At 54.9% G+C, this 461,373-nt stretch carries 416 protein-coding genes, 13 tRNA genes, 4 pseudogenes and 2 riboswitches (1 of these 435 cut by a window edge); of the genes and pseudogenes, 199 read left to right on the top strand and 234 right to left on the bottom strand.

The annotated features are described in order from the left end of the window. The 4 genes from Y71_RS20450 to Y71_RS20435 all read left to right on the top strand — a co-directional run. A protein-coding gene (locus Y71_RS20450; RefSeq protein WP_007373615.1) for a porin crosses the window boundary here: on the top strand, positions 1–739 show its 3' portion. The gene continues 413 nt to the left of window position 1, outside the view; only the last 739 of its 1,152 coding nucleotides appear in the window; the start codon falls outside the window, past its left edge; the stop codon is at positions 737–739. Between the two features lie 301 nt (positions 740–1,040). Next, positions 1,041–1,877, top strand: coding sequence for a MetQ/NlpA family ABC transporter substrate-binding protein (locus Y71_RS20445; protein WP_007373616.1), 837 nt, complete (start codon positions 1,041–1,043; stop codon positions 1,875–1,877). Positions 1,878–1,934: 57 nt separating this feature from the next. Next, positions 1,935–2,957: a virulence-associated ABC transporter ATP-binding protein SfbB gene (gene sfbB, locus Y71_RS20440; RefSeq protein WP_007373617.1), complete on the top strand. Its 1,023-nt coding sequence runs from the start codon at positions 1,935–1,937 to the stop codon at positions 2,955–2,957. Then, positions 2,950–3,609: a methionine ABC transporter permease gene (locus Y71_RS20435; RefSeq protein ID WP_007373618.1), complete on the top strand. Its 660-nt coding sequence runs from the start codon at positions 2,950–2,952 to the stop codon at positions 3,607–3,609. Before sfbB ends, Y71_RS20435 begins: the two co-directional genes overlap by 8 nt. Before the next feature lie 71 nt (positions 3,610–3,680). Here Y71_RS20435 and mnmH read toward each other — a convergent pair whose 3' ends face one another. Next, on the bottom strand, positions 3,681–4,766 hold the full coding sequence (mnmH, locus tag Y71_RS20430; protein WP_007373619.1) for a tRNA 2-selenouridine(34) synthase MnmH: 1,086 nt from the start codon (positions 4,764–4,766) through the stop codon (positions 3,681–3,683). Between the two features lie 338 nt (positions 4,767–5,104). On the opposite strand from mnmH, the gene Y71_RS30125 reads away from it, so the two are divergent. Then, complete coding sequence (locus Y71_RS30125; RefSeq protein WP_007373620.1) at positions 5,105–5,653, top strand: hypothetical protein; 549 nt, start codon at positions 5,105–5,107, stop codon at positions 5,651–5,653. Positions 5,654–5,751: 98 nt separating this feature from the next. Here Y71_RS30125 and purK read toward each other — a convergent pair whose 3' ends face one another. The 4 genes from purK to ppiB form a co-directional block, all read right to left on the bottom strand. Further along, positions 5,752–6,819 carry a 5-(carboxyamino)imidazole ribonucleotide synthase gene (gene purK, locus Y71_RS20425; protein ID WP_007373621.1) on the bottom strand — a complete coding sequence of 356 codons (1,068 nt, stop codon included), beginning with the start codon at positions 6,817–6,819 and terminating at the stop codon, positions 5,752–5,754. Continuing rightward, positions 6,816–7,325, bottom strand: a complete 510-nt coding sequence (purE, locus tag Y71_RS20420; RefSeq protein ID WP_007373622.1) for a 5-(carboxyamino)imidazole ribonucleotide mutase — start codon at positions 7,323–7,325, stop codon at positions 6,816–6,818. Before purE ends, purK begins: the two co-directional genes overlap by 4 nt. 129 nt (positions 7,326–7,454) lie before the next feature. Continuing rightward, positions 7,455–8,177 carry a UDP-2,3-diacylglucosamine diphosphatase gene (gene lpxH / locus Y71_RS20415; protein ID WP_007373623.1) on the bottom strand — a complete coding sequence of 241 codons (723 nt, stop codon included), beginning with the start codon at positions 8,175–8,177 and terminating at the stop codon, positions 7,455–7,457. A gap of 2 nt (positions 8,178–8,179) precedes the next feature. Further along, complete coding sequence (gene ppiB, locus Y71_RS20410) at positions 8,180–8,674, bottom strand: peptidylprolyl isomerase B (protein ID WP_007373624.1); 495 nt, start codon at positions 8,672–8,674, stop codon at positions 8,180–8,182. 173 nt (positions 8,675–8,847) lie between these two features. On the opposite strand from ppiB, the gene cysS reads away from it, so the two are divergent. After that, a complete protein-coding gene (gene cysS, locus Y71_RS20405; RefSeq protein WP_007373625.1) occupies positions 8,848–10,233 on the top strand; it encodes a cysteine--tRNA ligase in 1,386 nt (461 codons plus the stop codon). Between the two features lie 132 nt (positions 10,234–10,365). On the opposite strand, the gene Y71_RS20400 is transcribed toward cysS, so the two are convergent. The 5 genes from Y71_RS20400 to folD all read right to left on the bottom strand — a co-directional run bounded on the left by Y71_RS20400 (position 10,366) and on the right by folD (position 15,080). Further along, positions 10,366–10,887 carry a metal-dependent hydrolase gene (locus Y71_RS20400; RefSeq protein ID WP_007373626.1) on the bottom strand — a complete coding sequence of 174 codons (522 nt, stop codon included), beginning with the start codon at positions 10,885–10,887 and terminating at the stop codon, positions 10,366–10,368. A gap of 228 nt (positions 10,888–11,115) precedes the next feature. Beyond that, a complete protein-coding gene (gene malI, locus Y71_RS20395; RefSeq protein WP_007373627.1) occupies positions 11,116–12,132 on the bottom strand; it encodes a Mal regulon transcriptional regulator MalI in 1,017 nt (338 codons plus the stop codon). 81 nt (positions 12,133–12,213) lie between these two features. Beyond that, positions 12,214–13,713: a PTS transporter subunit EIIC gene (locus Y71_RS20390; protein ID WP_007373628.1), complete on the bottom strand. Its 1,500-nt coding sequence runs from the start codon at positions 13,711–13,713 to the stop codon at positions 12,214–12,216. A gap of 286 nt (positions 13,714–13,999) precedes the next feature. After that, positions 14,000–14,212 (bottom strand): ribosome-associated protein YbcJ, encoded by a 213-nt coding sequence (ybcJ, locus tag Y71_RS20385; RefSeq protein ID WP_007373629.1) that lies wholly within the window; start codon positions 14,210–14,212, stop codon positions 14,000–14,002. Position 14,213: 1 nt separating this feature from the next. Further along, a complete protein-coding gene (gene folD / locus Y71_RS20380; RefSeq protein ID WP_007373630.1) occupies positions 14,214–15,080 on the bottom strand; it encodes a bifunctional methylenetetrahydrofolate dehydrogenase/methenyltetrahydrofolate cyclohydrolase FolD in 867 nt (288 codons plus the stop codon). 715 nt (positions 15,081–15,795) lie between these two features. Between folD and Y71_RS20375 the strand changes: the two genes are divergently transcribed. Both Y71_RS20375 and Y71_RS20370 read left to right on the top strand, forming a co-directional pair. After that, positions 15,796–15,872, top strand: a tRNA-Arg gene (locus Y71_RS20375). A gap of 174 nt (positions 15,873–16,046) precedes the next feature. Further along, positions 16,047–16,997, top strand: a pseudogene (locus Y71_RS20370) (tyrosine-type recombinase/integrase); the annotation flags it as partial. 374 nt (positions 16,998–17,371) lie between these two features. On the opposite strand, the gene Y71_RS30800 reads toward Y71_RS20370, so the two are convergent. The 13 genes and pseudogenes from Y71_RS30800 to Y71_RS20305 all read right to left on the bottom strand — a co-directional run bounded on the left by Y71_RS30800 (position 17,372) and on the right by Y71_RS20305 (position 38,950). Then, complete coding sequence (locus Y71_RS30800) at positions 17,372–17,866, bottom strand: hypothetical protein (RefSeq protein WP_236946444.1); 495 nt, start codon at positions 17,864–17,866, stop codon at positions 17,372–17,374. Continuing rightward, positions 17,835–19,769: a heavy metal translocating P-type ATPase gene (locus Y71_RS20360; RefSeq protein ID WP_007373632.1), complete on the bottom strand. Its 1,935-nt coding sequence runs from the start codon at positions 19,767–19,769 to the stop codon at positions 17,835–17,837. The genes Y71_RS30800 and Y71_RS20360 overlap by 32 nt, the downstream gene beginning before the upstream one ends. Next, entirely contained in the window at positions 19,766–20,836 is a 1,071-nt protein-coding gene (gene hflK, locus Y71_RS20355) for a protease modulator HflK (protein ID WP_007373633.1), read from the bottom strand. Before hflK (Y71_RS20355) ends, Y71_RS20360 begins: the two co-directional genes overlap by 4 nt. Then, a complete protein-coding gene (locus Y71_RS20350) occupies positions 20,833–21,831 on the bottom strand; it encodes an SPFH domain-containing protein (RefSeq protein ID WP_007373634.1) in 999 nt (332 codons plus the stop codon). The genes hflK (Y71_RS20355) and Y71_RS20350 overlap by 4 nt, the downstream gene beginning before the upstream one ends. Continuing rightward, complete coding sequence (gene hflK / locus Y71_RS20345; RefSeq protein ID WP_167287336.1) at positions 21,828–23,729, bottom strand: protease modulator HflK; 1,902 nt, start codon at positions 23,727–23,729, stop codon at positions 21,828–21,830. Before hflK (Y71_RS20345) ends, Y71_RS20350 begins: the two co-directional genes overlap by 4 nt. A gap of 525 nt (positions 23,730–24,254) precedes the next feature. Further along, a pseudogene (locus Y71_RS20340) lies at positions 24,255–25,173 on the bottom strand (IS3 family transposase). A gap of 172 nt (positions 25,174–25,345) precedes the next feature. After that, positions 25,346–26,854 carry a TolC family protein gene (locus Y71_RS20335; protein WP_007373639.1) on the bottom strand — a complete coding sequence of 503 codons (1,509 nt, stop codon included), beginning with the start codon at positions 26,852–26,854 and terminating at the stop codon, positions 25,346–25,348. A gap of 97 nt (positions 26,855–26,951) precedes the next feature. Further along, complete coding sequence (locus Y71_RS20330) at positions 26,952–32,804, bottom strand: putative Ig domain-containing protein (protein WP_435526112.1); 5,853 nt, start codon at positions 32,802–32,804, stop codon at positions 26,952–26,954. A 188-nt stretch (positions 32,805–32,992) separates the two neighbouring features. Next, the gene (locus Y71_RS20325; RefSeq protein WP_007373641.1) at positions 32,993–33,880 is read right to left on the bottom strand and encodes a phage tail protein; all 888 of its coding nucleotides are present in this window, start codon (positions 33,878–33,880) and stop codon (positions 32,993–32,995) included. Positions 33,881–34,227: 347 nt separating this feature from the next. Next, positions 34,228–36,336, bottom strand: a complete 2,109-nt coding sequence (locus Y71_RS20320; RefSeq protein WP_007373642.1) for a site-2 protease family protein — start codon at positions 36,334–36,336, stop codon at positions 34,228–34,230. Next, positions 36,333–37,667: an efflux RND transporter periplasmic adaptor subunit gene (locus Y71_RS20315; protein ID WP_007373643.1), complete on the bottom strand. Its 1,335-nt coding sequence runs from the start codon at positions 37,665–37,667 to the stop codon at positions 36,333–36,335. The genes Y71_RS20320 and Y71_RS20315 overlap by 4 nt, the downstream gene beginning before the upstream one ends. Beyond that, positions 37,664–38,416 (bottom strand): efflux RND transporter periplasmic adaptor subunit, encoded by a 753-nt coding sequence (locus Y71_RS20310; RefSeq protein WP_050998967.1) that lies wholly within the window; start codon positions 38,414–38,416, stop codon positions 37,664–37,666. The genes Y71_RS20315 and Y71_RS20310 overlap by 4 nt, the downstream gene beginning before the upstream one ends. A 276-nt stretch (positions 38,417–38,692) precedes the next feature. Continuing rightward, on the bottom strand, positions 38,693–38,950 hold the full coding sequence (locus Y71_RS20305; RefSeq protein ID WP_007373645.1) for a YjhX family toxin: 258 nt from the start codon (positions 38,948–38,950) through the stop codon (positions 38,693–38,695). 398 nt (positions 38,951–39,348) lie between these two features. Between Y71_RS20305 and glgS the strand changes: the two genes are divergently transcribed. Next, positions 39,349–39,555 carry a cell surface composition regulator GlgS gene (glgS, locus tag Y71_RS20300; protein WP_071532043.1) on the top strand — a complete coding sequence of 69 codons (207 nt, stop codon included), beginning with the start codon at positions 39,349–39,351 and terminating at the stop codon, positions 39,553–39,555. A 110-nt stretch (positions 39,556–39,665) separates the two neighbouring features. Here glgS and Y71_RS30795 read toward each other — a convergent pair. The 4 genes and pseudogenes from Y71_RS30795 to Y71_RS20285 form a co-directional block, all read right to left on the bottom strand. Next, positions 39,666–39,847 (bottom strand): annotated as a pseudogene (locus tag Y71_RS30795) (integrase); the annotation flags it as partial. Positions 39,848–39,880: 33 nt separating this feature from the next. Beyond that, positions 39,881–40,084, bottom strand: a complete 204-nt coding sequence (locus Y71_RS20295) for a hypothetical protein (RefSeq protein ID WP_007373647.1) — start codon at positions 40,082–40,084, stop codon at positions 39,881–39,883. Between the two features lie 232 nt (positions 40,085–40,316). Next, positions 40,317–41,705 (bottom strand): sensor histidine kinase, encoded by a 1,389-nt coding sequence (locus tag Y71_RS20290; protein ID WP_035943199.1) that lies wholly within the window; start codon positions 41,703–41,705, stop codon positions 40,317–40,319. After that, positions 41,705–42,382, bottom strand: a complete 678-nt coding sequence (locus tag Y71_RS20285; RefSeq protein WP_007373649.1) for a response regulator — start codon at positions 42,380–42,382, stop codon at positions 41,705–41,707. The genes Y71_RS20290 and Y71_RS20285 overlap by 1 nt, the downstream gene beginning before the upstream one ends. Before the next feature lie 205 nt (positions 42,383–42,587). On the opposite strand from Y71_RS20285, the gene Y71_RS20280 reads away from it, so the two are divergent. Next, a complete protein-coding gene (locus Y71_RS20280; RefSeq protein ID WP_007373651.1) occupies positions 42,588–43,424 on the top strand; it encodes a MipA/OmpV family protein in 837 nt (278 codons plus the stop codon). A gap of 311 nt (positions 43,425–43,735) precedes the next feature. On the opposite strand, the gene Y71_RS20275 is transcribed toward Y71_RS20280, so the two are convergent. Continuing rightward, positions 43,736–43,966 (bottom strand): hypothetical protein, encoded by a 231-nt coding sequence (locus Y71_RS20275; protein ID WP_007373652.1) that lies wholly within the window; start codon positions 43,964–43,966, stop codon positions 43,736–43,738. A gap of 555 nt (positions 43,967–44,521) precedes the next feature. On the opposite strand from Y71_RS20275, the gene Y71_RS20270 reads away from it, so the two are divergent. Then, positions 44,522–44,989 (top strand): Hsp20 family protein, encoded by a 468-nt coding sequence (locus tag Y71_RS20270; protein WP_007373654.1) that lies wholly within the window; start codon positions 44,522–44,524, stop codon positions 44,987–44,989. 415 nt (positions 44,990–45,404) lie between these two features. Here Y71_RS20270 and Y71_RS20265 read toward each other — a convergent pair whose 3' ends face one another. The 7 genes from Y71_RS20265 to Y71_RS20235 all read right to left on the bottom strand — a co-directional run bounded on the left by Y71_RS20265 (position 45,405) and on the right by Y71_RS20235 (position 57,273). Beyond that, on the bottom strand, positions 45,405–46,544 hold the full coding sequence (locus Y71_RS20265; RefSeq protein ID WP_007373656.1) for a response regulator: 1,140 nt from the start codon (positions 46,542–46,544) through the stop codon (positions 45,405–45,407). Then, on the bottom strand, positions 46,537–47,613 hold the full coding sequence (locus Y71_RS20260; protein WP_007373657.1) for an HDOD domain-containing protein: 1,077 nt from the start codon (positions 47,611–47,613) through the stop codon (positions 46,537–46,539). The genes Y71_RS20265 and Y71_RS20260 overlap by 8 nt, the downstream gene beginning before the upstream one ends. A 2-nt stretch (positions 47,614–47,615) precedes the next feature. Further along, on the bottom strand, positions 47,616–48,710 hold the full coding sequence (locus tag Y71_RS20255; RefSeq protein WP_035943200.1) for a sensor histidine kinase: 1,095 nt from the start codon (positions 48,708–48,710) through the stop codon (positions 47,616–47,618). After that, the gene (locus Y71_RS20250) at positions 48,707–49,822 is read right to left on the bottom strand and encodes an FIST N-terminal domain-containing protein (RefSeq protein ID WP_007373659.1); all 1,116 of its coding nucleotides are present in this window, start codon (positions 49,820–49,822) and stop codon (positions 48,707–48,709) included. Before Y71_RS20250 ends, Y71_RS20255 begins: the two co-directional genes overlap by 4 nt. Positions 49,823–49,893: 71 nt before the next feature. After that, a complete protein-coding gene (locus Y71_RS20245) occupies positions 49,894–51,558 on the bottom strand; it encodes a methyl-accepting chemotaxis protein (RefSeq protein WP_007373660.1) in 1,665 nt (554 codons plus the stop codon). Positions 51,559–51,656: 98 nt separating this feature from the next. Continuing rightward, positions 51,657–54,263, bottom strand: a complete 2,607-nt coding sequence (locus Y71_RS20240) for a bifunctional diguanylate cyclase/phosphodiesterase (RefSeq protein WP_007373661.1) — start codon at positions 54,261–54,263, stop codon at positions 51,657–51,659. 517 nt (positions 54,264–54,780) lie between these two features. Beyond that, on the bottom strand, positions 54,781–57,273 hold the full coding sequence (locus Y71_RS20235) for an autotransporter family protein (protein WP_007373663.1): 2,493 nt from the start codon (positions 57,271–57,273) through the stop codon (positions 54,781–54,783). A gap of 459 nt (positions 57,274–57,732) precedes the next feature. On the opposite strand from Y71_RS20235, the gene scpA reads away from it, so the two are divergent. From scpA to scpC, 4 genes are read left to right on the top strand one after another with little or no spacing between them, the layout of a single operon-like run. Continuing rightward, positions 57,733–59,877: a methylmalonyl-CoA mutase gene (gene scpA, locus Y71_RS20230; RefSeq protein WP_007373665.1), complete on the top strand. Its 2,145-nt coding sequence runs from the start codon at positions 57,733–57,735 to the stop codon at positions 59,875–59,877. After that, positions 59,870–60,868, top strand: a complete 999-nt coding sequence (gene meaB, locus Y71_RS20225; RefSeq protein WP_007373666.1) for a methylmalonyl Co-A mutase-associated GTPase MeaB — start codon at positions 59,870–59,872, stop codon at positions 60,866–60,868. Before scpA ends, meaB begins: the two co-directional genes overlap by 8 nt. Positions 60,869–60,880: 12 nt before the next feature. After that, complete coding sequence (gene scpB / locus Y71_RS20220; protein ID WP_007373667.1) at positions 60,881–61,666, top strand: methylmalonyl-CoA decarboxylase; 786 nt, start codon at positions 60,881–60,883, stop codon at positions 61,664–61,666. Between the two features lie 15 nt (positions 61,667–61,681). Next, entirely contained in the window at positions 61,682–63,160 is a 1,479-nt protein-coding gene (gene scpC / locus Y71_RS20215) for a succinyl-CoA:acetate CoA-transferase ScpC (protein WP_007373668.1), read from the top strand. Here scpC and srsR read toward each other — a convergent pair. Continuing rightward, positions 63,157–64,089 carry a LysR family transcriptional regulator SrsR gene (gene srsR, locus Y71_RS20210; protein WP_050998943.1) on the bottom strand — a complete coding sequence of 311 codons (933 nt, stop codon included), beginning with the start codon at positions 64,087–64,089 and terminating at the stop codon, positions 63,157–63,159. The genes scpC and srsR overlap by 4 nt on opposite strands. Beyond that, the gene (locus tag Y71_RS30115; protein ID WP_139201269.1) at positions 64,022–64,330 is read right to left on the bottom strand and encodes a hypothetical protein; all 309 of its coding nucleotides are present in this window, start codon (positions 64,328–64,330) and stop codon (positions 64,022–64,024) included. The genes srsR and Y71_RS30115 overlap by 68 nt, the downstream gene beginning before the upstream one ends. A 175-nt stretch (positions 64,331–64,505) precedes the next feature. On the opposite strand from Y71_RS30115, the gene Y71_RS30110 reads away from it, so the two are divergent. Beyond that, positions 64,506–65,048: a hypothetical protein gene (locus Y71_RS30110; protein ID WP_007373670.1), complete on the top strand. Its 543-nt coding sequence runs from the start codon at positions 64,506–64,508 to the stop codon at positions 65,046–65,048. A 576-nt stretch (positions 65,049–65,624) separates the two neighbouring features. Here the strand turns inward: Y71_RS30110 and Y71_RS20205 are convergent. The 5 genes from Y71_RS20205 to Y71_RS20185 all read right to left on the bottom strand — a co-directional run bounded on the left by Y71_RS20205 (position 65,625) and on the right by Y71_RS20185 (position 73,339). Continuing rightward, positions 65,625–66,029 (bottom strand): H-NS family histone-like protein, encoded by a 405-nt coding sequence (locus tag Y71_RS20205; protein WP_007373671.1) that lies wholly within the window; start codon positions 66,027–66,029, stop codon positions 65,625–65,627. A 300-nt stretch (positions 66,030–66,329) separates the two neighbouring features. Continuing rightward, entirely contained in the window at positions 66,330–66,623 is a 294-nt protein-coding gene (locus Y71_RS20200) for a hypothetical protein (RefSeq protein WP_007373673.1), read from the bottom strand. A gap of 39 nt (positions 66,624–66,662) precedes the next feature. After that, entirely contained in the window at positions 66,663–69,086 is a 2,424-nt protein-coding gene (bamA, locus tag Y71_RS20195; RefSeq protein WP_007373674.1) for an outer membrane protein assembly factor BamA, read from the bottom strand. Positions 69,087–69,752: 666 nt separating this feature from the next. Then, positions 69,753–72,011, bottom strand: coding sequence for a TonB-dependent siderophore receptor (locus Y71_RS20190; RefSeq protein ID WP_007373675.1), 2,259 nt, complete (start codon positions 72,009–72,011; stop codon positions 69,753–69,755). A 422-nt stretch (positions 72,012–72,433) separates the two neighbouring features. Beyond that, the gene (locus tag Y71_RS20185) at positions 72,434–73,339 is read right to left on the bottom strand and encodes a LysR family transcriptional regulator (protein ID WP_007373677.1); all 906 of its coding nucleotides are present in this window, start codon (positions 73,337–73,339) and stop codon (positions 72,434–72,436) included. Between the two features lie 165 nt (positions 73,340–73,504). Here Y71_RS20185 and Y71_RS20180 point away from each other — a divergent pair, with 165 nt between their 5' ends. From Y71_RS20180 to Y71_RS20155, 6 genes are all read left to right on the top strand, one after another. Then, positions 73,505–74,254, top strand: coding sequence for an SDR family oxidoreductase (locus Y71_RS20180; RefSeq protein ID WP_007373678.1), 750 nt, complete (start codon positions 73,505–73,507; stop codon positions 74,252–74,254). Next, complete coding sequence (locus tag Y71_RS20175; protein ID WP_007373679.1) at positions 74,254–74,703, top strand: hypothetical protein; 450 nt, start codon at positions 74,254–74,256, stop codon at positions 74,701–74,703. Before Y71_RS20180 ends, Y71_RS20175 begins: the two co-directional genes overlap by 1 nt. Before the next feature lie 76 nt (positions 74,704–74,779). Further along, positions 74,780–74,953 (top strand): hypothetical protein, encoded by a 174-nt coding sequence (locus Y71_RS20170; protein ID WP_202819264.1) that lies wholly within the window; start codon positions 74,780–74,782, stop codon positions 74,951–74,953. A gap of 66 nt (positions 74,954–75,019) precedes the next feature. After that, entirely contained in the window at positions 75,020–75,985 is a 966-nt protein-coding gene (locus tag Y71_RS20165) for a fatty acid desaturase (protein WP_007373682.1), read from the top strand. Further along, the gene (locus tag Y71_RS20160) at positions 75,951–76,769 is read left to right on the top strand and encodes a phosphate/phosphite/phosphonate ABC transporter substrate-binding protein (RefSeq protein ID WP_035943202.1); all 819 of its coding nucleotides are present in this window, start codon (positions 75,951–75,953) and stop codon (positions 76,767–76,769) included. Before Y71_RS20165 ends, Y71_RS20160 begins: the two co-directional genes overlap by 35 nt. A gap of 120 nt (positions 76,770–76,889) precedes the next feature. Further along, a complete protein-coding gene (locus Y71_RS20155) occupies positions 76,890–77,981 on the top strand; it encodes an NADH:flavin oxidoreductase/NADH oxidase (RefSeq protein WP_007373684.1) in 1,092 nt (363 codons plus the stop codon). 57 nt (positions 77,982–78,038) lie between these two features. On the opposite strand, the gene Y71_RS20150 is transcribed toward Y71_RS20155, so the two are convergent. The 3 genes from Y71_RS20150 to Y71_RS20140 form a co-directional block, all read right to left on the bottom strand. After that, positions 78,039–78,236 carry a hypothetical protein gene (locus Y71_RS20150; protein WP_007373685.1) on the bottom strand — a complete coding sequence of 66 codons (198 nt, stop codon included), beginning with the start codon at positions 78,234–78,236 and terminating at the stop codon, positions 78,039–78,041. Between the two features lie 230 nt (positions 78,237–78,466). After that, entirely contained in the window at positions 78,467–80,176 is a 1,710-nt protein-coding gene (locus Y71_RS20145; protein WP_007373686.1) for a pectate lyase, read from the bottom strand. Between the two features lie 57 nt (positions 80,177–80,233). After that, entirely contained in the window at positions 80,234–80,935 is a 702-nt protein-coding gene (locus tag Y71_RS20140; protein WP_035889729.1) for an oligogalacturonate-specific porin KdgM family protein, read from the bottom strand. 802 nt (positions 80,936–81,737) lie between these two features. Between Y71_RS20140 and Y71_RS20135 the strand changes: the two genes are divergently transcribed. Beyond that, positions 81,738–82,298, top strand: coding sequence for a helix-turn-helix transcriptional regulator (locus Y71_RS20135; RefSeq protein WP_007373688.1), 561 nt, complete (start codon positions 81,738–81,740; stop codon positions 82,296–82,298). Between the two features lie 90 nt (positions 82,299–82,388). On the opposite strand, the gene Y71_RS20130 is transcribed toward Y71_RS20135, so the two are convergent. Together Y71_RS20130 and Y71_RS20125 are read right to left on the bottom strand one after the other, a co-directional pair. Continuing rightward, a complete protein-coding gene (locus tag Y71_RS20130) occupies positions 82,389–83,282 on the bottom strand; it encodes a proline iminopeptidase-family hydrolase (RefSeq protein WP_007373690.1) in 894 nt (297 codons plus the stop codon). 84 nt (positions 83,283–83,366) lie between these two features. After that, positions 83,367–84,119 carry a LuxR family transcriptional regulator gene (locus tag Y71_RS20125; protein WP_035889779.1) on the bottom strand — a complete coding sequence of 251 codons (753 nt, stop codon included), beginning with the start codon at positions 84,117–84,119 and terminating at the stop codon, positions 83,367–83,369. A 267-nt stretch (positions 84,120–84,386) separates the two neighbouring features. Between Y71_RS20125 and Y71_RS20120 the strand changes: the two genes are divergently transcribed. From Y71_RS20120 to Y71_RS20100, 5 genes are read left to right on the top strand one after another with little or no spacing between them, the layout of a single operon-like run. Continuing rightward, on the top strand, positions 84,387–85,325 hold the full coding sequence (locus Y71_RS20120) for an ABC transporter permease (protein ID WP_007373693.1): 939 nt from the start codon (positions 84,387–84,389) through the stop codon (positions 85,323–85,325). After that, the gene (locus Y71_RS20115) at positions 85,322–86,167 is read left to right on the top strand and encodes an ABC transporter permease (protein ID WP_007373694.1); all 846 of its coding nucleotides are present in this window, start codon (positions 85,322–85,324) and stop codon (positions 86,165–86,167) included. Before Y71_RS20120 ends, Y71_RS20115 begins: the two co-directional genes overlap by 4 nt. After that, positions 86,164–87,147 (top strand): ABC transporter ATP-binding protein, encoded by a 984-nt coding sequence (locus Y71_RS20110; protein WP_007373695.1) that lies wholly within the window; start codon positions 86,164–86,166, stop codon positions 87,145–87,147. Before Y71_RS20115 ends, Y71_RS20110 begins: the two co-directional genes overlap by 4 nt. Further along, a complete protein-coding gene (locus Y71_RS20105) occupies positions 87,144–88,181 on the top strand; it encodes an ABC transporter ATP-binding protein (protein WP_007373696.1) in 1,038 nt (345 codons plus the stop codon). Before Y71_RS20110 ends, Y71_RS20105 begins: the two co-directional genes overlap by 4 nt. After that, a complete protein-coding gene (locus tag Y71_RS20100) occupies positions 88,162–89,676 on the top strand; it encodes an ABC transporter substrate-binding protein (RefSeq protein WP_035889726.1) in 1,515 nt (504 codons plus the stop codon). The genes Y71_RS20105 and Y71_RS20100 overlap by 20 nt, the downstream gene beginning before the upstream one ends. A 67-nt stretch (positions 89,677–89,743) precedes the next feature. On the opposite strand, the gene Y71_RS20095 is transcribed toward Y71_RS20100, so the two are convergent. Beyond that, complete coding sequence (locus Y71_RS20095; protein WP_007373698.1) at positions 89,744–90,610, bottom strand: LysR family transcriptional regulator; 867 nt, start codon at positions 90,608–90,610, stop codon at positions 89,744–89,746. Positions 90,611–90,738: 128 nt separating this feature from the next. Between Y71_RS20095 and Y71_RS20090 the strand changes: the two genes are divergently transcribed. Further along, entirely contained in the window at positions 90,739–91,029 is a 291-nt protein-coding gene (locus Y71_RS20090) for a YciI family protein (RefSeq protein ID WP_007373699.1), read from the top strand. A 59-nt stretch (positions 91,030–91,088) separates the two neighbouring features. Here the strand turns inward: Y71_RS20090 and Y71_RS20085 are convergent, their stop codons facing one another. From Y71_RS20085 to Y71_RS20070, 5 genes are all read right to left on the bottom strand, one after another. Then, positions 91,089–92,021: a nucleoside recognition domain-containing protein gene (locus Y71_RS20085; protein ID WP_007373700.1), complete on the bottom strand. Its 933-nt coding sequence runs from the start codon at positions 92,019–92,021 to the stop codon at positions 91,089–91,091. A 148-nt stretch (positions 92,022–92,169) separates the two neighbouring features. After that, complete coding sequence (locus Y71_RS30105) at positions 92,170–92,268, bottom strand: YoaK family small membrane protein (protein ID WP_035889721.1); 99 nt, start codon at positions 92,266–92,268, stop codon at positions 92,170–92,172. A 103-nt stretch (positions 92,269–92,371) separates the two neighbouring features. After that, a complete protein-coding gene (locus Y71_RS20080; RefSeq protein ID WP_007373702.1) occupies positions 92,372–92,605 on the bottom strand; it encodes a KTSC domain-containing protein in 234 nt (77 codons plus the stop codon). A 125-nt stretch (positions 92,606–92,730) separates the two neighbouring features. Beyond that, on the bottom strand, positions 92,731–92,958 hold the full coding sequence (locus Y71_RS20075; protein ID WP_079518277.1) for an Hha/YmoA family nucleoid-associated regulatory protein: 228 nt from the start codon (positions 92,956–92,958) through the stop codon (positions 92,731–92,733). Positions 92,959–93,354: 396 nt separating this feature from the next. Beyond that, a complete protein-coding gene (locus Y71_RS20070) occupies positions 93,355–93,921 on the bottom strand; it encodes a LuxR C-terminal-related transcriptional regulator (RefSeq protein ID WP_007373706.1) in 567 nt (188 codons plus the stop codon). Positions 93,922–94,225: 304 nt separating this feature from the next. Between Y71_RS20070 and yjbE the strand changes: the two genes are divergently transcribed. The 11 genes from yjbE to arsC all read left to right on the top strand — a co-directional run bounded on the left by yjbE (position 94,226) and on the right by arsC (position 103,421). Continuing rightward, entirely contained in the window at positions 94,226–94,471 is a 246-nt protein-coding gene (gene yjbE / locus Y71_RS20065) for an exopolysaccharide production protein YjbE (protein WP_035943204.1), read from the top strand. A 187-nt stretch (positions 94,472–94,658) separates the two neighbouring features. Next, positions 94,659–94,805 (top strand): hypothetical protein, encoded by a 147-nt coding sequence (locus tag Y71_RS30435; RefSeq protein ID WP_007373708.1) that lies wholly within the window; start codon positions 94,659–94,661, stop codon positions 94,803–94,805. Positions 94,806–95,109: 304 nt separating this feature from the next. Beyond that, positions 95,110–96,720 carry a methyl-accepting chemotaxis protein gene (locus Y71_RS20060; RefSeq protein ID WP_007373710.1) on the top strand — a complete coding sequence of 537 codons (1,611 nt, stop codon included), beginning with the start codon at positions 95,110–95,112 and terminating at the stop codon, positions 96,718–96,720. A 660-nt stretch (positions 96,721–97,380) separates the two neighbouring features. Continuing rightward, a complete protein-coding gene (locus Y71_RS20055; RefSeq protein WP_050998944.1) occupies positions 97,381–97,773 on the top strand; it encodes a winged helix-turn-helix domain-containing protein in 393 nt (130 codons plus the stop codon). A 90-nt stretch (positions 97,774–97,863) separates the two neighbouring features. Further along, the gene (locus Y71_RS20050; RefSeq protein WP_083565976.1) at positions 97,864–98,316 is read left to right on the top strand and encodes a hypothetical protein; all 453 of its coding nucleotides are present in this window, start codon (positions 97,864–97,866) and stop codon (positions 98,314–98,316) included. Between the two features lie 233 nt (positions 98,317–98,549). After that, positions 98,550–98,882, top strand: coding sequence for a helix-turn-helix domain-containing protein (locus Y71_RS20045; protein ID WP_007373714.1), 333 nt, complete (start codon positions 98,550–98,552; stop codon positions 98,880–98,882). Between the two features lie 162 nt (positions 98,883–99,044). Further along, the gene (locus Y71_RS20040; protein ID WP_007373715.1) at positions 99,045–99,737 is read left to right on the top strand and encodes a heavy metal response regulator transcription factor; all 693 of its coding nucleotides are present in this window, start codon (positions 99,045–99,047) and stop codon (positions 99,735–99,737) included. 11 nt (positions 99,738–99,748) lie between these two features. Continuing rightward, positions 99,749–101,155, top strand: coding sequence for a heavy metal sensor histidine kinase (locus Y71_RS20035; protein ID WP_007373716.1), 1,407 nt, complete (start codon positions 99,749–99,751; stop codon positions 101,153–101,155). A gap of 174 nt (positions 101,156–101,329) precedes the next feature. Beyond that, positions 101,330–101,650, top strand: a complete 321-nt coding sequence (locus tag Y71_RS20030) for a metalloregulator ArsR/SmtB family transcription factor (RefSeq protein WP_007373717.1) — start codon at positions 101,330–101,332, stop codon at positions 101,648–101,650. Positions 101,651–101,693: 43 nt separating this feature from the next. After that, the gene (locus Y71_RS20025; protein WP_007373718.1) at positions 101,694–102,983 is read left to right on the top strand and encodes an arsenic transporter; all 1,290 of its coding nucleotides are present in this window, start codon (positions 101,694–101,696) and stop codon (positions 102,981–102,983) included. Positions 102,984–102,995: 12 nt separating this feature from the next. Further along, positions 102,996–103,421, top strand: a complete 426-nt coding sequence (gene arsC / locus Y71_RS20020) for a glutaredoxin-dependent arsenate reductase (RefSeq protein ID WP_007373719.1) — start codon at positions 102,996–102,998, stop codon at positions 103,419–103,421. Between the two features lie 86 nt (positions 103,422–103,507). On the opposite strand, the gene Y71_RS20015 is transcribed toward arsC, so the two are convergent. The 5 genes from Y71_RS20015 to Y71_RS19995 form a co-directional block, all read right to left on the bottom strand. Then, positions 103,508–103,762, bottom strand: coding sequence for a YdgH/BhsA/McbA family protein (locus Y71_RS20015; RefSeq protein WP_007373720.1), 255 nt, complete (start codon positions 103,760–103,762; stop codon positions 103,508–103,510). A 210-nt stretch (positions 103,763–103,972) separates the two neighbouring features. Further along, positions 103,973–105,100 (bottom strand): porin OmpC, encoded by a 1,128-nt coding sequence (gene ompC / locus Y71_RS20010; RefSeq protein WP_007373721.1) that lies wholly within the window; start codon positions 105,098–105,100, stop codon positions 103,973–103,975. Positions 105,101–105,383: 283 nt separating this feature from the next. Then, on the bottom strand, positions 105,384–105,722 hold the full coding sequence (locus tag Y71_RS20005; protein WP_007373722.1) for a hypothetical protein: 339 nt from the start codon (positions 105,720–105,722) through the stop codon (positions 105,384–105,386). Between the two features lie 243 nt (positions 105,723–105,965). Then, positions 105,966–106,322: a helix-turn-helix domain-containing protein gene (locus Y71_RS20000; protein WP_007373724.1), complete on the bottom strand. Its 357-nt coding sequence runs from the start codon at positions 106,320–106,322 to the stop codon at positions 105,966–105,968. A 103-nt stretch (positions 106,323–106,425) separates the two neighbouring features. Further along, on the bottom strand, positions 106,426–106,680 hold the full coding sequence (locus tag Y71_RS19995) for a YdgH/BhsA/McbA-like domain containing protein (RefSeq protein WP_007373725.1): 255 nt from the start codon (positions 106,678–106,680) through the stop codon (positions 106,426–106,428). Positions 106,681–106,952: 272 nt separating this feature from the next. Here Y71_RS19995 and Y71_RS19990 point away from each other — a divergent pair, with 272 nt between their 5' ends. Continuing rightward, a complete protein-coding gene (locus Y71_RS19990; RefSeq protein WP_007373726.1) occupies positions 106,953–107,849 on the top strand; it encodes a LysR family transcriptional regulator in 897 nt (298 codons plus the stop codon). Positions 107,850–108,205: 356 nt separating this feature from the next. Next, the gene (locus tag Y71_RS19985; protein WP_007373727.1) at positions 108,206–109,102 is read left to right on the top strand and encodes a LysR family transcriptional regulator; all 897 of its coding nucleotides are present in this window, start codon (positions 108,206–108,208) and stop codon (positions 109,100–109,102) included. Here Y71_RS19985 and Y71_RS19980 read toward each other — a convergent pair. From Y71_RS19980 to Y71_RS19925, 12 genes are all read right to left on the bottom strand, one after another. Further along, a complete protein-coding gene (locus tag Y71_RS19980) occupies positions 109,071–109,478 on the bottom strand; it encodes a winged helix-turn-helix domain-containing protein (RefSeq protein WP_035886088.1) in 408 nt (135 codons plus the stop codon). The genes Y71_RS19985 and Y71_RS19980 overlap by 32 nt on opposite strands. A 137-nt stretch (positions 109,479–109,615) precedes the next feature. Next, positions 109,616–110,851 (bottom strand): EAL and HDOD domain-containing protein, encoded by a 1,236-nt coding sequence (locus tag Y71_RS19975; protein WP_007373730.1) that lies wholly within the window; start codon positions 110,849–110,851, stop codon positions 109,616–109,618. Between the two features lie 282 nt (positions 110,852–111,133). Further along, entirely contained in the window at positions 111,134–112,420 is a 1,287-nt protein-coding gene (locus Y71_RS19970) for a Zn-dependent hydrolase (RefSeq protein WP_007373731.1), read from the bottom strand. Positions 112,421–112,435: 15 nt separating this feature from the next. Continuing rightward, positions 112,436–113,884: a dihydropyrimidinase gene (gene hydA, locus Y71_RS19965; protein ID WP_035943207.1), complete on the bottom strand. Its 1,449-nt coding sequence runs from the start codon at positions 113,882–113,884 to the stop codon at positions 112,436–112,438. A gap of 25 nt (positions 113,885–113,909) precedes the next feature. Then, a complete protein-coding gene (gene preA / locus Y71_RS19960) occupies positions 113,910–115,214 on the bottom strand; it encodes an NAD-dependent dihydropyrimidine dehydrogenase subunit PreA (protein WP_081120832.1) in 1,305 nt (434 codons plus the stop codon). Further along, positions 115,207–116,601 (bottom strand): NAD(P)-dependent oxidoreductase, encoded by a 1,395-nt coding sequence (locus Y71_RS19955; RefSeq protein WP_107146359.1) that lies wholly within the window; start codon positions 116,599–116,601, stop codon positions 115,207–115,209. The genes preA and Y71_RS19955 overlap by 8 nt, the downstream gene beginning before the upstream one ends. 203 nt (positions 116,602–116,804) lie before the next feature. Further along, on the bottom strand, positions 116,805–117,452 hold the full coding sequence (locus Y71_RS19950) for a TetR family transcriptional regulator C-terminal domain-containing protein (RefSeq protein ID WP_007373735.1): 648 nt from the start codon (positions 117,450–117,452) through the stop codon (positions 116,805–116,807). A 41-nt stretch (positions 117,453–117,493) separates the two neighbouring features. Beyond that, positions 117,494–118,507, bottom strand: a complete 1,014-nt coding sequence (locus tag Y71_RS19945; RefSeq protein ID WP_035886058.1) for an ABC transporter substrate-binding protein — start codon at positions 118,505–118,507, stop codon at positions 117,494–117,496. A 45-nt stretch (positions 118,508–118,552) separates the two neighbouring features. Then, positions 118,553–119,632, bottom strand: a complete 1,080-nt coding sequence (locus tag Y71_RS19940) for an ABC transporter permease (protein ID WP_145954149.1) — start codon at positions 119,630–119,632, stop codon at positions 118,553–118,555. Further along, entirely contained in the window at positions 119,629–120,510 is an 882-nt protein-coding gene (locus Y71_RS19935; protein WP_007373738.1) for an ABC transporter permease, read from the bottom strand. Before Y71_RS19935 ends, Y71_RS19940 begins: the two co-directional genes overlap by 4 nt. Continuing rightward, positions 120,500–121,339, bottom strand: coding sequence for an ABC transporter ATP-binding protein (locus tag Y71_RS19930; protein WP_035886055.1), 840 nt, complete (start codon positions 121,337–121,339; stop codon positions 120,500–120,502). The genes Y71_RS19935 and Y71_RS19930 overlap by 11 nt, the downstream gene beginning before the upstream one ends. A 509-nt stretch (positions 121,340–121,848) precedes the next feature. After that, on the bottom strand, positions 121,849–122,616 hold the full coding sequence (locus Y71_RS19925; RefSeq protein WP_035943209.1) for an SDR family NAD(P)-dependent oxidoreductase: 768 nt from the start codon (positions 122,614–122,616) through the stop codon (positions 121,849–121,851). Positions 122,617–122,798: 182 nt separating this feature from the next. Between Y71_RS19925 and Y71_RS19920 the strand changes: the two genes are divergently transcribed. Both Y71_RS19920 and Y71_RS19915 read left to right on the top strand, forming a co-directional pair. Beyond that, positions 122,799–124,136, top strand: coding sequence for an aspartate aminotransferase family protein (locus tag Y71_RS19920; RefSeq protein ID WP_007373741.1), 1,338 nt, complete (start codon positions 122,799–122,801; stop codon positions 124,134–124,136). A gap of 158 nt (positions 124,137–124,294) precedes the next feature. Continuing rightward, positions 124,295–125,002: a GNAT family N-acetyltransferase gene (locus tag Y71_RS19915; RefSeq protein ID WP_007373743.1), complete on the top strand. Its 708-nt coding sequence runs from the start codon at positions 124,295–124,297 to the stop codon at positions 125,000–125,002. 34 nt (positions 125,003–125,036) lie between these two features. Here the strand turns inward: Y71_RS19915 and Y71_RS19910 are convergent, their stop codons facing one another. The 9 genes from Y71_RS19910 to Y71_RS19870 form a co-directional block, all read right to left on the bottom strand. Continuing rightward, the gene (locus Y71_RS19910; protein WP_007373744.1) at positions 125,037–125,741 is read right to left on the bottom strand and encodes an ABC transporter ATP-binding protein; all 705 of its coding nucleotides are present in this window, start codon (positions 125,739–125,741) and stop codon (positions 125,037–125,039) included. Continuing rightward, positions 125,728–126,564, bottom strand: coding sequence for an ABC transporter ATP-binding protein (locus tag Y71_RS19905; protein ID WP_007373745.1), 837 nt, complete (start codon positions 126,562–126,564; stop codon positions 125,728–125,730). Before Y71_RS19905 ends, Y71_RS19910 begins: the two co-directional genes overlap by 14 nt. After that, positions 126,557–127,390: an ABC transporter permease gene (locus Y71_RS19900; RefSeq protein ID WP_007373746.1), complete on the bottom strand. Its 834-nt coding sequence runs from the start codon at positions 127,388–127,390 to the stop codon at positions 126,557–126,559. The genes Y71_RS19905 and Y71_RS19900 overlap by 8 nt, the downstream gene beginning before the upstream one ends. Next, positions 127,390–128,439, bottom strand: coding sequence for an ABC transporter permease (locus Y71_RS19895; RefSeq protein ID WP_007373747.1), 1,050 nt, complete (start codon positions 128,437–128,439; stop codon positions 127,390–127,392). Before Y71_RS19895 ends, Y71_RS19900 begins: the two co-directional genes overlap by 1 nt. A 55-nt stretch (positions 128,440–128,494) precedes the next feature. Continuing rightward, positions 128,495–130,063 carry an ABC transporter substrate-binding protein gene (locus Y71_RS19890; protein WP_007373748.1) on the bottom strand — a complete coding sequence of 523 codons (1,569 nt, stop codon included), beginning with the start codon at positions 130,061–130,063 and terminating at the stop codon, positions 128,495–128,497. A gap of 173 nt (positions 130,064–130,236) precedes the next feature. Further along, the gene (locus Y71_RS19885; protein ID WP_007373749.1) at positions 130,237–131,742 is read right to left on the bottom strand and encodes an FGGY family carbohydrate kinase; all 1,506 of its coding nucleotides are present in this window, start codon (positions 131,740–131,742) and stop codon (positions 130,237–130,239) included. Between the two features lie 19 nt (positions 131,743–131,761). Further along, on the bottom strand, positions 131,762–133,180 hold the full coding sequence (locus Y71_RS19880) for an L-fucose/L-arabinose isomerase family protein (RefSeq protein WP_007373750.1): 1,419 nt from the start codon (positions 133,178–133,180) through the stop codon (positions 131,762–131,764). A 33-nt stretch (positions 133,181–133,213) separates the two neighbouring features. Then, on the bottom strand, positions 133,214–134,161 hold the full coding sequence (locus Y71_RS19875; RefSeq protein WP_007373751.1) for a transketolase family protein: 948 nt from the start codon (positions 134,159–134,161) through the stop codon (positions 133,214–133,216). Next, entirely contained in the window at positions 134,154–134,984 is an 831-nt protein-coding gene (locus Y71_RS19870) for a transketolase (RefSeq protein WP_007373752.1), read from the bottom strand. The genes Y71_RS19875 and Y71_RS19870 overlap by 8 nt, the downstream gene beginning before the upstream one ends. A gap of 318 nt (positions 134,985–135,302) precedes the next feature. On the opposite strand from Y71_RS19870, the gene Y71_RS19865 reads away from it, so the two are divergent. After that, complete coding sequence (locus Y71_RS19865) at positions 135,303–136,256, top strand: sugar-binding transcriptional regulator (RefSeq protein WP_007373753.1); 954 nt, start codon at positions 135,303–135,305, stop codon at positions 136,254–136,256. A 663-nt stretch (positions 136,257–136,919) separates the two neighbouring features. Next, the gene (locus tag Y71_RS19860; RefSeq protein WP_035943210.1) at positions 136,920–138,602 is read left to right on the top strand and encodes a methyl-accepting chemotaxis protein; all 1,683 of its coding nucleotides are present in this window, start codon (positions 136,920–136,922) and stop codon (positions 138,600–138,602) included. 72 nt (positions 138,603–138,674) lie between these two features. Here the strand turns inward: Y71_RS19860 and Y71_RS19855 are convergent, their stop codons facing one another. The 6 genes from Y71_RS19855 to Y71_RS19830 all read right to left on the bottom strand — a co-directional run bounded on the left by Y71_RS19855 (position 138,675) and on the right by Y71_RS19830 (position 145,961). Further along, positions 138,675–139,763, bottom strand: coding sequence for an ABC transporter permease (locus Y71_RS19855; RefSeq protein WP_007373755.1), 1,089 nt, complete (start codon positions 139,761–139,763; stop codon positions 138,675–138,677). Between the two features lies 1 nt (position 139,764). Beyond that, the gene (locus Y71_RS19850; RefSeq protein WP_194138579.1) at positions 139,765–141,291 is read right to left on the bottom strand and encodes a sugar ABC transporter ATP-binding protein; all 1,527 of its coding nucleotides are present in this window, start codon (positions 141,289–141,291) and stop codon (positions 139,765–139,767) included. After that, on the bottom strand, positions 141,291–141,899 hold the full coding sequence (locus tag Y71_RS19845) for a DUF2291 family protein (RefSeq protein WP_007373757.1): 609 nt from the start codon (positions 141,897–141,899) through the stop codon (positions 141,291–141,293). The genes Y71_RS19850 and Y71_RS19845 overlap by 1 nt, the downstream gene beginning before the upstream one ends. 12 nt (positions 141,900–141,911) lie before the next feature. Further along, on the bottom strand, positions 141,912–142,853 hold the full coding sequence (locus Y71_RS19840) for a D-ribose ABC transporter substrate-binding protein (RefSeq protein ID WP_035943211.1): 942 nt from the start codon (positions 142,851–142,853) through the stop codon (positions 141,912–141,914). Between the two features lie 117 nt (positions 142,854–142,970). After that, positions 142,971–143,633 (bottom strand): enterobactin synthase subunit EntD, encoded by a 663-nt coding sequence (gene entD, locus Y71_RS19835; RefSeq protein ID WP_007373759.1) that lies wholly within the window; start codon positions 143,631–143,633, stop codon positions 142,971–142,973. 72 nt (positions 143,634–143,705) lie between these two features. Then, positions 143,706–145,961 (bottom strand): TonB-dependent siderophore receptor, encoded by a 2,256-nt coding sequence (locus tag Y71_RS19830; protein ID WP_007373760.1) that lies wholly within the window; start codon positions 145,959–145,961, stop codon positions 143,706–143,708. A gap of 253 nt (positions 145,962–146,214) precedes the next feature. On the opposite strand from Y71_RS19830, the gene fes reads away from it, so the two are divergent. From fes to entF, 3 genes are read left to right on the top strand one after another with little or no spacing between them, the layout of a single operon-like run. Beyond that, on the top strand, positions 146,215–147,423 hold the full coding sequence (gene fes / locus Y71_RS19820) for an enterochelin esterase (RefSeq protein ID WP_007373761.1): 1,209 nt from the start codon (positions 146,215–146,217) through the stop codon (positions 147,421–147,423). 27 nt (positions 147,424–147,450) lie between these two features. Next, the gene (locus tag Y71_RS19815; protein WP_007373762.1) at positions 147,451–147,669 is read left to right on the top strand and encodes an MbtH family protein; all 219 of its coding nucleotides are present in this window, start codon (positions 147,451–147,453) and stop codon (positions 147,667–147,669) included. Further along, entirely contained in the window at positions 147,666–151,553 is a 3,888-nt protein-coding gene (entF, locus tag Y71_RS19810; RefSeq protein ID WP_007373763.1) for an enterobactin non-ribosomal peptide synthetase EntF, read from the top strand. The genes Y71_RS19815 and entF overlap by 4 nt, the downstream gene beginning before the upstream one ends. 212 nt (positions 151,554–151,765) lie before the next feature. Here the strand turns inward: entF and fepC are convergent, their stop codons facing one another. The 3 genes from fepC to fepD are packed head-to-tail and all read right to left on the bottom strand — an operon-like array spanning position 151,766 to position 154,571. Continuing rightward, complete coding sequence (gene fepC / locus Y71_RS19805; RefSeq protein WP_007373764.1) at positions 151,766–152,581, bottom strand: iron-enterobactin ABC transporter ATP-binding protein; 816 nt, start codon at positions 152,579–152,581, stop codon at positions 151,766–151,768. Beyond that, on the bottom strand, positions 152,578–153,570 hold the full coding sequence (fepG, locus tag Y71_RS19800; protein WP_007373765.1) for an iron-enterobactin ABC transporter permease: 993 nt from the start codon (positions 153,568–153,570) through the stop codon (positions 152,578–152,580). The genes fepC and fepG overlap by 4 nt, the downstream gene beginning before the upstream one ends. Then, on the bottom strand, positions 153,567–154,571 hold the full coding sequence (fepD, locus tag Y71_RS19795; RefSeq protein ID WP_007373766.1) for a Fe(3+)-siderophore ABC transporter permease: 1,005 nt from the start codon (positions 154,569–154,571) through the stop codon (positions 153,567–153,569). The genes fepG and fepD overlap by 4 nt, the downstream gene beginning before the upstream one ends. A gap of 112 nt (positions 154,572–154,683) precedes the next feature. Between fepD and entS the strand changes: the two genes are divergently transcribed. After that, positions 154,684–155,919, top strand: coding sequence for an enterobactin transporter EntS (gene entS / locus Y71_RS19790; RefSeq protein WP_007373767.1), 1,236 nt, complete (start codon positions 154,684–154,686; stop codon positions 155,917–155,919). A gap of 80 nt (positions 155,920–155,999) precedes the next feature. On the opposite strand, the gene fepB is transcribed toward entS, so the two are convergent. Beyond that, a complete protein-coding gene (gene fepB / locus Y71_RS19785; protein ID WP_007373768.1) occupies positions 156,000–156,959 on the bottom strand; it encodes a Fe2+-enterobactin ABC transporter substrate-binding protein in 960 nt (319 codons plus the stop codon). A gap of 187 nt (positions 156,960–157,146) precedes the next feature. Here fepB and entC point away from each other — a divergent pair, with 187 nt between their 5' ends. From entC to Y71_RS19750, 7 genes are all read left to right on the top strand, one after another. Next, positions 157,147–158,322: an isochorismate synthase EntC gene (entC, locus tag Y71_RS19780; protein WP_007373769.1), complete on the top strand. Its 1,176-nt coding sequence runs from the start codon at positions 157,147–157,149 to the stop codon at positions 158,320–158,322. A 9-nt stretch (positions 158,323–158,331) separates the two neighbouring features. Beyond that, positions 158,332–159,930, top strand: a complete 1,599-nt coding sequence (gene entE, locus Y71_RS19775) for a (2,3-dihydroxybenzoyl)adenylate synthase EntE (RefSeq protein ID WP_007373770.1) — start codon at positions 158,332–158,334, stop codon at positions 159,928–159,930. 10 nt (positions 159,931–159,940) lie between these two features. Then, positions 159,941–160,792, top strand: a complete 852-nt coding sequence (locus Y71_RS19770) for an isochorismatase (protein ID WP_007373771.1) — start codon at positions 159,941–159,943, stop codon at positions 160,790–160,792. Further along, positions 160,792–161,547 carry a 2,3-dihydro-2,3-dihydroxybenzoate dehydrogenase EntA gene (gene entA / locus Y71_RS19765; protein WP_007373772.1) on the top strand — a complete coding sequence of 252 codons (756 nt, stop codon included), beginning with the start codon at positions 160,792–160,794 and terminating at the stop codon, positions 161,545–161,547. Before Y71_RS19770 ends, entA begins: the two co-directional genes overlap by 1 nt. After that, complete coding sequence (gene entH / locus Y71_RS19760) at positions 161,548–161,961, top strand: proofreading thioesterase EntH (RefSeq protein ID WP_007373773.1); 414 nt, start codon at positions 161,548–161,550, stop codon at positions 161,959–161,961. Between the two features lie 167 nt (positions 161,962–162,128). Next, complete coding sequence (gene cstA, locus Y71_RS19755; RefSeq protein ID WP_007373774.1) at positions 162,129–164,234, top strand: pyruvate/proton symporter CstA; 2,106 nt, start codon at positions 162,129–162,131, stop codon at positions 164,232–164,234. A gap of 48 nt (positions 164,235–164,282) precedes the next feature. Next, complete coding sequence (locus Y71_RS19750) at positions 164,283–164,480, top strand: YbdD/YjiX family protein (protein ID WP_000460621.1); 198 nt, start codon at positions 164,283–164,285, stop codon at positions 164,478–164,480. Between the two features lie 19 nt (positions 164,481–164,499). Here Y71_RS19750 and Y71_RS19745 read toward each other — a convergent pair whose 3' ends face one another. Next, a complete protein-coding gene (locus tag Y71_RS19745) occupies positions 164,500–165,243 on the bottom strand; it encodes an SDR family oxidoreductase (protein ID WP_007373775.1) in 744 nt (247 codons plus the stop codon). Between the two features lie 111 nt (positions 165,244–165,354). Here Y71_RS19745 and Y71_RS19740 point away from each other — a divergent pair, with 111 nt between their 5' ends. Further along, a complete protein-coding gene (locus tag Y71_RS19740) occupies positions 165,355–165,942 on the top strand; it encodes a TetR/AcrR family transcriptional regulator (protein WP_007373776.1) in 588 nt (195 codons plus the stop codon). Between the two features lie 74 nt (positions 165,943–166,016). On the opposite strand, the gene Y71_RS19735 is transcribed toward Y71_RS19740, so the two are convergent. From Y71_RS19735 to Y71_RS19725, 3 genes are all read right to left on the bottom strand, one after another. Then, a complete protein-coding gene (locus Y71_RS19735; protein ID WP_007373777.1) occupies positions 166,017–166,292 on the bottom strand; it encodes a type II toxin-antitoxin system RelE/ParE family toxin in 276 nt (91 codons plus the stop codon). Positions 166,293–166,295: 3 nt separating this feature from the next. After that, complete coding sequence (locus Y71_RS19730; RefSeq protein WP_007373778.1) at positions 166,296–166,574, bottom strand: CopG family ribbon-helix-helix protein; 279 nt, start codon at positions 166,572–166,574, stop codon at positions 166,296–166,298. Positions 166,575–166,861: 287 nt separating this feature from the next. Continuing rightward, a complete protein-coding gene (locus Y71_RS19725) occupies positions 166,862–167,950 on the bottom strand; it encodes an oxidoreductase (RefSeq protein WP_007373780.1) in 1,089 nt (362 codons plus the stop codon). 162 nt (positions 167,951–168,112) lie between these two features. Here Y71_RS19725 and Y71_RS19720 point away from each other — a divergent pair, with 162 nt between their 5' ends. The 4 genes from Y71_RS19720 to Y71_RS19705 all read left to right on the top strand — a co-directional run bounded on the left by Y71_RS19720 (position 168,113) and on the right by Y71_RS19705 (position 173,022). Next, entirely contained in the window at positions 168,113–169,615 is a 1,503-nt protein-coding gene (locus Y71_RS19720) for a sugar ABC transporter ATP-binding protein (RefSeq protein WP_007373781.1), read from the top strand. After that, a complete protein-coding gene (locus tag Y71_RS19715; protein ID WP_007373782.1) occupies positions 169,612–170,607 on the top strand; it encodes an ABC transporter permease in 996 nt (331 codons plus the stop codon). Before Y71_RS19720 ends, Y71_RS19715 begins: the two co-directional genes overlap by 4 nt. Before the next feature lie 19 nt (positions 170,608–170,626). Continuing rightward, the gene (locus Y71_RS19710) at positions 170,627–171,691 is read left to right on the top strand and encodes a sugar ABC transporter substrate-binding protein (RefSeq protein WP_007373783.1); all 1,065 of its coding nucleotides are present in this window, start codon (positions 170,627–170,629) and stop codon (positions 171,689–171,691) included. Positions 171,692–171,777: 86 nt separating this feature from the next. Further along, positions 171,778–173,022 carry an LVIVD repeat-containing protein gene (locus Y71_RS19705; protein WP_007373784.1) on the top strand — a complete coding sequence of 415 codons (1,245 nt, stop codon included), beginning with the start codon at positions 171,778–171,780 and terminating at the stop codon, positions 173,020–173,022. A 451-nt stretch (positions 173,023–173,473) separates the two neighbouring features. Here Y71_RS19705 and mtnK read toward each other — a convergent pair whose 3' ends face one another. Beyond that, positions 173,474–174,673, bottom strand: coding sequence for an S-methyl-5-thioribose kinase (mtnK, locus tag Y71_RS19700; RefSeq protein WP_007373785.1), 1,200 nt, complete (start codon positions 174,671–174,673; stop codon positions 173,474–173,476). Between the two features lie 102 nt (positions 174,674–174,775). On the opposite strand from mtnK, the gene mtnA reads away from it, so the two are divergent. Further along, a complete protein-coding gene (gene mtnA, locus Y71_RS19695) occupies positions 174,776–175,798 on the top strand; it encodes an S-methyl-5-thioribose-1-phosphate isomerase (RefSeq protein ID WP_007373786.1) in 1,023 nt (340 codons plus the stop codon). Between the two features lie 68 nt (positions 175,799–175,866). Here mtnA and Y71_RS19690 read toward each other — a convergent pair whose 3' ends face one another. Then, a complete protein-coding gene (locus Y71_RS19690; RefSeq protein ID WP_007373787.1) occupies positions 175,867–176,292 on the bottom strand; it encodes a hypothetical protein in 426 nt (141 codons plus the stop codon). A 214-nt stretch (positions 176,293–176,506) separates the two neighbouring features. Between Y71_RS19690 and Y71_RS19685 the strand changes: the two genes are divergently transcribed. From Y71_RS19685 to Y71_RS19675, 3 genes are read left to right on the top strand one after another with little or no spacing between them, the layout of a single operon-like run. Next, the gene (locus Y71_RS19685; protein WP_007373788.1) at positions 176,507–177,625 is read left to right on the top strand and encodes an ABC transporter substrate-binding protein; all 1,119 of its coding nucleotides are present in this window, start codon (positions 176,507–176,509) and stop codon (positions 177,623–177,625) included. A 44-nt stretch (positions 177,626–177,669) separates the two neighbouring features. Beyond that, positions 177,670–178,698, top strand: a complete 1,029-nt coding sequence (locus tag Y71_RS19680) for a FecCD family ABC transporter permease (RefSeq protein ID WP_161518152.1) — start codon at positions 177,670–177,672, stop codon at positions 178,696–178,698. Further along, positions 178,695–179,483 (top strand): ABC transporter ATP-binding protein, encoded by a 789-nt coding sequence (locus Y71_RS19675; protein WP_007373790.1) that lies wholly within the window; start codon positions 178,695–178,697, stop codon positions 179,481–179,483. The genes Y71_RS19680 and Y71_RS19675 overlap by 4 nt, the downstream gene beginning before the upstream one ends. Positions 179,484–179,486: 3 nt before the next feature. Here Y71_RS19675 and Y71_RS19670 read toward each other — a convergent pair whose 3' ends face one another. Beyond that, on the bottom strand, positions 179,487–180,410 hold the full coding sequence (locus Y71_RS19670; RefSeq protein WP_007373791.1) for a LysR family transcriptional regulator: 924 nt from the start codon (positions 180,408–180,410) through the stop codon (positions 179,487–179,489). Between the two features lie 268 nt (positions 180,411–180,678). Here Y71_RS19670 and Y71_RS19665 point away from each other — a divergent pair, with 268 nt between their 5' ends. The 5 genes from Y71_RS19665 (at position 180,679) to Y71_RS19650 (ending at position 184,252) form a co-directional block, all read left to right on the top strand. After that, entirely contained in the window at positions 180,679–180,969 is a 291-nt protein-coding gene (locus tag Y71_RS19665; protein ID WP_007373792.1) for a PAAR domain-containing protein, read from the top strand. Next, positions 180,902–181,204, top strand: a complete 303-nt coding sequence (locus Y71_RS31025; RefSeq protein WP_354000863.1) for a DUF943 family protein — start codon at positions 180,902–180,904, stop codon at positions 181,202–181,204. The genes Y71_RS19665 and Y71_RS31025 overlap by 68 nt, the downstream gene beginning before the upstream one ends. Further along, on the top strand, positions 181,195–181,278 hold the full coding sequence (locus Y71_RS31020; protein ID WP_354000867.1) for a hypothetical protein: 84 nt from the start codon (positions 181,195–181,197) through the stop codon (positions 181,276–181,278). Before Y71_RS31025 ends, Y71_RS31020 begins: the two co-directional genes overlap by 10 nt. 278 nt (positions 181,279–181,556) lie before the next feature. Next, complete coding sequence (locus Y71_RS19655; protein WP_007373794.1) at positions 181,557–182,981, top strand: M20 family metallopeptidase; 1,425 nt, start codon at positions 181,557–181,559, stop codon at positions 182,979–182,981. After that, positions 182,978–184,252, top strand: a complete 1,275-nt coding sequence (locus tag Y71_RS19650; protein WP_007373795.1) for an MFS transporter — start codon at positions 182,978–182,980, stop codon at positions 184,250–184,252. Before Y71_RS19655 ends, Y71_RS19650 begins: the two co-directional genes overlap by 4 nt. A gap of 1 nt (position 184,253) precedes the next feature. Here Y71_RS19650 and Y71_RS19645 read toward each other — a convergent pair whose 3' ends face one another. Together Y71_RS19645 and Y71_RS19640 are read right to left on the bottom strand one after the other, a co-directional pair. Further along, positions 184,254–184,727: a tetratricopeptide repeat protein gene (locus tag Y71_RS19645; RefSeq protein WP_007373796.1), complete on the bottom strand. Its 474-nt coding sequence runs from the start codon at positions 184,725–184,727 to the stop codon at positions 184,254–184,256. A gap of 884 nt (positions 184,728–185,611) precedes the next feature. Further along, on the bottom strand, positions 185,612–186,409 hold the full coding sequence (locus Y71_RS19640) for an IclR family transcriptional regulator (RefSeq protein WP_007373800.1): 798 nt from the start codon (positions 186,407–186,409) through the stop codon (positions 185,612–185,614). A 245-nt stretch (positions 186,410–186,654) separates the two neighbouring features. On the opposite strand from Y71_RS19640, the gene yiaK reads away from it, so the two are divergent. The 12 genes from yiaK (at position 186,655) to Y71_RS19580 (ending at position 196,241) form a co-directional block, all read left to right on the top strand. Then, a complete protein-coding gene (gene yiaK, locus Y71_RS19635) occupies positions 186,655–187,653 on the top strand; it encodes a 3-dehydro-L-gulonate 2-dehydrogenase (RefSeq protein WP_007373801.1) in 999 nt (332 codons plus the stop codon). 9 nt (positions 187,654–187,662) lie between these two features. After that, positions 187,663–188,130 carry a YhcH/YjgK/YiaL family protein gene (locus Y71_RS19630; protein WP_007373802.1) on the top strand — a complete coding sequence of 156 codons (468 nt, stop codon included), beginning with the start codon at positions 187,663–187,665 and terminating at the stop codon, positions 188,128–188,130. A gap of 24 nt (positions 188,131–188,154) precedes the next feature. Beyond that, a complete protein-coding gene (locus tag Y71_RS19625; protein ID WP_007373803.1) occupies positions 188,155–189,084 on the top strand; it encodes a DUF4862 family protein in 930 nt (309 codons plus the stop codon). 52 nt (positions 189,085–189,136) lie between these two features. Further along, positions 189,137–190,456, top strand: coding sequence for an MFS transporter (locus tag Y71_RS19620; RefSeq protein WP_007373804.1), 1,320 nt, complete (start codon positions 189,137–189,139; stop codon positions 190,454–190,456). A gap of 69 nt (positions 190,457–190,525) precedes the next feature. Beyond that, complete coding sequence (locus Y71_RS19615; protein ID WP_007373805.1) at positions 190,526–192,031, top strand: FGGY-family carbohydrate kinase; 1,506 nt, start codon at positions 190,526–190,528, stop codon at positions 192,029–192,031. Then, complete coding sequence (gene ulaD, locus Y71_RS19610) at positions 192,028–192,684, top strand: 3-keto-L-gulonate-6-phosphate decarboxylase UlaD (RefSeq protein WP_007373806.1); 657 nt, start codon at positions 192,028–192,030, stop codon at positions 192,682–192,684. Before Y71_RS19615 ends, ulaD begins: the two co-directional genes overlap by 4 nt. Next, positions 192,684–193,544, top strand: a complete 861-nt coding sequence (locus Y71_RS19605) for an L-ribulose-5-phosphate 3-epimerase (protein ID WP_007373807.1) — start codon at positions 192,684–192,686, stop codon at positions 193,542–193,544. Before ulaD ends, Y71_RS19605 begins: the two co-directional genes overlap by 1 nt. Further along, positions 193,538–194,233, top strand: coding sequence for an L-ribulose-5-phosphate 4-epimerase (araD, locus tag Y71_RS19600; protein ID WP_007373808.1), 696 nt, complete (start codon positions 193,538–193,540; stop codon positions 194,231–194,233). The genes Y71_RS19605 and araD overlap by 7 nt, the downstream gene beginning before the upstream one ends. Before the next feature lie 215 nt (positions 194,234–194,448). Continuing rightward, entirely contained in the window at positions 194,449–194,646 is a 198-nt protein-coding gene (locus tag Y71_RS19595) for a hypothetical protein (protein ID WP_007373809.1), read from the top strand. A gap of 2 nt (positions 194,647–194,648) precedes the next feature. Next, the gene (locus Y71_RS19590) at positions 194,649–195,422 is read left to right on the top strand and encodes a hypothetical protein (RefSeq protein WP_007373810.1); all 774 of its coding nucleotides are present in this window, start codon (positions 194,649–194,651) and stop codon (positions 195,420–195,422) included. Between the two features lie 229 nt (positions 195,423–195,651). Continuing rightward, a complete protein-coding gene (locus tag Y71_RS19585) occupies positions 195,652–195,981 on the top strand; it encodes an SdpI family protein (protein WP_007373811.1) in 330 nt (109 codons plus the stop codon). Beyond that, positions 195,978–196,241: a MafI family immunity protein gene (locus Y71_RS19580; RefSeq protein ID WP_007373812.1), complete on the top strand. Its 264-nt coding sequence runs from the start codon at positions 195,978–195,980 to the stop codon at positions 196,239–196,241. The genes Y71_RS19585 and Y71_RS19580 overlap by 4 nt, the downstream gene beginning before the upstream one ends. Before the next feature lie 84 nt (positions 196,242–196,325). Here the strand turns inward: Y71_RS19580 and Y71_RS19575 are convergent, their stop codons facing one another. Both Y71_RS19575 and Y71_RS19570 read right to left on the bottom strand, forming a co-directional pair. Continuing rightward, complete coding sequence (locus tag Y71_RS19575) at positions 196,326–197,864, bottom strand: methyl-accepting chemotaxis protein (RefSeq protein ID WP_007373813.1); 1,539 nt, start codon at positions 197,862–197,864, stop codon at positions 196,326–196,328. 430 nt (positions 197,865–198,294) lie between these two features. Beyond that, positions 198,295–198,867, bottom strand: coding sequence for a DUF1349 domain-containing protein (locus tag Y71_RS19570; protein WP_007373814.1), 573 nt, complete (start codon positions 198,865–198,867; stop codon positions 198,295–198,297). A gap of 250 nt (positions 198,868–199,117) precedes the next feature. Here Y71_RS19570 and Y71_RS19565 point away from each other — a divergent pair, with 250 nt between their 5' ends. Beyond that, entirely contained in the window at positions 199,118–199,345 is a 228-nt protein-coding gene (locus Y71_RS19565) for a helix-turn-helix domain-containing protein (RefSeq protein WP_035943538.1), read from the top strand. A gap of 33 nt (positions 199,346–199,378) precedes the next feature. On the opposite strand, the gene Y71_RS19560 is transcribed toward Y71_RS19565, so the two are convergent. The 3 genes from Y71_RS19560 to Y71_RS19550 all read right to left on the bottom strand — a co-directional run bounded on the left by Y71_RS19560 (position 199,379) and on the right by Y71_RS19550 (position 200,696). Next, on the bottom strand, positions 199,379–199,900 hold the full coding sequence (locus Y71_RS19560; RefSeq protein WP_007373816.1) for a GNAT family N-acetyltransferase: 522 nt from the start codon (positions 199,898–199,900) through the stop codon (positions 199,379–199,381). Between the two features lie 3 nt (positions 199,901–199,903). Beyond that, positions 199,904–200,173, bottom strand: coding sequence for a type II toxin-antitoxin system TacA family antitoxin (locus Y71_RS19555; RefSeq protein ID WP_007373817.1), 270 nt, complete (start codon positions 200,171–200,173; stop codon positions 199,904–199,906). Positions 200,174–200,378: 205 nt separating this feature from the next. Then, positions 200,379–200,696, bottom strand: a complete 318-nt coding sequence (locus Y71_RS19550) for a hypothetical protein (protein ID WP_007373818.1) — start codon at positions 200,694–200,696, stop codon at positions 200,379–200,381. 242 nt (positions 200,697–200,938) lie between these two features. Here Y71_RS19550 and Y71_RS30430 point away from each other — a divergent pair, with 242 nt between their 5' ends. Next, positions 200,939–201,112 (top strand): hypothetical protein, encoded by a 174-nt coding sequence (locus tag Y71_RS30430; RefSeq protein ID WP_167287342.1) that lies wholly within the window; start codon positions 200,939–200,941, stop codon positions 201,110–201,112. Between the two features lie 98 nt (positions 201,113–201,210). Continuing rightward, a complete protein-coding gene (locus Y71_RS19545) occupies positions 201,211–202,038 on the top strand; it encodes a hypothetical protein (RefSeq protein WP_007373819.1) in 828 nt (275 codons plus the stop codon). A gap of 134 nt (positions 202,039–202,172) precedes the next feature. On the opposite strand, the gene Y71_RS19540 is transcribed toward Y71_RS19545, so the two are convergent. The 3 genes from Y71_RS19540 to Y71_RS19530 are packed head-to-tail and all read right to left on the bottom strand — an operon-like array spanning position 202,173 to position 204,012. Then, positions 202,173–202,715, bottom strand: a complete 543-nt coding sequence (locus Y71_RS19540; RefSeq protein WP_007373820.1) for a 1,2-dihydroxy-3-keto-5-methylthiopentene dioxygenase — start codon at positions 202,713–202,715, stop codon at positions 202,173–202,175. Then, positions 202,712–203,401 (bottom strand): acireductone synthase, encoded by a 690-nt coding sequence (mtnC, locus tag Y71_RS19535; protein WP_007373821.1) that lies wholly within the window; start codon positions 203,399–203,401, stop codon positions 202,712–202,714. Before mtnC ends, Y71_RS19540 begins: the two co-directional genes overlap by 4 nt. Further along, positions 203,398–204,012 (bottom strand): methylthioribulose 1-phosphate dehydratase, encoded by a 615-nt coding sequence (locus tag Y71_RS19530; protein ID WP_007373822.1) that lies wholly within the window; start codon positions 204,010–204,012, stop codon positions 203,398–203,400. Before Y71_RS19530 ends, mtnC begins: the two co-directional genes overlap by 4 nt. Positions 204,013–204,128: 116 nt before the next feature. Here Y71_RS19530 and Y71_RS19525 point away from each other — a divergent pair, with 116 nt between their 5' ends. Next, positions 204,129–205,289, top strand: a complete 1,161-nt coding sequence (locus tag Y71_RS19525; RefSeq protein ID WP_007373823.1) for a pyridoxal phosphate-dependent aminotransferase — start codon at positions 204,129–204,131, stop codon at positions 205,287–205,289. 30 nt (positions 205,290–205,319) lie between these two features. Here Y71_RS19525 and dsbG read toward each other — a convergent pair whose 3' ends face one another. After that, positions 205,320–206,066 carry a thiol:disulfide interchange protein DsbG gene (dsbG, locus tag Y71_RS19520; protein WP_007373824.1) on the bottom strand — a complete coding sequence of 249 codons (747 nt, stop codon included), beginning with the start codon at positions 206,064–206,066 and terminating at the stop codon, positions 205,320–205,322. Between the two features lie 365 nt (positions 206,067–206,431). Here dsbG and ahpC point away from each other — a divergent pair, with 365 nt between their 5' ends. Beyond that, complete coding sequence (ahpC, locus tag Y71_RS19515; protein ID WP_007373826.1) at positions 206,432–206,995, top strand: alkyl hydroperoxide reductase subunit C; 564 nt, start codon at positions 206,432–206,434, stop codon at positions 206,993–206,995. 234 nt (positions 206,996–207,229) lie between these two features. Continuing rightward, positions 207,230–208,795, top strand: coding sequence for an alkyl hydroperoxide reductase subunit F (ahpF, locus tag Y71_RS19510; protein WP_007373827.1), 1,566 nt, complete (start codon positions 207,230–207,232; stop codon positions 208,793–208,795). A gap of 108 nt (positions 208,796–208,903) precedes the next feature. Here the strand turns inward: ahpF and uspG are convergent, their stop codons facing one another. The 4 genes from uspG to dcuC all read right to left on the bottom strand — a co-directional run bounded on the left by uspG (position 208,904) and on the right by dcuC (position 212,321). After that, complete coding sequence (gene uspG / locus Y71_RS19505) at positions 208,904–209,332, bottom strand: universal stress protein UspG (RefSeq protein ID WP_007373828.1); 429 nt, start codon at positions 209,330–209,332, stop codon at positions 208,904–208,906. 146 nt (positions 209,333–209,478) lie between these two features. After that, positions 209,479–209,889 carry a nucleoside diphosphate kinase regulator gene (rnk, locus tag Y71_RS19500; protein WP_007373829.1) on the bottom strand — a complete coding sequence of 137 codons (411 nt, stop codon included), beginning with the start codon at positions 209,887–209,889 and terminating at the stop codon, positions 209,479–209,481. A 151-nt stretch (positions 209,890–210,040) separates the two neighbouring features. Beyond that, a complete protein-coding gene (gene rna / locus Y71_RS19495; RefSeq protein WP_007373830.1) occupies positions 210,041–210,844 on the bottom strand; it encodes a ribonuclease I in 804 nt (267 codons plus the stop codon). 100 nt (positions 210,845–210,944) lie between these two features. Beyond that, entirely contained in the window at positions 210,945–212,321 is a 1,377-nt protein-coding gene (gene dcuC / locus Y71_RS19490; RefSeq protein ID WP_035943213.1) for an anaerobic C4-dicarboxylate transporter DcuC, read from the bottom strand. A 344-nt stretch (positions 212,322–212,665) separates the two neighbouring features. Here dcuC and Y71_RS19485 point away from each other — a divergent pair, with 344 nt between their 5' ends. The 7 genes from Y71_RS19485 to cspE all read left to right on the top strand — a co-directional run bounded on the left by Y71_RS19485 (position 212,666) and on the right by cspE (position 220,446). Then, positions 212,666–213,073 (top strand): hypothetical protein, encoded by a 408-nt coding sequence (locus Y71_RS19485; protein ID WP_007373833.1) that lies wholly within the window; start codon positions 212,666–212,668, stop codon positions 213,071–213,073. 54 nt (positions 213,074–213,127) lie between these two features. After that, positions 213,128–213,475, top strand: a complete 348-nt coding sequence (locus Y71_RS19480; RefSeq protein ID WP_007373834.1) for a copper-binding protein — start codon at positions 213,128–213,130, stop codon at positions 213,473–213,475. 12 nt (positions 213,476–213,487) lie between these two features. Beyond that, complete coding sequence (locus Y71_RS19475) at positions 213,488–214,741, top strand: TolC family protein (protein WP_007373835.1); 1,254 nt, start codon at positions 213,488–213,490, stop codon at positions 214,739–214,741. Beyond that, on the top strand, positions 214,741–216,198 hold the full coding sequence (locus Y71_RS19470) for an efflux RND transporter periplasmic adaptor subunit (RefSeq protein WP_035943214.1): 1,458 nt from the start codon (positions 214,741–214,743) through the stop codon (positions 216,196–216,198). Before Y71_RS19475 ends, Y71_RS19470 begins: the two co-directional genes overlap by 1 nt. After that, positions 216,195–219,314 (top strand): efflux RND transporter permease subunit, encoded by a 3,120-nt coding sequence (locus Y71_RS19465; protein WP_007373837.1) that lies wholly within the window; start codon positions 216,195–216,197, stop codon positions 219,312–219,314. The genes Y71_RS19470 and Y71_RS19465 overlap by 4 nt, the downstream gene beginning before the upstream one ends. 163 nt (positions 219,315–219,477) lie before the next feature. Further along, positions 219,478–220,047 (top strand): lipid IV(A) palmitoyltransferase PagP, encoded by a 570-nt coding sequence (gene pagP / locus Y71_RS19460; protein ID WP_090397292.1) that lies wholly within the window; start codon positions 219,478–219,480, stop codon positions 220,045–220,047. A gap of 189 nt (positions 220,048–220,236) precedes the next feature. After that, a complete protein-coding gene (gene cspE, locus Y71_RS19455; RefSeq protein WP_007373839.1) occupies positions 220,237–220,446 on the top strand; it encodes a transcription antiterminator/RNA stability regulator CspE in 210 nt (69 codons plus the stop codon). A gap of 57 nt (positions 220,447–220,503) precedes the next feature. Here the strand turns inward: cspE and crcB are convergent, their stop codons facing one another. Next, entirely contained in the window at positions 220,504–220,887 is a 384-nt protein-coding gene (gene crcB, locus Y71_RS19450; protein WP_007373840.1) for a fluoride efflux transporter CrcB, read from the bottom strand. Positions 220,888–220,975: 88 nt separating this feature from the next. On the opposite strand from crcB, the gene Y71_RS19445 reads away from it, so the two are divergent. After that, entirely contained in the window at positions 220,976–221,764 is a 789-nt protein-coding gene (locus tag Y71_RS19445; RefSeq protein ID WP_007373841.1) for a deaminated glutathione amidase, read from the top strand. 127 nt (positions 221,765–221,891) lie between these two features. Beyond that, the gene (tatE, locus tag Y71_RS19440; RefSeq protein WP_007373842.1) at positions 221,892–222,089 is read left to right on the top strand and encodes a twin-arginine translocase subunit TatE; all 198 of its coding nucleotides are present in this window, start codon (positions 221,892–221,894) and stop codon (positions 222,087–222,089) included. Between the two features lie 67 nt (positions 222,090–222,156). On the opposite strand, the gene lipA is transcribed toward tatE, so the two are convergent. From lipA to Y71_RS19385, 11 genes are all read right to left on the bottom strand, one after another. Then, positions 222,157–223,122 carry a lipoyl synthase gene (lipA, locus tag Y71_RS19435; protein ID WP_007373843.1) on the bottom strand — a complete coding sequence of 322 codons (966 nt, stop codon included), beginning with the start codon at positions 223,120–223,122 and terminating at the stop codon, positions 222,157–222,159. A 210-nt stretch (positions 223,123–223,332) separates the two neighbouring features. After that, positions 223,333–224,286 (bottom strand): YbeF family transcriptional regulator, encoded by a 954-nt coding sequence (locus tag Y71_RS19430; protein WP_007373844.1) that lies wholly within the window; start codon positions 224,284–224,286, stop codon positions 223,333–223,335. Positions 224,287–224,589: 303 nt separating this feature from the next. After that, positions 224,590–225,231, bottom strand: coding sequence for a lipoyl(octanoyl) transferase LipB (lipB, locus tag Y71_RS19425; RefSeq protein ID WP_007373846.1), 642 nt, complete (start codon positions 225,229–225,231; stop codon positions 224,590–224,592). An 85-nt stretch (positions 225,232–225,316) separates the two neighbouring features. After that, positions 225,317–225,580 (bottom strand): DUF493 family protein YbeD, encoded by a 264-nt coding sequence (gene ybeD / locus Y71_RS19420; RefSeq protein WP_007373847.1) that lies wholly within the window; start codon positions 225,578–225,580, stop codon positions 225,317–225,319. A 104-nt stretch (positions 225,581–225,684) separates the two neighbouring features. Continuing rightward, a complete protein-coding gene (gene dacA / locus Y71_RS19415; RefSeq protein ID WP_007373848.1) occupies positions 225,685–226,896 on the bottom strand; it encodes a D-alanyl-D-alanine carboxypeptidase DacA in 1,212 nt (403 codons plus the stop codon). Between the two features lie 138 nt (positions 226,897–227,034). Beyond that, positions 227,035–228,207: an endolytic peptidoglycan transglycosylase RlpA gene (gene rlpA, locus Y71_RS19410; RefSeq protein ID WP_007373849.1), complete on the bottom strand. Its 1,173-nt coding sequence runs from the start codon at positions 228,205–228,207 to the stop codon at positions 227,035–227,037. A 10-nt stretch (positions 228,208–228,217) separates the two neighbouring features. Further along, entirely contained in the window at positions 228,218–229,330 is a 1,113-nt protein-coding gene (gene mrdB, locus Y71_RS19405; RefSeq protein ID WP_007373850.1) for a peptidoglycan glycosyltransferase MrdB, read from the bottom strand. A gap of 2 nt (positions 229,331–229,332) precedes the next feature. Beyond that, the gene (mrdA, locus tag Y71_RS19400; RefSeq protein ID WP_007373851.1) at positions 229,333–231,234 is read right to left on the bottom strand and encodes a peptidoglycan DD-transpeptidase MrdA; all 1,902 of its coding nucleotides are present in this window, start codon (positions 231,232–231,234) and stop codon (positions 229,333–229,335) included. A 29-nt stretch (positions 231,235–231,263) separates the two neighbouring features. Further along, positions 231,264–231,731 carry a 23S rRNA (pseudouridine(1915)-N(3))-methyltransferase RlmH gene (rlmH, locus tag Y71_RS19395; RefSeq protein ID WP_000776107.1) on the bottom strand — a complete coding sequence of 156 codons (468 nt, stop codon included), beginning with the start codon at positions 231,729–231,731 and terminating at the stop codon, positions 231,264–231,266. 3 nt (positions 231,732–231,734) lie between these two features. Further along, positions 231,735–232,052 (bottom strand): ribosome silencing factor, encoded by a 318-nt coding sequence (gene rsfS, locus Y71_RS19390; protein ID WP_007373852.1) that lies wholly within the window; start codon positions 232,050–232,052, stop codon positions 231,735–231,737. A 244-nt stretch (positions 232,053–232,296) separates the two neighbouring features. Further along, a complete protein-coding gene (locus Y71_RS19385; protein WP_007373853.1) occupies positions 232,297–232,908 on the bottom strand; it encodes an adenosylcobalamin/alpha-ribazole phosphatase in 612 nt (203 codons plus the stop codon). Between the two features lie 100 nt (positions 232,909–233,008). On the opposite strand from Y71_RS19385, the gene cobD reads away from it, so the two are divergent. After that, positions 233,009–234,097, top strand: a complete 1,089-nt coding sequence (gene cobD / locus Y71_RS19380) for a threonine-phosphate decarboxylase CobD (RefSeq protein WP_007373854.1) — start codon at positions 233,009–233,011, stop codon at positions 234,095–234,097. Here the strand turns inward: cobD and nadD are convergent. Genes nadD through leuS form a run of 4 tightly spaced genes read right to left on the bottom strand, consistent with a single transcriptional unit; the run spans position 234,051 to position 238,906 of the window. Continuing rightward, positions 234,051–234,722, bottom strand: a complete 672-nt coding sequence (gene nadD, locus Y71_RS19375) for a nicotinate-nucleotide adenylyltransferase (protein ID WP_035943215.1) — start codon at positions 234,720–234,722, stop codon at positions 234,051–234,053. The two genes, cobD and nadD, sit on opposite strands and share 47 nt — an antisense overlap. Then, the gene (gene holA, locus Y71_RS19370; RefSeq protein WP_007373856.1) at positions 234,715–235,746 is read right to left on the bottom strand and encodes a DNA polymerase III subunit delta; all 1,032 of its coding nucleotides are present in this window, start codon (positions 235,744–235,746) and stop codon (positions 234,715–234,717) included. Before holA ends, nadD begins: the two co-directional genes overlap by 8 nt. Then, a complete protein-coding gene (gene lptE, locus Y71_RS19365; RefSeq protein WP_007373857.1) occupies positions 235,746–236,309 on the bottom strand; it encodes an LPS assembly lipoprotein LptE in 564 nt (187 codons plus the stop codon). The genes holA and lptE overlap by 1 nt, the downstream gene beginning before the upstream one ends. Positions 236,310–236,323: 14 nt before the next feature. After that, complete coding sequence (gene leuS, locus Y71_RS19360; protein WP_007373858.1) at positions 236,324–238,906, bottom strand: leucine--tRNA ligase; 2,583 nt, start codon at positions 238,904–238,906, stop codon at positions 236,324–236,326. A gap of 236 nt (positions 238,907–239,142) precedes the next feature. Between leuS and Y71_RS19355 the strand changes: the two genes are divergently transcribed. Continuing rightward, positions 239,143–239,625: a zinc ribbon-containing protein gene (locus tag Y71_RS19355; RefSeq protein WP_007373859.1), complete on the top strand. Its 483-nt coding sequence runs from the start codon at positions 239,143–239,145 to the stop codon at positions 239,623–239,625. A 38-nt stretch (positions 239,626–239,663) separates the two neighbouring features. Here Y71_RS19355 and Y71_RS19350 read toward each other — a convergent pair whose 3' ends face one another. The 9 genes from Y71_RS19350 to miaB all read right to left on the bottom strand — a co-directional run bounded on the left by Y71_RS19350 (position 239,664) and on the right by miaB (position 248,916). Then, complete coding sequence (locus Y71_RS19350) at positions 239,664–240,389, bottom strand: amino acid ABC transporter ATP-binding protein (RefSeq protein ID WP_007373860.1); 726 nt, start codon at positions 240,387–240,389, stop codon at positions 239,664–239,666. Continuing rightward, positions 240,389–241,063, bottom strand: a complete 675-nt coding sequence (gene gltK, locus Y71_RS19345; protein WP_007373861.1) for a glutamate/aspartate ABC transporter permease GltK — start codon at positions 241,061–241,063, stop codon at positions 240,389–240,391. Before gltK ends, Y71_RS19350 begins: the two co-directional genes overlap by 1 nt. 2 nt (positions 241,064–241,065) lie before the next feature. After that, entirely contained in the window at positions 241,066–241,806 is a 741-nt protein-coding gene (locus tag Y71_RS19340) for an amino acid ABC transporter permease (protein WP_007373862.1), read from the bottom strand. A 158-nt stretch (positions 241,807–241,964) separates the two neighbouring features. Next, the gene (locus tag Y71_RS19335; RefSeq protein ID WP_007373863.1) at positions 241,965–242,888 is read right to left on the bottom strand and encodes an amino acid ABC transporter substrate-binding protein; all 924 of its coding nucleotides are present in this window, start codon (positions 242,886–242,888) and stop codon (positions 241,965–241,967) included. A 432-nt stretch (positions 242,889–243,320) separates the two neighbouring features. Then, positions 243,321–244,859: an apolipoprotein N-acyltransferase gene (gene lnt, locus Y71_RS19325; protein ID WP_007373864.1), complete on the bottom strand. Its 1,539-nt coding sequence runs from the start codon at positions 244,857–244,859 to the stop codon at positions 243,321–243,323. A 5-nt stretch (positions 244,860–244,864) separates the two neighbouring features. Continuing rightward, a complete protein-coding gene (gene corC / locus Y71_RS19320) occupies positions 244,865–245,743 on the bottom strand; it encodes a CNNM family magnesium/cobalt transport protein CorC (protein ID WP_007373865.1) in 879 nt (292 codons plus the stop codon). 96 nt (positions 245,744–245,839) lie between these two features. Next, positions 245,840–246,307, bottom strand: a complete 468-nt coding sequence (ybeY, locus tag Y71_RS19315; protein ID WP_007373866.1) for an rRNA maturation RNase YbeY — start codon at positions 246,305–246,307, stop codon at positions 245,840–245,842. Next, positions 246,304–247,350 (bottom strand): PhoH family protein, encoded by a 1,047-nt coding sequence (locus Y71_RS19310; RefSeq protein WP_007373867.1) that lies wholly within the window; start codon positions 247,348–247,350, stop codon positions 246,304–246,306. The genes ybeY and Y71_RS19310 overlap by 4 nt, the downstream gene beginning before the upstream one ends. Before the next feature lie 141 nt (positions 247,351–247,491). Next, a complete protein-coding gene (miaB, locus tag Y71_RS19305) occupies positions 247,492–248,916 on the bottom strand; it encodes a tRNA (N6-isopentenyl adenosine(37)-C2)-methylthiotransferase MiaB (protein ID WP_007373868.1) in 1,425 nt (474 codons plus the stop codon). A gap of 171 nt (positions 248,917–249,087) precedes the next feature. Here miaB and ubiF point away from each other — a divergent pair, with 171 nt between their 5' ends. Continuing rightward, positions 249,088–250,260 (top strand): 3-demethoxyubiquinol 3-hydroxylase, encoded by a 1,173-nt coding sequence (ubiF, locus tag Y71_RS19300; RefSeq protein ID WP_007373869.1) that lies wholly within the window; start codon positions 249,088–249,090, stop codon positions 250,258–250,260. A gap of 50 nt (positions 250,261–250,310) precedes the next feature. Here the strand turns inward: ubiF and Y71_RS19295 are convergent, their stop codons facing one another. From Y71_RS19295 to nagB, 13 genes are all read right to left on the bottom strand, one after another. Then, positions 250,311–250,895 (bottom strand): hypothetical protein, encoded by a 585-nt coding sequence (locus Y71_RS19295; RefSeq protein WP_007373870.1) that lies wholly within the window; start codon positions 250,893–250,895, stop codon positions 250,311–250,313. A 118-nt stretch (positions 250,896–251,013) separates the two neighbouring features. Continuing rightward, positions 251,014–251,088 (bottom strand) — tRNA-Gln (locus Y71_RS19290). Positions 251,089–251,121: 33 nt separating this feature from the next. Then, positions 251,122–251,196: transfer RNA gene (locus tag Y71_RS19285), tRNA-Gln, on the bottom strand. A gap of 45 nt (positions 251,197–251,241) precedes the next feature. Then, positions 251,242–251,318 (bottom strand) — tRNA-Met (locus Y71_RS19280). Between the two features lie 28 nt (positions 251,319–251,346). Next, a tRNA-Gln gene (locus tag Y71_RS19275) sits at positions 251,347–251,421 on the bottom strand. Positions 251,422–251,459: 38 nt separating this feature from the next. After that, positions 251,460–251,534: transfer RNA gene (locus Y71_RS19270), tRNA-Gln, on the bottom strand. A gap of 22 nt (positions 251,535–251,556) precedes the next feature. Next, positions 251,557–251,641, bottom strand: a tRNA-Leu gene (locus tag Y71_RS19265). A gap of 9 nt (positions 251,642–251,650) precedes the next feature. Next, positions 251,651–251,727: transfer RNA gene (locus Y71_RS19260), tRNA-Met, on the bottom strand. A gap of 221 nt (positions 251,728–251,948) precedes the next feature. Then, a complete protein-coding gene (gene asnB, locus Y71_RS19255) occupies positions 251,949–253,613 on the bottom strand; it encodes an asparagine synthase B (protein WP_007373871.1) in 1,665 nt (554 codons plus the stop codon). A gap of 256 nt (positions 253,614–253,869) precedes the next feature. Then, positions 253,870–254,622, bottom strand: a complete 753-nt coding sequence (locus Y71_RS19250) for an HAD-IIA family hydrolase (protein ID WP_007373873.1) — start codon at positions 254,620–254,622, stop codon at positions 253,870–253,872. Positions 254,623–254,663: 41 nt separating this feature from the next. After that, complete coding sequence (nagC, locus tag Y71_RS19245) at positions 254,664–255,884, bottom strand: DNA-binding transcriptional regulator NagC (protein ID WP_007373874.1); 1,221 nt, start codon at positions 255,882–255,884, stop codon at positions 254,664–254,666. Positions 255,885–255,893: 9 nt separating this feature from the next. Next, positions 255,894–257,042, bottom strand: a complete 1,149-nt coding sequence (gene nagA / locus Y71_RS19240; RefSeq protein WP_007373875.1) for an N-acetylglucosamine-6-phosphate deacetylase — start codon at positions 257,040–257,042, stop codon at positions 255,894–255,896. 62 nt (positions 257,043–257,104) lie between these two features. Further along, entirely contained in the window at positions 257,105–257,905 is an 801-nt protein-coding gene (nagB, locus tag Y71_RS19235; protein WP_007373876.1) for a glucosamine-6-phosphate deaminase, read from the bottom strand. A 351-nt stretch (positions 257,906–258,256) separates the two neighbouring features. Here nagB and nagE point away from each other — a divergent pair, with 351 nt between their 5' ends. The 4 genes from nagE (at position 258,257) to Y71_RS19210 (ending at position 266,782) form a co-directional block, all read left to right on the top strand. Further along, a complete protein-coding gene (gene nagE, locus Y71_RS19230) occupies positions 258,257–260,278 on the top strand; it encodes an N-acetylglucosamine-specific PTS transporter subunit IIBC (RefSeq protein WP_007373877.1) in 2,022 nt (673 codons plus the stop codon). Positions 260,279–260,574: 296 nt separating this feature from the next. Beyond that, a complete protein-coding gene (gene glnS / locus Y71_RS19225; protein ID WP_007373878.1) occupies positions 260,575–262,242 on the top strand; it encodes a glutamine--tRNA ligase in 1,668 nt (555 codons plus the stop codon). 446 nt (positions 262,243–262,688) lie between these two features. After that, positions 262,689–264,086: a chitoporin ChiP gene (gene chiP / locus Y71_RS19215; RefSeq protein WP_007373879.1), complete on the top strand. Its 1,398-nt coding sequence runs from the start codon at positions 262,689–262,691 to the stop codon at positions 264,084–264,086. Between the two features lie 44 nt (positions 264,087–264,130). Then, entirely contained in the window at positions 264,131–266,782 is a 2,652-nt protein-coding gene (locus tag Y71_RS19210) for a beta-N-acetylhexosaminidase (protein ID WP_007373880.1), read from the top strand. 106 nt (positions 266,783–266,888) lie between these two features. Here the strand turns inward: Y71_RS19210 and fur are convergent, their stop codons facing one another. The 4 genes from fur to ybfF all read right to left on the bottom strand — a co-directional run bounded on the left by fur (position 266,889) and on the right by ybfF (position 269,507). After that, positions 266,889–267,335, bottom strand: a complete 447-nt coding sequence (fur, locus tag Y71_RS19205; RefSeq protein ID WP_007373881.1) for a ferric iron uptake transcriptional regulator — start codon at positions 267,333–267,335, stop codon at positions 266,889–266,891. A 289-nt stretch (positions 267,336–267,624) separates the two neighbouring features. Then, a complete protein-coding gene (fldA, locus tag Y71_RS19200) occupies positions 267,625–268,155 on the bottom strand; it encodes a flavodoxin FldA (RefSeq protein ID WP_007373882.1) in 531 nt (176 codons plus the stop codon). 163 nt (positions 268,156–268,318) lie between these two features. After that, positions 268,319–268,603, bottom strand: a complete 285-nt coding sequence (gene ybfE / locus Y71_RS19195) for a LexA regulated protein (protein ID WP_007373883.1) — start codon at positions 268,601–268,603, stop codon at positions 268,319–268,321. A 130-nt stretch (positions 268,604–268,733) separates the two neighbouring features. Beyond that, positions 268,734–269,507 (bottom strand): esterase, encoded by a 774-nt coding sequence (ybfF, locus tag Y71_RS19190; RefSeq protein WP_007373884.1) that lies wholly within the window; start codon positions 269,505–269,507, stop codon positions 268,734–268,736. 182 nt (positions 269,508–269,689) lie between these two features. Between ybfF and seqA the strand changes: the two genes are divergently transcribed. Both seqA and pgm read left to right on the top strand, forming a co-directional pair. Further along, on the top strand, positions 269,690–270,244 hold the full coding sequence (seqA, locus tag Y71_RS30095) for a replication initiation negative regulator SeqA (protein ID WP_007373885.1): 555 nt from the start codon (positions 269,690–269,692) through the stop codon (positions 270,242–270,244). Between the two features lie 24 nt (positions 270,245–270,268). Next, complete coding sequence (pgm, locus tag Y71_RS19185; protein ID WP_007373886.1) at positions 270,269–271,909, top strand: phosphoglucomutase (alpha-D-glucose-1,6-bisphosphate-dependent); 1,641 nt, start codon at positions 270,269–270,271, stop codon at positions 271,907–271,909. Between the two features lie 62 nt (positions 271,910–271,971). Here pgm and Y71_RS19180 read toward each other — a convergent pair whose 3' ends face one another. The 7 genes from Y71_RS19180 to kdpF are packed head-to-tail and all read right to left on the bottom strand — an operon-like array spanning position 271,972 to position 280,223. Beyond that, positions 271,972–272,400, bottom strand: a complete 429-nt coding sequence (locus Y71_RS19180; RefSeq protein WP_007373887.1) for an EamA family transporter — start codon at positions 272,398–272,400, stop codon at positions 271,972–271,974. Between the two features lie 35 nt (positions 272,401–272,435). Beyond that, complete coding sequence (kdpE, locus tag Y71_RS19175; RefSeq protein WP_007373888.1) at positions 272,436–273,113, bottom strand: two-component system response regulator KdpE; 678 nt, start codon at positions 273,111–273,113, stop codon at positions 272,436–272,438. Beyond that, a complete protein-coding gene (gene kdpD / locus Y71_RS19170; protein ID WP_007373889.1) occupies positions 273,110–275,797 on the bottom strand; it encodes a two-component system sensor histidine kinase KdpD in 2,688 nt (895 codons plus the stop codon). The genes kdpE and kdpD overlap by 4 nt, the downstream gene beginning before the upstream one ends. A 3-nt stretch (positions 275,798–275,800) precedes the next feature. Beyond that, a complete protein-coding gene (gene kdpC / locus Y71_RS19165; protein ID WP_007373890.1) occupies positions 275,801–276,376 on the bottom strand; it encodes a potassium-transporting ATPase subunit KdpC in 576 nt (191 codons plus the stop codon). Positions 276,377–276,388: 12 nt separating this feature from the next. Beyond that, positions 276,389–278,437 (bottom strand): potassium-transporting ATPase subunit KdpB, encoded by a 2,049-nt coding sequence (gene kdpB, locus Y71_RS19160; protein ID WP_007373891.1) that lies wholly within the window; start codon positions 278,435–278,437, stop codon positions 276,389–276,391. A 20-nt stretch (positions 278,438–278,457) separates the two neighbouring features. After that, the gene (kdpA, locus tag Y71_RS19155; protein WP_007373892.1) at positions 278,458–280,134 is read right to left on the bottom strand and encodes a potassium-transporting ATPase subunit KdpA; all 1,677 of its coding nucleotides are present in this window, start codon (positions 280,132–280,134) and stop codon (positions 278,458–278,460) included. Continuing rightward, the gene (gene kdpF, locus Y71_RS19150) at positions 280,134–280,223 is read right to left on the bottom strand and encodes a K(+)-transporting ATPase subunit F (protein WP_035885978.1); all 90 of its coding nucleotides are present in this window, start codon (positions 280,221–280,223) and stop codon (positions 280,134–280,136) included. Before kdpF ends, kdpA begins: the two co-directional genes overlap by 1 nt. 393 nt (positions 280,224–280,616) lie before the next feature. On the opposite strand from kdpF, the gene Y71_RS19145 reads away from it, so the two are divergent. From Y71_RS19145 to nei, 7 genes are all read left to right on the top strand, one after another. Continuing rightward, positions 280,617–280,823, top strand: a complete 207-nt coding sequence (locus Y71_RS19145; RefSeq protein WP_007373893.1) for a YbfA family protein — start codon at positions 280,617–280,619, stop codon at positions 280,821–280,823. A 147-nt stretch (positions 280,824–280,970) separates the two neighbouring features. Next, positions 280,971–282,383 (top strand): deoxyribodipyrimidine photo-lyase, encoded by a 1,413-nt coding sequence (gene phrB / locus Y71_RS19140; protein WP_007373894.1) that lies wholly within the window; start codon positions 280,971–280,973, stop codon positions 282,381–282,383. Positions 282,384–282,395: 12 nt separating this feature from the next. Then, entirely contained in the window at positions 282,396–283,139 is a 744-nt protein-coding gene (locus tag Y71_RS19135; protein ID WP_007373895.1) for a type 2 GTP cyclohydrolase I, read from the top strand. Positions 283,140–283,150: 11 nt separating this feature from the next. After that, positions 283,151–283,807, top strand: a complete 657-nt coding sequence (pxpB, locus tag Y71_RS19130; protein WP_007373896.1) for a 5-oxoprolinase subunit PxpB — start codon at positions 283,151–283,153, stop codon at positions 283,805–283,807. Continuing rightward, positions 283,801–284,733: a 5-oxoprolinase subunit PxpC gene (pxpC, locus tag Y71_RS19125; protein ID WP_007373897.1), complete on the top strand. Its 933-nt coding sequence runs from the start codon at positions 283,801–283,803 to the stop codon at positions 284,731–284,733. Before pxpB ends, pxpC begins: the two co-directional genes overlap by 7 nt. Further along, positions 284,723–285,460: a 5-oxoprolinase subunit PxpA gene (gene pxpA, locus Y71_RS19120; RefSeq protein WP_007373898.1), complete on the top strand. Its 738-nt coding sequence runs from the start codon at positions 284,723–284,725 to the stop codon at positions 285,458–285,460. The genes pxpC and pxpA overlap by 11 nt, the downstream gene beginning before the upstream one ends. Positions 285,461–285,475: 15 nt before the next feature. Beyond that, positions 285,476–286,267, top strand: a complete 792-nt coding sequence (gene nei / locus Y71_RS19115) for an endonuclease VIII (RefSeq protein WP_007373899.1) — start codon at positions 285,476–285,478, stop codon at positions 286,265–286,267. 46 nt (positions 286,268–286,313) lie between these two features. Here the strand turns inward: nei and Y71_RS19110 are convergent, their stop codons facing one another. Both Y71_RS19110 and Y71_RS31130 read right to left on the bottom strand, forming a co-directional pair. Continuing rightward, positions 286,314–287,600 carry a citrate synthase gene (locus tag Y71_RS19110; RefSeq protein WP_035885975.1) on the bottom strand — a complete coding sequence of 429 codons (1,287 nt, stop codon included), beginning with the start codon at positions 287,598–287,600 and terminating at the stop codon, positions 286,314–286,316. Positions 287,601–287,801: 201 nt separating this feature from the next. Beyond that, positions 287,802–287,960: a hypothetical protein gene (locus Y71_RS31130; RefSeq protein WP_418268662.1), complete on the bottom strand. Its 159-nt coding sequence runs from the start codon at positions 287,958–287,960 to the stop codon at positions 287,802–287,804. 274 nt (positions 287,961–288,234) lie between these two features. Here Y71_RS31130 and sdhC point away from each other — a divergent pair, with 274 nt between their 5' ends. The 8 genes from sdhC to sucD all read left to right on the top strand — a co-directional run bounded on the left by sdhC (position 288,235) and on the right by sucD (position 298,062). Further along, positions 288,235–288,639, top strand: a complete 405-nt coding sequence (gene sdhC / locus Y71_RS19105) for a succinate dehydrogenase cytochrome b556 subunit (protein WP_035885974.1) — start codon at positions 288,235–288,237, stop codon at positions 288,637–288,639. Further along, positions 288,633–288,980 carry a succinate dehydrogenase membrane anchor subunit gene (sdhD, locus tag Y71_RS19100; protein WP_007373902.1) on the top strand — a complete coding sequence of 116 codons (348 nt, stop codon included), beginning with the start codon at positions 288,633–288,635 and terminating at the stop codon, positions 288,978–288,980. The genes sdhC and sdhD overlap by 7 nt, the downstream gene beginning before the upstream one ends. Beyond that, positions 288,980–290,746, top strand: coding sequence for a succinate dehydrogenase flavoprotein subunit (gene sdhA / locus Y71_RS19095; protein ID WP_007373903.1), 1,767 nt, complete (start codon positions 288,980–288,982; stop codon positions 290,744–290,746). Before sdhD ends, sdhA begins: the two co-directional genes overlap by 1 nt. A 15-nt stretch (positions 290,747–290,761) precedes the next feature. Beyond that, on the top strand, positions 290,762–291,478 hold the full coding sequence (sdhB, locus tag Y71_RS19090; RefSeq protein WP_007373904.1) for a succinate dehydrogenase iron-sulfur subunit SdhB: 717 nt from the start codon (positions 290,762–290,764) through the stop codon (positions 291,476–291,478). A 389-nt stretch (positions 291,479–291,867) separates the two neighbouring features. Next, positions 291,868–294,690, top strand: coding sequence for a 2-oxoglutarate dehydrogenase E1 component (gene sucA, locus Y71_RS19085; protein ID WP_007373906.1), 2,823 nt, complete (start codon positions 291,868–291,870; stop codon positions 294,688–294,690). Beyond that, the gene (gene odhB / locus Y71_RS19080) at positions 294,690–295,913 is read left to right on the top strand and encodes a 2-oxoglutarate dehydrogenase complex dihydrolipoyllysine-residue succinyltransferase (RefSeq protein ID WP_007373907.1); all 1,224 of its coding nucleotides are present in this window, start codon (positions 294,690–294,692) and stop codon (positions 295,911–295,913) included. Before sucA ends, odhB begins: the two co-directional genes overlap by 1 nt. 113 nt (positions 295,914–296,026) lie before the next feature. Then, positions 296,027–297,193, top strand: coding sequence for an ADP-forming succinate--CoA ligase subunit beta (gene sucC, locus Y71_RS19075; protein WP_007373908.1), 1,167 nt, complete (start codon positions 296,027–296,029; stop codon positions 297,191–297,193). Next, positions 297,193–298,062, top strand: a complete 870-nt coding sequence (gene sucD, locus Y71_RS19070) for a succinate--CoA ligase subunit alpha (protein ID WP_007373909.1) — start codon at positions 297,193–297,195, stop codon at positions 298,060–298,062. The genes sucC and sucD overlap by 1 nt, the downstream gene beginning before the upstream one ends. A gap of 71 nt (positions 298,063–298,133) precedes the next feature. Here the strand turns inward: sucD and Y71_RS19065 are convergent, their stop codons facing one another. Next, a complete protein-coding gene (locus Y71_RS19065) occupies positions 298,134–298,571 on the bottom strand; it encodes a winged helix-turn-helix transcriptional regulator (protein ID WP_007373910.1) in 438 nt (145 codons plus the stop codon). An 89-nt stretch (positions 298,572–298,660) separates the two neighbouring features. Here Y71_RS19065 and Y71_RS19060 point away from each other — a divergent pair, with 89 nt between their 5' ends. From Y71_RS19060 to pnuC, 19 genes are all read left to right on the top strand, one after another. After that, positions 298,661–299,857: an MFS transporter gene (locus Y71_RS19060; RefSeq protein ID WP_007373911.1), complete on the top strand. Its 1,197-nt coding sequence runs from the start codon at positions 298,661–298,663 to the stop codon at positions 299,855–299,857. 652 nt (positions 299,858–300,509) lie between these two features. Then, the gene (cydA, locus tag Y71_RS19055) at positions 300,510–302,078 is read left to right on the top strand and encodes a cytochrome ubiquinol oxidase subunit I (RefSeq protein WP_007373913.1); all 1,569 of its coding nucleotides are present in this window, start codon (positions 300,510–300,512) and stop codon (positions 302,076–302,078) included. A gap of 15 nt (positions 302,079–302,093) precedes the next feature. Next, on the top strand, positions 302,094–303,233 hold the full coding sequence (gene cydB / locus Y71_RS19050; protein WP_007373914.1) for a cytochrome d ubiquinol oxidase subunit II: 1,140 nt from the start codon (positions 302,094–302,096) through the stop codon (positions 303,231–303,233). A 14-nt stretch (positions 303,234–303,247) separates the two neighbouring features. Continuing rightward, positions 303,248–303,361, top strand: coding sequence for a cytochrome bd-I oxidase subunit CydX (gene cydX, locus Y71_RS19045; protein WP_007373915.1), 114 nt, complete (start codon positions 303,248–303,250; stop codon positions 303,359–303,361). Beyond that, entirely contained in the window at positions 303,361–303,654 is a 294-nt protein-coding gene (gene ybgE, locus Y71_RS19040) for a cyd operon protein YbgE (protein ID WP_035885968.1), read from the top strand. Before cydX ends, ybgE begins: the two co-directional genes overlap by 1 nt. Before the next feature lie 148 nt (positions 303,655–303,802). Next, positions 303,803–304,207, top strand: coding sequence for a tol-pal system-associated acyl-CoA thioesterase (gene ybgC, locus Y71_RS19035; RefSeq protein WP_007373917.1), 405 nt, complete (start codon positions 303,803–303,805; stop codon positions 304,205–304,207). After that, the gene (tolQ, locus tag Y71_RS19030; protein ID WP_090474323.1) at positions 304,204–304,896 is read left to right on the top strand and encodes a Tol-Pal system protein TolQ; all 693 of its coding nucleotides are present in this window, start codon (positions 304,204–304,206) and stop codon (positions 304,894–304,896) included. Before ybgC ends, tolQ begins: the two co-directional genes overlap by 4 nt. A gap of 3 nt (positions 304,897–304,899) precedes the next feature. Continuing rightward, entirely contained in the window at positions 304,900–305,328 is a 429-nt protein-coding gene (gene tolR / locus Y71_RS19025) for a colicin uptake protein TolR (protein WP_007373919.1), read from the top strand. A gap of 39 nt (positions 305,329–305,367) precedes the next feature. Beyond that, positions 305,368–306,654, top strand: coding sequence for a cell envelope integrity protein TolA (tolA, locus tag Y71_RS19020; protein WP_035943220.1), 1,287 nt, complete (start codon positions 305,368–305,370; stop codon positions 306,652–306,654). A 138-nt stretch (positions 306,655–306,792) separates the two neighbouring features. Continuing rightward, complete coding sequence (gene tolB / locus Y71_RS19015; protein ID WP_007373921.1) at positions 306,793–308,085, top strand: Tol-Pal system beta propeller repeat protein TolB; 1,293 nt, start codon at positions 306,793–306,795, stop codon at positions 308,083–308,085. Between the two features lie 29 nt (positions 308,086–308,114). Beyond that, positions 308,115–308,630 carry a peptidoglycan-associated lipoprotein Pal gene (gene pal, locus Y71_RS19010; RefSeq protein ID WP_007373922.1) on the top strand — a complete coding sequence of 172 codons (516 nt, stop codon included), beginning with the start codon at positions 308,115–308,117 and terminating at the stop codon, positions 308,628–308,630. A 9-nt stretch (positions 308,631–308,639) separates the two neighbouring features. After that, a complete protein-coding gene (cpoB, locus tag Y71_RS19005) occupies positions 308,640–309,443 on the top strand; it encodes a cell division protein CpoB (RefSeq protein ID WP_035943222.1) in 804 nt (267 codons plus the stop codon). Between the two features lie 164 nt (positions 309,444–309,607). Further along, positions 309,608–309,683, top strand: a tRNA-Lys gene (locus Y71_RS19000). A gap of 127 nt (positions 309,684–309,810) precedes the next feature. Next, positions 309,811–309,886, top strand: a tRNA-Val gene (locus tag Y71_RS18995). A 3-nt stretch (positions 309,887–309,889) separates the two neighbouring features. Continuing rightward, positions 309,890–309,965: transfer RNA gene (locus Y71_RS18990), tRNA-Lys, on the top strand. Between the two features lie 149 nt (positions 309,966–310,114). Further along, a tRNA-Lys gene (locus Y71_RS18985) sits at positions 310,115–310,190 on the top strand. A gap of 41 nt (positions 310,191–310,231) precedes the next feature. Beyond that, positions 310,232–310,307: transfer RNA gene (locus tag Y71_RS18980), tRNA-Lys, on the top strand. Positions 310,308–310,697: 390 nt separating this feature from the next. Continuing rightward, a complete protein-coding gene (gene nadA, locus Y71_RS18975) occupies positions 310,698–311,741 on the top strand; it encodes a quinolinate synthase NadA (protein ID WP_035886080.1) in 1,044 nt (347 codons plus the stop codon). Between the two features lie 37 nt (positions 311,742–311,778). After that, on the top strand, positions 311,779–312,498 hold the full coding sequence (gene pnuC, locus Y71_RS18970) for a nicotinamide riboside transporter PnuC (RefSeq protein WP_007373926.1): 720 nt from the start codon (positions 311,779–311,781) through the stop codon (positions 312,496–312,498). Here the strand turns inward: pnuC and zitB are convergent. Then, a complete protein-coding gene (zitB, locus tag Y71_RS18965) occupies positions 312,495–313,427 on the bottom strand; it encodes a CDF family zinc transporter ZitB (RefSeq protein ID WP_007373927.1) in 933 nt (310 codons plus the stop codon). The two genes, pnuC and zitB, sit on opposite strands and share 4 nt — an antisense overlap. A gap of 117 nt (positions 313,428–313,544) precedes the next feature. Further along, on the bottom strand, positions 313,545–313,928 hold the full coding sequence (locus tag Y71_RS18960) for a YbgS-like family protein (protein WP_035885963.1): 384 nt from the start codon (positions 313,926–313,928) through the stop codon (positions 313,545–313,547). 318 nt (positions 313,929–314,246) lie between these two features. On the opposite strand from Y71_RS18960, the gene aroG reads away from it, so the two are divergent. Continuing rightward, positions 314,247–315,299 carry a 3-deoxy-7-phosphoheptulonate synthase AroG gene (gene aroG, locus Y71_RS18955; RefSeq protein WP_007373929.1) on the top strand — a complete coding sequence of 351 codons (1,053 nt, stop codon included), beginning with the start codon at positions 314,247–314,249 and terminating at the stop codon, positions 315,297–315,299. A gap of 171 nt (positions 315,300–315,470) precedes the next feature. Here aroG and gpmA read toward each other — a convergent pair whose 3' ends face one another. The 7 genes from gpmA to modE all read right to left on the bottom strand — a co-directional run bounded on the left by gpmA (position 315,471) and on the right by modE (position 323,347). Continuing rightward, a complete protein-coding gene (gpmA, locus tag Y71_RS18950; RefSeq protein ID WP_007373930.1) occupies positions 315,471–316,223 on the bottom strand; it encodes a 2,3-diphosphoglycerate-dependent phosphoglycerate mutase in 753 nt (250 codons plus the stop codon). Positions 316,224–316,429: 206 nt separating this feature from the next. Further along, positions 316,430–317,470: a galactose-1-epimerase gene (galM, locus tag Y71_RS18945; RefSeq protein WP_007373931.1), complete on the bottom strand. Its 1,041-nt coding sequence runs from the start codon at positions 317,468–317,470 to the stop codon at positions 316,430–316,432. Beyond that, positions 317,464–318,612 (bottom strand): galactokinase, encoded by a 1,149-nt coding sequence (gene galK / locus Y71_RS18940; protein WP_007373932.1) that lies wholly within the window; start codon positions 318,610–318,612, stop codon positions 317,464–317,466. Before galK ends, galM begins: the two co-directional genes overlap by 7 nt. Positions 318,613–318,614: 2 nt before the next feature. Continuing rightward, the gene (gene galT / locus Y71_RS18935) at positions 318,615–319,661 is read right to left on the bottom strand and encodes a galactose-1-phosphate uridylyltransferase (RefSeq protein ID WP_007373933.1); all 1,047 of its coding nucleotides are present in this window, start codon (positions 319,659–319,661) and stop codon (positions 318,615–318,617) included. A gap of 10 nt (positions 319,662–319,671) precedes the next feature. Then, entirely contained in the window at positions 319,672–320,688 is a 1,017-nt protein-coding gene (galE, locus tag Y71_RS18930) for a UDP-glucose 4-epimerase GalE (protein ID WP_035885958.1), read from the bottom strand. Positions 320,689–321,015: 327 nt separating this feature from the next. Beyond that, a complete protein-coding gene (gene modF / locus Y71_RS18925; RefSeq protein WP_007373936.1) occupies positions 321,016–322,491 on the bottom strand; it encodes a molybdate ABC transporter ATP-binding protein ModF in 1,476 nt (491 codons plus the stop codon). A gap of 67 nt (positions 322,492–322,558) precedes the next feature. Next, on the bottom strand, positions 322,559–323,347 hold the full coding sequence (gene modE / locus Y71_RS18920; RefSeq protein ID WP_007373937.1) for a molybdenum-dependent transcriptional regulator: 789 nt from the start codon (positions 323,345–323,347) through the stop codon (positions 322,559–322,561). A 164-nt stretch (positions 323,348–323,511) separates the two neighbouring features. On the opposite strand from modE, the gene Y71_RS18915 reads away from it, so the two are divergent. The 4 genes from Y71_RS18915 (at position 323,512) to modC (ending at position 326,358) form a co-directional block, all read left to right on the top strand. After that, positions 323,512–323,661, top strand: coding sequence for an AcrZ family multidrug efflux pump-associated protein (locus tag Y71_RS18915; RefSeq protein ID WP_035885954.1), 150 nt, complete (start codon positions 323,512–323,514; stop codon positions 323,659–323,661). Between the two features lie 172 nt (positions 323,662–323,833). Further along, on the top strand, positions 323,834–324,607 hold the full coding sequence (gene modA, locus Y71_RS18910) for a molybdate ABC transporter substrate-binding protein (protein WP_007373939.1): 774 nt from the start codon (positions 323,834–323,836) through the stop codon (positions 324,605–324,607). After that, positions 324,607–325,296: a molybdate ABC transporter permease subunit gene (modB, locus tag Y71_RS18905; RefSeq protein ID WP_007373940.1), complete on the top strand. Its 690-nt coding sequence runs from the start codon at positions 324,607–324,609 to the stop codon at positions 325,294–325,296. Before modA ends, modB begins: the two co-directional genes overlap by 1 nt. Before the next feature lie 3 nt (positions 325,297–325,299). Continuing rightward, positions 325,300–326,358 (top strand): molybdenum ABC transporter ATP-binding protein ModC, encoded by a 1,059-nt coding sequence (gene modC / locus Y71_RS18900; RefSeq protein WP_007373941.1) that lies wholly within the window; start codon positions 325,300–325,302, stop codon positions 326,356–326,358. A 66-nt stretch (positions 326,359–326,424) separates the two neighbouring features. On the opposite strand, the gene Y71_RS18895 is transcribed toward modC, so the two are convergent. The 3 genes from Y71_RS18895 to ycgZ all read right to left on the bottom strand — a co-directional run bounded on the left by Y71_RS18895 (position 326,425) and on the right by ycgZ (position 327,430). Further along, positions 326,425–326,703 carry a biofilm development regulator YmgB/AriR family protein gene (locus tag Y71_RS18895; RefSeq protein WP_007373942.1) on the bottom strand — a complete coding sequence of 93 codons (279 nt, stop codon included), beginning with the start codon at positions 326,701–326,703 and terminating at the stop codon, positions 326,425–326,427. A 39-nt stretch (positions 326,704–326,742) separates the two neighbouring features. After that, positions 326,743–327,048, bottom strand: coding sequence for a hypothetical protein (locus Y71_RS18890; RefSeq protein ID WP_007373943.1), 306 nt, complete (start codon positions 327,046–327,048; stop codon positions 326,743–326,745). Positions 327,049–327,190: 142 nt separating this feature from the next. Further along, positions 327,191–327,430 (bottom strand): regulatory protein YcgZ, encoded by a 240-nt coding sequence (ycgZ, locus tag Y71_RS18885; protein ID WP_007373944.1) that lies wholly within the window; start codon positions 327,428–327,430, stop codon positions 327,191–327,193. Positions 327,431–327,736: 306 nt separating this feature from the next. On the opposite strand from ycgZ, the gene Y71_RS18880 reads away from it, so the two are divergent. Together Y71_RS18880 and Y71_RS18875 are read left to right on the top strand one after the other, a co-directional pair. Further along, positions 327,737–328,963: a diguanylate phosphodiesterase gene (locus Y71_RS18880; protein WP_007373945.1), complete on the top strand. Its 1,227-nt coding sequence runs from the start codon at positions 327,737–327,739 to the stop codon at positions 328,961–328,963. A gap of 84 nt (positions 328,964–329,047) precedes the next feature. Then, entirely contained in the window at positions 329,048–329,791 is a 744-nt protein-coding gene (locus Y71_RS18875; protein WP_007373946.1) for a MerR family transcriptional regulator, read from the top strand. Between the two features lie 72 nt (positions 329,792–329,863). Here Y71_RS18875 and Y71_RS18870 read toward each other — a convergent pair whose 3' ends face one another. Beyond that, complete coding sequence (locus tag Y71_RS18870) at positions 329,864–330,682, bottom strand: pyridoxal phosphatase (RefSeq protein ID WP_007373948.1); 819 nt, start codon at positions 330,680–330,682, stop codon at positions 329,864–329,866. 156 nt (positions 330,683–330,838) lie between these two features. Here Y71_RS18870 and pgl point away from each other — a divergent pair, with 156 nt between their 5' ends. Then, positions 330,839–331,834, top strand: coding sequence for a 6-phosphogluconolactonase (gene pgl / locus Y71_RS18865; protein ID WP_007373949.1), 996 nt, complete (start codon positions 330,839–330,841; stop codon positions 331,832–331,834). Between the two features lie 58 nt (positions 331,835–331,892). On the opposite strand, the gene Y71_RS18860 is transcribed toward pgl, so the two are convergent. The 5 genes from Y71_RS18860 to bioA form a co-directional block, all read right to left on the bottom strand. After that, positions 331,893–333,170, bottom strand: coding sequence for a putative acyl-CoA thioester hydrolase (locus tag Y71_RS18860; protein ID WP_072438462.1), 1,278 nt, complete (start codon positions 333,168–333,170; stop codon positions 331,893–331,895). 177 nt (positions 333,171–333,347) lie between these two features. Beyond that, positions 333,348–333,755: a DUF2000 family protein gene (locus tag Y71_RS18855; RefSeq protein ID WP_007373951.1), complete on the bottom strand. Its 408-nt coding sequence runs from the start codon at positions 333,753–333,755 to the stop codon at positions 333,348–333,350. A 51-nt stretch (positions 333,756–333,806) separates the two neighbouring features. Further along, complete coding sequence (locus Y71_RS18850; protein WP_007373952.1) at positions 333,807–334,658, bottom strand: AraC family transcriptional regulator; 852 nt, start codon at positions 334,656–334,658, stop codon at positions 333,807–333,809. A gap of 3 nt (positions 334,659–334,661) precedes the next feature. After that, positions 334,662–335,138: a kinase inhibitor gene (locus tag Y71_RS18845; RefSeq protein ID WP_007373953.1), complete on the bottom strand. Its 477-nt coding sequence runs from the start codon at positions 335,136–335,138 to the stop codon at positions 334,662–334,664. Between the two features lie 36 nt (positions 335,139–335,174). Beyond that, positions 335,175–336,461, bottom strand: a complete 1,287-nt coding sequence (bioA, locus tag Y71_RS18840) for an adenosylmethionine--8-amino-7-oxononanoate transaminase (RefSeq protein WP_007373954.1) — start codon at positions 336,459–336,461, stop codon at positions 335,175–335,177. An 86-nt stretch (positions 336,462–336,547) separates the two neighbouring features. Between bioA and bioB the strand changes: the two genes are divergently transcribed. Genes bioB through bioD form a run of 4 tightly spaced genes read left to right on the top strand, consistent with a single transcriptional unit; the run spans position 336,548 to position 340,190 of the window. Beyond that, on the top strand, positions 336,548–337,588 hold the full coding sequence (bioB, locus tag Y71_RS18835; protein WP_007373955.1) for a biotin synthase BioB: 1,041 nt from the start codon (positions 336,548–336,550) through the stop codon (positions 337,586–337,588). Continuing rightward, a complete protein-coding gene (gene bioF, locus Y71_RS18830; RefSeq protein ID WP_007373956.1) occupies positions 337,585–338,739 on the top strand; it encodes an 8-amino-7-oxononanoate synthase in 1,155 nt (384 codons plus the stop codon). Before bioB ends, bioF begins: the two co-directional genes overlap by 4 nt. After that, a complete protein-coding gene (bioC, locus tag Y71_RS18825) occupies positions 338,726–339,475 on the top strand; it encodes a malonyl-ACP O-methyltransferase BioC (RefSeq protein ID WP_035943226.1) in 750 nt (249 codons plus the stop codon). Before bioF ends, bioC begins: the two co-directional genes overlap by 14 nt. Beyond that, positions 339,468–340,190, top strand: a complete 723-nt coding sequence (bioD, locus tag Y71_RS18820) for a dethiobiotin synthase (protein WP_007373958.1) — start codon at positions 339,468–339,470, stop codon at positions 340,188–340,190. The genes bioC and bioD overlap by 8 nt, the downstream gene beginning before the upstream one ends. On the opposite strand, the gene Y71_RS18815 is transcribed toward bioD, so the two are convergent. Next, on the bottom strand, positions 340,132–340,854 hold the full coding sequence (locus Y71_RS18815; protein WP_035885939.1) for an ABC transporter ATP-binding protein: 723 nt from the start codon (positions 340,852–340,854) through the stop codon (positions 340,132–340,134). The genes bioD and Y71_RS18815 overlap by 59 nt on opposite strands. A 751-nt stretch (positions 340,855–341,605) precedes the next feature. On the opposite strand from Y71_RS18815, the gene uvrB reads away from it, so the two are divergent. Continuing rightward, complete coding sequence (uvrB, locus tag Y71_RS18805; protein ID WP_007373960.1) at positions 341,606–343,627, top strand: excinuclease ABC subunit UvrB; 2,022 nt, start codon at positions 341,606–341,608, stop codon at positions 343,625–343,627. 106 nt (positions 343,628–343,733) lie between these two features. Here the strand turns inward: uvrB and pmrB are convergent, their stop codons facing one another. The 4 genes from pmrB to yvcK all read right to left on the bottom strand — a co-directional run bounded on the left by pmrB (position 343,734) and on the right by yvcK (position 348,189). Next, positions 343,734–344,861, bottom strand: a complete 1,128-nt coding sequence (gene pmrB / locus Y71_RS18800; protein ID WP_007373961.1) for a two-component system sensor histidine kinase PmrB — start codon at positions 344,859–344,861, stop codon at positions 343,734–343,736. 3 nt (positions 344,862–344,864) lie between these two features. Beyond that, positions 344,865–345,536, bottom strand: coding sequence for a two-component system response regulator PmrA (gene pmrA, locus Y71_RS18795; protein WP_007373962.1), 672 nt, complete (start codon positions 345,534–345,536; stop codon positions 344,865–344,867). After that, positions 345,533–347,176 carry a phosphoethanolamine transferase EptA gene (gene eptA, locus Y71_RS18790; RefSeq protein WP_035943546.1) on the bottom strand — a complete coding sequence of 548 codons (1,644 nt, stop codon included), beginning with the start codon at positions 347,174–347,176 and terminating at the stop codon, positions 345,533–345,535. The genes pmrA and eptA overlap by 4 nt, the downstream gene beginning before the upstream one ends. A 104-nt stretch (positions 347,177–347,280) precedes the next feature. After that, positions 347,281–348,189, bottom strand: coding sequence for a uridine diphosphate-N-acetylglucosamine-binding protein YvcK (gene yvcK / locus Y71_RS18785; RefSeq protein WP_007373964.1), 909 nt, complete (start codon positions 348,187–348,189; stop codon positions 347,281–347,283). 227 nt (positions 348,190–348,416) lie between these two features. Then, positions 348,417–348,575, top strand: a riboswitch (molybdenum cofactor riboswitch). Between yvcK and moaA the strand changes: the two genes are divergently transcribed. From moaA to Y71_RS18755, 6 genes are all read left to right on the top strand, one after another. Further along, positions 348,563–349,552 (top strand): GTP 3',8-cyclase MoaA, encoded by a 990-nt coding sequence (moaA, locus tag Y71_RS18780; protein WP_007373965.1) that lies wholly within the window; start codon positions 348,563–348,565, stop codon positions 349,550–349,552. It overlaps the preceding riboswitch by 13 nt. 17 nt (positions 349,553–349,569) lie before the next feature. Next, positions 349,570–350,082, top strand: coding sequence for a molybdenum cofactor biosynthesis protein B (gene moaB / locus Y71_RS18775; protein WP_007373966.1), 513 nt, complete (start codon positions 349,570–349,572; stop codon positions 350,080–350,082). Positions 350,083–350,085: 3 nt separating this feature from the next. Then, positions 350,086–350,571: a cyclic pyranopterin monophosphate synthase MoaC gene (gene moaC / locus Y71_RS18770; protein ID WP_007373967.1), complete on the top strand. Its 486-nt coding sequence runs from the start codon at positions 350,086–350,088 to the stop codon at positions 350,569–350,571. After that, the gene (moaD, locus tag Y71_RS18765) at positions 350,564–350,809 is read left to right on the top strand and encodes a molybdopterin synthase sulfur carrier subunit (RefSeq protein ID WP_007373968.1); all 246 of its coding nucleotides are present in this window, start codon (positions 350,564–350,566) and stop codon (positions 350,807–350,809) included. Before moaC ends, moaD begins: the two co-directional genes overlap by 8 nt. 1 nt (position 350,810) lies before the next feature. Further along, a complete protein-coding gene (gene moaE / locus Y71_RS18760) occupies positions 350,811–351,263 on the top strand; it encodes a molybdopterin synthase catalytic subunit MoaE (protein ID WP_007373969.1) in 453 nt (150 codons plus the stop codon). A gap of 58 nt (positions 351,264–351,321) precedes the next feature. Next, the gene (locus Y71_RS18755) at positions 351,322–352,029 is read left to right on the top strand and encodes a Bax inhibitor-1/YccA family protein (protein ID WP_007373970.1); all 708 of its coding nucleotides are present in this window, start codon (positions 351,322–351,324) and stop codon (positions 352,027–352,029) included. 74 nt (positions 352,030–352,103) lie between these two features. Here the strand turns inward: Y71_RS18755 and Y71_RS18750 are convergent, their stop codons facing one another. From Y71_RS18750 to Y71_RS18740, 3 genes are read right to left on the bottom strand one after another with little or no spacing between them, the layout of a single operon-like run. Continuing rightward, a complete protein-coding gene (locus Y71_RS18750; RefSeq protein ID WP_007373971.1) occupies positions 352,104–353,072 on the bottom strand; it encodes a lysylphosphatidylglycerol synthase domain-containing protein in 969 nt (322 codons plus the stop codon). Continuing rightward, positions 353,072–354,316 carry a cardiolipin synthase ClsB gene (gene clsB / locus Y71_RS18745; RefSeq protein ID WP_007373972.1) on the bottom strand — a complete coding sequence of 415 codons (1,245 nt, stop codon included), beginning with the start codon at positions 354,314–354,316 and terminating at the stop codon, positions 353,072–353,074. Before clsB ends, Y71_RS18750 begins: the two co-directional genes overlap by 1 nt. After that, a complete protein-coding gene (locus tag Y71_RS18740; protein ID WP_007373973.1) occupies positions 354,313–355,074 on the bottom strand; it encodes an endonuclease/exonuclease/phosphatase family protein in 762 nt (253 codons plus the stop codon). Before Y71_RS18740 ends, clsB begins: the two co-directional genes overlap by 4 nt. A 132-nt stretch (positions 355,075–355,206) precedes the next feature. Here Y71_RS18740 and Y71_RS18735 point away from each other — a divergent pair, with 132 nt between their 5' ends. Then, positions 355,207–355,617, top strand: coding sequence for a YbhQ family protein (locus Y71_RS18735; protein WP_007373974.1), 411 nt, complete (start codon positions 355,207–355,209; stop codon positions 355,615–355,617). Here the strand turns inward: Y71_RS18735 and Y71_RS18730 are convergent. The 5 genes from Y71_RS18730 to cecR are packed head-to-tail and all read right to left on the bottom strand — an operon-like array spanning position 355,579 to position 361,219. Next, a complete protein-coding gene (locus Y71_RS18730) occupies positions 355,579–356,685 on the bottom strand; it encodes an ABC transporter permease (protein ID WP_007373975.1) in 1,107 nt (368 codons plus the stop codon). The genes Y71_RS18735 and Y71_RS18730 overlap by 39 nt on opposite strands. Before the next feature lie 9 nt (positions 356,686–356,694). Further along, the gene (locus Y71_RS18725; RefSeq protein WP_007373976.1) at positions 356,695–357,828 is read right to left on the bottom strand and encodes an ABC transporter permease; all 1,134 of its coding nucleotides are present in this window, start codon (positions 357,826–357,828) and stop codon (positions 356,695–356,697) included. Then, complete coding sequence (locus tag Y71_RS18720; protein ID WP_007373977.1) at positions 357,818–359,557, bottom strand: ATP-binding cassette domain-containing protein; 1,740 nt, start codon at positions 359,555–359,557, stop codon at positions 357,818–357,820. Before Y71_RS18720 ends, Y71_RS18725 begins: the two co-directional genes overlap by 11 nt. Further along, complete coding sequence (gene hlyD / locus Y71_RS18715) at positions 359,550–360,545, bottom strand: secretion protein HlyD (protein WP_007373978.1); 996 nt, start codon at positions 360,543–360,545, stop codon at positions 359,550–359,552. Before hlyD ends, Y71_RS18720 begins: the two co-directional genes overlap by 8 nt. After that, the gene (gene cecR / locus Y71_RS18710; RefSeq protein ID WP_007373979.1) at positions 360,545–361,219 is read right to left on the bottom strand and encodes a transcriptional regulator CecR; all 675 of its coding nucleotides are present in this window, start codon (positions 361,217–361,219) and stop codon (positions 360,545–360,547) included. Before cecR ends, hlyD begins: the two co-directional genes overlap by 1 nt. Positions 361,220–361,523: 304 nt before the next feature. On the opposite strand from cecR, the gene rhlE reads away from it, so the two are divergent. Next, a complete protein-coding gene (gene rhlE, locus Y71_RS18705) occupies positions 361,524–362,969 on the top strand; it encodes an ATP-dependent RNA helicase RhlE (RefSeq protein WP_007373980.1) in 1,446 nt (481 codons plus the stop codon). A gap of 80 nt (positions 362,970–363,049) precedes the next feature. On the opposite strand, the gene Y71_RS18700 is transcribed toward rhlE, so the two are convergent. The 5 genes from Y71_RS18700 to licT all read right to left on the bottom strand — a co-directional run bounded on the left by Y71_RS18700 (position 363,050) and on the right by licT (position 369,915). Then, entirely contained in the window at positions 363,050–364,015 is a 966-nt protein-coding gene (locus Y71_RS18700; RefSeq protein ID WP_007373982.1) for an alpha/beta hydrolase, read from the bottom strand. 150 nt (positions 364,016–364,165) lie between these two features. Then, positions 364,166–365,557: a glycoside hydrolase family 1 protein gene (locus Y71_RS18695; RefSeq protein WP_007373983.1), complete on the bottom strand. Its 1,392-nt coding sequence runs from the start codon at positions 365,555–365,557 to the stop codon at positions 364,166–364,168. Between the two features lie 9 nt (positions 365,558–365,566). Then, positions 365,567–367,039 (bottom strand): glycoside hydrolase family 1 protein, encoded by a 1,473-nt coding sequence (locus Y71_RS18690; RefSeq protein WP_007373984.1) that lies wholly within the window; start codon positions 367,037–367,039, stop codon positions 365,567–365,569. Positions 367,040–367,050: 11 nt separating this feature from the next. Beyond that, complete coding sequence (locus tag Y71_RS18685) at positions 367,051–368,889, bottom strand: beta-glucoside-specific PTS transporter subunit IIABC (RefSeq protein ID WP_007373985.1); 1,839 nt, start codon at positions 368,887–368,889, stop codon at positions 367,051–367,053. Positions 368,890–369,072: 183 nt separating this feature from the next. Next, entirely contained in the window at positions 369,073–369,915 is an 843-nt protein-coding gene (licT, locus tag Y71_RS18680) for a BglG family transcription antiterminator LicT (protein ID WP_007373986.1), read from the bottom strand. Positions 369,916–370,245: 330 nt separating this feature from the next. Here licT and dinG point away from each other — a divergent pair, with 330 nt between their 5' ends. Both dinG and ybiB read left to right on the top strand, forming a co-directional pair. After that, complete coding sequence (dinG, locus tag Y71_RS18675; protein ID WP_007373988.1) at positions 370,246–372,399, top strand: ATP-dependent DNA helicase DinG; 2,154 nt, start codon at positions 370,246–370,248, stop codon at positions 372,397–372,399. A 25-nt stretch (positions 372,400–372,424) separates the two neighbouring features. Continuing rightward, complete coding sequence (gene ybiB / locus Y71_RS18670; protein WP_007373989.1) at positions 372,425–373,390, top strand: DNA-binding protein YbiB; 966 nt, start codon at positions 372,425–372,427, stop codon at positions 373,388–373,390. A 116-nt stretch (positions 373,391–373,506) separates the two neighbouring features. Here the strand turns inward: ybiB and ybiJ are convergent, their stop codons facing one another. The 3 genes from ybiJ to Y71_RS18655 all read right to left on the bottom strand — a co-directional run bounded on the left by ybiJ (position 373,507) and on the right by Y71_RS18655 (position 375,015). Next, positions 373,507–373,767 (bottom strand): DUF1471 family protein YbiJ, encoded by a 261-nt coding sequence (gene ybiJ, locus Y71_RS18665; protein WP_007373990.1) that lies wholly within the window; start codon positions 373,765–373,767, stop codon positions 373,507–373,509. 285 nt (positions 373,768–374,052) lie between these two features. Continuing rightward, entirely contained in the window at positions 374,053–374,319 is a 267-nt protein-coding gene (locus Y71_RS18660; protein ID WP_007373992.1) for a DksA/TraR family C4-type zinc finger protein, read from the bottom strand. 81 nt (positions 374,320–374,400) lie between these two features. Continuing rightward, a complete protein-coding gene (locus Y71_RS18655; RefSeq protein ID WP_007373993.1) occupies positions 374,401–375,015 on the bottom strand; it encodes a flavin reductase family protein in 615 nt (204 codons plus the stop codon). A gap of 96 nt (positions 375,016–375,111) precedes the next feature. On the opposite strand from Y71_RS18655, the gene rlmF reads away from it, so the two are divergent. Then, positions 375,112–376,047, top strand: a complete 936-nt coding sequence (gene rlmF / locus Y71_RS18650) for a 23S rRNA (adenine(1618)-N(6))-methyltransferase RlmF (protein WP_007373994.1) — start codon at positions 375,112–375,114, stop codon at positions 376,045–376,047. On the opposite strand, the gene ybiO is transcribed toward rlmF, so the two are convergent. The 6 genes from ybiO to rhtA all read right to left on the bottom strand — a co-directional run bounded on the left by ybiO (position 376,037) and on the right by rhtA (position 382,649). Then, a complete protein-coding gene (ybiO, locus tag Y71_RS18645) occupies positions 376,037–378,271 on the bottom strand; it encodes a mechanosensitive channel protein (protein WP_007373995.1) in 2,235 nt (744 codons plus the stop codon). The genes rlmF and ybiO overlap by 11 nt on opposite strands. Positions 378,272–378,388: 117 nt before the next feature. Further along, positions 378,389–379,111 (bottom strand): glutamine ABC transporter ATP-binding protein GlnQ, encoded by a 723-nt coding sequence (gene glnQ / locus Y71_RS18640; protein ID WP_007373996.1) that lies wholly within the window; start codon positions 379,109–379,111, stop codon positions 378,389–378,391. After that, complete coding sequence (gene glnP / locus Y71_RS18635) at positions 379,108–379,767, bottom strand: glutamine ABC transporter permease GlnP (RefSeq protein ID WP_007373997.1); 660 nt, start codon at positions 379,765–379,767, stop codon at positions 379,108–379,110. Before glnP ends, glnQ begins: the two co-directional genes overlap by 4 nt. A gap of 84 nt (positions 379,768–379,851) precedes the next feature. Then, positions 379,852–380,598 (bottom strand): glutamine ABC transporter substrate-binding protein GlnH, encoded by a 747-nt coding sequence (gene glnH, locus Y71_RS18630; RefSeq protein WP_007373998.1) that lies wholly within the window; start codon positions 380,596–380,598, stop codon positions 379,852–379,854. 361 nt (positions 380,599–380,959) lie between these two features. Then, on the bottom strand, positions 380,960–381,463 hold the full coding sequence (gene dps / locus Y71_RS18620) for a DNA starvation/stationary phase protection protein Dps (RefSeq protein ID WP_007374000.1): 504 nt from the start codon (positions 381,461–381,463) through the stop codon (positions 380,960–380,962). A gap of 298 nt (positions 381,464–381,761) precedes the next feature. After that, the gene (rhtA, locus tag Y71_RS18615; RefSeq protein WP_007374001.1) at positions 381,762–382,649 is read right to left on the bottom strand and encodes a threonine/homoserine exporter RhtA; all 888 of its coding nucleotides are present in this window, start codon (positions 382,647–382,649) and stop codon (positions 381,762–381,764) included. Between the two features lie 363 nt (positions 382,650–383,012). On the opposite strand from rhtA, the gene ompX reads away from it, so the two are divergent. Further along, complete coding sequence (gene ompX, locus Y71_RS18610; RefSeq protein WP_007374002.1) at positions 383,013–383,525, top strand: outer membrane protein OmpX; 513 nt, start codon at positions 383,013–383,015, stop codon at positions 383,523–383,525. Positions 383,526–383,589: 64 nt separating this feature from the next. Here the strand turns inward: ompX and Y71_RS18605 are convergent, their stop codons facing one another. Both Y71_RS18605 and mntS read right to left on the bottom strand, forming a co-directional pair. Continuing rightward, on the bottom strand, positions 383,590–385,179 hold the full coding sequence (locus Y71_RS18605) for a phosphoethanolamine transferase (RefSeq protein ID WP_007374003.1): 1,590 nt from the start codon (positions 385,177–385,179) through the stop codon (positions 383,590–383,592). 278 nt (positions 385,180–385,457) lie between these two features. Then, positions 385,458–385,589, bottom strand: coding sequence for a manganase accumulation protein MntS (gene mntS, locus Y71_RS18600; RefSeq protein WP_007374004.1), 132 nt, complete (start codon positions 385,587–385,589; stop codon positions 385,458–385,460). Positions 385,590–385,777: 188 nt separating this feature from the next. On the opposite strand from mntS, the gene mntR reads away from it, so the two are divergent. The 9 genes from mntR (at position 385,778) to Y71_RS18555 (ending at position 396,479) form a co-directional block, all read left to right on the top strand. Further along, positions 385,778–386,248: a manganese-binding transcriptional regulator MntR gene (mntR, locus tag Y71_RS18595; RefSeq protein WP_007374005.1), complete on the top strand. Its 471-nt coding sequence runs from the start codon at positions 385,778–385,780 to the stop codon at positions 386,246–386,248. Beyond that, positions 386,245–387,354, top strand: coding sequence for an anion transporter (locus Y71_RS18590; protein ID WP_007374006.1), 1,110 nt, complete (start codon positions 386,245–386,247; stop codon positions 387,352–387,354). The genes mntR and Y71_RS18590 overlap by 4 nt, the downstream gene beginning before the upstream one ends. Positions 387,355–387,455: 101 nt before the next feature. Continuing rightward, entirely contained in the window at positions 387,456–388,553 is a 1,098-nt protein-coding gene (locus Y71_RS18585; RefSeq protein WP_007374007.1) for an HlyD family secretion protein, read from the top strand. After that, the gene (locus tag Y71_RS18580; RefSeq protein ID WP_007374008.1) at positions 388,550–390,121 is read left to right on the top strand and encodes a DHA2 family efflux MFS transporter permease subunit; all 1,572 of its coding nucleotides are present in this window, start codon (positions 388,550–388,552) and stop codon (positions 390,119–390,121) included. Before Y71_RS18585 ends, Y71_RS18580 begins: the two co-directional genes overlap by 4 nt. Position 390,122: 1 nt before the next feature. Beyond that, on the top strand, positions 390,123–391,646 hold the full coding sequence (locus Y71_RS18575; RefSeq protein ID WP_007374009.1) for an efflux transporter outer membrane subunit: 1,524 nt from the start codon (positions 390,123–390,125) through the stop codon (positions 391,644–391,646). Positions 391,647–391,746: 100 nt separating this feature from the next. Then, positions 391,747–392,787, top strand: coding sequence for an aldo/keto reductase (locus Y71_RS18570; RefSeq protein ID WP_007374010.1), 1,041 nt, complete (start codon positions 391,747–391,749; stop codon positions 392,785–392,787). A 239-nt stretch (positions 392,788–393,026) separates the two neighbouring features. Beyond that, positions 393,027–394,403: a glycoside hydrolase family 1 protein gene (locus Y71_RS18565; protein ID WP_007374011.1), complete on the top strand. Its 1,377-nt coding sequence runs from the start codon at positions 393,027–393,029 to the stop codon at positions 394,401–394,403. Between the two features lie 24 nt (positions 394,404–394,427). Then, positions 394,428–395,747, top strand: coding sequence for a PTS sugar transporter subunit IIC (locus Y71_RS18560; protein ID WP_007374012.1), 1,320 nt, complete (start codon positions 394,428–394,430; stop codon positions 395,745–395,747). A gap of 15 nt (positions 395,748–395,762) precedes the next feature. Then, positions 395,763–396,479 (top strand): GntR family transcriptional regulator, encoded by a 717-nt coding sequence (locus Y71_RS18555; RefSeq protein WP_007374013.1) that lies wholly within the window; start codon positions 395,763–395,765, stop codon positions 396,477–396,479. Between the two features lie 90 nt (positions 396,480–396,569). Here the strand turns inward: Y71_RS18555 and ldtB are convergent, their stop codons facing one another. Then, positions 396,570–397,490 carry a L,D-transpeptidase gene (gene ldtB / locus Y71_RS18550; RefSeq protein ID WP_007374014.1) on the bottom strand — a complete coding sequence of 307 codons (921 nt, stop codon included), beginning with the start codon at positions 397,488–397,490 and terminating at the stop codon, positions 396,570–396,572. Between the two features lie 207 nt (positions 397,491–397,697). On the opposite strand from ldtB, the gene Y71_RS18545 reads away from it, so the two are divergent. After that, a complete protein-coding gene (locus Y71_RS18545) occupies positions 397,698–399,290 on the top strand; it encodes an ABC-F family ATPase (protein WP_007374015.1) in 1,593 nt (530 codons plus the stop codon). Positions 399,291–399,984: 694 nt separating this feature from the next. Here the strand turns inward: Y71_RS18545 and Y71_RS18540 are convergent. Then, complete coding sequence (locus Y71_RS18540; RefSeq protein ID WP_007374017.1) at positions 399,985–402,351, bottom strand: glycoside hydrolase family 31 protein; 2,367 nt, start codon at positions 402,349–402,351, stop codon at positions 399,985–399,987. 15 nt (positions 402,352–402,366) lie between these two features. After that, positions 402,367–403,668, bottom strand: coding sequence for an MFS transporter (locus Y71_RS18535; protein WP_007374018.1), 1,302 nt, complete (start codon positions 403,666–403,668; stop codon positions 402,367–402,369). A 297-nt stretch (positions 403,669–403,965) separates the two neighbouring features. On the opposite strand from Y71_RS18535, the gene Y71_RS18530 reads away from it, so the two are divergent. Further along, the gene (locus Y71_RS18530; protein WP_007374019.1) at positions 403,966–405,039 is read left to right on the top strand and encodes a LacI family DNA-binding transcriptional regulator; all 1,074 of its coding nucleotides are present in this window, start codon (positions 403,966–403,968) and stop codon (positions 405,037–405,039) included. Here Y71_RS18530 and Y71_RS18525 read toward each other — a convergent pair. The 4 genes from Y71_RS18525 to Y71_RS18510 all read right to left on the bottom strand — a co-directional run bounded on the left by Y71_RS18525 (position 405,036) and on the right by Y71_RS18510 (position 410,889). After that, the gene (locus Y71_RS18525; RefSeq protein WP_007374020.1) at positions 405,036–406,295 is read right to left on the bottom strand and encodes a DUF1479 domain-containing protein; all 1,260 of its coding nucleotides are present in this window, start codon (positions 406,293–406,295) and stop codon (positions 405,036–405,038) included. The two genes, Y71_RS18530 and Y71_RS18525, sit on opposite strands and share 4 nt — an antisense overlap. Before the next feature lie 161 nt (positions 406,296–406,456). Further along, a complete protein-coding gene (locus Y71_RS18520) occupies positions 406,457–407,272 on the bottom strand; it encodes a Cof-type HAD-IIB family hydrolase (protein WP_007374021.1) in 816 nt (271 codons plus the stop codon). Between the two features lie 280 nt (positions 407,273–407,552). After that, on the bottom strand, positions 407,553–409,985 hold the full coding sequence (locus tag Y71_RS18515; protein ID WP_007374022.1) for a formate C-acetyltransferase/glycerol dehydratase family glycyl radical enzyme: 2,433 nt from the start codon (positions 409,983–409,985) through the stop codon (positions 407,553–407,555). A 4-nt stretch (positions 409,986–409,989) separates the two neighbouring features. Continuing rightward, the gene (locus tag Y71_RS18510; RefSeq protein WP_007374023.1) at positions 409,990–410,889 is read right to left on the bottom strand and encodes a glycyl-radical enzyme activating protein; all 900 of its coding nucleotides are present in this window, start codon (positions 410,887–410,889) and stop codon (positions 409,990–409,992) included. Positions 410,890–411,023: 134 nt separating this feature from the next. Between Y71_RS18510 and fsa the strand changes: the two genes are divergently transcribed. Next, on the top strand, positions 411,024–411,686 hold the full coding sequence (fsa, locus tag Y71_RS18505) for a fructose-6-phosphate aldolase (protein ID WP_007374024.1): 663 nt from the start codon (positions 411,024–411,026) through the stop codon (positions 411,684–411,686). Between the two features lie 39 nt (positions 411,687–411,725). Here fsa and moeB read toward each other — a convergent pair whose 3' ends face one another. Both moeB and moeA read right to left on the bottom strand, forming a co-directional pair. Beyond that, the gene (moeB, locus tag Y71_RS18500; RefSeq protein WP_007374025.1) at positions 411,726–412,475 is read right to left on the bottom strand and encodes a molybdopterin-synthase adenylyltransferase MoeB; all 750 of its coding nucleotides are present in this window, start codon (positions 412,473–412,475) and stop codon (positions 411,726–411,728) included. Between the two features lie 2 nt (positions 412,476–412,477). Beyond that, positions 412,478–413,710 (bottom strand): molybdopterin molybdotransferase MoeA, encoded by a 1,233-nt coding sequence (gene moeA, locus Y71_RS18495; protein ID WP_007374026.1) that lies wholly within the window; start codon positions 413,708–413,710, stop codon positions 412,478–412,480. 163 nt (positions 413,711–413,873) lie between these two features. On the opposite strand from moeA, the gene iaaA reads away from it, so the two are divergent. Genes iaaA through gsiD form a run of 5 tightly spaced genes read left to right on the top strand, consistent with a single transcriptional unit; the run spans position 413,874 to position 420,156 of the window. Continuing rightward, positions 413,874–414,815 (top strand): beta-aspartyl-peptidase, encoded by a 942-nt coding sequence (gene iaaA / locus Y71_RS18490; protein WP_007374027.1) that lies wholly within the window; start codon positions 413,874–413,876, stop codon positions 414,813–414,815. 10 nt (positions 414,816–414,825) lie between these two features. Beyond that, positions 414,826–416,697, top strand: coding sequence for a glutathione ABC transporter ATP-binding protein GsiA (gene gsiA / locus Y71_RS18485; protein WP_007374028.1), 1,872 nt, complete (start codon positions 414,826–414,828; stop codon positions 416,695–416,697). 33 nt (positions 416,698–416,730) lie between these two features. After that, a complete protein-coding gene (gene gsiB / locus Y71_RS18480) occupies positions 416,731–418,272 on the top strand; it encodes a glutathione ABC transporter substrate-binding protein GsiB (protein WP_007374029.1) in 1,542 nt (513 codons plus the stop codon). Positions 418,273–418,321: 49 nt separating this feature from the next. Beyond that, positions 418,322–419,242 carry a glutathione ABC transporter permease GsiC gene (gene gsiC / locus Y71_RS18475; RefSeq protein WP_007374030.1) on the top strand — a complete coding sequence of 307 codons (921 nt, stop codon included), beginning with the start codon at positions 418,322–418,324 and terminating at the stop codon, positions 419,240–419,242. Positions 419,243–419,244: 2 nt separating this feature from the next. Further along, on the top strand, positions 419,245–420,156 hold the full coding sequence (gsiD, locus tag Y71_RS18470) for a glutathione ABC transporter permease GsiD (RefSeq protein WP_007374031.1): 912 nt from the start codon (positions 419,245–419,247) through the stop codon (positions 420,154–420,156). Between the two features lie 101 nt (positions 420,157–420,257). On the opposite strand, the gene rimO is transcribed toward gsiD, so the two are convergent. From rimO to Y71_RS18425, 9 genes are all read right to left on the bottom strand, one after another. Continuing rightward, on the bottom strand, positions 420,258–421,565 hold the full coding sequence (gene rimO / locus Y71_RS18465) for a 30S ribosomal protein S12 methylthiotransferase RimO (RefSeq protein ID WP_007374032.1): 1,308 nt from the start codon (positions 421,563–421,565) through the stop codon (positions 420,258–420,260). A gap of 248 nt (positions 421,566–421,813) precedes the next feature. Further along, entirely contained in the window at positions 421,814–423,178 is a 1,365-nt protein-coding gene (locus Y71_RS18460; protein WP_035943230.1) for an HlyD family type I secretion periplasmic adaptor subunit, read from the bottom strand. Further along, on the bottom strand, positions 423,165–425,345 hold the full coding sequence (locus tag Y71_RS18455; RefSeq protein ID WP_035943547.1) for a type I secretion system permease/ATPase: 2,181 nt from the start codon (positions 425,343–425,345) through the stop codon (positions 423,165–423,167). Before Y71_RS18455 ends, Y71_RS18460 begins: the two co-directional genes overlap by 14 nt. 101 nt (positions 425,346–425,446) lie before the next feature. Then, positions 425,447–426,799, bottom strand: a complete 1,353-nt coding sequence (locus Y71_RS18450; protein WP_007374035.1) for a TolC family outer membrane protein — start codon at positions 426,797–426,799, stop codon at positions 425,447–425,449. Positions 426,800–426,852: 53 nt separating this feature from the next. Next, a complete protein-coding gene (locus Y71_RS30945; RefSeq protein WP_194138578.1) occupies positions 426,853–433,287 on the bottom strand; it encodes a hypothetical protein in 6,435 nt (2,144 codons plus the stop codon). Between the two features lie 323 nt (positions 433,288–433,610). Next, the gene (locus tag Y71_RS18440; protein WP_007374039.1) at positions 433,611–433,952 is read right to left on the bottom strand and encodes a hypothetical protein; all 342 of its coding nucleotides are present in this window, start codon (positions 433,950–433,952) and stop codon (positions 433,611–433,613) included. 37 nt (positions 433,953–433,989) lie between these two features. Beyond that, positions 433,990–435,927 (bottom strand): bifunctional diguanylate cyclase/phosphodiesterase, encoded by a 1,938-nt coding sequence (locus Y71_RS18435; protein WP_007374040.1) that lies wholly within the window; start codon positions 435,925–435,927, stop codon positions 433,990–433,992. A 9-nt stretch (positions 435,928–435,936) separates the two neighbouring features. Continuing rightward, the gene (gene lapG, locus Y71_RS18430; RefSeq protein WP_035885902.1) at positions 435,937–436,641 is read right to left on the bottom strand and encodes a cysteine protease LapG; all 705 of its coding nucleotides are present in this window, start codon (positions 436,639–436,641) and stop codon (positions 435,937–435,939) included. Between the two features lie 9 nt (positions 436,642–436,650). After that, positions 436,651–438,330, bottom strand: a complete 1,680-nt coding sequence (locus Y71_RS18425) for a hypothetical protein (protein ID WP_007374043.1) — start codon at positions 438,328–438,330, stop codon at positions 436,651–436,653. 104 nt (positions 438,331–438,434) lie between these two features. Here Y71_RS18425 and Y71_RS18420 point away from each other — a divergent pair, with 104 nt between their 5' ends. Continuing rightward, complete coding sequence (locus Y71_RS18420) at positions 438,435–439,337, top strand: alpha/beta hydrolase family protein (protein WP_143091350.1); 903 nt, start codon at positions 438,435–438,437, stop codon at positions 439,335–439,337. Then, positions 439,291–442,620 carry a CapA family protein gene (locus Y71_RS18415; RefSeq protein ID WP_081120828.1) on the top strand — a complete coding sequence of 1,110 codons (3,330 nt, stop codon included), beginning with the start codon at positions 439,291–439,293 and terminating at the stop codon, positions 442,618–442,620. Before Y71_RS18420 ends, Y71_RS18415 begins: the two co-directional genes overlap by 47 nt. A gap of 160 nt (positions 442,621–442,780) precedes the next feature. On the opposite strand, the gene Y71_RS18410 is transcribed toward Y71_RS18415, so the two are convergent. Both Y71_RS18410 and Y71_RS18405 read right to left on the bottom strand, forming a co-directional pair. Next, positions 442,781–443,239, bottom strand: coding sequence for a YqhG/Tai3 family protein (locus Y71_RS18410; protein WP_007374046.1), 459 nt, complete (start codon positions 443,237–443,239; stop codon positions 442,781–442,783). Further along, positions 443,239–443,607, bottom strand: a complete 369-nt coding sequence (locus Y71_RS18405) for a hypothetical protein (protein ID WP_007374047.1) — start codon at positions 443,605–443,607, stop codon at positions 443,239–443,241. Before Y71_RS18405 ends, Y71_RS18410 begins: the two co-directional genes overlap by 1 nt. 293 nt (positions 443,608–443,900) lie before the next feature. Here Y71_RS18405 and Y71_RS18400 point away from each other — a divergent pair, with 293 nt between their 5' ends. Further along, complete coding sequence (locus tag Y71_RS18400; RefSeq protein WP_007374048.1) at positions 443,901–444,803, top strand: alpha/beta hydrolase; 903 nt, start codon at positions 443,901–443,903, stop codon at positions 444,801–444,803. 26 nt (positions 444,804–444,829) lie between these two features. Here the strand turns inward: Y71_RS18400 and Y71_RS30425 are convergent, their stop codons facing one another. Beyond that, on the bottom strand, positions 444,830–444,982 hold the full coding sequence (locus Y71_RS30425) for a hypothetical protein (RefSeq protein WP_007374049.1): 153 nt from the start codon (positions 444,980–444,982) through the stop codon (positions 444,830–444,832). Between the two features lie 115 nt (positions 444,983–445,097). Here Y71_RS30425 and Y71_RS18395 point away from each other — a divergent pair, with 115 nt between their 5' ends. Continuing rightward, positions 445,098–445,574 (top strand): GNAT family N-acetyltransferase, encoded by a 477-nt coding sequence (locus Y71_RS18395; RefSeq protein ID WP_007374050.1) that lies wholly within the window; start codon positions 445,098–445,100, stop codon positions 445,572–445,574. 27 nt (positions 445,575–445,601) lie between these two features. Here the strand turns inward: Y71_RS18395 and Y71_RS18390 are convergent, their stop codons facing one another. Then, complete coding sequence (locus tag Y71_RS18390) at positions 445,602–445,982, bottom strand: winged helix-turn-helix transcriptional regulator (protein WP_007374051.1); 381 nt, start codon at positions 445,980–445,982, stop codon at positions 445,602–445,604. Positions 445,983–446,093: 111 nt separating this feature from the next. Here Y71_RS18390 and Y71_RS18385 point away from each other — a divergent pair, with 111 nt between their 5' ends. After that, the gene (locus Y71_RS18385) at positions 446,094–447,143 is read left to right on the top strand and encodes an NAD(P)-dependent alcohol dehydrogenase (protein ID WP_007374052.1); all 1,050 of its coding nucleotides are present in this window, start codon (positions 446,094–446,096) and stop codon (positions 447,141–447,143) included. 38 nt (positions 447,144–447,181) lie between these two features. After that, positions 447,182–447,451: a hypothetical protein gene (locus Y71_RS18380; protein WP_007374053.1), complete on the top strand. Its 270-nt coding sequence runs from the start codon at positions 447,182–447,184 to the stop codon at positions 447,449–447,451. Between the two features lie 10 nt (positions 447,452–447,461). Here Y71_RS18380 and Y71_RS18375 read toward each other — a convergent pair whose 3' ends face one another. Beyond that, positions 447,462–447,899: an NUDIX hydrolase gene (locus Y71_RS18375; RefSeq protein WP_007374054.1), complete on the bottom strand. Its 438-nt coding sequence runs from the start codon at positions 447,897–447,899 to the stop codon at positions 447,462–447,464. 79 nt (positions 447,900–447,978) lie between these two features. After that, a complete protein-coding gene (locus Y71_RS18370; protein WP_007374055.1) occupies positions 447,979–448,602 on the bottom strand; it encodes a glutathione S-transferase family protein in 624 nt (207 codons plus the stop codon). Between the two features lie 221 nt (positions 448,603–448,823). Beyond that, positions 448,824–448,922, top strand: a riboswitch (guanidine-I (ykkC/yxkD leader). 57 nt (positions 448,923–448,979) lie between these two features. On the opposite strand from Y71_RS18370, the gene Y71_RS18365 reads away from it, so the two are divergent. From Y71_RS18365 to Y71_RS18320, 10 genes and pseudogenes are all read left to right on the top strand, one after another. Continuing rightward, positions 448,980–450,038 (top strand): putative urea ABC transporter substrate-binding protein, encoded by a 1,059-nt coding sequence (locus Y71_RS18365; protein WP_007374056.1) that lies wholly within the window; start codon positions 448,980–448,982, stop codon positions 450,036–450,038. Between the two features lie 18 nt (positions 450,039–450,056). Further along, positions 450,057–450,872 carry an ABC transporter permease gene (locus Y71_RS18360; RefSeq protein WP_007374057.1) on the top strand — a complete coding sequence of 272 codons (816 nt, stop codon included), beginning with the start codon at positions 450,057–450,059 and terminating at the stop codon, positions 450,870–450,872. Beyond that, on the top strand, positions 450,869–451,645 hold the full coding sequence (locus Y71_RS18355) for an ABC transporter ATP-binding protein (RefSeq protein WP_007374058.1): 777 nt from the start codon (positions 450,869–450,871) through the stop codon (positions 451,643–451,645). The genes Y71_RS18360 and Y71_RS18355 overlap by 4 nt, the downstream gene beginning before the upstream one ends. Positions 451,646–451,649: 4 nt before the next feature. Then, positions 451,650–452,366, top strand: a complete 717-nt coding sequence (locus Y71_RS18350) for an urea amidolyase associated protein UAAP1 (protein WP_007374059.1) — start codon at positions 451,650–451,652, stop codon at positions 452,364–452,366. An 11-nt stretch (positions 452,367–452,377) separates the two neighbouring features. After that, the gene (locus Y71_RS18345; protein WP_007374060.1) at positions 452,378–453,010 is read left to right on the top strand and encodes an urea amidolyase associated protein UAAP2; all 633 of its coding nucleotides are present in this window, start codon (positions 452,378–452,380) and stop codon (positions 453,008–453,010) included. A gap of 152 nt (positions 453,011–453,162) precedes the next feature. Then, positions 453,163–456,765 carry an urea carboxylase gene (gene uca, locus Y71_RS18340; protein ID WP_007374062.1) on the top strand — a complete coding sequence of 1,201 codons (3,603 nt, stop codon included), beginning with the start codon at positions 453,163–453,165 and terminating at the stop codon, positions 456,763–456,765. Further along, positions 456,762–458,561, top strand: coding sequence for an allophanate hydrolase (atzF, locus tag Y71_RS18335; protein WP_007374063.1), 1,800 nt, complete (start codon positions 456,762–456,764; stop codon positions 458,559–458,561). The genes uca and atzF overlap by 4 nt, the downstream gene beginning before the upstream one ends. Before the next feature lie 103 nt (positions 458,562–458,664). Beyond that, positions 458,665–459,048: a biofilm formation regulator BssR gene (locus Y71_RS18330; protein ID WP_007374064.1), complete on the top strand. Its 384-nt coding sequence runs from the start codon at positions 458,665–458,667 to the stop codon at positions 459,046–459,048. 210 nt (positions 459,049–459,258) lie between these two features. Next, positions 459,259–460,302, top strand: a pseudogene (locus tag Y71_RS18325) (PQQ-dependent sugar dehydrogenase); the annotation flags it as partial. Positions 460,303–460,532: 230 nt separating this feature from the next. Further along, the gene (locus tag Y71_RS18320) at positions 460,533–461,150 is read left to right on the top strand and encodes a protein phosphatase CheZ (protein WP_007374066.1); all 618 of its coding nucleotides are present in this window, start codon (positions 460,533–460,535) and stop codon (positions 461,148–461,150) included. Positions 461,151–461,373 lie beyond the last annotated feature (223 nt).

Raw genomic sequence — 461,373 nt, 5'->3', positions numbered from 1 at the left:
TGGTCAGCAGAACAGCATTTATTACGATGTCGTGGGTGCGAAAACCGATATCTGGGATTACGACATGAAAGCCCAGGCGCCGGGTAACGGTATCAAAGGTGATTACGACGGTTCTTACCGTTCACGTAAGATGCTGAAATACAAAAACACCTTTGGTGATTTTGATCTCTATGCCGCCTACCTGTTCTCCGATAGCGAACTGCTGCTGAAAAACAGCAGCATCCGTTACAAACGTAATGGCGGCGGTTCACTGGGTGTGGATTACCACCTGGCCAAAAACCTGACCTGGGGTACGGCGTGGAACTACACCAAAGCCAACGTGCGTAACAGCAGCACTGGCGATACTGACTCCTACAGCCAGAACATCTATGGTACAGCGCTGAGCTGGACGCCGGATAACTGGACCTTCTCCTTCGGCGGCGGCTGGTACGAAAACTTCCTGACCACCGGTCAGAAAAATGTTCACGACTACTTCGCGGGTGACGCGTGGGGTATTGAATATTTTGCCGGTTATAAAATCCCGGTGGGCCAGTACGCGCTTAAATATGTACAGCCGTACGTGATGGGCGACCGTCTGCAATACACCACTGGCCGCGACTATCAGCGTATCGACAACGGCGTAGGTGTGACCTTCCAGCTGGATTACGGTTTCCGTGTCGATTACGAACACGTATTCACCAGCAGCACCGACAAGTCTCTGGCCGATATGAACATTGTTCGTCTGCGTTACGACTTCTGATAAGCCATGCGCTGCCGGGTTTAGCGCTTAGTTTAAATCCGGCAATGCTTATCAATAAAAAGCATAACGAAACAGCCTATTACCCGCGAAAAGTGGGGCTTTTCGTTATGCTTCATCACCTTATCCTGAAAATATCTCCCCACCATTCAGTGACATAGTTCACAGCATAGTGAATTTTTTTCAATTACCGCAGGGCCGCGTTTGTGCCATCTTATCCTCCAGCCTTATTCACAGGGTGAAAATGGAACGCGGCGCATTGCACGTCGCGCCACACAGCATCTCAACTCGTTAGGGAGAATTTATGGGACGTCGTCTCAGCTTACGCGCTACCTTCGGCGCACTGCTTCTGGTATGCGGTTTACCTTTTGCTCACGCCAGCAGCGATCCGCACACGATCGTCTTCGGCGTGGCACCTGGCCCTTACGGCGATATGGTGAAACAGGCGATTGCGCCGTCGCTGAAAGAGAAGGGCTATAAAGTGGTGCTACGTGAATTCAGTGATTATGTACAACCCAACATGGCGCTGGCGAACGGCAGTATTGATGCGAACCTGTTTCAACACAGCCTCTATTTTGACAAATTCACCGCGGATAAAGGGCTGAAGTTAAGCAAACTGATCAGCGTACCAACGGCGGGAATGGGGTTTTACTCCCGTAAAATCAAAAGTCTGGATGAGTTGAAAAAGGGCGATATTGTCACGCTTTCCAACGATCCGACCAACCTGGCGCGCGGGCTGCGTTTCCTGCAATCGCTGGATCTTATCACCATCAAAGAGTCGATTGATCCGACTAAAGCCTCCGAGCGTGATATTGCCAGCAACCCGAAAGGGCTGGTGTTCAAACCGCTGGAAGCGGCACAACTGCCGCGCACGCTGGACGGGGTGACCGCTTCACTGGTCAACGGTAACTTTGCTATCGCTGCCGGGTTGAAGCTCTCTTCCGCGCTGAAGCAGGAACATCTGGATGAAAATCTGAAGAATATCATCGCAGTACGTACGGAAGATGCCGATAAGCCGTTCGCGAAGGATATTGTTGAAGTGGTGAAATCACCGGCTTATCGAGCGGTCATTGACGATCCCAACAATGTTTATGGCGCTTTCCAGAAACCCGACTGGATGACGCAAGCGGATAAGAAATAAGTTTCCGCTTGATTTGACTGGCAGGCTGCGGCCTGCCTTTTGTCGTTTGAGGTTTGCATGATTGAGATAGAGAAGGTTTGCGTCGATTTTCCCGCAGGTCGCGGGAGCGCAAGCGCTACGCGTGCCGTTGATTCGGTCTCGCTGCGCATCGCCGCAGGTGAAATTTTTGGCATTGTCGGTACCAGTGGCGCGGGCAAAAGCACATTGCTGCGCACATTAAATGCACTTACGCGTCCCAGCCAGGGCCGCGTAAATATTAATGGCGTGGAAATCTCCGCGCTGGATGGCGCAGCGCTGCGTCAGGCGCGTCAGCGCATTGGCATGATTTTTCAGCATTTTAATCTGATGCACACCCGCACGGTGGCGCAAAACGTGGCCTTTAGCCTGAAAGCGGCGGGCTGGGAGCGCAGCAAAATCGCCCCGCGTGTAGCGGAAATTCTGCAACTGGTTGGGTTGAGCGATAAAGCGCATCGTTATCCGGTACAGCTGAGCGGCGGGCAAAAACAGCGCGTGGGTATCGCGCGCGCGATTGCCAACCATCCGGATGTATTGCTGTGCGACGAGCCGACTTCCGCGCTGGATCTGGAAACTTCCGCCACCATTCTGGCGCTGTTAAAACAGATCAACGAACAACTGGGGATCACGATTGTGCTGATCACCCATGAAATGAATGTGATCAAATCGATCTGCGATCGGGTGGCGGTAATGTCAGGCGGTAAAGTGGTGGAAGAGGGGGAAGTGTTTGATATTTTTGCCCATCCACAGCATGCATTCACCCAACAACTGGTATCGCACACGTTGAACCTGACGCTACCGGAACGTTTACAGCAACATTTACCGGGGCAACTGCTGAAGATCCTGTTTATTGGCGACTCCGCCGAACAGCCGGTACTCTCCGATGCGGCGGTGAAGTTTGGCGTGGCGGTGAATATTCTGCACGGCAAAATTGAGTATATCGGTGAGCGCGCGCTGGGGATGCTGGTGGTGCAATTGTCCTCTGCTGAAAATCCGCATCGGGTGGCAGAAGCCGTTGATTACATTCGCAACCGTACCGCACAGGTGGAGGTGATCCGTGGATGATTTACTGGCCGATTTAAGCCTGGCTTTTGGCGAAACCTTCCAGATGTTGAGCATTTCGACGGTGCTGGCGATTGTTGGCGGTTTGCCGTTAGGTTTTTTGATTTTCGTAACCGATCGCCACCTTTTCTGGCAGAATCGCGCGGTTTATTTAATCAGCTCTGTGCTGGTCAATATTATTCGTTCGGTGCCGTTTGTCATCCTGCTGGTGTTGCTGCTGCCGTTAACCCAATGGCTGCTCGGCAATACCATTGGGCCGATTGCCGCTTCCGTGCCGCTGTCTGTTGCGGCTATCGCTTTTTACGCCCGGCTGGTTGATAGCGCGCTGCGTGAAGTGGACAAAGGGATCATCGAAGCCGCTGAAGCCTTCGGCGCCAGCCCGCTACGCATTATCTGTACGGTGCTGCTGCCGGAGGCCAGCGCCGGCTTACTGCGCGGTCTGACTATCACGCTGGTGAGCCTGATTGGCTACTCGGCGATGGCTGGGATTGTCGGCGGTGGCGGTGTGGGCGATCTGGCGATTCGTTACGGCTACTATCGTTATGAAACGCAGGTGATGATTGTCACCGTGGTGGCGCTGATCGTGCTGGTGCAGGTGGTGCAGATGCTGGGTGACTGGCTGGCAAAACGCGCCGATAAGCGCGATCGTCATTGATATCCCACGAGCGGGTTCATGTGGTCGACCCGCTCACCGGGCAGACCGGGGATCGTTGCCAGCCACCGACATTACTGCTGGTTATTTTGTGCCGCCAGCCAGGCGGCCGTTTCATCGTAATTGCCGCGGAAGATAATATCTTTCGCGCGCTTTTCTAACTGATAGCGATACATCGGGTCGTAATACTCTTCAAGCAGCGGCGCAAGCCACGCAAAATGCGCGCTTGTGTTCCCGGAACGCTGTTGTTGAATCAGCGCTTCCTCCTGGCGGGCGCTAAGCTGTGCGAAACGCTGTAACCCAAGGCGGCGGCGAATCGCAAACAGACCGTGGCGCAGGTACTCTGCGTAAGCCTGCCAGCCTGCTTCTTCACCATCGCGCTGGATAAAGGCTTGTGACATCTGCAAAAAATAGTCGTTACGCAGGCGCTCAAGCCGCTGCTCAAACGGCTCTTCCACCACCGCCAGCGGTGATTGCGCCATGCGCTCACGCAGTATTGCTGGCATATGATTCGCGCCAATCGCGTGCCCTTCATCCTCCAGCAGCCAGAAAGCGGGAGACGTTTTCAGCAGTACCGCAGCCAGTTGATTTTCAAAACTGGCCTGCGAAAGTTGCGCTTGCAGCGTGCGGCCAAATGAGGAGCCGCGATGGCGGGCAAGCCCCTCCAGATCGATCCCGTTATGTCGGGATGCCACCAGTAGCGTTTTGCCGCTACCGGTACAGCCGCCAATCAGCAACAGCGGGCGCTGCAAACGCTGATGTATCGCCTCTATTGCTGCCTGACGCAGTGTTTTGTAGCCGCCGATGACCAGCGGGTAGTCAACTCCTCGCTCGCGTAACCACTGCTGTACGATGTGCGAACGCTGACCGCCGCGCGCGCAGCAGATATAGCCGCGTGGATTTTGCTTGCAGGCCTGGAGCCATGCCTGCATTCGTTGTTCCCGCAATTCGCCCTGAACCAAGTGGTGACCCAGACGCAACGCGGCCTCCGGTCCCGCTTTTTTGTAGCAGGTGCCGACGGCGGCGCGCTCGCTATCATTCATCAGCGGCAGGTTAATGGCGCCAGGCAGGGCACCTTGTTGAAACTCAATCGGTGCGCGGACATCAATAAGAGGAGTGGTATCACGCAGGATAGTCAGGTAATCCGTCGTGTCGTTCATGGGGCTTCCTTCTGCAAAACGCTGGCGGTAACCGCCGCGTGCAGATTTTACGCCCGAAGCTGCCGAGATCAATGGCGGGAGCTAATCGCTTTTTAATGTGTAACAGGATGCCCACACTATATCCCGGCACAGCGCCTATATTCGTCCTTTTATACTACAGCCCAGATTAATCTGTGTGATGTCAGACTGTCGACATAAACGGAATGGTTCGTTTGAGTTATCTTATTGGGATATGAGATTTAACTTATTATTTAATAACTCTTTAATTGTGGTTGGTTAATCGCCCGGTGCATTATTTTTAAGCCAGTTTCATTCGGTTAAATATACAAGGAGGAAGTATGTTTAAATGTTGGTTTACTGCACCGAAAAATAAAGGGTTTTCATCCTTTTACTTTTATCAGCCCGATACGAAAGAATTTTGTCGTATCCGTCTGGAACTCAATCGCCGTTCACGGGGGAGCGATGATGGCAGGACGTCAGTTTTTTATCACCCCTACAGAGTAGTGGGTTTTTCTACCAGAAAAGATCTTGATTGCAATAATCGACGACTATGGCATATCCAGAAAGCAAGAGAGGGCGATCGCTTAATTTATCAGGGAGATCTTTTACTCAATTCTGAACCAAATAGACATGAGAAATATATTTATGATAGTGCAAATACATATACAGGAATTCATAAAGGAAGCCCGGTGGTTCCTTTTGACGAGGCAATATTACCGCCCGGTGTCAGGAAATATCATTTGCTGAAATTAGCGAAAATTGCCGTTATGTGGAAAAAAGATATTTACCTGACACCCAAAAATGCCTCCCCCGAGCAGTTGGCAAATAAAATTCTGGCGGAGATTAATTTCCCGCAGATGATCTGTGATGTTGTGGCGCGAATCTGATATGTGTACAGGATGTTTACGAGAGCAGCTTGCTTCAAAGGAACGCGACAAGCGAAATTGAAAACGCTGGCGATGACCGCCAGCGTAGAGATCGAGGATTATTGCAGTTTTGACTGCGCCCAGGCGATGCCGCTGGCATATTCCGGCGGCAACAGCGGAACCAGCGCTTCCAGCGTGGCGCTCAGACGGGAGGTATCGCTGTCGTTGAGGTTCAGGTGACCCACCTTACGCCCCGGACGCACCTCTTTATCGTACCAGTGCAGATGCACCAGCGGCAGCTTAAGCCAGTCGTAATTGAGATCGCTGCCAATCAGGTTGATCATCACCGACGGGCTGTTGACTACCGGTGGCGGCAGTGGTAAATCCACTACCGCGCGCAGATGCAGTTCAAACTGACTGATTGAGGCACCGTTTTGCGTCCAGTGGCCGCTGTTGTGAACACGCGGCGCCAGCTCGTTAATCAGCAGCCCGGCCGGGGTGACAAAGCACTCCATCGCCATCACGCCGACGTAGTGCAACTCGTGCATGATTGCCGAGAGCATCTCTTCGGCCTGCTGCTGCAGTTCGGCATTGGCCTGCGGGAAAACCACGCTGGTACGCAAAATGCCGTCCTGATGCAGGTTGTGCGTCAGCGGATAAAACACTGTGCTGCCATCATGGCCGCGCGCGCCAACCAGTGACACTTCACCTGAAAAGTTGATGCCCTGCTCGACGATGCACTCGCCGTAGCACTCTTCCGGCAGTTGATCGGTATCGGCAGCCCGCAGACGCCACTGGCCGCGGCCGTCATAGCCGCCGACGCGGCGTTTGACGATGGCCAGCTCGCCCAGGCGCGAAAACACGCCCGGCCACTCGCTTTTCTCTGCCAGCAGTTGCCATGGCGCGGTGGCGAGTTGCAGCTTGTCAAAGAGTTGTTTTTGCGTCAGACGATCCGCAATCACCGGAAATACGTCGCGGTTTACAAACGCCGGATGACGCGCCAGTTCGCGGGTCAGCGCCGTTTCCGGCCAGCGTTCAATTTCTGCCGTGATCACGCTCTGCTGAAACGGCACCGCTTCCGGCGCTGCGTCCAGCCCGACCGGCCATACTGCAATGCTCAGCGGCTCGCCAGCCTGGCGCAGCATGCGGCCAAGCTGACCATTACCTAATACGCAGACCTGCTTCATGCCGCCCCCCGGGGATCCGGATTGTCCAGCACTTCATCGGTCTGGGTTTTGCGCCACTGCGCCAGACGCTGATGCAGTGCAGCATCATGCTGGGCGAGGATTTGCGCGGCCAGTAGCGCCGCGTTTGCTGCGCCAGCTTTGCCGATCGCCAGCGTACCAACAGGAATACCGCGCGGCATCTGGACGATAGAGTAGAGGCTATCGACGCCGCTCAGCGCGGCGCTTTGTACTGGTACACCCAGCACCGGCACCAGCGTTTTGGCCGCAATCATCCCTGGCAAATGCGCCGCGCCGCCAGCACCGGCGATAATCACCTGAAAACCGTTCTGCTCTGCGCTTTCGGCGAAGCTAAACAGTTTATCCGGAGTGCGGTGTGCGGAGACGATTTCAACATGGTGCGGGACGTTCAGGGTATCGAGGATTTCTGCGGCGAACTGCATGGTTGCCCAGTCGCTTTTCGATCCCATAACAATGGCGATGCGCGCCGGTTGGTTGCTTGAAGACATGCGTCTCAAAACTCCTGTGGGTGTACTTCAGACGACAAAAGAGGGCACAGAGAATAGCATGTAAAATGACGAAGGAAAACGGTTGCGTGGCGATGTTTTGCGCGTTTGCCGCGACGCGTGCGTTGCTAATCAGAAGGGAAAAAAGAGCAGTTCGACACCAGTTTCGCTGACGCGCACCATCGAACCTTCACTGTGCCAGGCACCTAAAACAGCCCGAAATGCGGGCGCGTTGTTCGCGGTGAGTTCATGTACTGCCGGGCGGTGCGTATGGCCATGGATCAGCCACTGAACGCGGTGCTTTTCCAGAGCGTCGATGACGGCTTGCGGATTTACGTCCATGATCTTAAGCGATTTACTGCTGTTAGCGGCTTTACTTCCGGCGCGCATTTTCGCGGCGACACGGCGGCGGATAAACAGCGGCAGGGCGAGAAACAGGGCTTGTATCCACGGCGTGTGGACTTTTTTGCGAAACGCCTGGTAACCGGCATCGTCGGTACACAGCGTATCGCCGTGCATGATCAGTATCTTACGGCCATACAGATCGAGCACTTGCGTTTCCGGCAGCAGTTGCATACCGCTTTGGCGGGCAAAGCGTTTGCCGAGCAGAAAATCACGGTTGCCGTGAATGAAGTAACAGGGTACGCCGCTTTCAACCAGCGATTTGATGGCGCTGGCGATTTGCTGGTGCAGCGGGTTGGGATCGTCATCGCCGATCCAGGCTTCAAACAGATCGCCCAGAATATAGAGCGCGTCCGCCTGGCGAGCCTCACCGGCTAAAAAACGCAGAAAACCGGCGGTGATCGCCGGTTCTTCTGTTTGCAGGTGCAAATCTGCAATAAAGAGTGTCGCCACGCTTACTCGCTGACGGTCACGTTTTCAATCACAACGTCTTCTTTCGGAACGTCCTGATGCATGCCGCTACGACCGGTGGAAACGCCTTTGATTTTGTCAACCACATCCATGCCTTCAACCACTTCGGCGAAGACACAGTAGCCCCAGCCTTGCAGGCTTTCGCCGCTGAAGTTCAGGAAGTCGTTGTCTGCCACGTTGATGAAGAACTGCGCAGTTGCGGAGTGCGGCGCCTGAGTGCGCGCCATTGCCAGCGTACCACGGCTGTTTTTCAGACCGTTGTTGGCTTCGTTTTTGATCGGATCTTTAGTGACTTTCTGATTCATGCCCGGTTCGAAGCCGCCGCCCTGAATCATGAAGCCGTTGATAACACGGTGGAAAATTGTGTTGTTATAGAAACCTTCACGGCAGTAGTCCAGGAAGTTTTTAACTGTTTCAGGCGCTTTATCGTCAAACGTCTTGATTACGATGTCGCCGTGATTAGTGTGGAAAGTAACCATTATTGCATCCTGTTCTGATAGTGTAGTGCGCAGACCCGCCAGTGGGTCAGAGATAGTCGCCTGTTATAGCATAACCGCGAGGTGGGATCACCTTGCAAAGTGTGCTGCTTCGGGTTTGAATTACGGGTAATATATGCGGTTTTCGTTCCACACACGTCCAAATGGAATCTTCGATGTTAAAAATCTTTAATACACTGACGCGCCAAAAAGAGGAATTCAAACCTATTCATGCCGGGGAAGTCGGCATGTACGTGTGTGGTATCACTGTTTACGATCTGTGTCATATCGGCCATGGTCGCACTTTTGTTGCCTTCGACGTGGTTGCACGTTATCTGCGTTTTCTCGGCTATAAGCTGAAGTATGTACGTAACATCACCGATATTGACGATAAAATCATTAAACGTGCGAATGAAAACGGCGAAAGCTTTGTTGCGCTGGTCGATCGTATGATCGTCGAGATGCATAAGGATTTTGACGCGCTCAATATTCTGCGCCCGGACAGCGAGCCGCGCGCGACGCACCATATCCACGAAATTATTGAAATCACCGAACGCCTGCTGGAACGCGGTCACGCTTATGTGGCTGACAACGGCGACGTGATGTTCTCGGTGCCGACGGATCCGACTTACGGCCAGCTTTCGCGCCAGGATCTGGATCAGTTGCAGGCGGGTGCGCGCGTGGAAGTCGCTGAAATCAAGCGCAACCCAATGGATTTCGTGTTGTGGAAAATGTCCAAGCCGGGCGAGCCGAGCTGGCAGTCGCCGTGGGGCGAAGGGCGTCCGGGCTGGCACATCGAGTGCTCGGCGATGAACTGCAAACAGCTCGGTTCACATTTCGACATTCACGGCGGCGGTTCTGATCTGATGTTCCCGCACCATGAAAACGAAATTGCGCAATCTACCTGCGCCCATGACGGCGAATACGTGAATTACTGGATGCACTCCGGAATGGTAATGGTTGACCGTGAAAAGATGTCCAAATCGCTGGGTAACTTCTTTACCGTGCGCGATGTGCTGAAGTATTACGACGCGGAAACCATCCGCTACTTCCTGATGTCCGGTCACTACCGCAGCCAGTTGAACTACAGCGAAGAGAACCTCAAGCAGGCACGCTCTGCGCTGGAGCGTCTCTACACCGCACTGCGCGGTACAGACAGCACTGTGCCGGCGGAAGGTGGCGAGGCGTTTGAAGCGCGTTTTGTGGAAGCAATGGATGATGATTTCAACACGCCGGAAGCCTACTCGGTGCTGTTCGACATGGCGCGTGAAGTGAACCGTCTGAAAACGGAAGATGCGCATGCGGCCAATGCGCTGGCGTCACATATGCGCAAGCTGGCGGGCGTACTTGGATTGCTGGAACAGGAGCCGGATGTTTTCCTGCAAAGCGGTGCGCAGGCGGATGACAGCGAAGTGGCTGAGATTGAACAACTGATCCAGCAGCGCCTTGATGCGCGTAAAGCGAAGGATTGGGCGGCAGCCGATGCGGCGCGTGACCGTCTCAATGAGATGGGCATTGTGCTGGAAGATGGTCCGCAGGGCACGACCTGGCGTCGTAAGTAAGAAAAAAGCGGCTTCGGCCGCTTTTTTTATCTCTGACGTATTTTTCTCTGCCATTCGGTAACGAGCGTGGGATGGCGCTGGCGCTTATCCGGCCTGCACAACGCCGGTTAACGCGAAAACCGCCATCCTCTACTAACGCCTGCGCCACCACAATAAACCCATCACTATCACACCTGGCAGCCACACCCACAGCAACTCAGAAATGATCACCTGGTGACCATACGGCGTGGTGTAGCGTGACAGAGCAAACGGTGCGACTTTAATCACCTGCCAGGGCGCAAAGAAGCGTTCATCTGACCACGGCCACAGCCAGCCGACGCCTTTACCGCCGGTGGTTATTGAATCCAGCAGGCTGTGCGATAACAGCGAAACCGTTAAAAATGCCCAGCAGCGCAGCAGGCTGGCTTTGAACCGTTTTCGCCCAAACCACGCGACCAGCAGCGGTACGACGAAAGCAAACAGCAGCGAGTGGGTAAATCCGCGATGACCAAAAACGTTGCCGTAGGCGACGCCGGATTTAAAGGCTAACACGTCGGCATCCGGCAGCATCGCCAGTGCAATCCCTGCCACTAATAACCCGCGCGGAATAACTTTATTACCCAGCCCTAAGCCCAGGCACAGAGGAACGGCAGCATGAGTAACGATCGTTGGCATGAGGTATGTCCCTGAATAAAAGCGAGATTATAGCCATTGCACGAACGGGAATGACTGCGTGCTTTTCCGAATCTACCCGTGATCGCATAAATTTTAGGGCGAATTTTCCTGCGGATGAAAAATGTCCACGCCAGTTTTCGCTGCGCTGAGGAAGCGATAAAAACCATCAGCCGATGGGCGGGCGCGTCATGAATAACGCTTCGATTTCCGCGATAACGCCGCGGTTAATTACGCTGACTCACGGGCGATAAGCTGCCCGGAGAGCGTAATGCGCTGGGTCTGTAATTCTGGTTCTTTCAGTTTGCGCAGCATCAGCCCGGCAGCCTGGCGCCCGGTCTCTTCACTGGCAGAAGAGACATAGGTGAACGAGGGCGAGGTGAGGTTGACGTGCAGCATATCCTCAAAGCCTATTAGCGCAACTTGTTGAGAGAGAAAGACATCCTTGCCGATGGTGCGCCCGGTGTGGTGAATGCCGGATATCGAGCCAATCATCGCCGCCGGGGAGTGGCAGAGCAGGGCGGTGATGGTGTTGTTATTTTCCAGCAACTGCCGGGTGGCGTAGCTTGCCGCCTGGGTGTCGTCGCTGCAATCCGGCGTTGAACCTTCGCGCAGCACCAGCCCATGCTGGCTCATTGCGCTGCGAAAACCCAGTAGCCGCTGCTGGCGAAGTAAATCGCCCTCAACGCCGCCAATATAGGCAATACTGCGGTGTCCGCGTTCAATCAGGTAGCGCGTCGCCAGGCTCGCCGCCTGCCGGTTATCACGCATCACTAAATCGCAGTTCTCGTTGAGCAGTGACTGTGAAACGACCACCAGCGGAAGGTGACACTGGCGGATCTGTTCAGGCAGCGAGGCGCTGCGCGTATCCGAGGCAAGATAAATCACGCCCGCCACGCCCTGTTGCTGGAAGGAGAGCAGGCAGCGTTCAAGATGTTCACCATCATTAAGCGGCTGGCCGAGGAACACCATATATCCCTGCGTTTCCAGTTCCTGAACGATACTGGCCATCACTTTGATGGAAAAACTGTCGCTGAAATCGCGCAGGATAAGCCCGATCAGGTTGGAGGTGTTGGCGCGCAGGTTAGCCGCCGCGACGTTTTGCACATAGCCGAGCGCCGCGATCGCCGCATGGACTTTCTCGATCGTGGCTTCTGATATTTTCCCTTTCTGACGCAGCACCAGCGAGACGGTGGAAACGGAAACGCCCGCCTGTTTTGCGACATCAATAATGCTGACTTTCTTCAACTCTGCTCCCTGAATTTCCTGCTTATCCGCCGGGTTAGCGCCTCGGTTAGGCTACCGCAGAGGCGCCAATCCGGCATATTATTATTTGCCGATCATCGTGGACATGGTTTGTGCGATAAATTGCGCCCTCGCGCCAAAAATCACCTGAATACCGCTGTCGCCCACAAATACCACGCCGCGCGCGCCCAGCCCGTTAAGTCCATCTTTATCCACCATTTCGCTCTTCGCCACTTCGAGGCGCAGACGGGTGATGCAGGAACCCACGGAATCAATATTCTGCGCACCTCCCAGCAGGCCGATAATTTCGGTCGCCAGCTCGGTATCGGTTTTATCGTCCGCCACAGCGGTCACGTCGGTACGGCCTGGCGTTTTGACATCAAAACGGCGGATCACAAAGCGGAAGGTGAAGTAGTAAATCAGCGCCATCGGAATACCGACGATAATAGCGTTCAGGAAGTTAGTCTGATAGCCGTTAAACGAAGGCAGAATGCCGAACGACAGATAATCAATAAAGCCGGCAGAGAACGATTTGGCGATGTGCGCGTGCAGCAGGTACATCGTCATATAGGCCAGGCCCGCCATGATGGCGTTAAAGACATAGAGGATCGGCGCGACAAAGATAAAGGTAAATTCAACCGGCTCGGTGATCCCGGTCAGGAAGCAGGTCAGCGCCGCCGAGAAGAGGATACCGAAAGCAATCTTTTTGTTGCGGGTCTGCGCTTCGTGGTACATCGCAAGGCAAGCCGCCGGAAGCGCGAACAGCATCAACGGGAACTCACCTTGCATAAATTTACCGGCGTTTTGGTAGGTGTCGCTGCTGAACGATTTCACCCCTTCTTCCAGCATCTTGAACCAGATAGTCTGGTCGCCGTGGATCACCTGACCGGCCTGCGTGGTGTAATCGCCAAACGAATACCAGAATGAGGGATACCAGATGTGGTGCAGGCCGAGCGGGATTAACGCGCGCTCTACCAGCCCGAAAATAAAGGTCGAAGCCGCCTGATTATCGCCATTGACAATCACTGACAGCGCATCGATACCCGCCTGGATATGTTGCCAGACATACGGCAGCAGCAGACCGAGCACAAATGACAGGAACGCCGTGGCAATGGCGACAAAGCGCTTGCCGGAGAAGAAGCCGAGAAACTCCGGCAACTGCATCGTGTGGAAGCGGTTATAGCACCAGGCGGCGAGAATACCGCAGATCAGGCCGCCAAAAACGCCCATTTGCAGCGTCGGGATCCCGACCACCATGGAGTATTTCCCGCCCTGCGAGGCCATCTCCGGCGTAATGCCTAACATGGTGCCGATAGTGATGTTGGTGACAAACACCGATACTGCCGCCGACAGCGCCGCAATCCCGGATTCGGACGCCAGCCCGACAGCCGAACCGATGGCGAAAAGCATGGGCAGGTTATCAAAAATGACGCCGCCTGCGTTCATCATCAGCGGCAGATGGAATTTGTCGCCGAAGGCCAGTAATAAGCCCGCAGCCGGTAACAGCGAGATCGGCAGCATCAGTGCGCGACCAATCATCGATAATTTAGACAGCGATTTAACAAACCCTGATATCAGACTCATGCTGATTTCCCCCGAAGTTGCGCATTTTGCGCGTTATTATTGTCAGTAGAACGTTTTAGTAGAACGTTCTACTTATCGTGAGATAAGGGCAAAAAAGCTGCAACTAAATTTTTACATTCAGCCAGATCAATTAATGATTATTTGAGGTTGATCGGTAATAAACCGTGATGATTGCGGGGTGATTAAATAAGAAAGGCCGGATGGCGGCTATCGCCTGATCCGGCCTGGAGACTCATCATTTGCAGGCGCTGAAAAGTACAGCGCCATCCGGCATTTTGGCAGGTGCTCAGGCGATGACGGTCACGCTCTGGCCTTCAAAACTGACCGTCTGACCGGCGACGATTTTGCAGCGTTTACGCGTTTCCACCGCGCCATCTACATTCACCAGGCCTTCAGCAATGGCGATTTTCGCTTGCGCGCCGCTCTCACTCCAGCCTTCCAGTTTCAGCAGATCGCACAACTCTACGTGCGGGTGTTTTCCCAGGGAAAATGTTGCCATCTTATGCGCCTTCTACATCATGATATTCTTCACACGCTTGCAGCGTGTTCTGGATCAGGGTGGCGACGGTCATCGGGCCGACACCGCCCGGAACCGGGGTAATATACGCCGCGCGGGCCGCGGCTTCTTCATAGATCACATCGCCGACCACTTTGCCGTTTTCCAGGCGGTTAATGCCGACATCGATAACAATCGCGCCTTCTTTGATCCACTCGCCCGGAATAAAGCCCGGTTTACCGACCGCGACGATCAGCAGATCGGCATTCTCAACGTGGTGACGCAGATTTTTGGTGAAACGGTGCGTCACGGTGGTGGTGCAGCCCGCCAGCAGCAGCTCCATGCTCATCGGGCGGCCGACGATATTGGAAGCGCCGATCACAACGGCGTTGAGGCCGAAAGTATCAATGTTATAGCGCTCCAGCAGCGTCACGATCCCGCGCGGTGTGCAGGGACGCAGACGCGGCGCGCGCTGGCACAGGCGACCCACGTTATACGGATGGAAACCGTCGACGTCTTTATCCGGTGCGATACGTTCCAGCACCTTCACATTGTCGATACCGGCGGGCAGCGGCAACTGCACCAGAATACCGTCGATGGTGACATCGGCGTTCAGCTTGTCGATAAGTTCCAGCAACTCGGCTTCGCTGGTGGTTTCAGGAAGATCGTAAGAGCGGGAGATGAAACCCACTTCCTCACAGGCTTTGCGCTTGCTGCCGACATAAATTTGCGATGCCGGGTTGCTGCCAACCAGTACGACTGCCAGGCCTGGGGCGCGTTTCCCGGCCGCAACGCGCGCCCGTACTTTTTCAGCAACCTCAGAGCGCACCTGCTGCGCAATCGTTTTACCATCAATAATCTTTGCTGCCATCAGAGAGAGGATTCCATCTGTCGTTTCAACTAAGGGGGATGTGACTATTTTGTCAGAAGCGCGGCGTGCTGTCAGTTATCGTTTGCGTATTTCACCTGCAAAGGGGAGGGCGGAGAGCGGAAAATGCCCCGCGCGGTCCCGATTTTAACGAAATTTCAACAATTCATCACCCTTAGGAAATGCGGGGCTACGTCAGGCATCGCACTGGGTGACGCGCTATTTGCTGATTCATTCGAATACTCTGACCAGGTTATTTCTTAGATCCTATTAAGAATCCCCTTAGGAAAATTAAAGTCCTGGCGGATATTTTCATCTTCATTACGTGTTTACTTTATTGCGGTGGCAATCGTTCTGCCCGCAGAGATTAATTTTATTGTACTTTCCAGGAGAGAGAAAAAAAGCAGGAAGTGAATCTCGACTGAATTATATCTTTACAGGAAGAAGATATTTTAACTGGCATTAAGTATCGTCAGGGGCCGAAGCCGGATGTGCGTATTCATGGTGTTCTGGCAGATGGCTGTAAAGGACATCGTTATCGAAAGACACGAAAAGAGGTCATTAACCGCGAGGAATTGGTCTGAAAACAGCAAGGATGGTGCGAAATTGCTCACAGCCGTTCACTAAGCAAGCAGCCAGCGGAAAATACATTGACTCATCAGGCGCTGACCGTATAATTCCAGCCGTTTCCACCGCAAAGGTGGGGCATCCGCGCAATGCGCCCTTAGCTCAGCTGGATAGAGCAACGGCCTTCTAAGCCGTAGGTCACAGGTTCGAATCCTGTAGGGCGTGCCATTTTCAGCAATCACACCTCTACTAAATTCTCTTTTTCTCCTTTATACCCCCCTGAAATTACTGGATTTTTCTGTCACGAGTTCTATCGAAGTCAACTCAGTTATACCCAAATCAAGCGGTATCTGGGGGCCTTTGAGGGGGCTCATCTCGTTCAATGGAAATTAGAGGCCCCATATGCCACTAAATGCACGACAGATTGATACTGCAAAGTCCAAAGAAAAAGAATACAAGCTCACCGATGGCGGTGGCTTGTATCTGTTAATAAAGCCTAATGGTGCGAAGTACTGGCGCTTTAAGTACCGTGTTTTGGGTAAAGAGAAAAAACTTTCTATCGGGGTTTATCCTGACATATCTTTGGCAGATGCCCGTATGAAACGCGAAGAAGCTCGCAAGATTGTTGCTTTAGGTGGCGACCCGAGCGAAGAGAAGAAAGCTGACAAATTGGCTCAGAAGGCTAATGTAGAAAACACCTTCAAAGCTATCGCGTTGGAATGGCATGAGTACAAACGCCCTAACTGGTCTAAAGGTTACGCTGAAGACATTATGGAAGTCTTTGAAAACGATATCTTCCCTGATATTGGCAAGCGCCCCATCGCAGAGATAAAGCCGCTCGAGATCCTCAGTTCGCTTCGTAAACTCGAAAAACGTGGAGTGATGGATAAACTGCGTAAAATTCGGCAGGCCTGCAACCAGGTCTTTCGTTACGCTATTGACACCGGCCGCGCTGAAACTAACCCAGCCTCAGAGTTGGCAAGTGCGTTAACTGCGCCTAAATCTGTCCATTACCCTCATCTGTTAGCGGATGAACTTCCGGCCTTCTTACAACAGGCACTGGCCGCTTATTCTGGCAGCCCAATAACCCGTCTGGCAATACGGATTCTGATGCTAACGGGTGTTCGTACCATTGAACTTCGTATGGCGGAATGGAAAGAATTTGATTTCGATAAACAAGTATGGGAAGTACCGGTAGATAGGATGAAGATGCGGCGGCCACATCAGGTGCCTCTCTCCGATCAGGTGATAGCAGCGTTACAAGAAATTCAAGCAGTCACAGGGCGTTATAAGCTGGTATTCCCCGGGCGTAACGACATCACCAAGCCGATGAGTGAAGCGAGTATTAATCAACCGGGAGCAGGTCAGAGTTCAGACGCCCCTGCGGGTATATAGCTTTTGGTGTAATATATTTTGTGAGGTGAAAATAATTAGTAATTGATTGAATTAAGTTCATGAAAATAATATTGTGAATAAATGGGTGCTATTAAAAAAGAGAAAGATTATAGTGAATGCAATTATAAATGCCAGAAAAACCAAAATACTGAGGGAACAAGAATAATTGAATCAGGAGATTCAGAATCTATATGCTTTTGTATTTAGCGGATGACAAGAGTAATCACCATCACTAAATACTTGTTCCATAAAACCACATTTAATGCAATGTCATGTGGCCGCAGCCCTATGATGGGTATAGATCGAACGAACCTACAACGAGGAGGCGAGACTCAACCCATGGCCCCGCGCAGTGCTGTGCAAAAGGCGCAGTTACAGCCCTGGATAGGTATTATTTGTGTCACTCCTCCGTTCGCTGCTTCTGAGGGAATAGCATGACCACCATAGGATATACTTGTTATATTAACTTTCTGGCCAACAGGAACAGGCGATTTTGAAACAAATGCTGCTGCATGGAAGGAGGTCGCTAACAACGTCGCTCCAATGATACTTGATACTCTCATATTATTTCTCATCAACGGGGACCAGAGAATCAATCTATACCCTGAGGCCATTTGAACACCAGACGTTATTGCTGAAAAAGTGTTCATATTTATTTCAAAGTAACAACAGTATCTATGCTCAAAAATAGGCCATTTTATGCATGCATCATAGAGCGTGTTGACAGGGCGGACCTGCCCTCCGCGCAGCGTAATAAAGGCTGTTGCATGACGCTTCATGTCTTGTGAAAAAACATTATCGGGTTTCCCGTGTTGCATTAATTTCATTCGTTTCGTCAAACTGCAGCAAACGTCCGGTATTCAGCAGTACAATCAGCGTACTTAGATTATGCAGTATGGCCGCCACCAGCGCCCCGGCGGTGCCAAGAAATCCCATAGCAGCAGCGATGACGATCAGCACTGTCCAGCCGAGGCCGATAATCACGTTTACCCTGAGCGTGGCGCGGCATTGCCTGCTCAGCCGTACCGCGGTGGACAGGCGTCGTAAATCGCTGCCGGTTAATACCACATCCGCTGACGCCAGCGCGATATCGGCCCCGTTGCTGCCCATGGCGATACCTACGGCGCCGGCTTTCAGCGCCAGAGCGTCGTTGATACCGTCTCCGACGACCATGGGGCGCCATCCCTCTTTTACCGCCTGATGGACCTGCTGGAGTTTTTCAGCCGGTAGCGCTTCGGCGGTCAGTTCGTCGATCCCGGTTTGTTGCGCGACCCGTTGCGCAGCGATGTGTCGATCGCCTGTCAGGAGAAGCTGACGGTCAATACCCAAGGTCTTAAGTATCGCCATCGCCTCTGGTGCCTCCGGGCGTATGGCGTCATCGAGGAGAAACCAGCCGAGAAACGCGCCATCTTCCGCCACACCGACGACCGGACCATCATGATCGGGCAGGGGAGAGACGTTTATGCGATAGCGTTCAAACAGTTCACGCCGTCCCAGCAGGGCCTGGCCCGCGCTGGTGGTCGCGATCACTCCCATTCCCTGAATCTCCTCAACATCACGCAGCACAGTATCTGTGCCTGTCGGTCTGGCTTCAGCCAGCGCACGGCTGACCGGATGGTTACTGGCCGCGCCGAGAGCCGAGGCCAACTGTAATACGGCCTCTTTGGGACGTTTCGTGGTGAGAATGATATCGGCAAGCCGTAGCCTGCCCTGGGTCAGAGTGCCGGTTTTATCAATAATGATCGCGTCGACATCCGCCAACTCCTCCAGAAAAGCTGCATTGCGGATCAATATCCCATGCCGTGCGGCCACGGCGATTCCGGCCATTGACGTTGCTGGTGCCGACAGCACCAGGGCACAGGGACAAGCCGCGACCAGCACCGCCAGCATAGCCTGACTGTCATAGGTTAAAAACCAGGTAGTCGCGGCAATCAACAGGACAAGAATAAGGTATTGACCGGCGTAGCACTCTAGCATCCTGGTAATCGGAGGTTTTGCCTGCTCAGCCTCTTTCATCAGGGCGATAACTTTCCCCAGCGTAGACTCCTCGCCCGTATGGATGACCTCCACCCGCAGTAAACCGTTCAGATTCAGGGTACCGCCGAAAACAGACATTCCCGCTGTGACCTCAACCGGGATCGGTTCGCCGGTGATGGAGGCCATATCGATGCTGGCGTGGCCAGAAAGAATACGACCATCTGCAGGAATTTGATCGCCAGGGCGAATGTCTACGATGTCGCCCGGCTGAAGATGCTGGCTGCTAATATTTTCCAGCGAACCATCCTGACGCACACGTCTTGCCCGGCTGTAAGCTAGTCTGCTCAGGCCGGCAATGGCCTGACGCGTACCCATTACGCTTCGTTCTTCAAGGATGTGACCGAAAATCATGATAACCGGCAGTAACGCGGCGGTCATCAGGTCGCCCAGCGCCCACGCCCCGAGCATTGCCAGGACGATCAACTGGTCGGTTACGCCGTGCAGATCAGGGTACAGCAGACTGTGCCAGCCGGCGCGAAAAACGGGCACCGCGACCAGCAGCCACGCGACGCCGGCCAGAATATCGCTGACAGCCGGCTGGCCCGGCGTTATCGCGCGCCAGAGCAGGCTTAATAACAATAGCCCGATGGTGATCATCGCGATCGCGATCTGCCGCGACATACGGTGCTGTTCAGCAGGGGTTTGCAGATCGCTGCTAAAGTGGATATGTCCGTGGCTACACTGGTGACTCATGGTTTTTTCTCGCTGGCAGGCGGCGTGGCGGATTGTGGCGTGAGACCCTGTAAGATTAAACGGCTGTCGTCGCCGGGCGCGACGGCAACGACCTGTCCGGCTTGGGTCAGAATGCGGGTGACGTTATCTCGCCACAGCCGTTGTAATAGCCCCCCATCTGTTCCGTCTTGCAGCACCTGCGCTAGCTGCAATATTGTCTGGGTATCGGTACTGGCTTTTGCCAGCGTTTCTTGACGGCTGGCCTGTGCCTGCTGGATCAGACGATCGGCCTGCTGTTGCGCCTGCTGGGCGCGCAACGCTGCCGCGGTACGAGCGGCGGCAATTGTCTGATCGGCCTGTTGGCTGGCGGTCAGCACTGCATTGAATGCCGCAATGGCGTTATCCGGCAACGATGAGACAATGTCTACACGCTCAATAGTTATTCCCGGATCGTTGCCGCTGGCGGCCATTCGCGCGAGGCTTTGCTGCATGTTCTGTTTAAAATCGCTGCGCAGGCGGATACGCTCTTCCGCCGAATGCTGGTCATTCTTCGGTGTCTCAGGCTTTGCCACAAGAATGGCATCCAGATTGCGCTCCATACAAACGACCGCGGCGGCGCGTTCGGCCAGGCGGTCAATCAGCGGATCAATATGTGGGCGTTGTAGCGCGAAACGGATGGGATTGCTGACGCGCCAGAAGACACGCACATCAAGCTGCACGACGCCTTCATCACCTGTCAGTAAGTAACCCGCACCAGCGCCGGCGTCCCCGTCGCGATCCCAGCTATTGACCAGATCCAACTGCTGTTCGCGGCGTAATATCCTGACCTCGCGCTCCATAATTCGTTCTGCGGCTGGCACGCGTTCTACCCGGTCGACCGGGTGCGGCCAGGTAAGCAGCAGACCCGCATTCGCTACCCGGGTCGGTTTACCAAACTGGAAGACTACCGCTCTGCTGTCTGGGGTGACCTCATAGATACAGGATAAAAGCCACGCGCTGGCGGCAATGAGCGCCGTACCATACAGCATAAAGAAGGCGATACGGTAGGACTGTCCCCACGGTGTACGGCCCGGCAATGCTGGTGTCATCGTTTTATCTCTTTCAACGGAGCTGGCTCCTGCACCAGAGTACTGAAAGGGGCCGCGTCAGTACGCAGCACTATGCGGGTACTGGAATTGACAACAGAACGCAGCGTATCCAGCGAGCGCAACAGGTCATAGAGTTGCGGGTCGCTACGCCAGGCTTTACCGTAAATGCCGGCCGCGTCGCGCTGGGCGGCAGCAGTAATGGCCGCCGCTTTAACCGAGGCATCAGCTTCAAGAATGCGGGCGTCGCGATCGGCTTTTGAATGGATCTCCGCAGCCAGACGTTTACCTTCTGCGGTACGTTCGGCGGCGATGGTTTCGCGTTCCGCACGCATCCTGTCAACGGTGGCATTCAGGGTTACAGCAGGGAGCGTCAGGCGCTCAATTCCTGTCTGGATAACGTCGATGCCGTAGCTATTAAGCAACTGTGTTTTAAGCTGCGTCTGCAGCTGCTGCTCAAGCTGGGCGATTTTGATTTTTTTTCTGTCGACGTTGACGATATCCGACAGCGCGTAGTTGCTGGCGGTGGTTTCCAACGCAGAACCAATAAACGTCCGGATTTGTCGGGTCGCTTCATCCGGCTGGTTTTGTACGGCGCGAATAAAACGCAGCACATCTTTGTCGTCTGATTTTACTTTCCAGATAACCCAGGCCTGAACCAGCACCCGTAGCCCGTCACGTGTGCCTACGTCCTGCAGACCGCTGGATGTGGAGCGAATCCGCAGATCGACATCCAGAGGAGACTCAAAGGGGGCCGGAAGTCTCCATGCCAGGCCAGGCGTGAGAAGGACGCGTACCGGATCGCCAAAGCGGGTGATTACGGTCGCATTGCCGGCGCGGACTTCCAGCAAACTAGCCGTCAGGACGGCAAGCATGACCAGCAGTGCCGCCACGCCGATGCGAAGGGCGCGTTTGCCGGGCAACCGGGCTGGAGGAACATTCCGCCGCTGAATGGCGTTTGGCGCATCTCTGGCAGGGGTTAACGCAGTGATCTTCATTTTGTACTGGCCTTCTGTGGTGCGGTACTGTCTGTTAAGGCGGGATACTGGCGTAGATCCAGTACGGGTTCATTCGCGCCCTGTAGATGATTATCAAGGATCAGAAGCGGCGTATGGGCCAGCGCTTGACTCAGGATCTGGTAGCGTCGCTCGTTGATAAATGCCTCTCCCGCCAGTTGCCATGCCTGCTCTTCAGCGGAGAAATCGGTGGCGGCGGCCCTCGCGCGTGAAAGGTTTTCTGCTGCCGCAGCTTCTGCGGTATCAAAACCGGTCTGGGCCTTGCGTTGCGCCTCATTGTTGACGGTAGCCGCATACCCTTTTTCGCGCGCAATCAGGGCATTTCCCGCAATTTGCGCCGCCTGGACGCCATGATAGGCGTCGGCTGCCCCGGCGGGGGGATGGATGGCTTCAATTCGGGTAAACAGTAATTCCACCCCGGTATTAAGCTGGGTAAGGCGCTGCTGAATTTCCTGGCTAAGCGTGGCCGCCAACGTCACCCGCTGTTCATCAAGTAGCTGGTCGAGCTGTTTACTGGCAAATTGTGCCATTAATACCTGGCGTGCAACGCTGCGTATAAGTACCGGCAAATCCTCTGTTTGATATTTACTGTTAAGCGCATCCCTATCCTTTAGGCCCACGCGCCAGATCACACGTATATCCGTATTGACCATCTGGAAGTTCTGGCTGTCCATGGTGGTACTGGCGATGACCTGCGATTGGTCCGTAGCGTGGCTGTTATCCCACAGACGCCAACTGCTCTGCGGGGCTGGGCCTTCGACACTGTCCGGCTGTGCGGCAGGCTGTTTCGTTTCCGTATTATCGCTAAGCTGTAATTCGTGCACCGCGCCGTTCTCTACCGGGATAACGCGTCCAAACGGCCAGGGTAAGCCGATATGCAGGCCAGGAGAGAGAACGGCTACCGGGCGTCCGAAATGTTCATAGATACCCCGCTGATATAGCTCCACTTCGGTTAAACCACTTAGTAGCCAGCCCAGAACGGCGATACAGCAGGTAACCGGCAGAAGCTTTTTACCCAACAAACGGAACGCCTGAATCTGACGAAGATCGACGCCAAATCGCTGATGAAATGCACCCAATAACAGAACCACCGGCTGCAGCGGCCACCGATACAACGCTGTAAACAGGCTGCGGGTGAGAAAATGGGGTTCGGATTCAGCAGAGAGGGGAAGCGCCATTGCCATCATGGCACGCAGCAGATATTCCAGCGCCATCAGCAAAGCGATGAGGCTACCCAGCTTTATGAGCCACAAGGTCACTGTGAGAGAGAGCGCTGCAATCAGAAATGCCATGGTAAGCAGCAAAAAAATACTCAGGATGGCGCGAACAAGCTCAGTGTGCTGCTGTTGATATTGCCATCCCCGAATCACTTTGAAGCTGAGCATGCGCTCAATAAGCAGCAGGGTAAAACAGAGCAGAATAAAAAAGCCGGTCACTGCCAGCGGGGGAGCACTTGACTGGTCGACGGGCTGCGTGTCAGCGATATTTGCGATGGCAAAAGCGATTGCCAGCAGGGCTGTGATAAGTGTTGTTGCCAGATGTCGGTGAAAATAATGCAGCCAGGCCTGCAGACCCGGCTGCAATAATCGACCTGGCGGGCGTGGCGCAGCAGCTGTTGTTTCAGTAACGGGCTCCGAATCCTGTGGCTCAACGCCTTCACAGCGCAGTGAATTTTCCACAAAGGCCAGCGCCACAAACGTTGTCGCCAGAATTAGACGCGTAGCGGGCAGCCAGAAGCCGGGAACGGAAAATAGCTGCAGGAATAAATAGACCGCACCTGCTACAACCAGAATACAATACAGGCAGGTTTGCACTATTAACAGGCGTCGATACCTCGGGGTTACCTGAGGGGTTCCCGTAGGTAAAGGGGATTGCGACATATTTTCTCCAGTTGACCCGTCCCTGCCCGCATTATTTGGGCATATTTCACCGTCAGTTCTGCTTGCACAACACATCAATGATGCTATGAAATAACATTGACAAAACAAACAAAGCGACTTTGCGACATAGTGTTAAATATTTCGGTTATAAGCGTAATCATTGACGTGATGTTATATTGTAACTATTTGTGTGTTTGTCGGTTTTAAGCCGGGCTTTTGCTGACGGCGGTGTCGCTATAACGCGCGGTTTTGCGAACAAGATGCAGGGCTGGTTACTGCCAGTCATAACCTGCCCGGCCTGGAACAAAGCCCGGCTTTTCCGCGTTACCTGCATGTTGAAATGACCTGCGTTACGATAGGCAGCTTTGCTTATTTTCTTTTTAGCGCCGCGGGTACTGGCGTGGCGGGCAAGGTGAGCGTCTGATATGCCTCACGAATTGTTGAAAGCGGCGAGACAAAATAGTGGTAAAGGGTGAATCGCCACGGATAATCTGGACGACTTATAAGTCGTTGATAATATTGATTTTAATATTCCGTCGGTGGCATCTGATCACTCGAACTATGCGGACGCTTACGGTTATAAAACATTTCGATGTAATCAAAAATATCACTGTGGGCTTCTTCCCGCGTTCCGTAGATCTTTTTCTTTATCCGTTCGCGCTTCAGTAGCTGGAAAAACTTTCTGCAACTGCGTTGTCGTGACAGTTATCACGACGGCTCATACTGCCCTCCAGTCCATGTGATTTCAGGAACGACTGCCACTCATGGCTTGTATACTGACTACCTTGTTCAGAATGAACCAGCACCTGTTTTTGAGGATTACGTCGCCACATGGTCATCAGAATTGCATTCAGGACAATATCTTTTGTTATCCGGGGTTGCATCGACCAGCCGATAACTTTGCGCGAGAACAGGGCAACAACCACGGCCAGATATAGCCAACCTTCGTGAGTTCGGATGTACGTTATGTCCGTTACCCAACGTTCCTCCGGTACGTCCGGGTTCAACTGCCGCTGGAGCCTGTTGGGCGTCATGATACTGGCTTCGCCCTTACGTGCCTGTGGGCTACGGTACCCGACCGGAGCCTTTATCCCGGCACGCTTCATCAGCCGCCAGACCCGGTTAATCCCGCACTGTTGCCCTCTATCCCGCAGGTCGGGATGGATCTTGCGATAGCCATAAACGCAACGGGACTCAGCCAGAACTGTTTGATTTGTCCCGTTCGTCAGTAACCCGCTTCAGTTCCTTCTGGAGTCGGCGGATCCAGGCCTGAGCATCTGACTGTTCTTTGTTACTGGAAGAGCCCGGCCCGTACTTCTTTATCCAGGCGTAAAGACTGTGGGTGGTGATATCGAGACGTGTTGCAACGCTGGAAACAGAATAGCCACGCAACCTGTTTGACTGCTTCAATTTTAAACTCTTCGGGATAACGCTTACCACTCATGGGCACCTCTCTTTCAGCCATCTTAAATGACTCAGAGGTGTCTGTTAAACCTGTGGCGATTCAGTCGGTCATATGATTATAAGACCAATAATCCTTGCTATTTTTCCTGGGGGAAAAGCACTGGCGGGGTAAGAAGGGAGCCCCGGCGTACTCAGACGCCGGGACTGTGTTATCAGAACGACTGCAGCGTGCTGATCTTCCCTTGCTGCCAGTTGACTTCCGACTGACGCAGCGCGTTGCTGATATCCGCCAGTTTGTCCGACGGCAGTGTCTTCGGCAGCAGGTCTACGCCCACGCTGGAGATAATCTGCCCGTAGGTGTTACGCAGCTCCGCGTAGGCCAGGTCCTGACGCAGATCGGCGTTCAGCGCATTCAGTTCGCCCTGAATTAGCTGCAACTCACCGATGCTATTGGCTTTGTAGCGGTTACGCAGTTGCTGAACGATTTGCCCGTCCAGATCACGCAACTCTTCGCTGGTTTTATACTGACGCAGCGCTTCGTTGTAGTTGGCGCGCGCCACGTACAGTTGCGCCATGATCGCCAGCGACATCGCCTGACGCTGCAACTTGCCCACCTGCTCGTTGGCCTTCGCCGCGCTGTGCGCAGCCGGGCCAGACATCAGGTTGAACAGGTTCCAGGTGGCTTTCACCCCCACGTCGGCCCAACTGTTGTTGACGAGGAATGAGTTGCTGTCATAGTGGCCGCCTGCGCTAATCTCAATACCCGGCAGCATACGCAGCAGCGCTTTACGGGTTTCGGCGGCGTTAATGCGTACCTGGTAATCCTGCTCACGCAGTTCCGGGCGGCTCACCAGCGCGGTCTCTTCCAGGGTTTTCTGATCCACATTCAACTGCGGAACCGTCTCGTCACCGCTGGCGGGCAGAGCCAGTGTATATGGCGTGTCCAACGGCAGGTTCATCAGTGTGGCAAGTTCGGTTTTCGCCAGCGACAGCGCACGGCGCTGCTCTTCCAGTTGGCGGGTGGCCTCAATCAGCGCACGGCGGTAACTCAGGGCTTCAACCTGGTCGCCGACCTGCTGGGCGGTCATCCGCTCGCTAGCTTCACGCGCCTGGTTTACCCGGTCAATCAGCGTATCGATCTGGCCCAGCAGACGCTCGGCGGCAACTGCACGCCAGTAGGCGGAACGGACATCCTGCAAAATGGTGTGTACCACCTTGCGTTTACGTTCTTCGGCAATCCAGCGCTGATCCGATTGCTGTTTCGCACTGACGTAGCTTACGCCAAAGTCGAGCACGTTCCATACCATCGTCAGGTCCGCCACATCGCGGTCACGATCTTGCGAGGTGGATGGTTCCAGAGAGGTTTGTCCGGTTTCCACGCTGCGGCTACTGGAGGCGCTGGCGTTGTTGCGCCCTACGTAGCCCGCCGAAGCCGCCAGCTTTGGCAGCATGTCATAACGGGAAAGATCCAACTGCTGTTGGGCCAGCGCGCTTTCCATGACTTTTAAGCGCGACTCAAGGTTATATTTTAGTGCGCGGGCCATCGCGTCATACAGGGTGATTGGCGCGGTAACCGGCTCCTGCTGGCTGAACATCGCTACTCGATCCTGCTGGCTGCGCTGTTCGCTCTCTTTTTTGGTAATCGGGTCGCTGGTCACGGCACACCCATTTAGCGCCACGACCAGTACGCTCAGAGCAAAAAGCTTGCGGCCTTTACGCAACATTTCGCTGCCACTCACAGTTGTCACCACCGACAACCGGTTTGCCACCATCACGTTTATCATAGAATTAACGCCTTTTACTGTAGTCTTGTAGTTATTAGCCCTGCTGCTGGCCCAGGTCGTACAACGCCTGTTCAATGGCTGACAGACGTTGTCCTTCAGCATCGCCAATGTGTTGTAATTGCCGGTGGAACGATGGGATAAACGCGGCTGTCGCCTGTTCTTGCCCCTGTTCTGTCACTCCCTGTGCATGCAGGTTGATATCTTTCCAGCTACCGCCAGTAAACACTTCCATCGGAGTCAGTGAAGGCAGATAAATGCCGGAGAAAACGCTGGCCAGCGACGAGCTGCCACCCAGCGCCGGATCTTTGTTAAAGCTGGGGAATGAGCCCAGCGAACTCTCAAAATGGCTGCCGAACGATGAACCGGGCCCAAAGACATTCGCCACTTCGCTCTTCGTCGCATCCCTCCCGCTTGCCCCATCGCTGCTGGCACCGAAGATGGAGGCCATCATCGAACCGCTCCCGGCGGTGCGTCCGGCATTAAAGCTGCCGAGAGAGGCGGGGGTAATCAATATGTTGAGCGGCGGTGCGGCAGCCTCCTGAGGCTGGATAGTGGGTGTTTGGCTGTCCACCGGACGTGGTCCGTTCGTACCATCTGAAATACGGAACTGCGGATCGCCGCTGGTAATGCCTGCGCGGGTAACCGTCAGGCTAAAGGTGGTGCTGATTGACGTGTTCCCGGCATCGGTCGCGGTAACCCGAATGACCAGACTACCGATATCGGCGTTGCCCGGTGTGCCAGAAAACGAGCCTTTCGCGGGATCGAAGCGCAACCAGGCAGGCAGTGCGGAACCGTCCGCCTGCGTCGCGCTCAGAGTTAAGGTGTCGCCATCCGGATCGACAAAGGTGCCAGCCGGGACGGTGAGGTTAAAGCTGCCGTCTTGCGCCACGCTCTGCGGCGGGATCGGCGTACTGAGCACCGGGGCATCGTTCACATTGGTGACCATCAGGCTAAAACTGGTGCTGACCGAGGCGCTGCCATCGCTGGCGGTGATACGAATATTCAGGTTGCCGACATCCGCATTCCCCGGCGTGCCGGAAAACGAGCCTGTCGCGGGATCGAAGTGCAGCCACGCAGGCAGCGGGTTGCCATTTGCCAGGGTGGCGCTCAGGGTCAGCGGGTCACCGTCCGGGTCGACAAAGGTGCCCGCAGGTACGGTAAAACTCAGACTGCCGTCCTGCGCAATGCTCTGCGGCGCAATCGTCGCGCCGATAACCGGCGCATCGTTCACGTTGGTGACGACCAGCCCGAAAGTGGTGCTGACCGACGCATTGCTGCCATCGGTTGCCGTCACCCGAATGGTCAGATTGCCCACGTCGCCATTACCCGGCGTACCGGAGAAGGTTCTTGTGGCCGGCTCGAAGCTCAGCCAGGCGGGCAGTGCCGAGCCATCGGCTAGCGTCGCGCTCAGGGTCAGTGTGTCGCCGATATCCGGGTCGGTAAAGGTTCCCGCAGGAACAGTGAAGTTAAAGCTGCCATTTTGTGCGATGGACTGTTCGTCCATCGGGATGGACACCACGGGCGGGAGATTACTGTTATTCACCGTCAGCCCAAAGGTGGTGCTGACCGAGGCATTACTGCCGTCAGTCGCGGTTATACGAATCGTCAGGTTGCCGACATCACTGTAGCCCGGGGTGCCAGAGAAGGTACGGGTCGAAGGATTAAAGCTCAGCCAGGCGGGCAGTGCCGAGCCATCGGCCAGCGTCGCGCTCAGGGTCAACGTATCACCGCTATCCACATCGACAAAAGTACCGGCAGGCACGGCGAAGCTGAACACTGTATCTTTGGTGGCGCTTTGAGGACTGACCGTGCTTCCCATGCTAGGGGCATCATTCACGCTGGTTACCATCAACGACGCCTGTGCACTATTGGCGGAGAACGCACTGCTGCCGCCAGAGGTCGAGGTATCCGCAAGACCTTTGCTGCTACCTGCCGTCGCCGTACCACTGGTCTGATCCCACGCGCTGAAACTCAGGGTTGCGGTTTCACCATTGGCGCTGTCCGGTACATAACGCAACTGTGCCGTTGACCCGAGCAGCAGGGCTGCTGAACTGGATACCGTGCCGATATTGAACCAGTTAGCTCCGCTATCGGTGGAATACTGCCAGCCACCGTTCCCTACTGTCGCCGTAATCGCAATGCCGCTGGACGCTCCGCTGTCGACATCCCCATAACCCGCACTGTTGAGCAATGACGATACTGTGGTGGCAGACGATGTTACATCTTCCGTTGTGGATGTCAGAGTGACCGTCGCACCGCTGGATAACGTTGGCGCATCGTTAACCGGCGTTACGTTAAGGGTCATCGTTCCTGTATTAGCGGACAACGCCGTGCCATCGCTGACCTGCCAGGTAAAGGAGGCATAACCCGTGCCGTTGGCGTTCGCGGTCGGGCGGAAGGTCAGTTTGCTGATATCAGCCGCGCTGACCACCGAACCATTGCCCAGTAATGTATCGCCACCGCCACGTACACCGTCGTTGTTCGCGTCAATAAACAGCTCACCCGCGGTTGGTGCTGTGACGATAGTGATGGATTGCAGGGTGTCGCCGTTGTCCACATCGCTGAAACCAAAATCTGCGGCGCTAAAGGTCTGGGCGCTATCCTCATTGATGGTTTTACTGACTGACGTATTGCTGATGATCGGCGCATCGTTAACTGGCGTTACGTTAAGGGTCATTGTTCCGGTATTGCTGGACAACGCCGTGCCATCGCTGACCTGCCAGGTAAAGGAGGCATAACCCGCACCGTTGGCATTTGCGGTCGGGCGGAAGGTCAGTTTGCTGATATCAGCCGCGCTGACCACCGAACCATTGCCCAGTAATGTATCGCCGCCGCCACGTACACCGTCGTTGTTCGCGTCAATAAACAGCTCACCCGCGGTTGGTGCTGTGACGATAGTGATGGATTGCAGGGTGTCGCTACTGTCCACATCACTGAAACCAAAATCGGCAACGCTAAAGGTCTGGGCGCTATCCTCATTGAAAGTCTTGCTGACCGACGTATTGCTGATGACCGGTGCGTCGTTGACCGGCGTGATACTCAGCACCGCCTGATTGGTGCCGCTACTGTTGAGCGAACCGTCATTAAAGGTCCAGTTAAGCGTCACGCTGGACGGTGGATCGTCAGAACTGTTGGCATAGGTCAGGGATTGCAGCACCGCATTCACTATCGCCGCCGTTGCATTGCTATTGAACGTCAGCGTCAGCGTGCCTGAGGAATTCGCCGTGACACTGCCCACCGTCGTACCGTTATAGGTGAAGTTTTGCCCTTGAGTCAGTGCCCCCAACAGTCCGCTATTGCCGAAGGTATCGACACTGTTCGCCCCGCCGTTACGGGCGATTGAAACAGAGGCTCCGTTATAGTTGCCCTGAATATCCAGCTCGGTATCGGCAACAGTGACATCGCTGTCCATCACCACTGCACTGCCTTTTTCAGTAAAGGTCGCGCCGCCATTGAGGTTGCTGAAGACGGGGGCGGTGTTGGTGGTTGAGGTTATCGACGAACTGTTGACCGCCGTCAGGCTACCTGACGTGGCGCGCAGTGCCAGCGTATTGATACTACCGCTGTTGGTGTACTGTATGATAAGCCCGGTGTAGGTGGCGATACCGCCAGACGGCGTTAATGTTACCGTCGTAGCGCTGGCATCATTATCCCCGGAGGTGACCGCCAGGCTATTGACCGTACCATCGACGACGCTGTCGTTAGGGTCAGTCACTGAGAGCACGATATTGGTGGTGTAGTCCTGATCCACCATGCCATTCGCATCGACCGCCTGTACTACCGGCACAGTGGTAAAAATGGCACTTTGTCCATTCTGAATCGCCGTGGGAACGGGCTGGGTGGAAAAAACCAGTCGCGTCGCCACCACATCCGGATTGAGCGATGCAGATGTGGCGCTGACCAGGCTACCGGCCGCCGCCGTCAGCACGAAGTTAGCATCACCATCACTGGCCGAGGTGTACTTCACACCGCTAAAGGTAGCAATACCGTTTGAGGCGGTCGCCTGAGTGGTGCCCGTCAGCGAGCCGCTACCATTTTCGCTTAATGTCACTGAACCGTTAAAATCAGTATCGATATTGCCGCGATCGTCAACGGCAATCACCACCGGCTGGGTGGTGAAGTTAATGCCACTGACCACTGAGGTGGACGGCGATTGGCTATAAATGAGTTTGGTTGCTGCCACATCAATGCTGGCACCACTGCCGTTGTTCACGTTGGCCTGACTACTGGCGAACGTTGAACCGCCGGAGACCGTGGTGAAATTGCTGGCATTTACCGACAATATTACCGTGTGGTGATCGGTGATGTCGTTACTGCTGGTATTGTCGTTGTAATACGCCTTGATGGTGTAAGTTTCACTGCTGTTATCCGCAACCGACAGGTTTAAGCTGGAAAACGTGATTCTGCCGGTGCTGCTGTCGTACGTGCCGACGACGTTAGTGGCATCCGGGCCACTGAGCAGGAACGTCATCTTGCTCAATTCTGATGATGTCGCCGTACCACTGACGTTAGCGTAGAATTGGCTGACATTGGTGGCCGAACCATCAGACGTGCCGAGGTCAGTAAGGGTAAAGTCCAGCAGCGAGGTGGCGCTGGCCGCTGACGTCGCGGTAGTGGAAAATGTCGTTGCTTCGCCAGATGGCCCAGCGGTTACGGTCGATGTCGCATCTACCGAAGAGGCGGCATGAATATTGTTCAATACCAGGTTATCCAGATAGTACTCATTGGTACCGGATGTCGTAATGGTAATGGAAGAAACGCCGACAAAATTGCCGTTAAAGCCGCTGATAGTGGTATAAGACACGCTCCCGGGGAATGGCAGTACTCCACTCTGATTGTCCCCACTGGTCGATTTACTGGATGAAATCGTGTAATTCATGTTGCCGGTGCCATCGGCATTCAATAAGTCCAGTGAAGATAAATCAAAAACATAGCCGGGAATGCTGATGGTGAAGGTCAGCGAATTTGACGAACTGGATCCATCCGTTTGCACGTCATAGATCAGGCTATTGCCGTCACTGTTTAGCCCAGAGAGCACGTTTCCGACAAAATCGAAATGTAGGGTATATCCCCCTTCCTGCCAGGTCTGGTTATTGCCGCCACCGCCGCCAGTACCTGTCTCAAACGTAAAGGTATCCAGCACGTGGGTATAATCCCTCTGTGTGGCGGCGGTTATCGCAATGTCAGTAGTGATCTGACCGACTTGCGATTCCAGCATCCAGTCGCCTTTTAACGCTGTCGACCCGGTCAGGTCAGTGGACGCAGCCACATCAGCTCCGGTGAGCGCTGCCAGGTTGCTAATAAAAGTCTGCCCTTGTGTTCCTTGCGCCACATTACAGCCATAAAGCAGGATATCGCCGGACTCAGTCAGCGACTGGCCGATAGTGGTCAGATCAGTACTTCTCGTAGCGAGCATACTGTCGGTCAATGTGACGCCCCCAAGCGTCAGTCGGCCTTCGCCACCATTGCTGATGATATGGATGGCGTCGTAACCCGTGTGGGTTTGCGCCCATTGCATTATCTGGCTTAACCCATCTTTGTCGGCATCCAGCAGCACCACCTCAACCCCGTCTTTCACGCCGCGGGCCAGTTGCTGGTAATCTGCCACTGCGGTGTCAATAAACACCACTTCTTTATGCGTGGCACTGCCGGTCGCAACCGCAACGCTACTGTCTGCTACGGTCTTCGAATTCTGGGTATCAGTATTGTGGGCGGTTGTATCAACATTGCTCGTTGCATCGGTATTGTGGCTGGTTGTATCGGTGGTACTTTGGCCAGACTGGCCGCTGTCCGTCGACGCGGCTGTCTGTGTCGCTGTATTTTGAGTGACAGCAGTCTCAACCGTGGCGGCGACCGCACCATCAAACAACATACGCGCTTCCAGCATAACGCCCAAAGGTACCTGCTCATGACATGCAGCACCTTGCGGAACCTGACGACTTTTTTTGCTCAGCCAATGACGCCACAACATAATAAGGATACCTTTCAGGAGTAGATTTATTTACAACGCAGACCAGCCTGCGTTATGCCGAACTGGCCTGTTTTTTCAGATTATTGTCTTGTAAACGCTAGCCACTAAGGCCTGTCGGGGTATAAACCTTCGGCCATAATGCACACAGTCAGTCCCTGCGAAGGAGACTGGGTTGCCACTCGAACGACCGGTTGCGCCGACGTCCCCGCCGTACCAACCGCAACCGAACCGCCTGTCACTGTCGGTACGGTGACCGTGAACGAGGGAATTGTTGGCGTCCCGGTAACCGTCCCATTGGAAATCGACGAATCAATAGTGCCGCTGACCGGGCCGGTTAACGTCTGACTGGGCCCTAGCGTAGTATCGGCAGTCGCGGTTGGATTATAAATATTCGGTGCACCAAGCGCGGGTTTAGCCAGTATCGCGCCATTGGTGGGTAATGACGCGCTACCAGCAACAGCAGACCCACCTGCAATCTTCAGCAAACCGGAAGTCGCTGCCGTCAGATTAAGGGTATTCGTGATGGTCTGGCCGCTTACCGTTAACCCGCTTCCGGTTTTTTCCGGCACGGTTACCACAGTACTCCCGGTCGTTGGGCTAAACGTTGCCGCATGGTTATGTAAAGGCAACGGCACCACGACATTGACCGCTGGATCGCCGATTTTCTGCCCAAGATTAACGGTTGCCAGGCCAGCCCCTGAACCGGTCCCGACGACAGCACGGCCTTGCAGATCGGGTAGCCCAAAGTTGGTTCTACCATCGCCACCAAACCGGACCCCCAGCAGAGAGTACAACGCCTGATTAGTATTAATAGGGACAGTCTGGCCGTTAGCCGGAAGCCAACCGCGAGGACAAAAAGACATGGCAAAAGAACACACAGTACCAATGTAAGATTCGCTGTTACAGGCCGCTGCACTTTGGGGTAAAAGAATACTGGCAGCGATAGCGGTAGTGATGGCTGATTTAACAAATAAACGCTGAATATATCTCATACAGATCCCTCCTGGAGGAATAGCTGATTTATTAAGATCAAATGTTATTAATAACCAACCTTATAATTTGGGATGGAACAAAATAATAAGATAACGATGGGGAGCAAAAAACGTGTATGACTCATCAGGAATATAGCTCAGTCAGTAAAATTAACATACATAAAAAAACATTAACTTACGCACATAATTCAAATGAAATAACTTGAAATAAAGCAATATTTTAATTTTTATTTATTATCAAGCGGATAGGGTTTTGTTCCTTCACTGACTTCTGAGATAACAATTATTGGTTTTTTATGGCAAACGTGAATGCGATATATTTCGTAAAATATATCCGTGTAATCTTGTCAAAATCCGCTTTCCCGAATACCCAACGCGGCAATTCGTCGCCATAACGCGCCGAGAATAGATTCCGTTTCCCCTTCCAGTATTACGCTGCCCCGTAACGGCTGTTGCGGCGGCGAGAATTGCCCCTCCTGCAGCGCGAAACGCACACTGTACTGCGCCTGGATGGGTTGAGGATTATGATCCCTGTCGCGACGCACGGCGATCGGGCCGTGGCGATCGGACGCCAGCATCTCTTGCTGTAACCAGGCGGTACCGGTAGGCGCAATATCTTTCAGTTGTACGACAAGGCGGGGATACGCGGGATCATCGGCGATAAAATAGCCTTGCATCCCCACTTTCGCGCGTTTTAGCGTATCGTCGGGTAAATATCCCTGCACTTTTCCGATACCCTGCCCAACCACACGGAGCAATGGCATATCCGGGGTCAGCCAACGGCCTTCCGTCATATCTCGTGCCACATCCCTCACCTGGCCTGCCTGAGGCGCGGTGAGAGACAAGCGCTGGCGTTGCGCATCCAATCCCCGATAGCGGGCCAAAGATTCCGCCAGTTGTCGGTCAAGCACCTGGGTTTCGCTGGCGGTTTCCTGACGTCCGGCTCCCCGCTGCCGCTGCTGTTGCAAAATAGCAATTTGCTGACGCTCTATATTGATGCGGTAGTCCAAATCGGACGAGGTGAGATCCAGCAGTTTCTCACCGGCTTGCACCTGCTGGCCGTCAGTGACGTAGAGCGCTTTGACCTGCGCAGGAATAGGGGCATACAGCGCGCTGACGTTTTCTGCTTCCAGCACAGCAGGAATACGGATGCTGCCGCGCCAGGGAAACAGCAGCGGCACTAATACCGCCGCCAGAATCAGCCCTGAACGCAACAGCTTAACGGGATGAGCATTCTTACGCATGGACCACCAGATACGGGCCTCCTTCACCACCGGAAGCGCGATAAACCAGCCAATTTCTACCGACATCAAAGCAATACCAACCACCTTAATGAAAAAGTGGTACACCATCAGTGCAATGCCGAAAAAAAGGAAAAAGCGCCATATCCATGAGGCGTAACCCCATATCAACAGCTTGCGTTGCATCGACGGCGACCAGGTATGCGGTGCCGGATGACCATAACCAAATAACGCCTCGCGCAGCCGCCAGCGACACAGGGCATACGCGCGTTCCTGCAGGTTTTCCACCCGCCAGAAATCGCTCAGCAAGAAATAACCATCAAAGCGCATTAGCGGGTTGAGGTTAACCACCAGCGTCGTTATCCAGGTGGCGCTGGAGAGCATAAACGCTGCCGTACGCAGAGGACCGTCCGGCAGCAGCGTCCATACCAGCAGCGCGAAAACCGCCAGCAGCACCTCGGCCAGAATACCGCCTGCGCCAATCAGCAAACGCGATCGACGATTCTTGAGTTTCCACGCATCGCTCACGTCGGTATAGAACAGCGGGAACAGCACAATAAAGGCCACCCCCATGCTCTGCACCCGGCAGCCCGCGCGCTTAGCCATAAACGCATGGCCAAGTTCATGTATGAATTTGGCGATCACCAGCGACATCCCGAATACAGCCATCCCTTGCAGACTGAACAGGTGAGGGAACGCATGGGTGTAACGCACCCAGTCACGGCTGACCAGATAGAGCCCCAGCACCAGAATCAGCGGGAATACTCCCAGCAATATTGCTGTTCCGTAGCGCTTAAGCCAGGGCCAGCAACGGTTGAGCAGCGGATCGGGCCGCCAGAGCGGGATACGGAAAAAAAGATACTGGTGCAGCACTTTCTTCCACAGGCTGGTGCGCATGGCGCGGGCTTTGCTGAGGTAACGCTGACGCTGTTCGGCATCGCCCGAGGTCACCAGATCGTGCTGGCGTAAAAACTGCAGCAACTGCTCCAGCTCTTTGACCTGTAGCGGCAGGCCCGGCTCCTGGTTGGCTGCAGCAAGGACCTGTTGTGGCAGACGCAGGGACCAGTGGCGCAGCAGGCGGATAGCCGTGGGCGTCAGCGTGAAATAGCGACCGGTAAGCGGGTCCGCCAGTACCCATTGCGGCGCACCGTTAATACCCGCAGCCGATTCTGCCAGCTGGAGGTCGGGGCGCAGCGCGGGTAAGAGCGGGTTCATAGGCCGACAGCCTGGCGGATCACGGAGAGCGGGCGACGGAACAGATAGACCGCCAGCGGTACATATTCGCCGGACAGTTTGGCGGTTCCGCGCAGGCCAATACGCGGCGGGGCATCGCTAAAGCGGCCATCAAGCCGGTACGCCAGATTGCCTGTCGGGGTCTGCTCGGACTCATAGGCGATGCGCTCAAGCTTTGCCGCATACGGGGTGATGGGGTCGCTGTCGAGGAACAGTGTGATGGGCGCATCCTGTTTTAATTGAATGGCATCCCCCACATCCAGCTCGATGCGTAACGCGGCCAGCGCCGGGTCGGCAAGCTCCATTAAGCGCTCGCCGGTGCGCACCGGTTTGCCAATCCAGCGGTCGGCGTCGGCAAACACGGCAATACCATCCCGGTCGGCGCGAATTTCAGTGCGACTTAACAGGGCGCTGGCGTAATCGCGCTCGGCCCGTTTTTGCGCCACCTGTGCGGCCAGGAAATCAAGTTTCGCTTTGGAATCTGCATCCTGAAAGGCGCGCTGCGAGCTGGCGCGAAATTCCGCTTCGGCAACATTCAGCGACCGCTCGGCAACGTCGGCCTGCGCTTTTAGCGTGGTGTCGTCGAAGCGGACCAGTACATCACCCTGATGTACGCTCTGGTTTGGCTGCACGGCAAAAGACTGGATCACGCCGTCCAGCGGTGCGGCGACCACACGCCCCAGGTGGGGGACCACTTCGGCGGGAGCCAGCACGGACTGGCGCACCGGAATAAACAGGCAGGCGAGCAATGCCAGCAAAGGGATAGCGATCTTCCAGCGCCCTTTACGGTGATGCCAGCGGTTGGTTTGCGGCTCCAGCGCCAGCCATGCGTGGCTGAATGCGCCAGCAAGCTGTTCGGCCAGCACCCGGTCGGCGTTTTGCCACGGTTGTTCGCGCGCGTACCAGATGCCGCCAAACCCTTCTCCCTGGCGGTCTTTAAGCGGTGACCACAGGGCTTCGGGGGCGGAGAGGGTCTGCCAGTCGCTGCGGCTTTGTTCGTCGAGTTGCACCGCTTCAATGACGCCGCACTGGTTGAGTGGTTTGCCCTCAGTTGTCTGCAAACGGGCGCAGGCACGTTCGATAAACGCCACAAACGGCGCGTGGGGAGCGGGTTGAGTGACACCCGTTACCGCGCGCACCCGACCGTTAATAACGAGTGCGGCGTGACGATAGCCGAACAGCGGCTGGCTGTCGTTGACGATGCAGTACGCCAGCTCTTCGCTGCTGGCAGCGGCCCTGGCCTGCTGTTCGATATCAAGAAAACGGGCAAAGATGGCCGCACTGGCTGTAGCCGGCGTGGGGGAAGTACTCACTTCGCCTCCGGGAACTGCGCCGTGCCGCTCATGCCCGCCATCAGGCTGGCGTCGGCATTGACCAGCGTACCGATCAGGCCGATGGTCTGGCTGCTTTCATCAATACGCGCGCCGAGCCGTGCGATGCTGGCCTGCAATGGTTTACCGGTTTCATCCGGCGTAAAGGTAAAGGTCAATCCGGGTTTGAGCGCCGACAACAGGCGGGAAGAGACCAGCAAGTTAATTTCGAGGTGGCGATTGTTCACCACATCCAGCAGCGGTGTGCCCTGGGCAACACTCTCGAAGGTTTGCGTGCGACGTTTCACGACCTGGCCATCAAACGGCGCGGTGATACGACAGCGATTGACCTGAATCTGATACACCTGGCTTTCGGCCTGTGCCTGGGCTAAATGAGCGGCGGAGAGCGCCACGGCGTGCTTGCCGACAGACTTGAGTTGCGCCAGCTGTTGGTTCTGGCTGAGTTCAGCTTCGGCTGCTCTGGCCGCCGCCTGCGATGCGGCAAGCTGTGCCTGGTAAATACTGCAATCGAAGCGCACGAGGATATCCCCTTTTTTGAACGCTTCGCCCTCTCTGAATGGCATCTCCACAATGCGGCCAGCCAGTTCGCTGGAGAGGGTCGCTTGATCGACTGCCACCAGAATGCCGCGTGCCTGATTATCGGTATGCGTTTGCGCGGTGTCGCCAGCGGAAGGGGAGGTCAGAAGCGGATCGGCAGCCAGGGCCTGGGTCATGTGAAACAGTGAGCTCATTAAAAACAGCCCCAGGGTACAGCGATAAATCGACATATTCACTTTCATCACGCTTATCGGCCTTTCCTGTATAACCCCTTGTTAATAAGGGGTTTATGCAACGAAGCTAAATGTAACGTACTGTTAATTCTTTGTAATTTAGTGTGTCGAAGTATAGCAGGCAAGGAAAAACTCGGCAGGCTATAAGAATCTATAGGGGGAAGATCCCCACAACGTTGAAATGGATAACCTGCCGGCAGCAATCCCCACCAGCGGGTGGGGATTGCTTAACATAAATTATTGGTTGTCCAGCTGTGCGCGGACATTGCTGAGACCGGTACGATTAATGCGATAGGGCTGACCCTTTACCGAGCGGATCAGTTTTTTGCTTCTCAGTTTCTTAAAGACGGCGAGCGTGCAGTCGCTGAGCAATAGCCCTTCACGGGTATAACACTCAACGGCGGTGACGCGACCGGACGTATCGCGGGTATGAACGATACGCCCGCCCTTAGCAAGGACATGCAGGGTACGTTGTTCCTGACGGGAAATATTCATGCTGAAAATGCCTGTAATCATCTTGTGCAAAACCTGCCAACACCCTGGGGGGTTAGCGTGAGTGTTTAGCGCAGTGATAACCAGCCCGGCCGCAAAGGTCGGAAAGCTGATTATCAGATGGTTGCATTCTCCAGCATCGAAGCCTCGGTATTCGGTAAGAAAGATTTATCCCATCAATATTAACACGCGGCATACGCAGGGAAATAATTTTGCTTAAGGAGTGTGATCTGTGTGGATACTCAGCGAGGTTTTTTTTTCACTCTGTGCGCACGGTGACGTTATGGACAATCGGGTCATCGCGAAGGCACGCATTGCTTATGAAATGTCCATTTTATAAGACAATACTTAAGACAGAGAAGCATATGGCCTTACACAGCACGTCCGCGGACTGAAGGAGTATGCGAATGAAAAAACAAGACCTGAACGCAGTGAGGAATTTTGATTTTCTGGCACGCAGTTTTGCCCGTATGTATGCCATGGGCCAGCCAGTTGATATTGATGCCGTGACCGGCAATATGACCGAAGAGCAGAAACAGTGGTTCCTGGAACATTACAACCATTATTGCAAACAGGCGCAGCGCGCCAGAGTGAAGGAACTGCAATAGTAATCACCACAACGGGCCTGGCGGCCCGTTGCGTTTTCTGGCTTCGGGGTGTCTTGCGGTCTATTCCCATTTCGGACTCAGCCAGCAAAATCAACGTATCATGCTCTTGTTTCCTGCAGGAGAGGCAAGGGCACTCCTGACTGAATAAGCCAGCTGGCCCATCTATGCCTCAGGCCATCAACTCTCATTTTCGTGATAACAGGTGTTAACGTATCTGCAGGACGGTGCCGGGCTTTTGTATGCACGCCCCCCATTTATGATGATTGGCCGTATCATTGAACGCTACGCCAATAACGTGGTTTGATTAGCTGCCTTCAGGGGCAACCTACCCGCACAATGACTCGTTAAACCTGAGCGACTTTGGTAGCTCAACACTTTCGTTCGCAACGCTGGCATTTTTGTGCAGCACGCTGTCCAGACGCGCATTGATTGTGTCTTCCGTGATAGCGCATCCTGTCCTTGCTAACTCCATCACGACGTAGCCGATAGCCTTCGCCATCTCATCGGAATCACGCTTGTTAGTCTGCATAAGCCCACCTCAAAGCTAAGGGAATTCAACTTATCTGACTATTACTCCTTAAGCTGCGAGGTTACCAGGCCGTTCCTGTTGTTCCGGTTGTTCTATATATGTTTTTAGGCAGTAACTTTATGTATTAACTGGGTTATATGATTTATATATGGAACCACCCTGGAACAATATTGAAGGGATTTGGAACAACCGAATTGGGGCATGTTATTGCATAGACAACATGGTGTTTTCTTCAGGCTGGCCTGCGGTTTGGGAAGTCAACAGTAACCATGAGGCCACCTTCTGCAGACGTACTTAGGTACACGCTGCTGTTGTGTAGCTGCGCAACCGCTTTGACTATTGCAAGCCCTAATCCACTCCCGCTTTGCATCTGATTGGGATCGCGAAAAAATCTATCGAACACGCGCTCTCTCAATTCAACGGGAATGCCGGGCCCGGCATCGGAGACACGTAGCTGCGTGGCGTCATCTAATGATCGTACCTCTACCTCAACCCGTCCGCCCTCAGGACTGTACTTGACGGCATTTTCAATGACGTTGTCGAGCAGCGACATCAGGCGTTCTCGGACGCCTGTCACCCAGATCTCATCATGCGAGTAGAATTCAAGCTCAATCCCGCGCTCGGCAGCCAGCGGTGCCAGCATCGCCATTCGCTCTTGTATCAGTGTGGTCAGCGGCACAGGCTCCATAACCGTGTCAATGCGCGCTTCGCTGTGCATCAGCAGCAGCAACTGATTGACGAGACGAGCCGCACGGCTGTTGCTGCGAATAATCCCTGCAAGCAACTCCTGTTGACTATCGCGGCTAACATAAGACTGTAAAGCCTCAACATTGATTCTCATCGCAGCCAGGGGGGTACGCAGCTCGTGAGCGGCATCGGCAATAAAAACCCGTTCCCTTTCCGTGCTTTCCCGCACTCTGGCAAGAAAAACATTAACAGCATCCACCATCTGGCGAAGCTCCCTGTGCTTTGGCACTGCTTTTAAGGGAGAGAGATCTTCTGGAGTTCGTGAGGCAATTTCATTGACCACCTTGTTCCAGGGGCGCATTGCAATGCGGATTGACAGCCACGCGGGAAACAAAAGAAAAGGAATGCATACCAGCAGCGGCAATATGTAGTATCCACGCGAGTTCAGGTAAATAAAGAAGTTCCAGCCGCCGGCAGGGGTGACGAGCGTGACCTCCGCGTCGGAATTGCCGGATTTTAGGGTACGGCTAGTCCAGGTGCGGCCTTCACTCTCAATGCTCTGAATTTTCCCGTATAGGGTGTTTTTCACCCCCGTTGGAGCGCCATCCGATGAATAAATTATCGCTTTATTCTTCCGAACAATGAGGCTGATCGACAGTTCCGGATCTTCGCCTCCGCCATAACCTTCCCGCAACGCCTTGCTGAACTTTTCCAGCACATCGGTGAGATCCTGTGGGCGATCGTCCATCCGATCAACCAACGTAAGAATGGTTTCGTAAGTCTTGTTGCCCAATAACATAGAGGGGCTACGCAAGTTTTCCCATAAAATGTAGGTCAGAAAAAGACACCAAAGCAGCGTAAGCAGTAGCATCTGGGCGATCATAATTCGCCGTACAAGCGTCGGGGTTTTCAGGCGGCGGCAAAAATTTAGCATCAGCCTGTCCCTTTCTGAATCGGTACGGTATCAATGACATACCCTACGCCTCTCACCGTTCGCACATAGCCGTCGCCGATTTTGCGCCGCAAATTCCCCATATGCACATCGAGAGCATTGCTCATGTTTTCTTTTGCGCCGAATATCCTTTCTTCCAGAAACCCTCGTGTCAGTACGCGGTCAGTGCGCAACATTAACGTTTCAAGCAGCGCGTACTCACTTGCCGTCAACTCAACATTACGTTCACTCACTGTCACGCGACGCGTCGGCACGTGAAGAGATAACCCTCGAATTTCTATCACCTCATTCTGAAAACCGTAACTGCGGCGCGCAAGTGCTCTCACCCTGGCGAGCAACTCGGCGAGAACAAAAGGTTTGACGAGATAGTCGTCTGCACCGTCATCCAGCCCGGAGAGGCGATCTTGCAGGGTGCCTCGTGCGGTCAGGATGATGACGGGTATCCCCTTGAGCTGCTGACGCAAGCTTGCCATCAGGCTCATGCCATCGCCGTCGGGCAGCCCGAGATCGAGCAATACCAGTTCTGGCGCGCAGACATCAAGTTGATGCAGTGCATCCACTTTGCGGCGAACCCATATGACATCTAATCCTTGATCTGCAAGGGCAATACGCACGCCATTGCCGAGATCCAGGTCGTCTTCGATGAGGAGAATTTTCACAATGGTTACGGTATCAACAGTGAATGAAGAACGTCTGAAGAAAAAAACGGTATCAGGAAATCTATCAGGTTTGCAGCCCCTGTACTTGCTTCAGTCTTTCTTCATTTTGGGCTCATGAGAACTTTAGGGTGAGCATTCAAACTGAGCGTTCTGGCGTTTAAAACCGCTTGTATCGTAATCATTTGAATCCACAAGGACTTCTTTCATGAGAAACATCGAACCGCGTCATAAGTTCCCCCATTTACTCTCGGGGCGCATGCTGAAAAAAATGTTGCCGGGAGCTGTCCTGGCCTTACTGGCGACCCCGATACTGGCGGCAGAACAGAAACAGGGCAACGAGTTGACTCTGGGAGGCGGCGTGGATGTTGCGCCACGCTATTCTGGTTCGGATGAAAGCCGCGTCACGACTGCCCTGGTGCTTGATTACTCGCTGGCAAATGGTTTCTTCGTCAGTACCACGCGTGGTATCGGTTACGGCAACAACATCGGCAAGTTGAATTACAGCACTGCGCTGAGCTATCGCCCTGGCCGTAAGGATCGTAACGTGGACAGCGACGCGATCAGCGACGGCAGCGACGACTTGCGAGGTATGGGGGACATCAAAGGCTCGGCTCTCGGTGTGCCTGGCCTGGGGTACGAGGTGACCGACTGGCTTAATGTGCAATTGCAGGCTGAGGTGCCGATTTCTCAGCGAAGCAACGGTGAGGCCCTGCATTTCAGTATTATCAGCCCGTTCTATAAGTCATCGAAAAATTCCGTGACGCTGGCGCTGACCGGCAGTTGGGGAACCAGCAAGTATATGCAGACTTACTACGGGGTCAGTGCATCGCAGTCGGCCGCATCGGGGTTTAGCCGATATGATGCCGGATCGGGCATTTATGCCTGGTCAATGAATGTTGACTGGACGCACAAACTCAACCAGGACTGGAGCGTGGTTGCTGCCGCAGGCTTTACGCAGTTGGCTGGTGATGCACGCAACAGCCCAATAGTGCAACGAAAAGCCTCGCCCACTGGCAGCCTGAAGGTGACATATAGCTTCTGAGCGTTGTGCGACCTGTGCTTCCCGGCAGCGCGTTGTTCACTAATAAATATGTCTTCGATCCGCCCCGGTTCAGATGACGGGGTGGTACTGACCCTGGCCCCAAATCCTGCGCCATTCAGAAGCAAAATTCCTTCCTGATGGGATCATCAATAAACCGTTAACGGCTACGTGCGTTGAGACCGAAACAGGCGAATGGCGTTACTTACGCCCTGAGTGCGCGGAATAGTTCCACTTCGCCGCGGCGAAGAAACAAAGCGGAGAAGAAATTACTGTTGATTCCTCTCCACCTCAGGATCTGCGTGGGAGGAGAGTTAAAGCTTCGAGCCTATAATTCTGGATGCGACTGCTTTCGCCGCTTCAAGCTTTGCTTTCCCGGCTTCAGAATGTGTGCCAGATTCAAATGCTTTGAAGTTAAGCTGAATGTTCTCTTTGGCTTTATCGATGAACAATTGCGGCAGTTCTGAGCAAATGGACTGAAAAATTATTTCATACGCTAAAACACGGGATTGCAGATCATCAATCGCTTCTTCTACTGGCTTCATAATATCTCCTTACGAAATACTCTGGCGCTCACCGGCAAACAAGAAATGCTCTGTCGCGAGTACCTGTGCTATGTGAATATTAAATATCGTTCAGTTAGACAAATAAAACCAGAACAAGCCATGGCCAAACTGGACCGGGAGATCACAGAAATTGAAGGGAAATCAGGAGGTGAGCCAAAAAGTTCGGATGGGTAGCGCACCTGGTCAGCAAAATAGTGCCGATCTTGTGTAATGGTCATCAGACAAGCACTCTGCAGGTAAATGTTACGCGGGTGGATGACGCATAACCGATCGGCAATACGTTGTTCGCTCAGATGGAGCAGGGCACTTAATCTCTTCCTGTTGGTCTGGTCAGTTGTTTATGCAGGCCACTATTTTCACCCACTTTCCATCCCTGCAGGTTTGTCACTGCCAGTGCGGTTGCCCGGAACGCATACGCAAAAAATTTTTATTTTGTGGTCTTGAAAAACGGGCGGGAGGAATTATCTATTGGATCGGACAAGCAACGCTTGCCTTTACGTTGAACTTTTGAATTGATTATTCAGGAGGTTAATTATGGCACTCAGAACCTTGTCAGCACTTCCGGGCTTTTCCGATTCTGTTTTTGCTGACCGTTTTAATCGTATCGACAGGCTGTTCAGTCAGTTAACGGGCGACTCTCCGGTCACTTCACTACCCGCTTATGACCTGAAAAAAATCGATGCAAGCAATTATCTGTTAAATGTAAGCGTACCTGGCTGGAAGGAAGACGAACTCGAAATCGAGACGGTCGGCGGAACGCTGAATGTTTCTGGTAAACGCGCTGAAAATGAATCGCAGGATGAGCAGGGCTGGATCTATAAAGGCATCCGCCGTTCTGATTTTCGTTTGAGTTTCACTTTGCCGGAGCATACCAAAGTCAGTAATGCAAAACTGGAAAGCGGGATCTTGCAGGTTTCCATTTACCAGGAAATCCCGGAAAGCGAAAAACCACGCAAAATTGCAATTGAGAATACACAGAAAGCCATTGAACATCAGGCTTAATAATTGACGTTATGTATCATTTTTCAGGGCCCGCTCAGGCGGGCCTTTTTTATTTTCCGTTTCATTTGGCTGTCACAAACGAAGTGGAAAATAAAAACTGGCAGACGCGACATCGTTTCTGCCAGTGAAAGAAGTTAGTGCTTGTCAGAAGTCATATCCCTTATGCATGTTATAACTTACCTTCATACAATTCACTAATCGCAAATTTCTGTATCCTGATTCAGAAATTTAATGATCCTGGTACTAATGCTTGCCGCGACTTCAAGCCCGCTTATCGTCCTGCGCGGAATTTGTATGATGCCGCCAGCAATGCGACGGCAATCAGGCCGTCAGAATCACGTCTGACAGCCGTTGAACAAGGGGATTTGGGCAGATTAGCGCCGGGCAGAAAGCGCTCTCCCGGCGGGGCACATCTTCAGGACGCGTTTTTACCCGGCAGGCCGCGCACCCGGATGGGCTCTTCGACGGCGTTCGCGGCGAGCAGGCGCTGAAGAGCGGAGATCGCGGTATCGGTCAGTTCATGACCTTTGGTCAGTACCATTAATCCATTTGTGGTGCGAATATCTTCATCGACAACCCAGCCCGGCATCAATTCACGGATACGCGCGGAGCGAACCCCCTCCACATTCGAGCGAAAATCTGACAGCGCTTTGATGAGATATTCAGGCAGCGCCGGACGCGCCGCACGCAGGATTTCCCACGGACGCTCCAGGCTCCAGCCGCGCGCGGCGTGCCGTTCCAGCTCCAGTGCGGCGCGCAGTAGCTGAGCGCCGCGTACCACTTCTAACGGTGCATTGGCGGGCGCTTCTTTCGCCTGGTGACGAATAATTGCCGCAACCAGTTCAAGACGCGGGATTTGTTCCACCAGTCGGCCCGCAACGTCCGGATGTTCATGCAGCAGTTTTTCCTCCTCCGGTGTCAATTTACGCTGTGCGGCATCAGCCTGGACGATGTCGGCAGGAATGCCAACGCAGCCGATCTGACTTAACGACGCGGCGAGAGTGTAAAGCCACTCATCGTGCCACCCCAGTTTCGGCAATGCGTGGCGGACGCAGGACTGCGCAAAAGCTGCGCGCTGAAAAGCCCAGGGGGCAACCATCGCCAGTATTTCTGTGAGCGTTTTTACCGAAGCAGAAAGCGTGGTCGCCAGGAGCTCTTTTTCTGCGCACACGAGCCGGTACTGACGAACTGCGTCATTCAACGTCGCTATCAGATCCTCTTTTGGGCACGGTTTACAGAGATAGCGGAAAATAGCGCCTTTATTAATTGCCGCGATAGAGGACTCCACATCGGCCTGCCCGGTAAGGAGGATCCGCACGCTGTCCGGCGAGACTTCCCGCGCTCTGGACAAAAAAGTCGCGCCATCCATTCCCGGCATGCGCATGTCGGAGAGGATCACCGCAAAAGGTTCTCCGCTGCGAATCGCATCCAGACCGGCTTCACCACTGTGCGCGGTCACCACATCAAACACATCAAACAGATTTCGCGTGATGGCCGCGAGCACATTGGGTTCATCGTCGACGCATAACACACGGGGTAAGGAAGTATCAGTCATTGAGCATCTCCTGCCATGCGGGCAGTTGGTCCAGCATGCCGGTTTGTTCGAGATAACGTTTATCGGGAACGCCATGATTGGCAAGGGTGACCGCAACATGGACGACACCGATCATGCCAAAGGTTTTTTCTGCTGAGCGTGAAGGTTGTACATGGCCTGCGACGGCTTCAACAATGTCCATCGGCAGCCCCCATAGCGCCAGTAAATAGGCACCGATGGCGGCGCGCAGCGGGATATCACCCTGCTCAGTCGTCGCCTCGTCGCTGGTGGTTCTTAATTCTGGAATGAGTAGCGCAATATTGGCCAGCAGCGCCGCAGTGGCTTCCCGTTCCTGATGTCTGGAGATACGCGCCGCCAGCATTGAGGCGCGAAGGGCGGTCTGCTGTAGCTTATCCACATAGGGATCGGTAGCGGCATCGGCATAAACCTGGGACGCGAGTACCAGCAACTTCACTTGTTCCAGCCCCAGGTGAACGATCGCATTACCAATGTCATGAATATGTGCTCCCCGGCTGAACCAGGCGGAATTTGCCAGTTGCATAATCCGGGCGCTTAGCGCCGGATCGCTCGCCAGCAGTTCGGCAATTTCCCGAGTATTCGTCCCCTGGTTGGCAAGGAGGCAGTTAATTTCCGTAAATACTTTCGGGGCGGGCGGAAGCTGGTTAATTTTCCCGACCAGCATGACGACGGTGGGATCCTTGAAAAGCGTGCGCAACGCCAGCGCGTTTGCCACCATCGCCAGTAATTGCGTGCTGTCGCAGGGTTTGGAGACGAAACGGTGCGCAACGCCGAGCATACGAACCGTGGCCTCGGGTTCGGAGTAACCGGACAAAATGATCCGGATCGTGCCGGGCCAGCGGTCACGAACCTGCGACAGGAACTCCGCGCCATCCATCAGCGGCATACGCATATCCGACACCACAACATCGGCAGGGGTTTCTTCCAGCAGGCTCAACGCTTCATGACCGCTGGTAGCGAAGCGGCATTGCCACTCGCTGTCCTGCATCATTAAGGCGCGCTCAATACCCGAGAGGATGCGAGCTTCGTCATCCACGAACATCACCTGCATACTTATGCCTCCTGCTGCACGACGAGGGGAAAACGCATGATGAATGTGGCGCCCGAACCGGGTTTCGATTCGCAGCGAATCTGCCCATTATGCTTGTCCACCACGGTCGAATAGGCAATGGCCAGCCCCTGGCCGGTGCCTTTGCCGACCGCTTTGGTGGTGAAGAAGGGATCGAAAATGCGTTCGCGTATTGCCTCAGGGATGCCGGTGCCATCGTCGGCGACGCGGATCTCCATCATATCGCCGACCTGCTCCACAGAGACAACGATATGCCCTTTTTCCTGCTCGCGGGTCTGGAGGCTGTCCGCAATGGCGTGCGCCGCATTGACGATAAGGTTAAGCATCGCCTGGCCAACCATGTCGCGCAGACAGGGCAGGAGCGGCAAATCATCGGCAAAGCGGGTTTCCAGTTCCGCCACGTATTTCCACTCGTTGCGGGCGACGGTCACAGTGGTATTGATGATGTCGCGTATATCCACGTACTCCTTTTTATTTTGCGAGGGATGAGAGAACTCTTTCATGGCGGCGACAATCCGGGAGATATGGCCAAGCCCGTCGAGTGATTCATCTAAAGACTGGGGGATCTGATGGCGCAGAAACTCAATTTTGCTGCTCTTAAGGAGGGTATCGAAGGCGGTAAGCGTTGGCTCATCGGCCATTTTTTCCCGCATCACGGCAGCCATGGCGATCGCCGCATCCAGCAGGTTGAGCAGCGAACGGTTGGCGGTCTTCACGAACCCGACGTTGTCAGAAACATACTGCGTGGGCGTGTTAATTTCGTGGGCGATCCCGGCGGCGAGCTGGCCGATGGACTCCATCTTTTGCGCCTGTAGAAGCTGTGCCTGCGTGAGGCGCAGCTCAGCAAGCGCTTTCTTTAACTCATGGCGCTCGTTTTCCAGTTCGATGGTTTTACGTGCGACCACTTTCTCCAGGCCCACATTCTGCTCAAGAATAGCGAACGGGGTCATCTGGTTGTGCCGACTTTCCTGCGCGATGCGTCGCTTTAATACCTCGATGGTTTTATCCCGCGCGACAAGTTTGCGCTGATAATCGGTTAGGGAGAGTGTTGCAACAACTGCTTCAGATGGAGACATCATTTACCTCCTATTGCCACGCCCGTGAATGTCTGGTTGACGTGCAGTCCGTTGTACTGCTCGCCATAGGTTGAGAAACCCACGATCCGGTTTTGCACCATAAAATTGCCGATCTGCAGGTCAAGCTCCTCCTGCTCAAACTGCAAACGCCGCAGGATACAGTCGCAGCCAATAATCACCGCCGGTTCCGGTATGGTTTCATGAACTTTTTCCAGCGCCTTGCTAAAGGTTTCGAGCGGATCTTCCGCAATGCCAATCGAGACGATCAACCCTTCTTCAATTGCGCAGTAGCAGGTCAGTGAGAGATCGTCGTTCATTTTCTGGATCGAACGGACATAAGGTTCGTCGCCAAAAGAGAGCACCAGCGGGTTGCGGGAAAAAACGGTGGGCGTTAATTCTGCAACGGTGATGCCCAGCGATTCGGCATACACCTGCGCGGCAGGTTCGCCGTTAATTTCCCGGATCAGCCGTTTTTCAGGATCGGCCTCGGTAATGATTAATTCCACCTTACTGGGTTCGAAGTGCTGAACTTTAAAAATCGCCACCGGCGAGGAGGTTTCGATGACCGCGAACACCGCGGCATCGGAGATAAACTCACCTTTACCGTTATAGACGTAGCTCTTTTCGAAACGCAGATCGTCACCCGCAGAACCGCCGATAACCGGAATATTTCCTGTCTGCTGATAAAGATTAGCGATAAGGCGTTCCTCAGCCATCGACAAGCCATCAACCAGTAACAAACCAAAGCGTTGCAAAGTGGGTCTGGCCGCGGTGTCGCGATGGATCTCCTCGGCAATCTCTGCAATGGTCGCGGAGTAATCATTCAGGGGGTGAATCACAAAATGGCGGGTGCGAAAAGCGGCGCTCAGACCCAGCCCTAATATCCCGGAGTGCTGAAAACCTTCGGTGCCGATCTGCCCGGAGGAGGTACATCCAATACAGGGGCAGTGAAAGGTTTTTTGCATCTCTCGGCCCAGAATATTCAGGTCATAGTCCGGGGAACAGAAGAAAAGGATCGTTTCTGGCTCAGCGGGAAGCATCTGCCGGGCAAATTCCGCAACCGCCAGCACGGGGTCAGTCAGTTCGCTGCTTGCATATCGGATCTGGAAATTCACGTTGTCTCTCCCATGCTAAAACGTCAGCGTCGCTGGCGGCGTCGGGTAATCAACGCCGCAGCGCGTCAGGTTTAAAAGGATTGCCAGTTTTCGTTGGCAGTCGCGTTACGGGTTGTTTTGCGCGAAGGAGGATTTGCCTTCGTGGCGGTTTTGGCTGCCTGTCCGGGAAGGGCAGTCACGGGGTTGCCTCCTAAATCAAAGAGCGCGATGGCGTCGTTTAATCGCCCGGCTTCTTCTTCAAGTGCGATGGCATTCGCTTTGGCTTCCTGAACCAGCACTGCGTTCTGCTGCGTCACCCGATCCATTTCTGTCATCGCCTGGCCAATCTGATCGATGCCTTTGCTCTGCTCGTCGGAAGCAATGGTGATTTCACCCATCAAGGCATTGACCTGACCCACGGTACTGATAATGGTCGACATTGCCTCGCCGGCCTCTTGTACCTGCTCTGCGCCCGTTTGCACTCTCTTAACGGATTCACTGATCAGCGCTTCGATCTCTTTAGCGGCCTGGGCGCTACGCTGCGCAAGTAAGCGCACTTCGCTGGCGACGACGGCAAAGCCACGCCCCTGTTCACCGGCGCGCGCCGCTTCCACTGCCGCATTCAGTGCCAGCAGGTTGGTCTGGAAAGAGATGCTGTTTATGACGCTGGTGATGTCTGCAATCTTCTGCGAGCTTTCCGAAATACCGTGCATCGTGGCGACAACCGTCGATGTAATATCTCCGCCTTGTTCCGCCACCTGCCGGGCGTTTCCGGCCAGTTTTTGTGCTTCGCGTACGTTATGCGCGTTGTTTCTGACGGTCGAGGTCAGCTCTTCCATACTGGCGGCGGTTTGCTGAAGCGCTGCGGCCTGTTGATCCGTGCGACCGGAAAGCTCTTCGTTCCCGGTGCGTATTTGGTTGGTGCTGGTAAAGATGGTGGTTGAGCTACCCTGAATCGCCTGCACCGTTCTGGAAAGATTTTCCTGCATCCCCTGAATAAAGGGGATCAAACGACCGGCGCAGTTACGCCCAAACTCTTCGAGCCTGGTGTGCAGCTTGCCGCTGGCAATGGTTTCAAGGTGCCGCGCAATGGTATCAAGTGGTTTAACCAGATAATTGACCAGATAACGATCGGTTAAGAACAGCGTCACAACACCGGCGACTAACGCACTGATTAGCACCAGTTTGTTAAAACTGACTTTCGCCGTGGTCTGGTTTAAGAAGTCATCTTTTTGAATCGCTTGTGTATATTTTTCGGCGGTCACGCCAAATTGCACACTCAGCGGCGGATAGGTTTTGCGAAACAGTTCGCGGAACTGGTCGGCCTGCTTATCCTGTGCGGCTTTATACATAGGAATAATGCCGTTGTTCAGCAGTCTTTCCCAGTCCTGAGCCATGCTCTGAACAACCTCATCGCTGACGCCAGGATGGCCGCTCTGGCGGAACTTAGCCAGCATATCCTGGCTGATCTCCAGAGCTTTGCCAGCGGAAATCAACGTCTTATCTGCATTGGCATCATCACCGGTCAGGCGATAATCCATGGCGCGCAGCATGCGTGTTACGGTACGGAAATATTGATCATTGCCTTTAACCAGATAAGAGTATGCGTTTTTTTGCGCGGTGTTCTGCGTTAATAAATTTTCGATGGTGGCGAAGTTAAATAAGGTCATTACCGTGGCGATGCCCCAGATGCAACTGAACAGCACCAGGATGAGTAAAACCATTTTTCTGATTGTTATATCGCGAAGTATTTTCATCGTATTTCCCCACTACGTATTGGGTAAGCTTTTTTACGGCGCCGCTGCGCGCCGCAAGAAAAAGAGTTCACTTCTCAAACTGCAATTATTGTTGGTTGTTATAGGGCTGCATCACACCTCGCTTCGATATTACATTCAATAATGTGCAGGTTATCCTTGACGGCCTCTAATGAGACTGGACGGCCTATGTAATATCCTTGTGCAATGTCACATTTGTATTTTATTAATTGCTGCAATTGCTCTTGTGTTTCAACACCTTCAGCGGTTACCTCAAGGTTATAATCCTTGCCAAGTCCAATGACCTTTTCCACAATACTCTTTGCTGATTCCGAATCGTTCATCGCGAAGATAAATGACTTGTCGATTTTAATGCCATGAAAAGGAAAACTGTGCAGGTAATAAAGCGAGGCATAACCGGTACCGAAATCATCAATCAGCAGCCGGATACCTAAGGTTTTTAATTCCTGCATGACGATCTGTGCGTTTTCTGGGCTACATAATGTCACGTTTTCAGTGACTTCCAGTTCAAGGCGCGCCGCCGGAAAATGAGTTGTCGCCAGTACGTTTTTAATGCGTGCGATAACATCGCTGGCTTTGAATTCCATCGGGGAAATATTGACCGATACAGAAATATGGTTAAATTCTCTGCCGATGTCCTGACAGGCATTGACCAGCACCCAATCCGTCAGGTCGGTAATAATTCCTGACTCCTCGGCCAGGGGAATAAACTGATCCGGCATCAGTAACCCGTGACGCGGGTGTAGCCAACGCACCAGCGCTTCGACAGAGTTAATGCAGCCTGCACGGATGTCGAAGCGAGGCTGATATACGAGAAATAATTGATTTTCCTTAATCGCTTCCCGTAATTCATTTTCCAGTTCGCGTCGTTGGACGATCTGTTTCGCCATGTCAGCCTGATATAAAACAAAACTGTTATTGCCGAGATTTCTGGCTTCATACAGAGCAATATCTGAGTAGCGTAATAAATCGCTGGCCGTCAGAGCATCTTGTGGTGATTGCGCCGCGCCGATATTGACGCCGAGAGAGACTTCATTGCCGGACACGATAAACGGCTTGTTGATGACAGCAATAATAAGCTGGCAGAGCGTACGGATATCCTCTTTTTTATGAATCGCAGGCGCGATAATAATAAATTCATCACCGCCCTGGCGTGCGACCAGATCGGTTGCGCGTAAACAGTTGCGCAATCTCTGCGCCACCTCGCCCAGCACCTTATCGCCAGCGTCATGCCCGTAGATATCATTGACCAGTTTAAAATCGGTCAGATCGAGGCTGAGCATCACCAGCGTGCTATTTGCTTCGCCGCGCGAGTGCAGTTTCCCGTCGAGGAACTCTTGCATCATGGCGCGATTCGGCAGGCCCGTTAACTCATCGTGGTGGGAGAGGAAGCGAATACGCTCACTGGACTCCACCTCCAGCGTCACGTCCGAAGCCGTACCACGAAAACCGATCGCGCCATCCGGCAGGGTAATTCTTTTTAACGTGATATTGCAGTAGCGCTGGCTGCCGAGCGCGGAAACATAGCAGCAGTGCGACAACGTTAAATAATCGCCCGGATGCGGCAGCGTTAACCAGTTGCTGATTGTTTGCTGGCTGTCGACTAAAAAATCGGTAAAGCTGCGTCCCAGCCACTCATCGATGCGATGGCCTGTGATCACCGGAAAGCGGGCAGAAATCCAGGTAAGATTAAAGTTTTCATTGGCTTCCCAGATCCAGTCCGTGGTGGTTTCAACAATATCCCTGAAACGCTGTTCGCTGGCGGATAACGCTGCGCGACTTTGTTCCAGCAGAAAGGTTTTTTCATCATTCATGCGCGCTTTTGTTAACGCTTTACGCATTAAACTAATGGCCAACAGCACGGAAACCACCATCAATAGCACCAGTAAAGGCAACACTTTGCTTAACAGTGTTTCGACGGGGTTTTTGCTCTGCCATTCGACATAAATGCGATCGTTTCCGGCGGTGAGAAACATCGTATCTTTGCGCATTGATGCCACTTCAGGCGGCAAAGTATGTAACCCCTTGATTTCGTATTCGTCACCAAGTTGCTGAAACTTTTGTGGCGTAAGCTTATCGACAAAGATCATTACCGCATGCTCTGAAGGATTTATCCCGGCAGCCGCATAATCATCCGACGTGATCCATGATGCGGCGACGAGCGTGGGTTGGTCATGGATAGTGATCAGCCGGGAGAACGCTATTCCTTGGTTGTTGGCTAATGTTGTTATTAACGAGTCGGTCAGATTGACGCCTAACCATGTTTCAAAGGAAACCTGCCCGGGCTGCCCATCCAGCACGCTATAGCGGGTTATGCCATCCGGTGAGAGGACAAAAACGCCTTCATACTGAAACTTATTAAAAAGCGATTTTCCCAGGTTCTGTCTGTCCCATGCCCAGTGCACATTTACGGTGCTTGTCAGATTTTGAAAAGCGTCATCCCAGTTGGCGTAATCAGCAAGGTGTAATCGTAAGTTTTCCTGTCTGTTTTCAAGCGCTTTAGTCAGCAAGTGCATTTTTTGCCGTTGTTCAGTTTGCTGAAGATCGCTTTTTGTCTGGATGAGGGTGAAGAGGATGGTAAAAAAGATGAATGTCATCAGCGCCAGCATCAATGTCGCTGTCTGCTTGAGTATTCCATGCGTATTACCAGCCAGCGAAGGCAGGTTTTTATCATCGAGAACATGCATGCTTCACCCTTTTCTTGTGATGAATAAAATACGCCGGGTCTTTTTACATTAACGGCCTGAGATACGTTTTATTTAATGCAAATAGCACCGTTGATACTTTTTTGTGATAGTTATCAAACTTCATTCTTCTTTTAATTTTTGCGAACGCGGGAATATTAATTTTTCCTTAAATTATTAGCCTGGGTATCATAAAAACAGTGTTTTTTTCTATAGGTTAATGTTTTTTGAGTAGCAGTAACCAATAATATGAAACGTTGGTTTTAAATATATTTTATATTCCTGCTTTGCCGGTGGTGAATTTATCGCATGCAGAATCAATATGTTGTTTATTAGTAATAAGTATTTTCTTATGAAGGATAGTGTAAATACCCCCTGATGGGTATTTTTTGCGTTTGTTTGCAAGCTGGATGACAGAAAAAAGAGACCTGGCGGGGAAGGCTTTATTGCATGTCATGCCGTTCCCCGGCAGGCCTTTTGCGGTGGGAGGCTATTGCCCTCCCACCAGGTTTACATCACATCAGAACGATTTACGCAGACGCAGGCTGACTGTCTGGGCGTCGAAGTGCGGCGCAGTAGAAAGGTCATAACGCGCGCTGAGGCTCAGGTCGTCATTCTGTACCAGCGCCACACCGGCACCGATATCCGCGGTATCGGACACCGGCGTGGCGCCAAAGCTGGTGAAACGCGTTTCGCCCAGCGCATCGGCGACGTAGCTGGCGCTGGTCGCTGTGCGGCTGCGGTCATATTCGTGCGTCCACATCGCCTGCACGAATGGCACCACATCGCCGATTCCGGTGCTCCAGCTATGCTCCAGTTTTGCGCCCAGCGAGCTGCGCACCGACTGCGTATGGCTGGAATCAACTTTCAGCGCGGCACCCTGATCGCTGTGCTCTTTATAGTCATCCTGGTGCAGGTAGCTGTAACTGACGGCAGCGAGCGGGGTCAGCGTGGTTCCCTGGGCGAAGAAGATCGGGTAGCCGACTTCTGCTTTGGTCATCACTTGCTGCCCGTTGAAACTGCCATCCGCCTGGCCGGCAAAGCCGTCGAAACCGATGCGGCGCTGGCTGTCATATCTCTGCGTGCTGACACTGGCGGTCAGGTTGACGTACAGCGGGTTGCCGCTCCAGCTTGCGTAGGCAATGCCACTCCAGGCATCAACATCCGTATGGCTACCCGTCAGGTTGTCGCGGCCATTGACGGAAGAGTGCGCATAGCTGAATGCGCCGCCCACACGCCAGTCGTCAGCGATCTGACGATCCGCTCCCAGCACCACACCGCCGTAATGCGCGGTGTAACCGCTGACGTTATCAATCATGCCCTGGCGAGCACTACCGTAGAACGGCTGGCCCCAGACGGCCCAATCCAGCGCATCATCACCGGTGGCAATACCGCTTTGTGAACCGTTACGGGCGAGACGCGTGCTGTTCATATGGTTGTTCACCACGGCCAGCGCGCCGGAAGAGGCTGCGGCTGCGGTGCTGCTCGCGGCGCTGTTCTGTACCGGCGACAGTTGCTCACCGGCCCGGTTGGCTTCTTCGCGGCTGCCGATCGCCATAGAGGCGTTATAGAGATTGAGCAGGCCTTCAGAGAAACCGCTGTAGTTACCCAGCCCGCGCAAAGAGGAGATAGCATTTGGTGTCGTGGCAAAACCTGTGTTCGGGGTAACCACTGGCGTTGTTGGTGTCGTCGGTGTGGTTGGCGTCGTCGGTTCTGTCGGCGTTGTTGGTGTCGTCGGTGTCGTTGGTTCCGTCGGGGTTACCGGATCCTGACCGTCGAGATAAACCACGAGACTGTTAGTGCCATCAATCGTTACCGCTTTACCGGTCACCGTACCGTTGTAACCCGCGACATGGTAGGCCAGCGCGTTCTCATTGTACTGCGTTCCCGAACCGGAGGCCTGCACCACCAGGAAACGCTGGCCGTTAGCAAAACCGTAGCTCTGGCCTGTCGTTAGCAGCGAAACGCTGGAATGCGCGGCAAAAATCGCATCGCCGGTCACTACCAGGCGGCCATAACCGCTGTCCTGCGTATTACCGTTGGCAACCGCGCCATCGGCGACGCCGATAGCCAGCTCGCCTTGTTCCTGCTGGAGGTAATTACCGTTAATTGTCACCGTACGGTTAAGTAATAAAGAGGCACCGTCGTTGATAACGCTGTGCGTGCCCATCTGGAAATCATCATCCACGGTGAGCTTGCCGGTGCCAAAGTGCAGATCGGCTCCGGAACTGTAGACCCTGCCACCGCTGTTATAGCCGGTCAGCAGGCTGTCGTAGCTGCTGCCGCCATTAATGGTTAACGGGTTTGACGTGTTGTTCCAGATGTTGCCAGCCAGCGTGCCGTTGTTATTAATGACCGATAGCGCGCCGATATTGTAAATAGCAGCATCGATACCGCGCAGCGTACCATTGTTGGTGATCCCGTTGGTCATCGTACCGGCGTTCTGCACCGCGTAGGCGCCATCAATCAGGCCGTTGTTAGTGAAATCGGTGATGGTGCCCCAGCTAATCACACCGCTGTTAGGGCCCTGAATCGTCCCCTGGTTGATCAGCGAGGTAATTGTTCCGAAGTTATTCAGCGCGACGTTACTCGTAATCGTGCCATTCACACTGTTTTCCAGCGTGCCGATGGTTCCCCGGTTATACAGCCCGTAAGCGCCAATAGTGCCTGAATTACCGGCGAGATAACTGTTGTTGGAGAACAGATCTACAGACGAACTATCATCGATATACATACCGGAATCGTTGTAGTTACTGCCGGAACTCATGATCGTGCCGTTGTTGGTAAAGGTACCCATATCAACAGACTGGAATGAGAGCGCGTTACCCGTGGGGCTGACGACACTTCCGGTAGAGGTGATCGTCACTGAATCAAATGAACCGATAAAAGAACTTTGACCTTCTGTTGTGGAAATCTCAGTACCAATTGATGCCTGAGTTACAGGGGTGAATGACACCCAGGCAGCCGCCATCGCGAGCAATAATGGCTTCTTACGAAAGACAGGTTTATGCATATGCTATTCATCCAAAATGAAAAGTAACTGCTGAATCTTTGTCCAGGCAGGTGTGGCGGCAGAAAAGGACGCACCTGAGACCAGGGGCGATGGCGTCCTTAACCGATATTTAGTTATCGGCGTGTCTCTGAATGGCTGTAGGGGAGAGAAGAAAATATATCGTGCATTTATTTTACCTCTTTCACCTGCTGCTTTTGTGAAGACCATTTGCCCGGGAATGAGAGCAAACTGGCGGCAGGGGATAAGAAAGAGCTTAATTGTATTGTGGTTTTTAGGCGCACCAGGTCTCTGGCGCAGTAAATAAAGCAAAGTTCCCTCTAAATATTTATCTCATCAATTAATCAGGACCTGCGGCAAAAAATGAACTTCCGCAGGTCCTTTTTTGCTGGCGACAACCACAATGACGAAAATTATTATTTTCACCAGTTAATTTATTGACCTCGAATTATGGAGTGGTCTATGTCAAATAAACTGGAATGGCAAAAAATAGCGAATAAAGAGCTTAGTCGGAAAGGAAAGACGATTGATTCGCTGGTAAAACCGACGCCTGAGGGTATCGCCATTAAACCTTTATATACCCGTGAGGATCTCGACGAACTGGATATTGTCCGGTCACTGCCAGGGCTTCCACCTTTTACGCGCGGGCCGCGCGCTACCATGTATACAGCTCAGCCCTGGACGATTCGCCAGTATGCTGGTTTTTCAACGGCAAGAGAATCGAACGCCTTTTATCGCCGTAATCTTGCCGCCGGGCAAAAGGGGTTGTCGGTGGCCTTTGATTTGGCGACGCACCGGGGCTACGATTCGGATAATCCGCGCGTGGTGGGCGATGTGGGGAAGGCGGGTGTCGCCATTGATACCGTTGAGGATATGAAAATCCTTTTCGATAATATTCCGCTGGATACCATGTCGGTTTCCATGACCATGAATGGCGCGGTATTGCCGATTATGGCCTTTTATATTGTTGCCGCTGAAGAGCAGGGCGTCTCGCCGGAGAAATTAACTGGCACCATCCAGAATGATATTCTAAAAGAGTATCTGTGCCGGAATACGTATATTTATCCACCGAAACCGTCAATGCGAATTATCGCCGATATTATTGCCTGGTGTTCGGCAAATATGCCGCAGTTTAATACCATCAGTATCAGTGGCTATCATATGGGCGAAGCGGGCGCAAATTGCGTTCAGCAGGTGGCGTTCACCCTTGCAGATGGCATTGAATATATTAAAGCCGCAATTTCCGCCGGGCTGAAAATTGATGACTTCGCGCCGCGCCTCTCTTTTTTCTTTGGCATCGGCATGGATCTGTTTATGAACGTCGCCATGCTGCGTGCCGCCCGTTATTTGTGGAGCGAGGCCGTCAGTCAGTTTGGCGCCACGAATCCGAAGTCGCTGGCGCTGCGCACCCACTGTCAGACATCCGGCTGGAGTCTGACGGAACAGGATCCTTATAACAATATTGTTCGCACCACGATTGAAGCGCTCGCCGCCACGCTCGGCGGCACGCAGTCTTTGCATACCAACGCGTTTGACGAAGCGCTTGGGCTACCGACAGATTTTTCGGCGCGTATTGCGCGTAACACCCAGATTATTTTGCAGGAAGAGGCGGAAATCTGCCGCACGGTCGATCCGCTCGGCGGCTCTTATTACGTCGAGTCGCTTACCGCTCAGATCATCAAAGAGGCACGGGAGATTATCCGGCAAATCGATCAAGTGGGCGGCATGGCGAAAGCCATTGAAGTTGGGCTGCCGAAACGCATGATTGAAGAAGCTTCCGCGCAGGCGCAGTCAGAGATCGATCAGGGTAAACGCGTGATCGTCGGCGTAAACAAATACAAGCTGGAGCAAGAGGCCATTACGCCGGTGCTGGAGATCGACAATGTGAAGGTGCGCAATGAGCAAATCGCCGCGCTGGAGCAGATCCGCAGCACGCGTGATGCGGCGGCAGTTCACGATGCACTGGCGGCGCTCACCCATGCAGCACAGCATAATGAAAATCTGCTGGCGGCCGCCGTTCATGCGGCGCGGCTGCGCGCCACGCTCGGGGAGATTTCCGATGCGCTGGAAGCCGCATTTGATCGCTATCTGGTTCCCAGCCAGTGCGTCACTGGTGTCATCACCCGCAGCTATCAACAAAGCAAGGATGCCGCAGCGGAATTCGACGCCATTGTTGAGCAGACCCGGCAATTTCTCACTACTCACGGCCGCCGTCCGCGCATTTTGATTGCCAAAATGGGGCAGGATGGTCATGACCGTGGCGCGAAGGTCATTGCCAGCGCCTACTCCGATGTCGGTTTCGATGTCGATCTCAGCCCGATGTTCTCAACACCGCAGGAGATAGCCCGCCTGGCGGTAGAAAACGATGTGCATGTTGTTGGCGCGTCGTCACTGGCAGCCGGACATAAAACACTGATTCCGGAGTTGATTGCCGGGCTGAAAGAGTACGGGCGAGAGGATATCTGCGTTGTCGCGGGCGGTGTCATTCCGCCGCAGGATTATGCCTTTCTGCATGAACAAGGCGTGGCGGCTATTTACGGCCCCGGCACCCCGATGCTGGAAAGCGTACGCGACGTATTAACACGGATTAGCCGCCAGCATGATTAACGAAAAAACGCTGGAAGCGACGATTCATCGGTTGTGTGCCGGCGATCGTGTCGCGCTCGCTCAGGCGATGACGCTGGTGGAAAACCAGCTTCCGCAATATCAACGCCTCAGTCGTCAGTTGCTGGATATCATTATGCCGCTAACCGGCAGGGCGCTACGCATTGGCCTTACCGGTACGCCTGGCGCCGGGAAAAGCACTTTTCTGGATACCTTCGGCATGCTGCTCATCCGGCTCGGTAAGCGGGTCGCCGTGATTGCTGTTGATCCCAGTAGCCCGCTGAGCGGCGGCAGTCTGCTCGGCGACAAGACACGAATGACATCGCTGGCGCGTGCGGAGGCGGCATTTATTCGTCCTGTGCCCTCCGGTGGTTACGCCGGGGGAGCCAGTCAGCGTGCCGCTGAATTGATCCTGTTATGCGAGGCGGCGAATTATGACGTGGTGATCGTTGAAACCGTAGGTGTTGGTCAGTCGGAAACGGAAGTCTCTGGCCTGGTGGACTGTTTTGTCTCGCTGCAAATCGGCGGCGGCGGTGATGATTTGCAGGGGATTAAAAAAGGCATCATGGAGATGGCCGACGTCATCGTTATCAACAAGGACGATGGCGACAACCGCCTGGCGGTTGCGGCCGCGCGTCAGGTGTACGAGAGCGCGCTTTCGATGGTGCGACATAAGTATCCGCAGTGGTCGCCGCAGGTGCTGACATGCAGCGCACGGGAAAAGCGTGGGATTGAGGATGTCTGGCAGTGCATTGTCCGCTTTAGCGAGGTCATGGCGCAAAGCGGGGGACTGGCGCAGTTGCGCCAGCAACAAACGATGAAATGGCTTCAGAAGCAGGCCGAAGAGGAAGCGCTGCGACAGCTTTTTGCCCATCAGATTTTTCGCCAGACTTTCAGCCAGACGCTGGAAAGCGTGAAAAATAACCAACAGGCTCCGCGCACCGGCTTACAGCACATCCGTGAATTTCTTCAGCATCACTATTTTGAACAATAAGAAGGTAACTTTATGTCGTATCAGCATGTTGTCGTCACGATCATACAAAAAGTGGCTGTTATTGAATTTAACTATGCCCGCAAATTGAATGCGCTCAGCAAGGTATTTATCGATGATTTGCTTCAGGCGCTGGAGGATCTCAACACTCCGGAGATTCGCTGCGTAATTCTCCGCGCTCCGCACGGCGCGAAGGTTTTTTCCGCCGGGCATGATATTCATGAGCTGCCGACTGGCCGCCGCGATCCGCTCTCGTATGATGATCCGCTGCGGCAGATTACCCGCATGATCCAGAAATACCCGAAACCGGTTATTGCGATGGTTGAAGGGAGCGTCTGGGGCGGCGCTTTTGAGTTGATCATGAGCTCAGATCTGGTGGTGGCAGCCACAACGTCCACCTTCTCAATGACGCCGGTAAACCTCGGCGTGCCGTATAACCTTGTCGGTATCCATAATCTAACGCGCGATGCCGGTTTTCATATCGTAAAAGAGATGATTTTTACCGCAGCGCCGATTACCGCTGAGCGCGCTCTGGCCGTAGGCATTCTGAACCATATCGTGGACGCGAATGAGCTGGAAGATTTTACCTTGCTGATGGCGCATCAGATCTGTGAAAAAGCCCCGCTTGCAATAGCCGTTATTAAGGAGGAACTGCGGGTTCTGGGGGAAGCGCATACCATGAACGCGGATGAATTCGAGCGAATTCAGGGCATGCGTCGTGCGGTTTATGACAGCCAGGATTATCAGGAAGGGCGAAGTGCCTTTATGGAAAAACGCAAACCGCATTTTCTGGGCTACTGAGCAACGGAGAACAGCATGAAAGAGTTCTGGCCCCGGTTAAGCGCTGACGAGGCGGCCGCGCTTATCCGGCATGATGAAATGGTGGCATTTAGTGGTTTTACTGCCGCCGGTTCGCCTAAAGCGCTACCCGCTGCGATTGCCCGGCGCGCACGTGAGTTACATCAAGCACAGCAACCTTTTCAGATTCGCCTTCTGACCGGCGCATCCATTGGTGCTGCTGCCGATGATGTATTGTCTGAAGCGGATGCCGTCTCCTGGCGCGCTCCGTACCAGTCGGCAGCGGGCATGCGGCGAAAAATCAATCAGGGCAGGGTGAAGTTCGTTGACCTGCATCTGAGTGAAGTGGCGCAAATGGTGAACTATGGCTTTTTCGGTGACATTGATGTCGCCGTTATCGAGGCTTCGGCGCTAACGAGCGATGGCAAGATCTGGCTTTCTAGTGGTATTGGTAATGCGCCAACCTGGCTGCGTCAGGCAAAACGGATAATCATTGAGTACAACCATTATCACAGCCCGCAGGTGGCTCAACTGGCTGATATCGCCTCACCTGGCGCGCCACCGTACCGCAACAGTGTCGCTATTTTTAGTACGCTGGACAGAATTGGCCTGCACTATGTGCAGATTGATCCGCGAAAGATTATCGCAGTGGTGGATACCGAATTGCCTGATGCCGGTAACACGCTGGAGGAGGAGAAACCGGTCTGTCAGCAGATTGCGGACAATGTAGTGACCTTCCTGCTCAATGAGATCGCACACGGACGTATTCCTCCAGAGTTTCTGCCGTTGCAAAGCGGCGTCGGTAATATCAATAACGCGGTGATGGCGCGTCTTGGCGAAAACCCGGATATCCCGCCGTTTATGATGTATTCCGAAGTGCTACAGGAGTCGGTGGTCCATCTGCTCGAAACGGGAAAAGTCAGAGGGGCTAGTGCATCCAGCCTGACGGTTTCCGACAAAGCGTTGCGGAAAATCTACGATAACATGGACTTTTTCGCCGAACGCATTGTGTTGCGGCCGCAGGAGATCTCCAACAACCCGGAGATAATTCGCCGCCTTGGCGTCATTGCGCTGAATGTCGGGCTGGAGTTCGATATTTACGGTCATGCCAATTCAACGCATGTGGCAGGCGTTAACCTGATGAATGGCATTGGCGGCAGCGGAGACTTTGAGCGCAATGCTTACTTATCGATTTTTATGGCACCCTCGATTGCAAAAGAGGGGAAAATATCGACGATTGTGCCGATGTGCAGTCATGTCGATCACAGCGAACACAGCGTCAAAGTGATCATTACCGAGCAGGGGATTGCCGACCTGCGCGGGCTTTCGCCGATTGAGCGAGCCCATACGATTATTGAAAATTGCGCCCACCCGCTATACCGGGATTATCTCCATCGTTATCTGGAATCCACGTCCGGCGGGCATATACGCCACGATCTTAGCCGCGTCTTTGAACTGCACACCTCGTTACTGAAAACGGGTTCTATGCTGGGTTAAACCGTCGTACCGTCGCGATCGTCAGCAATGTATTGACATATCGCGGCGGTATGCCGCTGGTTTTTCAGTGAATAAAGATATTCCTGCATCGCCATCGGGCCGTTTGGCGCATCGAAATACGTTAATGTCTGCGGGTTCACCAGCGGCCAGGCGAACCAGGGGATCACGGTGAGAAATTGCCCGCGTTCCACCGCGCTGATTTTGGCCATAAAGCTGTATGCCCGGTAAATAATCGTCGGATGAATGCCGCATGAGCGGATGTGGGCATCCAGCATGGCTTCAAAATTGGCTCGATTCTGGAAACGCATTTGCAGCCACGGCAATTCGCGCAGTAGTTCCTGCGGCTGTTTATCCTGATAGCGTCGCGAGACAAGAAAACCGAGTCGCAGAGGTGGAAGCTCAGTAACCATCAGGTTTTCCAGTTCCTGAACGCGTGGCGAGACCAACTGTGGTGAAATAATAAAATCGAGCTGATGACCCAACAGATCGTCAATCACCCCATTTTCACTAAATTCAACCGCCTGGGTGCTGACGTTTTCATATTTATCGCCCAGGCTTATGAGCTGATCGAAAATAATGGTTGGATAAGTGTTATCAATACCGAGCACCACTTTCTGTGAGCGCTGCGTTGAGTTATGGAGCTCGTTTTCAATGGCCGATAACCGTTCATAAACCGGGAAGAGTTTCTGGTAAAGCTCCTGACCGGCTTTATTCAGGCAGATGCTGTTATCTTTTCGGGTAAAAAGCGGGTAGCCAATCTGCGCTTCAAGCGCGATGATGCTTTTGCCAAAGGGCGATGCGGTCATATGAATTTTTTCCGCCGCTCTGGCAATGCTTTTGGTCTGCACCAGGACAATAAAATTACGCATCCTTTTGGAAATAAAAATAGAGTTGCTCACCTGAAAATCCCTCTCGGTTCCAATAACCATTATGTTTGGCAATCCGTGCCATTGTTAGCATGCTATTTATTGCTGCGATCAATGTTAGCACACAGTGGCGCAGTGGGGACCACTGCAATCCGTCAGAGATGGGAGAAGTGCCGCATTTCACCTGTTGCGTTTGCCAGATGGCTTCTTCGGTCAGTGTGACAGGATGAAAAGAAGCGCGGCGGTTTTTTCTTCCAGGCACATTGCTGGTATGATTTTGAATTAAGATGAGAATGAGATTCATCTCATGCTTTAATTTATTTCAAATATTAAGAAAGCATTAATATTCAATTTTATTGATGCTTTTTTTTGCGAGATGAGTTCCACAATTGATTCATTGATAAATGAATCTCCTGTGGTAATGTTTCATTTAAAATGAATGATCGGATCACCAGTGGAGTGAGTATTATAGTTGCATCATGGTAGATAAAAACATTTACTTCGAGCTGCAAAAGCTATCTTTAGCACTATTTTTAGCGACGAAAAGTTCAGCGGCGCGATTATTTATCGACGATGATAACCAACCTGTTAATAATTCAGCGGTTAATGAACCTCTCGACGTGATCGACGCGGGGGATCCGCATACCCGGTTGCATGTGCGCCATTTTTGCAACAACGTGCAGCTGGTGAAAATACATACCCGCGCGAGTGAATGTCAGCAGATCATCGAGGCCTGGCGCGCTTACTGTAACGACAGCCTGATGGATGGGCAGTCGATGCCGCTGCTTAATCTTGTCCAGGGCTGGACTTTAATCGAGGACTGCCGACGGCATCGCGATGGATGTATGACGAAACATCGTTTTGATGAGTGCGGGACATTACATTGTGCAGGCTCTATTTTTCAGCAATGTTTGCCTCCACCAACAGAATTAACCACAGAGATACAGGAAAAAAACGACTGTGGGCATTGTTGCTGTCAGTTGAGTATTCCTCATATGCAGGTTTATACAGCGGATAAATAATCCGCATGATTCGTTTAATTTTCATGGCAATACATTAGGCAGCCTGATTTCTTAACATTCGCCCCGGATGGGGTGATGGGCATTTACTGTACTACGAGTAGAACAGACACAAGAATAACGTTAAGGCCCTATTAATTTCAGGGGGAATTCTTCGCTGCGGCGACTATGTTTGTTTTCTCCCTGCCGTTTGCCAGATCTTTCGGATAGCATGCTTTACGGTATATTCGCTAATTCAACAGGTCGTGCAATGAATGACGAAGCGCAAGAATAGTCACTTAACATCGCCAGGAAGAAGTTGATCGGGCAACAAATTGTGTGCCGGGTAATAAACCCTGTCGGTAGCATAGACGGGAATGTTGTTGGCACAAAGCATACTCAGGGAAAAGCTAAATAAGCGTCCGATGGCAGGAGCCGATCGTTTCGGTGTTGCACGATGGCTGTTTCGTGCTGCAGTTAGCGCTATCAGACGTTACTTAAGGGATAAATGGCGGCGGTGTGTGGGAAAGGTCAGAAAAGAAAGCTGAGTGGCTGGGCAGAAATAAAAAAAAGGGGCAGTTGCGCTGCCCCTGATACATTTTAGAGCTCGAAGTCTTCCAGCTTTTTGCCGCCTTCAATGGCTTTTGCAATCGCTTTCGGCGTACGACCCTGGCCGGTCCAGGTTTTTTCGCTGCCGTCTTCGTCGATATACTTATATTTAGCAGGGCGAGGCGCACGAACAGATTTAGACTTCGTGGTTTGCCCTTTCAGGGAGGATAAAAGCTCGGTTGGATCGATTCCTTCATCCAGCAGTTTTTGACGGAATGCCGCCAGCTTGGCTTCTTTCTCTTCTTGTTCTTTGCGAATTGAAGACTCTTCCTCGCGGCGCTCTTCAACGACAACAGACAGTTTCTCAAGCATCTCTTCCAGTGCTTCGAGCGTAACTTCACGAGCCTGAACTCTCAGGGTGCGAATGTTATTTAATGATTTTAATGCTTCTGACATAGCGTCACTCCGTGTGCAGAGAAATGTAAATTCTATCGGAATTAATTTTTAGTGATCATGAGATAAAAATCAATACTGAATTATATTTTTTAGCAAATATAAATTCACTTTTGTAAACATGCTCTACCTCATACATGTGGATAAAGCGAAATTTAGCCAGCGATATACGGGAAAAGACCATATCCTTTAAGGGTTATTTTAATGTTGAGCCACAGTTAATGCCGCCTGGCTTGTTGAGGAAATAATGCGCAACTCACCATTTTTCATCCATACAAAGGTAAGATTGCGCCCAAAAGCCCGTCATTCCATGTTTAGCGCCTGTTTCAACCTATAAAAATTATCTCTGAAGATGCGCGTTTTCTCTTTCTTGTTGGTTGTTTCGTCAACTGCGATTTCAGCACTGCTGAATGTTTCGTTAAACATTACCACATATTGATGGCTCAGATTCCGACACAATAAGTAGCTAAGGAATTTCGCCCGCGTCAAACATTGTTGAGAATAATCTCGATCCGTCGCCAGTACGGCGCGCTCCAGCTCATACCGGAAATCAAAGAAATCCACTTTGTTGACGGTCATATGTGGTTTTTTCTTCATACCATCCTTTTATTCTGTCAGGTAATGGCGTATGCCGCGTTACCAGGTCTTGCCAATATTAAACTGGAACTGTTCGGCTTTATCGTTCGCATATTTTTTAAAGGGCTGGGCATAAGAGAAGACCAGCGGTCCCAGTGGCGACATCCATTGCAAGGCGATACCTGCGGAAAAACGGATATCATAAGGATCGCTGTAATCTGGCAGACCCGCTGCCAGCGTTTGTGCCGTGTTATGCCAGGAGGTACTCCAGACCGTTCCGGCATCGACGAATAATGAGGTGCGCAAGCTGTCGGCATATTTATCGCTGACAAATGGCGTCGGGACGATAAATTCGCTGTTCAGCACCACCATCGCATTTCCGCCCACCGCATCATCTGAGTTTTCCAGCGGGCATTCGCTATAGCTACTTTCTGATCCGTTACAGCGGTAATAAGCTGATTTTGGCCCGATAGTATTTGAGGAAAAGCCGCGAACTGACGAAGATCCGCCAGCGTAGAAGTTGTCATAAAATGGCACTTCTTTACCATTCAACCCGCCGGCATATCCTGCACGCAGACGTTCCATCCACACCCAATTTTTGTCGCTGTTTAATGGCAGATACTGCGCACTGTCGAAACTGATTTTGTAATAGCTGTTATCGGAACCCGGAATGGTTATTTTGCCGGTTAAGCTACTTTTATTGCCGGAACGGGGGAAAAAGCCGCGATCCAGCGAGTTATAGCTCCAGCCCAGCGAGGCAAAGAAGTCATTGGCGCTATATTCCGCGTTGCTGTCTTCATCTTTGCTCACCACTTTAGGGTAGATACCGCGTGAATTAAGGTAATTCCACGTGGTGAGCTCCGGTTCCATATTGGTTAACCGGTTATGGACATAATCCAGCCCGAGATTGAGGGTATTATTTTCGCTGACCGGGAAGCCCATATTCCCGCTGAGGCCATAACTTTGCTGATTGTAGCTACCGGTGTCGGCATCAGTGGCATCGTAACTGTTATAGAAAATTTTGCCGCCGAGGCTTACCCCATCAACAGTGAAATAAGGATCGGTGACGCCCAGTTCAATATAAGACTGGTAACTACTGCGCGTACCGTTAAAACTGACGGTGTTGCCGGTGCCGAGCCAGTTATCCTGCGAAACGCCCAACTGGTAACTGATACCGCTATCCGTACCGTAGCCGAGGCCGACATTAAAAGAGCCGGTATTACGCTCCTTCACTTTATATTCGACATCCACCTGATCCGGCTGGCCGGAAACCGGTGTGATATGGCTCTCAACGGTTTCGAAATAGCCGGTGCGTTCCAGCCGCGCTTTCCCCTGTTGCACTTTCTCATCATTCAGCCATGCGCCTTCCATCTGGCGCATTTCCCGACGCAGTACCGAATCGCGGGACGTATCGTGGCCGGAAAACCGGATCTGGCGTACCGAGTAGCGACGCCCGGCATTGACATTAATCCGCAATGTGACGCTATGGTTTTTGTCGTCAATCTCCGGCACGGTTTTGACCTGCGGCCAGGCATAACCATCCTTGCCGTACAGTTTTTTGATCGCCTCTTCGACGCGAGTAATGCCCGCTGCGCTGTAAGTTTGCCCTTGCAGTGTTTGCGCCAGTGCATCCACCTCTTTATTGCGCTGCGCCAACTCGCCGTTCACCAGTGTGCTGACGACCTGATAGCGCTCACCCTCGGAAATATTCAACGTGATATACAGTGATTTTTTATCCGGCGTCATACTGACCTGGCTGGAATCAATCGCAAAACGTGCAAACCCACGATCGAGATAATAGCTGCGGAGAGTCTCGATATCGGCTTCAAGTTTTTGCTTTTGATATTTCTGATCGCCAAGCACATTCCACCACGGTACTTGATCGCGTAATTGCAACTGATCCAGCAAGGTCTGCTCGCTGAATACATGGTTGCCAATAATATTAATCTGGACGATTTTAGCGGAAAGCCCTTCCTGAAAAACAAATTTCACATCAACGCGATTGCGCGGTAATGGCGTTACCACGGAATGAACCTGGGCGCTGTATTTCCCTACGCTGTAATAAAAGTCCTGTAACGCTTTTTCTATTTCCGAAAGGTTATTGCGATCCAGCGCGGAACCTTCCTGAATGCCATTGGCACGCAGGTTCTCTTTGAGCACATCATCTTTTATCGCTTTATTTCCTGCGAAGCTAATCTGTGCGATTGTTGGCCGTTCTTTGACCTTTACCAGCAATGTTTCGCCTTCGCGCAGGATCTGCACATTATCGAAACTGCCGCTGGCGTACAGCGCACGTACCGATTCGCTGATATCGTCATTGGTGACATCTTCACCCGCTTTGATCGGCATACTGAGCAGTGCTGCCCCAATGGTAACGCGTTGCAAACCTTCAAACTGAATATCATTGATTTTCAAAGAGGTGGCGGCATGCAAAGCGCAAGGAGACAACAATAAACCGGCGATGATATTGTATTTTTTAAGCATGAAAGTTTCGTCTAAGAGATATTTTCAAAGAGAACGGCTGCAAATAGAAATGCAGGATTGCATTTAATCATGGGGAAAGAATGGAGAAAGCATGGATATACAACGCAGGTAAAAATAATATGCGCGCAAGGAACTTTATTGGAATGTTAATATCAAAAAGTTTGTCTGCGAGGGGTGTAATATTATTTTTGACTCACTCCTTAAAAAAGCCCCCTTCCTGAACGGGGGGAAAGGGGGAAGAGTTTATTAGGAATGATGTCCTCTGCACTCAACAAAGAACGCTGAGACAATAACAAATAATGTGTCAGTTAAAATGAAGAAAGCATGGATAATATATGTATGAAAAAAGGGGCTGCTGAGCATAAAGTCGTTAGTCGAGGAAATCATTAATAAAAGAGCGCAGTGAAGGGAAATCCCCCCTCCACCGCATGGCTGCGGTTGGGATTTGGAAGGGGGGATGGAGTACTACTTTTATGAAGGAGTGGTATTACACCACAGTTGATTTCTGCTGGATCCATTCCCGCCGAACTCAACTGCGCTAATAATAAACCCGCATCGTGAAAGGATTATGCAGAAGCGATGAAGATTTTGTCATCATATATAACAGCGCGGATTTAGCGCACAAAAAAGCCGGAAAAGTAACCTGTTCCGGCTTGGATGATGACATCAGAAATGCGTGTTCACGCTAACATAAAAGGTGCGTCCGGATTCGTTATACGTTTCTGCGCCTGCGCCGTACAGGTAAGCACCGGTGGTGCTGTTGCCGGTGGTTTGCGCATTACCGGCGCGGTAGTGGCGGATATCAAAGATATTGTCCACGCCGCCGGTCAGGCTCAGGTTTTTGTTCACCGTCCAGGTCGAGCTCAGACCGACCACGCTGTAAGGGCTGACTTCATTCAACTCACTGCCGGAAACCGCTTCACCTTTATAGTTGAAGCGTTTGGGTTTCTGCCGTCCGTACCAGGTAAAGGTGCTTTGCAGCGACAAATCATCGCGTACCTGCCAGGCCAGCGTCGAGTTCAGGGTAAATTGCGGGATCACCGACAGACGATCGCCCGTGGTTTTGTTCTTGCTTTGCAGCATCCACGTCATGTTGTTACTCCAGTTGACGCTTTCGCTAACCGGAACATTCAGCGTGCCTTCCAGCCCTTCCACTAACGCTTTCGGCACGTTTTCCCACTGATAAATATTGGTGGTGCCATTGCTGGCGGTACCGACGGCGGAATAACCGGATTCGATCTTGTTGTGGTAATCATTGCGGAAGTAAGTGATGCCGCCCTGGAAGCCGTTGTGTTTGTACTCGATGCCGATCTCTTTGTTAACGCTGGTCTCGGCTTTCAGGTCGCTGTTACCCATCAGATAACAGGCTGAACTACTGGCATAGCATCCCTGGCCATTACTGTAGAGAATGTAGTTCGGGTTGAGCTGATAAAGATTTGGCGCTTTATAGGCGCGCGCAATCCCCAGTTTTAACGTCCAGTCCTCCGCCAGCCCTTGCGACAGGTTCAGCGACGGGCTCCAGTTGTTGCCGACAATCGAATGGTGATCAAAGCGCAGCGCCGGTGTCAGCATGGTGCTGTCGGTAAGGGCGATATTATCTTCGGTAAACAGCGAGAAGATCTCCGCGCTGGAATATGGACTGCGATTGGTGCTGCTGACGCCATCAATCGATCCGTAAGAGAGCGACTGGGTTGTCGAAACGCCATCTTTCATGCGCTGCTGGTTCCACTCGGTGCCGATAGTCAGGTTCTGATCGACGCCCAGCGTAAATGGAATGTTGACCTCGCTGTGTAGCAGTACATCGGAAAGATCAATATCGAAGAACTTATCGCTGGAGAAGATCCCTTCCGTGCCGCCAGCCAGTCCTTCGCCGAGCCGGGAGTTGCGGGTGCGTTCATACTGCGCGTAGGTGTTGGTTGTTACGCCATTGTCCCAGCCGCCGGTCCAGGTCACGCCCCAGTTCTGGCGGTAAAGACGGTTGGTCTCTTTGCCATACATACTTTTCACCAGCGTGCTGGTGTTGGTGTTCTGCGTATCGCCTGCGTACAGGTTGCCCTGACGGCTGTAGCCGGACTCAAACTCCAGTGCCTGCATCGGGGCGAATTCCCAGCGCACTTTGCCGTGAATATCTTTATTGATCACCCCTTCACGGCCTGCCGGATAAGAACCGGCGTAGGTACCGGTGCGTGCGGCTTCGTGGCCGGAGTTGATGTCCTGTGCGTCGGCCTGGGTTTTGCTCAGGTTGCCCCACAGGTTAAAGCTGACGGTATCGGAAAGCGGGCCGTTCAGGCTGAAGTTGGTGCGTTTCGTCGAACCTTCTTTGCGGTGCTGCGGCGCATTCAGATAAGTGTTCCATGAACCGTGCCATTCACCGGTAGTGGGTTTGGTGATGATATTCACTACGCCGCCCATCGCGCCGTTGCCGTAGCGCGCGGCGGCCGGGCCACGGATCACATCGATATGATCGATCATTTCCGCCGGTACCCAGTTGCTGTCGCCACGGCTATCGCGATCGCCACGCCAGCCATAGCGCACCGAGTTACGGCTGGTCACCGGTTTGCCATCCACCAGAATCAGCGTGTTTTCCGGCCCCATACCCCGGATGTCGATCTGGCGATTATTTCCGCGCTGACCGCTGGTGGAGTTGCCGGTCAGGTTGACGCCAGGCTGCGTGCGGATCAGTTCCGAGACATCGCGAGCGGGCGGGTGTTTGCGGATTTGTTCGGCGGTAATGGTGGATACGCCGGAAGCCTGCAACGTCTGTTTGGCGGCGGTTACCACCAGCGTATCTTCCTGCGTTTTGGTTGTGTCCGTCGCGGTTTGGTCAGAAGTATTACTGGTGTCAGCGGCCTGTACCGGAAGCGTCAGACCCCACAGTGCCACGTGAATCAGCATGGCCAGTGGATAATGTGAAGCGTGTTTCATGCCATATTCCCTGTATTTTTATGTGTACGGTTCTCGCTTTTTTCGGGCGTCGTGACGCCTCCCTGAGCCGTGGCATAAAAAAGAGAATACATGCCCGGACTGCGGCGGTTATCTGCGTCAATAAATGAGTAAAAACGAGAGGGATTATTTGCACGATGGGGAAAACGTTATTCGCCAGAGAATCCTCATCATGCGCGAATGACGTTAATAGAAATGAAATTCATTATCAATGATAATAGCTATTCAAAATTTACAAATTTAAATGTTATTTATAATCAAGGATTTATAAATATACTCTTAGAATTGGTATGCGAAGTGGGTAAATAATAAAAGCAAATCATCATTGTTAATTCATAATGTTTTCAAATTCTCTTCATTATTAACGTTGTTATTCGTTGAGTCACGAAAATAATATGCCGACATTAGCGGTTAACATTTTTCGGGAAACTCTCCAGCAGCCAGTCAATAAAAACCCGCAGGCGATGTGTAACATGGCGGTTTTGCGGATAGACCACATGGAAAGGGTAGGGCGCGGGACGCCACGGGCGCAAAATTTCCACCAGCGCGCCGCTCTTCAGCGCGCTTTCCAGCGCATAACTGAAGGTCTGAATAATCCCCAGCCCGGCCAGGCCGGCGGCCAGATGGGCGTTACTCTCGTTTACGCCGATGCGGTGATCGACCTTGATTTCACACTTTTCGCCGTCGCGCTCAAAACGTAAGGGGAAGGCTCTGCCGGTTTGCGGCGACAGATAACTCACCAGCCGGTGGCCATTTTTCAGCTCGTCCGGGTAGGCGGGCGTGCCAAAGGCTTTCAGATACGCGGGCGTGGCGCAGGTCAGCAGTGTTGCAGCGCCAATCTGGCGGGCGATCAGTGAGGAGTTATCCAGCGGGCCGCCACGGATCACGCAGTCCACATTGTCGCTGATCAGATCCACCGGGCGGTCAGAAACGCCGAGATCGATACGAATATCCGGGTAGCGCGCCAGAAACTCCGGCAGCGCCGGGATCAGCACATCGCGCGCCGTGGAGCCGCCGACGTCAATACGCAACTGACCACGCGGATGGCTGCGCACGCTGTTAAAGGAGGTATCGATATCTTCCAGATCGCGCAAAATGCGCGCGGTTTTGTCGTAATAGTCGCGTCCTTCCGGCGTCACCGTCACGCGGCGAGTGGTACGCTGCAACAACCGCACGCCGAGGTGCGCTTCCAGCTCCTGCACCAGTTTACTTAGCGTGGCGTTAGGCATCTCCAGTGAATCTGCCGCCCGGGTAAAATTTCCGGCTTCCACCACGCGGGCAAAAGCCCGTATTGCCTGCAACTGATCCATACGTCCCCCTTACTGGCGAAAATTGATTATACACCACGGTGAATAGTCATTTTCATTTTTCGGTATTTTTCAATAAAAACGCCAGCGCTACAGTGCAGCTATACCGAAGACGTCAGCCCGGCTGACCGCCGGTAAACCCTAAAACCTAAATTGAGGAACAGAAAAATGACGAAACAACTGAGCGGAAAAATTGCCCTTGTCACTGGCGGTACCAGCGGTATCGGTCTGGCTACGGCAAAAGAACTGGTAGCCCAGGGCGCACGTGTCTTTATTACCGGTCGTCGACAGAAAGAGCTGGATGCCGCTGTCGCTGAAGTCGGTGCCAGCGTAACCGGCATCCGTGCCGATGCGTCAGTTCCGGCGGATCTCGACGCGGTGTATGCGCAAATCGCTAAAAGCGCCGGGCGACTGGACATCCTCCACGCCAATGCCGGGGGCGGCGATATGTTGCCGCTGGGGTCGATTACCGAAGAGCATTTCGACCGCATTTTTGCCACCAACGTACGCGGCGTGCTGTTTACCGTACAGAAAGCGCTGCCGTTGCTGGTGAATGGCGCATCGGTTGTATTGACCGGCTCCACCGTGTCGATCAAAGGGACAGCCAACTTCAGCGTCTACAGCGCCAGTAAAGCCGCCGTGCGTAACTTTGCCCGCTCGTGGTCGCTGGATCTGCAAGGCCGCGGTATCCGCGTCAACGTGGTCAGCCCTGGCCCCATCCGCACACCGGGGCTTGGCGATTTAGTCCCGGATGAACACCGTCAGGGATTGTTTGACGCACTGGCCGCGCAAGTACCGCTGGGCCGTCTTGGCGAACCGGAAGAGGTCGGCAAAGTGGTGGCTTTCCTGGCGTCGGATGCCTCCAGCTTTATCAATGGCGTAGAGCTGTTTGTTGATGGCGGCATGGCGCAAATCTGATGGTCAACGCCCTCACTTTTCGCGGGCTGGTGCCGGCAGCGTCGATGGCGCTGCCGCAGGTTCGCGCACAGACAATGGAGCATAAAGAGATGACATCACCTGAACTGCAAATCGCTCAGCACCTGATCGATAAACACTTTGTCATCTGGAACGATCCGCAGCCGCGTATCAGTAGCTTTGGCGAGGTTTATACCGGGGACTTTTATGTTGCCGATTACGCCGACATCGCCACCGGCTATCCGCAGGTTGTGGCGTTAATTGCCCGCGTCCAGCGCGAACATCCGGGCTTTGTCTTCCATCCGGCGCCCGTGACCTGGAATCATGGGCTGGGCCGCGTGACCTGGAGCTATGGCCCGCAGAACGACTCCGGGCTGGTACACGGCGAAGACATTTTCACCGTTCGTGATGGCCGTATCGCCAGCATCCATGTGTTTATCAACCAGCCCTGAGTGGCAAAAACAATGAAACGACCTCTATTACTATCCCGACGATCGGCAGACCTTTATTGATGGCGCGGTGCCGGAAATGGCCGCCATGTTCTTTCGGACGCTGGCGACGGTGGTCAAAAATATGCGCCTCCTTCATCGCGAAGGCGTGCGTTATGACGTGGCGCAGCAACATTCTGGATCCGCGCGGCAAAGTGGCCTGCGCCGCGCCGCCCGGCGTTTTGCCATTTTCAGCAATAGTTACGCCATTTAAGTTGGTTGTGATTTCTGCCGTTCCCTCACATCGTGACGCGAATAAGCGCAGAGAGTGTATGAGTGAATGGCAAAACGTCGTGCGGTCTATTTACATGAAGAACAACGTCATTTTATCCAACAGCGCGCCCGCAGCTGGCTGTGGCGCTATGAGCTTCCCACCTGGACGGTAATTATCGCCGTGTATAGCGGCTGGTTCGCCACGCTGGCGAACTGGCAAAGCTTAGGCCTGTGGCCGGCAACGTTGCTGCTGATTGTGTTTACCTGCTGGTATCTCTCTGTGCAGCATGAATTAATTCACGGTCATCCAACGCGCTGGCCGTGGTTTAACCAACTGCTGGGCCTGCTGCCGCTGGCGGTCTGGTATCCGTACGGCCTTTACCGTGATTCCCATCTCGCGCACCACAACACGCCGGAGCTGACACTGCCGCACGCGGATCCTGAATCTTATTATTTTGCCCCTCAGCGCTGGCAGCGTTTCTCGCGCGTGCAGCGCGACATCATTCGTCTGCGCAACACGTTCCCCGGGCGATTGCTACTGGCACCGCTGCTCGATATCGGGCAACTGCTGGCAGTCATGATGACCGCATTTTATCAGCGGCAAAGGAAAGCGATCGTCATGTGGCTGGTGCACGGTGTACTGCTTGCGGCGCTGTTTATGTGGATGGCGCATTGCGATTTTTCACCGCTGTGGTTTGTGCTGGCGGTTAGTTATCCGGCGCTGGCGGTGACCAAAATCCGCTCCTTTCTCGAACATCAGGCGGCAGACGATCCGCTGGCGCGCTCGGTGATTAATGAAGCGGCGCTGCCGTGGCGTATTCTGTTTCTGAACCTCAACTACCATTCCATCCACCACGATCTGCCCAGTGTGCCCTGGTATGGATTGCGCACGCTCTACCTGCGTGATCGGCAGGCGTACCGCCAACGTAATCGCGGATTTCTGGTTCGGGGCTATAGTGAATGGTTACGACGCTTTTTGTTTACATCGGTGGACGTGAATGCACACCCAGGCTGCAAGCAACACTACGACTAACCTGTTTTCCTTGCCCATGTACGATCTGCACCGCGCAGATACCGTGGCGCTGGGCGGTGTGCTGAAAGAACTGTTCGCCGCTCGCGGTATCATGGCCACGCATGTCTGGCCGCCGCCGGATCTGTTAACGCACTGGCAGGAAGATGCGCTGCTGTTAAGCCAGACCTGCGGTTATCCGCTGGTCACGCAGCTTGATAAAGTGCAAACCGTGGGCTGTTTTCACTATCAGGCACCGGGCTGCGAAGGCATCGGCTACCGCAGTTTCCTGGTGACGCGTGAAGAAGAGAGCGGGAAAACGCTGGGGGATTTTCGCGGTCAGCGCGCCGTCTGCAACGCCATCGAATCACAATCGGGCTATAACGCCCTGCGGAAAATGGTCGCAGCGCTCTCCGGCGGGGAACGTTTTTTTGCCACGGTGGAGTTTAGCGGTAGCCACCGGCAATCGCTGGTGGCGTTGCAACAAGATCGTGCGGATATCGCCGCCATCGACTGTGTCACCTGGGCGCTGCTGCAGCGCCATCAACCGGACTTACTTGAAGGGCTGACGATTATCGGTCAAAGCCCGTTGACACCCGGGCTACCGCTTATCACCTCCGCTTCAACCTCCGCCGCCAGTCTGGCGCTGCTGCGGGAATCATTACAGCAACTGGTCAGCGATGCACAGTATCAGCACGTTTGTGCGGCGGCATTGATTGGCGGTTTTGCCGCTGTCACACGCGAGGATTACGCTTTACTGCTGGAGTGGCGGGATGACGCGGCAGCGCGCGGCGTGGTTGATTTATAAATGTTGAAATATTTCATCATGTTGTGAAAACCAAAAGCCAACAAACGGCACGTTCCGCCAAAGACAATCGCGCGCGGCAGGCAGAAAGTCATGAGTCTCAGCCGGACTTAAGGAGAAGAAATGAGCCAATTATTTACGCAAGCAAACGTGGGCAGCGTTGCGCTGGATAACCGCATTGTTATCGCTCCGATGTGTCAGTATTCCGCCGACGCGGGGAAAGCGACTGCCTGGCACCGCATTCATTTGGGCAACCTGGCGCTTTCCGGGGCCGGGTTACTGATTATCGAAGCCACCGCCGTAGAGCCGGAAGGGCGTATCTCACCGCAGGATCTGGGCTTGTGGGATGATGAGACACAGCAGGCGCTGCGCGTGGTGCTGGATGATATTCGCCAGTATTCACCGATAAAAATGGGCATCCAGTTGGGCCATGCGGGACGTAAAGCCTCCGTCAGCGCGCCATGGCTGGGCGGCAAACAGCTCAGCCTGGAAGAGGGCGGTTGGCAAACGATCTCCGCTTCGTCCGTGCCGCACGATCCGGGCGAACGCCCGCCGCGTGAAATGAGCCAGCAAGATCTGCAACGCGTCAAACAGCGCTTTGTCGACAGCGCACGCCGCGCCGTGGCGCTGGGCATTGAGGTGATCGAAATTCATGCCGCTCATGGTTATCTGCTGCATCAGTTCCTGTCGCCGCTCTCCAACCAGCGTACCGACGAGTACGGCGGAAGCCTCGAAAACCGTCTGCGTTTTACGCTGGAAGTTTTCAGCGCGGTGCGTGAAGCCGTGCCATCATCCGTGGCGGTCGGCATCCGTATTTCTGCCACCGACTGGATAGAAGGCGGCTGGGATCTGGAGCAATCCATCGTACTGACGAAGGAAATCGAAGCAGCGGGCGGCGATTATGTTCACGTCTCCAGCGGCGGGTTGTCGCCGTTGCAGAGCATTAAAGTGAGCGCCGGGTATCAGGTGCCGTTCGCCAAAGCGCTGCGTCAGCAGACCAGTATGCCGGTGATCGCCGTTGGGCTGATTACGGAACCTCAGCATGCAGAAGAGATTCTGCAACAGGGGGACGCGGACCTGATTGCGCTGGCGCGCGGTGCCCTTTACGATCCGCGCTGGCCGTGGCATGCCGCCGCAGCGTTGCACGGCGCGGTGCATGTTGCGCCGCAGTATCGTCGCGCGGAGCCGCACGGCGTGAAAGGCACGGTAAAATAATCAATTCAGGCGAGCCTGACCGCAGCAGGCTCGCCTGCCTGAAAGTGCTAAGCGGAGCTAAACGCCTTTGCGTACCAGTTCCGCTGCTTCCAGAAAAACCTCATCTTCAACCCCATCACCCCGGCTTCTGCCTTGCCGTTCAATCTCCTGAATAATGTTGTCGCGGTTAATTGTCTTTCGCTCCGAAACCAGTCCAATTACTGCTGCGCCAATGGCTAATCCAATGAGTCCCGTGTGCTCATCATTGAACTTCATGCTCCACTCCTCCTGATTATTGGTACAGGAAAAATCTAGCACAGGGATATATTTTCGTCATTTTCCCAAAGTGCCGTGCGATCAGCAGGATATGGCCGCTATGCGCCGGAGATCTGTTTCCCTTTTTCGCAGCGCTTGCGGCAGGATTGTGCAGGTTATTATCGGGTTGTTCAGGGGGAAAAAAATCAACAACATGGCCTCTCACTGGCTGGCAGTGAGAGGCTTTTCAATCACTTCTTACCGTTAGGTTTTAACTGCTCGCCCGGCTTGAGTTTGAACAACTCATCGTCGCGCGTGGAGTAACGCACCGTACCATCCTCCAGCCGGTATGCGCCTTCGGTAAACCCTGCGCCATTGAGGAACGGAGCCACCGCATCCGGTTTACCGCGCATCGCCGCTTCCAGCGCCAGCAAGGCATAAGGGGCGATACTGTCGATATTGGCGTAGATATACTGCTGATCATCGACGAAAAAGCCATTCAGCCGTTTGTGGGCAATAATGTTGTCCGCCACTTTATCCGCCAGCGTGAGGTAGCTTTTATCGCCGGTTGCCTGCGCCAGATCGATCAGCGCAAAGATGGCGTACGGCTCGCTGTTTTGCGTGGTGAGATCCAGTTTGTGGTTTTTGCCGCCGGGTTCGCCGATATCACCCAACCCCTGGCTACGGGCAATCCCGCGCGCCACTTTCCATATCTCTGTATCCGGCTCCAGCGTCCAGGCGCGGGCGTAAGAGAGCAGGAATTCATTGCCTGCCGGATAAGGCTTCAGCACGGTGCCTTTTTTACCGTAGTAGCCGTCACGTTTCAGGGTATAACCCGACAAATCGCTGCCGTTTGCCAGCATTGGACGGAAGGTGTTGCTGTTCGCGTCATAGGCATATTTGGCGAAAGCTTTCAGGCCATCCAGCGTCCATTTTTTGATGTCATCCCCGTCGTGTCCGAGAGATTTCGCCAGCGCCAGTTGCATCAGCGCGTTTTCCGAATAGAGCGTGCTGGTACGGCCTTTCAGCATCATATTGCCTTCCAGTGCATCCGCGCCAAACTCCGGGCCAAACTGGCGCTGCGCGCGGTCGCCATATTTTGAGTTGGTATCGCTGTCGTCGCTGGTTTCGGCGCGTTTTAACGCCTGGGTAAACTGATAAACGCCTAACCCGGTCTTTTTATCGCGTGGCAGAACATACTGTTCCGCCAGCCGTTTTGCCCAGGTGAGCGCGCCTTTGTCACCATCGTGTTGATAGAGCAGCGAGGCGGAGTAGATCAGATCATTTCCCGCGTTGAGAAAGCTCAGGCCTTTGGTGGCAAAGAACGGCGGCTGTTGTTCAAACTCGCTGTTCCACAGTTTGCCCATTACTTTGCCGTATTCCCCGTGGCGGCTGGTTTCCAGGATCTTCCAGTCGTAAACATGTGCATTCCAGAATGCGCGGATAAAACGTTCGGTCGCCGGTTTATCGACGGTAAACATCAAATCATAGTAGGGGTAGGCGTTCTTCAGTTCGTGGACCATCTCTTTCTCGCTTGGCCCTTCCGGTTGCAGCGTGTTGAGATCGATAAAGCGGTGTCCGCCCCACAGCAGCAGCCCGCTCTTGTCCTGGTAATGGCGGAAATAGTAACGAACATTCTCTTCGGCCAGTTTTTTGTATTTTGCATCGCCGCTCAGATTACTTAACCCAACCAGCACGCGCATCAGGTTCTGCTGCGCGGAAAAATTCGACAGCACTGCGGTTTTCCCATCGGGGAAGATCCATTCCATCTGCTTGCCGGTACGCGGATCCACGCCATCGGCCAGTAACGGCACGTTGGGCTGATTTTGTGCGGCGGCCTTCGTTATCACCGTGTCGGCAAAGGCTTTGACGCTGCTCAGGCGCGCGCTCTCCTGCGCAATGGCCGCGCAGGAGAAGGTACTCAACATCGTTAATGCCAGCGTTATTTTTGACAGTTTCATTATTCGCCTCTTTAAAAATAAGGATTTCTGCCGAAATCCTTATTTATATCCGGGTTATCAGAAATTATATTTCACACCGACGCGGTAACGAGTTTGACGTTCATCTGTATATTTACTGCCGGATACATTACCAATCGCAACATACGGCGACCAGTTTTTATCAAATTTGTAGGTTAATTTCACATCATGCGTCCAGTCGTAATTTTCATTATCGGCAATCAGCACGCCAGCGGACGTCGCGTGTTTATAATCCAGTTCGTAGTCGAGCTGATAATCATTAAACAGTTTCCACGAAATAACAGCCGTCAGGTTGTAGCCGTTTTCGCTGGTGTCTTTTGTGGTGCCGATGTTGTTGGAGTTGCGCTTAAAGTAAGGGCGGTAGCGCAGCGTAGCTCCGACATCACTGGAGAAGTTGACCTTGCCGCGCAGATACGGGCGATAGTTGTTCGAGGTTGAACTGCTGTCCAGTGAAAAACCCGGTTCAATCTGGAAGGTCGGATTAATTTTATAAACATAACTGGCAACCACTTCCGTACCATTACTGACGGTTTCGTGATACGCCTTGTCTTTATTTTGTGAGCCTTTCCATTTGCCTTCCAGCGATAAACCAAAACCATTTGCAAAGCGGTGCGACATTAATAAACGATCTTTGTGGTTATTACCGCCACTGTCATTTATTTCATGGCGATAATCAAAAGTCACCGCATGAGCCGCAATACTGAACAACGGTATGGTAGTTAATAACAACGTGCGCAACATAATATCCCCTATTATTTTAACCCAAAGGTACAGAAGGTTCTCCGCAAAAAAATTGCAGATAGTTTTAATTCAGAGGGAATGTGACAATCCCTGCTGATAAAAATTGATATAATTAGCAGGCATAATAATTATGACGAATATAATCACTGTGCCGGTAATGTGGTGTGTGGTGCCGGGTGCCTCCCGGTGAACTGGAGGCCGATCTCTCCAGTTCGCCCATAAAAATGAAACATCATTGAGGATAACCTCATATCAGCATGACCCCGCCGCTGAGGGGGATTCACCACACAGAATACGTTATCAACCAAATTATCAGGATTAATTGGGTGCATTAATCTTGTTGTTTTCATATCTTAATTAATCATATGGAACGCACTTTTACACAATTTGAAATGATGTTTTGAGGCTGAGATCAAACATTTAAATACAGACTGAAAATTATTCAAATGATGGAATTAAAGATATTCCTATTTATAATAAATCATTTATAAACAACAAGATAAGTTTTCTAAGTGAGGTGGTGAATAAAGAGATGTATTGTTGATTTACTATCGAAAATAAATAAGTTAATAAATTTATTCCTGGAATAAATTGCGAACATTTGACGAAAAATGCAATACACTGAGCGCAACAGGGAGAGTGCGGAATGCAGAACCAGACGGGATGTCATCAACAACCTAAACGAAAGCTAAACAAGACAGTCAGCCAGGCTTGATCTGCCTTAACGTATCCCTAACACTCAGGAAAAAACATGCCTCCGTTAACGGAGCGGAAAATATAAAAATTATCCTCTGGAGCCGCTATGACAATCTATGGAAAGGATCGCCTTTTCATCTACGGTATTGAGAAAATACTCAGGCAACTGAGCAGAGAAAAAGGCAGCCGTTTTCGCAGCGGTGGCGCCGCAATATATGTGACCGCGGGAATGGATATCGTGGAAATGTATTCACTGTTTTTCTCCAGCCCGCCGCCGCATTACTCTATTTTCATCTCCTCTGAACGCCATTTCGATTCACTGACGCTACTTTTCCCTGGGCTGGTGAAACTCTGCCTTGCAGAAGATGTTCACGTACATGAGCTGCGCCAGGCACTGGAAGTGATGATCCTGCTTTGTCAGCAAAACCAGCAGCCCGGCTATATTCATGGCGCCTTTAAGTTCACCAGCGCCGAGCAGCAAATTATGCGCTTGCTGCTGCGCGGGCATTCAGTGGAGGATATCGCGCGGATACGCGGCGTCAGCCCGACCACCGTCAGCGTGCAGCGCAACAGCCTGATGAAACGTACCGGCACCAAGAGCTTGCAGGCGCTCTGTTCGCTCTATTCAGCGATGCGTACCGGTAGCGCACCCGCGATGTGCCGTTAATGCACGGTGTTGCTGGCTGGCAGGCACAAAAAAAGCGCCTGGCCGGCGCTTAAAAACAACAAACACAATCCACCTGGTGTGGGCTGAGAATCAACAGGTTTTCGCCAAAAAATCACTGACGGTCTGCATGCACAACGACCGCTCTTCGACATGGGGCATATGGCTGGAGGATTCGAAAATCACCCATTGTGCCCCGGTAATATGATCCATAAACGGCTGCACCACTTCTGGCGTGGCTTCGTCATAGCGCCCGGAAATCAGTAATGTCGGAACGCGCACCTGCGGCAGACGGTCGATAATCGTCCACTCTTTCATGCTGCCGATCACGTGGAATTCTGTTGGGCCGTTCATTGCGTGGTACACCGTCGGATCGGCGTCCATCGCATCAAAGGTGCGCTGTACTTCCGGCGGCCAGGGGGAGAGACGGCAGACATGGCGCTGGTAAAACACCTGGCTTGCCGCTTTGTATTCCGCGCTGTCCAGCGTGCCCGCTGCTTCGTGCGCCAGCAGCGTCTGCTGGACGTCAGGCGGAAGCTGCGCGCGCAGTTTCGCTGCACCTTCCAGCCACAGCGCCATTGATGCCGGTGAGTTGGCGATAATCATCGCTTTCAACCCTTGCGGCTGGGTGACTGCATGTTCTGCCGCCAGCATTCCGCCCCAGGATTGCCCCAGCAGCGCGTAGTTGTCGGCAATCTCCAGCGCCTGGAGAAGATGATTCAGTTCGTCGAGAAACAGCGAGGGCTGCCAGAAATCCGGGCTTTTCTCCGGCAGATGGGTGGAACGTCCGTTACCCAATTGATCGTAGTGGATCACGGCGCGCCCGGTTTCGGCGATATCTTTGAACGCATCAACATAATCGTGAGTGCAGCCGGGGCCGCCATGCGCGACCACCAACGGCGTTTGACCGTTGTGTAGATCGCCGCAGATGCGAAACCAGGTCTGATATCCCCGGAAGGGAACATAGCCTTCTCGAATGGTGTACATGAGTGACGTTTACCCTGTTAAGTGAACTGGCTTTCAGGTTAGAACGTCACTGCTTACGCTGAACACTAGCAAAAATGCTAGTTCTTAACTGTCCAGCAAACGGTAATGCAACGCACGGACAACTGCCTGCACGCGGTTGGTCGCGCCGAGCTTTTTCGCCGCCGTGTTCAGATGCAGCGTAACAGTCGCAACTGAGCGGTGCAGCTTGCGGGCAATCTCTTTCGCCGTCAGCCCTTCGGCGGACCACGCCAGACATTCGCGCTCGCGGTTGCTCAGTTTGACATGGCGGCAGGTGAGCATTGAGGCGTCAAACAGCGGAAACGCCGACTCCTGGAAGCGGTGCGCCAGAAAGGTCAGCTGCGCCAGTGTTTCGCTGATATCCCGCTCTTCCCGCTGGTCGGTGACAATTCCGGTCAGCGTGACAAAACCGCCATTGGGCAGATGCAGCGGCACGGTGGCGCCGCAGGGCATATTGTTATCGCGCATGTAGTGCGTCACTTCTTGCGCGTTCTCATCCAGTCGCCCCTGCAATGCGCTGCGATCCGGGCGTTGATAAGACCAGACGAACGGCGCGCAACTCTCCAGCGCAAAATGTTGAACCGGATCGACCTGATAGTAGCCACGCTCGCACCACAGCCTGCGCATATCATCCGGCACATTGCGCATCTCCAGCAGCGATGGCGTAATCAGCGCGCCTTCCAGCGAACGCGGCACCGGCGTGTAGTCGTAAATTACCGCATCAAAACCCAACGCCTGCGTCCGGGCAAACAGCCCGGCAAAAGCCTCTTCAAGCCTGGTGGCGTTGGTTGCACCAGGGCTTTCGATATCAATGCGCATAATGAACTCCCCCAAGGTAAACGGTGCCATGCCACGGGCACGGTTTGTGCAATTTCCCCATGGCTTCGCCAAAGCATGCAATTCCGGTGCCGTCCTGCGAGAAAGGTAAAACTAGTATTTTTGCTAACTACCCAGCCCTGAATGATGCCGTTAGCGTAAAGAAAACGCCCGCTAAGGCTGACCGGGCGCAAATTTATGACGCAGGGCTGCACTACGGCGGAGCGATTTTTTAACTTTCACCACCGTATGCACCATGGGAGTTCGCTGATGCATCGTTACCGTTTTCTGTTATTTCGCCCCTTGCAACTGCTGCCCGTGCTGCTTGGGATCAGCATCATCACCTTCGCGATGGTACGGGCAATCCCCGGCGATCCGGCGCGCATTCTGCTTGGCGTACGCAGTACGCCAGAGGCGCTGGCGCGTATCCGTGCGCAGTTTGGTCTCGATGAACCGTTATGGGTGCAGTACGGCTACTTTCTGCGCAATTTATTACAGGGGGAGCTGGGCAAATCGATTGTCTACCGCGTCGATACCCTGAAGCTGATTAACTCGCGGCTCGAACCAACATTGTGGCTGGTGCTGGGCAGTGTGCTGCTGGCGGTGATCCTCACCGTTCCGCTGGCTTCGCTGGCAGCGCGACAGCGCGGGCGGGCGGCGGATCAACTGATCCGTCTGTTCACCACCGCCGGGTTAGGGTTTCCGGCGTTCTGGCTCGGCATCATGATGATCATCATTTTTAGCGTGGTGCTCGGTTGGTTCCCGGTCTCCGGTTACGGTAGCGATTTTGCCGACCAACTGCACCATATGGTGCTGCCGTGCCTGACGGTAGCGCTGGCGCTGTCTGCGGTATTGATTCGCAACCTGCGCGCCAGCCTGCTGATGGAGATGAGCAGTGACTATGTGGTGGCGGCCAGGGCGCGGGGGCAGCGCGAAAACCGTATCTTCTGGCGTCACGTGTTGCCCAACTCACTGGTGCCGACGCTAAACCTGCTGGCGGTGAATATTGGCTGGCTGATTGGTAGCACGGTAGTGATTGAGAGCGTGTTCGCCATTCCGGGGCTGGGCCAGTTGCTGGTGAAAGCGATTTTTAGCCGCGACTACATGGTGGTGCAGGGCGTGGTGATGGTGTTTGCGCTGGCGACCGTGGTCGTCAACCTGCTGGCCGATGTGCTGACCGTGGCACTGGATCCGAGGGTCAAATTATGAGTGCTCTCAGCGTGATTTCCGGGTTACGCCGCCGGGCGATCCCACGCCAGCACGCGCTGCGCGCCGGGATAGTGATTGTCGGGCTGTGGCTGTTTATCGCTCTGTTTGTTCCGTGGCTGGCGCCGTTTGATCCCATTACGCAGGATGCCGCATCGAGCCTGCTTCCTCCCGGCGGCGCGCACCTGTTCGGTACCGATAACTTTGGCCGCGACATCTTCTCGCGCGTGCTGTGGGGCGCGCGGGTGGATCTGCAAATCTGCCTGCTGGGGGTTATCTTCCCGTTTTTGCTCGGCACCACGCTCGGCGCGCTGTCTGGTTATCTCGGCGGCGTGGTGGATGCGGCCATTATGCGGCTGATCGACATCGTACTGGCGTTTCCTTTTCTGGTACTGATGCTGGCGATCATCGCCATCCTCGGGCCGGGGCTGGGCAGCTTCTACATTGCGATGGCGATGGTCGGCTGGGTCTCTTACGCCCGGCTGGTGCGGGCGCAGGTGCTGACGCTAAAACAGCGGGATTTTATTGTCGCGGCGCGCAGCCTTGGCTACGGCCACGCGCGCATTCTGTTCCGTCATCTGTTGCCGAACGCCATCACCGGCGCGCTGGTGTTCTCCATGTCCGACTGCGTGCTGGTGCTGCTGAATGGCGCGGCGGTCAGCTATCTCGGGCTGGGCGTGCAGCCGCCCACGGCGGAGTGGGGCGTGATGGTAGCGGAGGGGCAGAGCTTTATCACCACCGCGTGGTGGATAACCACCTTTCCGGGGCTGGCGATTGTGCTGCTGGCGATGGGTTTCAGCCTGCTGGCCGATGGCCTCGGCGATAAACTGGGAGCGCGCGTATGACCCTGCTGACCGTCTCAGAACTGACCATTACCCGCGAGCCGGATATCGCGCTGGTCGATAAGGTCTCATTTACGTTGAATGCCGGAGAGATGCTCGGCCTGGTCGGCGAGAGCGGCTCCGGGAAAACCGTGACCTGTCGGGCATTGATGCGTCTGCTGCCCGGCCAGGGGCTGGCCATTACCGGCGGCGAAGTGCGGCTGGGCGGCCGTGATTTACTGTCGCTCAGCGAAGCGCAGATGTCGGCGGTGCGCGGTCGCGAAATGGGGATGATTTTCCAGAATCCCGCCAGCCACCTGAACCCGGTGATGACCATTGGCGAGCAAATTGCCGAAAGCCGTCGCCGTCATTTCGGCGCCAGCCGAGCACAGGCGCGGGAAGATGCCAAAGAACTGCTGCGCCAGGTGGGTATTCCCGATCCGCAAAACCGCATTCATAACTATCCGCATGAATTTTCCGGCGGCATGCGCCAGCGCGCGATGATCGCCGTGGCGCTGGCACCTGAACCGTCGCTGCTGATTGCCGACGAACCAACCACCGCGCTGGATGTCACCGTGCAGATGCAGATCCTGCGTCTGCTCAGCGATTTGCGCCAGCAACTGGGGCTGGCGGTGATCATGATCACCCACGATCTTGGCGTGGTGGCGCAAACCTGCGATCGCATCGCTGTTATGTACGGCGGGCGGTTGTGCGAAGTGGGCGGCAAGCGCGATGTGCTGGCGCAACCGCTGCATCCCTACACCCGTGGATTAATTGATTGCCAGCCGGCTAGCGAAGGCGGGCAGGGGCGTCTTGTGACTATCAGCGGTCAGCCGCCGGTGGCGGATAACTTCCCGGCCGGTTGCCGCTTTCATCCCCGCTGCCAGTACGCCAGCGCGGCTTGTCAGCAACAGCCTGTGCTGCGGCAGGGGCGCGACACGCTGGCGCATGCGGCGGCCTGCCATCATGCATTACAACCACTTAGCCTGCGGGAGGGCGCATGACGACATCAGCAAACTGGCCCCTGTTAGAGGCGGACAACGTCAGCGTGACCTTTCCGGTTTCCGGCGGCCTGATTGGCGCCAGGCGGATGGTGCACGCCGTTAATGACGTCACACTGAAAATTCACGCCGGGGAAACCCTCGGTTTGGTGGGCGAATCTGGCAGCGGCAAAAGCACGCTGGGACGGGCGTTATTGCAGCTTGAGCGGGTGACGGCGGGCGAGGTGCGCTTCGATGGTCACCGCATTACTCATGGGCTGAAGAGCGACGTGGCGCGGTTGCGCCTGCAAACGGCGATGATTTTTCAGGATCCTTTCGCCTCGCTTAATCCTCGCCAGACCATCGGCGACAGCATTGCGGAAGTACTGCGCGTGCATCAGAAAGTGCCGCGCAGCGGTGTGAATGCGCGGGTAGCTGAACTGCTGACGTTAGTCGGGTTGCGCCCGGAGCAAGTGAAGGCCCGACCCGGCCAGCTTAGCGGCGGGCAATGCCAGCGTGCCGGGATTGCCCGCGCGCTGGCGCTCGAACCCCGGTTGATAGTGGCAGATGAGTGCGTGGCGGCGCTGGATGTCTCCATTCAGGGGCAGATCGTTAACCTGCTGATGGAACTGCGCGAAAAGATGGGGCTGGCGATTTTGTTTATCGCACACGATCTGGCGATTGTGCGCCGCCTGTGCGATCGCGTGGCGGTGATGTACCTCGGGCGCATTGTCGAAGAAGGCCCGTCCGAAGCGGTGTTCACGCAGCCGCGCCACCCTTATACCGCCGCGCTGGTGGCGGCGATCCCGGAAATCGATCCCGATAAACCGCTGCCCGCGGAGCCGCTTGGCGGAGAACCGCCCAGCCCATTATCCATTCCACAGGGCTGCGCTTTCCATCCGCGCTGTCCCTATGCGCAGGTGCAGTGTCGCACCGGCGCGTTACCTCCAACCCGGCAGATTGCCGATCACGCATATTCCTGTGTGTTGACCCACACAGGTGATGAGACTGTTTTTCCTTTAACCAGGAGATCTTTTGATGAAGCACAGGCATGTTAAGTTGTTGGCGGCCAGCGTTTTTCTGGCGCTCAGTGTGGTCAGCGAAATGGCGCAGGCGGCAGGCGTATTAACCATTGGCCGTCGCGAAGACAGCACCACGTTCGACCCGATCAAATCGGCGCAAAACGCCGACAACTGGGTGTTTTCCAACGTCTTTGATCCGCTGGTACGGGTAGATAAAACCGGCACCAAACTGGAGCCAGGCGTGGCGGAAAGCTGGAGCATTTCGCCGGACGGCAAGGTCTATACCTTTAAAATTCGCGACACCAAATTCTCCGACGGTACGCCAGTGAGCGCCAGTGATGCCGCGTTCAGCCTGCTGCGTATCCGTGACGATGCCGGTTCATTGTGGCGCGATTCGTACAGCATTATCGACAAAGCCGAAGCGCCGGATGCGCGCACGCTGGTCGTCACGCTGAAATCACCGTCTGCGCCGTTCCTGTCACAACTGGCATTGCCGAATGCGTCGGTGATCTCGGAAAAAGCGCTGAAGGATGAAGGGGCAGAGACGTTTGCCGAAAAACCGGTCGGTTCTGGCGCGTTTAGCGTGAAAGAGTGGGTGCGCGGCGAGAAAATCGTGCTGGTGAAGAACCCGAACTTCTGGCAGGCGAAGAACGTCAGCCTCGACGAAGTGGACTGGCTGACCATTCCTGATGACAACACCCGCATGCTGAAAGTGCAGGCCGGTGAACTGGATGCCGCGCTGACGGTGCCGTTCTCGCGCATTGCCTCACTGCAAAAAGACAGCAATCTGAAGGTGGAGCTGGATCCATCAACCCGTGAAGATCATCTGTTGATCAACCACTCGCACGGCGCACTCGGTAAAGTGGAAGTGCGCCAGGCGCTGGACTTTGCCATCGACAAAGATGCGATTGTGAAGACCGTGACCTTTGGCTACGGCCAGGTGGCGAACTCCTATATTCCGGCTGGCGCGCTGTACCACTACAGCGATAACCTGCGCCGCGCCTACGATCCTGAAAAAGCCAAACAGATGCTGAAAGCCGCCGGCGCCTCCGATTTAACGCTGAATTATGTGGTTAACGCCGGGGACGAAGTGGATGAGCAGATTGCCATTCTGCTGCAACAGCAACTGGCGAAAGCGGGCGTGAAAGTGAACCTGCAAAAAGTTGACCCCAGCCAGAGCTGGGACATGCTGGTGGCGGGCGAATACGATATTTCGGTGATGTACTGGACCAACGATATTCTCGACCCGGATCAGAAAACCACCTTTGTGCTGGGCCACGATGCGAACATGAACTACATGACGCGTTATAAGAATGACAAGGTGAAAGCGCTGGTCGCTGCGGCTCGCGTGGAAATGGATCCGAAAAAACGCGAACAGATGTATATCGATCTGCAAAAAATGGCCAAAGCCGATGTGAACTGGATCGACCTCTACTACAGCCCGTACCGCAACGTGAGCCGGAAAAATATCGAAGGTTTCTACCAGAATCCGCTCGGTCGCTTCTTCCTCGAAGATACGGTGAAGAAATAACGTTTTGCCTGATGGCGTACGCTTACCGGGCCTGGGGAGAATCTGCGCCAGGCCGGGTGAGCGGCGCTTAATCGAAAGCCGCGAGGAGACGTCGCACCAGCGGCTTTGTTTCGTCTTTTCTCCACACCAGGTGTAGCGCGATCTCCAGCGGTAGCCATGGCAAAGCCACTAATGCCACATTCTCCGAGGCAATGCGCGCCAGGCTTTGCTGAATAAAGGTGAATCCCAGTCCTGCTTCGACACAAGAGAGCGCGGCCAGCGGGCCGGAAACTTCCAGGCTGATGCGCGGGGTGAAGCCTTTTTCCTGACAGGCCCGAAGTAACTGCGCGCGCGCTGCCGGGTTCAGGTTTTCCTGCTCGGCTATCCAGGGATACTGCTCAAGCTGCGCGGGCGTGGGCGCGGGGAGAGCCAACGCTTTCGGCATCGCCAGCAACACCGGCTCGGTAAGGACGATTTTCTGGCAAAACTGCGCGTCGCTTGACGGCGGCAGCGTGTATAAGAACGCCGCATCAATTAACCTGGCCTGTAGCTGCTCAAGCTGCTGTTTTGAACGCATCGAATGCAGCTTGATATCGATCTCTGGCGGGAGCGCTAATTTTGCCAGCGCATCGGGCAGCAGACGTGAGTGAATCGCCGCTTCGACATAGCCGATATCGATGCGTCCGGCGTTGGCCTGACCCAGATGTCTGGCGTGATCTTTCAGCCGATCATAATGCTGGAGAAAAGGCCCCACTTCGTCGAGAAATTTTTCCCCTTCAGTGGTCAGATGGAGGCGTTTTTTCTCGCGATGAAACAGCGTGACGCCTAATTCATCTTCCAGCATCTGAATTTGTCGGCTCAGCGGGGATGATGAGATATTCAGCCTTTCAGCCGCCTGGCCGATATGCTCAAGCCGGGCAACAACGGTAAACGATCGCAGCAGTTTGATGTCCACAACAAATCCGGTCTCAACTGGGTTAAAAATGGCAATAGCCTGAGCGGCTATTTAACCGCAATATAACCCTCATGAATACTGCACCGTAACGTGTTGATAATTCACTACTCATAGAGAGGAGTTTGCGTATGTTTATCGTAACGCTGAAATATAAAAAACCGTTAAGCGAGGTCGATCGCTTTGTTGAGGAGCACCGCACGTATCTCGACGCGTGCTTTAAAGAGGACTATTTTCTGGCGGCCGGGCCAACGAACCCGCGCAGTGGTGGCGTGATTTTAACCCGCGCGCTGGCCCGCCCGGCGCTGGATGCGCTGCTGCAAGAAGATCCCTTTTACCGTGAAGGTGTGGCCGATTACGACGTTGTTGAATTCGAGCCCATGAAATGCAGCGCCGCAATGGCCGCCGCACTGGGAAAATAGCGCTTACCGTAGCAACAAACTCAGCAGGGCACGAATCGTGCCCTTGTGCTTTTCCCGCATTAAAACACCATCACATGTAACAGCGTGCGGACCAGAATGCCGACAATCGCGCCGGGTAGTACAAAGCGGAACAGGCGGACAAAGCGGCTGGCGATACCGAGGAAAATCCCAATTCCTGGTAAATCGAGGGTTTGCACCAGGAAGCCCGCCGAGGCGTTGATCTGCTGCGCCGTCAGTTGACCGTGCTGCGCCATCTCCGAGGCCACGCCAAAATAGGCCGTACCGCCCGCCAGGCATTTAGTCAGCGTCAGCAGCACATATACTGTGGAAATATGGAAGAATTCCAGCATCGGCGTTAACAGCGATGTCAGCGCTTCTACCACGCCTGCCGCTTTCAGTAAGCCCACCACCGTCAGCGATAACAACAGCATCGGCAGCGACCCCAGCGCCAGGCGAATCGCATCTGCGCCAGCGCCGTTAATCACCGAAATCAAACTCGCGCGCGGTTTATCTTTATTCAGTTCACCCTCTTCATCGCGCAGGCTGGCGGCAGAGAGCCTGCGTCCCGTGACGTACCAGGTCAGCGTTGAGGCGGCAAGACCACCAATCATCGAAATCACAATCGCTATGCCCCAGTGCAGGCCGAACGGAGTCAGAGGGTAAAACACATTCGCCTGCCCCATGGCGAACAACATGGCGAGCGTGGCGGCAAGATGGCGATCGGAAGTTCCGCGGCGCTCCATAATCGCCAGCGCGGCGAGCGGTGCGGCAAAGCTGACGAAATTAAGCTGAATCAGGGCGAAAATCCCCATTCCGCTGATCCCAAAAGGTTTTAATACCGGGGAGGTGAGACGAACAATGCCATCCAGAACCCCTTTTTCCTCCAGATACTTCATTATGATGAGCATCACCACCATGATCGGCAGCAGGGTATACAGTGCAACATCCACGGAAACCTTGCCCGCCGACATGATGATTTCAATGATATTCATGAACCACTCCGGTAAACGTACTTGCCCGGTAGTTTACACCCGCTAACGGAACGGCAGGCTCATTCATTCCATTGGTTTTACTTATTTTCTGTAAGCGGATACGGCATTCGCGAATGCGCCGTCGGCATAAATCGGAGGGGAAAAGACGTCAGGAACCTGGGTTGGCGTAGCCGCCGAGGATAAACCAGGCAAGGAAAGCGACCGCTACAATAAAAACCAGCACCGGAAAGGCAATACCAATTCTCATATACCCTCTTACGTTGTCAAAAGCCTTAGTCAACAGGAAACCGCGTCGTCTGCGCGGGGAGACAACGTTAACACAAAAACACTAAAAATGACCGTGTTACAGACTAAAAGCGACTGCGATTCGCCGGTTCAACGGTGATTTTTAAGTAGCTGTTGGCAATATTTTCGCGGAAGTACGCTTCCTGCTGCTGGCTCATCAAAAAACCCTGCCAGATCTTCGGTGGTACGCCGAGATACTGCTCAACGCGGCCATTACTGTGCTCAAGCTCCAGCACGCTGGAGTTCGGGTCATAACCTGCCGTCTTTAGCGCCCTGCAAGAAAGGGGATGTCTTTTCATTTTTTGTCCTGCTCAACGTCAATGTCACAAAAGGCTTTTAAGCTATCGGCAGGCGACAAAGAATATTTACCACTGATACAAGACTCTTTTCGTATAACCAAGGTGAATAAATGACGCTCAGCAACCTACACATTGCGCCATGCGCTGGCCGGAACTTTCAGCCAGCGGCAGTGGTGAACAAGTTCGGCGCGGCGATGATCGCTGGCACTGATCAGCGCTTCCAGCTCAATTCCGGTTAGCTTTTGGCTCCTGAGTTCATAAATTTCTTCGACCGCATTGAGCGAGGAATAACGGCGTAAAATACGCAGATAATAGTGGCGCAAGGCAGTCATACTACAAAGGTTAGTAGGCATGGTAATTTTCTCTTGTTTTTAAATGAATAAGTCTTTTCAAAATAATTTTTGTGGTGAGGCCAGTCTTATTTTCGGTATCAGCTATTGACGTGTGACGCTGTTCATCAGTAAATAAAGCATCCTCTCTACGCGAGTACACAAAATGATCATCATCGAACTGACTGTGATTGGTGTGCTACTGGTTATAATCATTTTTTCATTCTATAAGCATTTAAAAGTGGTTCGTTCCAGAAACGTCGGCAACACCAAAAAATATTACCGACGATAGTCCTGCTGCTATTATATTTTTACGCTGTCTGTTTCGAACGTAAACAGGTACAGAGGATATATCGCAATACTGAATTATTATGGTTTACGTTGTGAACATCAGGTTTTTATTTCAACCTGTAGTGATAATCAGCCGTAGGCCACCACTCTACGATTTGGCGTTTTTTGCTGGGGGAATGGCATTATTTCTTCCTCATTTTCGGCCAGTCCACAATCTTTGAATGGAAAAATACTGAAGGCGTAAAAAATATCAATCCTGGAGTTGGCTGATATTTTCTTCTTAATGTTATCCTTATGAGATGAGACGGTTTTTTTGTTAATACTCAGTAGGTTAGATATTTCATCATCGCTCTTCTCGAAGATCATGCCCTTCAATATTGCGATTTCTCGACGGCCCAGTCGAATGGTTTTTACATGGCTACTGACGCGTCCATTTATAAATTCAGTTAAAATATCCAATAAAACATCCACTTGTATTTTATCGGGAATCACAATTATAGGTGTATGTACCAGGGTAAAGGGAGAAAAATGACCTTTAGTCACAACCAGCATCCCTCGGTTGGAAAAAGGCGCACTAAAGTTAATGGCAATGTGTATTTCACTGCAATTTCTGATTTCTTTTACTAATTGAATTATACCTTTTTTGGTATAAGAGCAATTAATTTTGAACAATACGATATCTATATTTCTTCCCATGTTAACATCCTCCCGGTTCGTATGAAACTGTGTGTAAAAACATTGGCGGGTAAAAAATGGTTTCTGCTTTTGATCCTTCTTCTCTTTCTAGTTTGATCTGTATCATATTGCTAAAAAGTTGTTAACTGAGGATATTCTTATTTTTGTTTTATGCAAGCTGTTGCCGCTTCGTTTAGATAATTAAATAGAACTGAGGAATCTCCCAATTGTTTCCATATTGTCGAGGAATGTCTTAATTTGCGATCTTATTTTGTGATGGCGATTTAAAGTGCGAAAGGTCCCAATAAAATATGAGGGTTGGTTTATGACGCATTTACATCGCATTATTTTGGTCGTTAGTTTTATTATTTCTGGATTAGCACACGCAGCACCGGTAGCAGAAGGCTCTGCCGCAGGAAGTGACGCTTCAGACAGTGCCATTGGAAATTCGGCGTGGGTTGGTGTCGCGGGCGTTGCTGCCGTCACCGGGTTGGCATTGCTGGCAATGGGCGGTGACAACGGCAGTAACACGTCAACCAGTACCACCACCACCACCACGCCGTCGAATTGAGGTAAATTAAGACCGCATCGTTGTTGACTGAGAAAAAAGGGAGCCAGGATGTCTCCCTGCTTCGGCGCTAGCCGCCAATGCAGCCAATCAGTTTCGGGCATAATGGATAATATCGACCAGCGCTTTAGTTTTGCCCGTCTGTTTAGTACTCCGAAAACGCTGGCCTTGATGCTGACAAGGTTCAGTAGTGAAGCCGATTGCATCGATCGTTATTCCACATGAAAAAGGCCGTCAGTACGCGATCGCAGTACTGCCGGCAAAATCATCATTAACTGCACTGCGCCTTACAGCCTGGCACTGCAGCGAATCCCTCAAGGGCGATGTGAACCGTTAATCAGTAATAAGGAGCCAGCATTTCAGCAACAAATGCCCGAACCGCGTGTCACTGTGGGCAGCGGCGGCGCATCCGGCTTCTCCTTTATTATTGGGCCGTTCGACCTCTGCCTTTTATTGCCAGCGCGACATCAGCCCTGCGATTAAACCGGCAATATACCCCGCCTGTAGGTCTGATAAGACGCTGCTGCCCTCCGGCGATCCCATCGTAATTTCATATTTTCCGTAAGGTTATAGCCTTCGTATAGTGAAATCGCACCCATTACACAGCTTGTGGAATTCGTTGAAACACTACGAGGGATACTATGCGAGTCATCAAACCCTTCTCTCTTGGTGCGCTTTTAGGCACCGGTTTTGCCGCCATTATTGTGATCAGTTTCCTGGTGGCGATTTTTGGACGGACACAATTACTTAGCACCAGCAAACACATTGAATATTATGAAAAATATCACCTGACTAACCTGCTGGCGATGCAGGAGTTAAAGGACACGTTAAATAACGCTACCAAAGCGACCTTTATTATGGTGTTTCAGGATGACGCCGATAAACAGGAGGCCGAAGAGAAGGTCACCGAAGCGGCAATCCAGCGTATCGACACGCTGGTTAAACAGTTACAGCAGAATATTCAGGGCAGCGATGTCCAGCAGATGTTGGATCGTTTTAAACAGACGCAGGCGCAATACGTCGCGGTTGTGCGCCAGACGGTGAGCATGGCGAAAAATGGCCAGATGCTCGACTCCCAGTCGATGGCGGTGGATAAACTGCAACCGGTTCAGGCACAACTGTTTAATGAAATCACTGTGATGATCCAGCGCCAGCAGGCCAGCACGACCGCGGCAGCGGCGGAGAGCACCGGCAGTGCGCGAGCGTCTGGCGATCTGTTGCTGATGCTGGCCGCAGCGGCAACGCTGTTTGGCGTGTTGATCGCCTGGTTTGCCACGCGGCTTATCAAGCGGCAGCTGGGCGGTGAACCCGCTTATGCGTTGCGAGTGGTACACGATATCGCTGAGGGCAATCTGGCAATGCCGGTGACGCTGGCGGCAGGCGATCGCCACAGCCTGCTGGCCGGGATGGAGGCGATGCGTCAAAGCCTCAATCGCATTGTGGCGCAGGTTCGTGAGAGCAGCGAATCGATCTCGGCAGGGGCCAGCGGCGTGGCGGCGGGCAGTATGGATCTTAGCCAGCGCACGGAACAGCAGGCAGCCAGCCTGCAACAGACGGCGGCGTCAATGGAGCAAATCGGCCAGACCATTCGCCAGAATGCCGACACGGTACGCGTCACCAACCAGCAGGCCACCGCCGCCAGCGACATTGCCGCCAAAGGCGGGGAAGCGATCGACAACATTGTGCGCACCATGGATGAGATCAGCCAGAGCGCGCGCAAAATCGGCGAGATCATTACCGTTATCGACGGCATCACTTTCCAGACCAATATCCTGGCGCTCAATGCGGCGGTGGAAGCGGCACGTGCCGGTGAGCATGGGCGAGGCTTTGCCGTGGTCGCAGGAGAGGTGCGTTCACTGGCGCAGCGCTCCGCCACGGCGGCGAAAGAGATCAAAGGGCTGATTCAGGCCAGTATTGATTGTGTGGATAACGGCGCTACGCTTGTCAACAATGCCGGTTCTACCATCGGCGAGCTGGTTAAGCAGTCGCACCATGTCGCGGAAATGATTAACGAAATCGGTATGACCACTCAGGAGCAGGAGTTGGGCGTTGCGCAGGTGAATGATGCTATTGCCCAGCTCGATCAGGTAACGCAGCAGAATGCCGCGCTGGTGGGCGCCTCCAGTTCGGCGGTCGATCATCTGCGCGATCAGTCACGGAATCTGGTGGCGTTGATGAGCGTTTTTCGCACCGAGCATGCCCGGCGGGAAAGTTCGGCGCAGCTTGCCTCCGGTGTGCTGGTGAATACCTGACGCTTCTGAACAAACGCGATGCCATGATACATGAACCAGACAACGGTGTCGCAGAGCGAGGGACAAGGATGTCCCGATAGTGATCTGCCTTTCTCATTGATGTAATCCGGACGGACAGCACGCGTATCGCTTAATCATTAAACCATCGTGAATGGGCGGATTATGCCGCCAGCGGCGGTCAATTCTGTGATTTCAGTCAGTGCGAGCGATCAGAACAATTGGCCGGATATCGTTATTTTTTGCAGTAGATTCGATGAAGGTGTTATTTACCCCGGAAAAATTCTGGAAATTGATATTTTTATTTTATAAACATTGGGGGTAATACTTTTATTTTAATAAGGTAAATGGTCTGAATGTTAATGATGCGTAATTTTTACTTGTCTTTTAACTGTGGAGACGGTTTTTTGTTTGGTTCAATCCTCTGGCTAAAGTGGATTATTTTTAGTTATTATTACTGAAGGTTTGTTATTGTCTTAATGAACTAAACATGTTTTTATCTTTCGGCAGTTAACCAGGAATTGCTGCCTTGTGAATATTAATGATATTTACATGCAAGAAATAAATGTTATTTATTATGCGAATAACTTACAGCGTGTTGTTTTGTCATTTTGACAATAAAATTGTGCGGTACAGACATCTGTGTAAACGCTAAGGAGGGGTATGCCAGACGAGGAAAATAAAGCGCTTTCAGTCATGGGCTTCCTTATCGAAAAGAGTGTGATTTATGACTGTAGAACAAAAAGACTCATCTGCCTTTATGGAACGGCGAAATATATTTCTCTGAGAAAAACCCAGTCGTACTTACTGGAATACCTTTTGTGTCATGGGGTTAACAACGTTGTTTCTGATGACATGCTTATGAGTGATGTCTGGGAGCGAAACGGCCTTCGCGCGTCAGTTCAGCGGGTTTGGCAGGTTATAAATGATCTCAAATATAACGTTAGTAAATCAGGTGTCAGTGATGAGTTTATCCTGAGGGTTTCCCGGAAAGGATATTTGATTAGATCAAGTAGTGTGCAAACTTTATTTTATCATGCAGACAATGAATGCTAATTTTCGTTGCATAAAAATAAGGTTAAGGTTTAGTGGTAATACATTATTTGTTTTTGGTTGATGTTAACAATGTCAGGTTTGAGGTTATCGATGAAAAAAATTTTATTATCCATTGCCGTCTCTGTAGCTATTACGATGCCAGGATTGGTTCACTCTGAGGGAACGGCGACTGTAAATCAGGTAGTGCGACCGGAAGTGGCTGAAAGGGTCAAGGCTTATGAAGGGGCGGAAGGCACCATTGTATGGACACTGCGTTATGGTAAACCTGACGAGAAAAAAATGATTGTGCAGATGACGGATATTGATCATCCATGGAATAAAAAAATTCATTTAATGAACGTGGATGATGTGGGTACGAAAAAATATGTTTACACATTGGTTGATGGGAAAAAATTTACCGTCTTGTTTTTTAATAGTAATGGGTGGGGGGAGCTGAATCTGCCGGGCGAAAATAAAGCGATACCAATATATTACAGCAAAGCATACTCCTCCGAAGGAAATGCCCAGGCTTTCCTGACTGATTATCTTGAATCGGATAAATAAAAAAGCAGTATCTGCTCTCTCAAGATCAAATCATACGCGTTACGACGATGTAGCAAGATTGAACCAATCCAGTTGCTGGCATAAGTCAGCGACTGTGGTGGTGTTGCTAAGATAGCTGACGTAAAAGCTACCCGGCAGGGGTAACAAAACTGACAGGATTATCATTTTCGCGTCACTTTTGAGTCAGTATCCCTGCGTTAAGGTGAGAGCTCCTTAAGAAGGAGGCTTTCACGATGGGTATGCAACAGATGGTGGTACATGAGATCCAGCAGTGGATCGATGAAAACCTCGACCGTCCGCTCAGAATTCGCGATGTCGCCACGCGGGCCGGTTATTCAAAATGGCATTTACAGCGTCTTTTTCAGGAAGTGATGCAGGTGCCGTTAGGGATTTATATCCGTAATAAGAAGCTGGAAAGCGCTGCCGAGGCGCTGCTGACGACGGAAGATTCGATCATCACCATTTCCACGCGTTATGGTTATGACTCACAGCAAACCTTCACCCGCACCTTTGCCCGTAAATACCATATGCCGCCGGGCGTATGGCGTCGGTACCATCAAAGCTAGCGCTAGCGCAGAATTGACGCCACGATACGTGGTTAATCATCAGGTTGCATTTTGTCGCTAAAACGGTGAAAAAATGTCAGCTAAATGTCAGCCCAACAGCGGTAACATTGCGGCTATGAATATGTTTGCGGCAGGTGCCGGAACGTTGAAGGAGTCGCCCCTTTGAAGCTGTTACTCATCGAAGACGAGGAAAAGACCTCGTCATATATTAATCGTGCGCTGAGCGAACAGGGTTTCACTCTCGATGTCGTTGATAATGGTGTCGAAGGGCTGCACCTGGCGCTGGAATACGAGTACGACGCGATTGTGCTGGATATCATGTTGCCCGGCATGGACGGTTACCAGATTCTTGAGCGGCTGCGCGCCTGCAAACAGACGCCAGTGCTGATGCTCTCGGCGCGCGGCTCGGTTGAGGAGCGGGTAAAAGGGCTGCGCCACGGCGCGGATGATTATCTGCCAAAACCCTTTTCGCTGATCGAGCTGGTGGCGCGCATTCAGGCGTTGCTGCGCCGCAGACCAGGCGACGGCGCGGACATCACTCAGTTGCATATCCACGATCTGCACCTCGATCTGCTGGCGCGGCGCGTAACGCGCGGCGGCGACCGCCTTGAACTGACGGCGAAAGAGTACGCGCTGCTGAGCCTGCTGGCGCGTCATCAGGGCGAAATCTTGTCAAAAATGATGATCGCCGAACAGGTCTGGGATATGAACTTTGACAGCGATGCCAACGTGGTTGAAGTGGCGATTAAACGCCTGCGCGCCAAAGTTGATAATCCTTATCCCGTTAAGCTGCTGCATACGGTGCGCGGTATGGGGTATGTGCTGGAAACCCGCCAGGAGAGTAAAGCCAGTTGAACGCGCTCTCTTTGTGTAAACACTCGATTGCCGGACGCATGGCGCTGATGTTCGCCGTGGCGTATGTGTTTGTCGTCGTCACCTTTGGCGTTGTGCTCAGAAGCTCGTTGTATGAGTCGCTGCAAAGCCAGATGCATAACGAATTATTATTCCGCGAATCGTTGATGGCGCCGTGGGTGGAAAACCGTCAGTCCATCGACGGCTGGAAATCCCTGACCACCAAATTTAATACGCTCTCCTCCTATGAGGGCGGGCGCGTGAAGTACTGGCTAGTGGCCGATGATCCCCGCTTTGATATGGGCGGTCCGCCGCCGAAAGGCGTGGAGTGGGCTTCGCTGAAAAACGGGTTCAGCACCGCGCCAGGCGAAACGGAAGCATCCTGCCTGCTGTTCCTCTACTCCCGCGAAATCCCGGCGAGCGGCGAACGCCCGGCGATGCGCTATGTGGTGGCGATAGATTCCACGCCTTATATGGGCACGTTGTATGAATTTACCTGTGCACTGGTGCTGGTCAGCTGTATCGGTGTCTTCCTGATTGCGCTGCTGGGTTATTTGATCGCCCGTTTCGGTATGCGTCCGGTGAATACATTAAGCGAGCAGGCACACCAGCTTGCGCCGGGTAATCATGGTCAGCGTCTGCAGGCGCATACTTTACCGGACGAGTTGCAAACGCTGGCGGTCTCGTTTAATGGCGCGCTGGAGCGCCAGGAGATCGCCTGGCGCCAACTGGAGAGCTTTAATGCCGATGTGGCGCACGAACTGCGTACTCCGCTAACCAACCTGATTGGCCAGACGCAGCTTGGCTTGTCACGTCAACGCTCCATAGAAGAGTTACAGGATCTGCTGGAGTCCAACCTCGAAGAGCTGGAGCGCATGACCTCCATCGTCAACGATATGCTGTTTTTATCCCATGCCCAGGCGGGCGAACACGCCACCCAGCTCACCACGGTTTCTCTGCGCGAAGAGGCTTACAAAACGTTTGAGTATGTCGAGCCTTCGTTTGCCGAGAAGAATCTCCAGGTGCAGGTCGAGGGAGATGTCACGGCATCCATTGACCGCCGTCTGTTCCATCGTTCGCTGGCGAATTTGCTGGAAAACAGCGCCCGCCATGCGCCGCAGGACAGCACAATCATTGTGCGGCTGCAAAACGTCGGTGAACTGGCGCATGTCGCGGTGTCGAATAACGGCGAGGAGATCGCGCAAAGCCACCTTGCGCGGCTGTTTGAACGTTTCTATCGTGTGGATGCCTCCCGCACCCGCAGCGATACGCACCACGGGCTGGGGCTGTCAATTGTCCGCGCGGTAGCGAACATGCATCAGGGCGATGTGTTTGCCACCAGCGCAAACGGGATCAATACCTTCGGCTTTACCCTGGCGCTGAAGCGCGAAGCGGCCAGCCGCGAGGCGGAAAAGCGCTAAGGGCAAATACCTTATGCTGAAGCGGCGGGGAAGATCCCGCCGTATTCCACGCGACGATGTTACTCAGAAGCGAAACGCTTCGTTCCACGCCAGACTCATTACCTCAATGTGCCGCTTTAAATCATTACATATATGATTTACCATATGTGTAAATGAACGCCATCGAGACTCAGCATGCTACATCCGGTTCAGCTTTTCAAAACGCTCTCCGATGAAACCCGCCTGTCAATTGTGATGCTGCTCCGCGAATCCGGAGAACTCTGCGTCTGCAATCTCTGTGCGGCGACGGGAGAATCGCAGCCCAAAATTTCCCGCCATATGGCGATCCTGCGTGAATACAACCTGGTTATCGACCGGCGTGAGGGGAAATGGGTTCATTATCGTCTCTCTCCGCATATTCCGGCCTGGGCCGCTGACGTCATTGATACCAGCTGGAACTGCCTGCGCGAAGAGACGCGCGAAAGGCTAAAAACCGCCGCGTCCGGCAGCTGTTAACGCCTCAAACATATTCATAAATTCAGATGTGATGGAGTAAGTGATGTTACTGGCAGGGGCAATTTTTTTGTTCACTCTGGTGCTGGTTATCTGGCAGCCGAAGGGGTTGAGTATTGGCTGGAGCGCGGTGATCGGCGCCGGGCTGGCAATGGTCTGCGGGGTGATTCACCTCAGCGATATCCCGGTGGTGTGGAATATTGTGTGGAATGCGACGGCCACCTTTATTGCGGTCATTATTATCAGTCTGTTGCTGGATGAATCCGGCTTTTTCGAATGGGCGGCGCTGCATGTTGCCCGCTGGGGAAACGGGCGCGGTCGGCTCCTGTTCACTTATATTGTATTGCTTGGTGCTGCGGTGGCAGCATTGTTCGCCAACGATGGCGCGGCGCTGATCCTGACGCCGATTGTTATTGCCATGCTGCTGGCGCTGGGGTTCAGCAAACGTGCCACGCTGGCCTTTGTGATGGCGGCGGGGTTCATTGCGGATACCGCCAGTCTGCCGCTGATTGTCTCGAATCTGGTCAATATCGTCTCGGCCGACTTCTTCCGGCTCGGGTTCAGGGAATATGCCTCGGTGATGGTACCGGTGGACATCGCGGCGATTATCGCGACGCTAATCATGCTGCATCTCTTCTTTCGCCGGGATATCCCGCCGGTGTATGACATGGAAAAACTGCGGGAGCCAGCGCTGGCGATTAAGGATCGTGCAACATTCCGCGCCGGTTGGGTTGTTCTGCTGCTGTTGCTGGTCGGTTTTTTTGTGCTGGAGCCGCTGGGTATTCCGGTCAGCGCCATTGCGGCAGTTGGCGCGCTGATTCTGTTGGCGATGGCGAAAAAAGGTCATGCCATCAATACCGGTAAAGTGCTGCGCGGCGCCCCGTGGCAAATCGTGATTTTTTCGTTGGGGATGTACCTCGTCGTCTATGGCTTGCGCAACGCCGGATTAACCGCGTATCTCACCGACATTCTGAATATGCTGGCCGATAAAGGATTATGGGCGACCACTCTGGGAACGGGATTCATCACAGCGTTCCTCTCTTCGGTGATGAATAATATGCCGACGGTGCTGGTGGGCGCGCTGGCCATTGATGGCAGTTCGGCAACCGGCGTAATGAAAGAAGCGATGGTTTATGCCAACGTGATTGGCTGCGATCTTGGGCCAAAAATCACGCCGATTGGTAGCCTGGCGACGCTGCTGTGGTTGCATGTGCTGGCACAAAAAAATGTACGCGTAAGCTGGGGTTACTACTTTCGTACCGGTGTGGTCATGACGCTGCCGGTGCTGTTTGTCACGCTGGTGGCGCTGGCGCTACGCCTCTCTATTCATCCGTAACGGGACACTGCTATGAGCAACATCACTATTTATCACAACCCGGAATGCGGCACGTCACGCAATACGCTGGCGATGATCCGCAACAGCGGCGAAGAGCCGACCATTATTCTCTATCTTGAGACGCCGCCGTCGCGCGATGAACTGAATAAGCTGATTGCGGATATGGGCATTTCGGTGCGGGCGCTGCTGCGTAAAAACGTCGCGCCTTACGAGCAGTTGGGGCTGGCGGAGGAGACATTCACCGATCCGCAGTTGATCGATTTTATGCTGCAGTATCCGATCCTGATTAATCGCCCGATTGTGGTGACGCCATTGGGGACGCGGCTGTGTCGTCCTTCGGAAGTGGTGCTGGATATTCTGCCCGGTCAGCAAAAAGGGGCATTCACGAAAGAAGATGGCGAGCAGGTTGTGGATGCCGCAGGCAAGCGAATCGTATAACGGCTTTTCAGGATGCGAAAAGAGAAGGGGGGCACGGCTGGCCCCCCTTTTTTCATTCACCGGTTGCCGGATATCCGGCCTGCGGCTTATTTATACAGCGTCGCAACGCCGTAATATTTATCATCGCCACCGGCAGAAACGATTTTAAAGCTGCTGGCACCCTCTTGCGTTGCTTTCTGATTCAACTGGTGTTGCAGGTCGCTTAAGGTATCGGCACCGGAAACGGAGACGCTGCCAATCGGCTGCATTCCGGCAGCCGAGGTCACTTGAGTTGCTGCCCAGGTTGCCGTAGAGAAAATAACCAGACTCGTTGCGAAAAGCGCTGCTGTAACCTTTTTCATCTTAACCACCTCATACTATACAGAAGTAAATAAATCGTCTTTACAGCTGCTATTTTACGCGGCGAGGCTGACAGGATTCTGACCTGAAAATTACGAACTTGTCAGATAACAAAACTCAACAATTCTTTTAATAAAAAGAGGTTACGCATAGGGAAGAATACAAAATCAGCGGGGAAAAGAAGAGGCGGCGAGCGCCGCCTCTGTACATAATCAGAACTGATAAACCATACCTACAGCGACAACGTCATCGGTATTGATGCCAGCCGCATCGGTGAATTTATCGTCATCGATCAGGTTAATTTTATAATCGACGAACATATTGAAGTTTTTGTTGAAATAGTAAGTTGCACCCAGGTCAACATATTTTTCGATATCTTCATCACCGTAGCTAACACCGCTGGTATTGCTGCCGATTTTTTTGCCTTTCAGCGCGTTATACGCAACGAACGGCTGTAAGCCAAAGTCGAACTGATAGCTGGCATAGGCTTCAAAAATCTGCGATTCGTTAGCATAACCGAAAGTCTGCGTATCGCTGGATGAGCTACCAAAGCGTGAAGCGTTATAAGCCTGAGTAAACATGGCTGCCAGATAAATATTATTGGCGTCATATTTGATTGCGCCGGAATAGGCTTCTGCGCGTTTGCCGCTGCCATAAATATTGGCTGTATCATTCTGTGCATTAGTACGATCGGCAGAACTCATCGCGCCGACAACGCTTACGCCTGCGCCAATGTTATATTCCAGCGACATACCGTAGCCGTCGCCATTCTGGCGCAGCACATTACGACCGGCTCCAGATTCACCCGCGCCGTCATTTTTACCCTGATATTGCAGGGAGAAATTCAGACCATCGACCAGGCCGAAGAAATCAGTATTGCGGTAAGTCAGCATGCCATTACCACGGCTGAACATAAACTGATCGGAACCGTAGGTCATGCCATCGAACTCAGGCTGCATATCGGTATAACCGAGTGAGTCATACAAAACGCCTTTATTACGACCGTAATCCAGTGAGCCATAATTGGCGAATTTTAAACCAGCAAAACCATAACGAGTACGCGGTGTATTGGTATCGCCTTCGGATTTATTGGCATCGATATGCATCTGCCACTGGCCGTAACCCGTCAGTTGGTCGTTGATTTGTGTTTCACCACGGAAGCCAAGACGCATATAAGTCTGGTCGCCATTCCAGCCGCTATTATCAGAAAAATAATGTTCTGCTGAAATCAAACCATATAAGTCTAACTTATTACCGTCTTTATTATAGATTTCCGCAGCCTGTACAGAAGAGCACAGCACTGCAGCAGAGACTAAAAGACTCAGTTGAGAAATTTTCATATAAATAAACCCTTAGAAATTGCCACTGTTTTTTAATAGCAACAAGAATCCGCCACCATTTATGAAAATGATTCATGGTTAATTCAGGTTGTACCACACTGTTTATCACCGGGGATCCGTGTCTGTAAATATGTAAATTGTTTTTAGCACAGATTGATAAATATTTACATTGATTCGGTTGAACTATTTTTTATCGCACATATCGATAATATTTTTGCGCCGTAAGTGGGGTAAGTTAACAGCGTTTTATTAACCTCATTGCATTTTTTTAGTTGTCTATTGCTTATTTTTTAATATCCCCGGGGTATTCCCCGGGAGTTTTATTGGCAATATGTGCTTTTAAATTTGCAGGGTTGATCAGGTGGCTATTTTGGTTTGCCGCTAATAGCGGATATTTGATTTTTAAATATCTGCCGCTGCTGCATGGGTAAATATAATTAATATAAATTAAAATAGCGGAAAATAAAAAAGGCCGGAAATTCCGGCCTCTGGCTTGAAATGACTCGTCGTCCTTATCGTGGCTTCGCGTGTGTCCATCGTCTTCACGCCACTCTCCGGTTGAATTACCGGCGCTGACGGGGTTGCCGTGGATTTTCACCACTGCGTTCGATGCGAGCGACATCCTGCAACCCCCTGTGAGCCATCGCGGTTCACTTTCAGCAGAATATTGGTGAACTCTTCCGCCGGGGTGAGTTTGTTGGGATCAAACCATGCGCACATCGCTGACGACGAACCGACAGCGGTGTTGCCGACGCCAATGCGATGCCCGCAGGCATCACAATAATCGCCGGCACCCAGGCAAAAATGGGGCGGCTGATGAAAAAATCGACATCAAAGAGTCCTCGAAAGCAAAGGGCAGGCAGAATCAAACTGGTGCGTGGGAGGTTTCTGTCTTGCCGTTTAAACGCCGAAAGCGGGAGGGTGGTAAACGGTATTTTTTTGCAAAACTACGGGTGAACGACTGTTGCGAGTCGAAGCCATATTTCCACGAAATTGAGAGTATGCTTTCGTCACTCTGGATTAAATCTCGTGCTGCCATTTCCAGTTTTCTGTCGCGAATATAATTCGCCAGGTTGGTATTCTTCACCTGATAGAAAACGCGTTGCAGATGCCACTTTGAATAGCCGGAACGCTGTGCCACATCTTCTATTTTCAGCGGCTTATGAATGTTGCTGTCAATCCAGATGAGTAATTCATCAATGATATGTTCGAGTTTGACCACTGAAGCATCCTTTTTAGTAACCTTGATTTTTTGTCAACCACAATCCCGGTTGATTAAAATTCCAGACGTCTTCGGTGAATGAGCTGTGGGGATTGTCGTGCCGTTATTTATAAATTTCGGCATCACCGTGTAGCTTATTATTGCCGGTCGTCGATAATACCCGAAAAGCGCTCGCACCCTGCCGATCGGCTTTTTCGGCAAGCTGATTCACCAGTTCATCCAGCGTCAGCGCATTGCTGACAGAGACCACGCCAATTCTTTGTTTACCTGTGCTGTCGCTAATTTGTTCAGCGGAAAATGCCTGTTGTGTTGTGCCTAAAATAAACAGGGTGGCCATGATAAAAGTGAAACGTTGCATAAAAACCTCGTCAGTTTTGTGGGGGATATTACTGCCATAACGACCGTGATATTACCGTCTGGATGAGCACTGATTAAGGGGTGATTATTACTTGAGGTTATGAAGTAAATTCATTAAAGGTGTTTTCAGAGGATGTCTATAACATGAAAACAAGTGACCTGCTTCGCAATTGGAGCCATTTTGCCGCACGATTCGTGAATTATGAACATATATTTAATGGCAGGCAGAGTGTAGCATAACCCGCAATGACATAATCTGACAAAGGAGCAGAAATGCTAAAAGATAATTTTAACGATCTGTTCTATTTAATTGTGGTAGCGCGGGAACGGAGTTTTACCCGTGCGGCAGCAAAATTAGGCGTATCGCAATCGGCGCTTAGTCATGCTATTCGCGGGCTGGAAGAGAGACTGCAAATTCGCTTATTAACGCGTACTACCCGCAGCGTCGCACCAACCGACGCGGGTGAGTCATTAATTAATAGTATTGGCCCACGTTTTAAAGAGATTGAGGAAGAGCTGATTGCACTGACCGATATGCGCGATCGCGTGGCGGGGAATATTCGCATCAATCTTGGTGAACACGCTTTGCATTCCACCGTGTGGCCCGCGCTGCAGCCGTTTCTCGAAACCTACCCCGATGTTCACGTTGAATTAACCATTGATAATACCCTGACCGATATTGTCGCCGGGCGCTATGATGCCGGTATCCGCCTTGGCGAGCAGGTTGCCAGAGATATGGTTGCGGTGCGTATTGGCCCCGACTGGCGCATGGTTGTGGTGGGTTCTCCGGCTTATTTTGCGCGTTACGGTAAACCGCAAACGCCACATGATTTACAGAGCCACAACTGTATTAATATGCGCTTGCCGACGCTCGGCGGATTATACGCGTGGGAATTTTCTAAAGACGGACAGGAGATTCGCGTACGGGTCGAAGGGCAATTAACCTTCAATAATCTGGCTTCGCGTATTAATGCGGCAACCAGCGGAATGGGACTGGCGTTCGTGCCGGAAGATTGCGTGGCCGATGCGGTGGCGCAGGGAACGCTTGAGACTGTGCTCGATGAATGGTGCGAACCTTTTCCCGGCTACTTTCTCTATTATCCGAGCCGAAAACAACATACCGCCGCCTTTGCGCGTTTAATTGACACGCTGCGTTACTCCGCGCATTGAATAAGCCCGATGACGCCGCACCAGCGGAGCTGCGTTTTACCGCGCCACCCTATCAATCTGAAAGAGGCCGGTGGCGAGAAAAGTATAAACCTATTATTAATGTGGCTTGTGTTTATGAGCGATATTCATAGATAAAAGCAGCGGCGAAATAATAGACGTAAAAAAACGAACTCTAACAGCAGGCTGACAGCCTGATGACATTTCTGTTAGGTGTGCATGCAATATTTCAATTAGTAAGAATAATAGCTTGAAGTGTTAAATCCCTTGTCGAAATATCAGCGTATGCTGACGCCGGGAGTTGCCTGAAAAGGATTTCTGCACATAAAAATTAACGTTGGGAATAGTGCATAAAATCAATGCTACGAGAGAATATTGTCAATCTGTTATCGTTTATTGAAGTGGCTCGTGAGTGCAGTTTTACGAAAGCGGCGGCAAGACTTGGCGTTACCCAATCGACATTAAGTCATTCGGTGAAAACGCTGGAGGAGCGTCTGGGGGTGAAATTGCTGATCCGCACCACGCGCAATGTCGCGCCAACGGATGCTGGCGAACAGTTACTGAATATCCTTGTTCCACGTCTGGGGGAAATTGATGAAAAGCTCAACGATCTGGCAAGTAATAACAGTTCGCCGGTGGGAAATATCCGCATTGCCACCAGCGAACATGCTGCGGATGCTTATTTATGGCCAAAGGTAAAAGAATTCCTCGCGGCCTGGCCAAAAATTAATGTCGAACTTTTTATCGACAATGGTTTTAATAATATTGTCGCTGAACGTTTTGATGCTGGCGTCAGGTTAGGAGAATTCATTGAAAAAGATATGGTTGCGGTACGCATCAGCCCCGATTTTCGTATGAAGGTGGTCGGCTCTGCAGACTATTTTTCACGCCATTCCGCGCCTGTAACACCGGATGATTTACATCAGCATGAGTGTATTAATTTTCGACTCTCGACGAGCGGAGGTATTTATTGCTGGGAATTTGCCAGGGCCGGGCAGGAAATTAAAGTTAAAGTGAAAGGGCGATTTATTGTCAATACTGTGAGGCAGTGCGTTGAAGCGGCGAGTGCCGGGCTTGGTCTGGCTTATGTGCCTGAGGATCTTGTTAACGATGCGCTGGCATCCGGCGAGCTGGTACAAGTGTTAGAGGAGTGGTGCCCGGTTTTCCCCGGTTATTTTCTCTATTACCCGAACCGGCAACAGCACAGTAATGCCTTCCATTTATTTATTGAAGCCGTGCGTCGCCATCCGTTTTGAAAAAACCTTCCCGACAATAAAGTTTAAGCACCATCTCATCAGGGATCATGTAACCTTTTCCCGCCACCCGCACTATAAAATCTTCCGGTAAATCAAACTGCTCCAGCTTGCGCTTCAGGTTATTCATCACCTGCCACAAACGCTGGCTGGAGCAGCGCAGGCCGTGGTTTTCCCATACCTGGATCTGTAATGCTTTATCCGCCACCACGGTGCCAACTGCATGACTTAACAGGTAGGTCAGCAAATTAGCCATTGTTAGCCGTAAACTGACATTACTTTCCGCAGAACCATAGCGGATAAGGCTTTTTTTAAAAGGTACAAATTCGATTTCGCTATTTTTACCCAGGCGATAGCCATAAACAGTGAGTTTTTCCATCGTTTCAATCCAGATGTTCAGGGAAGAGGATGAAAAGCGCAAAGTGCCTCTTTTCCGTCTTCTCTGAAAAGGCGACCACCGGAGGGAAAAACTTAAATCGTGGTGTAAAAAACTGTCGTCTCTGTACTGCTCTGGCCTCAGAGGCTGTCAGAAGGAATATCGTCGGTCCATTTGGTTGCCGCTTTAATCAGTTCCGCAATCATGCTGCGATTGAAACCCAGACGGTGACCAAGGGCGCTGACCTCTTCCCACTGGTGCTGTTCGTAGAGTTCGATCAGGCGCAGGTAAGGGTACAACGTGCCTTTTTTTTCCCGCAGCGCCAGCATGACGTTGGCGGAGATATCGATCTGGCTTATCAGATCCGCCATCGGCATTTCGAAAATGCTGTCGAGCTGTGAGAAGAGGCCGACGATAAACGCGTCGTCTGCGGAGTGGCGGCTAATCGAGTGCGCCGATGCCAGTTCGCAAAACTTGGCGCGAATCAGGCTCTGGCGATAAATATCATCAGTCTCGTCTTTATTGACCGATGTCAGGCAGGAGACCAGCACGAAGCGGCGCAACTCATTGGTACCAAGATAGAAAATAATGTCTTTTAACGACTGGCTGCGGATATGTTTAATGCCGCGGGCGTTAAAGACAATATTTTGCGCATAACGCATGATTTTGAACGACAGCGCCAGATCCTGCTTCAATAGCGCCTCGATCTTGCTGAAATCCGGCGAATCGGTATTCACCTCTTTCATCAGTTTCAGGGTGATGGCCTGGTTTTGAATCAGCTTGTTGCCGGAGTGGATCACCGGTCTGCTGAAAAAATGGCCCTGAAACAGCGTGCAGCCTATATTTTTAAAACACTCATACTCTTCCTGCGTTTCGACTTTTTCCGCCAGAAACACCGTATCTTTTAGTAAGGCGCCTTTGTCTTTGATATAGCCGCTTATTTCTTCCGGCGTGTTTATCCGCACATCGAATTTAATGATGTTGATATAGGGGAGAAAGGCATTCCAGCCATCGCCAAGTTCGAAGTCGTCCAGCGCAATGCGAAAGCCATGCGCAGAGAGCTGTTTTACTGTATGCAGCAGCAGCGGCGTCGGTTTGGCCGTTTCGAGAATTTCCACAATCACTCTATCTTTCGGCAACGTTTCCGCCATGCCCTGCACCAGCAATTCATAGGGGAAGTTGACGAAAATAGCGCTGTACTCTTTCAGACGGCCCAGCGGCGCGCCGAGAAATTGTTCCACAATAATTTGAGCAGTCGCGTACTCCGGCGTTACGTCGGGAAACCGGTTTGTCATACTGTCTCTGAACAACAACTCGTAACCGACTGTGTTCATATTTGCATCAAAAATCGCCTGGCGGGCGACAAAAGAGAACATGCGAAACTCCACTTACAGATGCCTGCAAATCTTTTAAAAGTCGGTAATGCGCGAGTTTGACCTGGTCAACCCCCGCCATTTTTCCGCAGGGTAAAATGGAAGCCTGGACGAAAACGGAAAAGACGCAAGTCGGAGCTGGGGAAGGCAGTATCTTTTGTAAACTTCCGGGGAATTTAAGTCAAATTCGGAATGGCAGAATCATACAGTATTGCGATATTTATCGGCAACTGAGGCAAGAAAATAACCCGACGGCAGACAATCGGGTTATTTCCCTCACGGACATCAGGTATTGCGCGCCACGACACCGGCTTTTTCCAGCATCGCATGCAATAACACATTGGCACCGGCGCTCACCTGTTCTGGCGACGAATACTCAATTTCGTTATGGCTGATGCCGTCCTTGCAGGGAATAAAGATCATTCCGGCCGGTGCCAGCATGCTCATATATACGGCGTCATGTCCGGCGCCGGAAACAATATCCATATGAGAATAACCTAATTGCTGCGCCGCCCGGCGTACAGCCTCTTTGCAATCGGCATGGAAGGGCGCTGCCGGGTACTGCGACACCTGGCGCAGAGCGATATCCAGCCCGGTTTTCTGCGCCGTTTGCTGGATAACGGCTTTTAGCGCGGCATCCATCTTATCGACCTCGGCATCGGTCATATTGCGAAAATCGATGGAGAAGGTGACGCTGCCCGGCACCACGTTACGGCTGTTCGGATGCACCTGCACCATGCCCACCGTTCCGCGCCCGTGCGGGGCAAACTGGTTGGCGATGGTGATCACTTCCTGCATCAGACCGGTTGCCACTTGCAGCGCATCTTTGCGCATCGCCATTGGCGTTGGGCCAGCGTGCGACTCCATCCCCGTCACCGTGCAGTCATACCAGCGGATCCCCAGCACCGCCTGCACCACGCCGATGGCGACATCCTGCTCTTCCAGAATCGGTCCCTGCTCGATATGCGCTTCAAAATAGGCGCCAATCGGATGCTGGCCTGGCGTATGTTCGCCCGCATAGCCAATGTTGAACAGCTCATCGCGTACCGTTTTGCCTGCGGTATCGGTTGCCGCATAGGCGTGTTCCAGCGAAAAAATCCCGGCAAAAACGCCAGAACCCATCATCACAGGAACAAAGCGCGAACCCTCTTCGTTAGTCCAGAACACCATCTCGACGGGGGCTTGTGTTTCAATGCCGTTGTCGTTGAGCGTGCGGATCACTTCCAGCGCGGATAACACGCCAAAGTTACCGTCGAATTTGCCGCCGGTCGGCTGGGTATCGATATGGCTTCCGGCGACGATGGGCGGCAGGCTGTTATTCCGCCCGGCGCGGCGCATAAAGACGTTGCCGATTTGGTCTATTTCCACCGACAGCCCGGCCGCTTTGCCCCAGCCGACCACCAAATCGCGCCCCTGGCGATCAAGGTCGGTGAGCGTCAGGCGACAGCAACCGCCTTTCGGCGTTGCGCCGATTTGCGCCAGATCCATCAGCGACTGCCACAGGCGCTGGCCATTAATACGCAGGTCGCCCGTCGCAACCACGGCGTCCGGCGCGGAGATCGTTTCACTCATCTTTTTTCTCCCAGGTTAACGTTGCACGGCCTGCGGCGCACGATGGCGCTCCCAGACCGCGGCGGCACTGAAATCCGGTCCGAAGGCCGGGCGTTTGATATAGCGTCCTGCGCCTTCGCGCGCGCGCAGTTCCCCGTCAGCCCAGACCACCACGCCCTGGCTGAGGGTATAAGCCGGGACGCCGGTGACGACGCGGCCCTCGAAAATATTGAAGTCGTTGCGTGAATGGTGGGTCGCAGCAGACAGTACCTTGCTGCCCTGCGGGTCCCACAGCACCAGATCGGCATCCGCGCCTGGCGTGATCACACCTTTGCGCGGGTAGATGTTAAAGAGCCGCGCGGTATTGGCAGAGGTGATGGCGACAAACTCACTCGGCGTCAGACGGCCACTGTTAACGCCTGCATCCCATAGCACCATCATACGTTCCTCCACGCCGCCGCAGCCGTTCGGGATTTTGGTGAAATTATCCAGTCCGGCGGCTTTCTGGCTGGCGCAGAAGGTACAGTGATCGGTGGCGGTGGTATGAAGCTGACCGGACTGCAAACCGTGCCACAGCGCAGCCTGGTGCGATTTATCACGAAACGGCGGGCTCATCACATGGGCGGCAGCGAAGGCGAAATCGGGGTGACGGTAAACGCTGTCATCCACCACCAGATGGCCCGCCAGCACTTCGCCGTAAACGCGCTGACCGCGGCCGCGCGCGCGGGCAATGGCTTCTGCCGATTCCCGACAGGAGACATGCACTACATAAATCGGCACACCCATAATGCTGGCGACGGTAATCGCGCGGTTGGCGGCTTCACCTTCCACTTCCGGCGGACGCGAGAGGGGATGCGCCTCCGGGCCGGTGATCCCTTGTTTCAGCATCTCCTGTTGCAGCAGATACACCATCTCGCCATTTTCCGCATGCACCGTTGGCATGGCGCCCAACTCCAGGCAGCGGCGAAAACTGTTCATCAGCGTTTCGTCGTCGCACATGATGGCGTTTTTGTAGGCCATAAAGTGTTTAAAACTGTTCACCCCTTCCTGCTGTACAAGCTGCCCCATATCCTCACGCACGCTCTCATCCCACCAGGTAATGGCGACGTGGAAGCTGTAGTCGGCGGCGGCTTTTTCTGCCCAACCGCGCCACTGCTGATACGCCTCCATCAGCGGTTGCTGTGGATTGGGGATAACAAAATCGATAATCGTCGTGGTGCCGCCCGCCAGCGCGGCGGCGGTGCCGCTGTAGAAATCATCGACCGTTGTCGTACCCATAAACGGGAAATTCATATGGGTATGCGGATCGATGCCGCCGGGCATCACATACAGGCCTCCGGCATCAATGACTTGTGTGTGTGCCGGAAGATCCCACAGTGAGGCGTCGCCGACGGCGGCGATCAGGCCATCAACGCACAACACATCGGCGCGGCGCTGGCAGTCCGCATTGACCACCGTGCCGCCTTTAATCAACACTTTACGCATGCTCTTCTCCTGTGCCTGACCCGGTTTACGCCGTGGTCGCCATCGGGTTATTGGGGTGGGTTGTCCAGTTGGCGTACTGGTCGGAAACCACGTTTCCGGTGCGTTTATCCACTTCGCCGGGTTGCAGGTGGCGCAGCGAAATACAGTTTTCTACCGGGCAAACCGAGGCGCAGAGGTTGCAGCCAACGCAATCTTCCTCGCGCACAGCGAAATGGCGCTCGCCCATCAGGCTGGTGGAGATCGCCTGGTGCGAGGTGTCTTCGCATACCAGGTGGCAGCGCCCGCACTTGATGCAGCTTGTCTGGTCGATGACGGCTTTTTCGACGTGATTAAGGTTGAGGTAGCGCCAGTCGGTAACGCTGCCCAGCGCCATGCCGCGAAAATCCTCCAGCGTGCGAAACCCTTTCTCATCCATGTAGTTTTCCAGGCCGCTTATCATGTCGCGCACAATCTGAAAGCCGTGCACCATTACTGCCGTACAGACCTGGACGGTGCCGCAGCCCAGCGCGATAAATTCGGCGGCATCGCGCCAGGTGGAGATACCGCCAATGCCGGAGATCGGCAACCCGCGCATTGGCGCGTCGCGGCCAATTTCCGCCACCATATTCAGCGCAATGGGTTTCACCGCCGGGCCGCAGTAGCCGCCGTGGGAACCCTGATTGCCGGTGTGCGGCGTCATCAGCATCTGGTCGAGATCAACGCCCATCACCGAATTGATGGTATTGATCAGAGAAACCGCATCCGCGCCGCCCGCTTTTGCCGCCCGCGCCGGGTAGCGGATATCGGTAATGTTCGGCGTCAGTTTGACGATCACCGGCAGGCTGCAATACTGCTTGCACCAGCGGGTGACCATTTCGATATACTCCGGCACCTGGCCGACCGCCGCGCCCATGCCGCGCTCGCTCATGCCGTGCGGGCAACCGAAGTTCAGCTCAATGCCGTCCGCGCCGGTGGCTTCCACCTGCGGCAGGATCCATTTCCATGCCTCTTCCTCACAGGGCACCATGATCGACACCACCACCGCCCGATCCGGCCAGCGCTGCTTAATCCGCGCGATCTCTTCAAGGTTGGTCTCCAGCGAGCGGTCGGTTATCAGCTCAATATTGTTCAGTCCAAGAATACGGCGGTCCGCGCCGCGTAGGGTGCTGTAGCGCGGCCCGCAGACATTGACGACGTGCGGATCAAGCCCCAGCGTTTTCCACACCACGCCGCCCCAGCCAGCCTGGAACGCGCGTTCGACGTTGTACTCTTTATCGGTGGGCGGTGCTGAAGCCAGCCAGAACGGATTGGGGCTGTGAATGCCGAGAAAATTACTATGTAGATCAGCCATGAGACGGCTCCTGGAAAAAGGTGGCATTGGCGGCATCGGCCTGTGAAATGGCCAGTGCCAGCAGGATGGAGCGGGCGGCGGCTTTGCCCTGTTTAACCGCATCGACAGTGAGATCCAGCCCGCCTGCGCAGCAGTCGCCACCGGCCCAGACGCCGGGCAGCGAGGTGCGTCCTGCCTCGTCAACGGCGATGCGCCCGCCGCTTAATGCCACGCCCTGCGCCGGGCGCGGATCGTAGGTTTGCCCAATCGCTTTCAGCACCATATCCGCCGCCAGCGTGAAGGTTTCACCGCCAGGCGTCAGCCCTGCATCGGTCTGTTGCATGAGGGAAAAAGTGACGCCGGTTAAGCGGTTATCCTGCTGCTCAAAGCGCAGCGGCGCGGCGAGAAAGCGCAATGTGACGCCGCACGCTTTTGCCCACTGCTGCTCTTTCAGGGAGGCTTTCATCTGGCTTTCGCCACGGCGGTAAACCAGGGTGACTTCGCGCGCGCCAAGCTTTTTCGCCTGCACGGCGGCATCCACCGCGGTCATTCCGCCGCCAATCACTACTACATTGCGACCCACTGGCATCTGGCTGAGATCGGCACACTGGCGCAGTTCGGCAATAAACTCGACGGCTTCGCGCACGCCGTGCGGCTCTGGCGTATCACTGTCGAGCGCATTCACGCCCGCTAAACCGGTGCCAAGGAATACCGCGTCATACTCTGCGCGCAGTTGCGCCAGCGTGAAGTGCTGGCCCAGCGTTTTGCCGCAATGCAGGGTGATACCGCCTACCGACAGCAGCCACTCCACTTCCAGCGCCGGAAAATCCCCGGTCACTTTGTAACGGGCCAGACCGTATTCGTTCAGACCACCAGCTTTCGCGCGGGCATCAAACAGATCAATCGCATGCCCGGCGAGCGCCAGCGCATGCGCCACGGTCAGCCCGGCAGGCCCGGCGCCGACAATCGCCACGCGTTTACCGCTGCTGGCGGCGCGGGTAAACAGCGGTTTGCCGGGAGCGGCGAAAAAGCGATCGGTGGCGTAGCGCTGCAAACGGGCGATATCCAGCGGACGGCCATCCTGCGCATTACGCACGCAGGCCTGCTCGCAGAGGGTTTCGGTCGGGCAGACGCGTGAGCAGGTGCCGCCAAGAATATTGGCCCGCAGGATCACTTCCGCCGCGCCACGATCGTTACTCTGCGCGATGCGCTGAATAAAGCTCGGCACATCGATCTCCGCCGGGCAGGCGCGGGTGCAGGGGGCATCAAAGCAGTAGTAGCAGCGTTCCGCTTCCAGCACCGCCTGTGTGGAAGAGAGCGCGGGGTCGCAATCGCTGAACGCACGGGCATACTCCGCGGGCGTCAGCCGACCGGGGTAGATCCCCGGCGTATCGAGTGTGTTCATCATGCCTCCTGAATAATCCTGACCAGATGGTTAAGTTTTCACAAATAGCCATGCGATTTGTGTGCCATATTGACGGCAACAGCAGCAGGGCAGACAAAATCAGCGGTTCAGGGATCTTCAGGATCGATTGCACTAAAATGATCGTCGCATTTTGGTGCATTTCGCACCAAATTTGCCGATTATTGCTGCATTTAGCAGCAAGAAGGTTATTCCAGACCGCAGATGCGCCAGACGGCGCTCAGCACATGCTGCGTGGCGCGCGACTGCATCGTGTCGCTGTGAGCATCTTCGCCGCAGACGGCTTCCACCTGGATATCGAAATCGGCATAGGTTTGCGTCATCGACCAGACAGTAAAGAAGAAGTGCGTGGTATCCAGCGTGCGCATTTTACCGGCGGCAATCCAGCCATCGAGGATGCGCGCTTTCTCTTCCACCAGTTGTCGCAGTTCGCTTTTCAGTAACGGATGCACAACCTGTGCGCCTTGCAGGATCTCGTTGGCAAAGAGTTTGGAGGCTTCCGGGCGGCTGAAACTGAAGTGGATTTTGCGCCCGACATACTCCGCCAGCGCGCTTTTCGGCTCGGCGCTGGCGCAGATCCCCTCCAGCGGCGACAACCAGTCGTGGAGAATGTTTTCCAGCACCCGCAGGTAGAGATTGTGTTTGTTGCCGAAGTAGTAGTGCAGATTGGCTTTCGGCAGACCTGCGGCATCGGCAATCTGTTGCATCGTCGCGCCGCGAAAGCCGTAGCGGGCAAATACGCGCTCCGCCGCTGGCAGGATAATGGCTTCGTTATCCTGACGAATGCGTCCCTTATCGGGTGACTCCACCACGCCGTGGAGAAGAACCTCATTCATAGTGTGCTCCGTGAGAAAACCGCCCTCCCTGGCGGCGGGGGTTATTTCAGTTTGGCGGCGGCGTCCCAGACTTCGTGCGTCATACCGCTGTCGCCCGGATCTTTCTTGATAACCGGCGTATCGCCACCGCTGTGCAGCAACACGTCGATGGTGCGACGGTACGCGGCCGGATCGAGATAGCCGATTTTCGGCGTATTGGCGTTGGTAATAAGCTTCGCCACGTTCTCCATCTGGCGAGTCTGCACCTCTTCCGTGGCAGCGCCGGAGGCATCTTCTGCCACCACGATTTTCGCCGCTTCATCCGGGTGTTTCACCGCGTAATCCCAGCCTTTAAACGACGCTTTGAGGAATTTCGCCATTTTGCTGACAAACGCCGGATCTTTCAGATCGGAACCGAGGACATACAGCCCATCTTCCAGCGTAGAAACGCCCTGATCCTCATACGGGAAGGTGATTAAGTCGTCCTGCTTCAGCCCGGCGTCGATCAACTGCCAGTATTCGTTGTAGTTCATGGTCGAAATACAGGCGGCCTGATCCTGTAACAGCGGATCAACGTTAAAGCCCTGTTTTAAAATGGTGATGTCTTTACCCGGTTTGAGGCCCAGCTTGTTCATCCAGTTAAAGAACGGGTATTCATTGCCGCCGTACCAGACGCCAAGGGTTTTGCCTTTGAAATCGGCCGGGGTTTTGATGCCGCTCGATTTTTTACAGGTCAGCATCATCCCGGAACGATCGTACACCTGGGCGATATTCACCAGCGGCACGCCCGCTTCGCGCGAGGCCAGCGCATCCGGCAGCCAGTCGACAATGACATCGGCGGATTTACCGGCAATCACCTGCACCGGGGAGATATCCGTGCCGCCGGGTTTAATGGTGACATCCAGCCCTTCATCCTGATAAAACCCTTTTTGCTGCGCCACGTAATAACCGGCGAACTGTGATTGCGGCAGCCACTTCAGTTGCAGTGTGACTTTCTCGGCGGCGGCCGCCTGAAAGGCCAGTACAGACATTGCCGCCAGCAACAAACCCCGGCGCAAAGCGAAACTTTTTATCATTAGAGAACTCCTCGGGTTAGTGAACCTGGATAGGTGCTAATTGTTTTACTTCTGAGCGGCGCTCCCACGTAGCGTGGGGTGCCAGAAATTCACGCGCCGGTCGAGCTGAACCAGCAGGCTGTAGAACAGGGAACCGGCGATCGAGGCGACAACAATTGCCGACCACACTACCGGCATATGCATGCGCGCCGACTCGGTGGAGATGCGAAAGCCCAGTCCGGCGGTTGGCGAGCCGAAAAATTCCGCCACAATCGCGGTGATAAGCGACAGTGTGGCATTCACTTTCAGAGCGCTGAAAATAAACGGCATCGCGGCAGGCAGACGCAGCACCCGCAGGCTTTGCCCCGGCGTGGCGGCATAGCAATACATCAGTTCCTGCTCCAGCTTGCCGCTGGCTTTTAACCCGGCCAGCGTACTGACCAGCGCCGGGAAGAAGGTCACCAGCATGACCACGGCGGCCTTGGAAGGCCAGTCAAAGCCAAACCACATCACCGCAATCGGCGCGACGCCGACCAGCGGTACGGTGCTGGTAAGGCTGGCTACCGGCAATAATCCGCGTTGTAAAAACGGCAGGCGGTCGATAAGAATCGCCACGCCAATCCCCAGCCCGCTACCGAGCAGATAACCTGCCAGCACGGATTTGATCACCGTTTGCAGCACATCGCCCGCCAGCAGCGGAACGCTGTTGACCAGCGCGGCAAGAATGTCCAGCGGCGCGGGCAGAATGACCTGCGGAACGGCAAAACCGGTGACCAGAATCTGCCAGAACCACAGTAGCCACAGGCCGAGCAGCGCCGCGACGCTGGCTGCCGGAAGCGTTGAGCGCGCCAGACGTTGCACGCTGACCATCGCCAGCAGCGCTACGGCGCCCAGCGTCAGACCGTGAATCGGCTGCCACGCCAGCCACAGTACGCTCGCCAGCAAAGTGACGGCGAACAGAGCGCCGCGCAGAAGGCTGAAGGTGGTGGTGCACCCTGCCAGCGCGCACAGCACCAGCAGGATATTGACCAGCAACAGCGGAGCCGATAACGGCGTTTGCCCACTCAACTGGATCAGCGACAGCATCAACAACAGCAGCGCGCCGACCAGCAAAAACGTGCCGGGTATCGCAGTGCGTTTCATCATCCCCCCTTACGCTGGCGCATCACCAGCCGTTCCGTGAGCGTGACCAGCCCGGTTAACGCCAGCCCAAGCAGCGAGGCCATTACCAGCGCCGACCAGATCTGAATGGTGTTGCCATAGTAGGAGCCAGTCAGCAGCCGCGCGCCCAGCCCGGCCTGTGCCCCGGTGGGCAACTCGGCCACCATCGTACCGACCAGCCCGCTGGCAATCGCCACGCGAAACGCCGGAAACAGATACGGCAGCGAAGAGGGCAGGCGCACAGTCCAGAAGATATCGACCCGCCGGGCAGCCCAGGTGTGCATCAGTTCCATCTCCATTTTTTGCGGCGAGCGCAGTCCCTGCACGGTGGCGATGGTGACCGGGAAGAAGCAGAGATACATGGCGATAGTGGCTTTTGGCAGCATGCCGGTGATGCCGACGCTGCCCAGAATGATCAGCACAATGGGCGCTATCGCCAGTACCGGAATGGTTTGCGAGGCGACGATCCACGGCAGTAGCGCTTTATCCAGTGTGCGCGAGTGAACAATGCACACCGCCAGCACCACGCCGAGTACCACCCCCATGGCAAAACCCGTCAGCGCTGCGCTGGCGGTGACCCAGGTATGCAACAGCAGGTTGCGCGGTGAGGTAAGCGGCCACTGGGTGATGCTGTTCCAGATATCGATGGCAATCTGGTGCGGTGCGGGCAGCAGCGGACGGCTGGCATTCAGCGCGGCCTGCATCATATCGTGATAATTCCACGCGCCGCGCGGGGCCAGTACGCGGTCAATCACGCCGGGCGCATTCAGCGCCAGCGCCAGCAAATACCACAGCACCAGCGCGACCAGCAGCACCATGCCCACCGGCAGTGCGTTCGCAATAAGACGCCGCTCAGCGATCATGATGTCCCTCCACCAGCGCTTCGCGCACCTCCTGCGCCAGTGCGAGGAACGCGGGCGTATTGCGGATCGCCAAATCGCGCTGTGCCGGAAGCGGGGAGTCGATCACCTTCACGATGCGCCCCGGACGCGGCGACATCACCACGATTTTGGTCGACAGATAGACCGCTTCGGCAATGGAGTGGGTAACAAACACCATCGTGCGCTGCTCGTTGTACCACAGTTGCTGAAGCTGCTGATTGAGGTTGTCGCGGGTCAGTTCATCGAGCGCGCCGAAGGGTTCATCCATCATTAAAATTTTCGGCTCAAAGCCGAGCGCCCGCGCGATAGACACGCGCTGTTGCATGCCGCCCGAGAGCTGCCACGGGTATTTTTTCTCAAAACCCTTCAGGCCAACGCGTGAAAGCTGCTCACGGGCGATTTCATCGCAGCGTTCTGGCGGTACGCCCTGGATCTGCAACGGCAATTTGACATTGGCTATCACGGTGCGCCACGGCAGCAGCACCGGTGCCTGGAAGACATAGCCATAAGCCCCCGCCTGGCGCGCTTCCGACGGCGACATATCGTTCACCAGCACATCGCCGGAGGTAATCGGCTCAAGATCGGCAATAACCCGCAACAGGGTGGTTTTGCCGCAGCCGGATGGCCCGATAAACGAGACAAACTCGCCCTGGCGAATCGTCAGATTAATGTCCTGTAACGCGTGTACGGGTTTATCCGCCGCCGGATAGATAACGCTGGCCTGACTGACGGTTATGGCGGGCCGCGCTGTGGCGCTGGCGGTCTTTAAGGACACCACTGCGCTCTCCTCAGCAAACATCACCTGGCTCATCCTGCTCCCCCTGTTTTTTGACTAACTGGTTAGGTTTCTTTTTCACCATGCCATTTTTGTGCCAGGGGTTAATTTCCGCATTTTTACTGCATTTGGCTGCACGATAATGAATTTTACTCATCAATTTAGTGCAGATGTCGGCGCGTTTGCTTTGTGATGGGGCAGGGAGGGGGATCGGGGTGGGAAAAGGCAGCATAAACAGGCGCAGCGCGCGTGGTTAGTGACAGTTGTCGTATTTCTGCGTGCCAGTGGCGCGAAAAGAATGATCGACGTCATACATCTTTCGCGCCGTGCGCGTTACATATTGCCAGGATTAATCCGATTGACTATTATCTCTACACCCCTTACAGAGCTAACGCCACATCTTATGTGAGTGCCGGAGATAAGCGCCGGGCGGGGTAAAACCTTGCAGTACTTAGCTACACTTAAAACACCAGGCCCTGGCATCAGCCGGGGCGTTTTATTTTGTACGCCAGTTAACCCCCTCCCCGCAGGAAGAGGGCGGTAACTCAGTCGCGGTCGATGGCAAACGGCTGCCAGGCCTGACGCACCGGCATCACTTCCACGCGGTTGATATTCATATGATCCGGCAGAGTGGCGATGTAGAACATCTGTTCGGCAATATCCTGCGCGGTCAGCGGCGTGGTGCCGCGATAGAGGTTATCCGATGCGGCCTGATCGCCTTTGGTGCGCACCAGCGTAAATTCCGTTTCCGCAATACCCGGCGCTAAATCGGTCACACGCACCCCGGTACCAAGTAAATCGCAGCGCAGGTTATAGCTGAACTGCTTCACAAATGCTTTGGTCGCGCCATAAACATGGCTGCCGGGATAGGGCCACTGCCCGGCAATTGAACCGATATTGATGATAGAAGCGCCTGCGCCGTGTTGAATCAGCGTGGGCAGCAGGGCGTGGGTTACATTGACCAGCCCGGTCACGTTGGTATCGATCATGGTCTGCCAGTCTTCAAGATCCACGCGCTGTGCAGGTTGCGGCGACAGCGCCAGCCCGGCATTGTTGATAAGCGCGGTAATATCGGCGAACTCAGCTGGCAGCGACGCCACGGAGCTTTTCACTGCATCTTTATCGCGGACATCCAGCTCAATAATATGCACCGGCACTTTTCCCTGAAGGCGGTCTTTAAGGCTTTCGAGACGTGCCAGACGACGCCCGCTCAGCACCAGCGACCAGCCCGCATCGGCAAACACCTGCGCTGCCGCTTCGCCAAAACCGGAGGTTGCGCCGGTAATAAACACCACTTTCTTTGCTTCACTCATCGTCTTCTCCTGTGCGGGTTTGTGACGTCACTATAAAAACGCCCGCCCGCGCCAGACAGTGCCAGTTGTTATGTCGCGGTGTGACACCTGTGTCACATGTTGCTAACACGACTGGCTCTATCCGCGGTTTGCCCGCGCGCCGCATGATACGGACAACAATAACGGCATGAGAGGAGCAGGATATGAAACTGGCACTTCAGAGCGAGATGGCGATAACCAACGACGACGTACGTCAACTGGACCGGTCGTATGTGTTTCATTCATGGTCGATGCAGGGCAACCTTAACCCGATGGTGATTGCCGGGGCGAAAGGCTGTGAGTTGTGGGACTACGAAGGCAATACGTATCTCGATTTCAGCAGCCAACTGGTGAACGTTAATATTGGTTATCAGCATCCGCGCGTGCTGGCGGCGATGAAAGCACAGCTTGACGAACTGGTGACGATCGCACCGGCGACGGCCAACCTGGCGCGCGGCGAAGCGGCCAAACGCATTGTCTCGCTGGCGCCGGAAGGTTTCAGTAAAGTCTTCTTTACCAACGCTGGGGCGGATGCCAACGAAAACGCCATCCGTATGGCGCGTCTCTACACCGGGCGCGACAAGATTTTCTCCGCCTACCGCTCCTATCACGGCAATACCGGTAGCGCGATTGCCGCCACCGGCGACTGGCGGCGCGTACCGAACGAATATTCACGCGGGCATGTGCACTTCTTTAACCCGTACCTCTATCGCAGCGAATTCAACGCGACGACGGAAGCCGAAGAGTGCACACGTGCGCTGGCGCACCTGCGCCGCATGATTGAGGTTGAAGGGCCGGCATCTATCGCCGCGATCCTGCTCGAATCCGTACCGGGAACGGCCGGTATTCTGGTGCCGCCGGAAGGGTATATGAAGGGCGTGCGCGCGCTGGCCGATGAGTTTGGCATTGTGCTGATCCTTGATGAAGTGATGGCCGGTTTTGGCCGCACCGGTAGCTGGTTCGCTTTTGAACAGGATGGCATCGTGCCGGATCTGATCACCTTCGCGAAAGGCGTTAACGCCGGTTATGCGCCCGCAGGCGGCGTACTGATTTCAGAGCCGATTTCACGCTACTTTGACGACCACTTCTTCGCGGGCGGTCTGACTTACTCCGGCCATCCGCTGGCAATGGCAGCGATTGTCGCCACGCTGGATGCGATGAAAGATGAGAAAGTGGTGGAGAATGCGGCGCTGGTGGGTAACGGCGTGCTGCGTCCGGGGCTTGATGCGCTGGCGGCGAAACATAAGCTGATTGGCAACGTGCGCGGGCGCGGCATGTTCCAGGCGATGGAACTGGTCAGCGATCGGCAGAGCAAAACCCCGCTGGCGGCGGCAGAGATGGGATCCATCAAAGCGGCGCTCACGCAGGCCGGTATTTTGAGTTTTATCGTCGAAAACCGCATCCACGTGGTGCCGCCTTGCACCATGAGTGCGGAAGAAGTGAATAAAGGCCTGGACATTTTTGACCGTGTTCTCGCGCAATTTAGCCATTTCGCGAAATAATCCCTCTGGCGTCAGAGCTTTCTGACGCCAGACCTGCTCATTTCTCTGATTTGAAAAGCTTTTTTAACAACGCCCCCCAATTTTTAGCACTATATTCCGGCGCGCAGACTTGATAAAACATCTCTTTTATATTGGTCTTTTTTGCCGGGGAGAGAAACGTGCCGGAAATCAATCACTTTGGTCAAACAGTCGGCGACAGGCTGCCGCACTGGAACGGTGTTCAGCCGCTGCCGCACAGCGTGTTGCCGGGCCAATATTGTCGGCTCGAACCGCTCGACGCCAGAACGCATACGCACGATCTCTTGCAGGCTTACGCGCAGGCAGAAGATGACAGCGGCTGGACCTGGCTGGCGGGCGAACGGCCTGACGGGCTGGAGAGCATGGCGCGCTGGATCGTCGGTAAAACGCTCGACACCAGCGTAGCGCCTTTTGCCGTGGTGGAAAATGCCAGCGGCGATGCGCTCGGCGTGATTGCCTGGCTGGCGATCAACGCCGACAACGGTTCGGTAGAGATTGGTCATGTCACCTGGTCGCCACAGATGCAAAACAGCGTTCTCGGCACGGAAGCGATATGGCTGATGCTGCGCCACGCTTTTGCCTGCGGTTATCGCCGCGTGGAGTGGAAATGTGATTCGCTGAATGTCGCCTCGCGCCGCGCGGCAGAACGCATCGGTTTCACCTGGGAGGGGCGCTTCCGCCAGCATATGGTGCGCAAAGGGCGCAATCGCGATACCGACTATTTATCGATGCTGGACAACGAGTGGCCGCTGCGCGACGCCGCCATTTCCACGTGGCTGAACGCGGATAACTTTGACGCGCAGGGGCAACAAAAACAGAAACTTGATACCTTCCACGAACAGCAGTAAGCCACCGCGCACTGGTGGCTGCCGGTGCGCGGCATTACCCCATCCGGTGTTCACCACGCACCAGCGCGCTACGGTCAAAGAAACGCTCAATCACGCCATTGGCCATAAATGCTGCCCGGTCAGACATATGGGCAATCACATCGGCATCATGGCTGACCAGCAGATAGCTCATGCCGTGCTGCTGCTTCAGGCGGTTAAGCAGGTTAAGAATTTCGGCCTGCACCGACATATCCAGCGCCGATGTCGGCTCATCCAGCAGCAGAATTTTTGGTCGCAGCAACAGTGCGCGGGCGATTGCCACGCGCTGACGCTGGCCGCCGGAGAGCTGGTGCGGGTAACGCCGTGCGGCATCAACCGGAAGCCCGACCTGCTCCAGTGCGGTAGCCACCTGCTGGTCAATTTCCGGTTCACCGTGAATTTTCAGCGGCTCCGCCAGCGTGCGCCACAGCGTATGGTTCGGGTGCAGCGAGGCGTAAGGATCCTGGAAGACCATCTGCACATTGCGCCGCAGCATACCCTGATAACGCGTTCCGGCTTTCACCGGCTGGCCGAACAGCGACAGCTGGCCCTGCCATTCGCGCTGTAAACCTGCCAGCACGCGCAGCAGGGTTGATTTCCCGCAGCCGGACGCGCCAATCAGGCTGAAAGTTTCACCTTCTTCCACGCGCAAACTGGCGCCTTTCACCACTGTTTTCTCAGCAAAAGTGACCTGCAACTGCGCGATATCAACGATGCTCATCATTCGCCTCCGTAAAGAACTGGCTGCGATCCAGCGTCGGCAGCATCTGGCCCCAGGTTTCTGCGCTGGGTCGGCAGGTCCACAATGTGCGGGTGTAGGGATGCTGCGCCTCAGGCAGATCGGCCGCCGCCATCGTATCCACGCATTCCCCCTGATACATCACCATCACCCGGTGGCAGTGCTGCGCCACCAGCGGCAGATCGTGGCTGATGAGCAGCAGCGCCATTTGCCGTTGTTCGCACTGGGCGACCAGCAGTTCAAGGATCTGGTTACGCAGGCGCGCATCCAGCGCGGAAGTGGGTTCATCGGCAATCAGCACCTGCGGATCGTTAACCAGCGCCATGGCGATCATTACCCGCTGGCCCATACCGCCGGAGAGTTCGCCGGGGTAGCGTTGCAGCACCGTCGGTTCAAGTTCCACCGCCCATAGCGCCTCGTTGATCTTCTCCAGCCGCTGCTTGCGGTTCAGCCGCTGGTGGAGCGTCAGCGCTTCATCCAGTTGCGCCAGCACGGTTTTCACCGGGTTCAGCGCATAGCGCGGATCCTGCAATACCATCGCAATGTCGTTACCGCGCAGCGCGCGCCAGCCGCGATCGTTGAGCGTGGTGACATCCCGTCCCAGCACATTCAGCGTGGTGGCGCTGACGTGGCCCGGCTTGCGCACCAGCCCCATCAGGGCGCGGGCGGTCATTGATTTTCCCGAACCGGATTCGCCGACCAGCGCCAGCCGCTCGTTGCCAAGTGTAAAGCTCAGGTTTTTCACCACCCGCGCGCCGGGGTAGTCGATATTCAGGCCGCTTACCGCGACGCGTGTCTCAGTCATGTTGCGGCTCCAGTACATCGCGCAGGCCATCGCCCAGCAGGTTAAAGGCGAGGCTTGCCAGTAAGATCACCGCACCGGGCGCTGCGGCAATCCACCATTGATCGAAAATCACCTGCATACCGTCGGCGATCATCGCACCCCATTCCGCCATCGGCGGGCGTGCGCCCAGCCCTAAGAAACCCAGCCCGGCGGCAGCCAGAATGATGCCTGCCAGATCGAGCGCGAGGCGCACAATCGCCGAGGGCAAACAGAGCGGCAGAATATGGCCAAACAGCAGCCGCCAGCCGCGAATGCCCATCATCTCGGCGGCAGCCAGATAATCACTGTGACGCAAACGCTGGATCTCGCTGCGCGCCTGGCGGGCGTAAGCGGGCCAGGTGGTGAGCGCCAGCGCCAGCGCGCCGTTCACCAGCCCAGGGCCAAGCATGGCGACAAAAGCAAAGGCGAGGATCAGGCGCGGCATCGACATCACCACGTCGGTAAAGCGCATCAGCACGCGCTCCAGCCAGCCGCCGTAGTAGCCGGAAACAATACCGATCAGCAGCCCGACAGGCAGGGTAATGGCGGTCACCAGCGCCACCAGGCCGAGCGCCGGGCGGGTGCCGTAAATCAGCCGCGAGAGCAAATCGCGCCCGTAGCTGTCGGTGCCGAGCCAGTGCTGTGCGCTCGGTGCCTGCAAGCGCGCGGCGGCGTCCTGCCAGTTGGGATCGCGCGGTGCGAGCCACGGCGCAAACAGGGCGATCAGCAGCAGCACGGCGACAATCAGCAGCCCGCTGAATGCGGCGGGCGAGCGGCGCAGACGGTGCAGAAAAAGTGTCGTCGGCATCAGCGCACCCTCGGGTCGGTTAACCGTACCAGCAGGTCGGTCAGGTTATTGATCAGCACAAAGCAGACGCCAATCACCAGCGTACCGCCCATGATGGCGGTGGTGTCGCCAGCGAACAGCGCTGTGGTGAGATAACGACCAATGCCGGGCCAGGAGAAGACCGTTTCGGTGAGTACCGCGCCTTCCAGCATGCTGGTGTACGCCAGTGCGATCACCGTCAGCAGCGTACCGCGAATATTCGGCAGCACATGGCGCAGCAGAATGGTCATCTCGCCTGCGCCTTTAGCGCGCGCCAGCAAAATGTACTCTTTGTTCATCTCACTCAGGCAGGCAGAGCGGGTAAGGCGGGTAATGCTCGCCAGCGAATAGTAGGCCAGCAGCAGTACCGGCAGCAGCAGGTGGCTGAGCGCATTTTTAAACGCGCCGCTGTCGCCGGAAAGCCAGGTATCGATCAGCGCGAAGCCCGTGCGCGGCGTGACGGTGTACTGGTAGATATCATCGAGCCTGCCCGGCCCGGCGCTCCATTGCAGGCGGGCGTAAAACAGCGCCAGCATCAGCAAACCCAGCCAGAAAATCGGCACCGAGTTGCCAAGTAGCGTAAAGGTGCGCACCGCCATATCCCACGGTGAGCCTTTAAAGCGCGCGCATAAAACGCCCGCGATCACGCCGAGCACGCTGCCGACAATCAGCGCCAGCGTTGCCAGCTCCAGCGTCGCCGGAAATGCGGCGAGCAGATCCTGTAACACCGGTTGCCCGGTGGCGCTGGCAGTGCCTAAATCACCATGTGCCAGGTTCACCAGGTAGTGCCAGAACTGCACCGGTAGAGGCTGGTCCAGCCCCAGTTGATGACGTACCTGATCGTAAGTGGACTGGCTGGCATGATCGCCGACAATCTGCAAAACCCGGTCAACAGGGGAGAAGGCCGACAGCGAAAAAGTCACCAGCAGCAGGCCAAAAAGCGTCAGGGCCAGCGTGAGCAGCCCCTGAAATAGCGCGAGCAGAGGACGTTTTACGCGCCGCTCTGCCCTGTTGGGTAAAACCACAGACATGGAAAAACTCGTCTTCAGCGAAAGAACCCTCCCGCGCGGGCGGGAGGAGGAAACGTTATTTGGTGACGCGGTCGTACCACACCATATCCGCATTCAGCCCCTGCTGGTAGCCTTTCACGTTATCGCGCACCACGATCTGTGTTTTGCCCTGATCGACAAAGACATACGGCGAGTTGTGCTGCAACTCCTGCTGCATTTTCTTGTACAGTTCGAGGCGTTTTGCCGCATCCGGCTCGGCCACCGCTGCCAGCGTCTCTTTATTCAGTTGCGGGATCTGCCAGCCGTTCAGCCCGGCCACGGTGCTGGATTTGCCATCGTTCCAGGCAAAGGCGCTGGCGTTAGAGTGGGCGTCGAAGTAATCCGGGATCCACAAACGAATCGCCGCCTGATGCTGTTTTGCCCGCACGCGAGCGTACACCTGGCTACCCGCTGCGGGCAGCAGATCCACTTTCACGCCGCCCTGGGCGAAGCTGGCCTGCATTGACTGGGCAATGGTGATAAACGGCGGTTTGTTTTCGACATCCAGCGTGAAGTGCGCGTCTTTAATGCCCGCTTTGGCGAGGATCGCTTTGGCTTTCGCCGGATCAAAGGTGAACGGGTTATCCTCCAGCGCGCCCGGCAGGCCAACCGGCAGGAAGCTCTGATGAATAAAATACTGGCCTTTCAGCAGATCTTTAGTGATGCCGTTGTAATCAACCAGCCAGCGCGCGGCTTCCCAGAACGCCGGGTTGTTCAGCAGCGGGTTGGCGCTGTTGCCGGTGTTAAAGACCAGGTAATTCTGCTCGGCAGACGGAATGCTCAGCACTTTCACGCCTTTCTTATCCGCCAGCGCGCTGATTTGATCGGCGCCCAGATCGCGCGCGACATCGGCATCGCCCTGCTGGATCAGCAGGCGACGGGAAGCCGGATCCGGCACGTTTTTAATGATGATGTTTTTAAGCTTCGGCGCGCCGCCAGGCGCGCTGGCGTTGGCATCCAGCACGATGGCCTGGTGCGGCTGGTAGACACGCATTTTAAACGCGCCGCTGCCCGCTGAGTGCATTTTCAGCCAGGCGTTGCCGAAGTCATTACCCTGTACATTGGCGCTGACCAGCTTCTCATCGACGATCGAGGCAATCGGCGTGGAGAGAATATTCAGCGCTACCGCCGGGCTGACATCCGCCGTCCAGTGCAGTTGCAGGGTGTGGTCATCCACTTTCTTCAACTGGCTGGCAATATTATCCGGCTGCCAGCCCAGCACGTTGAGGATAAACGCCGGGGATTTGTTGAGCGTCACCGCGCGGGTATAGGAGAAAATCACATCTTCCGGGCGCAGCGGGTTACCGGAGGCAAATTTCGCGTCGCTCTTCAGTTTGATGGTCAGGGTTTTTGCCGCTGGGTCCGCCTGCCAGCTTTCAGCCAGAATCGGAGTGATTTTTTCCGGGTTTTCACGATCGGGCTGCACCAGGCGCTGGTACAGGCTCGGCACGGTCTGAATACTGGAAAGCTCGTTCGCTTCCGCCGGGTCAAGGCTGACAATATCGTCTAAACCCTGAGCGACGACCAGCGTATCCGGCGGTGTTGCCGCGTAGCTGGCAGCAGAAAGGAGCGCCAATATGACAGCAGGCAGCAGTTTTTTAGTCATAAGAAATCCCTGAAAAGTTAATATGATGTGATTATTTTGTACCGCTAAGGTAGGCCAGCTGCCGGCGTTTTTTAAAGTTTAAATTCATCTTTCTATATGCTGCATGCGCATAAGCCAGATTGTTTTGTCATTAGGGGAAAGATGCGTGGGGCGAGCGCCCCGCGCAGAGAGAATTACTTCGTCGAGCGCGCCAGTTGCACTGCGTTTTGCCAGTCAAACCAGCGTTTTTGCAAGCGGCCATGACGCGCCATATCCGGCTGAAAAGTGATGTGTTCCGGCAGGTAGCGGCGCAACTGTTCGCCATCGATGCGCAGCAGCGCTTTGCGCGCCAGCAGCGCCGCGCCGATTGCTGACAGTTCCGCAACGTCGCTGCGCATTACCGGGCAGCCGAGCAGATCTGCCTGGTACTGCATTAGCCAGTCATTCTTCGTCGGCCCACCGTCCACCATCAGCGCCTTCAGCGTGAAATCACCGTGCTGGCGCATGGCGACCACCACATCAGCAATCTGATAAGTGATGGATTCCAGCGCCGCGCGAATCAGATGCGCGCGCTTAACGCCCCGGCTTAAACCGTGGATCAAACCGCGCGCCTGCTCATCCCACCACGGCGCGCCCAGCCCGGTCAGCGCCGGAACAAAGTAGACGCCAAGTGTGGAATCCACCGACGCGGGCAACGTGCTGAGCGTCTGCGCCAGATCGGCTTCCGGCAGCTCGCTCAGCCCGGTGCTTTCGACCATCCACGCCACCGCATCGCCGGTGTGCGGAATATTGCCTTCCAGACCGTAAACCAGTTTTTCGCCGTCGTGCCAGGCGACGGTCGTCGCCAGCGATTTCACGTCACCCTGCGCCGGTGCGACCGGCACCATTACCGAAGAACCGGTGCCGTAAGTCGCTTTAACGCAGCCCGCCGCGCCCAGCCCGTGGGCGAACAGCGCGGCATGGGAATCGCCAATCATCGCCAGCAGCGGAATGCCGTCCGGAATTCCCTCCAGCCCTCGGGTGTGACCAAACAATCCGCTGGAGGGGCGGATTTCGGGCAGCGCCCGGCGCGGAATGCCGAACAGTTCCAGCATGCTGTCATCCCACTCGCCGCGTTGCAGATTCAGCAACTGGGTGCGCGAAGCGTTGGAATAATCACAGCAAAACGCCGCGCCGCCGGTGAAGTGCCACAGCAGCCAGCTATCGATCGTGCCAAGGCAAATCTCGCCTTGCTCCGCCAGCGCGCGGGCGTTGGGTGTGGCATCGAGCAGCCAGCGCATTTTCGAGGCGGAAAACAGCGGTGCGACCGGTAATCCGGTCACGGCTTTAATCTCCGCTTCGCGCCCCTGTTCACGCAGGGCGTGGCAAAAATCGGCGGTACGCGAACACTGCCAGCTTAGCGCCGGGCCTAACGGTTGCCCGCTGGCGCGATACCAGCCGATGGCGGTTTCGCGCTGGTTGCTGATCGCCAGTGCCGCAACGTTTTGTGCGCCGACGGCGTCAATCACCTGGCGCACCACGGCCAGCGAGGCCTCCAGCAGCAGTTCGCCGGACTGCTCGACCCAGCCTTCGCGCGGCGTCTGGATATTCAGCGGCCGCGCGCATTTGGCGACCACGGCGCCGCGGGCGTCCAGCGCCACGGCTTTCGCGTTGGTGGTGCCTTCGTCCAGCGCGATAATGATCTCTTTATTCAGCGACATGATGTATCTCCCGGCGGCATTATTGGTGGAGATACGTTTCGACGCCGAGATAACGGGTAAAGGCTTCGTGCAGGATCTCCGCGCTGGCCGCATGGTTCATCGCCACGTGGTGTTCAAAGCCGTTACGGCAGATCCACGCCAGCAGGTTTTCCAGGTTGGGCACCTGAATCACCGCGCGGCAGCCGACGGTATCGAGCGGATCGTCGACCGACTGCCCGGAACCGACATAAGCTTTGATCTCGCCGCTCAGATCGTCAGTACTTAAGCGGAAGTAGGTGAGAGCACCCGCTTTCAGGCGGCCATGCACTGCGCCGCAGGTGTTCTCTTTGCCGACGGTGGTGCCGATGATATCAGCGGTGCCCATATGCGGGCTTTCCAGGCTGGCAGAAGCGAAGTTACCGCAGTGAAACAGCACGCATTTGTTGCGATCATCGCCAAAGTTGTTGTTCCAGTCGGCAATAGAGGCCGGGCTCATATTGGCGCTCGCCAGCGCATACATCGACAGCGCGCCCATCACGTCCACTTCGCAGGCCGACGGCATCAACTGGCCGGACATCACGCTCATGATCGAACAGACGTTAATGCCGAGATTCTCCTGCAACGAGGTCCAGCACTGGATGGCGGTGGTGTCGATATCGTTGGCGATCACCCATTCGCTGATCACCACGAAGAGCTTCGCCATCGTCACCAGTTTGTCGGCGGGAATGGCGCTGGCATCGGCGTTATCCAGCAGCAGGCGGCGTTTTTCATCGACGCGAATATCGTCATCGCGCAGGGTTTTGATGCGGGTAAAGACTTCGGAAAGATCGAGGGTTTCTACTGCAATGCCCAGCCGTTCGAGCAGTTTTTCGCTGTAACGCACGGTGTTGAATCCGGCAGGCCGCGCGCCAATTGCGCCAACGCGTACGCCGCGCATGCTGCTGACCACCCGGCAAATCTGCTCAAAACGTTTTAGGTCTTTTTCAAATACCTCGCCGCTTAATGCACAAACATGCTGAGTGGTGAGGGTAAAAGGAATGCCGTACTGGCGCAGGTTGTTACACAGGGAGATTTTGCCGCAGAAACTGTCGCGGCGCGTCGCCAGCCCCATTTTGTCCAGATTATCCTCTTCGGCCTGCACCAGCACCGGCACATTCAGCCCGGAAAGGCGCAGGGTTTCCGCCACCGCTTTTTCATCGCCAAAGTTGGGCAGCAGCACCACCACACCGTGGATCTCATCGCGGTGAGCGCGGAACAGTTCAGCGCAGATTTTCGCATCCTGGCGGGTTTCTACACCGCCCAGTTCGGTTTGCGCTTCATCAAGCATGATGGTGTTGATGCCAAGACGGCTGAACAGGGCGATGGCCTGCTCGCGGGCTTCGGCGACCAGATAGCTCGGGAAGAAACCACGGTTGCCAATGATCACTGCCATGGTCAGTGTTTGCGGAATTCGGGACATTGTTCTCTCTCCAGTAAGATGTTCTTTTTATTGTTATTGCCGTGCGTTCAGCAGTTCGCGGGCATTTTTTACCACGCCAGCCGCATCGATTTGATGGCGGGCGCGGGTTGCCGCGCGATCGGCGGCGATGGCGTATTGCCCGTCGGCAATACCAAGCCGACGCAGCGGTAGCGCGCATCCGGCTTCGGCCAGCACTTCAGCCACCAAGCTGCCGACGCCGCCGTTAATGTTGTGCTCTTCGACGCTGACCACGGCGCGGTGGGATTTCAGCGCGGCCAGTAGCTGGGATATATTGCAGGGACGAATAGACGGTACACTGATAACACTGGCCTCAATACCTTCTGCTGCCAGTTGTGTGGCAGCTTCGACAATTTCATGGACCGTCGACCCCATCGCCACCAGCGCGATATCGCCACCGCTCCGCAGCACATCGATGTTACCCGGTGCGAAGCGGTAGCTTTCGTCATGCAGCTCCGGCAGCGCTTTGCCATCAAGACGGATATAGACCGGGCCAACGTGGGCGAGGGCGTAATCAATGATCTGCCGACACTCCAGCGGGCTGGATGGGGCATAGATTTCGATATTGCCGAAACCGCGCAGCACCGAGATATCGTCGATACTGTGGTGCGTGCTGGCCAGCGGGCCGTAGCTGGCTCCGGCGTTAAGGCCGAACAGCTTCACGTTGGTGTTGTTGTAGCAAATATCGACTTTGATCTGCTCGTTGGCGCGGGAGATCAAAAATGGCGCGGCGTTACAGGTGACAGCGATTTTACCGCCCAGCGCGAGGCCTGCCGCAGCGCCGACCAGTGTCTGTTCGGCGATGCCGACGTTCACCACGCGGCCGGGGAATTTCTGCATAAACGGCGAGATTTTGGCGGTGGACGTGGAATCCGCCACTACCGGCACCAGATCCATACCGTTGTCGACCGCGTCGATAAAGGCGTTCACCATCACCGTCGCCAGGTGTTCACTGTTACTCATCTTTCAACTCCTCCAGCGCCAGTTCAACTTCGTCGCCTTTCGGTACGCGGTGATGCCACTCCGGGCGCCCCTGAATAAAGGAGATGCCTGCGCCTTTGGTGGTGTGGGCGATCACCACATGCGGTTTACCTGCGGGCCGTAAGCCTTCCAGCGTGCGCACCACATCGGCCATATCGTTACCGCGACATTCCGTTACCTGCATACCAAAGGCACGCCACTTGGCATCCAGCGGATCGGTATTGAGGATCTCTTTGGTTGGCCCGGCGAGTTGCAGGCTGTTTTTGTCGTTAATAATGATCAGGTTGTCGAGCTGGTAGTGCGCCGCCACCAGCGCGGCCTCCCAGTTGCTGCCTTCCGCCAGTTCACCATCGCCAGTGACTACGAAAACGCGGCGCGCGCTGTTGCTGCGTTTGGCGGCCAGCGCGATGCCGACAGCGACCGGCAAACCGTGACCGAGCGCGCCGGTGTTGAGTTCAATGCCGGGGGTTTTGTGTTTCACCGGATGGCCGGGCAGGTGCGAATCGGCGTGTTGATAGGTAGAAAGCCAGTCGACAGGAATAAAACCGGCTTCGGCCAGCACACAGTAATAACCGCCGACCGCGTGGCCTTTTGATTGAATGTAGATGTCCCGCTCATCGCTCTCTTTGGTCTGCGGTGAGCAGTTCAGGATGCGAAAATAGAGCGCAGTCAGCACTTCTACCTGGGATAAATCAGCTCCGGTATGCCCGCCAGCCGGGCTTTCGGCGTTAAGCACGATAATGCGACGACGTACCGCGCGGGCTTTTTTTTCAAGTTCATCCACAGAGAGTGAAAACGGATTCATAGCATACCTCTTGAATGTATAATCTGTCATGAATAAATATTCAATCAGAGCGTGAAAAGGTTTCCGGATAGCAGGTGACAACGCATTATCGTCAGTTTTTACGACAGGTTGTGACTGATTTGGAATATATATTCACTACTGATTTATTATTCATGATTAAAGATATGCCTTGTGTTAAGGTTTGTCTACGCCCGGATCGGGCAAATTTGGAAGAAAGGAGAAAAGGATCACATTTGGATGAGGGTTGCCGCATCGGGCTGGCTTGTTATCTATTCAATGATGAATAAAAATATCAGGCATCAGAGAAAGGGGAATCTCATGTCAAAGCAGGATGAACAGCGGCTGCTGGTGAAAATCGCCACGCTTTATTACAACGAAAATAAAAAACAGTCTGAGATCGCGACGCTGCTGCACCTTTCGCAATCCTTTGTTTCGCGCGCGCTGACGCGCTGCCAGAAAGAGGGGCTGGTGAAAATCACCGTTGTGCAGCCGACCAATATTTTTGTCGCGCTGGAGAAGGCGATCGAGCAGCAGTACGGCATACGGCAGGCGATTGTCGTGGATATCGGGGAAAATCCCGCTAACGCGGCGATAAAACACGCCATCGGCAGCGCGGCGGCGCACTATGTCGAAACGCGTCTGCGCCCGGAAGACCTGGTTGGGATCTCGTCGTGGAGCAGCACCATTCGCTGCATGGTGGATGAGATGCACCCGCAGAGTATCCGCGCAGCCGGGGTGATTCAGCTGTTGGGTGGCGTCGGGCCGAACGGTAACGTGCAGGCGACGATCCTGACGCAGCAACTGGCGGCGCACCTCGGTTGTCCGGCGTGGCTGCTGCCGTCGCAGAGTATTGAGCATTCGGTGGATGAGCGGGCGCGGCTGGTGAACAGCCCGGATGTTGCCGCCGTGGTAGCGAAATTTGCCGAAGTGGATGTGGCGATTGTCGGTATCGGTGAGCTGGAGCCGTCGCAACTGCTGAAAAATTCCGGTAACTACTACAACGAAAACATGTTGAAACTGCTGGCGGAGCGCGGCGCGGTGGGCGATATCTGCCTGCACTATTACGACGCGGCGGGCAACCCGGTGCTGAGCCATGAAGAAGATCCGGTGATCGGCATGGAACTGGCGCAGATCCGCCAGTGCCCGCAGGTGATTGCGCTGGCGGGCGGTATCGAAAAACGCAACGCCATTCGCGGCGCGTTGCAGGGCAACTATATTGATGTGTTGATCACCGATTACCCGACGGCTCGTAGCCTGGTGCAGGCTGAGTAAGGCCTGGCGGCAAAATTACCGTTGGCGCTGCGCTTATCGGGCCTACGTAATTACAGCAACGCATAAGCTATTTTCTGCCACAACTCTCACAGCGAGGGGGTTGTGTCCCCGCTGAAATCGGCGAGCCGAAGCGCAGATGACAAGGTCTGGACGCCTTGGATGGCGGCCAGAGGCGAACCGAGACAGGACGTCGAGTTGAGCCGACCGCAGGCAGATGCGCGGGAGGTGAGCGCAGTGCGCAGCACCGATTTCCCGCGGGGCCGCGGGGATTGGCAAGGGGAGCGCGGCAGCTCCCCTTGTCCCGTTCACGTGATGCCATGTTTCTGAAACTACTGAACGCCTGGTGAACGGAACCCTTTCTCATAGCAGCGGTTTTGCTAAACTCGCAGACCCGGTTCGTGCTGCGCCACCAGGCATTCCTCACTACAACCCCCTCGCTGCGAGAGTTGTGGCAGAAAATAGCTTATGCATCGCTGTAAGCGGGTCAGCCCGGTGGTGCTGCGCCATCGGGCCACCCGCCGCGATTGTTATCGCTGTTTTAAATAAAAGTTATTGCCTTACTTCTTTTTAATCTTAATTAACTTCGCTGTAACGCCGATGGAGAGTTAAGCAGCGCTGTATCGCTGTTGTTCCTTTTCTTCACAGCAATTTACCGGGGTTTTTATGCACATAATTCGAAATTTAAAAATCAAGGTCGTGATGCTTGCGATCCTGATCATTTTTACTCTGCTCTGGGGCGGCGTGTCGTTTTTCTCTCTGCATGCATTAAGCGGCTTAACGGACGAAGTTGAACTCACCAACGTTCAGCAGGTAAACGGTGACATTATCAATAACGCCAGCGACCGTTACTATCAGGTGAAACTGCTGATGGATCGCGCAATCGTTTACCAGGCAAATAACGATACCCAAAACTACCAACAAACCATCGAGCGCATCGGCAAAGATATCGACTTTCTGCAGGGCGGGTTGAACCAGTTTAAAGTCACCGACCACGCCAATATCAGCACTACTGCTACGGACAATATCTACAACAGCTCGCTGACGCTGTTTAACCAGGCCATCACCCCCATGTTTGCCGCTATCAAGGAGAACAACGCCGCGAGTTATGCGCAACTGTCGAAAGATCAGTTCAGCCCGCTGCGCAGCGGTTTTTCGCAGGCAATCGTCGCTTATAACCAGGAGATTCACGATCTGAAATCCGCGGCGAATGGGCGTATTGCCAGTTGGGTGTCGGTGACGCGCACCATCATTATTATCGCGATGGTCATTGGCCTGGCGATGCTGGTGCTGTCGGAACGTTACCTGGCGCTGTGCCTGGGGCGTTCGCTGGAGTGGGTGAAACAGCATTTGCAGGTGCTGTCGGTCGGGAGCCTGGATAAACCGACGAAAGATCTGGGGCGCAACGAAGTCGGGCAGTTGATCCCATATCTGGCAACGATGCAGGAGAACTGGGTGAAAACCGTCGCGCAGATCCGTAACAGCGCCGGAGAAATCTACCAGGGCGCCAGCGAAATCGCCTCCGGGAATACCGATCTCTCTTCGCGCACTGAAGAGCAGGCTGCGGCATTGACGCAAACCGCCGCCAGCATGGAGGAGTTGAGTGCGGTGGTGAAACAGAACGCCGACAACGCCAATCAGGCCAGCCAACTGGCGAAAACTGCGTCGGAAGCGGTGAACACCGGTGAAGAACGGGTGCAGGCGGTTATCGCCAGCATGAAGAACATTACCGAAAGTTCGCAGAAAATTACCGACATTATCAACGTGATCGACAGTATTGCTTTCCAGACCAATATCCTGGCGCTGAACGCTGCCGTGGAAGCCGCGCGCGCCGGTGAGCAGGGGCGCGGTTTTGCCGTCGTCGCCAGCGAAGTGCGTAACCTGGCGCAGCGCAGCGCCGGTGCGGCGAAAGAGATCAAAACGCTGATCGACGAGTCCGTAGTTAACGTCAATAACGGTTACGACCAGGTGACGCTGACCAGCGAATCGATGGATAACATCCTGCGTTCCGTCACCAGCGTGACGGACATCATGGGCGAGATCGCGTCGGCATCCAGCGAGCAGAGTAAAGGGATTGGCCAGGTCGGCACGGCGATTTCGCAAATGGATGGCGTCACCCAGCAGAACGCCGCGCTGGTGGAAGAGTCTTCCGCCACCTCCAGTTCGCTGGAACAGCAGGCTTACCAACTGACCGAAATCGTGTCGGTGTTTAAACTGCCGGGCGATGTTGCTGCGCAAAGCGCCGCCAGCAAACCGGCATCGAAAGCGCCGAAAGCCGGAAAACCGGTGCTGCGCCCGGCATTAGCCAGCGCCAGCAAAGCGCCGGATAGCGAGTGGGAAGCGTTCTGATAAAAAAATGCCCGGCCGCATCATGCGAGCCGGGCGGTAAAAACCCGGTGCATCAGAGCCGGGCAAGCTGGTCTATTTACCTTCCATCACCGCCTTCTGCGCGACCACTGCCGCTTTCTGCTGCATGCGGTTTTGCATCTGATCGATAATCACCGCCACGATAATCACGATCCCTTTGATCACCATTTGCCAGAACTCGCTGACGCCCATCATCACCAGCCCGTCGGCGAGAAAACCGATCACGAACGCGCCAATCAGCGTACCGAGCACGGTGCCGCGACCACCGGCCAGCGACGTACCACCCAGCACCACGGCGGCGATGGCATTCATTTCAAAAGCCGTACCGTTAGCCGGGTGGCTCGCCAGCAACTGCGCCGAGACCACAATGCCCGCCAGCGCGGCGCACAGCCCGGAGAGGGTGTAAACCCAGATTTTTACCTGCTTCACCCGCACGCCGGAGAGCTCGGCGGCGCGTTCGTTATCGCCAATCGCGTAGACATGGCGGCCAAACGGCAGGCGGCGGGCGATATAAGCAATTACTGCGGCCAGCACAATCATCAGCCAGATGGCCCACGGAATGCCGAACAGCGTCCCGGCGCCAATTTCATCAAACCCGGTATTGCCGAGCAGCGGGTTGCCGGCAAGCCCCGGAAACGTCTGCCCGTCGGAGGTCAGCATCGCCGCGCCGCGCAGCACATACATGGTGCCAAGGGTGCAGATAAACGGCGCAACGTTGTAGCGGGTGATGATCCAGCCGTTTACCGCGCCGATAAGCCCGCCAGTCAGCAGTACCAGCGGCACAATCACCCACACGCTGGGGAAAATGGCGATGCCGAACATCGGCAGGACAATGCCTTTGGTGATCATCCAGCCAGCGATCATTCCACACAGCCCGAGCGTCGCGCCAATCGACAGATCGATTCCGGCGGTGATGATCACAAAGGTAATGCCCAGCGCCAGAAAGGCGTTGATGGCGATATGTTTAATCATGATCAGCAGGCTGCCGGTGGAGAGAAAACCCGGTACGGTGGCGGTAAAAAAGCCGACGATCAGGAACAGCGCGATAAAGGTACGCAGCTTCAACAGCAAAAGCAGAATGCTTTCGCGTGATAACGATGCGCCCGCGCGCGGCACGATGGCCATAGATTGTGTTGTTTTCATATCAGAACCCCTGAGCACTTGCTGTTACCAGTGCCGACTCTTCGGCCCGGGCGCGTTCAATATCGGCCGTCAGTTTGCCGCCGGACATCACCATAATGCGGTCAGAAACCGCCATGATTTCTTTCAAATCGGAGGTGGAAAAGACCACCGCGATCCCCTGTTGCGAAAGCTGTACCATCATGCGGAACACATCGGCTTTTGCGCCGACATCAATGCCGCGCGTTGGCTCGTCGAGAAACAGCACTTTCGGGTTAGTCAGCAGCGAGCGGCCAATCACCACTTTCTGCTGGTTACCGCCGCTGAGCGCCTGGATCTCCACCTCCGGCGAGGAGACTTTAATCGACAGGTTGCCAATGGTGCTGGTGACCACCGCTTCTTCATCCTTTGTGGCGATAGTGAAACCGCGCTGCAAGCGCAGCCACAGGCTGGCGATGGTGAGATTGCTCGCTACCGACGAGATGGGAAAGATGCCGGTGCGTTTGCGATCTTCCGGTACCAGGCTCATGCCCATGCGGATGCGCTCCGCGGGCGTCAGCCGTTGCGGCACCGGTTTGCTGTCGAGCCACAGCTTGCCGAGATAGTTGCGTTCGGTTCCGAGCATGCACTCAAACAGCTCGGTACGTCCGGCACCCATCAGGCCGTAGATGCCGACAATCTCGCCAGCATGCACTTTAAAGCTGACATCATTTACCGTGGTGACGCCGCTGGCGTTTACGCAGGTGATGTTTTCAGCTTCCAGAACCGGCGCGCCGAAGGTTCTTCCCGGCGAGAGGAAGTTACTCACCGGATCGCTGCCGAGCATTTCGCGTACGATCCACGGCACATCGATATCGCAGACCTTCGCTTCGGCCTGAAATTTGCCATCGCGCAGAATGGTGATGACATCGCCAATTGCCATTAACTCTTCCAGCCGGTGCGAAATGTAGATAATCGACACCCCCTGGCGCGTGAGTTCACGTATCACGCGGAACAGGATCTCCACTTCCGTTTTACTCAGCGCCGAAGTGGGTTCGTCGAGGATCAGAATATCGGCATCCTCGGCCAGCGCTTTGGCGATCTCGACCAGTTGCTGCTGGCCGACTTTTAAGTTGCCAACCAGTTCGCGCGGCGAGATGGGCTGATCGAGGCGCCTGAGCAGTTCAGCGGTGCGTTTTTCCTGCTCCGCTTCGTTAATCGGCGTCACCCCTTTTTGCAGCTCGCGGCCGAGAAAAATATTCTCCGCGACGTTGAGGTTTTCGAACAGATTCAGCTCCTGGTGCACCATGCCAATACCGTGTGCGGCGGCGGAGCGGGTGTCGGAAAAGTGCACCGTTTCGCCATTCAGTTCGATGGTGCCGACGCTCGGCTGCTGCACGCCGGCGAGAATTTTCATCAGCGTCGATTTGCCCGCGCCGTTCTCGCCGATAATCACGTTTACTTTGCCGCGCCAGACGTTGTAATCGACGTTGTCCAGCGCCACGGTGCCGGGAAACAGCATCGACACGCCGCGCGTGCGCAGAATGATGTCGTCCACAGGTAGATCGCTCATTACTGTGCCTCCTGTTGCAACTCCAGTGCCACGGCGTCATCAAGCTTGCCGCCGCTGAGCGTGACCGCTATCAGTACGGTGACCGGTTTTCCGGCCCAGCTGGCGTCAACTTTTGGCAGATGTTTTGCTGCTTCACGGTTATAGGCGCGGGAAAGCTGCGCAAACTGGACCTGGTTGGTAAAGTCTTCAAATTTAAAACCGGTAGCATCGCGAATTGCGTTACCGCGTATTACCGGGCCAAGCTGCACCGGCAGCGGTTGCCCGTTAACGTTAATCAGCATCTGCTGTTCGCGTTCATTACTGGTATCAATGCGTTCGACCTGGCTTGTCAGCCGGACAAAGACGCTCTGCGGCGCGGCGGCCGGGTTTTTTTGTTGGGCGGCCAGCGTGTCGGCGCTCAGCGCATGTTGGTGCGCGGCGTTGATCACGCGTTCCTGCCAGGTTTGTTGCGCGATCTGCTGCGGCGTCTGGTTGTCAAAGCTGGCTTTGGCATGCGGATCGGCAGGCATAATCGGCTTGCCGTTCTCATCCAGATCCACCACGGTGCAGGCCGTGAGCAACAGGGCAACGCACCCTGCGAGCGCATTACCCCATTGTTTTAACCACATAGCGCCTCCGCGTTACTTGCTGAGGTTGAACATTTTCAGTTTGCTGGCGTTGCTGTCATCGATCAGCATGCAGTCCATCAGTTGTTTCTCTTCCTTCTGCGCTTTGCCGTTTTTCAGGAAGTAATCTGCCTGAACGACGGCCATTTGCGCCTGCTGCCAGCCGGGTTGTAGCACGGTGGCTTTGATGTTGCCTTTGTTGATGATCGAGTCGCGCACGTAGTCGCTGCCGTCAAAACCGACCACGATGACGTTATTTTTTCCGGCGGCTTTCAGCGCTGCTTCCGCGCCAAGCGCCATGGTGTCGTTGCCGGAAATCACGCCGACAATGTCCGGGTGCGTTTGCAGAATGGCTTCCATTCGGGTGAAGGCTTCAGTCTGGCTCCAGTTGGCGGTTTGCTGCGCCACCATTTTCATCTCCGGGTTGTCATCCAGCACATCGTGATAGCCCTGGGAACGCACGCTGGCGTTGGTGTCTGACTGGCGGCCTAACAGCTCAACGTACTTGCCTTTACCGTTTAGCAATTTGGCGAACTTCTCCGCGCCCAGTTGCGCGCCCTGATAGTTGTTGGAGACGATTTGCGCCACCGCCACGCCGGTTTTGTTGATTTCACGATCGATCAGAAACGTGGGCACGCCTGCTGCTTTTGCTTTCTCCAGCGGACCGACGGTGGCATCTGCCCCGGCGTTATCCAGAATGATCGCTTTCGCTTTGCGGGCGATCGCCGTTTCAATCAATTGGTTCTGTTTGTTGACATCGTCGTCATGGGAAGCGACCAGCGTGGTGTAGCCCAGCTCCTTCGCTTTGGCTGCGGCGCCATCGGCTTCCGCTTTGAAAAACGGATTGTCGTGGGAAGGGGTAATAATCGCGATCAGGCCGTTATCTGCGGCGAAAAGCGAGCCGGATGCAGCGATCATCGAAGCTAGTACAACGGATTGCAGTAGGGTCTTTTTCATCTTTTTCTCCACATTGAATATATATTCAATAATGATTTATTATTCAAGGTAACGATAATTCGGCGACGGCAAACTGTCTACGGTTTGCGCAGCTAATTTCTTAAAAGGAGAAAAGGATCACGATCCGAACGGTAAACCCACGGCCAGCGTCATTACCCGTTCGTGGTCGGCTCGCCAGTAGACGTTTACTTTTTTATCAACCAGTTGTGGGGAAAATTCCGCCAGAAAACGCAGCTCAAGATGCTGTTCATCAATAGCGGTGATGTGCGCGCTGGCAAAGCCGGGGAAGGGCTTCGCCTGCGGGGAGAACGCTTTGTAAAGGCTCTCTTTCGCGCTGAAAGCGAGCGTGAGCGCCAGCGTAAACGGCAGGGGGCAGGCGGCGAGCAGCGCATGTTCCTGCGCGTTAACAATGCTTGCGGCCAGTTCATCGCACAGCGCCGGGCTGAACTGCGCTTCAAGATCCACGCCGACAGGATGCGACGCCACTACGGCAACGGCACGCTGCCCGCTGTGGCTGATGCTACCCGATACGCCTTGCGGCCAGCAGGGTTCGCCAGCCGCGCCAGGGGCCGGAATCGTGCTGAAACCATGCTCCTGCAATGCGTGCAGCGCGGCGATGCGCCCGGCCAGATGCTCGGTCTGGCGCTTTAACGCGCAGTGCGCAAGCGCCTCATGATGCGGCAGCCAGAGCAGATCGGCGGGAGTAAACGTCGCGGGAAGAAAATCGATCAGATGAAGCGTGTGATCGGCGAGGGAAACGGTGTGATGAGTGGTGTGCATGGCGTTTCCTCGCCCGGCCCTCTCCCCGCCGGGAAGCGGGGCTCTTCCGTTGGGGGAGAGGGCGGGTGCAACTTAGAAGTGGGTGTTCACACTCATATACCAGGTGCGGCCCGATTCGTTATAGGTTTCTGCGCCAGCGCCGTACATCCAGCCAGTGCTGCCGCCGGTGCTCTGGGCGTTACCCGCGCGCCAGTGGCGTTTGTCGAACAGGTTATCGATACCGGCCGTCAGGCTAACGTATTTGGTCACATCCCAGGTGCCGCTCAGGCCAACGATGCTGTAAGGGCTGACTTCGTTGGTAGCGGAACCGGTCACGCGGTTACCCTGATAGTCATACTTTTTCGGTTCCTGTTTGCCGTACCAGGTAAAGGTCGACTGAACAGAAACATCCTGCACAATTTGCCAGCTCAGGGTGGAGTTTACCGTGTACTCCGGAATGATCGACAGGCGTTCGCCAGTGGTTTTGTTTTTGCTTTGCAGCATGTAAGTGAAGTTGTTGCTCCACGTTACCGCATCGCTGACCGGCACGTTCAGGGTGCCTTCTAAACCTTCCACTACCGCTTTCGGCACGTTTTCCCATTGATAGAGATCGGTTTTGGTACTGCCGACCGAGGTCTGGCTCAGCGGTGAATAACCGGCTTCAATCTTGTTGCGGTAATCGTTGCGGAACCAGGTCAAACCGGCCAGCCAGCCTTCACGTTTGAATTCCAGGCCAATCTCTTTGTTGATGCTGGTTTCCGCTTTCAGATCGTCGTTCCCCATCATGTAGCAGCCCACGCCGGTGCCGCTGGCGTAGCAACCCTGACCACGACTGTAGAGGATGTAGTTCGGGTTGGTCTGATAGAGGCTCGGCGCTTTGTAAGCGCGGGCGATACCCATTTTCAGCGTGAAGTCATCGCCCAGACCCTGCGACAGGTTCAGCGATGGGCTCCAGTTATTGCCGACAATGGTGTGATGATCAAAGCGCAGGGCTGGCGTCAGCATGGTGCTCTCGGTCAGCTCCATATTGTCTTCCGCGAACACCGAGTAGATATCAGCGCTGGAGTAAGGGCTGCGGTTGGTGCTGCTCAGACCGGAAATGGGGCCGCCCTGGAAAGCCTGCTTATTCGACGCCATGTCTTTCATCCGCTGCTGGTTCCACTCGGTTCCCAGCGTCAGCGTCTGATTGACCAGCAGATCCAGCGGCAGGTTCACTTCGTTATGCAGCATCACGTCCGAGAGATCGATATCGGTGAACTTATTGGTGTTGAATAACCCTTCCAGACCGCCCGCCAGGCCTTCGCCGAGACGCGAGTTGCGCGTGTGTTCGTACTGGAGCCAGTTATTGGTGGTCACACCGTTATCCCAGCCGCCATTCCAGGTGACAGAGTAGTTCTGGCGATAAAGACGGTTCGTCTCTTTGCCGTAGTTCTCTTTCACGTAGTTATTGGTGCTACTGTCGTTGTTGGTGTTCTGCGTATCGCCCGCGTAGAGGTTGCCCTGGCGGCTGTAACCGGCTTCGAACTCCAGCGACTGCAACGGTGCAAAATCCCAGCGCACCACGCCGTTGATATCTTTGTTAATCGAACCTTCACGACCGGCGGCCATGGTGTTGGCATAGATCCCGGTACGTTCAGACTGGTGATCCTGGTTGATATCCCACGCGTCGGCCTGGGTTTTTGCCAGGTTGCCATACAGGCGGAAGCTGACATCGCCGCCCAGCGGGCCGCTCAGGCTGAAGTCGGTACGTTTGGTGGAACCTTCGTCTTTATGTTCCGGCGCGTTGAAATAGGTGTTCCAGGCACCGTGCCATTCGTTTGTTTTATCTTTTTTGGTGATGATATTCACCACGCCGCCGGCTGCGCCGTTACCGTAACGCGCTGCTGCCGGGCCGCGAATCACTTCGATACGTTCGATCATTTCCGGCGGCACCCAGTTAGTGTCGCCACGGCTGTCACGCTCGCCGCGCCAGCCAAGGCGCACGGAGTTGCGGCTGGTAACCGGTTTGCCGTCAATCAGAATCAGGGTGTTTTCCGGGCCCATACCGCGAATATCGATCTGGCGGTTGTTGCCGCGCTGACCGCTGGTGGCGTTACCGGTTAAGTTAACGCCCGGCATGGTCCGGATAATTTCAGAAACGTCGCGCGCTGGCGGGTTTTTGCGAATTTCGTCAGCGGTGATGGTGGAAACGCCCGGCGCCTGCAAATTTTGCTGCGCGGCGGTCACAACGATGGTGTCATCATTCTCGGTGGAGTTGGTGGTATTGCTGTCTGCCGCCATGGCGGGCAAAGCAGCACCGTAAATTCCCAGATTGACCAATAAGGTCAAGGTCTTGATTTTGTTATTCATTGTTTTACCTGATTTTCATCGCCGCTTCCCCGGTTCATCCATTCCCAGGGGGAGAGGAGGCAGCATAATGGAGCCAGCACAAAGCGAGCTATTCAGCCCTGAGCAGCATCGACAAAGGTGGCCAATTGAGTGAAAGACGCGCTTCCCACAGCGCGCTAATACGCTATTGCAAATGCAAATTGTTATCAATAATATTATCAACAAATTTGGAAGTGCAAGCAAAAATTTCCACAGCATATTTGGGGTAATAGACGTGACGTCAACAACGGGAAGTGATGCCTGGTGGGAGTCAAAACAGGGGCCGGAATGGGTGCAGGAAGCGGGCGAATACCGCGTCACGTTTTGGTGGCGGGATCCGGCAGGCACGGAAGCCACTTCCCCCATTCAACGGGTCTGGCTCTATATCACCGGCGTGACCGATCATCATCAAAATGCCCGGCCGCAATCGCTTGAGCGCATTGCCGGTACTGATGTCTGGTACCGTGAGATCCGCCTTGAAGCGGGCTGGCGGGGCAGCTATTGCCTGATGCCTTCGCAAAATCACGACGATTTTTCCCCCGCGGTGTTTGCTGCCATTCCGCCGGATCGCGCCGCTCTGCGCGAAGGCTGGCGCAAACTGCTGGCGCAGGCGATTGCCGATCCGCTTAACCGGCAAAGCTGGCGCGGCGGTCGCGGCCATCCGGTTTCGGCGCTGGAAATGCCTGATGCGCCGCTACAGCCGGGATGGCAGGCATCCGATACGCCTTTCAATGAACCGCAACTATTGCACTGGCGCAGCCAGCGGCTGAACAACACGCGCCGCGTGTGGATCTACACCACCGGCGAGGAAAACGTGGCCGAACGCCCGCTGGCGGTGCTGCTCGACGGGCAATTCTGGGCGCAGAGTATGCCGGTCTGGCCCGCGCTGGCCGCGCTCACCAACGAGGGGCAATTACCGGCGGCAGTCTATGTGCTGATCGATGTGATTGATAATGTGCACCGCACGCGCGAACTGCCCTGCAATGCCGATTTCTGGCTGGCGGTGCAGGAAGAGCTGCTGCCGCAGGTGCAGGCGCTGGCGCCGTTCAGCAATCGCGCTGAGCGCACGGTGGTGGCCGGGCAGAGTTTTGGCGGTCTCTCTTCACTTTATGCCGCGCTGCACTGGCCGCAGCGTTTTGGCTGCGTATTGAGCCAGTCTGGTTCTTACTGGTGGCCGCATCGCGGCGCAGAGCAGGACGGCATCCTTATCCAACAACTTCAACGCGGTGAACTGCACCCCTCCGGCCTGCGCATTGTGCTGGAAGCGGGCGCGCGCGAACCGCTGATTTTTCGCGCCAATCAGGCGCTTTTTTCCCTGTTACAACGCATACAGCAGCCGGTTTTCTGGCGTCAGGTTGACGGCGGACATGATGCGCTTTGCTGGCGCGGCGGGCTGACTTCCGGGCTGATTACCCTCTGGCAGCCTTTGACCCGCGCCCGCTGACGCGCCTTTCTATGACAGGAGTTTGCTATGGAGTTCACCAACCCCTTCGATAATCCGCAAGGGCGGTTTTATATTCTGCAAAACAGCCAGCAGCAATACAGTTTGTGGCCTGCACAGTGCGCGTTGCCTGGCGGCTGGCGCGTGGTGTGCGAACCGCAGCCACAGGAAGCCTGCAATAGGTGGCTTGACGCTCACTGGCAGACCTTAACCCCGGCGCACTACGTGACTGCAAGGAGCGGCCAATGACGCAACGTTTACCGCTGGTCGCCGCCCAGCCAGGGATCTGGATGGCGGAAAAACTCTCGTCGCTGCCCAACGCCTGGAGCGTGGCGCACTATGTTGAGCTGAAGGGCGATATCGATGCCGCGCTGCTGGCGCAGGCGATTGTCACCGGTATGGCGCAGGCCGATACGCTGCGCATGCGCTTTGAGGAAGATAACGGCGACGTCTGGCAGTGGGTGGATGAATCGCAACAGTTTGCGCAGCCCGCCATCACCGATTTACGCTCCCACAGCGATGCGCATACCGCCGCGCTGAACATTATGCGCGCCGATCTGGCGCAAAACCTGCGCGTCGAGAGCGGTAAACCGCTGGTCTGCCATCAACTCCTGCGCGTGGGCGAACAGTGCTGGTACTGGTATCAGCGCTATCATCACTTACTGGTCGATGGCTTCAGTTTCCCGGCAATTACCCGCCAGATTGCCGCCATTTACAGCGCCTGGCGACGCGGAGACGAAACGCCATCATCCCCCTTTACGCCGTTTGCGGAAGTGGTGGAAGAGTATCAGCGTTATCGCGACAGCGACGGCTGGCAGCGCGATGCCGCTTTCTGGGCGAAACAGCGCAGCGAACTGCCACCGCCGGTTTCACTCTCGCCGACACCGCTGCCGGGACGCGCGGCGACCACTGACATTCTGCGCCTGAACGTTGCGCTCAATACTGATGATTTCCGCCGTTTAACTCGCGCGCTGCCGAATAGCCAGCCTGCCGATCTGGGGCTGGCGCTGGTGGCGCTGTGGCTCGGTCGTCTGTGCGGGCGGATGGATTACGCCGCCGGGTTTATCTTTATGCGCCGCATGGGTTCCGCTGCGCTGACGGCGACCGGGCCGGTACTCAACGTGCTGCCGTTGGGCATTCATATCGATGGCGCGCAAACCCTCGCGGAATTGGCCGCGCAACTGGCGGGCAGCCTGAAAGTGATGCGTCGTCATCAGCGTTACGATGCCGAACAGATTGTCCGTGATGTGGGCCGCGCCGCCGGCGATGAGCCGCTGTTTGGCCCGGTATTCAACGTCAAAATGTTTGACTACTTGCTGGATGTCGATGGCATTCACGGCATCACGCACACGCTGGCGACCGGGCCGGTCAACGATCTGGAGATTGCACTGTTCCCGGATGAAGAGGGCGGTCTTGCCGTTGAAGTGTTGGCGAACCGCAGCCGTTACGATGAAGCCACACTGCGCGGCCATGTGGCGCGGCTGGGCCAATTACTGGCGCAGTTTGCCGAAAACCCGGCGCTGCGCAGCGGCGATGCCGATCTGCTTGCCCGGCACGAAGCGCAACAGCTGGCAAACATTAACGATACCGGCATGATGCTGCCGACCACAACCTTAAGCGATTTAGTGGCGATGCAGGCAGCGAAAACCCCGGACGCACCTGCATTGCGCGATGCCCGCTGGCAGTTCAGTTACCGCGAAATGCGTGAACAGGTTGTCGCGCTGGCGCAGCATCTGCGTCAGCTTGGCGTGCAACCCGGCGACAGCGTAGCGGTGGCGTTGCCGCGCTCGGTCTTCCTGACGCTGGCGCTGCACGGCATTGTCGAAGCGGGCGCCGCCTGGCTGCCGCTGGATACTGGCTACCCGGACGAACGTCTGCGGATGATGCTGGAAGATGCGCAGCCAAGGTTGTTGATCACCGCAGAAGATCAACTCTCCCGCTTTAGCGATATTCCGGGGCTGGCGCACTTCTGCTACCAGCAGCCGCTGGCCGCGCAGGGCAGTGAAGCGCTCAATCTGGCACGCCCGGAACAGACGGCGTATATCATTTTTACCTCCGGCTCCACCGGGCGACCGAAAGGGGTGATGGTCGGCCAGACCGCCATCGTCAACCGCCTGCTGTGGATGCAGGAACAGTACCCGCTGACTGCGCAGGATGTGGTGGCGCAGAAAACGCCATGCAGTTTTGACGTCTCGGTGTGGGAATTCTGGTGGCCGTTTATCGCCGGGGCCAGCCTGGTGATGGCCGAGCCGGAAGCGCACCGCGATCCGCAAGCGTTACAGGTTTTCTTTGCCGAATATGGCGTAACCACGACCCATTTCGTGCCGTCGATGCTGGCGGCTTTTGTCGCTTCGCTGACGCCGGAGAGTGCGCAGCAGCGCTGTCGAACGCTTAAACAGGTGTTCTGTAGCGGCGAAGCGTTGCCGGCAGAATTGTGCCGCGAATGGCAACACCTGACCGGCGCGCCGCTGCATAACCTGTATGGCCCGACGGAAGCGGCGGTGGACGTGAGCTGGTATCCGGCGCACGGCGAAGCGCTGGCGCAGGTGCGCGGCAACAGCGTGCCGATTGGCTTCCCGGTGTGGAATACCGGGCTGCGTATTCTCGACGGCATGATGCGTCCGGTGCCGCCGGGCGTGGCGGGCGATCTCTATCTGACCGGTATTCAACTGGCGCAGGGCTATCTGGGACGTCCGGATCTGACCGCCAGCCGCTTTATTGCCGATCCGTTCGCCCCCGGCGAGCGTATGTACCGTACCGGCGATGTGGCGCGCTGGCTGGAAAATGGCGCGGTGGAATATCTGGGGCGCAGCGACGATCAACTGAAAATTCGCGGCCAGCGTATTGAACTGGGCGAAATTGACCGGGCGATGCTGGCTTTGGCGGATGTGGCGCAGGCGGTGGCGCATGCCTGCGTCTTTAATCAGGCGGCGGCCAGCGGCGGCGATGCGCGTCAGCTGGTGGGCTATGTGGTTTCCGCGTCCGGTTTGCCGCTCGATACCGCCGCGTTGCTGGATCAACTGCGTGAGCAACTGCCGCCGCATATGGTGCCGGTGCGCCTGCTGCAACTGAGCGCCTTGCCGCTGAGCGCGAACGGTAAACTCGATCGCAAAGCGCTGCCGTTACCGGAACTGGCGGCGGCACGCTGTGGTCGCCCGGTGAATACCGGGATGGAAACACGCGTGGCGCAGGCGTTTGCCGCGCTGTTGGGCTGCGAGGTGCAGGATGCGCAGGCCGATTTCTTTGCGCTGGGCGGCCACTCGCTGCTGGCGATGCGTCTGGCGGCACAGCTCAGCCGCGAGCATCAAAGGCCGGTGACGCCGGGGCAGATTATGGTTGCATCTACGGTGGAGAAACTCGCCGCGCTGCTGGAGCAGAGCCTGACGGCGGAGCAGGCGCAGCGCCTCGGTATGGAAACGCTGCTGCCGCTGCGTGAAAGCGACGGCCCGACGCTGTTCTGCTTCCATCCGGCTTCCGGTTTTGCCTGGCAGTTCAGCGTGCTGGCGCGTTACCTCGCGCCGCGCTGGTCGATAACCGGCATTCAGTCGCCGCGACCTTCTGGGCCGCTACAGCAGGCGGCAACGCTGGATGAAGCCTGCGAGCAACATCTTGCCACGCTGCTGGCGCAGCAGCCGCACGGGCCTTATCACCTGTTCGGTTACTCGCTTGGCGGCACGCTGGCGCAGGGCATTGCCGCGCGTTTGCGGGCGAGGGGCGAAGAGGTGGCCTTCCTTGGTCTGCTCGACACCTGGCCGCCGGAGACGCAAAACTGGGCGGAGAAAGAGGCCAACGGGCTGGATCCGCAAGTGCTGGCAGAGATTGAGCGTGAACGGCAGGCCTTTCTTGCCGCCCAACAGGGGCAAGGCTCCGGCGAGCTGTTTTCTACTATTGAAGGCAACTACGCCGATGCGGTGCGTTTGCTGACCACTGCGCACAGCCTGCCATTTGACGGTAAGGCGACGCTGTTTGTCGCCGAACGCACGCTGCCCGCAGGCACCGATCCGCACAAAGCCTGGGCGCCGTGGGTGCGGGAACTGGCGGTGTATCGCCAGGATTGCGCCCATGTTGATATTATTTCGCCGCAGGCGTTTGAGCGTATCGGGCCGGTGTTAAGGGAGATCCTGGGGGAGTGATATTGCCTGTTGCCCGCTAACGCGTTTAGCGGGCAGGAGGTTTGCATCGCAGGCCGGATAAGGCGTTTGTGGAGTAGTTCCGTTCACGTGTTAGTGCGTTTCTGAAACTCTTGCATACCAGGTGAACGGAACAATACCTCTGGAGTGACATATCCTCTGGAGAAACTCGCTTTCCCCGGGCTGAGATTATGTGGCACAGCTTGCCGATTGCACTAAGTCTTTCGGGACTCTATTCCGCTGCGCCCCAGCGGCACCACCAGCGGCGTATGCGCCACCGGATCGTCAATGATCATGCAGCGCAGACCGTAGACCGCTTCTATCAATTCGGCGGTGACAATCTCTTTGGGCGCGCCCTGCGCGACAATTTTGCCATCGCGCAGTGCAATCAGATGCGTGGCGTAGCGGCAGGCCTGATTCAAATCATGCAGCACCGCCGCCAGCGTATAACCCTGTTCGCGGTTCAGCGCGCTTAACAACTCCAGCAGATCGATCTGGTAGCTGATATCGAGCCAGGTGGTGGGTTCATCGAGCAGCATGATGGCCGTCTCCTGCGCCAGCACCATCGCAATCCACGCCCGTTGCCGCTGGCCGCCGGAGAGCGTATCGACACTCTGGCTGGCCAGCGAATCCATGCCGGTGGCTTTCATCGCCCGCGCCACGGCGTCTTCATCCTCTTTACGCCAGCGGGTGAACAGCGGCTGATGCGGGTAGCGACCGCGTGCCACCAGCTCCTGCACGGTGATATCGCCCGGCGTGGTGGCGTTTTGCGCCAGCAGCCCGACACGCCGCGCCACCTCTTTGCTGGCGAAGCGCTGGATCTGCTCGCCATCGAGATAAACATGCCCCTGTGCGGGCGTCATCAGGCGGCTCAGCGTGCGCAGCAGCGTTGATTTACCGCAGCCGTTGGGGCCGATAATGGCGGTGAAATGGCCGTCGGGAATGGCAACGCTTAGCTGCTCGGCAATGATTTTTTTGCCATAACCCAGCGTTAAGTCTGCGCCGCGCAAACGGGAAGATAAATCGGTCATTTCTTGCGGGACTCCTGAATTAACAAGGCGATAAGGTAGATACCGCCAAGGCTGACGGTGACCACACCCACCGGCAACTGATAAGGCGTAAACCCTTGCTGGGCGACAAAATCCGCCAGCAATAACAGCAACGCGCCGCACAGGGCAGACTGCATTAAGCCCCAACGGGCGGTGGCGCTGATGCGCCGGGCGATGTGTGGCGCTACCAGAGCGATAAATGAAATCGGCCCCGCCAGCGCGGTAGCCGACGCTGTCAGCGCCACCGCCACCAGCATTAACAGCAAGCGTGAACGCTCGACGCTGACACCAAGCGCGCAGGCGCTGTCATCACCCATCTCCAGCAACCGCATCCGGCGGACGAGCAGGGCGGCGCACACGAACATCAGCATAATGATTGGCGCGGAAGGCAGCGTTTTCGCCCAGGTCAGGCCGTTCAATGAGCCAGCATTCCACAGCCCGGCGGTGACGGCAGTTTCCAGCGACGCCTGCAGCAGCAGCCAGGTATTGAACGCCACCAGCATCGCACGCACGCCAATGCCGACAATAATCAGGCGGAAGGTTTCAATGCCGTTGCGCCAGGCCAGCAGCCAGACCACCAGCGAGGTGAGCATACCGCCCGCCATCGCCGCCAGCGCAATGGCCGTTAAATGCTGACCAAACAGCACCATCGCCACCAGCACGCCGCTCCACGCGCCGGTGTTAAAGCCCATCACATCCGGGCTACCTAACGGGTTGCGCATCAGCGATTGAAAAATCGCGCCGCTGACGCCGAGCGCGGCACCGACCAGCAGCGCCATCAGCACGCGCGGTAAACGCCACTCCATCACCACCAGTTGAATCGCGCGCGGCGCATCGCCAGTTAGTGCGTTCATCACCTGGGGCAATTCCAGCGTTACTGCGCCGCTGCGCAGGCTCCAGACCGCCATCAGCACGGTACAAAACACCATCAGCAGGCAACTGGCGACTAAACGACGGGACGGCGAAATCACAGGCCACCTCCGCGTGCGCGGCGCACCAGAACAATCAGCACAGGCGCACCGAGAAAGGCGCTGACTACCGATACGCGCAGCTCACCGGGCACAATCAGGCGGCCAATAATATCGGCGAACAACAACAACGCTGGTGTCGCAAGCAATGTGACTGGCAACGACCAGCGGTGATCCGCGCCCACCAGCCAGCGCGCCATGTGCGGCATCATCAGGCCGATAAAGGCAATCGGGCCGACTACCGCCGTCGCGCTGCCGCACAGCACGGTGATGGTCACTAATCCAAGTAATTGCGTGCGCGCCACCTTGCTGCCAAGCGCAGTGGCGGTATCGCTGCCGAGACTCAAACTGTTGAGTGAGCGGCTCAGCAGCAGCGCGATCGCCGCCGCCAGTAGCACCGGAATGAGCACAATTTTCAACGTTTGCAGGGTGCGGATATCCAGCGACCCGGCCTGCCAGAATCGCAACTGGTCATAGACATCGGCATTCAGCAGCGCAATCCCGCTGGAGAGCCCTTCCAGTACCGCGCCAAGCGCGACTCCCGCCAGCGTCAGACGCACCGGACTGAGTTGCCCGCCGCCCTGGCTGCCGGTAAAGGCCACCAGCAGCGACGCGGCCAGCGCACCGCAAAACGCCAGCAGTAATTGTTCCGCCGGAGACGAAATACCGAGCAGCGCTGCGCCGAGCACAATGGCGAAACTGGCGCCGGAGTTAACGCCAAGCAGGCCGGGATCGGCCAGCGGATTACGGGTGAGGGTTTGCATTAGCGCACCAGCAAGCCCCAGTGCGCCACCGGCCAGCAGACCCGCCAGCGTGCGCGGCAGGCGCGCATCGCGGATTACGGTGCAGTCCGCGCTCTGGCAGACACCGGAGAGCGCGTCGATCACCACGGCGGCGGGCATCGGTTTCGCGCCAATAAACAGGCTGAGTGCGGCGGCGACAACAAGCAGTATCAATAGTCCGGCGAGAGCAAAGGGGCGCGCCGGAAAAGCAGAACACGACATAAGACGTCCCAAATTTGATAATGATAGTAATTATCGTTATCGATCTTGTTTTGATATGTTAACATGCGAAGCCGGCATATGGACATAAAAAGTACGTATTTAAGGCGCTGTGATGAAACAACAATCCTGGCTGTTGAACCTTAGCCTGCTGCGCACGCATCCGGCTTTTCGCGCAGTGTTTTTGGCGCGTTTTATCTCGATTTTATCGCTGGGCCTGCTTGGCGTAGCGGTGCCGGTGCAGATTCAGGCAATGACCCACTCCAGCTGGCAGGTGGGGTTATCGGTCACGCTGACCGGTTCGGCCATGTTTATTGGCCTGATGTTTGGCGGCGTGCTGGCGGATCGCTATGAACGTAAGAAACTGATTTTACTGGCGCGTTTGACCTGCGGCGTTGGGTTTATCGGCCTGTGTCTGAACGCGCAACTGGCGGAGCCTTCGCTGGCGGCGATCTATCTGCTGGGTTTGTGGGACGGCTTTTTCGGCGCGCTTGGCGTGACGGCGCTGCTGGCGGCAACGCCTGCGCTGGTCGGGCGGGAAAATCTGATGCAGGCGGGCGCGATCACCATGCTGACAGTGCGTCTGGGGTCGGTGATTTCGCCGATGTGCGGCGGTCTGCTGCTGGCTTCGGGCGGCGTGGTGTGGAACTACGGTCTGGCAGCGGCGGGGACATTTATCACCCTGTTGCCGTTACTCAGCCTGCCCGCGTTGCCGCCACCGCCGCAGCCGCGCGAGCATCCGCTGAAATCGCTGCTGACGGCGCTGCAATTTTTATTTCGTAACCCGTTGATTGGCGGTATCGCGCTGCTCGGCGGGCTGTTAACCATGGCCAGCGCGGTGCGCGTGCTTTATCCGGCGCTGGCGATGAGCTGGAACATGTCGGCGGCGGAAATCGGCCTGCTGTATGCCGCGTTGCCGCTTGGTGCGGCGATTGGGGCATTGACCAGCGGCAAGCTGGCGCACAGCGAAAGGCCTGGCGTGATTATGCTGATGACCAGCGTCGGCGCTTTTGTTGCGATAGGGCTGTTCAGCCTGATGCCGGTGTGGGCGCTTGGTGTGCTGTTCCTGGCATTATGCGGCTGGCTGACCGCCGTGAGTTCGCTGTTGCAGTACACCCTGCTGCAAACCCAGACGCCGGAAGCGATGCTCGGGCGTATTAACGGCTTGTGGACCGCGCAGAACGTGACGGGCGATGCGATTGGCGCGGCGCTGCTGGGGGCGATGGGATCGATGATGACGCCCGCCTCATCGGCGAGCATCAGCGGGCTGGTACTGGCGGCGATCGGTTTAGTGCTGGTGGTGGCGCTCAGCGAGCTGCGCCGTTTTCGTCAGACGCAGCCTACTGCATAGGAAGCTTACGGCCGGATGGTGCTTCGGGCTTACATGTTTAGCGGATCTCGATCGCAGGCCGGATAAGACCGGCAAACAGATTAACCAAACAGCGCCGACAAACGCTGCAACACGCGGGTAGCGCTGTAGTAGTCCAGGCGGAAGGTTTCTGCGCCGAGGGCGTAAACGCGTTTGTTCTGTACCGCAGGCAGATGCGCCAGCAACGGATTCGCGTTCAGCGCGTCGGCATCTTTTTGATCGCTGGCGAACAGGAACAGCGCTTCACCGCCCAGTCCGGCAGCAAGGTTTTCTCCGCCCAGTTGCACGATGTCGTGGCGTTTACCCTGGCTCTGGCTGGTTTGCAGATTGGCCGGTAGCGGCGCAAGGGCGAAGCCCAGTTGCTGCATCAACTTGCCCTGCGCGGAGTCGCTGGTCCACAGGTTGGCGCTGTGCGCGGCGGGGGTATAAACCAGCGCAGTAACCGGCTGCGGCGGCAGTTTCATCCGTGATTTGACGTCGGCCAGTTGCTGGTTGAATTCGCTGATGCGCGCAGCGGCCTGTTTTTCCTGGCCGGTGATTTCACCCAGTTGGGTGAGCAGCGCCTGCCAGCTTTTATCGTCGTAATTGATAACCAGCGTCGGCGCGATGGTGGAAAGCTGGTCGTACAGGGCAAGGGCGGAATCGCCGCCGGTAGCGCTGATGAGGATCAGATCCGGCATCTGTGCGGCAACGGCCTCGGCATTCGCTTCGCCAATGTAAAGACGAGCGACGTTGCGTTGTTTCGCCACATCGCCCCACTGGCGCAGAAAGCCCTGCGCGTCGGCGAAACGGTTATTCGGCGTGGTCGCACCACTGGCAATTACAGGTGCGTCAATCGCCAGCAGCGATCCGGTAAGGGTGACGCTGGTTGACACAATGCGCAGCGGCTTGCTGTCGAGCTGATGCGTACCGCGACTGTCGGTGACCTGGCGAGGCCAGTCGGCGGCGATTGCTGAGGTTAGTCCTAAAACAAAAATGCCCAGAATCACTAAGGGCTTACGGAACAAAAAAGAAAATCTCACGGATTGCGTCCTGTTTTTGTTGAGGTTAATGCTTCTCATTTTCATCATTGTATGAAGGGGATGCAAGCATTAGCGGCGCAGAAGAGGAATCTGCTGTTGACAGCGCGGGTAATAACTTTTTATCTTACCGCCACAAAACACAAATGATAATCATTATTAATCTCACTTATCATTGTTGGAGGATGATATGGATATGTCCCTGGCTGAGGATATCCAGCAGTCTGCGAAGACACTGGCCGCGGATCAGTTTTTGTTTATGTCGCCGTACCGCAGTTTTATAACCTCCGGGTGCGTTGCCCGTTTCTCTGAACCTGCCGTCGGCGGTGATTCTCCGGAGAGCGCCTTCCAGACCAAACTGGCGCAGGCCTTTGCCGATGCGAAAGCGCAGGGCGTGGCCCGGCCGGTGATGGTTGGCGCGATCCCGTTCGATACCACGCAACCTTCCGCGCTGTTTATTCCGGCGTCGTGGCAAACCTTCTCCCGTCCGGCGCGCCAGCGTTCTGCCCGCTATTTCAACGCCAGTGACATGCCGAATGTTGTCGCGCAACGTGAAATCCCGGAGCAGGAAACCTTCATGCAGATGGTGGCGCGCGCGGTGCAGAAGACCGCCACGCCGGAAGTGGACAAAGTGGTGCTCTCCCGTCTGATTGAGATTGCCACCGACAGCCGCATCGACAGCGGCGTGTTGCTGGAGCGGCTGATTGCCCAGAATCCGGCCAGTTTCAACTTCCACGTTCCATTGCCGGATGGCGGCGCGCTGCTGGGCGCCAGCCCGGAGCTGCTGCTGCGCAAAGAGGGCGACCACTTCAGTTCGCTGCCGCTGGCCGGTTCCGCCCGTCGCCAGCCGGATGACATGCTGGATCGCGAAGCGGGCAACAAGTTACTGGCGTCGGAAAAAGATCGTCACGAGCACGAACTGGTGACGCAGGCGATGAAAAAAGTGCTGCAGCCGCGAAGCCGCTCTCTGAACTTACCGGATTCGCCGCAACTGGTGACCACGCCGACATTGTGGCATCTGGCGACGCCAATTGAAGGCACGGCGCTGGCGGGAGAAAACGCCCTGACGCTCGCCTGCCTGCTGCACCCGACGCCTGCGCTGAGCGGTTTCCCGCATCAGGTGGCGAAAAAGCTGATTGCCGAACTGGAACCATTCAATCGTGAACTGTTCGGCGGCATTGTCGGCTGGTGCGATGACGAAGGAAATGGCGAGTGGGTGGTGACCATCCGCTGCGCCCGCATTCATGAAAACCACGTCCGGCTGTTTGCCGGTGCCGGTATTGTGCCTGCTTCCTCGCCGCTGGCGGAGTGGCGCGAAACCGGGGTGAAACTGACCACCATGCTGAACGCATTTGGTCTGCACTGAGGAGCGAAGATGACCATTCCTTTTACCCGCTGGCCGGAAGAATTCGCCCGCCGTTACCGCGAAAAAGGGTACTGGCAGGATCTGCCGCTTACTGACATTTTGACCCGCCATGCGCACAGCGATGCCACCGCAGTAATTGATGGCGAGCGTTCGTTGAGCTACCGCCAGTTGCATCAGGCTTCCGATAACCTCGCGTGCAGCTTGCAGGCGCAGGGGATCGCCCGCGGCCAGACCGCGCTGGTGCAACTGGGCAATGTGGCGGAGTTCTACATTACGCTGTTTGCCCTGCTGAAACTCGGCGTTGCGCCGGTGAATGCGCTGTTCAGCCATCAGCGCAGCGAACTGACCGCCTATGCCGCACAGATCAAACCGGCGCTATTGATTGCCGATCGCGATCATGCATTGTTTGCCGACGACAATTTTATTCTCACGCTGGATTCTGTTCGCGTGGTGCTGTTGCGCGGCGAACAGGGCGAGCACGCGCTGGAGGCAGCGATTGCCCGCCCGGCGGATAACTTCGTCGCCACGCCAACACCGGCCGATGAAGTGGCGTTTTTCCAGCTTTCCGGCGGCAGTACCGGCACGCCGAAACTTATCCCACGCACCCACAACGATTATTACTACAGCATTGCGCGCAGCAACGAGATTTGCGGTTTCACCGCGCAAACCCGCTACCTGTGCGCACTGCCCGCAGCGCACAACTACCCGATGAGTTCTCCCGGCGCGCTGGGCGTCTTCCTCGCGCAAGGTTGCGTGGTGTTGGCCGCCGATCCGAGCGCCACGCTCTGCTTCCCGCTGATCGAAAAACACCAGATTACCGTGACTGCGCTGGTGCCGCCTGCGGTGAGCCTGTGGTTGCAGGCGATTACCGAGTGGGGCAGCAATGCGCAACTGGCATCGCTCAAACTGTTACAGGTCGGCGGCGCGCGGCTTTCAGCAACGCTGGCGGCGCGTATTCCTGCGGAGATCGGCTGCCAGTTGCAGCAGGTGTTTGGCATGGCCGAAGGGCTGGTGAACTACACCCGGCTGGACGATCCCCTTGATCGCATCATCAATACGCAGGGCCGCCCGATGTGCCCGGATGATGAAGTGTGGGTGGCGGATGAACACGGCAATCGGCTGCCGTCAGGCCATGTCGGGCGGCTGATGACGCGCGGGCCGTACACCTTCCGTGGCTATTTCAACAGCCCCGAACACAACGCCAGCGCCTTCGATGCGAACGGTTTTTACTGCTCCGGCGATCTGATTTCGATTGATGAGCAGGGCTACATCACCGTGCAGGGGCGGGAGAAAGATCAGATCAACCGCGGCGGCGAGAAGATCGCTGCCGAGGAGATCGAAAACCTGCTGCTGCGCCACGAGTCGGTTATCCATGCCGCGCTGGTGAGCATGGAAGACAGCCTGCTGGGAGAAAAAAGCTGCGCGTACCTGGTGGTGAAAGAACCGCTACGTGCCGTTGCGGTGCGTCGTTTTCTGCGTGAGCAGGGCGTCGCGGAATTTAAGCTGCCGGATCGCGTGGAGTGCCTGGAGGCACTGCCGCTGACGCCGGTCGGTAAGGTTGATAAGAAACAGTTACGTCAGTGGCTGGCCGAGCGCGCCACCGCGTAAAGGAGAGAAGATGGCGATTCCAAAATTACAGGGTTACGCCCTGCCTGCGGCGGCGGATATCCCGCAGAACAAAGTCAGCTGGCCGTTTGAGCCGGAGCGTGCAGCGCTGCTTATTCATGATATGCAGGACTATTTTGTCAGTTTCTGGGGCGATAACTGCCCGATGATGCAACAGGTGATAGCGAATATTGCTGCACTGCGTGCGTTCTGCAAACAGCACCACATCCCGGTTTACTACACCGCGCAGCCGAAAGCGCAGAGTGATGAGGACCGCGCATTACTGAATGACATGTGGGGGCCGGGGCTGACCCGTTCGCCGGAGCAGCAGAAAATCGTCGCCGAACTGGCTCCCGATGAAGCAGATACAGTGCTGGTGAAGTGGCGCTACAGCGCGTTTCATCGCTCGCCGCTGGAGCAGATGCTGAAAGAGACCGGGCGCAATCAGTTGCTCATCACCGGCGTCTATTCGCATATTGGCTGCATGACCACCGCCACGGATGCGTTTATGCGCGATATCAAGCCGTTTATGGTGGCCGATGCGCTGGCGGATTTCAGCCGCGAAGAACATTTGATGTCGCTGAAATATGTCGCCGGGCGTTCCGGCCGCGTGGTGCTCACCCAGGAACTGCTGCCGGTGCCGGGCAGCAAAGCGGCGCTGCGCGCGGTGGTTCTGCCGCTGCTCGATGAATCCGACGAGCCGCTGGATGACGAGAATCTGATCGACTACGGCCTGGATTCCGTGCGCATGATGGCGCTGGCTGCCCGCTGGCGAAAAGTCCACGGCGATATCGATTTTGTGATGCTGGCGAAAAATCCGACCATCGATGCGTGGTGGGCGCTGCTCTCGCGCGAGGTGAAATAATGGCCAGCCTGGATTTTACCGGCAAAATCGTGTGGGTGACTGGCGCAGGGAAGGGCATCGGTTATGCTACCGCGCTGGCCTTTGTTGCGGCGGGCGCGCAGGTTACCGGCTTCGATCTGGCTTTTCCTGGCCGCGATTATCCCTTCTCCTGTGAAACGGTGGATATTGCCGATGCCGCGCAGGCGCAGGCCGCCTGCAAACGGCTGCTGGCGCAGAACGATCGGCTGGATGTGCTGGTCAATGCCGCCGGGATTTTGCATATGGGTGCGACCGATGCGCTGAGCGCAGAAGCCTGGCAGCGCACCTTTGCTGTGAATGTTGGCGGCGCGTTCAACCTGTTCCAGCAGACGATGGCGCAGTTCCGCCGTCAACAGGGCGGGGCGATCGTCACGGTGGCGTCCGATGCGGCGCATACGCCACGCATCGGCATGAGCGCTTATGGCGCGTCGAAAGCCGCGCTGAAAAGCCTGACGCTGACCGTCGGCCTTGAGCTGGCGGCAAGCCGCGTGCGCTGTAATGTTGTTTCGCCGGGTTCGACGGATACCGATATGCAGCGCACGCTGTGGGTGAGCGATGATGCTGAACAGCAGCGCATTCGCGGCTTTGGCGAGCAGTTCAAGCTCGGCATTCCGCTGGGCAAAATCGCCCGGCCGCAGGAAGTGGCGAACACCGTGCTGTTTCTGGCGTCCGATCTGGCCAGCCATATCACCCTGCAGGATATCGTGGTGGATGGCGGCTCAACGCTGGGGGCGTAGATGATCTGGAAACGTCACTTAACGCTTGAGGAACTGAATGCCAGCAGTGAAAACACGCTGGTGGCGCATCTGGCTATTCTCTATACCCGCATCGGCGACGATTTTATCGAGGCCGAAATGCCGGTCGATGCCCGTACCCATCAGCCATTTGGCCTGTTGCACGGCGGCGCGTCGGCGGCGCTGGCGGAAACGCTCGGTTCGATGGCGGGCTATATGATGACGCGTGACGGCCAGTGCGTGGTCGGCACCGAGTTAAACGCCACGCATCATCGCCCGGTTGCCCAGGGAAAGGTGCGCGGCGTCTGCCAGCCGCTGCATCTTGGACGGCAAAACCAGAGCTGGGAAGTTGTGGTGTTCGATGAACAAGGACGTCGCTGCTGTACCTGCCGCCTGAGCACCGCCGTGCTGGGCTAATTTCTCCCTCTCCTTTCGCGGAGAGGGCATTCTTGCGATCCCGTTAACACAATCATGTAAATACCTGGTTGCAGGGCAAATTTCCCCTGTTTCAAAGTTGTTAAAAGCCGTGGGTTGATATAGATACAAAATGTAACATCTCTCTGTTTCTCACACGGATAACCGCTATGAACAACCCAGGGAAATACCTTATCTGGGCAATCCTCTCCCTCGTCGGAGCCTTTGCCCTCGGCTATATCGCTCTCAATCGCGGCGAACCGATCAACGCACTGTGGATCGTGGTTGCTGCCGTCTGCATTTACCTTATTGCTTACCGGTTTTATGGCCTCTATATCGCCAAAAATGTGCTGCAGGTTGATCCGACGCGCATGACCCCGGCGGTACGGCACAACGATGGTCTCGACTATGTGCCGACGGATAAAAAAGTGCTGTTCGGTCACCATTTTGCAGCAATTGCCGGGGCAGGCCCGCTGGTGGGGCCGGTGCTGGCGGCGCAGATGGGGTATCTGCCGGGCATGATCTGGATCCTCGCAGGCGTGGTGCTGGCCGGGGCGGTGCAGGACTTTATGGTGCTGTTTATCTCGACCCGTCGCGACGGGCGTTCGCTCGGTGAGATGGTGAAAGAAGAGATGGGATCGACTGTCGGCGTGATTGCGCTGGTGGCGACCTTTATGATCATGGTGATCATCCTCGCGGTACTGGCGATGATTGTCGTTAAAGCGCTGACCCACAGCCCGTGGGGCACGTACACCGTAGCGTTCACCATTCCGCTGGCCATTTTTATGGGCATTTATATTCGCTATCTGCGCCCCGGGCGCATCGGTGAAGTGTCGGTAATCGGCCTTGTGCTGCTGGTGTTTGCCATTATTTCCGGCGGCTGGGTTGCCGCCAGCCCGACCTGGGCGCCGTTCTTCGATTTCACTGGCGTGCAACTGACGTGGATGTTGGTGGGCTATGGTTTTGTCGCCTCTGTACTGCCGGTGTGGCTGCTGCTGGCACCGCGTGATTATCTCTCCACCTTCCTGAAAATCGGCACCATTATTGGCCTGGCGATTGGCATTTTGATTATGCGCCCGACGCTGACCATGCCGGCGCTAACCAAATTTGTTGACGGCACCGGCCCGGTGTGGACCGGCAACCTGTTCCCGTTCCTGTTTATCACCATCGCCTGCGGCGCGGTGTCCGGCTTCCATGCGCTGATCTCTTCAGGCACCACGCCGAAGATGCTCGCCAGCGAAGGCCAGGCCTGCTTTATCGGCTACGGCGGTATGTTGATGGAATCGTTTGTGGCGATCATGGCACTGGTCTCGGCGTGCATTATCGATCCGGGCGTTTACTTCGCGATGAACAGCCCGATGGCGGTACTGGCGCCTGCAGGCACGGCGGATGTTGTCGCCTCGGCGGCGCAGGTGGTCAGTAGCTGGGGCTTTACCATTACGCCGGATGCGCTGACGCAGATTGCCAGCGAAGTGGGCGAACAGTCGATCATCTCAAGGGCGGGCGGTGCGCCGACGCTGGCGGTGGGGATGGCGTACATCCTGCACGGCGCGCTCGGCGGCATGATGGACGTTGCCTTCTGGTATCACTTCGCCATTCTGTTTGAAGCGCTGTTTATTCTGACAGCTGTCGATGCCGGTACGCGCGCGGCGCGCTTTATGTTGCAGGATCTGCTGGGCGTTATCTCGTCGAACCTGAAACGGACCGAATCACTGCCTGCTAACCTGCTGGCGACGGCGCTGTGCGTACTGGCGTGGGGGTACTTCCTGCATCAGGGCGTGGTTGATCCGCTTGGCGGCATTAACACCTTGTGGCCGCTGTTTGGTATCGCCAACCAGATGCTGGCAGGCATGGCGCTGATGCTCTGCGCGGTGGTGCTGTTTAAAATGAAACGCCAGCGTTATGCATGGGTGGCATTAGTGCCAACCGCCTGGCTGCTGGTGTGTACGCTGACCGCTGGCTGGCAAAAAGCCTTCAGCCCTGATGGCAAAGTCGGCTTCCTGGCGATCGCCAACAAGTTCCAGGCGATGATCGACAGCGGCAACATTCCGGCGCAGTATACCCAGTCACAACTGGCGCAACTGGTATTTAACAACCGTCTTGATGCCGGGCTGACCATCTTCTTTATGGTGGTTGTGGTGGTGCTGGCGTTTTACTCGCTGAAAACCGCGCTGGCGGCGCTGAAGGTGAGTGAACCAACGGCGAAAGAGACGCCGTACGAGCCGATGCCGGAGAATCTTGAACAGATTGTCGGCCAGGCAAAAAGCGCCCATTAATGGTTTCCCCCTCTCCCTTGCGGGAGAGGGTTTTCTCAGGGGGAAAAGATGTTTGATACGCTCTCGAAAGCCGGAAAATACCTGGGCCAGGCGGCGAAGATGATGATTGGCGTGCCGGACTATGACAACTACGTTGAGCATATGCGCGTTACGCACCCGGATCAGACGCCGATGACCTACGAGGAGTTTTTCCGCGAACGCCAGGATGCGCGCTACGGCGGTAAAGGCGGCGCGCGCTGCTGCTGACGCGCCGCCTCTGCTGGCGTTACGCGTTGGCACCGCCATCCACCACAATATCGGCCCCGGTGATCTGCTTCGCCGCCGGGCTGGCCAGGAAGGCAACCGCCTCGGCGATATCCTGCGCTTCACCGTAGTGGCCCAGCGCGATCAAGCGGCGCTGCGCATCGGAGGTTTCACCGTCCACCGGGTTCATATCACTTTCTGTCGAGCCGGGTTTCACCATATTGACGGTGATGCCGCGCGGCCCCAGATCCCGCGCCAGTCCGCGTGTTAACGAGTTCAGCGCCGATTTGGTCATCGAGTAAATCGCAATTTCACCCAGCGGTACGCGGTCGGAAAGGTTGCTGCCGATATTGATAATGCGCCCGCCTTTCGGCAGATGGGCGATGGCCGCCTGTGTCGTATAGACCACACCGCGAATATTCACGTTGATCAACGCATCGATATCTTCCTGCGACATCGTTTCCAGCAAACCGCCGCGCGCAATCCCGGCGTTATTGACCAGAATATCCAGCCCGCCCAGTTGTTCTACCGTCTGCGCAACCGCCGTGCGTGCCGCCTCCGGCCTGGCGCTGTCGGCCTGAATAGCAACGCCGTTACGCCCGAGGGCGCGGATTTCTGCGGCAACTGCTTCGGCTTTCTCCGCGGATTTCTCCCAGGTGATGGCGACATCCGCCCCGGCGCGCGCCAGCGTTAAGGCAATGGCTTTCCCCAGACCGCGGCTCGCACCGGTGACCAGTGCGCGTTTACCTGCAAGTGAGTGTGACATGAGTGGCTCCTGAATTATGTGTCGATTGATACATAATTAAAATAATCATGCTTCCATATATTCGTCAATATTATTAATATACCGATCAGCACAAAATGTGAGGGTAGCGAAGTGAGCCGTGGAAGACCCCGTGAATTTGATCGCACGGATGCGCTGAACAAAGCGATGAAACTCTTCTGGCAGAAGGGTTATACCGCGACGTCGATGAATGATCTCTATGCGACGATGGGGATTAAATCCCCCAGCTTGTACGCCGCGTTCGGCAGCAAAGAGGATCTCTACGACGAGGTGTTGCAGCACTACGAAGAATGTGTGGCACCGCATATCTGGAACGGCATGGAGAGCGAGCCGTCACCAAAAAAGGCGATTGCGCAGTGGCTGGAGCGTTCAGCGGAAACCTTAACCCGCAGTGATTTGCCGCATGGCTGTATGGTGACGCTGTCGTCCGTCGCCAGCGAAGGTCACGAACGGCTCGGCGCGCGGGTTCAGCAGTTGCGTAATAGCGGCTTTGAACTATTGAAAGCACGCCTGAGTGAAGCGCAGCAGTGCGGCGAATTACCGCCATCAACCGATATCGACGCGCTAACGCGTTTGTATGTCAGCATTCAGCAGGGGATGTCGATTCAGGCGCGGGACGGCGCCAGTCGCGAAACGCTGCTCGGCATCGCGCGAATGGCGATGGGGCTGTGGCCTGCATGAGTGGGGCGGATACGTTCATACGACGGATAAAACCACAGGCCGGATAAGGCGAAGCCGCCATCCGGCAATGAGCGCTAACGGTCTTCTTTTGTATGCCAGATTCGCAGGATGATGATATGGCTGTCCGTCAGTTCGTAAATCATTTCATAACTGCCAACAAACAAAGAACGGACTTCGCGCGGATACCAGCTTTCATCCGGCGGGCCTATTTGTGGGTGGAGCAAGAGCATTTCAGGGGCGTCAGCCAACATGATGACAACTTTGCGGGCGGCTTCAGGGTTTTGGATAAACAGGAATTTTGACAGTCTCTCTACATCCTGAAGAGCGAGTCGCGTCCATTCTAACTGCATTTATCATCCCCGTTTTTTAACGCCTGGCAGCGGCATTGGATTAACCGTCCCCAGACTTTTAAGCCAGGTTGCCGCTTCTGCATGACTGACAGTTTCACCGCGTTCAACGGCATCCAGGCCTTGCTGGATCATGGCCTGGCGTAATTCTGCACGCTCAATATATTCCGCGAGCGCACGCTTGATAATCCAGCCCCGCGAGCGTTCGCTGCTTTCGGCAAGTAAATCGACTTTATCGGCGAGTTCAATAGGTACATGCGCTGTCAGTACTTTCGTCCCAGGCATTTGGACACCTCAATCAGTGTGATTTTTAAAAAATCGTAGCGATTAGGTGGAAGAGATTCAACCTCTTTTTTGACTGTCTGTCGGGGAGGCACGATGAAAGATGTTTTCCGATTTACGTAGCAGGATTTCCAACCAGGATAAACAGAATAAGCGCCAGCCAGTATTTTGTCTGGCATCGCAGCTTATTGCCGGATGGCGGCCTCGCCTTATCCGGCTTACACGCTACCTGCCGGGGCAAGCACCGAAACCGTAGGCCGGATAAGCGCCAGCGCCATCCGGCACTATGATTAGCGCGACAGCGCTTCGACTTTTTCAAACGCCGCTCGCAGCGTGTCGGCGGAGAGGTTTACCGGCAGGTAGTGGATGGATTCCACCGGACGCAGGATGTGAGCAATCACTTTCTCCAGCTCGGCGTGATTGTTGATATCCACCTCCAGCGCCGCCAGCGTGGTGGGCAGGTTGAAGCGCTGATATGCATCGATTAGCTGCGCCAGCACATCGTCCTGGCCGAGCAGGGCGCTCTGCACCAGAATGCCGTAAGCGACTTTGGTGCCGTGCAGGAATTTATCCGTTTGCGGCAGTACCGTCAGGCCATTATGCACGGCATGTGCGGCCGCCACGCGGGTATAGCGCTCGCCCAGCCCGCCAACCATACCGCCGCCAGCAATGATTGCGTCCACCACATCACGAAATGCCTGCGTCACTTCGCCGCGCTGCTGATCGGCCAGCGCCTGTTCGCTGCTTTCCAGTAGCACATCGCGGATAGCCAGTGCGCCGTTAATCCCCAGCCGCACGGTCAGCGGCAGGTTTTCCGGCTGCGGTGCCAGCACCACGGCTTCATACCACTTCGCCAGCGTATCGCCGATGCCCGCCAGCAGATACTCCGCCGGGGCATTGAGGATGATTTGCGGCTCGACCAGCACGAGGAAGTTGGCGTCGTCGAAAATCTCAAAATGCAGCGCCTGCCCGGCATCGTTGTACCACACCGACAGCGGCGTCCAGGCCGCACAGGTCGCAGCAATGGTCGGGATAGCCACTAGCGGTAAACCGAGGCGGCGCGCCACCACTTTGGCGGTATCCAGCAGTGCTCCGCCGCCAACGCCAATCACCACTGCGCGGTCATCGCCGGATTGCTGCACCAGTTCGGCCACGTCGCGTTCGCTGCAATGGCCCTGAAACAGAATGTGCTTTGCGCCCGGCGCATTAAACCCTTGCGGCAGAAAGGCTTTGGCCCCGGCAAAAGCGCGTTCGCCGTAGATCCACACCGCGCGTGAGAGCTGCTCTGCGCTGTAGAAGTCGTGCAAACGCGCAAGGCTTCCGGCATGGGAATAATAATTGGCAGGGCCGGGTACGACGCGAATATCAGTGTTGCTCATGTGTAGTGTCCTTGTGCGTGTTTGCTAACCCGATGTTATGTCTGGACATCCGGATGGCTAATAATATTTTGCTTTATCTTATGCATTTTCCGTCGTTGCCAGTCAAGCGAGGCTGTGAAAAATTCGTTAAATCAATCTATTAATTGCAGGGATTCATGCACCATGAGCCGTAACCACCTCGAAATGCGCACCATTAGCCTGGCCTTTGGCGGCTTCAAGGCGCTGTCGCAAGTGGATTTCAGCCTGCACGGCGGCTCGGTGCATGCCTTAACCGGGGCAAACGGTGCGGGGAAATCGACGCTGATGGCGGTGCTGTGCGGTACGCACGATCACTACGAAGGTGAAATCAGCATCAACAATCAGGTGGTGTCCATTCGCACCCCGCGCGACGCCAAACAACTCGGTATCCATCTGGTGCAGCAGGAAGTGGATGTTGCGCTGATCCCCGGTTTAAGCATCGCCGAAAACATTATGCTCGATACGCTGGCGGAAACCGGGCACCGCTTCCGCTGGAATGAGATCCGCCAGCAGGCGCGTGATGCGCTGGCGCAGCTTGACGTTCAGCTTGATGTAAAGCGCTCAATTGATAGCTGCACGCTGGCGGAGAAGCAGCAAATTCTGCTGGCGCGGGCGCTGTCGCACCACTGCCGTTTTTTGATTCTTGATGAACCCACCGCACCGCTCGATCAGCATGAAAGTGAGCGCTTGTTCACCGTGGTGAAACGCCTGCAACAGCAGGGCATTGGCGTAGTGTTTATCTCGCACCGCATTCATGAACTGAAAGCGATTTGCGACACCTTAACGGTGCTGCGCGACGGCAAGCTGATTGAATCCGGGCCGATGGCGGAGCTGAGCGGCGAAGAGATTGTCGAGAAGATGCTCGGCCACGAATTAAGCGATATCTATCCGCCTGCGCGCCCGCCGCACAGCGATGAAGTGCTGCTGAGTATTGACGGTCTGCACGACGAAGGGCTGTTGAAAGATATTTCGCTGCGCCTGCGCAAAGGCGAAATTCTGGGCATCGCCGGGTTGGCGGGCGCGGGGAAAACCGAATTGTGCAAGGCGCTGTTTGGCGCAAGTAAAAGCCGTATCAATCGTGGCGAGCTGAATAACCAGCCGTGGCGACCGCGCGATCCGGCTGATTCGGTGATACGTGGACTGGCGCTGGTGCCGGAAGAGCGGCGCAAAGAGGGCATTTTTGTTGATGAGCCGATCAGCATGAACCTCGCCATCAGCGCGGATAACAGCTTTTCACGCTGGGGATTGTTTGGTCATCGCCTGGCCTGGCGCTGGGCGGAAGAGGTGATTGCCCGTGTCGGCATTCGCACTACCGGCCCGGCGCAGACGCTGCGCCGCCTCTCTGGCGGTAATCAGCAAAAAGTGGCCATCGGGAAGTGGTTGCGCGGTAACGCTAACGTGGTGATTTTCGACGAGCCGACCAAAGGTGTGGATGTGAAAGCGAAGACCGACCTGTTCCAGTTAATTGACGGGCTGGCGCGGGAAGGGAAAGGCGTGATCTATGCGTCAGGTGAATTCGCCGAGCTGGTTGGGCTGTGCGATCGGATTTGTGTGCTGTGGGACGGACGCATCGTAGCAGAAGTGGCGGGTAAGGAGGCCCGTGAAGAGACATTACTTTATTATTCCACCGGAGGAACGGCGCTGTGAGTAAGGCCCTGTCAGTCAATGCGGCGGTAACGCCCCGCCAGCAGTTTTTTGATTTTCTGTATAAATGGGGCATGTTGCTCACCGTGGTCTTGTTGATCGCGATTTTTGGCCTCGCGTCGGACAACTTCCTCGACCCATTCAATATTATCAATATCTTACGCTCAATCGCCATTGTGACGGTGATTGGCGTAGGCGTCTCGATTTCGCTGACAATCGGCGGCTTTGATCTCTCCGTGGGGTCAACGGCTTCGCTGGCGAATGCGCTGGTGATTTCGCTGTTTGTCTGGCACGGCTTCGGCACGACGGAGGCGATCGTTATTACTCTGGCGCTCTGTACGCTGGTCGGCCTGTTCAATGCTTTTTTGATTGTGGTGCTGCGTATTCCCGACATGCTGGCGACGCTCGGCAGCCTGTTTGTTATTCAGGGTGTGGCGATGACCTACAGCTACGGCGGCTCGATCACGGAAAATATGGTGCTGCCGAGCGGCGATATGGCGGAAGGGACGATCCCAGCCGCGTTTAGCCTGCTTGGCCAGGTGCCGACGATCGTGATCATTATGCTGGTGGTGACGGTAGTGGCGCAGCTCGGTCTGTCGCTCACCACGCACGGCCGCCGGATGTATGCCATTGGCGGCAATCCGGAAGCGGCGCGCCTGTCGGGTATTCGCACCACGCGCTATAAAGTGGCGGCCTACGTTATTGCCTCGCTGCTGGCGGGCCTTGGCGGCATTCTGCTCGCCTCGCGTATTGGCTCTTCGCAGGTGAATGCGGGCGGCGGTTATTTGATGGATGCCGTGGCAGCGGCGTGGATCGGCTTTTCGCTCGCCGGTTCCGGTAAACCGAATGCGCTCGGCACGCTGGTGGGCGCGGTGATCCTTGGCGTGCTGCAAAACGGGCTGGTGATGCTGTCGGTGCCCTACTATGCAATGGACATTATTAAGGGGCTGGTGCTGGCCAGTGCTCTTGCGTTGACTTACTTCCAGCGTCGTTAATTTTCAGGGGAAAACAGACATGAAAAAAATTGCACTCTCACTGTTAGCGCTGGGGTTACTGAGCGCGCTTCCGGGCCATGCGGCCACGCCAGCGCCGGTGCCGGATGCCATCGCCAATCACAACGGCCCGGTGCGCATTGCGCTGATCCGTAACCTTGGCTCGGACGATAACACTACGCAGTTCGTCTCCGGCGCCTTACAGGAAGGTAAAAAACTCGGCTTTAAAATCAGTACCTTTTTGAGCAATGGCGACGATGCCAAATTCCAGGACTTTGTAAATCAGGCGATCAGCCAGAAGTATGACGGCATTATCCTGTCGCAGGGTCGCGATCCCTATTCCACCGATCTGATCAAAAAAGCGGTGGCCGCCGGGATCAAAGTGTCGGTATTCGATACCGCTGTTAACGGTGAAATTCCGGGCGTGACCGTCACCCAGCAGGATGACGCTTCGCTGACCAAACTCTCGTTCGGTGCGCTGGTAAACGATTTCAACGGCAAAGCCAACATTATCAAACTGTGGGTCGCCGGTTTCCCGCCGATGGAGCGTCGTCAGGCGACTTATGCCGAGCTGCTGAAAGCTAATCCGGGTATTAAAGAACTGGAATCCATCGGCGCGGTCTCTTCCGATGTGCAGGGCGATACGGCTAACAAGGTCGGCGCGGTGCTGGCGAAATACCCGAAAGGTAAGATTGATGCTATCTGGGGTACCTGGGATGCCTTCAGCCAGGGCGCGTATAAGGCGCTGAAAGAGAATGGTCGCACGGAGATCAAACTCTACAGCATCGATATTTCCAACCAGGATCTGCAACTGATGCGCGAAGCTAACAGCCCGTGGAAAGTGAGCGTGGCGGTGGATCCGAAGCTGATTGGCGCGACGAACGTCCGCCTGATTGCCAACAAGATTGCCGGTGAGCAGACGCCTGCCACCTACGACTTTAAAGCGGCGGCAATCCCGCAGGCGCTGCTGGCCAGCCAGCCGGGCGCGGTGAACGTCGCGTCACTTGGCAAAATCATTCCGGGCTGGGGCCAGACGGAAGACTTTATTGCGCCGTGGTTCGCGACGCTGGAAGCGAAAAACAAATAACTTCGCCGGATAGGATTGCTTACGACTGCCGGATAAGCGTTAGCGCCATCCGGCATTTTTAAATCCGGCATCGGAAAGGATTAATCATGGCAACTGAACTTCCGCGTCCCGAATACAGCCGCAATATGCGGTTAATTGGGCACAGCGATCAGGGGGGACGCCCGGATGGCGTCCAGTTGATGGTGCATCGCGGCTTTGCGTATATCGGCCATATGGTGTCGCAGGGTTTTTCTATTGTCGATGTCCGCGACCCGAAAAACCCGAAACCCGCAGGCTACGTACCTGCGCCGCCGGGCACCTGGAATGTGCATTTACAGGCGCATGACGATCTGCTGCTGGTGATTAACGCCCGCGATCTGTTCGCCGATGCGCGCTTTGCCGATGAAAAGGTGTACTACACCCGCTCGGTAGGCGATACGGTCAGCGACGTGCAGGATAAAGGCTGGAGCGCCGGGCTGCGCATTTTTGATATCTCCATGCCGGATAAACCACGCGAAATCAGCTTCCTGTCGCTCAATGGCATTGGTATCCACCGCATCTGGTACGTTGGCGGGCGCTGGGCTTATGTATCGGCGCTGATCGACGGTTTTACCGACTACATTTTTCTGACCATCGATCTGGCCGATCCGCGCAAGCCGCAGGTCGCCGGGCGCTGGTGGCTACCGGGCATGAACCAGCAGGCCGGCGAAACGCCCGCATGGCCGGAAGGCAAACGCTATGCGCTGCACCACGCGATTATCAGTGGTGACACCGCCTACGGAAGCTGGCGCGACGGCGGCTTAACGCTGCTGGATGTGAAAGATCGCACCCAGCCGAAGCTGATCAGCCATCGGAACTGGAGCCCGCCGTTTGGCGGTGGTACGCATACCGCGCTGCCCTTACCGGATCGCGATCTGCTGGTGGTGCTGGATGAAGCGGTGCTCGACAATCAGGAAGATGGCGAGAAGCTGATCTGGCTGTTTGATATTCGCGAGCCGTCGAATCCGGTCAGCATCTCAACCTTCCCGCAACCGGACGAGACGGATTATGTGGCGAAAGGGGCGCATTTCGGCCCGCACAACCTGCACGAAAACCGTCCCGGCAGTTTTATCAGCTCGACGCTGATTTTCGCCACTTACCAGAATGCCGGTGTCCGTGCTTACGATATTTCCAACCCGTATCGCCCGGTGGAAACGGGTGCGCTGGTGCCTGCCGCGCCCGCGAAGATGATGGATACCCGGCCAGGACGCCCGCGCGTGATCCAGTCGTGCGATGTGTTTGTTGATGCGCAGGGGATTATCTACAGCACCGATTACAACGGCGGGTTGTCGGTGATTGAGTATCTGGGGTAAAACGCAGGCTGGTTAAGGCGAAGCCGCTATTCGGCAAAACCGCTAATTCGGCGTATGAGAAGGGATTCCGTTCACCAGACGTTTGGCAGACACATAATCTATGTGGAACGTGAACGGGAAAAGGGGGCGCCGCCGCGCTCCCCCTTTTCAATCCCCCGCGGCCCCGCGGGAAATCGGTGCTGCGCACTGCGCTCACCTCCCGCACATCTGCCTGCGGTCGGCTCGACTCGACGTCGTGTCTCGACTCGCCTCTGGCCGCCATCCATGGCGTCCAGACCTTGTCATCTGTGCTCCGGTTCGCCGATTTCGAGCGGGGGGGCAACCCCATTGCTGTATGGGATGTGCCTGGAAATAGCGAATGCGTTGCTGTAGAGCCGAGACTGAGTAGGCCGGGTAAGGCGTAGCCGCCACCCGGCATTTAATATTGGGGAACAATATTTGCCGGATGGTTTTACGAATACTGGCGCACCCGCGCGATCAGCTCTTCCACGCTGTCGATGCGTTCGGCAATCACGATCAGCGCTTTGCCGAGCGAAATAGCGTGGCGCAGGCATTCGTGGCGCATCTCTTCATCTTTAATGGTGTCGATGTCCGCCACGTGCGACAGCCCGACGCTGCGGCGAATCAGTTCGGTGCCGCAAAAACCAATCGCATCGGCCCACACTTTTTTCAGGAAAGCCGAAGCATAACCGGGCTGCGCCAGCGCCACGTCGCGGGTTTTTTCCGTTGCCAGCGCCTGGAAGCGCTCTGTAAACGTGGTCCACAGCGTCTGAATATCGGCGAGGCGCTGTTCGCGTGCCGCAGCGGCATCGCGAATGCCCAGATGCCCTGGCAGACCGCAATAGTTGAGCAGCAGGTTGCCGATCGCCGTGCCGACGTCGAAGCCAATCGGCCCAAAATAACCAAACTCAGCATCGATAGCTTTCAGGCTGCCATCGGCCACAAAAATCGAGCCGCTGTGAATATCGCCGTGCAGCAGCGCTTCGGCGTGAGAGAAGAAACGGTGCTTCAGCGCCGCAACGGCCAGCTTGAGCTGAACGTCGTCGCGCAGGGCGGCAACATCCGCTTCCAGCGCCGCCGGATAGTTGTTGCGCTCGTGGATCTGATACGGATCGTTGAAGAACAAATCTTCGGTGATCTCGCACATTTCCGGGTTAATAAACTGCGCCACCTGCGCTTTTTTCTGATGCGGATGCAGGTAGAAATCGCTGGTGTGGAACAGGGTTTGCGCCAGGTAGTTGCCGAGTTGCGCGGCCGCCTGCGGGTAATAGACATTGGCGATCAGTTCGCCGCGCCAGATCTTATGGTCGGAGAGATCTTCCATCACCATCACTGCCAGTTCCGAGTCGAAGTGGTGGATTTTCACCGTGTGCTGCGGGCTGTGCTGATAGTGTTCCACCAGCGTTTGCGCTTCCAGCCTGGCTCTGTCCAGCGTTAATGGCCAGGATTCGCCGACGCAACGCACATAAGGTAGCGCCTGTTTCACGATGATACGGCTGACGCCCTGCGCGTCGAAAATTTTAAACACCAGATTGAGGTTACCGTCGCCCACTTCCTGCGCGTCCACCAGTTCGGACGGGTTGTCCAGGCCGCCAAATTGTTGTGCATACGCCACGGCATCACGGGCGGAGAAGGTACGGTATTGCGACATTGCCTCGATCCTCTTTTTGCTGATTAAGCCATTTAGACGTCTATACATCTGAACGTCATCCTGACACAATACGATACAACAACGCAACAGGGATTTAACGATATGCACGCATTACAGACCACCAGCCTGCGAGTCGCCGACAATCACTTATTTATTCTCGACCAACAGGCGCTTCCGCAGGAGAAACGCTGGTTGTCGGCGGATACGGTAGCGGAACTTGTCGGCCATATTCACGCTTTGCGCGTGCGCGGCGCGCCGTTGATTGGCCTCTCCGCCAGCCTGTTGCTGGCACTGCTGGCCGAACAGGGCGCAAACCGCGACCAGTTAGCGCAGGCGCTGGAAACGCTGCGCGCGGCGCGTCCGACGGCGGTCAATCTGATGAACAACCTTGATCGTATGAAGCGAGCGCTGGCGCAGGAGAGCTTTGTTAGCGCGTTAAGCGCCGAAGCGCTGCGGCTTATTGATGAAGACAAACAACTGTGCGACAGCATCGCGCAGGCGGGCAGCGCGCTGGTTACTCCTGGCAGCCGCTTGCTGACGCACTGCAATACCGGCGGGCTGGCGACAGCAGGTGTCGGCACGGCGCTCGGCGTGATTGCGCTGGCGCATCAGCAGGGCAAAGTGGCGAATGTCTGGGTGGATGAAACCCGTCCGCTGCTGCAGGGCGGTCGTCTGACGGCCTGGGAACTGGGCGAACTGGGCGTGCCTTATCAGCTGATTACCGATTCGATGGCCGCCAGCCTGATGGCGAAAGGGCAGGTGGATGCGGTGTGGGTCGGCGCTGATCGTATTGCTGCTAACGGCGATGTGGCGAACAAAATCGGCACCTATTCGCTGGCGGTGCTGGCGAAATTCCACCATGTTCCGTTCTATGTTGCCGCGCCGCAAACCACGCTCGATCCGCTGTGTCCGAATGGCGATGCGATTCCGATTGAGCAGCGTGCGGCTGCGGAAGTGACTGGCGTGGCGGGCAGTTTCGGCGCGGTGCAATGGGCGCCGGAGAATGCGCAGGTCTACAACCCGGCGTTTGATGTGACGCCTGCGGCGCTTATCAGCGGCTGGGTGCTTGACAGCGGCGTGGTGACGCCTGCGGAGGTGGCAAACGGCGTGTTCGAGCCGAAATAACGCATTGGCGGAGCACTCGCCAGCCGGATAAGCGTTAGCGCTATTTGACATAATGCCCGGTGGCTAATTCATGCCTCCGGGCGCTGCACTATCACATCATTATCGGTAGTTTTCGCCTGGTTTTCCGGCTCGTTACTGCGCTTGTCGTAGCGTGGCGGAGTGATCACCGGATAGACAAAACGGCTGGTTTCCCGGCACGGCTCCGGATCTTCCGACCCGGCATAAAACAGGTAGTACTGGCCCGAATCCGGGAAAAAAGCCAAATCGTCGCCGTTACCAAAGGTGGTGCTCCAGAATGCCACGCCCGCTTTGGTATGGTTGCGCTCCTTGCCCGCCGCGACCTGAAAATGGTCGCCCCATTTCATGGTGATCAGATGGTAGTTGAAAAAGGAGATCGTGATATTACCGCGAGTTGGGCAGTTAAGCCGGACGGCATTGTCTTCAGCCTGCGCCATGGTGAGGAAGGCAAGCAGCAACAAGGATGAATATTTCATAGAGTGTTTCCGGGAATTAAGAAAAAAACCGAGGGTAATCATCAGCCTGATGATAATCCGTAATAAATTATGTCAGCGAAACAGAAAACGGATCAGGATGTTAAAGCGGGGTTGCGGTACAACGAATTATTGGTGTTGTATATGATTCATTTAGTTTAACATGATAATAATTATCAAAATCATTACAATCCAACTCTCAGCAAGGTTGTTTTTTATGCAAGGAAAATCCATCAGCAAGCTCGTTCTCGCCGCTTTTCTCGCCGTTCCGCTGCTGGCTCACGCTACACAATATCCCCTGACAGTGACCGATTTTTCCGGCCAAAAAGTGACCATTGCGCACGAGCCACAGCGCGTGATTTTGCAGGATGGTCGCGACATTATGGCGATGGCGCTGCTCGATCGTGACGATCCGTTTAAACGCCTGGTGGCGTGGAATAACCTCGCGAAAAAACAGGATGTTGCCACCTGGGAGATGCTGAAAACCCGGTGGCCGGAAGCGACCAGCATTATGGATATGGGCTTTAGCGATAAAGGTAACGTCGATCTGGAAAGTGTGCTGTCCAAACAGCCGGATCTGATGGTTGCCCAGCTACGGGCTAAACCGGCGCTCGCCGATAGCGGTGTGCTCAGCAAGCTGGCGGCGCTGCATATTCCGGTGCTGTTTATCGATTATGAAGTCAATCCGGTGAAAGATACCGCTTCCAGCGTCGATCTGCTGGGAAAAATACTGAATCGCGAGAGCAATGCGGCGGCGTATACCACCTACTATCGCCAGCAGTTAACCGCCATCGAACAGAAAACCGCGGCCATCAAACCGCAGGCGAAAGTGTTTGTTGAAGCGCTGGCCGGTAATACCGATGCCTGCTGCTTTACCCACGGCCACAGCGGCTGGGGCGGGCTGGTGGAAGCCGTCGGCGCGAAAAATATCGGTTCTGAATTATTGCCAGGCGCCAGCGGTTTTATCGCGCTGGAGAAGGTGATTAGCGAAAACCCGGATGTTTACATCATGACCGGCTCGAAACGTGGTAACAGCCAGGTACTGCCGCTGGGGCTGAAAACCTCGCCGCAGGAGGTGAATGCTCAGGCGCAGGTATTGTTGCAGCGTACCGGCGTCGCCCAGATCCCGGCGGTGGCGGCGAAACACGTTTATGGCGTTTATCACCACTTCTACAACCATCCATATAACATTGTGGGGATGGAGTATCTGGCGAAAGATATCTATCCGCAGGCTTTCGCGGATCTCAATCCGGATGCGACGTATCACCACATCATCAAAAACTTCACCAAACTGCCGGACGACAATTTCGTCTTTAGCTGGCAGCAGAGTAAATAACCGTGAGTACTACTATTGAACCGGGGGCGTCACAGACCGACGGCCTGATGCTCAACTACCGCGCGATTTTGCGCCGCCGCGTCAGCCTGCTGGTTGTGCTTGCAGTATTGATTGTGGCGTCGATGTTGCTCGATTTTACCCTTGGTCCGTCGGGCCTGCCGCTGGATACGCTGTGGCATACGCTGATCGATCCGGCCAGCGTTGATGCCGGGACGCGGGTGATTGTCTGGGATATTCGCATGCCGTACGCGCTGATGGCGATTATCGTCGGCCTGACGCTCGGCCTTGCTGGTGCGGAGATGCAAACCATCCTCAATAATCCGCTTGCCAGCCCGTTTACGCTTGGCGTTTCGTCGGCGGCGGCGTTCGGCGCGGCGCTGGCGATTGTGCTCGGTATTGGTATTCCGGGCATTCCGGCGCAATGGTTTATCTCAGCAAACGCCTTTATTTTCGCGCTGCTGGCGGCGTTGTTGCTGGATGGCATCACCCGCTGGACGCAGGTGGCGACCTCCGGTGTGGTGCTGTTCGGCATTGCGCTGGTATTCACCTTTAATGCGCTGGTGTCGATGCTGCAATTTATTGCCAACGAAGATACCTTGCAGGGACTGGTGTTCTGGACGATGGGCAGCATTGCCCGCGCGTCGTGGGAGAAACTCGGCATTCTGCTGCTGGCGCTGGCGGTGATTATGCCGCTGTCAATGCTTAGCTCGTGGAAACTCACGTCGTTGCGCCTCGGCGAAGACCGGGCCATCAGCTTCGGGATTAACGTGCGTCGTCTGCGTCTGGCAACGCTGCTGCGTATCAGTATCCTGTCGGCGTTGTCGGTGGCATTTGTCGGGCCGATTGGCTTTATCGGCCTGGTAGCGCCGCATATTGCGCGTCTGCTGTTTGGCGAGGATCACCGCTTTTATCTGCCGGCCAGTGCGCTGATCGGCGCGCTGGTGCTGTCGCTGGCATCCATCGTTTCGAAGAACCTGATCTCCGGCGTCATTATCCCGGTCGGCATTGTCACCTCTCTGGTGGGCGTACCGTTCTTTATCACCATCATCGTGCGTCACCGGGGGAGTGTATGAGCCACAGCGGTCTGAGCCTGCGCGGGTTTGGCGCGGGCTATCACAAACGGCAGATTATTCACGATCTCAATATCGCTGAGCTGCCGCGCGGCAAAGTCACCATTCTGCTGGGGCCGAACGGCAGCGGGAAATCGACACTGCTGCGGGCAATGGCCGGGTTGAACAAAGCCGAGGGCGAGTTGCTGCTGGATGATGTCGATCTGCTGAGCCAGCCGTTTGCCAAACGGGCGGAGCAGGTGGTCTACCTGCCGCAGTCGTTACCGGCGGGCGTGCATCTGCATGTGCTGGAGTCGATCATCGTCGCCCAGCGCGCCTCTGGCGGCCTGCACAGCGCGGCAAAACAGGCGGAAGTGATGACGTTGCTGCGCCAGCTCGGAATCGAGCATCTGGCGCTGCATTTTCTCGATCAGCTCTCCGGCGGGCAGAAACAGTTAGTGGGGCTGGCGCAGTCGCTGATCCGCCAGCCGTCGCTGCTGCTGCTGGATGAGCCGCTGAGTGCGCTGGATCTCAACTATCAGTTCCATGTCATGGATCTGGTGAAGCGCGAAACGCAGCAACGCAACATTGTCACGGTGGTGGTGGTGCACGATATCAATATCGCCCTGCGCCACGGCGACCATGTATTGATTCTCAAGCAGGGCAAGCTGTTAGCCAACGGCAAACCTGATGAGGTGATCACTCCGCAAAGTCTGGCGCAGGTCTATGGCGTGCGCGGGCGCGTGGAACCCTGTTCGCAGGGGATGAAGCAGGTGATTATCGACGGGCTAACCGACGCGGCGCACTGATCGTTACGCCAGTTGCGCCATCCATTTGCTGTGCTCCTCGCCGAGCATCTGCGTGGCCATTTGCAGAAAAGTTTCTACCGCTGCCGGGCGGTGTCGGCTGCCCGGTACCTGAATCTGTAACGAGCGCTGGCTGAGCGAGGTGTTATTGATGGCTTTCAGTGTCATTGCATCCAGCCGGGCGCGCCACAGTACGCTGAAATGGCTGCATACAGTAATTGCCTGCGCGGTATGACGGGTAAACTCATACAGCGCCGAGAAGTTATTGCTGCTGAACGCCGGTTCCAGAAAGGTGTTCGCCATCCGGCAGGAGAGATCGAACAACTGGCGAATCGTTGTTCCGGCTTCCGGCAGCACCAGCGGGTAGTGATGCAGCGCGTCGAGGGTGACGCTCGCCTGTTGTGTTAGCGGATGTCCGGCATCGAGCAACAGCAAGACCGGCGCGGGCCATGCGGCAATGATCTCCACCTCGCGCTCAGGCGCCAGGCTGAACTGAAACGCGACATCGCACTCGTTATGGCGGATCCACTGCGCCACCTGCAATGCTGTGCCAACCTGCAAATCAAAATTGACACCGGGATGCTGCTGGCGAAAGCGCGCCAGCACGCCGGGCAGCAGATCAAACGCCATGCCGTCGGTGCAGGCTATGCGCACCAGTGCTTTGCGTACCGCTTTTAGCCCCTGAATTTCTGCCAGCGCAAACTCCATATCGCGCATGCTTTTACGCACGTGATTAGCCAGAATTTGCCCGGCATCGGTCAGCACCATCCCGCGCGCATGGCGCTCAAACAGCGTGACGCCAAGGCGAGCTTCCAGCTTCTGAATCTGTCGGCTGATAGCGGAACCCGCGACAAACAGTTGCTCGCTGGCGGTGCTCAGCGAGCCGGAGGTCGCCACCGCGAAAAAGTAGCGCAGTTCATTGGTCAGCATTGCGATAAGGCTCCATTGGGGAAAGGAAGAATATTGCACGTTAAAGTTGTTTTTTGTACTGATATCAACGGGCCGCACAGGGCGAGTAAAACCGGGGGGAACAGGCCTGAACCAGCGGATGCGAAAGGATGCCGCCCCGCCCGGATTTGTCGGATTGAGGTTCCTGAATCCAGCGCACAATTTGGCGGCAAAGTCTTGCTGGCTATTTTTCATCTGTCTGATATTGAAGTATTATCGCCAACAATAACCTTGCGGATGAGGTGGTTTTATGTGGCGGGATGAGATTGACGGTATTGGGCAGGGGCATCACGGGGACAAAACAACAACCGGAGCAACCTGTTACAGCAGTTTGCAGGGATCGTACTGGATCGGGGCACCTGCTCCGCTACGGATAGGTGACAAAACGGGAGTCTGCCCGGCCTGCGGTAAAATCGGCTCCATCGGCGAAGGCACGATGAAGCGCCAGTTTGGTACGGTTCCGGTCGCGCTTGATGGCGCGGTTATCAACTGCGGTTGCGGCCTGTGGCTATCTGCTCTGGCAGTATCTGACTCCTGTTGAGATAGTGGCGGTGCACAGGAATATTATTCTCGTCAGACATTTCCCGTACCTGAAAAGCAGGCAGATAGCCTGGTGGGAAGCCAATAAGGCGATGATAAAAGCGAAGTACGGAATTCCTCACAAATCTAAAGACGGCTTCTGGCAGTGTTTATTATGGATTTTGGCGACGGATATCGTATCGACAGAGGAACAGATGAAGATTCGGATCTGCTTTGCTTCGATGAGATGCCCGTAGCAGCAAGATGCATTGAAAAAAAGCCGCTTCGCTGGATCGGCTGGAGCCAGAATTCAGGGCAGTTTTATCGATAGCTATTAGGGGGCATCTTACCCCGGATCGTAGAGGCACATGGAACGGATGTTTGCAGTGAAACTAGCCCTCTTTGCGATGGCGTTATTCTCTTTGTCAGGCATTTCTCTTACTTAAACCCCTTCCTGTATTGCTCTGGAATTGTGCAACTCACACTTATCAAAAAGGCAACGCTAAGTTGCAATTATTATTATTGTGGCAACGCTCTGTTCTGGTTTAGAACAAAAAGACAACAACAGATATTTGCGCCATCGGCAGCAAATCAGACAGGGCAAACAACATGACAACACAACAAATTATTGCGCAGGCGCTGGCGTGGTTTGATAGCGGCCACTTCAAAGAAACGCTTGCCGCACGCGTGGCGATCCCCAGTGAGAGCCAGCGCACCGATCGCGACGAAGCATTACGTCGTTACTACGACGAGGCGTTTATTCCGGCGTTTCACGAAATGGGCTTTCAAACCGAGATCATCGCGAATCCGGTGAACGCCGCGCGGCCATTTTTGCTTGCCAGCTATCAGGAAGATCCCGCCTTGCCGACGGTGATGTGCTACGGCCACGGCGATGTGGTGTTTGGCGATGATGAACGCTGGGCCGAAGGGCTTTCGCCATGGACGTTGACCGAGCGCGATGGCAACTGGTATGGGCGTGGTACGGCGGATAACAAAGGCCAGCACTCGGTGAATCTGGCGGCGCTGGCGCAGGTGTATCACGCGCGTAACGGGCGTCTGGGTTTTAACTGCGTCTGGCTGTGCGAGATGGGTGAAGAGATGAGCTCGCCGGGGCTGGCGGAGGTGTGCAAGCAGTTAAAAACGCGCCTTAACGCCGACCTGTTTATCGCCTCTGATGGCCCGCGCCTGAGCGCCGATCGCCCGACGCTGTTTCTTGGCTCGCGCGGTTGCGCCAACTTCCGTCTGACCATTCATGCCCGCGCCAAAGATTACCACTCCGGTAACTGGGGCGGTTTGCTGAGCAACCCCGGAACGCAACTGGCGAACGCCATCGCCAGCCTGGTGGACGGCAAAGGCGAAATCCAGATTGCCGCGCTGAAACCACCCGCGCTGACAGCGGAACTGAAAGCGATCCTCGCGGATATCACGCCTGCGAGCGGTAAAAACGATCCGGCGACCGATGCAAACTGGGGTGAGCCGGGCTTAACTGCTGCCGAGAAATTGTTTGGCTGGAACACGCTGGAAGTGCTGTCGTTTCTCACCGGCAACCCGGCGCAGCCGATGAACGCTATTCCCGGCCACGCGACGGCGGTCTGCCAGCTACGTTTTGTTGTTGGCACTGACTGGCAACAACTGGAACATGCGCTGCGCGCGCATCTCGATGCGCACGGCTTTTCGATGGTCACCCTCAGTGAAGTGCGTGGTACACCAGCAACCCGCTTTGACCCGACCGATCCGCTGGTGCACTGGGTGCTGGAGGCGATGGCGGAGACCAGCGCCAACAAACCGGCGCTGCTGCCAAACCTCGGCGGCTCCTTGCCCAACGATGTGTTCGCCGGGATTTTAGGTCTGCCGACGCTGTGGGTGCCGCACTCTTATCCGGCCTGTGGCCAGCATGCGCCGGATGAGCATCTGCCGGTCGCCATCGCCCGCGAAGGGCTGGCGATCATGACGCGTTTATTCTGGGATTTAGGCGAGCAGGGCGCAGAGCTGCTGGCGCGCCACCGTTTACATCAGGCCGGAGGTGCGCAATGAGTACGTTGGCTCGAGAAATGGATCAGGGCGGTACCCGTCCGAGCCTCTATAAAACTCTTTTCGCTACCTGTATTGGCAACGCGCTGGAGTGGTTTGATATTGCGGTTTACGGCTTTTTTGCCAGCTATATCGCCCATGTCTTTTTCCCGACCGCTAACCCGACAGTGTCACTGCTGCTGGCCTTTGGCAGCTTTGGCGTCGCCTTTCTGATCCGCCCGCTGGGCGCGATTGTGCTGGGGTCGTATGCCGACAAACACGGGCGCAAAGCGTCGCTGCTGCTGTCGATCAATTTGATGATGCTCGGCGGCGCGATGATCACGTTTATGCCCGGCTATGCCACGCTGGGCGTTGCCGCACCGCTGTTGATTCTGGTCGCACGGTTGATTCAGGGCTTTTCGGCGGGCGGTGAGTTTGGCAGTTCGACGGCGTTTCTGGTGGAACACTTTCCCGAACGCAAAGCTTTTATCGCCAGCTGGCAGTTTGCCACGCAGGGCGCGAGCACGTTGCTGGCCTCCGCGTTTGGTCTGGGGCTGGCGCAGTGGCTGACAACGGAGCAGTTGCAGGAGTGGGGCTGGCGAATTCCGTTTGCCTTTGGCCTGCTGATTGGCCCGGTCGGGCTGTGGATCCGCCGTCATGTTCATGAACCGGCAGCCTACGCTCAGGCAGAAAAACCTGCCCATCCGGTGAAACTGCTGCTCGGCGCGCAGAAGCGACTGGTGCTGCTGGCGATTGGCCTGATGGTGGTTTCGACGGCGATCAACTATATGCTCAACTACGTGCCGACGTGGGCGACGAAAAGCCTGGGTTTGCCGCCGTCCTCCGCGTATAGCGCCACGCTGCTGGCCGGGGTGATCCTGACAGTGGTAACGCCAATTGGCGGCCTGCTGGCTGAACGTGTTGGTCGCGTGAAGTTGCTGTGGGTGGCGCTGGTGCTGATGGCGTTCACGCTACTGCCCGCTTTCTGGCTGACCAGCCTGAACGTCACGCCGCTGTCACTGGCCTTGTTGGTAGGCTGGATGGCGCTGCTGAAATCGATTTACTTCTCGACCATTCCGTCGCTGATGGCCGATATCTTCCCGGTATCGACCCGCGCCAGCGGCATGTCGATCAGCTATAACGTGGCGGTAACGGTGTTTGGCGGTTTCGCACCGTTTATCTGTACGCTGTTGATCAGCGCCACTGGTAGCCACTTCGCTCCGGGGCTGTATCTGATGGTGACGGTATTCCTCAGCGTCATGGCGCTGTGGCAAGCGCAGAAACAGCATCGGTAGCTCAACCTTCAGGGCGTTGTGCGTATTCGCGCAGCGCTCTGGCGTAAGGCGCGGTGCGCGCATCCGGGTGCTGCGCAATACAGTTAAGCAGCAAGCTGACCGCCTGTTGATGTTCGCCGAGATTGTGCAGGCACAAAGCATACAATGGCCTTACCTCTGTAGCCTGCGGCCAGTGGGTAAGGATCTCTTCAAACAGGATTTTCGCCTGCGCGTACTGCCCCAGGCAGCGCAGCGTTGAGGCCAGGCCAAAGCGGGCTTCAAATTCATCTTCGCCTGTCAGCCCCGCTTCCAGTGCGGCACGGTACCAATGCTCTGCTTCCTGCTCATTACCTTCGTTATCATACGACCAGGCGATATTCAGCAACGCCAGCGCGCGTAGCGTCGGTTCCGCGACAAGCACTTTCAGCGCCTGGCGGCTTTGTTCGTACTCGCCCTGTTTTCGCAGCGTGATCGCTGCCTGTATTCTGTTATCCATCTCTTCCTTACCTGATAAGCCAACATGGCACAGCAAGCTCATCGTAATAAAGAATCAAGGAAAATCCTATATTTTTAAAAGCGCTGGTGAAGCCACTGGGTATGTTTTAATATTATTATTAATTAGTAGTGATAATGAAATTGTGCAGAGCTTAATTAGCGCATGTTAATTATATTTTTTGTTTTTACTGACTCACACAGCAAACTAATCATCACCTTCTGGATTGCATTAATTTTAATTGCAATCATAGCTACTTTTGTCTTTTTTTATAAAAAATATCAATGGATGTCGTTAAATTTATTGGCTTGTTTTATATCTAATTTATGTTCTTTTGCGCGGTGGTTGTGATCAGCTTTTTACCAGTGATGTTGTTGCCACCAACAATGACCCTCAAAAATTTAACCTGTTTGGGTTGATTGTGGCGCGGATACTGCATTTTTATTGCTAAACTGAAATTAACTCCCTTATTACTCACCATTCTGATGGTCGTGACAACGTTATGGCCTTTTCTGCTTCGGTTGATCCATTTTGCCAGAAATGGAAATAAAATTACTGGCGAAGAAAACAAAGAAACCGGCAACTTACCTTAAGTATCGGATTATTACTGGCAGCTCGATGTTGCCTGCTAATATTTCCGTGGCAATATATCCGCGTATTAACCTGTTTTTATCTGCGGGTTAAGTGATGCCCATCTATGAGATATCTATTCGGTAGCAGTAACGTTAGCCATTTCCTGGAATTTTGTCGTGCTGACGCAACTGAACTACGGCGACAAAAAGCGCGGTGCTGAAGATGCACCTGCTGATGTTTGGCGCGTTACCAGGCATGATGCGAAGGATCTTCTGCGATCGGCCGGAAAGTCGTGGCTTTCCGGCGTCGTGCAATCAGGCTGTTTTTTCTTCGTAGCCCAGTTCCTGGGAAATCGCTCTGGCGGTATTTTTCAGCGCCGCAAGCAGACGTGCTTCACCTAACAATTCCAGCCGCGAGGTGGAGAGTGAAATGGAGACGGCGTATGGCACGCGGCCCTGAATATCGAACACTGGCACCGCGAGGCAGGAGACGCCTAACTCATTCTCTTCCCTGTCTTTTGCCCACTGCTGCGCACGAATTTCCTGCAACTCCTGCTGCATCACATCGAGCTTATCGATGGTGTAGCGGGTGAGCGGCTTGATCCTCTCCCGGTGGTTTGTCCAGTACTCGACAACATACTCCGGGCGGCCATAAGCCAGGTAGATTTTGCCCATCGCCGAGCAATACAGCTCCTGGTGCTGGCCGATATATGCCCGCGTTCTCAGCATGCCGGTGGTCGGCTCAAGTTTATAAATCAGGATCGCGTGATCATCTTCGCGGTTGGAGAAGTTGATGGTTTCACCGATCTCCAGGTTCAGCGCTTCAAGATGCGGCGCGGCAACATGAATGATGTTTAATGACGACAACGCCTTTTGCCCAATGGCGATGCATTTGGTGGTTAAACGGTAACTGCCTGCCGCCGGTGCGGGTTTGACATAGCCGCAGGATTGCAGCCCCTGCAACAGGCGGTGCACCGTACTTTTGTTCAACTGCGCCAGCTCAGAAAGATGCGCTAACGGGCATCCATTTGGGTAGTTACTCAGAATATCCAGCAGTTGTAATCCCCGAAACAGGCTTTGGCTACCCGACGGTTTCTCTTTTTCTTCTTGCATTGATGCGCTCTCGCTTCCTGCCACTTACGGACCCGTTAAATTTGCCAGCTTCAATACTAACGCAAAATGGAACGGGCCACACAAAATCACGGTACGTTTGTAACTCATTGATAGTAATCAACTTAGAAATTTAAAGTGACGCGATGATCACATATCTGAATTTTACTATACGGAATGCTATTTCGTATTTTGAAATTCAGGGGTATAAAAAAAGCACAGATGTTCGATGCAATCAGGAGAAAAAAATGAAGGTGACCTTCGAAGAGCTGAAACACGCTTTCAAACGCGTGCTGCTTTCCCGCAAGGTGCGTGAAGAGACTGCCGATGCCTGTGCAGAAATGTTCGCCCGCACCACCGAATCCGGCGTTTATTCCCACGGCGTTAACCGCTTCCCGCGTTTTATTCAGCAACTGGATGCCGGCGACATCATTCCGGAGGCGCAGGCTAAGCGCATCGCCAATCTTGGCGCGATTGAACAGTGGGATGCACAGCGCTCGATTGGCAATCTGACGGCGAAAAAGATGATGGATCGCGCTATCGAACTGGCGTCGGATCACGGCATTGGCCTGGTGGCGGTGCGTAACGCCAACCACTGGATGCGCGGCGGCAGTTATGGCTGGCAGGCGGCGGAGAGAGGTTATATCGGTATCTGCTGGACCAACTCCATCGCCGTGATGCCGCCGTGGGGCGCAAAAGAGTGCCGTATCGGCACTAACCCGCTGATCGTCGCCATTCCCTCCACGCCGATCACCATGGTGGATATGTCGATGTCGATGTTTTCCTACGGCATGCTGGAAGTGAACCGGCTGGCCGGGCGCAAGCTCCCGGTGGATGGCGGCTTCGATGATGACGGCAACCTGACGAAAGAGCCGGGCGTGATTGAGAAAAACCGTCGCATCCTGCCGATGGGTTACTGGAAAGGTTCTGGCCTGTCGATTGTGCTGGATATGATTGCCACGCTGCTTTCTGATGGCGCATCTGTCGCGGAAGTGACGGAGGATAACAGCGATGAATACGGTATTTCGCAAGTCTTTATCGCCATTGAAGTCGATAAGCTGATAGACGGCGCTTCGCGCGATGCCAAGCTACAACGCATTATGGATTACATCACCACCGCGGAACGCGCTGATGAAAATGCGCCGGTTCGCCTGCCGGGCCACGAGTTTACTCGCCTGCTGGAAGAGAACCGTCGCAATGGCATCACCGTGGATGACAGCGTGTGGGCCAAAATCCAGGCGCTGTAAGGAGGAACGATGATCTTCGGCCATATTTCACAGCCCAATCCCTGCCGCTTACCGGCGGCGATTGAAACCGCGCTGGAATTTCTGCGCACCACCGATTTCCGCACCCTGCAACCTGGTGTAGTGGAAATTGACGGGCGCACGGTCTTTGCGCAGATTCTTGACCTGACCACCCAGCCCAGGGAGCAGCAGAAATCGGAAGTTCACCGCCGCTATCTGGATATTCAGTTTCTGGCGTGGGGCGAAGAAGAGATCGGTATTGCCATTGACCGCGGAAATAACGTTATTCAGGAAGAACTACTGGCCCAGCGCGATATTATTTATTACCAGGGCAGTGAAAACGAATCCTTTTTTGAAATGGTCCCAGGCAGCTACGCGATATTTTTCCCGCAGGATGTTCATCGTCCGGCCTGTAATAAACATCGCGCAACGGCTATTCGTAAAATTGTTGTGAAGGTGGCGATTGCTGCATTGAATTAATTTGCCACTGAGCAGGAGCGAAATATGAATAATAATGCCGGTTATATTATCGGTGCGTATCCCTGCGCGCCGTCGTTTCACCAACAGGGTGAAGAGCAGGAACGGGATTTCTGGCGGCAACTGGCGGATACGCCGCACATTGCCGGGCTGGAACAGCCTTGTCTGGAGAATCTGCACCCGCTTGGCGATGAGTGGCTGCTGAAACACACGCCGGGCGAGTGGCAGATAGTGGTGACAGCGGTGATGGAAACCATGCGTCGCCGCGCGTCGAACGGCGGTTTTGGCCTCGCCTCCAGCGATGAAGAACAGCGCCGCGCCTGCGTTGATTATTACCGCCATCTGCATAACAAAATCCGCGCGGTCAACGCCCGTTTTCCCGGCAAAATCATCGCGCTGGAGATGCAGGCCGCGCCGCTGGCGGGTAATGCCAGCGTGGAACAAGCTACCGACGCATTTGCCCGATCAATCGCGGAAATTGCCCGCTGGGACTGGGATTGCGAGCTGGTGCTCGAACATTGCGATGCAATGAACCAGCCCGCTCCACGTAAGGGCTTTTTGCCGCTGGAAAATGTACTGGAAACGCTGGCGGGCGTGGAGGTTGGCGTGTGCATTAACTGGGCGCGCTCCGCTATTGAAGGGCGCAATACGACACTGCCGCTCAGCCATACGCAACGGGCGCAACAGGCCGGGAAATTGCGCGGCTTGATGTTCTCCGGCACCACGCAGCAGGGCGCGTACGGTGAATGGCAGGATTTGCACGCGCCATTTGCTCCGTTTTGCGCCGAGAGTTTATTAACGGTCGATCGTGCCAGCGCGTTATTTAACGCCACGGCAAACGATAATTTATTATTCAGCGGCATTAAATTACTGGAAATTGATGCCAGGGTCAGTGTTGACCATCGCGTCGCGATATTACGCGACGGCATTACCGCATTAAATAAAGCCAGACAATAAATACAACAAACTCTGTCATCGCATACCTGTTACTTTTAACGAGATGCTAATTATGAATACATCCTCTTACTCTACACCTGCGGATATTCCGCATCAGCGCTGGTTAAGAATAATTCCCCCGATTCTTATCGCTTGCATTATTTCCTATATGGACCGCGTGAATATCGCGTTTGCCATGCCCGGCGGGATGGATCAGGAACTCGGTATTACCGCGTCGATGGCCGGTCTCGCCGGGGGAATTTTCTTTATCGGTTATCTCTTCTTGCAGGTGCCTGGCGGCAAAATTGCTGTGCACGGTAGCGGCAAGAAATTTATCGGCTGGTCGCTGGTGGCCTGGGCGGTGATCTCGGTACTGACCGGGTTGGTCACCAACCAGTATCAGTTACTGGCACTGCGCTTTTTACTCGGCGTGGCGGAAGGCGGCATGCTGCCGGTGGTGCTGACGATGATCAGCAACTGGTTCCCGGATGCGGAACGTGGCCGCGCCAACGCGATTGTGATCATGTTTGTGCCGATTGCCGGTATCGTCACCGCGCCGCTCTCCGGCTGGATCATTACCGCGCTGGACTGGCGCTGGCTGTTTATCATCGAAGGGCTGCTCTCCATTGTGGTGCTGGTGCTATGGGCGATGACTATCTATGACCGTCCGCAGGAAGCGCGCTGGATCTCGGAGAGCGAGAAAAAATATCTGGTTGAGACGCTGGCGGCAGAGCAGCGCGCGATTGCCGGGAAAGAGGTGAAGAACGCCTCGCTGAGCGCCGTGCTCTCCGACAGAACCATGTGGCAACTGATTGCGCTCAACTTCTTCTACCAGACCGGCATCTACGGCTACACCCTGTGGCTGCCCACCATTCTGAAAGAACTTACTCACCGCACCATGGGGCAGGTGGGCATGCTGGCCATTCTGCCGTACATCGGCGCAATTGCCGGGATGTTTATCTTCTCTTCCCTCTCTGACCGTACCGGTAAACGCAAGCTGTTTGTCTCGTTGCCACTGGTGGGGTTTGCACTGTGCATGTTCTTGTCGGTGGCGCTGAAAGAGAGCATCTGGCTCTCCTATACGGCGCTGGTTGGCTGCGGCTTCTTCCTGCAATCGGCGGCGGGCGTGTTCTGGACCATTCCGGCGCGGCTGTTCAGCGCGGAAATGGCCGGTGGCGCGCGTGGCGTGATTAACGCACTGGGTAACCTTGGCGGTTTCTGCGGCCCGTATGCGGTGGGTGTGCTGATCAACCTCTACAGCAAAGATGCCGGGGTCTATTGCCTGGCAATTTCCCTGGCGCTCGCCGCGTTGATGGCGCTGTTGCTGCCAGCGAAGTGCGATGCGGGAAACGCAGCCGTTAACCCGCTCGGCGCGCGCAAACGCGAAGCCTGACCGCGATGCCCGGTGGCGCGGTGCTTACCGGGCATACAGATAAGCGGCAATAACAACGAGAGCATAAAGATGAGTGAAAAAGAGACCTTCTGGTTGGGTATCGATTGTGGCGGTACTTATCTGAAAGCCGGTTTATATGACAGCCAGGGCCGGGAGCACGGCATTGAGCGCCAGCCATTGAAAACGCTCAGCCCGCAACCAGGCTATGCCGAGCGCGATATGCACGCGCTGTGGACGACGTGTGCCGAAACGATTTCCCGCCTGCTAAAACAGACCCACACACCAGGGAAACTTATTCGCGGCGTGGGGATTTCGGCACAGGGAAAAGGATTATTTCTGCTCGGTAAAAACGACCAGCCATTGGGAACGGCGATCTTGTCCTCCGATCGCCGGGCCCTGGATATTGTCCGCCGCTGGCGTGCTGATGACATCCCGCAAAAACTCTATCCGCTTACCCGCCAGACGTTATGGACCGGGCACCCGGTTTCGCTGCTGCGTTGGATGAAGGAGAACGAACCACACCGTTATGCACAGATTGGCTGCGTGATGATGGGGCACGACTATTTACGCTGGTGCCTGACCGGTCGCAAAGGCTGCGAAGAGAGCAATATCTCCGAATCCAATCTCTACAACATGGAAAGCCAGCGCTACGACGCACGATTGTCGCAGTGGCTGGGTATTCAGGAAATTGACGCCGCGCTGCCGCCGATTGTCCGCTGCGCCGAAATTTGCGGGGAAATCACCGCTCAGGCAGCCGCCATAACCGGTCTGGCGGCGGGTACGCCCGTCGTTGGCGGTCTGTTTGATGTGGTTTCCACCGCACTCTGCGCCGGATTGCAGGATGAGCAGCGGCTCAATGCGGTAATGGGAACATGGGCGGTGACCAGCGGCATTGCCAACGGGCTTCGCGATCACGAAGCGCATCCTTATGTTTACGGTCGCTACGTCAATGACGGCCAGTACATCGTGCATGAAGCCAGCCCGACTTCCTCGGGCAATCTTGAGTGGCTCACCGCTCAGTGGGGAGACATCTCTTTCGACGAGATCAACCAGGCGGTGGCCAGCCTGCCGAAAGCAGGCAGCGAGCTGTTCTTCCTGCCGTTTCTCTACGGCAGCAACGCCGGGCTGGAGATGACCAGCGGTTTTTACGGCATGCAGGCGCTGCACACCCGCGCGCATCTGTTGCAGGCGGTGTATGAAGGCGTGGTGTTCTGCCATATGACTCACCTCAATCGCATGCGGGAACGCTTTACCGCGGTACGCGCGTTGCGGGTCACTGGCGGCCCGGCGCACTCCGACGTGTGGATGCAGATGCTGGCGGATGTCAGCGGCTTAGCGGTGGAATTACCGCAGGTGGAAGAGACCGGCTGCTTCGGCGCGGCGCTGGCGGCGCTGGTTGGCACCGGCGTATTCCGCGATTTTCACCACGCGCAGCAAACGCTGAAGCATGACATTCGTACGCTCACTCCCGATATGGCCGCGCACGCCGCCTACCAGCGCAAATACGCGCATTACCAGTTTTTGATTGAAGCACTACAGGGCTTTCACGCCCGCATTAAGGAGCAGACGTTATGAGCCGACCATTACTGCAACTGGCGCTCGACCATACCAGCCTTGCGGCTGCCCGGCGCGATGTGGCGTTGTTACAGGATCACGTGGACATCGTCGAAGCCGGCACCATTTTGTGCCTTAGCGAGGGGCTAAACGCCGTACGCGCCCTGCGTGCGCAGTGCCCGGAGAAGATTATCGTTGCCGACTGGAAAGTGGCCGATGCCGGAGAAACACTGGCGCAACAGGCGTTGGGCGCGGGCGCGAACTGGATGACCATTATCTGCGCTGCGCCGCTGGCGACCATTGAGAAAGGCCACGCCGTGGCGCAGGCGCATAACGGCGAAATTCAGATCGAACTGTTCGGCAACTGGACGTTTGATGATGCCCGAGACTGGTACCGCATTGGCGTGCGTCAGGCGATTTACCACCGTGGACGCGATGCGCAGGCCAGCGGCCAGCAGTGGGGCGAGGCCGATCTGGCGCGGATGAAAGCGCTGTCGGATATCGGCCTTGAACTGTCGGTGACTGGTGGCCTGCAGCCTGCCGATCTGCCGCTGTTTAAAGATATTAACGTCAAAGCCTTTATTGCCGGGCGTGCGCTTTCCGGCGCGGCGGATCCGGCACAGACCGCGAGCGATTTCCACGCGCAAATTCGCGCCATCTGGGGAGATAACTAATGCGTACGCATCCGTTAGGCATCTATGAAAAAGCGCTGGCGAAAGAGCTGAGCTGGCCGGAGAGGCTGGTGCTGGCGAAAAGCTGCGGTTTCGATTTTGTCGAAATGTCAGTGGATGAAACCGATGAGCGCTTATCACGGCTGGAGTGGAGCACTGCGCAGCGGGCATCGCTGGTGGAAGCGATGCTGGAAACCGGCGTGGCAATTCCTTCGATGTGCCTCTCTGCGCACCGGCGTTTTCCGTTTGGCAGCCGCGATGAAGCGGTGCGCGAGCGGGCGCGCGACATCATGCGCAAAGCGATTCGTCTGGCGCGCGATCTGGGTATTCGCACCATTCAGCTTGCCGGTTACGACGTCTATTACGAAGAGCATGACGAAGGCACGCAGCAGCGTTTTGCCGAAGGGCTGGCGTGGGCGGTGGAACAGGCCGCCGCCGCGCAAGTGATGCTGGCGGTCGAGATCATGGATACCGCCTTTATGAACTCGATCAGTAAGTGGAAAAAGTGGGATGAGATGCTCGCGTCGCCGTGGTTCAGCGTCTATCCGGATGTCGGCAACCTCAGCGCGTGGGGCAACGATGTCAGTGCCGAACTGTCGCTGGGTATCGACCGTATTGCCGCCATTCACCTGAAAGACACACAGCCGGTGACTGATGACAGCCCCGGCCAGTTTCGTGATGTGCCGTTTGGTGAAGGCTGCGTCGACTTTGTCGGCGTGTTCCGCACGCTGCAACAACTGAACTACCGCGGCGCATTTTTGATTGAGATGTGGACCGAAAAAGCCAAAGAGCCGGTGCTGGAGATTATTCAGGCGCGGCGCTGGATTGAAGCGCGTATGCAGGAAGGAGGATTCGCATGTTAGAACAACTGAAAGCCGAGGTGCTGGCCGCCAACCTGGCGCTGCCCGCTCATCATCTGGTGACCTTTACCTGGGGCAATGTCAGCGCCGTGGACGACACGCGCACGTTGATGGTGATCAAACCGTCTGGCGTGGAATATGAGGTGATGACTGCCGACGATATGGTAGTGGTGGAGATTGCCAGCGGGCGCGTGGTGGAGGGGAGCAAAAAACCGTCGTCCGATACGCCGACGCACCTGGCGTTGTACCGCCGTTTCCCGCAGATTGGCGGCATTGTGCATACGCATTCGCGCCATGCCACTATCTGGTCGCAGGCCGGGCTGGATCTGCCGGCATGGGGCACCACGCACGCCGATTACTTCTATGGCGCTATTCCCTGTACGCGGCTGATGACCGAAGAGGAGATCAACGGCGAATATGAGTATGAAACCGGGGAAGTGATCATCAAAACCTTTGAACAGCGCGATATTGACCCGATGCAGATCCCGGCGGTGCTGGTGCATTCGCACGGCCCGTTTGCGTGGGGCAAAAACGCGGCGGATGCAGTGCATAACGCGGTGGTGCTGGAGGAGTGCGCTTACATGGGGCTGTTCTCACGCCAACTGTCCCCGCAGCTTGCGGATATGCAGCAGGCATTGATGGACAAACACTATCTGCGTAAGCACGGTTCGCACGCCTATTACGGCCAGTAAATGGCAGACCGGAGGGGAGCGTCCTCCGGTTTTTTATTTCAAAAAGCGGCTATTGAATTTGCACCCCTACTTCGCACATCGGCGATGTTAATCCGCTATTCATGGCGTAAGCGTCCGGCGCACTGCTGGTCATTCATCACGCCCTATTTGCTTCTGTTCGGATAAAAAAACACATAATCCGCAGTCGGTTTCTATACTGACTGCGGAGGTGATGAATGAAAAAAATGTTGTATTCGTTGTTTGCCAGTCCCGATCGGTTATTGCAGGTGATGAGCCATAGCGAGATCCAGGATTCGATTGAAGATGGCGATCGTATTGTTGTTGATGCCGACGGTAATACCTCGGTGAATATTCACTGTCAGCAGGTGCAGGACGATTTTAAACGTCATGTTGACGCATTGAAGAGGGCGTAAATATGGGAACCGCCATCTTCATGGTATTAATGGTTTGCGGCTACTGGTATACCTCGCACGATCTCTCCACGCGCTTTAAATTCAAACGTAGCTTCGGCTGGGATGTCTATTTTCTGGTGGCGCTTTATGGCTGCGTTTTTGTCCTGCAGGGCATTCTGGCCACGGCGCTGCTATGGCTGTGTCTGTTAATCGCTTCCACCGTGATGAACCAACTGCCTGCGGAATTTGGCGCCGAACAGCATCACTTGCACATGAGTTTTATGAACTGGAGCTTTTTAGGCATTCAGGCGCCGGTGGTGATTATGCTGGCTTTTGCCGTTCTGTTTTGTCTCTGGCGATCAAACTGGTCCGGCAGCGCGCGGCTGGACAGCTCCGGGCGTCGTGAACTGTATAAACACCTGTCACGCGCCAACGGCGTGGAAGGGCTGATTTATCAATGTATGGAAACGGGCGATCTGGCGTGGATAACGCTTAAGTCGCAGCGCATTTACATCGGTATGATCCACACTGCTACGTTTGACAGCGGCGATGCGAACAACATTGTGCTGATCCCGATGTTGAGCGGCTATCGCGATGAAAAGACGCTGGATCTGCATGTCGAGCACAACTACAGCGCGTGGTACGCCGAACACAATATCGAGCTGGCTTCCGGGCCGCGCCCGGCGCTGGATTTCCGCAAAGTGCTGCTGTTATCGCAGGTTGAGAGCCTGTCGCTGTTTGACCCGGCGCAGGTGCTGGCAATGGGAATTCATCGCCAGCGGGAACAGCAAGCGTAACCCGGTTTGCCGGATAAGCGCGCCATCCGGCAACGCCTTTCTTGCACAGCAGTCGATCTGCTACTGTCGGCTGCAGTGACAGCCGTGCGTGTTGTGAAATTCACCCACCAGGATTTGTGGGTTCTTATTTCGTCATCCAGGGCGCAATATCCCGACCTGGGGATATTAAGGGTTTTATCCCTTTGTCGGGATAACGATAAAAGCCCGCAATGGGAAAGGAGCTTCACCCATGAACGAGACCTTTGTTTACCTGAGCATCGGTTGCCTGGTTCTGATGGCGCTGGCGATCCCGCTGGCGTGGCAGCGCATTAAACCGAACCGTTTTTACGGTGTGCGCACGGCGCTTACGCTGCGTGATGAAGCGGCCTGGTATCGGGCGAACCGCGTATTTGGTGTGGCGATGCTGCTTTGCGGCGCAGCGTTTTTTCTGCTCTCGGCGCTGCTCGGCAACTGGCGCGAGAGGGGGAGCCCGGCTATCAGTGTTGTATTGTTTTTGATTGCAGTGTCGGTTCCGGCGTTAGCGGCACTGGTGACGAATAAAGGCGGAGAAGTGCGATGATGGATGTAAGAGTGAAAGCCTTTGGCGCGCGCTTTTTCGGGCGCGTGGACGCTGAAAGGTTGCAATTTGCCATCGATTATGTGGATTACAACGAAAGCGGGCTGGCTTTTGAAACGATCTGCGATTACCTCATTGAAGCGGATGCTCCCCTCAGCGAAGAAGAGTACCGGCTGGCGGAAGAACTGTACCGCGATATGGAAATGAAATGGGGCGGCAGTTGCCTGAAATACTTGCAGGTGCTGGTGGCTTCGCGACAATAAAGTAACCCGATCTTCTGCACTGCTGTTACCCCGTATTCTGAGTACAACCGGCCGGGTAAGCGCGAGCGCCACCCGGCATTTCGGCTACAACCTGAACGCATTCACATCATTCAGCAGCTTCCCGGCCTGATGGCTGAGCGAATTGGCGGCGGTAGCCATCTGTTCGACCATTGCGGCGTTCTGTTGCAGGTTACCTTCCATCTGGCTGACGGCAATATTCACCTGCTCAATACCGTGGCTCTGCTCGCTGGATGAGTTATTCACCTGATTAATCAGCAATGTGGTTTCATCCACTGCACCCAGCGCATTATTCATCCGCGTAGTAACGCTGGAGGCATAGCTGACCCCTTCACTGACATTCTTAATCGCTTCATCGATCAGCCCGCGAATATCCCGTGCCGCAACGGATGAGCGGTGCGACAGCGAACGCACTTCGCCCGCCACAACGGCAAAGCCTTTACCCTGTTCGCCCGCGCGGGCAGCTTCCACTGCCGCATTGAGCGCCAGAATGTTGGTCTGGAAAGCTATGCTGTCAATAATGTCGGTGATTTCAGAGATCTTCGCCGATGAAGCGGAAATATCATCGATCGATTTTTGCAGGGAACTCAGTTCGCGATGACTTTCGTTCATCATCGTCTGCAGACGGCCAATAAAGGCATTCGCCTCCTGTGCGTTGTCCTTATTGTGTTTCACCGTCGCTGAAAGCTGGTTCATACTGGCGGCAGTCTGTTCCAGCGAGGACGCCTGTGATTCTGTGCGTGAAGAGAGATCGTCGTTGCTTTTGGCGATTTCACTGGCGGCGGTATCGACTTCACTGCTGGCCTCTTTCACGCTACTCAATACATTGCGGATTTTTTCCATCAGGCCATTAAAACTCGCCGCAGTCGCGCCCAGTTCATCTTTTTTATCGAGATCCACTTTCAGGGTTAAATCCAGTGATTCGCTAATAGTGCCCATACTGGTTTGTAGGTTTTTCAATCCTTTATTCAGATAGCCAAGAATGAGTGAGGCAAATACGGCAATCAGTACTAATAAAAAGATAATCGTTGAAATTAATAACCAGAACGTATTCTGATACTGCGTATGGTTATTAGCCGCATATTCCTTAGCGATATTATAATTGCGCTTCAACATTTCCGTAATATTCGCACTTAATGCAGAGGAAGCCTTGGCAATAATTCCACCATCCGACACCATCTGCCGTGCAGCCTCGATACCGTCACGGTGGTAAACGCCTGTCATCGATTCTAATTTCTGCGCATAATCATCAAAGGATTGTTGTGTGCTGGCCAGTTGCCGGGCATCAGTATCATCACTGATTAAATTCGCTTTGTAATATTCAAATATCGCTTTGGTTTTATTCAACTCATCTTTCGCCTGCGCCATATGCTTAGTAAAAACGGCTTCATCATTAATCAGCAATGACATCAGAATTTGCCGCCTTGCTTCTTCGCGATGCTGTAGTGCCTCGCTGAGTTTACTGATACTTGGCAGACTATTATCAATAACATAATCAAAGCGTTCTTGAGCTTTGTCTAATGCGCGAATACTCAAGCCGCCGAGCAGAAGCATGGCGACAAAGGTAATGGCAAAAACAAATAGCAGTTTTTTTAAAATAGTCATAACGTCCTCAGATACATTCCATTTCCAGGGGTGATGTTATTTTTATCGGCGACTAAAGGGAAATCTTCATGGTTAAAATAATAAAAAAATGCTTTTATTATCTTCCCGGTTAGCGAATAAAAAAGCCATGTAATACAAGGGCTAAATGTGCAGTGGAGTATTTTTCTGTATCGCCTGTATAATATATTTTCGTGATTTTGATTTCTTGTAATAAATATATTCTACATCTTTACATATTACTAACAACCCAATGTAGCGTTACTGAAATATAATTAAGGTGCAGTATAAAAATAACGATTAACGCTACCTGATTATCCATCGGCAGGTGATGCGCTGAGTGCTTTTTAGAGAAGCGTGTTACCGGCCAGCTACGTTATTCAGGGAAACCTGACTGGCCGGATTTTGTGAGCAGAGAAGGCGGGGCAAAACATTAGCTGAGATCGTGAAGATCTTTCTCCAGCAGCGGCGTTAACGCCATTTCAGTAAAACTCACTGCCAGCCCGCTTCGCTCCGGCGTGCAACACATCACGCCGACCGCACAGCGCGGATGGGGAAAATGGCACAGCCGCAGCAGCGGCCAGACGTGTCCCTCGGTGGAGTATTGCAGGCGCAATGCGTCGCCTTTGCGGCTCAGCCGCAGCCAGAAATCCCCCGCGTCGCCGGTGAAAATACCGGTCGCCCAGTCCGAAAAACCCTGCGTTAGTACGCTGCCGATGGCGGGCGCGCCGTCATTAAACTCAATCCCGGCTTTTAACCAGTTCTGCTCATCCGCCACCAACAGCACGCCCGCCTGATCGTACAGCGCGGAAAAATGCGCCTGGATCCGCACCTGAAAGGTGAAATCGCCCGCTACATCACGCACATAACCGTGACCGTTGAAGCGCTCAAACCCGTACCAGGTTTTGCGCCAGAAATCGGTGTTGCCATCGGTGAGCACCTCAATTTTGCCCTGCGCGTCGCGCCACTGTTGCGGCTCATTGATCCAGTAAAAATCACCCGACATGTTTCGCTCCTTTTGTCTGTTGGCTTAAGGAGTGTTGCTGGTGATGGGGGAGATTGCCAGCGGGCTACGCGGTGTATTCTGCGCGGATCACACCTTTTGGTCGAAAGGCATTGCGAGAAACGATTAGCTACCGTAAATACGCAGAAAGCGCCGCGGTAAAAACAGAGGCCTCTCTGACTGGTTGTTTCATTTGGGGTAAAAGGCGCTCATGAAAATGAGATTTCGCAATAGTGAAAAAAGAGTGGAGCAAATGGCATCCGTCTATTCAGAAGAGTACCAGCGCGTGATCATCGTGCTCAAAAAAGCCCGTAAAGAACGTGGCGTTACTCAGGCGCAACTTGCCGAAGCGCTTGGTCGCCCGCAATCTTTTATCGCCAAAATTGAGAGTGGTGAAAGAAGGTTAGATGTGGTTGAGTTTGTGCATCTGGCGAGATTGGTGGGCCTGGAGCCAGGGGATATATTGCAGGGGATATGTTAACGAACGGCGTTACCCACCGCCACTGGAGATGGCTTACTCTTCGAACAAGCGTTCAATAGACTTTGTTGGAAAGAACAGCGAATGCTGATTGCGATCGGCTAAAGGAATGAAGCCCAGCTTTTCATAGAATTTTTTGGCGTTGCCAGTGAGTGCTTCGACAAATAACCCATGTATGCCGATGGTAAGTGAAGCGTTGTAAACCACCCTCATGGCGTGCGCCACCAGGGTTTCTCCCCAGCCGTTTCCCTGGAGTGACTTATCAATAGCGAGCCGACCTAATATGACGCAGGGGACATTGTGATAAGGCACCTTTTTTTGCTGTGTTTTCGTGGGCAGTTGTTCTTTCTCGAAACTGCCGCCAGACAAGGTGTAATAGCCTAAAATGCGCGGCCTGGGCGTTTTCGTTACAAGGAGCCAGGCACGTAAAATTTTGCCATCATGCTGGCGTTTGAGATGGTTGGTTAAAAAAGCGTTGAGCGATACCTCACCACAATCAAAACCTCCTGTTTCATACTCTGTCTCTCCTGAGAACATCTCAATGGTCAGGTTGTCCACGATTCACTCCATGTTTTGCAGACGTTTTGCGGCGCGTTTAAGTTTGTCATTCGGTGCTGGTGGGTTTTCGATAGCATCCATAACCCTGTTCCATGATTCCTCGCTGAGAATCAGGCGACGGTGCTGTTCAATCACTTCCGCGGCGCGTTCAGAAGCGCTGTTAACCAGAAACTGTGTGACCGTCTGATTGGTCATTGCCGCCGCTTCTTCGATCATTTTCTTATCCTCATCCGTTAGTCGCAGATCTATGCGCTGTTTTTTCAGTGCGGGCATAGCGGTTCTCTCCCCGGCGGCCTGAATTTATACAGACCAGCCAATAATCTTTATCAGTTTACGTACGGATAAAATCCGTACGTAACGATAAGATCAGACAGCGCGAATTGCAACTCAAACCAGGTATCTGTCGCAAGGGATGTGAAATGAAAAACCGAGCAGGCTCCCAAAAACGTTGACTGCGCGCCGTGGGAGCCATGTTGGGTTAGAGCAGATAATCCTCTGCGATAATTTTCTGTTCAGTGATTTGATGAAGTTCCATCAATGCCGGGAGCAGGGTTGCGGCGGATTTTAACCCGTGGCCCAACTGGCACAGACTTTCGCGGGAAAACTCCAGCACGTCGCTGTCTGCAAATGAGACAAAGGTCTTGCCCAGAAAGTGCAGACCATGGCAAAGCCCGGCAATGTGTTCTTCACAACCGTTCGCCAGTTGAAAAGTCTCTTCCGCGCTGAGCTGCGAGAGATCCAGTTTCCGGAAAATATCGCGCAGTTCAGAGGAGAGGATATCGGTGTCAGGCAGCATTGCGCACCTCCCGCGAAGCGGAGAGACGAACAACAGACAGGCAAACAAAAGCGTTAAGAGAGAAGGGGTTGGGCTTTAAATATCCGTACGTGGTACCATTGGCAACAGCCATACATTACCTCCAGTAATGATGTGGTTAGACGCCTCGACAGTGTTCCCGCACTTCGGGGCGTTGCTTTTTAAATTCACTACATTGGTGTACATTGAACACCAGCATGTAAAATATACAGGAGCGGCAACCAATGTCAACCAAAGACAACCAAAAAGAAAGGCACGTGGTACAACTCCGCCTGGATGCTGATCTATCCGAAAGACTGGCTATCGCAATGAAAGAAGACGGCGACGATAACAAAGCGGGGTGGATTAAGCGGCTGTTGCGCAGGGAATTGGATAAGCGTGGGATAGGCTCTAAATAAATGTAGTTTACTTATTCATTGAATTGATTAATGAGGAACGAAATCTAGTTATTGGATAGGGTTGATATACATTATATATTTCTTATGTCGAGGTTCAGATGTTAATCGAACAAGCCTTTCATAATCTTCCGGAAATATTATTAGGTTCGGGTTACTCTCGCCAAGAATATGCGAGAGGTTTCGAGGCTAGCATAGTTAGTGCATTCTCACTGGCAATACTACAAGAGTTAAATGGAAGGAACGCTCCTAACCCTATTTCTTTTTTAATGGCAGAAAAAAGATATTCAGAATTAAGAAGAAATATAAGGGCAGATCTTCATGTGAATTTATCAAAATTGTTCACGGGTTCTGAAGATTATGCCAAATTTGGTTTCAGATTTAGTAATTGGATAGAAGCAAAATATTTTAGGAAGACTAAAGGATCAATCCCTTACACCCAGAATAGAGGCTTGGTGGTCGCGGATCTAATTCGGCTGATTGGCTTGATTCCACGAGAGGAAAAAGATGGGCTTACACGAACGGGACGATATTTCCTTCACGTTTATCAAGGTAATCCACTGAGTTATCTCCATTCTTCAGTAAAGACTGCGCCACCTGAAAGAAAATGGGTTGACCAAATTCTTAGACACGGGTATCAAAGTATATCTGACCTTGAATTAGGCACAGAAAAGAAGTCTTTCTTCACTCACTTCCCAAAAAGTTTAGCAAATGCTGCTATATCGTTGGATGTCACAAATTATAAATTGAATCAACTTCAGGATCAGGACAACAGTTCTTATACATTGATATTAACAAGAATAGAATCAGCCAAAATACTATGGAATAATAAGGTCTTAACTCTGACAGGGGACAGAAAGCTTGAGTGTGATGAATTTGAAAATTTTCGCGATGTTCTATCTGAAAAGTTGAAACCGCAAAAAGATTAAAAGAAAATAATTATGCACTATAAATGGAATTTTATTAAAACACGATGATAGCTAAGTCATTCATTATTATGAAGCCGCTGATTGGATTCGGAAACGATATTTTTGAAGGGGATAATATATCCCCTATGTAAAAACTACGCCAGGCGCGGATACCCTTGCGCAATATCACTCCCGGTAAACTGCGCGATCCAGCCTTCGGGATTATCGAAAATACGGATGGCGGTGAAGTTCGGCTCTGAGCCCATATCAAACCAGTGCGGGGTGCCGGCGGGTACGGAAATCAGGTCGTTCTTCTCGCACAGCACCTGGTAGATCTCGCTGCCGATGTGCAGACAGAACAGGCCCGCGCCTTCAACGAAGAAGCGGACTTCATCTTCACCGTGGGTGTGTTCGTTGAGGAATTTGGCGCGCATCGCCTCTTTTTGCGGGTTGTCGGCGCGCAGGCTGATCACATCCCAGCTCTGATAGCCTTTTTCGGCCACCAGTTTGTCGATGGCATGCTGGTAAGCGGTGATCACCGTCTCTGGCGTCGGGTTGGCGCCCAGATCGCGGTCCGCCTGCCAGCGTTCAAAACGCACGCCTTTGGCGTTTAGCTGCTGCTGAATTTCACTGGCCTCTGTGCTGTGCCACACCGGCGTGCTGGCATCTTTGTCGGTATAAATCGTCAGTGCGCTCATGAAGGGATCTGCTCCGGCTTAATGTTGCTGAAAGAGTTAACCTGGTAATGATGGCTGGCTGCGTCATCATCGCCGCGAATCAATTGCGTGGTGCGAAAACCTGCTGCTTCGGCGGCGTCCAGCTCCTGATGAATATCGGAGAGGAACAGAATGGAAGCGGGCGGCTGCCCGATTTGCGTAGCAATATTGCGGTACGACTGCACGTCCCGTTTCGCGCCGACCAGCGTGTCGAAATATCCGCTGAACAGATGAGTAATATCACCTTCGTCGCTGTAGCCAAATAACAGTTTTTGCGCCTCCACTGAGCCAGAGGAATATACATACAGATCAATGCCCTGTGCTTTCCATTTTTCCAGAGCAGGCAGCACATCCGGGTAGAGATGGCCTTTAAAATCGCCATTCACATAGCCGTCGCGCCAGATGATCCCCTGTAACGCCTTCAGCGCCGTCGATTTATGATCTTCATCCATAAAGGCAAACAGCACCTCGATCAGTTCGGCGGCGGTTGCCTCCGGTTGCGCCACTTCTTCACGCAGATTATTGAGGATGGTGCTGACCGGCTCTTTGTACTGCTCTGCGGTGACAAACCCGGCCAGACGCTCGCGGGCGTACGGGAACAGGACGTTGTGCACAAAGCGGATGTCACTGGTGGTGCCTTCAATATCGGTAACGATAGCGCGGATCATGGTCTCTCCAGCAGGCGACGCTGCATTTCGCATTCAAATAAAAATTCCAGCCCTTCCAGATGGCGACGAGCTTCGGCGATATCGCGCCCCCAGCAGGTCAGCCCGTGGCCGCGCAGCAGAAAACCATAGCGCAGCGGGTGCGTCTGCGCATAGTCGGCAATGCGTGCGGCCAGCGCGTCGATATCCTGATCGTTATCGAAAATCGCCACCGGCACGGTGTCGAGGTGCGTGGTCTGGCCGCTGAGGGATTTTTGCATTTCAAAGCCGTTCAGCAACAGGGCAGAGGATTTCTCCACCCGTGAGAGCACCGTAGCGTTCACCGTGTGCACATGCAGCACCGCGTTCGCTTGCGGGTAGAGGCGATAAATCAAAGTATGCAGGCCGGTTTCCGCCGAGGGTTTGCGGCCGGAGGGCGCGTGGTTATCGGCAATGGAAACCTGCAAAAAATCCGCTGTCGTCAGGCTGCCTTTGTCTTTGCCGGATTCGCTCAGCCAGCACCAGTCGGCGTCCTGGCGCACGGACATGTTACCGCCGGTGGCGGGCGCCCAGCCTTTCGCGCCGATCCAGTGGCAGGCGGCGACGAGTTGTTGGAGTTGCAGGTGGTCTGTCATAACCCTTCCTTATAAGGAATATTGTTATCATATAGACGTCTAAGCGTCTTGATTGCCAAATACTAACATCGTGTTATAGTGGCAGCAACACGCGTATTACAAGCAGGCACACAACGATGAGCAATAACGCATTGATTCCGCAAAGTAAACTCCCCGCTTTAGGCACCACCATCTTCACGCAAATGAGCGCGCTGGCGCAGCAGCACAACGCCATTAATTTGTCGCAGGGCTTCCCGGATTTCGACGGCCCGCGCTATTTGCAGGAGCGGCTGGCGTTTCATGTGGCGCAGGGGGCGAATCAATACGCGCCGATGACCGGTGTGCAGGCGCTGCGCGAAGCCATTGCCGATAAAACGGCGGAACTGTACGGCCATAAACCGGATGTGAACACCGATATTACGGTGACCGCCGGGGCGACAGAAGCGCTGTATGCGGCGATCACTGCGCTGGTGCGTCAGGGTGATGAAGTGATCTGTTTTGACCCGAGCTACGACAGCTACGCGCCTGCGGTGGAGCTTTCTGGCGGTGTGCTGAAACGCATTGCTTTGCAGCCGCCGCACTTTCGCGTTGACTGGCAGCAGTTTGCCGCGCAGCTCAGCGATCGTACGCGGCTGGTGATTCTGAATACACCGCATAACCCGTCGGCAACGGTATGGCAAAAGGCGGATTTTGCCGCGCTGTGGCAGGCGATTGCCGATCGTGAAATCTACGTGCTGAGCGATGAAGTGTACGAGCACATCTGTTTTGCCGAAGAGGGCCATGCCAGCGTGCTGGCGCATCCACAACTGCGCGAGCGGGCGGTAGCGGTATCGTCATTCGGTAAAACCTATCATATGACCGGCTGGAAAGTGGGTTACTGCGTCGCGCCTGCCGCGATCAGCGCCGAATTGCGCAAAGTGCATCAATATCTGACTTTCTCGGTCAATACCCCGGCTCAACTGGCGCTGGCGGATATGCTGCGTGCCGAGCCGGAACATTATCGCCAGTTGCCGGAGTTTTACCGCGCACGTCGCGATGTGCTGGTGAATGCGCTCAGCAACAGCAAGCTGGAGATTTTGCCGTGCGAGGGGACTTACTTCCTGCTGGCGGATTACAGTGCGGTTTCCGATCTGGATGACGTGAGTTTCTGTCAGTGGCTGACCAAAGAAGTGGGCGTGGCAGCGATCCCGCTGTCGGTATTCTGCGCCGATCCCTTCCCGCACAAGCTGATTCGCCTGTGCTTCGCGAAACAGGAATCGACGCTGCTGGCAGCGGCAGAGCGCCTGCGTAAGCTGTAATGCTTCCCGGCGGCGCGGTCTGCGTCGCCGTTATTTCTCGCCCATAATGGTTTTCAGTTTTTCCGCGTCCGGCAAGCCCACTTCCTGCTGTAACACGTTATCTTCATTCATGTAGTAAATCGCTGGCGTGGCATTCGCACCGAGATCGTCCATGATTTTCTGGTTGATATTGAGCTTTTTCATGATCTCCGGCGGCACGGATTTCGGAAGCGTCAGCGCCATCTTGCCGTTGGACTGTTCATAATCGTGCCAGCTTTTCGCCGGATCTTTCGCACTCATGATTGCCGCAGCGGCCGCCGGGCTTTCCGGTTTGATCACGCCAACCAGTAATGTGCGCAGCTGCACTTTGCCGGATTCCACCCACGGACGCGCCTGCTGCCAGAACTGTTTGCAGTACGGGCAGTACGGATCGGCGAACATGTACACCACGCGCGGCGCCTCTTTTTTGCCATCAAGGATCCAGTCGGCTTTTTCCATCTGCTGCCACAGCGCGCGGCCCGCCGGGGCGTAAATCTCTTTGGTGATTAACTTCTCGCTGAGGTTGGTGCCCGCCTCGTCGTACATATAGCCAGAGATGGCGTGTTTACCGTCCGGCGTGACGTAAATGGTAACGCCCATCTCCTGATATTTACCGAGATATCCCTTCATACCGCCCGGCGCATCGAAGGATTTGATGATGGTGATGCCTTGCTTTTCTATGGCTTTTACCGGAGCAGGTAACTCTTCAGCATGCAGGGTCAGCGGCAGCAACGTCAGCATTAACAGGCGCTTAAGCATAAAAATCCTTACTAATTAAATGGTTAATATTCGACTTAGGGAAAACCTATCACAATCATCGGCAGGATCGCGAAATGAAACGTTGTCGTCAGCCGCCCACAGTGTTCTAATCGAACAGCTTGATGGCCTTTAGGTTATGAGCGCAACGCATAGCCAGCTTGCTGGCGCTGAAGCACCCACGGGTATTTCAGGTATCGAGGCCACCCGTCGCGGTGGCCTTTTTACTTTTGGCAAATCAGCCGTTCACATGGTTGCTCGTTAGGGTTTGTTAGCTAACGCTTATTGATTTGATAAAGCAAACGCATTGGCTCGATCAAACAAAGTTCGTTAACTTACACCCCAACGAAAACACGGAGGAAGTATAGATGTCCTTAATTAATACCAAGATCAAACCTTTCAAAAACCAGGCGTTCAAAAACGGTGAGTTCATCGAAGTAACCGAGAAAGATACTGAAGGCCGCTGGAGCGTCTTCTTCTTCTACCCGGCTGACTTCACTTTCGTATGCCCGACTGAACTGGGCGACGTGGCTGACCATTACGAAGAGCTGCAGAAACTGGGCGTAGACGTTTACTCTGTCTCTACCGACACCCACTTCACCCACAAAGCGTGGCACAGCAGCTCTGAAACCATCGCGAAAATCAAATACGCGATGATCGGCGACCCGACTGGCGCCCTGACCCGTAACTTCGAAAACATGCGTGAAAACGAAGGTCTGGCTGACCGTGCCACTTTCGTTGTTGACCCGCAGGGCATCATCCAGGCCATCGAAGTAACCGCTGAAGGCATCGGCCGTGACGCTTCTGATCTGCTGCGTAAAATCAAAGCGGCTCAGTATGTTGCTTCTCACCCAGGCGAAGTTTGCCCAGCTAAATGGAAAGAAGGTGAAGCGACTCTGGCTCCGTCTCTGGACCTGGTCGGCAAAATCTAAATTTCCCGGCGTCATTACGGCGTTGGCGTCACCTGCTCACCCCGGTCACTTACTGATGTAAGCTGCCGGGTACTTTCAGGCTGGTCGCCTTGCTCTGACACGAAATACTGGGGAAATTATCTTACAAACGGGTGCTTTTGGTGCCCGTTTTATTCAGCACCATGATGCAAGTTGCATTGATGCAGCCCTGAACAACGCGGCTTGCATGATGATGTTTTAAGCGAGGGATTAAGAATGCTCGACACCACAATGAAAACCCAGCTCAAGGCTTACCTTGAGAAACTGACTAAACCTGTTGAGTTGATTGCTACGCTGGATGACAGCGCGAAATCGGCAGAAATCAAAGAACTGCTGGGCGAAATCGCTGAGCTGTCTGACAAAGTCTCCTTTAAAGAAGACAACAGCCTGGCGGTGCGCAAACCGTCATTCCTGATCACCAACCCAGGCTCAACCAGCGGCCCGCGCTTTGCCGGTTCGCCGTTGGGTCACGAATTTACCTCACTGGTGCTGGCACTGCTGTGGACCGGTGGGCATCCGTCGAAAGAGGCGCAGGCGCTGCTGGAGCAGATCCGCGATCTCGACGGTGACTTTGAATTTGAAACCTATTACTCGCTCTCCTGCCATAACTGCCCGGACGTAGTCCAGGCGCTGAACCTGATGGCCGTGCTGAACCCGCGCATCAAACATACGGCGATTGACGGCGGTACGTTCCAGAACGAAATCACCGATCGCAACGTAATGGGCGTTCCGGCGGTGTTCGTGAACGGTAAAGAGTTCGGCCAGGGGCGTATGACGCTGACGGAAATCGTCGCCAAAATCGATACCGGCGCGGAAAAACGTGCGGCGGAAGAGCTGAACAAACGCGACGCTTACGATGTATTGATCGTCGGTTCCGGCCCGGCGGGCGCGGCGGCGGCAGTCTACTCTGCGCGTAAAGGTATTCGTACCGGCCTGATGGGCGAGCGTTTCGGCGGCCAGGTGCTGGATACCGTGGATATCGAAAACTACATCTCCGTACCGAAAACCGAAGGCCAGAAACTGGCGGGTGCACTGAAAGCGCACGTAGCGGATTACGACGTGGATGTGATTGACAGCCAGAGCGCCAAAAAACTGACCCCGGCGGCAGTTGAAGGCGGTCTGCACCAGATTGAAACCGCGTCCGGCGCGGTGCTGAAAGCTCGCAGCATCATCATTGCGACCGGCGCGAAATGGCGCAACATGAACGTTCCGGGTGAAGATCAGTATCGCACCAAAGGCGTGACCTACTGCCCGCACTGCGACGGCCCGCTGTTTAAAGGCAAACGTGTGGCGGTGATCGGCGGCGGTAACTCTGGCGTGGAAGCGGCTATCGACCTGGCGGGGATTGTTGAGCACGTGACGCTGCTGGAATTCGCCCCGGAAATGAAAGCCGACCAGGTATTGCAGGATAAAGTGCGCAGCCTGAAAAACGTCGACATCATTCTGAACGCGCAGACCACCGAAGTGAAAGGCGACGGCAGCAAAGTGACCGGCCTTGAGTACCGTGACCGCATCAGCGGTGACGTACATCAGGTCGCGCTGGCCGGGATTTTTGTCCAGATTGGTCTGCTGCCGAACACCACTTGGCTGGAAGGCGCGATTGAGCGCAACCGCATGGGCGAAATCATCATTGATGCCAAATGTGAAACCAGCGTGAAAGGCGTGTTTGCTGCAGGCGACTGCACCACGGTGCCGTACAAACAGATCATCATTGCAACCGGTGAAGGCGCTAAAGCCTCTCTGAGTTCGTTTGATTACCTGATTCGCACTAAGACTGCATAAGCAAAATAAGAAAGTAAGCAATACCTGCATAAAAAAAAGAGGCTACCTTCGGGTAGCCTCTTTTTTTATGCAGGATGGCATTAGCGCCATCCGGCAACCCAACAATATTTACCGCACCACCAGCACCGGAATATGCGCGTGGCGCACGATGTTGGCGGCATTGGAGCCGAGCAGGTGAGTGGTAATTGACGGATTGCGCGAGGCGATAACCACCATATCCGCGAGCAGTTCTTCGGCCAGCTCATTGACCACATCGCGCACGTTGCCAAAACGCACATGGGTGCGCACGCGTGACGGCTCAATGGAAAAATGGGTCTTCATGGTGTCGAGGCGGGTTTGCGCTTCCTGCTGCAAATGCTCTTCGAAGCGGCGCAAATCGGCAGCAAAACGGTGCAGACTCATGCTGGCGGAAGCGGGTAATACATGCAGAAGATGAATAACGCCCTCGCGCTGGGCGAGGAACTCAGCGTGGCGCACCGCTTTGTCACTCAGCGCCATTTCGAAAACATCAACCGGCATAATAATGGTCTGATACATAAACGCTTCTCCCTGTGGGTTATGTTGTGCTGATTGAACCATAAAGGGCGTGAATTTTTTGCTGCGTATATGGCAAATATGAAGAATATGATGGCGGGAACGGAAAGAGGATGCGGGCGCATCCTCTGCGGAAAAAGCAGCGGGAATTAAAGCCGGAAATCGCCTGCTGCTTCGGGCTGATAAAGCAGCTCAAGCACTTCAAGATCGGTGGTGGTGCCGCCCGGCAACTGCCAGTGAATGCTGTCACCCACCCGTAAACCGAGCAGCGCAGCGCCAACCGGTGCCAGCACGGAAAGCTGCGTGGCGCTGTCGGTCATTTGCGCCGGATACACCAGCGTGCGCACCCGCTCTTCACCACTTTTCAGTTCGCGGAATTTCACCGTGCTGTTCATTGTTACTACATTGTGCGGCATCGCTTCCGGCGCGCACATCTGAGCGCGATCCAGCTCATCATTCAACGCATCCGCGACCGGCAGGCTGGCATAATCAGGTTGCTCCAGCAACCGGTCAAGACGCTCGGCGTCTTGCTCATTAATCATAATGGCAGGTCTGGACATCAGTTACTCCATGTCGTTTGATTGATCCAAAGAAAAACCCTCGCCGACGGGCAGCGAGGGTTTGTCTACAACGGATGATACTGAGAGCGCGGCCCGGTGTGAAGTGATGCGGCGCACATTTGCCGGAATTATGAATGTTCCGATCGTCGGCTCAGTAACCCGCCTTATCAATCACAAAACTGTTCCCGCAGTTACCGGGATGCGGCTGCGGCAAAAGGGAACCGCTGACCAGCGGGGCATTGATGGCATCAGCTTTGATGGCGATTTGCATCTCCGTCAGCCACGCCGGGTTGCCGCTACAGGTCAACTTCACCGCTTTCACGCTTTGCTCGCCGTAGGCTTTGGCGACGGCTGCGTTGAATGCATCGCGGGTAACGGTTTTTCCGTAATTTTCTGCGAGGAAAACGCCGAGCGGGCTGGCTTTGATTTCGGTGTTCAGGCGCACCATCGCACCGAAATAGTCATCCGGATCGAATCCGAAACAGACGCCGTGTTTGGCATATTCATAACGCTCAAGGCAGGTATTGCTGCCTGCACCGGGCATGACGGCATTCAGTTTATTCGCCACTTCGAGCGATAAACCGGTTTCCGCTGCGGCGCATTTCTGGCTGGCTCTGGCTTCCGGCATATTGGGAACCGGGCGGGTAGCACAGCCGTAACGCATCCAGCGACGATCGTCGACGCCGCGCACGGCGATGGATTTCGGCAGAGCTGGCCACAGACCGTGTACCGTCAGGTAATCCGCTTTATTGGCGGGCTCTTTTTGCAGACGGCATTCATCGGGTTCGCTACGCCCGCGGTCATGCAAGCTCTGGCAAAATCCGGTCTGCCAGGATAGTGCCAGCACATAGCGATCGAAATCACCATATTGTTCGGGCTGGAGCGGTGCTGCGTACGCAGAAGAGAGCTGGATGGCGGCAACGCACAGGCCGATGGAGAGTCCCTTTTTAATCATTTCATTTCCTGATGGGTGAGTCCGGGTAATTACTATGAGTTATTAAAGCATAAAAAAAGCGCCGGGCAGGCGCTTTTTCATAAGTGGCGTTTATTGTTGATTAATGAACCGCAACCCCCGGAACCAGAAATTCAGTAGCAATAATCACCACAATCAGGCCAACGATCACCGGAACTGACGTACGTTTTACCACTTCAAACGGTGAAATATTCGCCATCCCGGCTACCGCAACCACCACGCCGGAAACCGGAGAGATGGTGCGACCGAGGTTGGATGCCTGCAACATCGGGATCGACAGATACGCCGGGTTGATGCCGGATTCATGGGCCAGTTTCGGGATCATCTCGACAAAGGCGTAAAATGGCGCATTACCGGAACCGGTGGTCATTGCTGCCAGCATGGTGAGGATCACCAGTACCAGCATCAGAATAATGCTTGCCGAACCGAAAGAGGTGGCGATGGAGATCAGACTCTGGATAAAGCCGATGGTGCTCAAGCCCTGGGCGAAAACCCCGGCGGCGACCAACAGCATCACCACGCCTGCGAAGGCGTCGGCCATACCGCGATATGCCACTTCCAGCCCGGAGAAGACTTTTTGCGTATTAAAGCTGCGTAAAAATTCCAGCGCTGCTGCCAGCAACATACAGATCACCAGAATGGTGATGATGTGCAGTTCCGGGCCCCATTTACCGTCGAAAATCAGCACGCCGATAATTGGCGTAAACGGCAGAATGGCGTAAAACGTCGGCGCCGTGGTGGTGATGTCTTTCACATCCAGCATTTCGCTGACAATGTGCTCTTTTTTATCGAGAAAGCGCTGCCAGAAGTAGTGCGCGATTGCCATGGCGATAATCGCCGCAATCGAGATTGGCAGTGTGGTTTTGAAGGCAAAATCGATCAGCGGCATTTCGGCGGCTTTCGCGGCCAGCACTACATCGCCGGAAGTGGGCGAGAGAATAATTGCCGCTGGCGAGGCGCAAATCGCCGCTGCCGCACCGCGACTGATCCCGACGTTGACCATCACCGGGAACAGCGTTGCCATCAGCAGCACGCCGAGGCCCGTGGCGGACGACACCGCCAATGACATCAGGCAGGCAACGAAGTACGCGGCAATCATCAGCAAATAAGGTGAGTTGATAAAACGCAGCGGGCGCGAAGCCAGCTTGACCACCATATCGTTCGCACCAATGTGCGTCATATAGGCGGCAAAGCCGCACAGCATCATGATCATCATGCCGAGATCGCCGCCGCGGCTCATCAGCAGGATTTTAATGTATTCGACAATATCCGTGGCGCTGTAACCGGTACTGGTGGCGCTACCAGGTAATATTTTGTGCCCCATCAGCGCACTGACGATTAATAACGCCAGACCGCCGACAAACAGCACGCCGGTGGCGGAATAGCCTTTGATGATATAGCGCGCAACGCCGACAATCACCACCACGCCGATCAGCAGTTCGATCAATGTTAAAGTCATGTTATTGGTCCCGGAGGTTGACCTGAAAGATAAGTAAGTAAAAAAATCAGCAACGCAATGTGCCGAATAACGTGCGGTTCGTAGATGATTAAAATCAATGAAGCGTGATGTTGAGGGAAATATCGCGGGAATTTGCTATCAATCTACAGAATAAATAATGGCTGGTTGATAAGTTAAGCGAATGCATTACGATAATTTTGTATTTTAAATGATAAAAACTAGTTAATTAGTTTGGTTATTTAGGTTTCAATACAGCGCCAGACGTAAATTTGCTAAAAATATCTTTAAAAATAAAAATAGTGCTGCTTATACTCGCCGTTAATTTCCCACGGACCTGGTGTTTTATGCACGCTGAATGGCTATACCGAATTCGCTTTATGAAGCGGCATCTGTTGATGCTGCTGATGGCGTTCGGCTGGCTATTAATCCAGAGTCAGGTGGCGATTGCTTCTCATCACTGCGACTTGCAGGTTGACGAATCGCGAGCAGTAACCCAGCACATAAGCCATATGATGATGTCGGATACGACACCGCGTATGGACATGATGAAATCCCCGCTGTGCGAAAAGCATTGCGTGCCGGATGCAGCACAGAAGGATAGCGGCCACCCGCCTCTGGTGGCGCTGCCGGTTTCACTGACGCTGGCTGAAGTTACGCCGGTTTGTTCCCCCGTCGTCGATGAGGGTTGGTCATTAACCCCGCCCGCCGCAGGCCCGCCGGCAACGATCCGTTTTTGCCGGTTCAGGGAGTAGACAACTGTTAATTCATTGAATTTTATTTAATTTATGATTAACAGGAGTCTTATTATGCGTTCTTATGTACTGTGCATGCTGTCTGGCGTGCTGTTGTTCTCCGTTTCCGCTGTTCAGGCGGAAGATATGCATGCGATGCACGGCATGCACGATATGTCGCAACATGCGGCAATGCAGGCTCAGGAATACCAGAGCCAGGGTACCATCAAAAAACTCACCGCCGATTCTGTTTCCATCGCTCACGCTGCTATTCCGGCGCTGAACTGGCCGCCAATGACCATGCAATTCGCACTGGCGCAGGGCAGCGCGTTGCCTGCGGTAAAAGTGGGCGACAAGGTGAGTTTCACCTTTGTTCAGAGTGAGAGCGGTTACCAGCTCGTTTCATTGACGCCACAAAAATAACCGGGAGCGACAATGAAACGATACTCACTGAGCCTGCGGCTCGGTGGGGTATTGCTCGGACTGATGTGCTCCGCCGTGCAGGCGGAGCCATTGACGCTGACGCAATCCCTGGCCGCCGCGGAACGCTACTCTGCCGAACTTTCCGCCAACCGTAATGAAGCGCAGGCACTGGATGCGATGGCGGATTCCGCCCGCCAGTTGCCGGATCCAAAACTGAAATTTGGTATCGAAAACGTGCCGGTGCAGGGCAACAATGACCGCCGCTTAACCCGTGAGGGAATGACTATGCAGCGGATCGGCATCATGCAGCAGTACGTCAGCGCGGAAAAACGCGACCGCAAAGCCGAAACCCTGCTGGCCGAAGCGCAGAGCGTCAGTGCCAAATCCTCAGTGGTGCGCGCTAATTTACAGCGTGATACCGCGCAGGCGTGGCTCGATCTGGCGTTGTCAGAACAGGCGCTGCAAACCGCGCGTAAGCTGCTGGCAGAAACGGAACGCCAGCAGGGCGCACAGCGCGCCAGCGTCGGCGCAGGTAATGCCGCGCCGGACAGCGTGCTGGCATTTCGCGTGGGCTTAAGCGCGATGCGCGACAAAGTCACCCTCGCCGAACGTGATGTGCAACTGGCGCAAACCCGCTTGATGCAGCTTACCGGCGAGACGGTGACTGCCGTTTCTGGCGATCTTCCTCGTTATCAACGCTTGCCTGCCGATGAAAAAACGCTGGAGCAGGGCATTGCTCAGCATCCTGACATTGTCGCTGCCGCCAGCGCCGCCAACAGCGCGAAAGCGCGTTCGGCGGAGTCAGCGATTGCGGCCATTCCGGATGTGGAAGTTGAAGTGTGGTACGGACGTCGCGCTGAAGGTTACGAGGATATGGCCGGGGTGATGTTCACCGTCGACCTGCCGCTGTTCCAGTCCCATCGTCAGGATAAAGATCACGCTGCGGATGTCTCGCGCACCATGCAAGCCAACGATCAACTGGCGCTGGCCGAGCGGGATCATATGGCGCAACTGCATTCTCTGATTGCTGAGTACAACGCGGCGCAAACGCTGTGGATGCGCCAGCGCGATGAAGTGCTGCCGATGGTGCGTCAGCGCGCCACCTTGCTGGCAGCCCAGTATCGTTCCGGGCAGTCGGATTTGTCGGCGCTGCTGGAAGCGCGCCGTAACGTCCTCGACAGCGAGCTGGCCGTTAATCAGGCCGAGAAAGAGATGGCGCAGAAATGGGCCGCGATCCGTTGGTTGATCCCGCAGGAGTTGATGTGATGAAGAAGACCCTCTTGGCTGTCGCGATCGCCGCATGTGTCGCAGCGGGCGCAGGCTATTTTATCGGGCGGCAACACACCGCGCCTGCCGCATCCGGCGAACAAGCGCAGGAACGCAAAGTGCTCTACTGGTACGACCCAATGGTACCGGATCAGCGTTTTGACAAACCCGGAAAATCACCGTTTATGGATATGCCACTCAAACCACGTTATGCCGATGAAGCCCCGGCCATCGGCGGTGTGAGCGTAAGTGCGCAGCAGCAGCAGAATCTCGGCATGACCACGGCAAAAGTGGAAAAACGCGTTCTCGGTAGCGCCTTCTCTGCATTTGCCACCGTAACCACCGATGAACGCAGCATCCAGAGCGTGCCTTCTCCGGCGGCGGGCGTGGTAGAAAAACTGTTTGTCCGTGCGCCGCAGCAGTGGGTGAAAAAAGGCGAAGCGCTGGCACAGTTGTGGATCCCGCAATGGACGACTTCTCAGCAGGAGTATCTGGCGGTACGCCACCTGGGCGATGGCGAACTGACGCGCGCTGCCCGCGAACGTCTGGCATTGCAGTTTATGCCGGAAGCGATTATCCGCGCTGTCGAGCGCAGCGGAAAACCACAAACCCGCCTGACTCTGCGAGCCGATCGCGACGGTTACGTGGTCAAGCTGGATTCCCGTGAAGGCGCACAAGTGGCCGCCACGCAAACCCTGTTTGAGCTCGCCAGCCTCGATCCGGTGTGGCTGGTTGTCGATTATCCGCAAAGCCAGGCACAGGCGCTCAGTGCAGGCAGCGAAGTGATAGCAACTTCTGCAAGCTGGCCGGGCGAGCAGTTTCATGGCCGCGTCAGCGAATTGTTGCCGCAACTGGAGACCACCACCCGTACGCTGAAAGCGCGCATTGTGCTCGATAATCCGCAGCAAAAACTCAAACCCGGTATGTTTCTCACCGTGACGCAGCCGGAATCTGCACGGCAACCGGCAGTGCTGGCGATCCCGGAAGAGGCGCTGATTGCAACGGGGGCTGCCAGCCGTGTGCTGCTGGCTACGGGCGATGGCCACTTCCAGGCGGCAAACGTGACGACCGGGCGCACGGCGCAAGGCTGGACTGAAGTGCTGTCCGGCGTCAAGGAAGGTGACAACGTGGTCACTTCCGGCCAGTTCCTGATTGATTCGGAAGCCAGTTTGCGCAGTGCATTGCCGGAACAGCAGGCGCAACAACAGCCAGCGGCGAAAAAAGTCGAGACTTACGAGGGAACCGGCGTGGTGAAAGCCATCGAAGCAGGCAGTATTACCCTGTCGCACCAACCCATTCCGGCACTGAACTGGGGAGCGATGACGATGGACTTCGTGCTCAAACAACCCGATCCCAGTGTCAAGCCGGGCGAGACAGTGATGTTCAGCTTTGTACTGGATGATGAAGAGGGCGCAGTCATCACTCACCTGATGCCGATGCAGGAGGAGATGAAATGATCGCCGCCGTTATTCGTGCCTCGCTGCGCAATCGCTTGTTGATCCTGCTGGCCGCTCTGGTGCTGACCGGCTGGGGGATCTGGGCGGTTCAACGCGCACCGCTCGATGCACTACCGGATTTGTCGGATGTGCAGGTGATTATTCGCGCCAGCTATCCGGGCAAAGCGCCGCAAATTATTGAAGACCAGGTCACCTATCCACTCACCACTGCCATGCTTTCCGTGCCGGGCGCAAAAACGGTACGTGGCTATTCGATGTTCGGCGATTCCTATGTGTATGTTTTATTCGAGGACGATACCGATCTCTATTGGGCGCGATCGCGGGTGCTGGAGAATCTTAGCCAGATCCAGTCCTCGCTGCCTGCCGGGGTAAACGTCGGGCTGGGGCCGGATGCTACCGGCGTTGGCTGGATTTATGAGTATGCACTGGTCGATCGCAGCGGTAAGCACAATCTGGCGGATCTACGCGCTTTACAGGACTGGACGCTGAAGTTCGAGCTAAAAACGGTGCCGAACGTGGCGGAGGTCGCCAGTGTTGGCGGGATGGTACGTCAGTATCAGATTGTGCCGGATCCGGCACGAATGCGGGCGCTGAATATTACCCATGAACAGATTGTCAATGCGGTGCAGGCGGCAAACCAGGAGAGCGGCGGCGCGCTGCTGGAGATGGGCGAAGCCGAGTTCATGGTGCGTACAACCGGCTATTTGCGGCAGTTGTCGGATTTTCGTCAGATAGTGATCGCCAGCCGCGAGGGCGTGCCGGTGATGCTTTCAGATGTGGCGACGGTGCGGTTGGGTCCGGAACTACGACGCGGCGTGGCGGAGTACAACGGCGAAGGGGAAGTTGCAGGCGGTATTATCGTCATGCGTTACGGCAAAAATGCGCTGGATACTATCCACGCCGTTAAAGCCAAATTGGGTGAAATACAGAAAACGCTGCCCGCCGGGGTGGAGATCGTACCGGTTTATGACCGTTCAACGCTGATTGAGCATGCGGTTGAGACGCTCACCCATAAACTGATTGAAGAGTTTATCGTTGTTGCTCTGGTTTGTACGCTGTTCTTGTTCCACTTCCGCTCTGCGCTGGTGGCCATTGTCTCGTTGCCGCTGGGGATTCTTGGCGCGTTTATTGTCATGCACTATCAGGGCATCAACGCCAACATTATGTCGCTTGGCGGGATTGCCATCGCCATTGGCGCCATGGTGGATGCCGCGATTGTGATGATCGAGAACATGCATAAGGTGATGGAGCAGTGGCGACATGATAACCCCGATCGTCAACCGACGAGTGCTGATTACTGGCGCTGTTCAGAGCGGGCGGCGGTGGAAGTTGGTCCTGCTCTGTTTTGCAGCCTGTTGATCATCACGCTGTCATTTATTCCGGTGTTTTCGCTAGAAGCGCAGGAAGGGCGCATGTTTTCCCCGCTGGCATTTACCAAAAGCTGGGCGATGGCGGTTGCGGCAGGGCTTGGGATCACGCTTGTACCGGTGCTGATGGGGTTGTTTATTCGCGGCAAAATCCCCGATGAAAAAGCAAATCCGATTAACCGCTTTCTGATCCGTCTGTACGAGCCGCTACTGGATAAAGTGCTGGCATGGCCGAAAGCGACGCTGGGCATTGCGCTGCTGTTGCTGGTGGCGACGCTGTGGCCGTTAAGTCGTCTGGGCAGTGAGTTTATGCCGCCGCTCGATGAAGGCGATTTATTGTATATGCCCTCGACGCTACCGGGGATTTCCGCCCGTGAAGCCAGCCGTTTGTTGCAGCAAACCGATCGGCTGATCAAAAGCGTGCCGGAAGTGGAAAGCGTGTTTGGTAAAGCGGGAAGGGCGGAGACGGCAACGGATCCTGCGCCGCTCACCATGGTGGAAACGACCATCCGCTTTAAACCGCGTGACCAGTGGCGCCCTGGAATGACGCCGGAGAAACTGGTTGATGAGCTGGATAAGACCGTGAGTATTCCGGGGATTGCGAATGTCTGGGTACCGCCGATCCGTAACCGCCTGGATATGTTGGCGACCGGTATTAAAAGCCCGGTCGGCATAAAGGTGAACGGTAATAACATCGCCGATATCGAGCGCGTGGCGCAGCAAATCGAGCAGGTTGTGAAAACCGTGCCGGGAGTGACTTCGGCACTGGCGGAAAGGCTGGCGGGCGGGCGCTATGTCGATATCAACATCAACCGGGCGCAGGCCGCGCGTTATGGCGTTTCGGTGAAAGAGCTGCAATCACTGGTTTCCACGTTGGTGGGTGGGGAAAATATTGGCGAAGTGCTGCAAGGTCGTGAACGCTTCCCGATTAATGTGCGTTATCCGCGTGAAATACGCGATAACGTCGATGATCTGCGCACATTACCCGTAATAACCGAGAATGGCAGCCAGATTGCACTTGGTGAGCTGGCCGATATCGTAGTTACGGAAGGGCCACCGATGCTGAAAAGCGAAAATGCGCGCCTGTCCAACTGGATTTACGTCGATCTGCGCGGACGAGATTTAAAATCCGCCGTTGAAGAGATGCAGCAGCGAGTGGTGCAGCAGGTTAAGCTACCGCAAGGTGTGACACTGTCGTGGTCCGGTCAGTTTGAATATCTGGAGCGTGCAACGGCGAAGCTGAAGATCGTCTTGCCGGTAACGTTAATGATTATCTTTGTCTTGCTGTTTATTACCTTCAAACGTGTCACCGATGCCCTGTTAATAATGGGGACATTACCCTTCTCATTGATTGGTGGTGTCTGGTTATTGTGGCTACTGGGATATAACTTATCCGTTGCCGGGGCCGTTGGATTTATTGCGCTGTCCGGTGTTGCGGCGGAGTTCGGCGTTATTATGGTGCTCTATCTGAACCACGCACTGGATAAATATCGTCAATGCGATCCGCAGGGAGGAAATAAGATGTTGCTGCGGGCAATTCATGAGGGGGCCGTATTGCGTGTGCGGCCGAAGGTGATGACTGTCGCGACTATTATGGCAGGATTGTTGCCCATCATGTGGGGCAGTGGCAGCGGATCAGAGGTCATGAGCCGTATCGCTGCGCCGATGATCGGCGGTATGGTCACTGCGCCATTACTGTCGATGCTGGTCATTCCGGCGGTGTATTACTTGTTGCATCGTCGACGCTAAGAAAATGTACGCCGCAATATTGTTGCGGCGTAACATATTGTATTTAACCTGAAAATGATTAGCGGAATAAGGAATTTTCGCTATGTTTTCAGAATTAATCTGATTTCGTTAAGAGTTTATTCAGATATCCTGCTACAGACTATACGTCAATACGTAAAATGGAATGCATACGGTGTCTGTTAAAAATAAAATTTTCACACTCTTCGCTATATTTTGTCAGTTTTCGGTGGTTTCCCTGACGCACGCAGCCCAGCAGTCCTGGTTCTCCGATTTTACCGACAACGTAAAGCAAACCTGGCAAGCGCCAGAGCATTACGATCTCTATGTACCGGCTATTACCTGGCATGCGCGTTTTGCTTATGACAAGGAGAAAACCGACCGTTATAACGAACGCCCATGGGGCGCCGGATTTGGTCAGGATCGCTGGGATGAGAAAGGCAACTGGCACGGCTTGTACCTGATGGCCTTTAAAGATTCGTTTAACAAATGGGAACCGATTGGCGGCTATGGCTGGGAGAAAACCTGGCGACCACTGGCGGATGATAATTTTCGTCTCGGGCTCGGTTACACCGCAGGCGTGACTGCACGCGATAACTGGCATTACATTCCGATTCCGGTGCTGTTACCGCTGGCTTCAATTGGCTATGGGCCGGCAACATTCCAGATGACCTACATCCCAGGAACTTACAATAACGGAAACGTTTACTTCGCGTGGATGCGCTTTCAGTTCTGATTTGGCCAGCGGATGATGCTCTGCACAGTTCTTAAGCAGTACAAAAAATGCGGAATAAAGCGTCAAAGAACAAAACTTAGCGACATTTATCACTTTTTAGCGAATAACGACTGGACAAAGGTCGCCACAATTGATGTACTGATACCCGACACAGCATTTGTGTCGTTTTTTCATGTAAAGGTAATTTTGATGTCTAAGATTAAAGGTAACGTTAAGTGGTTTAATGAATCCAAAGGATTCGGTTTCATTACTCCGGAAGATGGCAGCAAAGACGTGTTCGTACACTTCTCTGCAATCCAGAGCAATGGTTTCAAAACTCTGGCTGAAGGTCAGCGCGTTGAGTTTGAAATCACTAACGGTGCCAAAGGCCCTTCTGCTGCAAACGTAATGCCTGTTTAATTCAGCTACGTAAGCAAGAATTCCAAAACCCGCTGATAAGGCGGGTTTTTTTTGCCTTCAGTTTGCATTAACGGCCGAAAAGAGCCAGAAAGCCAGCGCAGTCATCGCAAACGATCCCAGCAGGTTAACTGCTACGTTCAACAACGCCCAGCTGACACGACCTTCCTGCAACAAAAACACCACTTCAGCCGAAAAGGTGGAAAATGTCGTCAGCCCGCCACAGAAGCCGGTGGTAAGCAGCACTTTCCACACCGGATCGATATGTGTCATTCGATTGAACCACGCCAGCCCCATGCCAATAATAAAAGCGCCCATCAGGTTGGCGGTTAATGTGCCAAGGGGAATGATTTGATGCGCCGGGTTTAGCTTCATGCTGAGCATCCAGCGCGCAACGCTACCTGTACCGCCACCGATAAATACCGCTAAAAGAAGTTGTAACACCGTGAAATCCTGCTATTTGATTTGCTAGAGTGTTGAGTTTAGCGCCGCAGCCACTTTCTGGCTATGACGGCACAGCGGAGGGAAAACGATGATTGTTGCAGCTGGGCAGTTTGCCGTTACACCGGACTGGAAAACTAATGCATTAACTTGTGTCGAATTGATGGCGAAAGCGGCACAGCAACAGGCATCGCTGCTGGTGCTGCCAGAGGCGTTACTGGCCCGGGATGATGCAGACCCCCATCTTTCGGTAAAATCGGCGCAGAGGCTGGATGGTGGCTTCCTGCATTTGCTACTTGAAGAGAGTCGCCGGAACAGTATGACCACCATACTGACGGTGCATGTGCCTTCCTCGAAAGGACGGGCAGTCAATACGCTGGTGGCGTTATACCAGGGGGAAATCATTGCACAGTATGCAAAGCTCCATCTCTATGATGCATTTAGTATGCAGGAGTCTGCGCGGGTGGATGCAGGCAACATTCTGCCACCGCTGATTGAGATTGACGGAATGAAGGTCGGGTTGATGACCTGTTATGATTTGCGGTTTCCGGAACTGGCGCTGGCACTGGCGCTTGCTGGCGCACAACTGCTGGTTCTGCCTGCCGCATGGGTGCGAGGGCCGCTAAAAGAGCAGCACTGGGCGACATTACTGTCTGCGCGGGCGCTGGATACCACCTGTTACATGGTGGCCGCCGGGGAGTGTGGCAACAAGAATATTGGTCAGAGTCGAGTTATCGATCCGCAAGGCGTAACTATTGCTGCGGCAGCTGAAGCACCACAACTAATTTATGCGGATGTCACTGCAGACCGCGTGGCGCAAACGCGAGAGAAACTTCCTGTTTTACAGAACCGACGCTTTGCGCCGCCGCAACTCCTGTGATGTTTTTTTAAACAATGCTTGATTCATCTCGTTACAGATTGCTATTGTGTGCGCGCGTCGAATGACCGTTAATGAAGTCAGGTTATAATGACGTTTTATACAGCCTGTTTTACGAAAGAAGGTATCTATGGGTGAAATTAGTATTACCAAGCTGCTGGTCGTGGCCGCGTTGGTTGTTCTGCTGTTTGGAACTAAGAAGTTGCGTACGCTGGGCGGCGATCTGGGCGCGGCCATCAAAGGCTTCAAAAAAGCCATGAATGATGACGATGCTGCGAAGAAAGACGCTGACGAAGTGACAGCAGAAAAACTCACTCACAAAGAGTGAGCCGCCCCGACAGGCGAAAAAAAACCGGCGTAGAGGCCGGTTTTTTTGTCTGGAGTGTAAGCAGGTGTTACTTCACCTCAACGCCTTTTGCCTGCAGGTCCGCGTGATAGGAAGAGCGAACGAACGGGCCGCACGCCGCATGGGTAAATCCCATTGCCAGCGCTTCTTCTTTCATTTCGTCAAACTCGTCCGGGCTGACATAGCGCTGGACCGGCAGGTGATGGCGGCTAGGCTGTAAATACTGCCCCAGCGTCAGCATCGTCACTCCGTGGCGGCGCAGATCGCGCATCACGTCGATAATTTCAGCGTTCGTTTCGCCAAGCCCTACCATCAAACCTGATTTGGTTGGGATCTCCGGATGCGCTTCTTTAAAGCGCTCCAGCAGTTTCAGTGACCAGTTGTAATCCGCACCTGGACGTACCTGGCGATAGATACGTGGCACGTTCTCCAGGTTGTGGTTAAACACGTCCGGCGGCGTTGCGGTGAGGATATCCAGTGCGCGATCCATACGACCGCGGAAGTCCGGAACCAGCGTCTCAATTTTGATGGACGGACTTTTTTCACGGATTGCGGTGATGCAATCCGCGAAATGCTGTGCACCGCCGTCACGCAGATCGTCACGGTCAACAGAGGTGATAACCACATAACGCAGCGCCATATCGGCAATTGTCTGCGCCAGTTTTTGTGGTTCGTTAGCGTCAGGCGCCACCGGACGGCCGTGCGCCACATCGCAGAACGGGCAACGGCGTGTACAGATGGCGCCGAGGATCATAAAGGTGGCCGTTCCGTGGTTGAAACACTCAGCAAGGTTCGGGCACGATGCCTCTTCACACACAGAGTGCAGCCCATTTTTACGCATAGCTGCTTTGATCCCCTGGATACGGGAAGAGTCTGCCGGGAGTTTGATTTTCATCCATTCCGGTTTTCTCAACAGAGCTTCGCGCTCGGTTGCCACGTTTTTAACCGGGATAAGAGCCATTTTATCGGCATCGCGGTACTTAACACCGCGTTCCATCACAATGGGTTTACTCATAGCGTGCGTGTTCCAGTTGCGGATAACGAAGTAAGTATTTCAATTCAAGGAAATGTTGTATTTATCAACTATTTTTGAATTAACGTGCACGCAGTATACCATTATCGGCGAGTAGAAAGCAGCCTGACAGCGGGGCAATTTGTAAAATAGTTGTTGTTTTGTGCCAAACGCCCAGCAAGCGTTAGCACTTTCACCAGGGGTGAACGGGCGTTAAAAAGCCCGTCGGATAACATTGATGACATTCTCCAGCACTGGATCGCGCAAACTCAATTTATTGTAATACAGGGATATATCGAGCCGTTCGCTGCTAAGCGGCGGAAAATCGATTTCGACCAGCGGCCAGCAACCACTGAAGAGTTTGAACAAACGTGTTGGCATCAGGCCGAGCATATCGCTGTTGCCGATCAGTGCTGCAATAGTAAACATATTGTAACTGCTGAAACTCACCTGACGTTCCGGAAAGAGATCCTGTATACGCTGGCGTAGCCCGCTCAGATTTTGCCCTTCCAGCATCAGCAGCGTGTGCTCATACTTTTGCAAAACCTCTTCGTTGATCGGCCCATTCAGACAAGGATGCCCTTTACGACACACCAGCATCATCCGGTCGCTATACAACACGTGATGATTGAGCGTGCGCGAGCTAGCAATATGCGTATCAATAATCAAATCCGTCTGGAACTGGCTAAGCTGGCTTTCTGCGTCGTTTACCGGAATATTACGCATCATCAGATGCGGCGCGTTTTCTTTAATAGCCTGAAAGATAATCGGAATAACTAATGCGCCGATGGACGGCGGCGTGCCAATCGTAATGGTACGTTGTTTGTCGTAGCTACCGGTAAGATCCAACGCGCCGAGGATCGACTCCAGCCCCTGGCTGATATATTCATGTAAATGCGATGCATAGGCGGTCGGCGTAACGCCCTGGCCTTTACGAATAAAAAGCGGATCTGGAAATATTAAGCGCAGTTTCTGAATCGACTGGCTAATAGCTGAAGGCGTGAGGTTAAGCACTTTTGCCGCGTTAACGATCCCTTTATGAACATATACTGCCTCAAAAATCGTCAGTAAGTTGAGATCAATATTGCGCAGCGTCCGGAAGATTTGCGGCTTATCATCTTCAGGGCGCACGGTTATTCGCTTTTCCGGTTGGTTATTATTATCCACGCTTGTGCTCCATAATCATTCGCAATATGAATGATAGTTGAATTTGTTTTTTTAGTTGATTATTAATTTGAGTTAACATCCTGTCCTGCATCATCATTACGTAGATTTTTCACCGTGATGCGAACATTGCGCTCAAAATGGCTGGCCTGAAGCACGCATACGAAGCCCGGAATAGCACCGTAATGCATATTAGCCAGACAAGGCAGGTAGGTTGAAAATAGAGAATAAGGCATCTGTTGTAAAGCGCTAACATGCCAATTAAATAACGACCCGCACGAAATGCGGGCCAAAATACATGATATATTAAGCACCTATATATTGATGGGGTGGATTGTTTAGTAACGCTAAAAATTGCTGAACAAGAATTGGCCTTATTTTATCCACCTCAATATTTTCCGTCAGTTGGCTGACCTGCGTCATTTCCATCCCGGCATAGCCACACGGATTGATGCGCATAAACGGCGCCAGATCCATGTCGATATTTAATGCCAACCCATGAAATGAACAGCCTTTACGGATACGCAAACCCAGCGAACAGATCTTCTTCCCTTGTACATAAACGCCCGGCGCATCAGCACGCGCTTGCGCATTGATACCCTGCGTCGCCAGCGTGTTGATCACCGTATTTTCCAGCAACGTAACAAGCTCACGTACGCCAATTTTGCGGCGTTTCAGGTTGATAAGCACGTACATCACTTGCTGGCCTGGCCCGTGATAGGTCACCTGGCCGCCGCGATCGCTCTGGATCACCGGAATATCGCCGGGCGCCAGAACATGTTCAGCTTTACCGGCCTGGCCCTGAGTAAACACCGGGTAGTGCTCTACCAGCCAGATTTCATCGGGCGTTGTATCGTCGCGGGTATCGGTGAAGTCATGCATTTGTTGGGACACTGGCTCGTAATATTGCAGGCCCAGATTGCGGATAAGAATGGTGTCCTGAGACAAAACGGCATCTCCGGCGGAGAAAAGAGTGGGGGGAGTATATCACAGCGAAGACGTTACCCGAATGTTTCCGGGTAACGTCAAACGATTACAGAACCATACGCACAATTTCGATGTTGCCGAGTTCTTCGTACAACGTTTCAACCTGCTCAATATGGGTGGCAGTGATAGTGATGGATACCGAGTGGTAATTGCCTTTGCTGCTCGGTTTTACCTGCGGGGAGTAATCACCTGGCGCGTGGCGCTGTACCACTTCAACCACCAGATCAACCAGCTCTGGCTTCGCCAGACCCATCACTTTGTAAGTGAAGGGTGTCGGGAATTCAAGCAGTTCTTTGAGATTGGTTTTCATGTCAGCTCCGGCGTAAAAAATAATAACTCCTGCCGGATGAGCAGGAGTTTTTCTGAGATGCTAAGTATATGGGGACGGAAATCACACTTTCAAGTGTTCAATTTTTAACCAAACCAGTGATGGAACATCAATTTAATGTAATCAATGATTTTGCCGAAGAAATTGCCTTCCGGGATCTCCTGCAACACCACCAGCGGGCGTTGCTCGATGGTTTTGCCATCTAACTGGAAGTTAATGGAACCAACAACCTGATTTTTCTGCAGCGGCGCGTGCAGTTCGCTGGTGTTCAGCACATAGCTGGCTTTCAGATCTTTCATGCGGCCGCGTGGAATAGTCAGATAAACGTCTTTATCGACGCCTAACGATGCGCGATCGCTGTCGCCAAACCAGGCTGGCTCAGAAGCGAACTCTTTACCGGCTTTCAGCGGACTGACAGTTTCAAAGAAACGGAAGCCCCAGGTCAGCAGTTTTTTGCTTTCGGTCTCGCGGCCTTTAAAGGTACGACCGCCCATGACGGCAGAGATCAGGCGCATCTGGCCTTCTGTTGCCGAAGCCACCAGGTTATAACCCGCTTTGTCGGTATGGCCGGTTTTGATACCGTCTACGTTCAGGCTGTTATCCCACAGTAGACCATTACGGTTGGTCTGGCGGATGCCGTTAAAGGTAAACTCTTTTTCTTTATAGATGGCGTATTCGTTCGGTACGTCGCGGATTAATGCCTGGCCAATCAGCGCCATATCGCGTGCGGAGCTGTACTGACCATCAGCGTCCAGACCGTGAACCGTCTGGAAGTGGCTGTTCTGCAAACCGAGCGCATTCACATAGCTGTTCATCAGACCGACGAAAGCGTCCTGGCTGCCCGCAACATAATCGGCCATCGCCACACAGGCGTCGTTACCGGATTGCAGGTTGATACCGCGAATCAGCTGAGAAACCGGCACCTGCATGCCTGGTTTCAGGAACATCAGCGAAGAACCACGGAATACCGGGTTGCCGGTCGCCCATGCATCGTTACCAATAGTCACCAAATCGCTGTCTTTAAACTTGCCCGCTTTCATCGCCTGGCCGATGACATAGCTGGTCATCATTTTGGTCAGGCTCGCCGGGTCGCGGCGCGCATCGGCGTTCTGTTCCGCCAGCACTTTACCGGAGTTGTAATCGATCAGGATGTAAGATTCCGCATCAATCTGCGGAACGCCTGGGATCATGGTTTTGATATTCAGATCATCGGCATGGGCAGCGGTAAGAGATGCTGCGGTCAGCGCGGTGGTGAGCGCCAGGCGCTGCATAAAACGAACGGAAAAAGTGGTCTTCATGGTCGAACAACGACATCCGTGATGGAGTTAAAAAAAGTGCCTTACTATAGCAAAAGCTATATCGGCAGGCATCTGACTTTAAGCATGACTTTGTTAATGCTGCTTACACAAGCTGACAAAGTCAGATACCTTACCCAATTACTGCGCGCCAGTGATGAAAGACTGTAACTGTGCTTCATTTTGCAACCGCTGCTGCAATGCACTGGCGTCTGCTTTGGTGCTGAATGGCCCAAGCTGAACGCGCCATACCGCACCGTTCTGCGTCACGCGGCCCGGTACAGAGAACTGCTGCGCCAGGCGCTGCTGATACTGTTGCGCGCGAGCCTGATCGCTGACGGCGCCGACCTGCACCATATAACCGCTGCTGGCGGCGGCTGTTGCACTGCTGGCGGCGACAGAACTTTGCACGTGCCCCTGAACAGAACCAGGCGCAGTAACCGGCGAAGTGCGGGTTGCTGGCATCACGGTTTGCGTCACCGGCGTGGCGGTTTGCGCGACCGGCGTCGTGGTCGTGGTTGCGGCCGGTTGCGCTGTTTCACTGCCTTCCAGCACGCCGCTGGCGAGCGGTGTCGGTGCACCGAGGAATCCGCCGCTGCTTACCGGCGCGCCAGTAGCATTGTCGCTTTTTAGTGAATCGTTACTGATGGCCTGAACGTTGCCCTGCGGCTGTACAGGTTGCGGAGCAGAGGAGGCGCTGCCCAGACCGCCGCCGAGATCGGGACGTGCAGGCAGCACGTAGGTTTGCTGCGCGACTTTAGTACAGACAGTGCCTGGCCCGGAAAGTGAGCCATCCTGAGCGACGATAATCGGGTCGATACGCACTTTGGTATTATTCGATGTATTCAGGCGATCCGCTGCCGCGCGCGACAACGAGATCACTCGGTCGTTGCCAAACGGTCCACGATCGTTAATGCGGACCACAATCATGCGGCCGTTCGCCAGGTTGGTGATACGTGCGTAGCTTGGGATTGGCAGCGTCGGATGGGCTGCCGTCAGTTGCATAGGATCGAACACTTCGCCGGAGGCGGTCAGATTGCTGCCCGGCTCAGCATCATAAATGGCGGCTAAGCCAGCCTGGCTGAAACGGGAGGGATCCTGAACGATTTTGTAGCTCTTGCCGTCACGCTCATAATCCTGGTTTGCCGTGGCGTTCGGTGCTTCGTAATGAGGCTCCGCGCCGCTGATTTCAACGACAGGACCAGTACACACCGCAGGTTGAGGCGCTACGGTGGTCTGCTGCTGACCATCATTATTTGAACATGCCGCCAGTAACCCTGCTGCTATGCAGATCCCCAGCCATTGCTTACGCATTGCGCACCTCTTAAACGTTCTTAGACAACATTTTCCTGTGAGTATGGATCGACATAACGATACCAAACCCGGCCATGAGCACGATCAGGGCTGATCCCCCGTAACTGATCAGTGGCAACGGTACGCCGACCACCGGCAGTATGCCACTCACCATACCAATATTTACGAATACATAAACGAACAAAATCAACATCAAACCGCCAGCCATGACGCGGCCAAAGGTGGTTTGTGCCCGCGCGGCAATCCATAACCCGCGCATAATCAGCAGCACATACAACGCCAGCAAAATCAGAATCCCGATCAGCCCCAGCTCTTCCGCCAGCACGGCGAAAATAAAGTCGGTGTGGCGTTCAGGCAGGAATTCCAGCTGCGACTGCGTACCGTGCAGCCAGCCTTTGCCGCTCAGGCCGCCGGAGCCGATAGCAATTTTCGACTGAATAATATGGTAGCCTGCGCCGAGCGGATCGGTTTCCGGATCGAGCAACATCATCACGCGCTGGCGTTGATAATCATGCATCAGGAAGAACCACAGCACCGGAATAAACGCCGCAACCAGTACCGCTGCAATAGCGATCAGCCGCCAGCTCAGGCCGGAGAGGAACAGGACAAACAGTCCCGATAGCACCACCAGAATCGAGGTACCCAGATCCGGCTGTGCTGCCACCAGCAGCGTTGGCAGAAAGATCAGCGCCAGCGCGATAGCGGTATTTTTCAGCGAAGGCGGGCAAACGTCGCGGTTAATAAAGCGCGCCACCATCAGCGGCACGGCGATTTTAGCGATCTCGGAAGGCTGGAAACGTACAACGCCGAGATCGAGCCAGCGCTGCGCGCCTTTGGATATCGCGCCGAAAGCATCCACCGCTACCAGCAGGATAATGCAGAAAATGTAGAGATAGGGCGCCCAGCCTTCATAGACGCGCGGCGGCACCTGCGCCAACACCACCATGATAATCAGCCCCATAGCGATCTGGCCGATTTTACGTTCGGTCATGCCAATGTCCTGGCCGCTGGCGCTCCAGATCACGATCGCGCTGTAAAACAGCAATGCGAGGATAATTAGCATCATCGTGGGATCGATATGGATTTTGTCCCAGAACGATTTTTTGTTCGGATTATCCGTCATGATTATTGGTCCTCCGCCGCTGCCGTTGAGGGGTTTTCCGCCGGCAAATCGGTGTTGTTATCGCCAAGCATAATGTGGTCGAGGATCTGGCGCATAATGGTCCCGACTGCCGGTCCTGCACCGCCGTTTTCCAGAATCATCGCGACGGCGACCTGCGGATTATCATACGGTGCAAACGCAGTCATCAGTTTATGGTCACGCAGCCGCTCAGCGATCCGGTGCGCGTTATAGGTTTCATTCGCTTTCAGGCCAAAGACCTGCGCAGTACCGGACTTCGCTGCAACTTTATACGGTGCATCGGCAAAGTATTTGTGGCCGGTCCCATTCGGGCGGTTCGCCACACCGTACATCCCGTCTTTCGCGATCTCCCAGTAGCCGGAGTGAATATCGCCGACCGGCGGTTCGACAGGCTGTTTCCACGGCACCTGTTGGCCGTTTTCCACCGTGCTCATCAGCAGGTGTGGCACTTTGACGATACCGTCGTTAATCAGGATCATCATCGCTTTATTCATTTGCAATGGTGTTGCCGTCCAGTAGCCCTGGCCAATCCCTACCGGGATGGTGTCACCCTGATACCAGGGCTTCTTAAAGCGTTTCAGTTTCCACTCGCGCGTCGGCATGTTACCGGAGCGCTCTTCCGACAGATCGACGCCGGTATAGTGGCCGTAACCAAATTTACCCATCCACTCCGACAGGCGATCGATTCCCATGTCATAAGCGACCTGGTAGAAGAAGGTATCGGCGGATTCTTCCAGCGCTTTGGTGACGTTCAGATGACCGTGGCCCCATTTTTTCCAGTCGCGGTAGCGTTTTTCAGAACCCGGCAACTGCCACCAGCCGGGATCGAACAGGCTGGTATTGCGGGTGATCGCACCGGCGCTGAGGGCGGAAACCGCTACATACGGTTTCACCGTTGACGCCGGAGGGTAAACCCCCTGCGTGGCGCGGTTGATCAGCGGTGTGTTCGGGTCATTAAGCAGCGACGAATAATCTTTGCTGGAGATACCATCGACAAACAGATTGGGATCGTAGCTCGGCATCGACACCAGCGCGAGAATGCTGCCGTTGCGCGGATCGGTGACAACCACCGCGGCGCGGCTGCCAGCGAGCAGCGTTTCGATGTACTGCTGTAATTTCAAATCCAGCGTCAGGTAGATATCGTGCCCGGCCTGCGGCGGCACTTCTTTAAGCTGGCGGATCACGCGGCCGCGGTTGTTAACTTCAACCTCTTCATAACCGGTCTGGCCGTGCAGAACATCTTCGTAATAGCGCTCAATCCCCAGCTTACCGATATCGTGCGTGGCGGCATAGTTGGCCAGTTTGCCCTCTTTATCCAGCCGATCGACGTCTTTATCGTTAATTTTCGAGACGTAGCCGATAACATGAGTCAGGGCGGAGCCGTAAGGATAGAAGCGGCGTTTGTAGCCTTTCACTTCCACACCGGGAAAGCGGTACTGGTTAACGGCAAAGCGCGCCACCTGAACTTCGGTCAGGTTAGTTTTTACCGGAATTGACGTGAAGCGGTGCGAACGCGAGCGCTCTTTTTTGAAGTTGGCAATATCGTCATCGGTCAGATCTACCACGTCGCGCAGGGCATCCAGCGTTTGCTGCACGTTATCGACCTTCTCCGGCATCATTTCGACCTGGTAAATGGTGCGATTAAGTGCCAGCGGCGTGCCGTTGCGATCGTAAATAATGCCGCGGCTTGGCGCGATGGGAACCAGTTTGATGCGGTTTTCGTTAGAACGGGTCTGGTAGTCCGCAAAACGGACGATTTGCAGGTTATAAAGATTAGCGATCAGCACGCCGGTAAGCAGCAAAATCCCCGTAAAGGCGACCACCGCCCGGCGTACAAACAGCGCGGACTCAGCCGTATAGTCGCGAAAAGAATTCTGTAATTTCATCCGCTGCTTAATCTACCTAAGACTCGTCATTACTCACGGTGGTAAGGATGGTTGGTGGTAATACTCCATGCGCGATACAGGCTTTCAGCCACCAGCACGCGCACCAGCGGGTGCGGGAGCGTTAGCGCAGAGAGAGACCAACTTTGTTCTGCTGCCGCTTTGCAGGCGGGGGATAACCCTTCCGGACCGCCGATAAGCAGACTGACATCGCGTCCGTCCTGCTTCCAGCGTTCCAGTTCATTTGCAAGCTGCGGCGTATCCCAGGGTTTGCCGGGGATATCGAGGGTGACGATGCGATTCTTGCCAGCAGCCGCCAGCATCTGCTCACCCTCTTTGTCGAGAATACGTTTGATATCTGCGTTTTTACCGCGCTTTCCTGCCGGGATCTCAATCAGCTCAAACGGCATATCTTTGGGAAAACGGCGCAGATATTCAGTAAAACCTGTCTGTACCCAGTCCGGCATTTTTGTGCCGACGGCGACCAGTTGCAGTTTCACGCATTAACTCCAGAGTTTTTCCAGCTCATACAGGCGACGGCTCTCTTCCTGCATTACGTGGACAATGACATCGCCCAGATCGACCACAACCCAGTCGGCGGCGCTTTCGCCTTCGACGCCCAGCGGCATCAGACCGGCGGCGCGGGATTCCTGAACCACATGATCCGCAATGGAAATCACATGACGAGTGGAAGTGCCGGTGCAGATAATCATGCAATCGGTGATGCTTGATTTGCCCTGCACGTCAATTGCAACGATGTCCTGACCTTTCAGGTCATCAATTTTGTCGATAACAAAATCCTGGAGTGCTTTACCCTGCAAGTGTTCCCCCTGGGTGAGTGAAAAATGTACTGTTAATGAACGGCCTGACATTATACCTGAACTGCATCGATTGTCGGGACAAATGTCTGACCCGGCAATTTCAAAAGCGGGCTATCATCCCATCATGACCGTGTGATTGCATCGCCATTTTTGTAAAACAATTTCTGCGCGCGGAGGATAACAGCCTTGCATGGCGTGTCAATGACCGAATCACCACGTTGAATGGGATGGTTGAAAAACACGCTTACTCGTCAGCCCGCCAGACGGCGCGGCTGTTAAGTACTCGCAGCGTGGCGAAATCCTCATGCATATCGATCGCACTCCAGCACCCTTGATCAACACGAAAATGCCATAGCGAGGCGGCGGGCATCTTTAACAGGCGGGCGATTAACAGGCTCAAAACGCCCTGATGGCTCACCAGCAGGATATTCTGCTGATCCTTAATATCGGCCAGATGTGCGATAACTTGCTCAATGCGCGCGGAAAATGCCTGAAAGCCTTCGCCATTGGTCGGGATGGCATTCTGCCAGTCATTGCACCAGGCGGCATAGTTCTGCGGATCTTCGCGCGCCAGATCGCGGTGATGGCGCATTTCCCAGTCGCCGAAGAACATTTCATTCAGTAACGGCGTGGTTTCAATGGTGATTTCGCGCCGCTCAAGGACGCGTTCCGCCGTCTGTTGCGCCCGCTCCAGCGCGCTGCACAGTACGCGATCAAAGGGGACCTCGCTGAGCAATTCACCCAGGGTTTGCGCCTGCGCCAGACCCTTGGGCGTCAGCGGAGTGGGGGCGTGGCCGCTGTAAAGCCCTGCAACGTTTGCTTCGGTTTCACCGTGACGAATCAGCCAGAGTCGCATCGTTATCTCCCGTCTGGATTACTGCGCAAAGTTTACCACGCCCCTCAATCCACATCCCTTTTTCGTTTAAGATAGCGGCTTTAAGCAAGCGGAGAGAGCAATGTTTCATAGCGCGCACGGCGGCAATACACGCGAGGCGGCCGCACTGCTGGGCATTGCCCCAGAGCAGTTACTGGATTTCAGCGCCAATATTAATCCGGCGGGTATGCCAGACTCTTTGCGGCATGCATTGCTGGAGAATATGGCGCTGGCTGAGCGCTATCCGGACGTGGAGTATCAGCGCCTGCACCAGGTGCTGGCGGAACATCATCAGGTTCCAGCGTCATGGTTGCTGGCCGGAAATGGTGAGACGGAAGTGATCTTCGCCCTGGTCAATGCGCTGGCGCCGCGTCGGGCGATGCTTATCACGCCTGGGTTTGCTGAGTATCGCCGTGCGCTGCGGCTGGCAGGTTGTGACATCGTCGATTTTCCGTTGCGCGAAGACGAGGGCTGGCAATTGACCGAACGTCTGTTGGGGGCGCTGACGCCGGATCTGGACTGCCTGTTTCTCTGCACGCCAAATAATCCGACCGGGCTGCTGCCGGATGATGCGCTGCTACAGACCATTTCGGCGCGCTGCAAGTCGCTGGGCATTCAGCTTATTCTCGATGAAGCGTTTATGGATTTTATCCCGCAACGCCGCGGCTTTATCCGGCATCTGGCGGGCAATCCGCATCTGTGGGTGCTACGCTCGCTGACCAAGTTTTATGCCATTCCGGGTTTGCGGCTCGGCTATCTGTTGGGCAGCAATGAACAGAAAGTGACGCAGATGCGCGCTGCGCAGATGCCGTGGTCAATCAATGCGTTTGCTGCACTGGCGGGAGAGGTAATCCTGCATGATCATGCTTATCAGCAGGCGAGCTGGCAGTGGCTGGCGGATGAGCGTCCGCGTTTGTTCGCCGCACTGAACGATCTTCCGGCACTCACTGTCTGGCCTGGTGTGGCGAATTACCTGTTTCTGCGTTGTGATGCGCCTGGGGTGGAGTTACAGCGTGCGCTGCTGGAACAGCATATTTTAATTCGTCGCTGTGCGAACTATCCGGGGCTGGATGATCGTTATTACCGCGTTGCGGTGCGCAGCAAAGAGGAAAATGATCGGCTGGTTACGGCAATGCGCCGGGCGCTTGGCGGTACAACCCCTGCGCGTTGATATATTCCAGTACGGCGGCAGGCAGCAGGTCATCGCAGTTTTCGCCGTGCTCCAGCCGCTCACGGATAAGCGTTGCGGAGATATTGAACCACGGCGTTTCAGCCAGATAGATTTTTCCCGCAGGCTGCGTGTGCAACGTTTCGACATGCTGGGTGAGATGTTCATCAAGCCATTGTTGATGCTCTTTCTGCGCCATCTCCAGCGGGTAGCCGGGGCGGCGGCAGACAATCAAATGGCAGTTATCCAGGATGGTTTCGTAGTGGTGCCAGCTCGGGAAGGTAAGCAGAGAATCCTGACCAATGATAAACGCCAGCGGGCAGTGTGGCCCTTGTTCCTCTCGCCACTCCTGCAGCGTTAGCGCGCTGTAAGAGGGCGTGTCGCGGCGCAGTTCCCGCTCATCGAGGGTAAACAGCGGTTTGTCGGCGATGGCCAGTTCGAGCATGATTTTGCGTTGCTGGCTGGTGGCTTCCGGTTGCGGACGGTGCGGCGGTACGTTATTGGGCATAATGATTACCCGTGACAGCCCAATCTGATTCGCCAGCGCTTCAACCGGCTTCAGATGCCCATAATGGACAGGATCGAACGTACCACCAAACAGTGCCTGCAACTGATTCATATCAACCATCAATAAAAACGTCTGCTAATGCCTTATGACAGAGTAGCAGAGAAAACCCTTCCAGCTCGGCCCACACCGACTGACCAAAGTCCTGCTTCACAATCAGCTCAATGTGGCTGAGCAGATGCACCGCCTGGCGTAGCTGATCGGCGCTCAGGCGGTTCAGCGCATCGCCCATCATGCCACGGCGATTTTGCCAGACCCGATGTTTATCAAACAGCGTACGCAGCGGCGTATGCGCGGCGTGACGCTTGAGCGTGACCAGCAGCAGCAATTCGCGCTGCACCGTGCGTAGCAGGATCACCGGCTCGCATGCCTCCAGCCGTAACTGGTTCAGAATATGCAGCGCACGTTTGCTCTTGCCCGCGAGCAGTGCATCAACCCAGTGATACGGGGTAAAGTGCGCTGCGTCGTTGACCGCCTGCTCCACGCGCGGCAGCGTTAATTTGCCATCCGGCCACAGCAGCGACAGCCGTTCAAGTGCCTGCGCCAGCGCCAGCAGATTGCCTTCGTAGCAATAGCAAAGTAGCTGATTTGCGGCGTCATCCAGCTCCAGCTTGTTTTGCTTCGCCCGTGCGGCGACCCAGCGGGGAAGATTCGCCTGTTCTGGCGTCTGGCAGCTAATCTGCACGGCGTGGTTATTCAGTTGCGTCAGCCATGCTGCGTTTTCCTGCGCTTTCGTCAACTTGTTGCCGCGTACGATCAGGATCAGATCCTCATGTAGCAACGAAACCAGCTTTGCCAGTTGTTCATTAATGGCGGCGTTTGGACCGTTCTCCGGCAGCAGCAACAGTAGGGTTTGACGACTGGCAAACAGGCTAAGTGCCTGGCAGATGGAAAAAATAGCGTCCCAGTCGGTGCTGGCATCCAGTGTAAACGTGTGATGTTCGCTGAAGCCTTGCGTGGCGGCAACCTGGCGCACGGCGTCCTGGCTCTCCTGCAACAGCAGTGGATCGTTACCGAGAAGCAGATACGCCGCGCGCAGCCCTTCATTGAGCTGCGCGCGGAGTTGTTCCGGATACAACCTGAGCATTAGCTACCCGGCGTGACGGAAACGGAGGGAGAGGACGGTGCCTGGGTGTTATGCGTCTCAGCGGCATCAGCCGTGTGGACGCTCGGCAGTTTGCGAATCAGTTGCTCTGCCGCTTTGTCGTACATTTCCTGAATAATAATGTCCTGCTCGGCGGCTTTCGCCAATGCCGTTTGCGGGTTATCAAAGAATGAACGGTACACTTTTGTACTGATCGGGTAGATATCATGCCCCGGGATCAGCACGCTGGCATTCGCGGTCAGCACCATTTGATACTCTGCGGTACGGCCGTTCTGGAAGATCGATGCCGTGTCGCGAGTAAACGTCACCGCGCCCAGACGCAGCGAAGGCACATCCTGACGCAGCGTACCTTTCTCCAGCAACTGAACGCCGTTAAGGCGCAGCTGGTTACGAATGGCACGGCTCAGCGGACCGTTCGGATCGCTGGAATCGAAAATCATCGTTTTCATTTCGCCCGGAACCTGCGTGGTGTTACGCAAATGCCAGCCACATCCGGCGGTAACCAGCACCGCCAGTGACAATAACAATGTTGCCAGATATCGCACGCTTCCTCCCGCGCTTAGCCAACGACCAGATTGAGCAGTTTACCCGGTACGTAAATCACTTTACGCACGGTAACGCCATCAAGATACTTCGCCACCAGATGTTCCTGGCCAGCGCGTTCACGCACCTGTTCTTCGGTGGCGTCCACGGCAACGGTAATTTTACCACGCACTTTGCCGTTTACCTGGACGACAACCAGCGTGGTGTCTTCCACCATTGCTTTTTCGTCCGCTACCGGCCACGGTGCATTATCAATATCGCCTTCGCCGCCCAGCTCCTGCCACAGCGTAAAGCTGGCGTGCGGCGTGAACGGGTTCAGCATACGAACTACGGCCAGCAGAGCTTCCTGCAACAGCGCGCGATCCTGATCGTTTTCCTGAGGCGCCTTCGCCAGTTTGTTCATCAGCTCCATAATCGCTGCGATAGCAGTGTTGAAGGTCTGACGACGGCCGATATCATCGGAAACTTTAGCAATGGTTTTATGAACATCGCGGCGCAACGCCTGCTGCTCGTCGTTCAGCGCGGCCAGATCCAGTGCGGCAACCGCGCCTTTGCTGGTGTGCTCGTAAACCAGTTTCCATACGCGTTTCAGGAAGCGGTTCGCCCCTTCCACGCCGGATTCCTGCCACTCCAGCGTCATATCAGCCGGGGAAGCGAACATCATGAACAGACGAACGGTGTCCGCGCCGTAGCGTTCAACCATTTCCTGCGGGTCGATACCGTTATTTTTCGACTTGGACATTTTGCTCATGCCGGTGTAAACCAGCTCATGACCCGCCGAATCTTTCGCTTTCACGATACGGCCTTTGTCGTCGCGCTCAACGTTCGCGTCTTTCGGGGAGACCCAGTTACGCTCGCCGTTTACGCCAACGTAATAGAATGCATCCGCCAGCACCATGCCCTGACACAGCAGCTGTTTAGCCGGTTCGTCAGAGTTCACCATGCCCGCATCGCGCATCAGCTTATGGAAGAAGCGGAAGTAGAGCAGATGCATGATGGCGTGTTCGATACCGCCAATGTAAATATCAACCGGCAGCCAGTAGTTCGCCGCATTCGGGTCGAGCATGCCTTCGCTGTACTGCGGACAGGTATAACGCGCGTAGTACCAGGAAGACTCCATAAAGGTATCGAAGGTGTCGGTTTCACGCAGCGCTGGCTGGCCGTTAACGGTCGTTTTCGCCCATTCCGGGTCGGCCTTGATTGGGCTGGTGATGCCATCCATGACCACATCTTCCGGTAGAATCACCGGCAGTTGATCTTCCGGAGTCGGAATGACTGTACCGTCTTCGAGAGTGACCATCGGAATCGGCGCACCCCAGTAACGCTGACGGGAAACGCCCCAGTCGCGCAGACGGAAGTTCACTTTACGCTCGCCCACGCCTTTGGCTGCCAGCTTGTCGGCAATCGCGTTGAAGCCTTCTTCAAAGCTCAGACCGCTGAACTCGCCAGAGTTGAACAGCGTGCCTTTTTCAGTCAGCGCCTGCTCAGACAGATCCGGCTCTGAACCGTCCGCCGCCAGAATAACCGCCTTGATCGGCAGGTTGTATTTGGTGGCAAATTCATAGTCGCGCTGATCGTGACCCGGAACGGCCATGACCGCACCGGTGCCGTACTCCATCAGTACGAAGTTTGCCGCCCAGACCGGGATCGCTTCGCCGGTCAGCGGATGAACCGCTTTAAAGCCGGTAGCAACGCCTTTTTTCTCCATCGTCGCCATATCGGCTTCCGCCACTTTGGTATTGCGGCATTCGTCGATGAAAGCGGCCAGCTCTGCGTTACTGGCTGCGGCTTTTTGCGCCAGCGGGTGACCTGCGGCAACGGCCAGATAGGTCGCGCCCATAAAGGTATCCGGACGGGTCGTATAGACCGTCAGCTTCTGGTCGCTGTCCTGAACGTCAAAGGTGATTTCCACGCCTTCGGAACGGCCAATCCAGTTACGCTGCATGGTTTTCACGGTATCCGGCCAGTGATCCAGATTATCCAGGTCGTTCAGCAGTTCGTCGGCGTAGGCGGTGATTTTGATAAACCACTGCGGGATCTCTTTACGCTCAACTTTGGTATCGCAGCGCCAGCAGCAGCCGTCGATAACCTGTTCGTTCGCCAGTACGGTCTGGTCGTTCGGGCACCAGTTCACCGCAGAGGTTTTCTTGTAAACGAGACCTTTTTTGTACAGTTCGGTGAAGAACTTCTGTTCCCAGCGGTAATATTCCGGGGTGCAGGTCGCCAGCTCGCGGCTCCAGTCGTAGCCGAAGCCCAGCATTTTGAGCTGGTTTTTCATATAGGCGATGTTGTCGTAAGTCCACGGTGCCGGCGCCGTGTTGTTTTTCACCGCCGCGCCTTCCGCAGGCAGACCGAACGCATCCCAGCCAATTGGCTGCAATACATTTTTACCCAGCATGCGCTGGTAGCGAGAAACCACATCGCCGATGGTGTAGTTACGGACGTGGCCCATGTGTAGTCGGCCAGAAGGATAGGGGAGCATCGACAGGCAATAGTATTTCTCTTTGCTCTCGTCTTCAGTGACTTCGAATGTGCGTTTCTCTTCCCAGTGACGCTGTACTTTGGATTCTATCTCTTCCGGGCGGTATTGCTCTTGCATGGCAGCCAGTAGTCCTGTTTTTGCTACAGCTACAAATGTAGCGTTGTTACGTGGTTTTTCAGATCGGCATAGCATAGCCCAAACGTCAGCCTCAAAACAGCCTTTCCGCGAGCCGCGAACGAAATAGCCCGGCGCTTTTGCCGTTAACTTTTTGCCAACAGTGCGGCGCAGTCGGCACTGCGTACGGTAAATAACGTCTACCATTAGAGAGAGTTACTGAACCGGGAGGCGAAACGATGAACAAGGTTGCTCATTTTTACCGTGAACTGGTAGCGACGTTAACCGAACGTTTGCGCAATGGAGAGCGCGATATTGACGCATTAGTTGATCAGGCGCGCCAGCGCGTCTCACAGACCGGTGAGTTAACTCGCACCGAGATCGACGAGCTGATGCGGGCTATCCGCCGCGATCTCGAAGAGTTTGCCCGCAGCTATAACGAAAGTCAGGAAGAGGTGACGGACAGCGTCTTTATGCGGGTAATTAAAGAGAGTATCTGGCAGGAACTGGCGGATATCACCGATAAAACGCAGCTTGAATGGCGCGAAGTATTCCAGGATCTCAATCATCACGGTGTCTACCACAGTGGCGAAGTGGTGGGGCTGGGGAATCTGGTATGCGAGAAGTGCCACTTCCACCTGGCAGTATATACCCCGGATGTGTTGCCGCTGTGCCCGAAATGCGGGCACGATCAGTTCCAGCGACGCCCCTTTGAACCTTAAGGCAAAAACGCCTGCCGGTACTGGCAGGCGTTAATTTGTTAGTGCAGGATTTTGGCGAGGAAATCTTTTGCCCGTTCGGATTTTGGATTATTGAAGAAAGCGTCTTTCTCTGAATCCTCAACGATTTTCCCTTCATCCATAAAGATCACGCGGTTTGCCACTTTGCGGGCAAAGCCCATTTCGTGGGTCACCACCATCATCGTCATCCCTTCGTTTGCCAGTTCGACCATCACATCCAGCACTTCGTTGATCATCTCCGGATCGAGCGCTGACGTCGGTTCATCAAACAGCATCGCCACCGGATCCATACACAGGGCTCGGGCGATTGCCACACGCTGCTGCTGACCGCCGGAGAGCTGCGCCGGGAATTTGTTGGCGTGCGCCGACAGCCCAACACGCTCAAGCAGTTTTAAGCCTTTTTCCCGTGAGGCGGCTTTGTCACGCTTCAACACTTTGACCTGCGCCAGCGTCAGGTTGTCGATAATCGACAGATGCGGGAAGAGTTCAAAATGCTGGAATACCATGCCGACATGCGAGCGCAATTTTGCCAGATCGGTTTTCTTGTTGTTAACCTGGGTGCCGTTGACGATGATTTCGCCTTTCTGCACCGGCTCCAGGCCGTTAACGGTTTTAATCAGCGTGGATTTACCGGAACCCGACGGGCCGCACACTACCACCACTTCGCCTTTTTTCACTTCGGTGGAGCAGTCGGTCAACACCTGAAAGTGGCCATACCATTTAGAAACATTTTTCAGGGAAATCATTAGACGGTCCTTTTCTTCAGCCAGCTGACCAACAGCGAAGCACTGAGACTGATAACAAAATACACGGCGCCGGCAAACAGGATCATTTCGACCTGCGTACCATCACGCTCGCCAATGGTGGATGCCGTACGGAAGAAGTCCGCGAGGCTCAGGACATACACCAAAGAGGTGTCCTGGAACAGTACGATCCCTTGCGTTAACAGCAGCGGAACCATGGCGCGAAACGCCTGCGGCAGGATGATTAACTGCATCGACTGCCAGTGCGTCATACCCAACGCCAGCGCTGCGCTGGATTGCCCACGCGAGATACTCTGAATACCTGCGCGGATAATTTCCGAATAGTAAGCCGCTTCGAACATTGAGAACGCCACCATTGCCGAAATCAAACGGATATCGGTTTGCGGCGACAGGCCCAGCACGTTTTGCAGGAAACCCGGCACAATCAGGTAGAACCACAGCAGCACCATCACCAGCGGGATGGAGCGGAAGACGTTCACGTAGCTTTTGGCGAACCAGCGCAGCGGCGCAAACGTCGACAAACGCATTACTGCCAGCAGGGTGCCCCAGACAATCCCGATCACAATGGCGGTCACGGTGATTTTCAGCGTAATCGCCAGCCCGTTGAGCAGATAGGGCAGAGAAGGAACAATTGAACTCCAGTCAAAATCGTACATGTTTATTTGCCTCCCATATTGCCCGGCAGGCGAATTTTGCGTTCTACCAGCGTCATCACCAGCATAATGACCGCGTTAATCAGGACATAGGCTACGGTGATAGCAGTAAAGGATTCCCACGCGTGCGCGGAGTAATCCAGCAGTTTCCCTGCCTGCGCCGCCATATCGACCAGACCGATGGTGGAGGCGATAGCGGAGTTTTTCACCAGGTTCATCATTTCGGAGGTCATTGGCGGCACAATCACGCGATACGCATTCGGCAGCAGCACATAACGATAGGTTTGCGGCAGCGTCAGCCCCATTGCCAGCCCGGCGTTCTTTTGACCGCGCGGCAGCGACTGGATCGCCGCCCGTACCTGTTCGCATACGCGAGCGGCGGTGAACAGCCCCAGACAAACCATTGAAGAGATGAAAAATTGGATGTTCGGATCGAGCTCCTGTTTGAACCACATGCCGATATTTTCCGGCAGCAGTTCCGGTACCACCAGATACCATGCAAAGAACTGCACGATCAGCGGAACGTTACGGAACAGTTCGACATAGCAGGTGCCAATGCCGGACAGGAAACGGTTAGGGACTGTTCGCAGGATGCCAAACAGTGAACCGACAAGAAAAGCGATAATCCAGGCCGCGATGGAAAGCGCGATAGTGACCTGAAAACCACTCCATAGCCAGCCAAGGTAGGTGGTGTTGCCGAACGGGGCTTGTTGCAGGAATATTCCCCAGTTCCAGTCTATGGACATAAATCTACTCCGGAAAAAAAAGGGTAGCAGCGCTACCCTCGAAGATTGTATGAAGAGCGAGTTTTCGCGTTGAGTGGGGAACGACCATTCAACGTATAGTCTGTCCGTGCTACTTCGACAATCGAGAGGGCAGGTAAACCCGCCCCTAATGGTTTTAATTAGTTAAGAGCTTTATCATTCGGTGCTTTGAACAGCGCTTTCATGTCATCAGACAGCGTAAAGTTCATGTTCATGTTTTTTGGCGGAATCGGGCTTTTAAACCATTTCTCGTAGGACTTCTCTGCCGCGCCGGAGGTTTGCAACTGAGCAATGGTGTCATCCATCAGCTTTTTAAACTCTGGATCGTTTTTACGCAGCATGCAGCCGTACGCTTCGTGGGACTGCGGCGTACCAACGATTTCCCAGTTGTCGGGTTTCTTCGCTTTCGCACGTTCACCCGCCAGCAGAGCATCATCCATCATAAAGGCTACTGCACGGCCGCTTTCCAGCGTACGGAAGGAGTCGCCGTGGTCTTTAGCGCTGATGATGCGCATATCCATTTTCTTCTCATCATTCAGTTTGTTGAGCAGAATTTCGGACGTGGTACCCGAGGTCACGACAACCGCTTTGCCTTTCAGATCTGCGAAATCTTTAATCGGGCCGCCTTTTTTGGTCAGCAGACGCGTACCGACCACGAAAATGGTGTCGGAGAAGGCCGCTTGTTTTTGACGTTCAAGGTTGTTGGTGGTGGAACCGCACTCAAAGTCGAAAGTACCGTTTTGCAGCAGCGGAATACGGTTCTGCGAAGTAATAGGGATCAGCTTAACGGCCAGATCCGGCTTATTCAGTTTTTTCTTCACCGCTTCAACGATAGCGTTGGAGTAATCCTGCGAGTAGCCGACCACTTTCTGTTCGTTGTCGTAATAGGAGAACGGTACGGAAGATTCACGGTGACCCACGACGATAACGCCGTTTTTGGCAATTTTATCCAGCGTCGTTTGCTGCTGAGCAGCCGCATCGGCAGGTTTTGCATCTTCAGCATGAACCAGACCGGCGGACATTCCCATCACCAGCATCGCGGCGGCCAGTTTACGTAATTGCATATCCAGACTCCTTTATCGTCAGCGCCAGAGACGCATTGATACCCGTTGTGTATGTTGTGTTTTTTATAGACTGCGACATTTTCGTGCAGTGTCGTGTGTGTTTGTTACATTTAGTCTGGCTTAATGTAAAGATTTTGCTGCGGTATTGTTTATTTTTGCGAGGCGCGCCGCACCGTTTAAAGGCAAAAATCTTCCATTGCACCAAACTGGTGCCGCTAATGTTCCCTGCCGGTGCGACTCTGTTGCACATAAGCGGATTTCATAGCTGCCTGATATGTATAAGCAAATGGCATGCCAGAAACGACTGGATGGCTGCGAAGATGGGGGGCCTTTAGGAAGCGTTGCCGGATGGCGGCTATGCCTTATCCGGCCTACGGTGTGTGAATTGTCGGCCGGATAAGCGAAGCGCCTTTCGGCGCTTAAAAGAGCGGATTAACGGCGGCGCTGGCGCAGGCTCATCACCACGGCGGCAAAGCCGAAGAGGGCGGAGAGGATCCACACCGGCCAGTTACCTGCGCGTGCGTATGGTGTCAAACCGGATGTCGGCGTGACGCTGGTGGTGAGCACCTCGCGGGTAAACTGCGGGATCATCGCCTGAATCTCGCCCTGTGGGCCGATCACTGCGGTGATGCCATTGTTGGTACTGCGCAGCAGAGGACGCGCCAACTCCAGCGCGCGCATACGCGCCATCTGGAAGTGCTGCCACGGGCCGATAGACTTGCCGAACCACGCATCGTTAGAGATGGTCAGCAGGAAATCGGTATCCGGGCGGAAGTTATCACGCACCTGCTCGCCAAGAATGATCTCGTAGCAGATAGCTGCCGTCAGCTTCAGACCGTGCGCCGTCAGCGGCGGTTGTACATACGATCCGCGGCTGAATGAGGACATCGGCAGATCGAAGAACGGCGCCAGCGGGCGCAGAATCGACTCCAGCGGTACGAATTCGCCAAACGGTACCAGATGGTTCTTGTTATAGCGATCGGATGAACTGTAGCTGTAGGCGCTGTCTTTACCCAGCGTGATAATGGTGTTGTAGGTATCGTAACGGTTTTGTTGATTCAGCCGCGCATCGACAATACCGGTGATAAGCGTACTGTCATGCGCCCGCAGCAGATCATCCATGGCGGTTAAAAAGCGCTGTTGATTAATTTCCAGATCCGGAATGGCGGACTCCGGCCAGATGATCAGTTGCGATTTCCCCATCACCTGCTCAGTGGCGTCGCTGTAGATTTTCAGCGTGTTGAACAACTGCTTTTCGTCCCACTTCAGCGCCTGGGGAATATTGCCCTGTACCAGCGAAACCTGCGTGGTGCGCTGTGGCAGCAACTGATACCACTGGATATAGCGTAGCGGGAACGGCAGGGCGAACAGCAGCACCGCAATCACTAACGGACGCCAGCTTTTGTTCACCAGCGCCAGCACCAGTAAGCCGCTAACTACCATCAGCAGGAAGTTGATGGCTTCGACGCCCATCAGTGGCGCCAGCCCTTTCAGCGGGCCGTCGATCTGGCTGTAGCCGAACTGCAGCCACGGGAACCCGGTCAGCACCCAGCCGCGCAAAAATTCGGTAATTTGCCATACCACGGGGGCGGCGACAGCCACGCGCAGCCAGCTGGTTTGCGGCCAAAGGCGTGACAAAATCCCGGCGAACAGACCGGTATACAACGACAAATAGGCGGCCAGCAGAACCACCAGGAAAACGTTGACCGGGCCAGGCATACCGCCGAACTGCGCAATACTGACGTAAACCCAGTGCACGCCGCTACCAAACAGCCCCAGCCCCCAGAAATAACCAATCCAGGCGGACTGTAGAGGTCGACGATTGAGGGTTAATCCTTGCAGGCCCATCAGAGAGATAAGAGCTGCAGGCCAGAAGTCATAAGGAGAAAAAGCCAGCGTTCCGCTGGCTCCGAATAACAGCGCCAGCAGCAGACGCACGCGCTGGCGCTCAAACAGTGAGGCAAATACCATTTACATTACTCATCCAGTTTCGGTTGCGGCGAATCATCCGGCATTCTGACATGGACCTGAATAATACGTCGGCTGTCGGCCATAGCGACTTTGAATTGGTAACCATCAATGTCAATCGCTTCTCCGCGCGCCGGGAGATGACCAAACGCCTGCATCACCAGCCCGCCGATGGTGTCCACTTCTTCATCGCTGAAGTGGGTGCCAAAGGTCTCGTTGAAGTCTTCAATCGGCGCCAGTGCGCGCACTGTCCAGGTATGACGGCTGAGCTGGCGGAAGTCGATATCCTCTTCTTCGTCGTACTCATCTTCAATTTCGCCGACGATCAGCTCCAGAATGTCTTCAATCGTCACCAGACCGGAAACACCACCAAACTCATCAATCACGATAGCCATATGGTAGCGCTGGGAACGGAACTCTTTCAGCATGCGATCCACACGCTTACTTTCCGGTACCACCACTGCCGGGCGTAACACCTTTTCCATGCTGAAGGCTTCGGCATCGCTGCGCATAAAAGGCAGCAAATCCTTGGCCATCAGAATCCCTTCGATATGATCTTTGTCTTCGCTGATCACCGGGAAGCGCGAGTGGGCAGACTCGATAATGACATCGAGGCATTCGTCCAGCGTCTGGTTGCGTTTCAGGGTGATCATTTGTGAACGGGGGATCATGATGTCGCGCACGCGCTGGTCCGCGATATCCATCACCCCTTCAAGCATGTCGCGCGTATCGTTGTCGATAAGCTCGTTCTGCCCGGAGTCTCGGATCAGAGCCAGTAATTCGTCACGGTTTTTTGGTTCGCCGTGGAAAAGCTGACTCAGTAAAAGGGAGAAGAATCCCTTCTTGCTGTTGGTTGTGTCGCTACTGTGTGAGTTATCGTCGCTCATGGCGTCGTGTGGGTTCTCATGTTGGTTAATTTGTCGCTCGTCACGCGTAAACTCAGCGCCGGACGGCAGTTAAGAGTGGATGCGCAGGCTTTCCGGTTACTCTTTCTCGGAAATGTACGGATCCTCATAGCCCAGAGCAAGCATTATCTCTGTCTCGATCCCTTCCATTTCTTCCGCTTCATCGTCTGCAATATGGTCGTAACCGAGCAGGTGTAAACTACCGTGCACAACCATGTGCGCCCAGTGCGCATCCAGCGGTTTACCTTGCTCCTGCGCTTCCTGTTCCACCACCTGGCGGCAGATAATCAGATCGCCGAGCAGCGGCATTTCGATGCCGGGCGGCGCTTCAAAAGGGAATGACAGCACATTGGTCGGCTTATCTTTCCCGCGATAAGTCAGATTCAGTTCGTGGCTTTCCGCGCTGTCGACCAGGCGAATGGTGACTTCCGCTTCTTCCTGAAACTGCGGGATAACCGCGTCCAGCCACTTCTGAAACTGCGCTTCTTCCGGCAGGCCGCTGTTATCTTCACACGCCAACTGTAAATCGAGGATCACCTGACTCATTTCTGTTCCTGCTCCTGCGCTTCGCGCTTACGTTCGGCAGCCAGTTCTGCTTTACGTTTCTGTTCGGCTTCTTCCCAGGCCTCATAGGCGATAACGATGCGGGCAACAACCGGATGGCGGACCACGTCTTCGCTGTGGAAGAAGTTAAAGCTAATTTCATCGACATTCGCCAGCACTTCAATCGCATGACGCAGACCGGATTTGGTATTGCGCGGCAGGTCGATTTGCGTAATGTCGCCGGTGATCACCGCTTTCGAGTTAAAGCCGATACGCGTCAGGAACATCTTCATCTGCTCGATGGTGGTATTCTGGCTTTCATCAAGAATAATGAAGGCGTCGTTTAATGTCCGCCCGCGCATGTAGGCCAGCGGGGCGACTTCAATGACGTTGCGCTCAATCAGTTTCTCCACGCGTTCGAAACCGATCATTTCAAACAGCGCGTCATACAGCGGGCGCAGGTATGGATCCACTTTCTGGCTGAGATCGCCTGGCAGGAAGCCCAGTTTTTCCCCTGCCTCAACCGCCGGACGCGTCAGCAGAATACGGCGCACTTCCTGGCGCTCCAGCGCATCCACCGCCGCCGCAACCGCAAGGTAGGTTTTCCCCGTACCGGCCGGGCCTACGCCGAAGGTGATGTCGTGATCGAGAATATTGGCGACGTATTGCGCCTGGTTTGGCGTACGCGGTTTAATCACACCACGCTTGGTTTTGATATGGATAGCTTTGCCGTATTCCGGCACGCTCTCGGCGCTTTGTTCCAGCACGCGGGCTTCTTTGATCGCCAGATGAATTTGTTCCGGTTCGATGTCCTGCGTCTGGCCGCGCATTGGCGCAGTATCGACATACAGCGTGCGCAGAATGTCGGCCGCAGCGTTGACGCAGATTTCGCGTCCGGTGAGTTTGAAGTGATTATCGCGACGGTTGATTTCTATGCCCAGTCGCCGCTCCAGTTGTTTGATGTTGTCGTCAAACGGGCCGCACAGACTTAGCAGGCGTGTGTTGTCCGCTGGCTCAAGGGTAATTTCACGCGTATCTATGTTCAAACTGTTCCTCTTTTCAGTGTGTCGCGGGCTCTGCCCATCAGGGAATTATTCACGGCATATTAAGAAGTCGCAAGCTTAGCGCATGATGTTGGGGCAGGCAGGGGAAAAGCAAGGCCTGCCAGAAATGGCAGGCCAGTGGCATTACGGCTGGTACGTGCCAACGCCGAGGTCGTTCTCTTTACGCGTACGGGCGATTACCGATTCCGGGGATTCCACGACGCGCAGACCCATTTCGTCTTCGGTACGGACCAGTACGCCGCGCAGGGAGTTTGGATAGACATCAACGATTTCCACATCGACGAATTTGCCGATCATCTCTGGCGAGCCTTCAAAGTTCACCACGCGGTTATTTTCGGTACGACCGGACAGTTCCATGATGTTCTTGCGTGAAGTGCCCTCTACCAGAATGCGCTGGGTAGTGCCGAGCATACGCCGGCTCCAGGCCATCGCCTGCTGGTTAATGCGCTCCTGCAGAATATAGAGGCGCTGTTTTTTCTCCTCCTCCGGTACATCGTCCACCATATCGGCGGCCGGTGTCCCCGGACGTGCAGAGAAGATAAAGCTGTAGCTCATGTCGAAATTGACATCGGCGATAAGCTTCATCGTCTTTTCGAAATCGTCGGTGGTTTCGCCAGGGAAGCCAACGATAAAGTCGGAGCTTATCTGGATATCCGGGCGCGCCTCACGCAGCTTGCGAATAATTGCTTTATATTCCAGCGCAGTGTGCGTACGACCCATCATGTTCAGCACACGGTCGGAGCCGCTCTGCACCGGCAGATGCAGGAAGCTCACCAGCTCTGGCGTATCACGGTAGACATCAATGATATCGTCGGTGAATTCAATCGGGTGGCTGGTGGTGAAACGGATGCGGTCAATACCGTCGATCGCGGCGACCAGACGCAGCAGTTCCGCAAAGGTACCGGCGCTACCGTCGAAGTTCTCACCGCGCCAGGCGTTAACGTTCTGACCGAGCAGGTTCACTTCACGCACGCCCTGCGCCGCCAGTTGAGCGATTTCAAACAGGATGTCGTCAGATGGGCGGCTCACCTCTTCACCACGGGTGTAAGGCACCACGCAGTAAGTGCAGTATTTGTTGCAGCCTTCCATGATAGAGACAAAGGCGGTCGGACCTTCGGCACGCGGCTCCGGCAGACGATCGAATTTTTCAATTTCCGGGAAGCTGATATCGACGACCGGGCTACGGTTGCCGCGCACGGAGTTGATCATCTCCGGCAGGCGATGCAGAGTTTGCGGCCCGAAAATAATGTCAACGTAGTGGGCGCGCTGGCGAATGTGATCGCCCTCCTGAGAAGCTACGCAGCCGCCAACACCGATAATCAGATCGGGGTTTTTCTCTTTCAGCAGCCTCCAGCGACCCAGCTGATGGAAAACTTTTTCCTGAGCCTTTTCGCGGATCGAGCAGGTATTGAGCAGCAGCACATCCGCCTCTTCCGCCACTTCGGTCAGTTGATAGCCGTGTGTGGCATCCAGCAGATCGGCCATCTTCGATGAATCGTATTCGTTCATCTGACAGCCCCAGGTTTTTATGTGGAGTTTTTTAGTCATCGACTTGCTCTTGCTTAAGTTCATATACCCCGAGTATGACGGGTATAAGCCAGGATTGCAGGCCGCGTATTGTAATGCTTTGGTCGCGTGCTGACCAGTATGACGGATGTCAGACGCAAGGGAGAAAAAATCCGGTAAACTTAAGGGATTCTCGTTTAAGGAAAATTAGCCATGACACATCACACTGAAGTCGCCGTCGTTGGCGGTGGCATGGTCGGCGGAGCGCTGGCGCTGGGGCTGGCGCAACATGGATTTACCGTTACGGTAATTGAGCAGCATGCGCCGCCCACGTTTGATGCGACGGCGCAGCCGGATGTGCGTATTTCGGCAATTAGCGCCGCATCGGTGGCGTTGCTGCGCGGGTTGGGTGTCTGGGAACGTGTGCAGGCGATGCGCTGCCACCCGTATCGCCAGCTGGAAACCTGGGAGTGGGAAAACGCCCATGTGATATTTGACGCCCGCGAGCTGAAATTGCCGCTGCTCGGTTATATGGTTGAAAACAATGTCCTGCAACGTGCGCTGTGGGACGCGCTTGAGGCGCATCCGCAGGTCACGTTACGTGTGCCCGCGGCACTCAGCGGATTACATACGGATGGTGATCATCACCAACTGACCTTCGAGGAGGGCGAGTCGTTAACGGCGAAGCTGGTGGTTGGCGCGGATGGCGCTAACTCCCGCGTTCGGCAGGCGGCCGGAATTGGCATTCACGCCTGGCAGTATCAGCAATCCTGTATGTTGATTACCGTTGAGTGCGAAGCTGAGGCAGGCGAGAGCACCTGGCAACATTTTACTCCCGATGGGCCGCACGCCTTTTTACCGCTGTTTGGCAACTGGGCCTCGTTGGTATGGTATGACACGCCTGCGCGTATTCGCCAGTTACAGACGCTGACTATGGCGCAGCTGGAGCAGGAGATCGTTCGCAACTTTCCTCCGCGACTGGGGCGCGTGAAGCCGGTTGCGGCGGCGGCATTCCCGCTGGCGCGCCGTCATGCGTTGCAATATGTTCGCCCGGGCCTTGCGCTGGTGGGCGATGCGGCACATACCATTCATCCGCTGGCCGGGCAGGGCGTCAATCTGGGCTATCGTGATGTTGATGCCTTGCTGGAAGTGCTTACCGGGGCACGTACGCACGGCGAAGCCTGGGCCAGTCACGCGATTTTAAAACGCTATCAGACGCGTCGAATGGCGGATAACTTTATTATGCAAAGCGGTATGGATCTGTTCTATGCCGGGTTCAGCAACAACCTTGGCCCGGTCAGGTTGTTGCGTAATATTGGTCTGATGGCGGCGGAGCGTGCCGGAGTGCTGAAACGTCAGGCGCTGAAATATGCTTTAGGACTATAGATGTTAACTTTGTGCCGCGAGTATCCAGTGTTCGCGGCCTTTGATTCGCATTAGCGTAACGAAAGCAGTACATCCAACGCAGTACGCACGCGCATTTTCTGCTGGAAAAAAGCCTGATAGCCGTCAGCCGCTTCAACATGTTGCAATGCCCATGCACCGGCGCGCATATCGCGCATTGTTGTCAGTGTATGGTAGATCGGCAGCAGCAGAAGTATAAATGCCGCTACTGCTGCGATCCCTGCATAGCTCGTCCACTCAATTTCCCGCGTCTGCTGTATCAACAGTCCTAAGGTCATTAACTGCAAAATGAGCCGGGCAATAAAGCCCCGCCAGTAGAATTGCTGAAGACGTTCTGGCGTATGAAAACAGGGGTTTTTAAGCGAAGCGCGTTGCTCTTCCAGCGGAATGCCTTGCATGTAAACTTTCCAGTTAGATATTTCGCTGAGCAGCGTGGCCTGGCCATGTTGGCTGAGCGTGTGCAGTCGCATCGAAACCAGCACCGGAAACACGAGACCCATCAGCAGACCATACAAAAAGGGTGCGGAGAGGCCGAAAAAAGCCAGTGCCAGGCAAAATACACCTAACAGAATGTAGAGTGGGGAGTAGAGTGGGAAGGCTGTTGTCTGGTAGTTCATGATGTCATCCCCGCTGAGTAATGGTTTAAATTACCACTGATTTTGACGGGATACTCGCTACCAATTCCGGGGATGAAAAAACAAAAAAGCCCGCCGAAGCGAGCTTTTTTGCATTAAGTGGCTGGGGTACGAGGATTCGAACCTCGGAATGGTGGAATCAGAATCCACTGCCTTACCGCTTGGCGATACCCCAAATGTGCGCCCGCAAAAGCAGACGTCTTTGAGATGGCTGGGGTACGAGGATTCGAACCTCGGGATGGTGGAATCAGAATCCACTGCCTTACCGCTTGGCGATACCCCAACAAATCTTTCAGGTTTAATACGCTAAAGTACTACACCTTAAATATGGTGGCTACGACGGGAATCGAACCTGTGACCCCAGCATTATGAGTGCTGTGCTCTAACCAGCTGAGCTACGTAGCCAAATTTTACTGCTTACCCAGTCATCGACTGGCTGGGGTACCTGGATTCGAACCAGGGAATGCCGGTATCAAAAACCGGTGCCTTACCGCTTGGCGATACCCCAACGACTGACGCGTTTACACGCAGGAGTCGAAGAAGAGATGGCTGGGGTACCTGGATTCGAACCAGGGAATGCCGGTATCAAAAACCGGTGCCTTACCGCTTGGCGATACCCCATCCGTGCAACACCTGTTGGGAATGGTGCGGGAGGCGAGACTTGAACTCGCACACCTTGCGGCGCCAGAACCTAAATCTGGTGCGTCTACCAATTTCGCCACTCCCGCAAAAAAAGATGGTGGCTACGACGGGAATCGAACCTGTGACCCCAGCATTATGAGTGCTGTGCTCTAACCAGCTGAGCTACGTAGCCATCTTTTTTTCGCGTTACCTTATCGGCGTTGCGGGGCGCATTATGCGTATTGGGCCTTACAGCGTCAATACCTTTTTCATCGAAAATTGCCGTAATGTGACTGTTTGGTTAGGTTGCGAACAGCATGGATGCTTTATTCAACAAAATTCGAATTTATTCATGAAATCAGTGATACAAAAAAATACGGACCCCGCAGGGCCCGTAAGAATAACCGCCACTTATTAATAAGCGGACTGGTGAATACCCACAGCGCGACCTGACGGATCGTTCATGGTTTTGAATGCTTCATCCCACTCGAATGCTTTAGCCGAAGAGCAGGCAACAGACGGACCGCCAGGTACGCATTCTGCTGCGCTTGGCAGCGGGAACAGCTCTTCAAAGATTTCGCGGTACAAATACGCTTCTTTTGACGCTGGCGTGTTGTAGGGGAAGCGGTAGCTGGCGGTCGCCAGTTGCTGATCCGTCACCTGCTGCGCCGCCACTTCTTTCAGCGTATCGATCCAACTGTAACCTACACCGTCGGAGAACTGCTCTTTCTGGCGCCACGCCACGCTTGCCGGCAGATAGGATTCAAAACATTCGCGCAGAATGTGTTTTTCCATTTTGCCGTTGCTGCCGCACATTTTGTCCTGCGGGTTGATGCGCATTGCCACGTCGAGGAATTTCTTATCAAGGAACGGAACGCGTGCTTCAACACCCCAGGCCGACATCGCTTTGTTTGCACGCGCACAGTCAAACATATGCAGCGCTTGCAGTTTACGTACGGTCTCTTCATGCAGTTCTTTGGCATCCGGCGCTTTATGGAAGTAGAGATAGCCGCCGAATACTTCATCGGAACCCTCGCCGGAGAGCACCATTTTGATACCCATCGCTTTGATTTTACGCGACATCAGGTACATCGGGGTTGAAGCGCGAATAGTCGTCACATCATAAGTTTCGATGTGATAGATAACGTCACGGATCGCATCCAGACCTTCCTGCACGGTGAAGTGAATTTCGTGGTGCACGGTGCCGAGATGGTTAGCCACTTCCTGCGCGGCTTTCAGATCCGGCGCGCCTTTCAGGCCAACAGCAAAGGAGTGCAATTGTGGCCACCAGGCTTCAGAGCGCTCCTGATCCTCAACGCGACGAGCAGCGAATTTCTTGGTGATAGCTGAAATGACAGAAGAATCCAGACCGCCGGAGAGCAGCACGCCGTACGGCACGTCTGACATCAGATGGCTTTTCACCGACTCTTCCAGCGCCTGGCGCAGCTCGGCTTTATCCGTCACGTTATCTTTTACAGCGTCATAGTCAAACCAGTCGCGCTGATAGTAAGAACGGATTTCACCGTCTTTGCTCCACAGGTAGCTGCCTGCCGGAAACTCTTTAATCGTGCGGCAAACCGGTACCAGCGCTTTCATTTCTGAGGCAACATAAAAGTTGCCGTGCTCATCGTGACCCATGTACAGCGGAATAATACCGATATGGTCGCGGCCAATCAGATAAGCATCTTTTTCACTGTCATACAGGGCGAAAGCAAACATCCCCTGCAAATCGTCGAGGAATTCCGGACCTTTCTCCTGATACAGCGCCAGGATCACTTCACAGTCGGAACCGGTCTGGAATGCATAACGATCGCCGTATTCTGCGCGTAAAGCCTGATGGTTATAGATTTCACCGTTAACCGCCAGCGCATGCGTTTTTTTCTCGTTATACAGCGGCTGCGCGCCTGCGTTGACGTCAACAATAGAGAGACGCTCATGGGCCAGAATGGCTTTGTCACTTGCATACACGCCGGACCAATCCGGGCCGCGGTGGCGCATCAGGCGGGATAATTCCAGCGCTTTTTTACGTAATTCTGCTGCGTCGGTTTTAATATCCAGTACGCCAAAAATTGAACACATAGACTTCTCCGTTAACCTTGAGGGCATTGCTGTAATGTTGTGTGCTTGCATTCAAAATGCCGCAAAAGCGCAGGGGCGCGCAAGCCTTTTGCGAGCGTAAACTTAAAAAGTGCAATAGTGATTATCGAATGCTGAAAAAAGAGTACAGATTGAACTCTGTTATTGATGAATCATTAAAATAAAGCGCTTTTTATTGAATGGCGTTGTTTTTTATCAGGCTCAAAATGAAAAACCACGCCCGAAGACGTGGTTTCTGTCAGATAACATCGATTTCCGCGACGGAGGGGTAAATCCACGAAGGGCGAAACGGCATGGCGTCAATATCATCAATTTGTGAAACGCCCGAGAGCACCAGGATGGTCTCCAGACCGGCCTGAAAACCGGCCAAAATATCGGTACGCAGATTGTCGCCGACAATCACCGTCTGCTCCGAGTGTGCCTGCATCGTATTCAGCGCGGCGCGGATGATCCACGGGCTGGGTTTGCCGACGTAAAACGGTTTACGGCCAGAAATTTTTTCGATACCAGCACACAGCGCGCCGCACGCAGGGTAAAAACCGCGCCCGTGGGTGTCCGGGTTGGTGGCAATAAAGCGTGCGCCATTGGCGACAAAGAAGGCCGCTTTGTGCATCATTTCCCAGTTATAGGAGCGGGTTTCGCCGACGATGACAAAATCCGGATTGATGTCGGTAATGGTAAAGCCTGCTTTATAAAGCTCATGGATCAGCGCGCCTTCACCAACAACATAGGCTTTTTTCCCTTCCTGACGCTTGAGAAAATCCGCGGTAGCCATGGCCGAGGTATAAAAGACGCTGGCGGGTACATCAATACCGGCGGAAATAAAGCGGTTCGCCAGATCCTGGCCGGTCTGAGAAGGGTAATTCGTCAACAGCACCAGCGGCATTCCTTTCTCAAGGATGCGCGTAATGAACTCTGCCGCGCCAGGCACCGCTACGTTATCGTGCATCAGCACGCCGTCGATATCACAGATTACATTCTGAATGGTCATGGACTGTCCGGATAAAAATGAAGTAATAACTATAAACCCTGTCAGTTTTCCAGCAAACGTTGCAGCAGCAGACCGTTCAACATGGCGCGTTTCACCAGCGCGAATGCGCCGATAGCCGAGCGATGATCCAGCGTGGAGGGCACCACCGGCAGGTTTTTGCGAAACGCTTTCAGCGCCTGGGTATTAATGCAGGCTTCAATGGCGGGGAGCAGGACTTTGCTGGCCTCAACAATCTCGCCTGCGATCACGACTTTTTGTGGATTAAACAGGTTGATGGCAATCGCAATGGTTTTGCCAAGATGACGGCCGACATATTCGATCACTTCACAGGCCAGCGCGTCGCCTTTATTTGCGGCTTTACAGATCGTTTTAATTGAACAATCGTCTGGCGTGAGGCGGCTTTGATAGCCCTGTTCCAGCAGATGGCGCACGCGCTGTTCAATGGCAGCATTGGCGGCTATCGTCTCCAGACAACCGAAGTTACCGCAGTGGCAACGTTCACCCAGCGGCTCGACCTGCACGTGACCGATCTCGCCTACGTTACCGTTACGACCAATAAAAATACGCCCGTTGGAGATGATTCCGGCGCCGGTGCCGCGATGCACGCGCACCAAAATAGAGTCTTCGCAGTCCTGACTTGCCCCAAAATAGTGCTCAGCAAGTGCCAGACTGCGAATGTCATGACCAACAAAACAGGTCAATTTAAAGCGTTTTTCCAGCGCTTCCACCAGCCCCCAGTTTTCGACCTGGATATGCGGCATGTAACGGATGACGCCGCTTTCCGGATCGACCAGCCCCGGCAGGATGACCGAAATGGCGATCAGTTCGCGGATCTTACGCTGGCTGGTTTCAATAAACAGGCTGATGGTATTAAGCAGCGCATGCTCGAGTGTTTCCTGGGTGCGTTCCGGTAAAGGGTAGTGCTCTTCAGCCAGCACTTTGCTGCTCAGATCATACAGCGTCAGCGTAGTGTCATAACGACCAAGACGCACACCGATAGCCTGAAAATTGCGGGTTTCGGTGACGATGGAGATGGCGCGGCGGCCTCCGGTGGAGGCCTGTTGATCGACTTCTTTGATCAACCCGCGTTCAATCAGTTGACGCGTGATTTTGGTCACGCTGGCAGGAGCAAGCTGGCTTTGTTCGGCAATCTGAATGCGCGAAATGGGGCCATGTTGATCAATCAGGCGGTAAACCGCCGCGCTGTTAAGCTGTTTTACGAGGTCAACGTTACCAATTTGAGCCTGTCCGCCTGATGTCATACTTTCTCTTTATACAGTGACGACCTCGTTGCCATTAACGATGGTCTTGATGATTTTATAATCGCGTGTGAACGCGGTCAGGTTCGCCACTTTGCCGATGGCGAGGCTGCCTAAGCGGTTATCAACGCCAATGGCGCGAGCGGGGTAGAGTGTTGCCATACGCAGCGCTTCGTCCAGTGCGATGCCGACATGCTCTACCAGATTGCGAACCCCTTCAATCATTGTCAGGGAGGAACCGCTCAGCGTTCCGTTTTCGTCCACACACAACCCATTCCGGTAGTATATTGTTTTGCCAGCAAAAATAAATTGTTCAATGTTTGCACCCGCTGGCGCGGTCGCGTCGGTCACCAGGCAAAGTTTGTCACCTTTCAGACGCTTAGCGTTACGGATATTAACGTAATCGACGTGCAACCCGTCTGCAATAACGCCACAGTAAACATCCGTATCATCGAGCACCGCGCCAGCCAGACCCGGCTCACGACCGGTGATGTATGGCATGGCATTATAAAGGTGCGTCGCAAAAGTGATCCCGGCGCGGAATCCGGCTTTCGCTTCTTTCAACGTGGCGTTAGAGTGCCCGGCGGAAACCACAATCCCTGCATCCGCCAGTTGACGAATGACTTTGTCGCCCGCCATTTCCGGTGCCAGCGTTACCTTGGTGATAACATCGGCGTTCTGGCACAAAAAATCGACCAGTGCAGGTTCCGGTTTACGCACAAACGCCGGGTTATGGGTGCCTTTTTTAACGATATTCAGCCACGGCCCTTCCAGATGAAGGCCGAGCGCCTGATTCGGATATTTCTCCAGGTAATCGCGCATCACCTGCACGCCCTGTTTCATTAATTCATCGCTGGTGGTGATCAGTGTCGGCAAGTAGCTGGTGCAGCCGGATTTTTCGTTCGCCTGCTGCATTATCTCCAGCGTTTTTACGCTTACCGCTTCCGCGGTGTCATTAAACTGTACGCCGCCGCAGCCGTTAAGCTGCACGTCGATAAATCCGGGGGCCAGAATGGCGCCATTCAACGAGCGTTGTTCGATTCCCGTCGGCAACTCGTCCTGTGGGCAAAGACGTTCAATCAGGCCATTGGCAATCACAACCGCGTGATTATCCAGAATTTCATGGCCGGTGTAGATTCGGCAATGGGTTAAAGCATACATAACGACCCCCGGTTACAAATGTGTACCGCTCCGTAGTCATCCCTTGCGGAGCGGAAACTGAATTACAGACCTTTGATGTTTTCCGCTTCTAACTCGTTGAAGTATTTCAGCGTTTTAACTTTCAGCTCCATCGTGGACGGTTCATCGCAGACGATGACTGCTTTCGGATGCAGCTGCAGGCAACTAATGGTCCACATATGGTTTACGTTGCCTTCTACTGCCGCCTGCAGAGCCTGCGCTTTCACGCCGCCAAGTACCAGGATCATCACTTCCTCTGCGTCAAGCAGCGTGCCCACGCCGACAGTCAGCGCGTATTTCGGCACCAGGTTCACATCGCCGTCAAAAAAGCGAGAGTTCGCCACGCGAGTGTCATGAGTCAGGGTTTTAATGCGCGTGCGTGAAGCCAGAGAAGAGGCCGGTTCGTTAAACGCAATGTGCCCGTCGTTACCTACGCCGCCCATAAACAGGTGAATTTTGCCGTAGGAACGGATTTTTTCTTCATAGCGGCGGCATTCTGCGTCAATATCAGGCGCATTGCCATCCAGCAGGTTAATATTTTCTGCCGGAATATCAACGTGATCAAAGAAGTTGCGGTGCATAAAGCTATGGTAGCTTTCCGGGTGCTCTTTCGGCAGGCCAACATATTCGTCCATGTTGAAGGTGACAACGTGCTGGAAACTAACCTGGCCTGCTTTGTGCATCTCAACCAGCGCTTTGTAAGCGGTGAGCGGCGTACCGCCGGTTGGCAGACCAAGGATAAACGGACGATCTGCCGTCGGTTTGAATGCGTTGATACGATTTACGATATGGCGGGCTGCCCATTTTCCGACTTGTTCAGCTGTCGCCAGGGGAATCAGTCTCATTGTTCACCTCAAAAGTTAAATGAATAAAGTTGGCGGAATGCTTACTGGCTCGGTGTTAAGCGTAACCTGAATTCGTTACAGAGAGGGAGCAGTCCGTCTTGATATTTTTGATCATAAAATAAGTTTTACTTGTTTGCTAGCATTCGGGAGGCTTATTGACGATAGTTAGTGACTCTTATCACAAAAAAAATGCTTTTAATTTGCGAGGCGAATTAATTTTTCACACACTCTGCAAGGTAGTGAAAAAATAGCCTGTAGGGTAGTGAATAAATAGCCGTGATTTCAGGTTAGTTACACAATAAAAAACGACTGTTTCAGTGAGCTCACGATGGGTTCATAGGGGGAATAAAAGTGAGTATTCTAGGTTATTTACAAAAGATTGGCCGTGCGCTGATGGTGCCTGTCGCCACTCTGCCTGCGGCGGCGATACTGATGGGTGTCGGCTACTGGATTGACCCGGTTGGCTGGGGTGGACAAAACGCACTGGCGGCGTTTTTCATCCAGTCCGGCTCTGCCATTATCGATAACATGGGCGTGCTGTTCGCGGTGGGTGTCGCTTATGGTATGTCCAAAGATAAAGATGGCGCTGCTGCACTTGCTGGTTTTGTCGGCTTCTTGGTATTAACCACGCTGTGTTCACCTGCTGCGGTTGCCATGATCCAGAAGATTCCGGCGGATCAGGTTCCTGCTGCGTTCGGCAAAATCAAAAACCAGTTTATTGGTATTCTGGTCGGGATTATTGCCGCCGAACTTTATAACCGCTTCAGCAATGTCGAATTGCCGAAAGCGCTCTCCTTCTTCAGTGGCCGCCGTCTGGTGCCGATCCTCACATCGTTTGTGATGATCGTGGTCGCTTTCATCATGATGTTTATCTGGCCGGTCGTATTTAGCGGTCTGGTGGGTTTTGGTGAACATATCCAGAAAATGGGGTCAATCGGTGCGGGTGTCTACGCCTTCTTTAACCGTCTGCTGATCCCGGTTGGTCTGCATCACGCGCTGAACTCCGTGTTCTGGTTCGATGTTGCTGGCATCAATGACATTCCTAACTTCCTTGGCGGCGCACAGTCTATCGAAGCTGGTAAAGCGGTTGTTGGCGTCACTGGTCGTTACCAGGCGGGCTTCTTCCCGATCATGATGTTCGGTCTGCCTGGCGCGGCGCTGGCGATTTACCACTGCGCTCGTCCGGAAAATAAAGCCAAAGTACTGGGCATCATGATGGCCGGCGCGTTTGCCGCGTTTTTCACCGGTATTACCGAACCGCTGGAATTCTCCTTCATGTTCGTGGCGCCGGTATTGTATGTCATCCACTCGATCCTGACCGGTATCTCTGTTTTCATCGCTGCGAGCATGCACTGGATTGCCGGTTTCGGCTTTAGTGCGGGTCTGGTGGATTTGGTGCTCTCTTCGCGTAACCCGCTGGCAACCCAGTGGTGGATGCTGATCCCGCAGGGGCTGGTGTTCTTCGTTATCTACTATGTGATCTTCCGCTTCACGATCACCAAATTCAACCTGCTGACGCCGGGCCGTGAGCTGGCTGTTGCCGGTGACGAAACCGATGGTCAGGATGTAAACGTAAGTGCGGATACCGAGCAGGATGTGAGTGGGCTGGCGCGTCAGTATATTGCCGCAGTTGGCGGTACTGATAACCTGACCGGCATTGATGCTTGTATCACCCGCTTGCGTCTGAACGTGAAAGACTCTGCACTGGTGAACGATGCGCTGGCTAAACGCCTGGGCGCAACCGGTGTTATCCGTCTGAACAAAACCAGCGTGCAGATCATCGTTGGTTTTGTGGCGGAAAAAATCGCCAATGCGATGAAGACCACCGGCCATGTTCCGGCTGCAGGTAATGCAGCGCCAGCCGCTGCACCCGTGGCGAGTGTTAAGCCTCAGGCCGTACCGAACGCAACAGTGATTGCTGAACTGGTATCGCCAGTAACGGGTGAACTGGTTGCGCTGGATCAGGTGCCTGATGAAGCTTTCGCCAGCAAAGCTGTTGGCGACGGTGTGGCGGTGAAACCAACTGAAAGCATTGTGGTTTCTCCGGCAGCGGGCACCATCGTTAAAATCTTCAATACTAACCACGCATTCTGCCTGGAAACCGAAAAAGGCGCTGAAATCGTTGTGCATATGGGCATCGATACGGTGGCGTTGGGCGGCCAGGGCTTTACGCGGTTGGTGGAAGAAGGCGCAGAAGTTGTGGCGGGCCAGCCAATACTGGAAATGGATCTGGCGTACCTCAATGCGAATGCCCGCTCAATGATTAGTCCGGTTGTCGTCAGCAATATCGATGACTTTAGCGGTCTGGTTATTAAGGCGCAGGGTCAGCTTGTTGCCGGTCAGACGCCGCTGTATGAGATTAAAGGCAAGTAGTTGCTCCTGAGTAAGCATTAATGCCTTAAGCGGCGGGGGAGAACCTCCGCCGCTTTTTTTTTGCCCCGCACTTAATCAATGCCATACTGCAGCCGCTTTATTACAAGGGATACCATGAAGCGGATGTGCTTTTGACTCTGTTTGCCACTGTTTCAGAGAGGCTGCCCACGCGCACAAGCCATAGCCGATTACCTTTCCAGCGGGCAACGCTGATTTGTATAAGTAAAGGTTGTTTCCTGCGCCCTGTTATTAGATCATATGCCGTTATACGTTGTTTACGCCTTGAGGAACCCGTAATGAGTGAGGCAGAAGCCCGCCCGACTAACTTTATTCGCCAGATCATTGATGAAGATCTGGCCAGTGGTAAGCACACTACCATCCATACCCGTTTTCCGCCGGAGCCGAATGGCTACCTGCACATCGGCCATGCGAAATCTATCTGCCTGAACTTCGGCATCGCACAAGATTACCAGGGCCAGTGCAATCTGCGTTTTGACGACACCAACCCGGCGAAAGAAGACATCGAATACGTTGAATCAATCAAAAACGACGTGCAATGGTTGGGCTTTCACTGGTCTGGCGACATCTGCTACTCCTCGGATTACTTCGACAAGCTGTACCAGTATGCGATCGAGCTGATCAACAAAGGTCTGGCCTATGTTGACGAGCTTTCTGCTGATGAAATCCGTGAATATCGCGGTACGCTGACTCAGCCGGGTAAAAACAGCCCGTTCCGCGATCGCAGTGTAGAAGAGAACCTGGCGCTGTTTGAGAAAATGCGTGCAGGCGGCTTTGAGGAAGGTAAAGCATGCCTGCGTGCGAAGATCGATATGGCATCGCCGTTTATCGTGATGCGCGATCCGGTGTTGTATCGCATTAAATTTGCAGAACATCACCAGACCGGCAACAAGTGGTGCATCTACCCGATGTACGACTTTACCCACTGCATCAGCGATGCGCTGGAAGGCATTACGCACTCCCTGTGTACGCTGGAATTCCAGGACAACCGTCGTCTTTATGACTGGGTGCTGGATAACATCACCATTCCGGTTCATCCGCGCCAGTACGAGTTTTCGCGTCTGAATCTGGAATACACCGTGATGTCGAAGCGCAAGCTGAACCAGTTGGTCACTGAGAAGCATGTGGAAGGCTGGGATGACCCGCGTATGCCGACCATCTCCGGTCTGCGCCGCCGTGGTTATACTGCCGCTTCCATCCGTGAATTCTGTAAACGCATTGGCGTGACCAAGCAGGACAACACTATCGAAATGGCTTCGCTGGAATCCTGTATCCGTGAAGATCTTAACGAGAATGCGCCGCGTGCAATGGCAGTTATCGATCCGGTGAAACTGGTTATCGAAAATTATCCGCAGGGCAGCAGCGAAATCGTCACCATGCCGAACCATCCGAATAAACCGGAGATGGGCACGCGTGAAGTGCCGTTTAGCGGCGAGATCTGGATCGATCGCGCAGATTTCCGTGAAGAAGCGAATAAGCAATACAAACGTCTGGTGCTGGGCAAAGAAGTGCGCCTGCGCAACGCGTATGTAATTAAAGCTGAGCGCGTGGAGAAAGATGACGAAGGCAATATCACTACCATTTTCTGCTCTTACGATGCGGACACTCTGAGTAAAGATCCGGCTGATGGGCGTAAAGTGAAAGGTGTGATCCACTGGGTAAGCGCGCAGCATGCGTTGCCAGTAGAAATCCGTCTCTATGATCGCCTGTTCAGTGTACCGAACCCGGGCGCGGCGGATGATTTCCTTGCCACCATCAATCCGGAATCGCTGGTGATCAAGCAGGGTTATGCTGAACCCTCTCTGAAAGAGGCGCAGCCGGGTAAAGCGTATCAGTTCGAGCGCGAAGGTTATTTCTGCCTCGACAGCCGTTATGCAAGCGCTACCAAAGCAGTCTTCAACCGCACAGTCGGGCTGCGCGATACCTGGGCAAAAATGGGTGACTGATTAAGTCAACCACGGACTATCAGCTTAAAACGCCGCGAACTGCGGCGTTTTTTTTTGCTTATTCATTAGGCCATTATAACACAATATATTCGCGTCGCGAATTAATGTCGTCTCTTATTGATGTTGACTTAACCTATCGAAAAAGATCGCAAATAGATAATTTTAGCTAAATATAAGATGTAATCGCTAACAAAAGGCATTATATGCTATTTAATTGCGTTAAAATTAATCATTTAACCGGTCTATGTAATTTGTTTCAAAACACTACCAATTATGTGCACTTCATCATAATCCTGCATTTTGCTCACTAAAAAGCATTGATAATTCGCGTCGCGAAAAATAGTCTTAACCCGGTAGTTACTTCGGGGGTATTTCGTAACTACCTAAACTTTTTGCTTTTTTTCTCGCCGTCGCGGCGGTTTATATGCGTCCAGAAGGAATCACTCATGCGTATGTTTAGTGGTAAACGTAGTGCACTGGCACTGGCTATTACCAGTGTCACAGCAATATCGGGCTGGGTTGTATCTCCACAGGCTCATGCAGCAGGTTTTATCGATGATTCCACGCTCACGGGCGGTATCTATTACTGGCAGCGTGAACGTGACCGCAAAGATGTTCTGGAAAATAAATACAAAACTAACCTTTCTCACTCGACCTGGAACGCCAATCTGGATTTCCAGTCTGGCTATGTCGCGGACATGTTCGGTCTGGATATTGCGGCTTTTACCGCGATTGAAATGGCAGAAAACGGCGACAGCGCGCATCCGAACGAAATTGCTTTCTCCTCCAGTAACAAAGCCTACAAAGAAGACTGGTCAGGAGATAAAAGCGGAATCAGCCTGTATAAAGCCGCCGCGAAATTTAAATATGGCCCGGTCTGGGCGCGCGCGGGTTACATTCAGCCAACCGGCCAAACGCTGTTAGCGCCGCACTGGAGCTTTATGCCGGGCACCTACCAGGGGGCGGAAGCCGGGGCGAATTTTGATTACGGCGATGCAGGTGCGCTGAGCTTCTCGTATATGTGGACCAATGAATACAAGGCGCCGTGGCATATCGAGATGGATAAGTTTTATCAGAACGACAGAAAAACCAAAGTCGATTATCTGCACTCGCTCGGCGCGAAATATGACTTCAAAAACGATCTGGTGCTGGAGGCCGCATTTGGCCAGGCGGAAGGCTACGTCGATCAATACTTCGCTAAAGCCAGCTACAAATTTGACGTGGCAGGCAGCCCGCTCAGCACCAGCTACCAGTTCTACGGCGCCCGCGACAAAGTCAGCAATGGCGGCGTGAACGATATTTACGACGGCACTGCATGGCTGCAAGCGTTGACCTTTGGCTACAAAATTGGTCAGGTTGATTTGCGTCTTGAAGGCACCTGGGTCAAAGCTGACGGTCAGCAAGGATACTTCCTGCAACGTATGACGCCAACCTATGCGTCATCCAACGGACGTCTCGATATCTGGTGGGATAACCGCTCTGACTTTAATGCCAATGGTGAAAAAGCTCTCTTCTTCGGCGCGATGTATGACCTGAAGAACTGGAACCTGCCTGGCTTTACGGTCGGCGCCTCTTACGCCTATGCGTGGGACGCGAAGCCGGCTGATATGGCAACACCGGATGCGTATTACGATCCAAACTACCGCCTGAAAGAATCCGCTTACAGCCTTGATGCGATCTATACCGTTCAGGATGGTCGCGCCAAAGGCACGATGTTCAAGCTGCACTTTACCCAATACGACAACCATTCTGACATTCCGAGCTACGGCGGCGGCTATGGCAACATCTTCCAGGATGAGCGCGACGTGAAATTTATGGTTATCGCACCATTCACCATCTTCTGATGCGTTTGCCGGGTTATGCCCGGCTGAAATACAAGGAATAAGTAATGAAAACAGTACGTTTAAGCATCTTAGCCAGCGCAATCTTTGGGGTATTAAGCAGCCCTGCGCTGGCAAACCAGAATACTGTCGACGCCATCAGCCAGTTTCATCTTAACTACGCGGTGAAGGATAACTTTGCCGCACAGAACGGCATTGATTGTGCGAAGCTGGGTGCTGACTGGGCTTCCTGCAATAAGGCGGTGATCACGCTGACCAACAAGGGTGAGGCTATAACCGACAAGGATTGGGCGATTTACTTCCACAGCATCCGTCCGATACTGGAAGTGGCAAATGACCAGTTTAAGGTTAGCCATATCATGGGCGATCTGCACAAACTGGAGCCAACGGACAAATTTACCGGCTTTCCGGCGAAGCAGGCAGTGGAAATTCCTGTTGTTAACGAGTACTGGCAGTTGTTTGTTACCGATGTGCTGCCTCGCTGGTATGTGACGGCCGAAGGTGCGACGGCAAAAGTGATCGCCAATACCGATACCGAAGATCTGTTCCAGTTTATTACGCCGCTCGACGGCCAATGGAAACGTACGCCGGATGATAAAAACATCCTGATGACCGCTGAAGCGCGCTTTGAGAAAAATAGCGACGTCAAAGCGCTGAACCTCGCCACGTTGCGCGGCCAGATTATACCCACGCCGCAGGAGGTAAAAATCTCCGGTCAGGATGTGGATCTGAGCAAAGGCGTGAAGCTCGATCTCTCTGCGCTAGGCGCGGATGCGCAGGAAGCGGTGAAGTCGCGCTTCGCGCTGCTGGGCGTCAAAGAGGGCAGTTATCCCATCCGTACAGAGATCGCAGTGAAGGCTTTTGCGGGTGATGAAGCCATATCTGGTGCCTATCAGTTGCACATTGGGGCAAATGAGGCGGTAATCACCGGCTTTGATCAGGCTGGCGTGTTCTACGGCCTGCAATCTTTGCTGTCGCTGATCCCTTCCAGTGGCGAGCAGAAAATCGCACGGCTTGAAGCAAAAGACGCACCGCGTTTTGATTATCGCGGTATTCAGCTTGATGTGGGACGTAACTTCCATAGCAAAGATGCCGTACTACGCCTGCTGGATCAGATGTCAGCGTATAAGCTGAACAAATTCCACTTTCACCTTACCGATGACGAAGGCTGGCGCATTGAGATCCCTGGTCTGCCTGAGTTGACCGACATCGGCAGTAAACGTTGCCACGATCTGAGCGAGAAAACCTGCCTGCTGCCGCAATTGGGTTCCGGCCCGGACAGCAACAACAATGGCAGCGGCCACTTCAGCCGAACCGATTACATCGACATACTGAAGTACGCGAAAGCGCGCCAGATTGAAGTGATCCCGGAAATTGATATGCCGGCACACGCCCGTGCAGCCGTGATCTCAATGGAAGCGCGCTATGAGCGCCTGATGAAAGAGGGTAAAGAGAAAGAGGCGAATCAGTACCGTTTGCTGGATCCGACGGACACCTCTAATACCACCGGGGTACAGTTCTATAACCGCACTGGCTATCTGAACCCTTGCCTCGATTCGTCGCGCAATTTCGTCGATAAAGTGATTGGCGAAATCCAGCAAATGCACAAAGAAGCGGGTGTACCGCTGAACACCTGGCATTTTGGCGGTGACGAAGCGAAAAACATCTATCTGGGGGCGGGTTATACCGACCAGAAAAAACCGGAAGCGGGCAAAGGTATCATCGATCAGAGCAAGCAGGACAAACCGTGGGCAAAATCTCAGGTCTGCCAGACTATGGTTAAAGAGGGTAAAGTTGCAGATGTTGAGCATCTTTCCAGCTACTTTGGTATTGAGGTCAGCAAGCTGGTGAAAGCGCACGGTATCGGTACCATGCAGGCGTGGCAGGATGGCCTGAAAGATGCCAAAAATGCCGCTGAGTTTGCCACCGATCACGTCAATGTTAACTTCTGGGATACGCTCTATTGGGGCGGTTTCGATTCAGTAAATGACTGGGCGAACAAAGGGTTCCGCGTCATTGTCTCGAACCCGGACTATGTTTACCTCGACTTCCCGAACGAAGTCCATCCGGCGGAAAGCGGCTACTACTGGGGCACGCGCTTTAGCGATGAGCGCAAGATCTTCAGCTTTGCGCCGGATAACATGCCGCAAAATGCTGAAACTTCACTGGATCGTGACGGCAATCCATTCAGCGCGAAATCGGATAAACCGTGGCCTGGAGCCTATGGTCTTTCTGCTCAGCTGTGGAGTGAAGTGGTGCGTACCGACAACCAGATGGAATACATGATTTATCCACGCATGATTGCGGTCGCAGAGCGTGCCTGGCACCGCGCCGGTTGGGAACAGGATTATCAGGCCGGGCGCGAGTACAAAGGCGGTGAAACTCATCTGGTCGATGTAAAAGCGCTGGATAAAGACTGGAGCCGCTTTGCAAATCTGTTAGGCCATCGTGAACTGGCAAAACTGGACAAAGCAGGCATCAACTACCGTCTGCCTGTACCGGGCGCGCGCGTGGTTGGCGGCAAGCTGGAAGCCAATACCAGCTTCCCGGGAATGGTCGTGGAATATTCTACGGACGGCGGTAAAAACTGGCTGCGCTACGATAATAAAGCGCGTCCTCAGGTGAGCGGGGAAGTGCAGATCCGTACCGCCAGCCCGGACGGTAAACGTTTCAGCCGTGTGGATAGCGTGAAAGCGTAATTATTGCTGAAGTAACCTGCCCGGCAGCGCAAACCTGCCGGGCATTTTTGTTTTTGAAGGGCAAAAAAAAAGCCAACCCGAAGGCTGGCTTGAGTATGAAAAGGGATTATTTCGCGTCGTGCGCGTGTTCATCTTCGCGGCAGTCACCCTCGGCGCAGTGACCGTACAGGTAAAGACTATGGTTCGTCAGACGAATACCGTGTTTCGCGGCGATTTCGCGCTGGCGCGCTTCGATGGAATCATCACTGAATTCGATCACTTTGCCGCAGTCGAGGCAAATCAGGTGATCGTGGTGATGCTGCTGAGTCAGTTCAAAAACGGATTTCCCGCCTTCGAAGTTATGACGGGTCACAATGCCGGCGTCATCAAACTGGTTCAGTACACGGTATACTGTCGCCAGCCCGATCTCTTCGCCCATGTCGATCAGTCGTTTATATAAATCTTCCGCACTGACATGATGGTTATCCGGTTCCTGAAGTACTTCCAGGATTTTTAACCGAGGAAGCGTGACTTTCAGGCCAGCCTTCTTTAATGCGGTATTGTTGTCAGTCATGCGGAATCTGTCCTGTTGCTATACGATTCACTTCCTCAATGGAAGTTAGAAGGAATGCACCTGGGATAATGCGTCTCATTATAGAACTGCCATGGCTAAATGAAAACTGCAAGTCCTCAAGTAAAGTAAGCTTTTAAAACGTGGTGTCACCAGCAACTCCTGTGCTTTATGACACCACTTTAGCAGGGCTTATTGTACAGCGATGGAGAAAAAAGTTAAAAATTTGTAGCAATTATTTCCATTGCTTTTACCTATTAATACCACGTAACCCACAGATTACGCCGTAAAATCAGGCGTTGATGATGTCATCAAGATGCAGCTCTTCGCGAACTTGCTTAACCCATTTTTGCACGCGTTCTGCGGTCAGTTCTGGCTGGCGATCTTCGTCAATGGCCAGACCAACAAAATGGTCGTCATCCACCAGACCTTTAGAGGCTTCGAAATGGTAGCCTGCAGTCGGCCAGTGGCCCACGATGGTCGCGCCGCGCGGCTCAATAATATCGCGGATCGTACCCAGCGCATCACAGAAATATTCTGCATAGTCTTCCTGATCGCCGCAGCCAAACAGCGCAACTAACTTACCATTAAAATCAATGTCTTCCAGCGTCGGGAAGAAATCATCCCAGTCGCACTGCGCTTCGCCATAATACCAGGTCGGAATGCCGAGCAGCAGAATGTCATATCCTTCGATATCTTCTTTGCTGCTTTTGGCAATGTCATGTACGTCGGCAACGTCCTTACCAAGCTGACTCTGAATCATTTTCGCAATATTTTCGGTGTTGCCGGTGTCGCTGCCGAAGAAAATACCTGTAATTGCCATGAGTAAAATAACCTCTTGAAACCTAATGAATATGATGGTGGCGCTACGCCCACAGATAAGGGCAATCATAGCAGAACAGAGAAGCGCGCGAAAACAGCTATCGCCGCGGAGTGCACTGTATGACACATGAAAACGTAGAAATAAGAGAGGTGATTCGGAGTAATTACTTTCCGCGCAATGCGCTCAGCTGTGCCAGCAGCATCTCTTCGATAAGTTCGCTGCGGCTCATGTCGCGCGCATCGGCAAGTTCGTTTAATGCATCAACGGCTTCAACATTCAGTTTTAGCTCGACGCGTTTAAGCCCACGAACTTTATCGCGTTTTAATTGATTGCGTTTGTTGATGCGTAACTGTTCATCACGCGAGAGCGGATTCGTCTTCGGCCGTCCCGGGCGACGCTCATTCGCGAACAGATCCAGGGTTGTACGGTCCGTTTGTTCTTTAGCCATGTTTAAGCATACTACGGGAAAGACAAGCAATCGGGCTGCCGCCCGGGCTGAATAGCGCGCCATCATACATCAGCATAACGGGCGCGCCAACGGGCGGACGCGTTCTGGCGACTGGTCGCCGCCTTTTTAATCAGTTTGACTTTTCAGCGAGATAACGATTAATTGCCCGCATTACCGCTTCAGGTTTTTCCGCATGCACCCAGTGACCGGCGCCAGCAATCACATGCGCGCGCGCCTGCGGGAACTGTTCAAGCAAAGCGCTCCGGTACTGCTCCGTAACGTAAGGGGAGTTGCCGCCACAGACAAACAGTGCCGGATGAGGCCATGCGGGAATGGTTTCCCAGCCAACAATATGCGGATATTGCTCCCACAACACCGGAACATTGAAACGCCACTCGCCCTCAACAAACGATTTCAGCAGAAACTGGATCACGCCTTCTTCTTTTACATGCTCGCGCATTAGCGAAGCCGCCTGCTGGCGCGTAGTGACCTGCGCGTCAGTGACGGCATTGATCGCGGCAAATATCTCGTCATGGCGGCGAACATGGTAATCGACCGGTGCAATATCAATCGCCACCAGCTTTTCTACGCGTTCCGGCGCCAGTGCCGACAGCGCCATCACGGCTTTGCCGCCCATTGAGTGCCCAATAAAGATAGCCTTGTCGATATGATGGGCGTCCAGCGTATCCAGCAGATCCTGCGCCATTGCCGGATAGTTCATCTCGTCGGAGCGGGGGGAAAGACCGTGGTTGCGCATATCAACCTGCACCACGTCATACTCCTGTACCAGTTCGCGGGCCAGTACGCCGAGGTTATCGAGGCTACCAAACAGCCCGTGGACAAGGACGACAGGAGAATTGTTGTGCGGATGTTGTGCAGATTGCGCTCGCGTATTCAATTTCATAGGAAAGTTCTTTTTTTCACTCTGGCGGGTTAGGTTATTATGGTGAACATTCTGCCGCCCGGCTGCAAGGTTAAGAATTACTCTTACTTTTGCCGCCATCCTGGTTTGACGCTATCCGCTGTTGAGATTTCACTTTATAATCCCAACACTTGTATTCAGATTAGATATCGCACTGGATTAAGATGAAAACGATCGAAGTTGATGATGAGCTCTACAGTTATATTGCCAGCCATACTAAGCATATCGGCGAGAGCGCATCCGACATTTTACGGCGCATGTTGAAATTTTCCGCCGTATCACCGGCACAGCCTGCCGCTTCTCTTGCAACGGTAAAAGAGCCGCGTACCGTCGTTGCTGTCGAAGGCATCAAACCGGCTAATACCGCAAAAGATAAAGTCCGCGCCGTGCGTGAGCTGCTCCTCTCTGATGAATATGCCGAGCAGAAAAAGGCCGTCAATCGTTTCCTGATGGTGCTGTCTACCCTCTATTCACTCGACGACAAAGGCTTTACGGAATCCACTGAATCACTGCACGGGCGCACAAGAGTATACTTTGCCGTCAATGAGCAAACCCTGTTGCAGAACGGCAACCAGACCAAACCGAAGCAGGTGCCGAACACCCCTTACTGGGTCATCACCAACACCAATACGGGTCGTAAATGCAGCATGATTGAGCACATCATGCAGTCAATGCAGTTCCCGGCGGAATTGATTGAAAAAGTTTGCGGCACAATTTAATCCTTGCATTGAAAGGACCAGGCAATGGCTAACCACCCGCGTGCGGGTCAACCTGCACAACAGAGCGATTTGATTAACGTCGCCCAGCTTACTGCGCAGTACTATGTGTTGAAACCTGAAGTCGGTAATTCAGAACATGCGGTGAAATTTGGCACTTCCGGCCACCGTGGCAGCGCCCATCGCCACAGCTTCAACGAGCCACACATTCTGGCCATCGCTCAGGCGATTGCCGAAGAGCGTGCAAAAAACGGGATTACCGGGCCGTGCTATGTGGGTAAAGATACTCACGCGCTGTCTGAACCGGCGTTTATCTCCGTGCTGGAAGTGCTGACAGCAAACGGTGTGGATGTGATCGTGCAGGAAAATAACGGCTTCACGCCCACGCCTGCCATCTCAAATGCCATTCTGGTACACAACAAAAACGGCGGCGCGCAGGCGGACGGTATCGTTATCACCCCGTCGCATAACCCACCAGAAGATGGCGGGATCAAGTACAACCCGCCTAACGGTGGCCCGGCTGATACCAACGTTACCAAAGTGGTGGAAGACCGCGCGAATGCGCTGTTGGCGGATGGTCTGAAAGGCGTGAAACGTCTTACGCTGGATGCAGCGCTGGCCTCCGGTCATGTGACAGAAAAAGATCTGGTGCAGCCATTTATTGAAGGGCTGGCGGACATTGTCGACATGGCGGCAATCCAGAAAGCTGGCCTGAAACTGGGCGTTGATCCGCTGGGCGGCTCCGGTATTGAATACTGGAAGCGTATCGCGGAGTACTACAAGCTGGATCTGAGCATCGTTAACGATCAGGTCGATCAGACCTTCCGCTTTATGCACCTGGATAAAGACGGCGCGATCCGTATGGATTGCTCCTCCGAATGTGCGATGGCGGGTCTGTTGGCGCTGCGCGACAAGTTCGATTTGGCGTTTGCTAACGATCCGGACTACGACCGTCACGGCATCGTAACCCCGGCAGGGTTGATGAACCCGAACCACTACCTGGCGGTTGCTATCAACTACCTGTTCCAGCACCGTCCGCAGTGGGGCAAAGATGTTGCCGTCGGCAAAACGCTGGTCTCTTCAGCGATGATCGACCGCGTGGTTAACGACCTTGGCCGTAAGCTGGTGGAAGTGCCGGTGGGTTTCAAATGGTTTGTTGATGGTCTGCATGACGGCAGTTTCGGCTTTGGTGGTGAAGAGAGCGCGGGCGCGTCCTTCCTGCGTTTCGACGGTACGCCGTGGTCAACAGATAAAGACGGCATCATCATGTGTCTGCTGGCGGCTGAGATCACCGCCGTGACCGGGAAAAACCCGCAGCAGCATTACGATGAGCTGGCGGCACGCTTCGGCGCGCCGAGCTACAACCGTTTGCAGGCTTCTGCCTCTTCCGCGCAGAAAGCCGCGCTGTCCAAACTCTCTCCGGAAATGGTGAGCGCCAGCACGCTGGCAGGCGACCCTATCACTGCGCGTCTGACGGCTGCTCCGGGCAATGGCGCATCGATTGGCGGCCTGAAAGTGATGACCGACAACGGCTGGTTCGCCGCGCGTCCGTCAGGTACTGAAGACGCCTACAAAATCTACTGCGAAAGTTTCCTCGGTGACGAACACCGGAAGCTGATTGAAAAAGAAGCGGTAGAAATTGTCAGCGAAGTGCTGAAAAACGCGTAAGAAAAAAGGCTCCTTCGGGAGCCTTAAATTTTTGCGGATCGGGGCTGCCATCTGTTGCAAACTCACCCCAGCGCAACCATCAGCGCACCGGCAGTAATTAACGCCACGCCCGCTGCCGCAATCAGTGAGACTTTCTCGCCAAACAGGATCACCGCCAGGATCACGGCAAACACCACGCTCAGCTTGTCGATGGGAGCAACCCGCGATACGTTGCCGCTTTTGATCGTCATAAAATAGAACAGCCACGACAGCGCGCCCGCGATGCCGCTCAGTACCACAAACAGCAGCGCTTTTTTATCGGCCAGCACAGTGGCGACCAGCGACAATTTGCCCTGCACCACGACCACACCGACCAGAAATACGGCCATTACCACCGCACGGATCGCCGTGGCAGTATTGGCGTCGAGATGTTGCAAACCGATCTTGCCGAAAATAGCCACCAGCGCAGCGGTGACCGCTGATAACAACGCATAAATTAGCCAGGCGCTCATCATTACTCTCCCAAAAAAAACAGCAGGATACGCCCTCAAAGCATAAACCGGTAGCCAATCCCTGTTTCAGTCAGTAAATGGCGAGGGCGGGCAGGATCGGCTTCGAGTTTCTGGCGCAGGTGGCCCATATAGATTCGCAGGTAGTGGCTGTGCTCGATGGCATTCGGCCCCCAGACCTGGCTTAGCAGTTGTCGCTGAGTTAACACTTTGCCGTGATTGTTCAACAGCACGGCCAGCAGGCGAAATTCAATGGGCGTCAGATGGATCTCTTCCTCACCGCGCTGGATGCGGCGGTTAGCCAGATCGACGCGAATATCAGCAAAGGCCACCACCGGTTCGCCAGGGGTTGTGGCCGCATGACGGCGCAGGGCAACGCGCAGGCGGGCCTGCAACTCGCCAATGCCAAACGGTTTGCTGAGGTAATCGTCGGCGCCGGCATCAAGAGCCGCAATTTTGTCGCTCTCTTCAGCACGCGCCGAAAGGACAATCACCGGCATCTGGCTCCACTGGCGCAAATCACGGATAAAGTCCAGACCGTCGCCATCCGGCAGCCCCAAATCGAGGATCACCAGATCGGGTTTGCGGGTGGCGGCTTCAATCAGACCGCGCTGCAAGGTCTCCGCTTCATGGACGCGCAACCCTTCAGCTTCCAGCGCGGTACGCAGAAATCGGCGAATAGCTTGTTCATCTTCGACAATCAGAACGTTGATCACAGATCCTCAGGTAATTCATCCAGTTGCGGAGGTGTTTCACGGGGAAGTGTAACACAAAACAGCGCACCCCCTTGCGGACGATTGCGGGCACTAATGGTACCGCCATGAACCTCAACAATCGCCTGGCAAATCGCCAGCCCAAGACCGACGCCAGGAATCGCTGATTCCTTGGTTCCTCGCGCGAACTTATCAAAAATGGCCTGCTCCTGTCCCGCCGGAATACCTGGCCCGTTATCCCACACATCCAGCATCAACTGTTGCGGCGTTTCATGGGCGGTAATGCCGATCTCCGCCCGCTGTCCTGCATATTTCACCGCATTTTCCAGCAGATTGATTAGCACCCGTTCAAATAATGGGCCGTCAACATGTACCAGCATTAACGGGTCGGGCAGGGCGAGGTTGATATGGCGGCCGCCAAGCCCGGGTTCCAGCGTTCTGAGCGCGCTGCCGACCACCTCTTCCAGCGTTAACCACTCTTTTTTAAGATTAAAACCACCGGACTGAATACGTGCCATATCCAGCAGATTATTCACCAGTCGCGTGGTATTCAGCACATGCTGACGGATCTCGTTGGCCTGCGGCGCATGCGAGGAGCCTTCACTTGCCAGATCGAGCGTCAGGATCTCTGCCTGGCCAAACAGCACAGTCAGCGGTGTGCGCAAATCATGGGAGAGTGCGGCCAGCAAGGAGTTACGAATGCTTTCCCGCTCGCTGGCGAGGCGAGCCTGTTCTTCGCTGGTGGCGAGCGCCTGGCGTTCAAGCGCACTGGCAACCAGCAGGGTGAAGGTTTCCAGCAGGCGTTGCTGTTCCGGGATCATCAACTGACGTAAGTTGGCCGGTTCCACAATCAATAATCCATGGGTTTTTTGGTCGCTTTTAAGCGGCAAAATTTGATACGGCACGCCGGGCAGGGTGTCGGTTCCCGCTCCGGCAGGCTGGCCTTTATCAAAACTCCAGCGGGCTATTGCGTCATCCCAGGGTGTCATGCCGTGGGTTTGCGTCACCGCTTTCAACTGCCCGTGGCTGTCCGGCAGCAACAATTTGCTGCGGGCATCAAAGGTAGACTGGATAAATGTTTCGCTGGTAACGGCGATATCCTTGTTATTACGCCCGACCGCCAGCGCTTTCGACATCTCATAAAGATGGCGGGTGCGCTGCTCGCGATACCGCGCCACGCGCGCCTGATAACGCACCCCGGCGGTGAGATTGCCAATGACCAAACCGACCGTCATCATCACGCCAAAGGTCAGCAGGTATTGCACATCGGAAACGGCCAGCGTGCCGCGCGGAGCGATAAAAAAGAGATCGAAACTGATGACGTTAATCACCGTGGCGAACGCGGATGGCCAGCGCCCATAAAACAACGCAACCAGCACCACGCCAAGCAGGTAGATCATCACAAGGTTGGCGGCGTCGAAAGCAGTCAGCCACTGCGCGGCGATCAGCGTGATTGCCGCACAGAGGGCGAGGGCGACGGCACAACCTTTTAACTGCACCCGCCAGCGCTCAATCAACGGGCGTGTATCTCCGGCGCGTGAGGGCAATGCTGCCGGAGCGTCGTCCAGCGCGATGATCACCAGATCGAGATCCGGCGCGCGGCGTGCCAGCTTATCGGCAAATGATTCTGGGTTCCACCAGCGGTGCTTATTGCGTCGGCCAATAATAATTTTGCCGAGGTTATGCTCGCGGGCATAACGCAGAATCGCCTTCTCTTCCGCCGGATCGGAAAGCGTTGCCGTTTCGGCCCCCAGTTCCTGTGCAAGGTGCAGGGCGCTTAAAATCGCCCGCCGTTGCGGTTCCGGCAATTTATGTAACGACGGCGTTTCAACGTACACCGCATGCCAGACGCTGCCCAGTTTGGCTGCCAGCCGCGCCGCCGTGCGGATCAGCTTCTCATTGCCCGCGCCATGCCCGACGCAGAGCAGAATAGCATCACGCGTATGCCAGACTTTCTCTTCACCCTGGCGATCGCGCCAGGCGCGCATCTGATCGTCCACACGGTCGGCGGTGCGGCGTAGCGCCAGTTCGCGCAGGGCAATCAGATTACCTTTACGGAAGAAGTGTTCGATGGCGCGCTCGGCCTGGCCGCCGATATAGACTTTGCCTTCGTGCAGGCGCTGGCGGAGATCGTCCGGCGGCAAATCCACCAGTACGACTTCATCGGCGTTATCGAAAAAGGGATCCGGTACGGTTTCACGTACCTGAATACCGGTCACGCCGCTGACCACATCGTTGAGGCTTTCCAGATGCTGGACGTTGACGGTTGTAAAGACATTAATGCCCGCTTCCAGCAGCTCTTCTACATCCTGCCAGCGTTTCGGATGGCGCGAGCCGGGCGCGTTACTGTGCGCCAGCTCGTCCATTAAAATCAGCGCCGGACGGCGCGCAAGGGCGTCGTCCAGCGAAAACTCCTGAATAAGTCGCCCGCGATGGGCGATACGGCGTGGCGGCAGGGTTGCCAGCCCTTCCAGCAGCGCGGCAGTCTCTTTGCGCCCGTGAGTCTCCACCACGCCAACGAGAATATCAAGCCCCTGCGCCCGCAGACGCTGCGCTTCTTGCAGCATAGCGAACGTTTTGCCCACACCGGCGCAGGCGCCGAAGAAGACTTTCAACTTTCCCCGATGCGCCGTTGCGGCGTGTTCCAGCAAGCGGTCGGGATTGGGACGCAAAGGCTCGTCAGTCATGCTTTATTTATCCTTGAGCGCATCCAGCGCCAGATTGAGTTCCACAATATTGACCACCGGCTGGCCGATAAAATTGACCAGCGGTGTGGTGGTATGTTCGGCCACCATTTTTTCCACTTCTGTCACGGGTAAGTGACGAGCCTGCGCCACGCGCGGGATCTGCCAGGCGGTGGCGGCCGGAGAGAGCTGACCATCAAGGCCGCTCGCCGAGGTGGTAATCAACTCCACCGGCACATGCGTATCCGCTTGTGGATTATCGGCACGCAGTTGCGCCACGCGCGCCGCCACTTCTTTATCCAGCTCCGGGTTGCTGCCTGCCAGATTGCTGCCGCCGGACGCCATTGGATTATAAGGCGCATCGGCAGTGGCAGAAGGGCGGCCGTGAAAATAAACCGGCGCGGTAAAGTCCTGACCCAGCAAGCGCGAACCGCGCACAGTATCGCCCTCACGGATCAGCGAACCGTTCGCCTGCGCGTTAAACCACCACTGCCCGAGCGCGGTGGTCACCAGCGGATAGATCCCGCCGGTAATCAGGGTGAAGAGTAACAAAAGCAGAAATGCGGGACGTAATAAAGCCATTTTTTATACCTCTTACACCAGGCCAAACAGGGTCAAAATCAGGTCGATCGCCTTGATACCGATAAACGGCACTACCAGCCCGCCCAGCCCGTAAATCCATAGGTTGCGGCGCAGCATGGCGGAAGCAGTAAGCGGCTTGTAGCTCACCCCTTTCAGCGCCAGCGGGATAAGAAACACAATCACCAGCGCGTTAAAGATCACCGCGCTTAAAATTGCCGACGCCGGGGAGTGCAGATGCATCACGTTCAGCGTATTCAGTTGCGGATAGGTTGCTGCGAACGCCGCCGGAATGATGGCGAAGTATTTCGCCACATCGTTGGCGATACTGAAGGTGGTCAGCGAACCGCGAGTCATCAGCATCTGTTTACCGATATGCACCACTTCAATCAATTTGGTGGGGTTCGAATCGAGATCCACCATGTTGCCCGCCTCTTTGGCGGCCTGGGTGCCGGAGTTCATCGCTACCGCAACGTCCGCCTGCGCCAGCGCTGGCGCATCGTTCGTGCCATCGCCGGTCATCGCCACCAGACGACCTTCCGCCTGATACTGGCGGATCAACGCCAGTTTCGCTTCCGGCGTCGCTTCCGCAAGGAAGTCATCGACACCGGCTTCAGCAGCAATCGCCGCAGCGGTTAAACGGTTATCCCCGGTGATCATTACCGTTTTAATGCCCATTTTACGCAACTGGGCAAAACGCTCTTTAATCCCGCCTTTGACGATATCTTTCAGCGCGATAACACCCAGCACTTTCGCCCCTTCGGCAACGACCAGCGGCGTGGCACCCTGGCGGGCGACGCGTTCGACCAGCGTTTCCACATCGGCCGGGAATTGGCCGCCATTGGCGGCGATATGACGACGGATAGCATCCACCGAACCTTTACGGATCATCCGATCCTGCACGTTGATGCCGCTCATGCGGGTTTGCGCAGTGAAGGGCACAAAGGTGGCTTGCAGGCTCTGCATATCGCGCTTGCGCAGATTAAAGCGGCGTTTAGCCAGTATCACAATACTGCGGCCTTCCGGCGTTTCATCCGCCAGCGAAGAGAGTTGCGCAGCATCGGCCAGCGTTTTTTCATCCACGCCCTGCGCGGGCAGGAAATCGGATGCCTGGCGGTTACCTAAGGTGATGGTGCCGGTTTTATCCAGCAGCAGCACATCGATATCACCTGCCGCTTCCACCGCACGACCGCTGGTGGCAATCACATTCGCACCCAGCATGCGACTCATCCCGGCAACGCCAATCGCAGACAGCAGCCCGCCGATAGTCGTTGGGATCAGGCATACCAGCAGGGCCACCAACACAGTTACGCTGACTGCCTGGCCGCCATATACCGAGAATGGCCACAAAGTGGCGGTTGCCAGCAGGAAGACAAGAGTCAGGGCAACCAGCAGAATGGTCAGCGCGATCTCGTTCGGTGTTTTACGCCGCTGCGCACCTTCCACCATCGCAATCATGCGGTCGAGGAACGTTTCGCCGGGGTTAACGCTGCACTGGATCACCAGCCAGTCAGAAAGAATGCGTGTCCCGCCAGTGACCGAAGCGAAGTCGCCACCGGACTCACGGATAACCGGTGCCGATTCGCCGGTTATCGCGCTCTCATCTACCGATGCGCCACCTTCAATCACTTCACCATCGCACGGAATAATGTCACCGGCCTCAACCAGCACCACATCGCCTTTACGCAGGTCTGCTGCCGGAATATGGTCGATTTGTGCATCATGCTGCGGGGCGCGTAATTTGCGGGCAAAAGCGGTTTTTTTCACCCCTTTCAGGCTATTGGCCTGCGCTTTGCTGCGGCCTTCCGCCAGCGCCTCTGCAAAGTTGGCGAACAATACCGTAACCCACAACCACAGGCTGACTGTGCCGGTAAACCATGCACTGCCGTCAAGATGGCCTGTCGCCATTGCCACGGTCAGAATGGTGGTCAACAGGCTGCCGATCCAGACAATAAACATCACCGGGTTACGCCACTGTACTTGCGGGCTTAACTTGGTCACCGAATCCATCAGCGCCTGACGAACAAGGTGCGGTTCGAACAGGGCCAGTTGTTTGCGACTCATAAAACGCGTCTCCGCCAGTCTCAAAATAAGAGGTATTCCGCCACCGGGCCGAGCGCCAGGGCAGGAACAAAGGTCAATGCGCCAACCAGCAGTACCGTGCCGATCAGCAGGCCGATAAACAGCGCGCCGTGCGTCGGCAGGGTGCCAGTGCTGGCGGGCTGGATTTTCTTGCCGACCAGTGAACCGGCAATCGCCATCACCGGAACAATCACACCGAAGCGGCCGAAGAACATGCAGAACGCCAGCAGACAGTTCCAGAACGGGGTGTTGGCACTTAATCCGCCAAAGGCGCTGCCGTTGTTGTTGGCCGCCGACGAGACGGCGTACAGCACTTCACTAAAGCCGTGAATGCCGGGGTTAAACATGCCGCTACGCCCGGCATCGGTCATCATCGCCAGCGCGGTACCAATCAGCACCAGCGCCGGGGTGACGAGGATCGCCAGCGCGGTCATTTTCATTTCGCGGACATCGATTTTTTTGCCGATAAACTCCGGCGTACGGCCAATCATCAACCCGGCAATAAACACCGCCAGCAGCACGAACAGCAGCATGCCGTAAAGACCCGAGCCCACGCCGCCAAACACCACTTCGCCAATCTGCATCAGCCACATCGGGATCATGCCGCCCAGCGCGGTAAAGGAGTCATGCATGGCATTCACCGCGCCGCATGAAGCGGCGGTTGTAACCACGGCATACAGGCTGCTCGCCAGAATGCCAAACCGGCTCTCTTTACCTTCCATATTGATGGCGCTGTCGCCACCGAGCGTCAGGAAGTGCGGATTACCCTGGAACTCCGCCCACATCACCACCCCGGCACAGACCACGAAAATCAGCGACATCGACCACAGCAGCATGTGCCCCTGGCGACGGTCCGCCACTGCATCGCCAAAAGCAAAGCAAAGCGCTGCCGGGATCAGGAAGATCACCAGCATCTGCACGATGTTGGTCAATGCGGTCGGGTTTTCAAACGGGTGTGAAGAGTTGGCATTGAAGAAGCCACCGCCGTTGGTGCCGAGCATTTTGATCGCTTCCTGAGACGCGACTGGTCCCATCGGCATCAGATGCTGAACGCCTTCAAGCGAGGTGTAAGGCTGATAAGGTAAAAAGTTTTGCAGGACGCCTTGCTGAATAAAGAACAAGGCAAGGATCAGCGAAATCGGCAGCAGTACCCACAGAGTAATGCGAGTGAGATCTACCCACGCGTTGCCGAGCGTATCCATGCTGCGGCGCGCAAAGGCGCGGATCAACGCGAATATCACCGCAATCCCCGTTGCCGCAGAGAGGAAGTTTTGCACCGTCAGCCCGACCATCTGGCTGAAATAACTCAGTGTGCTTTCGCCTGAATAGGATTGCCAGTTGGTATTCGTGACAAAGCTGACCGCCGTATTCAGTGCCAGATGCCAGGAGAGGCCGGGCAAGTTTTGCGGGTTCATTGGCAAAATGCCCTGCAACATCAGCATGGCAAATAGCAGCACAATACCGAGCACATTGAGCCACAGGATGGCGAACAGATAGTGCCGCCAGTTCATTTCACGGGTATCAATACCCAGTCCACGCCAGAGGATATTTTCGATTGTCGCCGTGCCGGGCAGCGCTTGTCCGGCAATCAGTTTTGCCAGCAGCGATCCCAGCGGGCGCGCAAGAATAAACAGCACCAGCAAAAAGCTGGCGACCAGAAGAAACGCCTGAGCGGCCATCAGAAAGCCTCCGCGTTAATCAGGGCATAAACCAGGTAGCCCAATAACAGGAAAACCAGCACGATGCCGATTATTACGCCTGCACTCACAATTCACCTCCGGGGTGATTTAAGGATGTGTTGTGAAAGTAGTTTTTTCGGCGCAAAGATTTCGCAAAAATCGTCAGGCGGGGTGTAAAAAAAATATAAAAATGGCCAAAAACATTGGGCGGACAAGCGGGGGATCCCCCAGGGGCTTTCAACGTAACGAAAATCTATAAACCACAATTTAACTAATGATTAGTATTAATTTAACTGTTTTGTAACTAATTTACCGCCGGGACATCAATAAATCGTAAATTGACAGAAAAATAGTGGTCGGATGAGTAGTAAAATTACGAATAAAGCGATACTATTTTAACCAGATTTCAGCGCCGCCCTGATTTTCTGTAAGGCGGGAACATTTCCGGTAGTGATTGCCGGCCTGACAAAGGGGAGAGAATTATGAACACATATAAAGCGTTTCCGGTACACGTTGTGTTGATGCGTCGCGCTTTCGCCATTCTGGCAGGCGTTCTGGCATTACCAATGATGTTATTCTGGAAAGATCGCGCGCGTTTTTACAGCTACCTGCACCGCGTCTGGGCGAAAACCAGTGAAAAACCGGTGTGGATGGACCAGGCCGAAAAAGTAGCCTGCGACTTTTATTAATCGATTACACACAGCAAATTCTCTAAGCCACCGCCTTGCGGTGGTTTTTTTTTGCGGTAACCTTTTTGCTACATTTACACTGTGCCGCCTGGCGTAGCGGATTAGATCCGCTACGCTGCGCTTTCGTTATGGACATTAAGGAGTGATATGACCACCCATCTGGTCTGGTTTCGCGCGGATTTACGTGTACATGATAATCTTGCGCTCGCGGCCGCCTGCCGTTATCCCGATGTCCGAGTTATTGCGCTTTTCATTGCCACGCCAGCACAGTGGCAGCAGCATCATATGGCTCCCCGTCAGGCGGCGCTGCTCAACGCCCATCTTAATGCGCTGCAACAGGCGCTGGCGGAGAAGGGCATTCCGCTGCTCTACCGCGAGGTGGATGATTTTGCTGCCTGCGCGCAGGCCATCGCCCAAATCTGTGCCAGCGAGCAGGTAAGCCATCTTTTTTATAACTATCAATATGAATTCAATGAACGCCAGCGTGATGCGGCGGTAGAAAAAGCGCTGCCGAACGTATCCTGCCAGGGGTTTGATGACAGCGTGATGCTGGCACCTGGCAGCGTTATGACCGGTAATCACGAGATGTATAAAGTCTTTACGCCGTTCAAAAACGCTTTTTTGCGTCGGCTAAAAGAGGAACTGCCGCAATGCGTCGCCGCGCCGCATGCACGCGAAGGGGCGCGGCCTGTCGCTAAGCCGATCGCACTTAACTATCCGCAGCAGCCGTTTGATGAACAACTTTTCCCCGCCGATGAGAAAAGCGCGATTGCCCGGCTGCGTCACTTTTGCCAGCAGCAGGCGGCGGAGTATGAGCAGCAGCGTGATTTTCCGGCGATTGAAGGTACCAGCCGCCTCTCCGCCGCGCTGGCGATTGGCGCACTGTCGCCGCGCCAGTGTCTGCATCGTTTACTGGCCGAGCAGCCGCAGGCGCTTGATGGTGGAAGCGGCGCAGTATGGCTCAATGAGCTGATCTGGCGTGAGTTTTACCGTCATCTGATGACATTTCATCCGGCGCTCTGCAAGCACAAACCTTTTATCCCCTGGACTGATAGGGTGCAGTGGCAGGGGAGCCAGCAGCAGCTTGCGGCGTGGCAAGAAGGCAAGACTGGCTTTCCGATTGTCGATGCCGCAATGCGCCAGTTGAACAGCACTGGCTGGATGCACAATCGGCTGCGGATGATTACTGCCAGCTTCCTGGTCAAAGACTTACTTATCGACTGGCGTTGCGGAGAGCGCTATTTTATTTCTCAGTTGATTGATGGCGATCTGGCGGCAAACAATGGTGGCTGGCAGTGGGCAGCCTCAACGGGGACCGACGCGGCGCCGTATTTCCGCATTTTTAATCCCACCACGCAGGGGGAGCGCTTTGACGCCAGCGGCGAGTTTATTCGTCACTGGCTGCCGGAACTGCAAGCAGTGCCGGAAAAGCATCTCCATCAGCCCTGGGCGTGGGCGGATAAACAGGGGCAACGTCTCGATTATCCTCGCCCGATTGTGGACCATAAACAGGCGCGAGCCGCCACCCTGGCGGCGTATGAAGCCGCCCGTAAAGCGTAAAAGAGAGCATTGATGAAAAATACCGAACTGGAAAAACTGATTAACGAGAAGCTGAACAGTGCGGCATTCAGTGATTACGGCCCGAACGGCCTCCAGGTTGAAGGGCGGGAAACGGTGCAAAAAATTGTCACCGGCGTGACCGCCAGCCAGGCGTTGCTGGATGAAGCGGTGCGTCAGCAGGCGGACGCGGTAATTGTCCATCACGGCTATTTCTGGAAAAACGAAGCGCCAGTCATTCTGGGCATGAAGCGTAACCGCCTGAAAACGCTTCTGGCGAACGACATCAACCTGTATGGCTGGCATCTGCCGCTCGATGCGCACCCGGAGCTGGGCAATAACGCGCAACTGGCGGCGCTGCTCGGTATTACCATTCAGGGCGAAATCGAAGAGCTGTTGCCGTGGGGAGAACTCACGATGCCGGTGCCGGGGCTGGAACTGGCTTCGTGGATCGAAGCGCGTCTCGGCCGTAAGCCGCTCTGGTGCGGCGATACCGGGCCGGATGTTGTGAAACGTATCGCCTGGTGTACCGGCGGCGGACAGAGCTTTATCGATAAAGCCGCCCGCTTTGGCGTGGATGCCTTTATCACCGGCGAGGTATCGGAGCAGACCATTCATTCTGCGCGTGAACAGGGGCTGCATTTCTACGCGGCGGGGCACCATGCCACCGAACGTGGCGGCATTCGCGCGTTGAGCGAGTGGCTGAATACCCATACCGATCTTGACGTTACGTTTGTGGATATTCCGAACCCGGCCTGAGGAGCAAACAAGTGCAGCGAGCGCGTTGTTATTTATTAGGGGAAACCGCCGTGGTGCTGGAGCTGGAGCCTCCTGTGCAGTTGGCGACGCAAAAGCGGATCTGGCGGCTGACGCAGCGGTTGTCCACGGTGCCGGAGGTGGCAGAAGTCATTCCGGGGATGAATAATATTACGGTTGTGCTGCGCGATCCGGGCACGCTGGCGCTCGATGCCATTGAACGCTTACAGCGCTGGTGGGAAGAGAGCGAGGCGCTGGAGCCGGAATCTCGCGCCATTGAGATCCCGGTCCTGTACGGCGGCGATGCCGGGCCGGATCTCGGACGGGTGGCGGAACATTGCCGGATGAGTGAAAAACAGGTAGTGGAGCTTCATGCCTCTGTTGATTATGTGGTCTGGTTTATTGGCTTCCAGCCTGGCTTTCCCTATCTGGGCGGCCTGCCGGAAGCACTGGCCACGCCGCGACGCGCTGAACCGCGTGTTCGCGTAGCAGCCGGTTCTGTCGGTATTGGCGGCGCACAAACCGGCATCTACCCGCTGGAGACGCCCGGCGGCTGGAACCTGATTGGACGAACAGATTTGGCGCTCTTTAACCCGCGTTTAGCGGAGCCTTCATTGCTGCGTCCTGGCGACACGCTACGCTTCATTCCGCGTAAGGAGGGCGTATGTTGAACATTATCCGCGCCGGTATTTACACCAGCTTACAGGGTGGTAAGCGTACCGGTTTGCGCCAGTCCGGAATCAGCTATTGCGGCGCGCTGGACGCGCCTGCGCTGCAAATTGGCAATGCGCTGGTGGGCAATGCGCCTGATACGGCCGGGCTTGAGATTACGCTCGGCCAGTTCGAAGTGGTGTTCGAAAGCCGCTGCTGGTTTGCCCTGACCGGCGCCGGTTGTGAAGCGAAGCTCGACGGTAAACCCGTGTGGACGGGGTGGCGTTTTGTGGCAAAAGCCGGGCAGCGGCTGGTGCTGAAACGCCCGCTGCACGGTGTGCGTAGCTATCTGGCAGTGGCAGGAGGTTTCGCGCTGCCGGAGGTGCTGGGTTCAGGGAGTACCGATCTGAAAGCCGCTATCGGTGGGCTGGAAGGGCGACTGTTACGTGATGGCGATACGCTGCCTCTGGCAAAAACGAAGCGGCAGTTTCGTACCCAGCAGGGCGTAAAACAACTGCTGTGGGGCAACCGCATTCGCGCGCTGCCGGGGCCGGAATATCACGAATTCGACACGGCTTCGCAGGAAGCATTCTGGCGTCTGCCATGGCAGATAAGCCCGCAGAGCAACCGCATGGGGTACCGCTTACAGGGGCAGCCACTGTTGCGGACGACCTCGCGCGAGTTGCTCTCCCACGGCTTATTACCCGGCGTTATACAGGTGCCGTCAAATGGCCAACCGATTGTGCTGATGAATGATGCTCAGACGACCGGCGGATACCCGCGTATTGCCTGCATTATTGAGGCCGATATGTACCATCTGGCGCAAATTCCTCTTGGGCAACCGGTGCATTTTGTTCAGTGTTCACTGGATGAAGCGCTGCATGCCCGCCAGGACCAACAGCGTTATCTTGAACAACTGGCATGGCGGTTAACGCATGAAGATTGATTTAAACGCCGATCTTGGCGAAGGCTGCGGCAATGATGCTGCGTTGTTGAAACTGGTGTCGTCGGCCAATATCGCCTGCGGTTTTCATGCGGGCGATGCCGGGACGATGCTGACATGCGTGCGCGAAGCGCTGCGTAACGGGGTCGCCATCGGCGCACATCCCTCGTTTCCCGATCGGGAAAACTTCGGTCGTACAGCGATGCAACTGCCGCCGGAAACCGTGTATGCCCAGATGCTGTACCAAATCGGTGCACTGGCAGCGATGGTGCATGCTGAGGGCGGTAAATTACAGCATGTGAAGCCCCACGGCATGTTATACAACCAGGCGGCAAATGATGCGCAACTGGCCGACGCTATCGCCAGTGCGGTACACGATGTTGATTCGGATTTGATTCTGGTCGGGCTGGCGGGCAGCGAACTGATCCGCGCCGGAAAAAACTGGGGGCTGATCACCCGCCAGGAAGTGTTTGCCGATCGCGGCTATCGCAGCGATGGTCGGCTGGTACCACGCAGCGAGCCGGGCGCGTTGATTACTGATGACAATGTGGCGCTGGCGCAAACGCTGGAGATGGTGCTGGCAGGGCGTGTCAAAAGTATTGAAGGCGAATATGTTCCCGTGCAGGCGCAAACGGTGTGCCTGCACGGCGATGGTGAACATGCGTTACTGTTTGCCCGCCGTCTGCATGCTGCTTTTACCCAGCGTGGGGTGATCATTTCCGCGCGATAACACAAGGAGTTTTACATGCCGGAAGGACCGGAGATCCGCCGGGCGGCGGACATGCTTGAAGCGGCGGTTCAGGGAAAACCACTGACCGATGTCTGGTTTGCTCCGCCGCAGCTAACCGATTTTGCCCCAGGTCTGGTGGGACAGCGCATCGAGCAGATTGAAACCCGCGGCAAGGCGCTGTTGACGCACTTTTCCGGCGGGTTAACCCTCTACAGCCATAACCAGCTTTACGGCGTCTGGCGCGTGGTGAATGCGGGCGAAACGCCGCAAACCAACCGCGTGTTGCGCGTAAAATTACAGACGACCGATAAAGCCATCTTGCTTTACAGCGCGTCAGATATCGCCATACTCACGCCAGAACAACTGGCGCAGCACCCGTTTCTACAGCGGCTTGGGCCGGATGTGTTGAACATGACGCTCACTGCGGCGCAGGTGAAAGAACGTCTGTTATCGCCGCGTTTTCGCCGTCGTCGCTTCTCCGGTTTGCTCCTCGATCAGGCGTTTCTGGCCGGGCTGGGCAACTATTTACGCGTAGAGATCCTCTGGCACTGTGCGTTGGCACCGCAGCATTGTGCCGCCGAACTGGATGATACCCAGCTTGACGTGCTGGCGCAGGCGTTGCTGGATATTCCTCGTTTGTCCTGGCAGACACGCGGCACTGTGAATGAGAACAAGCATCACGGCGCGCTGTTTCGTTTCCGGGTCTTTCACCGGGCAGGGGAGATGTGCGAGCGCTGCGGTGGGATCATCGAAAAAACCACGCTCTCATCGCGCCCGTTTTACTGGTGCCCGGGCTGTCAACGCTGAAACAAAAAACGCGCCCACAGGCGCGTTTTTTTATGCGGATTCACCCTTAATCTTTTTTCAGATCGGAGGAGAATTCGCGTTTGGCATAGCCGGTGTAAAGCTGACGCGGACGGGCAATCTTGATGCCGTCGTCGTGCATTTCGTTCCAGTGCGCAATCCAGCCCACGGTACGCGCCATCGCAAAGATAACAGTAAACATGGACGCCGGAATACCCATCGCTTTCAGGATAATACCGGAGTAGAAGTCGACGTTCGGGTAGAGTTTGCGTTCGATAAAGTACGGGTCGTTGAGCGCAATGTGCTCCAGCTCCATCGCCACTTCCAGCAGATCATCTTTCGTACCCAGCTCGCGCAGCACTTCGTGGCAGGTTTCGCGCATCACAGTAGCGCGTGGGTCGTAGTTCTTGTAGACACGGTGACCGAAGCCCATCAGACGGAACGAATCGTTCTTGTCTTTGGCGCGACGCAGGAATTCCGGAATATGTTTTACGGAGCTGATCTCTTCCAGCATTCTCAGTGCCGCTTCGTTGGCGCCGCCGTGCGCCGGTCCCCACAGAGAGGCGATACCGGCCGCGATGCAGGCAAACGGGTTCGCGCCAGAAGAACCGGCGGTACGCACGGTAGAGGTGGAGGCGTTCTGCTCGTGATCGGCATGCAGGATCAGAATACGATCCATGGCGCGTTCCAGCACCGGATTCACTTCATACGGTTCGCACGGAGTGGCAAACATCATATGCAGGAAGTTGCCGGCGTAAGAGAGATCGTTGCGCGGATAGATAAACGGCTGACCGATGGAGTATTTGTAACACATCGCCGCTACGGTCGGCATTTTGGACAGCAGGCGGAACGCCGCGATTTCGCGGTGGCGCGGATTGTTCACATCCAGCGAATCATGGTAGAACGCTGCCAGCGCGCCGGTCACGCCACAAAGTACTGCCATTGGATGTGAGTCGCGACGGAAACCGTGGAACAGGCGGGTGATCTGCTCGTGAATCATGGTGTGGCGGGTGACCGTCAGTCTGAACTCTTCAAACTGCTCCTGCGTCGGTTTTTCGCCGTACAGCAGGATGTAGCTCACTTCCAGGTAGTTGGATTCGGTCGCCAGTTGATCAATCGGGAAACCGCGGTGTAACAAAATACCTTCGTCACCGTCGATAAAAGTGATTTTTGATTCGCACGATGCGGTAGAGGTAAAACCAGGGTCAAAAGTAAAAACCCCTTTTGAACCGAGACTACGGATATCAATTACATCCTGACCGAGCGTGCCTTTTAGCACATCCAGTTCAATAGCAGCGTCACCATTGTAGGTGATGTTTGCTTTTTTATCAGCCATTTACGGTCTCCTTAGCGCCTTATTGCTTAAGACTGCCAGTTACCGGATTTGCTTTCAACTGCCCGTCAACGTTACCAGTTTGTTATTAGCTCGCAGCTCTGTGGAGAGGGAGAACCAGGGTACAGAGCAATGGCGCGTGCCAGTACACATTGAAAATACAGTGAAAAAACAGCAAATCAGCGTCTCAGCAGTCCGAATTTGTCAAACCTGTATATCACTAATAACTGTCCTGATTACATCGGTCAATACCATCACACTGTTACATAACTTATTCTCAGGTGAAAGCAAGACCCCATAACTTTTGCGAATTATAAGCCTTATTCGGCGTAGTTTGTAACAATAATGTTTAACTTTTGTCAAATCAGATGATTAAATTTTAAAAGAATGTTGTTATCGTGATGAGTGTCACTGTTCTGCATAAAACCCGACAAACTATATGTAGGTTAATTGTAATGATTTTGTGAACGACCTATACTGCCGCCAGGTCTCCGGAATACCCTGCCATCCCGAGCCACCCAGCGTTGTAACCTGTCGTTTAGCATCTGGAAGCTAATTTTTTGCATGACGAGCAGTTATAGAAAAGGACGCTGTCTGACCCGCACGCAGACCGGAGGAAGGAAACTATAAGAATAGCATGTGGGCGTTATTCATGATAAAAAATGTGAAAAAACAAAGACCTGTCAATCTGGATCTGACAACAATTCGGTTTCCTGTTACGGCTATAGCTTCCATTCTTCACCGCGTCTCCGGCGTTATTACGTTTGTAGCCGTCGGTATTCTGCTGTGGTTACTGGGCCTGTCGCTGTCATCTGAAGACGGCTTCCTGACTGCCTCTGCCATCGTGAACAGCTTCTTCGTTAAATTCATTCTGTGGGGCATCCTCACCGCGCTGGCGTATCACGCTGTCGGCGGGATTCGTCACATGCTGATGGATTTTGGCTGGCTGGAAGAAACCTTCGAAGCAGGAAAACGTTCCGCAAACCTTTCTTTTGTGATCACTGTCGTGCTTTCAATTCTCGCAGGAGTTCTCGTATGGTAAGCAACGCCTCCGCATTAGGACGCAACGGCGTACATGATTTTATTCTTGTCCGTGCTACCGCCATCGTCCTGACGTTATACATCATCTATATGGTGGGTTTTTTCGCCCTGCATGGCGACCTGACCTGGGTGGTCTGGACCGGCTTCTTCTCCTCCGCCTTTACCAAAGTCTTCACTCTGCTGGCGCTGTTTTCCATTCTGATCCATGCCTGGATTGGCATGTGGCAAGTGTTGACCGACTACGTTAAACCGCTGGCTGTACGCCTGATTCTGCAACTGGTTATTGTTGTGGCGCTGGCGGCTTACGTGATTTATGGATTCGTTGTGGTGTGGGGTGTGTAATGAAATTGCCAGTCAGAGAATTTGATGCTGTTGTTATTGGCGCGGGCGGCGCAGGTATGCGCGCGGCGCTGCAAATTTCCCAGAGCGGGCAAACCTGTGCGCTGCTCTCCAAAGTTTTCCCAACCCGTTCCCACACTGTGTCTGCGCAGGGCGGTATCACCGTAGCCCTGGGCAATACCCATGAAGATAACTGGGAATGGCACATGTATGACACGGTAAAAGGTTCCGACTACATCGGTGACCAGGACGCGATTGAATATATGTGCAAAACCGGCCCGGAAGCGATTCTTGAGCTGGAGCATATGGGCCTGCCGTTCTCCCGTCTTGATGATGGCCGTATCTATCAGCGTCCGTTTGGCGGCCAGTCGAAGAACTTCGGCGGCGAGCAGGCGGCGCGTACCGCAGCGGCAGCGGACCGTACCGGCCATGCGCTGCTGCATACCCTTTATCAGCAGAACCTGAAAAATCACACCACCATCTTTTCCGAGTGGTACGCGCTGGATCTGGTGAAAAACCAGGATGGCGCTGTCGTGGGCTGTACCGCACTGTGCATCGAAACCGGTGAAGTCGTCTACTTCAAAGCCCGCGCAACCGTGCTGGCAACTGGCGGCGCAGGCCGTATTTACCAGTCCACCACCAATGCGCACATTAATACCGGCGACGGCGTGGGTATGGCACTACGCGCGGGTGTACCGGTGCAGGATATGGAGATGTGGCAGTTCCACCCGACCGGTATCGCCGGGGCAGGGGTGCTGGTAACGGAAGGCTGCCGTGGTGAAGGCGGCTATCTGCTTAACAAACACGGCGAGCGCTTTATGGAGCGTTATGCGCCGAACGCCAAAGACCTGGCGGGCCGTGATGTGGTGGCGCGTTCCATCATGATCGAAATCCGTGAAGGTCGCGGTTGCGACGGTCCATGGGGACCGCACGCCAAACTGAAACTCGATCATCTGGGTAAAGAAGTACTCGAATCGCGTCTGCCGGGGATCCTGGAACTGTCGCGCACCTTCGCACATGTGGATCCGGTGAAAGAGCCAATTCCGGTGATCCCGACCTGCCACTATATGATGGGCGGTATTCCGACCAAAGTGACCGGCCAGGCGCTGACGGTCAACGAGAAGGGCGAAGATGTCGTGATCCCGGGGCTGTTTGCGGTGGGCGAAATCGCCTGCGTATCGGTTCACGGCGCCAACCGCCTGGGCGGTAACTCGCTGCTCGACCTGGTGGTCTTTGGCCGTGCAGCAGGTCTGCATTTACAAGAATCTATCGCTGAACAGGGCGCGCTGCGCGATGCCAGCGAATCGGATATCGAAGGGGCGCTCACCCGCCTCAACCGCTGGAATAACAATCGTAGCGGCGAAGATCCGGTCACCATCCGCAAAGCGCTGCAAGAGTGTATGCAGCATAACTTCTCGGTGTTCCGCGAAGGTGATGCGATGGCGAAAGGTCTTGAACAACTGAAAGTGATCCGCGAGCGCCTGAAAGAGGCTCGTCTGGATGATACGTCGAGCGAGTTCAATACCCAGCGCGTTGAGTGCCTGGAGCTGGATAACCTGATGGAAACCGCTTACGCAACGGCTGTTTCCGCAAACTTCCGTACCGAAAGCCGTGGCGCGCACAGCCGCTTCGACTATCCGGATCGTGACGATGAGAACTGGTTGTGCCACAGCCTGTATCTGCCAGAAACGGAATCCATGACGCGCCGTAGCGTGAATATGGAACCGAAACTGCGTCCGGCGTTCCCGCCGAAGATTCGTACTTATTAATGCGGAGACAGGATGATGAAACTCGAATTCTCGATTTATCGCTATAACCCGGATGTGGATGACGCGCCGCGTATGCAGGATTACACGCTGGAAGCGGAAGAAGGGCGTGACATGATGTTGCTGGATGCATTAATCCAGCTGAAAGAAAAGGATTCTACACTGTCGTTCCGCCGCTCCTGCCGTGAAGGTGTATGTGGTTCCGATGGTCTGAACATGAACGGTAAGAATGGTCTTGCCTGTATCACCCCGATTTCCGCGCTTGGCAACGGCAAACAGAAGATCGTTATCCGCCCGCTGCCAGGGTTGCCGGTTATCCGCGATTTGGTGGTGGACATGGGACAATTCTATGCCCAATATGAGAAGATTAAACCTTACTTATTGAATAATGGGCAAAATCCACCGGCCAGAGAACATTTACAGGCACCAGAGCAGCGTGAAAAGCTTGACGGTCTGTACGAATGTATTCTTTGCGCCTGCTGTTCTACGTCCTGCCCGTCATTCTGGTGGAACCCGGATAAGTTTATCGGCCCGGCTGGCTTGCTGGCGGCGTATCGCTTCCTGATCGACAGCCGCGATACCGAAACCGACAGCCGTCTGGAAGGGTTGAGCGATGCTTTCAGCGTATTCCGCTGCCACAGCATCATGAACTGCGTCAGTGTATGTCCGAAAGGGCTGAACCCGACGCGCGCCATCGGCCATATTAAGTCGATGTTGTTGCAAAGAAGTGCGTAATTAGTCCGTGCCGGATAGCGCTGCGCGGTCGAAGTGCCGGATGGCGCTTGCGCTTATCCGGCCTACAGTATTAATGATGTTTGTCGGCCCGGTAAGGGCGATACAAAAGCAGGAAATCTTTAAAAACCGCCACAAAGACATAATCGAGATGTCTGGAGCGAGACAAGGCGGCAACTGAGCGCATCCCTGGGAGCATAGTGAACTATGTGACCAGGGTAAGTGAAGGCAGCCAACACAGTCGCAGCCCGGACAGCGAAGATTAGGGCAGTTTTTAAAGGTTCCTTCGCGGGCCGCCAAGAGCCCGCAAGTGAACCCTGGGACGTGCGCTACTCGGTGTACGTCGTAGTTATCCACGGCGAAGTAAGCATAACAATGCTTAAGGGATCACGATGCAGAACGGCGCAATGAAAGCCTGGCTGGACTCTTCTTACCTCTCTGGGTCGAACCAGAGCTGGATAGAACAGCTCTATGAAGACTTCTTAACCGATCCTGACTCGGTAGATGCTAACTGGCGATCTATGTTCCAGCAGTTACCGGGCACCGGAGTCAAACCGGATCAGTTCCACTCCAAAACACGTGATTATTTCCGTCAACTGGCGAAAGATGCCTCACGTTACTCTTCCTCTATTTCCGACCCCGACACCAACGTTAAGCAGGTCAAAGTCCTGCAGTTGATCAACGCCTACCGCTTCCGTGGTCACCAGCATGCGAATCTCGATCCGTTGGGGCTGTGGCAGCAAGAGCGCGTTGCCGATCTGGATCCGGCATTCCACGATCTGAGCGAAGCGGATTACCAGAACAGCTATAACGTAGGTTCCTTTGCGATTGGGAAAGATACCCTGCCGCTGGGCGAATTGATCAAAGCGCTGAAAGAGACCTATTGCGGTTCGATCGGCGCGGAATACATGCACATTACCAGCACTGAAGAGAAGCGCTGGATCCAGCAGCGGATTGAGTCAGCAGCCGGAAAATCGAGCTTCAGCAGCGAAGAGAAAAAACGCTTCTTAAGCGAACTGACGGCAGCTGAAGGTCTGGAGCGTTATCTCGGGGCGAAGTTCCCGGGCGCGAAACGCTTCTCGCTGGAAGGCGGTGATGCGCTGATACCGCTGCTGAAAGAGATGATTCGCCATGCAGGCAAAAGCGGCACCCGCGAAGTGGTGCTGGGCATGGCGCACCGCGGTCGTCTGAACGTGCTGGTCAACGTGCTGGGCAAACAGCCGCAGGATCTGTTCGACGAGTTTGCCGGTAAACATAAAGAACACCTCGGTACCGGCGACGTGAAATACCATATGGGCTTCTCGTCTGACGTTGAGACTGAAGGCGGTCTGGTGCATCTGGCGCTGGCGTTTAACCCGTCGCACCTGGAAATCGTTAGCCCGGTGGTGATTGGTTCCGTACGCGCGCGTCTTGATCGCCTCTCTGAGCCGAGCAGCAATAAAGTGCTGCCGATCACCATTCACGGTGACGCGGCGGTGGCGGGTCAGGGCGTGGTACAGGAAACCCTGAACATGTCCAAAGCGCGCGGTTATGAAGTGGGCGGTACGGTGCGCGTGGTGATCAACAACCAGGTTGGTTTCACCACCTCCAACCCGCTGGATGCCCGCTCTACGCCGTACTGTACCGATATCGGTAAGATGGTGCAGGCGCCGATTTTCCACGTCAACGCGGACGATCCGGAAGCGGTTGCTTTCGTTACCCGTCTGGCGCTGGACTTCCGTAACACTTTCAAACGCGATGTGTTTATCGATCTGGTGTGCTACCGCCGTCACGGCCATAACGAAGCCGACGAGCCGAGCGCAACCCAGCCGTTGATGTACCAGAAAATCAAAAAACACCCGACGCCGCGTAAAATCTACGCCGATCGTCTGGAGCAGGACAAAACCATCACGCTGGAAGATGCCACTGAGATGGTTAACCTGTACCGCGACGCGCTGGATGCGGGCGAGTGTGTGGTCGCTGAATGGCGTCCAATGAATATGCACTCCTTTACCTGGTCGCCGTACCTCAATCACGAGTGGGATGAGAGTTACCCGAACAAAGTAGAGATGAAACGCCTGCAAGAACTGGCGAGGCGCATCAGCACGGTGCCGGAAGCCATTGAGATGCAGTCCCGTGTGGCGAAAATCTACGCCGATCGCCAGTTAATGGCCAATGGCGAGAAACTGTTCGACTGGGGCGGTGCTGAAACGCTGGCTTACGCCACGCTGGTTGATGAAGGCATTCCGGTGCGCCTCTCCGGTGAGGACACCGGGCGCGGTACCTTCTTCCATCGCCACGCCGTGATCCATAACCAGGCCAACGGCTCAACCTATACGCCGCTAAGCCACGTGCATAATGGCCAGGGCCCGTTCCGCGTGTGGGACTCCGTGCTCTCTGAAGAAGCGGTGCTGGCTTTTGAATATGGCTACGCCACCGCTGAGCCGCGTACGCTGACCATCTGGGAAGCACAGTTCGGCGACTTCGCTAACGGCGCGCAGGTGGTGATTGACCAGTTCATCAGCTCCGGCGAACAGAAGTGGGGCCGTATGTGCGGGCTGGTAATGCTGTTGCCGCATGGCTATGAAGGGCAGGGCCCGGAGCACTCTTCCGCGCGTCTGGAGCGTTATCTGCAACTGTGCGCTGAGCAAAACATGCAGGTTTGCGTCCCGTCCACCCCGGCGCAGGTTTACCATATGCTGCGTCGTCAGGCGTTGCGCGGTATGCGTCGCCCGCTGGTGGTGATGTCACCGAAGTCGCTGCTGCGTCATCCGCAGGCGGTCTCCACGCTGGATGAACTGGCGAATGGCACCTTTATGCCGGCGATTGGCGAAGTGGATGATTTGGATCCGCAAGCCGTGAAGCGCGTTATCCTTTGTTCTGGTAAGGTTTATTACGACCTGCTTGAACAGCGTCGTAAAAATGACCAGAAGGATGTTGCCATTGTCCGTATTGAGCAGTTGTACCCGTTCCCGCATCAGTCGGTGCAGGACGCGTTGAAACCTTATGCGCACGTACATGATTTTGTCTGGTGCCAGGAAGAGCCGCTTAACCAGGGCGCATGGTACTGCAGCCAGCATCATTTCCGTGATGTGATACCTTTTGGGGCCGCTCTGCGCTATGCAGGACGCCCGGCCTCCGCCTCCCCGGCGGTGGGATATCTGTCCGTTCACCAGAAGCAACAGCAAGAGCTGGTGAATGACGCGCTGAACGTCGATTCAATAAAGGATAAATAATGAGTAGCGTAGATATTCTTGTTCCCGATCTGCCTGAGTCCGTTGCTGATGCGACTGTCGCGACCTGGCACAAAAAACCAGGCGATAGCGTCCGACGCGATGAAGTATTGGTAGAAATCGAAACGGACAAAGTGGTACTGGAAGTACCGGCTTCAGCGGACGGTGTTCTGGACGCGGTGCTGGAAGACGAAGGTACGACGGTCACTTCCCGTCAGATCCTTGGCCGCCTGAAAGAAGGCAACAGCTCGGGTAAAGAGAGCAGCGCCAAATCTGAAGCGAAAGAATCCACGCCAGCTCAGCGCCAGCAGGCGTCGCTGGAAGAGCAAAATAACGACGCGCTCAGCCCGGCGATCCGTCGCCTGCTGGCTGAACACAGCCTTGACGCCAGTGCGATTAAAGGTACCGGCGTTGGCGGCCGCATCACCCGTGAAGATGTGGATAAGTTCCTGGCGAAAGCCCCGGCTAAAGAAGAGAGCAAACCGGCCGCTCAGCCGGCAAGCAGCCCGGCGCCGCAGCTGGCTGGCCGTTCTGAAAAACGCGTGCCGATGACCCGTCTGCGCAAACGCGTAGCTGAGCGTCTGCTGGAAGCGAAAAATTCAACTGCCATGCTGACGACTTTTAACGAAGTCAACATGAAGCCAATCATGGATCTGCGCAAGCAGTACGGTGATGCGTTTGAAAAACGTCACGGCATCCGTCTGGGCTTTATGTCGTTCTACGTGAAAGCGGTCGTTGAAGCGCTGAAACGCTATCCGGAAGTGAACGCCTCTATTGATGGCGACGACGTGGTTTACCACAACTATTTCGATGTCAGCATGGCGGTTTCCACACCGCGTGGTCTGGTTACGCCGGTACTGCGTGATGTGGATACGCTGGGCATGGCCGACATCGAGAAGAAAATTAAAGAACTGGCGGTAAAAGGCCGTGACGGCAAGCTGACCGTTGAGGATCTGACCGGTGGTAACTTTACCATCACTAATGGCGGTGTATTCGGTTCGCTGATGTCCACGCCGATCATCAACCCGCCGCAGAGTGCGATCCTTGGCATGCACGCCATCAAAGATCGCCCAATGGCGGTAGATGGCAAAGTTGAAATTCTGCCGATGATGTACCTGGCGCTCTCTTATGACCACCGCCTGATCGACGGACGTGAGTCTGTGGGCTTCCTGGTCGCAATCAAAGAAATGCTGGAAGATCCGACGCGTCTGCTGCTGGATGTGTAGTGTCCTTTGCCCGGCGGCGCAGGCTGCCGGGTCTATAACGAACACCTGCTTTGCAGGCCGGAAAGCTCTGGCGCTTCCGGCATGACAAATTAAATGAAGGATGGATAGAACACATGAACTTACACGAGTATCAGGCGAAACAGCTTTTTGCCCGGTCAGGACTGCCGACTCCGGTTGGTTACGCCTGTGCTACCCCACGTGAAGCAGAAGAAGCCGCATCGAAAATCGGCACCGGCCCGTGGGTGGTGAAATGCCAGGTCCACGCGGGCGGCCGTGGTAAAGCGGGCGGCGTAAAAGTCGTTAGCAGCAAAGAAGATATTCGCGCTTTCGCGGAACACTGGCTGGGTAAACGCCTGGTAACCTACCAAACAGATGCCAACGGTCAGCCGGTTAACCAGATTCTGGTCGAAGCGGCAACGGATATTGACAAAGAGCTGTATCTGGGTGCGGTTGTTGACCGCAGCTCACGACGTGTGGTGTTCATGGCGTCGACGGAAGGCGGCGTGGAAATCGAAAAAGTGGCAGAAGAGACGCCGCACTTGATCCACAAAACCACCATTGATCCGCTGACTGGCCCGATGCCGTACCAGGGACGCGAACTGGCGTTCAAACTCGGTCTGGAAGGCAAACAGGTTCAGCAGTTCACTAAAATTTTCATGGGGCTGGCGACTATTTTCCTTGAGCGCGATCTGGCGCTGATTGAAATCAACCCGCTGGTCATCACCAAACAAGGTGACCTTATCTGCCTCGACGGCAAACTGGGCGCTGATGGCAACGCACTGTTCCGCCAGCCGGAACTGCGCGAAATGCGCGACCAGTCGCAGGAAGACCCGCGTGAAGCGCAAGCTGCGCAGTGGGAACTGAACTATGTTGCGCTGGATGGCAACATCGGCTGCATGGTTAACGGTGCGGGTCTGGCGATGGGCACCATGGACATCGTTAAGCTGCACGGCGGCGAACCGGCGAACTTCCTCGACGTCGGCGGCGGTGCGACCAAAGAACGTGTTACTGAAGCGTTTAAAATTATCCTCTCCGATGAGAACGTGAAAGCGGTGCTGGTGAACATTTTCGGCGGTATCGTGCGTTGCGACCTGATTGCCGACGGCATCATCGGTGCGGTAGAAGAGGTGGGTGTTAACGTCCCGGTGGTTGTCCGTCTGGAAGGTAACAACGCCGAGCTGGGTGCCAAACGTCTGGCGGACAGTGGTCTGAACATTATCGCAGCGAAAAGTCTGACGGATGCAGCACAGCAGGTTGTTGCCGCAGTGGAGGGGAAATAATGTCTGTTTTGATTGATAAGAACACCAAAGTTATCTGCCAGGGTTTTACCGGTAGCCAGGGTACTTTCCACTCCGAGCAGGCGATTGCCTACGGTACGCAGATGGTTGGTGGTGTAACGCCAGGTAAAGGCGGCACCACGCATCTGGGTCTGCCTGTATTTAATACCGTACGTGAAGCGGTGGAAGCCACTGGCGCGACAGCCAGCGTGATTTACGTTCCGGCGCCGTTCTGCAAAGACTCGATTCTGGAAGCCGTCGACGCGGGCATCAAACTGATTATCACCATTACTGAAGGTATCCCGACGCTGGATATGCTGACGGTAAAAGTGAAGCTGGACGAAGCTGGCGTGCGCATGATCGGCCCGAACTGCCCTGGTGTAATCACCCCGGGCGAGTGCAAAATCGGCATCATGCCGGGCCATATTCACAAACCGGGTAAAATCGGTATTGTGTCACGTTCCGGTACGCTGACTTATGAAGCGGTTAAACAGACCACCGATTACGGCTTTGGTCAGTCTACCTGTGTTGGTATCGGTGGCGACCCGATCCCGGGCTCTAACTTTATCGATATCCTGAAACTGTTCGAGGAAGATCCGCAGACCGAAGCGATCGTTATGATCGGCGAGATTGGCGGTAGCGCAGAAGAAGACGCGGCTGCTTACATCAAAGAACATGTGACCAAACCGGTTGTCGGCTACATCGCGGGTGTCACTGCGCCGAAAGGCAAACGTATGGGCCACGCGGGCGCCATCATCGCGGGTGGTAAAGGTACAGCGGACGAGAAATTCGCTGCGCTGGAAGCGGCCGGGGTGAAAACTGTGCGTAGCCTCGCTGATATCGGCGAAGCACTGAAATCTATCATTAAATAAAACTATTGCTCCTCCCTGAGGGGAGCATAAACTTGTCTCGACATGGTTGGCCGCTCCCGTAGCGGCCTTTTTTATTGCCGTAATTTACGTACTTCAGTATTTGCCGCGGTAAGCCGGTGCCCGTCAGCCGCTTGCGGCAGCATCGGGGGGATGGCTTCGCCGCTCTGGCTATCGATCAATACGGAATGGGGTTCACCAGGAGCAAAAAGATGTTGTTCGCCCCACTGGCGCAGCGCCACCACTACCGGAAATAACGATTCGCCTCTCTCTGTCAGCACATATTCCTGATATGCCGTGCCATCTGATGCGGGTTGAGTGGTAAAAATGCCCGCTTCCACTAGCTTGCGTAGCCTGTCGGTAAGAATGTTACGCGCCACGCCAAGACCACGCTGAAAATCACCAAAACGCCGCGCGCCGTCGAAGGCATCACGGATGATAAGCAATGCCCAGCGATCGCCAATCAAATCGACAGAACGGGCAACGGGGCAGGGTTGAGTCTTCAGTGGCACGGCGTATCTCCGGTTTGGAATTCTGGTTGCATTTTAAAACTAGCCTGGCTACGCTTCAACCAGTTTTATTTTGCAACCAGGTTAGTGGAATGAATAAAAACAAGCAGACAACAGAACGGGGTTTGATTGCCCTGTTTGCCGTGGCCAGCGGCTTATGTGTGGCGAATGTTTATTACGCTCAGCCGCTACTTGATGCGCTGGCGCAGAGTTTCGCCATTAGCCAGGCGGCTGTCGGCGGCGTGGTGACTGCAACTCAGGTGGGATCAGCGTTGGCTTTACTGCTGCTGGTACCACTGGGCGATATTGTTGAACGACGTCGGTTATTGTTGGTGCAGTTACTGGCGCTGATGGTGGCGTTGAGCACCGTGGCGCTGGCGCAATCGGCTGTAGTGTTGCTCACTGGCATGCTGGCAACCGGTTTGCTGGGTACGGCCATGACACAGGGATTGATCGCCAGTGCGGCCAGTATTGCCAGTGAACGGGAACGGGGCAGGGTAGTGGGCGCCGCGCAAGGCGGCGTTTTTATCGGCCTGCTGCTGGCGCGTATCTTTGCCGGGGTTATTAGTGACCTGGCGGGATGGCGGGCGGTGTATGGCGCTTCTGCATTGCTAATGATGATGCTGTTGCTGCTCCTCAGGCAACGGTTGCCGGTCATGCGCGCCTCTGCGGTTTCTGAAAGCTGGTTTCGTTTGATGTCTTCAATGCTGGTGCTGTTATGCACCGATAGGGTATTGCAAATCCGTGGTGTGCTGGCGCTGTTGATGTTTGCGGCTTTTAATATTTTCTGGAGTGCTATGGTGCTGCCGTTGAGGGCCGCACCATTTGGTTTTTCACATACGGCGATTGGTTTGTTGGCGTTGGCGGGTGTTGCGGGAGCACTGGCTGCGGCGAAAGCCGGAAAGGAAGCGGATCGCGGTAATGCACAGCGCACAAGTTTGCTGTCTCTTCTGCTATTGCTGCTTGCCTGGTGGCCGCTGTCAAGGCTGGAACACTCTCTGGTTCTGCTGATCCTGGGGATTGTACTGCTTGATTTCGGCGGACAGGCGCTGCATGTCACGAACCAGAGTCTGCTTTTGCGCACCAACGTTGCTCAACACGGCAGACTGGTGGCGTTATATATGCTGTTTTACGCGACAGGCAGTGGGTTGGGCGCCATGGCGACAACTGTTATCTATGCTGGATTCGGCTGGCAGGGCGTTTGTTTGCTCGGTGCTACCGTAAGTCTGCTGGCGCTTATCTTCTGGGCTACAACACGGCGCTGGATGCGGCTGAACAATGCCCCATAAAATAAAAGGGTTTTAGCGCGAGCGAGAATAAAAAGAATAATCACGGAGCGGTGTTAAGTATGATAATCGTAATGGTGAAATATTTGTAAAATAAAAAAGATGTGCAATAAGTCTAATTTCTCAGGTTCCTTATCTGTCATGGACGACCCATTTTTTTACGCAAATGATAAACGTTAAATATACTCGCCATTATTTACCTTTACCTGCCGATTGATAACCATTGATTACGTTAAAATGAACATGCTGTTAACAAGGTTTTTACCACAGCTATACACCAGCTACAAAATTAACAGTAAAGAATAAAAATGATTTAAATCAATATCTAAAAGCTTGGAAAAGATTGTGAAAATCGTTAAATTGTCGCAGATCAAATTGGCTAAAAAGCGGTATGGTTGGCATAAATTGATCGGTGTCGAAAAACGTAAAATTAACTCAATAAAAACCTATTTATCGTAAGGGTTTTCCGAGTTAATATGTTCGCGAGATCAATTCGAAATTTTTATTAACCTGGTTGTAACTTTTTTCATTCATTACCATAATTTATGTGGCAGTGAATAAAAGCAGTGCAACAAATTTGTATTGGGGCATGCGTGTGAACCCGCGCTAACGGGGTTTACTCTCGGAGTCTTCATGCGATGAGCAAGGAGTCAGAATGTTAGATATAGTCGAACTGTCGCGCTTACAGTTTGCCTTGACTGCGATGTACCACTTTCTGTTTGTGCCACTGACGCTCGGTATGGCGTTCCTGCTGGCAATTATGGAAACGGTCTATGTCCTCTCCGGCAAACAGATTTATAAAGATATGACCAAGTTCTGGGGCAAGTTGTTTGGTATCAACTTTGCTCTGGGCGTGGCAACAGGCCTGACGATGGAGTTTCAGTTCGGGACTAACTGGTCATACTATTCCCACTACGTTGGGGATATCTTCGGTGCGCCACTGGCAATCGAAGGGTTGATGGCCTTCTTCCTCGAATCCACATTTGTCGGTTTGTTCTTCTTCGGTTGGGATCGTCTCGGTAAAGTGCAGCACATGGCAGTTACCTGGTTAGTCGCGCTGGGTTCTAACTTGTCGGCATTGTGGATCCTTGTTGCTAACGGCTGGATGCAGAACCCCGTCGCCTCTGATTTCAACTTCGAAACCATGCGCATGGAGATGGTGAGCTTTGCCGAACTGGTGCTGAACCCGGTTGCTCAGGTGAAATTCGTTCACACCGTAGCTTCCGGTTATACCTGCGGCGCCATCTTTATCCTCGGTATTAGCTCCTACTACCTGCTGCGTGGGCGCGACATCGCTTTTGCTAAACGCTCCTTCGCTATCGCTGCCAGCTTCGGCATGGCCGCTGTGCTGTCTGTTATTGTGCTGGGTGATGAATCCGGTTACGAAATGGGCGACGTGCAGAAAACCAAACTGGCTGCCATTGAGGCCGAATGGGAAACGCAACCGGCTCCGGCGGCATTTACTCTGTTTGGTGTGCCGGACCAGGATAAGCAAGAGAACAAATTTGCTATCCAGATCCCTTACGCGCTGGGCATTATCGCGACCCGTTCGGTGGATACCCCGGTTATCGGCCTGAAAGAGCTGATGGTGCAGCATGAAGAGCGTATCCGTAACGGTATGAAAGCGTACCAGTTGCTGGAGCAGCTCCGCTCAGGTTCTGCCGATCAGTCCGTTCGCGATCAGTTCAACAGCGTCAAGAAAGACCTTGGTTATGGCCTGTTGCTTAAACGCTACACGCCGAATGTGACCGATGCGACTGACGCGCAAATTCAGCAGGCGACGAAAGACTCTATCCCTCGTGTTGCGCCGCTGTACTTCGCGTTCCGTATCATGGTGGCGTGCGGTGTTCTGATGCTGTTGATTATCGCGGCGTCCTTCTGGACGGTGATTCGTAACCGTATTGGCGAGAAGAAATGGCTGTTGCGTGCGGCGCTGTATGGTATTCCGCTGCCGTGGATCGCCATTGAATCCGGCTGGTTTGTTGCCGAGTACGGACGTCAGCCGTGGGCGATTGGTGAGGTGTTGCCGACCGCGGTGGCTAACTCGTCGTTAACCGTTGGCGATCTGCTGTTCTCCATGATTCTGATTTGCGGCCTTTATACGCTGTTTATGGTGGCGGAAGTGTTCCTGATGTTCAAATTTGCTCGCCTTGGGCCGAGCAGCCTGAAAACAGGTCGCTATCACTATGAGCAGTCCACTGTGGCTTCTCAGCCGGCACGCTAAGACAGGAGTCGTCAAATGATCGATTATGAAGTATTACGTTTTATCTGGTGGCTGCTGGTCGGTATTTTGCTGATTGGTTTCGCTGTCACAGATGGCTTCGACATGGGTGTGGGCATGCTGACCCGCGTGCTGGGTCGTAGCGACACTGAGCGCCGCGTGATGATTAACGCCATTGCGCCGCACTGGGACGGCAACCAGGTTTGGCTGATCACCGCTGGTGGCGCGCTGTTCGCTGCCTGGCCGATGGTTTACGCTGCTGCGTTCTCCGGCTTCTATGTTGCGATGATCCTCGTGTTGGCTTCTCTCTTCTTCCGTCCGGTGGGTTTCGATTACCGCTCGAAGATTGAAGACAATCGCTGGCGCGGGATGTGGGACTGGGGCATTTTCATCGGTAGCTTCGTACCGCCGCTGGTGATTGGCGTGGCGTTTGGCAACCTGCTGCAGGGTGTGCCATTCCACCTCGACAACGATATGCGTCTGTTCTACACCGGCAATTTCTTCCAGTTGCTGAATCCGTTTGGTCTGCTGGCGGGTGTGGTTAGTGTGGCGATGATCCTGACGCAAGGCGCAACATATCTGCAAATGCGTACCGTGGGTGAACTGCATCTGCGTGCTCGCGCTACTGTGCAGATCGCCGCACTGGTGACGCTGATCTGCTTCGCACTGGCCGGTGTGTGGGTGGTTTACGGCATTGATGGCTATGTAGTGACCTCTGTGATGGATCATCACGCCCCGTCTAATCCGTTGCTTAAAGACGTTGCGCTACAGGCTGGTGCCTGGCTGACTAACTTTAACAACACGCCTGTGTTGTGGGTGATCCCGGCGCTGGGCGTAGTCCTGCCGCTGTTGACCGTACTGACCGCGCGTCTGGATAAAGCGGCCTGGGCATTTGTGTTCTCTTCGCTGACCCTGGCCTGCATCATTCTGACCGCCGGTATCGCGATGTTCCCGTTCATCATGCCGTCAAGCACCATGCTGAAAGCTAGCCTGACCATGTGGGATGCAACATCGACCCAACTGACGCTGAATCTGATGACCTATGTTGCTCTGGTATTTGTGCCAATCGTTCTGCTCTACACCATCTGGTGTTACTGGAAAATGTTCGGCCGTATCACCAAAGAACATATTGAAAGCAATACCCACTCTATGTACTAAGTAAGGAGCTGAATATGTGGTATTTCGCATGGATTTTAGGAACGCTTCTTGCCTGTGCTTTTGGAGTGATTACCGCCCTGGCGCTGGAACACGTTGAAGCGTCGAAAGCCGGACAAGAAGAACAGTAATGGAAAAAGTTATCGCAAAATTGTATGCGGTAATGGATAAGGGCCCGTTAAGGGCCCTTTCCTTAATAATGGCGCTCCTGCTGGCTGGCTGCATTTTCTGGGATCCGTCCCGTTTTGCTGCGAAAACCAGCGAGCTGGAGATCTGGCACGGATTGCTGCTGATGTGGGCGGTGTGTGCCGGGGTTATCCATGGCGTCGGTTTTCGTCCGCGCGCCATTCACTGGCAGGGTTTTTTCTGCCCGCTTATTGCTGATGCCGTTCTGCTGGCGGGGCTTATTTTTTTCTTCTTTTGAATAAGAAATATCCGCTATCCTCATGGGCTTGCAAAAGCCCATAAATTTTTACTATCCGTTTACCTGAACCCATTCCAAAGCACCTTTCCCGCGCGTATAGTAGCGAAGTTTAAAAGCTCTAACTTTTTTTGCATTACCGGGATGTAAAGTGAATACAACGCTGTTTCGATGGCCGGTTCGTGTCTATTACGAAGATACAGACGCCGGTGGTGTGGTTTACCACGCCAGCTACGTAGCTTTTTATGAAAGAGCCCGTACAGAGATGCTGCGCCATCATCACTTTAGCCAACAAGTTCTGCTGGCTGAGCGCGTCGCGTTCGTGGTACGCAAAATGATGCTGGAGTATTTTGCGCCCGCCAGACTCGACGACATGCTCGAAGTCCAAACGGAAATTACATCAATGCGTGGTACCTCCATGGTGTTCACGCAGCGGATTGTCAACGCAGAGAACAAAGTGCTGAATGAAGCTGAGGTGCTGATTGTCTGTGTTGATCCACTCTTAATGAAGCCTCGTGCGCTTCCCAAGTCTATTGTCGCGGAGTTTAAGCAGTGACTGACATGAACATCCTTGATTTGTTCCTGAAGGCTAGCCTTCTGGTCAAACTTATCATGTTGATTTTGATTGGTTTTTCAATCGCATCCTGGGCAATCATCATCCAGAGAACGCGCATCCTCAACGCAGCAGGGCGCGAAGCAGAAGCATTCGAAGACAAGTTCTGGTCCGGCATTGAACTGTCACGTTTGTATCAGGAAAGCCAGGCTCGCCGCGATAATCTGAGCGGTTCGGAACAAATCTTCTACAGCGGGTTCAAAGAGTTTGCCCGTCTGCATCGCGCAAACAGTCACGCGCCAGAAGCGATTGTCGAAGGGGCATCAAGGGCGATGCGCATTTCGATGAGCCGCGAGCTGGAAAATCTGGAAAACCACATTCCTTTCCTTGGTACCGTGGGTTCTATCAGCCCGTATATCGGTCTGTTCGGTACGGTATGGGGGATCATGCACGCCTTTATCGCGCTGGGCGCGGTGAAGCAGGCCACATTGCAAATGGTTGCGCCGGGGATCGCGGAAGCGTTGATCGCTACCGCAATCGGTCTGTTTGCCGCAATCCCGGCGGTGATGGCATATAACCGCCTGAACCAGCGCGTGAACAAACTGGAACTGAATTACGACAACTTTATGGAAGAGTTCACGGCTATTCTGCATCGCCAGGCATTCGCCAGCAGCGACAGCAATAAGGAGTAATCCATGGCCAGAACGCGTGGGCGGGGCAGTCGTGGCCTCAAGTCTGAAATCAACATTGTACCGTTGCTGGACGTGTTGCTGGTGCTGCTGCTGATCTTTATGGCAACAGCGCCGATCATCACGCAGAGCGTAGAGGTCGATCTGCCGGATGCGACGGAATCGCAGACCGTCAGTACCAATGACGATCCTCCGGTCATTATTGAGGTTTCCGGTGTCGGACAGTACAGCGTGGTGGTGGAAAAAGATCGCATGGATCAGCTACCGCCAGAGCAGGTGATTGCCGAGGCGCAGCGTCGCCTGCAATCCAATCCGAAAACCGTGTTCTTAATCGGCGGAGCGAAAGATGTGCCGTACGATGAAATCATTAAAGCGCTGAACCTGTTACATAGCGCGGGTGTGAAATCGGTTGGCTTGATGACGCAGCCTATCTGATCACTCGCCTGACAGGCGGACAGTTTTTGGGAACCGAGAGTGTCAAAGGCAACCGTACAAAACGACAAGCTTAAGCGAGCGATAATCATCTCAGCCGTGCTGCACGTAATTCTGGTGGCGCTGCTGATTTGGAGTTCGTTCGACGAGCATATTGATGCGTCTGCGGGCGGCGGCGGTGGCTCGGCGATCGATGCGGTGATGGTCGATCCCGGTGCTGTGGTGGACAATTACAATCGCCAACAGCAGCAGCAAGCCAGCGCGCAACGAGCCAAAGAGCAGCGCGAAAAACAGGCGCAACAGCAGGCGGAAGAGCTGCGTGAAAAGCAGGCTGCCGAGCAGGAGCGTTTGAAACAGCTGGAGCAGGAGCGTTTGCAGGCGCAGGAAGCCGCGCGCGAACAGGCCGAGCAGCAGAAACAAGCGGAAGAGGCGGCGAAAAAAGCGCAGCAGCAACAGAAGCAAGCTGAAGAAGCCGCAGCGAAAGCAGCCGCTGATGCAAAAGCTAAAGCAGACGCTCAGGCAAAAGAAGCAGCAGAAGCAGCGAAGAAAGCCGCTGCCGATGCACAGAAAAAAGCGGAAGCTGAAGCCGCAAAAGCCGCTGCCGACGCACAGAAAAAAGCAGAAGCTGAAGCCGCAAAAGCCGCCGCAGATGCGAAGAAAAAAGCGGAAGCTGAAGCAGCGAAGAAAGCTCAGGCAGACGCTGAGAAGAAAGCACAGGCCGAAGCGGCTAAACAAGCTGCCGCGGAGAAAGCTGCAGCAGAGAAAGCTGCTGCGGCTGAGAAGGCTGCTGCTGCGAAAGCTGCTGCCGCTGAAAAAGCTGCAGAAGAGAAGAAAGCTGCAGCCGCTGAGAAGGCCGCCGCCGATAAGAAAGCGGCAGCTGAAAAAGCGGCTGCTGCCAAGAAAGCCGCCGCTGAAAAAGCCGCTGCTGCCGCTGGCGTTGACGATCTGTTTGGCGATTTAAGTTCCGGTAAGAATGCGCCGAAAACAGGTGGCGGGGCGAAAGGGAATAATGCAGCTGCAGCCGGTTCTGGTAACACTAAGAACAACGGCGCATCAGGTGCTGACATCAGTAACTATGCAGGGCAGATAAAATCGGCGATTGAAAGCCGCTTTTATGATTCCTCCTCCTATGCGGGGAAAACCTGTACGTTGCGTGTCAAACTGGCGCCGGATGGCATGCTGTTAGATATTCAGTCCGAAGGTGGCGACCCGGCGCTTTGTCAGGCGGCTCTTGCAGCTGCAAGACAGGCAAAAATACCGAAGCCGCCAAGTCAGGCTGTGTATGAAGTGTTCAAAAATGCGCCGCTGGACTTTAAACCAGGACCTTAAACCATAAGGTAGACTTTCCTTCGCACCGCGCGGGGGGAAATCGTACCGGTTGTTCCGACGCGGGTAGTTTTGTCTTATTGAGTTTGTTAAAATTCTGCTAAATTATCGCGGGTTTTCCACCCGGATAAGGGAGATATGATGAAGCAGGCATTACGTGTTGCATTTGGTTTTCTGATGCTGTGGGCAGCGGTGCTGCACGCAGAAGTACGTATCGAGATCACCCAGGGGGTGGACTCGGCACGCCCGATTGGCGTTGTGCCTTTCCAGTGGGCAGGCCCTGGTGCCGCGCCTGAAGATGCCGGCGGTATCGTTGCTGCGGATCTGCGCAACAGCGGCAAATTCAATCCCCTCGATCGTTCCCGCCTGCCGCAGCAGCCTGGCAGCGCACAGGAAGTTCAGCCAGCCGCATGGTCTGCGTTAGGCATCGATGCGGTGGTTGTTGGTCAGGTAACCCCGAATCCTGACGGCAGCTACAACGTCGCTTACCAACTGGTGGACACCGGTGGTGCGCCGGGTACCGTGCTGGCGCAGAACTCCTTTAAAGTGAACAAACAGTGGCTGCGTTATGCCGCTCACGCCGCCAGTGATGAAGTATTCGAAAAACTGACCGGCATTAAAGGTGCATTCCGTACCCGTATTGCTTACGTAGTGCAGACTGCGAACAGTCAGTTCCCGTACGAGCTGCGCGTTTCTGACTATGACGGTTACAACCAGTTCCTGGTGCACAAATCGCCGCAGCCGCTGATGTCTCCGGCATGGTCTCCGGACGGGTCCAGACTGGCTTACGTGACGTTTGAAAGCGGTCGTTCTGCTCTGGTTATCCAGACGCTGGCGAATGCAAGCATCCGCCAGGTTGCTTCCTTCCCGCGCCACAACGGTGCGCCGGCCTTCTCGCCGGACGGTTCTAAACTGGCGTTTGCGCTGTCTAAAACCGGTAGCCTGAACATTTATGTCATGGATATTGGTTCCGGCCAGATTCGTCAGGTTACCGATGGCCGCAGCAACAACACCGAACCGACCTGGTTCCCGGATAGCCAGACGCTGGCCTTTACGTCTGACCAGGCGGGCCGTCCGCAGGTGTATAAAGTAGGTATCAATGGCGGCGCAGCGCAGCGTATCTCCTGGCAGGGTTCACAAAACCAGGATGCTGACGTGAGCAGCGACGGCAAATTTATGGTGATGGTAAGCTCTGACGGTGGTCAGCAGCACATCGCTAAACAAGATCTGGCAGCGGGTGGCGTACAGGTTCTGACGTCAACGTTCCTGGATGAAACGCCAAGTCTGGCACCTAACGGCACAATGGTAATCTACAGCTCTTCTCAGGGGATGGGATCCGTGCTGAATCTGGTTTCTACAGATGGGCGTTTCAAAGCGCGTCTTCCGGCGACTGATGGTCAGGTTAAATTCCCTGCCTGGTCTCCGTATCTGTAATAATAAATATTTATAAAGGAATCAAAGAAATGCAACTGAACAAAGTGCTGAAAGGCCTGATGCTGGCTCTGCCTGTTATGGCGATTGCTGCGTGTTCTTCTCACAAGAACAACACCAGCGACCAGAGCGGCGAAGGCATGATGGGTGCTGGCACTGGCATGAACGGTAGTGGCAATATGTCCTCCGAAGAACAAGCGCGTCTGCAAATGCAACAGCTGCAGCAGAACAACATTGTTTACTTCGATCTGGACAAATATGACATCCGTTCTGACTTCGCTGCGATGCTGGATGCTCACGCTAACTTCCTGCGTAGCAACCCGTCCTACAAAGTCACCGTAGAAGGTCACGCGGACGAACGTGGTACTCCGGAATACAACATCTCCCTGGGCGAACGTCGTGCTAACGCCGTTAAAATGTACCTGCAGGGTAAAGGCGTTTCCGCAGATCAGATCTCCATCGTTTCTTACGGTAAAGAAAAACCTGCAGTACTGGGTCATGACGAAGCGGCTTACGCTAAAAACCGTCGTGCCGTACTGGTTTACTAAGAGAATTGCATGAGCAGTAACTTCAGACATCATTTGTTGAGTCTGTCGTTACTGGTTGGCATAGCGGCCCCATGGGCCGCTAATGCTCAGGCGCCAATCAGTAGTGTCGGCTCAGGCTCGGTCGAAGACCGTGTCACTCAACTCGAGCGTATTTCTAATGCTCATAGCCAGCTTTTGACTCAACTCCAGCAACAACTCTCCGATAATCAGGCCGATATTGATACCCTTCGTGGACAAATCCAGGAAAATCAGTATCAGCTTAATCAGGTGGTTGAACGCCAACAGCAAATTTTGCAGCAGATAGGCAATTTGAGCAGTGGCACAGCGGGACAGACGCAGCAAGCTTCCGGCGATCAGAGCGGTGCGGCGGCGCAAGCGCCAGCAGCGGATACGGGCGCAAATAACGGTGCGGCAACGTCTGGTGCTCCCGTTCAAAGCGGCGATGCAAATACGGATTACAATGCGGCGATTGCGCTGGTACAGGATAAATCCCGTCAGGATGATGCGCTCGCTGCTTTCCAGAATTTTGTCAAAAAGTACCCAGATTCAACCTACATACCGAATGCCAACTACTGGCTTGGTCAGTTGAATTATAACAAGGGTAAAAAAGACGACGCTGCTTATTACTTTGCCTCTGTGGTGAAGAATTACCCGAAGTCGCCTAAAGCGCCTGACGCTATGTTCAAGGTCGGCGTGATTATGCAGGACAAAGGTGACAGCGCGAAGGCGAAAGCGGTTTACCAGCAGGTGGTCAGTAAATACCCTGGTACCGACGGCGCGAAACAAGCGCAAAAACGCCTTGGTTCTATGTAATGCATAGCGCATGACCAGAAATCGTGTTTTTTCTGGTCTTGTCGCATGAATCATAAGCAGTTAAGTCATTCTGGTTGAAATTGTTGTTGCGCTGAAATCTTAAATCAGTAATATATGCCGCCGTTGCCACGGGATATCTCTTAAACCAGAGGCAACATGAAAGTGGGTCGTTAGCTCAGTTGGTAGAGCAGTTGACTTTTAATCAATTGGTCGCAGGTTCGAATCCTGCACGACCCACCAATTTAACATCGGGGTGGAGATGTTAAGCGTGAAGGATAACGTTGCGTAGCAACGGCCCGACAGGGTAAGGCAAAGCCGAATTATCCTCACGACCCATCACTTAAAGTAGTATCCAGCACGTAGTATCGGGTGATTAGCTCAGCTGGGAGAGCACCTCCCTTACAAGGAGGGGGTCGGCGGTTCGATCCCGTCATCACCCACCACTCGGGTCGTTAGCTCAGTTGGTAGAGCAGTTGACTTTTAATCAATTGGTCGCAGGTTCGAATCCTGCACGACCCACCAATTTAACATCAATCTAATGGTGTTAAACGTGAAGGATAACGTTGCAGCAGCAGCGACGCCACAGGGCGAGGCAAAGGCCAAATCATCCTGCACGATCCACCACTTAATGTGGTTCCTGGTAAAATTATCTTCGAAGTCACTACCCCTATGGGTCGTTAGCTCAGTTGGTAGAGCAGTTGACTTTTAATCAATTGGTCGCAGGTTCGAATCCTGCACGACCCACCACTTTCAACGTGGGTGATTACTTCGAAGAGCAGTTCCGTAAGGGGTCGTTAGCTCAGTTGGTAGAGCAGTTGACTTTTAATCAATTGGTCGCAGGTTCGAATCCTGCACGACCCACCAATGTAAAAAAGCGCCCTAAAGGCGCTTTTTTGCTTTCTGCGAATAGAGAAGATTCGACAAAATTGTCGGGAACAATTTTGAACAACGCGCAGCGTTCGAAGGGCGAGCGAAGCGAGTCATCCTGCACGACCCACCCATGTAAAATGGCGCTGGCGGGTTTTTTGCTTTCTGACATCCGTCAATCCCGCGATATCCATCCATAGGCCTGCTAAGCACAGCGTCAGCAGTAGCTGCTGTTGGAGGGGGATCTGCCATTCCTTAAAAATTCATCACGACATTTTTTACGCAATCGGCTATCTTGTTTAGTATATAAAACATCTCTGCCGGATTACCCGCTTCCATGGTGACGAACCCGGTTGTTAAGTTCAGCAAGAAAAACGAGTAAGCATGATGAGCGTAATGTTTGACCCTGAAGCCGCAATCTATCCTTTTCCGCCAAAACCCCAGCCGCTGGATCAGCAAGACAAGCAATTTTACCGCGAGAAAATCAAACGCTTGCTGAAAGAACGGGATGCGGTGATGGTCGCGCACTATTATACCGACCCGGAGATCCAACAACTGGCGGAAGAGACTGGGGGTTGTATCGCCGATTCGCTGGAGATGGCGCGCTTTGGTGCCAGACATCCAGCCTCCACGCTGCTGGTCGCAGGCGTTCGTTTTATGGGCGAGACCGCTAAAATTCTCAGCCCGGAAAAAAACATCCTGATGCCAACACTGCACGCCGAATGTTCACTCGATCTGGGCTGCCCGATTGATGAGTTTACTGCTTTCTGCGACGCTCACCCGGATCGTACAGTGGTGGTCTATGCCAATACCTCGGCAGCAGTGAAAGCGCGTGCCGACTGGGTCGTAACGTCCAGTATTGCCGTCGAGTTGATTGAGCATCTCGATAGCCTCGGCGAGAAAATTATCTGGGCGCCGGACAAACATCTGGGAAGCTACGTGCAGAAACAGACCGGTGCTGATGTGCTGTGCTGGCAGGGCGCCTGTATTGTTCATGATGAATTTAAAACCCAGGCGCTGATGCGCATGAAGGCGCTCTACCCGCAAGCCGCTATCCTGGTGCATCCAGAATCGCCGCAATCGGTCGTGCAACTGGCGGATGCTGTAGGCTCCACCAGCCAATTGATTGCTGCGGCAAAAACACTGCCGCATAAACAGCTTATTGTCGCCACTGACCGGGGTATCTTTTATAAGATGCAGCAAGCCGTACCGGAAAAAGAGCTGTTTGAAGCGCCGACAGCAGGAGAAGGGGCGACTTGCCGCAGTTGTGCGCACTGTCCGTGGATGGCGATGAATGGCCTGAAAGCGATTGCTGAAGGGCTGGAACACGCCGGTGCTGAGCATGAGATCCATGTTGATGCGGCACTACGCGAAGGCGCGTTGGTATCGCTGAACCGCATGCTGGATTTTGCGGCTACACTACGACCTTAATACTTTTTAACGCGTAACAATACGCTCTGGGGAAAGAATGGATTTTTTTAGTACACAGAACATCCTGGTGCACATACCGCTGGGTGCTGGTGGGTACGATCTCTCATGGATTGAAGCTGCAGGCACGCTGGCGGGCTTACTGTGTATCTGGCTGGCGAGCCTGGAGAAAATCAGTAATTACGCGTTTGGTCTGATAAACGTCACGCTGTTCGCCATTATCTTTTTCCAGATCCAGCTCTACGCCAGCCTGTTGCTCCAGCTCTTTTTCTTTGCTGCCAATATTTACGGCTGGTACGCCTGGTCACGCCAGACATCGCAAAACGAGGCTGAGCTGCAAATTCGCTGGCTGCCGTTGCCGAAGGCGCTGGCGTGGCTGGCCGTGTGCGTGGTCGCGATTGGCCTGATGACCGCGTTTATTGATCCTGTCTTTGCGTTTCTGACGAAAATTGCTGTCTCAGTAATGCAAACGCTGGGGCTGAATGTGGCGATGCCGCAGCTGCAACCCGATGCTTTCCCGTTCTGGGATTCTTCCATGATGGTGTTGTCGATTGTGGCGATGATCCTGATGACCCGCAAATACGTTGAAAACTGGCTGCTCTGGGTGATCATCAACGTCATCAGCGTGGTGATTTTCGCATTGCAAGGCGTGTGGGCGATGTCGCTTGAGTATCTGATCCTGACATTCATTGCGCTTAATGGCAGCCGGATGTGGATGAACAGCGCGCGTGAGCGGGGTTCTCACGCGTTTTCACATTAATGGTGATGCTGATGGTGATGGTCAGGCTGTGATTCTCCCAGCGTACAGTCTGGCCCGTTACAGAGCTGATACTCCATCTGCACGGTGGAGTGCTCAATCTGGTAATGGTGGATGAGGAAATGCTGGATCTCACCGAGTAGCTTATCGTGATCCCGCGGTGGAATAACCTGCACATGCAACGTCATTAATGGTTTTTCACCGACCAGCCAGACATGAACATGGTGTACGTCGCGCACTTCCGGAATGGCGCGGCGCAAATGGCGTTTCAGCGCGCCAATGTCGAATGTCGACGGCGCACCTTCCAGCAATTCATTGACGCTTTCCTTCAATAAACGCCAGGCGCTGCGCAACACCAGCGCTGAAACCAGCACGGAAAGTATCGGATCGACCGGCGTCCATCCGGTCAGCATAATGACCAGCGCGGCGGCGATCGCCCCAACGGAACCGAGCAGATCACCCAGTACATGCAGCGCCGCAGCACGCACATTGAGATTCTTCTCTTCGCTACCGCGATGCAGCAACCAGAACGCCAGTATGTTTGCCAGCAGACCGGCAATAGCGATCACCATCATGGTTAACCCGGCGACCGGCTGCGGATGGTAGAAGCGCTGAAGTGCTTCCCAGACAATCCACACGGTAATCAGCACCAGCGCCAGCGCATTCACAAAGGCGGCCAGCGTCGTCAGCCGCAGCCAGCCAAACGTACGATGCGCGCTGGGCGGCTGGCGAGCAAACCAGACAGCTAATAGCGCGAAGAGCAGGGCGGCGGCATCGGTAAGCATGTGACCAGCATCAGCCAGTAGCGCCAGCGAGCCGGAAATAATCCCGCCAGCCACTTCCACCAACATAAAAACGGCGGTGACAATAAATGCCAGCAACAAACGCCGGGCGTTGGCATCGGCGGGAGCGTGTGAATGTGAATGCGCCATGAATGGCTCCTTCCTTTTAACCAGGCTTAACGCCTTACATCATTACAGATTTTTAACCGGTGAGAAGAAAAAAATAAGGAGAGCCGAAGCTCTCCTCATGTGTCATGGCATCACTCTTTACTGGGTTGTGCCATCGGTTTTGGTATTGACGTCATTATTAGTGCCATTACCGGTTTCGACTTTTTTGTTTACGTCCGGGCAACGCCCATCCTTACACATCGTGTTTTTGTGCACTTCATCTTTGCTCATATGCTGCGATGAGTGAGTTTGCTGCGTACCGGTAGCAGAATTCGTGCTGCCGTTGTTAATTTTGCTGTTATCAACCCCGTTCGGTGCAAGGTTCTGCTGCGCATCCGGGGCGGTCTGACCCGCCGCTGCCGAGGAGTTGGCCTGGCCGTTATTGGCCGAGGCATCAGATGCAGAATCCGCAGCCCATGCTGCGCCACCTGCAAGGGTAAGGGTCGAGGTCAGTAAAAGCGTCGCTAATTTATTCATTTTCATCATAAAGCTCCTGTTCTGGTCGTTTTCATCACCGGCAAAGGCGATAAAAGCAGCGCGAACGAGTCATCACGCTCAGTGGTGAAAGATGCCGCTTTATTTATTAACGGCAGAATGTAATATTGCTAAAGTTCAATTTAACGGTGTTTACAGTTAAAAAGTGTAGCCACTATCTAACAGTCTGCGACTTTTGCATGGCTTTTTGCTCCATTCCAGGAATTATCCGCCCGAAGTGTAAAAGGGCGTTTACACTTCGGGCCTGACAAGATAGATTGGAAAGATTGCATTCATTACAAAAAGTATGGCCACACTGGAAAGATCATGAATTATCAGAACGACGATTTACGTATTAAAGAGATCAACGAGTTATTACCTCCTGTAGCGCTCCTTGAAAAATTCCCCGCCACTGAAACTGCCGCCCAGACGGTATCCAGCGCCCGCAAAGCGATCCATAACATTCTGCGCGGCAATGACGATCGTCTGCTGGTGGTGATTGGCCCGTGTTCCATTCATGATCCTGCGGCGGCGAAAGAGTACGCTTCGCGCCTGCTGGCATTGCGTGAAGAGCTCGGTGGCGAGCTGGAAGTGGTGATGCGCGTCTATTTTGAAAAACCGCGTACTACCGTTGGCTGGAAAGGGCTGATCAACGATCCGCATATGGACAACAGCTTCCAGATCAACGACGGCCTGCGCATTGCCCGCAAATTATTGCTGGAAATCAATGACAGCGGCCTGCCGGCTGCGGGTGAATTCCTCGATATGATCACGCCGCAATATCTGGCGGATCTGATGAGCTGGGGGGCGATCGGCGCCCGTACTACGGAATCACAGGTACACCGCGAGCTGGCTTCTGGTCTCTCCTGTCCGGTTGGATTCAAAAACGGCACCGACGGCACCATCAAAGTGGCGATCGACGCCATTAACGCCGCCAGCGCGCCGCACTGCTTCCTGTCGGTCACCAAATGGGGCCACTCTGCCATTGTGAATACCGCCGGTAATGGCGACTGCCACATTATTCTGCGCGGCGGCAAAGAGCCGAACTACAGTGCAAAACATGTGGCAGAAGTGAAATCAGGTCTGACCAAAGCGGGCCTGGAACCGCAGGTGATGATCGATTTCAGCCATGCGAACTCCGGCAAGCAGTTCAAAAGGCAAATGGACGTTGGCAGCGATGTCTGTCAGCAGATCGCCAACGGTGAAAAAGCGATTATCGGCGTGATGATTGAAAGCCACCTGGTGGAAGGTAATCAGAGCCTGGAGAGCGGCGAACCGCTGGTCTACGGTAAGAGCATCACCGATGCGTGCATCGGCTGGGAAGATACGGACACTATCCTGCGTCAGTTAGCGGCAGCGGTAAAAGCGCGTCGTGCCTGATTCGAGCCGCAGAGACGTTGGCTTTTCTCGCTAACCTGGGTCACTTTGTGCTAGCTGCCGGAGATTAGCTTCGCCGCCTTTCTGCAACGCGAATTATTTTGTGTCTCTGATTGCGTGTGAAGTGCAAAAAAAAGCGTGGAGCAATCCACGCTTTTTTTATGGGGGGAAAACTTACTTCGCTTTACCCTGGTTTGCTACTGCAGCGGCTTTTGCGGCGATCTCTTCCGCATTGCCCAGGTAGTAGTGTTTCAGCGGTTTGAAGTTTTCATCGAACTCATAAACCAGCGGTACGCCGGTCGGGATGTTCAGTTCGAGGATCTCTTCTTCGCTCATATTGTCGAGGTATTTCACCAGCGCACGCAGGGAGTTACCGTGCGCAGCGATGATCACGCGCTCGCCGCTTTGCAGGCGCGGCAGAATAGTTTCATTCCAGTAAGGAATAACGCGATCGATGGTCAGCGCCAGGCTTTCGGTCTGCGGCAGTTCGGCTTCGCTCAGTTTAGCGTAGCGCGGATCGTGGCCCGGGAAACGCTCATCATCTTTGGTCAGCGCTGGCGGGGTAACGGCAAAGCCACGACGCCACTGTTTAACCTGCTCGTCACCGTATTTCTCTGCGGTTTCGGCTTTGTTCAGACCCTGCAACGCACCGTAGTGACGCTCGTTCAGTTTCCAGCTTTTTTCTACCGGCAACCACGCCTGATCCAGTTCGTCCAGCACGTTCCACAGTGTGTGGATGGCACGTTTCAGCACGGAGGTGTAAGCAAAATCGAAGGAGTAGCCTTCCTCTTTCAGCAGTTTGCCTGCTGCTTTCGCTTCACCAACGCCTTTCTCTGACAGATCGACATCGTACCAACCGGTGAAGCGGTTTTCGTTGTTCCACTGGCTTTCGCCATGACGAACCAGAACCAGCTTAGTAACAGCCATACTCTTACTCCTGTAAGCCTGATTGAATGATAACAATTCTCATTATATTGCCGGAGAGAGAGCCCCGGCAACGATTACCCATAACCATAGCGAAAATAGCCGCGCAGTGTAAGGTGCTTGTGAACCAGGGGTTATAGTTTTGTCGATAAGTGACGCTTATTTCAGCAAAATGAGTAAAAAAAAGCCCTCCGGGAGGAGGGCTGAGATTAAAGCGCAATAAAGTGATATTCCGTCAGGCTGACATATTCGCTGCCGGGGCGTAAAACACAGTCCGGCTGCGGATAGTCCGGGCGATTCGGGCTGTCGGGCAAAAATTCGCTCTCCAGCGCCAGGCCTTGCCATGCAGCGTAGGTTTTCCCCCCGCGCGCTGGCGTACCGTCGAGATAATTGCCGGAATAGAACTGGAGCGCAGGAGCGCTGGTATAAACCGTCATTTGCAGTTGATTATCCGCCGACCACAGCTGTGCCGCAGGCAGGCTGGCATCGCCCTTCGCCTGCAACAAAAACGCATGATCGTAGCCTTTTACCGCACGCTGATCGTCATCGCTGAGAAACTCTTCCGCTACGGTTTTGGGCGTACGGAAATCAAAACTGGTCAGCGCGACTTTTTTCAACCCACCGGTCGGCAGCCCCATCTCATCCACAGGCAGATATTCATCTGCCAGCAGTTGCAGGGAGTGGCTACGCACATCAGACTGGTACCCATCGAGGTTGAAATAGGCGTGGTTGGTCAGGTTGACCGGGCAGGGTCTATCCGTCGTGGCACGATATTCAATTGCCAGACGGTTATCTTCGCCGAGGCGAAAATGCGCCGTGGCGTTTACGTTGCCCGGAAAACCCTGATCGCCATCCGGCGAAGTCAGCGAAAACAGCACTTCGTTTTCATTCTGACGCTCAATCCGCCAGCGACGCTTGTCGAAACCTTCCGGGCCGCCATGCAACTGATTTTCGCCCTGGCTGGGCGTAAGCGCATATGTCTGACCATCAAGCTGAAAACGGCTCTTGCTGATACGGTTGGCGTAACGGCCCACCGAAGCGCCGAGAAACGCGGATTGTTGCAGATAGTATTCCGGTGACGCGCAGCCGAGCAGCGCTTCACGCACGGAGCCATCTTTCAGTGGCACGCGAGCCGAAAGCAGCGTCGCGCCCCAGTCCATCAGTGTCACCACCATTCCGGCGCTGTTGCGCAGAGTGATGAGACGAAAGGGCAGCCCGTCCGGAGCCGCCGTCGCAGATTCGTTTAGCACTGTCCTGCTCCCTGTGAAGGTTTGCACACATAGAAGGTTTCTTTGATGCCGGTTTTGGCTTCGTACTGGCTTTCCACGGCCTGTTTGACCGCAGGAACCAGCGCTTCCGGCACCAGCGCGACAACGCAGCCGCCGAAGCCACCACCGGTCATGCGCACGCCGCCTTTATCACCGATGGTGGCTTTCACAATCTCGACCAGCGTATCGATTTGCGGCACGGTGATTTCAAAATCATCGCGCATTGACGCGTGGGATTCAGCCATCAGCACGCCCATGCGTTGCAGATCGCCTTTCTCCAGCGCGGCGGCCGCTTCGACCGTGCGCGCGTTTTCTGTCAGCACATGGCGTACGCGTTTGCTGACCAGCGGATCCAACTCATGCGCTACCGCATTGAACTGATCGATGCTGACATCACGCAGCGCTTTCTGCTGGAAGAAACGCGCGCCGGTTTCGCACTGCTGACGACGCGTGTTGTATTCACTGCCAACCAGCGTGCGTTTGAAATTGCTGTTAATGATGACAATTGCCACGCCTTCCGGCATCGACACCGCTTTGGTGCCGAGCGAGCGGCAGTCGATCAGCAACGCGCTGCCTTTTTTGCCCAGCGCCGAGATCAACTGATCCATAATGCCGCAGTTACAGCCGACGAACTGGTTTTCCGCTTCCTGGCCGTTAAGGGCAATCTGCGCGCCATCCAGTGGCAGATGGTAAAGTTGCTGGAAGACGGTGCCGACCGCCACTTCCAGCGATGCTGAGGAGCTTAACCCCGCGCCTTGCGGTACGTTGCCGCTGATCACCAGATCGGCACCGCCAAAGCCTGCATTGCGTTTTTGCAGGTGTTTCACTACGCCACGCACATAGTTGGACCACTGCTGGCTGTCGTGAGTCACAATCGGGGCGTCGAGGGAAAATTCATCCGTCTGGTTATCATAATCGGCGGCAATCACCCGCACGATGCGATCGGTGCGCGGCGCGCAGCTAATCACCGTCTGGTAATCAATGGCGCAGGGCAGTACAAAACCGTCGTTATAGTCAGTATGTTCACCAATCAGATTCACGCGGCCCGGAGCCTGAATGGTATGGGTGGCAGGGTAGCCAAATTTCTCAGCAAACAGGGATTGTGTTTTCTCTTTCAGACTCATTGTTATTCTCCGGATTCGCGAAAATGGACATCGCTCAGCGCACGCAGGCGTTCAGCGGCTTGTTCTGCCGTCAGATCGCGCTGGGTTTCCGCCAGCATTTCGTAGCCCACCATAAATTTACGCACGGTAGCGGAACGCAGCAGCGGCGGATAGAAATGCGCGTGTAACTGCCAGTGATCATTCTCTTCACCGTTAAACGGCGCGCCGTGCCAGCCCATCGAGTAGGGGAAAGAGCACTGGAACAGATTGTCGTAACGGCTGGTCAATTTTTTCAGCGCCAGCGCCAGATCGCTGCGCTGTGCTGCGGTTAAGTCGGTAATGCGCTGGATATGCGCCTTCGGCAACAGCAGCGTTTCGAATGGCCAGGCCGCCCAGTAAGGCACCACGGCCAGCCAGTGGTCCGTTTCTACCACCGTACGGCTGCCGTCATTCAGCTCGCGCTGCACATAATCGACCAGCATCGGTGAGTGATGTTCAGCAAAGTACGCTTTTTGCAGGCGGTCTTCGCGTTCCACTTCGTTGGGCAGAAAGCTATTCGCCCACACCTGGCCATGCGGATGCGGATTGGAGCAGCCCATTGCCGCGCCTTTGTTCTCAAACACCTGCACCCATGGATAGTGCTGGCCCAGCTCGGCGGTTTGCTGTTGCCAGGTTTTTATTACCTCTTCCAGCGCGTTCAGGCTCAGTTCCGGCAGCGTTTTGCTGTGATCCGGCGAGAAGCAAATAACCCGGCTGGTCCCGCGCGCGCTCTGGCTGCGCATCAGCGGATCGCTGCTTTCCGGCGCCTGCGGCGTGTCGGTCATCAGCGCCGCAAAATCATTGGTGAACACGTAAGTACTGGTGTAATCCGGGTTTTTATCGCCCGTTACGCGAGTATTACCCGGACACAGGAAGCAATCCGGATCGTGTGCAGGCAATGTTTGCTTCGCAGGCGTTTCTTGCGCCCCTTGCCAGGGACGCTTTGCGCGATGCGGAGAAACCAGGATCCACTGATCGGTCAGCGGGTTGTAGCGGCGATGCGGGTGATCGACCGGGTTAAATTGCGTCATTACTGCTCCTTCAATCCGGATAACCCTGCGGATGGCGTGACTGCCAGCGCCAGGTATCTTCTGCCATTTCGTCAAGCGTACGGGTTACGCGCCAGTTCAGCTCTTTATCGGCTTTGGTCGCGTCGGCCCAGTAGGCCGGTAAATCGCCCTCGCGGCGCGGCGCAAAGTGCCATGCCACCGGTTTGCCGCAGGCTTTGCTGAACGCGTTGACCACATCCAGTACGCTGCTGCCGACGCCGGCGCCGAGGTTGTAAATATGGACGCCCGGTTTGCCGGCCAGTTGTTGCATAGCCGCAACGTGACCGTCAGCCAGGTCCATCACATGAATGTAATCACGCACGCCCGTGCCATCCGGCGTCGGATAATCGTTGCCGAAAATCGCCAGAGAATCGCGACGGCCAACGGCAACCTGCGCGATGTAAGGCATCAGGTTATTCGGGATACCCTGCGGATCTTCGCCCATATCTCCTGACGGATGCGCGCCAACCGGGTTGAAGTAGCGCAGCAGCGCGATGCTCCACTCCGGCTGGGCTTTTTGCAGGTCGGTGAGGATCTGTTCCACCATCAACTTGCTTTTGCCGTACGGACTTTGCGGCGTTCCGGTAGGGAAGCTTTCGACATAAGGGATTTTCGGTTGATCGCCGTAGACCGTGGCGGAGGAGCTGAAAATCAGGTTTTTGACGTTGGCCGCGCGCATGGCGTCGATCAGGCGCAGCGTACCGTTGACGTTGTTGTCGTAGTACTCCAGCGGCTTCGCCACGGATTCGCCAACGGCCTTCAGCCCGGCAAAGTGAATGACCGCTTCAATGGCATGATCGTGCAGGATTTCGGCCAGCAGCGCTTCATCGCGAACATCGCCTTCAACGAACAGTGCGGATTTTCCGCCGAAGCGCTCGATTTCATTGAGCACGCTGCGCTTACTGTTACAGAGGTTATCCAGAATGATGACGTCATGGCCGTTTTGCAGCAGTTGCACGCAGGTGTGGCTTCCTATGTAACCGCTACCACCAGTAACCAGAACTCGCATATTTCACTCCATAAAGCATTTGATATGAACAAACCTTAGCATAACAGAGAGGTGAAAACTGTGACATGGGATAAATTAGTGGAATCGTTTACACTGAATTTTCTGTCGTCCGGTTTGTCGCGTAACCGCCGGAAAAACCCTGCTTTAGCGGCGCTTATCCGGCGAATATGAATAGTCTTAAAATGACTGCATTGCGTTACAGCAACGCAGACGCTGCCGGCAAAGCCGGACAACGTCCCGAGGAGGTTATAAGTCATTGATGGCATTCAGGCAATCGGCGCACAGGATAAAAGACTATATTCCAGATGTTCGCCAGAGTGATGCTGATCAGGAAGCGTGCGTTTCGAGTTGGTAGCGATAGCTGTCGCCTTCCGGCACGAAGGTCAGCCGGTGAGTAATGCAGGCTGGCGCATCGTCGGCATGGTGCGAAACAAACAGCAATTGGGTTTGCCCTTCACTGATTAATACGTCAACAAAGCGGCGGATTAGCTGGCGGTTTAGCGGATCCAGCCCTTGCAGCGGCTCGTCGAGGATCAGTAATGTCGGATGTTTCACCAGCGCGCGGACAATCAGCGCCAGCCGCTGTTGTCCCCATGAAAGGCTGTGGAAGGGCGCATCGGCGGTGCGGGCGTCAAAACCTAAAATATCCAGCCAGCGCTGCGCCAGTTTGTGCTGCTTGTCTGATACCGTCTGATAGATGCCAATTGAATCAAAGTAGCCGGAGAGGATCACGTTGCGCACATTGGTGCTGACGCGGTAATCAAGATGCAGACTGCTGCTGACGTAACCAATGTGTTTTTTGATATCCCAGATAGTTTCACCGCTGCCGCGACGGCGGCCAAACAGCGTCAGATCGTTGCTGTAACCCTGCGGGTGATCGCCGGTGATCAGGCTCAACAGCGTCGATTTCCCCGCGCCGTTCGGGCCGACGATCTGCCAGTGTTCGCCGGGATTTACCTTCCAGGAAAGCTGGTTGATGATCGGCCTGTCATTATAAGAAACGACGCCATCATTCAGCACTATCAGCGGCTCGCCCGCGCGTAATGTTTCTCGGGCCGGGGGCGCATCGGGTTCCGGCAGGGCAATCCCGGCCAACTTTTCACTGTGGGCCAGTTGCGCAATCAGCGCTTGTTGTAGCAGGGCGGATTTTTCACCGGTTTCCGTCAGGGTGCAATCCACCAGTACGCCAGCATGCTGTACAAAATCCGGGATTTCATCGAAGCGGTTAAGCACCAGCACTACGGTGTAACCTTCACTATTCAGCCGCGCCAGCAGTTCCGCCAGTTGCTGGCGGGAGTTCACATCCAGCCCGTCGAACGGTTCATCCAGAACCAGCAGTTCCGGCTCGGACATCAGCGCCTGGCACAGCAGCGTTTTGCGCGTTTCGCCGGTCGAAAGGTATTTAAAGCGGCGTGTCAGCAGATGCGTGATGCCGAACAGCGCCGCCAACTGTTCACAGCGCTGTGGGTTTTTGACCTCATCCTGAATGATGTCGGCCGTGGTGCGCCCGGTATCTTCTTCGCCCGGGCTGAGCATATCGGTGTTGTTGCGCTGCCACTCATCGCTGACCAGTTTTTGTAACTGCTCAAAAGAGAGGCGCGTCAGGCGGGTAAACTGACACTGACGCTCACCATTCAGCAGCGTCAGTTCGCCGGAAAGCGCACGGGCCAGCGCGGATTTCCCGCTGCCGTTCGCGCCAACGAAGGCCCAGCTTTCGCCTGCCCGCAGGATCAACTGCTCAAGGTGCAACGTGCGTGTATCGCTAAGACGAAACGTACCTTGCGAAATTTGCAATGATGACATGATATATCCCGTTTTTTGCAGCAATGAAGTTCAGGGATACGTGCAATGCACTCACTTGTCAATGCGATTAGCATAACGTGGCGAGAATGACGCGATCGGCATTAAAATATGCCGTCACTTCGCGCTGTTCCTGCAAATTATCCACGTCATGCGTCGGCACTGTGGCGCAGAGCTGCTGTCCGTCTGGCAATGTCATCAGCACTTCGCTTTGCTGTTCGCCACGCTCAATATGGCTGATAAACCCTTTAAGCTGGTTGTCGGCAAGCGCTGCGCGCTGCGCATCCTGTGTGATATTGACCCACGGCGCTTTCAGCAATACCAGCACCTCTTTTCCTTCATCAAGACCAAGCCGTTCGCCGCTTTGTGCGGTGATAGCGACTTTCAGGCGCGTTTCACCGTCGGCCAGCAGCACTTCAATATGCTGCTGCACCTGCTGATGATCGCGGGCGGTTACGGTGCCAAACCACTGGTTGCGGGCGCTGGTTTGCAAGGAAAAGCGGGAAATAGCTGCCAGCAGGCTATTCAGCGGCAGCGCATCGTCGTCGCTTAGCACGTCAAACGCCTTCTGCTGAATCTGTGCCAGCAGATCGTAAAGCTGAATCAGGCGCTGCCCGTAACGGGTCACTGCTGCGCCGCCGCCGCCTTTACCGCCTGTCGCACGATCAACCAGCGTATGTTCGCTCAGTTGGTTCATTTCATTGATGGCATCCCAGGCGCTTTTGTAACTGATGCCTGCGTTCTTTGCGCCCTGGCTAATCGAACCCGTTTGTTCAATCTGTTTCAGCAAAGAAATACGGCGCGGATCGGCAAAAAGGCGTTCCTGGAGTTTGAGGGTTAAGAGAATTTCAGCCTGCATTACGCAATGTCCTGGCAAAAAGAGTATTGTGAAGGAAAAGCGGTATTACGCCTAGCCTGAGCCCTGATATTGATAGCAAAGCGGCTCATGCAATCGCACAAAAGGCGAGTGTTTTTCTGTGGAATCAGGCTAAAATGCCTGCTTCACAATATCCGGAGTCGATCATGTTAGAGTTGTTGAAAAGCCTGGTTTTTGCCGTGATCATGGTTCCTGTGGTGATGGCTATCATCCTGGGGCTGATTTATGGCCTGGGTGAAGTGTTTAACGTCTTTTCCGCTGTTGGTCGTCGCGACCGTTCCAGCCAGCAGCGCTGATCCTTTCGAAAACGCCCACTTCGGTGGGCGTTTTACTGTTCAAGATTTTGTGACATCCTGCCGATATATTTACTGAAGTTACTCATTCTTTATGGGTATTACCTGCCGTCATGAAAACTCTGATAACATCGTTATGTTTCAATGTATATAACGATACTCAGAGGAGCTACAAATGGCAGGTACATGGTTACGCCTTTTTGCTGGGGCGACTTTATCGCTTTCTGTTGCCGGGCATGCGCTGGCGGAAGAGAGCAAAATTACCGTTTTTGCAGCAGCGTCGCTGACCAATGCGCTGCAGGATATTGCGGCGGCGTATAAAAAAGAGAAAAACGTTGAGGTAGTTTCTTCATTCGCCTCTTCGTCAACGCTGGCGCGGCAGATTGAAGCTGGCGCGCCAGCCGATCTGTTTATTTCTGCCGATCAGAAATGGATGGATTACGCCGTCGAGAAAAAAGCCATTGATACGGCGACGCGTGAAACCCTGCTGGGCAACAGCCTGGTGGTTGTGGCACCGAAAAGCAGCACTCAGGGCGATATTAGCGTTAATGCCAAAACGAACTGGGCCAGCCTGCTGAAAGGCGGTCGCCTTGCCGTTGGCGACCCGGACCACGTTCCGGCAGGGATTTACGCGAAGGAAGCGCTGCAAAAACTGGGAGCATGGGACTCTCTGTCATCGAAGCTCGCTCCGGCAGAAGATGTACGTGGCGCGCTGGCGCTGGTAGAACGTGGAGAAGCGCCGCTGGGCATCGTTTACGGTTCTGATGCGGTTGTCAGCAAAGGTGTGAAAGTGGTGGGGACCTTCCCGGAAGATTCACACCAAAAAGTGGAATACCCGCTGGCTATTATCGACGGGCATAAAAACGCGACGGTAACGGCGTTTTATGATTACCTGAAAGGCCCGCAGGCTTCTGAAATTTTCAAACGTTACGGATTTACGACGCACTAATGATATTGACGGATCCCGAATGGCAGGCGGTACTGCTGAGCCTGAAAGTCTCATCCCTCGCGGTATTATTCAGTTTGCCCTTTGGGATCTTCTTCGCCTGGCTGCTGGTGCGTTGCACATTTCCGGGCAAAGCCCTCCTTGATAGCGTACTGCATCTGCCACTGGTTTTACCGCCAGTGGTGGTCGGTTATTTGTTGCTGGTGGCGATGGGCAGACGCGGTTTTATCGGTCAGTGGTTGTATGACTGGTTTGGTATCACCTTTGCGTTTAGCTGGCGCGGCGCGGTGTTAGCCGCCGCAGTAATGTCTTTTCCATTGATGGTGCGCGCGATCCGTCTGGCGCTGGAAGGTGTGGACAGAAAGCTCGAACAGGCAGCACGTACGCTTGGCGCAGGGCGCTGGCGCGTCTTTGCCACCATCACGCTGCCGCTGACGTTGCCGGGAATTATTGTCGGTACGGTGCTGGCCTTCGCCCGCTCGCTCGGCGAGTTTGGCGCGACCATCACCTTCGTCTCCAATATTCCGGGGGAGACGCGCACCATTCCCTCGGCGATGTACACCCTGATCCAGATGCCGGGCGGCGAAAGCGCGGCGGCGCGGCTGTGTGTGATCTCGATTGTGCTGGCGCTGATCTCGTTGCTGGTATCGGAATGGCTGGCGCGCATCAGCCGTGAACGGACAGGGAGATAACCTATGCTGGAGCTCGATTTCACCCAGACGCTGGGAACACATCAACTGCGTGTCGCCGAATCGCTGCCTGCCAGCGGAATTACGGCGATTTTTGGTGTTTCCGGCGCCGGGAAAACCTCGCTGATTAACGCGATCGGCGGCCTGACGCACCCGCAAGAGGGGCTCATCATCCTGAACAATCGCGTGCTGCTCGATACCTCGCGCAAAATTTGCCTGCCGCCGGAAAAACGTCGTGTTGGCTACGTTTTTCAGGATGCGCGCCTGTTCCCGCACTATAAAGTGCTCGGTAACCTGCGTTACGGCATGGCGAAATCCATGGCCGGGCAATTCGACAAGCTGGTGGCGCTGCTGGGCATTGAGCCTTTGCTGGAGCGGCTTCCGGGTACGCTTTCCGGCGGCGAAAAACAGCGCGTCGCCATTGGCCGCGCGTTATTAACCGCGCCGGAACTGATGTTGCTGGATGAGCCGCTGGCATCGCTGGATATTCCGCGTAAACGGGAGTTGTTACCCTATTTGCAGCGGCTGGCGCAGGAGATCAACATTCCGATGCTGTATGTCAGCCACTCGCTGGATGAGATCCTGCATCTCGCCGATAACGTGATGGTACTGGAAGCGGGGGAAGTGAAAGCGTTCGGCAGACTGGAGGATGTCTGGGGGAGCCGCGTGATGAACCCGTGGTTGCCGCCCGAGCAGCAAAGCAGCGTGCTAAAAGTGATAGTGCTGGAACACCATCCGCACTACGCCATGACCGCACTGGCGCTTGGCGATCAGCATATCTGGGTGAACAAAATTGATCGCCCGCTGCAAAGTACGCTACGCATTCGCGTGCAGGCGACGGATGTTTCTCTAGTGCTGCAACCGCCGATGAATACCAGTATCCGTAATATTTTGCGTGCCAAGGTGGCGCAGTGTTTCGATGTTGATGGGCAGGTAGAAGTTCAACTGGAGGTGGGTAGCCGCACGTTGTGGGCGCGCATCAGCCCCTGGGCGAGAGATGAACTGGGCGTGAAAGCGGGTCAGTGGCTGTATGCGCAAATCAAGAGCGTGTCGATAACCGCCTGAGTGCGTAACATAAAGAAGGGGAGCAGAGCTCCCCGTCGTGGCGAAAGTGGCTGGCGGTGATGAGCCTCAGAGATCATCCGTGGTGTGGTGGACAACGATCTCCAGCGTATTGCGGATAACATCGCTTGTGACCACGTCTTTTGTTGTTTCGATCATCTTAATCAATTCAAGAATCAGCGCCTTGTGCGTGATCCTTTGCTCTGCGGCAGAAATACGACGAATGGCGGCACCGAGTATTGCCGATTCCTCTGATAACAAATTGCCGCCGCTGCGGAAGTATTCAGCAAGAGAAGCATCGGGCAGATTTTCGTAACCATATGATGGGTCTTGCATAGCCTGGCTCATCGGGTGGATCCTGTTGTGATTGAACATGACTGAGCGGCCTCAGTGTTTTTTGTTGTTGCCTGGCGATTTTTCGCCAAACAGAGGGAAAACGTTACTTCTGTTTTCCTTGTCCCAGAATGCTTCACTACCCGTGGCGGGGCGTAACGAGGAAATGTTATTGCTGATGATTTCGGCAATAATACGCCCCAGCATGCTACGCCGCTCAATATCGGTTTCGTTTCGCTCCATTGATCTCAGCCGGTTAATCAGTGCCTGAGTGCTAATGGGCGAATTGTCCTTAAGGAGTGACAGAACCGCCACGCCAATAAGTTCATCGGTTAGTTGCTCAATTTCACTACTGTTCATAACTGCATCTCGGGTTGCCGCCCATTGCGGATCTGCAAAGACGGCCTGAAGCCCATTCTCCCGTGGAAACATTCGCAGAATGCTACGTGACCCGCGAGAATTGACTCAAATACCAGATAATTTTTGCTGTTTAAGCAGAGCCTTAGCGGTCAAACAGCATACCAATCAACGCATGATAGTGGCTCTCCTCCTCCGGGCTGGATGCCTGTTCGAGGCGGCTGAGCAGTTTGGTACAAATGGCTTTACGATTGAGATTACGCCCTTCACTGAGGATTTCTACCGCAATTTTCCCGAGTGTCACTTGTTGGGTCGGTAGCGTCGCTTTGTTGAAATAACGGGTAACGGCAGCTGCTGTGTTCGGAAGATAACCGTTCTGTTGCATTTGTCACTCCTCAGGAAATTGTCAGTTAAATAAGTACAATTAAAGTTATACAAACATGGCAAAAATGTATATTAAAATTGTACAAAATTATTAGCGTCCTATAGAAACACTCACTAATTCGTTGTTTTATTGCGTTAATAAATTTCTGAAAATTCAGGAAAAAACAGACGTTGTACAACCTGTCCTCGGATAAGTCTGATATTGATCCATTATCCCATCCGGCGATAAACCAAGGAAAATCAATGCAAGACGCCCCTGAAAGCATCTGCTAAGGTTGCTGTTCTTTCATTTCGCCCCGGAGCCTTTATGCTCACCACCATCATTTACCGTAGCCATTTGCATGAACATGTCTCTTATGAAGTGCTTAAAGAGATGGTCGTCGCCGCGAATATCAAGAATGGTCAGGCAGGCGTTACGGGGATTTTGTTGTTTAACGGCACTCATTTTTTCCAGTTACTGGAGGGGCCTGAAGAGGGCGTCGCCGCCATCTATCAGGATATTTGTGCAGACAACCGTCATTACAATCTGGTTGAGTTACTGCGTGATTATGCTCCTGCGCGTCGGTTCGGTAAGACCGGAATGGAGCTGTTTGATTTACGCGATCATCGCCGGGAAGCGGTGTTGCAGGCGGTATTCGACAGAGGTACATCGCGTTATCAACTGATCTACGGCGATCGCGCGCTGCAATTTTTCCAGACCTTTGTCGAGGACAGTGAAAAAGAGAATTACTTTGAGATCCCGCCGGGCGATATGTGGGAATTCATTGCGGATGAACAGGCGGTTGCGCTGCCGGCAATGGCGCTCGACAGCCTTGCTGAATGCCGTTTTGCATTCCAGCCGGTAGTCGATCCGTTTGCCCGGCAAATCGTGTCGCTGGAAGCGCTGCTGCGAACGCCGGAAGGCGGCTCGCCGCAGGCCTGGTTTGATGGCCTTGCGGGAGAAGATATCTATGCGGCAGATTTACGCAGTAAGAAAGTGGCGTTTGCGCTGGCGGCCGCCTTGCGCCTGGGCGCGCAAACTCTCTCGGTGAATCTCCTGCCAATGACGCTGGTAAAGGTCCCCAATGCGGTGGAGTTTTTCCTGCAGGAAATTCGCGCCAACGGACTGGTGCCGGAGCAGATTGTCGTTGAATTTACAGAAAGTGAAATTCTTTCGCACCTGGACGAATTTACTCAGGCGGTGAAGCTATTAAAAGGCGCGGGCATCCGCGTGGCGATTGAGCACTTTGGCGCCGGGTTTGCCGGATTGCTGCTGCTGGCGCAGTTTCAGCCGGACCGGATCAAAATCAACCGCGCGTTGATTCAGGACGTACACAAAAGCGGCTCACGGCAGGCCATTGTTCAGGCGATTATCCGCTGTTGTACCGCGCTTGAAATTGCCGTTACCGCCGTTGGCATCGAAACTGCAGAAGAGTGGATGTGGCTGGAGTCAGCGGGCATTACCCATTTCCAGGGCTATTTGTTCGCGCCGCCTTCGCTGTCGGGGATCCCGGCAGTGGCCTGGCCTGAGAAAAGAGAAGATCTACCATCATAAAGTTGTACAAAAGTATTTGTACAAGCTGGCAGAGTTAATTAGTCTTGCAACCGAGTAAACCGGCGTTACCAGTAGAGGAAGTCCATGGCATTTTACAGCATTGGCGAGGTTGCCGAGCGATGCGGCATTAACCCGGTCACACTGCGTGCATGGCAACGTCGTTATGGTTTGTTAAGGCCACAGCGCAGCGAAGGCGGGCACCGTCAATTTGATGAGTCCGACATTCAGCGTATTGAAGAGATCAAACGCTGGATCGAGAGCGGTGTGTCCGTCAGTAAAGTGAAAGCGTTGCTCGATGAGAACAAGCTGGCAGGCCAGGCCGGATGGACATCGGTTCAGGAAGAGATGATGTCCACGCTACGGCAGGTCAATCCTGCCCGTTTGCAGGCGATGCTGACCACGCTGGCGCAGCAATACTCCGCAGAGCAGTTTATTGAGGATATTATCATGCCGGTCAGGCAGCGCATGAGCCTCGATCCCAATACCGCGCGCGTTATGCTCAGTTTGCTGGATGGCGTGCTGATTGAATATGCCGCCGCGGCTATCGCGCAGGCACGTTCGCAGGCGGCGAAAGAGGCGCTGCTGGTGGCCTGGGACAATCACGATCGTACCCGTTTGTGGCTGGAAGCCTGGCGGCTTTCTCAGCAGGGCTGGCGCATTCATGTGCTTGCCGAGCCGCTCGATTCCCCACACCCGGAGTTCTTCCCCGGCCAGCAGCTTTTCGTCTGGACAGGAAAACCGCTGACGCGCAGTCAGTTGCAGCAACTGACGCACTGGCGCAATCAGGGGTTCACTGTCGCCATTCATCCCGGGACGAAACTTCCCTGATCGCTTGCAAGACAATGCGCTGAGCTGTCAGGCCGAAGCACATTTTCAACAGCCCGGACGGTAACGGGTCGATCACAGCAGCTCTTTGTAGATAAAGCTGGCAATGCTGTCGACGGTATTGTCGCCAATCACCACATCGGCGTGCGCTTTGACTGCATCGTCGGCATTTCCCATCGCCACACCCACGCCTGCCGCTTCCAGCATGCTGATATCGTTATAATTATCGCCAAACGCCACTACGTTCTGCATCGACAAACCTTGTGATGCCACCCATTCAGCCAGGCGTTTACCTTTGCTGTTTCCGGCGCGGGCGATATCGACCTGATCGTGCCACGACCATTCACATTCCAGCCCCAGCGTCTGCTCGATATGGTGGGCGAAATCCTTCAGCTTTTGCGTATCTTCATCGGTGAGCGCGAACTTCCAGATGGCTTCCACTTCCTGCGCCGCAGTGTTCAGCGATGCTACCTGCTGGAAAACCGGGCGTTGCTCTGGCGGCAGTGATTGCGCCCAGTTGTTGGTGCGCAGCACATGGCCGGTGGGTTTCTCGTACAGCATGGCGTTATCGACATACATCAGACCATGAATGTTATGCTCGTTAAGCTGAGTAATCAGTTGTTGCGCTTGCGGCACCGGCAGTGGATCGGCAGAGAGTACTTTTTTTGCATGATAATCATACAAATAAGTGCCATTACAACAAATTGCAGGTGTATCCAGCGCCAGTGCCTGATAAAAAGGGTGGATGGCAACATGATGCCGACCGGTGACGATGAGGAGTTGATGTCCTGCCGCTTTTGCGCGGGTCAACGCTTCAATAGATGAGGGCAGAAGCGTTTTTTTCGGTGTCAGTAGCGTACCGTCTAAATCCAGAGCAATAACTCGCGAAGTCATAACGTATTCCGTGGTCGATGTTGAAATTTTTGCGTCCGGGCATGGTACACCGCGTCGCCGGATGCGCAAAATCTGGCGCAGAAAATCAGCATCAAGCCAGAAAAAAGGCTATCCTGGTTACTTAACGCAAATAAGAATTAGAGGAAAGGAGTGTTCATGAAACAAACCGTTTATACCGCCAGTCCGGAAAGTCAGCAAATCCATGTCTGGCGTTTGAATTCTGAAGGCACCCTGACGCTGGTTCAGGTCGTTGATGTGCCGGGTCAGGTTCAGCCGATGGTGGTCAGCCCGGATAAACGTTACCTCTACGTGGGCGTTCGCCCTGAATTTCGCGTTATCGCTTACCGTATCGCCCCTGACGACGGTGCGCTGACGTTTACGGCGGAAGCGCCGTTGCCGGGCAGCCCGACGCATATTTCCACCGATCACAGCGGCCGCTTCCTGTTCAGCGCCTCTTACAATGCAGGCAGCGTCAGCGTGACGCGCCTGGAAGACGGAATTCCGACGGAGATCGTGGATGTGGTGGAAGGGCTGGAAGGGTGCCACTCGGCGAACATCTCTCCGGACAACCGTACGCTGTGGGTTCCGGCGCTGAAGCAGGATCGCATCTGCCTGTTCACGCTGGCGGATGACGGCAATCTGACGGCGCAAAACCCGGCAGAAGTGACCACCGTGGAAGGCGCAGGTCCGCGCCATATGGTGTTTCATCCGAACGCGCGTTTCGGCTATTGCGTGAATGAGCTGAACAGCTCCGTTGATGTCTGGCAGTTGAGCGATGTGCACGGCAAAATCGAGTGCGTACAGACGCTGGATATCATGCCGCCAGATTTTACCGATACCCGCTGGGCAGCAGATATTCATATCACGCCGGATGGTCGCCATCTCTATACCTGCGATCGTACCGCCAGCCTGCTGACGGTTTTCAGTGTCTCGGAAGATGGCAGCGTGCTGTCGCTGGAAGGTTTCCAGCCGACGGAAACACAACCGCGCGGTTTCAACATCGATAAAAGCGGTAAGTATCTGATCGCGGCCGGGCAGAAATCGCATCACATCTCGCTGTATGAAATCACCGGCGAGCAGGGGTTGCTGACCGAGAAAGCGCGCTATGCGGTAGGCCAGGGACCGATGTGGGTGGTAGTTAACGCCTTCTGATACCGAACGTCAGCCATAAAAAAACCTCGCCGCGGCGAGGTTTTTTATTACTGCTGAATTACTTTTTCGGCTCAGCGACAACCTGGCTGCCCACGCCGCGGTTGTTAAACTCCCACATGCGGTTGAACTGTGGGTTGTTCAGCTCGCGCTGTACATTGCCTTTATCATCCACCGCACCGACATTGCCTGCGTATGCACGGCCAGAAACAGCAGCATCAGCCCACGGTTTAGCGACGTTAAAGCCTTCATTAATCACGCTGTCGCGGATAACAACCTGACCGTTGGTGTTGCCATCAACATCCAGTGAACGGCCGAGTTGCGCCACGCCGTTGCCGGTAAAGCGGCTGTTCACGGCGAGGAAGCCGTAGTACAGGTTAGAGAGCGTCGCCGGGGCAAAGACGTAGCCTTCTTTCTGCGTGCGGGAGTTCACTACGCGGAAATCGGTGTTATCAAACACCACCGCGCCGCGACCAGAAACGATGTCCACATCCCCTTCGAGGTAGCTGTTGGTCACCAGCGTACGGGTCTGGCGATCGCTACGCAGGGTGTTGTCCACGCTGCTGTTGGTGACAAAGAAGGTATTCTGGCGACCCAGAATGTTGACGTTGTTGATCTGCACTTTATCGCCGTCGCTGCGCAGCGCTACCGCCTGGTGGTTGCCCGCATCAACACTGTCGCCCAGCGTGTTCTCAATGGTCAGGTTCTGCAATTGCAGGCCGTTGTTCTGTGACCAGAAAACCGCAGAACACATTACACCGACCGTTGCAGCGCGTTTGCTCTGGCAGTTATCGAACATGTACCAGGCAGGTTTACCCGGCATATATTTGCCTGATGGATTGACCAGACGACGCCAGCTGTTCGGGTCGATTTCAGAGTCAATCGCCATACCGATTTTTACGTCCAGCGCTTTCTCGCCGGTACCGTAAATGGTCACGCTGCCGGAAGCTGCAGGCACATACACCGTGCCTTCATACTCGCCCGGCATCACTGCGATATATTGACGATCGCTGGCATGCTTGTTGATTGCCGCGTCTACCGCAGCCTGAATAGTGGTGTGCGTTACGCCTGGAGTACCAGCCGGGCCAACCACGAAGTCCGCTTTTTCCGGCAGACGAATCGACATCGGTTTCCATACCGCGCCGTCCGGCGTCATCGAGGTAAAGTAGCGATCCGCCACGAAGTTTTTCGCTTCGCCCGCACTGAGGATCGGACGCGACGTCGTGCCCGGTGCTTTCTGTTCAGAGGGACGTTCAGCCGGCGGGGTTGAGCTACAGGCGGTCAGTGTCACGCCAAAAGCGAGCGCCAGCGCCAGACGGGAAACCGATGATGTGTTCAAAGCGTGCTCCAGACTATGCAAAGTTGAAAGGGTTACGTCAAAGCCTGCTTTTTTATACTAAGTTGAGCGAAACGGGAAGCCAAAATCGAAAAAAGTCAGCGGTAAGTGAGCGAAAGTGACCGCTATTTGGCGGATGGGGAAATTCCCGCCGCACAAAGACGTCGGCGGGAAGGGAAATTAAGGATGCAGGGCGAGACCTTTGATTACTTTATCGACGGCTTTTTTCGGCCCGCGCAGGGCAATACCGACCAGGTTCATCGCATCCGCATCTTCCAGCTGAAACACGGCGCGGTTAGCGTCATCATTGCCGGTAGAGAACATTGCTTCCACATACGGCACAACCGTCACTTCCCGCTCCAGCCCTTTGCGGTGGGTACGCTGCAAATCGGCCAGCGTACCGGCGAAAATCAGCATCGGCTGCCCGGCAATGCGCTCGTAGCGGCGCCCGGCGGCATCCACATAGGGTTCACCCAGTACTTCCGGCGCGGCAGAGACCACGCCGGTGGCGAGAAACGCCACCACATTCAACCGTTGCCAGCTTTCCAGATCGTCACGTACCACAAGGGCAACTTTGGTATCAAACATGCGTTTTTCTTCTCCGTCTGTCGTAAAAAGCCCATCTTCGGAGAAGCGCATTCAGCGGGATAGAACGTTTGTGCACTGGCGCTGGAAGGTGGCGGGAGAGAGGCGATACGCGCGCTGGAACCATCGGCCAAGGTGGCTTTGATCGGCAAAACCCACCTGCGCCGCCACCTGCGCAGGCTCCAGCCCGTGCGCCAGCAAGGCTCTGGCAGTGCGCAAGCGCAGGCGTACCAGATACGCGTGCGGCGTCTGGCCAAAGGCTTTCTGAAATTGTCTGCTCAGGCGAAAACGGTCAATACCGCAGTGCGCCGAAAGCGCGTCCAGCCCGATATCGTCCGCCATGTGGTCATGCAGCATCTCTTTCACCTGCTGCATACGCAGCACGGTTTCATCCGGCGGCAGGGCGGTTTTGCCATCAATATGGCGGGTGAGCAGCTTCATGAGATGATCCAGACTCTGATCGCGGGCGAGACGGCCTTCATGATGATGAATGGCAAAAAATGCCTGCTGAATGGCGTGGATCAGCATGTTGTCATCGGTCAGGGTGTTACGAAAGGCCGCTTCGATTTGCGATACGTCTCTGTGTCCGCGCTGTTGCAGCATGGTGGTGACCCACTGTTGCGGCAGGTAAAGCATCGCATAGGTGAAGCCATTTTCGTCCGGCGCATGTCCGTCATGCACCGCGCCCGGCTCAATCAAAATCGCGCGGCCGGGGCGGCTGGTATGCAACTCGCGGTGGCAGTTAAAACGTTGCACGCCCTGCTGGGTCACGCCCACCAGCACTTCATCATGATCGTGCGGATCGTAGGCGTGCCCGGTAAAGTGGGCGCTGACGCTCTCAATGCCGGTTTCCTGCTCGCGGCGAAAATCCACCCAGTCGCCGGATGCACTACGTTGCGCGCGCATGAATTAGCTGAACATCGCCGTAATGCTGGCGCTGGCGAGTTTATGAAAATGGACATTAAAACCGACCATCGCACCGCTGGCATTTTCATCCACCTCCAGATGGTCCACATCGAGGGCGTAAACGGTAAAAATGTAGCGATGGGTTTCGCCTTTCGGCGGCGCAGCGCCACCGTAACCGGCTTTACCGAAATCGGTGCACGTCTGAATCGCGCCTTCCGGCAATTCAGCGACGCCGGAACCGGCGCCCTGCGGCAGAACGCGCGTATCGGCAGGCAGGTTGGCGATAATCCAGTGCCACCAGCCGGAGCCGGTCGGCGCATCCGGGTCATAGCAGGTGACGACAAAACTTTTGGTTCCGGCAGGGACGTCGTCCCATGCCAGATGCGGGGAGAGGTTGTCGCCATCGTAGCCCATGCCGTTAAACACATGGCGATGCGGCAGTTTTTCGCCGTCGCGTAAATCATGACTGATAAGCTTCATTACGGGCTCCTCTGTTCGTTCAGGCTGAAGTGTAGCCTATGCGAACAGATCGCTGCGTGCAACGGCGTGATTCACCGCGCCGGTCAGTCGCGACAACTGCTCAGGCGTAATGATATACGGCGGCATCAGGTAGATGAGCTTGCCAAATGGCCGGATCCACACGCCTTGTTCAACGAAGAAACGCTGTAGCGCCGCCATATTTACCGGTGAGCGGGTCTCCACCACGCCAATTGCGCCGAGCACGCGAACGTCTGCCACCGTGGCGGCTTGCGCCGCAGGCGCCAGTTCTTCTTTGAGCTGGGCTTCAATGGTCGCAACCTGCTTGCGCCATTCGCCGCTCTCAAGTAGCGTCAGGCTGGCGGCGGCTGCCGCGCAGGCCAGCGGGTTGCCCATAAATGTCGGGCCGTGCATAAAGCAGCCCGCTTCGCCGTTGCTGATGGTTTCGGCGACCTGGCGCGTGGTCAGGGTGGCGGAGAGCGTCATCGTGCCGCCGGTCAGCGCTTTGCCGAGGCACAGAATGTCCGGCGCGATGCCCGCATGTTCACAGGCAAACAGTTTGCCTGTGCGGCCAAAGCCAGTGGCAATTTCGTCAGCAATCAGCAAAATGCCTTCACGATCGCACATCTTGCGTATGCGTTTCAGCCACTCCGGGTGATACATGCGCATGCCGCCCGCGCCCTGCACGATGGGCTCGAGGATCACGGCCGCGATCTCATGGCGATGCGCCGCCATCAGCCGGGCAAACGCCACCATATCAAGCTCGTCCCATTCACCGTCGAAGCGGCTTTGCGGCGCAGGCGCAAACAGGTTCTCCGGCAGATAGCCCTTCCACAAGCTGTGCATGGAGTTGTCCGGATCGCAGACCGACATTGCACCAAAGGTATCGCCGTGGTAGCCGTTGCGGAAGGTAAGAAAACGCTGTCGCGCTTCGCCTTTTGCCTGCCAGTATTGCAACGCCATCTTCATCGCCACTTCCACGGCCACCGAGCCGGAATCTGCCAGGAACACACACTCCAGCGCTTCGGGCGTCATCGCGACCAGCTTGCGACAGAGGTCGATCGCCGGTTGATGCGTTATGCCGCCGAACATCACATGCGAAACCGCATCAATCTGCGCTTTCATCGCCGCATTCAGCGCCGGATGACCATAGCCATGAATCGCCGCCCACCAGGAGGACATGCCGTCCACCAGCCGCTCACCGCTGCTGAGTTGAATCTCGCAGCCTTGCGCGGATTGCACCGGGTAAACCGGCAGGGGAGAGGTCATTGACGTATACGGGTGCCAGATATGGCGCTGGTCAAAAGCGAAATCGTCTGCGGTCATAATCGACTTGTAAACCAAATTAAAAAGTTTTAGGTTTACAAGTCTACACCGAATCAAAAATTAACAACACCCTTTGGAGACGCCCGATGGCTCACCACGCACGCTGGACAATGTCGCAAGTTACCGCCCTGTTTGAAAAACCATTCCTTGAACTGCTGTTTGAAGCGCAGCAGGTTCACCGCCAGCACTTTGATCCGCGCCAGGTTCAGGTCAGTACGCTGCTGTCGATCAAGACCGGCGCCTGCCCGGAAGATTGCAAATATTGCCCGCAGAGCGCGCGCTACAAAACCGGGCTGGAATCCGAGCGGCTGATGGAAGTGGAGCAGGTGCTGGAATCGGCGCGACAGGCGAAACTCGCCGGATCAACGCGTTTTTGTATGGGCGCAGCCTGGAAAAACCCGCACGATCGCGACATGCCGTACCTTGAAAAAATGGTTGAAGGGGTCAAAGCGATGGGGATGGAAGCCTGTATGACGCTCGGCACGCTGAATGAAAACCAGGCACAGCGCCTTGCCAGCGCCGGGCTGGATTACTACAACCACAACCTCGACACCTCGCCGGAGTTTTACGGCAATATCATCACCACCCGCACCTACCAGGAGCGCCTCGACACGCTGGATAAAGTGCGCGAAGCCGGGATCAAAGTCTGCTCGGGCGGTATCGTCGGGCTGGGGGAAACGGTGAAAGATCGCGCCGGTCTGCTGCTGCAACTGGCGAATCTGCCCACGCCGCCGGAGAGCGTGCCGATTAACATGCTGGTGAAGGTCAAAGGCACGCCGCTGGCCGATAATGACGATGTCGATGCCTTCGATTTTATCCGCACCATCGCCATTGCCCGCATTATGATGCCCACTTCCCATGTGCGCCTTTCTGCCGGTCGCGAACAAATGAACGAACAGACCCAGGCAATGTGTTTTATGGCCGGGGCGAACTCCATTTTCTACGGCTGCAAACTCCTGACCACGCCGAACCCGGAAGAGGATAAAGATCTGCAACTGTTCCGCAAACTGGGGCTGAACCCGCAGCAGACAGAAGTGCTGAATGGCGATAACGAACAGCAACAGCAGATTGAGCAGCAACTGCTGCACGCCGATACGGAGCAATTCTACAACGCGGCAGCGCTATGAGCTGGCAACAGCGTATTGATGCCGCGTTGAGCGAACGCCGCGCGGCAGATGCCCTGCGCTCGCGACAGACTGTGGCACAAGGCGCAGGACGCTGGCTGACGGTCGGTGAGCGGCGTTTTTGTAACTTCTCCAGCAATGATTACCTCGGCTTAAGCCAGCATCCGGCAGTGGTGCGTGCCTGGCAGCAGGGCGCGGAACGCTATGGCGTGGGCAGCGGCGGTTCGGGGCACGTCAGCGGCCACACCGTGGCGCATCAGGCGCTGGAAAGCGAGCTGGCCGAATGGCTGGGATACCCGCGCGCGCTGCTGTTTATCTCTGGCTTTTCCGCCAATCAGGCGACGATCGCCGCACTGACCGGTAAAGAGGATCGCATTGTTGCCGACAAGCTGAGCCACGCGTCGTTGCTGGAAGCGGCCAGCCACAGTCCGGCGCAGTTGCGGCGTTTTGCGCACAACGATGTGGCGCAGATGCGAACGCTACTGGCAAAGCCCATTGACGGCCAGCAACTGATGGTCACCGAAGGCATTTTCAGTATGGATGGCGACAGCGCGCCGCTGGCGGAAATCGCCCAGGCGGCACGTGAAGCGCAGGCGTGGCTGATGGTTGACGACGCGCACGGCACCGGCGTGGTGGGTGAGCAGGGGCGCGGCAGTTGCCATCTGCATGGCATCAAACCTGAGATATTGATTGTTACCTTTGGCAAAGGCTTCGGCGTCAGCGGCGCGGCAGTGCTGTGCAGCGAAACGGTTGCCGACTATTTGCTGCAATTCGCCCGTCATCTGATTTACAGCACCGCAATGCCACCCGCGCAGGCAATGGCGCTCAGCGCGGCATTGCGGGTGATCCGCAGTGATGAGGGCGAGCAACGCCGGGCAACGCTGGCGGCGCTGATCGCACGTTTTCGCCACGGCGCGGCGCAACTGCCGATGACGCTGGCAGATTCAGAGAGCGCGATTCAGCCGCTCATCGTCGGTGATAACGCGCGCGCCCTGCGTCTGGCGGAGCGTCTGCGTCAGCAGGGATGCTGGGTGACAGCGATTCGTCCGCCGACCGTACCGCCGGGCACCGCTCGCCTGCGCCTGACGCTGACGGCGGCTCACCTGGCGGAAGATATTGATAGTCTGCTGGAGGCGTTATATGGCGGTGAATAAACGCGCCGTTGCCGCCGCATTTGGCCGTGCGGCGCAAAGTTACGCTCACCACGACGCATTGCAGCGGCTAAGTGCCGATCTGCTGCTGAAACAACTGGGCGAAATCACCCCGGCAAACGTTCTTGATGCTGGTTGCGGCCCTGGCACCATAAGCCGTTACTGGCGCGGGCTGGGCAGTAATGTGACGGCACTGGATCTCTCGGCCACTATGCTGGATGAAGCGCGTCGACAGCAAAGCGCTGCTCGTTATCTGCTGGGGGATATCGAAGCGCTGCCTCTGGTGGATGCACAGTTCTCACTGGTGTGGAGCAACCTCGCCGTGCAGTGGTGTGATGACTTACGCCAGGCTATCAGCGAACTCTGTCGCGTGACGCAACCCGGCGGTCTTGTGGCATTTACCACACTGGTGGAAGCTTCGTTGCCGGAATTGAATCAAGCCTGGCGGGCGGTGGACGATCAGCCGCATGCCAATCGCTTTTTATCCCTTCCGGCAATCGAACAGGCTTTAGCGGGCTGGTCGTTACGCAGCGGTGTCGAGAGCATCACCTTGCACTTTGATGATGCCGCCCGCGCGCTGCGGTCGCTGAAAGGCATTGGCGCGACACATTTACACGACGGCAGGCAGCAGGGGCTGACGCGGGGCAAACTGCAACGCCTGCAACTCGCCTGGCCGCAGCAGCAGGGGAAATGTCCCCTGACGTATCATCTTTTTTGGGGAGTTATCACGCGTGATTGAACGCTATTTTGTCACCGGCACGGATACCGAAGTGGGGAAAACCGTCGCCAGCTGCGCGCTGCTACAGGCGGCAAACCTGCGCGGTTTGCGCAGTGCAGGGTATAAACCGGTTGCATCTGGTAGTGAAATGACGGCGCAGGGGCTGCGTAATAGCGACGCGCTGGCGTTGCAGCAGCATAGTAGTTTGCCGCTGGATTATAAAACCGTGAACCCTTACACCTTCGCGGAACCGACCTCGCCGCATATTGTCAGTGCCGATCTGGGCGAACCGATTGACGCCGCTGTGATGTCTGCCGGGTTACGCACGCTGGAAACGCAAGCAGAGTGGCTGCTGGTGGAAGGGGCGGGCGGCTGGTTTACGCCGCTTTCAGAAACGTTCACCTATGCCGACTGGGTTATTCAGGAGCAGTTGCCGGTGATTCTGGTGGTGGGCGTGAAATTGGGCTGTATCAACCACGCCATGCTGACAGCGCAAGCGGTACGCCAGGCAGGATTAAGGCTGGCGGGCTGGATTGCTAACGATGTGGTGGCGCCAGGCGCGCGTCACCGGGAGTATATGGCGACGCTGCGGCGCGTGATGCAGGCTCCACTGATTGGTGAAATCCCCTGGTTTGCCCACGCGCCCGAAAAAGAAAAAACAGGCCATTTTCTCGATCTCAGCGTACTGACTCCCGTGTCATCCAGTGTGACAGCATCTGATCATCCAGTTGTCTGACATCTCCCTGCGCGACGTTGCGTCCCCGGTGCAACAGACAAAAACGGTCGGCTACCCGGCGAATGAATGAGAGATGCTGCTCGGCCAGTAAAATGGTCATGCCGAATTCCTGGTTCAGCCGTACGATCAGGTTACCCAGTTTATGGATAAACGCCTGGCCCAGCCCGCGCGTCGGCTCATCAAGCAGGAGCAATCGCGGGCGGGTGACCAGCGCCCGCGCCATCGCCAGTTGTTGCTGGTTATCCTCTGACAGCTCTGCGCCACGTACCGGACGCAGCGTATACAGCTCAGGGAACAGGTCGTAAATATCGCGCCCCATGACGCTTCCCGGCTCGCCGACTGCACGCATGGCAATATGCAGGTTCTCCTCCACGGTCAATTGCGAAAAGATGCGCCGGTCCTGCGGCACATAGCCAATTCCCATTGCGCTGCGGTGCTCTGCCTGAATATTCAGCAGATCGCACGGTGGTGCGCCTGCTTCCTGCCAAATCATGCTGCCGCTCTCAATGGGTAAATAACCGGAAATGCAATTTATGAGTGTTGTTTTCCCCATTCCTGGCATGCCGATGATCGAATTACATACGCCCGGGGTTAAATCAAGATCAACATTCCATAACGTATGCTGATTACCGTAGTACTGGTTTACTGCGCGTAAGCTCAACATTGTCCGCTCCTTCTTACGGCTCTGGTGACCATTCCGTATTGCAAAAGGCTTGCCAGAAGCGAAAAAAGGCTTTTTTTTCGGATGCGGATGATAAAACTGCCGTTTAACACGCGGGAAAGAGAGAACGCAGGTAAATATCCTGCACTTTGCCAGTGCTACCAGTGTTGGGTTGTGGTGCAGCAAAGCGACAATTTGTGATTGGTCTCTCATGAGGATGACGTCTTTGTTTAGCTGATAATGAGCAAAAAGAAATGATAAAAATTTTTTAACGAAGAGTTGTTGGGTCTTGTTGGGAATTTGTCGGCTGGCGAGGTATACGGGCTGGCGGCAGTTATCCACTATTCCTGTGGATAACCTTGTGTATTAGAGTTAGAAAACGTGCGGCAAGCGAGAGCGGACGCGGCTTCCGTCTGAATTGGTGCGAAACCCGGCTTTTTGAATTAATTTTTATTTATCAATTGGTTATATAAAATCAATGGTTGTAAGAAAAGTGTCACTGGCTGCCACAAAACTTTCAAGGTGCGGCTTGACAATTGTTAAAAAGTGAAGATTCCTGGGGATAACCCTGCGGGTGTGGTGTTTTATCTTGTCGGGGGGGAAATTTAACGCGAAAACGCATTTCTTTATCGCGGGTAGACCAAATCAGCTAACCTGCTACTGTTTTTTCATCCAGTATTATTTATTGGCAAAAGTGAACAGGGTGAGTAAAATATGTTACCTGCCCGCTCATTCCTTCACCAGGTAGCCGTTCATGAGTAAACCGTTCAAACTGAATTCTGCTTTTCGTCCCTCCGGCGACCAGCCTGAGGCGATTCGTCGGCTTAAGGAAGGTCTGGAAGACGGCCTCGCGCACCAGACGCTGCTGGGGGTTACCGGCTCGGGTAAGACCTTTACCATCGCCAATGTCATTGCCGATCTGCAACGCCCTACGATGGTGCTGGCGCCGAACAAAACGCTGGCGGCGCAGTTGTATGGCGAAATGAAGGAGTTCTTCCCGGAAAACGCGGTGGAGTATTTCGTCTCCTACTATGACTACTACCAGCCGGAAGCCTATGTGCCCAGCTCGGACACCTTTATCGAAAAAGATGCCTCGGTGAACGAGCATATCGAGCAGATGCGCCTGTCAGCAACGAAGGCGCTGCTGGAACGCCGTGATGTGGTGGTCGTGGCGTCCGTTTCGGCCATCTATGGCCTGGGCGATCCGGATCTCTACCTGAAGATGATGCTCCATCTGACCAACGGCATGATTATCGACCAGCGTTCGATTCTGCGTCGTCTGGCAGAACTTCAGTACACCCGCAACGATCAGGCCTTCCAGCGCGGGACGTTTCGCGTGCGTGGGGAAGTGATTGATATCTTCCCGGCGGAATCGGATGACCTGGCGCTGCGCGTCGAGTTGTTCGACGAAGAAGTAGAGCGTCTGTCGCTGTTTGACCCGCTCACCGGGCATGTGGAATCGACGGTTCAGCGCTTTACCATTTACCCGAAAACGCACTACGTGACGCCGCGCGAGCGTATCGTGCAGGCGATGGAAGAGATCAAAGATGAGCTGGCAGAACGGCGTAAAACGCTGCTGGCGAACAATAAGCTGCTGGAAGAGCAGCGTCTCAGCCAGCGCACGCAGTTCGATCTGGAGATGATGAACGAGCTGGGCTACTGCTCCGGCATCGAAAACTACTCGCGCTATCTCTCCGGGCGCGGCCCTGGCGAGCCGCCGCCAACGCTGTTTGATTACCTGCCAGCCGATGGCCTGTTAGTGATCGACGAATCCCACGTCACCATCCCGCAAATCGGCGGGATGTTCCGTGGCGACCGGGCGCGTAAAGAGACACTGGTGGAGTACGGTTTCCGTCTGCCGTCGGCGCTGGACAACCGTCCGCTGAAATTTGAAGAGTTTGAAGCGCTGGCGCCGCAGTCTATCTATGTTTCGGCGACGCCGGGCAATTACGAGCTGGAGAAATCCGGCGATGAAGTGATTGACCAGGTGGTACGTCCGACAGGTTTGCTGGATCCCATCATCGAAGTGCGCCCGGTCGCTACGCAGGTTGACGATCTGCTGTCGGAAATCCGCATCCGCGCGGCCATTAATGAGCGCGTGCTGGTGACGACGTTGACCAAGCGTATGGCGGAAGATCTCACCGAATATCTGGAAGAGCACGGTGAACGGGTGCGTTATCTGCACTCTGATATTGATACGGTTGAACGTATGGAAATTATCCGCGACCTGCGTCTCGGCGAGTTTGATGTGCTGGTGGGCATCAACCTGCTGCGCGAAGGGCTGGATATGCCGGAAGTGTCGCTGGTGGCGATTCTGGATGCGGACAAAGAGGGCTTCCTGCGTTCGGAGCGTTCACTGATTCAGACCATTGGCCGCGCAGCGCGTAACATCAACGGGAAAGCGATTCTGTACGGCGATAAGATCACGCCATCGATGGCGAAAGCAATCGGTGAAACCGAACGCCGCCGCGAAAAACAGCACGCTTATAACGTTGAGCACGGCATAACGCCGCAAGGCCTGAACAAGAAGGTGGTGGATATTCTGGCGATGGGCGAAGGGCTGGCGAAAACGCGTGCGAAAGGGCGTGGCAAAACCCGCACCCCGGCGCAGGTGGAAGCGGCAGAACTGGCGCTGACGCCGAAAGCGCTGCAACAGAAAATCCACGAGCTGGAAGGGCTGATGATGCAGCATGCGCAGAATCTGGAATTCGAAGAGGCGGCGCAGGTACGCGATCAATTGCACCAGCTACGTGAACTGTTTATTGTCGCATCTTAATGTTTGCTTAACCTACTCCTGACACACTGCCCCCACTATTCTGGAGGGCAGTGTCATGCAGCAGTTTAACGTTCGTGAATTTTTAGCCGTCGCCTTCGCACTGGCATTAGTGATCGGTTTCGCTCATCTGTGGGTGCTGAGCTACTGATGGTAAATGGCGGGCGGCCGGAAGAAATTTAATCCACGCCCGTACACCGGATTGCGTAAGGCGGTTGTGCAAAAAGAACTGTGCGTCATGAAGCTGTGCGATGCGCGACACGATGCTTAACCCCAGCCCGGTTCCGCCGTAACGGCTGTCCATGCGGACAAACGCTTTGCTCAGTTCTCCGCTGCGGCTCTCATCAATGCCCGGACCTTCATCCTCCACGGCCAGCACTGGCGTAGCAGCCGGTTCGATGCGTATCGTAATGACCGAACCTTCCGGGCTGTAGCGGTACGCGTTCTCCACCAGATTTCTCACCAGCAACCTTAACAGCGTGGCATCGCCGGATACGGCAATATCGGCGTCAATTTCCGGCACCGCCAGCGTTTGCTTACGCCCGGCGAGCATGGCTTCCAGCTCGCTGCGAATGGGCGCTACTACGTCGGCCATCAGCTGTACCTGCTGATAACTGCCTGCCGAAAAAGACTGTCCGACGCGGGCAAGCAGCAGCAACTGCGCGATGTTTTCCGTCATCTGTTCGAGCCGCTGTACCAATGGCTCGACGTTGATGCCGTTGGTTTTTGCCATCAGCTCCAGGTGCAGCCGTAGCCCGGCCAGCGGCGTGCGTAGCTCATGCGCCACATCCGCTGTAAATAATCGCTCACGATCCAGCGTGAGCGTCAGCCGTGAGACGAGGTCGTTAATCGATGTCGTAACAGCTTCCACTTCGCTGACGCTGTTGTTTAACGTAATCGGTTGCAGGTTGTTCGGCGTACGTTTATTAAGCTCTTCCTGCAACTCCAGCAGCGGGCGGGTAATGGCTTTGACCGCCTGCATACAAAGCAGCAACGCCAGCCCGATAATCAGCAGGCTTGGCACCAGCAGGCTGGCGACCGCCTCGCGGACTTCATGTTCAATATGTTTACGGTTGCTATGGTTGTGGAGCGCGGCCTGCACCAGTAACTGGATTTGCTCTTCACTTTCATGCCACAGCCAGAACACACTGACCAACTGGCAAAACACCAGAATCCCGCCGATGGTCAGCAGCAGACGGCGGCGCATGCTCCAGTGGCTGAAATTGAAAAACGCCATTGATTACTCCCGGTGTTGCGGCTGAACCAGCATGTAGCCAAACCCGCGGACGGTACGAATGCGCGACTTGCCGATTTTGTCGCGCAGATTATGAATATGGACTTCCAGCGTATTGGTCGAGGGCTCGTTGTCCCAGTTGTAGATATCGTTATAGAGAATTTCCCGGTGCACCGGGCTGTCGGCTTTCAGCATCAGGCGCGAAAGCAGGGCGTACTCTTTCGGCGTCAGATCCAGCAACTGGTTGTCCAGCCACGCCTGGCGGCGGGTGACATTCAGCGTCAGATTACCGTGGGTGATTTCGTTTTCGCCCTGATTATGATGACGGCGCAGCAGCGCGCGGATACGGGCATTCAGTTCATCCAGCGCGAAGGGTTTGACCAGGTAATCGTCTGCGCCGGTATCCAGCCCGGCGACGCGATCTTCCAGCGTATCGCGGGCGGTGAGAATCAGCACTGGCTGGGTATATTTTTCGCGCCGCAAACGGGTGAGCAGATGTAATCCGTCTTCATCGGGCAGACCAAGATCGAGCACGATCAGGCTGTAGTGGCCATTCGCCAGGCACAACACCGCTTCGTGCGCGGTGGATACGCCATCGCAGGCATATCCTTCGCTTTGCATCGCCAGAATCAACCCCTGCAACAGCAGGGCATCGTCTTCAACCACCAGAATCTTCATTTCGCCTGCTCCCGGCACGACGTTAAAATATCGTCTTCAGCACGGTACTCTTTCGTGCTGACCCCCAGTATACCCAACATTGTCGGGAAGAGGTTGTCCTGCGAAATCGCCTTCTCCCGCGCATTTTTTTGCAGGCACTGGTTATTCACGCTGTAGCGTTTCTGGTAGTCATCGGACAACCAGATCAGCATCGGAATATGTTTTTGTGTTTCTGGTGCGATGGAATAAGGCAGACCGTGCAAATAGACGCCATTTTCACCCAATGATTCACCATGATCGGAGAGATAAACCAGGCTGGTGGTAAATCTGTCCTGTTTGGATTGCAATAATTTAATCGCTTTATCAACAATATAGTCGATATACAAAATGGTATTGTCGTAGGTATTTACCAGTTGCTGCTGTGAGCAGCCCTGAATTTCGTTGGTATCACAGGTTGGCGTAAATTTGCGGAACTGCGCCGGATAGCGGTTGTAATAAGTCGGCCCGTGGCTACCAATGGTATGCAAAACGATAATGCCGTCGCCCTGTAATTTGTCGATATAGCTGGCGAGATCGTGGAATAAGATCTCATCCTGGCATTCGCCCTTAATGCAATATTCCGGCAGGTTTAACTGCGTCACATCCTGGTGAGGCACGCGATCGCAGGCGCCTTTACAACCGCCGTCATTTTCATTCCATAAAACCTGAATACCGGCGCGTTGGATAATATCCAGCAGCCCTTCCTGATGGTGGGCAAGCTGATCGTCGTAATGCTCCCGCGTCATCCCCGAAAACATGCACGGGACCGAGACAGCGGTGGCGGTGCCGCAGGATGTCGCGTTCGGAAAGTAAATAACATTATCCTGTTTTAACAGCGGGTTAGTTTCGCGTTCATAACCACCAAGCGAGAAATTCGCCGCGCGGGACGTTTCACCCACGACCAGTATGGTCAGGTTCTTACGCGGACCATTTTTCATTTCCGGGCGTTGCTGAGCATCTTCGCCAATACGCACCAGCGGCAAATTATCCATGCGATTATGGGAATACCAGGACAGAGACGCCACAATGGAGTTGGACGGGCTGAGAGATTTCACCAACTCTTTATTATTGCGGAATAGCGAGGCGTAATCTTTATAAAACAGCAGCGCCACCAGCACGATAAGCAGCGCAGAAATAACGATACTGACCGCACGATACGCGATGCTGCGCAGCGCGGATTGTGCCGGTTTAATTTTAATAAACCAGGCAATGAGTACCGGCATGATGGCAGTCAGTAAAATCGTCAGCACCATTTTTGTCGACATCAGGGCGAAACTTTCCGCTGGCGTGGTGTCGAGAATATTGGTGATCATCGAGCGGTCAATGACGATGCCAAAGGTCGAAATAAAATATTGCGCTGCCGCGCTGACCAGCACAAATACTGTGATAACGGGGCGTTCAAGAAAGAAGAATGACGCCAGTGACAGCACGATATTGATCACGCTGAACGCCACCACTGGCATAGACAGAAACACCAGCCAGTTACGCAGCGAGTTTACCGGTAATAGCGTAAAAGCCTGGTGATAGAAAACGATATTCAGCGCCAGCGCAATATAGAGTGCGAACAGAATAATAAACTGAAGACGGCTTAACGCCGGCCGACGAAGGTGAAGCATACGTATTCTCGGGTCCTGCAAAGGAAAGTAGCGCTATGCTGACAGGCGTTTTTTAAGACAACCTTAAGAAATTAATTAATGCAGCGGCGAGTAAAAAAGCCGCCGAAAAGTTAACCCAGTTGCTGTACCGCCTTTTCCAGCGCGGCGCGCAGCAGATGACGATCGTGGCGATAGGGAATATCGCCAGCTTCCAGTACTTCCTGAATAATTAATCTTTCAGTGACGGCGCTGACATTCACTTTCGGCCCGACCACCACGGCATCGATAATCTTTCTGCCGACATATTGTTCCATGATGGCCAGTTTATCGGCGAGCGACAGGCTGGCGGCGGCGGGGCTGAGCTCTTTCCCCAGATTGCTGATAAACACAACTGGCGCGGGCGTGCGGCGCAGCGCCTGAGCTAACTCTTCCAGCAGCAACAGCGGCAGCAGACTGGTGTAAAAGCTGCCGGGACCGATGAGAATCAAATCCGCTTCGGCAATCGCCTGTATGGCTTCCCGGGTGGCGGATACCCTGGGAAACAGCATTAATTCCTGAATCGGCGCATGAAGCTGGTCGATATTCACTTCACCATACACCTGATGCCCTTCACTGTCGGTGGCCATTAAATCGACAGGCTGTTCCGACATGGGAATTAAAAAGGCATCCACTTTTAATAAATTACGAATTAAATTGATGGCCTCTAAAGGCCGCACGCTCAGGTGATCCAGTGCTTTTAACATCAGATTTCCGAGGTTATGCCCGGAAAGTTCACCATTACCGCTAAAACGGTACTCAAACATCGCCGAGGCGACGCTCGGCTCGGTGATTAATTGGTTCAAACAGTTGCGCATATCGCCCCAGGCAATGCCGCCTTCTGAGCGGCGAATTCGCCCGGTAGAACCACCATTATCGGTAGTGGTTACAATGCCGGTGAGACGCGATCCCAGCGACGCAAGCGAAGACATCACACGCCCCAGACCATGCCCGCCGCCGAGTGCGACAACACGATCCAGATCTGCCAGTGTGCGATTACGCATAGTGATTCCTTAGTAAGATTTACCGCGCTACGTTAGCCTAAATACCACCAAAAGACGATGCCTCGCTGAGTGGAAAATGACACATATCAATGCAAAAACGCGATTTTCTCGTACTCTGTAGCGAAAGTGCGCGATCATGGCGCTATATATAAATATATATAGCGATATTCATGATGGCGAAAAGGATTCTCCCGCGCTACTATCGCCATAAGCAATTTTAGCGTTACTGACAAAACATACACTCTAGCCTCTTCGTCTACGTTTCCGGTTAACCGTGAAATATGACGATTTGGCCGTAGCAAAACCGGCAACGGTTTTCGCTGCCAGGGTGCAGGAAGAAATGACTGCATCTCCCGTATTTGGAAAGGTGTACATGCCCTCACAACTTACTGATGCGTTCGCGCGTAAGTTTTATTACTTGCGTTTGTCGATCACGGATGTGTGCAACTTTCGTTGCACCTACTGCCTGCCTGACGGTTACAAGCCGGGCGGCGTCAACAACAATGGCTTTCTCAGCGTCGATGAAATTCGCCGTGTCACGCGCGCTTTCAGTGCCATGGGCACCGAAAAAGTGCGCCTGACGGGCGGAGAACCATCACTGCGCCGGGATTTCCCCGACATCATCGCCGCCGTCCATGAAAACGCCGCTATTCGCCAGATCGCGGTGACAACCAACGGCTATCGGCTGGCCCGCGACGTTGCGCTGTGGCGCGATGCCGGGCTTACCGCCATCAATGTCAGCGTCGACAGCCTCGATGCCCGCCAGTTTCATGCGATTACCGGGCAGGATAAATTCCGCCAGGTGATGGACGGCATCGACGCCGCGTTTGCTGCCGGTTTCGCCAAAGTCAAAGTGAACACCGTGCTGATGCGCGATGTGAATCATCACCAGCTCGATACCTTTCTGGCGTGGATCAAATCGCGTCCTATCCAGCTGCGCTTTATCGAACTGATGGAGACCGGCGAGGGCAGCGAGCTGTTCCGCAATCATCACATCTCCGGCATGGTGCTGCGCGACGCGCTGCTCAAACGCGGCTGGATCCACCAGTTGCGCCAGCGCAGCGACGGTCCGGCGCAGGTGTTCTGCCACCCGGACTACGTCGGTGAAATCGGTCTTATCATGCCGTATGAAAAAGATTTCTGCGCCAGTTGCAACCGCCTGCGCGTCTCCTCCACGGGCAAACTGCATTTATGCCTGTTCGGTGATGGCGGTGTGAATCTGCGTGACCTGATGCAGGACGATGCGCAGCAAACGATGCTGGAGCAACGCATTGCCGTCGCGCTGACGCATAAAAAGCAGACGCACTTCCTGCATGATGGCAACACGGGCATTACGCAAAACCTTTCATACATTGGCGGCTAAGCCGCAAGGAGAATGAGATGAGCCAGGTCAGCGCTGAATTTATTCCGCTCAGGCTTGCTGTTTTGACGGTGTCAAACCGTCGTGGCGAAGAGGATGATACCTCCGGTCACTGGCTGCGCGACGCCGCGCACGATGCCGGTCATCAGTTGGTGGCGAAAGCGATTGTCAAAGAGAACCGCTACGCGATCCGTGCGCAGGTCTCCGCGTGGATCGCCAGCGACGACGTGCAGGTGGTGCTGATCACCGGCGGCACGGGTCTGACCGAAGGCGATCAGGCACCGGAAGCGCTGCTGCCGCTGTTCGATCGCGAAGTTGAGGGGTTTGGCGAAGTGTTCCGCATGCTCTCTTTCGAAGAGATCGGCACCGCGACATTGCAGTCCCGCGCGGTAGCTGGTATCGCCAACAGGACGCTGATTTTCGCCATGCCTGGTTCGACAAAAGCCTGTCGCACCGCCTGGGAAAATATCATTGCGCCGCAGCTTGATGCGCGCACGCGTCCGTGTAATTTCCATCCTCATCTTAAGAAGTAAGCTATGTCACAACTGACCCATATTAATGCCGAGGGTGAAGCGCATATGGTGGATGTTTCCGCCAAGGCCGAAACCGTTCGTGAAGCGCGCGCAGAAGCGTTTGTCACTATGCAGGCCCGCACGCTGGCGATGATTGTCGAAGGCAGCCACCACAAAGGCGACGTGTTTGCCACCGCGCGTATTGCGGGCATTCAGGCGGCGAAACGCACCTGGGAGCTAATCCCGCTGTGCCACCCGTTACTGCTGAGCAAAGTGGAAGTCCAGTTGCAGGCGCAGCCGGAGCACAACCGTGTGCGCATCGAAGCGGTCTGCCGTCTGAGCGGTAAAACCGGCGTCGAAATGGAAGCGCTGACGGCGGCTTCGGTTGCCGCGCTGACTATCTACGATATGTGTAAAGCCGTGCAGAAAGATATGGTGATTGGCCCGGTGCGCCTGCTGGAAAAAAGTGGCGGTAAATCGGGAGATTTTAAGGTGCAACACGATGATTAATGTTCTTTTCTTTGCGCAGGTACGCGAACTGATCGGCTGCGACAGCCTGGTCTCTGAGACAGTTTTCCCGTCCGTTGAAGCGCTGCGCCAGCATCTGGCGACAAAGAGCGATCGCTGGGCGCTGGCGCTCGAAGAGGGCAAGCTGCTGGCGGCGGTGAACCAGACGCTGGTCAGCTTCGATCACCCATTAAGCAGCGGTGATGAAGTGGCGTTTTTCCCGCCGGTCACTGGAGGCTGAAATGAGCGAAACGCGAATTTGTGTCGAGCGCGCGGCATTTAACGTCGGAGAAGAGTACAGCTGGCTGGCGGCGAATGATGAAGATGGCGCCGTGGTAACTTTTACCGGCAAAGTGCGCAACCACAATCTCGGCGACAGCGTCAGCGCATTAACGCTGGAGCACTATCCGGGCATGACTGAAAAATCGCTGGCTTCAATCGTTAAAGAAGCGCGCAGCCGCTGGCCGCTTGGCCGCGTAACGGTTTATCACCGCGTCGGAGAACTCTGGCCGGGCGATGAAATCGTGTTTGTCGGCGTCGCCAGCGCCCATCGCAGCAGCGCCTTTGATGCCGGGCAATTTATTATGGATTACCTGAAAACCCGCGCGCCGTTCTGGAAGCGTGAAGCCACCGCGGAAGGCGATCGCTGGGTTGAAGCCCGCGACAGCGATAAGCAGGCTGCACAGCGTTGGTAATTCATTGAACCGGGATGTGTTAACCTTAGTAATGTAATCCCATCTATCAGGAGTGACTATGGACCGTTATCCTCGTTCTGATTCTATCGTCCAGCAGAGCCGCACCGGGCTTCAGACCTATATGGCGCAGGTCTATGGCTGGATGACCTGCGGCCTGCTGCTCACCGCTTTTGTCGCCTGGTATGCGGCCAACAGTGAAGCGGTAATGTCATTTGTCTTCTCCAGCCGGATAACCTTTTTTGGGCTGATTATCGCGCAGCTGGCGCTGGTATTTGTACTTTCCGGCTTGATTCAGCGTTTGAGTGCGGGCATGGCGACCACGCTATTTATGCTCTATTCCGCGCTGACCGGGCTGACGCTCTCCAGTATTTTGCTGGTATACACCGCGCAATCTATTGCCGCGACCTTTGTGGTAACCGCCGGTATGTTTGGCGCGATGAGCCTGTACGGTTACACCACCAAACGGGATCTCAGCGGTTTCGGCAACATGCTGTTTATGGGGCTGATTGGCATTGTGCTTGCTTCGCTGGTGAATTTCTGGCTGAAAAGTGAAGCGCTGATGTGGGCGGTGACCTATATCGGTGTGGTGATTTTTGTTGGCCTGACGGCGTATGACACGCAGAAGCTAAAAAACATTGGCGAGCAGATCGATACGCGTGATGCTTCGCTGCTGCGTAAGTATTCCATCCTCGGCGCGCTGACGCTGTATCTCGACTTTATCAACCTGTTCCTGATGCTGTTGCGCATTTTCGGCAACCGCCGTTAATTTGGCAGTCGCCATCAGGCAAATCGCCTGATGGCGCTACGTTTTGCTCATCCCGCGAGCCACCATCTCATCAATCAGCTCACTTTCTCCATCGCGCGTTCATTTTTCTCCCGCAGTTTCTTCGCCCGGCTCTCCAGCGCCAGATAACCGATCAGTGCCAGCAGCAGCGGCAGAAAATAGTAAAGCACGCGATAAGCGAGCAGGGCCGCGATAATGGTTCCCTGCGCCACATGTTCACCCGCCAGCAGAGCGATAAATACCGCTTCCAGCACGCCGATACCCGCCGGAATATGCACAATTACTCCGGCAATACTGCTTACCAGCAGCACGCCGAGCACAAAAAAGAAATCCGCTTTCATGCCCAGCAGCAGCCAGATAATCGCACCCATCGCTATCCAGTTGGCGCTGGAGATCACTAACTGGGCGACGGCGAATTTCCATGAAGGCAGCACCAGTTTATGGCCTTTCACCGTCAGATGACGGCGCTTAGCGAAAGCGCAGCACCACAAATAGCCGATAATCACCAGCAGCAGCACCACACCCACAATGCGCAGCGTGCGTTCATCGATATACCAGTGCGCCGGGATCTGCACTACGCCAAAGGTAAAGATCACACCGCCCAGTAAGATGTAGCCCAGCCAGTTGGTAGTTATACTGAGTGAAAAAATCCGCGTGATCGTGCTGCCTGGCAGCCCAAGGCGTGAATAGAGCCGGTAGCGCATGCCGATACCGCCAACCCAGGTACTGAGCGTCAGGTTAAAGGCATAACAGATAAACGACACCAGCATCACCTGGCGTTTCGCCAGTTTATGCCCACAGTAAGCGCGGCCGAGCAGATCATAAAACCCGTACAGTACATAGCTGACAATCACCAGCGCGACAGCGCTAAGCAACGCGGTGCGGTTGTAGTCGCGAATCACTTGCCAGACATCGTCCCAGTTGACCTTCTGCGCGTAGAGCACCAGCAGCACGGCCACGGCGATAAAAAACAGCACCGTCAGGATCTTTTTCGCCAGCCGCCAGCGAGGATGGGATTTCTTCATCAGGGTTTCACCCCCGAATGTTCTGTTTCCGCGCGATCCTGGGTCTCGATTTCCGGCTGGACGGGCGGTTTCACCTGGGCCAGTTGCGGCGTATGCGCAGGAAGCCAGCCGGCCATGGCCGGAAAATGGCGTAAGAAGTGGAACACGACAATGCTCTTACCGAGGTTCCACCAGGTGCGCTTCGGCGCCATTGATTCGTCCACCCGCACGCAGTCCTCGCGAATAATGGCCTGCAAATTGTCGCGTAGCGTCTGGTTAAATTCACGATCATGGATAATCAGGTTAGCCTCCAGATTCAGCGACAAACTGAGTGGATCGAGATTGCTGGAACCGACCGTTGCCCAGTGATCGTCCATCAATGCCACTTTGCCGTGCAGCGGGCGGCGGCGATATTCATACACCTGAACGCCGCCTTTCAGCAGATAGTTGTACAACAGCTCCGCGCCGACTTTGACAATCGGCATATCCGGCTCGCCCTGCACAATCAGCTTCACCGAGACACCGCGCCGGGCAGCGTTGCGCATGGCGTGCAGCAGGCGATAACCGGGGAAGAAGTAGGCGTTGGCAATAATCACTTCGCGGCGGGCGTTGGCCAGCATCTTCAGATAATGGCGTTCAATATCGTCGCGATGATCGTTATTATCGCGCCAGATAAACAGCGCCTGCGCTTCACCGGGCGTACGGTTCTCTTCCGGGCGATGGCGTCGGCGCTGCCACCAGCGTTTTGCCGGCGCGTTATCCGGCAGATTCTCCAGCTCAAATTGCAGAATATCTTCCACAATCGGCCCTTCGACGCGCACGGCGTAATCCTGCTTGGCTTCCGGGCCATAGCTGGTGAGATGTTCTGCTGAGTAGTTAATGCCGCCAACGAAAGCCACAGTGTTATCGATCACCACAATTTTACGGTGCATGCGGCGAAAGAGATTGGTGCGCATACCGAGCAGGCGCGGGCGCGGATCGTAATAGCGGAATACCACGCCAGCGGTGGTTAGCTCGTTAACAAACGGTTCGCTTAAATCCGGCGAGCCGTAACCATCCAGCAGCACTTCGATGTTGATGCCGCGCCGGGCAGCCCGTAGCAGCACCTGCTGCAACTGGCGGCCAACGTTATCCTCAAACCAGATAAAGGTTTCCAGAATGACGCGTTGCTGCGCATGATCGATGGCGTCATACAGCGCCGGATAGTAGTTGTCGCCGTTTTCCAGCAACTGAATACGGTTGCCTTCCCGCCAGGTGCATTTCATAGGTGGATCTCCGCGCTCAGTGGGGCGTGATCGGAAAGGTGTCGCCAGTTACGCAGCGGCAGCGCGGTCGGCGCGCTGGCATTGGCGTTTTTCACATAGATCCGATCGAGCCTCAACAATGGCAGTGCGACCGGGAAAGTACGGGCAGGGCGGCCGTGAGCGCGGGTGAAAATCTCCTCCAGCCCGGCCTGCGTCTTCAGCGGGTGATTGGCTTTTTGCCGCCAGTCATTAAAGTCGCCTGCCACCACGACGGGTTCGCCTTCGGGCAGCGCATTCACCCACTCTGCCAGCATGGTGAGCTGCGCCTGACGATGGGTTTCCCGCAGACCAAGATGAACGCAAATGACATGTAATGAATGGCCGAGATCCGGTGGCGTAATGCGGCAGTAGAGCAGGCCGCGTTTTTCGCTGCCATCAACTGAAACATCACGATTTTCAAAGTGTTCGATCGGATAGCGGGAAAGCACCGCATTTCCGTGATGCCCTTCGGGATAAACCGCGTTACGTCCGTAGGCGTAATCGCTCCACATGGTATCGGCAAGAAATTCATAGTGGGTGGTGTCCGGCCAGTTCTCCACATGCAGTGGATGCACTTCGTGGGCGCCCATCACTTCTTGCAGGCAGACGATATCCGCGCTGACGGTCCGTACCGCGTCACGCAGCTCAGGCAAAATAAAGCGCCGGTTAAACGCGGTAAAGCCTTTGTGGGTATTGATGGTGAGCACTTTCAATGAAAAATGTCGCGCGTGTTGGGTCATAATTCTCCTGCCAGCGTCACTCTCCTCGTGAAAATAAATTGTAGTCCCTGTCACAAATTGTGGCGGGGTTACGGAATTTTCCGTAAATCCGCGTACTCTTCAGAAAGACAAAAATTCTTCAGGAGAGAGGCCATGAAGTGGCAACAGCACATTCGTGATGTAACAGGCCTGAGTTGCTGGCAGATTATGTTGCATATGCTGATAGTCGCGCTGCTGGTGATGGGCTGGATGAGCGGTTCTCTGGTGCGCGTCGGTCTGAGCCTGTGCGTACTTTACGGTGTGTCCGTGCTGCTGATGCTGTTTCTCCAGCGCCACCACGATGCACGCTGGCGCGGCGTCGGCGATGTGCTGGAAGAGTTGACTACCACCTGGTATTTCGGCGCGTCGCTGATCGTTATCTGGCTGCTTTCCCGCGTGTTGCCTAACCACTTTATTCTGGCCGCTGCCGGGCTGGCTATTCTTGCCGGTCCGGCGGTGGTATCGCTGCTGACCAAAGAGCGCAAGTTAGGCAATATTTCTGCGAAACAGCGCATACGCCGCTGAACCGGTGATGGCCGCAATCACCACCAGCGGCCATAAACTCTGCCAGACAATCGTTAAGCTGGCATCCTTCAGATAAATCTCCTTGGTAATATCGGTAAAGTGCCGGATAGGGTTGGCCCAGGTCAAATCCTGCAACCAGACCGGCATGTTCTCCACCGGTGATACATAGCCCGACAGCAGGATCGCGGGCATCATAAAGACAAACACGCCAATAAATGCCTGCTGCTGTGTGGCGCAAAGCGACGAAATCAGCAGGCCGAAACCCACCAGCGACAAGCCATAAATCAGCATTGAGAAATAGAACAGCAGCAGCGATCCGGCAAAGGGAATTTTATAGGCCAGAATACCGACGGAGAGCACAATCGTCGCCTGAAACGTTGCGACAATCAGCGCTGGCACGGCTTTGCCGACAAAAATTTGCCACGTTGACAGCGGCGAAACCAGTAGCTGATCCAGCGTGCCCTGTTCGCGTTCACGCGCCACCGACAGCGAGGTCACAATCATCACGCCGATGGTGGTGATCATGGCGATCAGCGACGGCACCACAAACCATTTGTAATCGAGATTCGGGTTGTACCAGTTGCGTATCACCAGCTCACTGTTATTCGGTTTCTGCTGGCCGCTCAGCAGCTCCTGCTGATAATCCTGCACGATTTGTTGCAGATAATTGGCGGCGATTTGCGCACTGTTAGAGTTGCGCCCGTCGAGGATCAACTGCATTGGCGCGGTGATGCCGCTATCAAGATTGCGGGAAAAATCGGCCGGAAAACGCACTAACAACAATGCTTTCTGCGTATCGATGGTCGGGCGTATCTCCTGCGGGCTTTTCAGCAGCAGAATATGGGTAAAGGCTTTAGCGCGGGCAAAACGCTGCGTCAGCTCAACCGCATGTTTGCCGTTATCTTCGTTATAGATGGCGATAGTGGCGTTGGTCACTTCCAGCGTGGCAGCAAAGGGGAACAGCACCACCTGCAACAGCACCGGCAGGATCAGAATGGCGCGGGTTTGCGGTTCGCGCAGTAACGACTGTAACTCTTTGCGGATAAGCGTCAGTAAACGGTGAAACATGGGTTTTCCTTAATCCAGTCTGCGTTTGGTTTTCAGCCATGTCAGGCCAATAAACATCAGCGCTGAGGCGATCAAAAACAGAACGTTAACCATCAACACCACCGGGATGTTGCCCGCCAGAAACAGGCTTTGCAGCGTACTGACGAAATAACGCGCCGGAATGATATAAGTCACCACGCGGATCACGGCAGGCATGCTGTCAATCTGGAAGATAAAACCGGATAGCATAATCGACGGCAGAAAGGCGGCATTCAGCGCGACCTGCGCGGCATTAAACTGGTTACGTGTGATAGTGGAAATCAGCAGCCCCATCCCCAACGTGCTGAGCAAAAACAGGCTGGTGATGAGAAATAAAATCAGCAGCGAGCCGCGGTAAGGCACGCCAAGAATAAACACCGACACCAGCATGCACAGCAGCATCGCCAGCATGCCGAGAAAATAGTAGGGAATCAGCTTGCACAGCAGCAATTCCGCGCGCGTCACTTCGGTTGAAAGCAGGGCCTCCATCGTGCCGCGCTCCCATTCGCGCGCCACCACCAGCGAGGTGAGGATAGCGCCAATCACCGTCATGATGATGGTCACCGCGCCAGGAATAATAAAATGCTGGCTGATGGCGGCCGGGTTAAACCAGTAGCGGGTTTGCACATCGATCAACGGTTCAAATGTTTGTCCGCGATCTTCTGCCCGCTGTTGCTGCCAGAGTTGCCAGATCCCCTGTACGTAGCCCTGCACAAAGTTGGCGGTATTCGGTTCGCTGCCATCGGTGATCACCTGAATCGGCGCAACTTCATTGGCGCGCGCCATCTGCGCGGCGAAATTCGTCGGCACCACCACCAGCCCGCGAATACGCCCGGCCTGCATCATCTGGATAAGCTGCGGGCGGTTATCGCTGATCGTGGCATCAATATAGGGCGAGCCGGTCAGCGTATGGGTGAAATCCATCGCCTCTTTACTTTGCTGCTCCAGCAGCACACCAATGCGTAGCTTGCTGGAATCAAGGTTAATGCCGTAACCGAAGATAAACAGCAACAACAGCGGGATGACGACGGCAATCAGCCAGCTACTGGGATCACGGACAATCTGCCGCGTCTCTTTGACGCACAGCGCCCGCACGCGCCGCCAACTGAGAGTGTTAAGATGCATGGCCGTGCTCCTTATCCCAGTTATGGATAAGCGTAATAAAAGCCTGCTCCATTGTCGGATCCGGGTTATCCGCATCGGCGCTTTGCGCCTTTAAATCATCCGGCGTGCCGCTGGCGATAAGCTTTCCGCGATACACCAGCCCGATACGATCGCAATACTCTGCTTCGTCCATAAAGTGCGTGGTGACCATCACGGTCACGCCTTTCTCCACCATGCTGTTGATGTGCAGCCAGAACTCCCGTCGCGTCAGTGGATCGACACCGGAAGTGGGTTCATCAAGGAACAGAATATCCGGTTCATGCATCAGCGAGCAGGCCAGCGCCAGGCGCTGCTTAAAGCCCAGCGGCAATTCATCGGTCGCATGGTGAGCAATGGCTTTCAGCCCGAACGCCTCGCTCATGCGGGTTATCTTTTCGTTTTGCGCCCGTCCGCGCAGGCCGTAGACGCCGGAGAAAAAGCGCAGGTTCTGCTCTACCGTCAGGTTGCCGTACAGCGAGAATTTTTGCGCCATATAACCCAGATGCTGGCGCGCTTTGCCGGAGCTGACTTTGAGATCGAGATTCAGCACCAGCGCCTGGCCGTCGGTAGGCACCAACAAACCGCACATCATTTTGAAAGTGGTCGATTTACCTGCGCCGTTCGGCCCCAGCAGGCCGAAGATTTCACCGCGCTTGACGGCAAAATTGACATGGTCGGTAGCGGCGAAATCACCAAACTTTTTGGTCAGCGAGCGGGCTTCAATCACCGTTTCGTCCGTGCTGCCTTCCACCGTATGCAGAATTGCCCCCAGCGGGGATTCGGACGCACCCGCGCCGCCGAGCAGATCGATAAACGCATCTTCAAAGCGCGGCGCGGTTTCCGTGATCTCTACTGGCGGCATGTTGTCGGCGTGGAGAATTTCGTCGACGTGCGCCTCTTTTTTCAGGATCATGCGCACCGAGCGCCCCTGGATCATGCCATCGCTGACCTGAGGCTGACGCAGAATAAGACGCAGCAAGCGGCGGTTGTTCTCCTGCGCGCTGGTGACAAGAAAACTGCGCCCGGCCATGCGCTGCGTCAGCGCGGTCGGCTCGCCCTGATACAGCAATTCGCCTTCGTTCATCAGCAGCACATCGCGGCACTGCTCCGCTTCATCAAGATACGAGGTGCTCCAGAGGATCAGCATCCCTTCGCCCGCCAGTTCATGCACCATCTGCCACAGTTCGCGGCGGGAAATCGGGTCAACGCCGACGCCCGGCTCATCCAGCAACAGCACTTTCGGTTCGCCGACCAGCGTGCAGGCCAGCCCCAGTTTCTGCTTCATCCCGCCTGAGAGCTTTCCGGCCAGCCGTCCGGTAAATGGGGCGAGAGCGGTAAACTCCAGCAGGCGATCGAAGGTCTGACGGCGCTGCTCGCCGGTGACGCTGCGCAGATCGGCGTACAGATTGAGGTTTTCCATTACCGTTAAATCTTCATACAGCCCGAATTTTTGCGGCATATAACCGAGCATGGCGTGTAGTTCGCTATCCTGACGCAGCGGATCCAGACCCATCACCTGCACGCTGCCTTCGTCCTGCTTCATCAACCCGGCAAGAATGCGCATCAGTGTGGTTTTCCCTGCGCCATCCGGGCCGACCAGCCCGGTGACATACCCGGCGCGAATCTCGCAATCGAGCTTTGCGACAGCGGGTTTTTCCATGCCCGGAAAGCGTTTTACCAGCCCGCGTAAATGGATGGATGCCTCATTCATGACGCGCCTCGCCCGCAAAACGCACGGTTACCGGCATCCCCTGGCGCAGCGAGTTGTCGGCATCGGTAACGATAATGCGCAGGCGATACACCAGATCGGTTCGCAGATCCGGGGTTTGCACAGTTTTGGGCGTAAATTCGGCGGTAGGCGAGACAAAGCCGATTTTGCCATGATACGGCTTATTCGGTCGCCCATCGGTGTAAAGCAGTACTTCCTGCCCTGGCTGCGCCTGCTGCAAGTTGATCTCATCAACATATGCGCGCACCCATACCGGACGGGTTAACGACAGCGTGAAAACGGTGCCGCCTGCGCTGAGCATGCTGCCCGGCTCGACGGCGCGGGTCAGGATTGTCCCGGCGGAAGGGGCGACCAGCGTGGTGTCATGCAGATCCAGTTGCGCCTGCGCCAGCGCGGCCTGCGCCTGTTCAAGACCCGCTTTCGCCTGTTCAATTTCCTGCGGGCGGTTACCGGTGCGGTACTGGCTTAACTTGTCCTGCGCGGATTTCAGCGTTGCCTGCGCCTGATCCCGTGTGGAACGGGCATTTTCCAGATCGTTGGCGGAGATCACCCGGCTTTTCCATAACCCTTGCTGACGCTGATAGTAGTTTTGCGCGTAGTCATAGGCGGCCCGCGCCTGATTCACCGCCGCAACAGCCTGGGCAATCTCTTCATCACGGTAGCCAGCGGTAGCCAGATCGTATTTCGCTTGCGCGGTGGAGACATTGGCCTGCGCCTGCAATAAGGCATTCTGGTAGGGCGCTTTATCGATCTCACCGAGCGTCTGTCCGGCCTGGATCGCATCGCCTTCATCAACGTTTAGCGAAGCGAGCCGTCCGCCAACGCGGAAACTCAAATTCACCGTGCGAATATCAACGTTACCGTACAGGGTGAGCGCGCGCTCCTGTCTGCTCTGATACCACATCCAGCCGCCAGCCAGCGCGGCGATAACGACCACCACAATCAACACCGTAACGAGAGGTTTTTTCATCACTCCGGACTCCTGTGCGTTAATCCTTGCAAAATGAGATCGATATGGCAGGTGATAACCTGGTAAATCTGCGCGGTTTTCTCTTCGTCAAACTGCGACCAGCCCGCACGCAGCAAGAAGGTTTCCCGCCCGAGGCGAAACGCGAGAATTTCACCGAGCAGTGCGTGGGTATGAATAATGGTTTCGGTATCCGTGGCATCCCGCCCGGTATAGGCCGCCAGCAGGGCGGTGAGATGGCTGTGCATCGGCGCAATGACCTGATCGTGCACCCGCTGATACGCCCGCGTTGGCGAGAGCTGCTCGCGGGAGATAAATTTGCTCAGGTTCAGCGTCTCATCGTGGGTGAGCAGCGTGATCATGTTGCGGCAGGCGCTATGAATCAGAGCGCGTATTTCTGCCTTATTCGGCTCCGGCTGCGCGAACAACGCCTCTGCTGCCTGAACATGCGGGTGGAAATTCTTACTGATAAAGTCGGCGATCCACTGCGCACAGGCGAGGTATAAATCCTCTTTCGAACCAAAGTAATAGGTGATCGCCGCAATATTTTGCCCGGCCAGCGCGGCGATATCGCGGGTGGTAGCATGCAGCCCGTATTCACCGAATTGCGCCAGCGCGGCAGCAATCAACTGCTGTTTGGCCTGTTCGCCTTTACTGGTCGTTGGGGTTGTATTCATGGCGGCAAAATAATTAATCAATCGATTGATTAAATTTATGCTTCAGGACGAAACTTGTCCAGCGCCAGGCAAGGAAAAGGTGACGAATGAAGCGGAAACCGGTTCAACTGATGCTGGAAGGGGCTGGCAGGGTGATCTGCAACAGGCGAAAAGATTGCGGATGATCCCTGGCCGGATATTTATGCGCTCGATCACAAAAGCTGATACACTCCGCATCTTCATGACATTGTGGTTTTTGTCATCAGTCAAATTATATCTCCCTGAAAACTACACCTGTGACAGGTCGGGGCGGTGTGGAGTTGTTATGTCATTTGATGCCCTTGGCCTGAATCCGGAAATCCTGCGCGCAGTCGCCGAGCAGGGTTATGTTCAGCCGACCCCTATTCAGCAGCAGGCGATCCCCGCCGTACTGCAAGGCCGCGACCTGATGGCCAGCGCCCAGACCGGTACCGGTAAAACGGCTGGCTTTACCCTGCCGCTGCTGCAACTGCTGGTGCAAAAAGAGCCGCACGCGAAAGGCCGCCGCCCGGTGCGTGCGCTGATCCTGACGCCAACCCGTGAACTGGCGGCGCAAATCGGTGAAAACGTACGCGACTACAGCCAGTATCTGAACATCCGTTCGCTGGTGGTGTTTGGCGGCGTCAGCATCAACCCGCAGATGATGAAACTGCGCGGTGGCGTCGATGTGCTGATCGCCACGCCTGGCCGTTTGCTGGATCTGGAACACCAAAACGCGCTGAAACTCGATAGCGTGGAAATTCTGGTGCTGGATGAAGCCGACCGTATGCTGGATATGGGCTTTATCCACGATATTCGCCGCGTGCTGGCAAAACTGCCGCAGCGCCGTCAGAACCTGCTGTTCTCCGCGACCTTCTCCGACGACATCAAAGCGCTGGCGGAAAAGCTGTTGCACAACCCGCTGGAAATTGAAGTGGCGCGCCGCAACACCGCTTCCGAGCAGGTGACTCAGCATGTGCATTTTGTAGATAAAAAACGTAAGCGTGAGCTGTTGTCGCAGATGATTGGCCAGGGTAACTGGCAGCAGGTGCTGGTCTTTACCCGCACCAAGCACGGCGCCAACCATCTGGCGGAACAACTGAATAAAGATGGCATCACCAGTGCGGCGATCCACGGTAACAAAAGCCAGGGCGCGCGTACCCGTGCGCTGGCGGATTTCAAATCCGGGGATATTCGCGTGCTGGTGGCCACAGATATCGCTGCGCGCGGTCTCGACATCGAAGAGCTGCCGCATGTGGTGAACTACGAGCTGCCGAACGTACCGGAAGATTACGTCCACCGTATCGGCCGTACCGGGCGTGCGGCGGCTACCGGTGAAGCGTTGTCGCTGGTCTGCGTTGATGAACACAAACTGCTGCGCGACATCGAACGTCTGCTGAAAAAAGAGATCCCGCGCATTGCCATCGAAGGCTATGAACCGGATCCGTCCATCAAAGCCGAACCGATCCAGAATGGTCGCGGCCAGGGCGGCGGTCGTCAGGGTGGTGGTCGCGGGCAGGGCGGCGGTGGTCGTGGTCAGTCCGCGCCGCGCCGCAATGAGGGTGAGGAGCAGAAACCGCGCTCCCCGCGTCGCACTGACGGTGAAGCGCAAAAACCGCGTGCTCCACGCCGCAGTGAAGGGGGTTCACGCCGTCTGGATGGTAACGCCCAGCCAGCGCGTGACGGCCAGGGTAAACCGGCAGGAAACGGCGCACGCCGTCGCCGTCCGCGTAAACCGAGCGCCGCGCAGTAACGCATTTTGCAGGCCGGATACACTTTATCCGGCAATCGACGCCGCCAGCGGGCAATGTACCGACTGGCGGCGTTGTTTTATCAGGCTTGCGATCGGCGATTAACGCGCGCCAGCCAGGCCTGACGCGTTTCCCGCGCCCGCTGTGCAACCTCTGCCTGCGGATCGGAATTAAAGCCGTGGTAAGCGCCCGGCCAGATATTCATCTCCACTGCCACACCCGCCTGAATCAGCCGTTGCGCCCACGCCATGTTCTCATCAAGAAACAGATCCAGCGTGCCGACGCCAATCCATGTCGGTGGCAACCCCGCCAGATCGCTTGCCCGTGCCGGAGCGGCATAAGGCGAAACCTCTTCGCTACCCGGCTCGCAGCCCAACAGTGCGCGCCAGCCAAAGTCGTTATTCTCCCGCGTCCAGATAAATTCCCCGGTCGCCGGGTTCAGTTCGGTGTTGGTGACCGTGCGGTCATCGAGCATCGGGAACATCAGATTCTGAAATGCCAGCGCGGGCCCGTGGCGATCCCGCGCCAGCAGCGCCAGCCCGGCGGCAATGCCAGCCCCCGCGCTGTCGCCCATCAAGCCGATATTGCTTGCATCGATACCCAGTTCCGCCGCGTGCTCCGCCATCCATACCAGCGCGGCGTAGCAATCCATCAGCGAACCCGGAAAGCGGTTTTCCGGCGCCAGGCGATAATCCACTGACACCACCACGCAGTTATGGCGTGCTGCTGTTGGTCGCGACAGCGACAGGGATTGCTCCGGGCTGCCAAACAGATGGCCGCCGCCGTGGATATGCAAAATCCCCATGCGGTTAGCGCGTGGTGTTACCGGGGCGATAATGCGCACCCGAACCGGCGGTTCGCCGTCGATGCCTTCAAGATTGCGCTCGCTCATTTCCAGCGCTAAGCCATCATCAAGTTGCATAGCCGCCAGTGCGGCCTGCTGACGCTGTGCACGTAAGTCGGATAGTGCATCGGCGTTGAGCGTGGTGGGTGTCCAGGATTCCAGTGCGGGACGAAGTTCGGGGTCAACCAAATGCCATGTGCTCATAGGTACCTTGTCTAAGCCAGAAAAATGTCCGGTGCGGCCGGTTTGCCGGATGACGCTGATGCTTATCTGGCCTGCGAGCTCAGGCCGGGTAAGACGAAGCCGCCATCCGGCGCCTGGCAACCACACGGGAACACAATGCGAGCTTCAACCTTACAGCACTTCACCATGACTGGCGATAACTTGCTGATACCATTCAAAACTGCGTTTTTTGCTACGCTTCAGCGTACCGTTGCCGTCGTTATCTTTGTCGACATAGATAAAGCCATAGCGCTTTTTCATCTCGCCGGTTCCGGCACTGACGATATCAATCGGTCCCCACCAGGTGTAACCCATAATGTCGCAGCCATCGTCAATGGCTTCTGCCATTGCCTGAATATGGCGGCGGCCATAATCGATTCGCGCCAGATCGTTAATCTGCCCGCTGGCATCCGGCTCATCGATACCGCCATAACCATTTTCGACAATAAACAGCGGCTTGCGGTAGCGATCCGCCAGTTCATTACAGACGATACGGAAACCCTGCGGATCGATCGGCCAGCCCCAGGCGGTTTTTTCAAGAAACGGATTATCCAGCCCGGCAGTACCGCCGGTATCAATACGGAACTGGCCGCCCGCCTGATGCAATACGCTGCGGTAGTAGCTAAAGCCGAGATAATCCGACGGATAATCGGCCAGCAGTTGCAGATCGCCGTCGGCAATGGTCAGCTCCACGCCCAGTTCGCGGAACAGACGCGGCGCAAATGCCGGATAGTGGCCGAGCATCATCACATCGGAGAAAAACAGCGAACGGCGGCGTAACTGCATAGTAGAGAAGATATCTTCCGGGTTGCAGGTTGCCGGGTAAACGGTGCTCAGCGACAGCATGCAGCCGATTTGCACATCGGGAATGATGTCGTGGCACAGCTTGTTCGCCAGTGCGTTAGCGACAAACTGGTGGTGATTCGCCTGCCAGATATCCTGCGCACCGGCGCTGGCATCCACCGCGCCAGTGGCGAACGGCATACGGTTCATATTGTTCAGTTCGTTGAAGGTCATCCAGTATTTGACCTTACGCTGGTAACGGCGGAATACCGTTTCGCAGTAGCGGCTGAAGAAATCAATCAACTGGCGATTCTTCCAGCCGCCATACTCCTGATACAGCGCCAGCGGCGTCTCATAGTGGGAGAGGGTAATCACCGGTTCAATGCCGTACTTCAGCAGTTCATCAAACAGATCGTCGTAAAATTTTAGCCCCGCTTCGTTTGGCGTAGTTTCATCGCCACGCGGGAAAATGCGCGACCAGGCAATCGAGGTACGAAAGCATTTGAAACCCATCTCTGCGAACAGCGCGATGTCTTCTTTGTAGCGATGGTAGAAATCAATCGCTTCGTGGCTGGCGTAATAGAGATTTGGGTCAATCGTCGCATCATGTTTGCCGGAAGCGATACCGCCGCGCACCACGTCGGCAATCGATGGCCCTTTGCCATCCTCGTTCCATGCGCCTTCCGCCTGGTTGGCGGCAATCGCGCCGCCCCACAAAAAATCTTTCGGGAAAATAGCCATCTCAGCTCCTTAATCGCGTAAGTCTTCGCCGTTAGAGGCGATCAGTTTTTTGTACCAGTGATAGCTTTTCTTCAGCGAGCGCGCCTGCGTGCCGTTGCCCATGTCATCCTGGTCAACATAGATAAAGCCGTAGCGTTTGGAAATTTGCGCCGTTCCGGCGCTGACCACGTCAATCGGCCCCCACCAGGTGTAACCAAACAGATCGACGCCGTCGCCAATCGCTTCCTGCATCTGTTCCACGTGCTGGCGCAGATAATCGATACGGTAATCATCGTCGATAGAGCCGTCCGGGTTGACGGTATCGATCGCGCCGAGACCGTTTTCGGCAATAAACAGCGGCTTCTGGTAGCGGTCATAGAGCTGGTTTAAGGCAAGACGCAGCCCTTTCGGGTCAATCTGCCAGCCCCACTGGCTGGTTGGCAGGTACGGGTTGCGGATGCCGCCAGTCACCATATTGCCTTCCGCTATTTCCCGTTTTTCCGGGTGCGCACTAACGGTGCTCGACATGTAGTAGCTAAAGGAGACGAAATCGACCGGGTGCTGGCGCAGGATCTCATCATCACCGACCACTTTTTGCAGCGTGACGCCTTTTTCCGCCAGCATGCGATCGGTGTACGCCGGGTAGTAACCATGCGCCTGTACGTCGCTAAAGAACAGCGACACGCGCTGCATCTCTTCACAGGCCTGCAAATCATCCGGATGGCAGGTGTGCGGATAGAGCATCTGGTAGCTGATCATGCAGCCGACCTGCGAGCCGGGAATAATGGCATGACAGGCTTTGGTGGCCAGTGCGCTGGCGACAAACTGATGGTGCGCGCCCTGGTATTTATCCTGTTCGAGATGCGGGTTGTCCTCTTCGATCACACCAACGCTGACATACGGGTGATGTTTCACGCAGTTGATCTCGTTGAAGGTCATCCAGTACTTCACTTTTTTGCGGTAGCGGGTGAAGACCGTGGTGGCGAAACGTACGTAGAAATCGACCAACTGGCGGTTCGGCCAGCCGCCATAGTCGGTCACCAGCGCCAGCGGCATCTCGTAGTGCGACAGCGACACAATCGGTTGAATACCGTGCGCCAGCAGCGTATCGAACACCTCGTCGTAGAATTTCAGCCCGGCTTCGTTCGGCGTGGTTTCATCGCCGCGCGGGAAGATGCGCGTCCAGGCAATCGACATGCGAAAGCACTTAAAACCCATTCCGGCGAACAGGGCGATATCCTCTTTAAAGTGGTGGTAAAAGTCGTTGCCTTTGCGTTTCGGGTAGTACTTTTTACTGCCTGGGTCCTGCGCTTCGCGTATTTGAGCGTGCGTCATGCCAAGCCATTGATCGAGCCAGCGCTCCCGCGGCGTGTTGATATCAAACGTGTAGACATCAGAAACGGAAAGCCCTTTGCCGCCCACATTCCATGCGCCTTCCAGTTGATTCGCCGCTGTTGCGCCGCCCCATAAAAATCCTTCCGGGAATGCTTTCGAAAATGCCATACCTTTGCTCCTTACGCCGCTGTCGCGGTCAGTGTGAGAAATGCGTCCCGGCTGGCGACATCGCCTTGTACTTTGACCGGGCTGATATCGCCGTATTGTTCGCTGTTGGTGACGACCACAATCACGCTCGGATCGATGCCAGCGGCCTTCAGCGCCGCCAGATCAAAGCTCACCAGCAGATCGCCTACCTCGACGCTCTGCCCGACGGCGATGTGGCTGGTGAAGTGCTTACCACCCAGTTTTACCGTGTCGATACCGATATGAATGAGGATCTCCGCGCCGGTATCGCTTTGCAGCGCCAGTGCGTGATGGGTTTCAAACAGGGATTCCACCTTGCCGTTAACCGGAGAGCGTAGCTCGCCGCTGGTGGGATAAATCGCCAGCCCTTTACCGAAAATCTCATCGGCAAACACCGGGTCGCTAAGGGCGTTGAGGGGTTTCAGTTCGCCGCTCACCGGGGCAAACAGTTTTTCTTCGGTACGTGCCACCGACATCGGGCTGACCCCGGCTACCACCGTCTCTTCAAATCCGAGGATCACCGTGACAACCGCAGCGCAGACAAACGAAATGGCGATACTGACCAGCGCCCATAAAAATGTCGGGCCGACCAGCGCCGGAAGACCGGGCAGACCGCTGAGCGCAAAGGCGTAGGTTTTCACCCCCATCGCCATGGCAACACCGCCGCCGCACGCGCCACCAATCAGCGCGGCAGCAAACGGGCGTTTATAGCGAATATTGATGCCGTACATCGCCGGTTCGGTAATACCCATGGCCGCGCTGAAACTGGTGGTTAGCGCCAGCGATTTCAGCTTTTTATCCCGCGCCCGCAGGAACACGCCAAAGGCCGCACCCGCCTGGCCCAGGTTGGCAATATAGAAGAGGATTTTGAACGGATCGAAACCCAGGGTGCTGATGTTGTTGATCATGATTGGCACCAGCACATAGTGCATGCCGGTGATGATGATCATCGACAGCGTGCCGCCAACCACTACGCCCGCCACGATGCCGGCATTTTCCACCAGCCAGATAATGCCGCCGGAGAGCGCATTACCGGCGAAAATCCCCAGTGGGCCAATGGCAATCAGCGTAATCGGCGTGACAATCACCAGGCTCAACAGCGGCACAAACATCGTTTTCAGTACGCCGGGCATGATGCGATCAATCAGCTTCTCTACCCGGCTCAGCAGCCAGATGGCCAGCAGGATCGGGATCACCGTTGAGGCATAATTCACGGTTGGCACCGGCAGGTGCATAAAATTGATCGGCGCGCCGGATTTAAACAGCGCCTGAATTGCAGGATGGAAGAGGGCGGCGGCCAGCGCCACTGCCACGTAAGGATTTGCGCCGAACTTATTGGCGGCGCTGAAAGCCAGCGCCAGCGGCATGAAGTAAAACACGCCGTCGCTGATGGCGAGCAGGATTTGGTAGGTCTGGTTGCTGGTTTCCAGCCACTGCATCGCGACCACTAGCGCCAGGACGCCTTTCAGAATACCGGCTCCGGCAATCGCCGGAATGATCGGCGAGAAGATACTGGACAGCCCTTCCAGCAGCACCGATACCGGGTTGCGGCGTTTACCATGTTGCACAGCGCCGCCGGACGAGACGCCGGGTAATTTGGCCAGCAGCGCGTCGCACAGTGGGGCCACATCGTTACCGATAATCAACTGAAACTGATCGCCAGAGATATTGACGCCTATCACGCCATCCAGCGCTTCCAGCGCCGCGCGATCGGCCTTGTCGTTATCTTTGAGTAAAAAACGCAGACGGGTAATACAATGAAACAGCGACAGAATATTGTCCTTGCCGCCGATCCTGTTGATGATCTGCTGCGCGGTATCCTGATAATTCATGATAATTCCTCCAGACTGACGCCCGCATTGCTGGCATCATCCACAATCATCGGCTTTACGCCGATACCTTGTTTCCTCTGGGGTTTGCCTGATTGAACAGTAACAAGCCTGGACGGAATCTATACATTTCATCCTTCAAGCTGCCGCTTTGTGGTTGCGGCTACGCGAATGATGTTGGGTAAACTAATTGGGTTCTGCCCGCTGTACCACGTTTTCGATATGCACGGTCAGATAGAGCTTTTCCGAGTTGCTCATGGTGTGGTGATAGTTTTTGCCGACAAACTCATTGATGGCATCGACGCATTTCAGGGTGGTCTGATAGCGGCGCTGTACCATGGCAAATAACTCTTCGTCGTCATTATTTAACACCACCCCATCAATCACCCGCTGGGCGAAAAATTTTAAATGGGTAATGAAACGTTGGTAATTCAGGCTGTGCTCGTCGAGTGGCAGGCTGAAAAAGTATTTAACGATATTCTGTAGTTGATAAATAAGCCGTGTGATTTGCGTGGTTTTTCCCATGCTGTCGTTCAGCCCGGCATTCACAATATGTAACGCAATACTGCAGGCTTCGCTGTCAGGCAATAATTGCCCGGTGCGCGCCACCACCATACCAATCGCCTGGCGACCAAGGGCATATTCAGCGGTATAAAAATGGCGTACCTCCCACTCCAGCGGATTCGGCAATTGCTCATGTTTTTCATTGCGTTGTAGCGCGAAATGCAGATGGTCAGCTAGCGTGACGTACAAACCTTCGCTTAATTTATGCGACAATTGGCTGCGGGCCAGCGTGACAATGTCGGCGGTCAGTTGCACTATTTCGACAGGAACTTCGCTAATCAGATCTTTAAAACGGGCAGAGACCTGCGAATCCTGCAAATGGAATATTTTCTCGATGGCTTGTTCGTTAACGATGGCGCCGTTCTGCGTATTAAAACCCAGCCCTCGCCCGGTCAGAATAACCTCAAAGCCACGATCGTCGATGGCGCTGACCACGTTATTATTTAAGATTTGTTTGACCAGCATCGCTAACTCCTGCAAACAAAAACGGGCAAAACGTAAATACAGCAATGGACATCATCTGTCCTTGTTCTCTGCATTTAGGTTTTGCCCGATATTCGGTAACAAGCGTAATGCAGGTAAAAACTAGCATTGCCCTGTTCAATGATCAACGCGCTATATAGAGTACTTATGAATAGATCTGCTAATTTGTGATCCGCCCGGCGAAAAATATCCTGTATTGCAGAGGTGGAAAATGGGTTTTCGTGGCCGCTTCCAGAATGGCAAAAAGGGTTACCCAGCGGGCGCTAAAAATGCCACAATAGTGGCTGTTTATACAGTATTTCAGGTCTCTTCATGGCTCTTACTGCCGCGCTAAAAGCGCAGATCGCCGCCTGGTATAAGGCGTTGCAACAACAGATCCCGGACTTTATTCCCCGTGCGCCGCAGCGGCAGATGATTGCTGATGTCGCGAAAACGCTGGCGGGTGAAGAGGGCAGGCATCTGGCGATCGAAGCGCCGACCGGCGTCGGGAAAACGCTCTCTTATTTAATTCCGGGTATTGCTATTGCCCGCGAAGAGCAAAAAACGCTGGTGGTCAGTACCGCCAACGTGGCGTTGCAGGATCAGATCTACAGTAAAGATCTGCCGCTGCTGCGCAAAATTATCCCCGATTTACGTTTTACCGCAGCGTTTGGCCGTGGGCGCTATGTCTGCCCGCGCAATCTGGCTGCGCTGGCCAGCAGCGAGCCGGACCAGCAGGATCTGCTGGCGTTCCTTGATGATGAGCTGACGCCGGGCAGCAAAGAGGAACAGAAGCAGTGCGCGACGCTGAAAGCCGATCTCGACAGCTACAAATGGGACGGCCTGCGCGATCACACCGATAAAGCCATCAGTGATGATTTATGGCGTCGCCTCAGTACCGATAAAGCCAGTTGCCTGAACCGCAACTGCCACTATTACCGGGAATGTCCGTTCTTTGTCGCGCGGCGTGAAATTCAGGAAGCGGAAGTGGTGGTAGCGAACCACGCGCTGGTGATGGCGGCGCTGGAGAGCGAAGCCGTCTTGCCGGAGCCGAAAAACCTACTGCTGGTGCTGGATGAAGGCCATCATCTGCCGGATGTGGCGCGCGATGCGCTGGAGATGAGCGCCGAAATAACAGCGTCCTGGTATCAGCTACAGCTCGACTTATTTATCCGGCTGGTGGCGACATGCCTGGAGCAGTTCCGGCCGAAAACTCTGCCGCCGCTGGCGACGCCGGAGCGGCTCAACGCCCACTGCGAAGAGCTGTTCGGGCTGATTTCATCATTGAATAACATGCTCAACCTCTATCTTCCTGCTGGTCAGGAAGCCGAACACCGCTTTGCTATGGGCGAGCTGCCGGATGAGGTGATGGCGATTTGTCAGCGGCTGGCGAAGCTAACAGAGATGCTGCGCGGGCTGGCGGAGCTGTTCCTCAACGATTTAAGCGAAAAGACCGGTAGCCACGACATTGTGCGTTTGCACCGGGTGATCCTGCAAATGAACCGTGCGCTTGGCATGTTTGAAAGCCAGAGCAAACTCTGGCGGCTGGCCTCAATGGTGCAGGCTTCCGGTGCGCCGGTATCGAAATGGGCGACGCGCGAAGTGCGGGAGGGGCAGCTACATCTGCTGTTTCACTGCGTAGGCATTCGCGTCAGCGATCAGCTGGAGAAGCTGCTGTGGCGCAGCGTACCGCATATTGTTATCACCTCCGCCACGCTGAGGTCGTTGAACAGTTTTAATCGCCTGCAAGAGATGAGCGGCCTGAAAGAGAAAGCGGGCGACCGATTTGTCTCGCTGGATTCGCCTTTCAATCACGTTGAGCAGGGGAAGATTGTTATCCCGCAAATGCGCTACGAACCGCTGATTGAAAATGAAGAGCAGCATATCGCCGAAATGGCGACCTGGTTTCGTGAGCAGGTGGAAAGTAAAGCCCATCCGGGGATGCTGGTGCTGTTCGCCAGCCAGCGCGCGATGCAACTGTTTTTAAGTTACGTGGCGGATTTACGCCTGCTGCTATTGGTGCAGGGCGATCAGCCGCGCTACCGGCTGGTGGAACTGCACCGTAAACGGATCGACGCGGGCGAGCGCAGCGTGCTGGTTGGCCTGCAATCCTTCGCCGAAGGGCTTGATCTGAAAGGCGATTACCTGACACAGGTGCATATTCATAAAATCGCCTTTCCGCCGATTGATAGCCCGGTGGTGATCACCGAAGGTGAATGGCTGAAGAGCCTCAACCGTTATCCGTTTGAAGTACAGAGTTTGCCCAGCGCCTCGTTTAATCTTATCCAGCAGGTCGGCAGGCTTATCCGTAGCCACGGTTGTCGCGGCGAAGTGGTGATTTACGATAAGCGCCTGTTGACCAAAAGCTATGGAAAACGTCTGCTTGATGCGCTGCCGGTGTTTCCTATTTCCCAACCGGCAATGCCGGACGTTATAGTGAAGAAACCGGTGAAAAAACCAGAACAAAAGCGCCGCAAGCGCCGTTAACGATGTGAGCATGCGAGGAACTGTCATGGATTACCGTAAAGTTATCAAAGAGATTGGTCGCGGAAAGAACCATGCCCGGGATCTGGATATTGACACCGCGCGTGGTCTCTATGCGCAGATGCTGAACGGCGAGGTGCCGGATCTGGAGATGGGCGGCATTCTGATTGCGCTGCGCATTAAAGGCGAAGGCGAGGCGGAAATGCGCGGCTTCTACGAGGCGATGCAGCAGCACACGCTGGCGCTGACGCCGCCGGTGGCCAAACCGATGCCGATTGTTATTCCCAGCTATAACGGCGCGCGCAAACAGCCTAATCTCACGCCATTGTTGGCTATTCTGTTGAATAAGCTGGGTTTCCCGGTGCTGGTGCACGGCGTCAGCGCCGATCCCACGCGCGTGATTAGCGAAAGTATTTTCACCCTGCTGGGCATTGAGCCGACGCTGCACGCCGGGCAGGCGCAGGCGAAGCTGGAAGGCCATCATCCGGTCTTTATGCCGGTACACGCGCTCTGTCCGCCACTGGAAAAACAGCTAGCGATGCGCTGGCGCATGGGCGTGCGCAACAGTGCGCACACGCTGGCGAAGCTGGTAACGCCGTTTAAAACCGACGCGGCACTGCGTTTATCCAGCGTTTCTCATCCCGAATACCTTACGCGGGTGGGGAAATTTTTCGCCGACATCGGTGGCCGTGCGCTGCTGATGGCGGGGACGGAAGGGGAAGTGTATGCGAACCCGCAGCGCTGTCCGCAGATCAACCTGATTGACGCGGCGGGCGAGCGGATCCTCTTTGCGCGCAACGATGCCGCCGAGCAGGTTGCATTGGAAGGCGTGGCAAAAGATGCAGAGAGCACGGCTCGCTGGATCGAACACTGTCTTGCCGGGCGCGAAGCAATACCGGAGTCACTAAAAATTCAGCTGGCCTGTTGCCTGGTGGCAACCGGAGAAAGCGCGACGCTGGAAGAGGGGCTGGCGCGGGTAGCACAGAGTTTTTAAGCAAAAAAAAGCCCGTCACAATCCAGGACGGGCAAAAACAGGGTAACAACAGGGTCAATGAGGGTGGAGCATCCCGGCAGAGGGTTAATTTGCCGGGGGGTACAACTTCGGTTGGGTTATTTGTAGATAACCGCAGTGCCGCTCAGTTTGTTATTGCCGGCAGCAGAGATGATGCTGTAGCCGCTGGCACCAGCAGCCTGCGCTTTGGCAGCCAGTTTGGCTTCCAGACCGTCCAGCGTGGTTGCGCCGTGAGCAGAAACAACACCGATTTTGTCCAGGCTTTCGGCTTGTGCGGCGGTCACAGACTGGGCAGCAAAGGCACCGAAAGATAGGGTAGAAAGCGCGATAGCAGCAACAGCATATTTGATGGTTTTCATAGTCAATTTCTCGCAGGTTATTCTGTGTTGGGGACGATGTTCCGTCGATGTGATAAGTATCACGGTTTTTCACAAGAGATAAAATCGAAGAGAATTGACGACCTTATTCTAAAAAATTGAATAAGATCTAGCTGTTTGATTTGAAAGGCTTTTGTGTAAGAAAAAAGGACATTCGCCAGCAGATCAGCGCAGCGGACAATTTTGCGGCACATTTTGCTACTTTCACTGCGGGATTTTGTGGATGTAAAGGCAACCGCTTGCGCTGGTTGAAAACGTCAGGAAAGGTCAACGTAACTGGCTATCCTTCGATCCTCTGCGATTATATCCTGAGAATGTAGAGTTATGTAAATCTTTCTCCTGCTGGCAGGTAACGCATAAGCGCACCCCTGGAATCGCTTTACGACGCGCTTCCGGGATCGGTTCGCCACACTCTTCGCAGGTCAGCAAGCTTTCACCGTGGGGTAAATCACGACGGGCGCGCGCCACGGCATCTTCAATCGTACTGTCGATCTGCTGCTGTACCGCACCGTCATTTGCCCAGCCTGAAGCCATGATCGCCTCCTTAGTTGCAATAGCGTAATTATAGCAAACGCCCGATAGCACAGGGCTCCTGGCTGGGACAGGTAAACGGGGTTAGCGGTTATCCGGGCGGATCAAATCAAAGCGCTGCGCTTCACTGATCCCGTAATAGGCCGACGGGCCGCCCGCGCGCAGCACGGGCTGTGCTTTTGCGGTCTGATAAATGCCGTTTTCCAGCAGCGATTCATCAATGTGTACCGCGACCACTTCGCCCAGCACCAGCCAGCTATCGATGGCACTGCCATCGGCGGTGGTCAGTTGAATACACTGGGAGAGGCGACATTCGAAGTTGACCGGGCTTTCCGCCACACGCGGCGCGCTGACGATACGACCGGCAACGGGCGTCAGGCCTGCACGGGTAAACTCATCTTCGCCATGGGGCAGCGACGCGGAGGTTTCATTCATCCGCACTGCTAAATCGCGGGTCGTCAGGTTCCAGACAAACTCTTTGGTTTCAGTAATATTGCGTACGCTATCTTTCCAGCCGCTGCTGGCGAAGCCAATAATCGGCGGGCGATAATTGAAACAGTTAAAGAAACTGTACGGCGCAAGATTTCGCTGGCCTTTGCCATCCAGCGAGGCAATCCAGCCGATAGGACGCGGACCAATAATCGCATTCAGCGGATCGTGCGGCAGGCCGTGGCCTTTCGCCGGTTCATAAAAATACATAGCGTTTCCTGGTTGTCAGACAAGTTTCTTCAGCCTCACTTATTTACCCGGTCAACGTCAACGGGTATCTTACGCCGCTGCTAACAGGAGAATGCCATGAATGCCCAGAAGCCGGGTTTGCACCCGCGTAACCGCCACCACAGCCGCTACGACCTTGACGCATTGTGCGTCGCGAATCCGTCATTGCGCGACTTTATCACCGCTAACCCAAAAGGCGAGTCGACCATTGATTTCGCTGAACCGCAGGCGGTGAAGGCTTTAAACAAAGCGCTACTGGCGCACTTCTATGGTGTGCGTGAGTGGGATATCCCCAAGGGTTTTCTCACCCCGCCGGTGCCAGGACGCGCCGATTATCTCCACCATCTGGCTGATGTGCTGGCAGAGAGCAACGAAGGGCAGATCCCTGCGCAGGCCAGCGTGCTGGATGTTGGCACTGGGGCGAATTGCATCTATCCGCTGATTGGTCACCATGAATATGGCTGGCGTTTTACCGGCAGCGAAATTAACGATGCGGCGCTGACCAGCGCGCAGGCGATTATTAGCGCTAATCCGGGGCTGAGCCGCGCGGTTCGTCTGCGTCGGCAAAAAGATCCGTCAGCAATTCTTGCTGGCGTTATCCATAAAAATGAGCAGTACGATGCCACGCTCTGTAATCCGCCGTTTCATGACTCGGCGCAGAGCGCGCAGGCGGGCAGTGAGCGTAAACGCCGTAATCTGGGGCAAGCTGCCAGCGATGCCGCCAACTTTGGCGGTCAGCAGCAGGAGTTATGGTGCGAAGGTGGCGAAGTCGCTTTTATTTGCAAGATGATTGCGGAGAGCCAGCAGTTCGCCCGCCAGGTGCTGTGGTTCACCTCGCTGGTCTCGCGTGGCGATAACCTGCCCGAGCTGTATCGCGCACTGACGCAGGTAGGTGCGGTGAAGGTAATGAAAAAAGAGATGGCCCAGGGTCAAAAGCAGAGCCGCTTTATCGCCTGGACTTTCCTCGATGAGACCCAGCGTAAACGCTGGGCGCAGAGCCGCTTTAAAGGGTAGGCTCTGCTGGCGGCGGGCTCGCCGGTGAGGCCGGTTGCGGTGAGTTTTGCGGTGCAGGCAGCACTTGATACGTCTGCACCGGTGGGCGAATGCCCGCGCGATCGAAATGTTTTTTCACCATGGTGTCGAGGGCGAACCTGACTGTCCACTGCTTCAGCGGCAGCGTGGTAAAGGTAACACGTAGCGTAAAGGCGGTATTGGTTAGCCCGACCAGCCCGGCGAATGACGGCTCGCCGATCACCAGCCCGCGAATATCTTCCTGTTCCATCAGTTCGGCCACCGCATCCTTCAGCGCCTGATTGGCTTTATCGGTCTCTTCATGGCGATCGACATCATAATTTGCCACTACCGAACCAATACCGCGGACAAAGTTGGCGAAGGTGGTTATCGATGACCAGGGAATAATATGGTACGCCCCCGTATCCTGGCGCACGCCGACGGAACGAATCGACATTCGCTCGACGGTGCCGGTTAGCTGCCCGATAGTCACCAGATCGCCGGTGTTCATCCCATTTTCGAACTGAATAAAAATCCCGGTAATAATGTCTTTGACCAGCGTTTGCGAACCGAATGAGATCGCCAGCCCTAACGCACCGGCACCGGCGAGCAGCGGTGCGATATTGACACCAATTTCTGAGAGCACAATCATCACCGTGATGGTGCTGATCACCACCGCCAGCGCATTGCGGAACAGTGTCAGTAACGTGCGCGTGCGTGCGCTTGGCAGTGGACGGCCGTGAATATCCGATGCCAGGCGGTTCTCAATCAGGCTCGCCAGCAACGTCCAGCCCACCGCCGAGAAGAAGAGGATCAGCGCAATGCGGATCAGAATATCGACGGTTTTCTCCCCCGCGCCATAATTGAGCCAGTGCCAGAAATCAAACAGTCGCCAGGCATTCAGCAGCAGCATGATGGTGGCGCACACGACCAGAATGCGCGCCGTTTTCAGTGCCGCCGACAGCCAACCGTTCAGCCGCTTTTGCAGCTCCGGGTAGTTGCGTTGCACCTGCGGCGAGAGGGTGATGGTTTTATTCAGCCAGCGTGACAGCACGCCGGAGAGGAAGGCCGCAATACTCAGAATGGCAAGGCTGTTAACCGACGCGCTCATCATAAATTTCAGGCTATTGCCCGGGTCAAACAGCGAGAAAAAGAACAGCACGACAAAGTAGGCGCTGGCGAGCCAGTGCCAGATCAGCGCAAAAGCGCGGATAAATAAGCTAAAGAATGCCAGTGAGTGGTCGGCAAGCTCAATCAGGTTGTGCTGGATCTCGCGCTTATTGTGGAAGATAAGATAGAGCGCCCAGACGGTAATACACAGCATAATCACCACGTTGGCGAGTGCGCCGACCTGCACATTCACCTGATTGGAAATAATCGGCACCGCCACCAGCAGGCCATAACCAATCAGGCTGCTCAATGCGCTCAGGCGCAGATGCCAGTAGCGAGCGGTGCCGTCAGCAATACGAAACGGACGCAGTTCCGGAATGCGCGGGCAGAAAATCAGCCGCAGAATGGCTTTGAAAAACTCAATCAGCGCAAACGCATTAAGGAACAGGCTTTGCTGGAAAGCGATGGTGCTGTTGCCCGCATTCAGCCTGGCGCTGAGCAACTGGCCGATAAACAGCGTCAGCACCAGTAACAGCAGGTCGATAATAAAGGCGCCAATTATCATGGCGGGCAACTGCAACCAGTTCCGCCGTTCGCGGTTTTTGCGCCTTCCCCAGTTGCCCATCCGGCGGTAGAGCGGCATAACACACTGACGCACCAGTATCCAGAAAGCAAAAACCAGTACCGCGAGTAATAAAAAGTGGCTGGCGGCATTAGTGAAGGTTTGCGGGTTAAAGGCCTTATGCGGCGAGCCGGTGATATTGCGGTAGAGTTGGGCGAAGCGAGAGGCCAGCGCTTCGCCGTAGTAGCCGCTGACTTCGGTGACATTTTCCAGCACCGTTTTCTGTTCTTTGACTTCCGGCGGCGTGATCTCCGGAACCGGCTCCTGCGGCGGTGTGGTGGCGACTTTCCGCAGTTGATCAATCAATTCTTTGCGTGAATCATCGTTTTCCAGCACGTCTGCCAGCGCCGCATAGGCTGCTTTTTTTTGTTCGACGCTGGGTTCACTGTTTTGGGTAGATGACGCGCTACTGGCTGCGGGTGCTGTGATGCCGGGTATCGTCGCGGCCTGAAGCGGCGCGCACAGCAGAGTGATGAATAGCAATATCCACGGCATATGCTCCTCCGGTGAGAAAGTCCAGCAAAATGATAAGTATAGATGCCGGGCGGAGCAGGGCAGGAAATGAGAACAATCCGGGGGAAACGCCCCTCCAGGCGGAGGGGCACAAGCGCATCAGGAAACGTGTTGTAAAAATTCCTGTAAGCGCGGGCTGGGTGGATTTTCGATCAACTGTTGCGGATTGCCGTCTTCGGCAATGCGCCCTTTGTCGATGAAAATCAGGCGCGACGCCACTTTCTCGGCGAAGCCGATTTCATGGGTAACGATCACCATGGTCATGCCTTCTTCAGCCAGATCCTGCATCACTTTTAGTACTTCGTGGCGCAGTTCCGGATCGAGCGCGGAAGTGGGCTCATCGAACAGCATCATCTTCGGTTTTACCGCCAGCGCTCGGGCAATCGCGACGCGCTGCTGCTGGCCGCCGGAAAGCTCGGACGGATAGTGGTGCGCACGTTCAGCCAGCCCGACCTTCGCCAGCAGATCTCTTGCCAATTTTTCAGCATCGGCTTTATTGGTTCCGCGCACGCGCAGCGGGCCAAACATCACGTTTTCCAGCGCCGTCAGATGCGGAAATAGATAGAACTGCTGAAAAACCATGCCAGCTTCCTGGCGGATCAGGCGCTCATCCACTTTCGGATCGTTGACTTTCAGGCCATCAACAATCAGATCACCGCTGGTGATCTCTTCTAGCTTGTTAATGCAACGCAGCAGTGTTGATTTACCAGAGCCGGACGGCCCGATAATGACCACCACTTCACCTTCAGTGATATTCAGATCAATGTTGTGCAGCACCTGGGTTTGACCAAAGTGCTTGGAGACGTTTTTAAATTCAATCACAGGATTTTCATCCTTCTTTCAAGACGACGCAGAATGAAGCTCAGCACCAGGGTAATGATCAGATAGACGACCGCAACGGCGCTCCAGATCTCCAGCGCGCGGAAGTTGCCGGCAATGATTTCCTGGCCCTGGCGGGTCAGTTCGGCGACGCCGATAACAATAAACAGCGAAGTATCTTTGATGCTGATGATCCACTGGTTGCCCAGCGGCGGCAGCATACGGCGCAGCGCTAACGGTAGGATCACATGGCGAATGGTTTCACCACGCGACAGACCTAACGCGAGGCCCGCTTCCCGGAAGCCTTTATGAATAGAAAGCACTGCACCACGGGTGATTTCCGCAATATAGGCGCCAGAGTTAATCATAATGGTGACAACGGCGGCCGAGAAAGGATCGATGCGCAGATCGTTAAACGCCATCGGCAGGGCAAAGTAGATAAACATGACCTGTACGACGATAGGCGTACCGCGAATAACTTCGATAAATACCAGTGCGATATGGTTGGAAATCCAGCCGCCGAAAGTACGTGCGAAACCCGCTGCCAGACCAATGATCAACCCGCCAATGAGGCCGAGGACCGAGATCAACAGCGTCATCTTCGCGCCTTCGATCAGAAGCGGAATGGCAGGCCAAATGGCGCTCCAGTCAAACTGCATGATGTGTTCCTGTATACCGTGGTTGTAACAAATGTATCAGGGGCGAAGATCGCCCCTGAGGAGTAACGCTTTATTTTTTAATAATTATTTAGGCTCAGAACCGAACCATTTTTTGTAGATTTCGTTGTAGGTGCCGTTTTCGCGCAAGGTTTTCAGCGCGCCGTTTACTTTTTCACGCAGGTCGTCGCTGCCTTTCGGGAAGGCGATACCGTACTGCTGCGCTTCCAGGGACTCACCAACCGCTTTGAACTGACCGTTACCGGCAGTTTTAATGAAGTACAGGATGTTCGGCGTGTCATGCAGAACGGCATCTGCGCGGCCAGTGCCCAGTTCCATGTATGCATTGTCGATGTTCGGGAACTGACGCAGGTCTTTGGTTTTGATGTTTGCTTTCGCGTAATCAACAGAACCGGTGCCGCTCTTCACCGCTACCACTTTGCCATCCAGATCTTTGACGCTTTTCACGTCGTTGTTGTTGGCTTTCACCATCACCAGCAGACCGCTTTTGTAATAGCCGTCAGAGAACTCGATCGCTTTCTTACGCTCTTCGGTAATCGTAATGCCTGCCAGCGCCAGGTCGACGTTTTTGGTTTGCAGCGCTGGGATGATGCCGCTGAAATCCATCGGCTTCAGTTCATAATTCAGTTTCAGCTCTTTCGCGATAGCTGCCCACAGATCCACGTCGAAACCAACGTATTTGTCGCCTTGTTTAAACTCGAAAGGAACGAATGCTGTGTCGGTGGCAACCACCAGTTTTTTATCAGCAGCCTGAGAGGAAACAGCAAAGGCGAGAGCGAGTGCAGCCAGGGAAAATTTCAGTACAGACTTCATAGTTTTTCCTTTTGTATCCGGGGAGCGATCCCCTGCGAGAATGAACGCAGTATGAAAAAATCATGCCAGGTTTACAACCTATTGTTTTGTAAAGGCGAAGCTTTAACCGGTTGCACAATAAGCATAGCAGCGAGACTGTTTAGCACTATTTTGGTGCGCACTTTTGGTGCATAAAAATAACCCGGCGGATTTTGCTCTTTTTTAGCGCAGAACGTGGGTGTAAAACAATCGGTTATTAACAATTTTGTGATGAGATAATAACGTAGAGGAAACTTTAGGCAGGGAAAAAGGAAAAACATTGCACCTTAAAAGTGCAAGCCCCTTCGCGGGAAGCGAAGGGGTCATTGATAAAGCTTATGGATTATTCGATATTGGATTCGATGAACCACAGGAATTTATCCAGATCGCGGGATGCCGCAGTGAAGATATCTGCAGTATCTTCGTCTTTCGCTTCACTAATCGCTTTACGCACGTCATTTGCCACGATGGCATAACGATCGGCCAGTTCTTTCAGGTGATCCTGAACGCTGTGGATGTCCAGCGGGTAGCTTTTCAGCGGGGTTTTGCTGTTGATCACCTGCGTGGTGCCCAGTGCCACTCCGCCCAGCTGTACAGCACGTTCCGCCATCGTATCAAGATGGTCGGTCAACGCAGTACGGAACTGATCCAGCATTTCATGTACGGCAATGAAGTTAGCACCGCGCATATTCCAGTGGGCCTGTTTGGTAATCAGCGACAGGTCAATGAACTGGATCACCTGGCGATTCAACAACTCAATGGTCGCTTTTTTATCGCTATCCGATACATCGTTGCGGGTATAAAGCAGATTAGACGCTTTCGTTTTAACCAGTTTAGCGGTACTCATAATCTCATATCCTCTTGATGTTTGTGTCCCAGGTAATTACCGAAACTAAGTATAGCACCAGATTTCATTTATCTGTTTTGGCTGTGCCTATCGGTTCAATAGCAAAACCAGAATATATGCTCATTTTTTATGTGGTGACAACTAACAAGATGAATTATAAGAAAAATTAAATAATTTCGTGAATGGAAGGGGGACGGTAATCCTATTTCAAGAGAAATGTACATAAACGTAAGAAATAATGTCTCTGCAGTTGGAGGATATTCAGCATAAGACAAATCTCATGCTGAACAATAATTATTTAACCAATATCCACTTTGCGGATTTTACTTTCCCGCCGCAGCGTCAGCGTGGAGCCCATCGAGGCGATGACGATGGCCATCAGCGCCAGCACCTGCTGCAAAGCGAGCGTTTCGCCAAGGAAAACCATGCCTGAGATCGCTGCCATCGCGGGCTCCATACTCATCAGCGTACCGAAAGTGCGGGTGGGAAGCCTGGTTAATGCAATCATCTCCAGTGAGTAGGGCAGTGCGGTGGACAACACGGCAACGGCGATACCAAGCGGCAAAATCGACCAGTGCCACAGCAGTTCACCAGACTGGAGCGTACCGAGAGGGACAAACACGATCGCCGCAATTAACGATCCAAGCGCGACCGTTGCCGGGCCGTGTTCCTCACCCGCGCGCTGGCCGCAGAGGATGTAAATCGCCCAGCAGGCACCGGCGCCGAGGGCAAAGGCTGCGCCGCTCAGATTCACATGCGAGACGTTTTCTCCCAGCGGCAGCAAATACCATAGCCCAAGTACGGCCAGGATCACCCAGATAAAATCGACCGGGCGGCGGGAGGAGAACAACGCAACGGCCAGTGGCCCGGTGAATTCCAGCGCCACGGCGATACCAAGTGGTACGGTCTGAATGGAGAGGTAGAACATATAGTTCATCCCGCCGAGCGACAGCCCGTAGAACAGTAGCGGCAAACGTTGCTCACGGGTGAAACGTAACCGCCAGGGTTTGAAAACGATGGCCAGGATAATCGTGCCGAGCGCCAGACGCAGTGCAGTAACGCCAGGTGCGCCGACCAGTGGAAACAAAGATTTCGCCAGCGATGCACCGCCCTGAATAGAGATCATGGCGATAAGTAACACCAAAACCGGCAGCCACACCGGTAGCTTACGAGACAACCCTGGCATCCTTTCTCCCGTCAATTTATGTCAAGTGAAGTAAAGCCGTCAGTCTACTTGAAAATACCTCCGGCTGGTTGAGCGTTCGTTGAAAAAAACTGCCCGAATATCCGTAGAATAAGGATCATCTGATGGTTAATTAACCTGTTGATTTAAGAATTGTCTGGATGAATGTGCCACTTATTGAGCATCATAATGGCGCGTTATGCGGGAAAATACGTGTTTTTTGAAAGGGTTGTTCAACAGCGGAAACTTTCTGTTACATCAAATGGCACTTTAGACCCCAATTCCTGCAAAGAGTTTCCTGACCATTTTTGATATATTTAAAAACGTAGGACGTAGGATTTACTTGAAGCACATTTGAGGTGGATTATGAAAAAAATTGCATGTCTTTCAGCACTGGCCGCTCTTCTGGCGGTATCTGCAGGTTCCGCAGTAGCAGCAACTTCAACCGTTACCGGCGGCTACGCTCAGAGCGATGCGCAGGGTATTGCTAACAAAACTAACGGTTTCAACCTGAAATACCGCTACGAGCAGAATGACAACCCGCTGGGTGTTATCGGTTCCTTTACTTACACTGAAAAAGATCGTACCGAAAGCGGCGTCTATAACAAAGCGCAGTACTACGGTATCACCGCGGGTCCGGCTTACCGTCTGAACGACTGGGCGAGCATCTACGGTGTAGTAGGTGTTGGTTACGGTAAATTCCAGCAGACTGTTGATACCGCTAAAGTTTCTGACACCAGCGACTACGGCTTCTCTTACGGTGCCGGTCTGCAGTTCAACCCGATGGAAAACGTTGCTCTGGACTTCTCTTACGAGCAGAGCCGTATTCGTAGCGTTGACGTTGGCACCTGGATTGCCGGTGTTGGTTACCGTTTCTAATCGCTTCGGCGATATAAAAAATCCGCCCAATGGGCGGATTTTTTTTGCCGGAAACGCTCACCAATCAGTGTTTACTGTGGGTATCAAAAAGATCTGTGCCCAGCTGGTTGTAGTCAACTTTCTGTAACTTAAAGTTAGTAATGTAGACTGGCCCGGCCTTCTGCTCGGAGATAAAGCGGTAAGAATTTTTTATCTGCTCGGCGGCGATCCCGGTCCACTGCGAGAAGAAACCAAGGAAATCATTGGCTGAACGGCGAGCCTTGACGATCCGGTGCTTTGTATCGTCGCTGGAGATCACCATAAACGGCACCTGGAAATCCTGCTGGAATTTGTCGGCATGCGCCAGATACTGCGCCTCTTTACCGCGCTCTTTAATTGCCAGCCCGTGATCGGAAAAATAGACCATCGAAAAGCTGTCGCCGGTATTCACCAGTTGGGAATAGAGCTTGCCAAGCAGATCGTCCGTCTGCGTGATGGAGTAGAGGTAGCAGGACGTTTCTTTCGATTGTACAAACTCATTGTATTTACCGCCGGTGCGATCGCAGGCTTGCGGGTGCGAACCCATCAGATGCAGAACGATCAACTGAGGCTGTGTACGCTGAGTTGAAAAGACCTGAGCGGTCAACTTCAGCAGCTCTTCGTCACGGGTGTTTTTATTCGCTTCAAAATCGCCATTTTTCAGGAACTGCACTTCATCGGCGCGCTTTGCAATGCTGGCAATCGCCGTATCGTATTCGCCAATCTGCCCCTGATTAGAGAACCACCAGGTCTGGAAACCCGCACGATTCGCCAGCGTAACAAAGTTATCCTGGTATTGCGGTTTATCATCGACCACCCGGTTCAGCGTCAGACCGAGCGACTTCTGCGTTGAGCCGCTGGCAGATACGTAATCCATAAAGAAAGTGCCGTTTGCCTGGCTGGCGAAAGGCGTGTTATTCCAGTGGCCGCCAAACGCGCCTAGCGCATCGCGGCGTGCGCTTTCGCCAATCACCACCACATAGATGTGATATTTCGGTTTTACCGCCGTTACGGTCCAGGTGTCTTTCATGCTGGCGAACTGCGCCATATTCTCCTGCTCGACGCGCACTAAATAGTAGTTAAACGCTACATCGCGCACGAAACGCAGCACCGGCACGCCAGTATCGATAATCCTGAAGTCATATCCCAGGAAGTGGTTCTGTACCGGGCCGATAAAATAAGATGCCACGCAAAACACGGCGCCTACGGTATCCCACTTTAGCCACGGCGTCGGCACGGCCGGGATGCGGCGAAGCATCGAAATGACGCCCAGAGCGAAGATAAACAGGCCAATTGCATAGTGATACCACGGGAAAATAGTCAGAATTTCCGTGGACTCTTCCATATTGGTCGACAGCAGAGCGAGCAGCGTATTGAAGTTCGGCGCGCCGTAGGCCTGGCCAAACGGGAAATAACACGCTGCCACCAGAGAGATTATGCCGACAAACACCTTCTGCGCGCGTGGCGCTTGACGCCAGAGCACAATCAGGGCGCAGGTCAGGACAACGGCATACAACACGCTAAATTCGTAACCAAGAGCGAAATTAATCAACATCGACTGGAGAAAATAGAAACCCGTCCACGGATTGACGGTCTGGCTGCGAAACGCAGCGGATTCTTTCAGAATTAGGCTCATTGATGACTATCGCGAAACCGCCATGTGCTCACCCTGGCGTAAGGGTCAAAACCTGCCGGACAGTGCGTGGAGAGGGGATGTGGTCCGCTTCTGCGAGCCGCAATTTGTGCAGGGCAGCGCAAAGATAGAGCGAGGCGCAACGAAGGTCAACACCGGCTAAACGGTTGTTTTGAGAGGGTGATTGCAAATCCAGCAAAAATACGCGAATTTTTAGACGAAACGTTCAGTATGACGTGAGATTGTGACAGAAAAATGAAGCGGCGTACCGCGACGCCGCATTAGTTGGAAGGCTTGTCCGGGGTTTGCTGCGGTTTGCCGTTGATGATATCGCACAGCATATTCAGCAGCATTAAACGGACTTTAAAGGGAGAGTGACTAAACACAAGCATGCACCTCTTGAACTCATTCATCGGAACCTCCTTACGCTTTCGTGACCTTTCGTTCCGTGAAGGGTGAACGCATTACATACAGATATAGCACAGGCTATATTTTATAGCTATGGCTAATGCGTTAATTTTTTGTGCTGGTTCACGGATGGTTTACAATGGCGCTTCTCTTATATGATGCAGTACCGCGTCACACCGTCAGAGGAAGCACAATGAACCGTCGCGCAGCGAATCCAACAATAAAAAAAGTGACGCTGGTAAATGTTGAAGAGCACGTCGAAGGCTTTCGCCAGGTGCGCGAAGCGCATCGTCGTGAGCTGATTGACGACTACGTTGAACTGATTTCCGATTTAATTCGCGAAGTGGGCGAAGCCCGCCAGGTTGATATGGCGGCGCGCCTTGGCGTTTCGCAGCCTACCGTGGCAAAAATGCTGAAAAAGCTGGCGACCGTCGGGTTGATTGAGCAGATCCCGTGGCGCGGTGTTTTTCTGACGCCGGAAGGGGAGAAGCTGGCGCAGGAGAGCCGCGAGCGCCATCAAATCGTAGAAAGTTTTCTGCTGGTACTTGGCGTCAGCCCGGAGATTGCCCGCCGCGATGCGGAAGGGATGGAGCACCACGTCAGCCAGGAAACCCTCGACTGTTTCCGCCGTTTTACCCTGCAACACGGGTTGCCTTCCGAATGAACATACCGCTGTTTCGCGCACTGGCGCGCGACCATTTTCTCCATCTGCTGTTGATCATTGGCATTGTGCTCTGCTTCTTCGTTCCGTTTGCGCCTGCGCGTTGGCCAGGGGCAATTGATTGGCACACCATTATCACCCTGAGCGGCCTGATGCTGCTGACCAAGGGCGTTGAGCTGAGCGGCTATTTCGATGTGCTCGGGCGGCGCATGGTGCGTCGTTTTCACAATGAACGCCGCCTGGCGATGTTTATGGTGCTGGCGGCGGCGCTGCTCTCCACCTTCTTAACCAACGATGTGGCGCTGTTTATTGTGGTGCCGCTGACCATTACGCTAAAGAAGCTGTGTGAAATCCCGGTCAACCGGCTAATCATCTTCGAAGCACTGGCGGTCAATGCCGGTTCGTTGTTGACGCCGATTGGCAACCCGCAAAACATCTTATTATGGGGGCGCTCCGGCCTCTCATTCCCTGCGTTTATCTGGCAGATGACGCCGCTGGCGTTGGTGATGATGGCAACATTGTTGGCGCTGTGCTGGTTTTGTTTTCCCAATAAAAAGCTTAACTACCACAGCGGCGCGCAGACTGCCGACTGGCAACCGCGCCTGGTATGGAGTTGTCTCGCGTTTTACCTCGTCTTTATTACCGCGCTGGAGCTAAAGCAGGAGCTGTGGGGGCTGGGGCTGATCGCGGTCGGTTTTCTGCTGCTGGCGCGTCGCGTGGTGCTGAGCGTTGACTGGACATTGCTGCTGGTCTTTATTGCCATGTTTATCGATGTGCATCTGCTAATACAGCTTCCGGCGCTTCACAGCGTGCTGACCAGCACCAGTCAGCTTTCACCTTCGGGCCTGTGGCTTGCGGCCATTGGTTTGTCGCAATTTATCAGTAACGTGCCCGCCACCATTTTGCTGCTCAACTATGTTCCACCGGATACCTTGCTGGCCTGGGCGGTGAACGTTGGCGGTTTTGGTTTATTGCCCGGTTCGCTGGCGAACCTTATTGCGCTGCGGATGGCGAACGATCGCCGTATCTGGTGGCGCTTTCACCTCTATTCCTTGCCGATGTTGCTGTGGGCTGCGGCCGTCGGATACGGATTACTCTTATTCAGATAGTGCTGATTTGTCAGTTTATCCTGGAAAATGTATAGCAACCGCCTAACTTTAGGTAACGGTGCATCCCTGGCGCCGTTACCTGACAGGACCGTTGCGATACTATGGCAGAAAACACAACCTCTCCTGACGATGTTCAGGAAAATAATAATGACGACACCCGTAAACGCCCCGGAAAGAAACCGCTGATTATCCTCGCCATTATGGTTGGCGTGATGGTGATCGTCGCGCTGGTATGGTGGTTTTTAACCCGTAACGAAGAGAGTACCGATGATGCCTTCACCGATGGCGATGCGGTCACTGTTGCGCCGAAAGTTGCCGGTTACGTTACCGAGTTGCGGGTCAAAGATAACCAGCGGGTGAAGAAGGGCGATTTACTGGTGGTTATCGATCCCCGCGATGCCACCGCGCAGCGCGATCAGGCACAGGCGCAGTTAGGGCTGGCAACGGCGCAACTGCACCAGGCGCAGGCGCAACTCGAACTCTCAAAAGTGCAGTACCCCGCACAGCGCGATGAAGCGAAGGCGCAGGTACTGAAAGCACAGGCGGATCTGGCGAATGCCGAAGCCGCTTACCGTCGTCAGCGCGGCGTCGATCCCCGTGCAACCACGCAGCAAAATATCGACAGCGCCAACGCCCAGTTGCGTAGCGCGCAGGCGCAGCTTGCCAGTGCCCGCGCCCAGTTGGAAGTAGCGGAGCAGGTGCAACTGCAAATCCGTCAGCAGGAGACCAACGTTGAGGCGCGCCAGCAGCAGGTCGCGCAGGCGAAAGCGCAACTGGAAACGGCGGAACTGAATCTCTCATGGACGGAAGTCCGCGCGCCGTTCGATGGCTTTGTCACCAAACGTAACGTCCAGAACGGTACGCTGGTGCAGGCCGGCACGGCACTGTTCTCGCTGGTGTCGCCGGAAATCTGGGTGGTGGCCAATTTCAAAGAGTCGCAGCTTGAGCGGATGCGTCCGGGCAATAAAGTGAGCATCAAAGTCGATGCCTGGCCGGATCTGCAGCTGGAAGGGCACATCGACAGTATCCAGCAGGGCAGCGGTTCGAAATTTGCTGCTTTCCCGTCAGAAAATGCCACCGGTAACTTTGTCAAAATCGTGCAGCGCGTGCCGGTGAAAATCGTCATTGATAAAGGGCTGGATGCGAATAAGCCATTGCCGCTGGGTCTCTCCGTCGAACCGAAGGTAACGCTGGAATGACCGATCACAGCCACGAAAACTGGCGACCCGCCAGCAACCCGTGGGCCGTGGCATGGGTGGTTACGCTCGCGGTGTTTATGGAGATCCTCGACACCACGATTGTTAACGTGGCGCTGCCGCACGTTGCCGGTTCGCTGTCGGCCAGCTACGACGAATCGACATGGGTTCTGACCAGCTACCTGGTGGCGAACGGTATTGTGCTGCCGATTTCGGCCTTTCTCAGCCGGACGTTTGGCCGCAAACAGTTTTTCCTTATCTGCATTGTGATGTTCACCGTCTGCTCATTTCTCTGCGGCATTGCGACTGAGCTGTGGCAGATCATCCTGTTTCGTATTTTGCAGGGCTTTTTTGGCGGCGGCCTGCAGCCGACGCAGCAGTCGGTGTTGCTGGATTACTTTAAGCCGGAGGATCGCGGTAAAGCGTTTGGCCTGTCGTCGATTGCCATCATTGTCGCGCCGGTAATGGGGCCGACGCTGGGCGGCTGGATCACCGATAACTACTCCTGGCGCTGGGTGTTCTTCATCAATATTCCGGTGGGTATTATCACCGTGCTGGCGATCTACCAGTTGCTGGAAGATCCACCATGGGAGCGGAAATCGAAGCAAAAACTGACTATCGACTGGCCAGGGATTGGGCTGATTGCGCTGGGTTTGGGCTGCCTGCAAGTGATGCTCGATCGCGGTGAAGATGAAGACTGGTTCGCGTCAGATTTCACCCGCATTTTCGCGGTGCTGACGGCGGTGGGGATTGTCGGCGCAATCTACTGGCTGCTCTACGCCAAAAAGCCGGTAGTGGATTTGCGCTGCATGGCGGACAAAAACTTTACCGTCTCCAGCCTGCTGATGGCGGGCATGGCGATGATTCTGTATGGCAGCTCGGTGGTGATCCCGCAACTGGCGCAGCAGGATCTCGGCTATACCGCTACCTGGTCCGGGCTGGTGCTGTCGCCCGGCGCGGTGCTGATTGTGATGACCATTCCGCTGGTACTGAAGCTGATGCCGATAGTGCAGACGCGCTGGATTATCGCCTTCGGCTTTTGCTGCCTCGCAGCCTCATTCTGGTGGTCGCGTACGCTGACGCCGGATATCGATTTCGAAACGTTAGTGCTTTTTCGCAGCGCGCAATCCATCGGGCTTGGCTTCCTGTTTGTGCCGCTCACCACCATTGCTTTTATCTCCACGCCGCGCGAACTCAATGCGGATGCCGCCGCGTTGTTTACCATGTTCCGTAACGTGGCAGGCTCGATCGGCATTTCGCTCTCCACGGCTGCCATCACAGAGCGCTCGCAGGCGCATATGTCGCATTTGTCGGAACATACCTCCCCGTTTAATGAGCAATTTCAGCTGGCGTTGCGCCAGACTGCCGAGGCGATTCGCAATTTCACCAGTCTGTTGGGCGATCCGCTTTCCAGCGCCAACGGACAGATGTACAAAGCGATGGTCGCCCAGTCGCGTTTTCTGGCGTACATCGATGTTTTTACAATTTTGAGCGTGGTCGCGCTGTTATTGATTCCATTTTGTCTATTGCTTTCGCCGATCAAAAGCGAAGGCAGCGCAGGAGCACATTAATATGAGGTGGCGTCGTTTTCCCGTAACCCTGTTATCGCTGTGGCTGGCAGGCTGTGCCGTGGGGCCTGATTACCGGCCGCCACAACCGCAAACGCCTGCGCGCTGGAACGATCCGGGAGACCGTGCGGTGAAGTCACAGGTTTCCATGCAGGCGCTTAACCCGCGCTGGTGGACCACGTTTCAGTCACCGCAACTCAACAGCCTGATTGAACGGGCGATTGCCGGTAACCTGTCGCTGCAACAAACCGTGCTGCGAATTGCCGGGGCGCGCGAGCAAATCAATCAGGCTGGCGGCGCGCTTCTGCCGTCGGTCAACGGTTCGCTGAAAGCCACGCGTCAGCAGCTTGGCCTTGAAGGTGAGCTGAAATCTCATGATGTTTACGGGCAACTGGATAATGCCGATCCGGCCATCAGCGGTGCGCTGGGCGCGTTAACCCAGCCGGTGAATCTCTACCAGGGTAGCTTTGATGCGCAGTGGGAGCTGGACCTGTGGGGTAAAGTGCGCCGTCAGGTAGAAGCCGCCTCCGCGCAGCAACAGCAGACAATAGAACAACGTAATGACGCGCTGGTGTCGCTGGAAGCGGAAGTGGCGCGCGCCTGGCTGCAGCTGCGCGGCGCGCAGGGCATCATCGCCACGCTGAATACGCAAATCGACAGCGCGCAGCAGACCTTTATCCTGACAGAGAATCGTCAGAAAGGCGGGTTATCGCCGCAGATGGATGTGGAAAATGCCCGTGCGCAGGTCGGTAATCTTGAGGCGCAACTGCCACAGTACCAGGCGCAGGAGCGCCAGGCGATGAACGCGCTGGCGATCCTGCTGGGGAAACCGCCGGGCGCGCTGGATGACGAACTGCGTAACGCGCAGCCGCTTCCAGCATTGCCGGAAGTTGTGCCGACCGGTATTCCTTCGACGCTGGCGCGTCGTCGCCCGGATGTGCGCGAAGCCGAGGCCAGCCTGCATGCCGCTACGGCACAGATTGGTGTTTCGGTTGCTGAGCTATTCCCGAGCTTGTCTCTGAGCGGTCAGTTTGGCCTGCGCAACAGTGAAACCAACTGGCTGACCGACTGGAGCAGCCACTTCTACAGCTTTGGCCCGCAGATTTCGATTCCGATCTTCCAGGGCGGTCGGCTGGTGTCGAGCGTTAAGCTGGCACGTGCGCAGCAGGGCGCGGGGGTGATCAATTATCGCCAGACGGTACTGAGCGCATTAGGCGATGTGGAAAATGCGCTGGTCAGCTATCGCGCCGATCAGCAGCGGGAAGCGGCGCTGGATAAAACAATCAGCGCCCTGCAAAGTGCTTTTGACCTTGCCAGCGACAGCTACCGTAAAGGGATCGCCAGCTTTATCGACGTGCTGGATGCGCAGCGTCAGCTGGCGCAGGCCAGCCAGCAGCGTGAGCAGGCGCGCGTGCAGAGTAGCCTTGATCTCGTGGCGTTGTACAAGGCGCTCGGCGGCGGCTGGGAACCGTATCAAAATGTGCAACTGCCTGATTACAAAGTCTTTGGTGATGCGCCTCGCGGATAATCAGAGAATTGGGCAAGAAACAGGCAGGATCCTCACATTCCTCCTGCCAAAAGATTCCGTATAACTGTTGCGTCAACTAAACCGATGAGGAGACGCCATCATGCGCTATCAAAAATTGGGTAATACCGGACTGTTTGTTTCTGAGTTATGCCTCGGCACCATGACCTTCGGCGGCGAAGGCGGAATGTGGGGCAAAATCGGCCAGCTACAGCAGGCGCAGGCGGAGCAGTTGATTGGCCGCGCACTTGATGCGGGCATTAACTTTATCGACACCGCCAATGTTTATTCTGAAGGGCGCTCGGAAGAGATCACCGGCCAGGCGCTGAAGAATCTGAAAGTCCCGCGTGAAAACGTGGTTGTCGCCACCAAAGTGTTTGGTGAAACCGGCACCGCCGGGGTGAACTCGCGCGGTAGTTCGCGCTATCACATTATCAACAGCGTGAAAGAGAGCCTGCGTCGCTTGCAGCTCGATCATATCGATCTCTACCAACTGCACGGTTTTGATCCGGCTACGCCGATCGAAGAGACACTCTACGCGCTGGATAATCTGGTGCAGCACGGGCATGTACGCTATATCGGCGTCTCTAACTGGGCGGCGTGGCAGATTACCAAGGCGCTGGGGATTTCCGAACGGCTTGGGCTGGCGCGTTTTGCCTCGTTGCAGGCCTACTACACCATTGCCGGTCGCGATCTGGAACGCGAGCTGGTGCCGATGATGCAGAGCGAAGGCGTCGGGTTGATGGTCTGGAGCCCGCTGGCCGGCGGTTTGCTGAGCGGTAAATACGATCGCGATGGCAATGGGGAAGCGGGCGGTCGTCGGCTGGAGTTTGATTTCCCGCCGGTGAACAAAGATCGCGCCTTTGACTGCGTGGATGTGATGCGCACCATTGCCGACAGTAAAGGCGTTTCGGTAGCGCAAATCGCGCTGGCCTGGCTGCTGCATCAGCCGGTAGTCAGTAGCGTGATCATTGGCGCTAAACGGCAGGAACAACTGGATGACAACCTTGCGGCCACCGCGATTCGTTTAAGTGAAGATGAGCTGCAACAGCTTGACGCCGTAAGCGCGCTGCCCCGCGAGTATCCTGGCTGGATGTTGGAGCGCCAGGGCGAGTATCGTCGTAATCAGTTAAAACAGCAGTAATTTAAATCCGTTCACCACACCCCGTAGGCCGGATAAGCATTAGCGTCATCCGGCAATCGTGGCACCACTGGCCAAAAAACGCCGGATGGCGGCTACGTCTTATTCGGCCTACTTATGCTGTTATTCGGTAAATCTTTCGAAAACCATCACAAATCTGCACATCTTTCTTTGCCCATTTTTTCGCCGTTATCTATATGACTAGTCATATTCATTAAATGACTAGTCATGGAGAAAGCGCGATGAGCAAAACGTTACCGACTGGCTTCCTGTGGGGGAATTCCGTTTCCAGCATGCAGACTGAAGGGGCATGGAATGAGGGCGGGAAAGGGATGTCGGTATATGACATCCGTGAAGCCAGCGAATTTGCCTCAGACTGGAAAGTCGCCACCGATTCTTACCACCGCTACCGCGAAGATTTCGATCTGATGCAGGATCTGGGCATGAACTGTTACCGTTTCCAGATTGCCTGGAGCCGCGTTTGCCCGCAGGGCGACGGTGAGTTCAACGAAGAGGGGATCGCGTTTTACGACCGCTTTATTGACGATCTGCTGGCGCGCGGCATCGAACCGATGGTGTGTCTCTACCACTTTGATATGCCGCTGGCACTGGCGCAGCAGTACAACGGTTTTGCCGATCGACATGTGCAGGACGCCTTTGTGCGCTACGGCAAAAAAATGATCGATTGCTTCGGCAGCCGGGTGAAGTTCTGGCTGACCTTCAATGAGCAGAACATCTACCACATGCCGGGCGCGTTCCAGGTGGGCGGCTATATCAACGGCGAGAAAACCCTGCGCGAGCTGTATCAGATCCAGCATCACGTGATGATGTCGCATGTGCTGCTCACCCACTATCTGCATGAGACACAACCCGGACGCCTGATGGGCGGCATGCTGGCGCATCAACTGATTTATCCGGCAACCTGCAAGCCGCGCGATGTTTTTTGCGCGACCCAGTATGACGAGTTTCTCAACCAGAATTTGCTGAGGGTGTTTGCCGGGCAGGGCTACAGCCCGGAAGTGCTGGCGGTCGTCGATCGCGAAGGTTTCCGCGATATCTATCGCGATGAGGATCTGGCGCAAATCGCCCGCGTGAAAAACGACTTTATGGCGTTCAGCTATTACGCCAGTAAAACCCTTGATAGCGACGCCATCTCGCCAGAAACCCCGGTCAACTACTACCTGCAACAGGGCGATAAAGCCAACCCGTACCTTGAAGCCACCGAATGGGGCTGGCAAATCGATCCCCTTGGTTTTCGCGCCATTATCACCCGTTACTACAACGACTGGCGCTTGCCGGTGTTCCCGATTGAAAACGGCATTGGTGTGATTGAAGAGTGGGACGGCGTAAATCCCATCGATGACGACTACCGTATTGCCTACCACCGCGACCATATCCAGGCGATGCAGGATGCCATTTTCATTGATGGTGCACAGGTGATTGGCTATCTCGGCTGGGGCTTAATCGACATTCTTAGTTCACAGGGCGATATGCGTAAGCGCTACGGCGTGGTGTATGTGAACCGGGAAAATCACGATCTGAAAGATATGAAACGCGTACCGAAGAAGAGTTATCGCTGGCTGCAACAGGTGATCCGCAGTAACGGGCGCGACATGTAACACATTGATTGAGAGGACAGCGCTATGTCTGAAACTAAAATCACGCCGAATATGCAGTCATTCGTCGATAAGTTCGTCGATTTTTCTGCCCGCCTGGCAAACCAGGTGCACCTGCGTTCCCTGCGCGACGCCTTTGCGGCAGTGATGCCGATTTTTATCCTTGCCGGATTGGCGGTGCTGATCAACAACGTCATTTTCCCCTGGGTGCTGGAAGGGGAGATGCTGGCGCGTTTTAAAGTATGGGGCGAAGCGGTGATCAACGGAACGCTGAATATTGCCGCGCTACTGATCGCGCCGATGACGGCCTGGTCACTGGCGCGCAATAAGAACTTTGGCAACCCGGTGTCGGCGGTGGTCATTGCGCTGTCCAGCTTTATTATCATGATGCCGATGCAACTTGAGGTGGTGCCGGTGGGCGCGAAAGCCACGGTCAGCGTGACGCAGATGCTGGCTTTCACTAACATCGGCTCGACCGGGATTTTTGCCGGGGTGATTATCGGGCTGCTCTCCACCGAGCTATTTATCCGTGTCGCTGGCGTGAAACGGTTTTCAATTTCGCTGGGCGAGAATGTGCCTGCAGCGGTAGGGCAATCTTTTTCCTCGCTGATCCCGGCCATTATTACCCTGTCGCTGTTTGCCATCGTTGCCGCGCTGCTGGCAAATCTTCTCCACACCGATTTGATCCACCTGATCACCACGCTTATCCAGCAACCGCTGCGGCAGATCAACACCAGCCTGCCGGGCACACTGTTTATTTATAGCTTCGGCAACTTCCTGTTTACGCTGGGCATCCACCAGACGGTGGTCAACGGCGTGATCCTGGAGCCGCTTTTGCTGATCAACACCAACGAAAATATGCTGGCTTTTGCCAACGGGCAGCCGATCCCGCATATCATCAACAATATCTTCGTTCCGACCTTTGGCATGATTGGCGGCACCGGCAGTACTATTTCCCTGCTGATCGCCATCTTTCTCTTTGCGAAACAGCAATCGGCGAAGCAGGTGGCGCGCCTCGCCATTTCGCCGGGGCTGTTTAATATTAACGAGCCGGTGATTTTCGGCTTGCCGATCGTATTCAACCTGCCGCTGATGATCCCGTTTGTGCTGCTGCCCGCGCTTGGCATCTGGTTTGCCTGGCTCTGTACAACGCTGGGCTGGATGTCGCGCTGCGTGGTGATGATCCCTTGGACGACACCGCCGATTCTCAGCGCCTGGCTGGCAACGGCGGGTGACTGGCGGGCGGTGGTGGTGCAGTTGATCATCATTGTCTTTGGTGTATTCTTTTACCTGCCTTTCCTCAAAATTGCCGAGCGAGTGGCCTTGAAAAACAATGGGATACAATAATTACAGAGAAGGGCTATGGCGGCAAAATACATCATGATTGCGCGCGAGATTAAGCGGCGCATTCTCAGCCAGCACTACGCTGCCAGCGCACCGTTACCGGATCAATTTGCGCTGGCGGCAGAGTTTAATACCAGCCGGATGACGATTCAGCAGGCGATGCGCCAGCTGATTGTGGAGGGGCTGGTCTATACCCGCCAGGGGCAGGGCACGTTCATCCGCAAAAACTTTCTTCAGTTGTCGCGCTGGGATCTGCCCGGCAGCGACTATTTTGGCGCCACCAAAACCTGGGAGAGCGTTGGCGAAGTGACGAGTAAAATCATCCGCTTCGAACTGCGTTTTCCCAGTGAGAAAGAGCAGGCATCGCTGCTGGTGGGGCCGGACGATCCGGTATACGACTTTATCCGTTTGCGCATGCTGGAAGGCGAACCGATGTCGCTGGAGTTCACGCTGATGCCGGTCAATCTGGTGCCGGGGCTGAATCGCGGGCATCTGGAAAGCTCCGTCTTTCGCTATGTGCAGGAAGAGCTGGCGCTGAAGATCATGGGTTCGTATCGTATTGTGCGCGCGCTGAAACCCTGGGCGGAGGACAAACAGTATTTGAACTGTGAAGAGACCGATCCGGTGCTGGAAGTGGAACAGGTTATCTATCTGGAAGACGGCACGCCGCTGGAGTACGCCCATTGCCATTATCGCTACGATCACGGCGGGATAATTGTGGTCAATAACGGGTGATTTTTTGGCCGGATGGCGGCTGACGCCTTATCCGGCCTGTGGGTTTTGTCGGCCCGGTAAGCGTAGCGCCACCGGGCATTAAACCGCAGATTAGTTCAGACGTACCGGCATACCGGAACGGTTCTGCACTGCCTGATCGACAACGTTTGAATCCACATCAGACTGACTGGTGACGGCCTGTACCGCTTTGCTCAGCGCGATCGGCACAATTTCGCCGCCGTTGAACTGCGCTTCCGTGGTGGACAGCGGGTTGTGAACTTCGATATAGCGGCTGCCATCCGGCTCGGTGGTCGCTTTTACTGGCTCATCAATGAACTGTACGCGGGTGCCGACCGGCACGTTTTCGAACAGGAATTTGATGTCATCGTTACGCAGACGCACACAGCCGTGGCTTACGCGCAGGCCGATACCGAAGTTGGCGTTGGTGCCGTGGATCGCATACAGACGGCCGATATAGAGCGCATACAGGCCCATCGGGTTGTCCGGGCCAGCCGGAACCACTGCCGGCAGCGGTTGACCTGCTGCAATGTATTCCGCGTGCATTTTCGCGGTCGGCGTCCATGTCGGGCCGGCTTTCTTACGCTCAACTTTGGTGGTCCAGGCGATCGGGGTATCTTTCCCGAGCTGGCCGATACCGATAGGCAGCACGATTACCGTATTGGTGCCTTTCGGGTAGTAGTAGAGACGCATTTCTGCGCTGTTGATGACAATGCCTTCGTGAACGGTATCCGGCAGGATCAGTTGCTGCGGAACATTCATTACCGTACCGCCTTTCGGCAGGTAGGCATCAATGCCCGGGTTGGCTTCCAGCATGTTGGACAGGCCCATCTGATATTCAGCGGCGTAATATTCCAGAGGCTGAGTGTTGCCTTCCGGGATAGTGACAACCTGGTTCTGACCAATCAATCGGCTACCGTCTGTCGGCAGCGGATAAGTAACAGCAGACGCATTATTGCAAAATCCCACGACAGCCAAAGCCGCCGCGAAAAGGGTTTTTATTTTCATGTTCATTTTGTGCGAGATTTTTGCCACACAGGCCGTTAGGTTAGGAATGCAGGAAGCGCATTATATGTGCATTCCTGCGCTCAGGGAATTCAGATGTGTACGAAATCACACTTTTTTCCTTTTGCTTGCAGTTTAGCCATCTGACAGCGGGCAGGAATCTAATTCGGAATTGTGGCATAATAGGGTGTTTGTCACATATTTCAGGATACCTCTGTGTTAGTCACCAGCAACGTCACCATGCAGTTCGGCAGCAAGCCGCTGTTCGAAAATATTTCCGTCAAATTCGGCGGCGGCAACCGTTATGGCCTGATCGGCGCTAACGGGAGCGGAAAATCCACCTTTATGAAGATCCTCGGCGGTGATTTAGAACCGACGCTGGGGAACGTCTCTCTCGATCCAAACGAGCGTATCGGTAAGCTGCGTCAGGATCAGTTTGCTTTTGAAGAGTTCAGCGTGCTCGACACGGTGATCATGGGCCACGCCGAACTGTGGGAAGTGAAACAGGAACGCGATCGCATCTACGGCCTGGCTGAGATGAGCGAAGAAGATGGCTATAAAGTGGCCGATCTTGAAGTACAGTACGGCGAAATGGACGGCTACTCCGCCGAAGCGCGTGCGGGCGAACTGCTGCTCGGCGTTGGCATTCCTGTAGAACAACACTACGGCCCGATGAGCGAAGTGGCACCCGGCTGGAAGCTGCGTGTGCTGCTGGCGCAGGCGCTGTTCGCTAACCCGGACATTCTGCTGCTCGATGAACCGACCAACAACCTGGACATCGATACCATTCGCTGGCTGGAGCAGGTGCTGAACGAGCGTGACAGCACCATGATCATCATTTCGCACGACCGTCACTTCCTCAACATGGTGTGTACCCACATGGCGGATCTCGACTACGGCGAGCTGCGCGTTTACCCGGGTAATTATGATGAGTACATGACGGCGGCAACGCAGGCGCGCGAACGCCTGCTGGCGGATAACGCCAAGAAGAAAGCGCAAATCGCCGAGCTGCAATCCTTTGTCAGCCGCTTTAGCGCCAACGCCTCGAAATCTCGCCAGGCAACTTCCCGCGCCCGTCAGATTGATAAGATCAAGCTGGATGAGGTGAAAGCCTCCAGCCGTCAGAACCCGTTTATTCGCTTCGAGCAGGACAAGAAACTGTTCCGTAATGCGCTGGAAGTGGAGCAACTGACCAAAGGTTTTGATAACGGCCCGCTGTTTAAAAACTTCAACCTGCTGCTGGAAGTGGGCGAGAAAGTGGCGGTGCTCGGTACTAACGGCGTGGGTAAATCCACTCTGCTGAAAACGCTGGTCGGCGATCTGCAGCCGGATAACGGAACGGTGAAATGGTCGGAAAATGCCAGCATCGGTTATTACGCGCAGGATCATGCCGCAGACTTTGATAACGATCTGACCGTGTTCGATTGGATGAGCCAGTGGAAACAGGAAGGCGATGACGAGCAGGCGGTGCGCAGTATTCTCGGTCGTTTGCTGTTCAGCCAGGACGATATCAAGAAACCGGCGAAGGTGCTTTCCGGTGGTGAGAAGGGCCGTATGCTGTTCGGTAAGCTGATGATGGAAAAACCGAATATCCTGGTGATGGATGAACCAACCAACCACCTTGATATGGAATCCATCGAGTCGCTGAACATGGCGCTGGAGATGTACCAGGGCACGCTGATCTTTGTTTCTCACGACCGTGAATTCGTAAGTTCGCTGGCAACCCGCGTGATTGAGATTACGCCGCAGCGCGTGGTGGATTTCACCGGGAACTATGAAGATTATCTGCGTAGCCAGGGTATCGAATAAATTTACCGTCGTCTTTCATGCCGCAGGTGCGTTGGCTGCACCTTCGTACCCCGGTCACTTACTCATGTAAGCTTCCGGGGATACTCAGGTTTGCCGCCTTCCTGCAACGCGAAATACTTAGGTAAATTGCGGCGTATTCCGTCGTCTTTCACGCCGCAGGTGCGTTGGCTGCACCTTCGTACCCCGGTTACTTACTTATGTAAGCTCCCAGGGATACTCAGGTTTGCCGCCTTCCGGCAAAACCGTTGGTTTGACGTAGGTGGAATTGTTCCGTTCACCAGATGAACGGTGGTCACATCAACTCGGTATCACGTGAACGGGAAAAGGGAAAGCCACCGCGCTTCCCCTTTTCAATCCCCCGCGGCCCCGCGGGAAATCGGTGCTTCGCACTGTGCTCACCTCCCGCACATTTGCCTGCGGTCGGCTCGACTCGTGATTACTCGTCCCATCCATGGGACTCGCCCCTTCGGGGCCAGCGTAAGCGCTGTTCAAAATTGCCCCCGGCAATTTTGTCCTGCTCGACTCGCCTCTGGCCGCCATCCATGGCGTCCAGACCTTGTCATCTGCGCTTCGGTTCGCCGATTTCGAGCGGGGAACTTAACCCCATCGCTGCAAGACTGGTGTTAGCAAAAACTGTCTCATTGCTGAAAGGGCGCTGATGCCGGGTAAGCGCCAGCGCCATCCGGCATCGGCGTTATGCAAACATCCACTCCGTTGCCGCCACGCCATTGATCAATAACTGGCGTTTATCTCCCGCAGGCAGCGTCACTTTCAGTGCCTGCCAGGCCGGGCGGTAATCACCGCGGGTGCGCACCTGTAAATCCACGCTGCTGCCGCTGCAAACCATTTCCCATTCCAGCCACAGCGCATTGCCGTCTTTATATCCCCAGGATTCGCCATCATCTTCAAACAACAGACCGCCGGAACGCCCCGTACCTTTTACCGGGAAGAGTCTCAGCTCGCGGGTATCATCCGCTTTGGCATCCACATGGCTAATGCGCTCGCTCATCGGCAATCCGGCACCGGCACGAACCAGTAACGGCAGGGTTTCCAGCGGTGCATCCAGCGTTACCCACTGGCCCGGCGCATACCAGACGCCGCTGTAAAAGTCATACCAGCCGTTGTCATTGGCCGGTAACCACACGCGGCGTTCGCGCTGGCCGGGTTCAACCACGCTGGCGACAAGAATATCGCGGCCGAGCAGGAAGTCGTCGCACTCCTCGAACGTCTGTTGGTCATGTTCGTGATCGAGGAACGTTGGGCGCAACATCGGTTCATCGTCGACGTGCGCCTGCCACAGCAGCGTGTAGAGATAGGGCAACAGGCGGTAGCGCAATTCAATGGCGCTGCGGATCGCTGGTGTAATTGCCGGGTACATCCACGGTTCGTTGACCGTGCGATCGTCGTTCCAGGAGTGGATGGTAAAGCGCGGATGCATCACGCCGTTCTGTACCCAACGAACGAACAGTTCCGCATCCGGTTTATCGCCGGAGAAACCGCCAACATCGTGACCGACGTTATACAACCCGGAAAGGCTCATGCCGACGCCCATCCGCGTGTTGTAACGCAGCGTATCCCAGTTGGTGCGGTTATCTCCGCTCCAGGTCTGCACATAGCGCTGCATCCCGGCGCAGCCGGAACGGGAGATCAGATACGGGCGTTTCTGCGGCGCAAAACGCTGCTGCGCTTCCATCGAGGCGCGCATCATCAGCAGCGGCATCACCGGGCGAATATGTTTGATGGCGATTTCGCGGCCAAAACCCTGGCAGCGCGCTTCGCCGTCCCACACTTCGAATTCATTATTATCGTTCCAGGTGGAATCAATCCCCATCTCCAGCAGTTGCGTGGTCACACCGTCCTGCCACCAGGCAACGGTCTGCGGATTGGTAAAATCGAGATGAGACCCTTCATCGTCCCAGAAGCTGGAACGCTCCGGCGCGTCGTTTTCCGAATCGCGAATAAACAGGCCTTTCTCCGCCACTTCGTTATAGCGCGGGTGATCCTGCAACAGGCAGGGTTTGATATTCGCAGCCAGCTTCAGCCCGGCATCGTGAAACGCCTGGCTCATCACTTTCGGCTGCGGCACTTTGTCGTAGTTCCAGTTAAAGACGTAGCGCTTACCGTTAATTGAGGTATAGCCGGAGGAGAGCTGGAACGAATCGCACGGAATCGCATGTTCTTCGCACAGGCGAATAAAGTTCATCAGCTGATTTTGCGCATCCGGCGCATCGGTGTAATGCATGGTCGAGCCGCTGTAACCGAGGCTCCATTTCGGCCCGAACAGCGTTTTCCCCGTCAGGCGGACAAACGCTTTGGTCACATCCAGTGCGCGTGCGCCGGTAAAAATGTAGTAATCGATATCACCGGCTTCGGCCTGCCAGCGGCGATAAGCGGTGTGGTAGTTATCGATTTCATTGCCCAGATCCAGCCAGCAACTGCTGAGGTTGTCATAAAACAAGCCGTAGCTGATATCGTCCCGGCGCGTCAGGGTAAAGGGAATGTGTTTGTACAGCGGATCGGTGCTGGCGGCGTTATATCCCATTGCATCAAGGTTGCGCATTTCATAGCGCTGGCCGTTACGTTGCAGGTTGCCCGCTTTTTCACCAAGACCGTAAAAGCGCTCCTCTTTTTTACGGCTGAGATAGTGCGCCACGCCGTCGCCGTGCGCGTTCACCAGATAGGCGCTGGTAGGACGATCGCCTGCCAGCCACTGCCACTCGCCCGCCGCATTGCGGTAGTGCCACTCCAGCCACAGCGGCTGGTGGACCGTCACGCGTAGCTGCGCGCTTTCCAGCACCAGCGTGTCGGCCTGCTGAGTCAGCGTCCAGGCGGGCAGGGTGAAGCCCGACACATCTTCGCGCGAACGGCCTTCCCACGGCACATCTTCACGCGGCGCAATACTCCAGGTTCTGTCCAGCGCCAGCTCGCCTTTGCGTTTTAGCAGCACGCGGAACAGATGCTCTTCCAGCACATACAGGCACAAGGTGTGTTGCCCGTCCACCAGCAGCTCAACGTGGTGAGCCGCCTGTTTTTGTAACGTCCAGTTCTTCAGCGTTTTCATTTCAACGATCCACAATCAGGCGCGTTTAGCGCGACGTTCAGCAATAAATGCCACCAGGAACAGAGCGCCAATCAGGTCAAAGAAACCCATGGCAATAAACAGCGGATTGAAACCAATCTTGTCGGCGGTCACGCCGATCAGCAGTGAAAAGAGGAAGCTGGCGATCCACGCCGCCGAGCCGCGCATGCCGTTCACCGTCGCCATTTGCCCTTTATCGAAGGACTCGACCACCAGTGCGCTCAACATGCAGGAGATGATCTGGTGGCCAAAACCGCCAATCGAGATCAACACAATGGTGATGTAGGGATCGCGCGTGATGGCGACCACGGCCAGCGAAATCATCAGGAATGCGCCGGTCACGGAACTGGCCACCACCGAGTTCACACGGGTGCAGCCAAACCAGCGGGTATAGAGTTTGGTCAGATAACCGCTCGCCACGCTGCCGAGGTCAGCGGCGAGGAACGGCAGCCAGGCGAACATCGCAATCTGCTTCAGATCCATGCCGTGCTCTTTCGCCAGATAGAGCGGCACCCAGAAACTCAGCACCGCCCATGCCGGTTCCGCCATAAAAGCGGGAATGGCGATACCGTAAAAGCGCTTGTTTTTCGATACGGTTTTCAGCGCAGTAAAGAAGGGGAGTTTCACCGCTGGCGGTTCGTGATCCTGCTGAATAAAGGTCAGTTCGTCCTTGCTCAGGTTCGGGTGTTTATCCGGATTATGGTAAAACGCCCACCACAAAATGACCCACACCAGCGCCAGCACGCCGGTAAACATAAACGCGCCCTGCCAGCCAAACGAGGCATGGGCGAAGTAGATGATCGGCGGCGCCAGCATCGCACCAATCGAGAAGCCGACGCCCGCCCAGCCCGCAGCAACCGGGCGTTCCGCTTTCGGGAACCATTCGCCGATGGTTTTGGCGTTGGCTGGCGTGGCAGCAGCTTCCGATGCGCCCATGGTGAAGCGCAGGATCGCCAGATGCACCCAGTTGGCAGCACCCGCGTGGAAGATACAGGCCAGCGCCCAGATAATGGCGCACACCATAAAGCCGACTTTCAGGCCGATGACATCGATCAGCCAGCCGCACAGCGGCTGAAAAATGGTGTAAGCGAGCTGAAAGGCGCCGACAATCCACGAGTACTGTTCGGTGGTGATACCGAGGCTGCTTTTCAGTTCCGGCGCCAGAATGCCCAGCGAGTTACGGGTGATGTAGTTCACCGTCACACCGAATAAAAACAGCACCAGCATCCACCAGCGTAATTTTTTCACTATCCGGCGGCTCTTGCTGGCCGCCATTTCGTTGTTGATTCCCTGGCTCATTCTTTTCTCCGCACATCGTTTTGTAGGGAAGTCGGGGCGAGTCTTTCAGATTTGTTATACCGAAGTGGTTCGCCAGAAGATTTTTTTCGTTTTTTGCCATCAAAATGCATACAACTAGTATGGAAGTTGTACGACAGGTTTACGTTAGGTGAGAAAAATGCGCCGCTAAAGCGGATTTTGTGCAAGGATTCTCATCAGTGACGGCAGATATGCGGCAAACTCTTATTCATGCCATGAATAACAGGGTTTATGGCTCATGAAAATTTTCCCATTCAGCAAATGGAGCGAGATCACAGAATGGATAAAAAGCTAAAAATCAGTGAAATTGCCCGCCGTACAAACCTGTCTACCAGTACCGTTTCACGCGTGCTGGCCGGTAAAGCAAACACCAGCGAGCAGGCACGAAGCGCGGTGCTCGCCTGCGCCCGTGAGCTGGGCGTGATGGAGGGCATTGCTGCCGGGCGTCTGTTGCTGAATAACCTGGTGGTCTTTGCGCCGCAGCGCGCTTTTGATGAGCGGTCCGACATCTTTTATTACCGCGTGATCCAGAGCATCAACAAAGCGCTCGATTCTCACGAAGTACGGCTGCGCTACTGTGCGCTGGAGGAGTTGGACAGCGACGCTGGCACGTTTCTTGGCAGGATGCAGGCTGCGGAAACGCAGGCCGCAATCCTGCTCGGCATTGACGATCCGCACATTCACGATCTGGCAGCAGAGAGCGGCAAACCCTGCGTGTTGATCAACTGCCGCGACAGGCGGATGCGTCTACCGTCGATCGCGCCGGATCACCGCACCATTGGCGAATTTGCCGCACGCTATCTGTTTGATATGGGCCACCGCGACGTGGTGACTGTTATGTGCCTGCGCCGTTACACCATGGATCTGCGGCTGGCGGGGATCAAAGATGCCTGGCTGCATGACAATTTGCGCTTTAACAGCAAGCGCAATTTGATCACGGTTCCCAGTTTCAGCGCCCGCGAAGCGCAGCAGCGGGTGGGCGAGTGGCTGGACGACCCGGCGCATAATGTGCCGCCCACGGCATTTCTCGTCAGTGGGGATTTTATGGCGGAAGGCACGGTGCGCGCGTTGCAGCAGCGCGGTTTGCGTGTGCCGCAGGATATCTCGGTGATGAGTATCGATGCCTTTAACCTGGCGGCGATTCAGGATGTCCCGCTGACGGCGGTGCATGTTCCGCGCGATGAGCTGGGCGTTGAAGCGGTGCATCTGTTACAGCAGCGGTTGATTCGTCCGCAGGCGGCGGTCGGTTCGCTGCTGTTGAACGGCACGCTGGTGGTGCGGGAATCGGTACGGCGGATACGTTCGGGACAGCAACGCACCGCCGTTGAATGGCAGGGGCTATACGACGCTTAAACGTCGATACCCAGCGCACGTTTACCGTGCGCATTCAGATCATCAAGCGTAAAGCGGCCTGTCCAGTCGCTTTCGTAGTTCTCGCGCGGGAAATCCCCCGGCGATGCGCCTTGCTCCAGCGCCACTTTCACCTTGCGGGCATAAGCGAGGTTCTTCTCGCACAGCGGCGCGGCGGGAATATACATCACGTTCCCCCAGCCCTGCTGGTTTTCCACCGGCGCGACCGAGTGGATAACATCGCAGTGCCACCACACGGAATCGCCCGCGTCCAGCGCTGGTATGCTGCTCAGCGCCTCAATCAGTAGCGGGTGCCACTTCTCTGAAACCGGCAGAACGCGGCCCGGCGCGACGCCGCACAGTTCATCCTCCGGTACATCGTCAAGCAGCGGACGCAGCAGGATATACGCCATCGCTTCCGGGATCGGCACCACGTGCAGCAATCCCTGGCCGGGGATCATGTCCGACAGCGCCGTCCAGCCCTGGAAGGTACGGAATACTGAGCATTTGGTGGTGTTATCCACCGTGTACTCTTCCACCTCGGTGCGATGCGCGGCATCCCACGGATCGTACTCTTCCAGTTTGCCGTTAAACACGCTGGCGAATACGCGCTGGTAAGCGGGCAGCAACCAGCGCTCCAGCGCGCCGGAATCGGTATGCGCGCCGAGCCCTTTTGAGGTGGTACCCGGCGGGCGACGGCGGATGCGATCCGGGTAGATCACGCTGACATCCGGGTCGAACCACTGGCGGCCTTCGCTTTCGAAACGCCACAGGCGATTGAGGAAAGATTGCACTGCCGCCATTTCATTGCTTTGCCGCGCCTGCATTTGCGCCTGCGACCAGTAAATCGGGTAGATTTCCGGGCGCGACGCTTCCAGCGTGCCAAAGAAGCTGTCGCCCGGGCCTTTATACACATCGTCAAAATGGTTGGCGTCGAGATAATCCAGCATTGCGCGATCCCAGCCCAGCGCCCGATCGCGCGGAAAGTGGCCTTTGATCACCGCGCAACCGCGCTGTTTAATCAGCGCCCGCTGCGCGTCGCTAACACGGCCCTGCGCAATATCGGCGTAAGGGATTTGTGGCCAGACCGATTCGCCGCGCGCTTGCAGCGCTTTGATCTCTGCGACACGGGCGGCAATCTGCTCGCTCAGGCGGTTAAAGACGCTTTGCACGTCGCCGATCTGCGCGCGCAGTGTCTGTTTCATCTGACGAATCGACGCTTTGTGATCGGCAGGCAAGGTCTCGCTGGTAAACGTCATGTGAACCTCTCAACTTTCATTCGAAAGAAATTAAACTTACAAGTGATAATCTAAGTTAAAAATAAGTTAATGCAAGTTTAAAAATTTGATGGGCAGCACAAAGGGAGAAAAGAGAGAAGAGCAGGGGAGGAAAAAGCCGGAGCGGGCGCTCCGGCGGGAGATTAGCGGTCGAACGGTGCGGTATTATCGAGCACGGCCTGAATCACGTTCAGCGCGCCCTGATGATTGTTGTCATCGGTCTGATGGCGGGCAATGGCTTTAATGGCATCCCCGGCGTTGCCCATGGCAAAGGAGAACTCCGTCATGCGTAGCATTTCAGCGTCATTACCGCTGTCGCCAATGGTGACGCACTGCTGCGGCGACACGCCCCAGCGTTTCAGCAGGCGGGTAATGCCGTTGGCTTTATGCAGACCGGGGATAATCAAATCAACGAAGCCAAAACCGCTGGTGACCGGCTTCATAATGCCATCAAGTGAGACATGCAGTTCATCGATGAGCTGCGGAATCTCGCTGTCCGGTAAGTTCAGCGAGAACTTAAACAGCGTGTCGTCAATCTTCTGGAAATCGCGCACCGGTTTTAAACGGTAGTAGTGCTTTGACATCAGATCGACAAATTCGGCCGGGGCGTTCTCGCTTACGTAGGCGCTTTCCAGCCCGCAGGCGACAAAGTTCAGGCTGCTGTCTTTTAACAGTTCGCCAATGACGACCTGCGCTTCGTGACGGGTCAGCTCACCGTGGAACAGTTGCTGGCCATGTTCATACACCAGCGCGCCGTTTTCGGCGACGAAACAAATCTTCTCTTTCAGTTCCGGGAAGAAGGAGATCAGCTGGTAATACTGGTTGCCGCTGGCGACCACAAACTCAATACCGCGCTGCTGAAGTTGCTGGAATTGCGCCATAAACCGCGTGCGATCGTACTGCTTGGCGTCATCAAGGAAAGTTCCGTCCATGTCAGTGACGATAACTTTGACGGTCATATACTGCGCTCCTGAATATTTTTGTAACGAGCAATATTCTAGAGACAATGTGAGCTGATGCACAAATTTTATTTCATATGAAAGTTTAACCGTCGTCTTTCGAACCGCAGGTGCGTTGGCTGCGGCGGTGCGCCCCGGTCACTTACTAGTGTAAGCTCCCGGGGACTTACCGCCTTGCCGCCTTCCTGCCATTCGAAATCCATAGGTTAAAGGGGAAGGGAGTACAGGTAGCGGCGTTATGTATATTGCCGGACAAACGCAGCGCTGTCCGGCAATCACCTTACAAAGTGTGTTCGGTACGGGCGATAATGTCGTCCTGCGTATCCGGCGACAGGGCGGTGAAGAACGCCGAATAACCTGCCACGCGCACCACTAAATCGCGGTACTGATCCGGATGTTTTTTCGCTTCCAGCAGCGTCTCGCGCGAAACAATGTTGTACTGAATATGCCAGCCCTTATGCACTTCAAAGAACGTGCGCAGCAGCACCATCAGTTTCTGCTTATCGCTCTCGTTTTCCAGCGTTGCCGGGTTCAGCTTCTGGTTCAACAACACGCCGCCGAGGATCGCTTCGACCGGCAGTTTACCCACCGAACTGATGACCGCCGTCGGGCCGAGATGATCGGTACCGGAAGCGGGACTTGCACCTTCCGCCAGCGGGGTGTGCGCCTTGCGGCCATCCGGCGTTGCCATGGTGGCGGCACCAAACGGCACGTTGGCGGAAATCGACGACGTTCCGGCGTAGTAATTGCCGCCAATCGGGCCGCGGCCGTAGCGTGGATTATGGTACTGCTTCAGTTCGTCGATATAGGTCTGATAGGCGCGCACCAGCAGGTTATCCACGCTGTCATCGTCGTTACCGTATTTCGGCGCGCTGTTCACCAGACGCTGGCGCAGTTGTTCGTGCGTCAGGCCGTCAAAATTCGCCGCCAGCGCATCTGCCAGTTGCTGCTGCCCGATTACGCCCTGATCAAAGACCAGTTTTTTCACCGCAGCCAGGCTGTTGCCGAGGTTGGCGATCCCGACCTGCAAACCGGAAACCCAGTCATACTTCGCACCGCCCTGTTTGATGCTTTTCGCCCGTTCGATGCAGTCGTCAACCAGCGCTGAGCAGAGAATATCCGGCACGTTCTCTTCCAGCATGGTATCGACGACATACTCGATCTCGATGGATTTACGCGTGTAATAGCGGATCTGCCGATCCCACGCCTGCATCACTTCATCAAATGCTGCAAAGTTACCGGTGGAAAGCGCTTTGCTCTGCGGCAGGAAGATCTTACCGCTGGTGGCGTCGCGACCGCCTTCCAGCGCGGCCAGCATCACGCGGGCAAAATTGATAAAACTCATGCCGGTGCAGCGGTAGCCCCATTTGCCGCCGACCGCTGTTTCGATACAGCCAATCGCGGCATAGTCGTAGGCATCGGCCGTTTCGACGCCCAGTTTGATAAATTCCGGGATCACAATTTCGTCGTTATTGAACGCCGGCATGCCGAAGCCGCAGCGGATCACCTGCACGCAGGCGTCGAGGAAGTCGTTGCTCATCCCGGCGTGGTAACGCACGCTCAGGTTCGGCTGCGTGGAGCGCAGACGACCGCAGGATTCGAGGATCGCATACGACAGCGGATTTACCGCATCCTGCGCTGCGCCGTTAATCCACTGCTGCCCGCCGATGGTGACGTTCTGGTATAGCGGGCTACCCGCCGACGCTTTCGAGTGCGAGCCGGAACGGATCTTGTTCACTTCCAGCAGCTTCAACCAGCAACTGTGCAACAGCTCGATGGCATCTTCCCGTTGCAGTGATTGTTGCAGTTCAACATCGCGGCGGTAATAGGGATAGAGATACTGATCCATGCGGCCGAACGAGACCGAGTGGCCGTTGGATTCAATTTGCAAAATCAACTGGATAAAATAGCAAAGCTGCAACGCCTGCCAGAAAGTTTTCGGCGGTTCATGGGCAATAATCAGGCAGTTTTCCGCTATCGCCAGCAGTTCGTCGCGGCGGCTTTGGCGCGTTTCTTCACCCGCCATTTTCCGCGCCAGATCGGCAAAACGCTCAATATGCAGGCTCACGGCCTCAAGCACGATATCGATCGCTTTCAGGAACTGGTCGCCGTGCAGATCGTCAAGCACCGTCAGGTTGATGCGCGTGCGGCGTTCGTCCACTTTATGCCGCAGACCATCCAGCCCTTTCTCCAGCAGCAGCGGGAAGTTGACGGCGAGGTGCGCATCGCCGGAGGTCATGTTGCCTTCGGCTTTAATAATGCCGGTGTCGAGCAGCGCTTTTTGTTCGTCGGTAAACATACCATAGCAACGATCCTGCACCGTCTGGCCGCGCCACCACGGGCAGATCTCATGCAGTATGCGCTTATTCTCTTCGCTGACGGCAAAACCGGCACCGGGGCGATCCGCCAGTTCGTCGATCTCTTTTTCAATCCACGAAACGGTGTATTCCGGGAAGATCGGCGCGGCGCGAACTTCGCTGGCCTGGTTGCCGATAATCAACTCGTCATGCTTGATCCAGATCGTGCGCTGCGCCAGATGGTGCGCCAGCGCCAGCGCGCGACGTACCGGCAGCGGTTTATCCATATTCTGCTGATAAATCTGAGTGTAATGGCGGGCGCGTTCGGTGCAGACCGGCGGTTTAACAATATGGATCAGCGCCGTTTTATGCGCTTTGATGCGGTCAGTCAGCGTGTTCAGTTGCAGTGTGGTCATGGTGTTATCCTCGTAATGTCGCCGTCAGCCCTTTCTGGCTGGCAAAATCTTCGGCAAACGCCAGCAATTGCGGGGCGTCGAGCGGCTTTTCAGGGGCGGTGTAGGGTTCGCCAAGCAGGTGGTACTTGTTCATGCCCAGCGTGTGATAAGGCAAAAAATGGATGTCGCTGACGTTCAGTTCGTCGGCGGCAAAGGTGGTAATGGCTTTGATTGACGCTTCGTCAGCGTTAAAACCGGGGATCAGCGGCACGCGGATGGTCATCTTTTTCCCCGCCTGCGCCAGCCGTTTCAGGTTGTCGAGCACGCGTCTGGCCGAACCGCCGGTCCACTGACGAAATAGAGCCTCATCGACGTGCTTCAAATCCGCCAGAAACAGATCAACGTAAGGCAGGGAAGGTTCGATATAGTGCCACGGCACATGCAGGCAGGTTTCCACTGCCGTATGAATACCCTGCTGGTGGCTGCTTTGCAGCAGCGCCTGCGCCAGTTGCGGGTTCATAAACGGTTCGCCGCCGGAAAGGGTGATCCCGCCGCCGCTGCGCAGGTAAAAGGGTTTATCGCGCAGCACGGCGGCCATGATTTCATCAACGCTTTGCGTTTCGCCGCAGACGCTCAGCGCCTGGGTCGGGCAGCAATCGGTCAGGGCGTTAAGCTGCGTATCGTTTAGCTTTTCCCGGTGGATCAGCAAACCGTTCAGCGCACGCTCAATCACCTGCGGTGCGGCCTGCTGACACAAATCGCAGCCTGCAAGGCACAGACGCTCATCAAACAGCAGGTCGCGCGTGCGGGAGCGGCTTTCCGGGTTCTGGCACCAGCGGCAGCTCAGCGAACAGCCCTTCAGAAAGACCACCGTACGAATACCGGGGCCATCATGGGTGGAATAGCGCTGAATATTGAAAATCATAACCTGCCTCCGTTATTTCATATGAATAGTAAATTACTTTCGAATGAAAGTTATTTTGATGAAGGTCAACTCTTTGGCGGGTTGTTGCGTGATAGCGTTAAAGCATGCGGAAACTCACACTTCAGGTGAAAACGATGGAACTCTATCTTGATACCTCTGATGTCGCGGCAGTGAAGAAACTGGCGCGTATCTTCCCGCTGGCGGGTGTAACCACAAACCCCAGCATTGTCGCCAGCGGCGCTATACCAATTGAGAAACTGTTGCCCGCCTTGCATGAGGCGCTGGACGGCCGCGGGCGGTTGTTTGCCCAGGTGCTGGCGAATGATGCCGACGGTATGGTGGCCGAAGCGCGTAAGCTGCGGGAAATGGTGGCCGATCTGGTGGTGAAAGTACCGGTAACGGCAGAAGGTCTGGCGGCGATTAAGCGCTTAAAAACGGAAGGTATTCCGACGCTCGGCACTGCCGTTTACGGCGCGGCGCAGGGATTGCTGGCGGCGCTGGCGGGCGCGGAGTATATCGCGCCGTATGTTAACCGCGTAGATGCGCAGGGCGGCGACGGAATTCAGACCGTGACAGAGTTACAGCGCCTGCTCACGCTGCATGCGCCGCAGTCGAAAGTGCTGGCGGCGAGCTTTAAAACACCGCGCCAGGCGCTGGATTGCCTGCTGGCGGGCTGTGCATCCATTACGCTGCCGCTGGATGTGGCGCAGCAGATGATTGCTGCTCCGGCGGTAAGTGCGGCAGTCGGGAAGTTTGAACAGGACTGGCTGGCGGCCTTTGGGCGCGTCACGCTCTGAGTAATAAGCCGGCTGGCATCGCGCCATCCGGCAATGACATCAGCCGCCGCATACTTCACAGGTGGGGTTGCGTTGCAGTTTCATTTCGCGGAACTGGCAGGTCATCGCATCATACATCACGATTTTCCCCGCCGCTGGCGTGCCATAGTGCGCCAGCACTTTTATCGCTTCCATCGCCTGCAACGAACCAATCACTCCCACTAATGGCGCCATCACACCGGCTTCCACGCAGGTCAGCGCGTTTTCGCCAAACAGGCGGCTCAGACAGCGGTAGCAGGGGGTATTTTCTTGCCAGGTAAAGACGCTGATCTGCCCCTCCATACGAATGGCCGCGCCGGAAACCAGCGGCACTTTATGCTGAAAACAGCCCGCGTTGAGTTGATTGCGAATGGCGACATTATCGGTGCAGTCCAGCACCAGGTCATGGGCGGCAATCTGCGCGAACAGCGACGCTTCATCCAGCAGCGCATTGATGGCGGTGTACTGCACATGCGGATTAATGCGCAGCAGCGATTCGCGGGCGGAATCCACTTTCGCCACGCCAATATCCGCATCGCCGTGCAGCGTCTGGCGTTGCAGATTGGAGAGCGCCACGCTATCGAAATCGAGCAGCGTCATCTGCCCGGCGCCCGCCGCCGCCAGATACTGCGCGGCAGCGCAACCCAGACCGCCCAGGCCGACCACCAGCACGCGGGCAGCTTTTAACCGCTCCTGACCGTCAAAATCAAAACCGCGCAGAATGATCTGCCGGTTGTAGCGCATCATCTCCGCGTCGCTGAGTTCGACCATCTTTAGCCTCCAAAGAGCGGGGTAAACATCTCAACGTCCACCCATTCGCCCGCTTCGACATTGCCGCGCTCGCGCTCCAGCACCACGAAACAGTTGCCCTGGCTGAAGGAGCTGAAAATGTGCGAACCCTGATGTCCGGTACTGCGCACTTCCAGCGAACCATCTTCGCCGCGGCTTACTATGCCGCGCTGGAAATCGAGACGACCGGGTGTCTTTTTCAACCGTTCCACGGCGCGGGCGCGAAAACGCAGCGGCTCGAAAGTAGCCGTATCGCCGCTCAGTTTCGCCAGCAGCGGCTGCACCAGTTGGTAGAAAGTGAGAACAGCGGAAACCGGATTGCCGGGCAGACCGCAGAACCAGCTATGGCTCAGCTTGCCGAAGGCGAAGGGTTTGCCGGGCTTGATCGCCAGCTTCCAGAAGGCGATTTCGCCCAGTTCGTCGAGGATGGTTTTGGTGTAATCGGCTTCGCCTACCGACACGCCGCCGGAGCTGATGACCACATCGGCCTGCTGGTCTGCGGCGATAAAGGTCGCACGCAGTTTTTCCGGATCGTCCGGAATAATGCCGAGGTTAATCACCTCGTAACCCAGTTGCGCCAGCATCAGATGAATAGCCAGGCGGTTGGTGTCATAAATCTGCCCGTCGGCCAGCGGTTGCCCCGGCAGTTGCAGCTCGTCACCGGTAGAGAACAGCGCCACGCGGACTTTGCGCAGCACGGAGACATCCGCAATGCCCAGCGATGCCAGCACCGGCAACTCGGCGGCAGTCAGTTTGGTTCCGGCGCGAAACACCACGGCATCTTTGGTGATATCTTCACCGGCCCTGCGGATGTTCTGATTTTGGCGTACCTCAGAGGTAAAGCGGATACCGGCGTCTGTTTGCTCGGTTTGTTCCTGCATCACGACGGCATCGCAACCGGCAGGAATCGGCGCGCCGGTCATAATGCGCACGCAGGTGCCTGCTGGCCACTCGCCTGCGAAAGGCTGTCCGGCAAAGGCTTTGCCCGCCACCGGTAAAGCGCTGCCGCTACTCACATCGGCGATCCGCACGGCATAACCGTCCATCGCCGAGTTATCAAAACCGGGGACATTTAGCGGGGAGATAATATCTTCTGCCACCACGCGGCCAAAGCAGGCGATGAGCGGTAAGGTTTCGCTTTCCGTCAGCGGCGAAATGCGTGACAACATCTGTGACAGGGCCGTCTCCAGCGAGATCAGGCCATTTGATGATTCCATATTTACTGTCCTGCACAATGCGTTAAGGGGCACATTATGGCAGAAAAGGCGAGTCGCCAACACGGCTTGCGGCTACCTCGTTGTAATCACATCGCTTTACATCGTTGTAACGAATTTCTATATTCAGAAATCGTCGGAAACGAAGTGAACCCGGGCAGCACAAATGGTGAAAGCGGTAATCGCAATACATGGCGGGGCGGGAGCGATCGCCCGTGCGCAGATGAGCCAGCAACAGGAGCTGCGATATGTCGAGGCACTCTCTTCGATTGTCGAAACCGGCCAGCGAATGCTGGAGGCGGGCGAAAGCGCGCTGGACGTGGTCACCGAAGCGGTGCGCCTGCTGGAAGAGTGCCCGCTGTTTAACGCCGGGATCGGCGCGGTGTTCACCCGCGATGAAACCCACGAACTTGATGCCTGCGTGATGGATGGCAACACTCTGCACGCCGGGGCCGTCGCAGGCGTCAGCCGCCTGCGTAACCCGGTGCTGGCGGCGCGGCTGGTGATGGAGCAAAGCCCGCACGTATTAATGATTGGCGAAGGGGCGGAGAATTTCGCCTTTTCGCACGGTATGGCCGAGGTTTCGCCGACGATCTTCTCTACGCCGGAGCGTTTCCAGCAACTGTTGCAGGCGCGGGAAAACGGGCAAACGGTGCTCGATCATGGCTCTGCGCCGCTCGATGAGAGTAAAAAATTCGGTACGGTTGGTGCGGTGGCGCTCGATAAACAGGGGAACCTGGCGGCCGCGACCTCTACGGGTGGTATGACCAATAAATTGCCGGGGCGCGTCGGCGACAGCCCGCTGCCGGGCGCCGGGTGTTATGCCAATAACGCCAGTGTAGCGGTCTCCTGTACCGGCACCGGCGAAGTCTTTATCCGCACGCTGGCGGCGTACGATATTGCGGCGCTGATGGACTACGGCGGATTAAGTCTGCACGAGGCCTGCGAAGCGGTGGTGATGGATAAACTCCCGGCGCTCGGCGGCAGCGGCGGGCTGATTGCTATCGATCGTGAAGGCAATGTCGCATTGCCGTTTAACAGCGAAGGGATGTACCGCGCCTGGGGCTATGCCGGCGATGCGCCGAGCGTAGGCATTTATCGTGAATAAGGAGAGTGGGGTGTCGCACGGGGTTGAGACAGATGCCGATGTGGTGCTGGATGTCCGCAATCTGAATATCGGTTTTCGTGATGAAAAAGAGCTGACCCCGGCGGTACGTCACCTCTCATTTTCCCTGAAACGGGGCGAAACGCTGGCTATTGTCGGCGAGTCCGGCTCCGGTAAATCGGTGACGGCGCTGTCGCTGCTGCGCCTGATTGAACAGGCGGGCGGTGAAGTGAGCTGCGATCATATGCGCTTGACGCGGCGCAATCGCCAGAAAGTGGATCTGACCCGCCTCTCTTCGTCGCAGATGCGTAGCGTGCGCGGCGCTGACATTGCGATGATTTTTCAGGAGCCGATGACCTCGCTCAACCCGGTCTTTCCGGTTGGCGAGCAGATTGCCGAGTCGATTCGCCTGCACCAGCGGCTGGGGCGTGAAGATGCGATGAATGAAGCGCGGCGCATGCTCGACCTGGTGCGCATTCCGGAGTCGCAGGCTATTTTATCCAGCTTCCCGCATCAGCTTTCCGGCGGCATGCGCCAGCGGGTGATGATTGCTATGGCGCTGTCGTGTCGTCCGGCGGTGCTGATCGCCGACGAGCCGACCACCGCGCTGGATGTCACGATCCAGGCGCAGATCCTGCAACTGATCGCGGTGCTGCAAAAAGAGATGTCGATGGGGGTGATTTTTATCACTCACGATATGGGCGTGGTGGCGGATGTCGCTGACCGGGTTCTGGTGATGAACGATGGCGAAGCGGTGGAGACGGGCACGGTAGATCAGGTTTTCAATGCGCCGTCGCATCCTTATACCAAAGCGCTGCTGGCTGCAGTGCCCAAACTTGGCGCGATGAACGGCAGCAATCTGCCGCGCCGCTTTCCGCTGATTTCCATGAAAAACCCTCAGCATCAGGAAGCGGAAACCGAACAGAATACGGTGGTGCCGGGCGAGCCGATTTTGCAGGTGCGCGATCTGGAAGCGCGCTTTCCGCTGCGCAGCGGCATTCTCAACCGCGTGACCAAAGAGGTGCATGCGGTGGAAGGCGTCAGCTTTGATCTCTGGCCGGGCGAAACGCTGTCGCTGGTCGGTGAATCTGGCTGTGGAAAGTCAACCACCGGGCGGGCGCTGCTGCGGCTGGTGGAGAGTCAGGGCGGTTCGATTATCTTTAACGGTCAGCGGATCGACACGTTGCCGGACAGCAAATTGAAACAGGTGCGTCGCGATATTCAGTTTATTTTCCAGGATCCTTATGCTTCGCTGGATCCCCGCCAGACGGTGGGCGATTCGATTATCGAGCCGCTGCGGGTGCACAATTTATTAGCGGAAAAAGAGGGACATCAGCGGATTGAGTGGCTGCTGGAGCGCGTCGGCCTGAAACCGGAGCACGCCTGGCGTTACCCACATGAGTTTTCCGGCGGCCAGCGGCAGCGCATCTGCATTGCCCGCGCGCTGGCGCTGAATCCGCGCGTGGTAGTGGCGGATGAGTCGGTCTCGGCGCTGGATGTCTCTATCCGCGCGCAGATCATCAATTTATTGCTCGATCTCCAGCGTGAAATGGGGATCGCGTTCCTGTTTATTTCCCACGATATGGCGGTGGTGGAGCGCATCAGCCACCGGGTGGCGGTAATGTACCTTGGGCAGATTGTTGAGATTGGCCCGCGCCGCGCGGTATTCGAAAACCCGCAACACCCCTATACGCGCAAATTAATGTCGGCGGTTCCGGTGGCCGATCCTGCGCATACCCATGCGCAAAGAGTGCTGTTATCTGATGACATGCCCAGCAATATCCGCAAGCGCGGCGAGTCAATGCAACGCGTGCAGTTGCAGAACGTGGGGCCGGGGCACTATGTTGCCCGTTCCACGCCTGGCAGTACGCAGTCCCGTTTTTAACTGAGCAGTGGCAGGGTTATTCAGGAGAGCAACATGACACAATTCGTTTACCGGCAGTGGCGGCTCGTTGCAGGCATGTTGTTCGCGCTGACCGCCACGCAGGCCTTTGCCGCGAAAGACGTGGTGGTTGCGGTCGGCTCCAATTTCACCACGCTCGATCCCTATGATGCCAATGACACGCTGTCGCAGGCGGTAGCAAAATCCTTTTATCAGGGGCTGTTTGGCCTGGATAAAGATATGAAACTGGAAAACGTGCTGGCGCAAAGCTACACAGTTTCTGCCGACGGGCTGATCTACACCATTTTCCTGCGTCAGGGCGTGAAGTTTCAGGATGGAACCGACTTTGATGCCGCAGCCGTTAAGGCCAACCTCGATCGCGCCAGCGATCCGGATAACAGCCTGAAGCGCTACAACCTGTATAAAAATATCGACTTAACCGAGGTGGTGGATCGCTACACGGTAAAAATCATTCTTAAGCAGCCTTTCTCAGCGTTTATCAATATTCTGGCGCATCCGGCAACGGCGATGATCTCTCCGGCGGCGCTAAAAAAGTACGGCAAAGATATCGGTTTTCATCCGGTGGGTACCGGCCCGTATGAACTGGAAGCCTGGAATCAGACCGACTTTGTGAAGGTGAAGAAGTTCGACGGTTACTGGCAGAAAGGGCAGCCGAAACTCGATTCCATCACCTGGCGCCCGGTGGTGGATAACAATACGCGTGCGGCGATGCTGCAAACCGGTGAGGCGCAGTTCGCATTTCCGATCCCTTATGAGCAGGCGGAAGTGCTGAAGAGAAACAGCAAGCTTGAACTGGTCGCCAGCCCGTCGATTATGCAGCGTTACATCAGCATGAACGTCACACAAAAACCGTTTGATAACCCGAAAGTGCGCGAAGCGATTAACTACGCTATCAACCGCCCGGCGCTGGTGAAGGTAGCTTTTGCCGGTTTCGCTACGCCCGCTACCGGCGTGTTGCCGCCGTCGATCCCCTATTCGCAGGCATATCAGCCCTGGCCTTACGATCCGGCAAAAGCCCGCGAGCTGCTGAAAGAGGCGGGTTATCCGCAGGGCTTCAGCACAACGCTGTGGTCGTCGCATAACCACAGTACCGCGCAGAAGGTGTTGCAGTTTACCCAGCAGCAACTGGCGCAGGTGGGGATTAAAGTGCAGGTGACCGCGATGGATGCCGGGCAGCGCGCGGCGCAAGTGGAAGCCAAAGGGCAGAAAGAGAGTGGCGTACGCATGTTTTATACCGGTTGGTCGGCCTCAACCGGCGAAGCAGACTGGGGGCTGTCGCCGCTGTTTGCTTCATGGAACTGGCCGCCGACGCAGTTCAACACCGCGTTTTACAGTAACCCACAGGTGGATAAAGATTTTGCCGATGCGCTAAGAACCTTCAGCCCGCAAGAGAAAGAGCGTTTGTACAAACAGGCGCAGGACATCATCTGGCAGGAGGCGCCATGGGTGCCGCTGGTGGTGGAAAAGCTGGTTTCCGCGCATAACAAGAAGCTGACCGGTTTCTATATCATGCCCGATACCGGGTTCAGCTTTGACAATGCTGATTTGGTGAAATAACTGACTCATTCCACCTTACCGGACGGAAGGGGGCATGAGGGAACAAGCGATGCTTAATTATATTATTAAACGCCTGCTGGGCCTGATCCCGACGCTACTGATTGTGGCCGTGCTGGTGTTTTTATTTGTGCATTTACTGCCAGGGGATCCGGCGCGGCTGATTGCCGGGCAGGAGGCTGACGCGCAGGTGATTGAACTGGTGCGCCGCCAGCTTGGGCTGGATCAGCCGCTGTGGTTACAGTTCTGGCACTACATCACCAGCGTGTTGCAGGGGGATTTCGGCATTTCGATGGCGTCCCGCCGCCCGGTAGTGGATGAGATCGCCAGCCGCTTTATGCCGACGCTGCTGCTAACCCTCACCAGCATGTTCTGGGCGATGCTGTTCGGGCTGGGTGCCGGCATTGCCGCCGCCGTGTGGCGCAACCGCTGGCCGGATCATCTGGGAATGGCGCTGGCGGTCACCGGGATCTCATTCCCCGCTTTTGCGCTGGGGATGCTGCTGATGCAAATCTTCTCCGTTGAACTGGGCTGGTTGCCGACCGTGGGCGCCGATAGCTGGCAGCACTATATTTTGCCTTCTTTGACGCTGGGCGCGGCCGTGGCCGCCGTGATGGCGCGCTTCACCCGCGCCTCGTTTGTTGATGTGCTGAATGAGGATTATATGCGCACCGCGCGCGCCAAAGGCGTCAGCGAGCGCTGGGTGATCCTTAAGCACGGTCTGCGTAATGCGATGATCCCGGTCGTCACTATGATGGGGCTGCAATTTGGCTTCCTGCTGGGCGGCTCGATTGTGGTGGAAAAAGTCTTTAACTGGCCGGGGCTGGGGCGTTTGCTGGTGGACTCGGTGGAAATGCGCGACTACCCGGTGATCCAGGCGGAAGTGCTGCTCTTTTCGCTGGAATTTATTCTTATCAACTTGGTGGTTGATGTGCTCTACGCCGCGCTCAACCCTGCTATCAGGTATAAGTAAGGATGCGATTGTTTAACTGGCGCCGACAGGCGATTTTGAACGCCATGCCGGTGGTGAAACCGGGACATGTCCGCACGCCGTGGCATGAGTTCTGGCGACGTTTTTGCCGCCAGCCACTGGCTATGGCCGCCGGGCTGTTTGTGCTGCTGCTGATCCTGCTGGCGGTAATTGCGCCGTGGATTGCTCCCTACGATGCGGAAACCTACTTCGACTATGACCGGCTGAATGAAGGGCCGTCGCTGGTGCACTGGTTCGGCGTCGATTCGCTGGGCCGCGATATCTTCAGCCGCGTGCTGGTTGGCGCGCAGATCTCGCTGGCGGCCGGCCTTTTTGCCGTGCTGATTGGCGCAGCGATTGGTACGGTGCTTGGGTTGCTGGCGGGTTATTACGAAGGCTGGTGGGATCGCCTTATCATGCGCATCTGCGACGTGCTGTTCGCGTTTCCCGGCATTCTGCTGGCGATTGCGGTGGTGGCGGTGATGGGCAGCGGGATGGCGAATGTGATCATTGCCGTGGCCGTCTTCTCGGTGCCCGCTTTTGCCCGCTTGGTGCGCGGCAATACGCTGGTGCTGAAGCAGCAGACGTTTATCGAGTCGGCGCGCAGCATCGGTGCCAGCGATACGGTGATTTTGTTCCACCATATTCTGCCGGGAACGGTGTCGTCGATTGTGGTCTATTTCACCATGCGTATCGGCACCTCGATTATCTCTGCCGCCAGCCTGTCGTTCCTCGGAATGGGCGCGCAACCGCCGACGCCGGAGTGGGGCGCGATGCTCAACGAAGCCCGTGCGGATATGGTGATTGCCCCGCATGTGGCGCTGTTTCCATCGCTGGCGATTTTTCTGACGGTGCTGGCGTTTAACCTGTTCGGCGACGGCCTGCGCGACGCGCTGGATCCGAAGATTAAAGGGTAAGGCCGATCTCTATTGCCGGATGGCGGCGTCGGCTTATTTGATCTGGGGAAATGGTACAGCAGAAACAAAAAACCCGGCATAGTAGCCGGGTTTTTATGGCATTAAACGCGGGAGCCCCACAGGTCGTACTCGTCGGCGTTTTCCACTTTCACGCGGATCACATCGCCCGGTTTGACACGGGTTTCACCGTTCAGGTACACCGCGCCGTCGATCTCAGGCGCATCTGCCATGCTGCGGCCAATCGCGCCTTCTTCATCCACTTCATCAATGATGACGAGAATTTCGCGGCCGATTTTTTCCTGCAAACGTTCCGCCGAGATCTGCTGTTGCAACTGCATAAAGTGGTTCCAGCGCTCCTCTTTGACCTCTTCCGGCACCTGATCCGCCAGCTCGTTGGCCGTTGCGCCTTCCACCGGGCTGTATTTGAAGCAGCCGACGCGATCCAGACGCGCTTCTTTCAGGAAATCCAGCAGCATCTGGAAATCTTCTTCGGTTTCACCAGGGAAGCCGACGATAAAGGTGGAGCGCAGGGTCAGCTCCGGGCAAATCTCACGCCACTGTTTGATGCGCGCTAACTGACGATCGACCGAACCCGGGCGCTTCATCAGCTTGAGAATGCGTGGGCTGGCGTGTTGCAGCGGGATATCCAGGTACGGCAGGATTTTGCCTTCCGCCATCAGCGGAATGACATCATCAACGTGCGGATACGGATAAACGTAATGCAGACGCGTCCAGATGCCGAGCTTCGCCAGTTGCTCGCACAGGCCGACCATACTGGTTTTCACCGGCTCGCCGTTATGGAAGCCCATGCGATGCTTCACATCCACGCCATAAGCGGAAGTATCCTGCGAGATCACCAGCAGCTCTTTCACGCCCGCATCGACCAGACGTTTGGCTTCGGCCAGCACATCGCCAATCGGACGGCTCACCAGATCGCCACGCATCGACGGGATGATGCAGAAGGTGCAACGGTGGTTACAGCCTTCGGAAATTTTCAGATACGCGTAGTGACGCGGCGTCAGTTTTACGCCCTGTTCCGGCACCAGGCTGATAAACGGGTTGTGTTTCGGTTTCGGCACATAGTGATGAACATGGGACAGCACCTGCTCATAGCTGTGCGGCCCGGTGATTTCCAGCACCTTCGGATGCACTTCGCGAATTTGATCTTCTTTCGCACCCAGGCAACCGGTGACGATAACTTTGCCGTTTTCGTTCAGCGCTTCGCCGATGACTTCCAGCGACTCTTGCACCGCGCTGTCGATAAAGCCGCAGGTATTGACGATAACCATATCGGCGTCGTCATAGCTCTGGACAACGTCGTAACCTTCGGTGCGCAGCTCGGTAAGGATGCGCTCGGAATCGACCAGGTTTTTCGGACACCCTAACGATATAAAACCAATCTTAGACATTTTTTATACTGTACATTGCTCGGAATCGGGGGATTATACATATGCCTCAACGGTACAGCTATATCTGCTGGTTATCGAAAAGGCCGCATAAAAGGGTTAACCGGGCGTTTGTTTTACGCGCCGAATGGAACTTATTGAAATTGAAGATCCCCGGCGGGCGCTGTTCGCTCGAAGAACACAATAAAAGATCATCTGATGGGGCCGGGCGATGGTGTACGGGTGGCGGCGCAGCGACACCCGTCGTGATTTTACCTTTCATGTAATGCATCTGCTCTGGCGCGCAAGAGCGGTTTTAACAGGTACTGAAGAATGGTGCGCTTACCCGTAATAATATCGACCGAAGCCACCATACCCGGAATGATTAATAACGGTTTATCGTCAGTGCCAAGATGGTTTTTATCGGTGCGCAGACGAATAACATAGAAACTATTCCCATCCTTATCTGTCACCGTATCCGGGCTTATCTGCACCAGTTTGGCAGGCAGACCACCGTAAATGGTGTAATCGTAAGCGGAGAATTTCACCATCGCTTCCTGCCCCGGATGGATAAAGGCAATATCCTGCGGGCGAATTTTTGCCTCAATCAGCAATGTGTCATCCAGCGGTACGATTTCAACCATATCATTTCCTGGCTGAATAACGCCGCCAATGGTGTTGACCATGACCTGCTGCACAATCCCCCGTACCGGTGAGACGACCATGGTGCGATTGACCCGGTCTTCAATCGCTTTGTTGGTTGCTTCGGCTTTGCTGAGATCGGTACGAGCCTGATTCAGTTGAGTGAGTGCGTCGCTGCGGGTATTGTCCAGCGTCTCTTTGATTTTGCTTTCTATCTCTTTTACCGCGGCTACCGCACCCGGTATCGCCACTGTTGTGGTGTCCAGTTGCCCGCGCGTCTCCACTTCTGTTCGCTGGAGTCGCAACACTTCCACGCGGGAGATCGCGCCTTTGCTGATTAACGGGACAGAAAGGCTGATCTCCTGTTGCAACAATTGCAGGCTTTTCCGGTACTGCCCGGCTTTGGCCTGCATATCAAGCAGTTCCTGTTTTTTTTGCACCAGCTGTTCATTCAGCCCCGCGATAGCGCTGTTGACGCGGTTATTAATGCTGGTAAACAGTTCCATTTCGCCTTTGGCGATATCCGGCGCATCTTTAACAATATCGGGTGACAACGTCAGCGTTGTGTCGCCATTCGTCTGGGCTGTCAGGCGCTCTACGCGCGCCCGCAATGCCAAACGATCGGCACCGGTTTCCTCGGCATTCGAACGAAAACGGGTATCATCGAGCCGAATGAGCGGCGCACCGGCATTCACAATATCGCCATCGCGCACGTAGACCTGAGCGACAATCCCGCCCTCCAGGTTTTGAATTTTTTGCAGACGAGCAGAGGGAATCGCCCGGCCTTCTCCGCGCGCCACTTCATCAATATCGGCGAGGGCCGACCAGAAAAACATGCAGATAAAAAAGGCAAATATTGCCCACAGCGTGATACGCATAACGCGCGGTGAGTCATCGATTACCGCCTGATTGACTTCATTAATGGCGATTGGGCTGGATTTTCTGTCGCCGAAAAGCCAGCCCATCAGGCGGCTAAGCATGTCAACGATTCGCATGGATTTGCCCCTTTTTCAGAGCACTCATCACACTCTCTTTCGGACCATCGGCAATGATTTTGCCGTTATCGAGAATGATGAGTCGTTCAACCAGTGACAGTAATGAAGCGCGGTGGGTCACCAATAACAGCGTTTTATCGGCTACCACCGGCATCAAGGCTTTTTTGATCAGTTCTTCGCTCGTGTTATCCATTGAGCTGGTCGGTTCATCCATCAACAAAATGGGGGGATTGAGCAGCAGCGCGCGGGCCAGCGCCACCGCCTGGCGCTGGCCGCCGGAAAGGTTCATTCCACGCTCTCCCACGCGCATGTTATAGCCGGAGGGATGGCGACGCGCGAACTCATGCACGCCGGTGATTGTAGCCACCTGCAGCATCGCTTCTTCATCCATATAGCTGGCGCCATACAGCAAGTTGTCGCGCAACGTGCCGCTAAATAAATGAATATCCTGCGGCGCATAGCCAATGTTGTGGCGCAGCTCATGCACATCCAACTGCCGGGCATCGATATCGTCAATCAATATGCTGCCTGCATCCGGCTGGTAGAAGCCGACCAGCAATTTTGCCAGCGAGCTTTTGCCGGAACCGCTGCGGCCAATAATGCCGATTTTTTCGCCCGGCTTGATAGTCAGAGAAATATTATTCAGCGATGTATATTGATTGGATGGATAGTGAAACGTGACATCGCGGAACTCAATCGCGCCAGAGAGTTTCTCGCGTTTTAACGGAACCTCATCGTCGTGGATCTCCTGCTCCAGATCCATCATGCGATCCACGGTTTCTTTGGTGGTTTTTGCCCGTTGATAACGGGTAATCAGCCCGCAAAGCTGTCCGACAGGCATCATGGCGCGGCGATGCAGTAAGTAGCAGGCAACCAGGCCGCCCTGGGTGAGATTACCGCTGATAATGACATAAACCCCGGCGACGATAATCGCCACTCCGCTGGCCTGCTGCACCCACGAGGTAAAGTTAACCGCGACGAACGAGAGCGATTTCACCTTCAATTCCATTTTACTGAGCTGACCAATAATCTGTTCCCACTGATACTGGCGTTCGCTTTGCGCGTTATTCACTTTGATGGCATCAAGCCCGGTCAGGGTTTCGACCAGCATGGCCTGACGCTCGCTGGACAAGCGGAACGTTTTTTGGACTCTGGACATCAACGGGCGCTGGAGCAGCCAGTTACCCACCAACGCAACCGGGTAGGCGACCAGCGGAATAAAAACCAGCGGGCCGCCGATGATGCCGATGACCAGTACAATGAGCAGGGTGAAAGGAAAGTCGATCATCCCGGTCAGCGTCAGCGAGGAGAGAAAATCGCGCACTGACTGATACTCCTGGAAATTTTGCGCAAAGCTTCCGACGCGCGGCGGGCGAAGCTTCATCTTCATGCCCAGCATGCGTTCAAATAGCGCCGCAGAAACGATCAGATCCGTTTTTTTACCCGCCAGATCCAGACACATGCCGCGCAATATTTTCAGAATAAAATCAAAAAAGTAGGCAATGGTAATGCCAATTGCCAGCACCCATAACGTCACCGTCGCCTGATTGGGTACGACGCGATCATAGACGTTCATAACGAACAGTGGAGCGGCCAGTGCGATGATATTAACCAGCAGACTGGCAATCACCGCATCGATATAGAGAAACTTCGAGAGCTTCAGCGTATCCTGGAACCAGTTTTTGGTACGCGGAATCTTCGCCGTCGCTTGTGTATCGTATTCATGCTGCGGCTGGAGAAAGATCGCGACACCGCTGTAATCCTCCTCCAGTTCTTCGCGCGTCAGGGTAATTTCCCCACCTTCCGTTTCACTCGGTAACAGCCGCGCCTTTTCTCCGTCCCAGGCGACCAGCACGGCAGCCTGGTTGTTTTTCAGCAGCAGGATCGCCGGTAATGAGTGGGAAGAGATAGTCTGAAGCGGGCGCTGGAGCGTTCTCGCTTTCAAATCGACCCGTGCCGCCGCGCGCGGAAAAATGCTGAGGATCAGCGTATGGTTTTTTAGCGGCAGCCCGGACGTTAAGGCGTGACGCGACGTAGTAATGTTGTGCAGCGTGCAGACAATCATCAGGCAATCCAGTAAAGGATCGTCATGTGTCTGTCGTGGATCGCTCCTGAGAATCTCATTAGACGAATCAGTGTTATCTTGAGAATCATCATGTTGCGTCATATTCTGACCTCTCAAACCAGCGGTGAATCTGCTATGCGGAGAACCAATAAGGGAATATTCCATCCGGAACACCTGAAATACCCTTGCCTGAATCCGAACTGTTACTTCAGTTCCGGCAATTCGACTTTTGAAGTTTGCAACTCGTCAACGGGCTGAGCCGAAGAGGGCGGCTGGATATTTAGTGTCTTGAGTAATGTTCCGGTACGTGCGTTGATACGGTACGTCGTAAACATCTCGATAAATTGCAGCTCAACGTAACGGCGTTGCGCGGTGAAGACTTCGTTTTCGCTGTCGAGCATATCCAGCAGTGACCGATCGCCTAAGCTGAACTGCTCCTGATAAGCGGTGCGAACCGTCTTGCTTCGATCTGCATAATCTTTGGCGATAGGAACCTGTTTCTCGGCGTTCTGTAACGCGTTCCAGGAGAGGCGTAACTCTTCGTTAAGCTGGCGCAGGGCGTTGTTTTTGACATCCTGCGCTTCCTTCATTTTGTAAGCGTCGGACATTAAGGCCGCTTTATCACTGCCGCCGTTGTAGAGGTTGTAACTCATGCGCACCATCGCCTGCCATTCCTGGTTATGGCCCCGGGTGCCGTCAATGTTGTCATCCATTGTGCGCGCCACTTCCAGATTTACGCTGGGGTAAAAACGTGACTTCGCCGCTTCATATTGTTGCCGTGTGGCTTCCACATCTTCATCGGCTTGTTTCAGTAATGGACTGTTTTGCAACATCACTTTTCGCGCCGCTTCCAGCGAGTCAGGGATCGCCGACTTTGCAGGAAGGGTGAGATCATCGGCTTCTTTACCAACCACGCTCTGATAATTCGCCAGCGAATCATCCAGGTTGGTCTGTTCCGTCAGCAGGTTATTGCGTGCCTGCGCCAGTCGGGCTTCGGCTTGTTCGTAATCGGCCTGACGGCCAACGCCCTGCTCGGTACGTAAGGTAATTTGATCGAAAATACGCTCGTGGTTTTTCAGGTTATCTTCTGCCAGCAGTACCATCTGGCGACCTCTCAGCACATCCAGATAGGCCTGAATCGCCGTCAGCGCCGTCGTTTCGCTGGTGTCCAGTACCGTCCAGGCGCGGGAGTTGACCGTGGCGGTCTGTCTGGCCACTTCGCTACGGGTGGCAAAACCACTAAACAGGTTCTGCGTCACCGAAATGCTGGATTCGTTGCGTTGCAGATCGCGCCGATGGTATCCCTCTGCGCGCGTGGTGGAGTTATCCGTTCGCTCCCAACCCGTTCCCGCAGAGAGTTCCACGCTGGGATAATATCCCCCACGCGCTGCGCGCAGATCCTGTTCCGCCGAATAGCGACGATTACTGGAAGCGCTCACATCCGGATGCCAGAGGATGGCATCTTTCACCGCTTGCTCAAGCGTCGTGGCGTTCGCGCTTTTCAGTAAAAGCAGCGAGAGCCCAACTCCGAATAACAGCGTATTGCGATATAACATATGTCACCTTGTACTGCGTTGAGGTTTATTCCGGGCAAAAGGGAGCTGAATCATCAGCCTCCATCGCTGTCGGGTTTGGCGATCAAGTTATCCATGTCATCGTGACTGCCTCCATCACCACTGCCCGCGTCATCGCCGCCTTCACCGGGAGGTGCGGCAGGGGCGGGATGATCGGTATCCTCCGTGGGATCGACTGGCGTGGCTGGCGCGCTGTCACCCTGGATAAGTCTTGCCAGATCCTGGTGTTCGTCACCATCAAGGATGATGTCGCTGAAGTTGATCTGCTGATCCTGGTCAAGGCCTGGCGAGGTGCTGTCGCCGCTATCCTGTGAGGCAGTTTCGCTGCCTTCACCCGAAGCGCTGCTGTTGTCAGGCTGCGTTGCGTGATCCGCTGTCCCGCCCGTGTCGTTCTCAGCCTGCTCACCATCGTCTTCCAGCAGGTTATTCAGCGAACCTGCATCCGTTGTCGATATACTCTGGTCGTCGTGCGCTTCGGCATCTTCGCTGCTGCCAAAGTCCAGACTGATCTCACTGCTATCGACCAGTAATGGCGCACTGGCGTTATCGGCAGCCGTCGCATCGGTATCGGCGGCTGTCTCTGCGTCGGCAGGTGCATCTCCGGCATCGGTGTGGGTATCATCGGTATTCGCGTGGGTATCACCGGCATCGGCATGCGAGAGGTCATCCACTGCTGCGCTGGTGGCTTCAATGTGCGCGCTATCAGCGGCGTCATCCGCAGGGTGATCGTCGCTGTCGGTCATGTCGGTTCCGCTGACGAATTGCCCGCCTTCCCCGGCATTGAAGCTAAAGTCAGTATCGTGATGCTCAGAGGCGGTAGAGTTCACCTCCATTGAGATATCACCGATATCATGCTGGCCTTCCGGGAGGTCGACGGAAATCTGCCCATCGTAATGGGTGGCATGCTCGTCAAAGGTCAGGGTGTACGACCCTTTGTCGCCGTCATAGCTGACGTCGGTATATTCACCGCTAAACTCAGCGCCTTCCGGAAGCCCGTTAAGGGTGATCGACGTCAGATGATCGTTGCTGTCCGAACTTTCCAGATCCACGTCGACTTTCAGCGTTACGGAGTGCGTAACCTCCGTCGAGCCGCCCAGGCTGGAAGAGGGGCCGTCACCGAAGATAACGCCTTCAATACCGTTCGCATTCCCGATCGGGTGCGAGCCATTTTCGGTATTGGTAATTTGCAGGTTATCGATGGAGTTGTTCTGGTGATTTGCCGGGTGATCGACGCCGGAAACGTTGTAATTCGCGCTGTCACCGTTAACAAAGATATAGTCTTTGCCAGCGCTGCCCTCAGCCACACCATGATTGCCGGTAATGTTATGTACTGGCCTGAAATCATAGTGATCATTCGACCAGTCACCCTGCTGGTAGTAGCCGCCAGTGTGATCGCCCACCACGAAGATATCGGTATGACCGGCCGAACTGCCGTTCACGTTACCGTTGCTGTCGTAATAGTGAATCTGACCCGGATTACTGCATTCCGGAACGTGATCGCCTTTAATCGCGCCGTCCGGGCTGTCTGGCGTCAGCCAGATTTGCACGTTGTCGCCAATCGCGATAATGACGCCATTCTGCACATCGTAGCCGTTCGGATCTTCACTACCGCCGTTGATATGCATCACGTTGTTATCAGAAGCCTCTTCCGACTGGCTACCCGGAGTAACGCCTACCGTGAGATGAACATCAACGGCTTCGATACTGGTCACGGTCACGTCTGCGACTGGCACCGCCTGAGCGCTGCTATCGCTGCTTGCTGCCGTATCGGGCTGCGCTGCGGCTGCGTCGCTGGCAGTCTCTTCAGCCGTGGTTGTGCCTGCATCATCAGCGGTTACGGCGCTGGCGTCATCCGTCGCTGTCGTGCCGGAATCATCCGTTGTGGTAGCGTGTGCTTCATCATGCGTGACATCTGTAGCCACGCTTTCTGAGACTGGATGCAGGGTATCAGCCGACGCGCTCTCCGTGCCGCTGGTCAATTGCCCGCCTTCTTCGCCATCGAAGGTGAAGTCGTGATCGATATGATCAGATGCCGTGGAGCCGACATCTATGGTTATCTCGCCGAGATTGCTTGCACCATCCGGCAGGGTAACCGTTACCTGCCCGTCGTAATGGGTAGTGCTGTCATCAAACGTCAGCGTGTAGCTGCCATGCTCAGGATCGTAGGTGACGCTGGTATATTCGCCGCCAAATTGAGCCCCTTCCGGAAGACCATTGATCGTGATCGAGTGCAGATGATCGCTGCTGTCGGAACTTTGCAGATCCACATCGACGTTCAGCGTTACGGAGTGCGTCACATCCGTAGAGCCGCCCAGACTGGAAGAGGGGCCATCGCCAAAGATAATGCCTTCGACACCGTTCGCATTACCGATCGGGTGCGAGCCATTTTCCGTATTGGTGATCTGTACGTTATCAACGGAGTTGTTCTGATGGTTATCCGGGTGATCGACGCCCGTTACGTTGTAATTCGAACTGTCACCGTTAACAAAAATATAGTCTTTGCCCGCTTCGCCCTCAGGTACACCCTGGTTGCCGGTAATATTATTGACTGGACGGAAATCATAGTGATCGTTCGACCAGTCACCCTGCTGGTAGTAGCCGCCGGTATGATCGCCCACCACAAAAATATCGGTATGACCGGCTGAGCTGCCGTTCACGTTACCGTTGCTGTCGTAATAGTGAATCTGACTCGGATCGCTGCATTTGGGAACAAAATCCCCCTGAATTGCGCCGTCCGGGCTGTCCGGCGTCAGCCAGATCTGCACGTTGTCGCCGATAGCAACAATCACGCCATTCTGTATGTCATAACCATCTGGATTGCCGCTGCCGCCATTAATATGAATGACGTCATTGTCAGACGAATTATCCGTACTGCTGCCCGGCGTCACCGTTACAGTCAGATGCACATCCGAATCGCTGCCTGAATCAGAAGGGTGATCAGCATCGGAGTCCGCATCGGCATCGGCGTCGGAGTCTGCGTCAGAATCCGCATCCGCGTCGGAGTCTGCATCAGCATCCGCGTCAGAATCGGCATCGGCGTCCGAATCAGCATCCGCATCCGCATCGGCATCCGAATCTGCATCGGAGTCCGCATCAGCGTCTGCGTCTGCGTCGGCATCGGAGTCGGCGTCTGCATCAGCATCAGCATCAGCATCCGCGTCGGAATCCGCATCCGCATCCGCATCCGAGTCAGCGTCGGCATCTGAATCAGCGTCGGTATCGGCATCGGCGTCGGAATCTGCATCTGCATCTGCATCTGCATCCGCATCGGCATCCGCATCAGCGTCGGAGTCGGCATCGGCGTCCGAATCCGCATCGGCGTCGGCGTCCGAATCCGCATCGGCGTCGGCGTCCGAATCCGCGTCGGCGTCAGAATCTGCATCCGCATCGGCATCCGCATCAGCATCCGCGTCTGCATCAGAATCCGCGTCGGAGTCCGCATCGGCATCCGCATCCGCGTCGGAGTCGGCATCGGCGTCAGAATCTGCATCCGAGTCTGCATCAGCATCGGAATCCGCATCAGAATCAGCATCTGCGTCGGAGTCTGCATCTGCGTCGGAGTCTGCGTCTGCGTCCGAATCCGCATCGGCATCTGCATCCGCATCCGCGTCGGCATCGGAGTCTGCATCAGAATCCGCATCGGCGTCGGAATCCGCATCAGAATCGGCATCCGCATCCGCATCGGCATCCGAGTCAGCGTCGGCATCCGAGTCAGCATCAGCGTCAGAATCGGCATCCGCATCAGCGTCGGAATCGGCGTCTGCATCTGCATCCGCATCCGAATCTGCATCGGAGTCCGCATCCGCATCAGCGTCAGAATCCGCATCGGCGTCAGAATCAGCATCGGAATCGGCGTCCGCATCCGAGTCAGCGTCGGAATCCGCATCTGCATCGGTATCCGAATCAGCGTCGGCATCCGAATCTGCATCAGAGTCGGCATCGGCGTCTGCGTCTGCGTCTGCGTCGGCGTCTGCATCCGCATCAGCGTCTGAATCGGCATCCGCGTCCGCGTCAGAGTCCGCATCGGCGTCTGCGTCGGCGTCGGAATCTGCATCAGCATCCGCGTCGGCATCGGCATCGGAGTCAGCATCGGCGTCGGCATCGGAATCTGCGTCCGAGTCGGCGTCGGAGTCTGCATCAGCGTCGGAGTCTGCATCAGAATCCGCATCGGCGTCGGAATCCGCATCAGCATCTGCGTCAGAATCCGCATCCGCATCGGCATCGGCATCCGCGTCAGAGTCCGCATCCGCATCAGAGTCTGCGTCAGAATCGGCGTCTGCATCTGCATCTGCATCTGCATCTGCATCTGCATCTGCATCGGAATCTGCATCTGCGTCTGCATCCGCGTCCGCGTCGGAGTCAGCATCCGCATCAGCGTCCGCATCTGCATCCGCGTCTGCATCTGCATCTGCGTCGGCATCCGCGTCCGCGTCCGCATCGGCATCCGCGTCCGAATCCGCATCGGCATCTGCATCCGCATCCGCGTCGGCATCGGAGTCCGCATCTGCATCGGTATCCGAATCAGCGTCGGCATCCGAATCTGCATCAGAGTCGGCATCGGCGTCTGCGTCTGCGTCTGCGTCGGCGTCTGCATCCGCATCAGCGTCTGAATCGGCATCCGCGTCCGCGTCAGAGTCCGCATCGGCGTCTGCGTCGGCGTCGGAATCTGCATCAGCATCCGCGTCGGCATCGGCATCGGAGTCAGCATCGGCGTCGGCATCGGAATCTGCGTCCGAGTCGGCGTCGGAGTCTGCATCAGCGTCGGAGTCTGCATCAGAATCCGCATCGGCGTCCGCATCCGCATCGGAGTCCGCATCTGCATCAGCGTCGGCATCTGCGTCTGCATCCGCGTCGGAATCTGCATCCGCATCAGCGTCTGCATCAGCATCAGCATCAGCATCTGCGTCGGAGTCTGCATCGGCATCAGCGTCGGCATCTGCATCTGCATCTGCATCTGCATCTGCGTCGGCGTCTGCATCGGCATCGGAGTCCGCATCGGCATCAGTGTCTGCATCAGCGTCTGCGTCGGCATCCGCATCGGCATCTGCATCAGTGTCTGCGTCGGAATCGGCATCGGCATCGGCATCAGCATCAGCGTCCGCATCTGCATCTGCATCTGCATCTGCATCTGCGTCGGCGTCGGCGTCTGCATCGGCATCGGAGTCCGCATCGGCATCAGTGTCTGCATCAGCGTCTGCGTCGGCATCCGCATCGGAATCGGCGTCGGAATCGGAGTCCGCATCCGCATCAGCATCCGCGTCGGTGTCCGCATCAGTATCCGCGTCGGCATCGGCATCAGCATCGGAATCGGCGTCTGCATCGGCATCAGAGTCCGCGTCGGAATCTGCATCGGAGTCCGCATCGGCATCAGCGTCCGCATCCGAGTCGGAGTCAGCATCAGAGTCTGCATCCGCATCTGCATCCGCGTCGGCATCCGAATCAGCATCGGTATCGGCATCGGCGTCGGAGTCGGCATCCGCGTCCGCATCAGCATCTGCATCCGCATCAGCGTCAGAATCGGCGTCCGCATCCGAGTCAGCGTCGGAATCCGCATCAGAATCAGCATCCGCGTCGGAATCTGCATCAGCATCAGCATCAGCATCAGCATCAGCATCAGCATCAGCATCAGCATCAGCATCAGCATCAGCATCGGCGTCTGCATCGGCGTCTGCATCGGCGTCCGAATCTGCATCTGAATCCGCATCCGCATCCGCATCCGCATCCGCATCCGCATCCGCATCAGCATCGGAGTCGGCGTCTGCATCGGCATCGGCGTCCGAATCTGCATCCGCATCCGCATCCGCATCAGCATCGGCGTCCGAATCTGCATCGGCATCCGTGTCAGAATCCGCGTCCGCATCGGCGTCGGCATCAGCGTCGGAATCCGCATCGGCATCCGCATTGGCATCCGCGTCGGCATCAGCATCAGCATCGGAGTCAGCATCCGCATCTGCATTCGCGCCAGCGATTTCGGGGCCTTGTTCGGATGCAGGAAGGCCTAATTCTTCACGCAGGTCGCCATCGGGATTATCAATTCCGGCAGTGGGGTATCCGGCGGTGGGATCGAGGATCTCACCGGTAAGATCGAGGATGACTTGAGTGTGGCTACCGCCTTCCTCACCGCCATCCGGCGCGGCGGGTGTGGCGTTGGCATTCGGGCCTGCGGCAGGTGCTTCAAGGGTTTGCGTCGGGTCCTGCCCGGCGGCAATCGCCTGCTGGATGGCTTCAACGTCTGTGGATGGGGTTTCGGAGTCCGCGGTTAAAGCAACGTCGTGGCTATCCCAATGGGTATCACGGCCCAAATCGAGGGTTTTTCCATCGTATAAGGTAATCGAAATGGCACCTGCGGCACCCGTATCTATTTGCTCTCCTTCCTGGATTGTGTCGCCTTCAACCAGCAGATGTCTGCTTCCATCAGGGGAGGTCGCAAAGACTTGTCCTATAACTGTTTTTACGACCCCGACACTCATATAAATTAGCCTCTTAAATACGTCAGATATTTGCCGCTGAATAATCAGAAATGCATTTGTTAAATTAAATAATCGATGCCCGGATAATTATATTCGGTATCGGAATTATTATTTTTAAAGCGTTGTTTTAAAGGTGGTGATTTTTCCTAAAATAAAATCAACATGATTTCTAAGGAAATGTGATTTTTCCTAAGGGTCATCTTATTTTAAGGTTCGTGATTATTCCTAAGATAAAAAAGAAATGTTATTTAAAAGTTATGTGATTTTTCCTAAAAAATAGTATTTATTATAAGTTGATGATTATTCCGAAAGTGAAAAGTAATTCAGAAGATCCCCTCATCTTCATCATCGATTAAACGTTCCAGCCCGCTGAGTGTAAGTCGCGCTTGCGTGCGATTAATCAGTTTGCTTTGCGCGGCTTGCGGCAGATCGGTAATACTAATAATTCCTTTACTCATCAATACTTCAATAAGATCCTCCAGCACACGAACCATTTCAAGATCGCTTTGCTGGAGCCGTTTAAGCGTCTCCTGATGCATGGCATGTATACGAATCCATTCGGTGATTTCTTGAGTATCTTCTTCACGCTGTTCTACCATCCCCGCAAATGGCGAGGATTCGACTCGTGTAATTCGTCCTTCAGCATCGCGTTCAATGTAATGCATGCTTAACTCCTGTTGTATTTATGATGTGACTATTAACTTATTGTTTCGACAATAAACCGGGATCGCCGAAGTAACGCCCCATTGCCCCGTAGAGACCTATTTTATTGAGTATCGCTAATTCTCCGGATGTTTCCACTCGCTCAGCAATAAGCGGAAGATCAATTTGCCGGGTTGCCCAGTACATCGCTTCAATAAAAATTCTCTTGTCTTCTTCTGTATCAATAAGATGAATATAGGCGCCGTCCACTTTTATCCAGGCCAGCCCCCATTGAGGTAAATTACCTATCAAATTGAATCTACCGCCAAAATGCTGAATACCCAGATGGCAACCCACGGCTTTAAGTTTATTAACCAGTTCATTGACGCGTTCGGCATGGGGCAATTCATTTTCATCCAGTTCGAGTGTTAAGCTACTGGCCTGATTTGGCGCATTTTTTAACAGCTGTAATATCGCATCCAGTTTTTCGTCATTCGCTACGCTTTCACCGCTGATGCTCAGCGCTAAAGGGTAGGGGATATTTGTCATTTCACGCAGTATTTGCTTAAGCATGACTAAATCCATACGAAAGCTAAGTGAAAACCGATGAATCCAGGGCATGAAATGTCCGGCAGGCGTTAATTCGCCATTATCCTCTTTTATTCGCGCCAGCACTTTATAGTGCAAAATGCGCTGTTGATCGTGACAGGAAAATACCGGCTGCGCGTAAAGGATAAACTTTTCTGCATTCAATACTTTTTCGAGTTTGCTAAGCCACTGGTGATGGTTCTCCTCACTGTATCCCGTTGCTGTTATCCACGGTTCGGCGGCGTAATGTTTCTCCGTTTCGGCCTCCGCCAGCGCGTGATCGGCCTGCGTCAGCACCGCCTGTGGCGTGTCACCCATGCGAAACGTAACATGCGTGAAATAGGCGACGGGCGAGGTATCGCTCATCCCCGTGTCGTTAAGCGCTTTCAGCCGCCTGGACAACGTGTTTTCCAGTTCTGGCGGAAGAAACTCGCCGGTCAGGAGAGCAAATTCACTGCCGCGAATGCGGGCGAGAAAACCCTCGTTGCGCAGGAAGCGTTTCTGTAGTTCGCGCAAAATAGTGGCAATAGATTTCAGTAGTTCATCGGCTTTTTCTGCGCCGATGCGCTGATTCAACCCGATAAGATCCTGCACTCGCAGTAAAATAAGGTTCCCTTCTTTGCTCTCTTCGTCGCTCAGCAGTGATTGCAGTTTGATATCAAACGCGCGGCGGTTATTGAGTTCCGTCAGGCTATCGCGATAGGCGGCTTCACGCAGAGATTCGGTGCGTTCTGCTTGCTCATGAAACAGGGCTTTCAGTTGCGAAACCATCATGTTGCTGGCTTCGACAACGCGCATCAGCTCCGGCGTTTTAGGTACATCGGTGACTTTGCGAAACTCGCGGTGGCAGATGGAGCGAGCCTGCTCAACAACGTTATTCAAGGGGCGCAGGCTGCGGTGCAACATGAACATCGCGCACAGGATGCACAGCAAACTGCACAGGCTCAACCACAGGAAACTGGCGACCATATTGTTCCATAACCGGGCCACAGAAAACATCTGATGGCTGACCACTTCAACACGTGCTGCCTGAATCCAGCCATTCATCACAATGGCATCGCCCACGCCTGGCCGCAGTCTCACGAGATGTGCGAACCACTGGGGAACATTCGCACTTTGCGGCGTGCCTTTTCGCTCAATTAACGTCTTACCACTCTTCACATCGACCAGGCGAATGCTGTAGAAATAACCGCTGTCAAAAATGGAATCTACCATCAGCTCGATCACTGCCGGGTCGTCAATATGGCCGGTCAGTGCAACGCCCAGCGCGGTCGCGGCATCCTGAGCGTGCGAGTTCAGCTGATTACTGTATTGCTCACGTGAGCTTTCAAGCGTGATCACGTAATTTCCGCATAAAAGAACCAATGTAAACAGACAGATGCCGATCAGTAGCTGCTTATACAATGACATGGCAATCTCCTATTCTTGAATGACAAATCCTTCCGCCCGCATTCTTGTGAGAAGCTCCTGCCAGCGGGATAAGCGCTTACTGTCGCCGACACGTTTATTTCCCCCGGCTCTTGGCAGCCATAGCCCCTCGCCGTTAAATGCATAAACCGGCAGAAGATCCGGACGCTGCGTGGCCGGTAAAATTGCGGTATTCAAATTATCCAGTACCAACGGGATCGCATCCGGCGTGGCATACCACGTCACCACCATATGCGCCTGGTTCAGTTTTACTGCTTTGACATAGGTGATGCGTAACTGGCTGGCAGGCACGCCAATTTCGCGCAATGTGAAATATTTGGCTAATGCATAATCCTCGCAGTCGCCTTCACCTTTACGTAAAAATTCAATCGGTGTTGCCCAGTAGTCTTCCGTTCCCCAGACCAGCTTGTCATCGCGAAAAAGCATGCGTTGATTAAAAAACTGGTTCACACGATTTAACTTTCCTTTAATCGATTCCTGCGGCGGGTTATTCACCAATATTGCCCATTGATCAATCCGTTGCTGAGCTGCTGGCGTCGCTGTGCCATATAACTGGTGCGTGCGGGAATTAATGGCATTGAAATCCCATCTCGCCGCCAATCCGCCGGGAGAAAAAAGAAACACAAGCAACAACCAGAAGCACAAATATCGCTGCCTGCCATGGCCTGCTCTGGTTGAGTAGAGGCGCCCGTTCATAAGTCAGTACTAAAGAGCCGAGTGTTGTTCAGTTTTCTGAGCGGCTTGTTGTTGCCAGTATTTTCGATAGGCGATGTAACCTGAAAGATAGTGTTCGACATCATCAATCCTGACCCGATAGCTGTGGTGGCGAATAAAAAAGCTGCCAACGATACGCGATGGATTTTTAAAAAACATCGCCAGTTCCGGCCAAAAAAAACCATTAGCCAGATAACGGGCGCGAGTTTCCAGCGCCAGAGAAAATTTTTCAGGATCGTGTTCTTTTAACAAATGCCGGTGCTCAGATTCCGTCAGGCGGGCTATCATTTTTGCCGCCGCCATCATCAGTTCCAGCAGTGTTGGGTAGGTTGTGATCCGGTTCAGTACAAAATCAAGATGGCCATGAACGTTGTCAAGGCCAAACTGGTAATAACGTTCAAGCGGACGATAGAGTGTCAACTCATTCACGCAGTAGCTTAACCAGTGATCGTGCGCCTGCCAGTGCCGCTGAGCGATAAAATAGCCCATCGCCCGTTCAACGCAGGAGAGCCAGCGCGGCTCGCGGGTAATTCCGTACAGGCGCATCAGCGCAAAGGCGGCTTCGCCATCGTAATAGATAATGCGATGCTCAGCTTTTAGTGATAAATCAGCTGCATGCAGTACATGCACAAAACCGCCGGTTTGCGGATCCTGCATATAACAAATGCCATTCGCCAGCCGGTTCATCTGCGCAAGATAACGATCGTCGGCGGTGAGTTCAGCATGTTTTGCCATTGCCAGGATGCAAACTGCGTTACCGCCCAGCTTGATTTCATTACCGCTATCGATAAGAAAATCCGCGCTGCTGCCATCGGGGAGTTGATAATTTTGAATCAGCTCATCGCTCAGGTTTTTCAGGGCGCGTTCGATAGCCCTTCGCTGATCATCGTTGCGGCTCACCTCCCAGCCCTCAAGTAAGGCATAGGTCGAACTGGCGTGGCGTAACGTGTTGTAGGTGGGGATCCGGCGGTCAAAACAGGGAAACCAGCCATATTCATATTGGCCGCCAGGTTTTATCTGGCGCGCCAGATAATCGGTGGCCGACAGGATCATCATCTCCAGTTCATCCTGCCAGTGCGTTAGCTGACGATACCCTGAGTTTCGCCCGTGAGATTCAATGGGCAGTAGCGTTTTACCGTCGGAAAAAAGCGCTCTGGTTTTGAAGCGCCAGATCGGCCGATCCGCCTCCTGCGGCCAGTCGAATCGCGCACCAAAACGCCGCCGGGTAAAGTGCGCCAGATTTGCACTATTGGGCGTCGCGACGCCCTGTTTTCCATCATACAGCAGCGCGTTGGCAGCAATTTCCTGTTCCAGAAAGGCATAGTTAAAAGCGGGATCGAAACTTAATCCCCAACGAAAATAGTTACGTTTGGTCGCCGCCAGCTTCTCCTGCAATTTCTCCCAACGCAGTTTTTCAACCTGTTCAACGATATCAACGCGCAGCCAGATCATGGCTGCTTCCCGGATACCACATGAATGTTGCAATGCAGCAGCTCCGTTCTGCCATGCTTCATCGAAACGCTGGCCGCGCCCGCACACAACCTGAGCACGGCTTTTACCATCGCTGGCGCTGAAAAAAATAACCCAGCCAGGTGAGGAAGAGGAAGGCGTGCTAATATCCAGTTGTTCTGCGGCGGGCTGCATATGTGTAAGTAATTGATGAAGCGACATTTGGCTCCCCGTTAATTTTTAGCGCCAGCAACATCTATTCTTAATAATTTCAGGTTTATACCCTGCAATTGTAGCAGCCCATTGTTCTGGTTCTGGGGGCAAATATGTTATTTCCACTGCGTATCGGAATAATCACATTATTTTTTTTATCCGTTTCTGTTTATGCGGATATACCCTTGTTATGGAATCAAAAAGCCATTAGCAGTAATTGTCCCATTACGGCTGATGAAGTCTGGGTAAAATATGATGGCGGAGTTGACTGTATTCGCTATTTTGCAGGTGGAAATATGCAGAATGCACCCCTGGTGGTGGTGGTATTTCTGGGCGATCGTGTGCCTTTTATCAAGCGCGATCCTCAAACTATTCCGGCAAATACCGCGACGGCACAACGAAAAATCGCACAAAAATTCAGTATACGAACCGGCCTGCCGGTCGTTATTGTTGCCAGACCAGGGACTTACGGCTCCAGCGGTAATCACTATAATCGTCGGCAACGTGCTGAATTTCTGGCGTTAAACGCCACGCTGGACAAGTTGCGACAACAATACAATATCGGGCAGTTTATTTTGACAGGCCATAGTGGCGGCGCAACTGCGGCTTCAGCATTATTAACGCTCGGGCGTAATGATATTCGCTGTGCGATTTTAACGTCAGGAGCATGGGATCTTCTTAATCGGGCAGAAGTGCTGCGTAAAGAACGTGGTGAGCGCAGCGATGCAGGGAAAGATATTACCGGCCTGGATAATCCTTATGATCCGCTCTACCACATTGATAATATTCCTCCTGACCCGCAGCGTCAGATTCTGATCATTGGTAATCTTCAGGATCAAATCACCCCCTTTGAACTTCAGGTTAAATTTGCACGCGCATTGCGTGATAAACATCATCGCGTCGCTTTAATTGAATCGCCTGCATATCCCCCTGAATATCATAATCTTAAAGGCAATCAAGAGTTAAAGTATGTCAAACAATGCACATCAGCGAGGATGGCAAAGCGCGGAGCTTGAGCGTTTGCTGGGCAGTAAATGGCACGTACAACCTGGCACAGACTGGCGGGCAGATAATATTGCGCTAACCATGGTTGATACCCAAAAAAATAACGGTAAATGTTTATTTATCGCGATGGATGAAAAAACCTGGCATGCCGGTTCCGGGAATATGGGTATTTATGCGGGCTGGAAAGATACTCATGAAGTATTAAAAAATAATTATCATCACTTCTGTGGCGCAATTGTTCAGCATTATCTTGCGGAGCTTCCTGACGGGTTTCCGCAAATGGTTGTGGAAAATACCTATGATGTATTACCGGTTCTCGCCGATGAAGCACGCCGTCGGATGAATGGCACCATTATTGCTATCACCGGTACGGTAGGGAAATCATCGACGAAAGATTTATTACATATGTTGCTGGCGGAGGAGGGGGCCACGATTGCGACACAAGGGAACCATAATACCCGAACCGGAACGATGGTAAGCCTTGCTCGCTGTATTACCGATCCACAACATGCGGTGCTGGAAGTGGCTATTTCCGCATTATGGATGCAGTCTGGCGGCGCGGGGACGCGAATAAAACCCCACATTGTTATCATCACGGAAATAGGCATGACGCAGGTGGGGCGTAATGTGAAAACATTGCGTGATACTGCACGTTTTAAAACACGGTTATGCAATGCGATTTTACCTGGCGGCTACGCGATATTAAATCGTGATATGGATGAATATGATTTTGTATCTCAGGAGGCTATTCGCTACGGCGCCCGCGTAATCAGTTATGGTTTTCATCCGCAGGCTGATGTTCCTGTCACAAATTATGCAGCGGAAACGGACCACTCAATAATAGAAATTTTATTCAACGGCACGGCAATTAAATATCAACTGAATGTGCCGGGAAAAGGCATGGCGAGAAATTCTGTTGCTGCGCTAATTGCCATTCATTTTTCAGGCGGCGATATCAATAAAGCGGCCGGACGTATTGCAGATTACCGTAATCATAAAAATAAATTACAAACCGGGACAATGACGCTGCCTGGCGGCGGTTCGGTGACGCTAATTGATGACAACTATAACGCTACGCTGACCTCAATGTGCAATGCATTTGAAGTTGCCTCCCTGTATCAAATGCGTCCAGGGCAACGGCGTGTTGCGGTTCTCGGGCGGCTGGCAACCCTCGGCGAACTGGCTAAAGAGAGCCATATTGCCCTGGCGGAACCTCTGCTGCAGGCTGGTTTTGATCGGGTCTGGTTGCATGGCGAAGAGATGCGGGATTTGATGGCCGTGTTGCCTGCCGGACGGGTCAGCGGCCACTTTACCCGGGTTGACGAGATGGCTGAAAGCGTGATGGCCGGGCTGAAAGCGGGGGATGTGGTTCTGGTAAAAGGCAGCGTCAGTGACTCCGACTTCCATCAGATCGTCAGGCGAATGAAAAATATCAGCCGTCGTGCGGCGCCAGCGTTAAAAGAGGGTCAGACGGCGGGTGTGTTGATCAATCTTTCCCGCGGTGAGCAGGTGGTGTCGTGCCATGCTGATGCGGTTTTCGAACCCTTGCATTTAAGTCATCTGTTATTAATTACGCAACTTGCTGCCCGGCAGAACAAAAACAACAGCGCGCTGACCACCCCCATCACCGCGAAAACGGTGCCTGCCGGTATTTTGCAAAAAGGCCCGGCATTGGGGCTGAAAGCGGGACAAGAGTACAGCGTAAAATGTCTGCTGCAGGCGATGATCATTCACAACGCCAGAGATGCCGCCGTTAACCTGGCGCATTATCTGGCCGGCGATACGGCGGCGGCGCTTTCGCGCGTGCAGGCGCAGGCAAAGGCGCTGAAGATGACGCAGACGCAAATCAGTAATGTGTCGGGGCGGTTGTGGCGGCAGCAGCAAACAACGGTGCAGGATATCGCGCAGCTGGTTCGCCATTTTTACCACCATTTTCCTCATTTTCTGCACTGGTTTGCCGAAAGCGAAATGGTGTCTGGCGAGCGGCTTTACCGCAAGAGCAGCAACATTCAGGCCGCAGGCCGCGCCAGCTACAGCTATAGCTCCGGCGGGACACCGCGCTGGGGATTTGCCATTCATCGCCACGGCGGCGAGCTATGGCTGGCCTGTGCCGCTGGTGCAGATGATGCTTTTCATCTCGATTATTTATTGGATGAATTGTTAGCGCAGGCGGAAGGAGAGGCAACGGTGGTTAATGATGAGCAGGTCATCACCTTCGATAAAAACGACATTACCGTGGCGCTGCTGGGCGACACCTATTGTGGCGAGTGGTACACGCGCCAGCGTCAGCGCCGCGGCATCGATGATGGGCTGCAACGTTACGGTTACGATCACGCGTTCCTCGGCATTGCGCCGCTACTGGCGGGGAGCGATCTGACGATCGCGAATTTTGAAGCGGCGCTCACCGAGAGCACGCAAGGCACGCTGGCGGGGCGTAAACCCTTTTGTCTTACCGGCGATCCGCTCGCGACAACGGTGACCTTAAAAAATCATGGCATTGATGCTGTGACGCTGGCAAATAATCATGCAATGGACGCGGGGATCGCCGGGCTACGTCGTACACTGGATGCTTTTCATCAGCAAGGAATATCAACGTTTGGCGCGGGAATGAATGCCACACAGGCGCATGCGCCGTTGACGCTGGCGATCAACGACAGGCGTTTTAAATTTTTCAGCGCTTACTGGTTTCGACAATATATGGAGCAGGATTGCGCTTTCTACGCGCAGCCCCGCCGCGCAGGCGTTGCCTGTATCAGTGGAGGATTAACGGAAAAGCTGCGCGAGGAAAAACGCAGCGACGATCCGGCAACGCTGATTGTGCTGGCTCACTGGGGGCAAGATTATCAATGGACACGCCCTCAGCAGCGCCAGCTTGCGAAGCGGTTGATGGATGCTGGCGCCGATCTGATTATTGGCTCCGGCCCGCATATTCCTGGCGATATCCTGCGTACCGGGCAAGGCTGGGTGCTCTACAGCATTGGTAATGGCGTGTTCAACAGCAACGGAGAGTATCAGTCACGCGGAATGCCGCCGTACGGTTTTATCGTGCGTTTGTCCTTAGGGGGCACACAGCCAGCGCTGGAATTACAGCCCATTTTTACCGATAACCAGCAAACATTCTGGCAGCCCCGGCCGGTGAGTGAAACCGAGTTCGAACATGTCATTACGATTTTGCGTGAACAGGGAACGCGCATTACAGAACAACCGCGGCAAGAGGGCGCGTGGATTAAACGTCAGAAAAATGCTCGCCCGGTCATTGTGCTGCCGCTGGATATCCGATTTGCCGGACGTTAATAACAGGCCAGGCGAACAGGAAGGGAAAAGAGATCGATCACAATTAAGGCGGGAGCGAATATCGAATAACGTGGGGTGGGGAAGTAAATAAACACCCGGCGGTATTAAATTGGTGTTTTGAAGCAGAAATAAAACCCGTGTTTCCACGGGCGAAGCCGATTTAATACAATTTTTGTTCGATATGTTCCCCGGCATCAATAACCCGGAAGATTTTCCATTGTCCGTCTTCCTTGCATGTCCAGACCTGCAGATGCGCCAGCTTGTTATCTTCTATACCCAGCCAGACATCGAGCTTAAGATTATCCCCATCAGGATACGCCGGAGAAACTTTCAGGCGTGGGATCCACGCCGGATCATAATCCTGGCTGTAGGTGAAATAGTCGGCTCCCAGCAACTCCTGTTCAGGCATATTATAGATAGCTGCAATGCGGGCCAGTAATTTACCGGAGACCCACTTGTGCATTTTCTCCATTTTGGCCATTTCATCCGGCGGTGTTTTATCTAATTCATGCAGATAAAAGGTATAGAATTCCGTAATATTTTTCTGCACATCGGTGGCAGTATTTGCGCTGGCGAAGGGCAGATAACACGCGAGCAATAATGAGATTATTAAACGCATCAGTTCTTCCTGTAGATAGTATAAGAAGGGTGAAGTCTGCGATAACCCGGCCCCGGATACATGTCTCGTTGTTTAAAATCTGAGTACCATGTTTTACCATCAAACATGGTCATATGTCCGATACCGTTCCCCCCAATATAGGGCTGAATAATGGCAACATCGCCTTTCTCTGGTGTTGCCGTTTGCGGTAAGGCGACAAATCCAGCTTTCAGCAATGAGTCGCCATAATCTTTCGCATACCGCGTTTGTATAAGGTTGATGCCGCCAGCAGCTATCGCCAGTCGAGTGTATTTTGCGCATTCAGACCGGGATTTTGTGCCTGCATGTTTCACCAGATAATCCACCGCAGCAGATCTATCCCATCCCATAAAATTCCCTTTGAAAAAATGAAAACCACAAGATAACAAGGCGTTGTCATGCTACATCGGGCTATTTTTCGCGGAATAAGATTTATCCTGGTTGAGAGAGGAGAGGCAGGAAAGCCGCCTGGTGTTCTGCGTTGTTCGGTCGTGGAAGGAAGATGAAGCCAGATTTGTTCAGGTAAGAGGTAAACGCGTAATTATTGCAATCAAGAATAATTCCTATTAACGTTTGTCCCGTTCATTTGACCTTTCAGCCTGGCAGCGAAGACTGCGGTGCTGATGCACAGGGAGTATGCGTAATGCATCGTCGTTTTTATGCCGCGCGCCTGGCCGCGCTGGTTGTGCTGCTGCTTTGTTCGAAAACCGTTTTTTCACGGCCTGATATGACCCCGCTCGGGCCGAATATCGCCGATAAGGGGTCGGCATTTTACCATTTTGCCGTCAATACTTTTGATTCCACCGACGGCAAGCGGCATTACAAAGTGTGGACCGCGATACCGAAAAAAAGTCCTCCCGCGGCCGGTTATCCGGTGCTGTATCTGCTGGATGGCAATGCGGTAATGGACAAGCTTTCGGAGCCGCTGTTGCAGAAATTGTCAGAACGCGATCCGCCGGTGCTGGTGGCGGTCGGTTATCAGACCGATCTGCCTTTTGATCTGACGGCCAGGGCCTACGATTACACACCTGCCGCAGAAGGAGAGCCGCAAAATCTGCGTGGCCGTCAGGGCGGTGGCAGCGCGCTTTTCCGTCAGTTGCTGGAAACCACCATCGCGCCGCAGGCCGAAAAAGGCGTTGCGGTAAATCCGCAGAAACGGGCGCTGTGGGGGCACTCTTACGGCGGGTTATTGGTGCTGGAGAGTTATCTCTCATCGACATTTTTTAGCGCTTATTACTCGGCTGTACCTTCGCTGGAGCGGAACAACTTTACGTTGCTCAAAGCGATGGGCAGGTTGCCGAAAGCGTCATTCAGCCATAAATCGCTGTGGTTTCTCGAAGGTGATGGCGACCGCAAGGCCAATGATGAAAACGCCACGTCCGGTGTATTAAGCGCTATACAACACAGGGTTTCCCGCCTGCGCGCTGATGATTTGCCGGTTACGTATTTGCTCTATCCTGGGCTGACGCACGGCGCGATGTTTGACGTGTCGATGAAGGCGGCAATATTGCATATGTCCGGCGAGGCGCTGCCCGCATCGCATTAAAAAAGGCCGCGCCTGCGGCCTTCGCTTTATCGAGCTGCGGCGAAAATGAGTTCAAAAATCGTGGCGGGAATGCAGTCATCTTTGATGAATTCTTCGGGCGCAGCGGTGTTCTCTTTGAAATGCGCCAGCATGTTATCCACCGCCTGCGCTTCATCTTCCGCGTCGGTTTCAAACGGCATTGTATGCAGTCTGCCTGCTCAATACAGGGCAATGTAAAAAAACGATACCGTACTTCTTTGTTCTCAGATCGTGGTACGGTGAACTTTTGGGCGAGACGACAGAAGAGAAACCAGCATGATAGCGACACAGGAATGGCGTAAAGAGGGTTATCTGATCACCACCGATAAAGAGAAGCAGGATATCGCGGCAATCCACCGTTATTTGACCCGTTCCACATGGGCGGCGGGTATTGATCGCGAAACGGTGGCTATCTCCGTACAAAACAGCCTGAATTTCGGTCTTTTTCACAACGGTGAGCAGGTCGGTTTTGCCCGGCTGGTGACGGATTACGCCACGTTTGCTTATCTTTGCGACGTATATGTGCTGGAGGAGTATCAGGGGGAGAAGCTGGGCCGCTGGCTGATCGCCTGCTGCCACGCGCATCCGGTTTTCGCGAAATTACGCCGGATCGTGCTATTTACCTCCACCGCCCCCTGGCTGTACGAGAAGTTCGGCTATCAACCGGTTAACCGGCAAAATTACACCTGGACCATCGCCCGGCCAGATATTTACCAGAACGCCAAAAAACCGGCCGATCAATCTGAGCGTTAATTTAGGGTGACCGCGCGGGCGGGGCAGTTATTCCGGCGTGCGGTAGTTCTTTTCCATTTCATCCAGCGCGGCCTGGTTTTCCAGCCCCCACTGATACATCTGTTCGATCGGTTCGGCAAAGGTTTTACCCAGCGCCGTGAGCCGGTAATCCACCCTGGGCGGCACTACGTCATAAACGTGGCGCACGATCAGCCCGCGTTGCTCCAGCTCCTTTAGCGTCTGAAACAGCATCTTTTTCGAAATGCCTTGCAGGCTACGTTGCAGTTCGCCGGTACGGGCGCGTCCTTCCGGCCAGTGATACAACGCATGCAGCACCATGGTGCTCCATTTCACTGAAAAAAGATCCATCAAACGACGCGGCGGCGAATCCGCATAGAAAAAGAGTTTGCCGTCGACCCAGGCTGGCATGGCGATCTCCCCACGTTATGGTCACCAAATGGTGACTACTATCAATATCGAACCATGAGGATTATAGTCTGCCGCCTTCAGTCAGCCAACGCCTGTTCTCATGGAGGCACTATGAAAATCAATGCATTAGTTGCACGCGATGCGGCTAACCCTCTGACTTCCGGCACGATTAATCTGCGCCCGCTGCAACAGCAGGACGTGAGTATCGAGATCCTTTACTGCGGCGTTTGCCACTCGGATCTGCACATGGCGCGTAACGAATGGGCGGTGAGTCGCTATCCGCTGGTGCCGGGGCATGAAATCGTCGGCCGCGTGGTGGCAACCGGCGCGGCGGTAACGAAATATCAACCTGGCGATATCGTTGGTGTCGGTGTGATGGTCGATTCCTGCCGTGAATGTCACTTCTGCAAACAGCAGGAAGAGCAGTATTGCGAAACGGGCTTTACCGCCACCTACAACGGCATCGATAAATATACCGGCGACAGTACCTGGGGCGGTTATGCGCAGCGCGTGGTTGTCGATCAGCACTTTGTCGTTTCTGTACCGAAAAACTTGCCGTTGGCGGGCGTTGCGCCGCTGCTCTGCGCTGGGGTCACCGTCTGGTCGCCGCTGCGCCATTTCAACGTTAAAGCTGGCGATGCGGTGGGCGTCGTCGGCCTTGGCGGGCTGGGGCATATGGCGGTGAAACTGGCGAGCGCGATGGGCGCAGAAGTGACGCTGTTTACCACCTCGCCGGAGAAGGGCGCCGATGCCCGCCGCCTTGGAGCAACGCGCGTTGTCGTTTCCCGCGATGCCGCGCAGATGGCCGCCTGCCAGACCTCGCTGGATTTTATTCTTGACTGTGTTGCCGCACCGCACGATCTCGATCCATATCTGGCCACCTTAAAAACCAATGGCCGCCTGGTGCTGGTTGGCATTCCGGATCGGCCACACGCCGCGCCGGACATTACGCCCATGGTTTTTCGTCGCCTGAGCATCAGCGGTTCATCGATTGGCAGCATTCAGGAAACTCAGCAGATGCTGGACTTCTGCGGCGAACATAACATCACCGCTGATATCGAAATGATTAACGGTGAAGAGATTGAAATGGCGTTTGCCCGCATGCTGAAAGGCGAGGTGAAGTATCGCTTTGTTATCGATATGCAGGCCACGCGCTGGTAAAACCGTTCTAAGTGAGCAGCGCTGTAAAGGGAAAAACGATGCGGGCGGCAATTATTAAGGTTCTGGCGGGGCTGTTCTATGTGGCGATCGCCTTTTTTATCACCGGTGCCGTCAGGCCTGTCGATAGATTCTGGCTGTGGTCATCGGACAGGTTTTTTGATCTGCTCTGGCAGCACAAGATCCTTGCTGATACCTACGAATGGGGCATGGATCCGGCAAGCACTTTCATGCTGGTGCTGATTGTGTTGGTTATTGCCTGGGGCTTAGCGCGAGGTGTAAAAGGGGTGCGGACAATCCTCGGGCGCTGAACCCCGCGCTTCACCAGCCGTATTCTGAGTAGGGCTGCCCCGCGATAATCTGCTGAACCGCCTGCCGGACATACGGGATAGTGTTTTGCGGCAAATCCGCAATGGCCTGCCAGTGCATATCGCCGTGCTTGTCCGGCTCGGCAATGTGTGGTTCGCCTTCCCAGCGGGTGCAGGTAAAAAAATGCCCCATCCATGAGCGGTCTTCCGTGCGGACATGCATCGAATGGCTTAAGCGAAGATCCTGCGGGGCAATCAGCACGCCGCTCTCCTCTTTGGCTTCTCTGGCCGCTGCCGTCGCCAGCGTTTCATTCTCCTCCAGCCCACCGGCAGGCAGGCTGTACCAACCGTCCATCCAGCCCGTGCCGGTACGTTTCAACATGCAGATATGATTTTCTTTGCGCAGCAGGACAAAAACGGCAACCGACAGGCAGTATCTTCCTCGTTTCATCTTTTCACCAGGTTTGCAGAAAGCTGTATATAAATACAGTTTTCTGCCGTTTTCAAATCCTTTTCGCTGCTCCGCTTTCCTATACCATCCCATTATTACCATGGCGCAAAAACGCCGGGCGCTGGTTCAGCCGCGCAAACCACGCGTCGATAGCCGGCACCTCCGGATGTTCAAACGGCGTCATTTTCCAGCGGTTCACCGACAGCCCCAGCACCACATCTGCCAGTGTAAAGGTATCGCCCGCGGCAAAGGCGCCGGTGCGTTGCAGTTGCTGCTCCAGAATGGAGATGCAGTGGTTCCACTCTTTGATACCCGCCTCAATGGCTTTTGGATCATTAAAGGCCGGGTTTTTGCGCGCCAGCGCGGGGAAGACATAGCGCCAGGCGTTGTTAAACTCGGTGGCTTGCCAGTCCATCCAGTGCTCCACAATGGCGCAGGCCTGCGGTTCGGCAGGTAACAGATCGCTGCGCCCCGTTTTACGCGCCAGATAGCGGCAAATCGAGTTCGATTCCCACAGCACAAACTCATCATCCAGCAGAACGGGCACCATGGCGTTCGGGTTCAGTGCGCGGAATGCGTCGGTCTCGGTCGAGGCAAAACCGCTGCCGTAATCTTCCTGTAAATAATCCAGCCCCGCTTCCTCGCAGGTCCACAACACTTTACGCACATTGATAGAAGAGGTTTTGCCAAGGATTTTGAGCATATATAAACATCCGTCTGCGTGATTAATCGTTTAAAAACAATACACCAGTCGAATGTATTCCCGCCACTTGCGCTGTAGCACCAGCGTGGTGCAGTGCCTTGTTGTGGCTCACCAAAACAGGGATAGCGTAACGCAACAAATCGCTAACGTTATGACGATAAAGCAAAAACAACCTGGCACAGCGCTTGCAAATGCGAGAGGGCAGTGCAACACACAATTTGAAAATAGCTGGCTAGGGTTCCGGTTCACTTCGGTGAATGACTGGTCCAAGAGCTGGCGACCTCTGCGAGGTTACACGGCGGGACAAAAACCCGGGAGACAGCAGCACCAATGGGTGTCGCGCTGCCCCCTAACTTTGTGCCAATCAGAGGTCAAGAATGAAGAAATCTCCATTGTTCCGCTCTCTTGTGTTGTCGCTGGCGATGCTGGTCAGTCTCCCCACCTTTGCCGCCGTGAAAAAAGAGTTCAACGTCTGCTGGACCATTTACGCCGGATGGATGCCGTGGGGCACCATCAGCAGTAGCAAAATCATTGATAAATGGGCCAGCAAATACGGTATCAAGATCAATGTCGTGCAACTGAACGACTATATCGAATCCATCAACCAGTACACCGCCGGCCAGTTTGATGGCTGCACCATGACCAATATGGATGCGCTGACCATTCCGGCTGCGGGCGGCGTTGACAGTACGGCGCTGATCCTCGGCAGTTACTCCGAAGGCAACGACGGTGTCGTAATGAAAGGTGAGGGCAAAACCCTCAAAGATTTGAAAGGGATGAAAGTCTACCTGCCAGAACTCTCCGTTTCTCACTATCTGCTGGTGCGCGGGCTGGAAAAAGCCGGGCTGGCGGAGAAAGACGTCACCGTGGTGAACACCTCCGATGCGGATATTGTCTCGGCGTTTGGTACGCCAAATGTGCAGGCTGCCGTCGCCTGGAACCCGCAGCTCTCCGTGATTAAAGCCACGCCGAAAACCACCGAAGTCTTTAGCTCCTCGCAGGTGCCGGGCGAGTTGATCGACATGATGGTGGTCAACAGCGCCACCCTGAAAGATAATCCGGCGCTGGGTAAAGCGCTGACCGGCGCATGGTATGAAATGATGGGGCTGATGAAAGCGCAGGACGCCACGGCGCTTAATTCGATGGCCGCCGCTTCCGGTACCGATCTGGCTGGTTACAAGGCGCAACTGAAAACCACCCACCTGTTCTACACCCCGGCGGACAATATTGCTTTTGTGACGTCAGCGGAGCTGGCGAAAACCATGCAGCGCGTTGCGTCATTCTCCTTTGAAAAAGGCCTGCTCGGCGATGGTGCGCAGAGCGCGGATTTTATCGGTATGACCTTCCCCGGCAATGTTACGCAGGGCGATGCGAATAACGTGAAACTGCGCTTTGACGACAGCTTCGTGAAGATGGCCGCTGCCGGCAAGCTGTGATAACTGACGGAGTTCGCCATGCGACAAATTAATCGCCATCCCACCTCTGGCATGCGGACGCTGCTGATCCTGCTGCCTTTCGTCCTGCTGCTGGCCGCCTATTTTATGGGCTCAGCAGTACGGCTGGAGGCCAATCCACAGGACAAGCTGCTGCCCGGTCTGCAACAGATGCTGGATGCACTTTCACGGATGGCGTTTACCCCGGATAAACGCAGCGGCGAATACCTGTTCTGGATGGACACGCTGGTGAGCCTCGGCCGCTTGCTGATGGGCCTTGCTATCGCCTCGGTGATTGGTCTGTGCATTGGCATCACCGCCGGCGTTTTCCCGCTGTGGCGGGCGTCGTTGTCGCCGCTGATGACGGTGCTGTCGATGATCCCGCCGCTGGCGATTTTACCGGTGTTGTTTATCGTTTTTGGCCTCGATGAGCTGTCGAAAGTGATGCTGATTGTCATTGGCATCACGCCGATGCTGGCCCGCGATCTGGAGCAGCGCGCCTGCGAAATCCCGGCGGAGATCCTGATCAAAGCGCAAACCCTCGGCGCCAATAGCTGGACGCTGGTGCTGCGGGTGGTGTTGCCGCAGTTGCTGTCGCGCCTGCTGATGTCGCTGCGTCTGCTACTGGGTTCGGCGTGGCTGTTTCTCATCTCGGCAGAGGCGATTTCCTCAACCGCCGGGCTGGGCTACCGCATTTTCCTTGTGCGTCGCTATATGGCGATGGACGTCATTATCCCGTACGTCTTGTGGATCACGTTGCTGGCGTGGCTGATGGATCTGGCGCTGCGTCAGTTACACAAAACCTGTTTTCCCTGGGCGGAAGGAGGGAAGGCATGAGCTTTATCACTATCGACAATATCTGGCAGGAGTACGGCGACCACGTGGTGCTGGAGCGCCTGAACTTGCAGGTGAAAGAGGGGGAGTTTTGCTCGATGGTCGGCGCGTCCGGCTGCGGCAAATCAACCTTTCTGCGCCTGCTGCTCGGCCAGGAAAAACCGAGCCGCGGCGTCATCACGCTGGAGGGAAAACCGCTGAGCGCCGAACCGGACAGCAGCCGTGGCGTGGTGTTTCAGCGCTACTCGGTGTTCCCGCACCTCACGGTGCTGGATAACGTCGCCATTGGCCTCGAACTGCCGCAATCTCCGTTTTTTGGGCGGTTCTTTGGCGCGAAAAAACGCGCCGCCCGCGAGCAGGCCAGAGAATTGCTGGAAAAAGTCGGTCTTGGTCACGCGCTGAAGAAATATCCGGCGCAGCTCTCCGGCGGTATGCAACAGCGTTTAGCCATCGCTCAGGCTTTTATTATGCAACCGCGCGTCCTGCTGCTGGATGAGCCGTTTGGCGCGCTTGACCCCGGTATCCGTAAAGAGATGCATACGCTGCTGCTGCAACTGTGGAGTGAAACCCGCATGACGGTCTTTATGGTGACCCACGATCTTTCGGAAGGCTTCAACCTCGGCACCCGCCTGCTGGTGTTCGACAAGGTGCGTATTGATCCGCAGGCACCCAACGCTTACGGCGCACGCATCACCTATGACATCCCGCTCAACGAAACGCGGCTCTCCGCGATGAGCGGCGCGAAGCCCGATAACGTCTACGCATTAAGGAGATAATCCTGTGAATCCAACTTCTGTTCTTCGTGACGAGATCCTGCCTGGCGGCGGCCATCTCTCTTTTATCCTCAAACGCGGGCAGATCCTGCGCATGACCGACATCGAAGGCGGCGCAAACGTCAGCCTGATGATGCTCAACGCCCATGAAAAAAGTGAGCGTCTGAACCTGCCGGATACCCTGAAAGGCCAGCACACCGCGCGCCTGACGGCCGGGCACTGTTTCTACTCGGATATGGGGCGCGTGCTGGCGGGCATCACCGCTGATACCAGCGGCTGGCACGATCCCTTTGGCGGCGTACTGAACGCGGCCGAAGTGGCGGAAAAGTACGGCCAGGGGCGCTACCAGGAGCTGCGTAACGGCTTTTTCCGCAACGGTGCGGATAACCTGCTGGTGGAGATGGGCAAGTGGGATCTCAACCTCGAAGATCTGCTGATGGTGGTTAACTTCTTCAGCAAAGTGTCGGTTGATGACCACGGCCAGTTCACCTTCCACAGTGGCCATTCTCAGCCGGGAAGCTATGTTGAACTGTTTGCGCCGATGGATGTGCTGGTGGTGCTGACCGCGCTGCAACATCCGATGGACCCTTCCCGCGAGTATGCGCCGCGCCCGGTACAACTGAGCTGGCGGCAGGCCGACGATGAGCAGGCGATGATCAACGCCCTGCTGACGCGCCCGGAAAACAGCCGTGCCTTCACCAATACCCAACTTTTCGCCCTGTAAGGAGCCGCACGATGACAGTTGCCAGCGAAAAACAAGCCCAACATGCCGTTTTCCGCCATGTGATCCCGGCGGGTGAACCGTATCTGTTTGAAGTGAAAAAAGGTCAGACACTGCGTTTGCTGGATCTGGAAGGAAATCAGGCCATTGATACGCTGTTCTACAATGCGCAGAACCCGCGTGAACGCTACGATGCCCAGCGCACGCTGCGTCGGCAGAACAACGCCTATCTCACCAGCGGCAGCGTGCTGTACTCCAACCTTGGCAACCCGCTGCTGACCATTGTCGCCGATACCTGTGGCCGCCACGACACCCTTGGCGGCGCCTGCGCGCAGGAGAGCAACACCGTGCGTTATGCGCTGGATAAACGGCACATGCACAGTTGCCGCGATAACTTCCTCTGCGCCTGCCTGCACGATGGCCGCCTGCAAAAGCGCGACATTGGCGCAAACATCAACTTCTTTATGAACGTGCCGGTAACGCCACAGGGCGGGCTGACGTTTGAAGATGGCATCTCCGCGCCGGGGAAATATGTTGAACTGCGCGCCGAGTGTGATGTGATTGTACTGATCTCTAACTGCCCACAGCTCAACAACCCGTGCAATGGCTGGAATCCGACGCCTGCGGAGGTGCTGGTATGGAATTGACGCCAACTCGCTGGCAGCGCCTGCGCCTGGCGCTTTACCACCTCTGCGCGGTACGCGCCGGACGCATCCTGCTGTAATCGCATTTTCCCCATGGACGACCATGCGGTGAGCCAATGTTCGGCGGGACGACCCGCCACGATTGAGTCTGACCTATGTTTACGAAACTCCTGATCGCCAACCGCGGGGCGATTGCCTGCCGCATCCTGCGCACCTTGCGTGCCATGCAGATTGGCGGCGTTGCCGTCTATTCCGATGCCGATATCAGCAGCCTGCATATCCGCGAGGCCGACGAAGCGATTAGCCTCGGCGATGGCCCGGCAGCAGGCACCTATCTGGTGACGGAAAAAATCATTGCCGCCGCCCGCGAGAGCGGGGCACAGGCTATTCATCCCGGCTATGGTTTCCTCTCTGAAAACGCGGCCTTTGCCGAAGCTTGCGAAGCGGCGGGCATTGCCTTTGTTGGCCCTACGCCTGCGCAACTGCGCGTTTTCGGCCTGAAACATACCGCCCGCGCGCTGGCGAAAAAACAGGGGGTGCCAATGCTGGAAGGCACCGAACTGCTGGCGGATGTGGATGAAGCGCTGCGCGCCGCAGAAATCGTCGGTTACCCGGTGATGCTGAAAAGCACGGCGGGTGGCGGTGGTATTGGGATGCGCGTCTGCACGACGGCCGCTGAATTACACGACGCATTCGACGCGGTGGTGCGGCTGGGGAAAAACAACTTCAGCGACGCGGGGGTCTTTATTGAGAAGTACATCGCCCGCGCCCGCCATCTGGAAGTGCAGATCTTCGGCGATGGCGCAGGTGAGGTGATTGCCCTTGGCGTGCGCGATTGTTCCGTGCAGCGTCGTAACCAGAAAGTGCTGGAAGAGACGCCTGCGCCAAATCTGCCTGCGGGCATGGAAGAAGCGCTGTGCAGCGCGGCCATTAAGCTCGGCAAAGCGGTCAACTACCGCAGCGCGGGCACGGTGGAGTTTGTCTACGACAGCGAAGCTAAACGGTTTTACTTCCTCGAAGTGAACACCCGTTTGCAGGTTGAGCACGGCGTGACCGAGCAGGTGTGGGGCGTCGATCTGGTGGGCTGGATGATTGCGCTCGCCGCCGGAGAACTGCCGCCGCTGGCGCAGCTTCGCGACAGCCTGACACCCAGCGGCCACGCGATTCAGGCGCGGGTTTATGCGGAAGATCCTGGCCGCCAGTTCCAGCCATCTCCCGGTTTACTGACTGACGTGGCATTTCCGACGGACGATCGCCGGACATTGCGTATCGATAGCTGGGTGGAATCCGGCTGTGAAGTGCCGCCGTTCTTCGACCCGATGCTGGCGAAAATCATCGCCTGGCAGCCCACGCGTGAGGCGGCGGTGCATGCGCTGCACGACGCGCTGGGCGCAACCCGTTTATACGGCGTGGAGACTAACCGCACCTATTTACAGCAGATCTTAACCTTTGCCCCGTTCGCCTGCGGTGAACCCTGGACGCGCTGCCTTGAAGGGCTGACGTATCAGGCGTATACGCTGGAGGTGCTGAGCGCCGGGACGCAAACCACCGTGCAGGATCACCCCGGGCGCGTGGGATACTGGGCGGTGGGTGTGCCGCCATCCGGCCCGATGGACAGCCGCGCGCTGCGTCTTGGCAACCGTCTGCTGGGCAATAATGACAACGCGGCGGCACTGGAGATCACTCTGAGCGGCCCGACGCTGAAATTTAACTGCGATGCACAGGCGGTTGTCACCGGGGCGGATATTGCGCTAACGCTCGATGGCGAGCCGCTGGCGATGAACCGTATCTTCATGCTGCGGGCGGGGATGACGCTGCACATCGGCGACATCAGCGGTGACGGTGTGCGCAGTTATCTCTGCTTGCGTGGGGGATTCCAGGTGCCGGAGTACCTGGGCAGCAAAAGCACCTTCACGCTGGGGCAATTTGGCGGCCATGCCGGGCGCGCGCTGCGTACCGGCGACGTGCTGCATCTGGCACCGTTAACGGCACCATGCCGCGAAACGGCGCTACCGCAGGTGTTGCATACGCCGCTTTCCCCGGTGCGTGAGCTGCGGGTGATTTATGGCCCGCACGGCGCGCCGGAGTACTTCACCCCGGCGTATATGGCGACCTTTTTGGCGACCGACTGGGAAGTGCATTTCAACTCCAGCCGCACCGGCGTGCGCCTGATCGGCCCGAAACCGGAGTGGGTGCGCGACAGCGGCGGCGAAGCCGGGCTGCATCCCTCCAATATTCACGACAACCCGTATGCCATCGGTGCGGTGGATTTTACCGGCGACATGCCGGTGATTCTCGGCCCGGACGGCCCGAGCCTCGGCGGTTTTGTCTGTCCGGTGACCATTATCGAAGCGGATTTACCGGCCGTCGGCCAACTGAAAGCGGGCGATAAAGTGCGTTTTATCCCGGTGGATATCGCCACTGCGCGCCGTCTGGCGCAGGCGCAGGAAGCGCAAATCGCCAGCCTCACACCGCAGGAGGTGGTATGGCAACCCGTGGCGTTGGCTTCGCCGATCGTCCTGAACTGCGGCGAGGCGGATAAGCGCCTGGTGGCGCGGCTTTCCGGCGATACGCATCTGCTGCTGGAGATCGGCGAGCCGGAGCTGGATCTGGTGCTGCGTTTTCGCGCCCACGCCTTAATGCAGGCGCTGGAAGCCCTGGCGCTGCCGGGGGTAATCGATCTGACGCCGGGCATTCGCTCGCTGCAAATTCACTACCAGCCGGAAGCGCTGGGGCTGGCGCAACTGCTGGAGACGGTGGCCGGGTTGTGGCAGGGCGTGTGTGAGCGCCAGGATCTGGATGTGCCGTCGCGCATTGTCTGGCTGCCACTCTCGTGGGACGACCCGGCGTGCCAGAAAGCCATCGACAAATATATGACCACCGTGCGCCGCGATGCGCCGTGGTGCCCGAGCAACCTGGAATTTATCCGCCGCATTAACGATCTGGCGAATATCGATGAAGTCTACAAAACGGTGTTTGACGCCAGCTATCTGGTGATGGGGCTGGGCGATGTCTACCTTGGCGCGCCGGTGGCGACACCGCTCGATCCGCGCCACCGTCTGGTGACCACCAAGTACAACCCGGCGCGCACCTGGACGGCGGAAAACTCGGTCGGCATTGGCGGTGCGTACCTTTGCGTGTATGGCATGGAAGGGCCGGGCGGCTACCAGTTTGTCGGGCGGACGCTGCAAATGTGGAATCGCTACCATACCGTGGCGGATTTTGCCGGTAAGCCATGGCTGCTGCGCTTCTTCGATCAGATCCGTTTTTATCCGGTGTCTGCCGATGAATTGTTAACCATTCGTCGCGACTTCCCGCTCGGGCGTTATCCGCTGCGCATTGAGCACACCACGCTGAAGCTGGCGGAGTATCAGCAGTTTCTCGCCGATGAAGCGCAAAGTATTGCTGCTTTCCGTGCGCAACAGCAGGGCGCTTTCGCCGCCGAACGCGATCGCTGGATCGCCAGCGGCCAGGCGCATTTCGACAGCAGTGAAGCGCTGGCGGAAGAGGGCGAAGATGCACCGTTACAGCCGGGGCAACAGGGCATCGACAGCCCGATCTCCGGCAACTTGTGGCAGGTGAATGTCACGCCGGGCAGCCAGGTTCGCGCAGGCGATGTGCTGGTGGTGCTGGAGTCGATGAAGATGGAGATCCCGCTGCTTGCCGCCCACGATGGTGTGGTAAGCCAGGTGCGCGTGCAGCCGGGCAGTTCGGTGCGTGCAGGTCAATGTGTGGTGGTTCTGGAGAAAACAGCATGATGCAGCCATTTGATTTACGCCTTGATGTTCTGGCGCAGGCTTACCGCGACGGCCATTTAACGCCGCGCGACGTGATAGCGACGCTGCGCACGCGGGCGCTGGCGTTGAATCCGGAATTCAACACCTTTATTTATCTTCTCAGCGCGGCGGAACTGGAACCGTATCTGGCGGCGCTGGACAACGTGCCGCCTCAGTCGCTGCCGCTGTATGGCGTGCCGTTCGCCATCAAAGACAATATCGATCTGGCTGGCATTCCGACCACCGCCGCCTGCCCGGCATTTGCGTATACCGCAGAACAGGATGCGACCATCGTTGCGCAACTGATTGCGCTGGGCGCGGTGCCGCTGGGTAAAACCAATCTCGATCAGTTTGCCACCGGGCTGAACGGCACGCGTTCACCGTATGGCGTCTGCCGTAATAGTGTGCATGCCGATTATCCGGCAGGTGGCTCCAGTGCCGGATCGTCGCTGGCGGTGGCGCTTGGGCTGGCAAGCTTTGCGCTCGGCACGGATACCGCAGGCAGCGGGCGTGTTCCGGCGTCGCTCAATAATCTGGTTGGCCTGAAAGCGACCAAAGGGTTGATCTCCACGGCGGGTGTGGTACCGGCCTGTCGCACGCTCGATTGCGTGACCTTTTTTACCGCTACCGCCGCCGAAGCCAGCCGTTTACTGGCGCTAACAGCAGTGAAAGACGTGCGCGATGCCTACAGCCGCAGTAACCCGGCGTGGAACGGCGCGCAGGCCTTTGGCGCGCCGCAGCCGGGTTTCCGTTTTGGCGTCCCGGCTACGCTGGAATTCCTCGGCTGCGCAGAGAGTGAGGCGCTGTTTTATGCGGCAAAAGCGCGGCTGGAGTCGCTTGGCGGCGTGCCGGTGACGCTTGATTTCGCCCCGTTTCTTGCCGCTGCGCGCCTGCTGTATGAAGGGCCGTGGGTGGCGGAGCGCTACCACGTCGTCGGGCCGCTGATTGAAAAACAGCCGGATGCGGTGCTGCCGGTGATCAAGGCGGTGCTGAGCAAAGCGCCCTCCACCGATGCAGTGGCGACCTTTGATGCACAATACCGCTTACAGGCCTACAAAGCGCAGTGCGACGCACTGCTTACCGGTCTGGACTGCGTCCTGACGCCGACCTATCCGCGCCCGGTGACGCTGGCGGAGCTGGCTGATGAACCGGTAAAACGCAATGCCGATCTCGGTTACTACACCAATTTTATGAACCTGCTGGATTACGCCGCTGTTGCGGTGCCAAACGGCATGATGGCCAACGGCCTGCCTTCCGGCGTTACGCTGTTTGGCCGCGCGTTTACCGATCAGTATCTGCTGAGCCTTGCCGATGCGATGCAGCGCAACGCGTCGCTGGCCTTGCCCGGTGGGCGGAAAATGGCGGCTGCCGTTCCGGTAAATACCGCGAGCCACGATCGGCTGGCGCTGGTGGTGTGTGGCGCGCATCTGGACGGGCTGGCGCTTAATGGGCAGTTGCGTCAGCGGGGCGCGACTCTACTTAGCGCCACCCGCAGCGCGCCGCGTTATCGGTTATATGCGCTGGCAGACGGTAAACGGCCAGGCATGGTGCGCGATGAGCAGCAAGGTACGGCGATCGACGTGGAAGTGTGGGAACTGCCGCACAGCGAAGTCGGCTCTTTCCTTGCTGGTATTCCGGCGCCGCTTGGGTTGGGTAAAGTCGAGCTGGAAGATGGTCGCTGGTTGAGCGGATTCATTTGTGAAAATTATGGCTTGCAGGGGGCGCAGGAGATCACGTCTTACGGAGGATGGCGCGCCTGGCTGGCTTCCGGTTTGTAAAGGATTGTCAATATCGATTAATTATTGACCGCGTGCATGATTTTGTGCAAATAGCAGCCATACTATTAACTTACCCCATTGGCTGACAAGGGAGGAAATATGTATGAGCTTTGATGAACTTGTTCGTCGCTTGTTGACGAAGTTGACTGCTGCCAGAGCGGACCTTGCGGCCTACACCCAGATGAGGAAGGCAAAAGGTTATATGTCGGTCAGCGAAAACGATCGTCTGCGTGAACGTCTGTTTGCCCTGGCGCTTGAGATTCGTGATAAAGGAGAACGGCTGAATGAAATGCCGGATCGCGAATCGCGGGGTGCGTTGTACCGCGCCGAAGAGGCGCTCTCTTCAGCGGCGGTTTGCCTGATGAGCGGGCGACAGGATTGCCCAACGTATATCTCTGTGAATGCCGACAAACTCGAACGTTCACTGAATGTGCTTGATCATGCCATTCTCTACCTTAACGAGCATTCACCGCTCGAAGAGGCCTAAGCTTAAGGGGGAGGGAACTCCCCCTTCTTGTCTGTCCGTTTTCTTTCATGCCGAATGTATAAATTCTGTAAACCTGCGTTTCATTTCTGCGCCCCGGTCTACCCTTTACTCTGCGAAGCTGCTGAATAAAGGAGAGCCCGATGCGCCGTCTTCCCCTGTTGCTGCTGTTTCTTTCCGTCCCGGTATGGGCTGAGCCCGCGGCGGTGAAGGGTGAAGGTTGATGTTCTGCAAGGCAAACTTGATCACCCCTGGTCGCTGGCATTTTTGCCCGATAATCACGGCATGCTAATTACTTTGCGCGGCGGGCAACTGCGTTTATGGCAGGCCGGTAAGGGGCTTTCCGATCCGATAAGCGGTGTGCCGAAAGTGTGGGCGCACGGGCAGGGCGGCTTGCTGGATGTGGTGCTGGCGCCTGATTTCGCCCAGTCGCGCCGGGTGTGGTTAAGCTATGCGGAAGCGGACAAAGAGGGCAAAGCCGGTACAGCAGTCGGTTATGGCCGCCTGAGCGAGGATTTCACCCGTCTGGAGGCATTTCAGACGGTGTTCCGCCAGCAGCCGAAACTCTCAACCGGCAACCACTTTGGTGGTCGGCTGGTGTTTGACGGCAAAGGCTATCTGTGGATTGCGCTGGGTGAGAACAACCAGCGCCCGACGGCGCAGGATCTGGATAAATTGCAGGGCAAACTGGTACGGCTGACCGATCAGGGGAAAGTGCCGGATGATAACCCGTTTGTCAGCCGCAAAGATGCCCGTCCGGAGATCTGGGCATATGGCATTCGTAACCCGCAAGGAATGGCGATAAACCCGTGGAGCAATGCCCTGTGGTGGCACGAACATGGCCCGCGCGGCGGTGATGAAATTAATATTGCGCAAAAAGGCAAAAATTATGGCTGGCCAATTGCTACCTGGGGCATTAACTATAGCGGGCTGAAAATCCCCGAGGCGAAGGGGCAGATTGTGCCTGGCACCGAACAGCCGATCTTCTACTGGCAGAAATCTCCGGCGATAAGCGGCATGGCATTCTATAACGCCGACACGTTCCCGCAGTGGAAAAACAAACTCTTTATTGGCGCGCTTAAAGATGAAGATGTCATCGTGATGAGTGTTAATGGCGACAAAATCACGGAAGATGGCCGCATTCTTACCGATCGTAAACAGCGTATCCGCGATGTGCGCGTGGGGCCGGATGGTTACCTTTACGTGCTGACGGATTCATCGGACGGCGAGCTGTGGAAAGTGCGTCCGGCTTCGTGAAGAGGGGGAATGGATTCCCTTTTTCGCTTTTTCCTGGTTAAAACGCAGTATTAGATAATAACTATATTACGGTGTTCTATAATGTCTGCCTTTTATATTTATTAAAATAAACCTTTACGCCTTTCTCTATTTATATAGCGGTTGGCTATCTTGCGCCTTTTATTTAAGTGTGTGGATAAAGTGCCGATAACTGAATATCCGAGAAAAGATGGCGTAAAGGAGAGGTAATAATGAATGTGCATACTGTTCCGCATACGGCAACCGATATTTATGAATTGATTGCCCGCATTGGTAATGTGACCCGGATGTTAAGAACCAGCCTGCGTGAGCTGGGGCATGATATTACTATTGCTGAAATCGCCCACTCTATTCCCGATGCGCGCAGCCGTTTGCAATATGTTGTCGATTTGACGGCGCAGGCCTCCGGTAAAACGCTTAATTTGATTGAGCAGACGCAGCCGTTGCAGGAGCGGCTCAGCAAAGAAGCCAGCCAGCTACTGTCACAATGGGATGGTATTAAAGAGAGCGATGGCATTGACGGTATGATGGCGCTTGCCCGCGCAACGCGCGGCTGGCTTGGCGCGGTGCCGCTTTGTACCGATGCCACCAAAAACTATCTGCGCGATATTATGCTGGCGCAGGATTTTCCGGATACCACCGCGCGCATTATTGTGCGCATGATGGCGCTGCTGGAGAATTTAGAAAAACAATTCCTCGCGGTCTTATTAGACAGCGTACCGCAGGAAAGCCGGGCGACGCTGACCAGAGAGAAAGAACACGCCGCACATTTGCCTGCGGCTTCCACACAAGATGATATTGATGAGTTACTGGATAGCCTTGGTCTGTAATCAGTAATTGTGCTGCACTATGAAAACCCTCAGGTGATGTAAAAGCTGTTTTACTTGCTGTTATTTATTCTGGATGCAATGGTTCATTGCATCCTTTTTTATTTCTGCGGGATAATAACTTTGTGCACAGGAGCATAATAAAACAGGCGAAAAAAATCCCGCAATGCCATCTAACATTGCGGGATAAAAATATTTCTCAATAGACAGTTATGCTGAATCACCC

Origin of the sequence: Kosakonia radicincitans DSM 16656 (genome assembly GCF_000280495.2) — a bacterium.
Lineage (GTDB): Bacteria > Pseudomonadota > Gammaproteobacteria > Enterobacterales > Enterobacteriaceae > Kosakonia > Kosakonia radicincitans.
Note: the sequence above shows the minus strand (reverse complement) of the source record. Positions and strands in the feature narration are given on the sequence as shown.

What these genes read in the sequence shown, in the direction of transcription:
- Y71_RS19855 (WP_007373755.1), bottom strand. Translation starts at nt 139,763, where the DNA reads ATGAAAACAACACAATCTATGGCCATCGTGCCGCGCGCGGGCGCATCG.
- Y71_RS20175 (WP_007373679.1), top strand. Translation starts at nt 74,254, where the DNA reads ATGGTCAACGCCCTCACTTTTCGCGGGCTGGTGCCGGCAGCGTCGATG.
- dps (WP_007374000.1), bottom strand. Translation starts at nt 381,463, where the DNA reads ATGAGTACCGCTAAACTGGTTAAAACGAAAGCGTCTAATCTGCTTTAT.
- Y71_RS20290 (WP_035943199.1), bottom strand. Translation starts at nt 41,705, where the DNA reads ATGCTAAATTTTTGCCGCCGCCTGAAAACCCCGACGCTTGTACGGCGA.
- Y71_RS19905 (WP_007373745.1), bottom strand. Translation starts at nt 126,564, where the DNA reads ATGACTGAGACACGCGTCGCGGTAAGCGGCCTGAATATCGACTACCCC.
- Y71_RS19690 (WP_007373787.1), bottom strand. Translation starts at nt 176,292, where the DNA reads ATGAAATATTCATCCTTGTTGCTGCTTGCCTTCCTCACCATGGCGCAG.
- Y71_RS19110 (WP_035885975.1), bottom strand. Translation starts at nt 287,600, where the DNA reads ATGGCTGATAAAAAAGCAAACATCACCTACAATGGTGACGCTGCTATT.
- Y71_RS20270 (WP_007373654.1), top strand. Translation starts at nt 44,522, where the DNA reads ATGGCACTCAGAACCTTGTCAGCACTTCCGGGCTTTTCCGATTCTGTT.
- Y71_RS19925 (WP_035943209.1), bottom strand. Translation starts at nt 122,616, where the DNA reads ATGAGTGAAGCAAAGAAAGTGGTGTTTATTACCGGCGCAACCTCCGGT.
- Y71_RS18880 (WP_007373945.1), top strand. Translation starts at nt 327,737, where the DNA reads ATGCTCACCACCATCATTTACCGTAGCCATTTGCATGAACATGTCTCT.
- Y71_RS19910 (WP_007373744.1), bottom strand. Translation starts at nt 125,741, where the DNA reads ATGAGCATCGTTGATATCGCGCAGTTGCAGGTCACTTTTGCTGAGAAA.
- Y71_RS19590 (WP_007373810.1), top strand. Translation starts at nt 194,649, where the DNA reads ATGGGAACCGCCATCTTCATGGTATTAATGGTTTGCGGCTACTGGTAT.
- Y71_RS18845 (WP_007373953.1), bottom strand. Translation starts at nt 335,138, where the DNA reads ATGAAGCTTATCAGTCATGATTTACGCGACGGCGAAAAACTGCCGCAT.
- nei (WP_007373899.1), top strand. Translation starts at nt 285,476, where the DNA reads ATGCCGGAAGGACCGGAGATCCGCCGGGCGGCGGACATGCTTGAAGCG.
- Y71_RS19565 (WP_035943538.1), top strand. Translation starts at nt 199,118, where the DNA reads ATGGCATCCGTCTATTCAGAAGAGTACCAGCGCGTGATCATCGTGCTC.
- entC (WP_007373769.1), top strand. Translation starts at nt 157,147, where the DNA reads ATGGATATGTCCCTGGCTGAGGATATCCAGCAGTCTGCGAAGACACTG.
- cydB (WP_007373914.1), top strand. Translation starts at nt 302,094, where the DNA reads ATGATCGATTATGAAGTATTACGTTTTATCTGGTGGCTGCTGGTCGGT.
- aroG (WP_007373929.1), top strand. Translation starts at nt 314,247, where the DNA reads ATGAATTATCAGAACGACGATTTACGTATTAAAGAGATCAACGAGTTA.
- Y71_RS19445 (WP_007373841.1), top strand. Translation starts at nt 220,976, where the DNA reads ATGATTGTTGCAGCTGGGCAGTTTGCCGTTACACCGGACTGGAAAACT.
- ybeD (WP_007373847.1), bottom strand. Translation starts at nt 225,580, where the DNA reads ATGAAAACCAATCTCAAAGAACTGCTTGAATTCCCGACACCCTTCACT.
- ybiJ (WP_007373990.1), bottom strand. Translation starts at nt 373,767, where the DNA reads ATGAAAACCATCAAATATGCTGTTGCTGCTATCGCGCTTTCTACCCTA.
- Y71_RS18510 (WP_007374023.1), bottom strand. Translation starts at nt 410,889, where the DNA reads ATGATTTTCAATATTCAGCGCTATTCCACCCATGATGGCCCCGGTATT.
- Y71_RS20205 (WP_007373671.1), bottom strand. Translation starts at nt 66,029, where the DNA reads ATGTCAGAAGCATTAAAATCATTAAATAACATTCGCACCCTGAGAGTT.
- mtnC (WP_007373821.1), bottom strand. Translation starts at nt 203,401, where the DNA reads ATGATCCGCGCTATCGTTACCGATATTGAAGGCACCACCAGTGACATC.
- Y71_RS19940 (WP_145954149.1), bottom strand. Translation starts at nt 119,632, where the DNA reads ATGATGAAACGCACTGCGATACCCGGCACGTTTTTGCTGGTCGGCGCG.
- Y71_RS20105 (WP_007373696.1), top strand. Translation starts at nt 87,144, where the DNA reads ATGACGACATCAGCAAACTGGCCCCTGTTAGAGGCGGACAACGTCAGC.
- Y71_RS20070 (WP_007373706.1), bottom strand. Translation starts at nt 93,921, where the DNA reads ATGGGAAGAAATATAGATATCGTATTGTTCAAAATTAATTGCTCTTAT.
- leuS (WP_007373858.1), bottom strand. Translation starts at nt 238,906, where the DNA reads ATGCAAGAGCAATACCGCCCGGAAGAGATAGAATCCAAAGTACAGCGT.
- Y71_RS20150 (WP_007373685.1), bottom strand. Translation starts at nt 78,236, where the DNA reads ATGAAGTTCAATGATGAGCACACGGGACTCATTGGATTAGCCATTGGC.
- Y71_RS18555 (WP_007374013.1), top strand. Translation starts at nt 395,763, where the DNA reads ATGGCGGCAAAATACATCATGATTGCGCGCGAGATTAAGCGGCGCATT.
- Y71_RS20350 (WP_007373634.1), bottom strand. Translation starts at nt 21,831, where the DNA reads ATGAAGATCACTGCGTTAACCCCTGCCAGAGATGCGCCAAACGCCATT.
- Y71_RS19575 (WP_007373813.1), bottom strand. Translation starts at nt 197,864, where the DNA reads ATGACTATTTTAAAAAAACTGCTATTTGTTTTTGCCATTACCTTTGTC.
- Y71_RS18435 (WP_007374040.1), bottom strand. Translation starts at nt 435,927, where the DNA reads ATGTCATTGTATAAGCAGCTACTGATCGGCATCTGTCTGTTTACATTG.
- ppiB (WP_007373624.1), bottom strand. Translation starts at nt 8,674, where the DNA reads ATGGTTACTTTCCACACTAATCACGGCGACATCGTAATCAAGACGTTT.
- asnB (WP_007373871.1), bottom strand. Translation starts at nt 253,613, where the DNA reads ATGTGTTCAATTTTTGGCGTACTGGATATTAAAACCGACGCAGCAGAA.
- Y71_RS18915 (WP_035885954.1), top strand. Translation starts at nt 323,512, where the DNA reads ATGTTAGAGTTGTTGAAAAGCCTGGTTTTTGCCGTGATCATGGTTCCT.
- araD (WP_007373808.1), top strand. Translation starts at nt 193,538, where the DNA reads ATGTTAGAACAACTGAAAGCCGAGGTGCTGGCCGCCAACCTGGCGCTG.
- tolB (WP_007373921.1), top strand. Translation starts at nt 306,793, where the DNA reads ATGAAGCAGGCATTACGTGTTGCATTTGGTTTTCTGATGCTGTGGGCA.
- Y71_RS20145 (WP_007373686.1), bottom strand. Translation starts at nt 80,176, where the DNA reads ATGAAACTGTCAAAAATAACGCTGGCATTAACGATGTTGAGTACCTTC.
- Y71_RS20085 (WP_007373700.1), bottom strand. Translation starts at nt 92,021, where the DNA reads ATGAATATCATTGAAATCATCATGTCGGCGGGCAAGGTTTCCGTGGAT.
- Y71_RS19145 (WP_007373893.1), top strand. Translation starts at nt 280,617, where the DNA reads ATGAACACATATAAAGCGTTTCCGGTACACGTTGTGTTGATGCGTCGC.
- Y71_RS20050 (WP_083565976.1), top strand. Translation starts at nt 97,864, where the DNA reads ATGAAAAAAATTTTATTATCCATTGCCGTCTCTGTAGCTATTACGATG.
- moeA (WP_007374026.1), bottom strand. Translation starts at nt 413,710, where the DNA reads ATGGAATCATCAAATGGCCTGATCTCGCTGGAGACGGCCCTGTCACAG.
- folD (WP_007373630.1), bottom strand. Translation starts at nt 15,080, where the DNA reads ATGGCAGCAAAGATTATTGATGGTAAAACGATTGCGCAGCAGGTGCGC.
- Y71_RS19645 (WP_007373796.1), bottom strand. Translation starts at nt 184,727, where the DNA reads ATGGATAACAGAATACAGGCAGCGATCACGCTGCGAAAACAGGGCGAG.
- Y71_RS19750 (WP_000460621.1), top strand. Translation starts at nt 164,283, where the DNA reads ATGTTTGATACGCTCTCGAAAGCCGGAAAATACCTGGGCCAGGCGGCG.
- Y71_RS18695 (WP_007373983.1), bottom strand. Translation starts at nt 365,557, where the DNA reads ATGGCTATTTTCCCGAAAGATTTTTTGTGGGGCGGCGCGATTGCCGCC.
- lipA (WP_007373843.1), bottom strand. Translation starts at nt 223,122, where the DNA reads ATGAGTAAACCCATTGTGATGGAACGCGGTGTTAAGTACCGCGATGCC.
- ybgE (WP_035885968.1), top strand. Translation starts at nt 303,361, where the DNA reads ATGGAAAAAGTTATCGCAAAATTGTATGCGGTAATGGATAAGGGCCCG.
- Y71_RS18560 (WP_007374012.1), top strand. Translation starts at nt 394,428, where the DNA reads ATGTCTGAAACTAAAATCACGCCGAATATGCAGTCATTCGTCGATAAG.
- Y71_RS18590 (WP_007374006.1), top strand. Translation starts at nt 386,245, where the DNA reads ATGAACATACCGCTGTTTCGCGCACTGGCGCGCGACCATTTTCTCCAT.
- Y71_RS18515 (WP_007374022.1), bottom strand. Translation starts at nt 409,985, where the DNA reads ATGACCACACTGCAACTGAACACGCTGACTGACCGCATCAAAGCGCAT.
- Y71_RS19580 (WP_007373812.1), top strand. Translation starts at nt 195,978, where the DNA reads ATGATGGATGTAAGAGTGAAAGCCTTTGGCGCGCGCTTTTTCGGGCGC.
- galE (WP_035885958.1), bottom strand. Translation starts at nt 320,688, where the DNA reads ATGCGAGTTCTGGTTACTGGTGGTAGCGGTTACATAGGAAGCCACACC.
- Y71_RS19870 (WP_007373752.1), bottom strand. Translation starts at nt 134,984, where the DNA reads ATGAATCCGTTTTCACTCTCTGTGGATGAACTTGAAAAAAAAGCCCGC.
- pgm (WP_007373886.1), top strand. Translation starts at nt 270,269, where the DNA reads ATGGCTAACCACCCGCGTGCGGGTCAACCTGCACAACAGAGCGATTTG.
- Y71_RS19860 (WP_035943210.1), top strand. Translation starts at nt 136,920, where the DNA reads ATGCACATAATTCGAAATTTAAAAATCAAGGTCGTGATGCTTGCGATC.
- Y71_RS19350 (WP_007373860.1), bottom strand. Translation starts at nt 240,389, where the DNA reads ATGATTTCCCTGAAAAATGTTTCTAAATGGTATGGCCACTTTCAGGTG.
- Y71_RS18720 (WP_007373977.1), bottom strand. Translation starts at nt 359,557, where the DNA reads ATGAATGAGGCATCCATCCATTTACGCGGGCTGGTAAAACGCTTTCCG.
- Y71_RS19930 (WP_035886055.1), bottom strand. Translation starts at nt 121,339, where the DNA reads ATGAGCCAGGTGATGTTTGCTGAGGAGAGCGCAGTGGTGTCCTTAAAG.
- sucA (WP_007373906.1), top strand. Translation starts at nt 291,868, where the DNA reads ATGCAGAACGGCGCAATGAAAGCCTGGCTGGACTCTTCTTACCTCTCT.
- Y71_RS18425 (WP_007374043.1), bottom strand. Translation starts at nt 438,330, where the DNA reads ATGTCGCTTCATCAATTACTTACACATATGCAGCCCGCCGCAGAACAA.
- sucC (WP_007373908.1), top strand. Translation starts at nt 296,027, where the DNA reads ATGAACTTACACGAGTATCAGGCGAAACAGCTTTTTGCCCGGTCAGGA.
- ybfE (WP_007373883.1), bottom strand. Translation starts at nt 268,603, where the DNA reads ATGGCTAAAGAACAAACGGACCGTACAACCCTGGATCTGTTCGCGAAT.
- Y71_RS18410 (WP_007374046.1), bottom strand. Translation starts at nt 443,239, where the DNA reads ATGCGTTTAATAATCTCATTATTGCTCGCGTGTTATCTGCCCTTCGCC.
- Y71_RS19475 (WP_007373835.1), top strand. Translation starts at nt 213,488, where the DNA reads ATGAAACGATACTCACTGAGCCTGCGGCTCGGTGGGGTATTGCTCGGA.
- glgS (WP_071532043.1), top strand. Translation starts at nt 39,349, where the DNA reads ATGCGAATGAAAAAACAAGACCTGAACGCAGTGAGGAATTTTGATTTT.
- yvcK (WP_007373964.1), bottom strand. Translation starts at nt 348,189, where the DNA reads ATGCGTAATCGCACACTGGCAGATCTGGATCGTGTTGTCGCACTCGGC.
- Y71_RS18870 (WP_007373948.1), bottom strand. Translation starts at nt 330,682, where the DNA reads ATGACTTCGCGAGTTATTGCTCTGGATTTAGACGGTACGCTACTGACA.
- Y71_RS19945 (WP_035886058.1), bottom strand. Translation starts at nt 118,507, where the DNA reads ATGATAAAAAGTTTCGCTTTGCGCCGGGGTTTGTTGCTGGCGGCAATG.
- pgl (WP_007373949.1), top strand. Translation starts at nt 330,839, where the DNA reads ATGAAACAAACCGTTTATACCGCCAGTCCGGAAAGTCAGCAAATCCAT.
- purK (WP_007373621.1), bottom strand. Translation starts at nt 6,819, where the DNA reads ATGAAGCAGGTCTGCGTATTAGGTAATGGTCAGCTTGGCCGCATGCTG.
- preA (WP_081120832.1), bottom strand. Translation starts at nt 115,214, where the DNA reads ATGGCTGATCTACATAGTAATTTTCTCGGCATTCACAGCCCCAATCCG.
- Y71_RS19850 (WP_194138579.1), bottom strand. Translation starts at nt 141,291, where the DNA reads ATGAGCGATCTACCTGTGGACGACATCATTCTGCGCACGCGCGGCGTG.
- uvrB (WP_007373960.1), top strand. Translation starts at nt 341,606, where the DNA reads ATGAGTAAACCGTTCAAACTGAATTCTGCTTTTCGTCCCTCCGGCGAC.
- kdpD (WP_007373889.1), bottom strand. Translation starts at nt 275,797, where the DNA reads ATGACTGACGAGCCTTTGCGTCCCAATCCCGACCGCTTGCTGGAACAC.
- atzF (WP_007374063.1), top strand. Translation starts at nt 456,762, where the DNA reads ATGATGCAGCCATTTGATTTACGCCTTGATGTTCTGGCGCAGGCTTAC.
- Y71_RS19990 (WP_007373726.1), top strand. Translation starts at nt 106,953, where the DNA reads ATGCTAAAAGATAATTTTAACGATCTGTTCTATTTAATTGTGGTAGCG.
- dacA (WP_007373848.1), bottom strand. Translation starts at nt 226,896, where the DNA reads ATGAAGACCACTTTTTCCGTTCGTTTTATGCAGCGCCTGGCGCTCACC.
- gltK (WP_007373861.1), bottom strand. Translation starts at nt 241,063, where the DNA reads ATGTACGATTTTGACTGGAGTTCAATTGTTCCTTCTCTGCCCTATCTG.
- sdhD (WP_007373902.1), top strand. Translation starts at nt 288,633, where the DNA reads ATGGTAAGCAACGCCTCCGCATTAGGACGCAACGGCGTACATGATTTT.
- Y71_RS19745 (WP_007373775.1), bottom strand. Translation starts at nt 165,243, where the DNA reads ATGTCACACTCACTTGCAGGTAAACGCGCACTGGTCACCGGTGCGAGC.
- pmrA (WP_007373962.1), bottom strand. Translation starts at nt 345,536, where the DNA reads ATGAAGATTCTGGTGGTTGAAGACGATGCCCTGCTGTTGCAGGGGTTG.
- Y71_RS19885 (WP_007373749.1), bottom strand. Translation starts at nt 131,742, where the DNA reads ATGTCGCTGAATAAAGAGATCATTATCGCGCTGGACGAAGGCACCACC.
- Y71_RS19725 (WP_007373780.1), bottom strand. Translation starts at nt 167,950, where the DNA reads ATGAGCAACACTGATATTCGCGTCGTACCCGGCCCTGCCAATTATTAT.
- Y71_RS18730 (WP_007373975.1), bottom strand. Translation starts at nt 356,685, where the DNA reads ATGTTTCACCGTTTACTGACGCTTATCCGCAAAGAGTTACAGTCGTTA.
- nadA (WP_035886080.1), top strand. Translation starts at nt 310,698, where the DNA reads ATGAGCGTAATGTTTGACCCTGAAGCCGCAATCTATCCTTTTCCGCCA.
- rhtA (WP_007374001.1), bottom strand. Translation starts at nt 382,649, where the DNA reads ATGCCAGGGTTGTCTCGTAAGCTACCGGTGTGGCTGCCGGTTTTGGTG.
- Y71_RS30110 (WP_007373670.1), top strand. Translation starts at nt 64,506, where the DNA reads ATGGTAGATAAAAACATTTACTTCGAGCTGCAAAAGCTATCTTTAGCA.
- licT (WP_007373986.1), bottom strand. Translation starts at nt 369,915, where the DNA reads ATGCTGGTCAAACAAATCTTAAATAATAACGTGGTCAGCGCCATCGAC.
- Y71_RS20295 (WP_007373647.1), bottom strand. Translation starts at nt 40,084, where the DNA reads ATGCAGACTAACAAGCGTGATTCCGATGAGATGGCGAAGGCTATCGGC.
- Y71_RS30115 (WP_139201269.1), bottom strand. Translation starts at nt 64,330, where the DNA reads ATGAATCTCATTCTCATCTTAATTCAAAATCATACCAGCAATGTGCCT.
- fur (WP_007373881.1), bottom strand. Translation starts at nt 267,335, where the DNA reads ATGACTGACAACAATACCGCATTAAAGAAGGCTGGCCTGAAAGTCACG.
- Y71_RS19355 (WP_007373859.1), top strand. Translation starts at nt 239,143, where the DNA reads ATGAACAAGGTTGCTCATTTTTACCGTGAACTGGTAGCGACGTTAACC.
- modE (WP_007373937.1), bottom strand. Translation starts at nt 323,347, where the DNA reads ATGCAGGCTGAAATTCTCTTAACCCTCAAACTCCAGGAACGCCTTTTT.
- Y71_RS18420 (WP_143091350.1), top strand. Translation starts at nt 438,435, where the DNA reads ATGTTATTTCCACTGCGTATCGGAATAATCACATTATTTTTTTTATCC.
- Y71_RS19735 (WP_007373777.1), bottom strand. Translation starts at nt 166,292, where the DNA reads ATGCAGTTAGAATGGACGCGACTCGCTCTTCAGGATGTAGAGAGACTG.
- Y71_RS20090 (WP_007373699.1), top strand. Translation starts at nt 90,739, where the DNA reads ATGTTTATCGTAACGCTGAAATATAAAAAACCGTTAAGCGAGGTCGAT.
- Y71_RS18330 (WP_007374064.1), top strand. Translation starts at nt 458,665, where the DNA reads ATGAGCTTTGATGAACTTGTTCGTCGCTTGTTGACGAAGTTGACTGCT.
- ompX (WP_007374002.1), top strand. Translation starts at nt 383,013, where the DNA reads ATGAAAAAAATTGCATGTCTTTCAGCACTGGCCGCTCTTCTGGCGGTA.
- sdhC (WP_035885974.1), top strand. Translation starts at nt 288,235, where the DNA reads ATGTGGGCGTTATTCATGATAAAAAATGTGAAAAAACAAAGACCTGTC.
- Y71_RS20170 (WP_202819264.1), top strand. Translation starts at nt 74,780, where the DNA reads ATGGCCGCCATGTTCTTTCGGACGCTGGCGACGGTGGTCAAAAATATG.
- bioF (WP_007373956.1), top strand. Translation starts at nt 337,585, where the DNA reads ATGAGCTGGCAACAGCGTATTGATGCCGCGTTGAGCGAACGCCGCGCG.
- Y71_RS19135 (WP_007373895.1), top strand. Translation starts at nt 282,396, where the DNA reads ATGAAAAATACCGAACTGGAAAAACTGATTAACGAGAAGCTGAACAGT.
- Y71_RS20275 (WP_007373652.1), bottom strand. Translation starts at nt 43,966, where the DNA reads ATGAAGCCAGTAGAAGAAGCGATTGATGATCTGCAATCCCGTGTTTTA.
- Y71_RS18960 (WP_035885963.1), bottom strand. Translation starts at nt 313,928, where the DNA reads ATGAAAATGAATAAATTAGCGACGCTTTTACTGACCTCGACCCTTACC.
- Y71_RS19985 (WP_007373727.1), top strand. Translation starts at nt 108,206, where the DNA reads ATGCTACGAGAGAATATTGTCAATCTGTTATCGTTTATTGAAGTGGCT.
- uca (WP_007374062.1), top strand. Translation starts at nt 453,163, where the DNA reads ATGTTTACGAAACTCCTGATCGCCAACCGCGGGGCGATTGCCTGCCGC.
- Y71_RS19555 (WP_007373817.1), bottom strand. Translation starts at nt 200,173, where the DNA reads ATGCCCGCACTGAAAAAACAGCGCATAGATCTGCGACTAACGGATGAG.
- Y71_RS19530 (WP_007373822.1), bottom strand. Translation starts at nt 204,012, where the DNA reads ATGACAGACCACCTGCAACTCCAACAACTCGTCGCCGCCTGCCACTGG.
- Y71_RS30105 (WP_035889721.1), bottom strand. Translation starts at nt 92,268, where the DNA reads ATGAGAATTGGTATTGCCTTTCCGGTGCTGGTTTTTATTGTAGCGGTC.
- modA (WP_007373939.1), top strand. Translation starts at nt 323,834, where the DNA reads ATGGCAGGTACATGGTTACGCCTTTTTGCTGGGGCGACTTTATCGCTT.
- Y71_RS19880 (WP_007373750.1), bottom strand. Translation starts at nt 133,180, where the DNA reads ATGTCCCGAATTCCGCAAACACTGACCATGGCAGTGATCATTGGCAAC.
- Y71_RS19210 (WP_007373880.1), top strand. Translation starts at nt 264,131, where the DNA reads ATGAAAACAGTACGTTTAAGCATCTTAGCCAGCGCAATCTTTGGGGTA.
- pagP (WP_090397292.1), top strand. Translation starts at nt 219,478, where the DNA reads ATGCATACGGTGTCTGTTAAAAATAAAATTTTCACACTCTTCGCTATA.
- Y71_RS19570 (WP_007373814.1), bottom strand. Translation starts at nt 198,867, where the DNA reads ATGTCGGGTGATTTTTACTGGATCAATGAGCCGCAACAGTGGCGCGAC.
- Y71_RS20310 (WP_050998967.1), bottom strand. Translation starts at nt 38,416, where the DNA reads ATGAGCTCACTGTTTCACATGACCCAGGCCCTGGCTGCCGATCCGCTT.
- Y71_RS18540 (WP_007374017.1), bottom strand. Translation starts at nt 402,351, where the DNA reads ATGAAAACGCTGAAGAACTGGACGTTACAAAAACAGGCGGCTCACCAC.
- Y71_RS20120 (WP_007373693.1), top strand. Translation starts at nt 84,387, where the DNA reads ATGCATCGTTACCGTTTTCTGTTATTTCGCCCCTTGCAACTGCTGCCC.
- kdpA (WP_007373892.1), bottom strand. Translation starts at nt 280,134, where the DNA reads ATGGCCGCTCAGGCGTTTCTTCTGGTCGCCAGCTTTTTGCTGGTGCTG.
- nagB (WP_007373876.1), bottom strand. Translation starts at nt 257,905, where the DNA reads ATGAGACTGATTCCCCTGGCGACAGCTGAACAAGTCGGAAAATGGGCA.
- Y71_RS19840 (WP_035943211.1), bottom strand. Translation starts at nt 142,853, where the DNA reads ATGAAAAAGACCCTACTGCAATCCGTTGTACTAGCTTCGATGATCGCT.
- ycgZ (WP_007373944.1), bottom strand. Translation starts at nt 327,430, where the DNA reads ATGCAACAGAACGGTTATCTTCCGAACACAGCAGCTGCCGTTACCCGT.
- tolR (WP_007373919.1), top strand. Translation starts at nt 304,900, where the DNA reads ATGGCCAGAACGCGTGGGCGGGGCAGTCGTGGCCTCAAGTCTGAAATC.
- modF (WP_007373936.1), bottom strand. Translation starts at nt 322,491, where the DNA reads ATGTCATCATTGCAAATTTCGCAAGGTACGTTTCGTCTTAGCGATACA.
- tatE (WP_007373842.1), top strand. Translation starts at nt 221,892, where the DNA reads ATGGGTGAAATTAGTATTACCAAGCTGCTGGTCGTGGCCGCGTTGGTT.
- entD (WP_007373759.1), bottom strand. Translation starts at nt 143,633, where the DNA reads ATGCACACCACTCATCACACCGTTTCCCTCGCCGATCACACGCTTCAT.
- hydA (WP_035943207.1), bottom strand. Translation starts at nt 113,884, where the DNA reads ATGCGTAAAGTGTTGATTAAAGGCGGCACGGTGGTCAATGCGGACTGC.
- Y71_RS20115 (WP_007373694.1), top strand. Translation starts at nt 85,322, where the DNA reads ATGAGTGCTCTCAGCGTGATTTCCGGGTTACGCCGCCGGGCGATCCCA.
- uspG (WP_007373828.1), bottom strand. Translation starts at nt 209,332, where the DNA reads ATGTATCAGACCATTATTATGCCGGTTGATGTTTTCGAAATGGCGCTG.
- Y71_RS19815 (WP_007373762.1), top strand. Translation starts at nt 147,451, where the DNA reads ATGGAGTTCACCAACCCCTTCGATAATCCGCAAGGGCGGTTTTATATT.
- scpC (WP_007373668.1), top strand. Translation starts at nt 61,682, where the DNA reads ATGAAAGAGTTCTGGCCCCGGTTAAGCGCTGACGAGGCGGCCGCGCTT.
- Y71_RS20330 (WP_435526112.1), bottom strand. Translation starts at nt 32,804, where the DNA reads ATGCTGGAAGCGCGTATGTTGTTTGATGGTGCGGTCGCCGCCACGGTT.
- Y71_RS20140 (WP_035889729.1), bottom strand. Translation starts at nt 80,935, where the DNA reads ATGTTGCGCACGTTGTTATTAACTACCATACCGTTGTTCAGTATTGCG.
- Y71_RS19650 (WP_007373795.1), top strand. Translation starts at nt 182,978, where the DNA reads ATGAGTACGTTGGCTCGAGAAATGGATCAGGGCGGTACCCGTCCGAGC.
- Y71_RS19630 (WP_007373802.1), top strand. Translation starts at nt 187,663, where the DNA reads ATGATCTTCGGCCATATTTCACAGCCCAATCCCTGCCGCTTACCGGCG.
- mnmH (WP_007373619.1), bottom strand. Translation starts at nt 4,766, where the DNA reads ATGAACGACACGACGGATTACCTGACTATCCTGCGTGATACCACTCCT.
- Y71_RS18890 (WP_007373943.1), bottom strand. Translation starts at nt 327,048, where the DNA reads ATGAACAGTAGTGAAATTGAGCAACTAACCGATGAACTTATTGGCGTG.
- gsiB (WP_007374029.1), top strand. Translation starts at nt 416,731, where the DNA reads ATGACACAATTCGTTTACCGGCAGTGGCGGCTCGTTGCAGGCATGTTG.
- Y71_RS19335 (WP_007373863.1), bottom strand. Translation starts at nt 242,888, where the DNA reads ATGCAATTACGTAAACTGGCCGCCGCGATGCTGGTGATGGGAATGTCC.
- mtnA (WP_007373786.1), top strand. Translation starts at nt 174,776, where the DNA reads ATGCACGCATTACAGACCACCAGCCTGCGAGTCGCCGACAATCACTTA.
- glnH (WP_007373998.1), bottom strand. Translation starts at nt 380,598, where the DNA reads ATGAAGTCTGTACTGAAATTTTCCCTGGCTGCACTCGCTCTCGCCTTT.
- Y71_RS19620 (WP_007373804.1), top strand. Translation starts at nt 189,137, where the DNA reads ATGAATACATCCTCTTACTCTACACCTGCGGATATTCCGCATCAGCGC.
- cstA (WP_007373774.1), top strand. Translation starts at nt 162,129, where the DNA reads ATGAACAACCCAGGGAAATACCTTATCTGGGCAATCCTCTCCCTCGTC.
- Y71_RS18400 (WP_007374048.1), top strand. Translation starts at nt 443,901, where the DNA reads ATGCATCGTCGTTTTTATGCCGCGCGCCTGGCCGCGCTGGTTGTGCTG.
- Y71_RS20190 (WP_007373675.1), bottom strand. Translation starts at nt 72,011, where the DNA reads ATGAAACACGCTTCACATTATCCACTGGCCATGCTGATTCACGTGGCA.
- galK (WP_007373932.1), bottom strand. Translation starts at nt 318,612, where the DNA reads ATGAGTCTGAAAGAGAAAACACAATCCCTGTTTGCTGAGAAATTTGGC.
- gsiD (WP_007374031.1), top strand. Translation starts at nt 419,245, where the DNA reads ATGCGATTGTTTAACTGGCGCCGACAGGCGATTTTGAACGCCATGCCG.
- Y71_RS19845 (WP_007373757.1), bottom strand. Translation starts at nt 141,899, where the DNA reads ATGTGGTTAAAACAATGGGGTAATGCGCTCGCAGGGTGCGTTGCCCTG.
- Y71_RS18660 (WP_007373992.1), bottom strand. Translation starts at nt 374,319, where the DNA reads ATGGCTTCAGGCTGGGCAAATGACGGTGCGGTACAGCAGCAGATCGAC.
- Y71_RS20325 (WP_007373641.1), bottom strand. Translation starts at nt 33,880, where the DNA reads ATGAGATATATTCAGCGTTTATTTGTTAAATCAGCCATCACTACCGCT.
- Y71_RS30425 (WP_007374049.1), bottom strand. Translation starts at nt 444,982, where the DNA reads ATGCCGTTTGAAACCGACGCGGAAGATGAAGCGCAGGCGGTGGATAAC.
- Y71_RS19625 (WP_007373803.1), top strand. Translation starts at nt 188,155, where the DNA reads ATGAATAATAATGCCGGTTATATTATCGGTGCGTATCCCTGCGCGCCG.
- cecR (WP_007373979.1), bottom strand. Translation starts at nt 361,219, where the DNA reads ATGAATACAACCCCAACGACCAGTAAAGGCGAACAGGCCAAACAGCAG.
- Y71_RS18725 (WP_007373976.1), bottom strand. Translation starts at nt 357,828, where the DNA reads ATGCATCTTAACACTCTCAGTTGGCGGCGCGTGCGGGCGCTGTGCGTC.
- Y71_RS19060 (WP_007373911.1), top strand. Translation starts at nt 298,661, where the DNA reads ATGAATAAAAACAAGCAGACAACAGAACGGGGTTTGATTGCCCTGTTT.
- Y71_RS18570 (WP_007374010.1), top strand. Translation starts at nt 391,747, where the DNA reads ATGCGCTATCAAAAATTGGGTAATACCGGACTGTTTGTTTCTGAGTTA.
- pxpA (WP_007373898.1), top strand. Translation starts at nt 284,723, where the DNA reads ATGAAGATTGATTTAAACGCCGATCTTGGCGAAGGCTGCGGCAATGAT.
- Y71_RS20110 (WP_007373695.1), top strand. Translation starts at nt 86,164, where the DNA reads ATGACCCTGCTGACCGTCTCAGAACTGACCATTACCCGCGAGCCGGAT.
- miaB (WP_007373868.1), bottom strand. Translation starts at nt 248,916, where the DNA reads ATGACTAAAAAACTCCACATAAAAACCTGGGGCTGTCAGATGAACGAA.
- kdpB (WP_007373891.1), bottom strand. Translation starts at nt 278,437, where the DNA reads ATGAGTCGCAAACAACTGGCCCTGTTCGAACCGCACCTTGTTCGTCAG.
- rlmF (WP_007373994.1), top strand. Translation starts at nt 375,112, where the DNA reads ATGAATGCCCAGAAGCCGGGTTTGCACCCGCGTAACCGCCACCACAGC.
- Y71_RS30945 (WP_194138578.1), bottom strand. Translation starts at nt 433,287, where the DNA reads ATGAGTGTCGGGGTCGTAAAAACAGTTATAGGACAAGTCTTTGCGACC.
- Y71_RS20025 (WP_007373718.1), top strand. Translation starts at nt 101,694, where the DNA reads ATGTTACTGGCAGGGGCAATTTTTTTGTTCACTCTGGTGCTGGTTATC.
- Y71_RS18575 (WP_007374009.1), top strand. Translation starts at nt 390,123, where the DNA reads ATGAGGTGGCGTCGTTTTCCCGTAACCCTGTTATCGCTGTGGCTGGCA.
- Y71_RS20260 (WP_007373657.1), bottom strand. Translation starts at nt 47,613, where the DNA reads ATGCAGGTGATGTTCGTGGATGACGAAGCTCGCATCCTCTCGGGTATT.
- Y71_RS18375 (WP_007374054.1), bottom strand. Translation starts at nt 447,899, where the DNA reads ATGAAACGAGGAAGATACTGCCTGTCGGTTGCCGTTTTTGTCCTGCTG.
- Y71_RS19605 (WP_007373807.1), top strand. Translation starts at nt 192,684, where the DNA reads ATGCGTACGCATCCGTTAGGCATCTATGAAAAAGCGCTGGCGAAAGAG.
- dcuC (WP_035943213.1), bottom strand. Translation starts at nt 212,321, where the DNA reads ATGACTTTAACATTGATCGAACTGCTGATCGGCGTGGTGGTGATTGTC.
- Y71_RS20155 (WP_007373684.1), top strand. Translation starts at nt 76,890, where the DNA reads ATGAGCCAATTATTTACGCAAGCAAACGTGGGCAGCGTTGCGCTGGAT.
- mtnK (WP_007373785.1), bottom strand. Translation starts at nt 174,673, where the DNA reads ATGTCGCAATACCGTACCTTCTCCGCCCGTGATGCCGTGGCGTATGCA.
- entH (WP_007373773.1), top strand. Translation starts at nt 161,548, where the DNA reads ATGATCTGGAAACGTCACTTAACGCTTGAGGAACTGAATGCCAGCAGT.
- Y71_RS20005 (WP_007373722.1), bottom strand. Translation starts at nt 105,722, where the DNA reads ATGTCGCTCGCATCGAACGCAGTGGTGAAAATCCACGGCAACCCCGTC.
- Y71_RS19675 (WP_007373790.1), top strand. Translation starts at nt 178,695, where the DNA reads ATGAGCCACAGCGGTCTGAGCCTGCGCGGGTTTGGCGCGGGCTATCAC.
- Y71_RS20320 (WP_007373642.1), bottom strand. Translation starts at nt 36,336, where the DNA reads ATGAACCCGCTCTTACCCGCGCTGCGCCCCGACCTCCAGCTGGCAGAA.
- phrB (WP_007373894.1), top strand. Translation starts at nt 280,971, where the DNA reads ATGACCACCCATCTGGTCTGGTTTCGCGCGGATTTACGTGTACATGAT.
- Y71_RS18395 (WP_007374050.1), top strand. Translation starts at nt 445,098, where the DNA reads ATGATAGCGACACAGGAATGGCGTAAAGAGGGTTATCTGATCACCACC.
- hflK (WP_007373633.1), bottom strand. Translation starts at nt 20,836, where the DNA reads ATGACACCAGCATTGCCGGGCCGTACACCGTGGGGACAGTCCTACCGT.
- bioC (WP_035943226.1), top strand. Translation starts at nt 338,726, where the DNA reads ATGGCGGTGAATAAACGCGCCGTTGCCGCCGCATTTGGCCGTGCGGCG.
- Y71_RS20240 (WP_007373661.1), bottom strand. Translation starts at nt 54,263, where the DNA reads ATGCATGTTCTCGATGATAAAAACCTGCCTTCGCTGGCTGGTAATACG.
- kdpC (WP_007373890.1), bottom strand. Translation starts at nt 276,376, where the DNA reads ATGGCTTTATTACGTCCCGCATTTCTGCTTTTGTTACTCTTCACCCTG.
- scpB (WP_007373667.1), top strand. Translation starts at nt 60,881, where the DNA reads ATGTCGTATCAGCATGTTGTCGTCACGATCATACAAAAAGTGGCTGTT.
- zitB (WP_007373927.1), bottom strand. Translation starts at nt 313,427, where the DNA reads ATGGCGCATTCACATTCACACGCTCCCGCCGATGCCAACGCCCGGCGT.
- Y71_RS19710 (WP_007373783.1), top strand. Translation starts at nt 170,627, where the DNA reads ATGAAAAAAATTGCACTCTCACTGTTAGCGCTGGGGTTACTGAGCGCG.
- Y71_RS20445 (WP_007373616.1), top strand. Translation starts at nt 1,041, where the DNA reads ATGGGACGTCGTCTCAGCTTACGCGCTACCTTCGGCGCACTGCTTCTG.
- Y71_RS18585 (WP_007374007.1), top strand. Translation starts at nt 387,456, where the DNA reads ATGGCAGAAAACACAACCTCTCCTGACGATGTTCAGGAAAATAATAAT.
- fepC (WP_007373764.1), bottom strand. Translation starts at nt 152,581, where the DNA reads ATGACCGATTTATCTTCCCGTTTGCGCGGCGCAGACTTAACGCTGGGT.
- Y71_RS18345 (WP_007374060.1), top strand. Translation starts at nt 452,378, where the DNA reads ATGACAGTTGCCAGCGAAAAACAAGCCCAACATGCCGTTTTCCGCCAT.
- Y71_RS19525 (WP_007373823.1), top strand. Translation starts at nt 204,129, where the DNA reads ATGAGCAATAACGCATTGATTCCGCAAAGTAAACTCCCCGCTTTAGGC.
- Y71_RS19250 (WP_007373873.1), bottom strand. Translation starts at nt 254,622, where the DNA reads ATGACCATTCAGAATGTAATCTGTGATATCGACGGCGTGCTGATGCAC.
- Y71_RS19920 (WP_007373741.1), top strand. Translation starts at nt 122,799, where the DNA reads ATGAAACTGGCACTTCAGAGCGAGATGGCGATAACCAACGACGACGTA.
- cysS (WP_007373625.1), top strand. Translation starts at nt 8,848, where the DNA reads ATGTTAAAAATCTTTAATACACTGACGCGCCAAAAAGAGGAATTCAAA.
- Y71_RS18320 (WP_007374066.1), top strand. Translation starts at nt 460,533, where the DNA reads ATGAATGTGCATACTGTTCCGCATACGGCAACCGATATTTATGAATTG.
- Y71_RS20360 (WP_007373632.1), bottom strand. Translation starts at nt 19,769, where the DNA reads ATGAGTCACCAGTGTAGCCACGGACATATCCACTTTAGCAGCGATCTG.
- Y71_RS18755 (WP_007373970.1), top strand. Translation starts at nt 351,322, where the DNA reads ATGGACCGTTATCCTCGTTCTGATTCTATCGTCCAGCAGAGCCGCACC.
- Y71_RS19295 (WP_007373870.1), bottom strand. Translation starts at nt 250,895, where the DNA reads ATGAACTACCAGACAACAGCCTTCCCACTCTACTCCCCACTCTACATT.
- meaB (WP_007373666.1), top strand. Translation starts at nt 59,870, where the DNA reads ATGATTAACGAAAAAACGCTGGAAGCGACGATTCATCGGTTGTGTGCC.
- lapG (WP_035885902.1), bottom strand. Translation starts at nt 436,641, where the DNA reads ATGAACGGGCGCCTCTACTCAACCAGAGCAGGCCATGGCAGGCAGCGA.
- bioB (WP_007373955.1), top strand. Translation starts at nt 336,548, where the DNA reads ATGGCTCACCACGCACGCTGGACAATGTCGCAAGTTACCGCCCTGTTT.
- Y71_RS20100 (WP_035889726.1), top strand. Translation starts at nt 88,162, where the DNA reads ATGAAGCACAGGCATGTTAAGTTGTTGGCGGCCAGCGTTTTTCTGGCG.
- pxpC (WP_007373897.1), top strand. Translation starts at nt 283,801, where the DNA reads ATGTTGAACATTATCCGCGCCGGTATTTACACCAGCTTACAGGGTGGT.
- Y71_RS20245 (WP_007373660.1), bottom strand. Translation starts at nt 51,558, where the DNA reads ATGAAAATACTTCGCGATATAACAATCAGAAAAATGGTTTTACTCATC.
- Y71_RS19465 (WP_007373837.1), top strand. Translation starts at nt 216,195, where the DNA reads ATGATCGCCGCCGTTATTCGTGCCTCGCTGCGCAATCGCTTGTTGATC.
- Y71_RS18440 (WP_007374039.1), bottom strand. Translation starts at nt 433,952, where the DNA reads ATGCATTACATTGAACGCGATGCTGAAGGACGAATTACACGAGTCGAA.
- bamA (WP_007373674.1), bottom strand. Translation starts at nt 69,086, where the DNA reads ATGCTTAAAAAATACAATATCATCGCCGGTTTATTGTTGTCTCCTTGC.
- Y71_RS19865 (WP_007373753.1), top strand. Translation starts at nt 135,303, where the DNA reads ATGTCAAAGCAGGATGAACAGCGGCTGCTGGTGAAAATCGCCACGCTT.
- Y71_RS19980 (WP_035886088.1), bottom strand. Translation starts at nt 109,478, where the DNA reads ATGGAAAAACTCACTGTTTATGGCTATCGCCTGGGTAAAAATAGCGAA.
- bioA (WP_007373954.1), bottom strand. Translation starts at nt 336,461, where the DNA reads ATGACCGCAGACGATTTCGCTTTTGACCAGCGCCATATCTGGCACCCG.
- Y71_RS18605 (WP_007374003.1), bottom strand. Translation starts at nt 385,179, where the DNA reads ATGAGCCTAATTCTGAAAGAATCCGCTGCGTTTCGCAGCCAGACCGTC.
- rimO (WP_007374032.1), bottom strand. Translation starts at nt 421,565, where the DNA reads ATGTCTAAGATTGGTTTTATATCGTTAGGGTGTCCGAAAAACCTGGTC.
- srsR (WP_050998943.1), bottom strand. Translation starts at nt 64,089, where the DNA reads ATGGTTATTGGAACCGAGAGGGATTTTCAGGTGAGCAACTCTATTTTT.
- Y71_RS19665 (WP_007373792.1), top strand. Translation starts at nt 180,679, where the DNA reads ATGTGGCGGGATGAGATTGACGGTATTGGGCAGGGGCATCACGGGGAC.
- entE (WP_007373770.1), top strand. Translation starts at nt 158,332, where the DNA reads ATGACCATTCCTTTTACCCGCTGGCCGGAAGAATTCGCCCGCCGTTAC.
- Y71_RS19950 (WP_007373735.1), bottom strand. Translation starts at nt 117,452, where the DNA reads ATGAATGAGGTTCTTCTCCACGGCGTGGTGGAGTCACCCGATAAGGGA.
- dinG (WP_007373988.1), top strand. Translation starts at nt 370,246, where the DNA reads ATGGCTCTTACTGCCGCGCTAAAAGCGCAGATCGCCGCCTGGTATAAG.
- Y71_RS20180 (WP_007373678.1), top strand. Translation starts at nt 73,505, where the DNA reads ATGACGAAACAACTGAGCGGAAAAATTGCCCTTGTCACTGGCGGTACC.
- Y71_RS18655 (WP_007373993.1), bottom strand. Translation starts at nt 375,015, where the DNA reads ATGTATTTTTATGAACCGGCGAAAGGCCACGGCCTGCCGCACGATCCG.
- dsbG (WP_007373824.1), bottom strand. Translation starts at nt 206,066, where the DNA reads ATGCTTAAGCGCCTGTTAATGCTGACGTTGCTGCCGCTGACCCTGCAT.
- ulaD (WP_007373806.1), top strand. Translation starts at nt 192,028, where the DNA reads ATGAGCCGACCATTACTGCAACTGGCGCTCGACCATACCAGCCTTGCG.
- Y71_RS19180 (WP_007373887.1), bottom strand. Translation starts at nt 272,400, where the DNA reads ATGAGCGCCTGGCTAATTTATGCGTTGTTATCAGCGGTCACCGCTGCG.
- Y71_RS30430 (WP_167287342.1), top strand. Translation starts at nt 200,939, where the DNA reads ATGTCAACCAAAGACAACCAAAAAGAAAGGCACGTGGTACAACTCCGC.
- Y71_RS18690 (WP_007373984.1), bottom strand. Translation starts at nt 367,039, where the DNA reads ATGGCATTTTCGAAAGCATTCCCGGAAGGATTTTTATGGGGCGGCGCA.
- Y71_RS19995 (WP_007373725.1), bottom strand. Translation starts at nt 106,680, where the DNA reads ATGCAACGTTTCACTTTTATCATGGCCACCCTGTTTATTTTAGGCACA.
- cobD (WP_007373854.1), top strand. Translation starts at nt 233,009, where the DNA reads ATGTTTCATAGCGCGCACGGCGGCAATACACGCGAGGCGGCCGCACTG.
- corC (WP_007373865.1), bottom strand. Translation starts at nt 245,743, where the DNA reads ATGAGCGACGATAACTCACACAGTAGCGACACAACCAACAGCAAGAAG.
- hflK (WP_167287336.1), bottom strand. Translation starts at nt 23,729, where the DNA reads ATGTCGCAATCCCCTTTACCTACGGGAACCCCTCAGGTAACCCCGAGG.
- pmrB (WP_007373961.1), bottom strand. Translation starts at nt 344,861, where the DNA reads ATGGCGTTTTTCAATTTCAGCCACTGGAGCATGCGCCGCCGTCTGCTG.
- entA (WP_007373772.1), top strand. Translation starts at nt 160,792, where the DNA reads ATGGCCAGCCTGGATTTTACCGGCAAAATCGTGTGGGTGACTGGCGCA.
- rnk (WP_007373829.1), bottom strand. Translation starts at nt 209,889, where the DNA reads ATGTCCAGACCTGCCATTATGATTAATGAGCAAGACGCCGAGCGTCTT.
- glnS (WP_007373878.1), top strand. Translation starts at nt 260,575, where the DNA reads ATGAGTGAGGCAGAAGCCCGCCCGACTAACTTTATTCGCCAGATCATT.
- gpmA (WP_007373930.1), bottom strand. Translation starts at nt 316,223, where the DNA reads ATGGCTGTTACTAAGCTGGTTCTGGTTCGTCATGGCGAAAGCCAGTGG.
- galT (WP_007373933.1), bottom strand. Translation starts at nt 319,661, where the DNA reads ATGACGCAATTTAACCCGGTCGATCACCCGCATCGCCGCTACAACCCG.
- sdhB (WP_007373904.1), top strand. Translation starts at nt 290,762, where the DNA reads ATGAAACTCGAATTCTCGATTTATCGCTATAACCCGGATGTGGATGAC.
- hlyD (WP_007373978.1), bottom strand. Translation starts at nt 360,545, where the DNA reads ATGAAAAAACCTCTCGTTACGGTGTTGATTGTGGTGGTCGTTATCGCC.
- odhB (WP_007373907.1), top strand. Translation starts at nt 294,690, where the DNA reads ATGAGTAGCGTAGATATTCTTGTTCCCGATCTGCCTGAGTCCGTTGCT.
- Y71_RS18815 (WP_035885939.1), bottom strand. Translation starts at nt 340,854, where the DNA reads ATGTTGAGCTTACGCGCAGTAAACCAGTACTACGGTAATCAGCATACG.
- Y71_RS20235 (WP_007373663.1), bottom strand. Translation starts at nt 57,273, where the DNA reads ATGCATAAACCTGTCTTTCGTAAGAAGCCATTATTGCTCGCGATGGCG.
- Y71_RS18355 (WP_007374058.1), top strand. Translation starts at nt 450,869, where the DNA reads ATGAGCTTTATCACTATCGACAATATCTGGCAGGAGTACGGCGACCAC.
- Y71_RS19970 (WP_007373731.1), bottom strand. Translation starts at nt 112,420, where the DNA reads ATGAGTGAAACGATCTCCGCGCCGGACGCCGTGGTTGCGACGGGCGAC.
- nagA (WP_007373875.1), bottom strand. Translation starts at nt 257,042, where the DNA reads ATGTATGCTTTAACCCATTGCCGAATCTACACCGGCCATGAAATTCTG.
- Y71_RS19685 (WP_007373788.1), top strand. Translation starts at nt 176,507, where the DNA reads ATGCAAGGAAAATCCATCAGCAAGCTCGTTCTCGCCGCTTTTCTCGCC.
- moaE (WP_007373969.1), top strand. Translation starts at nt 350,811, where the DNA reads ATGAGCGAAACGCGAATTTGTGTCGAGCGCGCGGCATTTAACGTCGGA.
- Y71_RS19895 (WP_007373747.1), bottom strand. Translation starts at nt 128,439, where the DNA reads ATGTCTGTGGTTTTACCCAACAGGGCAGAGCGGCGCGTAAAACGTCCT.
- cspE (WP_007373839.1), top strand. Translation starts at nt 220,237, where the DNA reads ATGTCTAAGATTAAAGGTAACGTTAAGTGGTTTAATGAATCCAAAGGA.
- Y71_RS20135 (WP_007373688.1), top strand. Translation starts at nt 81,738, where the DNA reads ATGACAATCTATGGAAAGGATCGCCTTTTCATCTACGGTATTGAGAAA.
- Y71_RS20255 (WP_035943200.1), bottom strand. Translation starts at nt 48,710, where the DNA reads ATGATGTCTCCATCTGAAGCAGTTGTTGCAACACTCTCCCTAACCGAT.
- glnP (WP_007373997.1), bottom strand. Translation starts at nt 379,767, where the DNA reads ATGCAGTTTGACTGGAGCGCCATTTGGCCTGCCATTCCGCTTCTGATC.
- ahpC (WP_007373826.1), top strand. Translation starts at nt 206,432, where the DNA reads ATGTCCTTAATTAATACCAAGATCAAACCTTTCAAAAACCAGGCGTTC.
- Y71_RS20200 (WP_007373673.1), bottom strand. Translation starts at nt 66,623, where the DNA reads ATGAAGAAAAAACCACATATGACCGTCAACAAAGTGGATTTCTTTGAT.
- Y71_RS19935 (WP_007373738.1), bottom strand. Translation starts at nt 120,510, where the DNA reads ATGATCGCTGAGCGGCGTCTTATTGCGAACGCACTGCCGGTGGGCATG.
- Y71_RS19670 (WP_007373791.1), bottom strand. Translation starts at nt 180,410, where the DNA reads ATGCTGACCAATGAACTGCGCTACTTTTTCGCGGTGGCGACCTCCGGC.
- Y71_RS18360 (WP_007374057.1), top strand. Translation starts at nt 450,057, where the DNA reads ATGCGACAAATTAATCGCCATCCCACCTCTGGCATGCGGACGCTGCTG.
- fsa (WP_007374024.1), top strand. Translation starts at nt 411,024, where the DNA reads ATGGAACTCTATCTTGATACCTCTGATGTCGCGGCAGTGAAGAAACTG.
- fldA (WP_007373882.1), bottom strand. Translation starts at nt 268,155, where the DNA reads ATGGCAATTACAGGTATTTTCTTCGGCAGCGACACCGGCAACACCGAA.
- pal (WP_007373922.1), top strand. Translation starts at nt 308,115, where the DNA reads ATGCAACTGAACAAAGTGCTGAAAGGCCTGATGCTGGCTCTGCCTGTT.
- Y71_RS18380 (WP_007374053.1), top strand. Translation starts at nt 447,182, where the DNA reads ATGCGGGCGGCAATTATTAAGGTTCTGGCGGGGCTGTTCTATGTGGCG.
- Y71_RS19975 (WP_007373730.1), bottom strand. Translation starts at nt 110,851, where the DNA reads ATGTTCTCTTTTGTCGCCCGCCAGGCGATTTTTGATGCAAATATGAAC.
- Y71_RS19550 (WP_007373818.1), bottom strand. Translation starts at nt 200,696, where the DNA reads ATGCTGCCTGACACCGATATCCTCTCCTCTGAACTGCGCGATATTTTC.
- Y71_RS19890 (WP_007373748.1), bottom strand. Translation starts at nt 130,063, where the DNA reads ATGACTAAAAAACTGCTGCCTGCTGTCATATTGGCGCTCCTTTCTGCT.
- Y71_RS31025 (WP_354000863.1), top strand. Translation starts at nt 180,902, where the DNA reads ATGGCGCGGTTATCAACTGCGGTTGCGGCCTGTGGCTATCTGCTCTGG.
- cpoB (WP_035943222.1), top strand. Translation starts at nt 308,640, where the DNA reads ATGAGCAGTAACTTCAGACATCATTTGTTGAGTCTGTCGTTACTGGTT.
- Y71_RS20160 (WP_035943202.1), top strand. Translation starts at nt 75,951, where the DNA reads ATGCACACCCAGGCTGCAAGCAACACTACGACTAACCTGTTTTCCTTG.
- cydA (WP_007373913.1), top strand. Translation starts at nt 300,510, where the DNA reads ATGTTAGATATAGTCGAACTGTCGCGCTTACAGTTTGCCTTGACTGCG.
- Y71_RS31020 (WP_354000867.1), top strand. Translation starts at nt 181,195, where the DNA reads ATGCCCGTAGCAGCAAGATGCATTGAAAAAAAGCCGCTTCGCTGGATC.
- Y71_RS19955 (WP_107146359.1), bottom strand. Translation starts at nt 116,601, where the DNA reads ATGATGAACACACTCGATACGCCGGGGATCTACCCCGGTCGGCTGACG.
- Y71_RS18875 (WP_007373946.1), top strand. Translation starts at nt 329,048, where the DNA reads ATGGCATTTTACAGCATTGGCGAGGTTGCCGAGCGATGCGGCATTAAC.
- Y71_RS18460 (WP_035943230.1), bottom strand. Translation starts at nt 423,178, where the DNA reads ATGCGAATCGTTGACATGCTTAGCCGCCTGATGGGCTGGCTTTTCGGC.
- Y71_RS18520 (WP_007374021.1), bottom strand. Translation starts at nt 407,272, where the DNA reads ATGACCGTCAAAGTTATCGTCACTGACATGGACGGAACTTTCCTTGAT.
- nadD (WP_035943215.1), bottom strand. Translation starts at nt 234,722, where the DNA reads ATGGTTGATATGAATCAGTTGCAGGCACTGTTTGGTGGTACGTTCGAT.
- Y71_RS20075 (WP_079518277.1), bottom strand. Translation starts at nt 92,958, where the DNA reads ATGCCTACTAACCTTTGTAGTATGACTGCCTTGCGCCACTATTATCTG.
- mntS (WP_007374004.1), bottom strand. Translation starts at nt 385,589, where the DNA reads ATGAATGAGTTCAAGAGGTGCATGCTTGTGTTTAGTCACTCTCCCTTT.
- Y71_RS20080 (WP_007373702.1), bottom strand. Translation starts at nt 92,605, where the DNA reads ATGAAAAGACATCCCCTTTCTTGCAGGGCGCTAAAGACGGCAGGTTAT.
- Y71_RS20055 (WP_050998944.1), top strand. Translation starts at nt 97,381, where the DNA reads ATGCCAGACGAGGAAAATAAAGCGCTTTCAGTCATGGGCTTCCTTATC.
- lnt (WP_007373864.1), bottom strand. Translation starts at nt 244,859, where the DNA reads ATGGTATTTGCCTCACTGTTTGAGCGCCAGCGCGTGCGTCTGCTGCTG.
- cydX (WP_007373915.1), top strand. Translation starts at nt 303,248, where the DNA reads ATGTGGTATTTCGCATGGATTTTAGGAACGCTTCTTGCCTGTGCTTTT.
- modC (WP_007373941.1), top strand. Translation starts at nt 325,300, where the DNA reads ATGCTGGAGCTCGATTTCACCCAGACGCTGGGAACACATCAACTGCGT.
- rlpA (WP_007373849.1), bottom strand. Translation starts at nt 228,207, where the DNA reads ATGCGTAAGCAATGGCTGGGGATCTGCATAGCAGCAGGGTTACTGGCG.
- Y71_RS18530 (WP_007374019.1), top strand. Translation starts at nt 403,966, where the DNA reads ATGGATAAAAAGCTAAAAATCAGTGAAATTGCCCGCCGTACAAACCTG.
- moaA (WP_007373965.1), top strand. Translation starts at nt 348,563, where the DNA reads ATGCCCTCACAACTTACTGATGCGTTCGCGCGTAAGTTTTATTACTTG.
- mrdB (WP_007373850.1), bottom strand. Translation starts at nt 229,330, where the DNA reads ATGACGGATAATCCGAACAAAAAATCGTTCTGGGACAAAATCCATATC.
- mrdA (WP_007373851.1), bottom strand. Translation starts at nt 231,234, where the DNA reads ATGAAATTACAGAATTCTTTTCGCGACTATACGGCTGAGTCCGCGCTG.
- Y71_RS18895 (WP_007373942.1), bottom strand. Translation starts at nt 326,703, where the DNA reads ATGAGCCAGGCTATGCAAGACCCATCATATGGTTACGAAAATCTGCCC.
- Y71_RS20265 (WP_007373656.1), bottom strand. Translation starts at nt 46,544, where the DNA reads ATGACTGATACTTCCTTACCCCGTGTGTTATGCGTCGACGATGAACCC.
- Y71_RS19900 (WP_007373746.1), bottom strand. Translation starts at nt 127,390, where the DNA reads ATGCCGACGACACTTTTTCTGCACCGTCTGCGCCGCTCGCCCGCCGCA.
- Y71_RS19830 (WP_007373760.1), bottom strand. Translation starts at nt 145,961, where the DNA reads ATGAATAACAAAATCAAGACCTTGACCTTATTGGTCAATCTGGGAATT.
- Y71_RS18455 (WP_035943547.1), bottom strand. Translation starts at nt 425,345, where the DNA reads ATGACGCAACATGATGATTCTCAAGATAACACTGATTCGTCTAATGAG.
- Y71_RS18390 (WP_007374051.1), bottom strand. Translation starts at nt 445,982, where the DNA reads ATGCCAGCCTGGGTCGACGGCAAACTCTTTTTCTATGCGGATTCGCCG.
- Y71_RS20185 (WP_007373677.1), bottom strand. Translation starts at nt 73,339, where the DNA reads ATGGATCAGTTGCAGGCAATACGGGCTTTTGCCCGCGTGGTGGAAGCC.
- Y71_RS19585 (WP_007373811.1), top strand. Translation starts at nt 195,652, where the DNA reads ATGAACGAGACCTTTGTTTACCTGAGCATCGGTTGCCTGGTTCTGATG.
- Y71_RS18385 (WP_007374052.1), top strand. Translation starts at nt 446,094, where the DNA reads ATGAAAATCAATGCATTAGTTGCACGCGATGCGGCTAACCCTCTGACT.
- Y71_RS19545 (WP_007373819.1), top strand. Translation starts at nt 201,211, where the DNA reads ATGTTAATCGAACAAGCCTTTCATAATCTTCCGGAAATATTATTAGGT.
- moeB (WP_007374025.1), bottom strand. Translation starts at nt 412,475, where the DNA reads ATGGTCGAACTCAGCGACGCGGAGATGATGCGCTACAACCGGCAGATC.
- Y71_RS18415 (WP_081120828.1), top strand. Translation starts at nt 439,291, where the DNA reads ATGTCAAACAATGCACATCAGCGAGGATGGCAAAGCGCGGAGCTTGAG.
- Y71_RS20130 (WP_007373690.1), bottom strand. Translation starts at nt 83,282, where the DNA reads ATGTACACCATTCGAGAAGGCTATGTTCCCTTCCGGGGATATCAGACC.
- Y71_RS20015 (WP_007373720.1), bottom strand. Translation starts at nt 103,762, where the DNA reads ATGAAAAAGGTTACAGCAGCGCTTTTCGCAACGAGTCTGGTTATTTTC.
- Y71_RS20280 (WP_007373651.1), top strand. Translation starts at nt 42,588, where the DNA reads ATGAGAAACATCGAACCGCGTCATAAGTTCCCCCATTTACTCTCGGGG.
- entS (WP_007373767.1), top strand. Translation starts at nt 154,684, where the DNA reads ATGAAACAACAATCCTGGCTGTTGAACCTTAGCCTGCTGCGCACGCAT.
- nagC (WP_007373874.1), bottom strand. Translation starts at nt 255,884, where the DNA reads ATGACATCAGGCGGACAGGCTCAAATTGGTAACGTTGACCTCGTAAAA.
- Y71_RS18525 (WP_007374020.1), bottom strand. Translation starts at nt 406,295, where the DNA reads ATGACGTTTACCAGCGAGACCTTGCCTGCCGATCACAAAGCGTCGATT.
- Y71_RS18740 (WP_007373973.1), bottom strand. Translation starts at nt 355,074, where the DNA reads ATGACCCAACACGCGCGACATTTTTCATTGAAAGTGCTCACCATCAAT.
- Y71_RS30800 (WP_236946444.1), bottom strand. Translation starts at nt 17,866, where the DNA reads ATGAAATTAATGCAACACGGGAAACCCGATAATGTTTTTTCACAAGAC.
- Y71_RS18685 (WP_007373985.1), bottom strand. Translation starts at nt 368,889, where the DNA reads ATGAATTATCAGGATACCGCGCAGCAGATCATCAACAGGATCGGCGGC.
- Y71_RS18370 (WP_007374055.1), bottom strand. Translation starts at nt 448,602, where the DNA reads ATGCTCAAAATCCTTGGCAAAACCTCTTCTATCAATGTGCGTAAAGTG.
- Y71_RS19875 (WP_007373751.1), bottom strand. Translation starts at nt 134,161, where the DNA reads ATGAGTAACAGTGAACACCTGGCGACGGTGATGGTGAACGCCTTTATC.
- ahpF (WP_007373827.1), top strand. Translation starts at nt 207,230, where the DNA reads ATGCTCGACACCACAATGAAAACCCAGCTCAAGGCTTACCTTGAGAAA.
- Y71_RS19770 (WP_007373771.1), top strand. Translation starts at nt 159,941, where the DNA reads ATGGCGATTCCAAAATTACAGGGTTACGCCCTGCCTGCGGCGGCGGAT.
- yiaK (WP_007373801.1), top strand. Translation starts at nt 186,655, where the DNA reads ATGAAGGTGACCTTCGAAGAGCTGAAACACGCTTTCAAACGCGTGCTG.
- yjbE (WP_035943204.1), top strand. Translation starts at nt 94,226, where the DNA reads ATGACGCATTTACATCGCATTATTTTGGTCGTTAGTTTTATTATTTCT.
- Y71_RS20390 (WP_007373628.1), bottom strand. Translation starts at nt 13,713, where the DNA reads ATGAGTCTGATATCAGGGTTTGTTAAATCGCTGTCTAAATTATCGATG.
- gsiC (WP_007374030.1), top strand. Translation starts at nt 418,322, where the DNA reads ATGCTTAATTATATTATTAAACGCCTGCTGGGCCTGATCCCGACGCTA.
- fepD (WP_007373766.1), bottom strand. Translation starts at nt 154,571, where the DNA reads ATGTCGTGTTCTGCTTTTCCGGCGCGCCCCTTTGCTCTCGCCGGACTA.
- ybeY (WP_007373866.1), bottom strand. Translation starts at nt 246,307, where the DNA reads ATGAGTCAGGTGATCCTCGATTTACAGTTGGCGTGTGAAGATAACAGC.
- modB (WP_007373940.1), top strand. Translation starts at nt 324,607, where the DNA reads ATGATATTGACGGATCCCGAATGGCAGGCGGTACTGCTGAGCCTGAAA.
- Y71_RS30125 (WP_007373620.1), top strand. Translation starts at nt 5,105, where the DNA reads ATGTTTAAATGTTGGTTTACTGCACCGAAAAATAAAGGGTTTTCATCC.
- ybfF (WP_007373884.1), bottom strand. Translation starts at nt 269,507, where the DNA reads ATGAAATTGAATACGCGAGCGCAATCTGCACAACATCCGCACAACAAT.
- pnuC (WP_007373926.1), top strand. Translation starts at nt 311,779, where the DNA reads ATGGATTTTTTTAGTACACAGAACATCCTGGTGCACATACCGCTGGGT.
- Y71_RS20125 (WP_035889779.1), bottom strand. Translation starts at nt 84,119, where the DNA reads ATGCGCATTGATATCGAAAGCCCTGGTGCAACCAACGCCACCAGGCTT.
- ybiB (WP_007373989.1), top strand. Translation starts at nt 372,425, where the DNA reads ATGGATTACCGTAAAGTTATCAAAGAGATTGGTCGCGGAAAGAACCAT.
- Y71_RS19640 (WP_007373800.1), bottom strand. Translation starts at nt 186,409, where the DNA reads ATGCAAGAAGAAAAAGAGAAACCGTCGGGTAGCCAAAGCCTGTTTCGG.
- Y71_RS20045 (WP_007373714.1), top strand. Translation starts at nt 98,550, where the DNA reads ATGGGTATGCAACAGATGGTGGTACATGAGATCCAGCAGTGGATCGAT.
- Y71_RS19485 (WP_007373833.1), top strand. Translation starts at nt 212,666, where the DNA reads ATGCACGCTGAATGGCTATACCGAATTCGCTTTATGAAGCGGCATCTG.
- Y71_RS19655 (WP_007373794.1), top strand. Translation starts at nt 181,557, where the DNA reads ATGACAACACAACAAATTATTGCGCAGGCGCTGGCGTGGTTTGATAGC.
- mntR (WP_007374005.1), top strand. Translation starts at nt 385,778, where the DNA reads ATGAACCGTCGCGCAGCGAATCCAACAATAAAAAAAGTGACGCTGGTA.
- rna (WP_007373830.1), bottom strand. Translation starts at nt 210,844, where the DNA reads ATGATTAAAAAGGGACTCTCCATCGGCCTGTGCGTTGCCGCCATCCAG.
- seqA (WP_007373885.1), top strand. Translation starts at nt 269,690, where the DNA reads ATGAAAACGATCGAAGTTGATGATGAGCTCTACAGTTATATTGCCAGC.
- holA (WP_007373856.1), bottom strand. Translation starts at nt 235,746, where the DNA reads ATGCTCAGGTTGTATCCGGAACAACTCCGCGCGCAGCTCAATGAAGGG.
- Y71_RS19470 (WP_035943214.1), top strand. Translation starts at nt 214,741, where the DNA reads ATGAAGAAGACCCTCTTGGCTGTCGCGATCGCCGCATGTGTCGCAGCG.
- Y71_RS19385 (WP_007373853.1), bottom strand. Translation starts at nt 232,908, where the DNA reads ATGCGACTCTGGCTGATTCGTCACGGTGAAACCGAAGCAAACGTTGCA.
- Y71_RS18535 (WP_007374018.1), bottom strand. Translation starts at nt 403,668, where the DNA reads ATGAGCCAGGGAATCAACAACGAAATGGCGGCCAGCAAGAGCCGCCGG.
- Y71_RS19730 (WP_007373778.1), bottom strand. Translation starts at nt 166,574, where the DNA reads ATGCCTGGGACGAAAGTACTGACAGCGCATGTACCTATTGAACTCGCC.
- clsB (WP_007373972.1), bottom strand. Translation starts at nt 354,316, where the DNA reads ATGAAATGCACCTGGCGGGAAGGCAACCGTATTCAGTTGCTGGAAAAC.
- ybcJ (WP_007373629.1), bottom strand. Translation starts at nt 14,212, where the DNA reads ATGGCAACATTTTCCCTGGGAAAACACCCGCACGTAGAGTTGTGCGAT.
- scpA (WP_007373665.1), top strand. Translation starts at nt 57,733, where the DNA reads ATGTCAAATAAACTGGAATGGCAAAAAATAGCGAATAAAGAGCTTAGT.
- ompC (WP_007373721.1), bottom strand. Translation starts at nt 105,100, where the DNA reads ATGAAAATTTCTCAACTGAGTCTTTTAGTCTCTGCTGCAGTGCTGTGC.
- Y71_RS18855 (WP_007373951.1), bottom strand. Translation starts at nt 333,755, where the DNA reads ATGTTTGATACCAAAGTTGCCCTTGTGGTACGTGACGATCTGGAAAGC.
- sdhA (WP_007373903.1), top strand. Translation starts at nt 288,980, where the DNA reads ATGAAATTGCCAGTCAGAGAATTTGATGCTGTTGTTATTGGCGCGGGC.
- arsC (WP_007373719.1), top strand. Translation starts at nt 102,996, where the DNA reads ATGAGCAACATCACTATTTATCACAACCCGGAATGCGGCACGTCACGC.
- entF (WP_007373763.1), top strand. Translation starts at nt 147,666, where the DNA reads ATGACGCAACGTTTACCGCTGGTCGCCGCCCAGCCAGGGATCTGGATG.
- Y71_RS18850 (WP_007373952.1), bottom strand. Translation starts at nt 334,658, where the DNA reads ATGCGCGCGCAACGTAGTGCATCCGGCGACTGGGTGGATTTTCGCCGC.
- Y71_RS19615 (WP_007373805.1), top strand. Translation starts at nt 190,526, where the DNA reads ATGAGTGAAAAAGAGACCTTCTGGTTGGGTATCGATTGTGGCGGTACT.
- iaaA (WP_007374027.1), top strand. Translation starts at nt 413,874, where the DNA reads ATGGTGAAAGCGGTAATCGCAATACATGGCGGGGCGGGAGCGATCGCC.
- moaB (WP_007373966.1), top strand. Translation starts at nt 349,570, where the DNA reads ATGAGCCAGGTCAGCGCTGAATTTATTCCGCTCAGGCTTGCTGTTTTG.
- Y71_RS18750 (WP_007373971.1), bottom strand. Translation starts at nt 353,072, where the DNA reads ATGAAGAAATCCCATCCTCGCTGGCGGCTGGCGAAAAAGATCCTGACG.
- Y71_RS19705 (WP_007373784.1), top strand. Translation starts at nt 171,778, where the DNA reads ATGGCAACTGAACTTCCGCGTCCCGAATACAGCCGCAATATGCGGTTA.
- Y71_RS20030 (WP_007373717.1), top strand. Translation starts at nt 101,330, where the DNA reads ATGCTACATCCGGTTCAGCTTTTCAAAACGCTCTCCGATGAAACCCGC.
- Y71_RS19480 (WP_007373834.1), top strand. Translation starts at nt 213,128, where the DNA reads ATGCGTTCTTATGTACTGTGCATGCTGTCTGGCGTGCTGTTGTTCTCC.
- moaC (WP_007373967.1), top strand. Translation starts at nt 350,086, where the DNA reads ATGTCACAACTGACCCATATTAATGCCGAGGGTGAAGCGCATATGGTG.
- Y71_RS19720 (WP_007373781.1), top strand. Translation starts at nt 168,113, where the DNA reads ATGAGCCGTAACCACCTCGAAATGCGCACCATTAGCCTGGCCTTTGGC.
- moaD (WP_007373968.1), top strand. Translation starts at nt 350,564, where the DNA reads ATGATTAATGTTCTTTTCTTTGCGCAGGTACGCGAACTGATCGGCTGC.
- Y71_RS18580 (WP_007374008.1), top strand. Translation starts at nt 388,550, where the DNA reads ATGACCGATCACAGCCACGAAAACTGGCGACCCGCCAGCAACCCGTGG.
- sfbB (WP_007373617.1), top strand. Translation starts at nt 1,935, where the DNA reads ATGATTGAGATAGAGAAGGTTTGCGTCGATTTTCCCGCAGGTCGCGGG.
- ubiF (WP_007373869.1), top strand. Translation starts at nt 249,088, where the DNA reads ATGACACATCACACTGAAGTCGCCGTCGTTGGCGGTGGCATGGTCGGC.
- Y71_RS19595 (WP_007373809.1), top strand. Translation starts at nt 194,449, where the DNA reads ATGAAAAAAATGTTGTATTCGTTGTTTGCCAGTCCCGATCGGTTATTG.
- Y71_RS18735 (WP_007373974.1), top strand. Translation starts at nt 355,207, where the DNA reads ATGAAGTGGCAACAGCACATTCGTGATGTAACAGGCCTGAGTTGCTGG.
- Y71_RS18565 (WP_007374011.1), top strand. Translation starts at nt 393,027, where the DNA reads ATGAGCAAAACGTTACCGACTGGCTTCCTGTGGGGGAATTCCGTTTCC.
- Y71_RS18365 (WP_007374056.1), top strand. Translation starts at nt 448,980, where the DNA reads ATGAAGAAATCTCCATTGTTCCGCTCTCTTGTGTTGTCGCTGGCGATG.
- Y71_RS20400 (WP_007373626.1), bottom strand. Translation starts at nt 10,887, where the DNA reads ATGCCAACGATCGTTACTCATGCTGCCGTTCCTCTGTGCCTGGGCTTA.
- Y71_RS19340 (WP_007373862.1), bottom strand. Translation starts at nt 241,806, where the DNA reads ATGTCCATAGACTGGAACTGGGGAATATTCCTGCAACAAGCCCCGTTC.
- sucD (WP_007373909.1), top strand. Translation starts at nt 297,193, where the DNA reads ATGTCTGTTTTGATTGATAAGAACACCAAAGTTATCTGCCAGGGTTTT.
- ldtB (WP_007374014.1), bottom strand. Translation starts at nt 397,490, where the DNA reads ATGAACATGAAAATAAAAACCCTTTTCGCGGCGGCTTTGGCTGTCGTG.
- Y71_RS19540 (WP_007373820.1), bottom strand. Translation starts at nt 202,715, where the DNA reads ATGAGCGCACTGACGATTTATACCGACAAAGATGCCAGCACGCCGGTG.
- rhlE (WP_007373980.1), top strand. Translation starts at nt 361,524, where the DNA reads ATGTCATTTGATGCCCTTGGCCTGAATCCGGAAATCCTGCGCGCAGTC.
- purE (WP_007373622.1), bottom strand. Translation starts at nt 7,325, where the DNA reads ATGTCTTCAAGCAACCAACCGGCGCGCATCGCCATTGTTATGGGATCG.
- Y71_RS18450 (WP_007374035.1), bottom strand. Translation starts at nt 426,799, where the DNA reads ATGTTATATCGCAATACGCTGTTATTCGGAGTTGGGCTCTCGCTGCTT.
- Y71_RS20165 (WP_007373682.1), top strand. Translation starts at nt 75,020, where the DNA reads ATGGCAAAACGTCGTGCGGTCTATTTACATGAAGAACAACGTCATTTT.
- Y71_RS18405 (WP_007374047.1), bottom strand. Translation starts at nt 443,607, where the DNA reads ATGGGATGGGATAGATCTGCTGCGGTGGATTATCTGGTGAAACATGCA.
- Y71_RS20060 (WP_007373710.1), top strand. Translation starts at nt 95,110, where the DNA reads ATGCGAGTCATCAAACCCTTCTCTCTTGGTGCGCTTTTAGGCACCGGT.
- Y71_RS18700 (WP_007373982.1), bottom strand. Translation starts at nt 364,015, where the DNA reads ATGAGCACATGGCATTTGGTTGACCCCGAACTTCGTCCCGCACTGGAA.
- Y71_RS20305 (WP_007373645.1), bottom strand. Translation starts at nt 38,950, where the DNA reads ATGAATATTTCCCGTCAGGAACAACGTACCCTGCATGTCCTTGCTAAG.
- ybiO (WP_007373995.1), bottom strand. Translation starts at nt 378,271, where the DNA reads ATGCCGTGGATATTGCTATTCATCACTCTGCTGTGCGCGCCGCTTCAG.
- chiP (WP_007373879.1), top strand. Translation starts at nt 262,689, where the DNA reads ATGCGTATGTTTAGTGGTAAACGTAGTGCACTGGCACTGGCTATTACC.